Source organism: Cytobacillus spongiae (assembly GCF_021390075.1).
Genome location: NZ_CP089997.1, coordinates 1,152,399 through 1,613,771, shown reverse-complemented (window position 1 = coordinate 1,613,771; position 461,373 = coordinate 1,152,399). Strand labels below are relative to the sequence as shown.

The window sequence follows — 461,373 nt, the reverse complement described above, 5'->3', positions numbered from 1 at the left end:
AATTTGGGTACATTCGCTAATGCGGATTCCTGTTGCGTATAAGAGTTCAAGAATGGCCCTATTTCGCTGATCTAAAGGTGATGAGCTCTCACATACTTTAAATAATTCGACTAATTCTTCTTCATAAAAAAATTCAGGGAATCTCTTCTCCTGTTTTGGCATGGAGACAAGATTAAAAGGGTTCTCCTCGACGAGCTTTTCTCTGACTAAAAATTTATAAAAGCTTCTTAAGCTGGAAATTTTTCGTGCAACCGATTTCCTAGAAAGCTTTTGATCATACAATTTAGTTAGATATACACGCACATCAAAATATTGTACATCTTCAAGAGAATGCAAAGCTTGTTCACTCATGAACATAAAGAAATCCCTAATATCATATTGGTAATGTTCAATTGTATATGATGAATAGTTTTTTTCAATTTGTAAATATTCAATGAATAATTGTAATGAAATCTTCACATCTTTACACATTTTTCTCCACCTCACAAGGGCTACTAAATATTATCACAATTTAGTAGCCTACGCAAGAAAATTTACAAATTTTTCACAAAGTTCTGAATTGTTTCCAATGCTCGATTTGCATGCATCTCATTACGTTCTTTTTTTCCTTTGATTTTCGTAGGGAGATCTGGGAACAAACCAAAATTAGCATTCATTGGTTGAAAGTTTTTTGAATTCGCGGTTGTAATATATCGAGCCATACTCCCAATCGCCGTTTCATGAGGAAATTCCAGCAAGCTTTCTTCCTGAACGAATCTCGCCGCGTTGATTCCTGCTACTAAACCGCTAGCTGCGGACTCCACATAGCCCTCAACACCTGTCATTTGACCTGCAAAGAATAGATCTTCTCTTTCGAAAAACTGATATGTTGACTTTAACACCTTTGGTGAATTTATAAATGTATTTCGGTGCATGACACCATAACGGACGATTTCAGCATTTTCTAACCCAGGTATTAAGCGAATGACCTCTTTTTGAGCGCCCCATTTCAAATGAGTTTGAAACCCTACAATATTATATAAAGTTCCAGCTGCATCATCTTGACGCAATTGTACCACGGCATATGGTCTTTTGCCTGTTCGAGGGTCTTCTAGCCCAACAGGCTTCATGGGTCCAAATAACATTGTTTTCTTTCCGCGGCTTGCCATTACCTCTATCGGCATGCATCCCTCGAAAAAGATTTCTTTTTCAAATTCTTTTAAAGGAACGGTTTCAGCCGTTGTTAATGCTTCATAAAATTTTTCAAATTGTTCTTCGGTCATAGGACAATTAATATACGCTGCTTCTCCTTTGTCATAGCGTGATTTCAGATAAGCTACATCCATGTTGATGCTGTCTTTTTCTAAAATCGGTGCAGCAGCGTCATAAAAATAGAGGTGATCTTCCCCAGTTAGTTGCTTAATTTGAACGGATAATCCTTCTGTTGTTAAAGGACCTGTAGCAATTACAGTTGGCCCCTCAGGGATTTCCGTAATTTCTTCATGAATGACAGTTACATTCGGATGATTTTTCACTTTAGTTGTCACATTTTCCGCAAACTCATGGCGATCTACAGCTAAAGCTCCCCCGGCAGGTACAGCGCACTCATCAGCTGAGTGAATAATGACTGAATCCAGCATTCGCATTTCTTCTTTCAATACACCGACCGCGTTAGTAAGTGTATTAGCTCTCAATGAATTACTACAAACAAGTTCAGCAAATTTGTCCGTGTGATGTGCTGGTGTTTGTTTAACGGGTCTCATTTCGTAGAGATTGACCTTCAGCCCTCTTTTAGCAATTTGCCATGCAGCTTCACTTCCAGCTAGTCCAGCTCCAATTACATTAATTACGGTTTCCTTCATTTATACGTACCTCCAGTTGCACTTATGATTATTTGATAGGCATTGATCATCTATTCTTATTTCCAATTTCACCTTTCATACAACACTTTGTGTTTAGTTTGTCCATTGAATTCAGCTATGTAGTCACATTGCAAAAGAAATATGAGAGCAAAATTGAAAGAAGTAGCCAATAGAATAAATAGCTTGATCTTTTTCCTCTCATTGATTGTCATTCAGCTTGCATTGTACAATACGAATGAAAAATAAAAAAGGATCTTGCTTATTCTGTTATTGTGAAAACAGAATTGGAAATATAGGTTTTGTTCAGAAATCCACCGAAATCTACTTCTCACTGTCGCTATCTTTCACATAGCAGCAATAAGTTAAAAGTCCAACAATTTATTAAAACATAACTTAGCTCATTAGAAAAGAGAGAGTTTGAAAATCTCGAAAATGAAGGAAATACGCAAGCGTTCATGTCACATAACTTCTGATGTATCTCATTTCAAAACACGTATTAGACTCCCCACAGAATTTCCAACAGTCTGCAAGATCATTATATTGATATATTAGCTAACTCCAGACATGTATACATGGGGATACTTTGAACCACAAAAAAGGTGCTTAGGCAAAAAATACCCGAGCACCTTTTTGTATGCAAATGAGCGAGCACTTTCGTACCCCTAGCTTTGCTGTTTCTCTTTATAATCGCATTCGATACATTGTACCTGAACACCTTTTTTAAGTTTCTTCTCAACGAGTAACGCTTCACATTTCGGACAGCTTCTCGGAAGTGGCTTATCCCATGAAATGAAATCGCATTCTGGAAATTGGTCACAACCATAGAAGATTCTGCGTTTTTTGCTCTTTCTCTCGATTAAGTTTCCTTCTTTACACTTCGGACACTTCACACCGATTTCTTTTACAATCGGTTTTGTATTTCTGCATTCTGGGAAGTTGCTACATGCCATGAATTTCCCATAGCGACCCATTTTAAAGACCATTTCACTGCCGCATTGTTCACAATCTTCGCCAGCAGGCTCATCTTTAATTTCAACTTTCTCCATTTCTTTTTCTGCTTTATCTAAATGCTTTTCAAAATCTCGGTAAAAGTCATCAATGATCTTTACCCAATTTGTTTTTCCATCTTCAACAAAGTCAAGGTCTTGTTCCATCTTTGCGGTAAATTCAACATCTAAAATATCTGGGAAGAACTCTAAGATTAGTTCTAGTACGATTCCTCCTAATTCAGTTGGAACAAAACGTTTATTATCTAGGGCGACGTAACCCCTTTTCTGAATCGTATCAAGCGTTGGTGCGAAGGTAGAAGGTCTACCAATTCCTAACTCTTCAAGTGTTTTTACCAATCTTGCTTCCGTATATCGCGGAGGGGGCTGAGTGAAATGCTGTTTGGGTTCAATATCTTTCTTGAATACCTCATCGCCTTCTTTCAGATTGGGAAGCATATTGTCCTTCTCTTCCTTTTGGTCATCTGAACCTTCTACATATACTTTCATAAAACCTGGAAACTTCACTTTTGAGCCAGTTGCTCGAAAAATCACTTCTCCATTTTGTAAGTCAACACTCATCGTATCCATTACAGCTGGTGCCATTTGGCTAGCAATAAAGCGTTCCCAAATTAATTTGTATAATCTTAATTGGTCTCTAGATAAGAATTCTTTTAAGCTGCTAGGTTCACGCATGGCGCTTGTTGGACGAATAGCTTCATGAGCGTCCTGTGCATTAGATTGTTTTTTTTCACTGCGCTTATCTTTAGAAAGAAAGTCTTTTCCATAATTTCCTTCAATTAAAGTGGCTGCTTCTACTTGAGCAACCTCAGAGATTCGAGTTGAATCTGTTCTCATATAAGTGATTAATCCAATTGTTCCTTCTTTGCCAAGGTCTATCCCCTCGTATAACTGCTGAGCGAGCATCATCGTCTTCTTTGCTCGAAAATTCAGTTTTCTAGCAGCCTCTTGTTGGAGAGAAGAGGTAGTAAAAGGAGCTGCTGGATTTCTTCTCCGTTCTTTTTTGGAGACGGATGTCACTTTAAATGCACTCTCATCCATCTGGCTAAGTACATGCTTTACATCATCTTCGGATTTCAATTCGAGCTTTTTCTTTCCTACACCATAAAACGCTCCTTGGAAGGTTTCCTTCCCTTTAAGAAATTCACCTTCAATGGACCAGTATTCTTCTGGAACAAAATCTTGAATTTCCTTTTCCCGGTCAATTATTAGTCGGACAGCAACTGACTGAACTCGGCCAGCACTTAGCCCTTTTTTTACTTTTTTCCAAAGTAATGGACTAATGTTGTAGCCCACAAGTCGATCAAGGATTCTTCGAGCTTGCTGTGCGTCGACTAAATCCATATTTATTGGGCGAGGATGTTTAAACGATTCTTTAATCGCATCCTTTGTAATTTCATTAAAAACTACACGACAGTCAGAAGCAGTATCAATGTCTAAACTATGTGCCAAATGCCAAGCAATTGCCTCTCCTTCGCGGTCGGGGTCAGCCGCAAGATAGATTTTCTTCGCTTTTTTTGCTGCGGTTTTCAATTCTTTTAACACAGGACCTTTTCCGCGAATTGTTATGTACTTCGGTTCAAAGTTATGCTCTATATCTACTCCCATCTGGCTTTTGGGAAGATCTCGAACGTGTCCCATTGATGCTTTTACTTTATATTTCTTACCTAAATATCGTTCAATCGTTTTCGCCTTAGCTGGCGACTCAACGATGACAAGATAATCTGACATTAGTTGTCCTCCTTAAGAGGGATTGTAAAATACCATTATTATTGAACGATTCGGTTAAAATTGTCAATGGTTTATAAAGTCCATTCGCAACCGTTTACAAATTAATACGAATCGTTAAGTATGTTTACCACTCTTATTACAATTTTAGATACCTGTTGCAAAATGTATAACAGATTCCTAATAATTTCAACCTTTTTGTAAGAAAAACTTAAATTTACTTGTTAAGTTAGGTTCCATTTATTTTATTTTAAGACCGATTTCTTATTCATTTTTGCTTTGAAACATGGGGGGTGGCTTCAGCATACTGGCTTGCCGCGGGGGCTCGCGGTGAACATCCACGGTTTCAGCTGTGAGGTCTCATCTGTCCCATACCTCCCGCAGGCTTCTCGCATCCTTCCGCTCCAATCTGATAGCCTTCCTATGATGAAGGGAATCTCTCCTGGTGTTAAACAACAATCATTCTAAAAAAAGATAAATTAAATACATAATAATGAACATTTTTCTTGAATTTCATGGCTAATAATCGAATTCCTCTAGAATATCTTCACTACTTGTGACAAGCTTTGCACCTTGTCTAATCAGGTCGTTCGTTCCTACTGAATAGGGGCTAAATATATGACCAGGTAAAGCAAATACCTCTCTCCCTTCATTCAACGCATAGTTTGCAGTAATTAACGAACCACTTTTTCGTTTCGCTTCAACAATGAACGTACCTCCTGATAAGCCACTAATAATCCGATTTCTCATTGGGAATTGCCATTTGGATGGTTTTGTATTTGGGGGATATTCAGAAATAAGCAAATGATGTTCCATGATCTTTAAAGCAAGCGCTTTATTCTGTTCTGGATATATATGAAACAGACCTCCAGCGATCACTCCTATTGTACTGCCTCCACAGTTTATTGCTGTTTCATGTGCTAATGCATCCACTCCCGTTGCTAAACCACTTACGATGATTACATTCTTTTCTACTAGTTTTGGAATGATCTCTTTTATTGCCATTTTGCCATATGCGGTCGCTTGTCTAGAGCCAACAACTGCAAGCTTTAGTCCTTTGTGAAAAAGGCTAGGATCTCCTTTCACATAAAGGACCCATGGGGGTTGATAGATTTCTTTTAATAAACTTGGGTATTGTTCGTCAAATATCGTTATGCATTGAATGCCGTTTAGCGCATATTGTCGAATTTGTTCCTGAATGGATTCTGAAGGGGATTCAAGTCTAGTAGAAATTGTTCGAGGAAGGTGTGAGTGATGTAATGTCAATTGTTTCTCTTTTATTTCCATATGTTGAATTGATTTCAAACTTGGGTCTGATTTTAATAGCTTATAAATCGACTCCCAGCCCATCCCCTTACAATGATGAAGGTAGATTAGCTGTTCTTTTAATTTTTTCATAAACGAACCTCCTTTATAGGATAGATTTTTTGGAGAGGTGGAAAATACAAACAATATTTGCAGGAGAGAAATTTGTGGGTTTTTGTCGAGAGGATAAGGAAATAGCCCCTCGTATAGAGGGACTATTTTACTTTAAATTAGTGTGTTTTACACTGCTCATAAAGTCCTTTTTCTTTCAAGACCTTAATTAATGTATCACCCATCACAGATGGAGTATCAGCCACTTCAATCCCACATTCATTCATCACGCGGATCTTTTCGTCTGCAGTACCTTTACCACCAGAGATAATTGCACCAGCATGGCCCATACGCTTTCCTGGAGGTGCTGTACGTCCACCGATAAAGCCGACAACAGGTTTTGTCATATTTGCCTTTACCCATTCAGCAGCTTCTTCTTCTGCCGTTCCTCCGATTTCACCAATCATGATAACTGCATATGTTTCTGGATCATCGTTAAATGCTTTTAATACATCGATGAAGTTCGTTCCGTTCACTGGATCTCCACCAATCCCTACAGCAGTAGATTGTCCAATCCCAGCTTGTGTTAATTGATGTACCGCTTCATATGTTAATGTTCCAGAACGAGACACCACTCCTACATGACCTTTTGTATGAATGTATCCAGGCATGATTCCAATTTTACATTCTTCTGGTGTAATTACACCAGGGCAGTTAGGTCCTACCAGGCGAGTTTTCTTTCCTTCCATATAGCGCTTAACTTTAACCATATCTAAAACAGGGATATGCTCTGTAATACAGATAGCTAAATCAAGCTCTGCGTCCACCGCTTCAAGAATAGCATCTGCAGCAAATGGAGCTGGAACGTAAATAACTGATGCTGTTGCACCTGTTGCCTCTACAGCCTCTTTTACAGTATTAAATACAGGTACTCCTTCTACTTCCATACCGCCCTTACCTGGAGTCGTTCCTCCAACAATCTTAGTGCCGTATTCAAGCATTTGCTTTGTATGGAAAAGGGCAGTTGAACCTGTAATCCCTTGGACAATAACTTTCGTGTCTTTATTAATAAATACGCTCACGTCTATTCCCCTTTCTAATATCAGGTCATACCAATCTAGACATTTTCCTCCAATTGGCAGTACTGTTCAATTAACCTACTAATGAAACAATCTTTTGTGCTCCGTCAGCCATTGACTCTGCAGCAATAATGCTAACATCAGACTCTGCAAGAATTTTCTTACCAAGTTCCACATTTGTACCTTCTAAACGAACAACTAATGGAACTGAAAGTCCAACTTGCTTTGCAGCTTCAACTACTCCAGTAGCAATGACATCACACTTCATAATTCCGCCAAAGATATTGACGAAAATACCTTTAACATTTTTATCAGAAAGGATAATTTTGAATGCCTCAGTAACTTTTTCAGCTGTTGCACCGCCCCCAACATCTAGGAAGTTAGCTGGGTCCCCACCGTAATGCTTCACAATGTCCATTGTTGCCATCGCAAGCCCTGCTCCGTTAACCATACATCCGATATTTCCATCTAAGGAAATGTAGCTTAAATCATATTTAGATGCCTCAATTTCCTTTGCATCTTCTTCTTCAAGGTCACGATATTCTAGAACGTCTTTTTGACGGTATAATGCGTTTGAGTCAAAGTTTAATTTTGCATCTAATGCCATAACCTTTCCATCACCTGTAACAACTAATGGATTGATTTCCGCAATCGAACAATCTTTTTCGATGTATGCACTATATAATCCCATCATGAATTTAACAGCTTGACCTACTAATTCTTTCGGGATATTGATGTTAAATGCAATACGACGTGCTTGGTATGCAGATAAACCTACAACTGGATCGATTTCTTCTTTAAAAATCTTCTCAGGTGTTTTTTCTGCTACTTCTTCAATTTCTGTACCGCCTTCTTCTGAAGCCATTAAAACTACACGAGAAGTAGCACGGTCTAATACTAAACCGATATAGTACTCCTTCTTAATATCGCAGCCTTCTTCAATAAGTAAGCGCTTTACTTCTTTACCTTCTGGTCCAGTTTGATGCGTAATTAATGTTTTTCCTAAAATTTCATTTGCATATGTACGAACTTCATCAAGATTTTTAGCAACCTTAACTCCGCCTGCTTTTCCGCGTCCACCTGCGTGTATTTGTGCTTTTACCACACATACTTCTGTGCCAAGCTCCTTAGCTGCTTCTACAGCTTCCTCAACAGTAAAAGCTACTTTTCCATTCGGAACCGCTACCCCGTATTTTCTGAGGATTTCTTTCCCTTGGTACTCATGAATATTCATTTCCCATCCTCCTATCAAACTCTAAAAAATAGACTGCGCTTTCATTTTATATAATGACACATACCTTGTCTACCATTAAGAGTAAAATATTATATATATTTAAAAATTTTTAAAAAATAATTAGTATAAAAGCACTTTGTTAATGGTAAAAACATAAATTAGGGGTTCTTAATTATTTTTCCATAAAAATATTTTAGGATATTTCTAGCATCAGCTTGATAATTTAAATATATATGGTCTCACGAAAAAAGGCTCCGAACGTTTTCATTCTAAGCCTCTTCTTGGTTTATCTAACCTGGTCTCTTTTTTCTATCTGTTGATCTAATCGATAGACGAAAGCAAACACTTCAGCAACTGCCTGATATAGCTCCTCAGGTATATTTTCGTTAATATTCAAATTACTAAGTAACTCTACTAACGAAGGGTCCTCTTGAATGGGTACCTTATTTTCTTTTGCTTTTTCTAGGATTTTTTCAGCTACAAGTCCCTTCCCCTTTGCAAGCACCTTTGGAGATTGACCTTCATTTGGATTATATCCTAATGCAACCGCTTCATGTCTTTGGATTTTCTCTTTTTGACTCATATCTTTATATCCACTCCACTATAAGTACTCGGTGCAAAGATGATCGGGTTATGCTTTTTTTCTATCATTTGCTGAGGATTCTTTGGGTGATGAAATTGAACAGACGAAAGTTGATATTGATGTTCAGCAAGTTTTTCCTTTAATTGGACTAGTAAAGGACCAGCAAGTTGCTGCAGTTGCTCCGTCTCATTCATAATATTTACCTGAATAATTCGGTTTTGAATTTGCATATCTATGACCGTATCCTTTAAATGCTCTAGCTCTAAATAGAAAATCACACGACAATGATCAGGGTCAATCTTTCCATTTTCTTTCTTTCTTCCACTCCATTGCATGGTTAAGTCGGTAGTTTTATCCCAAAAAGAGATAGGTACTTGGACAGCAAATTGCTGAAGTGGTCCTATTTCTTGAGATAATAGCTGAAATCCAGTGATTTTCTGTAAAAGCTTTTCTGCCCCTTCTCTAATCGGTAATGGTGGGTCATCATTTAGTAATTGAAGCAGATGTGGCTTCAGTGTGTCAAAAGACTTTAGTTGTTGGTCGTTTGCATTTTTTAGTTGGTTTACCACGTCGTGATCAAAGGAATAACCCATTTTCTTTACTAAGCTCATTAACGTTTCCTTAATACTTTCCCCGTTGTTCCACTGAATCGATTCGCGTTGGATTTCTTTCATAATGGAATGTAACTTCTCAATATCCCCTTTTATCAAAGTAGATGGAGACTCAGTGACTTCCACAGTCAGCTTAATTAACTCAGAGACTCCTTGATCAAATGGCAATTGCCCAAGATGTTGAAACCATTTTAGTATGTTGGATGTTTGATTTCCATTGCTACCTCCATCTGTCATTACCACTTGCATTGCTTGCTTTATAGTCAATGTTAAATCAGCGTTTTTAATCGATTCGGTTTGAGAAGGGAGAGATGGTATAAGCTTATGTAACTCCTTCAAAACGTTCATACTCACTTGTTTAGAGTCGATGGCTTTCCCACTTTGAATGGCTACGTTTAATACATTAAGAAGTTCCGCTTTATTTCCATTTAATATACGAGGTGCCTGGTGCTCTTTTAATAGAGACTGAAGTCCTTGCAAAAGAAGTTGACCTTCATTCATCATGCTTGGTAGAAGCCCTGCCGTTTGCAGCACTCGAAAAGCGGCTTGTGAGCTACTTTGATCTTTTACATTAAGCCAATTATTTACTAGACTATTTGCTAATTTATTCCCCACTGTTTCTTTGTTTGAAGCTGTTAATTCATCTAATAGCAGAGGAAGCGCCTGGTTAGTATTCCCTAGTTCTGCTTTTAATGCTAGATTTAGTCCCTCGAGCATTTTATGCATCGGTTGCCCTTGAACATTCGATAAAATGGACGTGAAAGCATCCTTTGTAAAAGGAAGCTGTCGAACAAGGATTTGTTTAATGGCATCTAAACCCTCTTTGGGGGAATCACTATTTTTAAGCCACTCTGAAGCTAGCTTAATGGTATCCTTAGAAACAGGCAATTGCTCTTGAATAAAGAAACGTACAATTTCCTGACTTAACTTGTTCGATTGAACCCCAAGCTTGTTCAATAATGCTTCAAAGGTTAATGCCTCCCTATTCATAGGCGTTTGCGGTAGCTTCAATGCTTTAAGGACCACTTGACCGTCGCTACTTGGCACTACTTGAAACCACTGCCGCTCGTTGGCTGTTAATGGCGTTTCCAGCTTTGCAACAACCTTTGTCGATCCGATTTGGACCTCGGCCATATGGTTTGGATATAGCTTTATTACTTTCCCATTTAAAATCTGTCCTGGCCGAAACGTTATCGAGTTTTTTGACAGATTTACATCTTGTTTGAATAATCCTTGGATCAAACTTGTTCCTGCCAAAAAGCATCACCTTCTTTAATTCTTAATAGAGTCTTTAATTGGCGCAAAGCTTTTCCGATGATGAGAGGTAATTCCCCATTGTGTAATGGCATGCAAGTGCTCCTTCGTCCCATACCCCATATGGTTAGAAAAGCCATACTGTGGATACTCTTTCGCCAACTCCTTCATTATTCGGTCTCTCGTCACCTTAGCTACTATTGAAGCTGCTGCAATTGATATACTTTTTTCATCCCCTTTAATTAATGCTTCGTAGGGATATGGTAATTCAAGCTTAACTGCATCAATCAATAGATAATCTGGCATTTTCTTCAAGCCTGAAATGGCGGAATACATCGCTTTTTTTGTAGATTCATAAATATTGATTCTATCAATCTCCTCTGGCTGAACCATACCAACCTCTATAGCTACCGCTTCCTTCAGAATGCATTCATATAATTGCTCTCGTTTCGATTCAGATAGCTTTTTCGAATCATTTATTCCAGGTAAATAGAAGGTTGCTGGCAGAATGACAGCCGCTGCCACTACAGGACCTGCTAACGGGCCTCTTCCAACCTCGTCCACCCCAGCAATATGCTCATACCCTTGTAAACGCAGCTTCTGTTCGTAACTAGACATTGCGTAAAACAAATGGGTTTCACGCTCTTTTAAATCCCTTCTTTTCAGCCATTTTTTTAATGCTTGCTGCACACCTTTTCGGCTATCAAGCTGAAGTTCTTTTAGTAGACTTTCTTCTATTTCTTCATTTGAAGAGAGAATCTCTTCAATTTGACCAATCGTTTGACTCTTCATTTGTTTCTTCTCCTATTATCTACTTACTATGTTTATCGGTTCTAAGAAAAAAAAATAAAGGGGTGATTAAGCATGAGACGTTTCCATGCTTGTCACCCCGATAATTTATATCTGTAACAATTATGCTTCTGGTTTTTCAAATGTGAGAGGTCCTAATAGCTCTGTTCGGATTTCTCGAATGACTAGTTCAGATACCTTATCATAGTCAACCTCTCCACCTGACATCAGACAGCCTCTAAGCTTTCCGATTTGATCAAATACCTCCACTATCTCGTCTGGAATGCCTTCAAGCTTATATCGTTCTTGTAATCGCTCTGGATAAGCCTTTTCAAGAAATCGAAGACCGTAGATGGTAATATCCTGTAAATTTAAAATCGTGTCTTTGATTGCACCAGTTAAAGCTAATTTTAATCCGACTTCCTGATCTTCAAATTTCGGCCATAGAATTCCAGGTGTATCTAGCAATTCTAATTCTTTCCCTACTTTAATCCATTGTTGTGCTTTTGTAACACCTGGTCGATTGCCAGTTTGGGCAATATTTTTCTTTGCTAGGCGATTAATCAATGTAGATTTTCCCACATTCGGAATTCCGACAATCATCGCTCGTATGGCACGAGGCTTAACTCCCTTTGCCTTCATACGATCAAACTTTTCTTTTAAAATGAGCTTGGATTCTGCTACAATTTCCTTCATCCCAACTCCATCCTGCGAATTAATTGCAAGAGCAGGAATTTGATGTCTTTTAAAATAAGCAATCCAGTCTTTAGTAATTTCTTTATCTGCCATATCCGCTTTATTCAATAGAACCAATCTAGGCTTTTGTTGGATAATTTCATCAATCATTGGATTTCGAGATGATCGAGGAATTCTCGCATCTACTAATTCAAAGATAATATCTACAAGCTTTAATTTTTCTGTAACTTGTCGACGGGCTTTTGCCATATGTCCTGGAAACCATTGTATTGTCAAGACCGTCACCTCCGTACTATTTATGTTTTATTATCCGTGCATCTTCAATCGGCCAGTAGACCATATTCGTCTTACCTAATATTTCTTCCATTGAGACTGCTCCTATATGACGACTGTCTTTACTATACCTACGATTATCCCCCATAACAAACAAGTGCCCTTCTGGTACTGTTGCTTGTCCTACAGGTGTCTCCTCAAGGGTAAAAGATTCTGTCAGTGGGCCATCTACCACATCCGCCTTGTATTCGTCTAAATATGGTTCTTCATATGCTTCTCCATTTATATATAGCTTATCATTTTTATACTCTACTTTATCACCTGGTAATCCAATTACTCGTTTTATGTAGTCTTTGTTTTCTGGTGCATGAAATACAATAATATCAAATCGCTTTGGCTCTCCAATCGTATAACTGAACTTATTCACAATCATGCGATCCTGATCGTGAAGCGTCGGCATCATTGAGAGACCATCAACGACAATAGGCGCGAACAGAAAATAACGGATTACTGCTGCTAATAGCACAGCGATTACGAGTGCCTTTGTCCATTCCCAAAGCTCATTTTTCTTTTTTGCCATTAAATTCCCCACCATTCTCCATTTGGATATATGTATATGTTTATTTTACAGAAATTTCATCATTTAAACACGATGGGATTCTTCTTTTTTCAAAGGTTTTACATGATTGAAATATACAACATATGAATCGAAATACCCTTAAACCGTATGAAAAAGGAGCTTGTTCAACAAGCCCCTTTTCAAATGCTAGATTGTGTTAAGCACTAGCTAAAACCAGACCATATATAGCGCCTTTTCTAGCACTTAATGGATTAGCGAATTTCTTTAATACGAGCAGCTTTACCACGTAGGTTACGTAGGTAATAAAGTTTCGCACGGCGAACTTTACCACGACGGATTACTTCTAACTTCGCGATTTTTGGAGTGTGTACTGGGAATGTACGCTCTACACCAACACCGTAAGAAATCTTACGTACTGTGAAAGTTTCGCTGATTCCGCCACCACGACGCTTAATAACAACACCTTCAAATACCTGAACACGTTCACGAGTACCCTCGATAACTTTTACGTGTACACGTACAGTATCTCCAGGACGGAAGCTTGGTAAGTCTGAACGAAGTTGTTCTTTTGTAATTTCTTGAATTAAGCTTTGCATATTTTCCTTCTCCTTCTCACAGATGCTCATACATACTTTCTTATATACAGCGGAACATCGTTTATTAGGACTCAAACCATGTATAGCCTAAGTCACAAAGATTATCATACCATATTTTAATGTTTGTATCAATACTCTGTTATTCGTTTTTAAATTCATCAAGCCATTTCCTTTGTTGCTCTGATAAGACAATAGACTCTAACAGATCAGGTCTTCTCTTATAAGTTCTTCTCAGCGACTCTCTTGCTCGCCATTCCTCAATCAGACGATGATTCCCAGAAATTAATACATCTGGAACTTTCATCCCTCTAAAATCAGCTGGCCTTGTATAATGGGGGTGTTCAAGATAGCCAGTGCTAAATGAATCTTTCATATGAGATTCTTCATTGCCTAGGACATTAGGTAAGAGGCGCACAACGCTATCAATGACTACCATCGCACCAAGTTCTCCACCTGTTAAAACAAAGTCACCTATCGATAGTTCATCGGTAATTAAATGCTCACGTATTCTCTCATCATATCCTTCATAATGACCACAAATAAAAATCAAATGATCTTCTGTTGCTAATTCTTCTGCCTTCTTTTGTGTATAACGCTGGCCTTGTGGACATAGGAGAATTATGCGAGGTTTTGATTGTTTTGCTTCTGCCTGTATATGAGAAACCGCATCAAAAATTGGCTGAGGCTTTAAAACCATACCAGCCCCGCCGCCATACGGATAATCATCAACTGTTTGGTGCTTATTATCCGCAAACTGACGAAAGTTGTGAACATCATATTTAACAGCATTCGATTCGGCGGCTTTTTTCAATATCGAATGTCCTAAAACCCCTTCGAACATCTCTGGAAAAAGTGTTAGTACATCAATTTTCATCATGATAACAGACCTTCCATCGGGTCGATTATTACTTTTTTCTCCTTAGGATCAACCTTCATCACAACATCCTCGATATAAGGGATTAACAGGTCTTTACCAGCTTTTCCTTTGACCACCCAAACATCATTTGCTCCAGGGGTTAAGATCTCATGTATTTTCCCGATAAGTTCTCCTTCAACTGTTTCAACTTCACAGCCAATGATCTCATGGAAATAATATTCATTTTCTTCTAACGTGCCTAATTGTTCTTCAGGAATTTTTAGAACACCGGTCTTAAACTTTTCTACTTCATTTACATTAGAGAATCCCTCAAAGGTTAAGAGATCGAATGACTTATGCTGCCTATGAGTCGTAACAGATAAAGATATTGGATCACTCGCATTAGGCATAAACAAATATAACGTATTGCCCGGCTTATACCGTTCATTCGCAAAGTCTGTACGAGAGACTACTCTTACCTCTCCTTTAATTCCATGTGTATTTACAATCTTACCAACGTTAAACCAACGTTCCATATATGTCACCTCTAGCGTATTTCGTCAACTATTCCGTCTTTAATGACAATCGTTTTATGATTTAAGAGCTCGTCCCAACGATCTCCTTCGTTCACATCAATAATGGCTTGAACTTCTTTTTCCTTGAGTTCGCTTCCTAATTCTAGAATATGTAATTGTTCGATTTGAAACTCTAATAATTTTAACTTTTCTTGTCGCATGTCGACTTCTTTTTCAAAATGGTTCTTTAAGCTATTCGATTGAAAGCGATTTGCTTTTTCTAGCTTCTTCATTTCAAACCGAAGTTGATCGCACTCTTTTTGAATCTGCAGCTTTTTCGCATGATATTCATCCAGTAGCTTTTGTTTACTCTTTTCCGTTAACACTTGTTTAACAACAACTGTTTGAAGTATTTTCATATTCACGCCTCCAGTATAGGGATGGTCAGGCAATTGATTGAAAAGTGTCTTCAGACGAATTTCTGATACTATTCATAGGGATACAAATAGGAAAAATAATTGTAAAAAAAGGAGGGGATCCCCCTCCTTTTCTTAGTTGTAAACTCATCATTCTAAGAAATCATTTAGAATGATGAGTTTATTCTTTAATTTCTAAAAAGATCTTCTTATGTTGAGAAGTTCCTGCTGCATAGACAACAGTCCGTATGGCCTTTGCAACGCGCCCCTGTTTTCCAATTACTTTCCCCATATCCGTTTGATGAACAGATAATTGATAAGTAATTCGTTGATCATCCTCAAGAACATCTACATGCACTTGTTCAGGATGATTAACAAGAGGCTTAACGATCGTTTCGATCAGATCCTTCATTCGCTAATTATTTGCTATATTTAGCGTTATGGAATTTCTCCATAATGCCTTGTTTAGAGAATAAGTTGCGAACTGTGTCAGATGGTTTTGCTCCATCTTGTAACCACTTAAGAGCAAGCTCTTCGTTGATATCAACGATTGCTGGTTGAGCAACTGGGTTGTAAGTTCCTACTGTTTCGATGAAACGTCCATCACGTGGTGAACGAGAATCTGCTACTACAATACGATAAAAAGGAGATTTTTTTGCTCCCATACGCTTTAAACGAATTTTTACTGCCATTTTAAATAAGCACCTCCGAATAGTTTCACACAAGATAGTATAATATCAGATTGTTAATTGGTTTGTAAAGTGTTTTTTCTTTACAGTTGAAAATATTTAAATGGAATGAGGAAATTGATCAATCCATAGTCGAGAAACATCAACCAAAAGGATTAAAAGGTAGCTTTAGTCCACCTTTTTTCTTACCTTTTTGCTGCATTCCCGTCATTTGTTTCATCATTTTCTTCATATCTTCAAATTGTTTAAGCAAACGGTTGACTTCCGGGACAGATGTACCACTTCCCTTTGCAATTCGTTTACGTCTACTTGCATTAATCATTTCAGGATGAATTTTCTCTTCTTTGGTCATTGACTGAATAATTGCTTCTACATGAGCAATTTGTTTCTCATCAATTTGAAGATTGTTCAATCCTTTAATTTTATTTGCTCCTGGCATCATTTTTAACAGTTCATCAAGCGGTCCCATATTGCGAACTTGACCAAGTTGCTCTAAGAAATCATCAAAAGTGAAGGATGCTGTACGCATTTTCTTTTCAAGTTCCTTCGCTTTTTCTTCATCCACATTTGCCTGAGCTTTTTCAATTAGTGTCAGTACATCTCCCATACCAAGAATACGGGAAGCCATTCTTTCAGGATGGAATGCTTCTAATGCGTCCAGCTTTTCACCAAGACCGACAAATTTAATTGGCGTTTGTGTTACTGAACGTATTGATAAAGCCGCTCCACCACGAGTGTCACCGTCTAGCTTTGTAAGAACAACACCTGTTAATCCAAGCTGTTCATTGAAGCTTTGGGCGACATTGACAGCGTCTTGACCAGTCATTGAATCTACAACAAGGAAGATTTCCTCTGGATGACTGAGTTCTTTAATTTGCTTTAACTCATCCATCAACGCTTCATCTACATGCAATCGCCCAGCTGTATCAATAAGGACGTAATCATTATGATCTTCCTTAGCTTTAGCAATTGCTTGTTTTGCAATTTCAACCGGGCTAACTTGATCTCCCATTGAGAAAACAGGCATATTTAGCTGTTTCCCAAGCGTTTCAAGCTGTTTGATCGCTGCTGGGCGATAAATATCCGCAGCAACTAGCATCGGATTTCGGTTGTATTTCTTACGTAATAAGTTTGCTAATTTACCTGTAGTGGTTGTTTTACCAGCACCTTGCAAACCAACCATCATAATGACTGTTGGCGGGCGATTGGCAACTGCAATTTTGCTCTGCTCTCCACCCATTAGCTCTGTTAATTCTTCTTTAACAACCTTGATGACTTGCTGGCCAGGTGTTAAACTTTGGAGCACCTCTTGACCAATCGCACGCTCGCTCACTTTCTTCACAAACTCTTTAACTACTTTAAAGTTAACGTCTGCTTCTAAAAGAGCTAAGCGAACTTCTCTCATCATCTCTTTTACATCCGCTTCTGTCACTTTCCCTTTTCCACGGATTTTCTGTATCGTATTCTGCAGTCGGTCGGCTAAACCTTCAAATGCCATGTACGCCGCCTCCTAATCTAATTTCTCAAGCTCAGTTATCGAATCAATGATCATCTGCGTCGATGGGGATTCTTCTTTTAGAACCTCTTTCAACTCTTGAATCAGTTTACTTCGCTCTTGAAACTTTTGAAATAATACCAGCTTTTCTTCGTATTCTTCGAGCATAGCTTCCGTACGCTTAATGTTGTCGTACACTGCTTGCCGACTGACCTGGTACTCTTCAGCAATTTCCCCAAGTGAGTAATCATCTAAATAGTACAGGGACATATAGCTACGCTGCTTCGGTGTTAATAACGACTGGTAGAAATCATATAAGTAATTCATTCGTGTCGTCTTTTCCAGCATGGCTCCATCCCCCTTGTTAAGTGAAAAGCCTTTACAAACCTAGTTTACACATATCGATTATCTATGTCAAGAAAATATCTTGACTATGTGAATAAAGCCATGCATTGTGCATGGCTTTATTCACAATAGCTCTTCGATGATGACCTACTCTACGATTTCTTTCTCAACTAGATCTGAGAAGAGACCATAAACATATTGCTCTGGATCAAATTTTTGGAGGTCATCCATTTTTTCTCCAAGTCCGACAAATTTAACTGGAATTTGCAGCTCGTTTCGAATTGCTAAAACAATTCCACCCTTAGCCGTACCATCAAGCTTTGTTAAAACTATTCCACTTACATTTGTTACTTCCTTAAATGTTTTTGCTTGAACAAGGGCATTTTGTCCAGTGGTAGCATCTAGAACAAGAAGTACCTCATGTGGAGCACCAGGAATTTCTCTTTCAATTACCTTTTTAACCTTTTCGAGTTCTTTCATCAAATTTACTTTATTTTGTAGTCTTCCAGCTGTATCGCATAAAAGTACATCTGCTTGTCTTGATTTTGCGGCTTGAATCGCATCGAACATGACGGCTGCCGGATCTGATCCTGCGCCTTGTTTGATTACATTCACACCGACACGCTCACCCCAAACCTCTAACTGTTCAATAGCACCAGCCCGGAACGTATCACCTGCAGCTAGTAGAACATTTTTGCCTTCACTTTTAAACTTGTGTGCAAGCTTTCCAATCGTTGTTGTCTTCCCTACTCCATTAACACCAACAAACAATATGACAGTTAATCCTTCTGTCTGCATGTTGAGCTCTTCGGTCGAACCATCCCCACTTTGGTAAATATCGACAAGCTTTTCAGATATCACACTTTGTACTTCAACTGGGTCTTGGATGTTTTTCTTTTTCACTTCTAATTTTAACTCATCAATTAGTTCCATTACGGTATCAAAGCCAACATCAGCTTGAATTAGAATTTCTTCTAGTTCCTCAAAGAACTCTTCATCTACCTTACGATACCTTGCTACAAGATCATTCACCTTACCTGTGAAATTATCCCTCGTTTTCGTTAGACCGTCTTTAAACTTTTCTGTAACAGATTCCGTTTGTTGGGTAATTTTTTCTTTCAACTTTTTAAAAAAGCTCATTTATCGTCACTTCCTTAATGGTTAATTGGTTACAAGGTCATTTGTTTCCTCTAATCGAACAGATACTAGTTTTGAAACACCTGATTCTTGCATGGTTACACCATAGAGAACGTCGGCTCCTTCCATTGTTCCCTTTCGGTGTGTGATCACAATAAATTGTGTTTCTGTACTATAGCGTTGTAGATACTGACTGAACCGATGTACATTTGCTTCATCAAGAGCTGCTTCTACTTCATCCAAAATACAAAAAGGTACGGGACGAATTTTTAATATCGAAAATAGAAGAGCAATCGCTGTGAGAGAACGTTCTCCTCCAGAAAGAAGGCCTAAATTCTGCAGTTTCTTTCCTGGAGGCTGCGCAACTATTTCTACTCCTGTATTCAATAAGTCATCTGGGTGAGTAAGACGTAAATCTGCCTTTCCACCACCAAATAATGCTTGGAATACAGACTCAAAGTGAGAGCGAATTCCAGTAAAGGTCTGCTCAAAACGCTTAGTCATTTCTTCATCCATTTCATCAATTACTTGAAATAACGTGTCCTTTGCTTCTTGCAGATCATTACGCTGTTCTAAAAGAAATTCATACCGTTCTGATACTCGCTCATATTCATCAATTGCTCCGATGTTCACGGTACCTAAATCTTCGATAGCGAGCTTAATCAGTTTTACTTTTTTCCTTGCTTCATCAACAGGAAGAAGGAGCGGAAACTCTTCTTTGGCTCCTTCATAGGATAGTAGATATTCTTCTCTTAGGTGAGTTAAGCGATTTTCTAGTTCTACGTCCGTTCGATTAAGCTTTACTTCCTCGTCAATTAACCCCTCAACCATGCCTTTATGCTGGCGCCTTAATTCCTTCGCCTCTAATTCTTCATCTTCCAGCTGGGTCTGCAAATTAAGACGTTCTTCTCTTCTAGATGATATGAGCTTAATCGTTTCATTTTTGTCTTGGAGCTTCCTCATTGCTTCCGTCTCTAGATGTTCTTCACCAGAAGTACTATTCGTCATTGCTGAGTTCAATAAATGTAAGTCTTCCCTATAATCTGCTAGCTTTTGACCATTCTCCTCCAATTCAAAAAGAACTCGAGCTAGTTTTTCTCTCGCATGTGTCAGTTGCTCATTTTTAGCTGCTAGCCGGACTTTTAATTCTCCAATCTCCGTTATCAAAGCCTCTTTAGATGTTAATTGGTTATTTTTTTGTCGTGTTAAGATAGAAATCTCATCATCTAACGCCTTAATATTCTGCTGAGCTTGTTCTAGTGCCACTACCAATTCTGATTGACGTTCCTCTAGCCTTGAATGATCTTCGGAAAATTGAGCTTTATCCATATCATAAATGGCAAGTCGCTCATTCATATTTTTCTCTTCGATTTCAATTTCTCGAAGATCTCCTTTCATTTCTTGTTCTTTCACACGTAGCTGTTCACCAATCATACGCTGGTCTTCTAGCTGACTCTCTTTTTGCTGGATATCCAACTTCAAGCTTTTAACTTTATTTTCAAGCTCTTCCGTCTTATCTTCCATCTCAATTAACTTCTCTTTCAGATCATCAAGCTCACCTTTTCGACTTAACAGAGAAGTAGATTTATTTTTAACGGCTCCACCTGTCATTGCCCCACCTGGATTGACTACATCGCCATCTAAAGTAACAATACGGGAGCGATATTGAAGTGCTTTAGCCATTTCATTTGCGCCCTTTAAATCCTTTGTGATGACAACATTGCCTAATAAGTGGCTGATAACTTGTTTATATTTCTCGTCAAACTGAACAAGGTTAGAAGCCACCCCAACAAATGATGGATGATTTTGAATAAGCTGAAGCTGACTAGGAGACAGAAATTTTCCTTTTATTACGCTTAGCGGTAAAAATGTCGCTCTACCGTATCCATTCTGTTTTAAAAATTGAATAGCCGATCGTCCATTATGTTCAGAATCGACAACGATATGCTGCATACTTCCGCCAAGTGTTGTTTCAATAGCTAGCTCTAGTTCCTTGGGTACTTGAATTAATTCAGCAACCGCCCCTTCAATTCCAGATAATTTCGTTGCTCTTGCCTTTAATACCTCTTTTACCCCTTGAAAAAAGCCTGAATAATCCTCTTCCATTTCCTCGAGCATGTCTTTTCTTGATTTTGCTTGTTGGAGATATTGATACGCCTGATATAATGTCTTTTCTTGCTTTTGAAATTGAGTTTTTACTCCTTCAAGCTTCCGTTGATCTTCCCTGAATGAATAAATGTGATTTTCGAGTTTTTCTTGAAGTTCTTTAAGCATTTGCATTATGGACTGTTTCTTTCTTACAATGCGATTACGCTCAGCAACAAACTTTTCATTCTCTTCTTCTAATCGTTCGTTCCTACCCTTTTGTTGCCTTAGTTGCTCATCAATATAATGAAGCTCATTTTTAGAAGAAGCTTGTTGATTTAATAATTCAATATAATCGCTCTTTAAGGACTCAATTTTCTCTTCTAAATTTTCACTTAACAGCTTTAATTGGGATTGTTTTTCTTTTAAAAGGGATTGAATTTCATTTGCCTCTTTTTCAAGAGTCGCAGTCGTCAGCTCCTGCTTGGTTTTGTCTTCGGTTAATTGCTCCACTTTAAACGTTAATTCTTCGATCGTTTTTTCTAGCTGATCTTTGTTTTGTACAGCATTCTTTTTTCTTTCCTTTAAAACTTCTTTTCGTCCCTCAAGTTTTTCAAGTTCTTCACTTGCATGCAGTAATACGTTTTGCAGGTCTGAAATCGATTCGTCTAAGGCTGAAAGCTGATCCCTTGCCGCTTCTATTTTCGCTTCTTTTGCTTGTAGTGTAGCTGATAATTGCATCTCATCGGTTTTATGTTCTTCTAGCTGTTTTTTTAATTTTTCCCATTTAAGATGAAGTTCTTCGATTTCATAGACAGTTACAGCCACTTCAATTTTTTCTAATTCTTCCTTTTGCTGAAGATAGTCTTTTGCAATAGATGCTTGAATTTTCAATGGCTCAACTTGGCCTTCAAGCTCATGTAAAATATCGCTTACTCGATTTAAGTTTTCTTGTGTATCAGCCAATTTATGTTCAGCTTTTTTCTTTCGATTTTTGTATTTTAGTACGCCTGCTGCTTCTTCAAAAATCGTTCTCCGCTCTTCTGGCTTGCTATTAAGGATTTCTTCTACTTTTCCTTGACTTATAATAGAGAACGCTTCTCTTCCTAAGCCGGAATCCATAAACAGATCCACGATATCTTTTAACCGACAAGCTTGTTTATTAATTAAAAACTCACTCTCACCCGAACGATACACTCGTCTAGTCACACTGACTTCATTGTATTCAATAGGTAGCCCATGATCCTCATTATCTAGTGTTAAGGTAACTTCTGCAAAATTTAACGGCTTTCTTGAGTCACTTCCAGCAAAGATGATATCCTCCATTTTTGCTCCTCGAAGGGATTTTGCTGATTGTTCACCTAATACCCAGCGAATAGCATCCGTAATATTACTCTTACCGCTTCCGTTCGGTCCAACCACAGCGGTAACACCTTGAACAAAGTCCACCCCAATTCGTTCGGCAAATGATTTAAAACCGACCACATCTAATCGCTTTAAGTACACGTATACTCCCCCCGACTCTAGTTACCATTGGTGTGTTGATCATTTACGATTGAGCTCAATTCTTTTAGTTTTACTAGAGCCATTTGGGCTGCGTGCTGTTCGGCCTCTTTTTTCGAACGGCCTTTACCTGCGCCTAATTCTTGCCCATTTAGAGCTACTTGAGAAATAAACTCACGATTATGAGCAGGCCCCTTTTCAGAAAGGATTTTATACTCAATTAGTCCTAAACCATCTCTTTGAATTAATTCTTGCAGCTGACTTTTATAATCCATCACATGAGAAAAAGCACCAGCATTAATTTTAGGAAACACATATTTTTCTAGAAATTGAAGAACGGCATCTAACCCTTTATCCAAATAAAGCGCTCCAATAAAGGCTTCAAATACATCAGCTAATAATGCAGGTCTCGTTCTACCACCTGTCATTTCTTCACCTTTGCCAAGTAAGACGAGATCACCAAAGACTAGATCATTTGCAAAGGTAACTAAAGAAGGTTCACATACGATCGCGGCTCTTAATTTCGTAAGCTCCCCTTCGCTCATCATTCCATATTTTTTGTACAGGTATTGGGAAACGGTCAATTCCAGTACTGCGTCTCCTAGAAACTCAAGTCGCTCATTATCTTCATGAGGCTTTTTGCGATGCTCATTCACATAGGATGAATGAGTAAATGCTTGCTTTAATAAGGATTCATTATCAAACTGAATTCCTAACTTTTCTTGAAATAGTTGAAATTTCTTTTCTTTTGCGCGAAATGTTCTCTTTTCTTTATCTTTACTGTTGTTGCGCATCATTCTCCACCTTGCTCACTAATTATTTACAATATAAGTTTACGTATTTATCGTTGAAAACGCAAAGAAACTTGGCATACGATTGATCGTACCAAGCCGAAAGGGAATGGTGTTCCACTCTACCATGTTACCCTTATTTAAAGTGATGATTCCATACAGAAGAAAGCCCCGTTCGAAAACGGAGCTTTTCAATATCTAACGATTACATATTAGCATTTATGTAATTTACAGCGTCACCCACTGTTGCGATTTTTTCAGCATCATCGTCAGAAATTTCCATTTCAAATTCATCTTCTAATTCCATTACTAGTTCAACTACATCAAGGGAATCAGCACCAAGATCATCTTTGAATGAAGCTTCTAGTTTCACTTCTGCCTCATCAACACCTAGACGGTCAACAATGATCTTTGTTACGCGTTCTAATACTTCTGCCATGCTTGTTCACCTCCCCTCAAGCTATTATAGTGTATTTTGTTTAAATAATAAAGTAAGCAAGATGATGTTTGTGGAAAGAAAAACTAATATGAATGCACTTCATAAATTGAATCGTATATCGTATTTCAATTATCTTAGAAATTCATTCGAACCACTTTACTTTTCATGATTTATTATCAACGACAATGTAAGTGGTAGCTTCTTACAACAGTCTTACATCACCATTCCACCATCAACATGCAATGTTTGGCCAGTCATATATCGGCTGTCCTCAGATGCTAAGAATACAACTACATTGGCAATATCCTTCGGTTCACCGAAGCTCGCTAATGGAATCTGCTTTAACATTTCATGTTGAATCTCTTCACTTAGCTTATCCGTCATGTCTGTGGTAATAAACCCAGGAGCAACAGCATTTACGGTAATTCCACGAGAAGCGAGCTCCTTCGCTGATGTTTTGGTAAGACCAATTACACCCGATTTTGCAGCTACATAGTTAGCTTGCCCAGGATTACCACTTACACCTACGATGGAAGAAATGTTAATGATGCGACCGCTTCTTTGCTTCATCATTTGTCTTGTTACAGCCTTAGTGCAAAGGAAGACTCCCTTTAGATTAATGTTGATTACATCGTCCCATTCGTCTTCCTTCATTCTCATTAGCAAATTATCTCTTGTAATACCAGCATTGTTCACGAGAATATCAAGCTGCCCAAATCGTTCTATCGTTTCTTTCACCATGCTCGAAACAGATTCAGCATTAGATACATCACATTGAATCGCGATTGCTTCTTGGCCAATTTGTTCAATTTCATTTACAACTTCATTTGCTTTCGCTTCACTGCCTGCATAATTCACAACTACATTTGCCCCTTGCTTTGCTAATTCCAAAGCAATTTCACGACCAATTCCTCTAGATGCACCAGTAACAAGCGCTATTTTCCCTTGTAGTTTCATACATTTCCCTCCCTAATGGACTGAATAACAGCTTCACAACTTTCTTGATCAGAAACAGCATATGTCGTTAGCTTTCGGTCCACCTTTTTCACTAATCCTGAGAGAACCTTCCCTGGACCAACCTCAATAAAAGTGTCTACACCCAGCTCAACCATCTTCCGAACTGTATCCTCCCATAAGACTGGAGAATACAATTGTTCGATTAGATTTTCTTTTATCTCATCTGCAGCCGTCATTTCTTCTGCTGATACATTCGCGATGACCGGAATTTTAGCATCTGCAATATTCATTTCATTCAATACTTTCTCTAATTGTTTTGCAGCAGGTCTCATTAATTCAGAATGGAATGGGCCGCTTACTTCAAGTGGAATCACTCTCTTTGCACCAGCTTCTTTCGCTTTTTCAGATGCAAGTTCTACTCCCTTACGAGACCCCGATATCACTATTTGCCCTGGGCAATTTAAATTTGCAAGCTGAACGGAATTCCCTGCTGCTGAGATTTCTTCTGTTACAGCAGATAATGCATCACGATCCATTCCCAAAACAGCCGCCATTGTTCCCTCACCATTTGGAACCGCTTCTTCCATCAATTCGCCTCGTTTACGAACTGCGAAGACTCCTTCTTCAAATGTAAAGGCTCCTGCAGCAACAAGTGCAGTATATTCACCTAAGCTATGCCCTGCAACATAATCAGCTTCAATTCCAGATCGTTTTAAATAGTCTAATATTGCAATGCTTGTCGTAAGGAGGGCAGGCTGAGCATTGGTTGTAAGTGTTAGCTCTTCTTTTGGCCCTTCAAAAATTAAATGTGATAGTGATGAATTAAGTTTTCTATCTGCATGATCAAAGATGGTTTTTACCCCTTCGTCTATATCAGCTAGACTTTTTCCCATTCCGACTGTTTGCGATCCTTGACCTGGAAATAAGAAAGCGATTTTTCCCATGAACATCCCCCTAGTTAAACTTTTTCTGTTGGCTGTGAAGATATCGAAGTATCTTCAATCTCCTTTTTAATTGTTGCACTAACATTCTTCTCTACCATTTCTCTACCTTGACGAATAGCATTATATAAAGCATTTGCGTCTGAAGAACCATGTGCTTTAATTACAGGTGCTTTTAATCCAAATAAGCCTGCACCACCATATTCTGAGTAGTCCATTTTTGTCTTTAATTGGACAAGATCAGGCTTTAGAACAGCTGCAGCCATTTTGCTTTTAAAGCTTCCTGTCAATGCTTCCTTTAGCATTTTAAACATGGAAATAGCGGTTCCTTCAATTGTTTTCAACACCATATTCCCTGTAAACCCATCAGTAACAACAACATCCGCTACTCCATCAAGTAAATCTCTTGCTTCTACATTACCTACAAAATGAATATTCGCTTTTTCCAAAAGCTCGAATGCCTCTTTTGTAAGCGTATTGCCTTTTTTCTCTTCTGTCCCAATATTCAGGAGCCCAACACGTGGCTTTGAAATCCCACGAACCCGCTCACTATAGATCGAACCCATTATTCCATATTGAAGTAAATGTTCTGGTTTAGCATCTACATTTGCGCCTACATCTAATAATAAAAAGCCTGAACCATCTAGTGTTGGCAATGTCGGTGAAAGTGCAGGTCTTTCGATCCCATCTATACGTCCTACGATAAATAATCCCGTTGCCATTAGTGCACCAGTATTACCAGCTGAAATACACGCATCTGCAGTACCTTCTGCAACTTGTTTAGCAGCTAAAACCATTGATGCATCTTTCTTTCGGCGTACAGCCCGAACCGGTTCATCCGTACTCAAAATTACTTCATTTGTATGAAGAATATCAATTCTATCTTCGCTAGTAAGATGCTTTCTAATTTGTTCTTCGTCACCTACTAGTGTGATATGTAGGTCATGGAAAGTCTGGATCGCTTTAATGGCGCCAAGAACAATTTCTTTTGGTGCATGATCTCCACCCATAGCGTCGATTGCTATTCTCATATTTATTACATCCTTTAATTTTAATTATTTTTTGATCGATACATTTCAAATTCGCCTTTGAATACTAATTCATTTTGAACGAAACTCTTTACTTCTACAAATGTTCTCCCACTATCTTGGTCTATTTTGGTTACCTCTGCTTTGGCAATGACTCTCTCATTCACCTTTACAGAGCGTTTGAATTGTATGTTTGCTTTTGCCGTAAGTGCTAATTCATCGTTAATTACCGCGACAGCTAGCGAATTAGCTTGCGCAAAAACATGATGCCCGCGCGCTATTTGGTTACGTTTAAACACATGCTCAGCTTTCACATCTAATATAGAAATGGCAGATTGATCTAATTGAATATCGATAATTTCACCGATTACCTCTTCAATCGGCAATGCTCTAACCTCATCATCGAAGTTATTCTCTGCCACTTTTTTGATCCGTTCTCTAAGCTCCGGAATAGAAAGCTCAAGTCGGTCTAATCGAATCGTCTGAACACTTACAGAAAATTTATCAGCTAATTCTTCATCTGTGATGAATGGATTTTCCTGTATCGTGTCCGTAAGTTGTTGCTGCCGTTCTTTTTTATTTCTTCTCATATATTCATCACACCGTTCGAGATATTAAGACTAGGTACTAATAGTAGTATATAATCTAAAAAAGCAGATTGCAAGAAAGAACTTGCAATCTGCTGATAGATTTGGGGCGAGCCCTTCTATTTATTCGGTAGCCGACTCTTTTTTGTCACTTCTTATTTCAAAACGAATAGCAAAGGCAACCTTGTCGTACGAATACTACTAAGGGGTTCTTCTAATCTAACTTTTCACCTTCCAATACTCCAGTAAGTTGAAGGTGAATGCGAAGCTGCTCGTATTCAGGAGAATCCCAAAAAACAGAAGAATGTATGAGCTGCGCGGCATCTTCTCTTGCCGTTTCTAAGGCTCTATAGTCATGAACCATGTCAGCTAATTTAAACTCTGGAAGTCCACTCTGTTTTTTTCCAAAGAAATCCCCAGGACCTCTTAGCTCTAAATCTTTTTCACTAAGCTCAAACCCATCATTCGTTTCTGTCATAATTTTCATTCTTTCTTTTCCGACTTCTGACTTAGGATCAGCTAATAGAATACAATAGGATTGATGTTCTCCTCGACCAACACGTCCCCTTAATTGGTGAAGCTGGGAAAGTCCGAATCGTTCTGCATCATAAATAACCATCATAGTAGCATTTGGAACGTTTACCCCGACTTCTACTACTGTTGTTGAAACCAATAGCTGTACTTCATTTAAGCTAAATTCTTTCATCACCTGGTCTTTTTCCTCAGATGGCAGCCTTCCATGCATAAGACCAACTGCATACCTCCCATGGAAATAATGGGTTAGCATACTATGGACATCTATTGCGTTTTGAACATCCAGTTTTTCTGACTCCTCAATAAGCGGACAGATTACATATGCTTGGCGGCCTTTAGTTAGCTCCTTCTCAATAAAACCGAGTATTCGGTCAAGCATATCATGCTTTGCCCAATAAGTTTCAATTGACTTCCTTCCAGCAGGCATTTCATCAATTATTGATACATCCATTTCTCCAAAAACAGTAATCGCGAGTGTTCTCGGAATAGGAGTAGCTGTCATAAATAATACATCAGGACTTTCTCCCTTTTCTCGTAAAACTCTGCGTTGTTCTACTCCAAAACGATGCTGTTCATCCGTAATGACCAAACCTAGGTTACGAAAGTGAACTTCATCTTGAATAAGGGCATGTGTACCGATCAATACATCGATTTCACCGTCTGCAAGCAACTGCAAAATTTCCTTCCTTCGCTTTCCTTTCACAGAACTCGTTAATAGCGTGCACCTTATCCCATGAACCTGTAGCATACTATGTAGTGATTCTGCATGCTGTTCGGCTAAAATTTCAGTGGGAACCATTAATGCCCCTTGATACCCAGCTGATACGCTTGCAAATAATGCAATGGCTGCTACAACGGTTTTCCCAGAACCTACATCCCCTTGCAATAATCGATTCATTCGATATGGTGACTTTAAATCCACCATAATTTCATTTACAACTCTTTTTTGCGCTTGTGTTAATGGAAAAGGAAGGTCTTTAATAAAAGCCTTCACTTGATCAATCTTGTAATTTTGGCTAATCCCAGAGGAATGCTCTCGCTCAAACTTTCTCAAAGCCTGCATTTTTAACTGAAACAGCAAAAACTCTTCATAGACAAATCTTCTTCTTGCTTGTTTCACATCTGTTTCATTTTCAGGAAAATGAAGAGCTCTTAAGGCAGTCTGTTTGTTCAGTAATTTATATTTTTGAATGAAATGCTCTGGAATAGACTCTTCAATTTCTTGAAAAAATTGAGAGAATGCGAGTTTAATAAACCTCCGAATACCTTTTACCGTTACTTCTCCCTTAACGGAGTATACAGGTTCAAAGTCTTGATTATGCGCTTTAGAACCTATATGCACTTCAGTCGCTGTAAGTGTTTGTCGATGCTTGTCCCATTTCCCTGTTACTGTGATCGTTTCATTCATCGCGATATTTTTTTTCAAGTATGGTTGATTAAAGAAGACACATGATATTAAGTATCTGCCGATTAACAATCGAATCGTAAGTCTAGAACGCTTCCGTCCATAATAGACAAGAGAAGGCTCACTATGAACCTTCCCTTCTACAGTTACTTTTTCTTCATGCTGTACATCTGCTAAATCACGCAACCGATAGTCTTCATAACGATAAGGGAAATACTCGAGCAAATCTTTAACCGTAAATATCTTCATTTCCTTTAAAGCTTCAGCTGTTTCTTGACCTATCCCTTTGATTACTGTTACAGGCTCTAGTAATTTTTGGTTCACTTTTTATCCAGCGGAATTCCAAAGATCTTAGCTTCTAGCTCACGACCTGTTGGTGTCGCCGCTAAACCTCCCTGTGCGGTTTCTTTTAAGGCTGTTGGCATCGATTGGCCGATTTTAAACATCGCATCGATAACCTCATCACAAGGAATTCGACTTGTGATTCCTGCCAATGCCATATCAGCCGCGACCATCGCATTAGCAGCTCCCATGGCATTCCGTTTCACACATGGAACCTCCACTAAACCTGCGACAGGATCACATACTAATCCTAACATATTTTTCAATGTAATCGCCATTGCCTGAGCAGATTGTTCAGGAGTACCGCCAGCCATTTCCACAATTGCTGCAGCAGCCATACCTGAAGCAGATCCAACCTCAGCCTGACACCCTCCAGCAGCACCTGAAATAGAGGCATTATTTGCCACAACGAACCCAAAGGCACCTGCAGCGAACAAGAAAGCAACCATTTCTTCACGAGTTGGGTTTAATTTATTCTTAACAGCAAATAGAGTCCCAGGAACAACCCCAGCAGAGCCCGCAGTTGGAGTTGCACATATTGTTCCCATCGCTGCATTCACTTCATTCGTTGCGACCGCTTTACTAACAGCATCTAAGATCGTTTCTCCTGATAAGAAATTCCCTTTTTCAATATATTTCTGAAGAAGGACAGCGTCTCCACCTGTTAAACCCGAGTGGGAAGTTACTCCTTTTAAGCCTCTCTCCACCGCTTCTTCCATAACTGTTAAGTTTCGATCCATTTGCCCAATTACTTCTTCTCTCGTTTGATTTCTTACTTCCATTTCTTGCTCAATCATAATATCTGATATTTTCTTGTTTTGGCTTATTGCAAGCTCAACTAGTTCTGCTACATTTCGGAACATATAGGTCATCCCCCTTGTTGCTTTTTATCTTGCATTTTGAAAACGCTCTCATTCCCTTACATATCAATCAACAATTTTCGTTACTTTTACAATGTGGGGAAGTGCTTCTAATTCCTTTAAAAGATTATCTTCAACGTTTTGATCGACCTCGATTGTCATCAAAGCCATTTGCCCTTTTTCTTTCCGTGAAACCTCCATATGGCCGATGTTAATTTCGTACTTAGCTAAGCAAGTAGATACAGATGCAATAGCACCGAATTTATCATCATGTACAACCAAAATAGCTGGATGATGACCGGAGAGTTTTAGTTCAAAGCCATTAAGCTCTGTAATTTCAATTTTCCCTCCACCGATGGAAATCCCTACAAGTTCTAGTTCGCCTTGATCATCACCAATTTGAATTCTAGCTGTATTCGGATGTTCTGATAATGCGTCCTCTTCGATGAATTCAATCTCCATCCCATTCTTTTTAGCAATGTCTATTGAATGAATGATCCTTTCATCAAACGTATCAAAATCTAATAATCCCCCAATAATCGCGACATCCGTACCATGCCCTTTATACGTTTTAGCAAAAGATCCATAAAGGGATACTTTAGCCCATTTAGGCTCTCTTGCAAATAGGCTGCGTGCAACTCTTCCAATTCTGGCTGCACCTGCTGTATGAGAACTAGACGGCCCAATCATTACTGGTCCAATAATATCAAATACACTTTTATACTTCATCACAAGTTCCCCCTTTGCCCTATATATATGTTCGATTCATAGTTATTTATTGATTTCACTATTATCAATGTAACAAGCAAGCTCCCATATTGTAAAGCAGTGTTTTACGCAAGGAAAAAATATCTTAAAATAGGAAATAGAAGGAGAATCCCCCTTCTATTTCCTGTACATTATTCAATTGAGAAGATAAAGGAATACAATGGTTGTTTCCCATCATGAACTTCTATTTCTATATCCTCGTAATTAGATTCAATATATTCTACTATCTCTTGAACATCCTTATCAGATGCATCTTCACCTTTAATCACCGTCAGAATTTCTGAATCCTCATCTAACATGGTATCTAATAATTCCTTCCCAGTTGATACCATCTCTTTTGATTTCACCACAATTTTCCCATCTGCAATACCCATGAAATCATCTTTTTCGATTTCGAGTCCATCAATTGTAGTATCTCTAACAGCAAAGGTAATCTGCCCTGTTTTCACATGCTGCAATGCATCTTTCATTAGTTGTTCATTAGTAGAAAGATCTGCACTTGGATTAAAGGCAAGTAACGCTGCCATTCCTTGAGGAACTGTTTTCGAAGGAATGACTATAACCTCTTCATCCGCAAGCTCAGCTGCTTGTTCAGCTGCCATAATAATATTTTTATTATTCGGTAGAAGAATAACTTTCTTAGCATTCACTTCTTTAATAGCTTTTACAATATCCTCAGTACTTGGATTCATTGTTTGACCACCTTCAATGACTCCATTCGCTCCGATGCTACGGAACAATTCCGCAATTCCACTTCCCATTGTCACGGACACAATTCCATACTCTACTTGTTCCTTCTTTTTAGGAGGCTCTTCTGAGTAAAGAGGCGTTTTCGTTTCACCGACAATGTTTGTGTGCTGCTCACGCATATTTTCGATTTTCATATTAATCAAGCTGCCATACTTTTGCCCGTAACTTAACACGACGCCAGGTTGCTCAGAGTGGATATGTACTTTTACAATTTGCTCATCAGCAATTACAAGTAAGGAATCGCCATGGTTGCTTAAGTCTTGTCTAAAGCTTTCTTCATTAAATGGATGCTCAGCTAGCTTCGCTTCTTCAAATTTGACCATAAATTCAGTGCAATATCCAAATTCAATATCTTCTGTATTGATATGACTTTGGACATTTTTGTGATGCTCCGCACTTACTAATTCTTCTAGGCTAGGTCCTGAAGTAGATGCTTGTGGAAGCTCTTCATCCTTTAACTCTGCCAGGAAGCCTTCATAGACAAACACAAGTCCTTGTCCGCCACTATCGACAACTCCCACTTCTTTTAATACAGGTAAAAGATCTGGTGTTCTGTTTAATGACGCTTTCGCTTCACTTAACACTTCTTCCATAATTACAATGATGTCGTCGTGTTTCTTGGATACTAAAACGGCATTTTTAGCAGCATCCTTCGCTACCGTTAATATCGTTCCTTCAACCGGCTTCATTACAGCTTTATATGCAGTTTCAACACCTGCTTCTAACGCATTGGCAAATTCAATTCCATTAATTTGATCTTTATGCTCAATTGCTTTAGAGAACCCTCGGAAAAGTTGTGATAGAATTACACCCGAGTTTCCACGAGCCCCCATTAATAAACCTTTAGAAAGAGCCGAACCCACTTTTCCAATATGTTCTTGGACATTTGATTTTACTTCTTTTGCCCCTGATGTCATCGAGAGATTCATATTTGTTCCAGTATCACCATCTGGAACAGGAAAAACGTTTAGTGCATCAACTAATTTTGCATTATTTGATAACTGGTTTGCACCTTTTATCACCATCTCCGCAAAACGTTTTCCATCTAAAACTTTAATTGACACAAATCTTCCTCCTCACTACGGGTTCGTTACACGAACTCCTTGAACGTAAATATTTACCGAATCAACAGCAAGCCCCACTGTTTGGTCAAGAGTATATTTCACTTTTGATTGAACATTATGAGCTACTTCGGAAATTTTCGTTCCGTAACTTACAATGATGTACATATCAATGTGTACTTCCTCTTCTTCTTGGCGAACAATAACACCACGAGTGAAATTTTCTTTACGTAAAATATCAGTCAAACCATCTTTAATCTGGTTTTTAGAGGCCATGCCAACAATACCATAGCAATCAATGGCTGCTCCGCCTGCAATTGTTGCAATCACATCATTGGAAATATCAATTTGTCCGTAATTAGTTTTTAATTCGATGGACATGTTTTGTTCCCCCTTTGGAATTACTCCTTAGTACAAACATTTTACTATATGAACAATTAATTTAAAAGTCATACTCCTGCATTCTTATTATAGTTTAACTATTAGAGGTCATGTCAAGGAAATATTCTTGAAACCTTTTCCCCCTTTCCTATTGCATTCGTGTAGGTTGTATGATAAATTATTAAAGTATCTTTTAGTGATAGAAAAATTCAGATAAACTGGTTTTTCTCATTCATTCAGATGGATCATCTGACGAAAATGAAAATTAAAAGCGTGAAATAATAGCTTCAGCTTTGTACCGTAAGGAGGGAAATACACATGCCACGTAAATGTGTAGTAACTGGTAAAAAGACTACTTCAGGTAATGCACGCTCCCACGCAATGAACGCTAACAAGCGTACATGGGGTGCTAACCTTCAAAAAGTGCGTATTCTTGTAGATGGTAAACCTAAACGTGTTTGGGTTTCTGCTAGAGCACTTAAATCTGGTAAAGTAGAACGCGTATAATCATACGAAAGGACATCCATTTGGGTGTCCTTTTAACTTTCCTCCCCTTATTTTCCCCGTTTTATTATCATTCAGTCACCTTCATCCATTTTGTCTTATAACAAAAAACACCCATCTAAAATGACTGGGTGCTAAAGCAATTGTATAGGTTGTCTGTAAGGGAAACAAAAATAACCTCTTGATTGTCTACTACTCTTTCTTAAAGGTCCCTAACATTGCGCGGACAATACCACCTAAGAACTTCGGTAATTTAATTGTATAAAATTTCATAATGTCCCTCCTCACCATCTTACGCAATCATCATTTTGCAATCGTCCTTACCATCTTATTCACTTTCTCTTGATAAGTACTCCTTGAATTTCAATTTTTAATCTCGGCTTCTTATCACCATTAATATGCCTTGGTTAAAAGAAAAAGTACCATGATTGATAATAAGTTCATTACTAATACATAGTGTAGATCCGATTGAAATATGACAATTGTTTAGTGGATATTTAAACCCCTTAAGTGTAAGGCCAGTAATTTCAGGGGATACAGGAAGAAAGGATATATATTTTTTTTCTGCATCTCTTTCAATTGAATGAATTCCTGGTTTTTTAAAAAAAATGATATTGTTCCGATCGATAATTTCCACCATACAGTCTTCAATTACTTGTAATGGCTTTAATAAAAGAGAGACGTTGGCCATGAAATGGTCAAGCCTTCCCCCAGTTCCTCCAAAAATATGAATTTTTCGTGGCCTCTGAGATATCGCCCAGTTAAGGGCAAGCTCCATATCTGTTTCATCCTTTTCTGGATGAAACCGCTTTAATTCATTCACTTCACAGACGATTTCTTGAAACTCCTCTTCTGTCACTGAGTCAAAATCACCAAAAGCGACTTTCGGCTTGATACCAAATTGAAGCAGGTGATAGACACCTCGATCAATTCCTGCCCAAACGATTTCTTCCTTTCCATATGAATCATACTCTTTCAGATTGGGAATATAATCCACTGGTCCACCAGCTAATAGATTGATAATCATTTATTCTCACCTTAAATTGATTTTTTAACAAATAGAGAAAAAGTCAGCTTAGATAAGCTGACTTACTCACTATCCTTTCAAAGCAGAGATTGCTTTTCCTCGGTCTTTTTGATTATAGACAGCTGAACCAGCAACTAGAACGTTAGCTCCTGCTTCAATACATTGTTTTGCCGTTTCTTCATTTACGCCTCCATCAACTTCAATTTCGACTTGAAGACCTTTGGAATCGACAAGCTCCTTTACCTGTCGAATCTTCGGTAATACAGAAGAAATAAACTTCTGTCCACCAAAACCTGGGTTGACTGTCATTAAGAGAACCATGTCAATATCCTCAATTATGTGCTGGATGGATTCAACTGGTGTAGCAGGGTTTAAAACAACTCCTGCTTTCACTCCAAATGACTTAATATGATGAATCGTACGATGAAGATGATTACAAGCTTCCACATGTACTGTAATATAATCTGCTCCAGCTTTTGCAAAGGCTTCAATGTATTGATCTGGATTTTCAATCATTAAATGAACATCTAAAGGAAGTTTGGTAACTGGACGAATTGCTTCTACAATAAGCGGTCCAATTGTTATATTGGGAACAAAATGACCATCCATTACGTCAACATGGATATAATCAGCTCCCCCTAATTCAACATCTTTAATCTCTTCCCCCAGTTTTGAAAAATCAGCTGATAAGATAGATGGTGCAATCTTTACCATATTAATACCTCGGCTTTCTATCTCTAATTTCTTCAATAAAATCCTTGTAGTGATCATATCGATATGAAGGGATTTCACCATTTTCGACTGCAAGCTTTACGGCGCATTTCGGTTCGGCTAAGTGCAAACATCCCCTAAATTTACATTCCTCACTTTTTAACTGAATATCAGGAAAACAATAATTCAGATCCTCAACTTCTAAGTCGATAAACTCGAGGGAGCTAAAACCAGGTGTATCCGCAACTAATCCATTCGCAATCGATATTAATTCCACATGCCTCGTCGTATGCTTTCCTCTGCCAAGGTGTGATGAAATATCATTTGTTTTAAGCTCTAGCATGGGATTAAGTGCATTTAACAAAGATGACTTTCCTACACCTGATTGGCCCGCAAACACAGAAATTTGACCCTCTAAATACGGAAATAGCTCTTTCACGCCTTCAGCAGTTTCAGACGAGGTCATCAGAACTTCATATCCAGCTTCCCGATATTGATTAGCATAGTTTTGAATTTCAACTTCAAGGCCCTCTTCCACTAAATCCATTTTGGTGATACATATTAAGGGTTTTATTTGATTAAACTCCACCAATACAAGAAAGCGATCAAGAAGCGTCGTACTAAATACTGGTTCTACTGCAGAAAACACAAGGATTGCTTGATCCACATTCGCAATCGGTGGTCTTACTAATTCATTTTTCCGTTCCTTCACTTCTAGGATATATCCTTCTTGGGCGTTTTCCGCCTGGAAAACAACTTCATCCCCTACTAACGGGGTAATTTTATTCTTACGAAAAACCCCTCGGCCTCGACACTGAATGATTTTATCTCCATCTAATACATAATAAAATCCACTCAATGCCTTAATAATTTTCCCTTCTGGCATAGGTTCACTCCTTGATCTTCTTATTCAGGGTAAGGAACTACCTCTTCTAAATAAACACTCTTGTCTATAATGACCTTGTATCCAGCTTCTTCCCCGTACGGAATCGTTAGTTCAAGCCTTCTTTTAGTATCCTCCGTAATGGTGAATGTTTCAAATGGAACGGTCATGCTTCGATTCATATCTTGAACGTAAATTTGCACTTCTTGAGGTTTGTCTTCCTCAGCTGGATTATAAGGAATCGAAATTTCTTCAATGACTGTTTTAGGTGGAATATCTTTCTTCCCTTTTGATAAGACAATTGTCACCTTTGAACCTTTTTTAAGCTCTGTACCAGCTTTTGGTGATTGAGAAATAACTAGCCCTTCGGAAATTGAGTCATGATATTCTTCCTTGGACATATCGATATTAAGCCCTACAGACTCTGCATATTCCTGAACACCTTTTGAGTTGTATTCTGTAAGATCCTTCAGCTTAATTAATTCAGGACCCTTACTAACCGTAAATTCAACTATTGTTTCTTCAGGAATAATTTCTTCATCATTTGGTGATTGTTCGAGAATTGTCCCTGCCTCACTATCCTCATGAACTTCTTTCTTCGTAATATCTTTAAAATTTTCTTTATCTAATATTCGATATATCTCATCGTATTGTCTTCCGGTATAATCCTCTAACTGATATTTTTCCTTTCCTTCACTTTGAAAAATATCAATTTCCGCTCCTTCTTTGACAAATCGTCCGGCTTTTGGATCTGTTTTGACAATAAGACCTTCTTCAATTTCTTCATCAGCAACCTTTTCTGTATCACCAATAACAAAGCCTGCAGAGATTAACTCTGACATAGCTTCATCTAAATCCAATCCACTTACATCCGGAACTTCTACATCTTTCGGAGATAACAAGTCAGGTAATATAAAGAAGGCAAACATCGCTAGAATAATCAAAAAAGCTAGGATAGATACTAGAATAGCAGGCCATTTTTTCCGCTTTTTCTTTTGCTTCCCTTTGTTAGGTACACTTGAATGGCTGTCGTTTACAGGCTTTGTTGGCTTTGTATCTGCCCCATGTATACGAGTATCATCCAGACTTTGATATGAACGGTCATTTGTAATGATTGGAATGGCCTTCGTTGCATCCTCATCAAGGGGTATAGAAAATTTATCCTCGTCTAAGCGATTAGGTTCTAAAGCTGATAGGATATCTAGCTTCATTTCATCAACTGTATCATAGCGATGGAACGGATCCTTCGCTGTCGCTTTAAGCACGATATTCTCTACACTTTGCGGGATGTTTGGACTCCAACGTCTAATAGATGGCGTTTCGGACTGCAGATGTTTTAACGCGATCGAAACCGCAGACTCTCCTGAAAAAGGAAGCCTTCCCGAAAGAAGCTCAAACATAACAATTCCTAATGAATAAATATCAGACTTTTTATTAGCCATCCCTCCGCGGGCTTGTTCTGGTGAAAGATAATGAACAGACCCTAAAACAGAGTTGGTCTGAGTAATACTTGTTGCACTGAGTGCCATCGCAATCCCAAAGTCAGTTATTTTCACATTTCCTTCGTCATCTATTAATATATTTTGCGGTTTGATATCTCGATGGATAATATGATTTTGATGGGCATGTGAAATCGCTGATGTTAATTGCTCCATAATATCAAGTGCTTTTTCAACTGAAAGTGGAGATTTTTGTTGTATGTATTGTTTTAATGTGTGGCCATCTACATATTCCATGACAATATAATAGATGGATTCCTCTTCTCCCACATCATAAATATTCACGATATTTGGGTGAGCCAAGCTTGTAGCTGACTGAGCCTCACGATGAAACCGTTTAATAAATTCTTCATCATTAGCAAAATCAAGACGCAACACCTTCACGGCTACATCTCTGTCGAGTATCATGTCATGTGCTAAATAGACATTCGCCATGCCACCGCCGCCGACCATGTCAATAATTTTATAACGACCGCTTAATCTTTTTCCCTTTAACATTTATTCTTCACCCTCTTTCACTACCATCGTCAAACTCAACAATGACAAGGGTGATATTATCTTCTCCACCATTTTCATTCGCCATTTGGATAAAGATTGTTGCTTTCTCTTCAATTGGAACAGCCTTAGATAAAATAGAAAACATCTCATCTTCGCCTACTTTATTTGATAAACCGTCAGAGCATAAAAGTAAGACATCCCCATCTTCAAACATGATCGTTCTAATATCCGCTTCCACATTCTGTTCTGTACCTAATGCACGAAGAAGTACATTTTTCCTAGGATGATGTTCAGCATCTTCCTTAGAGATTTGTCCCGTACGAACTAATTCATTTACGAGAGAGTGATCCTCTGTTAATTGTTTGAAACCGTCATCATTTAACAGGTAACAACGACTATCCCCAATATTCGCAACAGTGGCAAATAAGCCTGTACTAATCACCGCCACAATCGTAGTTCCCATTCCTTCACACTCAGCATGTTCCTTGGAATGCTTGAAAATTTCTTGATTCACCTCAGAAATAGAGGTTCTAAGCCAACTTTCTGCTTGTTCGGCTGTTAGCAAATCATTTGTTTGTTCCCATTTTTCTTTTAACAAAGAAATAGCCATTTCACTAGCTACATCACCAGCACGGTGCCCCCCCATGCCATCTGCTACGATGGCAAGGCGGTGCCCAACTAGATTGTTAAAAATCCCACCATTATCCTCATTATGCTGGCGAATTTTCCCTTGATCTGTCATAAAAACAGCCTTCATATAAAGATCACCTCGTCTCCTCTTTTCGCTCCTTTGCACGAAGTTGTCCACATGCTGCATCAATATCATGACCGTGCTCTCTGCGTATCGTAACATTTACACCGTGTTGCTTTAATGTTTTCTCGAAAGCAAATATTTGTTCTCTAGGTGTACGAACGTAATCTCTTTCTGGTACATAGTTTACCGGAATTAAGTTCACATGACATTTAACTCCTTTAATTAACGACGCTAATTCCTCAGCATGTTCCACCTGGTCATTCACTCCACCGAATAAGCCGTATTCAAAGCTTACACGTCTACCTGTTTTCTCAATATAGTAACGGATCGCCTTCATTAATTCAGGCAATTTATATGCTCTATTAATAGGCATTAGTCGGCTTCGGATTTCCGTATTCGGTGCATGTAAAGAGATAGCAAAATTTATTTGCATGTTTTCATCTGCAAATTGATAGATCTTTGGGATAATTCCACTAGTTGAAACCGTAATGTGGCGTGCTCCGATATTTAAGCCTTTGTCATGATTAATAATCCGTAAGAATGACATCATATCATCATAGTTATCAAAAGGCTCTCCGATACCCATGATTACAACAGAGCTTACACGTTCATTTGATTCATCAAGTGCTTGTTGTACTTTTACGACTTGTGCAACGATTTCTCCTGCTTCCAAATTACGTTTTAAGCCCCCAAGAGTCGAAGCGCAGAATGTACAGCCAATTCGACAACCAACTTGAGTAGTCACACACACTGAATTTCCGTATTCGTGTCTCATTAATACTGTTTCAATTGAATAACCATCATGAAGCTCGAATAAAAACTTAATCGTTCCATCAGAAGATGTTTGTTGAATGATTGTTTTTAACGTAGTGATGGCAAAATGATCTGCTAAGAGATCACGTAAGCCTTTAGACAGATTCGTCATATCCTCAAAACTTGTGACTCTCTTCGTATATAACCAGTCAAAGATCTGCTCTCCACGAAATGGTTTTTCATTATTATCTTTTAACCAATCCTTTAGTTCTTCTAGACGTAAAGAATAAATGGATGGTTTCTTTTCTGTTTGTTTCTCAGCTGCTACTTCTACCATTTGTTTACACCTTCTTCCTTAGACAGGCAATATAAAACCCATCCGACCCAAAATCTTGGGGTAAAATTTGTAGATCAAAGCCTTCTATTAGAGGTTGGATAGCGATAGGCATACGACTTCTTACACTCATATCTCCTTCAAACTCTGTATGCTTTTCTAAAAACGCCTCAACGACTTTTTCATTCTCTTCTTTATCAATTGTGCATGTGCTATAAACTAGCATACCACCTTTTTTCAATAATGGTGCAACTGATGTTAATAGATCTTCCTGTATTTTCTTTAAATTATACAAATCTGATTCCATTTTTGTATATTTCATGTCAGGTTTTCTTCTCATCACACCCAGACCAGAGCATGGGGCATCTAATAATATACGATCAAAGGATTCTTCTTCGAATTCCTCATGGACGTTACGGCTATCCATTGCTTTCGTTTCTATATTACTTAACCCAAGCCTTTTTGCATTATCCGCAATAAGCCTCACTTTATGTGCATGAAGATCTAAAGAGAAAACACGTCCACTGTTATTTAATTTTTCCGCGATATGAGTGGACTTCCCTCCAGGGGCTGCACATGCATCTAAGACTTGATCATTCAGTGCAACTCCTAGTGCATGAGCAACTAGCATGGAGCTTTCATCTTGTATCGTCAACATCCCATTCTTAAAAAGAGACGAGTTAGCAAGGTTCCCTTTTAAGCACTTAATAGCTTCTGGCACGATTGTGCTCGCTTCTACTTGATAGCCTTCTTCCTCTAAGCGAACAATACATTCACTTGGACTAATTTTTGTACGATTGACTCTTGCCGTTTGCACCGGAGCAGTTAGATTAATCTCACACATTTCTTCTGTTTTTTCCAGTCCAAACTGCTCAGCCCACCGTTTGACAAGCCAAATCGGATGACTGGTTTTAATAGAGATGCGTTCTACTGGATCCTCTATTTCTGCAACAGACGGCAGCCCTTCCCGCTGAATGCTTCTTAATACCCCATTTACCATACCAGAGATCCCTTTGTGGCTACGCCTTTTTGCAATCTCTACCGCTTCGAAAATGGCTGCACGATCTGGGATCTTATCTAAATAAACCATTTGATAAACCGTTAGACGAAGAAGCTGAATGACCCAACCTTCCACTTTCTTCTTATTTTTAAGAAATGGTGCCAAATAAAAATCTAGAGTCATTTTTCTTTGCAACGTCCCGTATGTCAGCTCAGTCAATAAGCCAATATCTTTTTCATGTATTTCGTTTTTTTGTATCGCGTTATTTAAAAGTAAATTGCTATAAGACTGATTTTTTTCAACAAGCTCAAGTAGGTCTAACACTGCTTCTCGAACATTTTTCTTCTTCGTTGTTTTCATGTTATTCTCCTAATCTCTCGCCAACTGATAATTTAGCACCAGCACCTCTCAGATACTGTTCACCTGTCATTTTTTTCTTACCTGATGGTTGTAGCTCCATAATCTTAATGGCCGTCTGGTTTCCTGTAGAAACAATAAACCCATCGTCATCTAAGCGAAGCACAGTACCTGGCAATGAACTACTATCCTCTGTTTTAACCTTTTCACCCCACCAAATTTTCATAACTGTCCCTTGGTATGTTGTATAGGCTACAGGCCATGGATTTAACCCACGAATATGATTATAGATCGTTTCTCCAGCTTTTGACCAATCGATCTTTTCCTGCTCCCGCTTGATATTCCAAGCAAATGTAGCTTCTTCCTCATTTTGTTGTACAGGCTCTAGATCTCCTTTTATTAGCTTCGGCAAAGTTGTTGATAAGAGGGTACTTCCAGCAGTACTTAATTTATCATGAAGAGTACCAACTGTATCTCTTTCATCAATTGGCACCTCTACTTTTGTTAAAATATCTCCAGCATCGAGCTTTTCAACCATGTACATGATAGTGATTCCCGTCTTCTCTTTTCCTTGAAGAATAGAGTAATGGATAGGTGCTCCCCCTCTAAGCTCTGGTAATAGCGAAGCATGCACATTGATACATCCATATTTAGGTGCTTCAAGCAACTCTTTCGGCAGAATTTGACCGAAAGCAGCCGTAACAATTAAGTCAGGGTTCAATGAAAGTACCTGTGATAATTCTTCAGGATTTCGAATTTTCTCTGGCTGAAACACAGGTATTTCATGTTTCAACGCTTCTACTTTAACCGGTGGTGGTGTTAACACCCTTTTTCGGCCAACCGGACGATCAGGCTGAGTCACTACCCCAATAACTTCGTATCCGTCCTCTATGATTGTCCGAAGGACAGGCACCGAGAAATCAGGTGTACCCATAAATACTATTTTCGTCATTTATTTTCCTCCCCTATAGCTCATCCTCTTCTAAATAGCGAGTTACTTTTGAGGTGAACAATACTCCATGCAAATGATCCATTTCGTGTTGGATCGCTCTAGCTAAGAAGCCCTCTGCTTCAATCGTGTAGATTTGACCTTTCCGATTCTGCGCTTTCACTTTCACATAATTTGGGCGGGTTACTTCACCATACACTCCTGGAAAGCTTAAACAGCCTTCAGGGTCAGTCTGTTCGCCACTTGCATCTAATATAACTGGATTAATCAGTTCAACTGTTCCTGCTTCATCATCAATATCTACAATGGCAATTTGTTTGTTCAATCCGATTTGTGGTGCAGCTAAACCTACACCATCAAATTCAATCATTGTATCATACATATCGTTTAGAAGCTTACTTAATTTCTTATCAAATATTTCTACACGGTCACATTCTATTTCTAGAATCTCAGCCGGGTAATGTACAATTTTTCGTATAGCCAATGGTGTTCCTCCAACTTCTATTTATTCATATATTGTCAACAAAAAAAGGGAACTTCATAACCGTTCCTTACGAACTTTCTATTTTAACTGATTGCTACATTAAAATAAATGGATTCACATCAACAGATATTTGCAGACCGTTTGAAGCGGTCTCTTGTTGATAATGATCAAGCACTGTTTTTAATACTTTCCCAAGTTCCGGTTCCCGTTTGTATTTTATCAAACATTGATATCGATATCTATTTTTGATTCGAGGGATGGGCGAGGAGACTGGGCCTAGTACAATAGATTCATTAGATAATCTAGATTTTACATAGTTTGTAATCTTTTCAGTTGTCGATACTACCTTTAATAAGTCCTCGTGGTTAATCGTTATTAAACAAACATAATAATAAGGAGGGTATTTATGCGTTTTCCGAATAAGCATTTCCTTTTGGAAAAATTCATTATAATCCTGTTCCCTCGCTAGATCGACACTATAGTGTTCTGGAGTATAGGTTTGTATAACTACCTCACCTTCTTTCTCGTGCCGACCAGCACGACCACTCACTTGTGTTAATAATTGGAACGTTTTCTCTGACGAACGAAAATCGGGCAAATGAAGCATTGTGTCAGCAGACAACACACCAACAAGTGTAATATTGGGAAAATCTAATCCTTTAGCAATCATTTGTGTTCCGAGGAGGATATCTGCCTTCCCCTCTTGAAAATCATTTAATAGACGTTCATGCGACCCTTTCTTGCTTGTTGTGTCAACATCCATTCGAATGACCTTTGCATGAGGAATGACCTTTCCTAGCTCCTCTTCAACTTTTTGTGTTCCCGTTCCGAAATAACGGATATGCTCACTCCTACAATCAGGACATTGCTTTGGAACAAGCGTTTCATATCCGCAATAATGACATTTCATTTGCTGATTAAACCGATGATAGGTTAACGAAATATCACAATTAGGACAATTCATAACATACCCACAGTCTCGACACATGACGAAGGAGGAGTGGCCTCTTTTATTTAAAAAAAGAACAATCTGTTCTTTTTTCTCCAATCGATCATTTATTTTTTCAAGAAGGAGTTTCGAGAACATTGAGCGATTCCCATCTCGAAGCTCTTCTCTCATATCAACGATATCCACCTTCGGCAATGCTTGGTTGTTCATTCGTATCGATAATGGAAGTAACGAATACACTCCCTTTTGAGCTCTAGCAAAAGTTTCTAAAGAAGGGGTTGCACTTCCTAAAACGACTGGACAATGATGAGTTTTTCCTCGCTTAATAGCAACGTCCCTTGCATGATATCGGGGGTTTTCTTCCTGTTTATAACTGGTTTCATGTTCTTCATCTATAATAATGATTCCTAAGTTCTCAAAAGGTGCAAATATGGCTGACCTTGCTCCGACTACAACCTTTACTTCTTTTCTTTGTATTTTGCGCCACTCATCATACTTTTCTCCTGCAGATAGTCCACTATGAAGAACGGCTACTTCGTTTCCAAATCGGCCCTTAAACCGTTTGACCATTTGAGGAGTTAAGGAGATTTCAGGAACAAGCACGATCGCTTCCTTGCCTTTTTCAATAACCCTTTGGATTGACTGAAGATACACCTCTGTCTTTCCGCTACCCGTTACTCCATAGAGTAGAAAGGTTTCGTGCTTTACCTCTTCAATCGATGTGAGAATAGGAGCGATTGCTTTTTTCTGTTGATCCGTTAATGATAATGCCTCTGTCTTTTCAAACTCGCGATTTTCATAAGGATCTCTATACACTTCTACATTCTTTTCGACGAGTACTCCTTTTTCTACAAGTCCTTTAACAGTTGCTGAAGAGACATGTAGCTTTTCTATTAACTGCCTCAATTCGATTGATTGAGTAGCTTGAATAAAGAAGTCTATTACTTGTTTTTGCTTAGAAGCTTGAGGAGGTAGAAGATTACTAACCTTAACTAATTCTTCCTTTGTCAACATGGGAGCGACATGTTTCAGTTTCTTTTTATTTACTTTCGCCTTTACACGATAGATAACCTCTACATGACCTTTTGCTGCTTCTTTCTGTAAAACATTTAAATATCCTCGCTTTACCGCTTCATCCCATTGTAACGTGTCTTTCCCAGAAAAAAGGGCATCTAACTCCTCGGGAAGCTGCTTAGTTCCTCGTACTATCAGTTTTTCATATTTAGCTTTAAGCGCAGCTGGAAGCATCACTTGATATGCAGAGATTTTATAACAAAGGGTTTCATCACTTAACCAGTCGCCCAGTGAGAGCAGTTCATCATTTAGGACGGGATTCAAATCCATTGGCTCTATGATTTCCTTTAACTGTTTAAAGCTTGACTCCGCCTGAATATCCGTTACAAATCCTTGAATTTTTCGCGGTCCGAATGGTACGACAACCCGCATCCCCTTTGTAATAACACTTTCTAATTCCTTTGGAATCAAATAATCAAAGGGTTTATCAATTTGCTTTGCTGGTATGTCTACGATAACCCGAGCAACGTTCATATCGTTTCTTCCTTCAACAGTTGCCAAGCTTCTTCTAGAATTTTTTTCGACAAATCGTTTTTCGTCATCTTTGGCAGCTCAATTGTATCCCCTGTTTTTTTATAGATTGTGACAATATTTGTATCTCCACCAAAGCCAGCACCTTCAAGCTTTACATTGTTCGCAACAATCATATCAGCGTTTTTCTTCGTTAACTTTGCTTGTGCATATTCAGCCACTTGATTCGTTTCTGCTGCAAACCCGATTAATAATTGATGAGTTTTCTGCTTTCCTAGCTCTAGTAGAATATCTTTTGTTCGTTCTAATTCAATTGTTTGTTCTCCGGGCTGCTTCTTTACTTTATATTCATATGAAACTTTTGGGCGATAATCAGAGACAGCTGCCGTTTTGATGACAATATCAGCTTGTCCAAAGACATTCATAACCGCTTCATACATTTCCTCTGCGCTTTCCACTCCGATGAATTCAACCTCTCTTGGGGATTGAATGTGGACAGGACCTGAGATTAAAATTACTTTTGCCCCTAATTTTGCTGCTTCTTCAGCTAGGGCATATCCCATTTTCCCTGATGATAAATTTGTGATAAACCTGACAGGATCAATTTTTTCACGAGTCGGCCCTGCTGTAATCACAATTGTTTTTCCTGTGAAATTCATTGCTTTATCGGTTGAAAAATAGTGATGTAACAACTCGACAATTCTATCAGGCTCCTCTAATCGACCTTTACCAACATATCCACATGCTAAATATCCTTCGCTTGGCTCAATAAATTGATAGCCGTATTCATATAATGTGGCAATATTTTTTGTCACTGCAGGGTGGTCATACATATGTACATTCATTGCAGGAGCAATCCAAACAGGTGCTGTTGCTGCTAATAACGTGGTTGTGATCATATTATCCGCAATTCCATGCGCTAGCTTGCCAATCACATTAGCAGTTGCAGGGGCCACTAAGATTAAATCCGCCCAGTCTGCTAGATCGATATGCGCAATCACTTTCGAATCTTTTTCATCAAATGTATCTGTATAGACATCATTACGTGATAATGCTTGGAATGTTAATGGGGTTACAAATTTTGCTGCCGACTCACTTAGTATGACTTTTACATCAACCCCTGCTTGTGTTAACTTGCTCGTTAACGCTGCAGCTTTATATACAGCAATCCCGCCAGTAACACATAATAGTATTTTCTTTCCATTCAGCATAAACGGAACCTCCATCCGAACTAACTTTCTATCTTACCCCTATTATGCAAGAAATGTTATGATTTTTCATCTATTTAAACACATACCATAATCGAGCTCGCTATAGCTTCGCTAAAGATTGATGATCATTTTACCTTTAGTTAATTTTAAAAAATGACAAAAGGGACCGTGAAAATGCTCTCGATCCCTTTTGTCGACAATTTGAACATCCTAAGATGATAGGCTGTTAGTTATTAGATGAACTTTTTTATTATTTATAATATCCATGTTCTTCATCATTATTAATACGGTAGTGTAGAACATCTGCATTAATCTCTTCTAATGATTTTCCTACAAATTTGTGAGAAACATACTTGTTTAATTGAAGGCTTACCTCTTTTTGTTGAAGCTTTCTAGCACGCTTAGCTGCAACAGATACTAATGAATATTTTGAATCGATTTTCGTCATTAATGAATCAATAGATGGATATAACATATTTTATTCAACCTCCAGCATTTTTCGATATTTAGGTTCTAATCTCTCTCTGCGGCAATGTTCCGCAACAACAATTGATTTAATACGCTCACACGCACTCTCAATCTGATCATTTTCTACAACATAGTCATACAAATTCATCATTTCAATTTCTTCTTTTGCTACTGTCATCCGATTGTTAATGACATCTTCAGACTCCGTTCCTCTTGTAGTTATTCTCTTTTTCAGTTCAGTTAAGCTCGGAGGCATTAAGAAAATAAATAACCCATCTGGAAACTTTTCTCGGACCTGCTTAGCTCCCTGAACTTCAATTTCTAGGAATACATCTTTACCTTTATCTAGTGTTTCTCTTACATAATCAACTGGTGTACCATAATAATTCCCAACAAACTCTGCATATTCAAGAAGTTTTCCTTGCTCAATGAGCGACTCAAATTCCGCACGAGATTTAAAGAAATAATCTACGCCATCCACTTCTCCTTCACGTGGATTTCTTGTAGTCATAGAAATTGAATATTCAAAAGCGGTATTAGGCTCAGAGAAAATTTCTTTTCTAACTGTTCCTTTACCTACACCTGATGGCCCAGAAAGAACAATTAGTAAACCCTTATCTTGCATGTATGAATCCTACCCTTCATCTATTATTTCATCACGGTCATTTAATCGAGCTGCAACCGTTTCAGGCTGAACAGCAGAAAGAATCACGTGGTCACTATCCATTACAATCACTGCACGAGTACGTCTACCGTATGTAGCGTCGATTAAAGAGCCTCGATCACGAGCGTCTTGAATCGTTCTCTTTATTGGTGCTGATTCAGGACTGACTATAGAGATAATTCGGTTAGCGGAAACGATATTTCCGAAACCAATATTGATAAGCTTAATTGACATATGGTCCCCCAATCATCAGTTATTTATTTTGACCGATATCATGCCAGTCTAAACAACTGATCTATTCAATATTTTGTACTTGTTCTTTTAATTTCTCAAGTAAGCTCTTTAACTCCACTACTTCCCTTGCAATTGATGCATCGTTTGCTTTTGAACCAATCGTATTAACCTCTCGATTCATCTCTTGTAGCAAGAAATCTAGTTTGCGCCCAATTGGCACATCTAGAGTCAATGTTTGTTTAAATTGCATACAATGACTATTCAATCTAGTTAGCTCTTCATTTATATCTGCTTTATCAGTAAAAATAGCAACCTCTGCAAGAATCCTGTCCTCATTCACTTGACCATCTAAATATTCCTTCATTCTTGTAGTTAACCGTTCTTCATACTGTTTAACTACTAGCGGGGCCAACTCTACAAGCTGTTTCGTTCGCTGTTCAACATTAGAAAGATGATTTTGCATATCCTTAGCTAGCTCTGCACCCTCTGTTTGTCGCATTTCAATCAGTTGAATTCCAGCCGTTTCCAATGCAGCAAGCACTAATGACTCAAGCTCCTCATCTTCAGCATTTTCTTCTTCAATAACAAGCAATTCATCCTTAGTAATGAAGTCGTGAATGGTTAAAGTTGAATCTAAGGAGTATCGACTTTGAATTTTGTTTATGTATTGATAATATTGATCCAACAGTCCCCAGTCAACAGTTACTTTTCGTTTGATTAATCCTTCCCCTTCAATCGTGACAAAAACCTCTACTCTTCCGCGTTGAATATAAGAATGAAGCTTTTTTTTCATCTTTTCTTCCATTTTCATTAATTGCCTTGGCACACGGATATGATATTCAGCAAAACGATGATTTACCGTTTTCACCTCGACAAACACTGTATGATGGACTGATTCTGCTTTTCCACGACCAAACCCTGTCATACTTACAACCATTCCGATCACATCCATTTCATCCTTCTATGTATTAGCGATCATAAGAAACATCTATATTTTTTGGATAATACAGCAAACTCGTTTCCATTTATTAAAAGGAAACAACTAAAAAGAAAAAGGTAATAGAGGCCAGCTCTACTACCTTTTGGATTATACCATATTTTATTTTGATTTTCTCGCGAAAAATGAACCTGCAAGTAAAAATGTTGGAACTGCTGATAATGCGGTAATCATTATCCAATCTTTTGCCGCTATAGAAACTGTATGGAAAATCGGTTGGATTGGCGGATAGTAGATTACTACGAACATAAGGAGCAATGACGAGAGTACCGCCCACACTAAATATTTATTCCCAAATGGGTTTCTAGATAATACAGAAACTTCACTTCGACAATCAAATACATGGATAAGCTGAGCCATAACAAGCGTAGCAAAAGCCACCGTCTGTGCATAAGCCAAATGGTCTGGATGTTGCCCATACGAGATCATAAAGGCGAATAAAGTAACTAATCCAATAAGAAAACCTCGTGATACGACCTTCCATCCTAATCCTCTAGCAAACACACCCTCTTTAGGGTTACGTGGTTTCCGCTTCATGACATCTTCCTCTGGCTGATCTAACCCTAAAGCCATGGCAGGTAATCCATCCGTAACTAAGTTCACCCAAAGAATCTGAATTGGAACTAATGGTAAAGGCAATGCCAGCAGCATTGCAAAAAGCATCACTAGAATCTCACCCACATTAGACGCTAATAAATACCGAATAAATTTGCGAATGTTTTCGTAAATATTTCGACCTTCCTGAATAGCAGACTTGATTGTAGCAAAATTATCGTCTAATAAGACGAGTGCTGATGCTTCTTTTGCAACGTCCGTACCTGTTATCCCCATAGCCACTCCAATATCTGCTGCTTTTATAGCAGGTGCATCGTTAACTCCGTCTCCTGTCATCGCTACAATATGCCCTCGGTTTTGTAGAGCTTTTACAATTTTCAGCTTATGTTCTGGAGATACCCTTGCAAACACACTCACATCTTCAACTACGTCTTCTAGCTCTTCAATGGATAACTCCTCAAGTGTTTTCCCGTCTAATACCTTACTATTGTTTGTTAATATTCCTAGTTGTTTCGCAATTGCTTTAGCAGTGATAACGTGATCACCCGTGATCATTACAGTTTTAATTCCCGCTTCTTTACACTCTTTCACTGCCTTTTTGACTTCTGGTCTAGGTGGATCTATCATACCTTGTAGGCCAATAAAGGTTAATTCCTTTTCCGCTTCTCTTTCATCAAGTAGGATTTGAGAGGTTGGTACTTCTCGAAATCCTATCGCGATGGTTCGGAGCGCATTGGATGCTAAACCATTAATGGCATTTTGTACTTCATCCCTTAATTCTCGGGACATATATTGACGTTTCCCATCCCATAGAATAGATTCGCTTAATCCCACAAGAACATCTGGCGCTCCTTTAGTTACAACAAATTGCTTCCCATTCGAATCTTTAACGATGACACTCATCATTTTTCTTGTTGAATCAAAGGGGAATTCCTTTACCATTTCAAATTGATTAAAGATTTTTTCTCTTGTATACCCTGCTTTCATAGCTGCTACTAATAAAGCCCCTTCTGTCGGATCCCCATCAATTACATACTCATTTTGTTTCTGTGAAATATCCGAATGGTTACACAGCATGCCAAACATAAGCATCTGCTGCAACGACTTATTTTGCTTGACGTCCACTTTTTGATCATTTCGATAAAAATGTCCCTGCGGTACATATCCAACACCGTCGACTCTATAGGTTGTTCCCCCGCTCCAAAGATGAGTAACTGTCATTTTGTTTTGAGTCATGGTTCCCGTTTTATCTGAGCAAATGACAGAAGCACATCCAAGTGTTTCTACAGCAGGTAATTTTCGAACAATTGCTTTCTTTTTAATCATTCGTTGAACACCCAGAGATAAAGCAACCGTTACAATCGCTGGTAATCCTTCTGGGATGGCTGCTACAGCAAGGGATACACCAGCTAAGAACATTGTATAAAGATCATGCCCTTGTATGACCCCAACAGCTACCACTAGAGCTGTAAGAAAAAGGGCTGCCGTGATTAATATTTTCCCTAACTGCTCTAATCTACGTTGCAATGGCGTCGTCATGGATTCAGCTTTCTGAAGTAAATCAGCGATTTGCCCCATTGCTGTCTTCATTCCAGTCGCCACTACTACACCAATTCCACTACCACGAGTAACCATTGTCCCCATAAATGCCATGTTTTCCAAATCGCCGATACTAGAATTTTGATCCTTTAATTGGCCAAACGATTTTTGCACCGGTACCGATTCGCCTGTAAGGGCAGATTCTTCAATTTCCAAGCTGCTTACTTCAATTAATCGAACGTCTGCTCCAATCCGATCGCCACTGGCGAATTTTAGTACATCACCTACTACAACTTCTTTAGATGGGATTTTAACCCATTTTCCATCTCTTAATACTTGTACTTGTGGTGCGGACAGCTCTTTTAGAGCCTGCAACGATTTTTCTGCTTTTCTTTCTTGAAAAAATCCTAGAAATCCATTGATGATTACAATTGCTATAATGGCAATTGCATCGATATATTCTCCCAATAAGCCAGATATGAATGTCGCTGCTAATAATACAAGCACCATAAAATCCTTGAACTGACTAAAAAATAAGAGTATAGCAGATTGTTTTTCTCCCTCTGCTAACTCATTATACCCTTGCTTCTTTATTCTTTCCTTTGCATCTTTGTCGGACAAGCCCGCCGTAAAGTCCGTATTTAATGCTTTTTCCACTTCTCTTCCTTCCATTTCATGGAACTTCATCCGGCCATCTCACTTCCTCCTTCTAATTTCAACGGTAGCACAGCAAAGAGACGAGCCCTAACTCTTCTATAGGCTGAGTTTCCAGTTGTCCACCCCATCTAAAGAAAGCTTATTCAGACTCGTCCCAAAAAATGCTATGATAATGAAGAAAACAAAAGTGCTACGTCATGTAGAGGTTTTTACCAATCTATTTATATGAATTACTTCCAAAGAATCAGCTTTTATTTACGTAACTTTATACAAATGAACGAAAAAGCTATACAATAGAACAAATTATATTGAAAAGGATGTTCCATATGTCATACGATGGGTTATTTACTAAAGCGATGGTGGACGAGCTTTCATCCGCTTTAAAGGGTGGAAGAATTAATAAAGTTCAACAGCCTTTTAAAAATGAATTGGTATTAGTGATTCGAGCAAATGGAAAAAACCATAAATTACTCTTATCCGCGCATCCCAGCTACTCAAGGGTGCACCTAACAAAGGAAACTTACGAAAACCCGAGCGAGCCACCTATGTTCTGCATGCTGCTTAGAAAGCATCTTGAAGGCTTTATTCTTGAGGATATCTCGCAGGTCGGACTCGACCGAATGATTATGATTGATGTAAAAGGTAGAAATGAAATTGGTGACTTATCTTATAAACGCTTAATCATTGAAATTATGGGACGACATAGTAATATCATCTTGATTGACAAAGAAAAAAACATGATTTTAGATAGCATTAAGCATGTATCTTATGCTTTGAATAGTCATCGGGCCATTTTACCAGGACAAACCTATATCCTTCCACCACAGCAAAATAAGAGCAATCCATTTGAAGCTTCTTCAGAAGATGTTTTAAGGAAGGTTGACTTTAATGCTGGGAAGATTGATAAGCAATTAGTTGAGCAGTTTGCGGGGATTTCTCCTCTATTTGCTAAAGAAATTATTTTTCAAGCAGGAATGGTCAACCGTACCACTTTACCTAATACTTTCTTGTCACTGATACATATCATTAAGATGAATAATCTTACACCTTCAATCACAGCTTCAAATAAAGAAGCATTTTATTTACTTCCTTTGACGCATATGGAGGGAACGCATAAGCAATATTCTTCTCTTAGTGAGATGCTAGACCGCTATTATTTTGGTAAGGCGGAAAGAGATAGGGTAAAGCAGCAAGCAAATGATTTAGAACGTTTTCTAATAAACGAGAAAGAAAAAAATGAAAAAAAGATCCTAAAGCTTCAAAATACATTGAAGGAAGCGAAGGATGCTAATAAATACCAATTGTTTGGAGAATTAATAACTGCCAATATTTATGCCATTGAAAAAGGAATGAAGGCAGTTGAAGTCATGAACTATTATGACGAAAACCAAGCAATGATGACCATTCCTTTAGACGAGCGGAAAACACCCTCAGAAAATGCGCAGAAATTTTTCACTAAATACCAGAAAGCAAAAAACGCTTTAAAAGTGGTTCAGGAACAAATTGAAAAAGCAGCTGATGAATTAGCCTATTTTGAAGGACTCATTCAGCAAATGGAGGTTGCTTCAACAAAGGATATTGAGGAAATTCGTGAGGAGTTAGTTGAGGGAAGCTACATTAAGGATCGACAAAAAAAGCATAAAAAAAAGCCAAACAGTAAACCACAGGTAGATTCCTTCTTTGCAACAGATGGTACTGAGATTCTCGTAGGTAAAAATAATAAACAAAATGACTACTTAACGCATAAACTGGCAAGCAGGGACGAGATATGGCTCCACACGAAAGATATTCCCGGTTCACATGTGGTCATCCGAAGCAAAGAGCCTGAAGAAGCAACAATTTTAGAAGCGGCTAGTTTAGCTGCTTATTATAGTAAAGCAAGAAGTTCAAGCTCTGTTCCAGTTGATTTCACGAAAATTCGTTATGTAAAAAAGCCAAGTGGATCCAAGCCCGGCTACGTTATTTATGACAACCAACAAACGGTCTATGTTACGCCAGACGAAGAATTGATTTTGACATTGAGTCAACCGAAATCATAAATACAAATGGATTAGGAAGAATGAAGTATATCCCATTGAAAGCGGATAGCGTACTTCAACTTTTCCCCACAACAAAACAAATAGCGCAAGTGCCTTGGTCATCTTAGGCAAGTAAACCATTATAGAAATAAAATGTGTTCTTTTGCCTCCCATTCTAAATTAGCTTATGACCTCGAGAGGCTACGCTCTGGTGCTTAAGGTTGAAGCGCATAGCCACACCATTGATATATTTTAATAGGAAGTTCAAAGGGACCGAGCAAATCATCTCGGTCCCTTTTTTCAACAACCTGAACATAGCGTTGTACCTTCTATTTTCGTTATCCACCAAAGAAAAAGTCCAATACATTTCCAGCAGTTGAAGATTCTTTACTATAAAACTCTGAATACCCACATTTTTTACAGGATACTACGAGAAATTTATTATTCTGGATATCTAATAATTTGGATATACCCGAACCTGTCATTGCCACTTCCTTTTGAGCTGCATCCCTGCTTCCACATTTTATACATCCTTGATTATTCATAGGCTTTCTCCCTTCTAACATTCTAATACTACTTCATACGATTTACACGATAAAAGGTTTCAATCGTTTCCATCTAACCAGAATATTTGGTAGTACGATTTCTACCAGTCTTCTTAGAATCATATAATGCATCATCCGCTTGTTTTATCAGCTTTTCAGCATGGATGTCTTCACCATTATAAGTAGTCACTCCAAGTGATACTGTAATCTTACTACCTGTAGGATTTGGTGTTAACTCTATTTTCTTCCTCACAGCTTCTGCTAATTCGAAGGATTGATCGATAGTAGAATTTTTCATGAGAATCACAAACTCTTCCCCACCGTAGCGGAAGCAATTGTCCTCATCTCTAACAATATCCTTTACTAGAAATGAAAAATGCTTAAGGACATCGTCTCCCATCACATGCCCAAACGTATCATTCACCTGTTTAAAATGATCGATGTCAAACATAATCATTGAAAATGGAGACTTCTCCATTAACCATCTGCTCAACACTTCATCAAAATTCTTACGATTCCTTAAGCCCGTTAATCCATCAATTTTTATTCGGCTATCAAGCAATTGAAAATAATTATCCACTTGGTGATAAAGCTCACGTATTTCATAAATACTCGATTGAAGATGGAGCTGTTTATTTAATGGAATACAATGATGTTTCGTTGATGCAACCTCGGAGTAATGCGCTAATTCATTTAATGGTTGAGATATTTTTCTTGCTAATATTCCTGCTAACACTAAAATAAGAAGCAATAATGGTAGCGATTGAAAGGCCATTTTCCTTTGAAGCTTCATTAGAGGTGTTTCAATCACTTCTTTTGGTGTTTGCGACACAATTCCCCAGCCTGTTTGTTCTACAGGTGCATAGCCAGCTAAGTAATGATCTCCTTTTGAGTTCGTCACTTCAGTTGCTCCGGCCTTCCCTGCTACTAGGGATTGAACTACTTTATTTTCTATTACGTTTTCATTTAATCGGCTTATTTTCGGATGAAAGATGATTTGGCCATTCGTATCTACAACATAAACATATGACCCGTTATAATACTCATGGTTGTTAAGTGTTTCCTTTAAAACATTTTTACTTTCTAAATAGATGGTTCCCCCAATCACTCCTGAAAAATTTCCCTCGCTAGTATAAATTGGAGATGATATGAGGACAATCAACTGTCCTGAAGTGGCACGATATGGCTCAGAAATAAATGGTTTTTTCATTTTAAGAGCCTTCTTAAAGGTGTCAGATTTTGCTTGTACCCCCGCTTGAACAATTACTCCATCATTGTATTGAACTTTTTTGGGACTAATCGTTTGAATAACCCCAGAATGATCCGTAATAAAGATTGAATTAAAATACTCTTTATTAGCGGAAAGCCATATATCTAACTCCCGTTGATCCATTCCATGATAACCTGTAATCATTCCCAAAGCATTTATGTTTTCTTGCATGTGATTTAATAGATCTGAAGTACTTAATGATAACTTTTTGGCGTAATTATAATTATTTTCAAGATAGTTGGCTGTGAGAGTTTCCTTTTGAGCCTTTAATGAAGTGTACCAGTTCACAGAAATACTAGTTATTACAGCAAAAATTATTAATAAATTGATTGCAATATATAATTTAATTGATCGTTGTCTAAATTTCATTCTCATCACTCCCTCAGAAAACACAATTACTACTATTTACATTAATTTTACCTATTTATCATACTAAATAGCAGTACTATTTTCCTATTAATTTTTACAAATTATCGAAAAATAGAAATTGTTTTCAATTATTGATGTTGAAATGAAATCAAACCGCGGCCATTTACTATATATATGATTCCTTTCTTTTATTTAAATATAATTTCTTCTGTCGCACGATATTCTCGAGGGGATAAACTAACATATTTCTTAAACGTCCCGCTAAAATAATTTGGAGTATTGTAACCTAGTTCTTCTGCAATCCACTCAATTGTGTGGTCTGTATGACGCAATAGCCAAACAGCACGTTGCATACGGACGAACGTAACATATTCAACAAAATTTCTTCCAGTCTCTTGTTTGAAAATTCTACTAAAGTAAGGAACACTTAAGTTAATTTGATCTGCCACCTTTTTAATCGATAAGTCATCTGTACAGTTCCTTGAAATGAAATCTGTACAAATTTGGATTTGGGGATCCTTCGAAATTTCTTCAAAATAGCGAAGTTGTAGCCGATCATAAGGAGAAGTTCGTCTAGCCTTACATGCCTCCTTATAGGAACGATGTAAAAGAAGCGGTTCACGATAAACAGTCCCAACTCCGATATATAATTGGATGCCATACGTTTCTTCCAATGCTTGAATCGTATCCAATATTCTATTTTCCGCTTCGTTCCAGTACTTTAGTGATTCAAATTCAGGAGGAACCTGCAGAAGCATTAATAAATGCTTGCGGTACGAAAGAAACGACAGATGACAATCTTGAAAGCGACTTCTAAAATCGTTTTGGATGATGATAGGAGCACTCCAGCCTTCCTTTTCTCTCTTTGTCGGAGAATGAACAAACCCTTGGATAAAACAAATTACATTTGGAACAGCATCACCTGGCAGGAAGAATCTAGACTGGAGAATTTCTTCTTCTGTTGATACTTCTCCTGATAATAATCGACGAAAAAAAGCTTCTTGAAATGGCAATGGATTTCGCTCTACATTTTGTTCTTGATCAATTTGCTTAAATAATTCATCGTAGTCAATTGACCCTTCACTAGTTGTCAATTCGCTTATGGCCCGCTTAAGCGTTCGAATAAATGTATGCTTCTTGACTGATTTAACCAGTAAGTGAGTTAACTTGAATTCCAAAGCAAGCGGTGAAGTATATAGTAAAGCAGGATCAAGTAGGGGAATAATCCTACATTCCAAATGTTGTTTTCGAAATCTATGTATTTTTACCCAGTCCATCCATTTTGTCACTTCTATGACAACAATATTTAAATTTTGATCTACTTTTCCTTCAACTAATATACAACTATCCATAAATTCCTCTAAAACCCATTGCGAAAGCATGTCATATTCAAATGCATCTTCTACTAAAAGGCTAATTGAATACAAATTCCCCTTTCCCCCTGTCTTTTGAAAGCTCTTTCTTATACAAATTATAGTATAAAAATTAGATTATATTAAATATTTGTATTTTTCTGATAATTAATTGTAAGGTATTGCCACCTGTAATAAAGTACAATCAATTTACAATCCTTTGCCGAGCTAAAAGGAGGGAAATCTTTCGGCAAATAGCAAAATAGTAAAAGGGGGACTTGATGATGGCGGGAGAGTATAGTGAGTACGATTATGTGGAAGCAGACACGATTGATGTGAGTGAACTTAAACCACTAGATGCTGAAACCAAATCAATTATGAAAAGTGAATTTAGTACAGGGATCAAACTTACGGTATTTTATTATATTTTTATACTTGCCATTCCGATATTAAATTGGTTCGCTAGTGAATTTATGTTTTCGAGAATGTGGGGCGGCATGACGTATAGTTGGTTTTTAACTAGTATTGTAGCTATGGCAATGGCATTTGTCATCGCATTTATTCATACAGCTCTTTATGAAAAACGCTTACAGAATAAGCAAGCAGATACCAATCAAACAACAAGTTCTGCTGACGAAAGGAGCATTATGTAATGGCTATTCTTGAACCCAAAATGCTGTTAACAATCCTACTTATGGGGACAATTGTCTATATTACGTACTTATCGAAACGTAATGCCACAGCTTCTGACTATTTCGTTGGTGGTAGAAGCTTCGGCTGGTTTACTAACGGATCTGCGATCGGGGGAGATTATTTAAGTGCTGCCACTTTCCTTGGGATTGCGGGCCTAACTTATCAACTCGGCTATGATGGAGCATATTATGCATTCTGTTTCTCAATTGGGTTGACATTATTAGCTATTTTCGTCGCTGGTCCATTACGTCGTTTTGGCGCATATACAGTTGCAGACTTTTTGGCTTATCGTTTTCATAGTAAAAGAGCACGGCTTGCTGCAGTTGCTGTCGTACTTGCCATCTCAGGCTTTTATGCTGCACCACAATTACTTGGAGCTGCACAAATCTTAAGTATGTTCTTTGGTACGAGCTACGAATTTGGAATTATTTTTACATGCTCTGTCATGATATTCTATGTTGGTGTAGGGGGGATGAAAGGAACAACTCTCAACCAAGCGCTCGAACTTTGGATTCGTCTTGGAGCATTCGTCCTTATGGTAGGAGCTGCAATCTATGGAGGACTACATTATCAAGAGATTCTCGCATCTATTAATGAATTCAAAGGAACCATTACAGGTACTGCTGATTTTTCAGTAGATGGTAAGGACATTCCATTTGATGGATCCGTCTGGACTGGAACAGGTAATTATTTCCCTTCATTTTGGCAAACAATCTCAATGACTATAGGTCTTTCCCTTGGTACGATTGGGCTTCCGCATATTCTTCTGCGATTCTATACAAATCCGAGTGCAAGAGCAGCACGTAAGTCCGCTCTTATGGCCATCGGGATTGCTAGTGTATTCTTTTTCTTCGCTGTTTATCTAGGAGTAGTAGGACGTTCGATTTTCTTAAGTGGGAATGCTGACCCGGGAGTCATGAAAGATCTCATTGCAGGTGGAAACAATATGGTGATCCCTTCTACAGCCCAAGCACTAGGTGGAGAATGGCTTCTTGGTCTAGTTATTGCAGGTGCATTCGCGGCCGTATTCTCGAATTTATCAGGATTATTTATTGCAAGCTCTGGAGCATTAGCACATGATTTATATGCATCCTTCTTCCACAAAAATATCTCTCAAAAACAGCGGGTAATCGCTGGAAAAGTTTCGATTGTCTTTCTTGGAATCTTATATGGTGCTCTTGGTCTTATGGTAAAAGAAGCATCCATTGGTCATCTAGTTGCATTAGCATTTACAGTTGCAGCTAGTACGTTCACACCTGTATTCATATTAGGAATTTGGTGGAGAGGAATGACAGAAAAAGGCGCAATTGCAGGTCTCGTCTTAGGGCTTCTTTCTTCCATGTATATGATATTCTTTAAAACGACACTTCCAGAATTCCTACAATTTAATGTTCCTGGGTTAATTACTGTACCGATCGGGTTCCTTTCTGTCTACATTGTCTCAAAACTTGATCGCAAAGTTCCTTCCGATGTGAATGAATTCATGAAAAAAGTTCACTCAAAGGAATCAGAAGCAGCATAGAAATGCGGTAATTCAGCCTTATACAGGAACGAATATTCATTCTCTAAGCTCTCTTATATTCATTCAAAAAAGCTAAAGACCTCTACGAGTTCATTCGAGAAGGTCTTTAGCTCTTTCTATATTTCCTACTATTTATTTGCCCCAAATCGCAGGATCTTGCTTCCACCTAAGAAGGCTGGTTTGATCGTCTTGTGTAATGTATCCTTTATTCTGTGCTACATCAATTAACGTAGTAAAGTCGGATAATGAATAGGCTTCAATATTTGCATCTTGTAACAGCTCTTTTCCTTTTGCCAGCTCGTAAGTAAAGATGGAGACAACCCCGAGTACTTCACACCCCGCTTGTCGTAAAGCTTCTACCGCCGTAATGACACTTCCACCTGTCGAGATTAAGTCTTCAACCACAACGACCTTTTGTCCCGAGAGTACTTTTCCTTCAATTTGATTTCCTTTTCCATGGCCCTTCGGCTTTGAGCGTACATAGCTCATCGGTAGTTCTAATAGTTCGCTTACCCAAGCAGCATGAGGAATTCCTGCAGTCGCTGTACCAGCTATCATTTCAACTTGTGGAAATTTTAATTGAACTACCTCTGTTAGTCCCCTGGCGATTTCCTTCCGAACACTTGGAAAAGAAAGGGTTAAGCGATTATCACAGTAGATCGGTGATTTCATGCCAGATGACCATGTAAACGGGTTATTCGGCTGTAAGGATACAGCTTTAATCTCTAGTAATCTTTCTGCAATTAGTCGTTTCATTTGCGAACCCCTTCCCACTCTCTTTTGAATAAATGATAGCTTTTAAGCGGATCATCCGAACGTGTGATGGAACGGCCAACAACGATTGCCGAAACGCCTGATTCTTTGGCAAGTCCCGGAGTTGCAACCCGCTTTTGATCTGCTAGTTGATCTTCCTGTAATCGAATACCTGGTGTAACGGTAAGAAATTCGCTACCTATTTGGCTTGTTATTAATCCTGCTTCATGTGAGGAACAGACCACTCCATCAAGCCCTGCAGCTTGTGCAAGTTTAGCATAATGAAGAACTGAGTCATTTAATGAAACATTGATAAGCTGTTCTTTCTTCATTTGCTCATCTGAGGTACTTGTTAATTGGGTAACTGCTATGCATGCAGGTCTCTTTTCCCCTGGAAGAGTGCCTTCTTCTAGCCCTTCAAGAGCAGCTTGCATCATTTCTTTCCCGCCAGCCGCATGAACATTTACTAGATCGCAACCTAGTTTTGCTAGTCCTCTCATAGCACTTTTCACTGTATTTGGGATGTCATGAAGCTTTAAATCTAGGAAAATTTGATGTTCTTTTTCTTTTAACTCTTTGATGATGGAAGGCCCCTCTTGATAGAATAGCTCCATCCCAACTTTGACAAATAATTTCTCTTCATGAAAATGGGACAAAAATTGATGGACCTCCTGTTTATTTGAAAAATCAAGGGCGATAATGAGCGAGTTTTTCATGTTTGTTCCAGCTCCTTCCAATGCACTCTGAGATATGGGCATAGCCTAACTGATCAAGTAGCTCTGGAAGCTCCTCAATAATTTTCGGGCAAATAAAAGGATCTACAAAGTTTGCTGTTCCAACAGCCACACTACTAGCACCTGCATAAAGATATTCAATTACATCTTCAGCTGATTGAATCCCGCCCATTCCAATAATCGGAAGAGAGACATGTTGACTGACTTCTTGAATCATTCGAATGGCTACTGGTTTTATAGCTGGACCAGATAATCCACCTGTTCCATTCGCCAGTATTGGCTTCGCAGTCTTTAGATCTATCCTCATCCCAAGGAGTGTATTGATCATCGTTAAACCGTCTGCCCCGCCATCTTCTACTGCCTTTGCCATTTCCACTATGTTCGTAACATTAGGTGAGAGTTTCACGTAGACCGGAACTTCTGATACTTCCTTCACTTTTTTGGTTAAGGTTTTTGCTACTTCTGGAATTGTTCCAAAAGCAATTCCCCCTGTTTTCACATTTGGGCAAGATATATTAAGTTCAAGTGCATGGACATTAGGTGCTTTAGAGATTTCTTTTGCGACCTCTACATAATCCTCTTCTAAAGAGCCTGCCACATTCGCAATAATTGGTACATTGTATTGCTGCAGCCATGGAAGCTCCTCATTTTTCACTTTTTCAAGTCCTGGATTTTGGAGCCCAATTGCATTTAACATTCCAGCAGAAGTTTCCGCAACTCTTGGTGTAGGATTTCCAAATCGTGGTTCTAATGTGGTTGCTTTTATCATAATAGCTCCAAGTGTGCTCAAATCGTAAAGTTCACTAAATTCTCTTCCAAAGCCAAAGCAGCCAGAAGCAGGCATGATTGGATTTTTCAACTGAAGACCTGGAAGCTCCATTGTTAATCGATTATTCATAGCACTACCTCCCCCACTCTAAATACTGGACCATCACTACATACTTTTTTATAGCTATATCCATTTGGGTCATCTCCTGTATGACAAACACAAGCAAAGCATGCTCCAATTCCGCATCCCATTCGTTCTTCGAGGGATAAATATGCTTTTCGATCATGGTAGCTTGCTTCTAACGCTTTTAACATAGGGGTTGGACCACATGAATATAAAACATCGAATTGTAGATTTTTCTCTGCTATCACATTCGTTACAAATCCAGTCGTTCCATGCGTTCCATCTACTGTTGCAACATATGTTTCACCTAGCTGTGAGAACTTCGCTTCATAAAATACCACTTCACTTGTTTGAAAGCCTAGTACATGGATGACCCGGACCCCTTTTTGCGTCAATTGCTGGGAAAGTTCATATAATGGCGGAACACCGATACCACCTCCAACAAGTAGGGCTGTTTCTCCTTCGTTTGCTGCTTGGATGGGAAAACCATTCCCTAGTGGTCCAAGGACATCCACTAATTCTCCTTCACGCTTTTGAGAGAGATACGTTGTCCCGCGTCCTTCTTGACGATAGATCATCGTAAATTGATTTGCTTCTTTGTTAATTTGCGCAATGCTTATGGGTCTTCTTAATAACGGGTCCATCCCATCTCCAACTTTTAGATGGACAAATTGACCTGGTTCACTCATTTCGCTTACAAGCTCACCTTGAAGGGTGAGCTCGTATATTGATTCGGCTATTTGTTTTTGTGATACGACCTGACATTGTTCATTTTTAATCATGATAAGATCGCCTCGCGTGATTCCACCATACTGTTCATTGATTCAGCTGAAAAGTTCATAGATTCAATGACGCGCAGGATTGCTTCTGCTGTATCAAGAGATGTTAAGCATGGAACCCCGTTTTCAACCGATTCTCTTCGTATTCTAAAACCATCACGAGCTGGTTGCTTACCTTTTGTCAATGTATTGATCACAAATTGTGCTTCACCATTTCGAATCACATCGAGAAGGGTTGGACCATCTGATCCGATTTTATCGACAACCTTTACTGGAATTCCTGCAGCTTCTAAAAACTCTGCAGTTCCGCTCGTTGCCATTAATTGATAACCAATTGAAACAAATCGTTTCGCAATCGCTAACGCTTCATCTTTATCTTTATCTGCTACCGTTAATAAGGCTGTTCCATATTCTTTTATATTGACACCTGAAGCAAGCAACCCTTTGTAAAGAGCCTTTTCAAGGGTAGTATCTTTCCCCATCACTTCTCCAGTCGATTTCATTTCTGGGCCTAAAGTAATATCCACTCTTCTTAGTTTAGCGAATGAGAACACAGGTACTTTTACATAAACACCCGTCTTCTCAGCGACAAGCCCTGATTGATAACCTTGTTCTTTTAATGAATGGCCAAGAATAACTTTTGTTGCTATTTTCGCCATTGGAACTTGTGTAATTTTGCTTAAGAATGGAACTGTTCGGCTAGATCTTGGGTTTACTTCTAGAACAAAAACTTCTTCTTTTGAAACAACGTATTGAATATTAAGGAGACCGATAATATTGAGACCCTTTGCTAACCTCTGTGTATAATCGATTAGCTGTTCCTTTACCGAATCTGAGATACTTTGTGGAGGGTAAACCGCAATCGAATCTCCTGAATGGACTCCAGCTCGTTCAATATGCTCCATGATTCCTGGTATCACCACATTTTCGCCATCAGAAATGGCATCCACTTCAATTTCTTTCCCTGTTAAATAACGGTCAATTAATACTGGGTGTTCAGGATTTACCTTAACGGCATTTTTCATATAATGGAGAAGTTCATCTTCTTTATAGACAATCTCCATTGCTCTTCCTCCTAAAACATAGGAAGGACGAACGAGTACAGGATATCCAATTCCACTAGCAATAGTAACAGCTTCTTCTACTGATAATGCTGTTTTTCCTTTTGGTTGTGGAACTCCAAGCTCTTGTAACGCTTGCTCGAACTTATCACGGTTCTCTGCTCGATCTAGATCTTCAAGGGATGTTCCGAGAATTTTGACCCCTCTCTCAACTAATTTTGCTGCTAGATTAATAGCTGTCTGACCACCAAATTGAACGACTACTCCCTCAGGCTTTTCAAGATCGATAATATGCATAACATCTTCAATAGTAAGTGGCTCAAAGTATAGTTTATCGGAGATACTGAAATCCGTTGAAACCGTCTCAGGATTGTTATTTATGATAATCGCTTCATATCCCGCCTCTTTAATGGCCCATACTGAATGAACGGTCGCATAGTCGAATTCAACTCCTTGACCAATCCGAATAGGTCCTGAGCCTAACACAACTACACTCTTTCGATCTGTTACTACCGATTCATTCTCCTCTTCATATGTCCCATAATAGTAAGGTGTTTCAGACTCGAATTCAGCTGCGCAAGTATCAACCATTTTATACACTGGAACAATACCTTCCTCAACTCTCCAGCGGTAGACTTCCTCTTCCGAACTGTTCCATAAGGATGCAATGACGCAATCAGCAAAGCCCATTTCCTTTGCTTTCTTCCCTGCATCTAGTTGATATGGCTGAAGAGTAAGTTCCTTTTCAAATTGAACGATTTTCTCCATTTTATTTAAGAAGAATAGATCAATTTTACTCCATTCATGAATGGTAGTAATTGTAATACCTCGACGAAGAGCTTCACCAATGTAGAAAAGTCTTTCATCCCCTGCTTTACGAATGCGTTTTTCTAAAAGGGCATCATCAATTTCATCTGCATTATTTAATGATAAATGAAACACATTTGCTTCCAAGGAACGTACCGCTTTTAACAAGGATTCTTCAAAAGTACGACCAATTGCCATAACTTCTCCTGTCGCTTTCATCTGTGTTCCTAATGAACGATTGGCTGATTCAAATTTATCAAATGGCCAGCGTGGAATTTTCGATACGATATAGTCTAGTGCTGGCTCAAATGAAGCATACGTTTTGCCTGTTACCGGGTTCATCATTTCATCTAGTGTAAGTCCAACAGCAATCTTAGCAGCAAGCTTGGCAATTGGATAACCCGTTGCTTTTGATGCTAATGCTGAGGATCGGCTTACACGTGGATTAACCTCAATAATATAGTAGGTAAAGCTATCCGGATCTAATGCTAGCTGCACGTTACAGCCACCTTCGATTTGAAGAGCACGGATAATTTTCAGAGACGTATTCCGTAATAATTGATACTCCCGATCACTTAAGGTTTGACTTGGTGCGACCACAATTGAATCTCCAGTATGCACGCCAACTGGATCAATATTTTCCATATTACAGACGACAATGGCATTGTCATTCGAATCGCGCATCACTTCGTATTCAATTTCCTTGAATCCAGCAATACTCTTTTCTAGTAGGCATTGTGTAACCGGGCTATTCTTTAAGCCACTTGTTACGAACTCAATAAGCTCCTCTTCATCATGACAAATGCCTCCGCCTGTTCCACCTAACGTAAATGCAGGACGAACAATTACAGGATAGCCAACGCGATCAATAAATTGATATGCCTCTTGAAGATTATGAATAATATCGCTTTCTGGCACGGGTTCACCTAGTTCTGCCATTAAGCTTCTAAAGAGATCCCGATCTTCTGCTTTTTCAATTGCAGAAAGCTTTGTTCCTAATATTTCAACATCACATTCATCTAAGACACCGGACTTCGCTAGTTCAACGGCTAGGTTCAGACCTGTTTGTCCCCCAAGTGTTGGAACAAGGGCATCCGGTCTTTCTTTGCGAATGATTCGACTGACAAATTCTAATGTTAGCGGTTCAATATAAACTGCATCTGCTATTTCAGTGTCTGTCATAATGGTAGCTGGATTCGAGTTTACAAGGATCACTCGATAACCCTCTTCTTTTAATGCAATACATGCTTGTGTACCTGCATAATCAAACTCCGCAGCTTGCCCAATAACGATTGGTCCAGATCCAATTACTAAAATACTCTTTATATCTGTACGTTTTGGCATAATTCAGCACCCTCCGATTTCTCCGCTTCAATCATGTCTAAAAAGCGATCAAATAAATAGTTTGCATCTTCCGGTCCAGGCGATGCTTCTGGATGGTACTGGACAGTAAACGCGGGTACTTCTTTATGCTTTAACCCCTCGATTGTCCCATCATTCAAGGCAATATGTGTAACTTCTAGTTGCGTACCCTCAATTGAATCATCTTCTACTGTATACCCATGGTTCTGAGATGTAATAGCTACTTTGCCTGTTGCTAAATCCTTCACAGGGTGATTGGAGCCACGATGACCGAATTTCATTTTCTCCGTGTTTGCACCGCATGCTAAAGCAAAAAGTTGGTGTCCAAGACAGATTCCAAATAACGGTACTTTCCCTAAGATGCCTTTAATCATTTCAATTGCTTCTGGAACATCTTTTGGATCCCCAGGACCATTAGAGAGCATAACACCATCAGGACTTAAGCTAATAATTTCTTCAGCTGTTGTGTGGTATGGAACGACGATGACATCACAATTCCTTTTATTTAACTCTCGTAATATTCCATGCTTCATTCCAAAATCGACAAGAACGACACGACTCCCACGGCCTGGGCTTGGATATGGGGTTTTTGTTGACACCTGTTTCACCTGATCGTTACGCAGTTGAGTAGCTCTTAGCTTTTCAATAACTGTATCCACATCTTCTTCCATTCCACAGATTGCCCCTTTAAGGGTGCCGTATTTCCGGATAATTCTTGTTAATTTTCTAGTGTCAATCCCAGCAATCCCAGGAATATTCTTCATTTGAAAGTATTCTTGAATGGATAATTCATTACGCCAGTTCGAGGGAAAATCGGCAGCTTCTTTTACAATAAACCCTTGAATAGCTGGTGTAATCGATTCGAAATCATCACGATTAATCCCATAATTTCCAATTAACGGATATGTTAACGTAACGATTTGGCCGCAATAAGATGGATCAGATAGGATTTCTTGATATCCTGTCATCCCTGTATTAAAGACAACCTCTCCAATCGTATTCGTATCACTCCCAAATCCTGTACCTACTAATACAGTTCCATCCTCAAGTATTAATTGCTTTTTCATGCTTTTACACTTCCTTTACTCCAAACTATATTCCCATTAACCATTGTGACTACCGGCCAGCCTTTACATTTCCAGCCTGCAAATGGTGTGTTCTTTCCTTTCGATGAAAAGGTCGCTGGATCAATTTCACTTTCATTGTTCAGGTCAATTAACACTAGGTCAGCAGCCTCTCCTTCTGATAAACTTCCAGATGACAGCTTAAAGGTTTCTGAAGGCTTGATTGTTAAGAAATCGACGAGTTGCTTTAATGTGATTACATTTTTTTCAACGAGGTTTGTATATAACAGTGGAAAAGCTGTTTCTAAACCAACGATTCCAAATGGAGCAAACTGCATTCCTTCTGCTTTTTCTTCAGCAGTGTGGGGAGCATGATCGGTAGCAATAAAGTCTATTGTTCCGTCCAGCAACCCTTCTAATAATGCCTCTTTATCTTTGCTCCCTCTTAGTGGAGGATTCATCTTATAATTCGAATCTAATCCAGGAATGTCATCTTCACATAATAGTAAATGATGTGGTGTTACTTCTGCTGTGACTTTAATTCCTGCACGCTTAGCATCTCTAACAACCCTGACAGATTCCTTAGTGCTAATGTGACATACATGATAATGACAGTCTGTAGCTTCTGCAAGAAGGACATCCCTTGCGATATGTACAGATTCACAAACTGATGGAATTCCATTTAACCCATGCTCTTGAGAAAATTCCCCTTCATGAACTGAGCCTTTATTAATTAATGTGTTTTCTTCACAATGTGCAACGATTGGCATTTGAAGCTTTGCTGCCTCTTTCATCGCAGCAAGCATCATGGCTGCAGATTGAACACCCACACCATCATCTGTATAGGCAAAAGCTCCGGCTTTCTTTAGTTCTTCGAAGTTCGTAAGCTCTTGACCTAGTTCTCTCACAGTAATCGAAGCATACGGCAACACGTTCACCACTGCCGTTTCTTTAATTCGGCTTTGAAGGTTTTCCAATTGCTCCTTTGAATCGGGAACTGGTCGAGTATTTGGCATAGCTGCTACGGTTGTAAAACCGCCTTTTGCCGCGGCCAGCGTGCCCGTTGCGATCGTTTCCTTTTTCTCTCCACCAGGTTCTCTTAGATGAACATGCAGGTCTACAAATCCAGGAGATACAAGCAAGCCTTCGGCGTCGATTGTATGCCCTGCGCCTATTTGAAGATCCTTTCCTAATTCTTTAATCACTCCATCTTCAATCAGAATATCGATTATCTCAATACTTCCTTTATTAGTAAGACGCTGTGCATTTTTGATGAGTGTTGACATGTTCAGTTCCTCCCTCATTAGAATTAAGTGATCTTGTTAATACAGCCATACGAACATACACACCATTTTCCATTTGCTTGAATATGCGTGAACGCTCGCACTCTACTAAAATATCTGCGATTTCAACGTTGCGATTAACAGGTGCTGGATGCATGATAATACTCGATTTTTTCATCGATCTTTCTCTTTCAACAGTTAAGCCATATGCTTGGTGATAATCGTCTATTCTTCTTCCTAAGTGCTTCTCGTGTCGTTCATGTTGTATCCGAAGGAGCATCACTACATCCGAACTTTGAATGGCCTGATCAATGATCTCATATTGCCCATTTTGAAGCAGTGAATCATCAAACCATTCTGGTGGTCCTGAGAATACTACTTCCGCCCCTAAGCGAACGAGAGCATCCGCATTCGATCTTGCCACACGGCTATGACGAATATCACCAATAATGGCTACCTTTAATCCGGTAAAGTGTCCAAACTCTTGTTTAATGGTTAGAAGATCTAGTAAGGATTGTGTTGGATGATTTCCACACCCATCACCAGCATTTAGGATAGGGATGGCTGTTTTTCCAACAAGCTGATCAAAATAGCGATCCTCATCATGCCTAATAACAACTGCATTCACCCCTACTGACTCAAGTGTTCGAATCGTATCATAAAGCGTTTCTCCCTTTAACACACTTGACGTTTGAACTTCAAATGGAATAACATCTAGCCCTAACTTTCTTTCTGCAACCTCAAAGCTACACTTCGTTCGCGTACTTGCTTCGAAAAATAAGTTTGCAACAAATGTTTGTTGATTGGGTTTCCACTGTTCTCCTTTTGAAAACCGTTCCGCATCTGCTAAAATGGCATGAATCTCATTGGTCGTTAGTTCATTTGTAGTTAGTAAGTGTTTCATCCTAGATTTTCCTCCCTTGTAAAAAAAGCACCCTGTCCAAGTGGATCAGGGTGCTAGAAAACAAGCCAGTCGGATAGGTAGATAGACATCTTGTATACTCTACGCTATTCGCTAACATGATCTCACCCTTACAAACCTCTCTGGATTTAATTAAAAGGTGTTACTATGCAATTTCATTTTTCTCTTCATAATCAACGATTTCACTGTTTTTATCTCGACCTGGAAGAATGATGTTAAGGAACACACCTACGATTGCTGCGAGTGCCATTCCTTCAATTTTAAATGCCTCTGTCACTTCCAATGCCGCTCCGCCGATTCCAAGAACTAATATAACGGATGAGATAACTAAATTTCGGTTGTTGCCCATATCGATTTTATTATCAACAAGCATTCTTAAACCGCTTGAAGCAATGATTCCGAATAATAAGATGGATATTCCCCCAAGTACAGCTGTTGGAATCGTTTGAATAAATGCCATTGCTTTACCGAAGAAGGAGAAGAAGATCGCAATGACTGCTGCTCCGAAAATAACATATATCGAGTACACCTTCGTGATTGCAAGAACTCCAATATTTTCACCGTAAGTTGTTTTAGGAGGACCTCCGATAAGCGCACTAACAAATGTTCCTAGCCCATCGGCTAAAATGGAGCGATGTAAGCCAGGGTCCTTAATATAATTTCGATTCACAACTCTACCTAATACTAATTGGTGACCAATATGCTCTGATATAGTAACTAACACAATCGGAACCATCGCTAGTAAAATTGATGAAGTTATTCTAAACTCATAGTCCACACCCGGGATAAGAAAGTCTGGCAATGCAAACCAGTCCGCTTTTTTAACCGGTGCTAAGTCGACAATCCCTACAATCATTGAATAAATATAACCTGCTACCAAACCTAGTAGGATAGGCATTGCACTTAAAATGTTTTTAAAGTAGACAGTAAAGATAATGGCTGTAAACATCGTAACAAGTGCTGCGGTGAAATGAAGGAAGTTATATTCCCCATTCACATTCATTGCCATGTCAACTGCTACACCAGATAAGCCTAGGCCAATTACCATGATAACTGGTGCTACTACAATTGGTGGGAGAAGATTCATAATCCATTTATAACCTGTCTTCCAAATGATGAGTGACACAATTCCATAGGTAACCCCAACTGCAAGTGCTCCTAGCATTGCATTCCCTGGATCCTTACCTCCATTTGAAGCTATGATAATCGGTGCGATGAATGCAAAGGATGATCCTAAATACGCTGGGACCTTAAATTGAGTAATGAATAAGAAGATGATTGTTGCAATACCACTCGTTAAAAGAGCAATCGCTGGGCTTAACCCTACTAGCTTTGGAACTAAAATAGTTGCTCCAAACATAGCAAACATATGTTGAAAGCTTAGCGTAATCATTTGTGATGCTGTTGGTTTTTCATTAATATCTAGAATTGGTTTATTCATCATGTTTCTCCCTCTATATTTTGTTTTTTCTTTATCTAATAAAAAACCCTCTTTGTGCATTTGAGACACAAAGAGGGTAAGGAAGGACACATTTGTCCGTCTATTCCCCCTTTGTTAGCCTCTCTGGACTACTTTTAAAAAGGGTAGCTATTTTTCATGTATACTTACGCGATCTTCTTCATCTACTTCAGATAATTCCACTACAATCTTTTCTGAACCAGATGTAGGTATGTTCTTACCTACATAATCAGCTCGAATCGGTAATTCTCTGTGGCCTCTGTCTACTAAGACAGCCAGTTGAATGGAAGCCGGGCGGCCAATATCTACTAGCGCATCCATTGCAGCACGAACAGTTCGACCAGTATATAGTACATCATCAATTAATATAACTTTTTGATTGTTAATATCTGTTGAGATGTCTGATCCTTTTACTAGGGGCTCTTCATTCTTTGTTTTCCGAGTAAGATCATCTCTGTATAGGGTAATATCAAGTTCACCTACAGCTATTCTCTTACCTTCAATCTGTTGGATTCGCTCTGCTAACCGATTGGCTAAATAAATTCCACGAGTACGTATTCCTACTAGGATGCATTCTTCGATCCCTTTATTTTTCTCGATAATTTCATGGGCAATTCTTGTTAACGCCCTGCGAATTGCTTGTTCGTCTAACACTACAGCTTTTTGCGTCATTTCTCTCACCCTTTCAATTCGATCGTACGAAACGGGGTATTAAAAAACCCTCTCACCGCTATGGTGAGAGGGCATACGAATACCTAAATAATATTAGGCCATTGCCTAATGATCCGTTTCCTTCTCAGTCTCACGGGACTGTCTTTAAAGGACTTATTTAACTAAACTAATTTTAAAACACGTGTAGATTTTTGTCAACGATTATTTCGTAATGACGTAAGTAGATCTGCAAACTCAGCAGGTAGTGGTGCTTCGAATTCAATATATTCTCCTGTCCGTGGATGCTCAAACCCTAATACGCCTGCATGCAATGCTTGTCCGCCAATATCAAGCGTCTTTTTCGGACCGTACTTTGGATCTCCAACTAATGGATAGCCGATATATTTCATATGAACACGAATCTGATGTGTTCTTCCTGTTTCTAACTGACATTCAATATATGAATAGTGATTAAATTTCTCAAGCACTTGGAAATGAGTAACAGCATTCTTCCCATTATCCACAACTGCCATACTTTGACGATCCTTTTGGTCACGCCCAATCGGTGCATCTATAGTTCCATGATCATGTTGAATAATTCCATGAACAATAGCGCGATACTTTCTTGTAACTGTTTTTGCCACTAGTTGATTAACAAGACTTTCATGAGCCATATCGTTTTTGGCTACCATTAACAAGCCTGAAGTATCCTTGTCAATTCTGTGCACGATTCCAGGTCTTAGAACACCATTTATTCCAGATAGATCTTTACAATGTGCCATTAACCCATTTACGAGTGTACCTGTCAAGTGGCCAGGGGCTGGATGAACCACCATTCCTTTTGGTTTATACACTACTAAAACATCCTGATCCTCATAGAAAATTTCTAAATCCATTTCCTCGGGAATAACATCCAATTCTTCTGGTTCTGGGATGTTGATTTCAATTTTATCATTTAATTGACATTTATAATTTGTTTTAACCTTTTCACCATTTACTAAAACGTGTTCTTCTTTAATCCATTGTTGCACTTGTGTCCGAGACCAATCTTGATTAACTAATGATAGGACTTTATCAATTCGTTGTCCCTTCTGTTCCTCAAGAATGATGTGTTCCATTTTCTCCATAAGATTTCTCCTTCTTTGCTGCTCTCTCTTCGAGTAGCATTTGAATCATTAGTAAGCCCACTCCAATGACGAGTGCTGAATCTGCAATGTTGAATACAGGAAAATCGTAGGTGAAAATATATGTGTTTATAAAATCAACCACTTCTTTTCGGAATACACGGTCAATAAAATTCCCAATTGCTCCTCCAAGCATTAGACCTAAAGATACGCCGAGTAGCATTTTCCCTTTTGCAGCTTTTTGAATGTAAATAACAATTCCGATAATCACCACAACGGTGATGACATAAAAGAACCACATTTGTCCTTGTAGTATTCCCCACGCAGCTCCACGATTACGATGTGAAGTAATGTAGAGGAAATCTTCAATTACTTTAATGCTTTCACCGAGCTCTAAGTTTTTTACGATTAGCCATTTCGTTAATTGATCTAATGCTATGACAAACAATGCTAATATGTAATAAAACACAAAGGTAACCTCCACATGTCGATATGTTATCACCATTGCATTTTAGCACAAACTTGCCAAAAACGGTAGCGACCTTAATCTACCTATCCAGATCAATACTTTAATCATACTCACAAATATGATTTCCTTTCCCAAAAGTGCAAATGAACAACTGACATTCCGGTTTCATTCCCTTGATATTTATCAATCAAGTTAAAGGGGAGTTTTAATCAATCAACAACCAAATTAGGGCTCTTTAAAAAGCTCATGAAAAAAATGGCTTGATATAAAAATCACTAACTTGTTTAGAGTCACTGAGCGTTCTTATCGTTGGAATGGAATAAAGAAGATCTGGTGGAATGAGTTCGCCTGATATTTCACATATTCCAAAAGTGCCGTTTTTCATTTTTTTTAGTGCTTGTTCTGTATCATGTAACTCTGCCTCTAAATAGGTTCTTATCGATTCTGAGCAAGTATCTGAAAATAACTTTTCTTTTAGTTCCTCGCTTGTATTACGGAGTTCTGAATAGAGCTTTTGATCAAGGCCATCCATGTCTTTTCCTCCGTTCAATTTGTTTCTAATTATTATGAACCGATTCAAGCATGGAGACACATTTAAACAATTGTCAAGGACTACAACAATTAACGCTAGTGGAATAAATTACAGCGTTTAACACCCTCGCAATCCATCTTACCTCGATAAAACAACAATCTTCTAGAAAATAACCTTTGCAAAAAAAGCCCAACGTATTAAATACGCTGGGCGGCATTCCTCATATTATTTATAATAGGTTTCCACTACATTTGCACATCGTACGCATAACGTTGGATGGTTGTCCGCTTGACCAATTTCAGGAGTTACTGTCCAACAGCGCTCACATGTCTCCCCATCAGCTTTTGATACGACAATCGCTGCAGATGATAATTGAATAGCATGTTCAGGTGCATCTTCGTAGGCACCAGCCACTTCGAAACCAGATACAATAAAGAGTTGCTTCAGATTTTCTTGGATAGAATCTAGAAGTTCTTTCGTCCCTTCATTAACGTAAAGGGTTACCTTTGCTGTTAATGACTTTCCAATTACTTTTTCGTTACGTGCTTCTTCAAGTGCCTTTAATACATCATCACGTAACTTCATAAATGCTGTCCATTTAATTTCTAGTGCTTCCGCATTAGGCAGCTCTTCATATTCAGGAAGATCTGTTAACTGGACGCTTTCTTCTTCGACAGAAGAAATATAATTCCAAACTTCATCTGCTGTATGAGATAAAATCGGTGCAACTAGCTTAGTTAACGCTAATAAGCTATCATAAAGAACTGTTTGAATCGCACGACGTTCATGATGATCCTTTGCCTCAATGTAAAGAACATCTTTGGCAAAATCAAGATAAAATGAGCTCAATTCAAGTGTACAGAAATTATTTACAGCATGATAAATTCCTGCAAATTCGTAATTTTCATACGCATTACGAACATTCTTTATTAAGTTGTTCAGCTTAACTAGCATAAACTGATCCACTTCTCTTAAGTTTTCAAAAGCCACTTTATCTGTAGTTGGATTAAAGTCATCAAGGTTACCTAACAAGAAACGGAATGTATTACGAATTTTTCGGTAAACCTCTGCTACTTGCTTTAAAATCGCATCAGAAACACGTACATCAGATTGATAGTCAACAGAAGCAACCCATAAGCGTAAAATATCAGCGCCTAGTTGATTCATTACTTTCTCAGGAACAACAACATTCCCAATCGATTTACTCATCTTACGGCCTTCTCCGTCTAGAGCAAACCCATGACTTAATACACCTTTATAAGGAGCTTTCCCTGTAATAGCAACACTTGTTGATAAGGAAGAGTTAAACCATCCTCGATATTGGTCTGAGCCTTCTAAATATAGATCGGCTGGCCTTTGCAGGTCATCACGTTCAACAAGTACTGCTTGGTGTGATGAACCCGAATCAAACCACACATCCATAATATCTGTCTCTTTTGTAAACTCACCATTTGGGCTACCTGGGTGTGTGAAACCTTCAGGTAATAGATCTTTAGCATCTCTTTCAAACCAAACATTAGATCCTTCTTTTCGGAAGAGGTTTGATACATGTTCAATTGTTTCGTCATTAATAATGGCTTCTCCATTTTCAGCATAGAAAACTGGAATCGGCACTCCCCATGCACGTTGTCTTGAAATACACCAATCTCCGCGGTCACGAACCATGTTGAACAGTCGTGTTTCTCCCCACGCTGGTACCCATTTAGTTTCTTTTACAGCGTCTAGTAATTGAGTGCGGAAATCCTTGATGGAAGCAAACCATTGAGCAGTTGCTCTAAAAATAACCGGCTTCTTCGTTCTCCAATCATGCGGATACGAGTGTGTGATAAATTGTAATTTCAATAATGCGCCTGCTTCTTCTAACTTCTCGGTAATTGGTTTATTAGCTTCATCATAGAACAACCCTTCAAAGCCAGGTGCTTCATCTGTCATTACGCCTCGGTCATCTACAGGACACAATACATCCAGTCCATACTTTTGGCCAACAAAGAAGTCGTCTTCCCCGTGACCTGGAGCCGTATGAACACATCCTGTTCCAGCATCAGTAGTGACATGCTCACCTAGCATAACTAAGGAATCACGATCGTAAAGAGGATGTGAAGCAATAACATGCTCTAATTCATTTCCTTTAACAGTTTGAACAGTCTTTGGCTCTACCCATCCGATTTCTTTTGATACAGTCTCAAGTAACTCTTCAGCAACTAAATATTTTTGTTCTGCCACTTCTACAACTACATAGTTTAGCTGTGGGTGTACGGAAATCCCTAAGTTGGCAGGGATTGTCCATGGTGTAGTAGTCCAGATAATCATGTTTGTATTTGTATCTAGAACCCCTTTTCCATCCTTCACTTGGAATGCAACATAAATAGATGGAGAACGTTTATCTTGATATTCGATTTCCGCTTCTGCTAATGCAGATTCACTTGAAGGAGACCAATATACTGGTTTTTTCCCTTTATAAATGTAACCTTGCTTAGCCATTTCACCGAACACTTTAATTTGTTGAGCTTCATACTCAGGTTTTAAAGTAATATACGGATTATCCCAATCTCCACGGACGCCTAGGCGCTTAAATTGAGAACGTTGATTATCAATTTGCTGATATGCATATTCCTCACATAACTTACGAAACTCAGCAACGGTCATCTCCTTGCGCTTGACCCCTTTATTCGTTAATGCCTGCTCAATTGGTAATCCATGTGTATCCCAACCAGGTACATACGGCGCACAATAGCCACTCATTGATTTGTAACGAACAATAAAATCTTTTAAGATTTTATTTAAAGCATGCCCCATATGGATATCTCCATTAGCGTATGGTGGGCCATCATGCAAAATAAATAAAGAACGCTCTTTCGTACGGTCTTGAACCATAGAATAAATGTCCATTTCCGCCCACTTTTCTTGAATATCTGGTTCACGCTTAGGTAAATTTCCTCTCATCGGAAATTCTGTCTTTGGCATAAGCAATGTGTCTTTGTAATCCATTTGATTTCCTCCTAATTAACAATCACTAGCTATTCATCATTATTATAGATAATTGGCTATTGCATACCATCTCTTTAACAGTAGTCCAATGAAAACACAAAAAAACCCCTCATCCCAAAAAGGGACGAGAAGGTTTGAATCCCGCGGTACCACCCTTGTAGATAGACAATCCTATACATCTATCCGCTTAAGCATTCGTAACGTGAATAAGACGCCTTTAATTACAATGCTAAAAGTTAGCAGTTCAAAAAAGGTACTCAAGGGTGATTTTCTAGCTTTTCGCTTAGTCTGGGCTTCCACCATCCCCAGCTCGCTTGTAACAATCTTGAATTGTTTTTAAAAGCAGGTTAAAGCTCTACTGTCCCTGTCATTGTATAAACATATGATAATAGCTTTGTTAAAAAATTATATTCGATACGCTAAGTGTTCGTCAAGCTAATGAATCTTCTTCTTTTAATGCTTTTATTTCATCTGCGTCAATTTCATATTCCATTAAATGATCCCAATCATCATTATTTAACAAGTCTAATTGAGCTTCAATTAACATTTTAAAGCGAGTTCGGAAAACTTTGGATTGCTTTTTCAAATCTTCAATTTCTAAAGCAATTTTTCTTGCCTTTGATAATGATTCATTCACAATTCGATCTGCGTTCTTTTCTGCTTCTTTCATTATTAATTTTGCTTCTTTTTGCGCATTTCGCTTTACTTCTTCAGCTGCTTCTTGTGCAACAACGATCGACTTATTCAACGTTTCTTCAATGTTTGAGAAATGGCCAAGTCTTTCGTTCATATCACTCAGCTTCGTTTCAAGCTCTTTTTTCTCACGAAGAACTAACTCATAATCTTTAATGACCTGATCTAAAAATTCATTTACTTCATCTTCATCATAACCACGAAACCCTTTGCTGAATTCCTTGTTATGAATATCTAAAGGCGTTAATGGCATCTTGCCACCTCCAAGTTATAAATCGATTGTTATGTACTATAATCTCTTCGACAGCTACTGCTAAATTCCTGCAAGAATCTTTTGTTATTTTTGTTTTCCGACAGTCATTCTCCATTTGTCTTTCTTTGTTTTCCCCTCAATGGTGATTACTTTCGAACGACCAAACCCTCTAACAGAAATTACATCTCCTTCTCCACAATCAAAGGCTGGGTTTTCAATAGTTGTCCAATTAATCTTAACTAATCCTTGCTGAATATACAATTGCGATTTTTGTCTAGAAATATTGTGGACACCAGATATTACCGTATCTAAGCGTAATGAGGAAACCGTAACAGATTGTTCTTTCCACTCTTCTTCGTCCTTTAAAGCTTCTTGAAGTGAGACTTCTTTTAAGCTGATTGAAGCTCTCCCAATCGATGTCAGCTGCAGTTTGATATAATCCACTACTTCCTGTGCTGCGAAAAATTGAATGCGATCTTCTTCAAAAAGGATATCACCAAATTTTCTTCTTGTTAACCCCATTCCCATTAAGCTACCTAATACCTGGGGATGCTCAATCGTAACGAATTTACGAGGATAATCGATTTCAAATAACTGTAATTGAAAATCCTCCTCAGATATTACGTAATAATCAGGGTAGAGTAGAGTGCGTTTTCTCTCTGCACCTTCTGTTCCACCAAAGAAACAAAATGAAACATCATTCGCTTGACCTATAACTGACTGTAAAATTTGTTGCTCTCTAGGATCCAAAAAATCAGTTAGTTTCGGTGCATATGTATTCTCCACAAAGCTTCGCCATTGTAATACTTGGTCAATAAATTCTCGCTCTTCAGGCCGAAAATGCTGGTATATTGACATAAATATATTCTCCTAACTAACAACAAAAGTATGACGAGTCCAAACAGAAAAAGGGCCTCTCTAAGACCCTTATCTCGATTATGAAATCCAACGAAATAGCTCGGCTAGACCTGAAGTTGCAAATCGCAGAACAAAAATAGCCACAATTGGAGAAATATCGATCATTCCAAGAGGTGGAATGATCTTTCTGAAAGGCTCTAAGTACGGTTCACAAATTCTAGCTAGAAATTCACCAATGGCCGACTCTCTAGCATTCGGAAACCAAGATAATAAAATATAAATAATTAGTGCCCAAGAATAATAGTAAATTAAGTTAACTAACACAGAAAATAATAGCTCCATATCTTACCACCTCGAGTTTTCTAAGTCATGCTCACTGAGAAGCTGTGTAATATTACCGGAGACCTCTACATTGTCCGGTGTACAGAGAAAGATATCTGTCCCAATACGCTGGGCATCTCCCCCAATGGCATAGACTGTTCCAGTTAAAAAATCAATAATTCGCTTAGCTTGTGCTTTGTCAATTCGTTGAAGGTTCACGATTACCGCGCGATTCTTCTTTAAGTGATCGGCAATTTCTTGAGCCTCATCGTACACTCTTGGCTCAACTAACACCACTTTTGAACCCGTAGCTTTTTGAACACTTTGGAGACTAACGACATTTTGCTTTTTGCTTATTTGTTTTTGCGGTTGAATGGGCTCATGATTTTCCTCGATTATTTCCTCTTCATTATAGTCATATTCATCATCTAGGAAAAAAAATGTTTTTAATTTGGATTTAATACTCATGTTTCTCCAACCTCCTCATCCTCTTCTCCCACTAAAGCTGTCCCAATGCGAACCATCGTTGCTCCTTCTTCAACAGCGATTTCAAAATCATTTGACATTCCCATGGAAAGTTCTTCACAGGTAGCATAAGGTTTTTGCAGGCTTTGAACTTCTAGTTGACATTGTTTCAACCCTTTAAAGCATGTACGAATAGTCTCTTGATCATCTGTATACGGTGCCATCGTCATAAGACCTGCTACATGAATATTGGGAAATTCATGAAGATCCTTGATAAATGGTATTAATTGATCGGGAATTAATCCATGCTTTGATTCCTCTCCAGAAATATTCACCTGGACAAGACAGCGAATCGGTTTACTTGCTCGTTTATTAATCTCTTTTGCTAAAGAAAGGCGATCAAGTGAATGGATATAATCCACTTTATCAATTATATCTTTTACTTTACGAGACTGCAGAGAACCAATAAAATGCCATGTAGGCTTGTCCTTTAGGGCTTGCCATTTTTCCTCTAGTCCTTCATCACGGTTTTCACCAAGATGGACGACGCCTGCCTTGAAAGCCTCAATGGCTCGATCTACTGAAACATATTTTGTAACCGCAATTAGCTTAACCTCTTTAGGATCTCTATTTGCTCTTTGACAGGCAAGATCAATTTGTTTCGTTACGTTTGCTAGCTTTTCTTTCACTTTCATCTTACCGTTGTGAATCCTCCTTCCAGCCGATAAAGCTCATCATTCTACCTGTATGCCCTTCATCACGTCGATGGGAAAAAAAGTAGTCTTGATGACAACTGGTACATAAATCAGTCACTTGAATGTTCTCTTCTAATACACCTGTTTGCTTTATGATAAATTTATTTACTTGCTTCAAGTTCAATTGGAATTGACCTTCACTAATTAAATTATATGGCTTTCTTTCGACATCTTCTAGTCTATTTTCTACAAATTGAATAACTCGCTCATCTACAATATAACATTTTTCGCAAATAGCAGGACCAATAACTACAGAAATTTCATTGCTTGGTATTCCCTCAGAATTGAATAAGTGTATCATCTCAGAAGCAATCCCATGGACCGTCCCCTTCCAGCCCGCATGAGCCACCCCGATCGCTTTCGTCTTTGGATGAAAAAAGTATAAGGGAACACAATCAGCATAACATAACGTTAACAAGACACCTTGGTCATATGTAAAAAAACCGTCTGTTCCCTTATAAGCTTTTTCATAATCATCTGCGCCTTTACCTCGGTCTGAAGTGGTCACTTTTTGAATCCGTACCTCATGGGTTTGCTCTGCTCCCACCCAATTCTCTATAGGAATCCCAAGCTCTTCTCCAACTAGCGTTCGGTTACATACAACTGTTTCATAAGAATCCTCTACATGAAAACCAAGATTTAAGGTCGAGAATGCTCCTTCACTTCTACCCTCATTTTTTGTTGTAAAGCCAGCAACCAAGTGAGGTTGCTGCTTTGTCCAATCCTCTATTATAAAATATTTATCATTCACTAATTTAAATGGTTCCATCAGGATTCCTTCTTTATGTTTGGCTTTTTTCGTATTCATCGTTGCTTTTGAAGCATGGACAGTTTTCCGTTCCAGGATACTCGCTTTCCGCGAGTCGCGTCTGTGAGTATCCTCATTTTCACCAGTAGGGTCTCATCTGTCCCTACCGCACCTGAATGCGTTTCGCATCCTTCCGTTCCAAACTGCTATCGTTCGTTTGAAGTAGGGAATCTCACCTAGTAAAAAACAACAATCTTTTGTAAATAGCCTTATGTTTTCATTTAGTTTATCACAAACCGCAGGTAGGGCATAGAAAAATAGATATTTCATGCCTCTTCCTCATGATAAACAACTTCTCCAATTTCTTTATATCGAACTAATATGACATCCTCTCCCACCTTTAAAATGTTCTTCCACGGAATGATGATTTCCTCATCTTTTCCAAAAAAACCAAGAACCCTACCCGAACCGTTAATTATGACTGCTTCAATTTTTCCTGTTTGAATGTTGATCTCTATATCACCAATATTACCAAGTTTCTTCCCATCAGATACATTTACAACATCCTTCAATTGAAATTCTGATATTCTAATCATATTTACCCTCTCCCCTGTCATACCATCTATTAGTAATATATGATGACTATAGGAGAAATAATGAATAAAAAAAGCTACCCTTTTACAGGTAGCTTTAGCTTTGAATATTTTTGTTCATTTGCTTAATTGCTGCTTTCTCTAAACGAGAGACTTGTGCTTGTGAAATACCAATCTCATCGGCCACTTCCATCTGCGTTTTCCCTTGAAAGAACCGTTTTCGCAAGATTAATTTTTCTCGATCATTTAATCTTCTCATTCCTTCTTTTAACGCTATCTCTTCGATCCACTGAATATCTTTATTCTTTTCATCACTTAATTGATCCATCACATAGATAGGGTCTCCTCCATCGTTATAGATTGGCTCAAATAAGGACACAGGATCTTGGATGGCATCTAACGCAAAGACGATTTCTTCATGAGGTACATCAAGTACTTTAGCAATTTCCTCTGCACTAGGATCCTTTGAAGTTTCACTCATTAAGCGCTCTCTCACTTGCAAGGCTTTATAAGCAATATCCCTTAGAGATCGAGAAACGCGAATTGGATTGTTATCTCGCAAATAACGTCTAATTTCACCTATGATCATGGGAACTGCATATGTAGAGAATTTTACATTTTGACCTAAATCAAAATTATCAATCGATTTCATCAAGCCAATGCAACCCACTTGAAATAAATCATCTACAAATTCACCACGATTGTTAAAGCGTTGAATGACACTTAATACCAGACGTAAATTCCCATTTACAAGCTTTTCTCTGGCATAAATGTCTCCCTTATGCATTTGCTTGAAGAGCTCTCTCATTTCTTCGTTTTTCAATACTGGAAGCTTGGATGTGTCGACACCGCAAATTTCAACTTTATTTCGAGTCAATTCTTTTCCCTCCTCACAGGAGCTGCTGTACAAACAACAGTATCTCCGCGTGAAGGAAAAATATGCACATCGCTCATGCTTAGCATCAACGAGAGATTCGTGAAAAACTTCAAAAATAAGGGTTTAAAGACAATTTATTACCAAAAAAATTTTTTTCAGTACTCCAATAATTTGTACAGAATAAATCCTCTAATAACATACAGAAAACAGGAAATCAAACCATCTTATTGAATTCTTTTTTTAGCCGTTTAATTATTCTTTTCTCTAACCGAGAGATATAGGATTGTGAAATTCCAAGCATGTCTGCAACATCCTTTTGTGTCTTTTCCTCTCCAGCCGACCCTAAACCAAATCGAAGCTCCATAATCTGCTTTTCACGGTCTGTGAGTTGATGTAACGCTTTGAGTAGAAGCTTTTTGTCTACATTCGCTTCCAAATCCTTCGTAATAATATCATCGTCCGTTCCCAATACATCTGATAGCAGTAGTTCATTCCCGTCCCAATCAATATTAAGTGGCTCATCGAATGAAACTTCAGAGCGAATTTTATTATTTCGTCTTAAATACATAAGGATCTCATTTTCAATACAACGAGAGGCATATGTAGCTAGCTTGATTTTCTTTTCTGGATTGAATGTATTAACTGCTTTGATCAGTCCAATTGTTCCAATGCTGATTAAATCCTCAATATTGATTCCCGTGTTTTCAAACTTACGAGCAATATAAACGACTAAACGGAGGTTTCTTTCAATTAGGATCGACCTTGCTGCTTTATCCCCGTTAGGTAGCTTTTCCAAAAGAAGGGCTTCTTCCTCTTTATCTAAAGGAGGTGGTAATGCTTCGCTGCCACCAATATAGTATATTTCGTCTGTTTTTAATCCCAATTTCATTAATAGCTTATACCAATAGTAAGATAAGCGAAGTTTTAACCGTTTCATTCCAAGTCCTCCTTCTAAAATGTGTAATTGAGAGTATAGTATATTAACTAACTTTTATCTCACCGTTTACTTTCCGAGTTGTCGTTAGCATTTTAGGATGAACGATACACTCAAAAGCATCATCAGCTGATAAATGTTGCAGAGTAAATGATACTAGTCCTTTATCGACGATAAATGATTCATCATCTTTTTCGAACATAATACGGTCTGGTTTTAATGCAATGATAAGTTGATGATCTTGCCCCACAACTTTATAAGGAATGATTCTCATGCGATTATGCCAATCATCATCAATTGGTTCAGTCCCTAAAATTATGTCTTCTGAATGAGTAGCCATCTTCAATAGTGTATCAGGTACTTCTTCCATCTTGGTCTTGAGCGATACAAACATAACCGGAACCTTCGTTATTGGGTCATAAAGTTGATTTCCGCTATCAATTAACCCTTTAAAAGTAAATACTGTCCCATTTATGGTAACAACCACTTTTATCAACTGATCATATTGGATCTTAGTCATCTCAATGCTATCTACATTACGTTTGGAGAAATACCAAGCAACAGGGAAACCTAGGACGACAAATAACCAGCTGATTGGATCGCCAAACCCTTTAACACTAGCTAAAATAACGGATGTAGAGAGTTGAAAATCAAATTGAACAAAATAGTGAGTTCCAATTAATATTCCCCCGACAAGAAATGTAGTTAAATACAATGTCATTAAGCTACTAACGAAATAACGAAACCTTTTATACCCAAAGGTCGTTAACACCATTACAATTGAAAAAAACATTTTTGTAATTGGGTGGCCAGAAATGGAATTCAACGGAGTAATCGATAATAGGATGATAATAGATCCTATAAATCCCCCTGCAAACATTCTCCAATACCGAAAATCCCGCTTTAAAATAATGGCAGTTAAATAGAGGAGAAGGCTATCAAATAAAAAGTTCAAAAACCAAATGACATCTAAATATACGACCAATCAGTTTCCCCCTTTAAAACGAGGTCATCTCTCATATGGCGATGTTTCTTACTAAATAGGATTAAGTGGTGTACCCATTCCATGTTATTTCTATTAATCTTACGAAAAAGTATAGCGTACATCTCCATTGGAAGTGTGTCACTTTCTGTAGCCAAAATGGCAGAAATTTTCACCAATCCCTTCGGATTTTGTCAGATTTTCAAAAACCACCTTTGAATTTGCCAATCCTTTTCTATATAAAGTGATTTATATCACAAAATCTCTTCGTATTTTTCACTATAATTACTGTGAAAATAAACGAAAGAGGTGCGGGTATGCTAGACAAACAAACGATATCCATCATTAAAAGTACGGTTCCTATCTTAGAGGAGCAAGGGGAAACAATTACAACTCGATTTTATGAAAAAATGTTTACCAATCATCCAGAGTTATTAAATATTTTTAATCACGCGAATCAAAAACAAGGGCGGCAACAAAAAGCATTAGCAAATGCGGTCTATGCCGCTGCTAAGCATATTGACCAGCTAGAGAGTATTTTACCTGTCGTTCAACAAATCGGTCACAAACACCGGTCACTTGGGATAAAGCCGGAGCATTACCCTATTGTCGGAAAGCACTTACTATTAGCAATAAAAGACGTGCTCGGTGAAGCAGCCACAGATGAGATTATGAACGCTTGGAAGAAGGCATATGAAGTCATTGCAAATGTATTTATTCAAGTAGAAGAAGGACTATACAAAAAAGCAGAGGAAGACAGTGGTGGGTGGAAGGATTTCAAATCCTTTATCGTTGATCACATCGTTAAAGAAAGCGATTGTATTACCTCTTTTTATCTTAAACCAGCAGATGGTGGGGCTATATCACCTTTTATACCAGGACAATATATAAGCATACGAGTAAAAGTTCCTGGCTCAAATTATTTTCACATTCGTCAATATAGCTTATCAGACGCTCCAAATAAGTCTTATTATCGAATATCTGTAAAAAAAGAACACGGAGTATCAAATAAGCCTGCTGGCATTGTTTCAAACTACTTGCACGATTCCATACAGGTTGGTGACGAACTCGAAATTAGTCCTCCAGCTGGCGATTTTATTCTTCAGGATACGGACGAACCAATCATTTTCCTATCTGGAGGTGTAGGTATTACTCCACTCATTAGTATGATGAACGAACTACTTGAACAAAAGAAACAACAACCCATTACCATTATCCATGCAGCGATTAATGGTAATCAACAAGCCTTTAGAAAACATCTGCTTGATGCTGCAGGTAAACAGCTAAATATAAATTATTTCTCCTGTTTAGAAAGACCAACTGATGATGACCTCTTAGAGAATACGTTTGACAAAGAAGGATATATCACCAAGGATTGGCTATCTGAAATAATTACTAATCATTCATGCAAAGTGTATATGTGTGGTCCGATTTCATTTATGCAAGCGATGTTTCAACAATTACAGGAAATTGGGATTAACTCAAATTCCATTCGATACGAATTCTTTGGACCAGCAGCCGTAATAAAAGAAACACAAACCGTTTAATTGTGTAAATAATTCCATCTGCAACTCATACCGGTCAACTTACAAACCACCGCTGTATGCTTTGCAAAAAAAAAAGCATGCTTACTCCATTTGAGTAGCATGCTTTCTTCATTAACGTCTACGATTACGGTTACGTAAGAATGTAGGGATATCAAGGGTATCTTCCGCTTGTTGACCTGTATTGCTTCGAACCGTTTCTTGAATTGGAGCTTCTTCTCTCTTCGGTTCACGCTTAACTGTACCAGTCGTGTTCATTGCAGGCTTCGCTTGACCGAATGTAGGACGAGAAGGCTTTGGCTGAGCAACTTCTTCAGAAAAGCCTGTAGCAATTACTGTTACTACAATTTCTTCTTTCAGATTGTCGTTAATAACAGAACCAAATATCATGTTAACGTCTTGATCAGATGCAGTAGCGACAATATCCGCTGCTTCTTGGACTTCGTATAGACTCAAGTTTGTTCCACCAGTAATGTTCATTAACACACCTTGAGCACCATCAATGGATTTTTCAAGTAATGGAGATGAAATAGCTTTCTTAGCAGCTTCAGCAGCGCGATTCTCTCCACTAGCAACACCAATCCCCATCAATGCAGAACCTTTGTTTGACATGATTGTCTTAACATCAGCGAAGTCTAGGTTGATTAAGCCAGGAGTCGCTATTAGATCTGAAATTCCTTGAACCCCTTGACGAAGAACATTATCCGCTTCACGGAATGCTTCAAGCATTGGCGTACTCTTATCAACAATTTCTAATAAGCGATCGTTTGGAATAACAATTAGGGTATCAACTGCTTCTTTCATTGCACTGATTCCACCACCAGCTTGTGTTGAACGCTTTCTACCTTCAAATGTGAAAGGTCTAGTTACAACACCTACTGTTAGAGCACCAAGGTCTCTCGCAATTTGAGCAATAACTGGAGCAGCACCTGTTCCAGTTCCGCCACCCATACCAGCAGTTACAAAGACCATATCTGCCCCTTTTAGTACTTCTTCAATTTGCTCTTTACTCTCTTCTGCAGCTTTCTTTCCAACCTCAGGATTTGCACCTGCTCCCAATCCTCTAGTAAGCTTTGCGCCTATTTGCATTCTTACTTCAGCTTTGGACAAATTTAAAGCTTGAGCATCTGTATTTACTGCAATGAATTCAACTCCTTGAACTCCATGCTCAATCATACGGTTTACTGCGTTATTTCCACCGCCACCGACTCCGATGACTTTTATCGTTGCTAATGAATCTAAATTCGTATCAAATTCCAACATGACAAATCCTCCTAATTCGTCCAGATTCCCTGTTATCCTAATAAATACACTATGAATCAATCATCACATTACTTTGATTTAGGCTTACAAGATTGTAAGTTTCTCGAGTAATCTATCGTATAGATTTATTCGAAAAAGTAACCAAGGAATTTTTTCACTCTAGATGTGATTCTTTCTTCCGGTTGTTTTTCCGGTTTTACCTTTGTCTGTGTTTGTTTAGGTATTCGCTTATCTTTTGCCTCAGTCATTCCTGTTGAGGATGACTCACTGTACTTTCTACCTTGCAGTCTTGCATTTTTATATGCAAAATTGATAAGGCCTACAGCTGTAGTGTACTGTGGTTCTCTTACCCCGATATAATCAGGGATGGCAATTCGAACCCTGTTTTCAAAAATAACTTGAGCTAATTCAAGAACACCCTCCGTATTGGCTACTCCTCCTGTTAGAACGTAGCCACCAGGTAATTCATGAAATCCAAGACGCCTAATTTCTCCTTGGATCAACTCAAATATTTCTTCCATTCTAGCTTCCATAATATCAGAGATTTCGAGCTGATTAAATTGTTGATGTTGGTCACTGCCGATAATTGGAACGCTAAAGACTTCTTCTTCAGAGGCAAAATCATAAAAAGCATAGCCATGCTTGATCTTTATTTTTTCTGCATCCTCAGTGGATGTACGTAGACCAATGGACAAATCCTTCGTAATATGTTCGCCACCGATTGGAACAACACTTGTTGCTTTAAGGTGACCTTGCTCAAATACTGCAATAGTTGTTGAGCCTCCACCTATATCAACAAGAGCTACACCAAGATTCTTTTCGTCTTTTGAAAGGGCAAATGCACCAGCTGCTAAGGGCTGAAGAGCTATGTCTAAAATATTTAAACCCGCACGTTCAACACATCGTAATATATTATGTAGTATCGTTTTTGATCCAGTAATAATAGTACCTTCCATCTCTAATCGAACACCAATCATTCCTCTTGGATCATTGATTTCATCTAATCCGTCGACGATAAATTGTTTTGGAATGACATCAATAATCTCTCTTTCTGGAGGAATGGATACAACTTGAGCAGCATCTATTACTCTAGCTACATCTTCGTTAGAAATTTCTCGATTCTCACTCGATACGGCCACTACTCCATGGCATGGCTGAAGCATCACGTGATTTCCAGTAATTCCTACTATTACTTGGTTTATTTCTAACCCTATCATTCTTTCAGCTTGTTCTATTGCCTGTCTTATCGAATGAACGGTCTCATCTATATCAACAATGGAGCCTTTTCGTAAACCTTCAGACTTAACATTGCCAACACCTATTATATTTAAAGAGTCATTGACCATTTCCCCAATGATTACTTTCACACTGGATGTACCGATGTCAAGACTTACATAAATCTCATTGCTGTTCATTCTTTGGCACCTCCTTCAGCTATTCATAATTGAACAACAACTATTGCTCTATGGAATGTAAAAATCATACTTTATCTTACAAATATTCGTCAAAACTACGTTATTCCCTTTTTCTGCATTTAATTTTTTTCAACTTTTTCTTTGTTTGTAGACCATTTTGCCAAAATAATTCTGCGAATGACAGCGATGTTCTGGAACAGCCTTACCCCAAAGGCAAAAACTGCTGCTAAGTACAAGTCTACACCAAGATGAACTCCTAGAAAAGCTAAACTTGCTGCCAATAATATATTAAAAAAGAATCCTGACACAAAAACTTTTTCATCGTAAATATTTTGAAGGTGTGCCCGGATTCCACCAAACAACGTATCAAGGGCAGCAAGTACTGCAATTGAAAGATAATTTGAGTATTCATCAGGCACCCTAAAATCGGTAAGTAATCCGAGAATCACTCCAATGATTAATCCTAGGACGGGAAGCCACATGTTTATTTGCCTCCTTTATCTGCTTTTACTGGTTCAATATTTCGAACCCGAATGGAGTCTTGATATGCCGGGATTACAATATTCCCTGTTTGTGCTGGCTTCATGATTTGGACTCGTAGGTTATCAATAAAAAAATCTTCAATTGCTTTTGAAACCTGCAATTGATTATATAGCTTTTCCGCTTTCTGGCTATTTTCTGTGATCACTTTAATTTCAATCGGCAATCTCGAAAGTGAATGCCCATTTACTTTTGTTTCTCTGTTAATATCTCTAATAACAGACGTATTAATTAGTCTTTGACCATCAATCGAAATATGCTTTGCTCCATGCATATTTAATTCATTAACAAGCCTTCTTAATAAATCTGGAGATATGGATCCGACCATTTCATTCGGATATACGCCTTCAATGATCGGTTCGATTGACAAAATCATACCAGGTCCCTTAACATCAGTTAGCCCTGCTTCTTCTTTCAGTTCATTTAACGTTTCTCTTAACGCTTGTTCCTTACTTTGTTCTCTTTCCGTTTCATATTTTGCCAACTTTTCTTCATTTAAACGTATTTCTTTAATCAGCTTTGATTGCAATTCCTTTTCTTTTAAGAGATCCTCCCTTAACTGCCATGTATCCCTCGTATCACGAACATCAGGTTCTTGAACTGTTTGGAATTGGATAGCAATCATAAAACCAATTACCATTAATATAATAGTAAAGCTAAGTAAATTTCTGTTCTTGTCCACTTTCTTCACCTAACTTTCCAAAATACAAAATTAGACTCAAGAGGCGCTATGATATGCTCCCCTATAGGTAGACAGATTAAAAAATAAAAATCTGACTGCTTGTGGGGGAGTATTTTTTATGTCCAAAAGAGCTTATTCTGTAGAAGAGAAATACGAAATATTAACCGCATTAGATAAGCAATATTCACCAGGTGAACTTGAGTCTAAATATAATGTTCATCGTTCAACGATCCTAGACTGGAAACACAAGTTTGATAAGTATGGATTCGAAGGTCTCAAAGAGTCTTCTACTTGGAAAAAGTATTCAAAGGAATTGAAATTGGCTGCCATTAGAGATTATCTGTCTGGGAAGTATTCGATACGTGAGATTGTGGAGTTGTATGAAATATCGAGTACTTCTGTCCTCAGGCGTTGGATAAAGAAGTATAATAGTCATAGAGATATAAAGGATACGGCACAAGGAAGGACGAGCTCTATGACTAAGGGAAGAAAAACGACTTGGGAAGAACGAGTACACATTGTGATGGATTGCTTGGGGAACGGAAAAGATTATCAAAAAGCAGCTGACACTTATCAAGTTTCTTATCAACAGGTCTATCAGTGGGTTAAGAAATTTGAAGATGGTGGAGATGAAGCGTTAAAAGATAAACGTGGGAAAAAGAAAGAAGACGCTAGTTTGACTCCAGTAGAGAAAATCAGCCTTCACATGAAGAAGTTAGAAAGAGAAAATGAACGGTTGCGTGCAGAGAACTTATTTTTAAAAAAGTTAGAGGAGATCGAAAGGAGGCGAAAATAAGCCAAATTCGTTTTGAGGATAAGTATGTCGCTATTCAAGAGCTTCACCAGAATGAAGATTTAAGCATTTATTTACTTTGTGAAATCGCGGGGATTGCACGATCTGCATATTATAAGTGGTTGAACCGTACTCCTTCATCCAGAGAAATACTGAATGAAGAAATTATCAATGAAATGAAAACTCTCCATGAAAAAGTTGATGGTATATTTGGCTATCGTCAAATGACCCTTCACATGAATAGAAAGTTTGAGGATAAACTTAATCATAAAAGAATCTATCGGTTGATGAAAGTGGCTGGATTAAGATCTGTGATTCGTGTTAAGAAGAAACAATATAAACGATCTACACCTCAACATGTGGTAGACAATGTATTAAATCGTGAATTTACAGCCGAAAAACCAAATGAAAAATGGGTAACGGACGTTACAGAATTTAAGTATGGCCACTCCAAAAAGGCTTATTTAAGTGCGATTCGAGATCTTTATGACGGATCCATTATCAGTTATGTCCTAGGCCACTCCAACAATAATCAACTTGTATTCAAGACACTAGATCAAGCCACTGTATTACTGAATGGAGAGCACCCTCTTATCCATAGTGACCGTGGATTCCAATACACCTCTAAAGGGTTCAGACGTAAAATCGATGCGGCAGAGATGATACAAAGTATGTCACGAGTCGGTCGGTGTATTGATAATGGTCCAATGGAGTCTTTTTTTGGGACCCTAAAATGCGAGAAATATTATTTACATACATATAAGACGTTTGAGGAACTTAATAGTGCGATAAATGAGTACATCCATTTTTATAATCATGAAAGATACCAAAAACGACTAAACGGCCTTAGCCCTATGGAATATAGAGCTAAAGCCGCTTAAATCTTTTTATTATTTCCACTGTCTACTTGACAGGGAGCAGTTCACTATTATAAGGTGTTTTTCAATTTAGATCATTTATATCAAAAGTGGATTGATAATCGAACAATTTACTGCACTCGCTCCATAAACCTACTTAATGCAACAATCCTTTCAAAAACACCACTTGTTAACAAACCGTAGCCTAAAATTAAACGGTGGACATATGACATGCTATGTACACAGGAGTTAGATTAATTTCCAAGAAGAGGCTCAAGCATAATTTGTTCTTTTTCTTCTAGCGTGAAGTCTATGTTCTCATTCACTAATTGATCTTTAACTCCTCCAGTAATGTTTAGAGCTGATGCCATTACTTCTGGATCGCCTATTGCCGTAACGACAAATGGTGCCTTGTGCTCTATACCATCTACTTCAATTACTGGGCCATTACACATGATATACGAATTATGTGAAAGTCGCTGACCATTCACCCCAACAGCAGCTGCACCAGATATATTTAGTTCAGTTATCACTTTAAACACATGATGTTCATGGACAATATAGTTGTTTACATTCTCATCATTTGGATTATAATCTCCATCTGCTAATGTGACTTGAACACCTTTGCCCTTAACCTTCACTTTTCCAGTGAACATACGGTATTTTTCAGCATCTTCTGCTAAATTAAAGAATAACTGAGCTTCGTCAGCTAGATTCTTCTCGAAATCTAGCACCATCTCTTGCTTCTCAATTAATTCGTTTTGAAGGTTTCGATTTTGTTGTTCCTGCTCTATCAGCAATTCTCTGAGCTCCAAATTTTTTTCCCATTGTTTACTTGTTATTTTCGTTTGACTTTCACGGGAATTCGTAATTTGATATGAAAAGGCCATAATATAACCTAATACTAAGCAAACAAGAGCTAAAATGACGTGTTTACCCTTCACTTTCATCTGTCTCTTCATTTCCCTCCGTTTCCTCTGTCTCCTGTGTTTCATACGCTTTGAAATAAGAGCCTACTTCTAAGTCAATAATTCCTTTTTGCTTTGGATCCAATTGACTTACAATAGAAGGATAGTGTGACATTTTCTCTGAAAAGCTTCTTATAGTAGCACTTACTTCGAATCCATCATTCATAAATAAAGATAGATGGTTACCATCTGTTTCTTTTGGTGTATGTTTTATTTCAGAGATTGAGTTTAATACTTCTTCTGGCAATTTTTCAAGCTCTACAATCATCGCATCTAATGACTTACCCTCTTTGAAACTAACTAAAACAGGAGCATTATCTGGAAGAGTCAGTTCATTGTTTACTTGTTCCAATATTTGTCCATTCTCTAACACTGGTAAGAAATTGGTCTCTTTTTTCAAATAACCAATCGTTCGATATTCTTTCACCTGAACAAGTAGTGTATTAGGAAACTGAATATCAACCGTGGCACTTTTTATTTCGGGAAGTTCTTTTAGCTTTTCCATAATTAATTCTTCATCGATTTTCCACATACTCGTCTTACTTGATAGCTCCATTTGTTCAACCAGTTCATCAGTGGTATATACAAAGTTCCCCGTTATGGTTATTTGCTTAATATGGCTTAATGGTGATTGGAAATATACAACACAAACAATGAGCATAAAAAATACTAACAATAGGAAAATTAGCCGGCGATTAGCTTTTTTACGTCTTTGCTGTTTAAGCTTAGGAATTCGATCTTCAATTGATATAATCTTCCCACTATCCATTCCATTCACCTCTTGTAATTAAAACAATTTCGTTGCAATGACGAACCATTTAAGTCACATATAGGTCATTAAGAAAACAAACAACGGCACGAAATTCATGCCGTTATCCAGTAAATGAATCTCCTATTCAATGTCATATTATATCACAATAAATGGCAGTTTTCTTGTTACTTCCGACCAATAATTTCGACTTCTGTCTCCATCTTTATTTCATACAATTCATAAATGGTATCCTTTACAAATTGGATGAGGTCAAGTACATCCTGGGCCTTTGCATTACCAGCATTGACGATAAAGTTTCCGTGCATCTCAGAAATCTTCGCCCCGCCGATCGAATGTCCTTTTAACCCTGCTACCTCTATTAGCTTTCCTGCATAGTTTGGAAGTGGATTACGAAAGATACTTCCTGCACATGGGAAGTTCCATGGTTGGGTCTCTTTACGATAATCTTTATTTTGTTGCATTTTTCCAACTATCGAATCTTTATCTCCTTCATATAATTGGAATACGGCTTCCACAACAATTCCTGGTCTTTTCTTTTGGAGAACTGATGTGCGATATGAGAATTCCATTTCGTCTTTTGTTAACCACTGCATTGTACCATCTTCCAATAAGACGTATGCTTTCGTTAAAATTTGCGAAATATCTGAACCATGCGCACCAGCATTCATATAGACAGCACCGCCTACTGAACCAGGAATTCCACCTGCGAATTCTAACCCAGTTAATCCTTTTCGGCTAATGATTGTTGCAAGGGTAATAAGAGAATATCCTCCACCAACGGTAACCTCAGTTCCATTTACTTCAAGTAGGTCAATTCCTGCTCCTAGCTTAATGACTACTCCTTCAATACCTTTATCTGATACAAGTAAATTCGAGCCTCTCCCAATCGCCGTCCACTTTACATTATATTCTTTTATTAGTTTCATTACTGTCTCTAGATTTTCTACAGATGATGGTTCGATTAACAAATCTGCAGGACCACCAATTTTAATCGTCGTATGATTAGCCAAAGGCTCATTTTCTTTAACCTTACCTACATGTAATTCAGTTAGCTGTTTAATCATTTCCTTCATAATATCCTCCCTTTCTAACGTTCAAACGGAGTTTTACGTTATCATATGCAATAATAGAAATATAGGCTACTTCTATTTCTTTTCAACCAATTCCTTCATTAGGTTAAATAGCCGTTCAGCTGCATCAGGAATACCTAATTCCTTTGCTGATGCCTTCATCTCAAACAGCTTTGTTTTGTCCATTAATATTTCATCGATTGTTTCGACTAATTTTTGGCTTGATAGCTCTTTCTCTAGTAACAGCTTTGCTGCCCCTTTATCCGTTAACGACCGAGCATTTTTCTCTTGATGGTTTGCTGTTACATACGGACTTGGAATCAGGATGCTTGGAACCCCAAGCGAAGTTAGTTCTGCAAGGGTGGTAGCGCCTGCTCTTGCTACAGTAAGGTCTACACCAGCTAGTACTTCTGGCATATTATGAATAAAAGGCTTAACATGCACATTTCTTGGATTCCCTACTAGCTCAACTTCTTTTTTCACACTTTCATAATGAACATCACCTGTCACGTACACCACTTCATATGGTTTTTCTCTAAGCTCATTTAAAGATTTTATTACGGCCTCATTAATCGGTTTTGCCCCGCGACTTCCACCAAAAATTAAAACAACCGGAGAGCTTGTTTTTAAACCTACTGAGATACGTCCTTTAGCTCCATCTTTCCCTAATACTTCTGAAGCACGAGGATTCCCAGTGAAAACCACTTTCTCTTCTGGAAAGAACGCCTTTGCTTCCTCAAAGCAAATCGCAATCTTATTTACATAACGGCTTAAGAATTTATTAGTAAGGCCTGGAATGCTGTTTTGTTCATGGATGATAGTGGGGATTCCAAGCTTAGATGCAGCGTATACAACAGGACCGCAAACATAACCACCAGTACCGATAACAACATCCGCCTTAAACTCTTTTAGCATTCTTTTGCTTTCTTTCACTCCTTTTAAAAAACGCATGACGGTCTTTGCATTTTCAAAAGAAATTTTGCGTTTAAAACCGGTAATATGTATGGACTTAAACGGAATATTTTCACGAGGAACTAGACTGCTTTCTAACCCCTTTTCCGTACCAATGTATAAAAATTCTACATCTTTTCTTTGTTTCTGAATTTCTCTAATAAGGGCTAGAGCTGGATAAATATGACCTCCAGTTCCACCACCACTAACTACAATTTTCATAATTCCACCTCTTTGAAGAGATTTTTAATGTTAAGGACTAAGAGGATGAAACATCTGTGATACATATCACAATTTGCCTTTTCCTCATTCTACTACATTCTAATTATTATAAAGAACATATGTGAACAATGTCATCTAAATGTAATATAAATTGGAAAAAATATCAGCTGATTCCAATCTTTAACGTAAAAAGAAGAAAACCCGGCATATTGCCGAGCTAGCTTAAGACGATTTTAATTGGAAATACAAAGTTGTCTATCGATAGAATCGAGATAGCAGTTGGTTTCATTCATAAAGGACGTTGATGATGCTCCATCCTTGCGAGTTACCATGTCCTTAATATCGAGCATACCTGCTGATGTTAAGTAATACTCCTATCGCCATGAGCATTAAGGTTAAGGAAGAACCTCCATAGCTTAGAAAAGGGAGTGTGATTCCAGTAACTGGCATAAGACCGGTAACAACTCCAATATTGATCATCACCTGTATGGCGACCATTGCAATAATTCCAACTGCTAAAAAGCTTCCAAACAAATCCGGCGCACCGAGAGCAATACGAATCCCTCTCCACAGAAGTAACGAAAATAGCAGAAGAACAAATGAGCCACCAATAAAGCCTAACTCCTCAGACAAGATGGCAAAAATAAAATCTGTCTGTGGCTCTGGTAAGTAAAAGAACTTCTGTCTGCTTTGGCCAAGACCTAATCCAAAAAGTCCCCCTGGTCCAATAGCATATAGGGATTGGATGATTTGAAACCCGCTCCCTAGTGGATCTTCCCAAGGATCTAAAAAAGATGTGATACGCTTCATCCGATAAGGTGCTGATATAACCAAGCCAACAAACCCAAGCAAACCAACCATGCCAAGTCCAACGAAATGGCTAATCCGTGCACCCGCAATGAAAATCATGACCACACTTGTACCAACCATAACCGTTCCTGTCCCTAAGTCTGGTTGAAGCATGATCATCCCAAAGGCTACAAACACAATCCCTAAAGAAGGGATAAGCCCCTTTTTGAATGAAGTGATTAGCTTCTGGTTTTCTGACAAGAACTTCGCAAGAAACGCAATCATCGCGAGTTTCATAAATTCAGAAGGCTGGATTGAGAAAGCACCGACGCCAATCCAACTACGAGAGCCATTCCGTTCATTTCCAATTCCTGGAATCAACACAACCACTAATAATACAAAGCAAATGATTAATATCACTTTAGACCAGGTACGCCAAGTCCAATAGTCAATGTTCATAATAAAAAACATCGCAACAATTCCCACACAAGCAAATAACAGCTGTCTTTTCGCAAAGAAGAAAGAATCTTCAAATTTATACTCTGCCCAAACGGCACTTGCACTATAAACCATAATGAGTCCAACCGTTAATAAAGTAAATGTGACAATCATTAAGATGAAATCAGGAGTAGTTCTTTTTGTCGGCAACGCAACACACCTCGACTGCAAGTTTTAGGGCCTGCACGAGGTGTATATCCTGAAAGAAAATAGCTGTAATTGGAGGTTTACAAACAGATTTCCCTATCGTACAAGCCCTTACTTAAGCTTATGCACCGCATCGATAAAAATGTCACCTCGAACCTCAAAAGTTTTATATTGGTCCCAGCTAGCGCAAGCTGGAGATAACAGAATGACATCTCCTGGCTCGGAAAGCTCGTAGGCGGCAGGTACGGCTTTTTCCACATTATCGACACGGATTTGATTTTTTATTCCTGCTTCAAGTGCGGCTGCTTCGATTTTAGGGGCTGTTTGCCCAAATGTGATTATCGCCTTTACATTTTTTAGTGCTGGGATTAAAGAATCAAAATCATTTCCTCGATCTAAGCCTCCAGCAAGCAAAATAGTTGGCTGGTTAAAGGCTGCAAGTGCATTTTCCGTTGCAAGGATATTTGTTGCTTTTGAGTCATTATAAAATTTTCGTCCATTATATTCAGAAACAAACTGCAAACGATGTTTGACCCCAGCAAAAGATGTTAAAACTTGGTAAATGGATTTATTTCTTACTAGACAAAGTTTTGCAGCTGCTATTGCAGATAAGATGTTTTCTAAGTTATGGGCACCAGGTAAAGAAAGTTCTTTTGTTTCCATAATTTTCTCATCATCGAAATAGATCCAACCATCCTTTACAAAGGCACCACTTTCTAGAACTCTCTTTGTGGAAAAAGGAATGATTTGCGCATTGGACGTTTCGGCTATATCCATTACTTCTTGTTGCTCCGCGTTTACAATAAAATAGTCAGATTTCGTTTGGTTTTTAGTAATATTTGCCTTTGCATGGGCGTACTCTTTTCTTGTCCCATGATAATCTAGATGGGCATCATATAGATTAGTTAAGATCGCAATTTTTGGTTGGAATTCTTTAATTCCCATTAGCTGAAAAGAGGACAACTCCATTACGATCGTGCTGTCTTTATTCACTACTTGTGCTACCTCACAAGCTACCTTCCCAATATTTCCAGCGATATAAGGTGATTTTGCATCCTCTTTAAGAATTTCATATACCAATGTAGTCGTTGTAGTTTTCCCATTCGTACCTGTAATTCCTACAATAGGTGCCTCAGAAATTTGATAGGCTAGTTCCACTTCTGTAATGATCGGAATGTCCCGATCCATTGCCCCGACAATCATTGGATTATGGTAGGGGATGCCAGGGTTTTTTACAATGAGTTCAAACCCTTCATCTAGCAGCTCTATTGGATGATCACCACAAATTACGGTTATTCCCTGCTCTAATAATCCTTGTGCTTCTGGGTTTTCAGATAATGGTTTTCTATCATTTACAGTGACAAATGCACCAAGCTTATGTAAAAGCGAGGCTGCTCCAACCCCGCTCATGGCTAAACCAAGAACTAGAATCTTTTTATGACGATACGTATCAATATACTTCAATTATATCCACACCTCTATATATATTCCGAGGACAGCAAACAAAACTCCCACTGTCCAAAATGTAACAACTACTCTCCATTCAGACCAGCCTACTAGCTCATAATGATGGTGCAAGGGGCTCATTCGGAAAATACGCTTTCCTGTCGTTTTAAAGGAAATGACTTGTAGAATAACAGATAGCGTTTCAATTACAAATACTCCTCCTATAATAATAAGAAGGATTTCCAGCTTCGTAAGAATGGCAATAGTAGCAATTGCTCCGCCCAATGCTAATGAACCTGTATCACCCATAAATACTTTAGCTGGGTGGGCATTAAATACAAGAAACCCTAAAACCGCTCCAACGACAGCTACTGCAAAAATCGCAATTTCAAATTGAGATTGACTCCAAGCAAGTACACCTAGAGCACCAAAAGCAATTGCAGCTGATCCGGATACGAGACCATCTAGCCCATCTGTTAAGTTTACTGCATTTGAAAAACCGACTAACCAAAAAATAATAAAGAATACATACATCCACCCTAAATCAAATGAAAGATCTGTTAGAGGAATGCTCACTTCTGTTGAAAAATCACTTTGCTTCAGAACCAGATAAAAGATGATTGAAATGATCATTTGCCCAAGCAGCTTTTGCTTTGAAGTTAGCCCTAAGTTTCGTTTCATCACTACTTTGATGAAATCATCTAAAAACCCTAATAAACCAAAGCCCAATGTAACGAGCAATAATAAATATGTTTTGACCGTTGGCTCTGAAAACTTTCCTGCCATTACTAATGTAGTGAGAGTAATAGACAGAAGTATCATGACTCCACCCATAGTTGGAGTCCCAGATTTCTTTTGATGAGATTTCGGTCCTTCTTCCCGAATGCTTTGTCCAAATTTCAACCTTCTTAAGAAGGGAATAAAGATTGGAGATAGTAATACCGTTATTAAAAACCCCATTAAGATGGTAAAGAATATTACTTGTTCCATCATTATTTCTCCCTCCCTTCTATTAGGCTGTTCATTATTTCCTTAAGCTCATCTTTACCATACTGGCGGTTTTCATGAAATAGAACCTCATTCTGAATAAAGATTTGAGTCATATCTTCTCGCTTACTTTTTAATCCACTTACTTTATCATTATAGAATTCAATCATTTGTATTAAACCTTTCACGTGATCTTTTGTGTATAGAATTGGAAAATGATTTGGGGTGTAGGAAGGCACTTGAAGATCCTTATCCCATATTGCGGCGATTGCTCCGTTTTCAATCGCCTCCTGCAAATTAGTAGAATCTTTTTCTACAGGAATATACAGTCCCTTTTGCTGTTTTGTATCAGAAGATATAGCAACCGTATGAAATTGCAAATCTGCATCATCAATTCCAGATGCATTTGGGAATAATCTTCTCAAATCTTCATACGTTAATAACATGTTATCTCCCCTTAATTGCCTCTTTTGCAACAATGCGATCGTCAAAATCATAGATTTGATCCCCGATTTGCTGATACGTTTCATGACCTTTTCCAGCAATCAAAATGACATCCCCTGAACGTGCTTGTTGAACTGCATATTGGATAGCCTCTTTACGGTCGAGGATACTTATATATTTACCGCCTTTAACACCTGCTTCCATTTCCTTAATAATGGAGGCTGGATCTTCACTTCTTGGATTATCAGAAGTAAAAATGGCATCTGTTGCATGTAGGCATGCTATGTTCGCCATAAGCGGTCGCTTCGTTCGATCTCGATCTCCCCCGCACCCCACTACTACAAACACTCGCTTCTGTGCAAATTGTTTAATGGTCGATAGAGCATTTTCCAAGCTATCAGGTGTATGTGAATAGTCAACGATAACAGAGAAATCTTGGCCTTCATCCACAAGCTCAAATCTGCCAGCAACACCTTTTATCGTCTCTAACGTACTTAATATGGAATCTAAGGACAGCCCTGAAACCAGTGCCGCCGCAATACTCGCTAATACATTATAAACACTGAATTTACCAACTAGCTGTATCTGTACCTTATGTATTCCATGCGGACTAATTAGATCAAAGGTAGTTCCTCCAGCTCCCATATGAATGTTCGTTGCTTGTATATCTGCCTTACGATCAATACCGTAAGTGAATATATGAGCAGCCGTTGCTTTTATATACTCATCGCTTGCTGCATCATCTGCATTTAATACAGCATATTTAGGGTTTGTATGGTCAAATGTATTTCCTAATTGAGCAAACAGTAACCCTTTTGCATGTCGATACTCCACCATCGTTTGATGAAAATCTAAATGATCCTGTGTTAGATTCGTAAATACCGCCACATTAAAGTCACTACCGTGTACCCGCCCCTCCACTAAAGCGTGGGAAGAGACCTCCATAACCGTCGTTTCAACCTTTTCTTCAGCCATTTCTTTAAAGGTTTTTTGAAGGGTCAAACTCTCTGGAGTTGTATTTTTGACTTCTGAAATTTTGTTACCTATTTTTGTGTACATCGTTCCAATTAATCCAGTGTTCTGTCCTGCATCTGAAAATATTTTTTCAATCAGATGACTTACGGTAGTTTTTCCATTTGTTCCTGTAATACCGATTAAATGAAAGCTACGACTAGGCTGACCATAAAAGGTATCTGCTAAAATAGCCATCGCCCGTTTCGTATTCTTAACTACAAGGACTGGAACGGATACTTCCAGTTTCCTTTCAGCTAAAATAGCAACTGCTCCATTTTTAACAGCTGCTTCAGCAAAATCATGACCATCTACAGTAAATCCCTTTATACAAATAAATAAGCTCCCCTGTTGAACTTTTCTGTTATCATTTTCGATTGATGTAATTTCAGGATTTTCCTCCATATCAGGAGGAAAAGGAAGGATATTTTTTAATAAATGCTGTAATTTCAATTAGATCAAATCCTCTCTAATTTTAGAAGGCTGTTTTCATATATTCTATGAGTATCTTTCATTAAAATTTGTTCATATATGATCTTTTGCATGTTATTGATTATCAACATCAATCAATTAACATCTAGATTTTTTTATAATATTTTGCTAAATAAAACGTTATGCACTTTGTTAGTCACACTTGAAAGACATCTATAGCGATACTTATTTTACATGATAAATGATGATTTAGCTATTTGATATTCATATGTATGTGAAAAAGAGTCGCCTATGCAGGAATCAATCGACTTTTAACGATTATTTAACAGAAAATAGAAAAAGGGACTAGATTATTTATCCATAGACCCATTAATAAAGGCGGCGTTTAAGCCGCCTCTCATTCTACTCTTCTGGTTTATCACTGAAATATAGTCGAATGGTCGAACCTTCCTTCAGTTTCACACCCGCTTGTGGGGTTTGTTTCACGACAATATCTCCTTGCCCACTTGCATCAATTTTGAGATTAACCATTATTTCTTGAATCTCTCGCTTCGATAGGCCAACAACATTTGGGACTTCTACCATTGGTGTATCTAACCAAGTTGTTTCCTTCTCAATCTGCCCTTTTCTAGGTTCTACACCCATTGCTCGCAAACTATCTCCCATGATATTACCTACAATTGGAGCAGCAACAACGCCACCAAACTGGATCGTTCCTTTTGGATTATCGACAGCCACATAAACAACTAATTCTGGATCATCTGCTGGAGCAAACCCAATAAAGGAAACGATATAATTATTCTCCATATATTTTCCATCTTTAACTTTTTGGGCAGTACCTGTTTTCCCACCTACCCGATAACCATCTACAAAGGCATTCTTCCCACTTCCTTGAGCAACAACCGTTTCAAGAGCATGCCTAATTTCCTTAGATGTTTCCTCTGAAATGACTTTTCTCTTTGCAACTGGAGAAGTTTTCATCATTACTTCATCAGTAACTGGGTTTATTAACTCTTTTGCAATATATGGGGTATAAAGAGTTCCACCATTTACCGCAGCAGAGATAGCTGCTACCTGTTGAATTGGAGTAACCGAAACTCCTTGCCCAAAGGATGTAGTAGCCAATTCAACAGGTCCTACACGATCGAGATTAAATAATATCCCTTTTCCTTCACCTTGAAGATCAATTCCTGTTTTCTGACCGAACCCAAAATTTTTAATATATTTAAACAGGGTTTCTTTCCCTAAGCGGTCACCTAGCTCGATAAAACCTGGGTTACATGAATTTTGAACAACCTCGAGAAAAGTTTGGCTTCCATGACCTCCGCTTTTCCAACAATGAATTTTCGCTCCACCCACCTTAACAAAGCCTGGGTCATGAAAATGATCTTTTTCTAAGTCAACTTTTCCCTCTTCAAGGGCAGCTGCTAGCGTAATAATCTTAAAGGTGGATCCTGGCTCATACGTACTCCAAACAGGTAAATTACGATTATATACTTCGGGAGGAACCTCTTGAAAGTTTGTTGGATTGAAATCAGGTCGGCTAGACATTCCAAGAATTTCTCCTGTATTCGGATTCATTGCAATTGCTACTAACCCATCTGGATTATATTTAGCTTCTGCAATATCCAATTCTCGTTCCATAATAGTCTGAATCTTTGAATCGATCGTTAGTTTCAGGTCCATTCCATCAACTGGAGGCTGATAATCATCAGCCATGTCATTCATTCTTTTCCCCTTTGCATCTGCGTAAAACTGAACGGAGCCTTCTTCTCCATTCAATTCTTTATCATAATAAAGTTCAAGCCCCATTAACCCTTGATTATCGATTCCTGCAAAACCAAGCACATGAGATAGATAATCTCCAAAAGGATAATGTCTTTTGGAATCTTCCCCGATATACACACCTTCAATCCCTAAAGCCCTAATTTCTTTAGCCTTCTCATGAGAGATTTTTCTTCCTTCTTTGAGACGAACAATTGAAGCTACCTTTGTAATTTCTTTGTATGCCGTTTCTTTTGACATATTTAATGTAGCTGCTAGTTTTTCTGCAGCAGTAGCAGGGTCTTTTATCTGCCTTGGGACAACATAGACAGTTGGTGCACTTATATTAGTGGCTAGAGGAACTCCATTTCGATCGACAATCTCTCCACGTTCGGGCTCAAATGGGATATTTCGGCTCCACGAATCCTTTGCTTTTCCTGTTAGCATATCCCCGAGAAAAAATTGAACATATCCAAGCCTTAGATCAATGATGAAAAAAATAAGAATACCTACTAATAAAGCTATCGTCAATCTTTTTCTGACGGTCACATTCGATACACGCATGTCTAACGAACCTCCTTAAGTTATGGCTCGTCTCAATATATGCTTGTACCTATTGAATTAGAACGTTGTTCCGATTGAAGCATTCTGTAACATAATCTGTTCAAACAGGCATTAATCGTGGACTTGATCCTCGCTATCTTCTGAACTTTCCGCCTTTCCCGCTTTTTCCATTTGCTGCTGTGGAGTCTCTAGCTCTAAAATTAAGTACTCTCCACTTTTAATTTTCGCACCTGCTTGAAGATTTTGTTTGACTACATATCCACTTCCAACAATATTTAATTGCAAATCTGCCATCTTCGCAACCTTCATCGAATCCCTTAATGACCAGCCAACCATATTTGGCACTGTTAGGTCTCCATCTGTTTTTAATATTACTTTTTCTCCTTTAAGAAGCTTCGCGTTTGCTTGTGGAAGCTGAGAAACAATTTTATCCCCAGTGCCTAACACCTCCACATGCACTCCTAATGATTGAAGCTGCTTAACCGCTTGATCTCTCGATACCTCAGACAGATTCGGTGTTGTTTTAATAGTCGTTTCCTTTGTTAGGTTTGGCTCAATGTTCAAATATTGAAGGCTGTTCTTCATAACAGGTTTAAATATTTCAGATACCGGCTCTGCTCCACTAACTGATTCGTCAATTTCTGGTTGCTGAACGGAAACATAGATGACTAATTGTGGTTCATCCTTAGGAGCCATTCCTAAAAAAGAAAAGATATAATTTTTATGACCTTCTAAATATCTTCCATTAGGACCTGGAATTTGCGCTGTTCCTGTTTTCCCTGCAACCTCATAGCCATCAATATTGTAACGGTTAAACCCCGTACCCTTTGGAGAAGATACAACGGTTTCCAAGTAATCTCTTACTAGCTTCGCTGTATCAGCCGATACAGGAGTACCCACAACCTCTGGCTGATAGTCTTTTACAATCTCATTCGTATCTGGATCGACAATCTTATCTACCACATGGACCTGCATCATCTTTCCGTTATTTGCTATAGCTGTTGCTGCCTGAACTTGTTGAATTGGAGTAATAGCTGTTCCCTGACCAAACCCTGTTGTAATTTTTTCAAGGGGATAATTATATAGTACCTTCCCACCAGTTTCATTTGGTAGATCAATTCCAGTTGGTTGATCAAACCCAAACTTGGTCAAATAATCTCGATAGGTTTCAAAGCCAATTTTGTCTTTCACAAGTTTTGCAAAAGCAACATTGGACGATCGCTGTAGTCCTTCTAAATAAGTAATACTTCCCCACCCAACGTAATTATGGTCATGAATAGGTGAAGAATTCTCAGTTACTTTATATCTACCTGATTGAAACCATTCATTTGGATTAAAAACGTTCTCCTCAACAGCAGCTGCAAGTGTAAATATCTTCATCGTTGACCCTGGCTCAAAGGAGTTTTCAATGGCCTCGTTATGCCAGCTATCAGCAATGCCTTCTCTGGTTTTCGGGTGAAAAGTTGGCCTTTGCCCCATCGCCAATATTTCACCTGTTTTCGGGTCAGCGACTATGGCAACCATTTTTTTTGGATTATACTTATCTTGCACTTTGTTTAATGTGTCTTCTAACAGTGTTTGAATTTTCTTATCAAGTGTTAAATAGACATCTTTACCATTCTGGGCAGGTTTAACTTTTTCGGTCCCATCAGGTAAAATGACCTCCCATAAATCACTTTCGTATTGGATACTGCCGTTTTGTCCGGTTAAGAGATCATTTAAATTTTTTTCTATGCCAAGCTGTCCAACATTCTCACTTACACCTGACTTGTTTTTTTCTTCCATGGCGTAACCGATTACGTGAGAAGCAAATACACCATTCGGATAAAAACGCTTCTTATCTCGAATAAATGTAATTCCTGGTAACTTCAAATTTTCAATTTCTTTCTTCGTTTGAAAAGAGATATCTCTTCCTGCCTTGCCAAATTCAATCTGAAAGGTATCTTCCTTCACATCTGTCAGCAAGCTATAAATCTCAGATTCTTTTAAGTTAATATATTTCGCTAACTCGCTTGCCGTTTTTTTAGGATTGGACACATAGTTTGGCTTCATTTTTTCGGAAAGGATGGCTACGAGTGTATACGAAGAAGAGTCTTCAGCAATAACCTCACCGTTTTGGTCAAGGATTTTCCCCCGCACTGCTTCAATGACACCTTCTTTTGCGTATTTTTGCTGTGCTTTAACAGCTAGTGGTTGTCCTGCTGCTTCACCTGTTACTTGAATATAAATAATTCGAGAAATCAAGACAAAAAAGAGCAGACAAAATATTACAAATAATATCGCTGCTCCTACATTGATATTTGGCTGTTTCTTACTCATTACTCTTGCACAACCTTAACATTGTTATCATTAAGTTTTAAGCCTAACTCTTCCGCTTTTGCTTTTATTCTCTCGTATGCACTAAGCTCGCTCACTTGCATTTCAAGGTCATTGTTTTCCCGTTGCTTTACATCAATTGACGCCTTTGTTTCATGTATATCTTTGTTAACTTTGTAAATCGCCGTTTGGTTCGAAATAATGTTAACAGAACCAATGCAAAGAATCGCCCCAAATAATAATCCTAACACTTTTTCTCCAGGGGACAACCAAGGCATCCTATTAGCTTGTTTTTTTGGTGCTTGTACGGATTGCTGCTGACGTTTTTCCTCTTGCTGAAGTTTTCTAGCAAGATTACTCATAATATCCCTCCTGTTTAAAATGTATTATATTTTTTCGATAATTCGAAGCTTTGCTGATCTTGATCGGTTATTTCCTTCCAATTCTTCTTCAGAAGGGATAATCGGTTTTCTAGTAATAACTCGTAATTTAGGCTGGTATTCTTTAGGAATAATTGGTAGTCCTGGCGGAAGGTCAGGCGTTTGACTGGCCTCTTTAAAGGCTACTTTACATATGCGATCTTCTAGTGAATGAAAGGTTATCACGCAAATTCTCCCACCAGGATTTAGTAAGTCCATTGCTTGGTTAAGTGAATCCTTGAATACTCCTAATTCATCGTTTACAGCAATTCGAATGGCTTGGAAAATTCTTTTTGCCGGATGCCCACCTTTTCTTCTTGCAGGAGCAGGGATTCCATCCTTTATTAGTTCTACTAATTCTGATGTCGTTTCAATCGGCTTCTTTTCACGTGCGGCTTCAATTTTTCTCGCCACTTGTTTCGAGAATTTTTCTTCTCCATATTGAAAGAATATTCGAACAAGATCTTCGTAACTCCAATGGTTTACGACATCATAGGCACTTATTGATGCATCTTGATCCATCCGCATATCAAGAGGTGCATCATGGTGATAACTAAATCCTCTTTCAGGAGTATCAAGCTGAGGAGACGAAACACCTAGATCATATAAAACCCCATCTACCTTATGTATTCCTTGCTTTTCTAACTCCTCTTGCAGATAAGCAAAATTACTCTTAATAATAATCAGCTGGTCGCCATAAGCTGCTAATTTCTCTTTTGCATTGGCAATGGCTACATCATCTTGATCAAATGCAATTAATTTTCCATCTTCAGAAAGCTTTGATAAGATAAGCGAACTATGGCCTGCACCACCTAGCGTGCAATCCACATAAATTCCATCTGGTTTTATATTTAATCCATCGACGGATTCTTCAAGTAATACAGTTGTATGTTTAAACATGCTGCTCCACCTTTCCAATCGTACCTTCTTTAGGAATTATAGCTTGTATTTTTGCGCTATTTAATAAAACATTCCCATTATATATCAAACCCAATCATATTTTCTGCAATTTCTGCGAAAGATTCCTCAGATTCCGCAAAAAAGTCTTCCCATAGCTGTTTGCTCCATATTTCTATTCGATTGGAAACTCCTACGATTACACATTCTTTGTCTATCTTTCCATATTGGAGAAGGTGGGATGAGATATTAATTCGACCTTGTTTATCAAGTTCACACTCGGCTGCTCCTGAAAAGAAAAAGCGAGTAAAAGCACGAGCATCCTTCTTTGTTAGGGGTAAAGCTTTTAGCTTTTCTTCAAGTAGCTTCCATTCACTTAACGGGTAGCCAAACAAGCATTGATCCAAGCCACGTGTCAGAATAAATGTTTCTCCTAAACTGTCACGAAACTTTGCAGGCACGATTAAACGGCCCTTAGTATCAACGTTATGATGGTATTCACCCATGAACATGCCTGCTACCCCCACTTTTTAACTCAAATGTACCACATTCCCCCACTTTCCACCACCTATTTTTATAAATTCTACCACTCGATGAAAATCCCTTCTTTTTCTTGGGTGTTTTTTGGAAAGGTTGTTTTCGTATAAAATGTTGCTTTTGAAACATGGATTGTTTTCCACTCCAAGAAACTCGCTTGCCGCAAGGCGAGTGGTGAGATTTCACGACTTCGCCTTTGGAGTCTCACCTGAACCACTGCTCCCGCAGACGTCTCGCATCCTTTCGCTCCAAACTGCTAACCTTCTTACGAAGAAGGAAATCTTTCCTGGTAAAAACTACAGTCTCTTAGAAAATAGCTTTTGGAAAAGAAAATCAGATATTCCTCTTCAACAATAAACCAACTCTTTCACTTGCTCTCCGCCTACGAGTGAGGGAAATTTCCTTTTCATTTCTTTTGAAGCGCTTAACATCCACTGAAAAATTTATAACTTTCTGATGAACAACAAAAAAGGGGCATGGAATGTATATGACATTCCATGCCCTTTTTCATTACTTTACTCTTCACTTTAGTGCCATAAATTATAGCTTTATTACTTTATGCGTACCATCAAATGAAAGTGGTTGGCTAATCATTTCATTAAACAAACCTAATCCATATTTGTTTAAGAAGTAGAACATATTCCATGTTCGCTCTTGTGGCCCACCATTCGGTCTTAGTGAGCTTTCAATTCGATCAAATTTAGATAGAATCGTTTCATATTTCCGTTGTACTGATTCTTCTACTTTACCATCCATAAAATGAAGCTGCTTAATGATTAGCTCTTCGTTCTTCTGAAGCAAAGGAAGGAGTCCTCTATCCTTTTGCTCTAACTCAGAACGAATCTGCTGATATGTTTTGGAGATATCTCTTTGAGCAGATTCAAGCAAATCCCGTACTTCGTGATGACGTACAGAAGATAAATACATTTCTTTTTCAGCTGTTGCACCTTTTGTTAAAGCATCAATTAAGTCGATCGATAACTCTTTCAATTCTGATTCAATCGCCCTCTCAAGAAGAGTGAAGTTTAGCCTTGGGACGATAGGTGGCATTTTGAGCTGCAAGTGCTCAAAAGCACCTTGTAATTCTCCCCAATACGCTATTTCTCCTGGGCCCCCAATAAACGCAATAGTTGGAAAGAGTAGATCTTGCATGATCGGACGAGTAACTACATTATTACTTAATTGTTCGGGTGTTCGTTCAGCAATGCTTTTAAGCTCATCTATCGAAATCCGAATTGTACCACTTTTCCCCAAGAATGAACCATGATGATCATATTCTAACAATACCCGCTCTTTATGTAATTCATCATAGTAAAAAAGGTTAGCTGCATTTTCTTTTATTTCTATTGTATTATTAATTCCCAGAGATTGTAACTCTGCTTGTTTGCTTTTTACAGCATTCGTAATCCCCTCAAATTCTTCAATCATTCGGTAAAAATAAGGAGATTCTAACTGTCTTAAACCTCTATCTGCCGAGTCAATTATTAATAGACCATGCTCTTTAAATAACTCCATAATCATGTAGGCGAAGAAATCTACAAAAGTACTCGATTTATCAATAGCACTTTTCGCAAACTGGATAAGGCCCCCGGTATGTTCACTTTCGCCTAACTGTTCAATCACTCCGTGTACCCAGTGCATACAAAGTTCATGATCGAGTGTTAGATTTGAAATCATATCTTTCTCGAAGACTCTTTCAGGGTAAACCTTCTTTTTCAAGGTGCCCCCATTGTTAATAAAAATGTGATTTACCTCATCATAATCATGATCCTCTCCAGCAATCCAAAACACTGGAATCACTGGTACATTTAATTCTTTTTCTTTTTCATTTGCAAGCTTAATAATGGAGATGATTTTATGTATCGAATAAAGTGGTCCCGTTAGTATTCCTGCTTGTTGTCCCCCAATAACCACTACACTATCATTATGTCTAAGTTTTTTTATCGACTCTTCCACTTGAAGGGAAGTAGGAAACTTCCTCATGTAGTCATTCAAATAATTCGCTAGCTCAGACCTTTGAAACGATCGGTTTCTTAGCTCTTGTAGCCTTAATTCATCGTCACCTTTATGAGAAAAGCGATAATGAAAAAAACGCTGAATCTCTTCGTTTTGCGCCAAATAATCCGTTACAAATGATTGGCGTGTCGGCAGAGAGAGATTTAAAACCTCCATTTATGTACTTCCTTTCTAGTCATCAATTTTCCCTCAGTATAGCATTGACGATATAAAAAAGAAAAAGACTTTGCTTATGATACGAAAGAAGTCACTCGATTAATGAGACCATACAGAAGTAGGAAGATGTATGCGGACATAAAGATTAAAAAATTGAAGCGCCAAATCCCTTTAAACACAAGTGGTATATTGATTTCCTTCTTTGTTTTCCAGTGAAGAATGACAAACATAATGGCAGTTAAGATAATAAAGATGATGATTAACCAAAGAAATGATTTTTCCCATATGACAAGCAGCAAATAATGTACAGCTAATATGATGAAAAATGTTGTAACATCTAAAGCGATAAGGACCGATTTCCGATGATGCTTTGTTAGCTGCTTACTAATAACAAATACCAAGATATACCCTAATAAAGGTACAGTAATGATTGTAGCGACAACGGATGAAAAAATAGCAGACATAACCTCACTCCCCTCTTCTATACTCTTGTCCTTTAATACTATGATAATAGCTAGTAATTAACTTAGACTGAAGATTTTTCGCTGTTGCCCTCTCTAAAAGGTATCCTAAAATCGCATCAACTTCTGTCCTACGGTTTTCCTCTAAGTCTTTAAGCATCGACGAGCGATTACCTGCTGTTTTCTCACATACTTCTTTTACATAACGATAATATTTTTCTTTATCTTGAAGTCCTAAGATCAAGCAGATTTCATCAAATAATTGTTGAAAGAGATTATGAAAATGAGGGTTAGAAATTAATTCCCCATTTGGTACTTTTAATATGGCAGTTAGCGGGTTCACCACTCCGTTTACCACCAATTTATTCAAAAGAATATTTTCATAACCTTCTTCAATATAAAATGGAAATTCAGATGAGGACGATGCAAGTAGCCAATCAATCATTCCATTGTCACTTGGAACGATTGGCGAAATCTTCGTCATGCCCATACCTGTATGTTTCACGAAATTTGATTTCATTCTCAATGCTCCATGATCAACAATTCCAACATAAACTTTCCAATGTTCAAGGGAACTTATCCCTTTTAAATGACCCATTCCATTTTGCAAAAATAGAATCGGTTTATCACTTTTTACACTTGTGATACGATCTAGTACATTGGGAAGATGATATTGTTTAACTGTAACAAACGTTAAATCCTCATCACCCCTCCACTCAGAAAATGGCAATGCTCTCACTTTTGTTAAATACTCATTATTACCAATCTCAATAAATAACCCTTCTTCTTCTATCAGCTTAGCTTGTTCAAGTGAGCGAGTATAAACAATCACTTCATTTTTCTGATTCAAATAGTAAGCAAAAAGTAGTCCGATTGACCCTCCACCAACAATTGCTATTTTCATTTTCCTACTCCTAACGTCAGAGTCTTAGTCATATTTTAACAGAATATTAAAATTTAAGAATAGAATCGTGCAAGAATCCCAAAAAATTCACGACCTTTTCACGAAATAGGAAATATTAGTAAAGCATCACTTTATAAAAAGAAAAAAGGCTGTCATAGGAGATGATGGTCTGACCTCCTTATGTTACAGCCTCAGCATTTTATACGATATTAAACTGGATATACAGGGTGTTTACGAACACTAAAGATAACTTCCTTTGTTTCATACAACTCAAACCTTTCAGCAAGAACATTTCTTAATTGTTCAGGTGCTACGATATCATCCACAATTAACTCTGATGCTAATCGATAAATATCGATATGCTCTTTATACTCTTGCTGTTTTTCTTGCACATACGCTAAGCGTTCTTTTGGATCTTCAATTTCATTAATTTTATTCGAGTAGACAGCATTGACCGCAGCTTCTGGGCCCATTACAGCGATTTGTGCTGTTGGGAGAGCAATACAACAGTCAGGCTCGAATGCTGGACCGGCCATCGCATATAATCCTGCACCATATGCCTTTCGCACGACGACAGAAATTTTTGGTACGGTCGCTGAGCTCATTGCCGCAATTAGCTTTGCACCATGACGAATAATTCCTGCCCTTTCAACTTTTGTCCCAATCATAAAACCGGGAACATCAGCTAAGAATAATAATGGAATATGGAATGCATCACAAAGCTGAATAAACTTCGCTCCCTTGTCAGCTGAATCTACAAATAATACTCCACCCTTCACTCTCGGTTGGTTAGCTACGATTCCAACTACTTTTCCATTGATTCTTGCCAATCCAGTAATCAGCTCTGGAGCAAACAGCTTTTTTATTTCAAAAAAACTTCCTTCATCAATAAGCGTATCAATACACTCATACATATTGAACGGGGCATTTTGATTCGTCGGAATAATTTCCTCTAGAGATCGACCCGCTTTCGGTTCAACAACAGGAATTTCCTTCGTTTTTTCTTTAAAATTTGCTGGAAAATAGGTCAAATATTGACGAGCAAACTGAATTGCTTCTTCTTCATTCTGAGCAAGTACGTCGCCACATCCACTAACAGAGCAGTGCATACGGGCTCCACCCATTTCTTCCAATGTTACTTTCTCCCCTATAACCTTCTCAGCCATCCTTGGGGAACCCAAATACATAGAAGCGTTTCCATCTACCATAATAACGATATCACAAAAAGCAGGGATATAGGCTCCACCTGCTGCTGAAGGGCCGAACAACAAACAAATTTGAGGTATCATTCCAGAAAGCTTGACTTGATTATGGAATATCTTACCTGCCCCTCTTCGGTTCGGGAACATCTCTAATTGATCTGTAATCCTTGCTCCAGCAGAATCAACTAAATATAAGAGTGGAACTTTTAATTTCTCAGCCGTTTCCTGGATCCTGATTATTTTCTCAACCGTTCTTGCTCCCCATGAACCAGCTTTAATTGTGGAATCATTGGCCATAACACAAACCGTTTGTCCGTTAACCTTCCCTATTGCTGTAACAACCCCATCAGCTGGAAGGTCATCTGCTTTACAATTCGCAAATTTTCCATCTTCTTCATACTTCCCGTTATCAAATAATAATTCTAAACGCTTTCGGACAAAAAGTTTATTCTGTTCTACTAACTTCTCATGGTATTTCGGCTTACCACCTGCTTCAATCTCCTTGCTTTTTTCCAAAAGCGTTTCTGTTAAAGTTTTCGTTGTAGTCATGCCTTTCCTCCTCTATCGATGATGAACGTTCTTATCACCACTGCTTCAGCCGCATATTTCGGTTAACTGAATTCATATTACCTGCAACATTTCAGCTATTCGCCGCCCTATTCAACTTCAGATAAGCTATCTTAAAAATTATTCAATTATAAGCAATACATCGCCTTCATTAACAAAATCACCAATATTCACCTTTACTTCTACAACCGTTCCTGCTTCTTCTGCTTCAACAGGGATTTCCATTTTCATCGATTCAAGCATTAAAACCTCTTGCCCTGCCGCCACTTGATCTCCACTATTTACCAACACATTCAATACTGTTCCAGCCATAGTTGAAGTAATTTGTTTCATAGTTCTATTCCTCCTATTTTTTCACTAGCTTTTTTTCAGCTAAGTATGCAGTTGTATAATTTCCATTTAAGAAATCCTCTTCTTGAAGAATCTCCTTGAATAATGGAGCATTCGTTTTAATTCCTGTAATCGTTAATTCCTCAAAAAATCTCAAAGCGGATTGAATCACTTCCATTCTTGTATTTCCGAAAAAGATACATTTCGAGATCATTGGATCATAAAACGGACTCACAGTGGAACCACCTATATATCCAATATCCATACGAACGGGGCTATCTTCATTCCAAACGAACGTGTCAATCTTTCCTGGAGATGGGAGAAAGGTAACCGGATCTTCTGCATATAAACGGAATTCCATCGAAAACCCATTTTGGCCGATTTCCTCCTGCATTAATGGAAGTTTTTCTTCACGTGCAACAAGAATTTGCCATTTAACCAGGTCTAATCCTGTTATCATTTCCGTAATTGGGTGCTCTACTTGGAGACGTGTATTCATTTCTAGAAAATAGAAGTTTTCATCCTCATCTACAATAAATTCAATCGTTCCTGCATTCTTATAGCTCACTGCTTTCGCAGCTTGCTTAGCAACTTCATACATTTTTTCCTTTGCTTCATTAGATAAAAAAGGAGTAGGTGTTTCTTCAATCACTTTTTGATTTCTTCTTTGAACTGAACAATCGCGTTCATATAAATGAACAATATTACCAAAGTTGTCACCAAACACTTGAACCTCAACATGTCTCGCATTATCAATATACTTCTCAACGAATACTTCATCTGACCCAAAGTAGGCTTTTGCTCTCGATTTCGTTGAGTCATACGACTTAACGAGCGCTTGCTCATTTTCACAGCGAACCATTCCGATTCCACCGCCGCCACCGCTTGCTTTTAACATAACAGGGTAGCCAATTGTTGAAGCGAGTTGACATGCCTCTTCAAGTGTAGTCACACCTGCTTCACTACCAGGTACAACAGGGACCCCAGCTTTTTGCATGGTCGTACGTGATACTATTTTATCGCCCATCAACTCAATTGTTTCTGGACTTGGTCCAATAAACTGAATCCCTTCTTCTTTAACTTTTCTCGCAAATGATGCATTTTCAGAAAGAAAGCCATAACCAGGATGTATTCCATCGACTTGTTCCCTTTTTGCTATATCCAAGATAAGCTCTGTATTCAAATAAGATTTGTTTACAGGCGGCTCTCCAATACGAAATGCAAAGTCAGCTTCGGTTACAAAAGGCATTTCCTTATCTGCATCTGAATAGACAGCAACTGTTTCAATCCCCATGTTCTTGCATGTTTTTATTATTCTTAACGCTATTTCCCCTCGATTAGCAATCAATATCTTTTTCAAATTCAGTCCCCTTTCTGACCTATTGTCCTTTCATCCAATTATTATTTCTACAATCTTCTGACATTTTCCTGCTATCATTTGAAAACGCTTACGAAATTATGGCAGAATTTTTTGTATTTTTGTTATATAATAATAGAAAGCTACCTTTATTTCTTTTCGGTAGATTCCTATTTATGTTATTCACACATTTAGTGATGTATTCTATAAACTAAGACAATCAAGGAGGAATAACAGATGCAGCATAAGGTCGTAAGGTTAAAAGTCAACTATAAAACCTTAGAGGAATTTAAAAGGTTTAAAGAGTATGGCCTTCAAGAATTGTCCATGCTAGAGGATTTGGAAGCCAATATTATCGAGAATGACAGCGATTCTCCTTTCTATGGAATTTACTTTGGCGATAAATTAGTTGCTCGAATGAGTCTATACCAAGTGGAAGCAAAGTTTAACCGTTATTTCGATCCTCCACAGAATTATTTGGAGCTTTGGAAGTTAGAAGTGCTACCTGAATATCAGCATAAAGGGTTCGGAACTGCACTTGTAGAATATGCGAAAGAATTTGGACTCCCCATTAAAACTAACCCAAGAGTGAAATCAAAGGATTTCTGGGAAAAAATGAATTTCAACTCTGTGACTTATGATATGGGAAGAGACTTAGGAGAAAATCCACTTCTATGGTTTCCAAAAGGGGTAACAGAACAACAAGTTTAAACAACATTTAAGAAATACAGTGTTTGTGCTGTATAGCCTTATTGGAAATAGTGAAATACAATTTAAGCTTTTCCACTTATTGATTGATAACAAAGCTTCCTACACATATATAAAAGAGCGGACATTTGTCCGCTCATTCTTATTTCTCCACCTTTTCAAGATTTCCGTTTTTATCCATTTGAAATCGAACCTTCTGTTGACGGTCTTCATCTTGTAGAACAACCATTTTCCTTGCACGTTCCATAATTTCAATTAAAGCTTTGTAATCTTCTTCCACCATTTTCAGGTCTTTTGTTAATTTTTCATTTTCTGCAGATAAGTAATATAACTTCTTCTCAAGGCTTTGAACCTGGTCTTGATATTCCTTTATTTTATCTTCTGATTGACTTTTTGCTTCGGCTTTTTCATATATACCTTTTAGATAATTAATTGCTTGTTCAAATCCAAATTCTTGTATATCTGACTCTACATTAGGAGTATTTTCAGCATGTATAGGTGTTTCAGCATCTTGTTTCTCAGTTTGTTGAACTTCGATCTCTACCGGTTTCTTTGCTTCCTTACGCTGTTTCTTAGCTAGCTCTATTCCTGATTTGTACTGTTTTCTTACATAAGAATTCCAGCGAAAGCCACATGCTGCAGAGGTTCTATTTAATTGTTTACCAACCTCCTCAAATGCTTGTAGCTGTGTTCCACCCTCGCGAATATGTCTTAATACCACTTCTGCTAAAAATAAGTCTTCATCTTGAGACCAGGCATCTTGTCTTGTTGTTGGCATTGGTCTATCCCTCCTAGTGTTTTTTATTCATACATATGCACTTGCTAGAAAAGATAGACTGATATCCAGTAAGATTATTCATATTTACACAATCTTTTTATTTTTTGTTAACAAATATTTCAACTTGTCTATGGTGCTCTTCTCTTTCCCAAAGGATGGCACATTTCCTTACTTCCTCATTCATTCTTTCTTTTAAGTGTGAATTCTTCCATTTACTGATCAGTATAGATTTATAAGCTTGTAAAACTTCCCCATCTAATTCAAGGGTTTTTGTTAAAAAATCCCGAATAGCAACAGTAGGCTGTTCTTCATATACCGCATGGATAAATCCCATATCTTGTAATTGATCTACGCTGTATTTGTCCGCTTCCATCAATAGCTTCATCACGTTATGTGGTAATAGTTTTTCTGCAAGGAGTGTTCCCCCACCCCAGCCAGTAGTGATTGCTAGTTTTCCTTGTATAAACCCTGCTTTCACTCCAGTTCGAGCAACCCTATAGTCACATGCTGTTGCGATTTCACAGCCTCCTCCTACCGCTGTTCCGTTTAATAATGCAACAGTAGGTTTCGGAAGAATAGCTAGTTTATATAATATATTTGCCATTTTTGACAGCATTTGGTATGCTTCAGATTCAGTTCTAAGCTCATGAAAGACAGAGAGATCTCCACCTGAACAAAAGGCCTTGTCCCCTGCACCTGTTATGACAAGTGCTTTAACATGCTTATCTAGCGCAGCAGAAATAGCCGATTCTAATCCTTCCATCACTTCATAATTGATTGCATTTCGTCTCTCTTCTCTATTAATTGTAAAAAGCAAATAACCACTTTCATGTCTCTCTAATAAATATGGCTTCAACAATTACTCTCCCCTTTCTCTCCCCATATTGTAAGTTCCTTCAGTTCAAGATTTCAATATATTCTAAACACTTTTTATGTATAAAAACGACAAAAGCACAAGAACAATATTGTTCTTGTGCTTATATCTCAGAGAAAATTAGTCGTTTACAACTTCTTTTCCTTTGTATGTTCCGCAAGCTTTACATACGCGGTGAGCAAGTTTCATTTCTCCACAGTTTGGGCATTCCACCATACCAGGAACTTGTAGTTTGAAATGTGTGCGACGCTTTCTCTTCGCAGTTTTAGATGTTCTTCTAAAAGGTACAGCCATTCTTCCCACCTCCTTAAAGATAATTAAGAAAGTTATGAAGGCCAGATCAAACTGGTTACTTCAATGGTTTCTTTTTGTTCCTCTAATTATTATGAATCAGAGGAGTTATCATTTTGATCGAAAAACTTAGCAAGTCCTGCAAGACGAGGATCTACTTTATCCGCTTTTTCTTGCTCATGAATCACTTCCCAATCTTTTCCAGATTGAGGAGCAGCTTCCTGATCACTATGAGGAAAGTCCTCACAAAAGACTTGCATTGGCACTTCAAGTAGAAGGATTTCTTGCAGCACTGATGTCAGATCTACAACATCTCCTATTACTTGATGAATTTCCCCATCTACTTCATAATCTGAAGGCTTCAAAAGGAAAGTCTCTGTTGTTTCAACATTAATTGGATAATTCACATCAACTAACGTACGAGAACAAGGTAGAACTAAATGACCTTTTATTTTTACATGAAAAGTCACTTTACTCGAATCTATATCTGCACGACCAGTTATCCGCATAGGTGAAACTTCACGAATTGTAGAATCAACTTGTTTAATTTCATCTAGCCTGACCGTTTCATCAATCAGAAAGTCCTTGCTTCGTTGTTTTTGTAATTGACTAATTGTCCATTTCATACGAATCACCCCAAGGCAACAAAGGTAATTATAGCTTTCATATAATTATTTGTCAATATTTTTTCTTTACACTATAATGTAGTCAATATGTACATGAATTAATCACGTTTCCTCATTGTAACAAATATTTTGTTGCAAATGAACTACTATTTTGTTCTTTCTTTCAAACATGAAGTAAAATTTGACTTTTCATCTAGATATAGCTTCAAACATTTCTACAAACTTACTTCATTAATCATTTTCAATACATACCATAAGGAGATATTAGATGAATGCAGTTGGAGTTGTTGTAGAATACAATCCTTTCCACAATGGACACGCTTACCATCTGGAAATGGCTAAGAAGACAGCAAATGCGGAGGTTGTTATCGCAGCCATGAGCGGCAATTTTCTGCAAAGGGGCGAGCCCGCACTTTTGTCAAAATGGGCAAGGGCTAAGATGGCGTTACTAGGGGGCGCAGACCTTGTTTTTGAGCTTCCCTATCAATTTGCTACACAGAAAGCAGAAACGTTTGCAAACGGGGCAGTATCTCTTCTATCAAGTGTTGGTTGCCAATCTATCTGTTTTGGCAGTGAAGATGGAGACGTTAATCGTTTTTATCAAACCGCCTCCTTTATAAATAACCATCATGATGAATTTCAGATGAAAATCAAATATCATATTGAAAAAGGAATCAGTTATCCATCAGCCATTTCACAAGCATTTAAAGATCTTTCACCTGATGAAGAGGTAATTGATCTATCCAAACCAAACAATATACTTGGGTTTCATTATTTACAAGCGGTACAAAAGCTAGCGCCGTCTATAAACATATTTACTGTATCAAGAAAGAGTGCAAATTACCATGATGAGCATTTTGCCTCAAGTACGATAGCAAGTGCGACAAGTATACGGAAAACATTATTTTCGGATGATGGCTCTATTCAAGGTGTTAAACAATATGTACCGGAAAGTACATATCGTCAACTTGTCGATTATTACCATGCTTACGGGTCATTTCATTCATGGGAGAATTATTGGCCATTACTTAGATTCCGTCTACTCCAAACGAATCCTGAAGAATTGCGACGTGTTTACGAAGTAGAAGAAGGCATTGAACATCGATTAATCTCGATCGCATTAACATCCAATAGTTTTTATGATTTTATGAAAAAATTAAAAACCAAACGATATACTTGGACAAGACTTCAACGTATTTGTCTACATGTTTTGACAAATTCCTTGAAATCGGAAATGTCTAATCACGACGAGCAAGTTAAATTCCTACGCCTATTAGGAATGACGGAAAAGGGTAAAATGTACTTAAATAAGATGAAGGGACAAACATCTGTACCGATTGTCTCAAAACTATCTGCACATCAGCATGAGCCAGCAATCAAGCTTGACATCCGTGCAAGTAGATTGTTTGCCCTAGGAGCTATTGAGAGCAAACGACAACTGCTGCTGGATCTTGACTATAAACAGCCACCTATTATCATTCGCAAGCAAAATAAAAACGGCACTCAATAGTGCCGTTTTATTTTGCTCGAAGTGATTGTAAATAGGCAATAGCCTCTGAAAATGTATCAATAGGTACAATTTTCATATTAGTACCAATATCCTTTGCAGTTGCGCTCGCAGCACGATAATTCGAATCCGCTGCACCGCCTTCATTTGGAGCAAAAAAGATTTCAGCTCCTGCTTTGTCTGCTGCAATTATTTTTTGTTCAATCCCTCCGATTGGACCCACATTCCCTTCAGGATCTATAGTTCCAGTTCCCGCTATTTCATATCCCTTCGTATAATCGTCCACCGTTAACTGATTATAAATCTCTAATGCAAACATTGTTCCAGCAGACGGTCCACCAATTTTTTCAGTTTCCACCTCTACTACTGGATCTACAATTATTTCTTTATCATCTACTAGGCCAATACCTACGCCAACCTTACCTGGTCTATCCTCAAATTCCTTTAACGGAATTGTCACTTCTTTTACGACCTGATTACGTTCAAATGTCAATGCAATCTCTTGACCATCTCCCAGATTTTCCACATATGAAACAAATTCAGTTGATGACTTAAATTCTTTCCCATCCACTTTAAACACTCTGTCGCCAGCCTGTAATTTGTCTTCCGCAGGCATCCCTGGAATCACATTTAGTACATAAACCCCTCGATACTGATAATTTACTGGAATTCCTGCTGCTTCATAAGCTACTTCAATAGCAGCTAGCTTGGAGGATGCCATTAAGTGCAGTTGACGAACATTATATTCTTCATCTGTTTCGTCTTCACTTCGGATCACTTCAACAGGGTAAATCTCTTCGTACTTATTCAGCTTTGCAAGTAAATAAGAATATATATTCGCTTTACCCATCCTTACAGTCGTTAGCATAAAGCTTCCTTTTTCTTCATAACCATTTTCTACTTCGATTATTGGACTTAACTCCATTGCTTTTCCAGGTTTCGATACATAATAAGGTAAACTATATAATGAACCTCCAACTAAAAGGATTACAATGATTAAGAAAGAACGAACTACAAATTTATTGCGCATGTTACTGCTGCTCCTCCCACTTCTTCATTAATAGCTTGATTTGATTTAGGTGCTTTTTCGTTTCTTCCTCACCAATCGCTATTATTTCTTCAATATTAGTAAATGCCCTTGAGCTATACATTTCTACTCGAGGTCTAATCATAATATCCGATGCAATCGCTCGATGGGATACAAGCTCCATCTGCATAATATCAATACTTTGCATGATAACGTCATATATGGAGGTGATCTCTGTATTCGTTTTTACATGTGACACATCTACAGCTATAATCAATTCGGCCCCCATGTCTTCTACAACAGATACGGGAATACGATCAATTACACCACCGTCAACAAGAATTCTCCCCTCATGTTTTTCTGGAACGAAAATGCCAGGAATAGATATGCTTGCTCTAACTGCGTCAGCAATTGGCCCATTTTTAAAGACAACCTTTTCTCCTGCCATTAAGTCAGTCGCTACAACATGTACAGGAATATCCAGCTCCTCAAGTGTTTTACCATGAGTAAATACTTTGATTAATTCCTTTACACGTTTCCCAGCAACAAAACCCATTTTAGGTACGGTAAAATCCAAATAGTATTTCCGTTTAAATGCGGTCGCAAGCTTATAAAGTCGGTCAACTTCTAATCCTGCACCATAAAAGCAACCAACCATAGCCCCCATACTGCTTCCAGCAATAAAATCAATTGGAACTCCCTCATCTTGAAGCACTTTAATAACACCTAAATGAGCAAAACCTCTTGCTCCACCAGAACCTAACGCCAAACCAATTTTGGGACGAGACAACGAAATCCCCCTCTTTGTGCTATCACCTCAGTTAAGGAGGCAATATTTTTGCAATGCTACACCCTAGACAAAGCTTTTCCTGCATCTAGCAATCAAATAGGTATACTACAGACCAATCGATCATTAGCCTGTTAAAGAGCAAAAGCTGATGACTCCTTAGTCAGGCTAAAGCAAGTAAGACAGTTTAGAAAAGAAGGCGTTCTGTGCCTTCCATTCTAAATTGGCTTATGACCTTGAGAAGTTGGGCACTCGTGCAGGATGTCGAAGCGCTTACTTACAATCGATCAATTGTATATTCCCTAAGCAACAAACAAAGTTAACGGTATGTACTTCAATCTTATGGTCTAATTTTTTGTTCTATGAGTATATTGAGTTATATGAGGACAAGGCTTACCGAATAAAATGAATAAGTTTATGTATTAGGATAAGCTTAACGCAAGTTATTTTTGTCCTTCTTTTTGTGTTTATTATGACAGCAAAAAAACTCTAGTGATATAGTATCCATTTTAAATTGGTTTATGACCTCGAGGGGCAAAGCGCAGGAACTGGATGTCAAAGCGCTTTTCTACAATGAATGTTTTTTATAATTATATGAAGTAATAAGTAAAGTTTCATCCTATTTTACCACTGATTATACGGGTTGTCATTGGCAGTACACCTCGGAGGGAGGATATTCAGTTTGTTTCGTTCTAAGGTAAAAACAATATTTCTAGCTTTATCTGTTACGATCATGGCAGCGTCGTTAATTTCATTCCCACAAGAATCAGTAGATGCATCCATTAGAGGTCTAAATATGTGGTGGGAAATTGTCTTTCCATCGCTCCTCCCATTCTTTATCGTATCTGAGATGTTAATTGGTTTTGGAGTTGTTAAGTTTATCGGAGTCCTATTCGAACCATTTATGAGACCACTATTCAAAGTTCCAGGAGTAGGTGGATTTGTCTGGGCAATGGGAATGGCATCTGGATTTCCTGCAGGGGCCAAGCTAACAGCTCGGTTGAGACAAGAAAAACAATTAACCCAAATTGAAGCTGAAAGGCTTGTCTCCTTTACCAATTGCTCAAATCCATTATTTATTTTCGGTGCAGTTTCCGTAGGCTTTTTTTATAATGCAAAGCTTGGGGTAATCCTTGCCCTTTCACACTACCTCGGGAATATTACGGTTGGTTTAATTATGAGGTTTTATGGAAGAGAAGAAGAAAAGAGCACAAACAGTTCAAAAAGACCTTTTTCATTAAAGGCAGCGTTTCGTGAATTGCACCGCACTCGAATTAATGATAATCGCCCAATCGGAAAGCTACTTGGGGATGCAGTTATGTCTTCTATCCAGACGTTATTAATGATAGGTGGATTCATCATTCTTTTTTCAGTTATTAATAAGCTGCTTTTTCATTTGCAGGTGACAGCATTTTTTGCTAATTTCATTGAATATGCTCTATCCCTTATTCAATTTCCAGAGATTCTAAGTATCCCATTCTTTTCAGGCCTTTTTGAAATCACTTTAGGCAGTCAAATGACAAGCCAAATTCAAGAAGCCACACTCATGCAACAAGCAGTGATTACAAGCTTTGTCTTAGCCTTTAGCGGTTTTAGCGTTCAAGCCCAAGTAGCCAGCATTCTAGCTCAAACAGATATACGCTTTAAACCTTTCTTTATAGCGCGGATTATGCATGGATTTTTTGCTAGTATTTATACTTATCTCCTCTGGCAACCAATCTATGAGCAATTCTATGGGAATGAACAGCCATCTAATGCAATCCCTGTGAGTATGTTTACCGATCCTTCCTGGATTCAAAGTCAATTAAATATCCTAATCCAAACAGGTCCTTTAATTACTATTGCTGCATTGATGCTTTATATAATTATTTATACAAAAAGAATCATGACGGAAAAACATAACTAAATGACTCTTTCTCAAAGAGGAACAATGACTTTTTAAAATAGTTAGATTGTAAAAACAAGTTCGTTCCACCTGCGCTGCAGACACCCGAATTCCGCGGGGAGGAAGCTGAGCCTCCTCGCTGCGCGTTGGTGTCTCAGCCTTCCCTCTATTTCCTTAGTAGTCGAGTGTCTTCCGCTCTATTCCACTATTTTTTAAAGTGTGTTTTCCAAACAAACAAAAATACCCGAACTAGTAGAGATAACTCCTGATCGTTCGGATAGATCATTGACTGAAATAGTTATGTCCCAGCCTCTTCTATTTTGCAAACTTTGCTCTTAAACCCGTTTCTACAATAGGTGGTACCAACTCGGATATATCTCCGTTGTATTTCGCAACTTCCTTTACAATACTTGAGCTTAAAAAAGAATATTGATTATTAGTCATAATAAAAAATGTTTCAATATCATCATTTAGCACTCGATTCATTGAGGTAATTTGCATTTCATATTCGAAATCAGAAACGGCTCGTAAGCCCCTAATAATCGCACTAGCTTGTACCCTTTTGGCATAATCCATTAAGAGCCCTTGAAAGGAATCTACTTTAACATTAGGGATTCCCTTTGTTACTTCTTTTATTAATTCAATTCGTTCTTCTACTGAGAAAAGTGGATTTTTTGACGAGTTATTTAAAACGACTACATACACCTCATCAAATACTTTTGCACCTCTTGTAATAATATCTAAATGCCCATATGTAATAGGATCAAAGCTACCTGGACAAACTGCAATACTCCCCATCATCGTACCCCCAGCAATCTTTATTCATATGTATAAATCGATATCGCAATCATTCCGTATCTTTCATACTTTGACTGAGTCAATTCACCAACCTTATTCGGAAGGCTCACATCATGACTATGTTCGCATACAATTAACCCCTCATGTTTCAATAGCTTCTGCTCATCAATGGTTTCCAACAAACTTACAAGTTGCTGCTTTTTATATGGGGGATCTAGAAATATATAATCAAAAGCTATCTCCCGCTTGATAATAGCTTTTAATGCTCGAACAGAATCATTTCGATAAATTTCTACTTGGTCTTCTATTCCACAAGCTTTAACGTTTTCATGGACCGTCTGAACAGCCTTCCCATCACGATCAACGAATATGACCTTTTCAAGTCCCCGGCTAATTCCTTCAATTCCAAGTCCACCACTTCCAGCGAACAAATCCAGACCATATCCTCCATTAAAATATGGACCAATAATGTTAAATAAGGCTTCTTTGACTTTATCTGTTGTCGGTCTTGTTGTATTTCCTGGGACCGCTTTCAAAGCTTTCCCCTTGTATTTCCCTGAAACTACTCTCATTATTTGATCACCTATTTATCGACTTGTTTCTTCATTATCCTACCATATCTATATCGTCTATCCAACAATGAAAAGTGAAAAATCCTTTCTACCATTTAATAACCGGTACAGATATGTTTAGTTTAACTCAATTCATAATCTTTTTTAATGGTATCAACAGAATATATTTACTTCCAAAAAAAATGACAAAGAATAGAACTCTTTCCACAAAAGACAATAAAAATTTTTCCTAGGTTATGTGTATAACACTTCCTATTGTGGAAATAATGAAGGTAACAACATCTAATCGAGGTGTTGTTGCCAACCGCGGAGAAGACTTACGTTTCCCCATAAGTTCTTCCTCCGGTTTCTCCTCTCCCTTTGCCTTCTATCCTTAATTGGATATAGAAGGACCCTGCAGTATTTACTGCAGGGTTTTCTTTTTTTAAAATAGAGTGACTTGTTATTCAATAGTTGTGTTGGAATTAAAAGTCTGACTTACCAAAACTTTGTCCTCTGTCTCCGATATAGAAATGCTGAACAGCGACTCCAACCAACGCTCTTCCATATAAATCTTCTCATTGATTATCTCTAATGGATTTTCTAGCAGTCCGTAATCCTCTTCATTGTAGATAAATATATTTTTATTTAGATAAAAACGGTAGCTATTGTTTCCCTTGGTTAACAGTAACGTAGCTTGATCGGAAAGAACTTTCACCTCAAAGCCAAGAGACGTAAGGGTTTCATTAAATGGATATATCCTTTTATTATCCTTTATTATGATATCGATTGATCCATGTGTATCTGTTTCATCATTCGTGGTTAATAATTTGGATTCAAAGAAATATAATGGGATAAATTTGGTTGCCTCATTCTTATTTAATGTAAAAAAGTGTGTCTTCTTGCCTTTAATGTTCTCAAGAAATTCGTTCAATTTCTTTATGTCTAATAGGTCTCGTTCTTGATGAATCTGTTCAAGGAATGTAGCAACCTCAACTTTTGTTAATTTACTATTAAGCTCAGCAATTAATTTGGAGCCTTTATCCGACTTACTTTTTTGTCCCGTTGCCATAGAGGTTAGAACATCTATTATCCATTTCTCTTCAATTGGTAATTCCGAGAATTTATCTGTAAAATAGACTGATACGATTTTTCTTTCAATCACACTAGCATCTGTATTTTGCCCAGTGATGATAATCCCCTTCCCATGACTTGCTTTATACTGATCAGTAATTACTATATTCAACCGTAGAGGATCATTCATTTGGCTAATAACATGAAAGTGTTCAGTCCACTGTATAGCAGAATTTGGAAAGGAATAATATTCCAATCCTTTAGGGCCTTTTTGTTTCTCTATAGGAACAGGTTGCCAGTAGAGAGAGGCTCCTTGCCCATCTCCTTCAAAAACATAGAAATCAATCAAGTTAAATTTTTCATATCCTTTTAATGGAGCTCCAACTACCCATCCTCCATCTCTTCTAGATTTATCGACAATTTCATAAGTCGTTTGAGATATAACTACATCTGGAAGAGAAAGTGTCCAATCATTTAGAAGAAACGCTCTTGACTGGTTTTTTAAAGGAATTGAATAGGTAAGGGTAATTTTCCCATTCTCTGCCAAGAATGTGTTTGGGTTTTCGTCTTTAGACGAACATGAAACTCCTTCTTCATTTATACACTGCCATGTTGCAACACCTTCTGAAGATAGAATTCTATATTCCTTACCTACAGTTAGATTGCTAATGGTTTGGGTGATTGACAAGCCTCCAGCTGTTGATTCAACCGTAATTATTTGAGGGACTTTTTCAAGCAACTCGCCATTCGGATCATTTTCTTCTGAATAGGCATTCCATTGCCAAAATAGCATCCCACCTGCAAAAGATGTTAATATTAGTAAAATTAAGAAGGATGCTCTCCACATTGACATTCTCTCCTATCAAGATATTCTACTCTTACAATATCAAATAGAGGGACTTACGTCACATGAAATTTTAATAAATTTACTGTAATTTTTCCGTTGAGAATAAAAAAGGTCTATCGACTCATTTCTTTTGGCTGTATGATCAAGCTCAATTTCTTTAATGGCTTAAAGTTCTAAACCGTACACAATGTCTATATGAAGAAAGTCAATCACTACGATTCAGCACGTCACCCACCATTTTCATACGATCTACTTTCACTTATTGGATTGACCCTTCTAATTCTTGAGAGAAAATGTTAAAGTATGATGGAATATCACTAGATTTTGGCGTAATTTGATATGTACCTTTAGTATTGAGGAGGAGGAAAAGGATTGATCCAACGTTTTATTGAATTGGGTGAAGGGTATTCTGATATATACGAACTGATAGAAATTGCGAAGGCTAACTCTCACCGATTGTCACATATGATGGCATTACATACAACTATCAATGATAAAGAAGTAACTTCATTAATTGTTGTGCTACACCCAACAACACCTGGTGATTTCCAGCCTTTATACATCTGCCGGGAAGGGATCCCAAACCCATCCGTTTTACCGAATAAAAGATATGATTTATTCGCCGAAGCGGCAGCAGCATTAGGAAAAGAAATGATTCAATTTTCAGTAAAGCCTTCAAATATTTTTGCAGAAAAAGAATTATATTACCAGCAATTAATTGGTATTTTACGATTAAACCATTATATTCCACCATTAAAATGAGTAGTTGATTCCACAATGGGCAATCTCTTTACTGAGGTCTAGGACAATCTATTTATAAAAATTCACTTCTACAATGACAAAAGGTATCGAGAAAACTCTCGATACCTTTTGTCAACAATCCAATGTTATGGTGATTCGTCTCACCACTCACCATTATATACCCATTTTATAATCGTATTCTTTTGCTTTATCTGGTTTAGAATTTTCAAATTCCAGCTTGAGAAACGGCTTATAAGAGGGTTCTACTTTTTTTACAAACGGATATGAAGCGATTTTCTCCATTAACCCCTTTGCATCTTCTTGATTACAATATAATACAACATATTTCATACGTTTTGAAACATAATGTACATTCCCAAACCTTCTAAGCATCTTCGCTTGCTTTAAGGAATGTAACCAGACAATAATACCTTGCCGTTGACTTAACAACATCATACTTCCCCTTCAATTCGTCAATTATTAAGAATAGTCTAGCATAAAAAAGCGGAATTTACCAATGTACACTTTAAGGGATTATTAGTAGAGAGGTTGGTATATGAATGGATCTAAGCACAGTTTGGAAGCTGTTTGTAGATGGATTAAGCGTTGAACCACCTATTAAGCACGTTGAATATAAACAAATTACCGGCATCCCTTTTTTATATATAGAGACGAATGTTTTCTTGAGGGTTCAAGAGGTTGAAATTTTGATTCGTACTCATGCCGCGAAAGCTATGAAAGGAAAAAGGTTGCATAGTGAGACCATTTTGGTAAGAAATAAAGAGAACCTGTTTGTCTATCGTCATCGTTTTTTCGTACCACAACAAAAAATGTTTTGTTGTGGTAACCTTTGTCTTGATTGCGTGAGACTAAAATCGGAAGAGTAATAAAAAAGTACAGAATAAATAGTAAGCACTTATCCTGTACTTTCTCTCTAAGCAGAGCAGCCGCAGCTTCCTCCTGAACCACATCCTCCACTACAGCTTGAATCAAAGAATGGGTTGCCTGTTGGTACTTTAACATTTTTAGAAACAGAATGTCCGATTATCATACTCACCTCATCAAGCATAGCTTGTAATTCATTTTCAGCTACCTTGAAATTCGCTACATTCTCATCCAAATCCACTTCTCTTTTTAGAACTCGAATATCCATCATGACTTTTTTATAGTCAGGATGATATTTCCCAAACCTTTGTACCTCTTCGTATAATTCCTTCGCCTTTGAAAATTCAGCGATTTTCCCTTGTGTATCTTTATTTTGAAGCTTTGCTAAGCAAAGCCTATAGTTTTCCACTACCTCTGATTGGAGAATAAATCCAGCTAGCTGTTCGGCTCTCTCCAGTATTGCAATACCTTCTGTTGTAGTAAGCATGGGTTGCTCACCTCCGCTTCATATTTTAACATGAATCGGAAAATAAACGAAGTTATTCGCTACTTATGGAACGATTACGGTAAATTCTTTTTTTAATCCTAATGTTTTATTATTTGGTTTAACAATCTCAAGCTTAATCTTGTGGGTTCCGGGTGTAAGACCTTTCACAATAAATGCTGCCGTGTGGATTTCATCTTTCTTTTTACCATCTACATATAGCAGGATCTTTCCTTTAGATTTTTCAGAGTTCTCTCTAAAAGATATATCCTTCACCATGCATTCCACAAATAAATTAGTTCCTTTGACATGATGATGCACGCTTAATCGTTCTTGTTTACGCTCATTCTGAATAGATGATACAGGTACATCGTTCTCTGTATTTACATAGCTCATTGGAATAATTTTAATTTTATTTTCAGGCTCTGGTATATCCTTTTGACAAGCGACTAACGATATGATCAAGATAATACCACTAAGTGCTTTCAAGTGTTTCATGTAGCTCACTCCTCACTAGTTCAGCAATAATTCTTACTTATGATTGTATTGTTTACTAGTGAGGAGTATTTTACTCTTTGGAGCTATGCAAGGTAAAAAATCTATAGCATGTCGTATGGATGGATCATTTGTGAACATTTTAGAAAAAGCTAGCCAACATATTGGAACAGAACGATAAAAACAATTAGAACCCTTTAAGATTGCTCATTCATAGCTTGAAACATACTCATCATCATGGAAGCCATCTGAACACCATTAGAGAATTTCTCCACTTGGTGCGGAATTGTTTTTTTATAATAGTGAAGGGATGCAATTTCGAGTGACTGCAATTCATTTGGATTTCGCGATAGCTTTCTAAACCACTGTGGCTGCTCCCTAACAAATTGCCTTAAGTCCTTTTGCTGCTTTAAGTATTCAGCAACTTCCTTACGCATAAATATCTCTCCTTACCTTAATCTTTTCTAAACATAAAGGGGTGCTTAGGTGCTTGATTTTTATTAGATGATGGTGTGCTCCCTTGATTATTCCCTTGGAACTGGGTAATAACTCCTTGAACCGCTGCTAGAGCTTGACTAATACTACTTATATGTCCTTGAATTTGATTCGGATCAATGGTTTTTACTGCTCCCATTACTTGCGAGATCCAATCGGATTTTTTGTTTTCTGAATTTTCAAGACCTTCTTCTTGAGCCTTTTCTTCTGAACGATTCGTGCTCCAACGCGGATCCTCTTCACCAAGTAAATACCATTCTTCATACATCTCCTGCCAGGTTGATTTGCCAGTGCGCACCTCTTGAATCAAATGAGGATGATTCTTTACAAACACTTTAAATTCTCTAACGGATGGGTGTAATTGTTTTTTAGACATATTTATTCACCTCTAATGAATACAGTCGCCTATATTACCATATGAATGTGCTGGTTTTTTCGTGATATGTTCTGAATACATACTGAGTGTAAAAATCAAAAAAAGAATGGTAAGATATGTAGGAAATTATGATTGAAAGGTGAAGTTCATGAAAGATGAAATTAAGCAATTAACAGAAGAATATTTAGAACATGCGAACAAAGAGGATTTAGAAATATTAAAAAGTGCTCTTCAAGGTTTGAGAAAAAAGCAAACTACTCCTACCACTTACCTTGGAGGTCTTTTACACATGGAAAGAACAATGACAAAGGAATCCTGCGAAATCACCATTCCTATTAATCAATTATTGGATAACTCCCTTGGCATAGTCCATGGTGGAATAACAGCCACATTACTGGATACGGCAATGGGATCACTAGCCAATTACATTCTCCCTGAAGGTTATGGTGCCGTTACATCTCAATTAAACATTTATTACCTAGCGACTGGACAGGGAGATTACTTATCCTGCAAGGCTAAAATAGACCATCAAGGAAAAAAAACAATGGTGATTTCTGCAGATGTTTTTCGGTCAGATGGAAGAAAAATTGCACAAGCTTCAGGGATTTTTTTCATCATTGAAAAAAATCCTAAGTACAGGGGGTAACTCGTATGGTAACTGCCATCCTCATCCCTATCATTTTTATTTATTTCTATTGGTTAACAAGAAAAGAAATGAAGGAGAGCTATGAGAAGTGGACACAGCTAGACCATATTCTAGAAGAAGCTGTCGTTTCAGGAACCATTCAACATATTAAAACAGAGAAGCAGCGTTATTATTACCATCGATTCGTTTACGTAACAGTGCTTACACTTCAAATCGACAGAAACGTTTTACAAGTAAAAAAAATAGAACCCCTCCGCCATAACTTCTCTCCTAACACTTTTACAATTGGGGAACATGTTCGATTATACGGGAATTGGAAGGAAGACTTCTTTCAATTTAATCGGGTGGAAAGAACGAACTAAAGCGCAGGGAGCATTGGTAAGACTATGGCAAGTAAGACAGTTAGAGGGTTAAAGGTAAAGGTATTCTTTGACTCAAACTTTAAAGAGGGGTATGACCTCGAATGGCTAGGTAGTAGAGGTGGGAATTGAAGCGTTTATATACCATCGATAAATTGACAATGTACGCTAAACAACGAAAAAAGCTAGAGCTCTACTCTAGCTTTTTTACAACCCGTTATTCTTTCCATTTTTGAATAAAGTTCTGTGTATAATGTTTTTTATATACTCCTACACCTAGATGAGTAAAATCATTGTTAAGCATGCTTTCACGGTGCCCTTTACTGTTCAGCCATCCTTCTACAACAGCTGGAGCATCAATATAGTTTGCTGCAATGTTTTCACCTGCTAATTGATAGATTACTTTACCAGCATCTAATCGGTCAGCTAAGTCTCCATATGTCTTTGAAGTATGTGAGAAGTCTTCACTCTCAAACATATCTTTACTATGTCCCAATGCTACGACAGCTGTCGCTTCGTCCCACTCTAAAATAGATAGATTATGCCTTTTTCTCATCATATTTGTAATATCAAAGATTTGTCGCTCTTTCCCCTCTTCTATGAGTAACTCCTTCGCTCCTTCAACTGAAGCAGGTTCAATTAACTCTCCTCGATAAACTAATTCATATGGACGATGCTTAAGGAGCGTTTCAGCATCAAGAAAGCGAATACTTGATAAGGTTTCAGTAAACTTATCAATATATAGCTGAACAAAAATATCTCCTACTTGCAATATAGGCTGGGTATTAAGGTCGTCTTCTGACATTTCAAATCGATAAGGATTTCCGTTAAACTCAAGATCAAAATTTGGATTGAATGTATAAGCAGAAAATAGCTGGGCTGATGACTGTCCTATAGCAAATGGACTTACATTGACGTCCTGCCCGATTGCATAGCCTGTCACAACAATCGAATCTTTCACACCAAATTGTACATAATAGTTAAAATCCTGCTGATAAACCCACCATTCGTAGTCGTAGTATGAAGGATCCACACGATCAGGTTCCCCTAGAGTCGTTTCAAGCTCACTTACGTTCTTTCCCATAAGTGTTAAAAGACCTTCATCTGGTAGAAAAATATTCGGATTGTTTGCTTCTTTCAATTGACTTTCTAACGATTCATCTACTTCAGGAGCTGCTTGGTCTTGATCTACTAGGATTTCTGTTTCTTCTTTACTTTCTGTTAAATATAGTCCAAAGAGTAAAACAGCGGCAACGATAATTAAAATTCTTATTAAGGCTCTCAGACCAAAATTCTCCTCTCTCTTTTTTTCTATTATAATATGAGGATTATGACTAAATTATTATAACATCTATTAAATTCTTTTTAATAGAATATAGACTATACATTTAGTTAGGGTGCCTTACAGATATTAAACAGTTTAAATTGGTCCATAAGAAAAAGGCACCTAAATGGGAGACTGCTGAAATTATCGGCAATCTAAAGTTTACCGCAATGAAATTAAAAAGATTAGGGGATGATTTTAAACATTCCCTAATCTTTTTTCGTGTTTTGGGTTTAAAAAGGTAAAATAAATGGGTTATTTCTAACCCTTTAACGTTATAATTCGTTTCATATTAACTACGAAGAGGGTTGTTGCACTTTGTATGTGCATGCCTAAAAGACCATGGGATTGGCTTTTCTTAAAACCATGGCGATTCTTTAACTCTGCATTTTTAGCCTCGATCATATACCTGTTTTTGGCTAGTTCCTTGAACTCCTCTGTTTCCTGGTAGAGTTGGTGTTCTTCGTGAATTTTATCCTTCTTCAAGGTTACGGTATATGTTTTACTTGCAGCTCCTTCTGTATAACAGCCTTCTCTAAGTGGACAAACCTTACACTTTTCAATATCAAAGTAGTGTGTTTCTCGTAATACTGTTCCTTGCGTCGCATGTTTCTTCTTTCCGTGTAGGGCTTTCTTAATCGCCATATGCCCAGCTGTACATACATATCGTCCGGCATCCTTATTGTATTCAAATTCTCCTGATGCCCTTTTGTTTCCCTCTGAAACAGTCTTGCTTAATTTCGAAACTAACTTAATTTCTTTCTCTTTGGCATATTCAATCATATCTTTCTCAGAGTAAGCCCCATCGCCAATGAATACTTTTACTTCAATTCCGTTTTCAACCGCTTTCTCAATTAGCTCTTTTGCTTGTTTTCCATCATTCTGTTCCCCTGTTGTAACAATTGCCGAAGTCACAATACGCTCTGGAACCATTGCGATGTGAGTTTTGTATCCAAAAAAGGAAGAATCCGAAGTCTTATGACCTACTTTTGCATCTTTTTCCACCGTTGAATTCAGTTGTTCGATATCATCATTTACAATCTCTTCTAATAAGTTCGTTTTTAATTTTACGTCTTCTTTTATATATAAACGCTCATCATTTTTAATGGTATTGATTAATTGATTACAATAATTGATATGATCTAATAATTCATTTGTACCAGGCTTAGTTGGCATCTTATCTTTATAGGTTTCGTCTTGTCTATAAACGCTCTTTCTAAGTTGTTTTGACTGTTCAATCAAAATTTCAATGGGTGATGTAGAGTTAAACATACTGTCCGTATGGGTTGAATCCACAATGATCTGGTTCGATTTAATCAGACCTTCCTGTAGGGCAATTTCAACCGTCTTTTTAATTAGTAAATCTAATAATGAAGCGTCTTGAAGGCGCAGTTTTCTAAATTTTGTTAGGCTCGTTGGATGCACGATTTTATCTTCGGGAGCTACATCTAAAAAGTATTTAAATGACATATCAAACGTCGCTCTCTCAATCAAATCCCGGTCCGACATAGGGTACATCACTTTGAGTAGTAATAACTTAAACATCATGATAGGACATTTGGCTGTAGCGCCAAATGCCTCATTATACATATCTTTTAACTCGTCGTAGATAAATTCAAAATCAACTAAGTTTTTAAATTTCCTCAAAAAATGATCTTTTGGGATCAATATATCATAAAGTGCACTATATGAACTGAGCACTAATTCTTTTTTAGGTAGCATAGTTTCACCAATTTTCCTCTGATGTGTTCTTTCACTATGATACCATTTTCCTTCACCAACTTAATCAAATGTATACAAAAAAGGAAGAGTTTCCTCTTCCTTTTCATCACAAGGGTATTAATGAGACTTTTTCAGCAGTCTCCCTAAATGGTGCCTTTTTCTTAATGCTGTGCGGGTTGACTGTCCGTCTCTGATATCTCAGACAGAGCTTCACCAGCTTGCTCTTCAGTTAAGTGGTCAACAGCAAAGTCTCCAAGCGCGACTATCCCTTGCAGCGTATCTCCTTCTACTACAGGGAGACGTCTAATTTGATGTTTTGCCATCAGCTGAGCTGCTTCCTTTGTAGACATGTCTTGTGTAACTGTAATTAATTGCTCACTCATGATATCACTAACTTTAGATGAACCTGGATGCTTTTCAGCAACACAACGGATGACTATATCCCTGTCTGTAATCATCCCTACTAATTTATTTTGATCGACTATTGGAATAGCTCCAACATTCAATTCTTTCATTTTCACCGCTACTTCATACACATTATCCAAAAGTGAACAGGTTTCTACATGAGATGTCATAATATCTCTTATCTTTTGCATTGAAAATCCTCCTAGTTTCTTCTAATCATTAATGCGGACCAATAGTTTCTGTGTAAGCCACCTTCAACATGACCAACACCTATATGTGTGGTACTTTTATCTAAGAGCACTTCTCGTTGAAGATATGAATTCATCCATTTGTCAAAGATCTCATCAGCTTTATTTGGACCTGCTCCCACATTTTCTTTTACTGAGCGGAAATCAATCTGAAACTTCTTTAACATTAATGTAGGATACCCATATTCAGGAGACTTATGCGCGACATATTGATACCTCATCATATCCAACGACTTCTGTTTAGCTACATCTGATAGGTTTTGATCGTGAACCAATGGAGGCAATTTAACTTGAAAGCGTTTATTATTAATAAGCTGAATCAATTTCTCCTCTTCTCTAGATATTTTCTTAATCGTGTTGCTTGGGATATAAATAATATCACCTGGAAAAATTAATTGAGGGTTATGTAGATGCTGATTTGCATCTAATAGTTCCTGAAGATGAAGATGATATTTTAAGGATAACTTCCACAATGTATCTCCTTTTTGAATCATATAAGACTCAGCAGATGATTTACTAATTGAGATAAAATTTAAACATAAGAATAATAATAGCGATTTTTTGAGCAACTAGTATTTCCTCCTTTTGCTTAAACATCCTAACTTAAAAATCTGTATGGTCACATTGAACATGAAATAAGAATATTTTCTACCAAAACTAGTTGGCTAGAAAAAATAATAGAAAACACTGTTTCTTTATCTATAATCTTTCCCTTTCTAAGGAAGAAAACTCATTTTATGTCCTATCAATTGCTTTTTTTTCTACATCGTAATCAGAAAAGGTTCTGCCTAATCCTTTTTTGCTGGTTTCCACATAGACCCGCTAACCAAAATTTGGAAAGAAAAAGCTAGGCTAGTCTTCCAAAATATTTGTACAAATTGTGAATCAACTGTGTTTTTCTTTAGGATTTCGTTGCAAGTTCTCCATTTTTCTACTATTATTAAATTTGAGAAAAACTTGCTTATAAATAGCTGTTTGGTGATTGCAAACGTAAAAGCTAACGTTTGGTAGGAGGGAATTACAATGAAATTTGAAAATACTGGATTAGAAAGCTTTAAGGCTGACCTAAATCGTCTGGATGAAGTCATGTCTAAGCACGGTTTAGTTCGTGAAGGGCAATGGGATTATGAACGAGTTACATATGATCGCAAATTTGATCTAAAAGAAGGCATTTTCTATTTACGTGTATTCGGATTTGCTGCTGAGGGCGATGTAGGCGCTCATAGAGCCGTAATTCAACTAATGACACCACTTTTAGGAAAGCACTACTATCCACATGGTGTGGAATATGGTGAGGGAGAAACTTTCCCTAATTCTCTAGTCAGCCAATGTGAAAAGCTTTTAGCTGATATTAAGAATGAAGTAGAGGCTTTTGCGGAATAATTAAACTATTTTCACCAATGCATACCAGTGGTTGAATTAGACTGTAGATCAACTCAAATCATTTTGAGTGTCTATAGTCTTTTTTATTTATAGAGTTAGTCACTTATTGAAACCATTGAATTCTATCTCAGTGAAGTAACTTAACTATTCCCCATAAATTATGTAAATCTGCAATATTTTCTTCATATTTCCTGAAAGAATCTCTACTTTTTTCTGTTTATTTTCCTCAATGCATACTATAATTTAATTGTTAGTACAATTATTGCATATATATCATTACAGAGTTTTCTTGGTTTAGAAAGGGGTTCTAACTTGTCTGGATTTTTCAAAAAACGAACATTTTTTATTTTCATAGGGATTGCGCTAATTGCCACCTTGTTCTACTTAATAATCCCTGTATCCATCCCACTTATTCTCGCGTTTATTTCTGCCTTGTTTTTAGAGCCACTTGTGAAGCTCTTAAAGTCTAAAGCAAAAATAAACCGAAGCTTATCTGTGTTAATTATCTTCTTGATATTTGTTTTATTTATTGGGGTAAGTGGATATTTCATTACAACTAAAGTTATTACCGAAGCCATTAAATTAGTTGAAAACTCCCCTTCATATATAAACGAAATAACAAAAGCATGGCTTAGCGGAGAAGAAAAACTAACAAATGCTGCAAAGGACTTGCCGAAGGATGTTGTAGATGAGATAAGCAATCAAGTTCAATCGTTCTTAAATAAAACAAAAGATGAGCTTGTTGCCTATGTAAACATCGATAATCTTAAGGCGATTTTAACGAATATACCCAATTATTTAGTGAGCTTTCTTGTGTATTTAATCGCATTATTCTTATTTTTATCAGACCTTCCTCGTTTACGAGAGGGCATGTATAAGCTTTTAACAGAGCAAACAGCTGACAAAGTTAATTTTATGACGTCCAGACTTTCTTACGTTATTTTCGGATTCTTTAAAGCCCAGTTTTTAGTTAGTGTGATCATTTTTATCGTATCCTTAATAGGACTATTGTTTATTTCTCCAGAAATCGCTTTAATTATGTCATTTATTATCTGGGTAATTGATTTCATACCGATTATAGGTTCCATAGTCATTCTAGGGCCTTGGGCTTTATTCCACCTACTAACCGGTGATATTGTCTTAGGCACTCAACTATCTGTTCTTGCAGCAGTCCTCTTAATTATTCGAAGAACCGTTGAACCAAAGGTGATGGGAAGCCATATTGGTCTATCTCCTCTATCAACACTCATAGCGATGTATTTAGGACTTAAGCTCCTCGGTATTCTCGGCTTTATCATTGGTCCACTTCTCTTAATTGCATTCAATTCTGCAAAAGAAGCAGGGATCATTAAATTAAATTTCAAAATATAAGACGAAACATAAGCGGGCATTTGCCCGCTTATGTTTTTTTGTGAACAGCTTAGTCCTTCTTGGCCAGGCTAGGGGCAAGTAATTTCGTTTAGAATAGTAGGGTTCCTTGCTTACTTTGCCTTCCATTCTAAATTGGCTAATGACCTCGAGTGGCTAGACGCTGGAGATGGATGTCGAAATATTTATCATCAAATGCTAAAAAGTATCCGTTCTTATGCAATAAAAATAAAAAAAAGAAGCGGGATTCCGCTTCTCCTTAAAAGCCTAGTATCGCTTTAATTACTGATGTTGTCTCTCCACCACGGTAAAATACATATAGAAGGAGATAGACAGCTACACCAGTAATCGCAGTGAAAAACCAAATCACACTAGTAATTGGCCCCAGCTTACGATGCTTCGCTAGTTTATTGTTGTACCCAGTCAATAAGGTAACAATTCCAAAGACTGCACCTGTAGTTGCTAAGAAAATATGAAACACTAAAAACAACGTATAATAGATTTTAATATCTTCTGGACCACCGAAAGCCGTATTTCCGATAAAAATCGTTCGAGAAGCATAAATAATAAAGAAAATAATGGCGAATATAGCTGCAAGAGTCATTGTTTTCTTATGAGCTTCAATCTTGCGCTTTCGAATTTGGCCCCATCCAATTGCAACAGTCAATGCACTTAATACAATAAATGTCGTACTAATAGTTGGTAAAATAGGTAAAGTGTAATTCATATCCGTTCCCTTTCAGATTTTATCTCTATATCTAGAAAAACATCTAGAAAAAACCTACACACCCTACATTTTAGATGAGAGATGCTATTTTTGCAATAAACCAGTCTAATGTTCATGAAATGTTAACGAAATAGACAATACTTTCACAGGATTTGTGATTTAATTAACAGACGTATAATCAAATTTGAACTTATAGACTTCTACATAAATGGCTGCCTTTTTTGAGAGGCAGCCATTTGCATTATTCAACCATATGTGGGTTTAAACGATAGTTTTTTTCTGCTTCCGTTTCCTCATCCTGTTCTTTCCTAAACCATTCAAAGAAGATTTGAGCAAGAATGACACCATACACAATCTCTTGAATAATTTTCATGAGTACTCCACCTGTTTGTTGATCATGAAGTAATGACATTGAATTGAACATTTCAGGCCCACTAATATTCAAACTAGATAAGGTTGTCGGTGAAACACATAACTCTAAAGCTACAAGCCAAGCAGAAGGATCAGAATAGGTTGCATACATAGGAGTATCTGCAAAAATAATTAAGGCACATGCTGGGGTTAATAGTATTCCATCTGCAAATATATAGCCTACCTTTTTTAAACCACTTAGCTTGTTTTCTTCTTCGAGTAAATTCATTAGTGGCCACCACATAAAGATAGCAAATGCAAACAAGAAAGTCGTATAGAACCCGTGTAAAAACATATCTGTTTTAATCGCATCAAAGATTAGCGGAATATGGTAGAAAGAAAATAATCCATTAAACAAAATAAGTGCAATTAGTGGTTTAGTAAAGAATCGGAAAAGCTTTCCAATCCACTTTTTACTTAATATGGTTCGCCAAATCCAGTTTGGAATGCTTCTAATGAGTAATGGAGGGATAACAAGATAGAGCAATGCCATTTGTATCATATGCGCATAAAACATTAAATGACCCATTAAATCTAACGGTGAGCCTTTAATGGCATACAATAATAGAATGGTACTTGTAAATAGAATACCTTGTTTTCGTGTTAGTGGCTCACTACCTTCAAACCTTTTGCGAAATGTAACGGTAATTAAGAAATAACCAACGATAACAGCAATTAAAGAAACAAAGTAAATAGGACTCCATAGCGCTTGAAACCCAAATATACTTAACGGCATTTTTTTCACCTCTTTTAGTTAAACGCAATCAATTAAATTATACTCTCTCAATCCTAGTTTCTCAACATTTCTAACTAGCTTCCTTTTTTTACAACCAAAATCTCTTCAATCTTTTTCTTTCTCAAATGCGATATTGGATTTTCTTAAATCATAGGCATCATTTGCTAAATAGCAAGTTGTCTACTACGCATTTTGTTTACATGCAATACAAAAAGAAACCGGCTTAAGCAGCCGATTTCTCTTGATATCTTACCACCAAATAATTGTCACAAAAGCTAATACCGTTACTAATCCAACAAATAATCCTGAGTATAAGAATAGCGCTGGTGCTTCATGACCTTTATGGCTCATATGCATGAAATAATACAATTGGAATATTACTTGAACAATTGCTAGAAGAATAATGAAAGGAACTGTAAACCATCCAGAAAATCCTTCATAGCCAACCGCCACAAATGCGACTAATGTCAAGAAAATCATTAATGAAAATGAAATGATTTGATATCTCATTTCCTCTGCGCTTTTTTTACGACGATATTCAATGTCGACTCTTGGGTTACCTGAGCTTGGTTGTTGATTTGCCATCAGTTTATCCCACCATTCCCATTAAATATACTACAGTAAAGATAAAGACCCAAACAACGTCGATAAAGTGCCAGTAAAGACTAGCTACATAGAACTTAGGAGCGTTGTATAGGTTTAAACCTCTCTTACTGTTGCGGATCATTAAGGTAACAATCCAAAGTAAACCAAATGCAACGTGACCACCATGGAATCCAACTAGCGTATAAAACGCAGACCCAAATGCACTACTTGTAAACGTATGGCCGAATTCGTGTACATAATGATTAAACTCATAAATTTCTAATAACAAGAATGCGAAACCAAGAAGAACAGTTAGTCCTAACCATAGTTGCATCTTCTTAAAATCATAGTTTTTCATATGATACATTGCATAAACACTTGTTAATGAGCTTGTTAATAACAACATCGTTGCCACAAAAACTAATGGTAGTTCAAATAAGTCTTTTGCAAGCGCATGCTCTGTATTAGGAACTTTATCCTTTAATGCTAAATAGGTAGCGAAAAGAGTAGCAAAAAGCACCGTCTCTCCACCTAAGAATAACCAAAATCCTAAAAATTTATTTTTCCCTTCGAGGGTTTGTTTCTCAGGCGATGCTGGCCATGATTCATATGTGAATTTTTCTTCAGCTTGCATTATGCCTTTACCCCCTTATCCTCATCGTCATCCATAAGCTCTTCTTTATGAATATGATACCCATGATCATCCTTAATAGAACGAACAAACATAGAACCAAGTGTTACTAACATACCAAAGATTAACACTGGGATACCCCAAGTATTCCCCTCGTCCCCTTGATACATTGCACCAAATGCTGCAATAAATAGTCCTAAAGAGATCATAAATGGAATGAATGAATTGTTTGGCATATGAATGTCTCCAAGCGGTTCAGCAGGGGTCATTCCTTTCTTACCTTCCATCTTTTCTAACCAATAAGCATCTAAACCACGAACCAGTGGTAATTGCTTAAAGTTATAGTAAGGTGGTGGTGACGAAATTGCCCATTCAAGTGTACGGCCATCGCCCCAAGGATCATTGCCAACCTTTTGGTTCTTAACGCTTGTAATAATGATATTCACTAATAAGATAATGGTAGCTGCAGCCATAAAGAACGCACCTACTGTACTAATAGCATTCCCTGCATTTAGCCCTTGACCAGGTAGGAATGTGAAAATACGACGAGGCATCCCCATCAAACCTAAGAAATGTTGGATAAAGAATGTTAAATGGAATCCGATAAAGAATAACCAGAAGGTAATCTTTCCTAAGAACTCGTTTAACATTGTTCCGAACATTTTTGGCCAGTAGAAATGTGTACCTGCTAATAATGCAAATACTACACCACCAACAATTACATAGTGGAAGTGTGCAACAACGAAGTAGCTATCATGGTACTGATAATCTTGTGCTGCAGATGCAAGCATTACTCCTGTTACTCCACCTGCTACGAATGATGGAATGAACGCTACTGCATACATCATCGGAGTTGTAAACTTAATACTTCCGCCCCACATCGTAAATAGCCAGTTAAAGATTTTAATACCTGTTGGTACAGCAATCGCCATTGTAGCAACTGCGAAAATAGCATTTGCAATAGGTCCCATACCAGTTGTAAACATATGGTGAGCCCATACCATGAATCCTAAGAAACCAATTAATACGGTTGCAAATACCATAGAAGAATATCCGAACAGTCGTTTTCTTGAGAAGGTAGCAAAAATATCAGAGAAAATACCGAATGCAGGTAATACTAAGATATATACTTCTGGGTGACCGAAAATCCAGAATAAATGCTCCCAAATAATCGTATTTCCTCCAGCAGCTGGGTCAAAGAAATTCGAGCCGAACATACGGTCAAAAATCATTAAGAATAAACCAACTGTTAATGGAGGGAAAGCGAATAAAATAAGTGCTGATGCAACAAACGTAGACCATGTAAATAACGGCATACGCATATAAGTCATTCCTGGAGCACGCATATTGATAATTGTTACAAGGAAGTTAATCCCTCCAATTAGCGTACCCGCACCAGAAATCTGTAATCCAAGTGCATAGAAATCAATTCCGTGTGTTTCAGATGCTAATGATAAGGAAGCATAAGAAGTCCAGCCAGCATCTGGCGCTCCTCCCATAAACCATGAAAGGTTTAAGAAAACTCCTCCGAAGAAGAATAACCAGAAGCCTAAAGAGTTTAAGAATGGAAATGCAACGTCACGCGCACCGATTTGTAGAGGCATGATTGCATTCATAAACCCAAATAAAAGTGGCATCGCTGCCAAGAAAATCATTGTCGTTCCGTGCATCGTTAATATTTCATTATATAAACCCGCACTTACAAAATCATTGTTTGGTACTGCAAGCTGAATACGTATAAACATCGCTTCCAGACCGCCCAAGATAAAGAAAAATCCTCCAGCAATAAGGTAAAGGTGAGCGATTTTTTTGTGATCGACTGTTGTTAAATAGTCCCAAATAGTCGCCCCAATCCCTTTCTTCTGAGCGTAGGTACTCACAGTTTTACCTCCCTTTTAAACTAATCCCCAATTAATCCTGAACTTTTAAGCTCATTAAGTATTCTGCAAGAGCATCAAGTTGCTCTTCAGTTAGATCATTGTATGTTTCTGACATTTTGTTAGCTGGCTTATACGTTTCAGGATCTTTTAACCAGTTTTTTAATTCTTTCTCATTATGGTCTAAAATACCAGCAATTTTCGTACGTTCTCCGAAGTTAGCTAAGTTTGGAGCTTGACGTGCTTGCTCTGGTCTACCATCTTGAGGTGTTACAGCATGACAACCAATACAGCTTTGGTTAAAGATCTCTTGTCCTTCTTGAGCTGAAGCTGTTTCTGCAACAGGCTCTTCTGCATTTTGCATATCGTTTACCCATTGATCGAATTCAGCTTTTGGCAACGCTTTTACTTTAAAGTCCATTAATGCATGTGAAGGACCGCATAGCTCAGCACATTTACCATAAAATAATCCATTTGCTTCATCAGCAGCTTTTTGATCAAACTCTAACCAAAACTTATTTACGTTATCAGTATTCGTGTCGATCTTTCCACCAGCAGATGGAATCCAGAATGAATGTTTAACGTCTGAAGCGATTAAATTAAAGTAAACCCTTTCATCCGTTGGAACTACTAACTCTTGACCAGTAATAATCCCTTGATCCGGATATTCGAATTCCCACCAATAAAGATTTGCACGGACATTAACAACTAGTGCATCTCTTTTACCTTCTTCATTCTTTTTATCCATTTCCGAAACATCTGCAAGCTTAAATGTTGCACTCACAGTCGGAACAGCAAGAATCAGAAGTAATACGATAGGAATAACAGTCCAAATGATTTCTAGCTTGTGACTTCCTTCTACTTGTTTTGGAATCGAATCATCTTTACGACGGAATCGAAATATAACAATGAAGAAAATCACTGTTACTACAAGAATTACTCCAACCATTATTGATGTACTTAATAACATCAAATCATATTGCGTTTTCGCAACTTCTCCAGCTGGCTTCAACGTTGATAAAAACGGTTCCCCACAGCCAGATAGAATTAGCGCTAGTACCGTGAAAAGCGATAATAAACGCCATTTTGCAAGCCTTTTCATAGCTTAATCAAACCCCTCTTTCGTAAATTATTCTATTGAATAGTTTGATCAAAAAATATATAGATAAATTCTCCCTACTAAAAATGGTATGTAGTAGGGACAGAATCCCCTAACAAAATTAGATTATAAAAGTGTGACAATAACCATAGCTACAAACATGATAGTCATATATTGTAGCGAGTATACAAACATTTGCTTTGCCCACTTCAGATCATCCTGTGATTTATATCCATAGATACCTAATCCTAACCAACCTATATTTAATACGGTTGCAATGATAAGGAAGGTATACCCAAGATCTGTAAGTAATAATGGGATAGGTAGCAATGCAACAATCCATAGCATGATGGAACGTTTAGTTGCTTTAAACCCTTTAACAACGGGAAGCATTGGAATTCTTGCCGCTCGATACTCTTCCACACGTCTCATGGCTAGTGCATAAAAATGTGGTGGCTGCCAAGCAAACATAATCAAAAACAAACTCCATGCTATCAAATCAAGGTTAGCATCCACAGCCGCCCATCCAATTAATGGTGGTACAGCACCTGAGATACTTCCTACAATTGTATTCGAAACTAACTTTCTTTTAGACCACATTGTATATAACACTACATAACTAAATACTCCAATTAAACCAATTATCGCAGCTGTCAAAGTAGTCAACAGTAAGAATGTGGTACCTAGAACAATAAATAGCAATCCCATTAAAATTACTTTTTGAGGGTTCACCTTTCCAGTTACTGTAGGTCTCCCTTTTGTTCTTTCCATTAAATGATCTATATCTCGATCGATATAATTATTTATCGAGCATGAACCTGCAATTATGAGAGAAGACCCTATGAGTGTAAACAGAATTGTATCAATATTCGTTAAAAAACCTGCCCCGGTAAAATGCAATGCAAGCCATAAACCAGTGAAGGTAGTGATCAAATTCGAATTGACAATCCCTACTTTAATTAAAGCAAGAAAGTCCTTCCAAGCTGAAGTCTCATGTAAATTTGTATCAAGGCTATGCTCACTGTTGGCTAGTGTTTCTGCTTCAGTGACCGCTCTTGTATTAGCCATTGCTTCACCTCTCCTATATCCCTTATTACAAGCATAGAAACTAGGCATGCAATACTTTCTACCACATCTAGTTGGTAAATCCATATCCGTAAGAAACACGGGAATCTTTTTATGTGTGCGCGGAAATATTATCTTAACACTATCAATATAGTATTAAAGTAGATGTGACCCAATGTCGAAAAATAATTTTCCCTCTGTATATTAAAGCACACTTTTAACTGTTTTTGTGAATTTTTTTTGAAGATTTTTTAGCTAAATTGTGACATAGGTATTAATCATTCACAAAAATGTTGTTTTTTCAACATAATATTAGCGAATAAAGGTAATATTGATTGTAAGTAGTTGTGCCTATAAACACACTTATTTATGAATGTTACATTCTGTTAATAATAAGTTTATGGTCACTACATATCTTCAATTCATAATAAAGGAAGGTTTTGTCTAGAAATTCCTCCCTTTATATTTCTAGCAAACTCCCTTTCAAGTTGCAACCCTTTTTAATATAAATACAGTGATAATTTTATAAAGCTATTGTAAAATTTTTAAATTTTGATTACTATCGAAAAGATGTTATATTTTTAATACCTAGTTGCTTTTATTATAACATGTCAATTCAATTATATTACAATTATGTGAATTAAATAAAGAAGGTGGATATTTTTGCGACGTTCTCTTAAATGGCTTGCTGTCTTGACAACCATTGGTATGCTCTTAGTATTATTAGGAGGCGCCCTAGTTACGAAAACTGAATCTGGTATGGGATGTGGCCGTTCATGGCCACTTTGTAATGGTCAATTAATCCCAGATGAGATTACTATGGAACTTATTATCGAACTTGCACACCGGGTAGTTTCTGGGGGTGTAGGTCTTCTGGTTTTAGCTCTATCAATCTGGACATGGCGTACGATTGGTCATATCCGTGAGACGAAGTTCCTCTCTTTCCTATCATTCTTTACACTTCTGCTTCAGGGGCTCATTGGAGCAGCAGCAGTAAAGTGGGGACAATCTGATTTTGTTCTTGCACTTCATTTCGGAATATCTTTAATCTCTTTTGCAGCTGTTCTATTACTTACCTTATTGATTTTTGAAGTAGATAAGAAATTTGATGCAGACAAGTTGATCATTGATAAGAAAATGCAAAAACATATTCTAGCAGTGACCATTTACAGTTATCTTGTTGTTTATTCTGGGGCACTTGTTCGACATGTTCATGCTAGTTTAGTCTGTCGCGATTGGCCACTATGTGTGAATGATAGTTTTGCATTACCATCCAATATGCACGAATGGGTGCAAATGGGACATAGAGCTGCTGCTGGTGTGATATTTATATGGATTGGCTATATTACAATACTAGCTATTAGAAACTATAAACATCAGAAAGTTATTTATTGGGGTTGGATCATTTCGTTTATTCTTGTATCTTTACAAGTGACTGCAGGTGCATTAGTTGTTCTCACTCGACTTAACTTATTTATCGCCCTAGCACATGCTTTTTTTATTTCTTGTTTGTTTGGAGTATTAAGCTACTTTATTCTATTAACTACACGGAGCAAGAAAAACTCCTCACTAACTAAAGAAAAAATAAATTCACAAAGTTCAACAGTGCATACACAAAAAGATGCCTTAACGAAATAATTAATAGAAAGACTATAAGCATGAAGCAAAAAGGGTTCGGAACAAGTTCCGAACCCTTTTTGTTATTTCGATAATTCAATTAATAAATCGCCAGTTTGAATTGCTTCTCCATTTTTAACATAAACATCCTGTATGATTCCTGAAAATGGTGCTTGTACGGTTGTTTCCATCTTCATCGCTTCAGTGATCATTAAATGATCGCCTCTTTCGACTTTTTCACCTTTTTCAACAAGTACTTTAATAACTGTTCCTGGCATTGAACCGGCTATATGATTTTGATTTTTCGGATCCGCTTTGATCTTTGAAGCTACTGTCGCTTTAACGCTTTCGTCCTTTACAACTACTTCACGTGGTTGTCCATTTAGTTCAAAATACACAACTCTTGTTCCATCTGCTTGTGGTTGCCCAATTGCAACAAGCTTAACAATTAAGGTCTTACCAGTTTCAATTTCCACTTCAATTTCTTCACCTAGTCTCAATCCATACAGGAATGTAGGCGTATCAAGAACAGATACGTCACCGAACTGATCAACTGTCTTGATGTAGTCCATAAATACTTTTGGATATAATGCATAAGCAATAACTTCATGACTCGTCACTTGTCTACCTAGTTCATTAAATAACGTCTCCCTTAACGCATCGAAATCTACATCGTCAAGCAACTCCCCTGGTCGAACTGTGATTGGCTCTCTCCCTTTTAAAATAACATTTTGTAGTTCTACAGGGAAACCGCCAACAGGCTGACCTAAATACCCCTCAAACAGTTCGATAACAGAATCAGGAAAATCCATCGTTTTGCCACGAGTGAGAACTGTTTCCTCTGTTAATTCGTTTTGCACCATAAAGAGGGCCATATCCCCTACCACTTTGGAAGATGGAGTAACTTTTACAATATCGCCAAACATATGGTTTACACGGGCATACATTTCTTTTACTTCATCCCATTGTTCACCTAGCCCTACCGCCTTAGCTTGCTGCTGAAGATTACTATATTGTCCTCCTGGCATTTCGTGCTGATAGACTTCTGTATGCGGCGACATCATCCCGCTTTCAAAATCAAAATAATACTTACGAACATCTTCCCAATAATGCGAAAGCTGCTCTAGTGCATCAATATTAACTTTAGGTTGACGAACTGTGCCCTCAAGCGCATAATATAAACTATTTGCACTTGGCTGTGAAGTTAACCCAGCCATTGTGCTTAAAGCGGTGTCAACAATATCTACCCCTGCTTCAATAGCTTTCGCATAGGTGAAGATACCATTTCCGCTCGTATCATGTGTATGAAGATGAATTGGAATATTAACAGTTTCTTTCAACTCAGTTATTAATCGATAGGCTGATTGTGGTTTAAGTAGACCAGCCATATCTTTAATAGCTAAGATATGTGCACCCTGTTGCTCCAATTCCTTAGCAAGATTTTTATAATAGTTTAAATCATATTTCGTTCTCATTGGGTCATTAATATCACCAGTATAACAAATAGCGGCTTCTGCAATTTTCCCCGTTTGCCTAACTGCATCTATCGCTACTTCCATTCCCTTTACCCAGTTTAAACTATCAAAAATTCGGAACACATCAATGCCTGCATGTGCTGACTTTTCAGTAAACTCTCGAATAACGTTGTCAGGATAGTTTTTATATCCTACAGCATTTGAAGCTCTTAGAAGCATTTGGAACAAGACGTTCGGCATTTGCTTTCTTAATGTTAGCAAGCGCTCCCAAGGGTCTTCTTTTAAGAAACGGTAGGCAACATCAAATGTTGCTCCACCCCACATTTCAAATGAAAACATATTAGGCAATAACTTTGCAGTAGGCTCAGCGATATGCTTCATATCAGAAGTTCGAACACGAGTGGCTAATAATGATTGATGAGCATCTCTAAATGTCGTATCAGTAAGTAGGACTTCCTTTTGGTTTTTAATCCAATCAACTAATCCCTCAGCACCTTTTTCATCTAAAATTTGTTTCGTTCCTGAAAGGGAGCTATCTGAATAACTCATCTTTGGAGTTCTTGGTTGTTCAAACACTGGTCGCTTCTTCTTTTCAATTCCCGGAAAACCATTTACCGATACATTCGCAATGTACGAAAGCATTTTTGTTCCTCTGTCTTTTCTAACCGGGAAAAGGAATAGTTCTGGTGTAGTATCAATGAATGATGTATCATATTCACCCGTTCTGAACTTTTCATGCTTAACTACATTTTCTAAAAATGGAATATTCGTCTTAATGCCTCTAATTCTAAACTCTTGTAAGTTTCGGACCATCTTAGATGCAGCTTGTTCAAATGTTAATGCCCAAGTAGATAGCTTAACTAATAAAGAATCATAGTAGGGGGTGATCACCGCTCCTTGAAAACCATTTCCGGCATCTAAACGAACGCCAAATCCGCCACCTGAACGATAAGCCATTAGCTTTCCTGTATCAGGCATGAAATTATTTAATGGGTCCTCTGTAGTCACACGTGATTGAATCGCATACCCATGGATTTTAATTTCCTCTTGATTCGGAATCCCGATAATATCACTATGTAGAGAATGTCCTTCAGCTACCAGGATCTGTGTTTGAACAATATCCACGCCAGTAACCATTTCAGTAATCGTATGTTCTACTTGAACTCGAGGGTTTACTTCTATGAAATAAAATTGATCATTTGCTACTAGAAATTCTACTGTACCAGCATTTAAATAATCTACATTTTTCATCAACCTGACAGCAGCTTCACATATATCCATACGCAGTTCGTTCGGAATAGATACACTCGGCGCTACTTCTACCACTTTTTGATGGCGTCTTTGTACAGAACAATCACGTTCAAAAAGATGAATAATTTCCCCTTCATGATCTCCGATAATTTGAACTTCAATATGTTTCGGATTTTCAATAAACCGTTCAACATATACCTCATCATTACCAAAGGCTGCTTTCGCCTCAGATTTTGCCCGCTCGTAAGCCTCTTTTACCTCTTCAAGGTTACGGACAATCCTCATTCCACGACCGCCACCCCCTAGAGATGCTTTTATAATAATTGGAAATCCATACTCCTTCCCAAAGGATACAACTTCTTCCAGTCTATTTACAGGTCCATCACTTCCTGGGATGACAGGAATTTCTGCTAATTGAGCTTGAGTTCGAGCTTTTACTTTATCACCAAACATATCTAAATGCTTTGATTTCGGACCAATAAAAATAATACCTTCTTCTTCACACCTTCTAGCGAAATGGATATTTTCGGAAAGGAATCCATACCCTGGATGAATCGCATCTACTCCACTATTCTTTGCAATATGAATAATGCCTTCAATATCTAGATAGGCGTCAATTGGCTTTTTACCTTCGCCAACTAGATAAGCTTCATCCGCTTTATAGCGATGATAAGAACCCGAGTCTTCTTTAGAATAAATCGCTACCGTACGGATGTTTAACTCTGTACATGCACGAAACACCCTTATCGCAATCTCTCCACGATTGGCAACTAATACTTTCTCGATGTTTTTCTTCAATTGAAACACCTCTTATATATGTATTTTTTAGACTACATTCATTTTGCTTTTTTGCAAGGTATAGCAGCCTGATGTTCATTACTTTCACTCGCTAATCTTTCACAGAGTTATAGTTATACAAAAACGCAAGGAATATCCTCGCGCTTATCTGCGAAAGTAAACAGCATTTCCAGTTACACTTTTTGTTTCTGTTGTTTGATTTTTATTTTTATATTTTTGCTCATAATTCACAAACATCGATACATTCACGAGGATTCCCATAGCTATGGATAATTGCAGCAAAGAAGATCCTCCATAGCTGATAAAAGGTAGTGGAACACCTGTAATAGGAATCAATCCAGAGATTCCAGCTAGGTTAATAAAAGATTGAATACCTATCAAGCTAGCAATTCCAATCGCTAGTAAACTTCCAAATGGATCTTTGCATCTCATTCCAATGTAAATCCCTCGTAAAACAATGTACCCTAAACTAATTAATACAAACGCTACCCCTAAAACACCTAGTTCTTCTGCAATTACTGCCATGATAAAATCTGTATGAGGTTCAGGCAAGTATCCTAGCTTTTGTATACTTTGACCAAGGCCTAATCCCTTAATCCCGCCTGCACCCATCGCAATATAGGAGTTTACAAGGTGATAGCCAGAACCTTGTTCAACCGCAAAAGGATCTTGAAATGCTTCGATCCTTCCCATTCTCGTTTTTGAAAAAATCTCATCTTTCATGACCAAAACAAGTGGAAGAACGACCATCAACCCTATGACTGCTAATTTACCAATATTCTTATAGCTCATGCCCGAAGCGAAAATTATTGTGGCAGCAATAATAAAGATAATAGCTGCTGTTCCAAAGTCTGGTTGGATGGCAACGAATAGACACACAAGAAATAAATACGCAAGAGGTGGAACTACGCCTTTATTAAATTCATTAATATAGGATTGTTTTTTTGCATAAACAGCTGCAAGGTATATAATTACGCAAAGCTTAACAAATTCAGAAGGCTGTAAGCTTCTAGCACCTATTTTAAACCAACTTTGAGCGTTTCCTGCTACATGTCCAAAGAAAAATAAAGTGAATAGGCCTAATAGGGATATAAGCACCATCGGCACCAAAATTTTGTTGCTTTGCATCGCCTTATAAGGAAACATTGCAACAATGAAAAAAACAAATGTAGCTAGGATTAGATGTAGCTTTTGTTTTTGATAAAAGAAATCACTTTCATAGCCATACCTCTGAATAGCCGTTACCATACTTGCACTGTAGATCATAACTAACCCAAAAATAGCTAGCATTGCTACAACAACAATTAGTGAGTAATCATAGGATTTCAATATTTTTTTTAACATTAGATCTCTTCCTCATCCTCTACGTTGATTTATGTATTCTACAATAACAATTGAAACTCCTGCTAGATGAGAAGAAAAGTTATTTTTAATGTAACATACTTTATAATAAAAAGCTATATATGTGTCATACTAATTAACAAATGTGACACAAAATACATGAAGGTTCTCCGCTAGTAGATAGTTTAGAGATTCGTCATCATGCGCAACTGCACTTCTACTTACATCAATCCCGCTCCTCATCTAATAAAATGTGATGTGACCAACTTTCTTCTCTCCTGATTATATAAAAAAACTCAAACAGTCACATTTGATCTGTTTGAGTTTTAATGAATTATTTTTTTAAGGATGCTTCATGAAGAGCAGATAACTCTCTTTCTAGTTCACCCAGCATCGCCTTTCCTTCTTTATCTTCAAGCAGACCAAGGCGAACCGCGAAATCAATTTCACGTGATAATCCAAACATTTGTGTATCTAATACCTCTTCATATAATGGACATTGAGGCATAGTAAGGTTTTCCATCTGAACTTTAATCAGCTTTAATATTTTATCAGCGTCTGCCTTTAGTATGGCACCCGCTTTTTCTTTATGATTTGTAATCATTTCAGAAGCCAACATAATCCCCCCGTTTCCGAGCGTTTATCTATCCTTAAATTCTATACGCTAACTAGTAAAAAAGCAAGAACTATCAATTGATTCCATTTGTTTCATCTCATTGAATATTTCCTTTTTAACATCTTTTTTACTCTATCTCATACGATCATCCCATGCTCAAAATGACATTTGCTAGATTTTTCTGTATACTAATACTATCGCTTTCTACAAATCGAGGGGGATTCGATGGAAAACATTATGATGATTATTGGGAATGTAAAATTTTCAATTACACTAGATCCAGGGGTATGGATTTTTGACGATCGTCGAGTGGATTTAGATACATACTTTGATGAATTCAAAACGGATTCTGATGCCTTAGAAGAGTATACAAAATCGATTTCTACGCATTGGGATCGTGAAATTATGGAAGGGTCAACTTTCCCAAAAACACTAAAAACGGAGAAAAAATTTGAAAAAGAGAAGGTATTATCCGGTTCTTTCGGTATTCCATTCAAGCCTTTTCTAAAAAATGCAGAGCCACATGAGCAGGCAAAAGAAATAGAAATATCTCAAGCAGATGGAGTTGTTGTCATCCCAATTGAGGAGGCTGAACATCTTATTCTTGGCTTCTCTAAAAACGGAAAACCTTTAGTAGAAGATGGTCCTGTACATGTATATTATCAAGATGGCTCAAATAGAAGTAATCCATTAAAACGTGTTAAAGCTTTTCGAGTCCTTTAAAATTAGCCATTTATTTAAAGAGGCATGGACATAACTAAATGACTCCTTCTCAAAAACGAACATTGACTTTTTATAATAGTTAAGTTGTAAGAGCAAGTTCGTTCCTTTGCGCTGCAGACACTTGCTTTCCGCGGGGAGGAAGCTGAACCTCCTCGCTGCGCTTTGGTGTCTTAGCCTTTTCTCTATTTTCCTTAGTAGTCGAGTGTCTTCCGCTCCATTCCACTATTTATTAAAAATTCGTTTTCCGAACAAACAAAATACCCGAACTAGTATAAGGAGATAACTCCTGATAGTTCGGATATACCATTGACTGAAATCCTTATGTCACAGCCTCTTTTGATTATATATTAAAGAAGTTCAGCAGCCAGTTGTGCTAGTCCGGAGCGCTCTCCTTTAATAAGTTTCACATGTCCAGCTATGCCTTGGTCTTTAAAACGCTCTACGACGTAGGTTAACCCATTATTATAGGCATCCAAGTACGGGTGATCAATTTGATCCGGATCTCCCATTAAGACAATCTTACTTCCTTCTCCTACACGAGTTAATATCGTTTTTACTTCATGCTTGGTTAAGTTTTGAGCCTCATCTATAATGATGTATTGATCAGGAATACTTCTTCCTCGAATGTATGTCAATGCCTCAACCTCGATAGAACCCATACCAGCCAAAATCGCATCCAATTCACCTGGCTTCTTAACATTGAAAAGATATTCCAGATTATCAAATATGGGCTGCATCCACGGTCTTAATTTCTCTTCTTTTTCCCCGGGCAAAAAGCCTAAGTCCTTACCAACTGGTACGATTGGTCTAGCAACCAATAGCTTCTTATATTCGCCGTAATCTTCTGTTTGCATTAATCCAGATGCTAACGCAAGGAGTGTTTTTCCTGTACCTGCTCTTCCATTTAAAGTGACTAGCGGAATATCCTTTCGTAAAAGTAATTCAATTGCCATTGTTTGTTGAACATTTCTTGGCTTTATTCCCCAAATATGATCATAATCAAAGATTAATCGCTTTACTTTTTTCCCAGTTTGATCAACTATACCAATGGCCGATGCCGAGGAACCTAGTGCATCCTTCATGATCAAGAACTGATTGGGATAAAAGGGGTGATTGGTTACTTCTGAAAGGGAAAGTTCACCTTGTTGATAAAATCTATTTAAAACATCTAAATGAATATAGACTTCCATATTGCCCGTGTATAAGTGATCCACTTCGACAACTCGATCACTTAGGAAATCCTCTGATCTTAACCCAATTGCATCTGCCTTCACTCGGACGAGTGTGTCTTTGCTGACAAGAATTACGGGTCGTCCATTTTCTTTTGTTTCTTCCTCTAACGATAAATTTTTTGCTACCGCTAAAATCCGATTATCATTCGTCTTTTCAACAAATATTTCCTGTAGCTGTTGAAAAGATCGATGGTTCAATTCAATTCGTAAACTCCCACCATTTTCAAGCGGAATTTTCTCATGTAGCTTTCCTGTTTCCCTCAAGTTATCAATTAAACGTGAAATTTGCCTTGCATTTCTTCCAATCTCGTCCATATAACGTTTTTTCGAGTCAACCTCTTCGAGCACTACTGCTGGAATGACCACTTCGTTTTCTTCAAAGGAGAATATTGAATACGGGTCTTGCAATAAGACGTTGGTATCTAACACGTATACTTTACTCAATCCTATGCCTCCTGCTCCTCTTAGGTCTTTATTTTATTGTGAACTAACCGATGTGGACGGATAGAACTTTGGTAAAATATATGTTTTCCCGAATAAAGTTAGAAGAAATTTTGCACAATAATCGGTAATGAATCCTTATTTTATTTTAATTTTCTCTAAAAAAACTTAAGGGTTTATCCTTTCAATTAGAAAAATTCACTCAAAGGAAATTATTTTGAAATATTGTATTCCAAAACAAATGCTTGGAGGTCATTAAATGAAAAAGTGGATTCCTTTCCTATTGGCAATTGTGACCATTACAGGGTGTAATGGAAATGAACAAGGAACAGATGAGAACAAACAAAATCTAATTAACGTCAAGAACACAGCAATTGAAAGTGTAGACCGGCAATCTGGTCAGGAAATCTCAAAGCATCTAGTCGATTTAGCTACAAGTATCCCTAGTGTTCGTGATGCAACAGCTGTTGTCTTAGGTAGATACGCAATTGTTGGCATTGATGTAGACAAGGATATTGAACGCTCACAGGTAGGCTCCATAAAATATTCGGTTGCTGAGAGCCTTAAGAATGACCCACATGGGGCAAGAGCAATAGTTGTAGCAGATCCAGATATTAATGCCCGTTTAAAGGAGCTTACTGCTGATATACAAAATGGCGAGCCTGTCCAAGGGATTGTTAATGAACTTGCAGATATCTCTGGACGATTAATGCCAGAAGTACCTGCTGATATTATCGACCCAAAACCAAAGAACGGGATCAATGATTCAAAAGACAAATTAGAAAATAAGGAAAAGCAAAATTTAGAAAAGCAACAAGAGAAGCAATCCAATTATTACAAGGATTAATATCCTTCTTAAATAATTCTCAACCAACCAAAAATGATCATTTTACTACAAAAAAAGCTTAGTCCATTCGACTAAGCTTTTTTCAGTGCATCCATAACTTGACGATCAAGACGAGTAGCTGCATCTTTATCATAAGTTTTATCATATTCAGGCTCTACTGTTATTTTCGAGCCGTAAAACATAACATCTCTCACTTCATTAATATTAATTTGAACTAATGCAAGCTTTAATGGGACATCGTCCATTTTCTCCACCTTGATAATTGCATCTCCGCTTATGGAATATGTAGATTCATTTGCAATGACATTTATCACGACCTTATGGTTCGCTCGAATGTTTTGCACAATTCGAGAGCGGTTATCTACAGCAAAATAAACGCTTTCCTCGTCCTTAGCAAAAACCCATGAAATTGCACTAACATTCGGTCCATTTGTTTCATGATCTACTGTTGCAATTGTCACAAAACGCTCCTTTTGCAATTCGTCAAATAATGGCTTTACTAATTTTGGTTCTACTTGGTTTACCATTCCATTCCCTCCTTTTAATACCATCATATTACTACTACAAGCATCTTTCAACTTTTAATCTCCTGAATCGAAGAATCGATATTTTTATCTGAATGTACTATAATATACATAACAAATAAACCCATTAACGTGGAATTGTATAACGATGAGGTGTTACTATGCGAGTAAAATGCTTTTTATGCGATAAAATTGAATCAATAGATAATGAAACCTTACAAGCAAAAAGGCTTCGAAATCGCCCCATTCACACATATATGTGTAAGCCGTGTGAAGAACGAATAACGACAAAAACGAATGCACGTAAAGCGACTGGAAATTTCAAGTTATATCGTTCTCAACTACAGGAAGAAGAATGGTAAAGTGGAAGTTAGCGCTATTTTTAGGTATTGCTTCAGGACTAATTCTTGGATTTTTTCTTAAGGTGATTGAAGTGGCAACAGGTAATAAGGTATACACATTGTTATTAAATGTGGATTTCGTGCCTATTTTAGGAGCAATGGCATGGCATGAGGCGATTGAGTTTCTCTTTCACCTTCTTTTTTCTATTGGTCTAAGTATTTTGTTTGTATTCATTATTTCAAGATACTCCATCGAAAAGTTAAGTAGCTATTTATTTATTGGGGTAGTAGTCACATTGCCTACGGTATTTCTGTATTTCCCTCTCGTTCTACTAGCCCAAAAAGATGTACCTACCATCAAGGATGTAGAATCAATTTTCTATTGGTCAACAGGACATCTGCTATACGGCTTATCACTAGGACTTATCAGCTACCATCTAAAAAAACACTCCCAATGAAAGGCCTCAGACTGAAGACACTCAAAGAAATTGAGTTTGTCATCAGTCTTTTTTCTTGGTTGTTTGCATATACATTGTTGCTATTGAAACATAGGCGTTTTTTCCTGCCCACTGCTCCTGCAGGCATCTCGCATCCTTCCGCTCCAAACTACTAGCCTTCGTACTTTAAAGGGAACATTACCTGGTCAAGCAACAATCTTTTAGAAGATAGCCTTCTTTTTTTTATTTGAATACGCAATGAAACGATTGAACATATACTTACAAAGTATATGGTGATATGCGTCAGACGACACTCCGAGGTCAAATGCTTGTTATTTAGAGGAATGCATTCCAATGAAGCCAGTAGCATGGCAATAATTAATAGAGTGATAACCAGGTGAGGAGGCTCACCAACCGCAGTGAAAATCAGTCTTTCCCTTCCGACACCGAACACATGAAAAAAGGCAGTGAGAAGCTTCTCACTGCCTTTTTTAGAAATTCTATACTCGTTATTCTTCAGGGTAATTAACGTATTTTTCAGGCTCCATGTTCATTTGATTTAACATGACATCAATCAATTCTCTTGGAAACCGCTGACGTTTATTCTCATCCTTCAGTCGATAATCAATATAATACATTTCTTCATCAAGTGTTATGATCAGATCTGATATGTGATGGTCATTAATTAACATATCATAAAACATATCAGCAGTCTCTTTTGCGGCTGTATCATCTGGTCTGTGCTCGCAAACAACATAAATGGTCAACCAATTATAAAGCGCATCTTGAATAGAATTCATCTTCCTCCCCCTTCAAACCTAAGCATTTTCTTGCTTTTTCTGTTGATGGAGGCGCACCTTATATATAACTAAAATTAACGCTGCAACAACTAAGCTCTCAGCTACCGGAAGAAACACTCCTAGAAATGTTAAGACTGTACACCCCAAAATAAGGAACAAGTATATCAATACCGTTTGAACAAGTGGTAATTTTTTCGCAAATCCTAGCTTAAACACAATAATACATAAAACAATAATTGTTGCATAAAGTAGCCACATTCCCAATGTTGGATTTTCATTCACTTTGAATAATGCAGCGAAAAAAGACAGGCGGTCAGTTATATCCATTTCTCCTCGGTTCCTCCTTCTTCCCTTTAGTTCATTTCAGCGTATTTTTTCTTTTTCGTAATTCTTTCACGTTCGTTCTTATCAAGAATTTTCTTACGAAGACGGATAGATTGTGGTGTTACCTCACAATATTCATCTTCGTTTAGATATTCTAAAGCCTCTTCAAGTGTCATAATGCGAGGTTTTTTCATTGTTGTTGTTTGATCTTTATTCGCTGAACGAATGTTAGTTGCTTGTTTTACTTTCGTGATATTCACAGTCAGATCATTTTCACGATTATGCTCACCAACAATCATCCCTTCATAAATTTCAATACCCGGCTCAAGGAAGATAACCCCTCTATCCTCAACTTGCATAATGCCGTAAGTTGAAGCTTTGCCGCTTTCCATAGATACAAGTACACCTTGACGTCTTCCACCAATTTGGCCCTGTGCCATTGGTTGATAGCTATCAAACGTATGGTTGATAATTCCATACCCTCGAGTAAGAGTTAAAAACTCTGTTGTATATCCGATTAGCCCACGTGCCGGAACGTTGAACGTTAAACGCACTTGCCCATTGCCGTTGTTAACCATATCAAGCATTTCACCTTTACGAGCGCCGATAGATTCCATAACTGAACCGGTATGTTCTTCAGGAACATCGATTTGCACTCGTTCAACTGGCTCACAACGAACTCCGTCAATTTCTCTTACGATAACTTCCGGTTTAGAAACCTGAAGTTCATAGCCTTCACGACGCATATTTTCAATTAAAATGGATAAATGAAGTTCTCCACGTCCTGAAACAATCCATGCATCTGGTGAATCTGTATTTTCTACTCGTAAGCTTACATCTGTTTGAAGCTGAGCACGAAGTCTTTCCTCGATTTTTCTAGAAGTAACATATTTCCCTTCTCTTCCCGCAAACGGACTATTGTTAACAACGAATGTCATTTGAAGAGTAGGTTCATCAATTCTTAGAACAGGAAGTGCTTCTTGATGTTCTACTGGGCAAACAGTTTCCCCAACGTTGATGTCTTCCATCCCAGAAACAGCAATTAGATCCCCAGCAAATGCTTCTTGTATTTCTTGACGTTTCAAGCCGAAGAAACCAAAGATCTTTGTTACACGGAATTGCTTAACTGTGCCATCTAATTTCATAAGGGCTACTTGTTGACCAACCTTCATTGTCCCTCTGAACACACGCCCGATTCCAATTCTTCCAACGTAATCATTATAATCAAGTAGGGCTACTTGGAATTGAAGCGCCTCATTACGATTATCTACTGGTGCAGGAATATTCTCTACAATTGTGTCATAAAGAGATTGCATGTTCTCATCTTGTTTGCTCGGGTCTTTACTTGCAGTCCCATTTATTGCAGAAGCATAAATCACAGGGAACTCAAGCTGTTCCTCAGAAGCATCTAATTCAATAAATAGGTCAATTACTTCATCAATAACTTCTTCTGGTCTAGCAAAATCACGGTCGATTTTGTTCACAACTACAATTGGTGTTAAATTCTGTTCTAAAGCTTTTTTTAGTACGAAACGCGTTTGAGGCATACATCCTTCATAAGCATCTACAACTAGAAGAACACCGTCAACCATTTTCATGATCCGTTCAACTTCTCCACCAAAGTCCGCATGTCCTGGTGTATCTAAAATGTTAATTCGCGTATCTTTATATTGAATAGCTGTATTTTTTGCTAGGATTGTAATTCCACGTTCTCTCTCAAGATCGTTTGAATCCATCGCACGTTCCTCAACGTGCTCATTCGTACGGAAAGTACCTGATTGCTTTAACAATTGGTCAACCAACGTTGTTTTTCCGTGGTCAACGTGGGCAATAATAGCTATATTGCGGATATCTTCTCTTATTTTCAAATAGGTTCACTCCTAAAATTAATATCAATCTTCACAGGTATTATTAAAACTTTTATCACAACTGAAATATTATATCACATATACAGTGGAAACCTAAAAGCTTTTTGTGTACAATTGAAATTATATTATTTCTATAAACTCCTTTAAGGGGGGTACATACCCATGAAACAAATTAAATGGCCATTATTATTTTTTGCAATTGCTGCCGCAACATGTATTATGGGCATTGGAATTGCAATAGGCGAACGTAGTATAATTGGTGTGCTTGTTAGTATGGTTGCACTTGTGTTCGTTATGGGATTTGGTTTTAAAACGAAGAAGAAAATGAGAGAAAGCGGCGAGCTCTAAAGCCGTTCCGTTAAGGCTATCTCAAAAAGAGGCTGGGACCTATGGATTTCAGTCAATGGTCTATCCGAACTATTAGGAGTTATCTCCTTTTACTAGTTCGGGTATTTTTGTTTGCTCGGAAAACAACATTTTAAAAAATAGTGGAATAGAGCGGAAGACGCTCGATTACCAAGGAAAATAGAGGAAAGGCTGAGACACCAAAGCGCAGCGAGGAGGCTCAGCTTCCTCCACGCGGAAAGCGAGGGTCTGCAGGGCAGGTGGAATGAACTTGTTCTTACAACCTAACTATTTTAAAAAGTCATTGTTCGTCTTTGAGAAGAAGTCATTTAGTTAAGTCCTAGCCTCTTTTGGCATTGTTTAAAAGAAAAGGACCCAAGACAAATAGAAAATGTTCAAGTCCTGCAAATAACTAAATTAAAGGTCTAATCATGATTAGATAATTGTCCCCTTGTTCATCTTTTTCAAGCTTATATTGTTCAAAGGAACAACTTGTTAAAAATGAAGTCCATTGGCTATTTTCAATTGGGAAACCTGCGAAAATCACCTTCTGATTGCATTCCTTCATTTCTGTACATATATTTGAGATAATCTCTTTTCCAATACCTTTGTTTCTTTCAGCTTTTCTTACTAACAGCGTGCCTATCCATGGTTTGTGATTTGAGTAAGATTTAGGTAAATGATAAGAGATTGCCACTTTCTGGCCTTTTAATTTCCATACGCGCCACTCCCCGTTCAGATGAGCGTATTTTTGAATATATTCCGATAACTGATGTTGAATAAGCTCTACTTCTTCCCATTCGGGGCTATCCATAATGATTTCTTCAAAAAAACCGATATCAGAATCCTTCATCTGATCGAAATTCAATCTAACATCACCATATTCCATTGTTTAAATAATCCTTCAAAATCCTCTCATGTAATCCAGGTCTAGATATTAGGACTGAGTTTTGTCCTAATAAGTTGAACGGTTTTCCGTTTAATGTCGTATAGACGCCGCCAAGTTCCTCAATAATCACAATTCCACCAGCAAAATCCCACGGGGATAGACGCAAGGTAATATATGCATCTAGCCTACCTGTTGCCACGAAAGCAATTTCTAATGCAGCAGATCCATAAGATCTCGTCCCTCTCACATCTCTCACTAAAGGAGTTAAAATGGAATGATCTATCCTTCTATTTGGAACTACCCACGTTGTATTTAATCCAATAATAGCTTCCTCTACCTTTACATTAGTTAACTTTGGTAATGGTTGATCATTAAGGTAAGCCCCTTTATCTTTCATCGCATGATAAAGCTCATCATGTACAACATCATAAATTAGGCCAATCATCCCCACACCATCTTCATAGATTCCAATACTTATGGCAAAATTTCTTTGTTGATGAACAAAATTCATCGTTCCATCAATCGGGTCTATGATCCATACAGTACCTGATAATTCCTCTAATTCATTCCCAAATCCTTCTTCACCTAAAATTTGATGGGTCGGAAACCTTTCATTGATTTTATGTATAAAAAATTTTTCAGTAGCTTTATCGATATCTGTTACAAGATCATTTGGATTTGACTTTGATTCTACTGTAATTTTTTGAACAAAAGACTTTTTTATGGATTCTCCAGCTTCTTTAATCCACTCTTTTGCATATGTATCGACTTCATTCCAGTTCGTCATTTTCATCCTCCATTTCTGTCCTTCAAATAAGGATTTGTACGGTACGCTTTATCAGACTCTTTATTTTAGTTTAGCTTTTTACTTGAAATTTTGTCCAATGATTATGTTTGTACTTTGTACGATTCGGTTTCACAATTCACAAACTAATACTTATGAAACATACAAAATTAGTATGACCAATACATGTTTGACTATATCCCATTATTGCATTCATTGTAGTAATCATTAGCAAAAGCAACATTATTTAATTAGAGCAAATTTGTTCAAATCAAAAAAACGAACCCCACAATCTCCCGGAGTTCGTTGATCAACTAATTGTATTTTTTCTTATCATTTCAAGTTCCCCTTTGGCTGAACGTTATAACGCTTGTAGCTTCAGCAGTTCTTCGCGAATTCTTTCGAGCTTTTGTTTACTAAATTTCTTCTTAGACTCGTTGCTTTCTCCCATTGCTTCAAACAATGTAGCAAGCTCATAATCCATCTCGAGTCTTAAAACAGCAACCCTTTGGCGGTCAATAGCACTTTTTTTCAAGGTATTCATTAGCTGTTTCATTCTGTCGAGCACCCCTTTCAAATCTCGATTAATTTTCTGATTATTTTTACTATTATAATATGAGCAAACAGCTTTCGGTGCAACTAATTTGTGTGTTTACCTATAGCTTATTTTCAATTATTCTCTACTTCATCATTCGTTTCAATTTTTTCTCTTTCACCGTTATGCTACAATGTCTGACATAGCTAATTGAAAAAGGAGATGTACAACAAATGACATCATTCACTTCTAAAGATTTTCATGTATTTCAAATAGATGGATTAGATGAGCGTATGGAAGCACTAAAAACTACTATTCGTCCAAAACTTGAAGAAATTGGTCGTCACTTTGCGCCAACGCTTTCTACCATGACTGGCGATGAAATGTTTCCACATGTAGCAAAGCATGCTAGAAGGACTAAGAACCCACCCAAAGATACATGGGTAGCTTTCGCTAGTAATTCTAGAGGATATAAAATGCTGCCTCATTTTCAAATTGGGCTTTGGGAAACACATGTATTTATCTGGTTTGCGCTTATATATGAAGCACCCCATAAAGAAGAATATGCGAAGACTTTACAAAACCATTTAGATCAAATCTATATTGAAATACCAGATGATTTCGTTTGGTCTGGAGATCATACTAAACCAGAAGTTGTCAAACATTCCACTTTGTCCAAGGAAGAGCTTGAAGCATTGTTTATTCGATTAAAAAATGTTAAAAAAGCTGAAATACTATGTGGGTATCAAATCCCAAGGGAACAAGTTGTTAAAATGTCAAATAATGAAATGATAAACCAGATAGATGAGGTTTTTAAGAAATTATTACCCCTGTATCAATTGGTTTAAACCCTTGATGAATATAATTGGGCGCATAGAGTCTAAACAAAAATAACCTCCTCAGATTGAGGAGGTTATTTTTGTGACATCTTAATTCTCTTACCAACTTCTGCATCCTTCATCTTTTTCACTAGTCGATAAGTTGAATATCCGCTTGTTTCTTCAAATTCATCACAAATCTTTTTTTCTTCGGATTTACTCGGTACAATTTCTTTAAAACGGCGGTATGAAGATAGAAAGACTTCTCTTTCGATCCCTTTTTCATAACCCATTTCTACCTGTTCAAAAAACTTTACCACATCGATAATTTCATCTGTAGACCAATGTGGGTCAATTGGATATTGATATTCCATCGAATCCTCTCCTGCCTTACTTAAGTGTCCGAACTTGATTTTACTTGTTAGAGCCTATAAAAACAATTAATCTTACTTTGCCCATTCTCCGCGGATAGTTTCGGCATCAACTAACATTCGCTGAAATAACTCATCTACTGATGGCACATCTTTAATTAGTCCAACTACTTGGCCAGCCCAACCGAATCCTTCTTCTCCTCTCCCTTCATAAATATATTTTTTATTAGCTTCTCCACTAATATAATCTCTTAAGGTATCGTAACCTGGATAATTCTTTTCAAGTGAGAGGATTTGATCTGTCCAAGGGTTTGTTAAAGCTCTTGCAGGTGCCCCAAGTGAGCGTTTTATAACCGTTGTATCACTTTCTGAAGCATCAATGATGGCTTGCTTATATATTTCATGTGCGTGGACACACTCTTTTGTCGCTATAAACCTCGTACCCATCTCGATTCCTTCTGCTCCTAGAGCAAGTGCAGCCATTAAGCCTCGACCATCACCAATTCCTCCAGAGGCTACTACTGGAATGCCAACTGCATCAACCACTTGCGGAACGAGAACGAATGTTCCAATGTCATCTCTACCTAAATGCCCCCCACCTTCTTGGCCAACCACCATAACAGCATCTGCTCCTAATTCTTCCGCTTTTTCTGCTTGTCTCTTTGCTGCAACAAGCACTAATTTCTTCGTATTAGTCCCTTTAAGCTGTTCAAAAATAGGTGTAGGATTTCCTCCTGTCATTGTAACCACTGGAACTTCTTCCTCTATGGCGACGTTAAGAAAATCTGAAAACGGTCGTCCATGCTGACCAATAGCAAAATTAACTCCAAATGGATTTTTCGTACTTTGTTTAACCTTACGAATCTCTTGCCTTAAAGCATCTGGACTATCTAATGACATGGCAGTAATTTGTCCCAGCCCACCAGCATTTGAGACGGCGGCTGCAAGCTCAGAATAAGCTAAATGCGCTAATCCACCTTGAATAATAGGGTATTTAATTTGCAATAAGTCAGTAACTCTGGTTTTCCAAATCACTTTCATCCCTCCATAAAATACACTACTCTTACATAATTACATTCGATTTTATTTCCAAATCTCCTTTTCTTTGAATAAAACAACAGATATTGAGATAAATTTGCTAACTATACACATAATAGATATGACAAAAAAACAATCCTGCTCTCCAAAAAAATCTATGCAAAAACTTCAAATTAGTGCTATAATTCATTTGTTTTATATTCATAAATAATCAGCTTTGTTAAGCTTCTTTTATATGCAAAAGAATCAAAGAAATTATGTCTTAATAGAGCAAACAGAAAACAGATAAAGAGGTGTGTGTAAACGTTGTCCCAATTAGAAACACCGTTATTTACCGGTTTACTTAATCACGCAAAAAAGAACCCAATTCAATTCCATATCCCTGGACATAAAAAAGGAGCAGGAATTGATCCAGAATTCAGAAATTTCGTTGGTGAAAATGCATTATCAATCGACTTAATCAATATAGGACCTTTAGATGATCTTCATGCTCCAAAAGGAATCATTAAGGAAGCACAAGATTTAGCAGCTGAAGCATTTGGAGCTGACCATACATTTTTTTCCGTACAAGGAACAAGTGGCGCAATCATGACCATGGTTATGGCAGTATGCGGACCTGGCGATAAAATTATCGTTCCGAGGAACGTTCATAAGTCGGTTATGTCAGCTATTGTTTTTTCCGGTGCTACCCCTATCTTTATTCATCCTGATGTGGATGAAAATTTAGGGATCTCTCATGGAATTACAACTGATTCTGTTGCAAGAGCTTTAAAACAGCATCCAGATGCGAAAGGTGTACTCGTTATTAACCCTACTTATTTTGGGATATCAGCTGATTTGAAGAAAATCGTTGAAATTGCTCACTCATATGATGTTCCTGTATTAGTTGATGAAGCTCATGGAGTCCATATTCATTTTCATGAAATGCTTCCCATGTCAGCAATGCAAGCTGGAGCAGATATGGCAGCAACAAGTGTTCATAAATTAGGCGGTTCTATGACCCAAAGTTCTATTCTTAATGTAAAAGAAGGCTTGGTTTCTCCTAAACGAGTTCAGTCGATATTAAGTATGTTGACAACCACATCGACTTCATACCTTTTACTTGCTTCATTAGATGTGGCACGTAAACGGCTGGCTACTGAAGGAAGGGAATTAGCAGAACAAACGATACAACTAGCACAATCTATGCGACAAGCGATAAATGGAATTGAAGATTTGTATTGTGTAGGTGAAGAGATTCTTGGCACGAAAGCTACCTTCGGTTATGATCCAACCAAGCTTATAATTTCCGTCAAAAACCTTGGGCTAACAGGCTATGAAGTTGAAAAATGGTTACGTGAAAAGCATACGATCGAAGTTGAAATGTCAGATCTCTACAATATTCTATGTATTGTTACTCCTGGAGATACAGAGCACGAGGCAGAGTTACTTGTGTCTGCACTTCGACAACTATCGATAGAGCAGCATAAAGGAGAAGCACCTGTAGTTAAGTCGAAAGTACTTCTCCCAGATATACCAGTGCTTGCATTAACCCCCCGTGATGCCTTTTATTCAGAAACGGAATTAGTGCCGTTTGATGATTCTGAAGGTCGAATCATTGCGGAGTTTATTATGGTTTATCCACCAGGGATACCTATCTTCATTCCTGGTGAAATTATTACACAAGAAAACCTCACTTATATTAAACGAAATATGGAGGTAGGGTTACCTGTCCAAGGCCCAGAAGATTATGACTTAAAGATGCTACGAGTTATTAAAGAGCATCGAGCCATCCGGTAAAAATGCGAGCTCTTCCTTTATGGAAGAGCTTTTCTATACAAAAAGTGGCTGGGACATAACTAAATGACTCCTTCTCAAAGACCAACAATGACTTTTTTTAAATAGTTAGGTTGTAAAAACAAGCTCGTTCCACCTGCCCTGCAGACACTCGCTTTCCGCGGGGAGGAAGCTGAGCCTCCTCGCTGCGCTTTGGTGTCTCAGCCTTTCCTCTATTTCCCTTAGTAGTCGAGTGTCTTCCGCTCCATTCCACTATTTTTTAAAAATTTGTTTCCCGAACAAACAAAAATACCCGAACGATCAGGAGTAACTCCTGATCGTTCGGATAGACCATTGACTGAAATCCTTATGTTCCAGCCTCTACACTTCAATATTATCTTCTATTTACTCGTGATCCTCTGGAGAATCGCAGCAATCACATTTACCGTATAGTACATTTACTTTTTCATCTTCAAAATGATCGATTGTAGAATTACAAGCTTGGCATACTATTGTACCCATCTTTTCAATCCCCTTTTCATTAAGTAGTATTCACAACTTTTTTGAAAGCGCTTTAACATCTTTAGATTTATAATAATATAACACTATTGAATTTTCAAGCCTAAATTGTATGTCACAATAAGAAATAAAACAATAAAAAGTATGATTATTATGTCAATATTATGCATCTATTTCATTAGTATGTCATTTATTATTATTTTCATATGAATGATTGAAATAATGACCATTCTCATGCCCTTCAAGCAAGATTTTCAATTTAAAGAAACAGACCGTTTGATACACGGTCTGCTTGCTTCATAATTATTCATATTGTGTTTCAAAAGGAATGCTTGGTAATTCTCCTGAAAAAAATTCAGCTAAGTCTATGGCTTGTTTTGAGTTCTGTATCCGGAATGTTGTTTGCAAGTATTCTACATCTTCGAGGTCTTTAGGGTCGAGGAGTGCTGAGCGGCCAGTTTGCATGCATACGACAAGAGGCTTTCCAAAAAACATATTCGTATATACAATACCAAAATCATAGCGTGTATCATCGGTCGTAAAGCCGACAAAACGCACCTTCACGTGTTCTTGCTCATCATAAAGCTTATCGAAAAGCTCCATACAATGCCTCCTTTTTTAAAGTTAATTATTTTTAAATATTTTGAATATTATTATAACTTACACACTACCAATTTTACAAGTATTTTCTCATTTTTCAAATAGAAAGAGTTGTCATAGGATTTTATTCAATGCTAGAATAAAATAGAACAGAATGTGGGATTGGGGGGGGAGCTGATGGCCAGTAATGCATATATTAAGCTTGTGCCTTTATCAGCAAAAGAAAGCGTTACCACTGATGAAGTGAAAGAACTTTTTCATTATTATAAAGAGATTACTACAAAAACCGGAGAACAGGTCAGTTGGCACTATAACGAGGCAGCTTTTCCTTATGAATTAAAAGAAACAAATGAAGGAAAAGGGACATGGTTTTATATGTCCTCTGACAATGACAGATACCAAGTCATTCTATTAGGGATTGATCAGGAAACCATTCAAGACGATGATGGTTCTGAAAGAAAGCAAACATACATACAAATTACCTTACCAGAAACAGCTACATTTGGTGATAAAGGAAAAGCGAATGAATTTGCCAAGTATTTAGCAAAGAAATTGAAAGGGGAACTTCATTTATTTAATGGTAGAGTGATGTACTATTATCCAAGAAAATAAGAATACGTTAAGTGAATAAGGGCGTGAATCTAAGTGATTGTAACGGGATTGACATTAAGATATACTGTTACAATAGAAAGGGATTCTAGCCCTTCTTTACTTGCGTTTTTTGATCATTTGTTAAGGCTATACATGAAGGAGTCATTTATGAAAAATAGAGTCATAATTATTGGAGTTATTAGCTTACTTTTTACGATCGCATCACCTTTTGTATTTAACGCATATTTTGAGAAGAAACCAGAAGAGTCTTCACCTGTTGTCCCTTTTGGAGGACCTTTTCCTTTTGCCAAGCAAAGTGTAACTCTTCCAGCTGATGAAAATGATTATCCTATTGAAGTTACATTTACTTCTCCTTTAGAAAAAGACGTAGAATTCTTATTCGTTCCGTTTATTTTATCCTTCTTATTTTTCTACTTATTTTTCTTTTCCCTTTATAGCATTATTATTCGCTTTTTTAGCGGTATTGGAAAACGAAGAACCAATGAAGAAGATCCTGAAAATTAAACAGGATCTTTTCTTTATTATTACGAGTTTCCAATAGATGAACTATGGGTATAATTGCAATAGAAAGAAACTGCAACATATAGGTTTGTTCTTAGCTATTTTCTAAAAGATTGTTGTTCTATACGCGGTATAATTCCTTCTTCATACGAAGGCTAGCCGTTTGGAGCGGAAGAATGAGAGACCTCTACGGGGGCAGTGGGAGATGCGAGACCATTCAGATGAATCATAGGATACTCACCTGACGCCCCTCCAGCAAGTGAATATCTTGCTGTGAAAATGCCCTTGGTTCAAAAGCAACAATGGATATACGAAAACAACCTTGTTCTTTATTTTTCAGAGATTCTAACCATATCGCTGTACCTACTATTTATTTAATGTTAGAATTTATAAGGTCGTTCAACATACATAATTCCTACTTAACACTCCTGCATCTCCTTAATTACTCGAAAATTCATTCCATCTACTCAATTATCAAATTGTTGTATTTAATTGAATGAATCACTGCTCTAGCGTATAAAATCTTCTATTCGTTAGATACTCATTATATGGATTATAGAAACGGAGGGATTTCATGAAAAGGCTGACGCCAGTATTTACAGTGTCCGTAGTCATCACAGCCTTATTTATTGTTTGGGGATTAATCCCAAAGAGTATTTTACCTACTGCCAATCTAGATGATGTTACTAAAAACATTCAAGGGTTTATCTTACAAAAATTCGGTTGGTTTTACTTATTATCCGCATCGGTGTTTTTGATCTTTGCGATTGTTCTTATTTTCACAAAATACGGCAATATTCGTCTAGGAAAAGATACAGACGAACCAGAGTTTGGTTATATGAGTTGGTTTGCCATGCTCTTTAGTGCAGGAATGGGTATCGGGCTTGTCTTTTGGGGTGTAGCGGAACCAATGTATCATTATTATGCTCCTCCATTTTTAGAAGGACAAACTCCAGATGCAGCAAGAGCTGCTATGAGGTACTCATTCTTCCATTGGGGATTGCATCCATGGGCAATCTATACCGTCATTGCTTTAGCCCTTGCCTACTTCCAATTCCGCAAAGGGGCTCCAGGAGTAATTAGTTCGATACTGAGACCGATATTTGGAGATCGAGTGGATGGTAGCTTAGGAATTATTGTTGACTTTGTAGCTGTTTTTGCAACTGTGTTTGGTGTTGCAACCTCCCTAGGTCTTGGAGCGATTCAAATATCTGGGGGACTATCTTACATTTTTGATGGTATTATTTCAAATTCAATAGGAACACAATTAGTCATTGTAGCCATCGTTACAGTATTATTTATGCTCTCCGCACAAACAGGCTTAAATAAAGGAATCAAATATTTAAGCAATCTTAATATTATTTTGGCCATTTCGCTTCTTGTTTTTTTACTGTTTGTAGGTCCTACGAACTTTATTATGGATTTATTTACAACAACAATTGGTTCGTATCTACAGAATTTGCCTTCCATGAGTTTCAGGCTTAGTCCATTTGATCAAGATCTCACTTGGTTCCAAGATTGGACGATATTCTATTGGGCATGGTGGATTGCATGGGCACCATTTGTTGGAACGTTTATTGCGCGTATTTCAAAGGGTAGAACCATTAGAGAATTCACAATTGGTGTATTAGCGGTCCCTACGATCTTCGGTGCATTATGGTTTTCTGTATTCGGAGGGACTGGAATCTATCTTGAGTTCTTTCAAGGATTCCCATTGATGGAAACGATGAATAATCAAGGAATGGAAGTAGCTTTATTCGCTGTTTTTGATAATTTCCCATTAGGAACTGTACTTTCAATGATCGCAGTATTTCTTATTAGTACATTCTTTATTACTTCTGCTGACTCTGCAACATTTGTACTGGGAATGCAAACGACTAACGGCAGTTTGAATCCTCCTAATCGAGTTAAATTTGTATGGGGAATTATTCAGTCTAGCTCTGCTGCAATTCTTCTTTGGACTGGAGGACTTGAAGCACTCCAAAGGGCATCGATTATTGCAGCACTACCGTTTACAATTATCATGCTATTAATTGTCGTTTCTTTAATAAAATCCTTTAAAGAAGAAAAAATCATTCCTCATCGAGCAAAAAACTAGAATCAAATACAAAAAGGGTACATTTTCGTACCCTTTTTGTATTGTGCAATGTTCGGCTATTAAGAATGGATAAAGTTCATCGTAATATGAAAGGAACCATATACCCCTAAGCTAATAAGTGTAATTAAAAACGTTTTTCTTTTTGAACGTGTAATGTAATTCCCTAAAAGAATCGCTAGATATAGAAATACAAAAAACATTAAAAATTTATAAAGAAAATGGTCATGTTTTGACAACCACTCAATGAATGTATAACCGCTCCACAAGATTAACTGTAATAAGATCACCGTATAAATTCTCATCCCCACACCACCACAATCTTCATATTGGGAAGTAACTCTTGTAACCAGTATATGTTTACAATCCTAAGGTTATTTTTCATTTATGTAACATTTGGGTGACAAGTACTTATTCAAAAAACTCCTATGTTAAAATATGGACTATTAATAACTTTTCACGGTGTATTTTAATGCTAATGGCTCAATTACTTTTTCTATCATGATCTTAATAGAAAAGTGAGGAAATGAAAAATGAAAAGTATTCAGTGGATCCTGATCGCTTCTCTATTCCTATTGTTCGCAAATTCCTGTACTCCTACTCATACAAATCGTCAGCTTGAATTAAATCCGGATGAGAAACAAATCATATTTTTCTCTGATGAAACAGACTATCAAATAGAAGCATCCTATTATGACGCGATTATAGAACTAAAGAAAAAGTTCCCAAAAGAAGTTAGCAACATGCAAATTATACCTGCAGAACGAGTTAATGATTACTACGATTTCCTCCAAGTGAAATCCTGCCCTGCTATCCTCGTGTTATATAAGAATGATATTGCGATTAAAATAAATGGACATGCTTCTAAAGAAGAAATCATTGTCCCTATTTCTGAATTTCTTGCTGATGATATATAAGGAGCGCTTAGAACCTTTTAAGAGTCCTTTTAGGTGTATAAAATGGTAAAAGGGATGGAGAGCACACACTCTCGATCCCTTTTGTCATGTATTTATTAGGAGGGACGGACATCCTGAGGTGCTCACTCTCTCGGTGACGTTTGTCAAGCTTCCTCAGTATTCACATGTAAAGTAATGGAGGGACAACCACTTCCGCTTCACTCGAACTGAATCTCTAGGAAATCTAGCACTACGTTCAAAAGCTCAGTGTGCCTTGGTCAAGCATAAGATCGTTTAGAATAGAAGGTGTTCTTATCCTTCCATTCAAAATGGGCTTATGACTTCGAGGGAACTAGCCACTTTAGCAAATCGAAGCGCTTATCAACAATTAATAATTTTTATCCTTTTCTAAGCAATCAAAAAAAAGACTGCAGTCAAACACAACATTCAAGTTTGACTACAGCCTGAATCTTTTTCAACAAGTGAAAAGGATTTTTTCTGTCTATTATTTAATGATATGAATAGGGCTTCCCATAGCGACTTCTGCAGCTTCCATTGTAATCTCACCTAACGTTGGATGAGCATGGATAGTCATAGCTAAGTCTTCTGCCGTCATACCTGCTTCAATCGCTAGTCCAAGTTCAGCAATCATATCAGACGCGCTAGGACCAGCAATTTGAGCTCCAATTACTAAGCCATCTTCCTTACGTGTCACTAGCTTAACAAAGCCGTCAGTGCTATCTAATGCTAGAGCACGACCGTTTGCTGCGAATGGGAATTTTGATGCAACAACATCAATTCCTTCTTCTTTCGCTTGCTTCTCTGTGTATCCTACAGACGCTAATTCCGGATCAGAGAATACAACAGCAGGAATTCCTAAGAAATCAATCTCCGCATTATGCCCAGCAATAACCTCTGCAGCAATTTTCCCTTCATAAGAAGCTTTATGAGCTAGTGGAGGACCATCAACGATATCACCAATGGCAAAAATATTGCTTACACTTGTGCGACATTGCTTGTCAATTTCAATTACTCCACGATCAGACATCTTAATCCCTACTTGCTCAAGACCAAGTTCATCTGTATTTGGACGACGACCAACCATTACGAAAACGTAATCAGCTTCAACCGTCTTTTCTTCGCCTTTTACTTCATATTTTACAATGACACTGTCATCTTTTTCTTCTACACCTTTAGCTAGGGCCTTAGTGATAATCTGTGCACCCTTCTTCTTCAGGTTACGAGCTACAATAGAAGACATTTGTTTTTCAAACCCATTAAGGATGTCATCTGCACCTTCAAGAATTGTTACTTCTGTACCGAAGTTCGCATATGCTCCACCAAGCTCAGTTCCAATATAGCCGCCACCAATAACAACGATCTTATTTGGTATTTCTTCAAGAGCTAATGCACCTGTAGAATCAAGAACTCTCTTTGTATATTTAAATGCAGGAAGTTCAATCGGACGTGAACCAGTTGCAATAATAGCATTCTTAAACTTGTAAGTTTGAGCAGAATTTTCGTCCATCACACGAGCTGTGTTTGCATCAACAAAGTATGCTTCTCCACGGACGATGTCAACTTTATTGCCTTTAAGTAAACCTTCAACACCGCCAGTTAATTTCTTTACAACTCCAGCTTTCCACTGTTGTACTTTAGAGAAATCAACCTTAACATTTTCAGCTGTAATCCCGATTGACTCAGAATGTATAGCCGTTTCATAACGATGACCAGCAGCGATTAAGGCTTTAGATGGTATACAACCTACATTTAAACACACTCCACCTAATGTACCTTTTTCAACGATTGTTACTTTCTGTCCTAGCTGTGCAGCACGAATAGCTGCTACATATCCACCAGGGCCAGCACCAATGACAAGAGTATCAGTTTCAATTGGGAAATCTCCAACTACCATTTATTACGCCTCCATTAACAATAGTTCTGGATCGTTCAATAAGCGCTTAACGTGGTTAAGTGCATTTTGAGCTGTCGCACCATCAATGATTCTATGGTCAAAGCTTAAAGATAATGCCAATACCGGAGCTGCTACGATCTCTCCATCTCTTACAACAGGCTTTTCTGCAATTCGACCAATTCCTAAAATCGCTACTTCAGGATGGTTAATAACAGGAGTGAACCATTGTCCGCCAGCAGATCCAATGTTTGTTATGGTACATGATGCACCTTTCATTTCATCAGAAGCAAGCTTTCCATCACGAGCTTTAGTTGCTAACTCATTGATTTCATTTGAAATAGAGAAGATCGATTTACGGTCAGCATCTTTTACTACCGGTACTAATAAGCCTTTATCCGTATCAGCCGCAATACCAATATTGTAGTAATGCTTTTGAATGATTTCACTAGCTGCATCATCAATTGATGTGTTTAAAGCAGGGAATTCACGTAAAGCACTTGTTAATGCTTTAACTACATAAGGTAAGAATGTTAGCTTGATTCCTTTGTTTGCAGCAACCTCTTTGAACTTTTTGCGGTGTGCTACTAGCTTTGTTACATCAACTTCATCCATCAATGTTACGTGAGGAGCTGTATGCTTAGAATTGACCATCGCTTTAGCGATCGCTTTACGAATACCACTCATTTTCTCACGAGTTTCTGGGTATTGACCTTGGGGAATCACAGGAGCTGCTTTTGCTTCCTCTTGTGGAGCTGCAGTTGCATCTTGTTGAGCAGGCGCTTCTTCTGTTTGAGCAGCTGCTTGTGCACCACCAGTTAAGAACGAATCAATATCATCCTTTAATATTCTACCATTTTTCCCCGATCCTGCCACTTGTTGAATACTAACACCTTTGTCTCTAGCATATTTACGAACTGACGGCATTGCAATAACTCGACGATTTGGATCAACTTGTTCAGTTGACTGTGTTTCTACAGATTTATCAGTAGTGTTTTCAACATCTGCCGGTGCTTTTTCTTCTTTAACTGGTTCAGCTTGTTTAACTTCTTCTTTTGGCGCTTCATCTTCATGATCACCCTTGAACTTTAGGTTTTCATATCCAGGCGCATCGAAGGTTACAAGTACTTGACCAACAGTTGCTACTGTTCCCTCGCCTACTAAAATTTCTTCTACTGTCCCTGCTACTGGAGAAGGAATTTCTACAACAGCTTTATCGTTTTGTACTTCACAAAGCACATCATCTTCTTGAACCTTGTCGCCTGCTTTAACAAACCACTTAACGATTTCACCTTCATGGATTCCTTCACCGATGTCAGGTAATCTAAATTGGAATGACAATGGATTCACCCTCCTATATTTTACGATCTTATTGCTCAGTGAATTCTACTAGAATGCAGTCATAGCAACACACTTTCTTGATTGAGCATTGTTTCAATCAAAAAAGTGTAACTCCTACTGATCTTCAATAGATTTCAATCTGTTGCTATATGTGGCAATTGATTAGAAATTTAGTACTTTTTTCGCTGTTTCCATTACATCTTTATAGTTTGGTAACCAAACTGTCTCAGCTTGCGGGAACGCAAACACTGTATCTGGTGCAGCTACACGTAAAACTGGTGCTTCCAAGCTAAGAATCGCACGGTCATTGATTTCTGCTACTACATTTGCCGCAATTCCCGCTTGCTTTTGAGCTTCTTGAACAACAATTGCACGACCTGTTTTTTCAACAGAAGCAATAATTGTTTCAATATCAATAGGGCTAACTGTACGTAGATCAATTACCTCAAGTGAGAAGCCTTCTTTTTCTAGCTCTTCTGCTGCTTTTATCGATTCATGCACCATCGCACCATAAGTAACAACTGTAAGATCTGTCCCTTCACGTTTAACGTCTGCTTTCCCTAATGGAATTGTGTACTCTTCTTCAGGTACCTCTTGACGGAAAGAACGGTACAATTTCATATGTTCTAGGAAGATAACTGGATCGTTATCACGAATTGATGAAATCAATAATCCCTTTGCATCATACGGAGTGGAAGGGATAACTACTTTTAGACCAGGCTGTTGAGCCATTAAGCCTTCTAAACTATCTGCATGCATTTCTGGAGTATGAACTCCCCCACCAAATGGTGAACGGATAGTAACTGGTGAATTGTAACGACCACCTGAACGGTATCGCATACGTGCTAATTGACCGGAAATTGAATCCATTACTTCATAAACGAAACCAAAGAATTGGATTTCAGGAACAGGACGGAAGCCTTGTAAACCAAGACCAACAGCTAATCCACCAATACCAGATTCAGCAAGTGGCGTATCAAATACGCGATCTTCTCCGAACTCTTTCTGAAGACCTTCAGTAGCACGGAATACCCCTCCGTTCACACCTACGTCTTCCCCGAATATTAATACATTCGGATCATTGCGTAGCTCTGTACGTAACGCATCCGTGATTGCTTGAATCATTGTCATTTGCGCCATGGCTTACTTCGACTCCTTTTCCTTATAAATTTCATATTGTTCTTTTAAGTTAAATGGCATTTCTTCATACATAATTGACATTAAATCTGTCACTTTTTGCTTAGGAGCATTGTCAGCTTCTTGAATAGCTACTTTAATGTCTTCCTTTGCTTTTTCAATTACTTCATTTTCCATTTCTTCACTCCAAATTCCTTTTTCCTCTAGGAATTTACGGAAGCGTACTAATGGATCTTTCTTTTCCCATTCGTTATCAAGGTCAGAAGTACGGTAACGAGTTGGATCATCTCCTGCCATTGTGTGTGGACCATAACGGTATGTTAGTGTTTCAATTAATGTAGGACCTTCACCATTGATAGCACGCTCGCGGGCATCACGAACAGCTACATACACTGCTAATGGATCCATTCCATCAACTTGTACTCCTGGGATTCCAGCAGCAACTGCCTTTTGAGCAATTGTTTTCGCAGCTGATTGCTTCTCAACTGGAGTAGAAATGGCAAAACGGTTGTTTTGCACGATGAAAATAGCAGGAGCTTTAAACGCTCCTGCAAAGTTGATTCCTTCATAGAAATCACCTTGTGAAGCTCCTCCATCACCTGTATAAGTAATTGCTACTGATTTTTCATTGCGCTTCTTCATTCCAAGTGCAACTCCAGCAGTTTGAATATATTGAGCACCAATGATAATTTGTGGAGCAATTGCATTTACTCCCTCAGGTATATTACCACCTTCGAAGTGTCCACGAGACCAAAGGAAAGCTTGTGCAAGCGGTAAACCATGCCAGATCATTTGTGGAACATCACGGTATCCTGGAAGAATGAAGTCCTCTTTTTCTAATGCAAACTGAGAAGCTAATTGAGATGCTTCTTGTCCAGCTGTTGGTGCATAGAAACCAAGACGTCCTTGTCTATTTAATGAAATAGAACGTTGATCAAGAATACGTGTATATACCATACGACGCATTAATTCTTGAAATTGCTCATCCGTTAATTGTGGCATTGCCGCTTCGTTTACAACCTTGCCTTCTTCATTTAAAATTTGGAACATTTCAAACTGCTCTTCAACTTTTTCAAGTTGCTTTTTAGCATCTAATACTTCCTTCTTTGTTTTAGAAGCCATGAGAGTCACCTCTTCCTTTCTTTTAAAAAACGTTTTTCATTCATTTTCTCACAAAAAATAGGTTGCCCAAATTTATTGATATTAGAAAACATGCTACCAACAAAAATTTGTACTAGAAGATCGTTAAACATCTTGTAAATATCCATGCTAATAGTTTTCCACATTTTCTCAAGAAAAAACGTCTTATACTATTTATAAGATTATCTTATTCTGTACTAATGAAATTTGCAACAAAATTAATACACAACCAATTTCGTTTTTTAGTGTACAACAAACATTTCATACCCGTCAATTACTTAGTACTATGTTTTTAAAAGCTTTACACTATAATTATATGTTTCCCATCACTTATAACTGTATTACAATCCACAGATTACTGTATTATAAAACAACTCACAGTTTCGTCCTGTTATAAAAAAGAACATTGATGATATTATATTGCTAAAACATCCAACATTAGATAATAATTATATATACAAGCTTTTCGAACCTTGAATGGATTAGAATTGCTATTCTTTTCTAAAGAAGATTCCACTTTATAGGTGATTAGATACATAATTAATCAAAATTATCTCAACTTTTACCATGCAAAAAACCGACTTTTCAAGTCGGCTTCACATTTGTATTAGGTAGTTTCTTTTATTTCAATTCCTGCTGCTTTGTAAAATTCTAATTTCTTCTTATTATACTCTTCTGTTTTTTTGTTAAAGTCCTCGTTATTTTCTAGTACCTTTTGATAAACTTCATTAATCTTAATGATTTGCGCTTCCAGCTGTTCTAATTGTATATCCTTATTCTTAAACATCTCATAGAGTTCTATATCATATTTTATCCCTTGTGTGTAATTCTTAAATAGCTCTTCATGGATTTGATAACGACTCTCCATCATAGCAGAGAGCTCTTCAGCTTTATCTTTAATGTCTGTTTCATCCATTTCTTCTAAAATACTTGTTACTTTTTGGAATTCCTTTTTTGAAGATTGAATACTTTGTTGTTCCTTCTCCATATGAAGGGAACGTTTTTCAATAATCTGTATAGCTTCGTCAGCAACCTTTACAATTTCATCATATTCTTTCATTCCTAAGGAAATGATTTTATCATATAATACCTTTTCTTCTTTTTCTAAATTAACTAGAGGCTCTTGTTGCTCTTCAAATTCTTTTTCCTTTATTACTACCTGCTCTAACACCGAATACAATTTGTCAACTGGAGTTTGAGAATTTAAACATCCTGATAATACCAATACTAACCCCATTATAACTACAAGAAGTCGTGATTTTGATATACCTAACACCTATAAACCTCCTAACTAATAACATTATTTACTATATCGATTGTTTCTTATTTTTACAATGATTGTTTCTATGACTTGGTTTAAAATACTCCTCTGTTAGGCTTGTCCTATTGCTATAATGTATGAAGAGTTATGTACATTTATGACTAGCATTATCAATTAATCACTCTTATATATATGATGTGATTGACCCCTTTTGTGTTATTATAGATTAACTTTTGAGAATTTCTTTGGTAGACTAAAACAATACATAGAAGTTAGTAAAGAATGGAGTGAATTGTGACCATGCTTACAATGGAAAATATTATTCGCGATGGCCATCCTAGCTTACGACAAGTGGCTAAAGAGGTACCCTTACCGGCATCTCAAGAAGATAAAGAAATATTAAAAAGTCTTCTAGAGTATGTAATCAATAGTCAAACACCTGAAATTGCTTCAAAATATGGACTACGTCCAGGAATCGGGCTAGCTGCTCCCCAAATTAATGTATCGAAAAGAATGATTGCAATTCATGTGCACGATGAAAAGGGGACCCTTTATAGTCACGCCCTAATTAACCCAAAGATTATTAGTCATTCTGTTGAAATGGCTTATTTAACGTCTGGAGAAGGCTGTTTATCTGTTGATGAATCTATACCAGGTTTTGTTCCCCGCTATGCTCGTATAACAGTGAAAGGAACAGACATAGATGGAACGGACGTAAAATTACGCTTAAAAGGATTAGTGGCAATCGTATTTCAGCATGAGATTGACCACTTAAACGGCGTTATGTTCTATGATCACATTAATAAGGCAAACCCTTTTCAAGAACCAAAGGATGCCATCGCAATTGAAAGATAATAAATAATTTAAGGTAAAGAGGCTGGGACAAAAGGGTTTCAGTCAATGAACTATCCGAACGATCAGGAGTGATCTCCTTTTGCTAGTTCGGGTATTTTTGTTTGTTCGGAAAACAAATTATTACCAAAAGCGGAATGGAGCGGAAGTCACTCGACTACTAAGGGAAATAGAGGAAAGGCTAAGACACCAAAGCGCAGCGAGGAGGCTAAGAGGCTCAGCTTCCTCGCTGCGGAAAGCGAGTGTCTGCAGCGCAGGTGGAACGAACTTGATTTTACAACCTGTTCGTCTTTGAGAAGGAGTCATTTAGTTATGTCCCAGTCCCTTTTCTAAATATGATAACGAAGTACAAATAATTAAATTAATCCTAATTTTTTCAGCCCATTGTATATTCCTTGATCTGCTACATCAGTTGTAACCATATCTGCATGCTGTTTGACAAACTCAGATGCATTTCCCATCGCTACCCCTGTACCAACTGCGCTTAACATTTGGATATCATTCAGCCCATCTCCAAATGCATATACATCTTCAAGAGCAAAGCCTAAGCGGTGAATCATTTTTTTAATCCCTTCTGCTTTTGAACCACCAGCGGGAAGAACATCTACTGAATACGGATGCCAACGGACAAAGTCAAAATGAGGATAGCGATTTAGATAATGGCCTTCATCTTTTTCCTCAAAGAAGACAAGGGATTGGTAGATTTCCCGATTGCGATAGAATTCTTCTTCCTTATCAGGATGAGGAAACTCAATACTTGCTAAGCTCTCCTCAATATAAGGATGGTGGACAACGTTTGCTTTCATCGTATGCTCGTTTAAAAAAACGAGGGGATGACCATTAGAATTTGAATGTGTAATAAGCTTTTCAATTTCGCCTTCATTGAGTGGGTTTTTATAAATTGTCTCCTGTTCAAAAACAACAAATTGTCCGTTAAAGCTTATATATGAATCAATTTCAAGCTCTTCACGAATATGCTTGAACATAAACGGAGCTCTTCCCGTTGCAATTGCTACGTAAACATCATTTTTTCTTAGTTGATTAATTGCAGCTTTTGTTTGGGTTGGTAACTTCTTTTCATGGTCTAACAACGTACCATCTATATCAAAAAAAACAATTTTCTTCATTGAATATCTCTCCCAGATAGTAATTATTCTATGCTGCTTGTTTGTTCTTCTCTTTTTTCTTCAATTTTAATGATGATATATAGACTCCTGAAAATATGATCATTAGTCCTAAAATCATACTCATCTTCACTTGCTCATTTAATAAGATTGCCCCCCACAATATTGCAGTTACTGGTACCAAATAGGTTACGAGGGAAGCAAACTCTGCACTCCCTTTTTGAACCAGATAGTAAAACAAAAGATAGGCAACCCCTGACCCAAAGCTACCCAATCCAATAAATAGGAGTAGAGTATCTAATTGAAAAATATCCAAAACCGTATGTGGTGATTTGAGCATCAATAGGACAAAGCTAACTATAGAAGCAAAACTTAATGTTGTCAAAGAAATCTGTAACACCGTTAAATCTGCAAAGTATTTTCTTGATAGCTGAGTCCCAATTCCGTAACAGGCGGCAGCCCCAATCATATAAAGTACACCAACCGTATCCCCTGCAAAAACATGACTACTTGAAATATCGGATAGAATAAAAATACCAACAAAACCTATAATAATCCCGACCCATTGATTTTTCCTCAAGCTTGAAGAAAAGAACAGAAAGCCAATAATCAGTGTCCATAACGGTGTCGTAGCATTTACGATAGATGCTAAACTAGAAGTAATTTTCGTCTCACTTGCAGAGATAAAAAGCCAAGGAAGCGCATTATTTAATATTCCAACCAATAAAAGTTTTGTCCAAGGCAAACCTTTTAATACGTTTTTTCTACTTGCAAATGCGATCAAAGCTAATGTTACTGCCCCAAAGAAGCATCGACCAAAAACGATTGCGAATGGACCTAGATCCTCTAACAGCATTTTAATAAAATAGAATGACATCCCCCAAATTAAGCTAAGTAAACCTAAAGCTCCATATAACTTTGCCAATCCTCATCCCTACTTCGTATGTAGACTTTTTCTCATTAACCCTAAACCCTCTTTATCTGATTGTCAATTATCACCATACTTCCATGTTTACCCATGAGAGAAATATCGCTCTTCTTCCCATACTAAACAATAAAAGGGAGTTCAAGATTAAAAAGGACATAGCGAGCTCGAATTGAATCGGCATCTACTCACCTTTTTTAGTCGATTAACCGGAAAGAACTTGTTTTTGTAATGCAAAAAACAGGATATTTTGCGGAAAAAATGAAAAAGATTGAGAAAGTGACTTTGGTTCCTTTACTTTAGACGAGGTTTGTTTAAAATAAGAAGTAAGGAGATGAACCACTATGTTAAAGAAGCTTAGAAAGAAGCTCTTAGGTCAGTGGAGAGACATGCTTCGAAAAAAAACAATTGCTTAAACTTTCTTGCCCTTCCTAAGCTGAAGGGCTTTCCTTATCCTATTGAGCAATCGAAATCATTCATTTGTTCTGCTGAATTACATACAAAAAACAGGAAAATTAAACTTAAATAAGAAAAAACATGAAAAACATGTGATTTTTTTATATAATAGAAAAAGTTATATTCAATTAAGGAGCGATTTTGAATGATTTTTAAAGTTTATTTTCAGGAATCTAAAAAGGAAGTACCTGTAAGGGAGAATACAAAAACGATTTATATGGAAGCTGATTCAGAAAGAGATGTTCGAACGAAATTGGCTGATAAACCATACAACATTGAATTTGTAATGCCTGTCGCAGGTGCACTTTTAGAGTACGAAAAACAAAATGAAGATTTTAAAGTATTGGAGATATAATTTATGAAATTTGTAAAAAACGACCAAACAGCGATCTTTGCCCTCGGTGGTTTAGGTGAGATCGGTAAGAACACTTATGCAGTACAATTCCAAGATGAAATTATTCTTATTGATGCAGGAATCAAATTTCCTGAAGATGAGTTACTTGGAATCGATTATGTAATCCCAGATTACACTTACCTTATTAAGAACGAAGATAAAATCAAGGGATTATTTGTCACACATGGTCATGAAGACCATATCGGCGGCATCCCCTATTTGTTGAGACAAATTAATGTTCCAGTATATGGAGGAAAATTAGCACTAGGGCTTATCCGCAATAAATTAGAAGAGCACGGATTATTAAGACAGTCTAAACTAATCGAAATTCAAGAAGATGATATTATTAAGTTTAGAAAAACGTCTGTTACCTTTTTCCGCACTACTCACAGTATTCCAGATTCGTACGGTATTGTAGTGAAAACGCCTCCTGGACAAATTGTCCATACAGGAGATTTCAAATTTGACTTTACCCCTGTTGGGGAGCCAGCTAACCTTACAAAAATGGCTGAAATTGGGAAAGAAGGAGTACTATGCTTACTTTCAGATAGTACGAACAGTGAAATCCCAAATTTCACGATGTCTGAGCGCAGAGTTGGTGAGAGCATCCATGACATCTTTAGAAAAGTGGATGGCCGCGTCATTTTTGCTACCTTTGCTTCAAATATTCACCGTTTACAACAAGTAACAGAAGCTGCTGTAGCGAACGGTCGTAAGATTGCCGTCTTTGGAAGAAGCATGGAAGCTGCTATTAATATTGGACAAGACTTAGGGTATATTCGTGCACCAAAGGATACATTTATCGATGCTCAGCAAATTAATCGTCTTCCAGCTAACCAAGTTACGATACTTTGTACAGGTAGCCAAGGTGAGCCGATGGCTGCCCTTTCACGCATTGCAAACGGCACACATAGACAAATTCAAATTATCCCAGGTGATACGGTTGTTTTCTCTTCTTCACCAATCCCAGGGAACACAGTAAGTGTTAGCAGAACAATTAATATGCTTTTCCGTGCAGGTGCAGACGTTATTCATGGTTCGCTAAATGATATACACACATCTGGCCATGGCGGACAAGAAGAACAAAAGCTGATGCTTCGTTTAATTAAGCCTAAGTTCTTTATGCCAATTCATGGTGAATATCGCATGCAACGTATGCACGCGAAGCTTGCAGTCGACTGCGGTGTTGAAGAAGATAACTGCTTTATTATGGATAATGGAGAAGTATTAGCTCTTTCAGAAGATACAGCACAAATAGCAGGAAAGATTCCTTCTGGCTCTGTTTATATCGATGGAAGTGGAATTGGAGATATCGGCAATATCGTATTAAGAGATCGCCGTATCCTTTCTGAAGAAGGACTTGTCGTTGTTGTAGTTAGCATTAATATGAAGGACTTCAAGATTGCAGCTGGACCAGATATTATCTCACGTGGATTTGTCTATATGAGAGAGTCTGGTGATCTTATCAATGATGCACAATCCTTGATTTCCAAACACTTAAATAAGGTGATGGAACGTAAGACAACACAATGGTCTGAAATCAAGAATGAAATTACAGATACATTAGCTCCATTCCTTTATGAAAAAACAAAGCGTCGTCCAATGATTTTACCAATCATTATGGAAGTATAATAAAATGAAAAGCACTCACAATCGTGAGTGCTTTTCATTTATCCTAATACCTTTTTCTCAAATCGATTAATGTCAGCGTCTGCTCCAATGACAATTAATATATCTTCCTTCATGATTGTTTCATTCGCTTGAGGGGATACTATAATATCATTCTTTCTTTTTATAGCCACAATGTTAATTCCGTACTTTGCACGAATATCCAGATCGATTATCGTATGACCATCTAGTCTATCATTTGCTACGATCTCAACGATGCTGTGCTCATCAGATAGCTCTAAATAATCCAATACATTATTAGATACAATATTATGCGCAATTCGTTTTCCCATATCTCGTTCTGGATGGACCACATGATCCGCTCCTATTTTCCGTAAAACTTTTTCATGATAATCATTTTGTGCTTTCACTGTGATATTTTTTACGCCTAATTCTTTTAGAATTAATGTTGTTAATATACTTGCTTGAATATTATCTCCAATAGCGACAATGACATGATCAAAGTTACGGATTCCTAAGCTCTTTAAAACTGATTCATCGGTCGAATCGCAAACAACTGCATGTGAAGCAATCATTGAAAATTCATTTACTCGATCCTCATTATTATCAATTGCCATTACTTCCATTCCTTGTTCAGCTAAAGCTCGGCAAATACTACTTCCAAATCGGCCAAGGCCAATTACAGCAAATTCTTTTTTCACAATAATTCCTCCAGCATTGGGTTTGAAATATGCTCTCATTTTAGCACAATTAGAAGAAAAGAACAGTAGGTTATCTATAATGTAAAGAAGAGGTGCTACCTTTCCAGTCAATTTACTGACCTTAGGAAGACCTCTTCATTAATTAACCAACGTTTAACATATGATATTGAGCCTTTACAAGTTGATAGTACTCTCCTTGATGACTCATTAACTGATTATGATTCCCCTGTTCAATAATTTCTCCATGATCTAACACGAAAATATGATCCGCATCCCTAATTGTTGAAAGGCGGTGAGCGATGATAATAGCTGTTCTTCCTTTTAATAAGCTCTTAAGAGCCTGTTGAATTTTCACTTCTGTTTCCGTATCAATACTTGCCGTTGCTTCATCTAAAATGAGAATTTTCGGATTTGCTAGTAGAGCACGAGCAAAAGACAGCAGCTGTCTCTCCCCTACCGATAGGATATTCCCTCGCTCTTCTACTTCTGTTTCATACCCATTGGGAAGCTTTATGATAAAGTCATGAGCCCCTACAGCCTTTGCTGCACTTACTATGTCATCATCTGTGGCATCTGGTCTCCCGAATCGAATATTTTCAATAATCGTCCCTGAGAATATGAATGTATCTTGAAGAACGACACTTATTTGATGGCGTAAGCTACTTAGAGACACCTCTTGCAAATCTATACCATCTACTTTCACTTTCCCACTTGTTGGGTCATAAAATCGACTAATTAAATTTGCAATAGTCGTCTTCCCTGAGCCAGTATGCCCAACTAGAGCAACTGTTTGTCCAGCCGTTATTTCCAGGTTAACTCCTTTTAAAGCAGTTCGCTTTTCATCATAAGAAAAGGCTACATCTTCAAACTTAATTTGTCCCTTGATGTCTGTTAATTCTACAGCATTCGTTTTTTCAGACACAATCGGGCGTTCATCTAGAAATTCGAATATCCGTTCCGATGAAGCCATCCCCATTAGCAATTGATTATATACCATTCCTAGTCGAGAAATTGGCTCCCAGAACATACCTAAATAAAAGGCAAATGATACAAATACACCTATTGAAATGGTGTCATTTTGAATTAAAGATGCCCCGTACCAAATCAAAACTGCTGTTCCTAATGCATTGGTTAACTCAACAAGTGGCCGAAACATCGCATTCTTCTGTGATGCAGTCTTCCAACTATCGAAGCTCTCTGTATTAATTCCATCAAAGAACTCCATATTTTGTTTTTCTTGTGTGAATGATTGGGTTACCCTAATTCCTTGAATACTTTCATTTAAATGTGAATTTAGCTTTGATTGCTTTAACCTTACCGTTTGCCAGGCTCTTCTTATATTTCTTCGTAAACTAGTTGATATGAAGAACATAATCGGCAAAATGATCATAATGGCTAATGTAAGCTGTGGACTTAGTGAAAACAATATGATAAAGATTCCAAGCAGCAAGACCATATCCATTAATAAATTGATTACTCCATTCGTGAATAGCTCTTGCAATGAATTGATGTCATTCATTATGCGGACTAATATAGAGCCTGCTGAACGCTGATCAAAAAAGCGATGAGATAAACTTTGAACATGTGTGAAAAGATGTTTCCTTAGATCATATATGACACTTTGACCTAATGTGTTCATCCATTTAATTCGGAAGTAGTTTGCAACGTATGATGCAAGATAAAGCCCTGCAATTAGTACAATTAGCTGTGTTAATAACCCCATATCTTTATTATTTATCGCTTGATCTAACGTGTAAACACCTATTAGTATTGGAATAATAAGCCTTACACCTGTTGTGATCAGGACCATTAAAATGGATAATGGCAGTAGATTCTTTTGATATGGCTTCATATATGAAAATAGCCTTAACATTTGAGCCCAGTTAAATGGTTTCTCGATTATTTGATCGGTTGAATATTGAAAACGTTCCATTACATTATCTTTCACTTGCTTTTTACTAAAGTTGTTTTTTCCCATTAAACCACCTCCTTATCCTGTTTGCGTTTGTGTTATTTTAGCCGCATCTTGATATTGAATATCATAGATTCTTTGATATGGTCCTTGATTGCTTAATAATGTTTCATGAACACCTCTTTCGACGATTCGTCCATTCTCAAGAACTAGAATTTCATCGGCGTGCTTTAAAGAGGAGATACGATGAGCAATAATAAAGGTCGTTCTCTGTGTCATTACCTCCTTTAATGCTTTTTGGATTTTAAACTCCGTTTCCATATCTACTGCACTTGTAGCATCATCTAAGATGAGGATACTTGGGTCTACACAAATGGCTCTAGCAATGGCGATTCGTTGCTTTTGTCCTCCTGATAACCCCATTCCCCTTTCTCCTAGCATCGTGTCATATCCATCTGGAAGTTCCATAATAAAATCATGTGCCTGCGCCCTTTTCGCTGCATCCACAATCTGTTCCATTGATGTATCTGGATTTCCATAAGAAATATTGGCTTTAATCGTAGACGAGAATAAAAATGACTTCCTGAAGGACAAACCCGATATTTTGTCTGAGGGACTCAAGAGAATAATTTTTTACGCTCTCTCCATCGATTAAAACTTCACCTTCAGTTGGTTCGTATAATCTAGTCATTAGACGGGTAATACTCGTTTTTCCCGAGCCTGTAGCCCCTATTAAGCCGATAACTTTACCTGGTTCAGCTTTAAAGGATATATCATATAGAGCTTCTATATCGTCGTTATTATACTTCAACGTAACATCTTGAAATGAGACCTTTCCATCAAACTTTCGCTTAATGATTGGATGATCTGCTTCAATAATTTCATTTTCTGCCTCTAGTATCTCTAGTAATCTCTCACCAGATGCCTTTGATTGAGAAAATAAATTGATAACAAAACCTAAATTCATGATTGGCCACATAATGTACCAGACCAAACTGTAAAACGCTACTAACTCTCCAGGTTGAAGGCTCCCGTTAATTACTAAATATCCGCCAAATGAAAGCAAGAAAACTACACTTAAATTCCCCAAGAACTCCATAAGTGGAAAGTACTTTGCCCAAATATTAGATGTGAACAAGTAGTTGTCTTTATAATCACTATTAGAGTCATTAAACTTCCCAATTTCAAAGTCTTCCCGAGAAAGTGATTTCACTGTATTAATTCCACTAATATTTTCTTGGACTTTTGTATTTAGTCGACCAAAGGATTTACGTATGCCGCGAAAAGCAGGATGAACAGCTTTATCAAACCGATACGTAACAATTGCTAAAAAAGGAAGTGTACATAACGTCACAAATGTTAGTGGGATAGAATAATAAAACATAACTGAGAAACTAGTTGCAATTAATAATCCAAAGCGAATTAATTCTGAGAATCCAAATGATAAAAAGAATCGAAACCCCTCTACGTCTGCTGTTAATCTAGACATTAGATCCCCAGTTTTTGCATTATCATAATATCGAAAAGGTAAATACTGTAGTTTTTCGTAAAGGCTGTTGCGAAGCTTATAAACGGATGTAATTCCAAATAAGTCCCCGGTATATTGGTGAATATACGTAGCGATTCCTTTTATCAGCATAAGCCCAACAAAGCCTAGTGCTAAATATGGAATCCAATGATATTTGCCACCGAGTACAACTTCATCAATTGTTACCTGTAAAATAATTGGATACACAACTGTAATAGCAGTTACGATTAGTAAAAAGCCAATCGACCAGAGAAAATAATGCTTATATGGCCAATAATATTCCTTTAATTTTTTAAACGTTTCCATTCATACTCCCCCCTCTTGTTGAATGAAATTTTTGAATTTTTAAAATAACAAGATAACTACTAATATATCGGCTTTCGAAATATATTTCCACCCTTTTGTTTGAAATTCCCACTTTTATTTTCTACTTTTAGGAAATGACCTCGAAAATACCTCAAGTTCATACTTTAACGGTACTTTCATGCCAACATTTTTTTAAATGAACTTTCATGATACGTTATTTTCATTTGTTGCATAGAACAAAGAAAAACCTCAATTGCCAAGTAGCAATCGAGGTTTCACAGTCAAAACTTATTCACTTTTTTCCATTTCATCTAATACTCGGTTTACACGTTTTTCTAGCATCTTCATGCCACTTCCTCCAGCTTGGAAATGACGAAGGTTTCCTTCCTTATCAAACACATAATATGCTGGAACGTACTGATTTTCAAATGCTTCCGTTAGTTTATGCTCACTATCTACAAAAATTGGCTGACTAATACCGTGCTCATTTGCCGTGTTTTTAATTGCTTCAAGATCTAAGTCTTCTTCAGATCGTGGCATATGCACTGCAATTACGTTTAGCTTATCCTTGTAGTCATCTCTAAATTGATTCACCTGGGGCATTGCTTCTTTACATAAATAACAGCTGACAGACCAAAAGTGGATGAGGGTTGGTTTATCTCCAACTAAATCACTTTTAGTCACTTCTCCATTTAACCACTCAGTTGCACCTGTTAACTCAGGCATTTGCTCACGTAATTTCATTATAATTCCCCTTTCAGATAAGCAAGATGATGATTCAGCACTTTCTTATTGCAAGAAAAGACCTAACCATATTAGTTAGGTCTTTCTCATGAAATGACAAGCTATCTTTAACTCCCCATTCAAATTGCTGATCTAATTATGATAAAGTCTTTTGACCTGGCTTCCAGTTTGCAGGGCAAAGTCCACCAGTTTGAAGAGCTTGAAGTACACGTAATGTTTCTTCAACATCACGTCCGATGTTGTTGTGGTTAACAACAGAGTACATTAATTCACCTTCAGGGCTAATGATGAATAAGCCACGAAGTGCAATTCCCTCTTCTTCAATAAGAACCCCATACTCACGAGAGATTACGTGGTTCGTGTCTGCTGCTAATGGATAGTTAAGATCTCCTAATCCATTGTCTTTACGATCTGTTTTGATCCAGGCTAAATGAGTATGAATGGTATCTGTAGATACACCAACTACTTCTGCATCAAGATCTTCAAATTCATCGTAACGATCTGATAATGCAGTAATTTCTGTAGGACAAACGAATGTGAAGTCCATTGGATAGAAGAAAAGTACAGTCCACTTTCCGTTCTTCATGTTCTCTTCAAGGCTTACTTTTCCAAATTCTTTGTTCGGCATAACTGCATCCATTTCAAAGCGTGGAGCTTGTTTTCCAACCATACGTTCTGGCATGTTAAATCCCTCCAATATGTAATTTAAATGAGAAATAGGTTTGTCTATTCTCATTGAATTCCTTCATTCACAATCCAATTATATTCATTTTAAACAATACAGTCAATATCAAATTATAATAAAACTAAATTAACAATGATTATTGCTTTTCATCTATTCTTCAGATACCCACACCTACTCGAAATGAACTAAACCTTTTTAAGCTTGTCCATTTGCTTATTTTTCCATACTCAATTTTTAGTTTAACATGATTTTTGGGGGATATAAAATAATAAGCATTGTTTTTCGACAGCATGAACTAAAATAGTTATCATTTGGAGAAAACTTTGTTAAAATGATAAACTTAAACAAATTTATGGAGAAGGAAGGAATGATGGGATTGGATTTCATTCTTGGATTGAATCAAATTGGGATCGAATTAAAAGATTTTGATCTAGAAGGACTTCTTATTAAGACAGGCTATACCGTTTTAAAGCTGATTGCCATTTATATCGTTTATCTAATTGTAAAGGCTGCAGGCAACCGCATTATACATAGAAGTTTTGAAAGGGTTCAGCAAAGAGATAGAGTTTCAGAAGGTCGTGCCAAAACGCTCGAAAGCTTAACAAAAAATATTTTTTCATACGTTCTCATATTCATGATCATTGTAACGGTATTGCAAATATTTGACATTGAAGCAACTGCAATTCTAGCTGGTGCAGGAGTAGTTGGTTTAGCCATTGGGTTTGGAGCACAGGGGCTCGTAAGTGATGTCGTTACTGGTTTTTTCTTACTATTAGAAAAACAGCTTGATGTAGGGGATTATGTAACAACAGCTAGTTATTCTGGAATTGTCGAACAGGTTGGGCTTAAAACAACCCATATACGAGGCTTTGATGGAACATTACACTATCTTCCAAATCGAGAAATAACAAGTTTAAGCAATCATTCTAGAGGAAATATGCGCGCACTTGTTGATATCGGAATTTCTTATAACGACGATATTGACAAGGCAATCGAGGTACTTCAAGCTGCGTGTGACAAAGTGAAATCTTCTAACAAATCAATTGTAGATGGTCCAAATGTTCTTGGTGTTCAAACATTAGGAGCTTCAGAGGTCGTATTACGTGTTCTTGCAAAGACAGAGAATATGGAACAATGGGCTGTAGAGCGAGAGCTTCGTAAAGCCTTAAAAGAAGCGTTAGATGCAAATGGCATTGAGATTCCTTTTCCTCATCAAGTGTTTATCGAGAAAAAAGAGTAGGGTAATGAAGCGGCTGGGACATAACTAAATGACTCCATCTCAAAGACGAACAATGACTTTATTCAAATTTTTAGGTTGTAAAACAAGTTCGTTCCACCTGCGCTGCAGACAATCTCTTTCCGCGGGGAGGAAGCTGAGCCTCCTCGCTGCGCTTTGGTGTCTCAGCCTTTCCTCTATTTCCCTTAGTAGTCGATTGCCTTCCGCTCCATTCCTCTATTTTTAAAAATTGTTTTCCGAACAAACAAAAATACCCGAACGAGTAAAAGGAGATAACTCCTAATCGTTCGGATATACCATAGACTGAAATACGTAAGTCCCAGCCTCTTTACTAATTCCCTTTGAACTGAATATATTTTGAAATAAAGTCAATTGCATGATCAATGGCTTCCTCATTTGGATTTAGCTTTGCATGATGCAATCCATAAGAAGAGTCTACCCCGAGCCAAAACATAAACCCAGGTATTTCTTGCAGCATATAACCGAAATCCTCACCTGTCATGGCTTCTTTACACATAATTACTTCAACATCTGTACATTCCTTTAAGAATTGAACCCATTCAGTTGTTAAATCATGATGGTTATAGACTTGGTGGTACATAGCTCCGTAATCAATGTTCACTTCACATTCATAGCCTGCTTCAACACCTCGTACTAATGCCTCAATTCTTGATTTAACTTTTGCCATTGAATCGACAGACAGTGTTCTGATCGTTCCTTCTAATCTTGCTGTTTCGGCAATAATATTTTGAACCGTACCACCTGTAATTTTGCCTATCGTCACAACCGCACTGTCTAATGGATCTACATTTCTTGCTACAATAGACTGTAGCTGATTAACAAGTGAACATGCAGCAACAACCATATCATTTGTTTGGTGCGGATAAGCCGCATGACCACCTTTCCCTTTTAAATCAATAAATAATTCAGACGTATTAGCAAATAATAAGCCCTTTTTTATCGCTATAGAGCCGACAGGATACTCGGGAGCAATATGTAGGGCGAAAATCATATCTGGCTTCCACTTAGCCATAATGTCTGAATTTAACATGGGCTCTGCTCCGCCAGGACCTTCTTCTGCAGGCTGAAATATAAATAATAGATTATCCTGTAAAGGTTCATTTACTGCATGCGTTAAAACCCCAAGGGCAATGCTCATATGAAAATCATGACCGCAAGCATGCATCGCCCCTTTATGAGATGATGAAAATGGAAGCTCAGTTTGTTCTTCAATAGGTAAGCCATCGATATCTGCGCGATACCCAATCGTTTTTTGGGGGTTTATGCCTCGTACTAATACAAAAATCCCTGTTTCCCAAAATTCCATTTCTAGTCTTTCTTGAGGAAGTGTTTCTATGTAAGTTCGTAAATAGGATTGCGTTTTAAATTCCTTAAATCCTAGCTCAGGAATTTGATGTAGATCTCTTCTTATTTTTACAAACGGACTTTTCATCTGTTTCTCCTCCATTTATATGTAGAAAGAAAGCGTGGAGTAACATCCACGCTTTCTTTCGAACGTATTCATTATAATTGGCGAAGCTCTTGTTTAATTTCAGTTTTAGACTTTGTTTTCTCATCAATTTGTTTAATTACTTTTGCAGGTGTCCCGGCAACAACTGTATTAGGAGGTACATCGTCTACAACAATTGCACCTGCAGCAACAACTGCACCTTTCCCAACTGTTACACCTTCAAGAATAACTGCATTTGCCCCGATCACTACATCATCTTCTACAACTACTGGTTTCGCAGAAGGTGGCTCGATTACACCTGCTAAGACTGAGCCCGCTCCGATATGACAGTTCTTACCAACAGTGGCTCTCCCACCAAGAACTACGTTCATGTCAATCATTGTTCCTTCTCCTATTACAGAACCAATATTAATTGATGCTCCCATCATAATTACGGCATTATCACCGATTTCCACTTGATCACGGATAATCGCACCCGGCTCAATACGAGCTTTAATATTTTTTGTATCTAGCAATGGAATTGCTGAGTTTCTACGATCATTTTCAATTACATAGTCTTCAATTTTTTCTTTGTTTCCTTCTAGCGCAGTACTAATTTCACTCCACTCTCCGAAAACAACACCAGTATTACCTGTAATAAATGCTTTTGAGCTTTGACCAAAGTCAATTCCCTCTATATCTCCTTTTACATAAACCTTAACAGGAGTAGATTTTGTGCTGTTTTGAATAAACGATATAATTTCGTTTGCATCCATCATTTTCATAAGACAAACCTCCATTATGTATATGCTAGCATTACTTTAACAAACAAAAGCACTTTAAACAAGAAAAAACATTAGTTTCCTTCTTCGATATGCTCTTTAATCAATTCTACAAATGCTTGAACCTGCTTTAACTGAAAGGCTGACTCATATCCAAGCATCCACGTGTCCCTTTTTATCGGTTCATTATGCTCATCTAATAAAGGAACTTTGAAAATATCCTGCTCAGCTCCATTAAGTGTAATAGCAGGTAGAATGGCATAACCAATACCATTAAACGTCATTTGTTTACAGGTTTCAATTTGATCCACCACAATGGTCCTTTTTGGAACTGTTTGGAATTGACGGTGCCACCAATCTTGGATTTCTTGATAATAATTCGAATCGCTCTTAAATTGAATAAACGGACGGTCGGTTTCTAACACCTGCTCTGGTCGCTGAATTTCTTTGTCTACCAAAAACAAGCTATCTTGAAAAAGATGGATTTTTACTCCTTTCCAATCCGGTGTTCCTCGAATGATACCGATATGCACTTGGTCTTCATAAAGAGCTTTTAATATTTCACTGCTCCATCCAGTTATTAAGGAAATCTTAGCTTGTGGGTATTTGCTAACAAATTTCTTCAACACCTGGGGGAGCCAATTCTGTCCGACAATCGATGCCACCGCGATTTTCAATGTTCCATGAACCTCTGAATTGAATGCTTGGATGGATTCACGTACTTTCTCTTCTTTTGCTAATACATCATTTACAAAGTTTACTATTAGCTCTCCAGCCGGTGTGAGTGATAGCCCTTTCTGTGAACGTAAAAAGAGCTTTGTACCCCATTCTTTTTCGATCGACTGTAGTCTTTGTGACAATGCTGGCTGTGATACGAATAATCGTTCTGCCGCCTTTCTCATATTCATTTCTTGAGCTAATACGGACAGGAGTTGAAATTCGGATAATGAAGACATAGACTCACCACTTTATTAATTTTCATACAATTGTAAGCTAACTCTTTGGTAAAATTCCTCTCATTTGAAAGAAGGAGACGTAACCTGTGAGTAACCTCATAGTTATAGATACTCAGACACCAAAATACTTTAAGACTCTTTTCTAGGAAGAAATATAATTAACATTAAACTAATCATAGCAAATAAAAGAACTACGTAGTAAACCGTATGTAAAGAAACCGTTAACCCTTCTTGTAGAAGCTCTTTATGCGACTCTGTTAGCTGCTCTCTGTCCTTGTGTTTTAGCAAGCTATTTACAGAATCTACAGAAGCGACCCCTTTTCCTTCTTTTGTTAAATATAACTGAATTTGACTGTTCAAAATACCTCCAAGTAATGCTGCCCCTATTGTGTTTCCTAGATTACGCATAAACATATTTGATGCTGTTGCGATTCCCCTGTGTTCCCAGTTAACCGAGCTTTGAATTGAAACGATAAATGCAGTAGAAGTTAACCCCATTCCAATACCCACAAAAAAGGAACCGGCAGCGGCATAAATAGGTCCTAACTCAGGGGATAAGGTAGCAAACTTTCTTCCTCCACATACGAGGAAAAGTCCACCAATAAGCGACGTATTTCGAAAACCAATTTTTAATAGCAGTTTACCGGCAAGAGTCGAAGCAATTGGCCATCCAATTGACATCGTAGTCAATGTAAATCCGGCTATAATAGGGGATTCTTCCATAACCCCTTGAACGAAGGTAGGGAGAAAGCTAGAAAGACCTATTAATATGATACCTGTTGTTAAAGATACCAAATTCGCAATAAGGATTGACTGATTATTCCAAATGGCAAACGGCATCATTGGCTCCTTAGCACGCCTCTCTTGTAATACAAATAGGATGAATGCCAGCAAACTGATCCCAAACATACCGATAGTCTGACTAGAAGTCCAAGGCCAATTGGTCCCACCTTCCACGAGGACAATCATTAATGATGAAATCGCTACAGTTAATAAGATGGCACCAGGATAATCAATATCATGCTTTTTCTTCTCAACGTTTTCATGGAGAAACAGCCATATGCCGATCATAGCTAATATACCTAATGGTACATTAATCCAAAATACAAAACGCCAGCTAACATATTCAACTAATATTCCGCCCAAAGCTGGACCCATAACAGCCGATATCCCCCAAACACTTGATAAGTACCCTTGGATTTTAGAACGTTCTTCTTTTGTGTAAATGTCCCCTACAATGGTTGTGGCAATTGGCATCACAGCACCTGCTCCAAACCCTTGGATGAAGCGAAATAGAATCAGCATTTCCATCGTTTTCACCGTTCCGCACAAAATTGACCCAACTAAAAAGATTAAGATTCCCATTATAATAATTGGCTTTCTACCAAATAAATCTGAAAGTTTCCCGTAAATGAGGACAGTGACGGAGTTCATTAATAAATAGGCGGAAAACACCCAACTGTAAAGAGAAAACCCTCCCAAGTCTCCTACAATTGCAGGCATAGCCGTTGCTACGATTGTAGCTTCAATAGCTGCCATAAACATTGCAAGCATCACGGAGGCTAATACGAAGCCCCTTTTTGTTATTTTTTTCTCAGTACTATCTTTACTCTCTACTTTTCTTTTATCTAATTGTACCAAGTATCTTAAGGCCCCCTCTCAACGAACTATGCATATTCCCCCTAATAGGAAAGAATAGAGAAACACAAATAAAAAAAAGATCCAGCAGCCAGCTCCAGTCGTTTGAGTAGCTTCACTTCCATAAATATTTCATGAAAATCAATAAAATATAGCCCCCATCAACAGTTGGGGGCTATGGAATGACACTATACATTTTTCTAGTTACCAAGTTATTGACTTTTGAGTTATTTATTCAATCGTCTAACATGCTTACTCAATTGCTGTAGTACGGCTCTTCTTGTTAATATTCCTTCGAAACAACCTTCTTCATTTTCCACGCATAGAAATGGATGATCAACTAAAAGGTCAATACAGGCTTTCAACGTGGAATCTAACTTTAATCGTGGAAGCTTAGTATTCATAATCGATTCCACTTTAATTTCCTCGAGGTTCTCGAATTCAATTCGTTCAAGACCAAGAATTGAATCCATAATAATTGGGGTACTAATTAAACCTCTAAGCTTATAGTGTGGATCTAATACAGGGATAGCCGTGTACCCACTTTTCGTTAAAACAAGAAGTGCGTGCTCTAAATTATTCCCCACTTGAACGTGTGCAACTCGCTCTGAAGGAATCATTAATGCTGAAAGATCAATTTCTAAAAATTCTCCACTATGAAGACTAATCATTGCCGAAAACTCCTTGGTTACGTTTTCATTTCACCATTTAATTCTAACACAGTTTTCAGCATTATGCTCTTCTTTATCCTTTACTGGTATGGATATCCTTCTGTACAAACAAGCAAACCTTGCACCGATAGATCACATTTTGATTTGATTGCGCAGTTAATACTTCAACTATCTCTTCTTCACTTTCACATCTTGGACACTTTACAATTGGCATCATCTTCACATCACCTCTAGTCTATTTTCCACTAAAAATGAAGATATAATAACCAACGCAAAAAAGAAAAGGAGCCCTAATGGCTCCCAATCAATTATTGAATGAGATCAAAAATCTCAATCGTGATCATGTCAATATTATCAAATTGATACCTTTTCGGCTTCTCTTTATCCTGATAAACTTCTAACTCAAAAGTTTCTGTTTTTGGATGATAAGTGACCTGACATTTTCTTTCACCATTTACCTCAAAAAATCGCTGTGACGGTTCGCTCCCGTTAGCTTGTTCTTGAAGGTTTTTCAATCTAGTTAAAATCCCTTGAAGCTGTGACAAATGCTTCCTCTCCTTTCAAAAGCCAAACATCTTTACTTATAGGTTTCTCTTTTGACATGTTTCTATCCAAAACAGTTCCGTTAGAAAATATTTTCAGAATATTCTACCTTTAAGCTTTACATGCCAATATTAACAGCATAAAATAATATATGGTATGAATACAAGTAAAACCTTATAAAAGGATGTGTTTTTTTGAAGAAACCTGTAGAGATTGCTAAAAATATATACTTAATTGACGATTTTGATCTAAAGATGCCTGAAAGAACTGGTACATATGTTTTAAACGAACAACAATTAACCATCATTGAAACGTGTGCAAGTCCCTCAGTCCCCTATATATTAGAAGGTTTGCACGCTCTTGGTCTAGATCCTCAAGATATCCAATGGATTATTCTCACACACATTCATTTAGATCATGCAGGCGGTGCGGGGCTCTTTTTACAGCATTGCCCTAATGCCAAAGTCATTGTGCATGAAAAAGGCATGCGGCACTTAGCGGACCCTTCTCGATTAATCTCAGGGGCCCGAGCTGTTTATGGAGATAAGTTTGATGCGTTATTTGACCCAGTTCTCTCGATTCCAAACGATCGACTATTAGTGAAATATGATAGAGAAGAGCTACAGTTAAGCAAAGATTGTACACTTCAATTTTTTTATACACCCGGACATGCTGACCATCATCTAAGCATTTATCATAAGCAAGTAAACGGAATGTTTACTGGAGATACTGCCGGTGTAAGGTATCCACAGCTTTCAAAAGACCAAATTGAGCTATACCTTCCATCCACATCACCAAATCAATTTTCTCCTAATAAAATGCTTGATTCCGTACAACTTTATGAAAGCATGAATTTAGATTTTATATTCTTTGGTCATTATGGGCTGAGCGATACTCCTCAAGAGGTGTATAAACAAATAAGGTACTGGCTCCCTATTTTTATAAAGGAGGGAGAAGCAGCATATGAATTGGGTAGTAATTTAATGGAACGAATAGAGCTCACTTCATCTAGATTAATTCACCTTCTTACTGCCCATTTAGCGAAAAGTGGTATTAATAAAGAACATGGTGTGTTTCAAGTCCTTCAACTAGATATTAATGTTTGTTCAATGGGGATAGTTGACTATATTGAAAAACAATTAAAACTACAATAGCATATTCATTGCATTTGCCCCCTTGATGCATCTATTATAGAAAAAAACAGATGATGGAGGAACGAATTTGCCAAAGGTGCTTATGTATACACAACCTGATTGTCCCCCTTGTGAAATTACGAAAATGTTCTTAACTGAACACAACATTCCATTCGTAATAAAGGATATTAAAATGGACCCAAAAGCTCGACAAGAATTAACCCACAAATACCAGTCTTACTCTACTCCGACAATCATTATAGATGATCAAGATATTATTCGTGGATTTGACTTAGAAATATTAAGTGAGAAATTAAATATTTCTAGGTAAAATTCTTCATTCTACAGACTATGGGCACACTCTTACATTTCCGTTTGCCTATAGTCTATTTTGTATTTGTTATAGTTTTACATACAAGTGCTACCTGCATTCATTGAACCGTACATCCGATTTTTTTCAAAAAGAGGCTGAGACATAACTACTTGACTCCTTCTCAAAGACGAACAATGACCTTTATAAAAATATTTAGGTTGTAAAAACAAGTTCGTTCCATTGCGATGTGGGGTCCCAGCCTTTCCTCTATTTCCCTTAGTAGTCTAGTGTCTTCCGTTCCATTCCGCTATTTATTAAAAATTTGTTTTCCGAACAAACAAAAATACCCGAACGAGTAAAAGGAGACAACTCCTGATCGTTCGGATATACCATTGATTGAAATACGTATGTCCCAGCCTCAAGTTTTTTATCATTTATTTAGGTTGTATTATTAGACTAACGGACAAAATGATCTGCCCATTGTTCATTTAGAGCCACAGTTGATCCAAATTTCAAGAGTGCTTGTAGTGGCCTAAAGAAATATTCTAGCTGCAAGAACGTTTGATCAAGTAATGATTGATAGTCCTCTCTCTTTTGGTCTGTTAGCTTTTCATTATTTACTTCTGAAAGAATATCTTCTGGAACATCATTATAAAGTTTTTTTGTGACCAATACTCCTTCAGAGGTTTCCTCTAAAAGCAAGCCATCATAATGATCAGAATAAGACACAGGTCCTTCATTATTTGCCGGGAAAAATTCAAATACATATACCAGATTGTCTTCCCTTACGATTTTTGTATCGTCTGTATAGCTGAAATACGGTATATAAAAAAAGGCAAAGTCAGTTCCAAAAGTGATAAATTGACCATTAAAGGAGTGTAGGTTCTCCTCAAGAAACAATTCACTGTATTCTTTGGAAAAATACGGTGATAGAACCTTGTTTACTTCTTCCATACTCCTTTCCTTTTCACTCAATGAAACTTGTGCTTCAAAGGCAGATTGAAGAAATTTAAACATGTCTTTACGTTCATCTATCTCTTTGGCTGAATAGTTCGAAGGGAAAAGAAAAAAAATTCCGAAAAACAACATTATAAATATCCCTGGATGTTTATTCATCACACACTCTCCTTACTACTCTAACTCTGTACTTATTATTGTATCAGCAAAAAAAGGGCCATATGACCAAAACCATTCGTAAAATAACTCCAGCATTAGACACGTTCACCATATATATTGTTACATTTACCCGAAAACCTACAGCATATAACAAAAACCATCAAACTCATTTGTACATAATGGCATTGGACGAAAGAAGTTCATCTAATAACATTTATATTTAAGAAACAAATCAAACAAAAAGGCGGCAGAAATCTCCAATCAGGAGAAGATCTGCCGCCTTGATTTTGATCTTAATAATTCGTTGATAGAGCAATAAAAGTGATAATTAATAGTAACAAGACGAAGAATATGCCATACGTCAAAAAGACAGGATTTCTTGTATATGGATGTTCTTCGACTCGCTTATCAATTTTCGTATCCAAATTGCTTTTTACTACCTTTTGCTGCTTAGTAATGCGTAGTGTGTATACGAGGGAAAAAACAAGAATTCCAGTTGTAACAATTAAAATCATTGTCATATATATGCTCATTTAGTATCTCTCCTTTAAGGAAAGTGTCATTACTTACTTTCCTTCAGAGCGAGTATTTCTATTCATCCTCTTGCGTGAAGATGTTACCATTTACAGCAAGTCTGCATTCTCATACAAATAAGCATATGCTAAGTCAACAAAGAGAAAGTCACCCGAGTTTAATGGAAATGAAAAGGTACGGATGGATTCTCCTGTTTCAATATCACTATAGAGATCTGACAGCAGTCCCCTTTTTTCCTTCCGCATCCTTACAATATTCTCTAAGAAATATGGTCGCCAGCTCCAGTTTTTAGACATATATTCAGGCTGAACGGTCCATTCTTGTTCAAATTTAATTATGTTTGGTGACTTTTGAAAACCATCTTCATCACAAACATATAATCTAAATGCCATATGTTGAATTTCAATAGCTAACTCCTTTAGCATTCCTTCATAATCTTCTATTCGATTTTTTTGGATAAAATCACTCATTTTCCGATGAAAAGAGTCTGTGATACTGTGTAGTTTTTCTAATTTATTTTTTTCATAAGAAATAAATTGATGACATTCTTTTTTCAATTTATCTTTTAATAAATTCCTATTTATGAATGATTCAGCCGGTTTATGCAAATAATACCCTTGATAAAAACGGCCACCGTTTTTCCATGCAAATTGAAGTTGGTACACCATCTCAATATTCTCAAACAGCAAACTTGCTCCTATCTTTCGAGCAAGGATCGAAAGTGAATATAAGACATCCTGAAAACGAGTCGCAGTTTCAGTGGAACGTAAAGCTAATAAGTCAATTTTCATTATATCCGGTGCTAACTGTCCAATTCGCTCAAAATGACTGCTATCATTTCCAACTTTATCAATCGCAATTTTCATTCCATACGTTCTGTAATAATTTAATAAATTATCTAAATGGTTTAGATCTTCATTGAAATTCTGTTCGGTAATTTCAAGAACGATTCGATTTAATTTAATCCCCTTTTCTTCGTACCCCAATAATAGCTTTAGTAATAATTCTCCGTTTTCGTGCATAAGTAAATTCGCATCTCTATTTACAAATAATAGTACATCGTCTTCTAGACCTAATGCCTGATCCAGAGCTTTCGTTAAGACAATGTTATCAACCTCTAACCGGTATTCTTCCGGAATGGACTCATCTAGAAAAAAGGGACCTAAGCTTTCAACCCCATCTTGACTCTTATATCTGCCTAATACTTCATAACCAATCACTCGATGCTCATCTGCACTAAAAATGGGTTGAAAATAAGGGTGCACGTTGTCTAAATCAGTTAAGATATCCAATGCATCCATAATAAAGCTTCCTCCATATACGTTCATATGTATGATTATACCACACCGAACGATTAAACACTTTAAATCCTCTGGTAAAAGTATTACATATTAATTATTTTTCTCTCGTTAATAATAACAGTAATCCATTAAGAAAGAAGGCTGACGGATGAGAAAAACACACTTATTATTAGTCCTTCTTCCATTGCTTGGATGCAATCACACTGAATCAACACCAAAACAGAATGAAACAACTTCAATTACCGAGGATTCAACGCGTCAACATCGCTTACCAACCAATAATGAACTTGCTCAACAAATTAGCGGTATTCATACTAAAGAGAAGATGAGACCAACTCAAACTGATGCAAGAAAACAAAAGATCCTACTAGATGTTCCATTAATTAAACAAAACCCAGAATTGAAATATGGTTGTGAAGTAACAAGCTTAGCCATGGTCCTACAGTATGCTAAAGTTAAGACAGATAAAATGACTCTCTATCGACAAGTAAAAAAGGACCCTGACCCTCTCGTAAAAACGAAAGGAGATATTGTTCGTTGGGGAAATCCTACAGAAGGTTTTGTCGGGGATATGACTGGAAGAAGAGCAGGATATGCTGTGTTTGATCAACCAATTGAAAAACTGATCAATGATTATCTTCCTGGTAAGGCTGTTAACTTTACGAACAAAAGGTTTGATGATCTATTATCACATGTTTCGGATGGCTATCCTATTGTAGTTTGGACTACAGGTGACTACCGATTACCAGACAGGTGGGAAGCATGGCTCCATGGAAAACAGACCATTAAGACCCCTCTGGATCTACATGCAGTCGTTCTAGTTGGTTATGATACTACACATGTGTATATAAATGATCCGCTCTCAGGAAAAAAACAGGTTCGTGTCAATAAGAAGCAATTTATTGCTTCGTGGAAGGCATTGAATAGTAGAGCTGTTAGTTTCAGAGACTGAAAATTAATAGGAAAAATGGCTGAAGGGGGGACCCTTCAGCCATTCCGCTTAGAATGGATGCTGGTTTAACCATTGACCTCCATCCATTGATATGCATTCCCCATTGATATAGCCAGCATTCTCTGAGAATAAGAAAAATGCTAATTCTGCAATTTCTTCCGGAGTTCCTAACCTCCCTAATGGGACGCTTTTTAGTGTTCTTTTCGCAGCCTCTTCAGATTCCCATAAACGATCTGCTCCACCCGTTCTTTCTATTGGTCCTGGTGCAATGGCATTGACACGAATTCCATATTTTCTACCCCACTCAACGGCAAGTGTTCTTGTCATAGAAAGCACCCCTGCTTTAGCCGCCGCAGAATGGATAACTCCTGCTCCCGCACCCCATGCATATGTAGCTACCATGTTGATAATGCTACCTTTCATTCCTTTTTCAATCCAATATTTCCCTACTTCACTACTACAATAAAACGTACCATTTAAAACAATATTAATAACCGAGTTCCAGCCATTCACACTTAGATCTTCCGCGCGGCAGATAAAGTTTCCTGCTGCATTATTTACTAAATAATCTATTCTTCCAAAGGCTCCTGTTGTTTCATTTACCATATGCTTTACATGCTCAATTTCACGTACATCCATTTGAACAGTTAACACTTGTCCAGGGAATTGCTCAATTTCCGCCTTGGCTTCTTCTAATCTTTCTAGATTCCTACCAGTTATGACCACATTTGCCTCTGCTTGTGCAAACCTTTTTGCCATATACTTCCCCATTCCACTAGATCCACCAGTTACGATAACTACTTTCCCTTTCATTGCTTTCCCTCCTAAAAATGAATAGGTATTCAGTTTTATTTTACCATAAATTATAGAATTTTCCGAATACTTTTTAAAAACAAATACAATGAATACCCATTTAATTTAATGAAACCACACACACAAATAGACCATCGATTTTGAAATATCGTCTTAAAAGATTAACCCACGTGACTTAATCGGATTAGAAGAAAGCTAGTGGTAGAAATCGTTTTGGCTGATTTCAATTCTTTATTCATACTGAAACCATTCCAAAAAAGGCCAAAAAGGTATCGAGACTATTCTCGATACCTTTTTGCGACAACCTGAGACAAAATGTCTGAGGGTTAGTTATTTTTTAATATTAATGTATGCAAATTAGTCAATGACTGGATAATCGTTTTTTTGCGATGGTAACCGCTTGCTGTAGCCGTAATCCCATTTAATTCTGCAAAGACTTTACCAAGAGAACCCAGTCTAATAAACCCGGTTACTTGTACTTTAAGAAGTCCAGTAGTAGTTGGTATAAAGATTAGATCCATTCTGTCATCCAATTTCATATTACACAGCTCCTTTAGAGTTTGTAAGTACTCTTAACGAATGGAACTTTATATTATTTTCTTGATTATATTCATGAAGTAGTTTGATAGCTAAGTTGGTTAATACTTTACTTGTTTTCCCCTTCAATGTCAAAGGAGTCACATGAATAACTTCAGCACTAGACAGCTTGTTTACAAAAACAACCAACACAATCAATGCTTCTTTTTCAATTTAATGTCTGATAGTATAAAAGGGTAAACTGTAAGATAGGTTGGTAATAAACATGCCGAAGAAAATATCACGTAGAACATTTCTAAAAGGATTAACTGGTACCATTCTTACCTCTATAGGATTAAGTGCTGGGGGATATTTCTATGCAAGAGACATTGAAACTAGACTTTTAGATATAGTTGAACATGAAATAGAACATACACAAATCCCCAAAAGCTTTAATCAATTTAAAATTATTCAATTTAGCGATACACATATTGGATTTCAATATACACTTAAGCAGCTAACAAAGCTAGTAACAGAAATTAATCAATTGAAGCCGGATCTTATTTTTTTTACAGGTGATTTAATAGATGAGCCGAATAAATTTCAAGCAGTAAATGAACTGGTTCCCATTCTTAAGCAACTCGATGCTCCCTTCGGCAAGTTTGCCATTTACGGAAACCATGATCATGGTGGCTATGGTACGGACATATATAAGAATATCTTGCAAAACGCAGGATTTACCCTCTTATTAAATGAATCAAGACCTATACAATTAATCGATCATTCCAGTATTTATGTAGTTGGAATAGATGATGCCATGTTAGGAAAACCTGATCTTGAAAAAGCCCTACACCTTGTTCCAGAGGACTCTTTTAAAATTCTATTATCTCATGCACCCGATTTAGCTGACCAGGCATCACCTCTTGGTATTCAACTTCAATTAAGTGGTCACAGTCATGGAGGACAAATCAAAATTCCACTAGTTGGAGCACTTGTTACCCCACCATATGCTCGAAATTATCACGAAGGTTTCTATACAGTTGGGGAAGGTGCCAGTTCATTAAGTTTATATGTGAATAGAGGACTTGGAACGACTAGGCTTCCATTTCGATTCCTGTCAAAGCCAGAATTAACCGTCTTTACATTAAAGCAAAGAAATAGCTAACATATAATTACCCATCTCTTCGGACTGTAGATGCTCATTTAAGTAATCTACAGTCTTTTTTCATATATTCATGTAGATTATTATTCTAGAAATCGTAGAGATAACAAGAGGCTGGGACATAACTAAATGACTCCTTCTCAAAGACGAACAATGGCTTATTTAAATATTTTGGTTATAAAAACAAGTTCATTTCACCTGCGCTGCAGACACTAGCTTTCCGTGGGTAGAAATCTCAGCCTCCTCGCTGCGCTTTGGTGTCTCAGCCTATCCTCTATTTCCCTTAGTATTCGAGTGTCTTCCGCTCCATTCCACTATTTTAAAAAATTTGCTTTCCGAACAAACAAAAATACCCGAACGAGTAAAAGGAAATAATTCCTGATCGTTCGGATATACCATTGACTGAAATACGTTTGTCCCAGCATCTAGTTGATAAACTCGAATAACATTGAATTTGGTAATTTATTTAACGCTCGAATAGAGGAATAGAAGTGAAGGGAATTTCCCACGGAGAGGGCGCTACCCTCGTTATGATCCTTCAATGATTTCCCTCTTTTCACATCATGAAACTTATATTTCTATTTCAATCCAATTGATGTCATTTTGGAAAGTACTTTGCTGTTATATCTTCTGCTGAAAATGGTTTTGAAAAATAATATCCTTGAGCTTTATGACAATTTGTTCTTTTAAGAAATTCTACTTGCTCTGCCTCTTCAACCCCTTCTGCGATAACCTCCATTCCTAAACTATTAGCTAAATGGATTATGGTCGTTGTAATCGCTTGGTCTTTTTCATTTAATAGAACGTCCTTCACAAACGACTGGTCAATCTTCAATACGTCTATTGGGAATTGCTTAATGTAATTTAATGATGAATATCCAGTTCCAAAATCATCTACCGCTATGGTAACTCCTAGCTTTTTTAAATCATTTAATATGGGAATCGCCTCAGCTGTATCCTGCATAGCTCCTTCAGTAATCTCAATTTCTAATAAACTCGGTTTGATTCCATATTTCTTTATTGAATCTCGGATTACTTGAACGAAGGCTGGCTGTTGAAATTGTCTTGGGGAAATATTAATAGCAATCCTCACTTCTTTCTTCCCTATTTCCGTCCAATTATATATTTGTTTACATGCTGTTTCAATTACCCAATTTCCAATAGGGATGATCAAACCTGTATCTTCAGCAAGTGGGATGAATTCAACAGGAGATATGAACCCTAATTCCTGGTTATGCCAGCGTATTAAAGCTTCAAAGCTACTAATTTCGTCTGTTTCCAAATCAATTTGTGGCTGATAATATAGGGAAAGCTCCTGACGTTCTATCGCTTTTCTCAAATGAGTTTCAAGCGTAATAACATTTACAAGTAATGAACTTCCTTCTGCGCAATAAAATTGAAAATGGGCTTTTCCTTTTTCTTTTACACGAAATAGTGCTTCATCTGCTTTTTGGATAAGAGTATCAGCTTCTTTTCCGTCATTGGGATATAGACTAATTCCTATACTAGGTGTGATGTAATATTCATGAGAATTCAAGTAAAAAGAATGCTTAAATTGAGAAAGGATGCTTTGCGCATACTTGCCTGCATCAGGGCGATTCGATTGCTGCAATAAAATAATAAACTCGTCTCCACCTTGTCTATAAATTTTGCAGTTCTCATAATTTACTTCTATCAGGCGTTCAGCCACTTTTTTTAATATTTCATCCCCTGCTAAATGTCCGAGTGTATCATTTAACTGCTTAAATCGATCAAGGTCTATGGAAAGAAGGGCAAACTCAGTCCTGTTCTGCTTGGAAATAGATATTTGCTCGGTAATGTCCTCAATTAACGCTCTTCGGTTCAATAGACCCGTTAGCTGATCATGAAAAGCCATATATTTAATTGTTTCCGCACTTTTCGCTTGTTCGGATATATCTCGTAAAATGACATAAATCCCTTGAATTTCTGTATTTATGACAATTGGGACCGTCTTTATCTGCAATAGCAATTGAAATCCTTTACGATGAATAAACCGACAATCCAATGTTTCTAAAGGATAACCTCGTTTGGTTTTATCAAAGATTGCTTGAAAATGAGCGTGGTCCTTTTCATGAATGAATTGTAAAAAGGAACGATTGGTTAGCTGGACACTTGAGTAGCCTGTTAATACTTGCCCTGCTGGATTGACTTCTAATATATCTCCATGTAAATCGACGGAAAAAATCCCGTCTAAGTTATGATCAACAATTGATCGATAACGCTGTTCACTTTCTATTAGTCGTTTATTTTCCGAAATCGATTCAGTAATATCCCTTGTTACAGAGACAATATACCTTGTAACCCCTTCTTCATCCTGAACAGGGGTTAAATTAGATTGTCCATAGATTACTTTTCCAGATGAGGTTGGAAATTCATCAAAAAATGCTGTATACTTCTTAGATTTTAGTGCTTTTTCATATTCTAATTGAATAGGCAGTGCACGATCAAAAGGCATCACTTCTTCAAGAGTCTTACCTACGAAGCTCTTGTTCAATCCAGCATGCTTACACGCCGCCTCATTGGCAAAGATATAACGAAAGCTCGGTCCTTCCTCTACTTTCATTATAAATACCAAATCTTGCACATGCTTAAATATGATATTAAAAATGATACTTTCAATCGTTTTACTCGTTTTTCGATTATCATTCTCTTTTGAGAAGATTTCAGTTAAATTCTCCATCCAATCATCCTTATGCATTATCTAATGTAGTCGTTCGTCTTATATTATTACAATATTCGCACAAATCACCCAAAAAAGATAGTCTTGATTTTTATTTATCGAAAGACTATGTACCTACTTTTTTGGTTCTTATGAACTCTATTATAATCGGATTTGCTCATTTTACATATGTTTTTATGTTTAATCTTTTTGATTTCTTTTCAATTTCTAAGAAATAAAAACTCATCGAATTCCAACAGAAATCGATGAGTTTATTTTTGTTATTTATGATGATAAAATGGCCACCAATTAGCTCTGCCAAATATTTTTACCATTACAGGAATAAAGAGAGGCAAGACAATTAGTGCATATAGCAATAATCCTGATAACACTAATGTGGCAATCTGCAATAGAGATAATACGCCTGACGGAAGCATGGCGGCGAATGTACCCGCTAATATGACCACAGCAGACATAATAACTGTCCCCATATTTTTCATTGATATCATCATTGCTTGTTCTACCTTCATCTCTCGGTACTCATTAAAACGATCCATTAAGAAAATGGAATAATCGACACCTAATGCCATTAAGATAACAAATCCGAAAAATGGTACAGCCCAGTTAACTCCTGGGTATCCTAACATATTTACAAAGATTAATTCAGTAATAGCTACTGAGGAGAAATAGGTCATAACAAGTGAAGCTAGAATATAGATCGGCATAATCAAAGATTTCAATAAAATGATTAATATGATCCCAATTCCAACTAGCATAAATATGACTGTACGTGAATAGTCGGCATCAGATATGTTTTGGAGGTCATTATACATACTCGTCACACCAGAAATCCCCAGTTTCGCATTTTCAAGTTTCGTGTCATCTACCGCTCTAGTAACCGCATCTCTGATATCCTCAATTTTATAAAGTGCCTCATTTGAATATGGATTTACTTTTAATACGATATCTAAGGTCGTCATTTTTCCATCTTCAGAAATATAGACGTCAAATATTTTTTGGAATTCCTCACTTTTTAGCACTTCTTCCGGAATATAGAATCCGGACATCTCTTGATCATCTGCTTCTGCTAATTGACCTAAGTAATCTGTTGCAGAAAGTAAACCTCCTTCTATTTCCCCTAGGCCCTCTGCACTTGCAGTTAAGCCTGACTCAAGCGTATCTAATTGGGAAACTAGATCACTTACCCCATTCTTAAGTTCAATTTGACCAGTCGCAAGCTCACCAAGACCTCTTTGAACAGCCGGTAGTTCCAAAATCACTTCACCTTGTCCTGCAGCCGCTTGTGCAAACCCTTTTTCAAGCTCTCCAGCTCCAGAAATAAACTCATCAAAACCTTTAACTAATGCAATTTGCCCACTCGAGAGCTGCTCCATACCTTTACTTGCCTTAGATAGCTCAGATGTTAACAAAGTCAAGCTTTCATTAAGGGTTTTCATTCCCATAGAAAGCTCTGGTAGCGATTCATTTACCCCAAGAATTCCTCCCTCAATTGTTTGGAAGTTAGGGTCTTCCTTAAGTCCTGTATAATCCGGATCATTTTTCAATTGATTAAGTGGGTCTTGAAGGGCAAGTAATGTAGACTGCGCCTGTAATAAGCCACCTTCTAAATTATTGTATTCTCCTACTAAGCTAGTTAAACTAGTAGCTGCATTTGTTATTCCAACTGACATTTCTGCCATTCCTTGGCTTAGTTTTGTTGCCTCAGACTTTGCATATGCTAAACCTTCTTTTAATTGGGAAATTCCCATCGTTCCATCTCTTAGCCCAGACTCAATCTGAATTAGCCCATTCTTAAGCTCTCCTACCCCATCATTTAGTTGGTTCGTACCATCTACAAGCTCCCCAACACCTGAAATTGCTTGATCGACTTCTGGCTTCGAGTCTTTTAAAGAAGAGGCAGCCGTTCCAAGTCCTTCTTTAATTTCTGAAATTCCGTCATTTCCTTTGGATAATCCATTCTTTAACTCATCTACTTGACTGGAAACAAATAGCTCATTTACTTCTTCCCCAATTGGCCGAGTAGCACTTCTAACTTTATCCACTTCATCTATTTTCGCAATCTCACGACTTACTTTTTCAATTAGAGTTAAGTATTCGCTGCTTTTCATGGATTCATCATTTTCAATGACAACTTTAGCAGGTAAGGATTCCCCTGGACCGAAGCTGTCAGAAATAATATTAAACCCTTTAACAGAATCGTAACTATCCCCAATCTCGTCTAATGAATTAAATGAAAGTGATCCATCATGCTTAATTAATAAAGGAACAATGATGATTGCTACAATTAATAACGTGATAAATGGACGATTAATCGATAAGTGTCCAGCTAATCCCCAAAGCTTGCTTTGAGGATGTGAAATATCTCCTCTTATAGGCCAAAATAGCTTCTTCCCAAGTGTCGCCATAAAAAATGGAACTATCGTCATTAAAGCGACTAAGAGGACAGCTACCCCTATTGCCACAGCAGCTGCTGACTGATAAAGCTTAAAAGTCGCAAGTCCAATCGAAGCAAATCCTACTAATACAGCTAATCCACTATAAATTACAGTTTTACCAGAAGTTTTATAGGTTTGAATAATGGCCTGCTGTATATCGTCCTGTGATGTAAGCTCTTCTTTAAAACGACTAAGAAGTAAAATACAGTAATCAGTTCCAATCCCAAACAAAACTGCCACTAAAAATATTTGTGTAAAGTTTGACAGTGGAAAATTGAAATATTCAACCAGGTAAGCAACAATTGATTGACTTGTAATATAGGTTATCCCTACAGCCACCAGTGGGATTATAGGTGCTACCACTGATCTAAACACAAGTACGAGCACGACTAAGATGAATACAAGTGTGATAATCTCCGTTTTCTTCAACCCATTTTGAGAGCTGATAATTACATCCTCACTAATGAATAAATTACCAGTCATATAAGCCTCAAAATCATCTGACTCAATAACTTGCTGAAGTCCTTCACGAATCACTGAAACTTCTTTGCCCACTGTTTTCACGTCAAGTAAAACTAAAATTGTTTCATTATTATCACTAACGAGCTGTTCTTTCAGCTCTATTTCATCAAAATGCGTTGTGATTTCAACGATACCAAGCTCACTTTTCTGGTTGTTAAGTTGCTCAACCGTTTGCTTTACTTGACTTAACTGATTTTCAGTGAATCCTTTTTCCTTATTAAAAACAATTACTACTGCTTCACTATCTTGTTCTTTAGGATTATGCTCTGAAATGATTTTATTTGCGATTGTAGACGGATATCCTTCTGGTACAGTTATTTGTCCTTTATCTCTAACAAGCTGCTCCATGTTCGGAGCGCTAATAGCTATGCCTATTGCAGCAGCTATCCAAACAATCAGTACAATCCACCGAAATTTTACAATATTCCTCAATTTTTCCCTCTCCCCTTTTGCCTTTTATCAATGATGTGTAGAATCTTTTCATAAATAGTTAGAAATGATTCAATTTCTTCTTCTTGAAGCTCTTCTAAGTAAGAGGAAACAAACTCTTCAATTTTCCCCTCACCCTTTAAGTAGGCTTCCTCCCCTTCCTTCGTGATTTTAATAAAAACGGTTCTTCTATCCTCATCATCGCGTACTCTTTCAACAAAACCCCTTGTTACCAACCGATCGATTTTGGCAGTTATTGCGCTCTTATTCACGCAGAAAAAACCGGCTAAATCTGTTGCACGCATAGTTCCTTTTAGCGACAAATGCCTCAAAACAGCAAACTGTTCCAATGATAACTCCGACAATTCCTCTGATATCATCGTTGAAATATTTTTTGTTGCAAATAAATAGACATCTTCATATCGTTTGATTAATTGCTTTAATTTTATTGGATCCAATTAATTCACCTCGTTAATAGTTCACACCATAAACTATATTAGGAAACTAGCTCTCCTGTCAATTAGTTTAGCAGCTTTTACACTTTTTATTGGTTATTAAGAAGGTATTCGTGTGATATTCGTACACATTCTCTTAGGTCTGTTGATTAGGGAATAAATCGACTGCTTTCCCTACTCGCTTTTTCTACCAACAAAAAAAGACTGTAGACGAACAAATTCGCGTGTCTACAGTCTTGGAAAGGAGTTAAATTAGAATAGATTTTCAATTATTCTTCATCTTCCCTTAAAGTATATGCTTCTGCCATTAATTGATTTTGGCTACTTATAGAAAGATCTTTTACACCATCAGTGACATAGGAATAAATTCCATTTGCATCTTGCTCCCGTGCTTTTTGATTATCATTTAGTTGTAAATGAAACACATGTTTTAATCTCTTCTTTAATGAAGCTTCAAAAATAGGGAAAAGAATCTCTACTCGTTTTTCCATATTTCTCGTCATGAGGTCTGCAGAAGATAAATAGATTTTCTCTTCACCATTATGATGGAAATAATAGATTCTGCTATGTTCTAGGAATCTACCTACAATGCTAATTACTCGAATATTCTCACTTACCTTTGGTATACCTGGACGTAAACAACAAATCCCACGAACTATTAACTCAATTTTCACTCCTGCACTTGAAGCTTCGTAAAGCTTCATGATTAATTCTTTGTCAGTTAGTGAGTTCATTTTGGCAATGATATGGCCATTCCCATATTTTTTATGATAGCTTATTTCTTCATCGACGAGTCGAATAAATTCTCCTCGTATATCGAATGGAGCCACAACTAAATGGTGATATTCAGGTTTTTTAGTGAATCCGCTTAAATAATTGAAGAAGTTAGTTGCGTCAATTCCGAATTTTCGCTTTGACGTAATATATCCCATATCTGTATAAATTTTAGCTGTTTGATCATTGTAATTTCCTGTACCTAAATGAACAAATCGCTCAATTTTACCATGTTTACGCCTTACAACGAGTGTAATCTTACTATGAGTTTTTAAATGCGTCATTCCGTAAATTACATGGCAGCCTGCTTTTTCTAATTCTTTAGCCCATTGGACATTGTTCTCTTCATCGAATCGAGCTTTAAGTTCGACTAAGACGGTAACCTGCTTTCCGTTTTCAGCCGCTCGCTTCAACGCCTCAATTACCGGAGAATCACCACTTACACGATAAAGAGTTTGTTTAATAGCTAACACATTCGGATCATCTGCAGCTTCAGAAACAAAGTCAATTACAGGTTGAAATGATTCAAATGGATGATGGAAGAATAGATCCTCCTTTAATGCCGTACTAAAAAGATCCTCATCTAAATCCATATCTATTGGAGGCTGTGGAATAAATACTTGGTATACAAGGTCTTCTCTCTTCTTAGAAAGTGTCTTATAGAAGGAAAAGAGGAAGGTTAAGTCCAAAGGACCACTAATACGATACGTATCATTTTCTGTGATTTCCAGCTCATCTAGCAAATACTCGAATACATCTTCATCGAAGCCTTCATCGCGAATTTCAAGCCTAACTGCCGCACCCCATTTTCGCTTCTTAAGTTCCTTTTCTATTTCTAATAAAAGATCACGTGCGCCTTCTTCATGAATGGTTAAATCGGCATTTCTTGTAATCCGGAATTGAGTTACGGATAACACATTAAACCCGTTAAATAACTTCTCGATAAAGTAGCAAATGATATCTTCTAATAGTACATAACATGACTGGGGAGCGATTGATGGTAACTCAATAAAACGATCCAGAACTCCAGCTGGGACCTGAACAATTGCTAACCGCTTTGTTTCCCCATCTGCATCCATATCCCCTTCTATTTTAACGGCGATATTTAAGCTTTTGTTAAGCAGCATCGGAAATGGACGATAGGCATCAATAGCCATCGGAGTTAGAACTGGGAAAATTTGATCCTCAAAATATTGTTCTAGAAAAGAAAGCTGTGTATCATCTAGCTTATTAAGATTTCGTAAAAAAACATGTTCTGTTTCGAGACTCGGCAAGATGACATTTTTCAATGTGTCACATTGAATATCAACTAGTTCGTGAGCTTTCTTTGAGATTTCTGCTATCTGCCGTTTTGGCGTCATTCCTGCTTTATTCTCCGGCTTATTAAAGCCTGCCTTAACTTGGTCTTTTAAGCCCGCAACCCGTACCATAAAAAATTCATCTAAATTTGAACTAAATATCGCCAAAAACTTTAGGCGTTCTAATAAAGGATTTCTTTTATCTAACGCCTCTTCTAGTACTCTTTCATTAAAAGCGAGCCAACTTAATTCGCGATTGTTGTAATAGGAAGGAAGGCTAAAATCTATCTTTGCACTCACTTTATCCACCCTTTTTTCTACATATTTCTACAACCTAATGTTATCAGACCTATATTGATAACGATGTTAATTTTATGTAAAGTTTCATATTGAGAAGTACTACGCTATGCTTCCATGTATGCTAAATTCGATGGAAGAGAAGGATTTTCCTTCTCTTCCCTTATTACTTATTAGTGTAAAATTTCAAATGAATGGAACGTTTTAACGCTTTTTCAAGCTGTCTGACATGTTTCTCCCCTTCATATTGCTCTACAAAGAAATTACCAGTGCACTCTATATGGAAAGTTAATTCTTCTCCATTCGGATGGACAACCATTCGAATATTCTTTACAATTTCTCTCTTGGACGCATCCAATGCAGATGCAAACTTAATTAAAGCTCCAGCTATCCTAATTTCATATACTTCTTCTTTGCTAAACCAATCAGGTAACGAGGACAAATAGTATTTTAAGAAATTCTTATTCTTAAATGACGCCATTAATGCTAAACGTACTCTTTTTTTATGAACCAACCCATTAATAGAGGTATTGGCTAACAAGTAAAAAGTATGCTGACTACTTGCATCAGAATCCACATACTCCCCTAAATAATATACATAGGAGCTTCTTTTAATATCTTCTAACAGTTCTTTAGAATGATTATGATTGCAAAATAGCTGTAGCTCATTAAATAGCATAGTTGAAAGTTGTTCCACATACTTAGAATGAGAACAGTCAATACCATAGGCTAACATTAGCTCATTTATGCTTTTGTCAATAATTTGCTTAGTTGTGGGGAGAAGCTGGTCTTGATCAATTTCGTTTAAAAACAACCCATCTCTAAGTCCTTTTCGACTAACCATAAATAGTTGAGAAGCTGCGAAGTCACACAACTGGACAAACACCTCTACAGCTGGCAATATAATATCCGAACGGTCTTTTGACAACCCCTCTAGCTTTTGTAATTCCTCAATATTTAATCCGAACAAGAATTCCTTTGTTTCTTTTAACTGTTGATTAGTCATTTGATACTGATGAATACCAGCCACTTGATAATTTATCAAATTTTGATGAACCTGGGCGATATTACGTGCACTTCCTCCAATTGCTACAATTGGTGCACCAACGTCCTTTAACCAAGGTAGTTGATTCAAGGAAGCCTTGATAAATTCATTTAATTTAGCATGGTTTTCTAACTCTGTATCGCTCCCTTGAAAAAATCGTTCTTTTAAAGAAACCACACCAAATGGAAAGCTATGGGAATGCACTATTTTACGGTCTTTAAAATACGTGATTTCTGTACTACCTCCACCTATATCAATCGTAACACCTTCTTCAATAGGTGTGGTATGGATGATAGCATAATAACCGTAATAAGCTTCCTCTTGCTCTGAGAGGATTTGAATGTTAAACCCTGTTTCCGTGTTAACTTTTTCTAAGATTGATTTTTGATTACGAGATTGTCTAATCGTTGCCGTAGCAACACATTTAACGCTATTGATTTGATGGAACTTAATAATATCTTTGAAACCTGCTAATACCTTTAATAATACTTGAATTCCTTCCTCTTCAAGGATTTCACCTTCATTTAAATACTCTCTAAGCCTTGCAACAGCCTTAATATTTTCTGCCTCTTTATATGTTCCAAATACTTTTTCATAAATAACTAGGCGAATCGTGTTCGATCCAATATCAATAATTGCCCATTTAGGGGGTGTCTTCTCTAGCATCTCAATCTCCTTCAATAGCAAATAATCGTTTTTATTTATTTTAGTAGGAACCTGTACAAATTCTCAAGAAAAAAAATCAATCTTTTATTACAATGTCATGAAGTAGTTAAAAATGAATTCAACAGAGGAAGGTGGCATATATTTAACTGAATAGAACTTCTTATAGGGGTGATTTCATTGAATCATATCGTTCAAACAGGAGAAACATTAAGTCTCATTGCTAGAAATTATCGGCGTACCTTACAACAATTATTAACTTCAAATCCAAATATTAACCCTAATTTAATCTATCCAGGTCAAAGTATAACGATTCCAGGACTTCCCGATCCACAATCCATCCCATACAGAATAACTATTTCCCTTAATCAGCGCATATTAACCTTGTATAAAAATAATACACCTATAAAAAAATTCCCAATTGCTATTGGGAAAATGTTAACGCGTACCCCGGTTGGGCAATTTGTTGTCGTTAATCGTGAACCAAATCCTGGAGGGCCATTTGGTTCTATGTGGTTAACTCTTTCAAAGGTAGGGTATGGTATTCATGGGACAAATAATCCTTCTTCTATTGGAAAAGCGGTATCTCAAGGATGTGTACGAATGTATAACAAAGATGTATTAGAGCTAGCAAGTATCGTTCCAAATGGTACGTATGTGTCCATTAATCCTTAGGGAATCAAATTCATATTTTGGTCATTCTCAGAAATGGTATCTTTTTATCTTTCATTTAATGTAATGGATATTACAGGAAAGCCTTTTTATTTTCCATTGAAAAAGGGTATAATGGAACAAATGTAATTAACTACATAGAAAGGAGTAATTCGATTGAATTCCAATAGGTCTCCTCAACTAAATCCAACTGTTGAAAACCTCTCGCAAGCCATCTTCATCGTGAACAAGCATGCGAAAACTGCTCCCAACCCTAAATTCTTATATAAGTTAAAACAATCTGCTCTCCTAAAGCTTATTAGAGAAGGGAAAGCAAAAAAGGTAGGTCTTCATTTTTCAAGCAACCCCAAATTTAGCCAACAGCAATCAGATGTATTAATAGAATGTGGAGCATATTCATTTCATCTTCCACCGTCTAAAGGCGATTTTGAGATATTGCCACACCTTGGGAAATTAGATCACCTCGTTCGAAACCCTAAAGCTACTATTTCTCTGAATCAAGCAAAGAAGTTACTTCTCTCTTATACGGGTGAAAAAGAATGGCATGAAAAGCCAAAGGGACAAAAATCAAAATACGAAAAGCCTGTTTTTAAAAAATTAGGGGAAAGTTACTTTTAATCATACAAAAAGCTAGGAGCATATACTTCCTAGCTTTTTTGTATCGATCAATAATTTATAATATATGTTCATCAATTAGAAGAACTAATTCGGCAATTTCTGGCTTACTCACTTGTGCATTTGCCCCTACCATCTGCCCTTTATGACGTAGATCATCTGTAATTAATGATGAGAAGATGATAACTGGTAATTTAGAAAGCCCCGTATGGTCTTTAATTCTCTTCGTTAAGTGATGTCCATCCATTTGCGGCATTTCAATATCTGTAATAACGAGCTGAACTTCATTTTCAATCACTTTACCAGAAGCTGCTAAGCTCTCTAAATAGTTCAATGCATCTCGTCCGTTTTCAAAGAATTCAAGATATTGAAAGCCTGCTTCAGATAGAGTATCATGTAATAGTTTGCGTAATAATGGTGAATCTTCTGCCACGACCAAGCGTTTGTTTGAGCGCTCTCTTTTCCCTAGCTTCTTTACTTGTTGAACATTAATCCCTGAGTCTGGATTAATTTCAACCACAATCTTTTCAAAGTCAAGTAACAGAATCATTTCTCCGTGCAATTTAATAACTCCAATGATCTGGCTATCTACCCCTTGGTACATCTCTGAAGGTTTTTCTATCTGATCCCAAGAAATTCGGTGAATTTGCGTAACAGTATGCACATGAAAAACGATTTTTTGCTTGTTAAATTCAGCTACAATAAATTTATCCTGCTCGGGATGTTCAGATGGTGGGAATCCTAAAGCTGTCGCCACGTTTACAACTGGCAAAACTTCCCCTCTAAGCTCGATGATTCCTTCTACATTCCTATGAGCATGAGGGATTTGGATGATTGGGACAGGATTAATGATTTCTTTAACTTTAATTACATTTATTCCAAATTTATTTTTACCTATTCCAAATTCGACAATTTCGAGTTCATTTGTTCCGCTTTCTAGCAAAATACCCTTATTAGTTTCCATATGGTTCGCCCTTCCTATCATAAGAATATATGATTACTATATCATGAATAAGTATATTTTCTTAAACGTTTTTTATAAGATTTCGTGAATTGTAGTAGACTTGCCCTATCATAATAAGGATGGTACGTTAATCTTCTCCTTCTAAAGTATGAAAAGAGGCTGGGACATAACTAAATGACTACTTCTCAAAGACGAACAATGACTTTTATTAATATTTTGGTTGTAAAATCAAGTTCATTTCACCTGCGCTACAGACACTCGCTTTCCGCGGGGAGAATTCTGAGCCTCTTCGCTGCGCTTTGGTGTCTCAGCCTTTCCTCTATTTCCCTTAGTAGTCGAGTGTCTTCCGCTCCATTCCACTATTTTTTAAAAATTTGTTTTCCGATCAAACAAAAATATCCGAACGAGTATAAGGAGTTAACTCCTGATCGTTCGGATATACCATTGACTGAAATACCAATGTCCCAGCCTCTTCAGAATATAGACAAACTCTAACCATTCCATTTTTATTTTTAAAAAATGATGGTCAAAACAGCGTCTTGAGCTTTCTGTTTGTAATGTAAGCTTCCAGCGGGCGATAGTCTCCATATTGAAAAAATCTTTTTTCCATTTTAGAATGAATCAATCGCTTCTTCTGACTTAATTCGTGAGTGTATGATAAGACCAATTAATGTTAGGATAATTAACGAACCAAGTGCTAAACGACTAGCAATATTCCCATAGCTTGCAAACGCTAAAGTTATACTTCCATAAAGCAAAGGACCAATAATAGAAGATACTTTTCCTGAGAATGCAAATAATCCAAAGAATTGCCCCCGTTTATCTTCTGGGGTAAGTTCTACGATGTATGTTCTAGTTGTCACCCACATGGATCCTAATGCGATTCCAAACATACTTCCAGCTACCCAGAACATGAACTCATTTACAGCAAACGTTGCGATAATTAACGCTACTAAAAGCAAGATTCCCACATATTTTACCGCTCTATTCGACCCTACTTTTTTCGTAATCAAGCCAAAAACAAACGACCCAATGATACTTGATACTGTAGATACAAGGTAAAGCAAAATAAATTTCCCTGTTGAGAACCCTACGATTGTCTTTGCATATACAGCCATCATTGCAATGGTTGTTGCTATTGCGTCATTTAGAAAGAAGTATGCAATCATAAATGTAAAGATGGACTTATAAGCTCTCATTTCTTTAAATGTTTTACTAATTTCTTTGTACCCTGAAAGAAATGAACCACTTTTCTTGTTAACGGATTGAACCGGTTGGTCTTTTACAAAAAAGAACAATGGCAGAGAGAAAACGAAAAAGAGTAGGGCAGTAGGAATAAACGCTTCATGGAAACCATCATCACCAACAAATGGATACACAGATAAGCCAACTAACGTGCCGATATATCCTACAGCTACCCCAAATCCAGAAATTAACGGAATTTCTTGTTTCGTTCCAAGATCAGAAATCATAGAGTCGTAAAACACTAGGCTAGAATGAAAGAAGAACTTCGCAATAATAAAACAAAATATAACTAGTAATAAATATAATGGCAGTCCAAATACGTTTGCATTCAAACTACTCTCAGCAAAAACACCCATTAAAACAATAGATAGTACCGAGATAGTTGTGAAAATGACAATGTATTTCTTTTTCCTTCCTGTACGATCAATAAGAACACCAAATAAAGGGGAAAAAATAACGAGGAAGAAACTAGCTATTGCATTAGCATAAGAAAGAAAGGTGCTTGCAATTTGGTTTAACACTTCATTCTCACCAATCGTTTCTTGCAAATAGAACGGAAAGAAAATGGTATTAATGTTAGAAGAAAATATCGTATTAGCAAAATCATATAAAGCCCATGACATTATTGGCAGAGTAAAATAAAGACTCAACCCTTTGCGTTGTTCGTTGTTATGATTCACCTGTGCATTCTGCGGATCCATCGCTTCAACTCCTTTTTTAAACTGAAAGTATATATTCCCTCCCTGATAATGATTATCCTCTAATTTTACAATGAATTAACAAAAAAATAGTCGAAATACTGTAACAATAACCAGTGTAATTTTCAGAATATTGTGTTATAATAATATTTATGCGTTTTTACTTATATTCTTAAATAGTAGAAACGCACTGATGATTGAATTATCCCCAAGGAAAGCAAAGGTCTACAGCTCAATGGAACGAATAAATATCGGAAAAGTCAATGCATTAATCGGCAATAGCATCCAACATATGAAAATTCTAATAACCTTAGTGCAATGAAGCGGAAATCACTGTTCTATTGCGAGATAATGAGGAATAGTCAAACCCATAACAGGCGAAGCCGAGGTGGCATGACTTGCTCCCTGAGGAAAATAAGTGGCTGGAGCGGAATGAAACGAACTTATGTCAGCAACAACTCATCATAAACATCAGAATGTTTAGAAAGGTGGAAACGCATATGCTTCGACAGAAGAAGAAACAACAAACGAAAAACCTCCTATTCAACACTTCAATTGAACTTTTTAAAAAACAAGGATTCCAAGAAACGACCGTCCAGCAAATCACCGATCAAGCAGGAGTGGCTAAGGGTACCTTCTTCAATTATTATCCCTCAAAAGAATCCATTCTCTTAGAAATAAGAATATCCCAGCTTCAATCCATCAATCAATTTGCAGAAAACGCTACACACCAATCAGCTATAGAAGCATTAATTATTCTCTTCCGTCGAATATCCGAACAAATGGACAAATACGGAAAAAAAGTAGCTCTATCTATATTTCAACTATTATATTCTCGACCTTCATTAACAATTCATGAAGCAACCCCCTATAATCAATTCCATGTCACAATAAGAACAATCATACAGGATGGTCAGATAAAAGGAGAATTTTCCTCAAAGATGGATTCCAGTCAGCTTGCTACTACTCTAACTAATACGTATTTAGGTAGCTTACTTTCTTGGGCTAGTGGCGCTGAAGATATACCCTTTACTGAGGTAATTCTAGATATATTAGCCCCTTTTCTTGAATTAATAAAAGTTGATAACTGAAATAAATCACTAAGTATAGCAAGAAATAATTCACCTAAATATCTGAAACCTCTTTCTTATTAACTTTTACATTTTTTTAACAATGTTTTTTACTAGACTATAGTAAAATAGGAAATAAGTATTATATCATTAAGGTCCGTTTGTATAGTTAAAGGAGAGGTTATTATGATTAGCTATATAGGTGACATTGCCGAAGAGGTTCCGTTCGTCCAATCGAATCATAAAAGTTCAGAAATATATGAAATCTTCGAACATTCACCATTAATAGAAGGAATCGTCGTTCTTGATGACGATCGACCCATTGGACTCGTGATGAAGACCAAGTTCTATCATAAGCTATCCTCTAAATATGGATTTGATGTCTATATGGGGAGACAAGTAGAGCTTCTTATGACCGAAAATCCATTAATAGTTGATTACTATACTCCCATTACAGAGGTTAGCTCTCTTGCAATGAATCGGAAACAAGATGACCTTTATGACTATATTATTGTCGAAAAAAACCGAGAAGTCATTGGAATCGTAAATATTAAAAACTTACTAATAAAAATTGCTGAGGAACAAGTACTGATAGCTCGGCATACAAACCCTTTAACCGGATTGCCAGGAAATACACTTATTAAAGAAAAAGTGATCGAAGCTCTCAAGCTGAGCCACTATACAATTTTATACGCCGACCTAGATCATTTTAAAGGATTCAACGATGTATATGGTTTCTCTAAGGGAGATGACCTCATTAGAGAAACAGCAAATATCTTAAATAAATATGTACTATTAAAACAAAAGGAGAAGGCATTCGTTGGTCATATTGGAGGAGATGACTTTATTGCTATCCTTCCTCATTATGAATATAATGCAATATGTGACTCGATTATTATGGAATTCACACAAGTCACCTCTCAATTCTATTCTGATGAAGACCTGAATAAAGGCCATATTCTCGTCCCCAACCGAAAAGGCGAGCTTGAAGAAACACCGCTTTGTTCCATTTCAATTGCAGTAGTAACAAATGAAGCTAGAACATTTTCAACCGTTGATGAAATTAGCGAGGAAGCCACACGATTGAAAAAAATCTGTAAGCAACAAGCCAATAGCTGCTTTGTACATAATAATATTAATAATGAAAAGAAGAGTTGCCTTTCATGTGTGTGAACATAAAGGCAACTCTTTTTTAATTAAGCTGTTTTCATACTCAAGTTACTTTTGAAAGATGGGCAGTTTTCTGCTCCAGGATACTGGCTTGACGCAAGGAGTACGGGGAGTATCATCGGCTTCGCCTTTGAAGTCTCACCTTTCCCACTGCTCCCTCAGGCGTCTTTCGTCCCTTCTTTTCAATCGCATAGCCTTCGTATGAAGAGGGAATCTTACTTAGTCTAAACAACAACCTTTTAGATGTCTTTAATTATGACCTAGACTTAACTACGACCGTTCCTGCAATAAGATCATGCAATGCTTGCTTCTTATCTGTAAAACCAGCCATAATATAACCAATGAAGAAAATAGAGGACAAAAATGCCATAGCTAAATATCGTCCAAGCCCCCGCCAAAATGAGATTTTAAGGCCATTTTTATCCATTACCTTTAGACCAAGAAGTTTCTTTCCAACCGTACCTTGCCATTTAGACGCATGTAAGCCAGCGTAGTAGAGAACTGTTATTATTAGATTCACTAATACAGTTACAACTAGTGCACCTAAATACGACCCTAGAACTGCCATTACTTCCGCATCTGACATTTCTTGTTCAAGGTTTGGGTCTGCAATGATCATGTCAAGGGTACCAGAGGCACCAAAAAAGACTCCAAAAATAATGAGCGTAATGATCGTTAAAGGAATTCCTATTATTATAGAATCAATTAAATACGCTCCAAATCTCACCCAAAAGCCTGCATACTTTTGACCTTCATAACCCTCTTGCTCATAAGCTGTCTGCATAATTACCTCCTAGTTTACAATCAAAAATAGATAGAATAAAAGCTACATTTCTTATTTTACCAAACTTTAATAACCAGTAGGACCCAATAATGTCTTATTTTAATCCTTTTTTATCTAAAAAAGAGCAGGCATTTATTACTAATGCTGTACACTCAATAATAATTGCTCCTTCATCATCTTCGCTTGATTATGTTAAAATAGGACAACTAGGAGGCTGAAGAAGTTGGAACATTTAATAAATAAAAAGGTAAAACAAATTGAAATCTCTGGGATTCGGAAATTCTTTAATATGGTTGCCGACACAAAAGATATGATTTCTCTAACAATCGGTCAGCCAGATTTCCCGACTCCGTTACATGTAAAAGAAGCAGGTAAACAAGCAATAGATCAAAACTTCACTACATATACACATAATGCGGGTGATATTCGTTTACGAGAAGCAGCATGCCAATTCGTAAACGAAAAATATCGGCTTCAATATGACCCTTCATCCGAAATTATTGTTACAGCTGGTGCAAGCGAGGCAATTGACATCACTTTTCGAACGATTCTTACTGAAGGTGATGAAGTTATTCTTCCAGGACCTGTTTATCCCGGCTATGAACCGATTATTCATCTTTGTGGTGCAAAGCCTGTAATAGCTGATATTAGAAATAGCCAATTTCGGATGACAGCTGAAGTAATAAAAGCACATCTTTCACCAAATACTCGATGTGTTGTCATACCGTATCCATCTAATCCAACTGGTGTCAGTTTAACAGCTGAAGAACTTGGCGAGATTGCAGACCTTGTAAAAGGCAAAGACATCTTTGTGTTAGCTGATGAGATTTATAGTGAATTGATCTATGACCGACTTCATCATTCCATTGCTGCCAATTTAAGAGATCAAACGATTGTCATTAATGGACTTTCCAAATCACATTCGATGACAGGGTGGAGAATTGGATTCCTATATGCTCCTGCCTATTTAACTAAGCATATACTAAAGGTCCACCAATACAATGTCACTTGTGCGACATCAATTGCTCAAATGGCCGCCCTACAAGCATTAACAGCTGGAAAAGATGATGCTCTTCCAATGAAAGTCGAATATGCTAAACGTAGAGAGTATGTTTATCATCGTTTGATACAAATGGGGTTAGAAGTCGTTAAACCAGATGGAGCTTTTTACTTTTTTGTTAAGCTCCCAAACGATACATTAAGCTCATTCGATTTTGCACTTGAGCTAGTTGAGAAGGCAAAGGTAGCCGTTGTTCCGGGGAGTGCTTTTTCTGCATATGGAGAAGGATATTTCCGCTTATCTTTTGCTTATTCTCTTGAAACATTAAAAGAAGGATTAGACAGAATAGAAGATTATTTACAAAAAGCATAATAAAAACGCCCCCATGTAAAGGAATATCCTTAACATGGGGGCTCTCATTTTAGCTTGTATACTCACCATTATTTTTAGAAGATTTTTCTTTTTTGGCTTTATCCTTATGCATTTTGTTTGCTGCTGCACTACCCACTTCATGAGCAAACTCTTCATTTAAAACAGCTGAATCAAAGCCTTTTTTATTTTTTTGTTGTGGATCATTTTTATTCGTTCGTTTTGCCATTATTATGCCTCCTTTTTGATACTCTCTTATTTTCTTAAAGGAGGTACATTTTATCCAAGTTATTTATTTCCAATATTTATATAATGCCTGAGTTCCACTATTTTCTTCTCCAGCTTGTGCTAACCGCGTGTACAATGATTGAGCCAATGCTAACCCTGGTGTATCCATTCCCATCGCTTCTGCTTCAGCTAGTGCAATCGTCATGTCCTTAATAAAGTGTTTGATATAAAAGCCAGGCTCAAAGTTATCTTCAATCATTCGTGGAGCTAGATTCGATAGTGACCAACTTCCAGCTGCACCTGATGAAATACTCTTCAAGACAGTCTCTGGATATAATCCCGCCTTTTCAGCATAAACAATTGCTTCACACACCCCTATCATATTAGAGGCAATTGCAATTTGATTACACATCTTCGTGTGCTGACCTGCTCCAGCCTCTCCTTGATATACTATGTTTGTGCCTAATGCTTCAAATACAGGAGAGACAGCTTCAAAATGTTCCTTTTCTCCCCCTACCATAATGGAAAGACGAGCCTCTCTTGCACCAATATCTCCACCAGAAACAGGTGCATCAAGAGCATGAATTTGCTTTTGGGCGGCTTCAAGATATATTTTCTTCGCAAGTGTAGGAGTAGATGTTGTCATATCTATCATGTATGTTCCTTTTCTTCCATTTTCTAAGAGTCCGTTTTCCCCTAAATAAATTTCTTCTACATCAGAAGGATACCCTACAATCGTAATAATTACATTCGCTCTTTCAGCCACTTCTTTAGGAGATTGAACCCATTTAGCTCCTTGCTCAATTAAGGATTCAGCCTTGGTCTTTGTTCGTGAATAAATAACGAGTGGGTAACCTGCCTCTATCAAGTTATTTACCATGCTTTTCCCCATAACACCTGTTCCGATAAACCCAATAGTCGTATTTTGTTTCGTTTGTACCAATTCAATTCTCCTCTCGCTTATCTTCTAGTATCTATCTTAATTCTAATAGCTTCATTAGAAAACCATTAACTGTTCTTATGATTAGGAATTTTTTTCATATCCCCTTCGTTAAAGGGAAGTCCTACATCCTTTTTTCCACAAAAAAAGGGACTAAGCTCCAGTCCTTAGTCCATTTCACTCCAATTGCATGCACATTTATTAATATTCCCTAATTTGCTATAACTTATTCTAAAGTTGAGAAGAAAAATGGGTTAAAAATGATTTTCCTAACACTTTATGGTCATTGAATATCTCAACTGATACCGCATCTCTTTGTCTAATCATCTCTTTAATTTCTGAAACATGTAAATCTTTTAGTAAAGGAATTGGCTCCATATAGATCACTTCATCCTTTTGCTTATCTACTTCTAAAAACTCTCCTCTATATACGAAACGCTCGCCATATATTACTTCATCTGTACCTAATGCTGCAGCAAGTTGCTTATTATGTATAGAAACCCTAACTTTATATAATTCCTGCTCTGAGAAAATATGTGGATTAATCTTAAACCTAAATTGAATTTCGTTCCTTTTGGTAAGAAGTACTTCAGCATATCGATTAATAATCGTGCTTTCATCATCAAATGTGCATCCTGAGAGTAAAACAGAAGCCATAAAGGGGACGAGAAGCCATTTTCTATAAATGTTCATTACACTACCTCCTTACCTCTACCATGTCCGATAAATCGTGCAATTAAACTTGATTACAGCTGTTTTTCTATATACTTTCACACTTTCTTTCATTTCAAAAGGTTGTTTTCGTATACATCGTCTCTATCGAAACATGGGGAGTTTTCCCCTCCAGATATCTGCTTGGGGTTGAGGTGAGTATCCTCTTCGCCTGTGGGATCTCACCTGCCCAACTGCTCCCACAGGCATCTCACATCCTTCCGGTCCTAACTGCTAGCCTTCTTAGAGTTTTAGTTCTTTTGTATTTACAACAACATCTAGTAAACACGTCCTAGCTTCAAATAAACGGTGAATTTATTAATGAAGTACCCTGCTTATAAATTGTGCTTGAATTTCATAAATTTCATTTTGACGTTGTTCTTTCGCCTTTGAATACTTATCCTTAAATAGAAAGCTAATAATCGTTGATAACATATTCATCATCCTTTTTCGATTTGATAAGTTTATTTTAGGAAAAAATCTTACTTTCCAAAACAATCAAGGGAATGTATTTCTCTCCACCTTAGGTCTGATTCAGAAATATTCCATAGTAGGAGAACGTTTTACAACATCATTTGTCACTTTATAAGGCGAGTATATTATTTATGTGTCCCTTTTTCGTTTATTTCGTTCAGATTGGATACAAAAAAAACACATTAAAAAAGACTGGGCTATGTAGCACCAGTCCAAAATAGGGGGAAAATGAAAATGATTAGCTTACTCTTAGAGTTAACTAAGTGTTAATTAACATATACCCCATAACAATATTTAATAAACTGACAAAAAGGAAATTTATTAGCGCTCTAAGTTAGCAGCAGCGTGAACTGCTGTCATAACCTCTGATGTAGTGCTCATTTGAAGCACTTCATTCGCTAACTTTTCCATATCTGCTTTGTTCAAGCTTCTGATTAGAGAACGTGCTTTTAGGATGGAAGTTGCACTCATTGAAAACTCATCTAAGCCTAAACCAATTAGGATTGGAATTGCAACTTCATCACCAGCCATTTCTCCACACATACCTGCCCATTTTCCTTCTTTATGAGCCGCATCAATAACCATTTTAACAAGCCTTAAGATGGCTGGATGATACGGTTGATAAAGATAAGAGACTCTTTCGTTCATTCGGTCTGCAGCCATTGTGTATTGAATAAGGTCATTTGTTCCAATACTGAAGAAGTCTACTTCCTTCGCAAATTGATCAGCAATAACTGCTGTTGATGGAATTTCAACCATAATTCCAACTTCAATTTTCTCAGCAACAACAACACCTTCGTTCATAAGCTTTTGCTTTTCTTCTTCTAGAGTTGCTTTTGCTTCACGAAATTCATCAAGCGTTGCAATCATAGGGAACATAATTTTTAAGTTTCCATATGTGCTTGCTCGTAATAGTGCTCTTAACTGAGTACGGAACATTCCTTGCTCCTCTAAGCAAAGACGAATTGCACGGAAGCCTAAGAATGGGTTCATTTCTTTCGGAAGGTTTAAATATGGAAGCTCCTTGTCTCCACCAATGTCTAATGTACGAACGACGACAGACTTTCCTTCCATTCCTTCTAGAACAGCTTTATAAGCTTCAAATTGCTCCTCTTCTGTAGGAAGTTGCTCTCTACCCATATAGAGGAATTCGGTCCGGTATAGACCAACACCCTCACCACCATTATTCTTTACACCTTCTAAATCTTTAGGTGTACCAATATTGGCAGCTAACTCTACATGATGGTTATCAGCTGTATATGATTTTTCATTTACAAGCTTAGCCCATTCAGCTTTTTGAGCTTCGAAAGCAGCGTGCTCTTCTTCATATTGTTTGATGATTTCAGAAGAAGGGTTAATATGTACTTCCCCTTTTAACCCATCCACAATAACGAAATCTCCATTTTGAATATCTTTTGTGGAAGATTTTGTACCAACAACAGCAGGAATTTCCATTGAACGAGCCATAATGGCTGAATGGGATGTTCTTCCTCCAATATCTGTTGTAAAGCCTTTCACAAATTGGCGGTTTAATTGAGCCGTATCAGAAGGAGTTAAGTCCTCTGCAACAATAATTGTTTCTTCTGCGATCATACTTGGGTTCGCTACCTGAACACCCAATAAATGGGAAAGGACACGCTTAGTTACATCTCTAATATCTGCAGCACGTTCTTTCATATATTCATTATCCATTGATTCAAACATCGTAATGAACATATCTGCAGTTTCTTTTAAAGCGATTTCAGCATTCACATTCTCAAGTTTTACTTTATCTTCAATAGGGTTTACAAGCTCTGGGTCACTTAATACTAATAAATGTGCTTCAAAGATTGCAGCTTTGTCTGCACCTAGATCCACTCTCGCCTTTTCTCGAATGGCTTCGAGCTCCACTTTTGATTTGATTAATGCAGCTTGAAAACGCTCTACTTCAGCTTGAACATCTTCGACTGATTTTTTCTCAAAAGAAAGGTCTGGCTCAACGAGACGAAAGGCTTTTGCCATTGCGATACCGCTTGAAGCAGCAATTCCATTTAATAAATTCATTACTCAGCTAAGCCCTCGTTTTTTAAAGTTTCCTCAAGGCTATCTAATGCAGCTTGCTCATCGCTACCTTCAGCAATAATTTTAATTTCAGCGCCTTGACCCACACCTAGAGACATAACACCCATAATTGACTTTAAGTTAACTTTTTTGTCCTTATATTCAAGTTGAATATCAGAATCAAATTTACTTGCAGCTTGTACAAGTAGAGTAGCAGGACGTGCATGGATTCCTGTTTCAGCGATTACTTTAAATTGTTTTTCAGCCATTGCGATCAAGCTCCTTCAATATCTAAATTTTCGATTTTAGCTGTCTAATCAGCTTATCAATAGTTGAGATGCTACTGCTGTTTTATTTTTTCCATACATTCTTTAATCATGTATAATGCAAGTACATCTTCCCCATAATTAAGTCATCAGACAACTGACAACCACAGAAAAAGAATAGCATTTCCAATAGGTATTCACAACGAAAAAACCCTAAAATTAAAGGATTTTTCACAACTTTTTTAGTTAAACGCTTTCATTTTCCAATCTTTTCTTTTCTTTACACGATTGAAGGTTATTCGTGGCAATTTTCATTTTCGCAATCGTCCCTTTAAATGTGGTAGGATGATCCTCTTCAATACCAGCGTATAAATTAACTAAGTCATTCACAGATCTTGCTAATAATTCAACCGAATGTTTCAATTCGCGTTCATCATATGTGACTCCGTCTTCCATTAATTCCGCTAGTATATCTAGAGAAAGACTCTTAACCCTCAATGCGCGTTCTATGTCTCTTCTCATTCACTCACCCTCTTCAGCTATTTGCCAAATTATATGATGAAAAGCTTAAATACATGAGTGAAGGGACCATCATTTTTCAATAGGATATCCTCTCTACCCTTTTGGCCATCCATTCAAGATTTGCCGAGAAGTCTTCCATATGTTTCGCTTTTGTTGGGTTAATTCTCCGGTTTCAATCATTTGCTGTTGCTTCAGCTTTAAATCATTTTTCAAGTTATTTAGCTGTTCCCTAAACAACATTTCATTAAATTCATAGAGTAAGTCTTCCCCATAACGAATATGTTCATATATTTCAACGATATTTATATATTTCTCCAATCCGATCCGCTTTAGCCATTCCTGCAATGTTTCACTATGATTCCTTCCTACTTGTAGCTTCCTTCCATATCTCTCAAGATCGTAGACTCCACTTCTAACAATGTGAGATGGAGGCGTAACAGAAGTTCTCTTCAAGAATGGAAATTGATTTACCTTTCTTAATTCTTCTTTTTCCATCCTATTAATATTTTCAAGCTGAGTATTAGATAATTGATTGTTTACTTTCTGTTTGTTAAACAGATAATATATAATCCCTACAATTGAAGCAATGAATACAAGAATTAGGATTAATTCTAAATTAACTATTTGAACTGGATCGTTTGTTTGCAATACTTCATTTTCAGCTTTATTGTATTCTGATTGCCCATTCTGCTCAAACCCTTCAAGTCTGTCACTCCAGTTTTGCTTTTCAGCCCATTTGAAGAAAGGAGAGAATATTAACCCACTTAGCCATGCAGCTAATTTTAACAAACTAAAAAAAACCCATTTCAAAAAATTCATACTCAATGAAAGAAATAGCCCAGTTAAAATCATTCCAATGATGACAATTAGGTATTGCTTAAAGAAGATTTTCTTCTCTTTTATTTCTACTTCAAGCCTTAATAACCTGATTAGAAAATTTCCTACTAGACTAAAGCCTATTTGTGCAATAAGCAAATAAAGGACAAGCTCCCAATTGGGGTATTGAGCAATTCCACCTAGAAAGACATGAAAAATGACAATTAATACAGTAAATAATAGTGCCTTCCCTGAAATTTCTTGATTCCAATCATTAAAATAGATAAGTGTTCGCCAAAAAGCAAAGGCTACTATTAATAAAGTAACGATTAGAGGAAATTGTATGAACCAGCTAATAAACATTATGAGAGGTACTATCATAAATAAAAAAAATATTTTTCCCTTTTCATTAAATATTTCCAAAAGCAAAGTAAAGCTCACGATAGTAAGAAATGAAACTAGAAAAAAGAAGAAAATAGGTGGTGATTGCTTATTAAACAGATAGAAGCTAGAGAAAAGCAATGCTCCTATGATTAACTCACTCATAAGATAATAAAGGACACTTAATATGCGCATCCAACTCATTTGATATCACCCATATCTAAAAACAATTGTGATGGAACTAATGAAGCCTCATCCTTTTCAATTTGAAGAAGAACAACTTGTTGGCCTTTTTTCGTTATCCGTGCAAAAAATTCCTTTGAATCCTTCGAAGCATTCCCACCTTGTATAAAATATGGTTGGTTCACTAAATGACGTTCATAAAAAAAGAGCATCTTATGATAAGGATAGATTGAACTATGATAGTCAATATGGGCTAACATCTCTAATACACGCTGAAGGTGGTCAGATCCTAATCCAACTGGAATATAATAAAAAGGTGTATGACCTGCCGTCCGAATATTAATCGAAATAGAGAAAGGAATATGATTTTTAACTGAAAAATAGGCGAGCTCGGCAGCACTGCTCACTAATGATTCTAAGTAACTAGAAATCGAATGAGCTTCTCCGATATTTAAGGATAAGTGCCACCCTTGTTCTGCGATTCTATCATACACCTTAGTTTGAAGAGCTTGCTTCCTAGCACTTGCTTTCCAATGAATCCGATTAAAGCTATCTGTGTTCAAATACTCTCGTGTCCCAGCTGGGGCTAGCAAATCTTCGTACACAGAGTCTTTAATAGGACTTTCCCCTAGTTTCATAGATAAATAGACTTCTTTATTTTTGACTGGGATGGTCCTTGGGTAAACAAGTACTTCTTGCTTTACCATGTATTTATATTCTAAAACCGTTTCACTAAAACCAAAGAAATGGGGAATATGAAGCTCTATTTTCCTAATTTTAGCTAGTCCTCTCCTATTTGTTTGATAAGGTATTTTTATTTTAATTTTTTGCCCGTAGCCTAATGAAAAAGGAGCCATAATTTCATACTTGTAAAGCCTAGCCTCAACTGATGTATCAATAGGTTGTACTACTTCATCAAATGTGATGCGAATATCCCCATTCATAATAGGAACTCCCCTATTATCAAAAAAAAGCTCCCACTCTCCTTTTTCACCAACAAAAAACTTCCTTCTTACTTTCCTATTGTCGAAAACCAGTTTTACTCCAAGCTTTTCCAAGTAATAATAATTAACAACTCGAATAACAAAAATGAGGGTGGCAGAGAAGAATAAAAGCCACGATTGAAGGTAAAAGCTAATTAACAACATAAGTAATGCGATTACACCTACTATAGAAAAAGAAATATTCTCAACTGTGTACTTTTTCCACTCCATGAAATCAGAAACCTTCTTCCACAGGGACCGATGTACTCTCTAACAAGTCTTTAATAATATGATTTGTTGTTTTGGTCAATGTAGCTTCAGTTGAGAGAATAATGCGGTGGCCAAGGACAAAGGAAGCCATTTCTTTAATATCATTTGGAACGACAAACTCCCGTCCTTGTATATATGCCTTACCTTGAGCAGCCTTCATTAAGGCAATTGCCCCTCGAGGACTAACTCCCAGTTCGATTGCCTGATGCTCCCTCGATTTACGGACAATTTCTAGCAAATAGGTTTCAATGTCATCAGAAATTCGGACATTTTGAGCAGCTGCCTTCATTGCTTTAATTTCTTTACGGTTTATGATACAAGAAACTTGAGGAGCAGATCCTTCCCCTCTATGTAAGCTTAACAAAGCTCTTTCTTCATCAAAACTTGGATATCCGAGTTGCATTTTAATAAAAAAACGATCCAATTGTGCTAAAGGAAGCGGAAAAGTCCCTTGTTGGGATTCAACAGGATTTTGTGTGGCAATGACAATAAACGGCTCCTTCAATGCAATTGTATGGCCATCAATAGTTACTTGTCGTTCTTCCATTACCTCTAGCAAACTAGACTGCGTCCGAGGTGTAGCCCGGTTAATTTCATCTGCAAGCAACACATTTGTCACAATGGGACCAGGACGAAGTTCAAACTCTTGTTCCTTCGGATTAAAAAATTGAATTCCTGTTACATCACTAGGTAACACATCTGGGGTAAACTGTATGCGTGAAAATTCACCATCAATAGTTTTCGCAAAAGATTTAGCGAGCATGGTCTTACCTGTACCTGGGACACTCTCCAATAACACATGCCCATTGAACAATAAAGCTACTGCTAGGAGCTCGACCTCTTGCTCTTTCCCAATGATCACTTTACTAATTTCTTCTTTTAACCTTGATATCTTTTCAATATGATTCATCAGATCCTCCTACATACACTCATTTATTTGAAACAACTACAACCAGACTGTAAGAACATTACGTCTTCACCATATTGCATATTGCATTTATGTCTTCTAATATGTATGATTTTACTAAACACGTTAATTGTTTACAATATTTTCAAAGTTATTTAAATAAGGTGATCAATATGATATATAGACGTGATGAAGCTTTTCGATTCGAATTTAATCGTCCGATTCACGGTACATTTAAGCTATTGAAGATTAACGATAAGAGCGGTCAATCCAAACTTGGATCTGCTGACATCATTGATTTATCTCCAAATGGATTAAGGTTTGAATCAGGATTAGATTTGCCACTTGAACAAAACTCCCTTTTAATTGAGGTTAACTTTATCTTAAATGAGAGATTAATTCGGATTCTTGGTACACCTAAATGGAAAAAAACACACGGTACTCGGTATATTTATGGTTTCACCGGAATAAATGATCAGGAAACCAAAAAAGAAATTATTGAAGAACTTAAAATATACTCAAAAAAAGCGCTTCAACAAGAAAACCAAAATGAAGAATGAGGCTGGGACATACGTATTTCAGTCAATGGTATACCCGAACGAGTAAAAGGAGTTATCTCCTTATACTCGTTCGGGTATTTTGTTTGTTCGGAAAACAAATTTATTAAAAATAGTGGAATGGAGCGAAAGAACTCGACTACTAAGGGAAATAGAGGAAAGTCTGAAACTCCAAAGCCTAGCGAAGAGGCTCAGATTCCTCCCCGCGGAAAGCGAATGTCTGCAGCGCAGGTGGACCGAACTTGTTTTTACAACCCTAAATATTTCAATGAAACAACCAAGAGTTTAGTCAGCTCAATTATTATGAAATTATTGTGAAGATTCATTGATTTACAAAAAAATTACGTTTCTATAATAGTACTCTAAAATTCGTTTCTTATCATGAAAGTAACCTTTTTTAGGAGGGGACTTCATGGTATCTCAAATATTGATCTGCATTTTATTTGTCATAGTCGTTTTTCTATTTAATATCGCATTATTAAGAAAAAGGTAGACAACTTAGCGGGAAATAAGAAAAACGTACATTAAGAGCGTTAAAAAGGAAATCTATTTTTTCCACTAATGCAAAAAGACACTTTCAATATATAATGAAAGTGTCTTTTTTAGTATTCTAGTTAATTTGCTTTATTCATAATGACTGCCTTTTCAGTGAAGCGCCGATGGAGGTTTAACAGCCCATCTAACTCAATGCTTGTCTGTATTGTCTGTGGACTTGTCATACCAGTCTTGTTTGCTATCATAATCATCTCTCTTCTTTTTGTCTCAATTAGTTTTAAGAGATCCTCACAATTATAACCTTTTGACATCAGCGTTCACCCCCTTATATATTAAATATATTTTACTATAAAAAAGGAAAGGCATGTAGTATTTTCTTCATATTTCCAACGATAAATCTGCAAGATATTCAAAAATTTGACATTTATACCGTTATTTTGCGAACCTGTGATTGCCAATAGTAACTGTTACTTCACGAGATAAGATCCAATTACTCTTAGCTGTTTTTGGGTTGTAAAAATACAATGACCCTTTTCCTTGTCCACGAAAAGCTAATGCTTCATTAACCGCTTTTTTAGATGCAGAATCCGCTCCTTGATTAATGGAACCATTTTGTACGGGTGTGAATGCATAATACCCTTGATCCTTTTGATACACAACACCTTTAACGGAATTTGGGAATTGTGAGCTATCCACTCGATTAAGAATTACTGTGGCAACGGCCACCTTACCAGCATAGCTCTCTCCTTTTGCTTCTGCACTTACTAACTTAGCCATCAGATCTTTATCAGCCTGTGAGATTGTGCTAGGAATTGTCAATCTCTGTCCAACATGAAGTAGATTACTAGTTTGATTGTTACGCTTCTTTAGAGAAGCAACAGGAACACCGTAACGAGAAGCAATCTTCCAATAAGTTTCTCCAGATTGAACCGAGTGTGACACTTCAGCAGCACTTGTCTTAGAAGTAACACCAAATCCTAATAATGAGCAAGCTAATGTTGTTGTAACTACAAGTTTCTTAAGTTTATGCATACAATAACCTCCTAGTAGTTGCGATATCTCTACTACTAGGCTAACAGCTGTAATATTTCGATTCACTATCCAAAGATTGGAATCATATTTTCAAGTGCTTCAACACCTGTTATAAAGTTACTAATCTGCTTTTTGGTAAAATTATCAAGATCTTTTTTTGCACAACTGCATAGCTGTTACAGGGAAATAAATCCAGTAAAATATCGTATATGTCAAACATATTACAACTTTAACGCTACGTTAACTAGCTTTATTTACGATCTTGGTGTATCCATATACCGATATAGAACATCCCCACCTCTTTGAGCAATTCCTCTAAAATGTTTGAAATCATCTCTACCGACTAGATGTTTTCGAAAATCGAGAAAATCCTCTCTTTTTACATAGAGCTCTGACAGTTCTTTTTTCTTCAATTGATTTGATATTTCATCTACATATTCTTTTTCCAATTTGTTTCCCTCCCATTACTCAAAAAGAAAGTTTACTAGTTTATTCATGTTCTAGCAATTAACCAAAAAAGAAATTTGTCGAAATTTCCAAGGAAATAGTGTTACCTATTTTCCTAGTTTAATCGATTCATCAGTAAAGGCAACTGGAGAGCGAACTTGACGGATAAATATAATGGTTACAATTAATAAGGAGCAAGTTCCAAATCCCAAGACCATTTTTTTAAACCCGACCGTATCCAGAAATAGACCAGTACTTAACAGCACAACCTGAAATAGGATTCGATCCATCATATTTCGAAATGAAAAAAAACGTCCATGAATTTTTTTTGGAACCTTTTTTTGAAATAAAGTTGCTGTTAGTGGGAAAAATGCACCGGCTGATAATCCGAATAGACTAAATGTAATAATTGACATCATTTTTGTATCTGAAAAAAATAGAGATAAATGCGCAACAGCAATTAAAAATGAACTACCTAACAAGATAGGAATGATATTTTTGCCTGTAGAGATTTTCTTAATTAAATAGGCTCCTACCATAATAGCAATTCCTTCCGTAGTGTATAATACTCCTTTTATAGCAGAGTCACCTTGCATTTCACTTATTTTTAACACCATTAAATTAAAGCTACCAATAAATGAAATGGGTACAAGCATTAGAACGAGACCTGTTAAGATGGCAGGGGTTGTCTTAATAATTGGCCAGATTTCTTTAAATCCTTCCTTATTTCCTGCTATAAAGGATGTGCTTTCGGTTTCCTCTTTCATATCTAGGGCAAATGTAAATAAGAATATCATAATATATGAGAAGAACGTGTATAAATACAACGAAAATAAACTAACATAGACAAGCATAAAACCACCTAAAGCAGTTCCAATTATTCTCGCCATTGTTCCTACATTCATATGAATTCCATTGATTGTTAGTAGCTTTTCATCAGAAACAATCAATGGAATTGCCGCCTGAAGTGCCGGAAAATAAAAAGCCGCTGAAATTCCTATCCCCATCATATATATGATCATCCAAATAACACTCTCTTGATAAATAGCTAAGAACATAAAGAGTACAGAAAAAATCCGAATGATCCCGGCATATAGCATAATTGACTTTTTAGAATATTGGTCGATGACCTTCCCTGCTATAGGACCCAATAAAACACCTACAAACAAACCTGAAAATAGAATGAGCGATTTCATGAAATCAGACGGAACATGTATTTGTAAGAACTCCAAATTCCCAATGATTCCCACCCACATACCTAAACCTGCTATCCCTTCCCCAATCATTATTATCCAAATATTCTTATTAATTTTCATGGTGAACTCCTAATTTTGTATTGTTTCGTAATACTAAATATCATAAACATTTTAACACCAAGTGTCTAGATTGAATTGTAACTAATTTCCACTTTGGGCTTTAAACTCTTTTCGTAATCTAGTAATCTTATATTAGATTTCCATAAATGTACAAATTTAATCCAAATTCCTTTACGAATCTATATTATTCGTGCAAACTTATGGTAAAATATTAGGAAGTCTAAATAAGGAGAGGAATCTATTGAAAATTGCTGAAGTAGGAAATGTCATTGAATTTAAAGAAGGCTTACAAGGCGTTGTTGAGAAAGTAAATGAAAACTCTGTTATTGTTGACTTATCTTATATGGATAATTATAGGGAGCTTGAGTTAGATCAACGCACTGTAGTAAACCATAAAAACTATAAAATTATACAAGAATCTGTTACAAAATAAATTGTAAGCGTTTATTCACCCTCCTACGAAATAAACATAAGGTACATATTGTTGTAAAAACTTACAGCGGCAGTCGTTTCTACTGGTGAAAATAGTGAACAATAAAAAATAGTTAAATAGAACATCAAAAAGGCTATTTATCCATATTTGGGGTAAATAGCCTTTTTTAGTCCATTATAAAACGAGACATTACTCCTTATTTTCTGCTAGTTCTTTCATCGATTTTACTTTCCCGTGGGGGTTTTGGTCTTGCTTTCTAACTGTCCATTCTCGCTCTTTTTCACGTTTTGACTTTGTCATCCAATTCCCTCCTTTCTTCCAATAATAGCTTTCACCTTTTGTAACGAATTTATTTAAAAATTGGCAAACAAATCTTTCCCTACTTTTTCATCAAAAAATTTGTTAAAATAGTGTTTGGTTTCTTTGAGAAAGGGGTTTAACGCAAATGAAAAAATGCGCATATGACTTAAAGCTCGTTGGTGGTTTCCTGTTAGCGCATCTGTTATTGTACTTTTCTTTTCAAGATAAAAATATATTTTGGTATATATTTACCGCTTCATTGCTCATCTTGATCAGTTATTCAATCCTAATCGAACAACTTGAGGACAAGGCGTCATTTAGTGTTTATATTATTTATGGCGTTGTATCAGGAGCACTCCTCTACGGACTATTTTGGACTGGGTATTCTTTATTAGATTTTCTTAACCTACCATTCCTTGATGACGTATCAAAGCTCTATAATCGATTTGCCCCGTCGTTGATTTGGCATTATATTGTTCTTCTACTGGTTATTATTCCCGGTGAAGAGATTTTTTGGCGTGGGTTCATTCAAAAGCGAATTGTGAAGCACACCAATGTGTGGATTGGAATTATCGTTTCAGCTTTATTGTATTCATCAGCTCATTTATATTCTGGTTATCCCATTTTAGCCCTTGCAGCATTAGTCGCTGGAATTTTTTGGGGTATTTTATTCGCGTGGAAACGTAGCCTTCCGATGGTAATCGTTTCTCACCTGATTTTTGATCTATTATTGTTTGTTGTCCTACCATTACAGTGAAAATCTGATACAATTAAATTGGCTTCCTTATGTAGGAGGCCATTTGTACATAATGTAACAACGTTCAAATTTGTTACGTCTACTATTTCAAATAAACTCTTTAGGAGGTTTTAGGATGAACACTATTAAGAATTTCCTCTTGATACTTGGCCTATTCTCTGTTGTATTAACTGGTTGCGGGACGAAAGAAGCGAATAATGAACAAACTAACGGCACGGAAGTAAAGGTAGAAGAAAACGATAAACAGGAAGAAGCTAAGGAAGAAACGGAAGATAACTCATCTGAAAACGAACCAATTGTTCGCATTTTAGAACAAAATATGACATATACAGTAAATGGGCAAACAAAAGAAGAAACAGCCTTTTTAAAGAATAGTGAGAACCAAAACTATTCCATGTATGTACTTCCTGATTACGAGTTAACAGCAGAAGAGCCTTACAAGGATTCCTTATACCTAACAGAAAACGATCGTATTTTTATGAGAATTGAATTACTTCCAGATGATATGGACTTGGAAAGTGCAAAAGACAATATGAATACCCAATTAGCTGCTGTAAATGAGAATGTATCGGAGCTCGAGCCTCCAACCGATGAGTTTTTTACTGACGCAATTGTTTATGAAGCAACAGATGGTCAAGATATTGTGACTGGTTACCTAGTCCAACACGATGACATTTCTCTTAAATTAACGATGTTTACATCTGTCGAAAATAACCATAAAGAGACATTTCTTCAAATGGCCAAAACCATCCTTCCAAAACAATAGCAAAATGAAAGGAGTAGACGAAATTAGATCGTCTGCTCCTTTCACAATTGTTTACAAAGCTCCAATTGCGATTGAAGCTACAGTAATTAAGCAACTAAACCGTTATTATCCCCTCAAGCTCATTTCTTCGACTTTTGCTATAAAAGAATTGTCTTTCGCTAACAAATATGAGTATACAGTAATGATTGAAATAGGTATTAACAAAATACTATAGGCAATATTTGCTGCTGTTCGCTCTGCAATAACTCCAAGAACTGGTGCACCTATAACAACTGAGCCTTGGTTAAATACCATCCTCCAGCTTGCCATTCTACCATGGAATCTTCCTTCAGTTGAAATTTGCTGAACCGTTTGAAAAAGCACTCGTATCCATGTCGTACCAGCACCGATTACCATTAATCCAACACCAGCGACAAAAATGTTTTGAGCAATGACCAATAAACAAATTCCTATACCCGAAAAAAATAATGCATATGTACCAAAACGTCCCCTAGTCCGCTTGATAAATTGGACCGCGATCATCCCTGCTAAAATACTTCCGATTGAAACCGATGCATCCAAAAGTCCGTATGTTCCGCTCCCTTTTTCTAAAAAAGAATACGTATAAACAGATAATAACCCTACAGTTGAATGTAACGTTAATTGACCTACAAACATAATGAAAAAAAGTTTGTATAATAACCGATTTCCCCTTAAATAATTTAATCCTTCCAAAAGATCTTGGAAAACATTTTGAACGAAAGGACCTCTTCTACTTACAGAATTAACCGGAAATGATGGGAGAAATATAAATAACAAACCAGCAACCAGAAATAAACATCCATTAAAGCTTAATGCAATAAATGGCGAGAGTATAGCAAGAAGGAACCCCCCTAATGATGCACCTAATAGCACGCCTGTCTCCCCTACCGCTCCTGCAAAACTATACACTTTAGTCAATTGATCATATGGAAAAATTTCAGCTGCAAATGCTTGAACAGATGGTCTAAAGAGTGATCCAGACAATTGAACCATCATGTGTAACCCAAAAAACATCCAAATTTTAATCCCAGTTAAACTCCATAACATTAAAAAAAGTCCAACAATTACTGTAATGAGCCATACAGATAGAATTGTTAGCTTCTTTCTTGAAAATCTGTCTACTATGACTCCAAAAAATAAATTCACTATTAAACCAGGTAAAAAACCGAGCCCTACAAAAATCCCTGTTAGTGCGGCATTTCCTGTTTCTTCAAATAAAAGCCAGGAAACAAGAATAAAGTGAAAACCTGTTCCAAATGAGGCTAATAACATTCCAATTAAATAAACTTGTAATCTTAGCTTTTCAGGGTTATTCATCGTTTTTTTCCTCTATCAACAATTAATGGTTTGTAATTACACCTCAATTTTATTCGACAAAATCCTTATTATTTCCTTTTTTCGTTAAATGGTTTCATCCACAGTAATACTATGAACACAATACTAATGTATCCAAACAGGGGATATAAATAGGCTAATAACGTACTATAATCAATTAAACTAATAAAAAATGTGACTACAAATATACTGCACACGGTCACAATACTAGGAATATTCACGTATTTTCTTATTTGTCTTTCAAGGCCAAACACATTCCCGATTACAGATGTGAAGATTTCCCCATAAATAACAATGACAAAAATCCAATAAAATCCAGATGCTAGATTTTTCATGACAACTGCCATCGGAATTTCATATACCTCTAGATTTGGCAGCATAATTAGAGTTATGTGACTAGATATTAAGATAATTGTTAGAAGGATTCCCCCAATGATTCCACCCCATTTGATGGTTTGATCATGTTTAATTTCTGTAGCAATTGGAACTAACACGGCTTGAGCTAGCGCTAAATTTAATGAAGTATATGAAAATGGTGCAATAACAGATTTCCAACCATCCTCTGCATACGGGATATACAATAATTGATCAATAAAATTCGGTAACTTTATAGAAAGGAACATCAGAAAGAAGCTAAACATTATCATTAAAGGAACGACGAACGTATTAACAGCAAACAATCCTTTTGTGCCAACAAACATAACGATAATCGCAAGTCCGATCGTCAAGAACACCCCAACAGATTTTGTCAGTCCTAGCTGTTCCTCAAAAACAGCTCCAGCTCCAGCTAACATAACTGCACATACTCCAAGAAGCATAAAAAGCATTAGAAAATTAATGGTCGTACCAAAGAACCTTCCGAATAAATGTTCATTAAATTCTTGATATGAAGTGGCACCAATATGTGCAGATATTCTCATAAGCTTAGAACCAAGAAATACCATTATATAACCGCTCATCAATATACTCACTAGTCCTATAAAACCAAAGCGAGTAAAAAATTCTACGATTTCTTTTCCTGTAGCAAACCCTGCACCAACTACTGTTCCAACATAAACAGCAGCAATTTGAAAGGCAGCGCCCCAGTTCGTTTTCATATCAATTCCTCCTTCCTTTTTCAATATATGTATAGTAGGACAAACAAAGACGAGCTTTTTTCCAAAGAAAAAATAGGAAGCACATCCAAAAACAAATTACTTGAAAGTCAAAAAAGGTCAAATTATAATAAAGTCAAAGATAGTCAAAGTCAAAAACTGACTGGAGGATAATGATATGCTTTGCGAAAAATGTAATGAACAACAAGCTACTATTTCATTGACACTTAAATTAAATGAACATAACCAGCAATCTATGCTTTGTGAGAGCTGCTATAGAGAGGAACGCCAAAAGATTGGTTCTACATTAGGAGGGCCATTCCATCACTCACAAGGCTTTGGGCCATTCCCTATGGAGGAGTTTTTTAAACAAATGAATCAGAAGCAGCAATCCCCCCATCATCAACCAAAGTCAACTAAAGGGGTGGATGGTTTTATCGGACAATATGGAAGAAACTTAACACAGATGGCAAGAGCAGGTCTGATAGACCCTGTAATAGGCCGAGATGATGAAATCAGTCGAGTAATTGAAATTCTAAATAGACGTGGTAAAAATAACCCTGTATTAATTGGTGAACCGGGTGTAGGAAAGACAGCCATTGCTGAAGGACTGGCATTGAAGATAGTTGAAGAAGAAGTTCCTAACAAATTAAAAGGGAAAGAAGTATACCTTCTTGATGTAGCATCACTAGTTGCCAATACAGGTATTCGTGGACAATTCGAAGAGAGAATGAAGGTTTTATTGAATGAATTACAGCAACGGAAAAACATCCTATTATTTGTAGATGAAATTCACTTATTAGTTGGTGCTGGATCTGCAGAAGGGTCAATGGATGCCGGAAATATCCTTAAGCCCGCCTTAGCAAGAGGAGAGCTTCAGCTAGTTGGAGCTACTACATTAAAAGAGTACAGAGCGATTGAAAAAGATGCAGCACTTGAAAGAAGATTCCAACCTGTCCAAGTTAAAGAGCCAACTATAGATCAAGCGTTCGAAATCCTAAAGGGATTAAGACAAAGATACGAGGATTTCCACCAAGTATCTTTCTCTGACGAGGTCCTTAAAGCATGTGTATCACTATCAAACAGATACATTCAAGATCGCTTTTTACCAGATAAAGCAATTGATCTCATGGATGAAGCTGGCTCAAAGGTGAATCTGTCATTAGCCACTCCATCTACTGAAGAGATTGGAGAACGGTTAAACGAACTTTCCAAACAGAAGGAAGCTGCCTTAAAAATTGAGAAGTATGAAGAAGCTGCAAAAATACGTGAAGAAGAATTGAAGCTAGAAAAGGTTCTACAAACAGGTTGCAAAACGAACCGTCCTTCGGTGCAAGTTGAACTGATTCAAGATATTGTTGAGAAAAAGACAGGGATTCCTGTAGGAAAGCTACAGACAGATGAACAGCATAAGCTGCAAAATCTTGAAAAAAATCTAGCAGCAAAAGTGATTGGACAAGAACAAGCTGTACAAAAGGTAGCCAAAGCGATTAGACGAAGTCGGGCAGGCCTAAAGTCAAAGCATCGCCCTATTGGTTCCTTCTTATTTGTCGGACCAACAGGCGTTGGAAAAACTGAATTAACAAAATCTCTCTCTAAGGAATTATTTGGATCAGAAGATGCCATGATTCGTTTAGATATGAGTGAATATATGGAGAAGCATGCAATATCAAAGTTAATCGGTTCTCCCCCTGGTTATATTGGACATGAAGAGGCTGGACAACTGACTGAAAAAGTGAGAAGAAATCCTTATAGTATCATTTTACTTGATGAAATTGAAAAAGCTCACCCCGATGTACAGCATATGTTCTTACAGATTCTCGAAGATGGTCGATTAACAGACAGCCAAGGCCGGACAGTAAGCTTTAAAGATACGGTTATTATCATGACTAGTAATGCTGGCATTGGTCATCGCACGCTACAGGTTGGCTTTGAGAAAAACAATGCACTAGAAGAATCAAGTATCCTTAAGGCCCTTGGAAACTTCTTTAAACCAGAATTTCTTAACCGTTTCGACAGCATCATTGAGTTTAAGTCATTAGAAAAGCCACATCTAATACAAATTATTGATTTATTGTTGAAAGAGTTAAATAACTCTTTATATGATAATGGGATCACATTGACTTACACAGATGATGTGAAAGAAAAACTAGCTGAATTAGGATATCATCCTAGCTTCGGCGCTCGCCCATTAAGAAGAGCTATTCAAGAGCATTTAGAGGATCCAGTTACTGATGTAATTATAGATGACCCTAATGCGAGAAACCTTCAAGCGACACTTCACAATGATCAAATTATTATTAAGAAAGCCTAAGGATATCTACTATTTACTAGAGACTATACACAAACTTGAAACTAGTATCGAGTTTGTGTATAGTCTTATTCTTTCTCATTAAAGGAAATGGCTCCACTAGCTACATAGTCGTATGGTGGAATTTAGAAAAAAAGAAATTCTTTTTAATTCGACAATTATTGACTTTTCCAGTGAAAATTAAACACCATTCCATGCTAACCTATGATATGATTTACTATAAGAAATGAAATATATGGAAGGTATAGTAGAATGGATAAATCTGCCCTTATTCAAAAGAGAAACCATTTATTAATTGGATTGTTTTGGTTTTTATATGTAGCTGATACCCTCTTCTATACAATCGTGGATCAGAATCTTGATTTGTTATGGCCACCGGTCGGTCTTATCCTTTGTATAGCGATTACCCTTCTGTATAAAAGGCTTGAACTACATCCTGTTCTAATAATGGTTCTTTTGATCAGTTCATTATATGCCTATTTATTTTATATTAATATACAGTACCCATATCTAATAAATTATATATTCTTAGTCTTTGGTGTTATTATATCTGCGTTCTACCAAAGTCTTTTTGCATTAGCTTGGTCAAGCAGTTTAGCAATCGCGTCCCTTCTATACTTTTCCGTCACAAATGGGGAACGAATTGTCTCTTTAATTGGAACGGAAGATTTCCCTTATTTTATTTTATTGACACTATTTACAACCATCGTTTTATTTTTCATGATAAAATACGCAAATGCTCTGTGGGAAAGAGCGTACCTTAAAGAACAAAAAGCAAAAGAAGATCTCCAATCTAAGCAATCCTTTATTGAGAGCTTCTTCAAAAATAGTAAAGACGCCATTGTCGTACTAGATTTAGACCTTACAATTATTGAACAAAATGACTCTTTCGTTGAAATGTTTCAATTATTCTCTAGTGAGAAAATCACTCAAATCATTACACTTGAAAACGGAGAATTAGGTGAAGCTTTGCAAAGAGCAAAACGAGGAAAAGGTTCTTCCAATGTTCCTTTAAAGTTATTCGAAAAGTTTATTGAAGCAACCATATCTCCTGTCTATAACCAAGAAGCTGAGATTTTTGCGATCTCAATGAGTGCCAGGGATCTTACTGAGAAGTTAAACCTAGAAGAATATGTAAGAAACTCTGAGAAATTAAAGGTAACAGGTGAAATTGCTGCTGGGATTGCTCATGAAATCCGGAATCCTTTAACCGTTATTTCTGGGTTCATACAAATGATGAATGAACAGGAGAAAGCGTTTGGACCATACTATCCTATTATCCAGTCAGAAATATCGCGAATGAACGCTATCATTAGTGAATTCCTCCTATTATCAAAGCCCAATAACGCTGAGCTTAGTCCAGTTAATGTATCAGAGCTTATCAATGAGGTCGTTCTTTTATATCAGTCACAAGCACACCTTAAAAATGTAGAAATCATTCAAATGATTGCCTTACAGAATGACATGATACTAGGTGAAGGAAATCAATTAAAACAAGTGTTAATCAATGTCTTTAAAAACGCGTTTGAAGCTTTACCAAACGGAGGTCAAATTCTGTTAACCTGCAGAAAAACAATTAACCAATATGTTTCTATTACTATTGAAGATACGGGAAATGGAATTCCAGAAGATGTTGTTCATAAGATTGGCACCCCATTCTTTACAACGAAATCAGCTGGGACTGGCTTAGGAATTATGATAAGTAAACAAATCATTGCCCACCATAAAGGAACGTTTACAATTGAAAACAGCCCAAACCGAGGAGTTAAAGTTGAAATTTTATTACCTCTTGTTCGAGCTTAAGTAATGAGGCTGAGACATAACTAAATGACTCCTTCTCAAAGACGAACAATGACTTGATTAAACTAGTTAGGTTGTAAAAACAAGTTCGTTCCACCTGCGCTGCAGACACTCGCTTTCCGCGGGGAGGAACATAAGCCTCCTCGCTAGGCTTTGGAGTTTCAGACTTTCCTCTATTTCCCTTAGTAGTTGAGTTCTTCTGCTCCATTCCACTATTTTTTCAAATTTGATTTCCGAACAAACAAAAATACCCGAACGAGTAAAAGGAGATAACTCCTTTTACTCGTTCGGATAGACCATTGACTGAAATACGTATATCCCAGCCTCTTTGTTTTATCCCACAAAACCCTCAACATTTTTTTTAATTTTCTACTTTTTGGTCAATACCAGTTACTATTCCAATTCAAATTAAAAATCACTGGAAATAAAATTCATTCTTCTTCGAAATCGAAATGTAACCATTTCTAGAGTATGTAATCAAAAAAATAAATCGTTCATTACAGTTTAAAAATGAAACTTTCTATTGTTTACATTAAAATATGAATATATTACAGAATAAAAAGCGAGGTATCATTATGAACTTTTTAACAAGGTTTAGTTTGAAGAATGCATTTGCCGTGTTTATCATCTCGTTCCTTTTGATTTTAGGCGGCTTATATTCATTCTCTAAGCTAAAAGTGGATCTTCTTCCAAACATAGAATTTCCACAGCTTTCAATTGAAGTCATATACCCTGGGGCATCCCCTCAGGATATTAATGAGCAAGTAACAACAGAGCTTGAAACGAAGTTAAAGGGCATTGAAGGCGTAAAAAAAATGCAGAGTTCTTCATTTGAAAGCATTGCTATTATCAATCTGGAATTCCCATTTAATACAGATATGGATGATGTGGAGCAACAAGTAAATGGATATATTAAAGATGCACAATTGCCTGATACTGTTCAAACAAAGGTGAACCGTTTTTCTTTTGGTACCTTTCCTATTTTTAACATTTCTTTATTTGCCAAAGGAGACACCAATCTTCAAGCATTACTTGACGATGATATCATTCCAGAGCTAAATAAGATTCAAGGAATTAATAGTGTGTCAGTTGGTGGAAAAACAGAAGAGCTTCTTCAAATCACCGTAGATAAAGAAAAAGCTGCAAACTTAGGATTATCTCTTAGTCAAATTCAAGAACAGATTAATCAAAAGCAATTATCCTTCCCTGCTGGAAACCTAGACGGGAAAGAATTAAAAATCCCAGTTCGTGTAGTTGAAAAAATTGATGTGATAAACGATTTAAAAGATCTAACGATCACTTCTAGTTTTAATCCATCTGCACCACCAGTCAAACTGAAGGATATTGCAAAAATTGAAGAAATCACAGAGAAAGCTGAAATCACCAGGTTTAATTTAACAGACTCTTTATCAATGGCCATTACGAAAAAACAAGATGCAAATACAGTAGAAGTAGCAGATAAAGTGTTAGAAACATTTGAAACCTACAGTGATCAATTAGATTATGCTATTGGTTTTGATTCTGCAGAAGGAATTGAGAAGTCTGTTGAAACCTTGGTTAAAGAAGGATTACTTGGAGCTTTATTTGCATCTGTTGCCGTACTGATATTCTTAAGGAATTTCAGAGCAACCATTATTGCAATTATTTCCATCCCACTCTCCTTACTTGTCTCATCGATTTTCTTAAATCAATTAGACATCTCCCTTAATATTATGACATTAGGGGGAATGGCCGTGGCTGTTGGTCGTGTAGTTGACGATAGTATTGTTGTAATAGAAAACATCTTCAGGCGAGTCCGAAAGACGAACTCAGGAATGTCAGATGAATTGATCCAAGATTCAACAAGGGAAATACTTAAGGCAATTACATCATCAACCATTACAACTGTTGTTGTGTTTTTACCTTTAGGATTTGTTGGTGGAATTACAGGAGAATTCTTCTTACCATTTGCCTTAACTATCGTATTTTCACTTTTGACTTCTTTAATCGTAGCCATCACAATTGTACCGATATTAGCAAAATTTTCTTTTAAGAAGGTTCCTAAAGAAGAAAAAGAAGATGGAATGCAAAGAGCTTATGGAAAAACCATTTATTGGGCTCTAAACCATAAGTTGCTTGTCTTAGTTCTTTCACTATTTACATTAGTTGGTTCAGTTGCACTTGTCCCTCAGCTAGGATTTACATTCATTCCAAATGAAGAACAAAAGCTTCTAGTTGCAAGTGTTGAACTTCCATCCTCTACATCTATCGAGCGTACGAATGAAGTCTCGTTAGAGCTTGAGGAAATGTTTGATCAACTAGATGAAATTAAGGAAGTAACAGCTGGGATCGGAAGTCGTGACTTCCAAACTGGATTAAAAAGACAAAACCAAGCGAACTATTTTATTAGCTTGAATGAAGATGTTAAAGTAGCCTCTTTCATTGAAGAGCTTCAAAAGGACATGGAGGAAATTACTTATAAGATCGAGCCAGATGCAAAACTTGGGATTCAAGAGCAATCAACAGGTGGTCCTCCTTCAAATAACAATGTAAATATCGATCTATACTCAACTGATCTCCAAGCATTGCAAGAAGCTTCAAAGAGTGTTGAAGAGTATATGTTAAAGCAAAAAGACCTGAAGTACGTATCAAATAACTTTTCAGAAAAGCAAAAGCAAGTTGTCGTAGAAATTGATTCAGAGAAGTCAGCTACATTTGGGGTTTCAGGATTCCAAATTTTAGGAACGATTAGTGATCAAACAAAGCCTGTGAACGTTGGAACATTAACATTAAATGAAGTAGACAGAAATGTTCAACTTTCCTATAACGAATCCGCTACTTCGGTAGAAGACTTAAAGTCTCTTACGATTTTCACAGCAAAAGGTCCTGTCCCAATTACTGACCTTGCAGAAATTCGAGAGGTTGATAATTTCACTTCCATCCAAAAGCTAGATGGTAAAGTGTTTGCTCAAATATCTGCACAAATTAACTCTAATGATATACGTACCGTAACAACAGAAGTAATTGATGGAGTTAAAAACGATGTAGAACTACCTGATAACGTTACATTCGAAGGTGGCGGTGGGAGTGATGAAACAGTCGAAACCTTCTATTCTCTAGGATTAGCTATGATTATCGCTATTGGACTTGTCTACCTAACCATGTTAATTACATTTGGGCAAGCAAGAATTCCATTTATTATCCTTTCATCTCTAATCTTTGTACCCATTGGTTCATTACTTGGCTTGTTCCTAGCTAAAGAACCGATGTCTGTTAGTGTAATGATTGGATTGCTTATGCTTATTGGTATTGTTACAACAAATGCGATCGTTTTGGTTGATCGCATTGGGCAAAATCGCGAGGAGAAGGAAATGAAGATACGCGAAGCCTTGATTGAAGCTGGAAAGACGCGCCTTCGCCCTATCCTTATGACTGCATTTGCGACAATAGCTGCTCTATTACCATTGGCATTTACGACCTCTTCAGGAACATTAATTTCCAAAGGGCTTGCTATTACCGTAATTGGGGGACTAACATCATCCACATTATTAACCCTTATACTAATACCGGTTATTTATGAGATGTTCTTCTTTAAGCAAGTGAAGAGAGAAAAATAAAAGCAAGGCCATTTGGCCTTGCTTTTATTTTTCTCTCAAATTACTTTACAAGCTCTTATCATTAACTGATTGTAACCAGCTTTCAATTTCACCTACGACGGACTCTACGCATCCCTCTTCAAATGGAGAGAGTAAGTTAGCCTCTTTTACAAGTTCTGTAAACGGAAGGCTGCCCCCTAGCTTACAAAGCTTCAAATAACTCTCCCAAGCCTTTTCTCGATTATCTCTTGAAATCTTCCAAAACTGGAAGGCACAGATTTGAGCAAGAGTATAATCAATATAATAGAATGGAGAATTATAAATATGACCTTGTCGTTGCCAAAAGCCTCCACCTTCTAAATATTCATTCCCATCATAATCTTTATGAGGAAGGTACTTTCTCTCAATATCTCTCCAGGCTTGCTTACGCTCTTTTGGAGTTGCTTTATAATTCTCATAGACCCAATGCTGATACTCGTCAACTGCTACCCCATACGGTAAAAACAATAATGCAGAGCTCAAGTGAGAAAATTTATATTTATCTGTATCTTCCTTAAAGAATAATTCCATCCATGGCCATGTGAGGAATTCCATACTCATTGAATGAATTTCTGCACCTTCATATGTTGGCCAATAGTATTCAGAAATATCAAAATGACTGCTAGAATATACTTGGAAGGCATGGCCAGCTTCATGAGTAAGCACGTCAATATCTCCAGAAGTACCATTAAAGTTAGAGAAAATATAAGGAGATTTATAGTTTTCTATTAACGTACAATAACCTCCACCAGCCTTGCCCTTTTTAGCAACTAAGTCCATCAAGTTATTCTCTCTCATATAAGAGAAGAACTCACCTGTTTCCTTTGAAAGCTCATTGTACATTTTTTGTCCGTTTTCAATAATCCAATCAGGATCACCCTTTGGAACAGGATTTCCACTCTTAAATACAAACCCTTCATCATAGTACTTTAGCTCTTCAACACCAATTCTCTCACGCTGACGCTCCTTTAGCTTCGTTGCAATTGGTACGATAAAATCCTTTACTTGATCCCTAAATTTAGCCACCATATCAGCATCATAATTAATCCGGCTCATTCGATAATAGCCAAGCTCGACAAAGTTCTTATATCCTAAAGCCTGAGCTATCTCCGTTCTTACCTTTACTAATTCATCATAAATTCGATCTAGCTCTTCCTCATTTTCAGCAAGGAAACCAAAACGAGCTTCATTTGCCTTTATTCTCATCTCTCGGTCAGTTGATTCCGCGAAAGGCTCCATTTGAGCTAATGTACGTTCTTCGCCTTCAAACATAATCTTTGCAGATGCCATCAATTTTGTATATTCGGTCGAAAGCTTATTCTCTTTTTGCAATAATGAAATGACCTCTGGCTTAAAGGACTTTAATTGAGCATCAGCTAATGCAAATAATTGCTTGCCCCATTTTTCTTCAAGTTCATTGCGGAATTCAGATTGCACTAATGCTTCATAATATTTTGTTACGAATGCATCGATTTGCGGCTCTATTTCATCCATATAATCTTGCTCCGCTTTGTAATATTCGTCATTCGTATCAATCGAATGGCGAATGTAACAAATATTGAACATTGTTCCTAAGTCATTTCGAATTGTGTTAATTTCTTGAATTGCTTCATTTTGTTCGTCAACTGATTTAGCTTGCTGAAACCGCTCAATCGCTGCATTGAAACGACTTTCAACTTCGCCCATATTTGGACGTACGTATGTATACTCTTCAAATTTCATTATGTGACTCCCCCTGTTCAAAAAATTCTAAATATAATCCAACATATTAATTCGACATACTTCAAAAAAAACCTCTAAATAAGGAAAAGATTTATCATATTGAGCATGGTAACCACATTTTAAAAGAGCTACTAATGACCATTTTATTAGACTGACAAACATAAAGCGGTTCATGATGAACCGCTTTATGTTAATACTTCCCTATTGATAGTCCAAGTTTCTTAAGGAGATCAATAGCCTCTCCTTTTTCTTCAAAATTTAATTCTGAAAGGAGCTCATCAATTTTCGCCTTATGTGAAGGAAATATTTCTTCCATATAGACTTTCCCTTTCTCTGTAAGTTGTGCATAAGTAACTCGCCGATCACTTGGGCATGCTACTCTTATCAACAACTCTTTTTGTTCAAGCTTGTCCACAACATACGTAATACTCCCGCTAGCCAGTAGAATTTTGCCACCAATTTGCTGTAGGGGCTGATCCCCTTTATGATAGAGTAATTCAAGAACCGCAAACTCAGTTGGGTTTAATCCATAAGATTGGATTAGCTTTGTGACATTTTCATTTACTGCACGAAAAGCACGTGAAAGTACAATATATAATTTTAACGATTGGTTTACTTCATTTTTATTTGACATCGAAAACATCCTTTTTAATTATCTTGAATTAAAAACATTATATTCCCGAATCAGAAGTAAGTCAATTTGCCTTATATACTCGCGTCCGTTTGCTAAATTCCAATAAAATCCTTTTAATGTTATAATAAAAGTTAATTCAAACTAAATAATTTTTTTGAAACTATTATGATTGTATCTTAACTGGATACAGATGATAAAATCTAACTCAATTAGGCAGCAAACCCCTTAAGTATAATGACCAAGTTTTTCGAAGGTAAAATTCAATTATGACAAAGTATATCAATAAGGTTAAAATTAACCACTTTTAAGAGGACTTTATATGAACAAATCGTTAAGAAACCTAATGTTATATGTTCTTATTGTGATTATTCCTAGCACAGTCATAAGCTTTTTATTTCTAGATATGCGCATGAAAAATAATCTAAAAGAAGAAAGTCATCGTACAGAATGGGTTGGTTCTATTCATAAAACCACTTGGAATGACTTAATTTCCGAAACTGTTACATCCCTAGATATGCTTTCTATTACGATTGAAACAGGTATAGACACATTGGAAGAAATTCAACCGCTTTTATCACAGGCACAAAAAACAGACCCTCGATATGGTGGCATTCATTTATTAAATTCAGATGGGGACTTGCTGACGGGCTCAAACAAACTTGTTATAGGCACAGACTTTTCAAAGTATTCCTATATTCAAGAAGTAATCGCAGCTAAAGACATCGTGATATCGAACCAACTAGAAACGTTAAACAATGGGCAAAGAGTAATTGGAATCGGATTTCCGGTAACGAATAACCATGAGCTCTCTTATATTTTATTAGCCCATATCCGTGTAGATTATATTCAAAATGTGATGAAAGTCCTTACACCAGATGATCAGCTTTATGTGATGAATGCCAAAGGTGATCCTATTATGGGCTTGAATACGCAAAATCAGGAAATTGAAGAGTCTGGAGAATGGTTATCTATCCCATTTGATATGATCCCTTGGAGCATGAGCATTAAAATTAATGGACAAGACAAAAAAGCTCTTTTTAAAGATTCAGCTGTTATCCTTGTTTTAATCGGTATATTTTTCCACATCTTTTTTTTATTCGTACTCTATATCCTATTAAAAAGAAGAGCGGCAATTGAAAAGAAACAGAATGAGATTCAAAAATTAGAGCTTGTCGGAACATTAGCTGCGAGTACGGCTCATGAAATCAGAAATCCACTTACTGGAATAAATGGGCTCATTCAGCTTCTAAGTGAAAAGTATACAGATCCACAAGACCAGTTTTACTTTACAGTTATTAATAAGGAGATTAACCGAATTAATGAGATTGTTGGAGAATTTTTAATTTTAGGTAAGCCAACAGCACAAAAAATGGAGAGTATTGACCTTCGAGATGTTCTAATGGAGTTAGATCCTTTAATTGCCTCCGAAGCTGCCTATTCTAGCATTACTTATAATAAAGCAATTCCACCATCACATGTGATGATTCTTTGTACAAAAGATCAAATGAAACAAGTAATATTGAATGTAACTAAAAATGCTTTTGAATCAATGAAGCCAAATGGCTCTTTAACAATTTCTTTAATAAAGTTAGAGAATACCTCTACCATCACAATAACGGATACAGGAATAGGAATCCCTAAAGCTGATATGGACAAGATCTTCAACCCATTCTATACTTCGAAAGAAACAGGAACTGGATTAGGACTTGTTGTTTGCAAACGAATTATCGAATCTTTTAATGGAGAGATATCGATTTCAAGCAAAGAAAATAACGGGACAAAAGTAACTATTACACTTCCCTTAGCAAAAGAGTAAGAGCATAGATGATTTCTATGCTCTTACTCTTTTGCTACTCTTATCTTCTAATGTTTACAATTACTTGTTCATTCTCAATTCTGTGCTTTATTTCCTTCATCATAATCGTTAGGTTTTGGCTTCGATCTTCAGGTGCTATTTTCTTATTTAAAACAGCATATAGAACGACATCTCTTAGCCTTAAAAGCAGCGGCAGTTCATTATTAAAGTTCGGTGACAATGTATACTCTTCATTATACCCCTTAAGAAAAGCGGACATAAATTTGCTTGCAAATTCACTCTTATCATCGACCTTCTTATATAATACAGAATAGTAGAGGGGGATAGCGATATCTGAGCTATACCAATGATAACCACAATCGTCAAAATCAAATACATAGATTTGATCATGATCAAGAAAGAAATTTCCTGTATGTACATCAGAATGAATCAAACCATAATTCCGATCATTTACAGGTAACCCCTTGAGTTCATGGATGAGCTTCTTCGTATTCTCTACTACAACTACTTCGTTAACAGGGATATGCTTATCTATATTCAATAGATCCTCTTCTACCCACTCTGGCCTTTTTTTAATTTGTTCAGCTGGAACATAATCCTTTGTCACTTTATGCATTGCACCAATTGTCTTTCCCCAAAGAAAAAATAAATCCTCATTAAATTCACTACTATTAATTGATACCATTGCTCCAGGGACTTTCGAGAACAGGCTAGCATAGAAAATGGAACCATCTTCTACTATTTTTGACTCAACAAATTTGGTTTGTCTTGAAGGATATGTTTGCGGAACATTCAATCCTTTATCATGTAAATACATCAACCAATCTAATTCGGATATAAGATCAGCTTCATCTCGATGGGTACTATGTGTTACCCTCATAACAAATGGCTGGTCGTCTTGATATACCTCAAAAACATAGTTTTCAAAATCACCCAGTTTTTTATAGTCTGACCTTAAACCAAATTGCTCGAAAAAATGACCTCTTACTTCAGCAGAAAACAAAACATCAACGCTTGCTTCCATCAAACTCCCCCCTTAATAAACAGAATTATACAACAATTAAGTGCGGACTGATAGATAATTCCAAGCGATTAATTTCTTATTTGCTGAAGCAATTCAACTTTCTCTTCTAAAGACAACAAATTTTCTGCCATTGGAAATAAAACTTTTTCTTCTTTTGCAAAATGATCAACTAAAATAAAGTATGCATTTTTAATTAGTTCGACATTCTCCATCATTTCTTCTTTTGAAAAAGGACGATCTTGCTTTGTATTTTCAATGAACTTACCAATACAGCCTTTTGCTTGATCATGTTCATATTCCATCACTGCAAGAGGGCCCATTTCCTTTCCTATATAAGCTTCCATCATTTTAAATAGAACCCCTTCCTCTCTTTCAGAATGAGGCTCTAGTTCATCTTTAAACAATAGAACATCATTGATGAGATGAGAAAATTGCTCTTGTTCAAATGCCCTTTCAATTGACTTACATCTTTTTAAGATTTCATCTAATTTATTTAATAAAGGTGGATGTTCGTCCTTCAATTGTTTAAGTCCCTCGCAAAGCTCTGGTGACTCTGCTCCAATCATACTACTAATACAGCTATGCATTTCCATCAGCAAAAGCCCCTTTCATCTTGTTAACTTCATTATAAAAGGGATAAAAGAAAGATGTTGTGATACTCATCACAAAGATAGAATATTAAAAATTCTAAAAACTTTAACAAGTTGAATGATTTTTCGTTCCTTTTAACACATATAATGAAAGGAGATGAAAGGAGTTGTAGATATGAATGATTTGAATTACCCGGATTTTTACCCAAAATCTTTGATTCCTATTGGTGGAAGTGATTACGAATTACTATTCCATGATGAAAATGAATCTGCCTTTTCTCATTGGCTAATTGCTCTTGAAAGTAAACGAAATGAGGACAATGAAACAGTGTACAGCTGGAGAGTGTTTGTATTTCCTGCGAATACTGATGAAGGTATTATTAGCAACAAACCAGTATACTATTCTGAGCTATATGATTGTATGGATACTGCCTTTGAACATGCCGATACCCTTGAAAAGTCCAGTTTAAATGACCAGTTATATAAAGAAACATTAAGCCAAAAAATTAGTTAATTCCTCTGTTATTCCTCAGTTCCCCTCAGGATTCCCCCTTCTTTTTCGACTCCTTTGTGAATTCTCATACAGATAGTGATTTTCCTACATAGTTAATAAATAATTCTTGGATTTTGTTAAATCTCTTACGAAACAGTATAAAAAAAGCACGGTAATGAGCTTTAACGACTTTTCATTCGTATGATACAATAACAATCAATACTATCAAGATTAGGTGATTTCATGAATGAAGATCAGAAGTTAGATACGAGTATAATCTATGATTATCAAGATTACCCAGATAAAGAAAGCGGTCGTTGCGACAATTGTGGATCAACACATTTTAATAGCTCTGTTAAAAATTATCAATTTCTAAGAAAATGCTCAAACTGCGGGTTAACCAAAAGCATATAATTTTCATTGAGTAAATGTGTCAGATTGAAGACAAAAGGGATTAACGAACTCTTTTGTCTTCTTATGAAGTAAACTATTGCTGAGATTTTGTAATTTCACCAAAAGCCCGCTTTCAGGTGAAGATCACCAAGTCTCCTCTGCAGCTCATGAAAGGACTTTTCTGTAGCACCGTTACCACATGAGACAAGCACCTTATGCTCCTTTCACCGAGCTAGGCTTTGGAAAAAGCTTTGGACGGTTCTTGAACATAAGTTCTTCACTTCACCTCTAAATGCAAACCTCTATTACCACAGTTATAGATAATTCACTACTTGGAGCAATCGTGCATGGCTCCTTGGTCAGGCTAGGGCATGACTAAGGAGCTGGATATCGAAGCACTTAACAACGATTGATTAATTTGATACTATCTTAAGCAACAAAAAAGCTAGTTCAAAAAATATTGAACTAGCCCTTACGCATTATGATTACGCTAACCTGAAAATGACACCATATCCGCCTTTCGGATATTCCCATTTAATATTTTGAGTAGGACATCCAATTCGGCAGCTTCCACACTCATGGCAACCTTCATATCCTACTTGCATTCGTTTCCCTTCCCATTTATATACTTCTCCTGGACAAAACAGGGTACAAAGCTTATCCGGACATTGGGTTAAGCAAATATCGTGATCTATTATCGTTAAATGAGACTTGTGATCCGCTTTAAAACGAACTAAATACTGTTTTTCTTCAATCGTTTTGGTCGACATTACTTCACCGCCTTCCAGGCACGATACATATCAGATAATACTTTTAAAGTACCTTTTTCACCTGTAACACTTTTCATGATTTGCTTTTGTTTATCTTTTTTAGGTGTGCCATCCACTGTGAAAAATTTACTAGCAGCTTGGTTCATCATAGGGATGTAATCTTTAAAATATTGCGGGTATTGTTCAAAGGTATGTGCAGCATTCTTATATTTTTCTAGATCCTTAATGATGAAGCTATTGTATAATGAATCTCGATAACTACTTAAACCAACTTCTGAAAAATCATTTCTGACTTTTGCTTTGACGATTGCTTCAGCCGCCATTTTTCCAGAACTCATCGCCATATTTGACCCTTCCCTGTGTATAGCATTGACGAGCTGTGCCGCATCTCCTATAACTAGTACTCCATTCCCTATCACCTTTGGTACGGAATGATATCCACCCTCAGGAATTAAATGAGCCAAATACTCAGCAGATTCGCCCCCAGATAATAGTGGCTTTACCATTGGGTGGTTTTTTAGATGATCTAAAAGATCGTAAGGCTTTAATTTAGCTTTCATCATGCTTGAAAGAGTAGTTCCCACTCCGATATTTAAGCTCTCTTTATTCGTATATAAAAAGGCGGTTCCCAAATTGCCTTTGGTTGAATCTCCAAAAATTTCTATTGTACATCCTTGGCCATCCTCTAAGTTAAAACGATCGTTAATTTTTTCTTTTGGAAGGTTAATTACTTCCATAACTGTAAGGGCTACCTCATCAGGTCGGAATTCTTTATGAAATCCTAATTTTTTTCCAAGTAATGAGTTGACACCATCAGCTAGCACTACTACATCTGCTAATACCTCTCCATCTGGTCGATCTGTCCGTACGCCAATCACTTTCCCATTTTCTACTAAACAATCGGTTACAACGGTTTCATTGATTAACAATACCCCTTCATTTACTCCTTTTTGAGCAAACCATTGATCAAATGGTGCTCTTAGAACAGTAAAGTTATTATAAGGCTCTCTCCCCCATTCCAACCCTTTATAGCTAAAATTCACTGTTGATTCCTTATCCATCATCCAAAAACGTTGCTCTACAATCGGTCTTTCAAGTGGTGCCTCTTTCCAAAAGTCTGGAATAATCTCCTCCAATTGCTTTCGATATAGGACACCGCCCATTACATTCTTACTTCCTGGATACTCTCCCCTTTCAATCTGTAACACTTTTAGACCATTTTTTGCACATGTAAAGGCACAGGCTGTACCTGCTGGTCCTGCTCCAACTACAATAACATCAAATTTCTCAGGCATAAGTCTTTTCACCGCCTTTTTCAATTAATGCACCTTTGAATTGTTCGATTAACATTGGCACTATTTGGATTGCGTCGCCTACAATTCCATAAGTAGCAACATCAAATATAGGAGCATTTCGGTCTTTATTTATGGCGATGATCATCTCAGAATTCTTCATTCCAACAACATGTTGAATGGCTCCTGAAACACCAATAGCAAAATAGATTTTTGGAGTAACCGTTTCACCAGTTTGACCTATTTGGAGCTCATGTTTAAGCCACCCTGCCTCAACAACGTCTCTTGTTCCCCCCACTGCTCCTCCAAGAGTATTCGCCAACTCCTGGATAAGCTCGAAAGATTTTGCATCCCCCATACCTTTTCCGCCGCAAACTACAATATGAGCATCAGCTAAATTAGATATTTTTGTTACATCCTTCACAATTTTAAGAACTTTTGTACGCATGCTTTCTTCAGAAAGGGAAATGGTTTCCTCTATTATTTTTCCTTGTTTTTGATCATCTCGTTCAAGAGCCTTCATCACCTTTGGTCGAACCGTGGCCATTTGAGGTCGATGCTTTTTACAAAGAATAGTAGCCATAATATTACCCCCAAATGCAGGTCGACTTGCTTCTAATAACCGTTTTTCAAGATCTATATCTAACATCGTTGTATCAGCTGTTAATCCAGTAGACAAATCCGTGGCCACTGCACTAGCTAAGTCTTTCCCATTTGGTGTCGCACCATAAAGAATAATCTCAGGCTTATATTTTTCTGCTAAAAAAATTAGGCCTTTCATAAAAGACTCTGTACGATAATCTTTTAATACTGGATGATCGATAAGATATACTTCATCCGCCCCATATGCAATAACCGTTTGACCGAGCGATTTAATATGATCACCTAAAAGAATTCCAGCTAATGGTACCTCTAGCTTATCGGCTAATTTTCTACCTGCTCCAAGCAGTTCAAGTGAAACATGTTCAATTTTTTCTTCTGATTGCTCGATAAATACCCATACTCCTTGGTATTCTGTTATCAATTAGATGCCCTCCCTTTTCTATTACTCATTCATCAGCTCTGAAGGATAATTTCTTGAGGAAATTACATTTTGACAAACCAGTCTTTTTTCTCCATAAGTATATTTATTAACTCGTTTACTTGTTCTTCCGGGGTTCCTTCTATTTTCTTTCCTCCCTCAGGCTTAGGGGGAGTAAACATCTTCCCTACAATTGTTGGCGATCCTTTCAAGCCCAATTGAGTCCGATCGACTTCATTGAGATCGTCAACAGTCCAAATTACCGGCTCATATCTTGCAGCTCTCAGCATATTAGGAAGGGGGGAGTATTCTATTTCATTTATTTCTTTTTCAACTGTTAACAGAGCAGGTAAATCCGCTTGAATTAATTCATATCCTGATGCCAACTTTCGCTTTATGAGGATCGTTCTCTCTTGATCATTAATTTCTGCAACCTCAATTACGTTCGTAACTGGTGGGATATCCAGTCTTCTCGCAATCCCTGGACCAACCTGACCAGTATCCCCATCAATGGCATGCTTTCCACAAATGACAAGGTCTATCGGAAGTTCTTTCGAGATTTTCTCTAAAGCTTTTGATAATGCATAGCTAGTGGCAAGTGTATCCGCTCCAGCAAACGCACGATCTGAAATTAAATATCCTCGATCCGCACCAATTTCAATGCACTTTTTTATAATGGCATTTGCTTGGGGGGGCCCCATAGATAAGACTGATATGATTGTCTTACCACCCATGCGTTTCAATCGGACCGCTTCCTGTACAGCATGTGCATCATATGGATTAAGAATAGCAGGGGCGCTGCGGCGATCTAACGTATTTGTTTTCGGATTAATTTTAATGATTTTTGTATCTGGCACCTGCTTCACACATACAACAATGTGCATAATAATTTTCCCTCCTCATCATAGATATGAATATTGGCTTCCTTTACTACTCTGTTAATCGGGGATGTAAAAATTCGTTCTATTTGATTGTTTCTAAGGCGATATATTACTTTTGTGAAAATTTACATCCTCCACTTTGATCTGTTTTATTCAAAACAAAAAAGCACTAACAAAGTCTTATTGTTAATAATGTAACGTACTAAGTTATTCAGTAATTCTCCTCATACGAACATTAAATAACCTATTGTTGTAATTCTGTTGTATCGATTGATTTTGATTGAAGTTATTCTGATGAAGAAACATGTTAGAAGGGACAGTTGTAGTATTGTACTGTAAGTGTGTTAACGTAAGTTTGCAAAGCTTTCAATTATAATATAGTAAATATTCAAAATAAAACAATGATAAAAATCACAGGTTGAACAGTCAGCACGAAATTACAATTGAGATTGTTAGTTAGAATCCAACAAAAAAAGCCTATCCTTCATCACGAAGACAGACTTTGTTATATCGTAATAAGTTGTGCATTTAGTATATATCTTCGAATATGATATATAGCATGCTTGTTAAGCCCTTCAAAAAGACATCCATATCGGTATTTGTGCGTTTTTTCTTCAGCTATTTCATTTTTAATTATGACCTTACATTGGATAGGCTCTGAAGAAATAGGGAAGCTAATTATATATAATTGGTTGATTGCTAACTTCGTATCTGAGTAAAAAGCAATCCCTTTACTACTAATGTCGAGTATCTCAACGCGTAGAATTTTAACCATGTTCGTTTCAATAAGCTTAATTACCCCTTGTTCATGGATGGGGCATCTTATACTTGTCCTTTTAAATGGTATCTTTTGATCCTTATGAAACGGAATATACAGATAAAGATTATAATCATCTTTTTTTACAATTGATCCATTTTCACGGGAATCTCCGAATCTACACTCTACTTCTTCACCAAGAATAAAAAATGTAGGATCTTTCACAATCACATTTAAGATTTCTCCTTCAATGGCAAACAATGCTGCTTGAACTGATTTTTGACTTTTTACAATCGTAATATACTCCATATAAGGACCTCTTAGTCGCAAAGTTGTATGTAGGGATAGGTTAATAGTACCCTACTTTCTAGGATTTTACTAGCACCTTCGGCCACACGAGCATCAATTGCTTCATTGGAAACTTTCTGGATTCTTTTTTAATTGTCTTTTTAAGAAAGCTACATTGGTATTCATATATTAGGTCGTCTAGCTCCTGGCTATATTGAATCGTTTCTACATTAGTGAACCCCTTTTTTAACCCACATTCAATCATTCGCTCTCTCTTAATTTGTATACTTTCTAACATTTGCTTATTTGTTTGATACACCCTTCTTCCTCCTAATCATTGCACAAAGCCTTACTTTATTCATTTTTTAAAAAACTATACTGATGCATTATTACAAGATTTTCTATAAATGTAAATAGATTCGCAATATTAGACAAAGTTTTTTTCTACACTTCTTTTTCGACAAATATCACGGTTCTATTAGCTATCTTTTCGACAACCTTCTATGCGAATTAAGTTTCATTTTTTTCTTTACATTTTGAAGAATATTCAAGTAATCATTATGATAGGGGTAGATGATTCAATTTTAGGAGTGAACCATATGTATTCAATTAATCACATCTGCTTTTCCGTGTCGGACCTTAATCAGTCCATAGAGTTCTACAAAAATGTGTTTCAAGCTAAGCTTCTTGTGAAAGGTCGGACCACTGCATATTTTGACCTTGACGGATTATGGCTAGCCTTGAATGAAGAAAAATGCATACCTCGTAAGGACATCCACTCTTCCTACACGCATATAGCATTTTCTGCTTATCCTGAAGAAATTAATGAGCTAGAGAAAAAGCTTACCACTTTAGGAGTACAAATTTTAAAAAGTAGAATACGAAACGAGCGAGATGAAAACTCTCTTTATTTTTGTGATCCTGATGGCCATAAATTTGAATTTCATAGTGGAAATCTAACAAAAAGATTAAATTATTATCGTGAGGAGAAACCACATATGACCTTTTTTGATAGATAACCGAATAAAGAGGCTGGGACATAATTAAATGACTCCTTCTCAAAGACGAACAATGACTTTATTGAAATAGTTAGGTTTTAAAAACAAGTTCGTTCTACCACTCGCATTCCGAGGGGAGGAATCTGAGCCTCCTCACTACGCTTTGGTGTCTCAGCCTTTCCTCTATTTCCCTTAGTAGTCGAGTGTCTTCCGCTCCATTCCACTATTTTTTAAAATTTGTTTTCCGAACAAACAAAAATACCCGAACGAGTAAAAGGAGATAACTCCTGAACGTTCGGATATACCGTTGACTGAAATACGTATGTCCCAGCCTCAGAAATCTATGAATCATTTATTAACGAATATACTCTATAGGTCGAAGGGTTATCAAACCCCAGCTTTTTTGCTAGCTTGATGGATGATGTATTTTGAACGTCACAGTCCCATTTAGGTGCTAATTGATTTGAATAGGCTTGCTCAATAAACGAATGACCTAGCCAATAACCGAGCCCTTTTCCTCTCGCCTCTTGATCAATAAATATATCTACTTCTATATACTTGCTGCTTCGAAAAATTGAAATGCATTCCCCTACTATTTCTCCATTTTGGTTACGAATAGTAACCCCTGTTCCCATTTTCATAAATGAATCTATACTTCCCCAATACGTTTGGATGTAATTCGGAGAGAACTCTTGGCATTTCATTAGGTCTTCCTTTGTAATTGTACGAATCAAGTACTTTTCTCTTTCTCCCGCCATTGAAGGAGGTTGAACATAATGGTCTTGAAAAGAAATTCTCTCAAAGACATTAAAATCACTTGAATTAATGAAGGGGTGACTTGAAGCAAAAGAACCTAAAAATATCGTAAAGCGCTGCTTCTTTTCTTTTGCTAATGCCACACGGTCATTTATATACTCAATCAAGTTATTCCCGTTTCCTGCTAAGTAAGAAACCCCATTTGGCAATGCAAAGTATACTTCGTTTGGATATCTTTTACAATCAACAACCACTTTTCCTGCAATAATTGAGTCGAGAATGGAATAAACAAACGTTGGTACGTTATCTTCTTCCCTAATAATCTCCTTTACAAGTCCGAACTCACTCTTAGCAAGCTGCTTACCCATCTGTCCTAGCCCACATTTCTTGCGGGTTTAATTCATAGATTCCCTTCTCGCGGTACATATAATGATTAATAATAAACTCTCTTCGAATGGTTGCGTAATCATCATGAAACCTCTGAATATATTCATTAATTTCTTTTTCATCATATTTTCTTCCCATTTCAAGGCCACTGATCATATGTTCAAATATAAGGAGCTTCTTTTTCCTCTGTGACGGGATATTTTTTAGTTTTCCTTCTTTTGTAAAGAAATTCTGGATAACCTTTTGCTTGTCAATTTCTTTCACTTCTTTCACCTCTTTCTTTTCATTTATCCATTCGGTTATTTTGTTTGCTTGTTGATGTAGCAATGATTCATTTAAGAAATAATAAATCGTGTTTTTGTCTCTTCTCTGGTAGACCAGATTAATATCCTTTAATTTGTTCAAGTGATGTGAAATTGTTGATGGGGTCAACCCCAGCTTTCCTGCTATAGCTTGTCCGTGCAAAGGTCCTTTTGTAAGAAGTGTCACAATTCTAATTCTTGTTGGGTCCCCCATCGTCTTATAAAAAGATACAAGTCGTTCTAATTGCATGATATCACCCCTTCTAATTCGATGGTTATCTAATTAGATATATATCAAATTAGATAGATGTTTGTCAATATATTCTATATGTTGATGTTAAAAAAATGCTATAAGTTAACTTATATGTAATATGTTCAAGCAGATTTTCACAGTTATTTTAAGCTGGCCTTAATCATTTCAAACACAAAAAAACTCCTAAACTATTTACGTTAAGAAGTTTTATGTCTATTTTAGTTAATGATGTTCATCATCTTATGGATAATATTGATATAAGAAAAGTCCTTTACTTGCTATCCTCAACTTAGGATTTGTAACTAGCTCCCTCTAGATCTAACAGTTTTTGTTTTATATCTGTCCGTTTTCCTGCATACCCTGTTAATGAAGAATTTTTTCCGATAACTCGATGACAAGGAACAATGATCGGAATGGAGTTCTTTCTATTCGCTTGCCCGATTGCTCGAACAGCCTTTGGAGAATTAATTAGTTCTGCAATATCACCGTACGACCGCGTTTCTCCGTAAGGAATCGTATGAAGCTCATTCCAAACTTTTTGTTGAAATAAGGTTCCTTTTTGAAGAAGAGGCAGGTCAAAATCCTTTCTAAATCCCGAAAAATATTCTTCTAACTGCTGAATGGCAACTTTTACAGTTGGATTCTCCTGCTGATAGACTAGATTTAAATGTTCCTCTTCTTTTTCAAAACTTTCTTTACCAATATGTAATGACACGATATGATCATCTGCTACAACAACATAAAGTTCACCAATAGGTGAATCTATTACACCAAAAAAATTCTTCATTTTTTTTCTCCTTTACGATAAGGCAAGTAGATATGAAAGGTCGTTCCTTTATCTATTTCGCTTTGAATATCTATTGTACCTTTATGTTCCTCAATAATTCGATAACTGACCATTAATCCTAAGCCCGTACCACCTTCTTTAGTTGTATAAAAAGGTTCTCCTAGCTTTTTTATTTTCTCTTTAGAAATTCCTTTCCCTTGATCTTTCACTGCTATATGATACATACTTTCGTCCTTCTGTTCAATTACGATACTGATGATTCCTCCATTTGGCATTACTTCAATAGCATTTTTAATGATGTTAATAAATACTTTTTTCAATTGATTAGGCTCACAAAATAACAATGGAGGCTTTTCTGCGTATGATGTGATGATTTGAACATTATGTAAAACAGCTTGGGCTTTAAGTAGTTCAACAGTCTCGGACATAATTTGATTAATATTTGATTGAATAAATTTAACAGCCTGAGGTTTTGCTAAGATTAAGAACTCATTAATGATTGAATCAATTCGAGCAAGCTCCGTCTTAATGACGTGGAAATACATTTCATGATCTTGCTCAACTTCATCTTCTAATAGCTGGATAAACCCCTTTAATGCTGTCATCGGATTTCTAATTTCATGAGCAATCCCAGCTGCTAGCTCACCAACAACCGAAAGAGTATCCGATTTTCTTAGCTGTTCCTCCATCACTAGCTTTTCTGTGATCTCTTTAAAGGTCGTGATGTTTAGATCGTGTGCAACATGGAACTTACTAGAATATTCAAATGTTCGCGTCTGTCCGTTACAAAAGGGGATGGTTACTAAATCTGTTGAATGCCCATCTTCGTTTAGCTTCTGATTATCAATATTAACTGTTTCTCCGAGAAAAGAGGCGATTGACTTTCCAATGATCTTTTCTTTCGATACATCAAGCATTTTTAATGCGGATCGATTAATATTCATCACTTCATAATCATCATTCCAAAGAATAATTCCTTCTAAAGCCCCTTCGAATATTTGTTTAAATTTTTCTCCAGATTTACGAAGTTCTTCTTCCATTTTATGGCGCTCACTTACATTCCGAAAGGTACTTAAATGCAACCCTTCCACAGCATGCTTTTTTGTAGTGAATTCTAATAATTTCACTTGACCATTTGGCATTAAAAAAGCTAATTCTTCCCTAATCTGCCCAACCTCTAAAAAGGATTGGACACACCGCTCATATTTTTCATTTTTGTGCTATACAAAATCATCTAACTTTCTCGTTAATAGCTCTTCATAAGAACATTCAAACATCCGACAAGCAGCATCATTAGCATTATTAATCTTAGAATCATTATCCCACAAAACAATAGCATCTAACGCTTCTGTAAACAGTGCTTTATATAGTTCTGCATTTTTACTAACTTTTTCTTCTAGTATGCGCTTCTCCGTCACATCCCGTAAAATTGCCATAAACATCTTTTCTCCATGAATAGAGTTGGCTGTAAAGTCAAATAACCCTTCTTTATGTTGATAACGGATTGGAAGATTCCCTTTAGCAGCCCCTTGTTGTTGTAAAAGGTATTGGATTTTGTCTAATTTATAATGTTGACTAGAAGGTACAAAATCAAAAAGTGTGAGGCCCACAATTTCTTGCGGAGGAGTGTCCATTTGATTACAGAATGCAGCGTTTAATTCTATGATCCTTAACTCATTGTTAAATATAAGAACTCCATCTAAAGACTGGAGAAAGGCTTGTTTGTATAAAGGATTGGAGTCTTCCAATCCTGAAGAGTTAAAATCATTGTTCTTATGATTGTCTGTTTGGAAGTTGCTCAACTAAAACCCTCCTAAATTGGAATTGGACATTTCTATATTCTACAAAATCCGATGAAAACCCTTTAAATTTGAGACTATTCACCAAAATTTGTCTACATTTATATTTATTTATCATTCCTCTTATATGAAAATAGTTATAAAACTATGTTTTTAATTCTTCATACGTTTAGTATCTATCGGGTGGTTTCCAAGCTGTATTCAAATCCAAACTAGAAGATTGATTAGGATGACCCTTTCCCATGATTCAATAGAGGCTTGCGACGAGGAACTATGATAGACACTCCTCTGAAAGCAAACTCTTTCAACTGATATCACACCTTTTAAAAATGACGAAGAATAAGACCGTTTCATCGAAACGGTCTTATCAATTACAATTTAAATTTAACGATCATATTATTTAACTGGTCTGCTAATTCAGATAATGATTCTGCATTATCCGAAATCTCTTCCATTGCACGATTAGTTTGTGTTACTGAGGCACTTGTCTGTTCAATTCCAGCAGCGGACTCCTCTGAAATAGATGCGATATTCTCAATCGACTGATTCATTTTTATTGAGCTAGTTGAAACCTGTCTTAAGCTCTCAGAAATACCTGTTACATTTTGCGTCATGAGATTCACAGCTTCATATATTTTCTTAAATGTTTGTCCTGTAACCTCAATTTGAACTGTACCTTCTTCTACTTGTGTATAACCCTCCTCTAATGAAGTAACAACTGCATTAGACTCGGTCTGTATCCCTTTTACTATTTTCGTAATATCCGATACAGAGAACGATACTTGTTCTGCTAGTTTTCTAACCTCATCTGCAACAACTGCAAAGCCTCGTCCATGCTCACCCGCACGAGCAGCTTCAATCGCCGCATTTAGGGCTAGTAAATTCGTTTGGTTTGCAATCTCATGAATGACCTGTACTAGCTTTGAAATCTCTTTTGTTTGATCATCTAGACCTCTTACTTTACCTACGGTCTCTTTCATAATGGTATTTATCATAGACATTTGCTGCTGAGATTCTTTCATCAATTGATCGCCATGCTTTGTCATATCTAAAACATCATTTGATGCATGATGGATTGCATTTCCACTTTCATTTGCTGATTCTACTTCTTTGAGGTAATCATCCATCATTTCTGCTAAACCAGAGGCACTATTTGCTTGCTCCTCTGCACCACCTGATAACTCTTGCATCGTAGAAGCCACTTGCTGACTAGATGCTTTCACTTCATTTGCTGCTTTATTTAGTTCCCCGCTTTTATCCGATACGTAGGATGAAACAGAAGAAATTTCTTGAATCATTGATTGCAGTCGTTCTTTCATAGAGTTCGTGGCCTTACTTAACTCCGCAATTTCGTCAGTTCCTTGATATTCAACAGCTTTCACATTTAAGTTACCTGCCGCAATTTCATTGGAAACTCGAACAATTTCACTTAGTTTAGTGCTTATGATTTTTCCGATGATTACAATACTTAATATCCCTAATAAAGCAGAGATAACAATGGAAATAACTAAAACGATTAATGTAAGGATAATGCTCGATTTAGCTGACTTAACGGACCTTTCTTGATCTTCCTTCATTGCTTGTCGAAGATTGTCAAGGCGAACAACAGTACCCGCAATTAAACTGTCTACTTGCTGTTTTCCTAAACGATATTCTCTTTCATGTTGAAGTTTAACCTCTGGTTCTATTACATCTTTGAAAAGAGAAGTAATTTTTTCTTCATTTTTTACAATCTCATCAAACTGTTCTTTTGCATTTGCTGTTGTAAGTCCTGGTTCAATTTCTTTTTGAAGCTTGTCAAATGTTTCTGTTAATTCATCGAAACTTCTTACATGCTTAGGGTTGCTGTCAATGATAAAATTCCCAATTGCTCCACCTTTTTCATGAAAAATAGCTGTAGCTTCAATAACAGCTATCGCATTCTCACCACTTCTTTTTACTTCATCCATCTTTCCGTTTCCAATAGTTAATAGAATAAAGGTGATAATAGTGGAAATTGTAAATAAACCTATCGTTAAGAATAACGCGACACCATATTTCTTGCCCAGCTTTAGATTATTCCAGACTTTATTACTAGTAAGAAGTTTAGATAGAAAATTATGCCTATTTTGAATAGACTTTTCTTTCTTTTTGGCCACTTTTTCTTTCTTTGTTGTATTTCTCTTAATCTTCAGCCCTTTCACACAAAACCCCCCTATAACTCTCTTCCTACTCCACCTATAATTTACAGAAAAATAACATAAGTCTAAAGTATTATACTAATTATAATAGATTGTTAAATTAATTTGAAGAATTTTCCCTAATTTATAATAAATTTCAGTAAAAGAAGCAAGGTGGAATGATTCACCTTGCTTCTTTTCTTTAAACCTTTAAAGACACTATAAATTTTTTAGTCTTGTCAATTTATTATTTTAAAGTAGTTTTATCCCTTATATCATTGACTCTCTAGAAACTAACATATTATTTTATAAATAAGGGTTTTCATTCTTCGCCTTCAGGCGCTTCCATCTTATTTCGACTTCCTCTTCAAAATCAAGCAACATGTCTTGATTTTCTTCTTTCAATAAATGCTTCGTTTTTCCCATTTGTTTCAGCCAATCTGATAACGGAATTCGTTTATTCTTGCTCTCTGGATCATAAGTAATCGTAGTTTGCCCTTGCTCAACCTCATAAAGTGGAAAGAAGCACGAATTAACAGCAGCCTCTACGATGGTTTGGCCATGACGATCTTCAGATTTCCAGTTCAGTGGACATGTAATTAAGATCTTACCATAAACTGTTCCAACATTTTGCGCGTACCATTGTGCTTTCGCAGCTTTTTTAATTAAGTCTTGTGGGAATGCTTCTGTTCCAGTGAAAACATACGGAATATTGGTTGAAGCCATAATTTGTGCAGTATCTTTATGATGAAATGCCTTACCCTTTTGCGTTTTTCCAATATTTGTTGTACTTGTCATATGTCCAATTGGTGTAGAATAAGACATTTGTGATCCAGTGTTCATATACCCTTCATTATCGTACTCAAGCATGATTAAATTATGATTTCTCAGAGCTGTACCAATGGCAGATCCCATTCCTATATCCATCCCGCCATCACCTGTAATCATGACGAAAGTAGCATCATCAGCGACATTTACCTCTCCGCGACGTTTCAACTCTAAGAATGCTTCTAATGTACCTGATAATGTAGCAGCGCCATTTTGAAACAAGTTATGAATCATTGTCTGCTTATGAGAAGTGTGAGGATAAGCAGTCGTAACTACATATGCACAACCAGTTTGGAATAAAACGACAACATCTCCCTCAATCCCTTTAAAGAATAACTCTAACCCTCCGAATATACCACAACCTGGACATGCACCATGCCCCGATGCAAGCCTTTTTGGCTTAGCCGTTAATGCTCTTAAAGGGGGGAGCTTCACTTTTAACTTTTTCGTTTCATCATCTGGAATCACTTGGATCAAACCTGTCTTATAAGCGTCTCCATATTGAGGACTGATTACCTGTCCTTGTTCCTGTAGTGGATCGCCTGGAACATGACCATAATAATCAAATGTTTTTTCAGCGTACCCTTTATTCATTGCCTCTATGGCAAGCTCGAAAAAATTCTCTGCATCATCGGCATAAAAATCCTTCCCACCAAGACCAAACACTCTACTTAAAACAATCGTGTGATTTTCCAAATCTTCTTGTAAGGCTGATTTGATTTCATGTGTTAGATTAGGACCATTCCCTCCATATGAGTCTGCTCTTTCACCGACTAATAGGGCTTTTACATTTTTTAACGCTGACTGTATTTCTTTGCTTGGGAATGGTCGAATCATATTAGGGCTAATAACCCCTGCTTTTATTCCCTTTTTCCGAAGGCCATCTACTACATCTTTTGCAGATTCGGCAGCTGAATTTAATAAAAATAATGCTACCTCTGCATCTTTCATTTGATACAAATCAAGGACTGGATATTCTCGACCTGAGACTTTTGCATATTCTGCTGCGACCTCTTTAAATACTTTTCCAGCCTGATAGATTGCTTCAGATTGCTGAAAATGGTTATTTATTAAGTCATCCCCATTCATATGAGCACCGATTGTTACCGGCTTCTTAGGATCACGAGCAACTGGATAGTCTGTAGGGCATTCCCCAACAAATTGCTGAACAACCTTTCGATCCTTAAAGTAATCAACTTTCCGTTTTTGATGGGATGTAAAAAACCCATCATACGCGACCATGACAGGTAATCGTACGGATGCATGCTCTGCTATCTTTAAAGCCATAATGTTCATATCATATACAGCTTGAGGTGTTCTCGCTGTTAAAATTACCCATCCAGTGTTAAGAGCAAAGTAGAGGTCTGAATGATCTCCTCTAATATCTAGAGGTCCACTAATTGACCTTGTTACTAAGTTCATTACCATTGGGAATCGAGTTCCTGATTGGACTGGTAATTGCTCTAACATATACATTAAGCCATTCGCACTTGTTGCATTAAACACACGAGCTCCGGTTGCTGCAGCCCCATAACAGATTCCTGCTGACCCATGCTCTCCGTCGGCAGCAATTAACTTAATATCATGCTCTCCACGAGACTTCATTTGATCTAAATACTGTGCAACCTCCGTTGAAGGAGTAATTGGAAAATATCCCATAATATGATAATTAATTTGAGCCGCTGCCATTGCCGCCATTTCATTTCCTGACTCAAACGTGGTCACTTGTTTTGCAGCAGCATTTGTCTTTAAATTTTCTTCTAAAATGGCCATTACAACGTCCCTCCCGTTAGATAAGGAAAGTTTTGCTTCACTCGATGACTTTCTGCATATCCAATGGTTTCACGCAAGTCACGTAAAGCCTCAGTAGGACATGCTTCCACACATTTTAAGCAACCTTTACAATATTGATAGTCGATGCCTTTTAAAAACATCTGCTTGCGCCCACGCTTATCTTCGCTTTCTTCCCACACAAAGCAGTAGTCTGGACATGCAGTATCACATTGAGCACAATTGATACATTTCTCTTGTTCAAACTGTGGTAAGAATCCTTGTCTAGATCCACTTAAATCTTTCAATATACTATTTGCTTGCGTTTGAATAACACCACCGATAGGCTGTGTTTCATAGCCAAGTGAAGTGACTGAACGTGTAAACGCTTTCGCAATTACATTCTCAGAAGATGAATAAGATTTAAACTGTACTTCTTCAAACCCTCTATTAAAAGTTCGGATATTTGGTTCGACTAAGTGTGGATATTTTTTTTCAAACGTTCTATGAATGACATTTCTCATTTCTTCGGGATCTAAGAAGTCGCATATACGGTAAAGAGCCCCTAGCATAGCCGTATTAACCTTGGTTCTCTCTTCGACAGCAATTCCCAGCGCATCAATAACGGCTAACGTTCCGTATTCTAGTTTTAAATCTTTTTTAATCAAGTCAAAATCCCTTGTAGAATTAACTAACACGACACCGTTTGGTAAGAGTCCACTAACTACATCTACCGTTTTATATAATGCTTCATGGAAAATCCCAATCACATGCGGTTGTTCGATTGGACTATGTGCTCGTATTTCAACCTTTGGCTCACAAAATCGGACAAAACTCTTAACAGGTGAGCCCTTCTTTTCTGAACCATATGATGAAAAATTGGACCCATTTAGTCCTAAACCCAATACACCAGCTTCTGCTAGCATTTTTCCAGCTAAATTGGCACCTAAACCGCCAATCGATTCTAATCTAATTTCATAAAATCCCAATTCATTTTTTACAGGTAAAATGGACATACTCTCCCTCCCAATTTCGAATCCTTTACTGTCCCCAATATAATTCTAAGGAAAGAACCTGTGATTGGCTGTGATAAATATCAAACATGTGTCACTTTTTTTTGAAACACATTTTTTCGCTTACTAATTTCCTTTTAACCAAGAGGGTTATGAAGTGTTAACAATTATATAACAGATAGAAAATTGTACTATAACACTTTTGGTACATTGATCCTACATTCAAATTCACTCTAATATTCATAGTTTGGAAGATGAAATGGTGGGTAAAAGATTATAACTTTTTTAGGGGGTATCTTTAAGGAGGAAACTATGCAGCAAAGAGAATATTACTTTGACAACGTAAAATTCATCTTAATCTTTTTAGTTGTTTTCGGTCACTTTATTCACTCTTTTATTGAGGATCAGAAGTTGATTTATACATTTTATCAAACGATTTATACGTTTCACATGCCGGCTTTTATCTTGATTTCTGGATATTTTGCGAAAGGCTTTTGGAAAGATGGATACATTAAAAAAATCACCAAAAAATTAATCATTCCATATATTATTTTCCAACTAATCTACTCAATTTTTTATTACTTTCTCTATAGTAGAGAGTGGATCAATATAGATTTGCTCGATCCACATTGGTCTTTGTGGTTTCTAATTAGTTTATTCTGTTGGAATCTCATGCTCATGCTCTTTACAAAACTGAAGCCGGGATTATCCATTTCGTTGTCAGTTCTAATTGCGTTAGGCGTCGGATATATTGATTGGGTTGCAAACTATTTAAGTTTATCGCGAACGCTTGTTTTTTTTCCGTTCTTCCTATTGGGATACTATTTAAAAAAGGATCATTTCTTTCAATTTCTAAAGGTAAGGTACAAAATTTTGAGTGCTCTTATCTTGATATCTATAGTTATTGGTTTTTACTTTTTCCCAGAATTAGATAATAAATGGCTACTTGGATCAAAGCCATACGATGAGATGGGAAATGCTTCAATATTATCCATGGCTACAAGGTTTGGGATCTATTTATTAAGTTTAATGATGATATTTTCCTTTTTCATCTTCGTCCCAAGAAGGAAGTATTTCTTTACGACCTTTGGAAAAAACACACTATATGTTTACCTACTTCATGGGTTTTTCATTCGTATTTTTCGAGAAAGTGAGGTTCGAAGTTACTTTACAACTATAGAAGATCTTGTCTTTCTCGCAGCACTTGCTCTTTTACTAACAATGGTACTATCAAGTAAGCTAGTCACTACCATAACACAACCAATTATTGAACTAAACCTATCCAAATGGAAGCACCTTAAGCAGAGAGTGCGGGCTAAATCCCCATTAAGAAATATATAATTGAATGGTTGAAAAATGACCTCTAGGTAAACTCAAAGGCTTTTAAGTTTACCTAGAGGTCATAATTTTTCTAGATGACCTAGTGCATCTATTTCTCTATTGATCTTCAATAACAATATATGTCGCTTCAACTGGACCATGAACTCCAACGACTAGGTTCATTTCAATATCAGCTGAATTACTTGGGCCAGTAATAAAATTTATACATGAAGCTACTTTTCCATTTAGTGCCTTTTCCCTCATCAAACGAGCTGCTTGGGTCATTCTTGGTACAATCGTGCTCTTTGGAATGAGAATAATGGATGTTGCTGGTAGAAAGCTAACGGATCTTCCTTTATGTTGATTGCTGAATAAAACCGCTGTCCCAGATTCGGCTAGTGTGATATCACTTATCGTGATGCCAATATTTGCTTGATCTGCAACATCTACATTCATTCGTCCTTTCTCAAAGTCCCATATGTGTACACATACATGATCCCACCCTTCGTGAAGAAGCTTCCCTAATCCATAATCCTCAAAGCGCTCATCCTTCCAGGCTACAATTGATCCATTACCAAATTGATTCACTACCTCTATAAGTTTAGCTTGTAATTCCTCAGTAGTTGTCACAATTAGATTCGTATGAACCTTCGTACATTGTATCTTTAATACCTCTAACAACTCATCCTGTGAAGCTCCTTTTAGCACATCATCCTGAGGAGTATACTTCCATTTTGGTCTTATTACTCCTGTTATATTTCTTGGACGGTTTAAACGATTAGCAATTTTATTTAAAAAAGCATCCCGATTATGAATCATCCCAGTCATTATTGGTTTCCTCCTTTAGGGCGGTTATTAAACCAATCTCGAAAACGCTCTTTCGTTGGAGCTGGAAAGTCCCTTATTTCTGTCCATGCTTTTAACGGTCCCGGTCCTTTAGAGATCTTATCCCCAACTGTGAAAGGGTTCATTGCTGTTGGAGCCATTTTTGTACCAAGCTTATAAAGATTAGGAGATGCGGCACCTAATCCAAATGCTTTCATTGCTAGTTTTTCGGAAATCGGTGCACGTCCTTCCTTTTCTACGATCACTTGTCGATGTTTATGGAGAAGCTCATGTAGAGGAATTTTTACAGGACACGCTTCGGTACAAGCAGCACATAATGTGGATGCATATGGAAGTTCTTTGTAATCATCATAGCCTCCTAATAAAGGTGATAGAACGGCTCCTATAGGCCCAGAGTATATAGAGCCATATGAATGTCCTCCTACGTGTCGGTATACTGGACATACATTTATACATGCAGCACATCTTATACATTGTAGAACCGATTGAAATTCTCCACCAAGTATATTCGAACGGCCATTATCTACGATTACGAGGTGAAACTCTTCTGGACCATCCACATCTTTCTCTTCTTTAGGTCCTGTTAACACCGTGATATAGCTTGTAAGCTTTTGGCCTACTGCGCTTCTTGTTAGTAGACTTACGAGTACTTCCATTTCCTCAAATGTAGGTACAAGCCTTTCCATTCCCATGACAGTAATTTGTGTCTTTGGTAGAGCTGTTACAAGATCTGCATTTCCTTCGTTTGTTACGAGACTGATTGAGCCTGTTTCTGCTACAGCAAAGTTACATCCCGTAATTCCAATATCAGCAGTTAAGTATTCTTGACGAAGCATTTCTCGTGCGTGCCAAGCAAGTTCTTCGGGTTTCTCCGTTTTCTCATAATTGAGTTTCTCTTTAAACACATCACGAATTTGTTCCTTGTTTTTATGTAGGGCTGGAGCCACAATATGGGAAGGTGGATCATGATCATCAACTTGTAAAATATACTCCCCTAAATCTGTCTCAATGACTTCACAGCCTGCAGCTTCTAACGTTGCGTTTAAATGAATTTCTTCCGTGACCATTGATTTAGACTTAACTACTTTTTTAGCCTTTTTGTTTTCTACTACATTGCGAATATATTCATTTGCTTCTTCAGCAGTTTCAGCAAAAAATACATGCCCACCTTGCTTTGAAACATTATCACTCAACTGAAGAAGATAATAATCTAAATTTTCTAGCACATGCTGACGAATTTCTTCTCCATGAGAGCGCCATTCCTCCCAGTTTCCTAATTCCTCTGCAGCTTCTATCCTTCTCGTTCGAAGCCTCTCTTGTGCACTTGAAACCGCTCCGCGCATAAACGCATTTTGAATACCTTGGTCAACACGATCTTTAAACTCCTCGGTCCCAATTTTCATTGCCATTACGATTCCTCCTTTAAAACGCAAACGCTTGTTTTACGTCATTTTAACCGCTTACTCAATTTATGAATAAACTTAGCTATTTCTATTTCAATTACCGACTATTTAACACCTCAGCAATATGAAGCACTTTAATTGGTTTACCCTTACGCTCGATTCTACCGCCAATATTCATTAAACAGCCAGCGTCCGCACCTATTAAATAATCAGCTTCCGTCTCTTCAACATGTTGAACTTTCTCATCTACCATCTGTTCAGAAATTTGAGCCATTTTCACTGAAAAAGTTCCTCCAAATCCACAACAATTATGCTTTCCAGGTAATTCAGTAAATTCTAGACCTTTAACATGACTTAATAATTTTATAGGGGCATCTTTGACTCCTAGTAATCTCGTCATATGACAAGACGTATGATATGTCACTTTTCCTTCAAAGCGAGCTCCTACATCTTCAACTTCTAGAACATCTACAATAAATTCAGTTAACTCATATGTTTTTTCTGCAAGCGCTTTCGCTTTTGCCCGCCAATTGGCATCATCCTTAAAAATATGCGGATATTCCTTAAACATACTTGCACAGGAACCTGAAGGTGAAACAACATATTCGGCATGTTCAAATGATTGTATCATCCTTTTCATTGCTTCTTTTGATTCTTTTACATAACCGCTATTATAAGCAGGCTGGCCGCAACATACCTGCGTTTCGGGAAAATCAATTTCACATCCCAGGCGTTCTAGCAATTCAACAGTTGCCTTTCCTACATCACTTTGAAACAGATCGACTAAACATGTTGCAAAAAGGGTTACTTTCATTTTTATCCCTCTCCCCCTAGACAATTTCTATGATTACTACTTTATTCCTTAATGCCTAACTAGTCAACTGGTCATCTGATGACTGATATATATTTTTCGAAATTAATCGTCCTACAAAATGCACCTATACCCAATAGATAGCTATCGAAGAGATTTTTTTATGGATAAAATAAAAGGCGGAAGATGTTTCAACCATCTCCCGCCTTTTATTAAGATTGTTTTGAGCTATTAAGATATTTACTTAAAATAGCTTCCACATTTTCAAGGTGTTGAAACATAGATTGTCTTGCATTTACTTCATTTTGCTTCTCAATCGCATCGTAAATTGCAAGGTGCTCCTCGTATAACTGCTCTCTTGTCGTCTCTTTTGAATACAACCAAATTCTTCTCGTCTCTTTCATAGTCTCTCTCATAAGTTCAGAAACATGATTTAGTAAACTGTATAATAAGGGATTTTGAGAAGCTTCTGCTAGCGCCAAATGAAAATCGAGATCCGCTTTTTCCCCCAGCTCTTCATCTCCAGATGCTTGTTTCATTTCTTCAAGTGCATGATGCATAGCAGCTAGATGGTCTGATCTTCGTTTCTTAGCTGCTGAAGCTGCCGCACCCGTTTCGATGATTTTCCGAACTTCTAATAAATTTGTAATGTCAGCTTGGTTCATTAAGATTGCAGTTGATAGAGGAAAAGAAATTTGCTCAGGCTCAAACCCTTTTACATAAGTTCCTTCCCCTTGCTTCATTTGAATTAGTCCCATTGCCCTAAGCGCAGATAAGGCTTCACGAATAGCTGAACGTCCCACTTGAAAGTTCTCTGCAAGCTGCTGCACTGAATCTAACTTATCACCAGGTTGAAGTTGTCCAGAACGAATCAACTCGAATAACGCTTCAGCCACTTCTTCATATATTTTCTTCGGTTTAATTTGTTTATATTTCAATAGATCACCTCATAGCAACCACTCGAATGATAAATGGTTCATTCAAGTTTCTCTCTTGATTATACTGAAAACGGTCAAAGGTCCAAAGGAAAAAGATAAAAATTTTCAACAAACCTATTGTTTTTTTATTTATTCACAAATATAATTCTTTTCAGAACACTTATCATCCAGTCATCAGATGACCTAATTATCTTATTCTATAATATGATGTGAACGATTTCTTCGTGAAATTGTCGTACAGGGGGATGTAGTAGATAAGATAGTTATAAAAATTCAGGGGGGAAATGGTATGACATTTACACCAGATTTTACTGCTGTTGGAGATCATTTATTATTATCTGCGGCAGTGGCATTAATTCCAATCATTTATTTCTTTTGGGCATTAGCTGTTAAACGTATGAAAGGTTACTTAGCTGGTCTTTCTACTTTGGGGATTGCCTTGGTTATTGCTGTAATCGCTTTCAAAATGCCTGTGGGCATGGCGGTTATGTCTGCGACACAGGGGGCTGTCTATGGAATCCTACCAATCGGTTGGATAATTATTACGTCTGTTTTTCTATATAAGTTAACTGTAAAAACAGGACAATTTGACATTATTCGTAATTCTGTTTTATCTATTACGGAGGACCGCCGTTTACAAGCTTTATTAGTTGCTTTCTCATTTGGAGCATTTTTAGAAGGTGCTGCTGGATTTGGAGCACCTGTTGCAATTTCTGCGGCATTGTTAGTTGGATTAGGCTTTAGTCCCCTTTACGCTGCTGGAATTTGCTTACTAGCTAACACGGCTCCAGTTGCTTTCGGAGCAATAGGAATCCCTATTATTGCTGTTGAAGGTCCAACAGGAATTCCTGCTATGGAAATTTCCAAAATGGTTGGACGACAATTACCATTCTTATCCGTATTTATTCCGTTTTATTTAGTTGTGATTATGGCAGGATTTAAAAAAGCGTTTGAGATCATGCCTGCCATATTAGTATCAGGTATTTCTTTTGCAGTTACCCAGTTCCTTACTTCAAACTTTATGGGACCTGAACTTCCAGACATCTTGTCTGCATTAGTCTCATTATTGGCTTTAACTATTTTCTTGAAGTTTTGGAAGCCTAAGACAATTTTTCGATTCTCCGCAGAACAGGAGATGGCTGCTAGCGTGGCTGAGAATCAAGCAACAATGCCTGTTACATTTTCAGGTGGGCAAATATTTAAAGCTTGGTCTCCTTTCTTAGTGTTAACTGGCTTTATTTCGATTTGGGGAATTCCAACCATTAAGTCCGCATTGACGGGCCATTACGAAGGCACAAATGTGATCCTTAAAGGGGTCAATTCAATTGGACATCTTTTCACGTTAATGCCTGAAGTTCCCGGCCTAAGCAATAAAATAATTAATGCATCGGGTGAAGCTACTCCAGCCTTTTATAAGCTTGAGCTATTAGGAGCTGCTGGAACGGCTATCCTCCTTTCTGCTATCGTAACAAAATTTATAGTTCAAATTTCATGGACCCAATGGGTAATTACGTTTGGAGAAACATTAAATGAATTAAAGTATCCCATCATTACAATTGCCTCTGTCGTAGGATTTGCCTATGTAACAAATGCATCTGGTATGAGTACTACTTTAGGAATGACTTTAGCGAAAACTGGGTCTTTATTCCCGTTCTTTTCACCATTCCTAGGTTGGTTAGGTGTATTTATAACTGGCTCAGATACTTCAGCCAATTTATTATTTGGTAATCTACAAAAAATTACTGCTACCTCAGTAGGAATGGATCCATTATTAGCTGTAGCTGCTAACTCTTCTGGTGGTGTTACTGGAAAGATGATTTCACCTCAGTCTATCGCTGTCGCATGTGCAGCAGTTGGACTAGCTGGAAAAGAATCGGACCTTTTCCGTTTTACTATAAAACACAGCATATTCTTAGTAATATTAATAGGGATTTTAACTTTCTTACAGAATGGAATTTTATCTTGGATGATTCCTTAGATGATCTTTTGGTTATGTAATTGTAGTGTTTTTCTATAAAACAAACTTTGAAATACAACTTTTTTATCAGGCTGCCTCTCACATGAGGCAGTCGTTTTCGGTTTGGACCATGTTTTTCAACTGTTCATTTTGTCTACAATGTTTTATAATTATAGTTCTGTATAAGCTACTCTATGAAAAAGAGCTTTGTTTCTAATGGGTGTTAAACCTTAGTGTTGATTTTTAACAATAAGTCGATTGTAAAGAAAGCTCTTAGACTCATTGGGGAATTCGGTTCTCGAAGATCCCTTTAGAGCGTTTTATAAGCTGAGGATGGTCACCCCCGGTCCACGTAAAGCCATTGACTGTAGCTGAAATCAACAACAAAATGTAACGGAGCCATTCTAATAATTACTATTTTATGTTATTTATAAATGAACCTTTCTAAAAGGAGTTTAACGTTAATGAATATTATTTGTTCGACCTTAAATGCGAAATATATTCATACGAATATAGCCATTCGTTATTTAAAAGCATATGCTGCACCAGAATTTAATGTTCAGCTTGCAGAATATACAATTAAAGACCCAGTTATGAATATTGTGACTGATTTAATTCAAAAAAGGCCAAATATCATTGGTTTTAGCTGTTATATTTGGAATATTGAAGAGACCATGAAAGTGATTGGAATGATTAAAAAGATTGATCCTTCTATTCGTATTGTTCTCGGAGGTCCAGAAGTGACCTATGATGTTCATGACTGGATGAAACAGCTTGAAAACGTTGATTTCATTGTAATTGGTGAGGGTGAACAAACGTTCAAACAGCTTCTCACTCAACTATCAACAGAAAATGACTTTAATAATGTTCCTGGAATTGCCTACCGAAAAGACGAGGAAATCATCATTAATCCTCAGCAAAACAAGCTTGATTTGCGAGACTTACCTTCCCCTTTCCGGTTTGAAGAAGATATATCTCAGCTTTCAAAACGAGTCACATATATTGAAACAAGTCGTGGATGCCCATTTAGCTGCCAATTTTGTCTTTCTTCTATAGAAGTAGGCGTTCGCTATTTTGATCGAGAAAAAATTAAAGAAGATATTCGTTATCTAATGCACAATGGAGCTAAAACCATTAAGTTTGTGGACAGGACATTCAATATTAGTAGAAGCTATGCATTAGAGATGTTTCAATTTTTAATTGATGAACACTTACCTGGAACTGTCTTCCAATTTGAAATTACGGCAGATATTATGCGTCCTGAAGTAATTGAGTTTTTAAACCAAAATGCCCCTACAGGCTTGTTCCGTTTTGAAATTGGTGTACAATCAACGAATGACTACACAAATGAGCTTGTAATGAGGAAACAGAATTTCGAAAAGCTGACAAGAACCGTAACAATGGTGAAAGACGGCAGAAAGATTGCTCAGCATTTAGATTTAATTGCTGGACTACCTGAAGAAGATTACCATACGTTCAAAAAAACCTTTAATGATGTATTTGAATTAAGGCCGGAAGAGCTACAGCTAGGTTTCCTAAAAATGTTAAGGGGTACTGGCCTCCGATTAACGGCAGATAACCACCAATATATATACATGGATCAATCTCCTTATGAAATACTTGGTAACAATGTATTGTCATTTGATGATATCATTCGTATTAAACAAGTCGAAGATGTTCTCGAAAAGTATTGGAATGATCATAGGATGGATCATACAATTGAATATTTAGTATCTCATGCCTTTACTTCTCCATTTGAGTTTTTCCAATTATTTGGTTCGTATTGGGAAGACCAAGGCTGGTCCCGAATTGGGCATCAACTTGAAGATTTATTTAAACGGTTATATCAATTTTTAAAGTACATCAAACTTGAAGACTTAGAGGTTGTCGAAGGACTAATGAAATATGATTACTTCTTAAACCACAAATACAAACCAAGAAAACCTTGGTTTGAGTCTAAACTTGATAAACAAACAAGATCACATTTCTACCAACATATTCTTGAACAACCTTCAATCTTAGGAAACGAATATCAAGCGTACAATTTACACGAGAGGGACTTGTATAAGCATACAATTGTTGAAGAACTAGCATTTAATTTACATGTCTATCTCGAAACCGGATCTATTCATAAGCAAGTAACAAAAATTCTTGTTTATTTTGACCCTACTAAAGAACAAGCAAAAATTTTTAGTGTAAAATAAGCCCGATTCATTCATTAAAACGACTGTAGATTACTATTCACCGATAGTCTTCTTCAGTCGTTTTTAATTACAATTTAATATCCACTTTGAACCCTCTAGGAGGGAATCTTAATCATCAGAATGTTTTATTGAACAGGGTAATCGCAATCTTCTTCATCGTTTTTTTTCTTTTTCGGATTCATAAACGGGATTTCATATTGTTTTGCTGCATTCATATCCCCCAATTCAATTCCAAATTCAACATTGGAAGAATCTCCTTTTTGTCTTTCCTTCTTTTTGTCCATTAACTTCTTCCCTCTTTCCCCTGCTTGGAGTTTCGGTTAAACCCCTTCATATCCTCTTCTCCTCGACTGAATTCAGCTGAGAATTCTGATTGGAGAGTGTTGGTTTTGGGTGTCTTACTATACTTCTCGACCACACGATGTTCAGCTTTTCGCTTAGCCATCTTAAATCCCCCTTAATGTTATTATTTGTTCACTAATAGTCTAATCTAGTAACTTCTATTTATCCTTACCTAATTCTGCATGATTGACAACTTCTCATAAATTCCTCATAAAAAAACACCAACAACAGAAAATAAGATAAAGGAGTGATAATTATGGTTAAAAAAAATGAAGACCATAAGAAATTAGGGATTGATGAAACACTTCCTCATCAAATAAATGCTCCAAGCTTTAAGGGGACAGGAATAAAAATGGATCCTCCCTTTCAAAATTCCTTCGGAGTGACAATAGGAGATAGTATGTATGCCTCAAAAGATTCTCCCTTAGAAAATTGGTCGGATGAGGTTGACCCCTCTATTATGGCAGGTGATCAATGGGTACACCCTACTAATGATATTGGATGGAACACAACTGAGAATAGAGAGCTGTTAGAGAGCAAGAAAAATCCTAATGCGTATCCATTCATGCACCCATCAAAAGATGTCGGACATGGAAATGATTAATAAAAAGGGTTCGGAATAACCGAACCCTTTTTGTTACTCTACCCTATAATGACACGTTCCTTCGGATAATGGAAATTCGCCTGCTTTTCTTTTCCGCCTATGATAAATAAAAACGTTAGTATTCCAATTCGTCCTATAAACATTAAAATCATAATCGTAATTTTTCCAATATTTGAAAGCTCTGGGGTAATACCAAGACTTAGTCCACATGTACCAAATGCAGAAGCAACTTCAAAGATGATGGCAAGTATTGGTTGGTCCTCTGTAAGCATAAGAATAATTACACTCGTAAAGCAAATGAACATCGCAAACATCGATACAACAAGAGACTTAATGATATCTTTTTCATGCAACTCACGATTAAACAAACGAACCGTTTGATTCCCTCTTGCAAAATGAAATAAAAATAGAATATTTAATGCAAAAGTAGTTGTACGGATTCCACCACCAACAGAACTTGGAGATGCACCTATAAACATTAAGGCTGACATAAGCAAGAGAGTAGGGTCAGAGAATTGACTTACATCCATCGTAGCCAGTCCGCCGCTTTTCGTCGTTGCTGATTGAAAGAAGGAATAGAAAAAGGCCTCATGCCATACCATATCTGCAAAAAACTGATTAAACTCTAATGCGAAAATGGCAATCGTTCCAAAGATAAGTAATACAAAAAAGATAAAGCTCGTTAGCTTCGTATAAAGTGAAAAATGAATTCTTTTTGTTTGGTCTCTGTTAAATAAATAATTCTTCGTCTCAATTAAAACTGGAAAACCAATTGCACCTAATGTGATCAAAATAATCGTAATAAATTGAACGAAATAGTCATTGGCAAAAGGTATTAATGAATAGCCTGTAATATCAAAGCCAGCATTTGTAGTGGCACTAACAGATGCAAATAGTCCGTGGAGAAATGCTTCTTGCCATGTTGGATAATAATTCAAAAAGTACACACCTAGAATAAGTGCCCCAACAGCTTCAATAAGAATAATAATCCCCAAAATTTGTTTTAAAAGTTTAACAAGCCCTTCCAAACTAGACTGATTTTGATCGGTCATAATCAGCTGACGTTCTCTCAGTCCAATTTTCTTTCCAAGAATTAACCAAAAAAACGTTCCTAAAGTCATAATCCCTATTCCACCGAACTGCAGAACAAACATTAGGATAAAAATCCCCGTTACACTAAAAGTATCTGCTGTACTTACCGTCGTTAACCCCGTTACACTAACAGCACTAACAGCAGTAAACATGGCATCAATAAAGGTCCATTTCGCACCTGGCTTATGAGCAACCGGTAAGCTAAGTAAAATCATGGATATCGAAACGGCAATTACATAATATGAAACAATAATTTGTGCAGGTGTGAGATCCTTTGTAAACCACTTCTTTTTAATATTCATCTATCTAATATTTCCTTTCAGCTTTTCCCTTATCCTATGATAATGAAAATCCAGCTATTTTTAAACCCTATTCGGAAATTTATAGAACATTTTTATCTTCTCCAAAGCATGAAAAATCTTATTCCCCTTCCGAAAAACAAATCAATTGATCAATTAACTATCTACATGCACCCTTCCATAGGAATCATTTATGATTTCAGATAAAATAAAGGTAATTAAAAAGGAGGCATGTAAATTAATATGCTATCTGTCGAACTAGCTGAAAAAATCGTCATAGAACTTCGAAAATTACTAAATGAAGAGTTAATCGTTGTTAATACACTAGGAATCATTATTGCAAGTACAGACAAGGATCGGGTAGGAAAATTTCATGAAGGAGGTTTAATAGTCTGTAAAAGCCAAGAAAAGCTAATCATTTCCAAAGAAGATCAACTTCTTTTAAAAGGGGTCAAAGCAGGTATTAATCTCCCCGTTTTTTCCCAAAAAGAAGTTGTTGGAGTCATTGGAATTACTGGCGATCCTGAAGTTGTCTCTCCTTATGGAGAAATTATTCGAAAAATGACAGAGCTGCTTATTAGTGAAAGCTTCTACGCAGAACAATTTGATTGGAAATCACGGGCTTTGGAAGCATTTGTATTTGATTGGCTACAACTAAAAGAACCTGACCCTTCCTTTCTAGATCGAGCTCAGCTATTAAAGATAGATCTATCCATTGATCGTTTTGTCATCATTTCCGAATTTGGTTCTTCAAAACAACCATATTACAGAGACCAATGGTCTTCGATATTTTCTTGGAATGTGAAGGACGAGCAAGACATAATTGTTCGCTGGGGGCATAATCGGGTAATTGGCCTGTTTCAAAGGTGCAAGAATCGGTCTTTCTTAATCGAAAAAACAACTAGATTTCATCATTTTCTCCAAGACCAATTACAAACAAATGTGTCAATTGGGATCGGACAACCTGTTAGCTATAATTATATGGATCAATCGTATAAACAAGCTGAACGGGCTTTAAAAGCAACAAGTGGTGCAAACGTAATACTATTTGATGAAGATCTTCTTCTTGAAATGATTCTCGACGAAGTCAGCCTTGATACGAAGATACAGTTTATGAATCGCTCTATTGGCCCAATTTTATTGCAACAAGACTTACTAGATACACTCATTGAACTATTTAAACAGAATTATTCACTAAAAAATACGGCTCAATCTCTACATATTCATATCAATACGCTCCATTATCGACTTAAAAAAATCACTGAATTAACAGATCTTAGTCCTAGTATCATTCAAGATCAAATCACGCTCTTTTTCGCTCTCCAAATACTAGATGAATGTACAAAAAACAATAAAGATATCTTTTAATTTTCGTATACTCATACATAGAAGGCTATAGGGTTTTCTTTTATACTTATACCATCACTTAAATTGATTAAACATTAGTAGGTAGGGGATGGATTCATGATAAGTAACCAGATTAAACAGTTGATGATTGCGATAATTGGAGAGGAAAATTACGATGATACGAAAGCGGGAAGGCTTGTCTATTCATATGATGCAACACCTAACTTTCAGTCAATGCCTGATGCAGTAGTTAGCCCTCGAAATACGAAAGAAGTGTCTGAACTCGTAAAAATTTGTAATGAATACAAAATCCCTATCGTTCCTAGAGGTTCTGGGACCAATTTATGCGCAGGTACCTGTCCAACAGAAGGCGGGATCATATTCTTATTCAAGCACATGAACCAAGTTCTTGAAATTGATGAAGAAAATCTTACCGTTACCCTTCAACCTGGGGTAATTACACTTGATATGATTCAACAAGTAGAGGCTAAAGGATTATTTTATCCACCAGATCCAAGTTCGATGAAAATCTCTACGATCGGGGGGAATATTAATGAAAATTCTGGAGGTCTCCGAGGCTTAAAATATGGCGTTACTCGCGATTATGTAATTGGACTTGAAATTGTACTTGCAAATGGAGACATTATCCGAACAGGAGGAAAACTTGCAAAGGATGTAGCAGGCTATGACTTTACAAGATTATTTGTTGGCTCTGAAGGAACGCTAGGAATTATTACAGAAGCCACCCTGAAGCTAATTCCGATGCCTGAAACCAAAAAAACGATGCTGGCACTTTATCAAGATCTTGAAGCTGCTGCACAATCTGTATCTGCAATTATTGCCAATAAAATTATCCCCACAACCCTTGAATTTTTAGACCAACCTACTTTAGAGGTCGTTGAGGCATATGCTCAAATTGGCTTACCAACAGATGTAAAAGCGGTTCTTTTAATTGAACAAGATGGCTCGCCAGAAGTCGTAGTGCGAGATATGGAAAAAATGGCTGAAATTTGTAAGCTACAGCATGCAGTTAGTGTGGAAGTTGCAAAAACAGAAGCAGATGCAGAAGCATTAAGGACTGCTCGTCGCTCTGCCCTTTCTGCATTAGCACGACTAAAGCCAACGACAATCCTTGAAGATGCTACTGTCCCTCGTTCAGAAATAGCTAAAATGGTCCAAGCGACCAACGAAATCGCTGAAAAATATCAAGTAAAGATTTGTACGTTTGGTCATGCAGGTGATGGGAACCTTCACCCCACTTGTCCTACAGACGCTAGAGACCATGACGAAATGGAACGTGTTGAAAAAGCATTTGAAGAGATTTTTGAAAAAGCGATTGAATTAGGTGGAACGATTACAGGGGAACATGGTGTAGGAGTTATGAAAGCGCCTTATTTAGAATTAAAGCTTGGAAAAGAAGGAATTGCTGCTATGAAGGCTGTTAAAATGGCACTTGACCCAAATCAGATTATGAATCCAGGCAAAGTGTTTGCAAAGGATAACAGAAAACGTGTGGTGGTAACCAAATGACAACAGCATCCGAACAGCAAAAAATTCAACAAGCTTTTCAAGAAAGAATGAATGAAGATGAATTACTAAACTGTATGCGCTGTGGCTTTTGCTTACCTTCTTGTCCAACATATATCACATCAGGTCAGAAAGAAACACATTCTCCCCGTGGTCGGATTGCATTAATGAAGGCAGTTGTCGATGGGTTCATTGAACCAGATGAAGATGTGGAACGTTCATTAGATCTATGTTTAGGCTGCCGTGCATGTGAACCTGTTTGTCCTTCTGGAGTAAAATATGGTCATTTACTTGAAGAAGCACGAGATATTATTCAACAAAATAAAAATCAGTCTCTATCTGAAAAGGTTATTAGAAAAACGGTATTTGATGGTCTATTTCCTCATCAAGAGCGCATGAGAACGGTAACTGGATTACTAGGATTTTATCAACGGTCTGGATTACAAACCATAGCGAGAAAAGTTGGCTTTATGAAGCTTTTCCCTGAAAATATAGCCACCATGGAAAAAGTGCTACCAGAGGTTCCAACGATGAAGGAAATGAAAAATCGTCCAGCCCATTTAGGAGCGATTGGAACACAGCAGAAAAGGGTGGCTTTTTTCTCAGGATGCTTGATGGATACTATGTTTCTTGAGACGAATAATGCCACGATGAAGCTCCTTCAGCTAGCAGGCTGTGAAATTGTCATTCCACAGGATCAAGCTTGCTGTGGCGCCTTACATGGTCACAGTGGTGAAAAAGAAACCTCAAAGGAGCTTGCGAAACGAAATATCCGTGCTTTTGAAAAGTTAGAAGTAGACTATATTATTACGAATGCTGGGGGCTGTGGTGCATTTTTAATCGACTATGATCACCTATTAAAAGATGACCATCAATGGAAAGAGCGTGCAGTTACCTTTACCCAAAAATTAAAGGATGTTAGTGAAATCTTATATGAACTGGAGTTCTTCAAAAGAAACGACTTTAAACTTCCGCACCAAATCATTACGTATCAGGATTCATGCCATTTACGAAATGTCATGAAAACAGCAGATGCTCCTAGAACCTTATTAAAAGCCATACAAGGAACTGATTACATCGAAATGAAAGATGCAGATCGTTGTTGTGGTTCAGCTGGTATCTACAATATAGTCGAATCTGAAATGTCCATGCGTATATTAGATGATAAAATGGTTAAAGCCAAAGCTACCCATGCAACAACAATAGTTACCGCAAACCCTGGGTGCTTGCTACAAATGAAGCTTGGGATTGAACGTGAAGGACTCTCCAAACAGATGCGTGCTGTTCATATTGTTGACTTATTACTTGAAGCAACTGGAGAAAAGCCTGAATTACATTAATTTCTTATATAAGGAGAGCATGTGATGATTTTTGACTATCATATGTTCTCCTTTCTTCATAGCTCTTATTTTTGTTAAGCAAAGGTATTTTCCTTTTCATTTCATTCTTCCAAAACTTTACCACTAATGAAATACGAAAGCTGATACATACTAGAGTTACAGAGAGCAATTTTGATCTCTGAATTCATTCAAAGGAGTTGAGATCGATGGCAAGAAGCAGCAATAAATTATTAGTGCCAGGAGTAGAGCAGTATCTAGATCAAGTAAAATACGAAATTGCGCAAGAGTTTGGCGTAAACTTAGGCTCTGATACAGCAGCACGTTCAAATGGATCTGTCGGTGGAGAGATAACGAAAAGATTAGTTCAACAAGCACAATCTCAACTGAACGGTCAAAGCCAATCTTAATTAAATAATATGGATAAAAAGTCCGGTCATTGCTGACCGGACTTTTCTTGTTCTCTTTCTTTTTTCTTCATTTCTTTTTTTTCTTCTTTCACTTTTTGTTTGATTTCTTTTTTGGCTTCTTTTTTAATTTTTTTTAGTTGCTGTCGGTTTTCTTTAATTTCTTTCTTTACTTCCTTCAGTTCTTTACGTTTCTCTTTTAGCTGGTTATTTTCTTTCAATACCTCTTTATTTTCTTTCAACTCACTCTTAAGATTTTTCTTCTGCTCTTCAAGCTGATTTGTTAGCTGATTCAGTTCATTTAAGTCTTGTTGCATGGAATCGTCATTCTTATTCAACTTCTCTTCTACTAATGGCTGTTTACTTGATGGATTAATTGGTGATTCAGTTGAATTCGATTGCTTTTCCCCATTTTTTTCAATAGTTACTGGTTCTTTTTTCTGAATCTTAATCATTTGTTTTTCTTTGTATACTCCAGCCGTTACACCTTGCTTCTTAGCTTTTTCTCGATCAACTTCAGTTGCTTCTATTACCGTAAGTTCCAGCTTTTCCTTTTCAACATCTTTTTGGATAGTAGAAATTTCTTTTTGTAGCTGTTTATCCGTTTCTTTTTCTCGTTTACCTTTGTATACTGTCGCAATTACTACTTCTTTATTTCTATTCATATACCCATGTTTCTCAATTGCAGCAAGTATTTGTTTGGCAACTGAATGAACTTCTTGACCTTTCCAGTCTTGAAGCTCCTTGACAATTTCAGTGCCCTCCTTGTTATATGGTGTAAGCTCCACAACCTCTAATTTTTCATTAACCCCAAGTTCTATACTCGGATTGATATCAATCGACATATATGCATATACCTGATCATTTTGGTAAAAAGGAAGGAAAGATACAATCGCAAGTATAAAAGCAAGCGCAACAGATATAATCGCTTTTTTCTTGAATATAGAAAATACAGAAGCAAATGATGGTTTATTTGCCTTTTCTTCTTCTGCTACTACAGGAAAAAAATCGATTTCTTGTCCCACTGTGTAATCCTTTTGTTGCTTTCTTGCTCTTAGAAATTCACCATTTGGGGTCAATAATGTTAAAAAACGCTCGTCTATTTCCATAATTATTCCCTTTCTCACGTTTCCAACACCCCTTTAATATAATCCTTTAAAAAATAATAATCCCCTATGAGAATGAGAGAAATGGCAATAATATATTTTCGATTACGTTCAATCGTCTTCCTGCTCACATTTACACGCTTCTCTAACTGCTTTACAGGCAATCTCTTTTTCTCTAACAGCAGCTTTTGAAGCTCTTCATCCAGTACAAGGATTTGGGCAACAACCATCGCATTTTTTCTTGCGTCCGCATGTTTAGGAGATTGTTCAACTAAGTCAGAAAATGACAAGTCATATTCCTTTAATACAGATGAAAAATGTATAATTTCTTCTCTTCTTAATTCATCATCAGATTTTTTTATATAATCATCAATGGAAATATGTTCTTCTATCGATGTTTTTGGACTTTCATCCTCATTGTCTTCTTTTGTTAAATCAAAGCTTAAATTTTGATGTCTTGATTGTTGTCGAATATAATCAATAACTCTTCGTTTTATTATAATTTCTGCAAAGCTTAGCAAAGAGCTACCTTTATCAGGGCTATACTTTTGAATGGCCTCATCAAAAGCAATCAGGCCAATGCTATATTCATCATCTGATTCATGTATATATCGTTTACAAACAGATGAAACAGTCTTGGCAATAAAAGGCTTATACGAATCAATAAGTTCATTATGAAGCGTTTTATCACCATCCTGTACTAAACGAACCGTTTCTTCTAGTGTTCGCTTGCGTTTTTTGGCCATAAACAGTAGGCTAAATAATTGCATATAGTCTCACCCCTTTTGTACACTGTATATTATACGGTGTTGTGTACATTTTTTTAAGGGTAAGGTATTGGAAAAAGCATTAACCTTTACAAAATAGGGCTATTGACTTACACGAATCAAAACAATAAAGGCTTTAATCTATTCCTTGTCCTTGCTTTCTGGCTTACCATTTTGCTTTAATTCTTTCACTTTGTTTTGAGCATTTTCACGATTTTTTTTTGCCTTGTCCTTTGCTGCTTCACGGTTTTGTTTGGCTGTTTCTTTTGCTAATTCGCTGTTTTCTTTTGCCTTTTCTTTTGCTAATTCATGATTTTGTTTGATTTTTTCTTTCTTTTCATTATCTATTTCTTTTGCTGTTTCTTGTTTTTGCTTAGCTAATTGATTTGTTGTCCTATGTGTAGCCTTACTAGCATCAATAATTTGCTGCTCACTTTTATTTCCAATGCTACGAATGGTTTCAACGTCCTCACGATTGCTGCTGTCAGGATCTACTGTTGCCTCATTTGAGGTTGAGACTTTTTCAGTTGTAAAATCATTAACTACTTCACCGACTTCTAAACCCTCTGATTCAGCTTCCATTTTACTTATTTTTTCAAAAAATTTTGCATAGCTCTTTTCGATATTTTTTTGAAGTGCAGCTTTGGCAGTAGGATTTTTCACTTTTTCCATAGCTGCTTGAAGTGCAATGATATGTTGTGAAAATATGATCTCAATCTCCGAGTGCGTGGTACCCTCTTGATCCTCTTCCACTTCTTCAGAAAGATTCTCTTCTTCATTTGCTTCTTCATTCGAAATTGGATCTTGAAGTGCATGGTTATCTGATTCCATTAGATGGTCTTCTTCCATTAATACCTTAAGTTCATCCATATCTGAAAGAGCGTTTTCCAAAAGCTCAATCGCTTTTTCATCATTTCCTTCAGCAAATAAGGCTTCTGCTTCTGCTAGTCGTTCTGTAGCGAACTCAGCTATAAGCTTAGCTTCTTTTTCATCATCTAGTGTAAATGCAAGCTTAATTTTCTCTAGTGCAAGCTTAGCAAAATAGAAGAAGTCTCCTGGAATAATCGATGGTACTTCACCCGCTTTTGAATCTTCATTTGAATCGATAATCACTCTATCTACCGATTGATCGTTTTGAGTTATTTCATTTTCCTCTACGTTTTCTGTTGTAGAAACTATGGAGTCTGCTTCACCTTGTTCATTGGCGTATGCTTGAGTTGTTGAAAAGGTAATTGTACTTGCTAAGACAAGTGCTATACTCGTTTTTGCCACTTTGTTCAAATCTTTATTTGGTAAAATTCCCATTGTTCACCTCATATAATTTTGTAACGGCGCCGTGTTTTCATTAAATGGTTACGTAAGGAGTTCAACGGTTTATGGGGGTTTTTCTAATAAAATTATAAGAAATAATTTTTAGCATGATATATAATTTAAAAAACAGTCCTTCCATGAAATCGAACAGTGAAAAGATTCTGAAAGATGGGATTACGTAAAGATACTTACCCCCTAGTTGTCTATGTATATTTACAACTTGAGCTATATGCATTTAATGCACCGAATAAAATATCATAACAGATCAAAAAATAGAATAACTTACATAAAGGAGTGAGCAAGAATGGAACAAAATAGAGTTAAACAAATTTTATCTTCTTCAGCAGATATTGACGTAAGATATAATGGGGTTTCTGTTTGGATCGATGAATTACATGAAGATGGCACAACTGCTACTGTTCATTTAAGAGGACCGCTTGAACAACGCTCTACTGTCAATATTTCTGAGTTAATAGAGGGATAACCAACACAAAGCCGCCAACTACTGGCGGCTTTGAATGTATATCATTAAATATTTTAGTAATAGACCAATTACAATCCCTGGAATCAAAAATAGCATGGGTAAAAACACGGGACCAATCAGTACACCATATAACTTTAATTTTGCCGAATAAAATACCCCAACCGTAACAGAATATGCACTAAAAACAAACGGGAGATAAGAATATTTCTCATCTTCGCTCATAACCGATCGATATCCATCCCATAATGCATACATATATAGACACGGATAAAATAAAATCCATTGAAAATTAATCGTGTTCAATGCTTGTTCAATTTCCCCTTGAAAACTATAAAGAATCGCTAAATTAAAACGGGCAAACATATTAATTGTTATTTCTAGGAAAATAAATAAAATCCCTTTTACATATTGCCGCATCAATAATTGACTAAACCCTGGTAATGCAATATTCCAAAGCATTACTTCTAGCTTCCCAAGTTTTTGCATCCATCATCACCAAAAATCCTTTCGTTAACACTAGTTTGCTCCTTTTTCTTTTCCAATATCAGTAAAAATTTTATTGATTTATTACAATATTCGACATAAAGGGTATAAAGCTCATTTACTAAGACAATTCCTATAAATAGAAACCATATCATAAATCATAAAGAGGGAAAAAAGATGATTATTTTCGCGTATCTCACGAACCGTAGTCCCCTTTTACTCGCCTGATTTACTCTACAAAGTTACGTACATCTTTTCGGACTTTGCTTGTCTTGGAGCCTCATCCCTTTATAAAGCCTTAGTATCAGATTTCTGTTCGTCAAGCCAAGATTTTATTCCTCGCTTCCTCCAGCCCTTATCTCACAATAAGCACCTTGTGCTTGCTTAGTGGTTGGCTGATGTGTACCCACAGTGGACCTCCACCACCACACCTAGATCGTTGCCATGCCTGGCACACAAGAAAAAAGGCCTTTTTTTATCAAGGCCTTTTCTTTCTTTTAAATCCTTCTCTATTTGCATCTTTATCTTTTATATACATTTTTCGGTTTCTCATTAAGATTCCATTCTATCGCTTTATCTTGCAAATACTTTACCCAGTATAATTCATCCTCATGAATTGTTGGAATTACTTCTAGAGCCCACATTTTTACAACTTAGCGACCAACTTTCAATATCCGATCTATCGAAATATTCCCATCATCTATCTAGGTAATAGATACTTGATAATGAGGATTAGATTTATGCTTCTCATAAAAATTTATCATGGAAGGGATCCCTTCTTTAAAATCTGGACAGACAATTCCTGAATCTTTGAGATCTTCAATTGTCTGTGAACAGTCAAAATTCCCCATCCATGTAAAATAATCAATCGTTTCCTTCTCCACTTGTAAATATGTTCTAACCATTTTTAAAGAAAGTGCACATTTTACTATCCATATTGGCAAACTACCTATTAATTTCTTTTTCAATAAATATTCGACCATCATCTCATAAACCTCAGATACTCTATAGGGGTTTGGGTCTGTTAAATGATAGGTTTTCCCTATTCCATTTTCGCTAAAGCTTAAATAGACTGTAGCATTTAGAATATAATCAATAGGAACTAGATTAATAACTGCTTCAACACTTCCAATCCTTGGAATAAAAGGGGAAAGTCTTAATTTATCTAGAACATTCAATATGAAATATGGCCCATCAAACTTAATCGTTTCACCTGTTTCGGAATGTCCCTTTACAATTCCTGGTCTAATAATGGATACAGGAATGTGTGCCTTTAATTCATTTACTAAGACTTCAGCTTCATATTTCGTCTCTTCATAATAATTTTTAAATGCGCTCGGCTTTTGAAGTTCATGCTCATAAAGAACCCCTTCTCGAAAACCAGCAACATAGGCTGTACTAAAATAGACATATCTCTTTAGATTCCGTAGCTCCATTACCCAATCATTCATATTTCTAGTTCCATCTACATTAACTAGATAGGCAATATCCTTTGGCACAGCTAGATCATAAATTGCTGCAAGATGAAATACATGGGTAACATTATGTATTAATTCCTGTTGTTGTTCATTTGAGATACTTAGTCCTTCCTTTGTAATATCTCCTATAACTAGGTGAAACTGTTCCTCTTTTAAATTTAGTTCTCTTATGATATTTTTCCTTTCTATTGAGGCTTTTTCCATCATACTTGGGAGCACAAGTGCATAAACGCTCCCTTGAAGCTCGTTGTTTTCAACTATTTTACGAATAAGCTGATTGCAAATGAATCCAGGGAACCCCGTAAAAAAATATTTCATCTCATCACCACCCCTTTTTCCTTATTTTAACTATATGTTATGGAAATGAGAAATATTTTATTTGATTATTCAGAAAAATTTACCCATGCATTACAAGACACATTTTCATCAAATAAATAGATGGCTAAAATGCAACATAAACATAGGCTGTATTCGTATACAATGTTGCTTTTGCAAGCATGGGTAGTTTTCGTATGAAGAAGGTTATCTTATCTGGTAAAAAACAACACTCTCTTAGAAATAGCCTAATCTTTTAACCAAGCATAACTAGCTATAAAAAACGGTAAGCAACTACGTGTGTACATGGTTTGCTTACCGCTAATCATTATTTCGTTAATTAAGATTTTGAATCGTTCTTGTCTTTATCAGATGACTCATCATTTTTATTGTCTTTTACAAGCTTAAGTAACTCTTCTAGCATAGTTGCCATATCATTGCGACTGTATCTAGTGGATTCTGTTAATTCATGTTTCTCTTCACGAGGTGCATCTAGTTCTTTCTGTTCTTTCATATCTTCATCTTCATGTTTCTCAATGCGTTCCTCTAATAAATATGCTGGAATAAGATGACCATCAGGTGTAGCGTACATCTTATTTAATCTTCTCGTCTCTTTATCGAAAAAGCTATATACAACTGGAATAACGAATAATGTTAGGAATGTACTACTAATTAAACCACCGATAACAGTGATCCCCATCGGTTGATTAATCTCTGTACCTTCACCTATTCCTAGCGCTAATGGAATAAGTCCTAAGATTGTCGTTAGGGCTGTCATAAGGATTGGTCGAGCACGGTCCTTTACTGAAACGACAATCGCATCATAGCTTCGCATTCCCTCATCCTTCTTCTGGTTAATATAGTCGACAATCACAATCGCGTTATTAACGACGATTCCTGCAAGAACAATAATACCGATGATCGCAGTTAAGCTAACTGGTGTTCTTGTTACCGTTAAGGCAATCGCAACCCCAATAACCATCAATGGCACTGTAAACATAATAACAAATGGATATTTTAAGGATTCAAATTGTGCAGCCATAACTAGGTAAATAAAGATAATTGCGAGAACAAATGCCATTAACATATCATCAATAGACGAATCAAGTAGCTCTCGATCCCCACTAAAGACAATCTCAGTTTCCTCAGATAAATCTAAATCAGCAATTTCTCCATCTACTTTTTTCGAGATTTCACCCAAATTCGTTGAATCCTTGTATTTAAGGGTAAATTGTACAGCGTCCTGTTGGTTAATTCGCTGAATATTTACAGGTCCTTTTCCTTGTTCAATTGTTGTTACCTCGTCAAGAGTCACAAAGCCACCATTTGGCTTTTTTATTAATAATTTTTTTAGTTCTTCTAGATTTTGAGTAATATCCTTATCATACTCTACAAAAACCCCATATATATTTGCGTTTTGAGCGGTCATTTGTGTAGCTTGGTTTCCTCTTGTTACATCATTTACGATCATTGCAATTTGAGCTGGAGCTAGCCCCTCTTGAAGAGCTTTTTCACGGTCTACTGTTATTTGAATTTCTTCTACTTCATCCATTAGGTCAGTAGTCAATTCATTCACATCATCTAATTCAATCAAAGCGTCATAAATTTTATTCACTGATTCATTTAGTCGATTGCTGTTCGTATCTCTTACATTAAAGGTTAATGTGTTGGGAGCTGAGCCTGAAGAAGATTGAAGACTAAATGAGACTTCTGCTGTATCGTTTACTTTTCGGGCTGCTCTCTCTACATCTCCCTTTACATCATCGACAAACTCAAAGGTTGATCGCTCACGGCTCTCAAGGTCCTCCATTTTAACATAGAGCTCACCTATATTCGCATTCTTCGAACCTCTAAAAGAACCTTCTTGAGTTGTTCCGATTAAGCTTACATACGTATCAACATCATCCTGCTCTTCAAATTCCTTCTCTATTGCTGACATAACCTCTTCCGTTTCAGTCAAGGCGACACCATTTCCTAGCTCTACTCGAATGCTAAAAAAGCCTTCATCTGTATTCGGTAAAAATTGAGTTCCAACTGTCGTTACCCCATATCCTCCGCCAATTAGCAATACAATCGTAATGATGATGACTGCTGCACGATTACGGAGCGACCATTTAATCGAGCTTTCAAGAAGATTCATCGGGCGAGATGTTTGTCTTTTTTCTTCTATATTATTCTTCGGCTGTTTTAACAATCTACTTGCTAACATTGGGACAACCGTTAAAGCGACAACTAAAGATGCAAATAAGCTAAAGGAAATCGTTAGGGCAAATTCTGTAAATAATTCTCCAATAATCCCTGTAATAAATACGACAGGTAAAAATACGGCAATCGTGGTTAATGTGGAAGCCGTTATAGCTGCTCCAACTTCCTTAGCACCGTCTCTTGCAGCTTCCTTAGGATCCTTGCCCATAGATAAGTGGCGATAGATATTTTCGATTACAACGATGGCATTATCGACAAGCATCCCAATTCCAAGAGCTAGACCACCCAAGGTCATTATATTTAAAGTGAAATCTGCAAAATACATAAGGACAAAAGTGAAAATGACTGAGTAGGGAATGGCAATCCCGATAATTAATGGGCTCTTCAAGTTTTTCAAGAAGAAAAACAACACCATCATCGCAAACACTCCACCTAGTAAAAGAGAGTTCGAAATATTTCCAATCGCTTGCTGAATGTAATCCCCTTGATCAAATAGAACCTCAGACTCGATTCCTTCATAAACATCCTTTTCAAGCAACTCATCTAATTGACTGACAAATTCCTTTGATACAGCAGCTGTATTAGCGTCAGATTGCTGTAAAACACTCAGTAAGACAGATGGCTCTTGGTTTGTACGAGTAATTGTTCGATCATCTAGGTTTGTTAGGGCAACGTCACTTACATCACTAACCTTGATCTTCTCACCGTTTGAAGGATTAATCGTTACAGTTAAATTCTTTAATGTATCAATGGAATCTATCGTACTAATAATACGCGTAGTTAATTCCTTGTCATTCGTTAAGATTGTATTCCCAGGCATGGAAATATTATTTGCTTGGATAACATCAACAACATCCTGTTGGCTCAAATTATAGGTTTTTAATTTATCTTGATCCAATTGGACGCGAACTTCTTTTATTGTAGTTCCTGAGAGGTTAACACTTGCTACTCCATCCACTTTGGTTAACTCTAACTTTAATTGTTCTGCTAATTCTCTTAAAGATTGCTCATCACGATCTGAACTCAAGCTAAGCTGAATAATCGGAAACTGTGAGGGGTCAAACTTAAGAAACCTAGGTTTTTGTACATCATCTGGCAATGTTGTTTGATCTAAACGCTGAATGACTTCACTTTGGATTTCATCAATGTCAGTTGTCCAAGAAAACTGCAATAAAATTAAATTTGCACCTTCCTGTGAAGTAGTAGACATCGTTTTAATTCCTGGCAATGTAGCTAAATTGGCCTCTAAAGGCTTTGTGACTTTTTCAACGACTTCATCAGGGCTAGCACCCGGATAGGATGTAACGACTACCCCAACAGGCGGATTAATATCCGGAATCAACTTTAATGGAATATTTAAAAGCGAGACCGCACCTAAGATTAGAACTAAAAACATCGTCACTAAGGTGAAAATGGGTCTTCTAATGGAAAAATTACTGATCTTCAAAATTTTTTCTCCTTCCCTTAATCAAATGACTGGCTGTATGTAATTTCATATATATAACTATATTAAAGCCTTGAAGCGTATGCAATTATTTGTGTGTTTCAAACATTACAATCCTGTGAATACAGTTATTTTTTCCAAATAAAGGGGAATATAGTCTGATGCATATAAAATCAAGTAGAGGCTGGAACATAACTAAATGACTCCTTCTCAAAGACGAACAAAGACTATTTTTAATATTTAGGTTGTATATACAGGTTCGTTCCACCTGCGCTGCAGTCACTCCCTTTCCGCGGGGAGGAAGCTGAGCCTCCTCGCTGCGCTTTGGTGCTCATCCTTTCCTCTATTTCCCTTTGAAGTCGAGTGCCTTCTGCTCCATTCCACTATTTTTAAAAAGCTTGTTTTCCGAATAAACAAAAATACCCGAACTATAAAAGGAGATAACTCCTAATAGTTCGGATAGATCATTGACTGAAATACGTATGTTCCAGCCTCTTTACTGATTAGTTTCTAATGATGCGGAATCCAGTCAGTCCATAAACGACTGTTAAGAGCGGCGAGAATAGACAGAAAAACGTAAATGGAAGATAGTCTAAAGTGGATACTCCTAGTACACTAGTTAAAAAGACACCACAAACTCCCCAAGGTACAAGCGGGTTAACGACCGTCCCAGCATCCTCTAATACTCTAGATAAATTCTTCAAATGTAAGCCAGCCTTCTGAAAAGGTTCCTTAAATGTATTTCCAGTTAAGAGAATCGATAAATATTGTTCTCCTACTAAAAAATTGATACCAATTGCAGTAGCAGCAGTAGATGAGATAAGCATTGGCACTTTGTGGAGCATGCCTTTTACCCCATCCAACAAAGCGGGTAGTATGCCAAGCTTAAATAATAACCCTCCCATTGAAAGTGCTAGAATCACAAGGGAAATGGAGAAAAGCATACTTTCAATTCCACCTCGAGAGAGTAATGCATCTAACTCTTCTATTCCAGTAGTTGAAGTATATCCAGAGTATAAGACTTGTACAATTTGTTTCATAGTAGTTGAATGGTTTACGACAAAGCTAATAACAATCGCTGTGAGTATACCTGCCGATAAGGTAAGAATGGCTGACACTTTTCGAATAGCTAGTGCAGTTAGTATCACAAAAGGAATAAGCGTATACCAATGAATGAAACCTGCATTCAGCAATCCTTCCTTTAGGCTTTGTAGCTTTTGAAAGCTTGAATCTGCTTGTTTAGGGGATAAAACCATAAACATTATGAAAGACAACACAAAAGCAGGAATTGTTGTCCATAGCATATTTCGAATGTGCTCAAATAAATCGACCTTTACGAGCATAGAGGCAAGATTTGTTGTATCTGACAACGGAGACATCTTATCCCCAAAAAACGCACCTGAAATGACGGCACCTGCTGTAATTGCCTCTGAAAGACCAAGTGCTGTACTAACGCTAATAAAGGCAACACCGATAGTCGCTGAAGTAGTTAACGAACTCCCAATACTAATTCCTACGATCGCTGTAACCAAGAATACAATGGCATAAAAGAACTTACCGTCTACAACACTTAATGCTAAGTAGATAAACGTAGGAATGGTACCACTCATCATCCAACTGCTGATTAAAACCCCTATAAAGAAAAAAATCATAACGGCACCCAGACCAGATTTGGCACCCTCTACCATCCCATTTTCAATTTCTTTCATTGAGACCTTTTTAAATAAACCAAAACCGATCAATAGAAAGGTTGCTAACAATATTGGGATATGTGGAACCGCTCCTAAAGAAATGATCGTGTAGCTTATTCCTCCCAGTATTAATATAACCATTAACAAAGCTTCAAGAGGCTTTACTGTTATAACTGATTGATTCTCCATGATGTTTTCCTCCAATTTAATAATAGTATCACGAACCTAATAGAGCTTATCCTAATATTTCACGGATGGTTTCACTTGAAAGTTGGGGAGTAATATAACCCGACTTTTCAAGGAGATTTGGTTTGTTCTTGAGCCTTTAAAATTAAACACAAAAAAAGCTACTTAATCCCTAGGGACGAAGAAGCTCCGCGGTACCACCCTAATTGACCATCCTTGTTTGTTAAAGGACCATCCTCTTTCATTGTTTGCTGTCCGTAAGGCAATTTGTAGGTCAAGTCATATCTGCCTAGATTTGCACCAACCATCTAGTCTCTACTTGCTGCGACGATATTACTCTAATAATAATTGCAGACTGCTCTATCATCTTTTTCACTTAAACGCTTTTTAGCTTTTAGGCACTAAAGTATTTTCGTATACTATTAATATATGATTCTTTTCAAAAGATGTCAACAATTATATTATTCCTAATCATATTGTTTTGAATCTAAGAGAACTAATTTTGAGTGAAAGAATCCTGTACATTTGTCGATGTAAAGCGCATATATTACAAGACAAAACTTAGCAGTCATGATTAGGTAGATCGTTCGTATAAAAAGAAGCGAACACTCATTTGTAACAGCATGAATAGACTTCTAAGAAGTGAATGCTGCATTCGTTGGCTTACCAATAAAATAGCCCTGAGCTAAATCAACTCCAATTCTACGACAATAGGCCAATTCTTCTTCTCTCTCTATTCCTTCCGCTAACACAATAATGTCTAACTGTTTTGCAAGAGAAATAACTTGTTGTAAAAATTCCTGTTTCTCATCTGATTGATCACAATGGTCAATATAGTGTCGATCTATCTTTACATAATCCGGGGATAAAAGTTCTAGCATAGAGAGTGTAGAAAATCCGGCACCCACGTCATCTAGCGCCACTTTCATCCCTTCCCTTTTATATGTGGATAAAACATCCTTTAAATGGTCAATGTCTTCAATTTTTTCAGTCTCCACCACTTCAAAAACTAGATTATTAGGGTTTATTTGATATTTATCTACTAAATTAAAGGTGTGTCGTAAGCAATAATCCGGGTTGTAAATAGTCGATGGTAAAAAGTTGATAAAACTCTTTACCCCGTCTTGAACAAAGCTTTTTCTCGTCTTAATGGCTACTTCCCGTGCACGTTGATCTAATAGAGAAAGTAACCCCGTTTCTTCTGCAGCTTGAAAAAGCTTTAAAGGAGAAAAACTTTTGCTACCACCAGTTCTCAAGAGGGATTCATAGCCATACAATTGATTTTTCTTTAGCTCAATAATTGGCTGAATGTAACTTTCAAGTTCACCATGTTGAATGACCTCAACTATTTCTCGTTCCTTGACTCTTGCGTATAGTGATGATAATGGATAGGTAAGAAAGGGATGCTCATCTTTATCATTTAATCCTACCTTAATGTTTGATTTTTCAATTTTGATTTCATCCAAGATGTTGTTCAAATCTTCCACTGATCGGAACGGGCATTTCATCCATTCATCATTATGCTTCTGAAAAAGGGCTGGCAAAACAAATTGTTCGTGTCTAATAAATAAATATCCCTTTTCATAAAGCACAAAAGGAATCCCACAATGGATACATTGGTCATTCAATAAAAACCCTCCTTTTTTCCTGCCTCTCTTCATCATAACAAAAACAATAAACAAACAGCTTAGCAAATGTTTTTCAAATCTTTAGATATTCTCTTTAAAGCATCCTACGGAATGTCTTGTCTTTACTCATGAAGCAATAATAAAAGAGGCCATTCATATTGAAATAGCCTCTTTTCTCTCTATTCGTACATATCCATTGGGTTATACAGTTTGACATCTGGATTTTTATCTTGAAACCATCTTAGAGCAAAATCATTTTCAAATAAGAATACTTTTTTATCATAACGATCATGAACGAGAATGCTTCTAGAGCTAGAAAGATTTTCGTTGATTTGTTCATTTTCTACCCAACGCGCAATTTTCGAACCTTGACGTTCCATTAAGACTTCCACATTATATTCATTTTTCATACGATGTTCAAATACTTCGAATTGAAGCTGCCCGACTGCACCTAACAAATATTCTTCAGTCTTCACTGTTTTAAAGAGCTGAATCGCTCCTTCTTGCACGAGCTGTTGAATACCTTTATGAAAATGTTTCTGCTTCATCACATTCTTTGCTGTAACACGAACAAATAGTTCAGGAGTAAACTGTGGAAGGCGATCATAGTGGAAAGCATTTTTCCCAACAGTTAAAGTATCCCCTATTTGATATGTTCCTGGATCGTAAAGTCCAACGATGTCTCCACTTACAGCTTCCTCTACCGTACTTCGGTCGTCAGCCATAAAGGAAGTCGATTGAGCCAGCTTAAGTTGCTTTCCTGTTCTAGGAAGGTTCACCGTCATCCCACGCTCAAACTTCCCGGAACACACACGTAAGAATGCAATTCGATCGCGATGAGCAGGATTCATATTCGCTTGGATCTTAAAAATAAAACCAGAAAACTCATCAGATAACGGATCAATTTTTCCCTCAGATGAATTACGAGCTTGAGGAATTGGAGCATACTTTAAATACGTTTCTAAAAAGGTTTGTACACCGAAATTAGTTAATGCACTTCCAAAGAAAACAGGCGTTAAAGAACCATCTGCAAGCTTTTCCTCAGAAAATTCATTCCCTGCTTCATTTAAAAGCATAATTTCTTCGATGGTCTGATCATAGAGACCGGAATCCTTTAGAGGATGGCTTCCTTCAATTTCTCCATCTTCATTCAGATTAATATATTTTTCTGATTCATCTACACGAAACTGTTCAATTCGATTATAGAAGCGATCGTAAATCCCTAGGAATTCTTTCCCCATCCCAATTGGCCAATTCATCGGATATGACTCAATTCCCATTACTTCTTCTAACTCAGCTAATAACTCAAGTGGCGCTCGTCCTTGGCGATCCAGCTTATTAATAAATGTAAAGATTGGAATTCCACGCATGCGACAAACCTTGAAAAGCTTTAGCGTCTGAGCTTCAATCCCTTTTGCTGAGTCGATGATCATTACCGCACTATCTACAGCTGTTAATGTACGATACGTATCTTCACTAAAATCTTGGTGACCTGGAGTATCCAAAATATTAACCCGTGCACCATCATAGTCAAATTGCATCACACTTGATGTCACAGAAATTCCACGTTGTTTTTCAATTTCCATCCAATCACTTGTTGCGAATTTTCCTGTTTTCTTCCCTTTAACCGTACCCGCATCTCGGATCGCTCCTCCAAATAATAAAAGCTTTTCCGTTAAGGTTGTTTTACCGGCATCCGGATGGGAAATGATCGCAAAGGTGCGTCGAGACAACACTTCATCTTTAAAACTATTTGACATAATCTTATCCTCTCTTTTATGCAAACTAACACTTGATTCATGTATATAATGTTTTATTTTCTTTACCCATAACTTCTATCATATCTCCCTGGTGAACAGATTGCAATTGTATTAAGTAAAATCCCAGCCCATTTTTGTCTAATTCGCTAAGAGGAGACCTTTCATTTCCAATATTTTTAATAAACTAAGATGATCTTAAGTCCTTCCAATAAAACCTAAGCCTCTCGTAATAGGTTTAAGCCCTCTCAAACAATAGGGTGTAGCATACTATAAAAAGAATAACCTTATTTTAGGAGGGGAAATGATGAAGGATGCTGACAAGGAAATCATTAAGGAGATAGTCGCAAAACAAATTGAACAGCAGATGAAGGAGTTTGTTACTAAAATCACCAATGAAACAATAAATGAAAACGGTAACTCAAGTATTAAAAATAGCGGAAATGGATTTGTTTACGTTGATAATACAGGGATTGCCTATGCAATGATTTTATTCTACAAACAATTTATCGAAAATCAAAATGTAGACTCTAATTCCTATGACTCTATTTTAGAAAAACTTGAAAACCTCATTACTGAGAATCGAAAATTATTCAAAGAAATGATAAAACCTAAAGACAGCGGTGATTAATCTTTCTTTTGAAATGGTGGTGATTACTGATGATAAAACCCATCCATTTGCTTCAAAGTTTAGTTGGAAAACAGGTTATCATTCAGCTTAAAGGCGGCACTGTTTTTAAACACATTGGCAGCAAAAACAACCCGACATTTGTATTTCAACTAATATCTATAGATCCTACACATCAACTTATTAAAATAAAACCGGTAGTGTCAGAAACAAATCAGCTATTGAATACCTCGATATTCATTTGTCTAGACCAAATCTGTGCGATCCAAAGTTGGCTCTATGAAAAGAAAGACCACAATAAAAAAAGCAAGATAACTGCTTCTTCACTAAAGGGAAATCCCAGCACTATCCAACTGAATTCACAGGATAATTATCTTGATACATTAAGTAAGATGGATAAAAAAAATGGCCTGCAGTCCCAACCTGTAAAACTTAAACAGAATCAAAAAACTTCACCTCAGCCAATGGAAAACGCTACTGATTCTACTAATGAAAATAATGGAAGCTTAGTTGATCAACAAGATATCAACAATCTCACAAATACTCCATTCCAAGATAAAAATGCGACGTTGGACAATTACCGAACTCCATCAATAACTACCACACCCGATAATGAACATATTCCCATAATTAAAATAAATCCCCCTTTCATTATTGAAAATCAAGGATCAAATGAAAATGGCAATTCTCTCATCAAGAATTCTGGATCCTTCTATAGTAATAATTCCGCTATTCAATCAGATTGTTAACCCATTCACATACGGGTGTCTGAACATATTCTATAGTAGATAGCCAAGGAGGTGAGATTATGGCACTATTCAACGAAGAAACACTTGCTTTAGCAGTTGCGATCGCGAAAGCTATGCAAGCACAAATGCAAAAAACAGATGTTGATGTAACAAATGATGCAGATGCTTATGCGTTCGCATACTCAGTTGCTACTGCTGTTGCAAAGCAATTTCAAAAACAATACCAAGAGCAGTACCAAAATCAATACCAAGGTCAAGCGCAAGGTCAAGGATCTGAACAGGACTCCGATCAAAAAATCTTTAACTCAAACAAAAACTTAAACGGTAACTCTTTTATTAAACACAAAGATGGTTATTATTCCAACCAAGCAGAATAATTCCTACGAATCATTCAAAGGATAAAGGAGGTAAAAAGATGGGATTAGGTAATGGGTTATTCGATGAAGAAACGATTGCTGCTGCAGTAGCATTGGCAATTGCCATTCAGCAACAGATGCAAAAAACTGAAGTAGATACTGACAATACCGCATTCGCTTATTCAGATGCATTTTCACATGCCTTTGCAAAGGCGTTCCAAGAGCAATTTCAATATCAATTTCAATATCAGTCGCAATACCAAGGGCAAGCACAAGGACAAGATTCTGATCAAGACTCAGAACAAAAAGTAGCAAATGCAAATAAGAACTTAAACGGAAATGCCTTTATTGCAGACGATTATTAAGTAAGGTACATCAAAGGGACATAGTCTGCACTATGTCTCTTTGTTTACATCCTCATTTCACATTTCCCTACTTAGCAGGAATTCAAAACGATTCCCTAAGCTTGGTTCTCTTTTTTTATTTCCTTTTCTATTTTTCATATGTTTCGCCTCATAATAAAAATCTCTTTTGGAATGATAATAAAATAATGAAACCCACATCATGTAAATACATATTAAACAGAGGTGAAAAGATGAACTATATTTGGGGTATATTTGGAATCTTAACGGTTTTAGGAATTGCCTTTCTTCTTTCTAACAACAAACGTTCGATAAACTTTCGGACCATCCTTGCTGGGTTAGCTATTCAGCTAGGCTTCGCATTTGCAGTCTTAAAGTGGGATTTAGGAAAAAAAGCTCTTAATGGGCTTACCATGGCTGTTAATGACATTATTAATTATGCGAATGAAGGAATTAACTTTTTGTTTGGTGGTTTGTTTACTGACCAATCTGGTGTTGGGTTTGTATTCGCTTTTCAAGTCTTACCAGTCGTCATATTCTTTTCTGCGTTAATTTCTGTACTCTATTATTTAAAAATCATGCAGTTTTTTATTAAATTCCTTGGGGGAGCTCTTTCTTGGCTGCTTGGAACGAGAAAGGCAGAATCAATGTCTGCAGCTGCAAACATCTTCGTCGGACAAACAGAGGCTCCACTAGTCGTGCGCCCCTATTTGGCTCACATGACGCATTCTGAGCTCTTTGCCGTTATGACAGGAGGATTAGCTTCTGTAGCGGGATCTGTTCTTGTTGGATACTCATTGCTTGGGGTACCGTTAGAATATTTACTTGCAGCAAGCTTTATGGCGGCTCCAGCAGGTTTAATTATGGCGAAAATGATAATTCCAGAGCAGGAAGAGAATGAAGAAGGCAAGGAATTCGAAATGGAGGTCGATAATGAGTCTACAAACGTGATCGATGCGGCAGCAAGGGGGGCAAGTGTTGGCTTACAACTTGCATTAAATATTGGTGCTATGCTTCTCGCATTTATTGCACTAGTCGCATTAATTAATGGGATTTTAGGGTTAATTGGTGGACTCGTTGGATTTGACCAACTAAGCCTTGAGATGATTTTAGGCTATGTATTCTCCCCATTAGCCTTTGCGATTGGTGTTCCATGGGCTGAAGCCGTACAAGCTGGCAACTATATTGGGCAAAAGATCATCTTAAATGAATTTGTTGCTTATTCTGCTTTTGCACCAGACATACCGAACTTAACAGATAAAACAGTTGCAATTATCAGCTTTGCTCTCTGCGGCTTTGCGAACATATCCTCGATGGCCATTCTATTAGGAGGGCTCGGAAATCTTGCGCCTAATCGCAGAGCGGATATTGCTCGCCTTGGTGTGAAGGCTGTTATTGCAGGTGCACTTGCATCTTTATTAAGTGGTGCTATTGCTGGTATGTTATTTTAAATATCGCAACTGTACACATTATCTCGTCCTCCATCTATTCGGTGGAGGACTTTTTTTGCAAATATTTTACTTAGCATAAAAACATAGCTATAGTATCTTTAATAGCACTTATTGTGAATACTATACTTTTCAATGAGGTGAAACTTATTATTATGAAGAATAACAACCTGTTTGAAGATGGATATAAAAAATACGAAGCAAAAGCAGAGGAATACGCACAAAATCCCGAAAAAACAGAAGGTTTATTAAAGAAAGCCATTAGAAAAGCAGATGAGAAAAAAGGTTCTTTATCTGAAGTTTGGGATAAATTTCAGCTATTAATTCAATTAATAAAGGCGTGGTCTAAAGGGGAATATACAAAAATACCGAAAAAATCGATTGTCATGATCATCGCAACTATTCTTTATTTTGTAGCTCCAATAGACATTGTACCTGACTTTATCATGACCCTTGGGTTTTTGGATGATGCGGCCGTTATTGGTTTTACTCTTAAACAGATTTCAACAGATTTAGAAGAATTTCGAAAATGGAAAGAAGATTAAGGGGTAACTACATTTTTAATTCATCCTTTTCTTTAATTAACCACTTTACTTAGAGTTTACTCTAAGGCTTACACTGACTATGTCAGTCATTCAAACTGACTCTTTAAATATTTTATCAATAGGGAGAGTCTATTTAATGAAGAAATTAGTTGTCATTACAGGTGCAAGCTCAGGTTTCGGAAAAGAAATGGCCAAGTTATTTAGTAACGCTGGCAATCCTGTTTTACTTTTAGCTAGAAGAATTGAACGATTACAGGAAATGAACCTACCTAATGCCATGTGTAGAAAAGTAGATGTAACAGACTTAGATGCTTTTGAAAAAGCCGTTCGTGAAGCTGAAGACCGATATGGAAAAACCGATTTACTTATCAATAATGCTGGGGTAATGCTACTTGGCACGATAGACAATCAAAATCCAAGCGAATGGAAAACAATGCTTGATGTGAATGTAATGGGTGTTTTAAATGGGATGCAAATTGTCATGAAAGATATGAAAGATCGAAAATTCGGCACCATAATTAATCTTTCCTCCATTGCAGGTGTTCAGCCATTTGGAAACCACGCAGTATACTGTGCGAGTAAATATGGGGTTAGAGGACTAACTCAAGTTGCAAGAGCTGAAATGAGCCCCTTTAATGTAAGAGTGGTGTGTGTGGAGCCAGGTGCGGTTGGGACTGAATTATTATCCCATACAACAAGTGATGAAATAATTGAAGGCTATGAGGCTTGGAAACAGAGTGTAGGAGCAATCAATATTACAGCATCTGATATTGCAACAACGATTAAATTTGTCTATGACTTGCCACAATCTGTCCTAATTCGCGAGCTAATCATTACCGATACTATGCAGGATGCATAATATAACTAGACTTGATTAGTACATTTAGTTCTAATTAAGTCTAGATTTTTTTCGTTTTATGATTGAGAATTATATTACATATTAATAGAAGTAGACCTAAGTAAGACAGCAGATTGTGGAAGAAAAAGCCTAAACCAAGTTTACAGAATTGATTCCAATTTTAGCAAAAAGGGGATGTATACATGTATAAAATTAATGAAGTCTCATCAATCGCTGGCCTATCTACTCATACGTTAAGATATTATGAAAAAGAAGGGATATTGCCTCCAATTAATAGAGACCACACAGGGAATAGATTGTATACAGAAGAAAATATTGCATGGCTTGATATAGTTACCTGCCTAAAGGAAACGAATATGCCTGTCCAGCAAATAAAAGAAATCGTCAGATTAAGTATTATTGGGACTACTACCATTGAAGAAAGAAAAAGAATCCTGCTCTCCCATCGAATAAAAATCGAAAATCAAATAAAAGAATTAGAATTGAATATTAATAAAGTAGATAGAAAAATTGCATTCTATGAAGGAAAGGATGAATGTTAGTCATCCTTTCACTTTCTCTTCATATTGTTTAATTTGATCCTTAATTAGCTGTAGTTCTTCTATTGAAAGTTCACTTAAAGCGTTTTTGATGCCCTCCTCCAACTGAACTCGATTTTTTTCAAGGTATTGATTCCACCAGTCGCGCAATCCCTCTGTCCTGTCAAGTAAGTGCTCTACGTCGATTTCTTCTATTTCATCATCTGAAATATATTCCATCACCACACCTAAAAATCTGTTTAGCTTTGATATTTCATTGTCAGTATTCCTATTACCCATTTCTTCAAGCTCTTCTGATGACTTGCGGGGCATCCGTAATTCACTCCTTTTCTATATAGTTTTATTCTCCTTTAATCCACCAAATTTCATTCCTAATGAAAAAAAACCAGCATACCTGTAGGATAGCTGGTTTTCATCGTACTATTTATTTTGCAAATCGATGGTTTCCAATTTCAAATGTGACTGTTCTTGTTTGGAGCCATGTGCTGCTAATAATATTTGGATTATAGAAATATAAAGAGTCCTTTCCTATTTCATCATGTTGAATAGCTTCTTTAACCGCTTGTTTTGCTTCATCTCCAGCGGGCTGGTTAATCGTACCATTGTCGACAGGTTGAAATTGCTTGTCCTCATATATAACTTCTTTTATTGTATCTGGGAACTGGTCACTTTCTACTCGGTTTAAGACGACCTCTGCAACAGCAACTTTTCCTTTAAATGGTTCCCCTTCAGCTTCAGCATGTACAAGTCTAGCTAATAACTCTTTTTCAGATGGAGTTATGGAAGAATCTTGAACAGGTTTTGGCACGATGATTTTTTTTCCGCTTAAATCTTGGTCATCCTTTAAAAAATTTACGATCTTGATTTCTTTCTCTGATACACCGAACTCTTTTCCTTTATCTAGAAGAGTTTCCCCTTTTTTCATCTTATACACTTTAACACCGTCTATAAGTTCAGCAGAAGCACTGTTATTAATCTGGATGAAAGAGAATGAGAGGACTCCCATGAATACGACTAAAGAAATTAGTTTTCTCATCGATATTCCTCCTTTTTCTATTGAATTGAAAAACATACGTTATACCTTATCACAGTCTCTCTGGAAGATTCAATATAAATGATTTCCATGTTATTTATTCCTACCCTTTAATGGAAATGTAAGCAATTAACTAGTCAAATCATAAAAATCTGCTATAATGATGGGAGTATTTCATTACAAGAATCTGTTATCCTTATTTCTTTCACTCCCACGAAAAGGTGAAAGAAACTTAGCTACGTTTAACAGACCTAATTGAATAAGAAGAATTGTAGGGGGACCAGTTGATGCTGGTTGAGATTTCATCCGAAAGATGTTGACCCTCAGAACCTGATCTGGTTGATACCAGCGTAGGGAACATATTCTATAAAACAAATATTCATTTGTTTAATCGATATGCGCCTTGGTTCTGAGCCTTGGCGTTTTTTAGTTCCCTCCATTTCTTTTTAATACCTAATATTTTACATAATACAACAAGGAGGAATGAACATGAAGAAAAAATGGCTTAGTTCATTATTAGCTTTAGGATTACTTGTAGGATGTAGCAATGATGGAGAGGAAAATAAATCGGCTACAGATAAAAAAGAAAAACAAGATTCCCTTGAAAAGGTTTCTGTCGTTTTAGACTGGACACCAAACACAAACCATACAGGTCTTTACGTGGCTAAGGATAAAGGATACTTTGAAGAAGAAGGCTTAGACGTAGAAATCATCATGCCAGGGGAAGCCGGTGCCGATCAGCTAGTGGCATCAGGAAAATCTGAGTTTGGTGTAAGCTATCAAGAGTCGATTACACAAGCTAGAATTCAAGATGTACCAATTGTTTCAATTGCAGCGGTCATCCAACATAATACGTCTGGATTCGCTTCACCTGCCGATAAAAATATCCAATCCCCAAAGGATTTTGAAGGAAAATCTTATGGTGGTTGGGGTTCACCTGTAGAAAAGGCTGTCATTGAGTCAATCATGAAGCAAGAAAACGCGGATGTAAATAAAGTTTCTATCGTGAATATGGGTGACAGCGATTTCTTCACAGCAGTTCAAAGAGATATTGACTTTGCCTGGATATATTATGGATGGACAGGAGTAGAAGCAGAGCTAAGAAATGAAGAAATCAATATGGTGTACTTAACCGACTTTTCGGAGAAACTAGATTATTATACTCCTGTTTTAACTACGAATGAAACCATGCTTAAGGATCAACCAGATACCGTAAAGGCTTTTCTAAAAGCCGTAACGAAAGGGTATGAATTTTCTATTGAAAACCCTTTGGCAGCTGCTGATATCTTAATTGCTGCTGCACCAGATCTTGATGCAGAACTGGTGCAAAAGAGTCAAGAATGGCTTGCACCAAAATATAAAGATGACGCAGCTAAATGGGGCGAACAAAAGCTCAAAGTATGGGAAAACTATGCAACTTGGATGTATGAAAATAATCTACTAGAAAAGGAATTAGATGCGAAAAAAGCATTTACAAATGAATTCCTACCAGAGTAAGGAGATATGTCAAATGGCAAATTCACTAGTGAGTATTCAAATACTACCAAAAACAAAAAATGGAGAAAATGTAATTCCTTATGTAGATGAAGCGATTAACGTGATTCATCAATCTGGTCTCACTTATCAAGTAAATCCTTTAGAAACTACAATAGAAGGAGAACTTGGTCAAATTTTTAGCATAATTACTGAAATGAATGAGCGAATGATAGAAATGGGGAGTAGCAACGTCATTTCGCAAATTAAAGTCCTTTATCAGCCTTCCGGAATTACGATGGCTGAGTTAACGGAGAAATATCGATAATGAAGAAGGATTGGCTCAAAGGATGGAGACCGCTACTGGTTCTCCTCCTTTTGTTCGTTACATGGGAAATTTCAGTCACGTATTTGAATATTCCTAAATGGCTACTCCCCCCACCAACTAGCATAATTAAAGAAGCTATAATTGGGTTTCCCAACTTTTGGCCAAATATGGTATCTACGTCTAAGCTGGCGTTGTTAGGCTTTACCATTGGAGCAGGTATTGGACTTTTAACTGCAATTATCTTACACCTTATTCCGTTTATCCGGGAATCGGTCTATCCATTACTTATCTTATCTCAAAATGTTCCCATTATTGTACTTGCTCCTCTATTAGTCATATGGTTTGGGTTTGGGATCCTTCCAAAGATGATTGTGATTACACTTGTTTGTTTCTTTCCAATTACTGTTGCAGCTTTAGATGGGTTTAGACAAACATCACCTGAGTTGAAGCATTATATGATGATGGCAGGTGCAAATAAAATGCAATTATTTTGGAAGTTAGAACTTCCCTTTTCCCTTCCATCCTTATTCTCAGGGTTAAAAATTTCCGCTACTTATAGTGTAATGGGTGCGGTCATATCTGAATGGCTTGGTGCAAAAGAAGGAATTGGTGTTTATATGACACTTGCTTCTTCTTCCTTCAGAACGGATAAAGTGTTTGTAGCCATATTTGCCATTATGCTTCTAAGCTTAATCTTTTTTGCGTTGATTAATCTAGTGGAACGAAAACTAATCCGTTGGCAGTCGAATGGAGGTGACCGAAAATGAGTCTATTATCCGTGCATAATGTAGCAAAAACCTTTAACAATCATGATGTCATTCAAAACTTACACTTATCGATCAAAGAAGGTGAATTCGTATCCGTCCTTGGTCCATCTGGTAGTGGGAAAAGTACCTTATTCCATTTAATCGGTGGTTTATTAACACCAGACAAGGGTACGATTCACATTGGTGACCGCTTAATTAATGGGCAAAAAGGGTCGATTAGCTATATGCCTCAGACTCCTTCCCTATTTCCTTGGAGAACTGTTCTGCAAAATGTTCTTTTAGGGCAAGAATTACAAGGAATAAAGGACGTTGTGCGAGCAAAATCGATGATCGATAATGCCGGCTTAGGTCCATATGTAGATGCTTATCCACATGAGCTTTCTGGTGGTATGAAGCAGAGGGTTGCCTTTATACGAGCTCTTCTCAGTCCACAAAAGTTAATATGTTTAGATGAACCCTTCTCCGCATTGGATGAATTGACACGATTAGAAATGCAAAAATGGCTATTAAGCATTTGGGAAGAACATCGACCAACTGTTTTGTTTGTGACACATAATATTGAAGAAGCGTTGTTTCTTTCGGACCGAGTAGTAGTCTTTTCTGACAAACCAGCAAAGGTGAATAGAGAATTTCATATTCCCTTTGAGCGACCACGCCCAGAAGAACTTCTTTTAGATGAGGAATTTTTATTATGGAAAAAAGAAATTTATTACGAGTTAAAAAGGGCAGGTAAGAAAGCATGAAACACATAATTGATGCTCATATTCATTTAGATCACTATAAACACGATGAATTATCACTCATGCTAGACTCCCTTGATCCTTCAATTCAAAAACTCATTTCTGTATCGTTCGATTTATCTTCATGTATGACCAATCAAGTTCTAGCGAAAAAATATCCATTTATCCTACCAGCATACGGATTTCATCCAGAACAGGAGATACCAAATGACAGAAATCTAAGTGAGCTATTTGATTGGATAACCGTGAATCAAGGTGAAATGGTTGCTATCGGTGAAGTAGGACTTCCCTATTATTCAAGAAAAGAGAAAACACTGTCTCTTTCCCCCTATATAGAGTTAATGGAAATCTTCATCAAAATGGCCAAAGAGTTCAACAAACCCATTATTCTTCATGCTGTTTACGAAGATGCACCACTCGTTTGTGATCTCTTGGAGAAACATTCGTTCACAAAAGCTCATTTTCACTGGTTTAAAGGTGATAATAAAACAATACAGCGAATGATAACCAACGGATATTATATTTCAATTACTCCAGACGTATTATATGAGAAAGAAATACAAGAGCTCGTTAGCGAATATCCACTTTGCCAATTGATGGTAGAAACTGATGGTCCCTGGCCATTTGAAGGACCTTTTAATAATCAAATGACACACCCAACTATGATTCATCATTCCATTAAAGAAATTTCAAAACTTAAAAGCAATAACATTGAAAAGGTTTATGATCAAATACTCAAGAATACTCAGCTTTTTTATTCAATAAATTCATAAAATCAAACAAAAGAAGCAGAGATATTAATCAGTATAATTCCCTGCTTCTTCATTATTATCTTAAATTCAAAGCAACGCATACACCGTCTTATCTCCAGTTTCTACGGTGCTAAACGGGCGTTTCCGCTTTATCTACTTTTATCTAGAGTTATTTCCCTTAGCTTGTTCAGTGTCTAGCTCCAACGCCCAGCACCTATGAAACTTCAGCCCTCCTCCTTACGATAAGTCAACATCGAATCGCTTCCGCTCTCCGTGTTTCCTTTATCTCATACAATATAAAGTGAGGCGACTGGTCAGACCCGACTTGCATAAGATGGACTGTGGCGTGGCGCACTTTGCCACAGAACAGTTCAGCTTATGACCTCGAGGGTCTAGGAGCCGCAACTAGATTTCGGGAGGTCTTCCAGTTTCTACGGTGCTAAACGGGCGTTTCCGCTTTATCTACTTTTATCTAGAGTTATTTCCCTTAGCTTGTTCAGTGTCTAGCTCCAACGCCCAGCACCTATGAAACTTCAGCCCTCCTCCTTACGATAAGTCAACATCGAATCGCTTCCGCTCTCCGTGTTTCCTTTATCTCATACGGGAGGTCTTCCAGTTTCTACGGTGCTAAACGGGCGTTTCCGCTTTTCTTATTACCACTTAAAGCAGGCTGCTCCCACTATGATTAGTAGGATGAATAGGACTACGATTAGGGCGAAGCCGCCACCATAGCCACAGCCTCCGTAACCGTATCCACAACCATATCCATATCCATAACCGTATGGCATTTAAATCGCCTCCTTCTATACGAATGAACGGTTTACTTTATTAATATCCGTAACCCCAAGAAGCTCCGATGATAATTAAAAGAATGAACAATACAACGACTAGAGCAAAACCTCCGCCATATCCATATCCAGCTGACATCACACATTACCTCCTTCTTTTTGATTCCCTATATCTTATTCAACCTGAGTCAAATGTGCGATAGTCATTTACCCATTTTAGGTGTTTTCATTAGCCTTATCTCAGAACTCATTTACAATCCATTTAGAAACAAAAACAGACTGACTCATCTTGAGTCAGCCTGTTTTTGTTGTTTATTCTGTTTTTAACTTTTTCATTGACAGTTTCTTAGAGATTAACCCCTTAGTCGGTGAAAATAAGAAAACTACTAAGAATATGAGCCCATTTATCGTAGCCATAGATCCTGAGATAGAAACATTCAACCAGCTTGCCATGTAATATCCAACGACAGCAGCCATTACGCCAAATAGAGCACTTAATACAAGCATGACTTTAAGTTGATCTGTTAATAAATAAGCAGATGCACCTGGAGCAATTAGCATGGCTACAACTAATATAGCTCCGACACTATCAAAGGATGCAACCGTTGTGACTGATACCATCCCCATCAGAAGATAGTGAATAAATAATACTGGAATTCCAATAGCCGCTGCCATTTGCGGGTCAAAGGATGTAATCTTGAATTCTTTGTAGAATAATCCAATAATCAGCAAATTGATGATTAATACAACACTTAACATGAGAAATGCTTTAGGAAGCTCTGGCAAAAAGCCCCACTTCACAAGATCCCATGGTACGAATGTAATCTCTCCCATAAGGGCATGATCTACATCCAAGTGTACATCATCAGCAAAAATGGTAAGTAAAATAACACCTACAGCAAATAAAAATGTAAATACTACACCAATGGAGGCATCTTCTTGTATCCCACTAGAATGAAATAACTGCACGAAGAATGTAGTCAATAAGCCAACGATGGCAGCCCCTATCAGCATATAAACTCCACTCATGCTTTGACTTATCATAAAAGCTAATACAATCCCTAGCAGAACTGTATGACTAATCGCATCTGCTAGCATGGAGAGCTTTCGTAAAATTAAGAAACAGCCTGTGATTCCACAAGTTACCCCAGCAAGCGATCCAACAATTAATATCCAAGCTTCATAACTCATGACAATCGTTTCCTTTCATTTATAACAGGCGAAAGTGCCGGCGTCATATTATACTGTTCGAGCAGTTGAAGCACTCGTTTTGTCATGGGATCAGATGGCTCTTTCATCACTTTGTCTGTTATTTCATCTTTCTCCTCTTCATTAAATTCATCTCTGTGCATTAAACAAATTTCAGTGATTCTTTGTTCCATTGTTAGTTCATAAGCCTTCAATATTCCTTCTTTTGAAAGGGACCATCCTGAATCCGATTCATGCAGAAATCGATCTTTAATAAGCTCTTGAAGCAACTTATCCAAATTTCTCTCTGAGTAACCTAGTTGGGTCAATATCATTCGCTTTGGCACTTCATAATGTTCATTGCCACTTGTTAAATACTTTTCCTCTGATAATTTATACAACCCGCGAAGCACTTGCTCTTTTCTAGTTTGTTTATTAAAGAGCATTCTCTTTACCCACTTCGTCAATAGACCTCTTTCTGGAGCGAATAGCATGGAGATAAAAAACAAAACTGTTGCCGTAACCACGATGAAAGGACCTGTCGCTAACCCTTCTCCAAATGTACTAACAATTGTACCAATCATACCTGAAAGGGCACCAAAGAAACCTGATATGACGACCATTTTCCCTAATGAATTCGTCCAGTAGCGTGCGGCAATAGATGGTGTAATCAGCATCGCTGCCATTAAAATAACCCCAACTGCTTGAATTCCAATAACTACAGCTGCAACAAGCAGAGATAAGAATAAGAAATTTAATAAAGCTGTCGGTAGTCCAAGACCTCTAGCAAATGCAGGATCGAATGTTAAAACCTTTAATTCTTTAAATAGTAAGCCTGTAATGAAAATAAGAACAAATGCTGCACCTGCCATTAGTTTAACGTCATTACCTACTAAAGAAGCAGCCTGCCCAAAAATGAAATCGTCTAAGCCACTTTTATTTCCCGACGAAGATTGAGAGACTTTCGTTAATAATACAATCCCAAATCCGAAGAAAACGGATAGAATTAAACAAATGGCTGTATCCTCTTTTAAAATGGAAGTTGATGTAATGAATTGGATACAGTATGCAGCTAATAAACCAGTGATTGTTGCTCCAATTAAAAGGGCAATCAGTGATTTCTCTCCCGTTATTAAGAAAGCTATACAAATCCCCGGCAAGGCTGCATGAGCTACTGCATCACCAATTAAGCTTTGTTTCCTTAATAGAGCAATACTTCCTAAAACACCACTTGCAATCCCGAGCAGCATCGTTCCGAGAAGGACCCATTGAGTATTTGCATCGTTTAAGATCATTTGAATAACATCATTCACATCAAACACCTCATTTTTGTTCCACCATCAGCTGATCTTTCTCTAAGAATGCTAATCTACCACCATACGTACGATGTAAATTTTCCATTGTAAATGTTTCATCTGTAGGTCCTTGGGCAATCGTTCGCATATTAAGTAGCAAAACATGATCGAAATAATCTTTTACTGTTTGTAAATCATGATGAACAACTAACACCGTCTTCCCTTGGCTTTTTAATTCATTCAAAAGATCAATGATTGCTCGTTCCGTAGCTGCATCTACCCCTACGAATGGTTCATCCATAAAGTAGACCTTCGCATCTTGAGCTAATGCTCTTGCTAGAAACACCCTTTGCTGCTGTCCCCCAGATAATTGGCTTATTTGTCTGTTAGCATAGTTTTCCATCCCTACTTTTCGGAGGCATTCAAGGGCTAAAGCCATGTCTGATTTAGTAGGCCTCTTAAACCAACCAATATGACCATACCGCCCCATTAATACAACATCTAAAGCATTTGTTGGGAAATCCCAATCGACCGACCCTCGCTGTGGTACATAACCGACTACTTTGTCTTTCGGATGGTATTTCTTCCCATAAATCTCAATCTCTCCAGATGCCTTTGGAATCAATCCTAAAATAGCTTTAATTAACGTTGATTTACCTGCCCCATTTGGACCGATGATTCCGATTAACTTTCCTTCAGGCACCTCAAATGTTACATCCGTTAAAACAGGCTTTTTTTGATAAGCAACTGTCAAATTTTTAACTTGAACAGGGTTCATACAACGTTCCTCCTATTTTAGAGCGTCTACAATCGTTTTCACATTGTGCTTATACATTCCGATATAAGTACCTTCCTCAGTACCTTCTTCACCCATAGCATCTGAGAAAAGCTCTCCTCCAATTTCTACATTATGACCTTTCTTTTTAGCTCCCTCAATAACCGCGTTAATTGAACGCTCTGATATGCTTGATTCGATAAATACCGCTTTTATGTTTTTAGAAACTAACGTATCTACAAGTTTTTGAACATCACCTAGCCCATATTCAGCATCCGTACTAAGTCCTTGTAAGCCCATAACTTCCATATTATACGCGTTTCCAAAATATCCAAATGCATCATGAGCTGTAACAAGTACACGTTGCTCATCTGGAATTTTGCTCATTTCTTCAACAGCAAATTCCTTTAATTCTTTTAACTTATTAAAATACTCTTCTGCATTTGCTTCATAATGCTCTTTATTATCAGGATCTGCTTCAATTAATCCCTTTTTTACTTCTTCTAAAGCAACTAACCATAGATCAATATTAAACCATACGTGCGGATCAGTTACAGAGCTGTCAGCAGCATCTGACAATAACTTTGATTCTTTAATAGATTCTGCAATCGCATAGGTTGGCTTTTCCGTATTCATTTTTTCAAATACTTCAAGCATCTTACCTTCTAAGTGAATTCCGTTATAAAATATAATATCTGCTCTTTGCAGCTTGGCAATATCACCTTGAGTCGCTTTATATAAATGAGGGTCTGTTCCTGGTCCCATTAGACTCTCAACTTCAACCTTATCTCCACCAATATTTTTAACAGCGTCTGCAATCTGCCCAATTGTTGTTGTAACTACAAGCTTTTCCCCACTTTTATCCGATTGATTCGTTTCCTCCGAACATCCTCCTAAAAATGCTAAAGTAAATACCATTAATAAACCTAAAAGCTTTTTCATTTAAATTCACCCCATTATTTATTTTTGATGCTAGCTAGAACCTAAAGCTGTCTTTTATTTTTATTAAAGATACTTAAGTACAGATTTCGCAACCTTACTTACTACTATTTTGTTTTAACCACTATTCTGCAAAATGATTGTAAGGAAAAGCAACTATATGAATCCCTCAATGAATAGTTCCCTTTGCATAAGTTCTTAAAAGTGTATGTTGCAATCTTTAGGTTAGTGCATAGAATTTATATTTAACTATAACTTTTATATTAGACTATATTTTTTATATAAAGTTATATTTTTTGTCCACAATCATAAAAGTTTCCCTAATGCAAAATTTAAAGCAAATGAACTATAAAGTCAATGATTTAACTACAATTATTTTCGACAAATTCATTTTTCACTGAACACTGTAGTTACTTTTTATCGTCATTATTGAATTGGCACTTATAAATTGTTGTGTGAAGCGAGTTAACACGAATAACAAAAGGGTGATTGCTCGATTACATTTATTAGGATGAAGGCAGTACTCAAGTCTCATACATTGTAGAGTGTTCTGCCTGATTAAAATCACTTATCTTTAGAACTAAGTCCTATACGCTTTATTGTAAAAAAAAACTGTAGCCAAACTCTGAACTTCTTCGAGTTTGGCTACAGCATTTTTAACCACTATCTGTTTTCATTCCTATGTTGTTTCTTTGGTATATAATTAAAAATCTCCTTAGATTCAAAGCTATCTACAAGCCGGTTCAACCAATCGTAATAAAGTAGGCTATCATTTAGCTTTCCAATATCTCTATTTGCTGCCGCTTTTATATCGTTTGCTACTTCAGGATCATTGATCAACTCATTAAGTTCAATAAGAGATTTTTCAATACTGCTCACATTGATTGATACTCCTGCACGCCATTTGATTGTAAAAAAATCAATAAAAGTTTGATACCAATCTTCTTCGGCTTCATACAAATCCTTTCGAACCCCTTTTTTCCATACTTTCTCGACCATTTTTAATTCCATGAGGGTTCGAACCGATGTGCTCATGCTTGTTTTGCTCATTCCAAGCTCTTCTTTCATTTCATCAAGTGTCATCGAATCCTCTTGAAAATAAAGCAGGCCGTACAATCTACCAATTGAATCGGTTATTCCATATAAATTCATGTTCTGTGCAATTGTATCAATAACTCGTTCACGTGCCTGCTCGAGTTTTTCTGCTCCCTTCATGTAACAACCACTTCCTATATTCTTATATCGTTTCAATAAAGTGAAGGAATATCTAAAAAAACCTTATATAGACATATCCTTTATTAGCTTAACACCAAAATAATAATTGTAAAGGAAGTGATACAAAAGTAATATAGAGGATTTTAGAGGAATTTTAAGAATGCAGACTATTCGGTGCATACAGTTTTTTCTGTACATACTTTACAGCTGAATTTGCCCAATTACCACCTTTGCCCCATTTCTCTAGAAAAAATACAATTAATAAGTCGGATATACAGACGGAAACCGAATGGGGTGAACAAATGAATAATCAACAAGCAAAAATTAATGTTTCAAATGTAACAAAGATTTTTGGGAAAAATGCAAAAAAAGCGGTTAGCTTACTCAAAAACGGTGAATCCAAACAAAGTATTCTTAAAAAAACGGGTTCAACTGTTGGGGTAAACCAAGCTAGCTTTGAAGTACATAGCGGAGAAATCTTTGTCATTATGGGGCTTTCAGGAAGTGGAAAATCCACGTTAGTGCGCTTACTTAACAGATTAATTGAACCAACAAGCGGCGAGGTCTCCATTGATGGGAAGGATATTGTCAAAATGAATAAAGAACACTTACGAGAGGTCCGACGTAAAAAAATCAGTATGGTGTTTCAAAAGTTTGCTCTTCTTCCGCACCGAACAGTACTTGAAAACACTGAATATGGATTAGAGATTCAAGGTGTTGCTAAAGAAGAAAGAAAACAAAAAGCGCTTGATGCCTTAAAGCTAGTAGGTCTTGAAGGCTATGAAAATCAATATCCAAAGCAATTAAGTGGTGGGATGCAACAACGTGTTGGTTTAGCAAGAGCATTAGCAAATGATCCTGATATCCTTCTAATGGACGAAGCATTTAGCGCACTTGATCCATTAATTCGGAAGGATATGCAGGATGAGTTGTTAGAGCTTCAATCTTCAATGGAGAAAACAATTGTGTTTATTACACATGACTTAGATGAAGCACTGCGAATTGGTGACCGTATCGCATTAATGAAGGATGGAGCCATTGTCCAAATTGGTACACCAGAAGAAATATTAATGAATCCATCAAATGACTATGTTGAGAGGTTCGTAGAAGATGTAGATTTATCAAAAGTTCTGACAGCTAGTCACGTAATGAAGCGCGCAGAGACCGTTCAAATCGATAAAGGTCCACGAGTAGCACTTCAGATAATGAAGGACTTAGGTATCTCAAGCATATACGTGGTAGATAAAAAGCAAAATCTCCTTGGTGCCATTACTGCTGACGATGCGAAACGTGCTGTTGATCAAAACGAAAAGGTTGAGAATATTCTCCAGACAGATGTGTTAACCGTTCAAAGTGACACAATCCTAACAGACTTATTTGAAAAGGTATCCGTAGCAAGCATTCCTGTTGCAGTTATAGATGATACCAATCGATTACGAGGAATTCTTGTAAAAGGTGCTGTCATTGGGGCACTTGCAGGAAATAACTCAGATATTAATGACTTAGAGAAAGCTAAAAAAGAAGCAGCTGTTACAACTATTACAGACAAGGGGGTGAACTAGTTGGAAGGAATTTTACCAAAACTCCCGATCGCTGATTGGATTGATGTATTTGTAGATTGGCTTACTGTAACGTTTTCTGTAGCATTTGATGGAATTTCAGAAGGGCTCGAAGCATTTGTTGAAGCCATTGTAGCAGGACTTGGATACATCCCTCCAATAGCTTTTATTATTCTCTTAACCTTATTAGCTTGGAAGCTATCAAATAATGGGATTGCTTTATTTACATTTTTTGGACTTTTCCTTATTGATAATCTCGGTTACTGGGAAGGAATGCTTGAAACATTAGCTCTTGTATTAACCGCTGTAGTGATTGCCATCATATTAGGAATTCCAGCAGGCATATGGGCTTCGCAAAATCAAACAGTGAAACGAATCGTCACACCGATTCTTGATTTTATGCAAACAATGCCTGCATTTGTTTATCTCATCCCGGCGATATTCTTTTTTAACATTGGAGTAGTACCAGGAGTTGTAGCTTCTGTCATTTTTGCCATGCCTCCAACAATTCGTCTAACGATACTTGGAATACAACAAGTCCCAGCAGATATTATTGAAGCAACTGAGGCTTTCGGTTCAACAACTGGACAACGGTTGCTAAAAGTACAATTACCTTTAGCAATGCCAACGATTATGGCAGGTATTAATCAAAGCATCATGCTAGCTCTCTCGATGGTCGTTATTGCTTCCATGGTTGGAGCACCTGGGCTTGGAGCAGATGTGTACCGTGCTGTAACACAAATTCAGATTGGCCAAGGTTTTGAAGCAGGTCTAGCTATTGTGGTTATTGCCATTATCTTAGACCGTATTACTCAAAATATAGGAAATAAAAAACAAGGAGGAACTACATAATGAAAAAATGGGCTTTGATGTTATTCGTATTAGCTTTATCAGTAGGACTTGTTGCTTGTAACTCTGACAAGGCAAGTAATGAAGGAAATGATTCAGATTCTAGCAAGGAAGCAGCTATTGGTGAAAGTGTAGATTATGAGATTGTTGGGATTGATCCAGGAGCTGGACTAATGAAGGCTACTGGAACAGCAATTGATGAGTATGAATTGACAGATTGGAAATTGATTGAAGGTTCTGGTGCAGCTATGACAGCTGCCTTGAAAAAGGCATATGATAAAGAAGAACCAATTATTGTGACAGGCTGGACTCCACATTGGATGTTCTCTAAATTTGATCTAAAATACTTAGAAGATCCAAAAGGAGTATATGGAGATGCTGAAAGTATTCATTCCATTGCACGTAATGGCTTACAGGAAGATCTTCCTGGTGCATATCAAGTATTAGACCAATTCAATTGGACTTCTGAAGACATGGGGAGTGTCATGGTCATGATCGAAGATGGTGATTCTCCTGAAGAGGCAGCTGCTACATGGGTAGAAGAAAACGCTGACCAAGTTGCCACTTGGACAGAAGGTGTTAATAAAGTTGATGGGGAAGAAATCACAATTGGGTATGTTGCTTGGGCAAGTGAAATTGCAAGTACAAATGTGATTGGAAAAGTGTTTGAAGATTTAGGATACGATGTCACACTTCGTCAAGTAGAAGCTGGACCCATGTGGACAGGAGTAGCAGATGGTAGCTTAGATGCACATATTGCAGGCTGGTTACCTGCAACACACGCAGATTATTACAATGAATTTGAAGGTGACTTCGAAGACCTAGGTGCTAACTTAGAAGGGACTAAAATTGGGCTAGTCGTTCCAGCCTATATGGATGTAAAATCAATTGAAGATTTAAAATAAGGAATAAGAAGGGGTTAGACGTCCTAGCTACGTCTAACCCTTTTACCGTATATTCATCTGCTACTTTAATTTGAATTGACTCATTAACTCCTTTAAGTTATGGCTTAGCTCAGCTAAGCTTCGAGCATCAGTGGCAATCTGGTTCGCACTTGCTGCTTGCTCTTCACTTGCAGCACTTACTTGTTCAGCGCCCGCCGAAGATTGCTCAGTAACAGCAGAAATCGACTCCATATCATTTCGAATATCCAGACTGATTTTCTCTAAGTTATCAATCGATCTTGTTATGTTTTCATTCTTATTAGATACCATGTCAACGTTTTCACTAATTTCTATAAATGATTCACCAGCTTTAATGACTGCGTTCATTCCCTCTTCTACAATGATCATTCCATTTTCAATTGAACCTACCGCTCGATGACTTTCATGTTGTGTTTCACGAATAATAGAAGAAATTTTCTCAGCAGAAACAGTTGTTTCATTTGCAAGCTTTCGAACTTCATTCGCGACAACTGCAAAGCCTTTTCCTTGTTCTCCAGCCCTTGCAGCTTCAATCGATGCGTTTAAAGCCAAGAGGTTTGTTTGATCTGCAATACTCGTAATAATTGAAATAACTTCTCCAATTTCAAATGCATGCTGATCCACCCTTCGAATAATTTCAGCTGTCCCCCGAACGGATTCATTTACTCCTCGAATTTGATTAATGGATTCATCTACATAGATCCTCCCTTTATTTGCAGACTGTCTGCTTTCTTCAGATACTTCGGTTACTTCTTTTGCAAATTCAGTTATTCCATTAAGCGTTGCATTCATTTCTTGGATTTTTTGAGATACATTTGTGACAGAGGAAGCGATATCTGAAGTCCCTGTTGCTAACTCTGAAATCGTAATAGCCACTTGCTCTGAGGCTGTTTTTGTCTCTTCACTTGTTTGAACGAGTATGTTTGATGAACCGCTTACTTTACTTGACACATAGCCAATCTCATTTAATAGACTTTGCATCTTTGCCACCATTGCATTAAAATTTTCCCCAAGTCTCCCAATTTCATCGTTACTTCGATGCTTGATTGAAATCGTTAAGTCTCCATCTGCTACTTGAGATGTAATGAGGCTCATTTTCTGAAGAGGGCGGATAAGTCTAGACGAAAATAAGATTACAATTACAATTGTAAAAATAAGGACGACTAATGCTGTAACTGCTGATATGATAGCTAATTCGTTTAATTGGCTGGAAGCTTCATCGATAGGTGCAGTTAAATAGAGGAGCCAATTCGTTTGTGGTATTTGTGTGTAGAACGCATATTTCTCTATGTCTTTAAAAGTATACCTTGTTACCCCTGTTTCTCCATTTAAAGCTTTCTCTTGTGAAAGCTCTAATTCTTCAATTCCTAGCTCATTAATATTTGTGCTTAGTACCATACTTCGTTCTGGATGACTAATGATTAAACCATCAGCTTGTGTTAGATATCCATAACCTGATTCGCCTATTATCACTTCCTCGACAATTTTATGTAGGTTTGACGAAGGAAAGGATGTTCCAATTAATCCAACAATATCATCATTTTCTAGCTGAATAGGAACGGCAAATACAACAGTATCAATATTTGACGTTTTACTTATGATCGGATCTGATATAACAAAGGGCTTTCCTGACATGACTTCCTTAAAATAAGCTCGATCATCTATGTTAGTTGTTTTACCTTCTGTCGTCCTCGTATTTCCATCCACATCAGATATAAAGAACATTTGAAACTCTTCATATTGCTTAAGCTTTTTCATTAAATAAGCCATTTGCATATCTGGTTTTAATCCAGTTACGTCACTACTAGAAGCTATGTTCTTCAATATTTCTATATTTGTTTCTAATTTACTTACAAGCTTTTCCTGTAACAGCTCGAGCTGTACGAGTGATTTCTCTTCAAAATTCTCTTCTAAGAAGCTTTTAGCCTTGTTATGATTAATAACAGATACACTTATTAGTGCAATTGTAATAATTGGTAGAATGACGATGAGTAATTTTAGTTTCACACTCTTCACAGTATTCCCCTCTTCTCTTTCTTATTGAGGAATATTGTAATATAACAGGTTAATTTTAAACGTTAAGTAAGTCAAAAGTCATAAATACGTCATAAGATTTTGAATATTTCAGTAAAACAAAAACCATCCTATTGAACAGAATTCGGATGGTCTAACTCCTTTTTTTATGAATAAGCATTGATTGAATATGTATTCCCTTTTATTCCTTTAATGTTATCAAAACTAAATTCATATTCCACTGATTGTTCAATTGGTATTTCAATCCAACGAAATACTCCATACTGTGTTAGCTGCTCTTTAAGAACAGGTTCACAGTTTTCTAATAAACAAACTTGGAGAGTTTCAAATCCATCTAATTTCTTGATCTTTTCAATTAATTCTTCTTTGACAGTTTGTACAGTTAGTTCTCTTTCTCTCTTAGAAGGCAATTGTATGGTTAACACATGATTTCTAGTTTTCTCTTCAATTTCCATTCGAGAAGAAGCCAATTTTTTTAACTTTTTATTTATACTCCACAAATTTATTCCATCTATATTTTCCCAAAACATGATGTTTCCCCCATATTAATTAAGAATTCTTGTATCTATTTCAGAGTATAACGATATCATACTTTTACGGTGTCTTTAACTAGTCATTTTCCCTAAAAAAAAGGAACCTAAAAGTTCACTTAGTCTTATAGTCTTGATTTCAGTACATAAGACCCTTCTCTTTACATATCTCACTCATTTGTCATCATCACTGGAGACGCCGCATATGTTATTCAAGGAAAAGGAATAGTAGCAAGGGATTGGTACATGATGAATCGTTCAGATCGATATGTAAAAAAAACAAATTACACCAATTTTATCTTCTCAATTACACGAGTAATAACTTTTTTATGTCTCGTTTTACTTGTGTCTGGGTATTATTATTCAAAAAGCTTAATAAAAGTTGAAAAGCCGAAGGAGGACCTAGGTCGAAAAGTCGTCATTGAGCTTCCATCTGGTGAAGAAGTTTTCACATATGAAAAATTAGTGGTGAGGGAAAATGGCAAAATGTATTATAAAGGAGATCGAAGTACGATTGATTTAACAGGGGGAACGATTATCTATGAAGATTGGAAATAAGATCGATCAATCAAACCCTATATATAAATTTAGAGTATTCATGGACAAGATTTGTTTTCTCAGAAGGCTTTTGTAATAAGCTCATTTTACGAGGTTTCAACCTCTATTGTTTATAATGAAAACTCTACCGAGAATGCTCAGTAGAGTTTTTTGTATCGATATTAATATCCATACCCTCCATATGGATAATAAGGATATGGATATGGTGGGTAATAATAATAAGGTGGCCTTGGCCTAATAATGGCACCAGTTGCAAGTCCTCCTACAAATCCACCCAAAAACGGAAACCCAAAAAATGGGCGGCGAAAACCAGGACGGCCAACAAATACGCGATTCTCACGGGTAGGGAATAATTCAAAGTGTTGATTCAACTTAGCTCCTCCTCATTCAAATTTTTTATCTACAATAAATCGTATGCTAAAGTCCCATTAAATTCTTGGGTGTTTTCCCCAGAGAATAGGTGATTTGATTAGAAATTTCTTTTGTATTAAGGTTAGATGGTAAACTAAATATACAATTTGCCTTCAAAAAATTTGGAGTGATTATGATGCAATCATTTAGAAATCATGTTAGTAAATTCCTTAGGTGTAGCTCATTCCCAAATCATCCTAGAACTCCACCTTTTAAAATCGGTCATCGAGGTGCAGCTGGATATTGCCCAGAAAACACATTTGCATCGTTTGATAAAGCTATAGAGATGGGTGCAGATTATTTAGAATTAGATATTCAAAAGACAAAGGATGGAGAACTTGTTGTCATTCATGATCTAACAGTCGATCGGACAACAAATGGCAGAGGGAACGTTCGAGACATCGCATTAGAAGAGCTTCAAAAGCTAGAAGCTGGAAGCTGGTACAACCCTATTTATAACCAAGAAAAAGTACCAACTCTTTCGCAATTTCTACAAAGATATAAGGGGTGTGTAGGCCTACTAATTGAAATAAAAAAGCCTAGTCTATACCCTGGAATTGAACAAGCACTAGCTGATGAACTAAGAAAACAAGGAATTAATGAAAACATAATTGTCCAATCCTTTGATCTAAAATCAATGGAACTGTTTCACTCTATTCAACCATCTGTTCCTGTTGGTGTTCTCTTTCGATACAAACCTCATGGAATTAGAAGTAAAGAAATAAAGAAAGTTGCTCGATACGCAACCTATTTAAATCCAAAAGTAACCCTTATCAATAAACGTTTACTTAGACGAATACACCGCCATGGGATGAAATCGGTTGTTTGGACAATTAGAACAAAAAGTGAAGCTAAGCGGATTAAACATCTACCTGTTGATGGTATTGTTACAGATTTTCTTGATTATCTTGACTGAAAATATCCGAAAAAGTTTTTAGATTCCCTCAATACTTGAGAATTGAGATAAATAGTTAAAGTTCAATCTTGTGTATTGCTGAAGTAAATAAGCGGTTTCAGTTGCATTTGGCTTTCTTAACGTATTCAATTTTTCTATCATACCTGAAGAGCTTTCAACACCAATACCATGACCAAAAAAAGAATCATCTCCCAGATAAACTGCGTTTTCTCCTGTCCAAACAGGTAGTTCATAATCTGGGTTAAAAAAATATACTACATCACCTGGAATAAAATCATCACCAACAATGGTTGTCATTCCTAAATCAGAATCATAATTCCAATCCCAAATAATTAAGTTTTGGAATAAATAATCAAAGCTTCGCTTAGGAATGGATGCTAGAACAGCATTATAATAGATCACCATGATTGCAGTTGAGCATTCAAATCCATACAGATTACTGTTCCGATATATATCTCGAACAGCATCTGAAGGATGTACATTTGGTTGTAAAATAAATCCCTTTGATGTCTTTATCCAATACACGGGGTTAAAGCTTGCTCCATTAAATGTTTGAAATTGCGCGTTGCTTCTACTTAACTCCAATGCAAATTTCATGATATTTTCTCGAACCATAAGCTCAAACCATAATTGTTGAACCGATTCATAGCGATATTCATATCGACTATTTAGTAAGGAATTATAAACAACTGTTTGGGTAACAGTTAAACTTTCAGGTTTCTCAACGATAGGCTTACCTTGTATGCGGATCATCTGCCTCATCCTATCTCATGCCTTTTTCCTACTATATGCATAAACCTCTGCTAAAGTTTCAATGAGCATGAGCATCTTTACGAACCATCGATATTGTGTAGAAGATTATATGTTGTTTGTTTGGTAACTTATATGATTTTCTTATTGGAATGTTATTCGATTACTCCTGTTCCTTTAATATCTACATCGACTTTGATTTGAAAGACAGCCTCTGGATAAAGCTCTTGCCATCTATTGATTTCAACTTCTTGATCTTCAAAATGTGTTCCTCGATACCTTAAACCGAAACCAAAGGGATCAACATCTGCTTCCTGAAGCTTTGTTAATAGCTGCTCCACGTCTTTCTTAAATGCTTTTGCAGTTTCTTTGCTATATTCCCTTAGCTTTTTTTCGGAGATATCCTCCCTTGACTCTTCAATAATGCCTTCTAAACGAACATGAAATTGAATAACAACACCTTTGTTGGAGGTTTGCACGTTGAACCTATTATGAAATGCCTCAGCACCAACGACGAAATGATGTTCTTCTGTTTTTACTTTGACTTGAACTTTGTCGAAATCATTTCGTAACGAATTATAAGTCTTTGTTTCATTCTTCCCAAGAACTAAACCGATTTGGTCCTTTTGATAGACGACTGCTTGATTCATTTCTAATAGTTCATTCTTCACTTCAATCAAAGGGAGAATAGGACTAATTCCATCACTCTCTAGGTCTCTAAACAGCTCAAACAAATACGTTGAAAGAGTATAAGGCGATTCGGAACCGGTTTGTCCAAATGAAAGAAAAATCGCATTTGAAGGAATATTCTCTGAAGGCGGCTTTACATTCAAAACCGCTTCTGCAGTCGGCCTGCCTACCCCAACCCAAGCGATTTTCTGAATATCTCTTCTTCGTAATAGCCAATCTACTTCTTGATGTATCTCTTTTTGAAAAACGCTCTCTCCAAAGATAATTGCTTTTGCATGACCGAAATCAATTTCTCGATCCACTCTAGATTTCATCAGTCGAATCGCATCTGTTATACTGTCAGACTCTTCTGTAATTAATAAAAAATCATTCGATCCCCCTTTTTTTTCAGCACTAGGTAAAGCTAATTTTAATAACACCTTATATTTTTTCTCCCCCTCTTTCGGGGTATCAATTCCAATAGTGACAACAAAAAAACGCTTATCTATATCCTTGAATCCACAACCACTATGTAGCAAAACAGAACAGATCATCATGAAAAATATCCCTTTTCTCATCATGACTTTTTCCTCCATCCTATAATGATAACTAATAGGGCGCCTGCGTATTCCATCGGCATTCGTATTTGCATCCACCATTCTGTAAACGTAAATATTTCTGCTTCATTAAAATAGTACTCGAGACCAAGTACTAGAGAAGCAAATAACAAAAGGATGAAGTTTCTTAAGTTCATCCATTTTTTTATATAGTATTTAATACTTAACTTCATTTCCTTCGGTTGCGGTTTACGGATATGATCATTTGAGATTACGCTTAAGATTAACTTCATACCTACATGCCAATGAAGAATAACGTTGATTAAGGAAATACCTACATATACTAAAACAAAAACGAAGAATACCCGTTCTATAAAAGCTAAATTTATTCTTAATGCATCCGCACTACTTAACCAAGGATAAGTAAGCTCCCCTACCCCTTGAAATCCATATACTCCAATTGGAATAAAATATGTAGTGAATATATTGGTGATTCCAATAGGGATTAGTAACCAAAACCATTTAGTACTAATTTTTTTTGTGAATACTTTATTAAATACAACTAAATTTGCATACCCAGAAAACATATAAGTAGCTGCTGAAAGTGAAGCCCAGGTTGGGAGTTCTTTAACATATGTGCCTGCCTCCATAATCTCAGACCAGCTAATGCTCTCGCTAAAAAATGCTTTTAAAAATAAAAATAGTATCAGCGGACCATTCAAAACTAAAATGATTTCTAATAGATACAATACTTTTTCAGTGGCAAGGGTGGTTGCCCAAACAACGAAAAGGATAAACAATAGGTTTATATAGATTCCACTCATATCTGGATTAATAAAGCGATGCGTGATATCTGTGAAGGTAATCAATGTTATGACACCAGAAGTAGCCCAAATGAGACTAAGTAAAATGATAATGATTTTCCCAAGCCATATTGGAAGAAAGGATTCCTTGAAAATAGCTGCTAAATCCATTCCAGGGAACCTCATAATCATCTTCGTAAAAAAATACATAAATATAAAGCCGAGCGGAAGAGATAGAATCATTGACCAGATGGCACCATTTGTCCGATCATCAATTAACATTCGAGGTACGAAAATGATTACATTCGCTCCCATATTTAAAAAAATTAAATAATAGAAATATCTGCTTGCCAATTCCGTACCTCCGTATCACTTAGTCTTTATTAGCCTCGCTGAAATACAACCGTAAATACGGTTGTCCAAAGCTATCTAGTCGAATTAAATAGGTAATTAACACAAGCATACCTACTACAATCCCAATAAGGCCTGTGACAGTAGCAAGGACTGCGATAATATACTTCATCACCCTCATAGCAAAGCTCATTTCATTTATGGGAATCACAAAGTTCGAAATGGCCACAGCGGAAACAATAATGATCATAATATTTGAAACAAGTCCAGCTTCTGTCGCAGCAGTTCCAAGTATTAATCCCCCTACTGTCGTAGCCGTTGATCCAATAGACTTAGGCAAACGTATTGAAGCTTCTGTTAAAAGCTCCATCATAAAAAGCATAAAAAATACTTCTAAATAGGAGGAGTAAGGAACTGCTGCTCGAGATCCAGCTATTCCTAAAGCGAGCTGAACTTGAAAAAGCTCCGGATTATACGAAGTAATACCAATATAAAAACCAGGGAGAACCAAGCTAATGAATAGTCCGATATATCTTAAGGAAAGCAGGAACTTCGAAACCCAATAAGGCTGATAGAAATCCTCCATAGAACTCATAAAGTCGAAAAAGACAGCAGGTAAAATAAGAGCAAAAGGACTTCCTTCAATTAGTAGAACTACCTTCCCCTCTGAAAGGTTAAGTGCGATCCGGTCCGTTCTCTCTGAAATCATGTAGACAGGAAACAAGGTTCGTTTCTTTGGTGTTAACAATCGATGAAATTCACCCGGTGATTGAACGATCCGGTTATCATTTTTAATACTTGCTATCTTCTCCTTAATTTTTTGGAGGATTTCAGGTTGTACCTTATTGCTGTCATATATTAAAATAACTTCCATATTTAAGACAGAACCAACTTGCTCATTTTCAATTTTCAAGGAAGGCTGATGATAGCGATGTCGAATAAGATTCATATTAATTGCAATGTCTTCACTTAATGCAGTTTGAGGTCCTTGAATCGTTGTTTCCACATTCGCATCTTTAACACCTTGATTAATGTATTTCTTTAAGTCAATCACATAGGTGTGAAATGGCCCAACTAGTACCACGCTTCCCCTCAATACATCCGATAAAGCTGCATGATTTGTCTCAAACGGTTTGGTAGCATCTAACGACTGTACATAGCTATCGAACTTTCGATGTTCATTTATCTCAAAGAAAGGTTTCACTAACATTTGATGAACCTTATCGGTGTCACAAATGCTCTTCAAATATATTAAATCCACCCTTTGCCCATGAAGGGACAACTCTTGAAACATACAATCAATTGAACCTTCTAGTTTCTCTTTAAAAAAGCGTTGGTTTACTTCTTCATATGCGTGATTCATCTGCCTCACCTAGCTATCTAAAGAATTGTCATATTTGCTAGTGTTTCACCAAAACATGAAATCATTCCCTTCCTTAACTGGATTAGAGTATTTCAGAAGGAAAGAGACCTCTTGCAAAATAAGGTCCATTATTAGAACCACTCAGCTTGTAAATAAAAGAAAGCAATCCCTCCTCGCTATTCTATTAGCAAAATGAAAATATTCATTTTATATAAACTTCGATAAAAAAAGACTATAGGCAAACTCAATGGTTCAAGTTTGCCTATAGTCCGGGCTTTCTCCTTCTAAGAACAGCCTAAGTAGACTTAACAACATATTCTACTTTAATATCGCGTTTCCTACACTCTTCTTCTAATGCTTCGATTACACTCTTTATCACTTTAATTCGAGCATATTTCTTATCTTCCCCTTCAATGATGGTCCACTTTGCTTCATCGCGGTCCGTCTTTTCGAGCATATCTTCAACTGCTTGCTCGTAGTCATCCCATTTTTCTCTATTTCTCCAATCTTCATTGGTTATTTTCCACTGTTTCAATGGATCGCTCTGACGTTCATTGAAACGTCTTAATTGCTCTTCTTTTGAAATATGAAACCAAAACTTCAAGACAATATAGTTTTCATTTGCTAAAATTTGTTCAAAATGATTTATCTCCTCATAAGCTTTTGACCATTCAGCCTCAGTAGCAAAATCTTCTACACGTTCAACAAGCACCCTTCCATACCATGAACGATCAAAAATGCCGATTTTTCCGTATTTGGGGATTCTCATCCAGAATCGGTGCAAATAGTGATACTTCTTCTCATCGGCTGTTGGTGCCGCTGTCGCATGTACTTCAAATCCTCTAGGGTCAAGACGCTCGGTTAAACGCTTAATCGCACCACCTTTCCCAGCTGCATCCCACCCTTCAAAAATTAACACACAGCCAAGGTGGTTCTTTGCTAGAAGACGTTGCAATGTTAATAACTTAAATTGATAAGACTTTAACTGCTTCTTATATACCTTTTTGCTCACCATTTTAACGGATAAATCTACTGTATCTAGCATGTTTCCCCTCCAATGGTTTTATATAGATTTTATCAGCATTTGATTAATAGTAGAACGATTAAGTTATTTAATAAACTGTTATTTCACTTTAAAATGACTTACCTGACTTTGCAGATACTCTGCCATTTGCGCTAGCATATGGGAGGAAGAATTGATTTCCTGCATTGATGCGTTCTGCTCTTCTGCTGCAGCAGCTACCTCTTCAGTATCGCCTGCTGCAACCTCCGCTAGGCGAGAAATCGAATCTGCATTGCCAACAATGACAGATGCATTTTCCTTGATGTCAACTATTGCTTCAGCTAAGACTTCCATTTCTAGATGTACATCTAATACTGCATCTTTAATTTTGACAAAGGAGCCACTAGCCTCCTGAACAACTGTTTCTCCTTCAGAAACTGCTTTTGAGCTTTCCTCCATCATAACGGTTGCTTGTTTAATTTCATCGTTAATTGTCACGATTAATTCTGCAATTTCATTAGCTGATTTACCCGATTGCTCAGCAAGTTTTCGAACTTCACCAGCTACAACCGCAAAGCTTTTCCCCTGTTCACCAGCTCGTGCAGCTTCAATCGCTGCATTTAATGCAAGCAAATTTGTCTGCTCACTAATATCACGAATGATCGTAATAATTCCCATTATTGCAGCAGATTGCTGACCTAGTTCACGAATTACATGTTCCGTATTACTCACTTTTTTCGTAATATCATTCATTTCAAACACTACTTTATTTAAGTTCTCAACGCCTTCTTTTGCGAATTGGTCTGCAATTCGTGAGTCTTCATTAACCTTTTTTACATTAGTTGCTGTTAGGTCGATCGAATGTGAAATCGTATGAATGGAAGAAACTACTTGAGCTACTGAATCCACCTGTTCCTGTGAACCTCTTGAAATTTCTTCAGCTGCAGAAGATATTTGCTCAGATGCCTTACTATTTTCTTCAGCTGCTGCTGTCAGTTGCTGAGAAGAGGCAGCTACTTGTTCAGATGCTTCATGAATACTTATTAGGATGGACTTCAGTTTCCCCATCATCTTATTGTACATAACTGATATTTGACCAATTTCATCCTCGAAATAGACAGGAACTTCTACTGTAAGATCTCCACTCTCCGCTTTCTCCATTGCAGCTACGACTGACTTAATTGGCTTGGTTATTTGGGTAATAATAAACCCACCAACCATCATTGCTACAATTGATCCTATAATACTTATAATAAGTACTTCTTGCTTTATTGGCTCTACCGGCTTCATCATATCATCCAAATAAGACGACACAGCAAAAGACCAGCCATTCGGAAGCTTATCAAAAGCCGCAACCTTTGTTTCTCCTTTCCAATCATATTCAATATATCCAGACTCTTCATTTAATATCTTTTGGGCGAACGACTGGTCTGATAGGTTATCTCCTATGACTGTTTGATCAGGATGGTAAAGGATTACCCCTTTTTCATCCAATATATATCCATAGCCTTCCATCTCGTTTTTTTCAAAGTATTCCGTTTTAAGATCTAATAATGCTTCTTTTATGTTTTGATCATCCTCTGATGATATTTCCATGTTTGAAGTAGCTTCTCCAAGTACTTCTGTTTCAAGATGGACAATATAATTTAAATCCTGCTTAGTCACTCCATATACCCCTTTATATGAAGATTCGTACGAAAAATACCCTGCTGTCATCAATGGCAATAACGTTACAATTAGGATAGTAACTAACAGCTTTAATTTTATTGATAAATTCAACACTTTTTTCAAAAAAAACCCTCCATCCCACTTATTACCTTAAATATACTATTTACCTAATAAATTCTAACATCAAATACCCATTCTATTACTTTATATTTATGACTATTGACCGAGGATAATATGAAAGTTTTGTGATTAATTAGAATCTTTTTAATTTAGTATTAGTTAAAAAATGTTATAAAAATAAAAGTATTTGCTATGAATAATGTTAAATAATTCAATAAAACTAATATGGAAGGTTATAAATGAGATTATGGAGGTCAAAGACGTGCTTCAAAATGAAAATGAGATTCGAAGAGCAAATAAAATAGGGGCAAATGAAGATATTCTGCACATTAGCGGAGAAGATGATGGATATGACTTAAGGAAAGCCGAACAACTTGGAAGTGGGAAAAAACAAGGGAATGATAATAACGGAAATGATTAACGTTCATAAGGAAAGTGAAATGAATTAGCAATAGATCGCTTATACAGGCATTATATGAAGGGATTTTATCACTAGATTTCCGATGCCAAAACTAGTAGATTGGAGCGGAAGGCACTTGACTCCAAGGGGATTTGCGTTGCAGCGAATGCCACAAGGAAAGCAAGTGCCTGGAGCGGAAATCAAGCTATTTCACCAATCTCCATCAGTATATTCCACTTCTAATAACCTAAAGAATATACTAATACTCGTTCAAACGAATTGGATTCATACATGGGAAGCTTTATTTCATTTGTTAATAGAAACAACGGATGATTCTCTAAATAAAATATATACTCCTCAGAAGGATAATATAAAATCATGTATACTTGTCTATAGCTTTCTTCGATTGAACGTAAGATTCTGTTAACTACTTTGATGAAAATTTGCACTGAAAATGGATTAAAAATGTAAAAATAATTATCATTGGAATGAATGTTATAATCTTCCGCTAGTCCATGATGGAAATGAATAGGTACCTTTTTATCATTGATGTTTTCTAAGTAAGATTGTAAATTACACTCTGCTTCATCATAATATTGCTCATTCATCTCAATACCAATACCGATAGCACGGAAGAAATAATGTACATAAAAAGGGAGTCGTCCCTTTCCACTACCAAAATCAACAATTCGATCCCCTTCGTGTATAGGAATTTCCGAAAATAAATAGTCTAGAGCTTCATATGGAGTTGGCTCATACCGATGATAATGATACGAGCGAAGAAAACCTTTCTGTTCCCCAATCGTATGAATATGCAATAGCTTATCGTATTCCTTTTCCTTCATTTTGGCACTCCAATCTCTGTAAATGTATTGAGATTGTAACATGCCATTTGCAGGTTTTCTATTTATTTTAATGATAAATCCCCTGAGGAACTAAAGTTAGTTCATTTTTTTATCTACAAACGCACATATCTCATTTCTTTCCACCTCTATAAAGATTCAATAAACTCCTTCACTAATCCAGCTGCCTTTTTAGGCTGCTCCATCCAAACATAAGCATGGTTTGTGTTAGGAATTTGTTGAACCTCATAGGATGTGAGATAGTTAGAGAATGCTGCTAAACTATTTCGGATTTTTTCGTTGTTCCATTCATCAGTGCTTGGAATAAAAAGTACTGGGCACTTAATTTTCTTATAGTAATTCTCAAATTCAATGTCCCAACATTTCTGAATGTATTCAATTTGCACATGATTTTTGTAATGGCTTGTATAGGATCCGTCTTCAAGAAGTTCGACACAACTATCTAAAAATGGGCGAAATGTTTCATTATATATACCTTCGTCTACAAATGGCTTTTTCAATTCTTCTAACAACTGTTGCCGACAGGTATGTCTAGGAAGTACTCGTTCATCCAATTGCTTAGAAATCTTCCTTTTTTCCTGCTCTATTTCTTCATCTGTACCATTAAATATTCCTTATGCACCGAACTCATTATACATAGCTCCTTCACACACAAGAGATCGCACTTTTTCGGGATATGAAGCAGCTAAGCATACTCCAATTTCAGCACCCATAGAACTTCCAACAATATGATATTGCTCGACCTCTAAGTCTTCTAAAAGTTGGGCGACGTCTTGAGCTATTTCGTCTATATGGTAACCTGTTAACGGCTTGTCTGATTTTCCATGTCCACGAAAGTCAGGTGCCATAATATTATAACTTTGATTAAAATGTGGTATAACCCCATTCCACATTTGATTTGTTCCGCCGCTAAAGTGAAGAAAAAGAATTGTTTCCTTGAACCCCAGTTGATATTCTAGATGTAAATGAATAGAATTATTGATTTTCATAGTTTTCTCTTTCATATAATTGCTCCTCCATTTTCATATATTGTTAACATACGCAATTACGGAATTATTTACCATAAAAACTAAATAATCCCTTTTATAAAAGAGCACCCAACCGGGTACTCTTATAAGTCCATTACTATTTTTTGCAGTTGTTCCTGCTGCTCTTTTATTTGTTCTATCGTAAAATTAACCATCCTTCTATAAATTGCTAAAATGCTCTCACCATAATTAGTACCTGGCACTGCCCACTTTCCGTTCAAATCTGTCCAAGCATTGGCACTCCCGCGAGATACTAGCTTAAAACGAGGGTCTATCAGCCTTAATCCTGCTGGTAGATTCTTAGTCGTTGCATATGCATAAAGGTGCTGAATTTGAGCGTGCACTCCTTCTTCAGGGCTTTGAAAGCTGGCTCCAGGACTTCCAGAACCGATAGCACCCAGCCCTGCAAAATTATTTTGATTTTCCTTTACGAGTCCGTTAAATTGGAAAAAATTCGTTTCCAGCAATGCCTGTGCATAAGCTATATCTCCTCTAATTCCATAAAGGTCACCATAGGATACATAATACTCCCCAAGACGAGGTGCATTCATATTAATTGTTTTTGCAAACAAATCTAATTGGCATGATAAAAGATGCGCTTCTCCTTCAATAGAGCGAATAGTTTGAGGTGCTGGAGACGATTTCGGTGGTAATTCCTCGCCTTCTTTGTCATCCACCACTACAAATGCTCCATTTATCCCCATTTTCTTTATCTCTTCAACTCGTAAGTCGGCGTTTTCTCTATTAGAGAAGGCTCCTGCTTGCACACGGTAATACATCTGCCCACTGATTTCCGTTTGGACTACAAATGCGTTAATTCCTCTATTTTTCAATTCCAATGTCCGGATCTCGGCATACTTATTTTCCTTAAAAGAACCAGCGATCACCTTATACAAACTTCTATCTGGTGGAGAAGGTGACTGAATTGACTTTTTTGGAAGATCCAAAGCATTAGCGACCCCATCCGCAATGCTGTTACTCACCTCTCGAATAAATGTCGAGTTATTTAAAAGCTTTAAATCTTGTTCATTGTCCACAAAAGCGATTTCTAGAAGAAGAGCATCCATCTTTGTTTCCCTTACTACTTGAAAATTTGCTCGTTTTTGCCCTCTGTCTTTTACTTGATATTTTGATTGTATGGACTTTATAATCTTACTGTGGATGATTGCTTGGTATTGCTTAGTAGATGAAGGAACATTCCCATTATAAATGTAACTTTCAAAACCGCTTCCCCCACCTGCATTATGGTGAATGGATAAAAAGAAATCAGCTTTTTTAACGTTCGCGAGTGCTGTTCGCTCATTTAAAGATATCGTTTGATCACCTGTTCTTGTCATAATTACATCTACAACATAATCTCTTAGCAACTTCTGCTGAACAATTCTTGCAACAGCAAGATTGAAATCTTTTTCATAATTCCCCTTATATACTGCCCCTGCATCTGCTCCTCCATGACCTGGATCTATTACTATAGTTGACATTCGTATATATCCTCCTTACATGTTATAACTCTTAGTACTTACGAATTATTCTATTCAGAGAATGATAAAAAGGTTGGACAAAATGAATGATTTTATTTTTCTGGCTTTAGAGAGCATGGATGAAAGGTAATATCAGGAGCGTAATACGATAATTTTTTCAAAAAATAACACGATTCTGGAAAATGATGTTCTAGGAACCGTAGGGTCGATTGATTAATTAATTCGTCATTTTTATATAAATAAATTGCTTCCCCAACTAACTCATTAAATTGCACAACCGCTTTAGATACATCGCGAGCAAATTTCAGCTGTATTGGGAAGCCTGGTTCTGTGAATTGCAAATACTTTTTTATCGCGCTGTTCTTCACAATAAATTGTGAGAATTGTAGTTTCAAAGCATTCGCCCGCTGTATCATATCGAACTCCACTCCATCTAGTAAGCGTATTAACAAAGCTGAGTGTCCTAATTGATCCTCAAGCCATAACGATAAAAGGTCAGTGAGTGGCAATGGAGGATATTCTATGCCATTTGAATAGTACTGAAGTATTCGTAAATACTCTCCATTTTCTAACAACGTACCATTTAAATACGTAGGAGATAAATTTAAATTCACTTTATTATAAAGACGTAAGTTCAAAAGATATCCTTCGAATTGATAATATTGGTGTGAAACATAGTATGCTCTCTTTGCAAGTTGTACCATGGCCTCAGTTGAGACACCTATATTCTTTGGTAAAGTCTCTAGTTGCTTCTCTACACGTTCAAATTCTTGAATAAATACCTCCGCCTGCCTAACCCATTTGGTTTCTGATGGAGATAAATAATCACGAATAAAGTATGCATGATCCTTTAATACATATAACCAAAAGCTATGTTCTTCCCATGGTGTAATATGCATATATGTCATAGCCCTTCACATTCCCCCTTGTTTAATCCTTCATTACACTTTATTTCTGAGAAAGAGGAATGATTACAAGTTTAAAAAAACCAATTTAGAACATCCTATTAGTAAATTCTTGTAATAATACAACATGATGGTGACCCCATATTTCACTAAGAGGTTTTCATATGAACATGATTAAGATGCTAAAAAAAATCGTTATTAAGCCTGAACATACCGCACAAACAGGTAATAATCTAGATTTAGAATCAGACCAACAGCGGGATGATGATCTACAATTTTCTCACATAATCAATCAATTTCAAAATTGCTCAGATATTGACCATCTTCACATTGAACATCTAGGAATGGAAATTTTTTATTTTTGCCATTTAGTTGATAAGCAACAGCTACAAGCCTTTATTAATGACATTAGACATAAAGACCCCTCTCAATTATCAGTTATTGCTTTTCATTCTGAGCTAAGAGCAATAAAAAACAATAAAGATGGAGTCAATGAAGTTTTAAATGGGAATGCATTATTTTCTTTTAATCATCAAGTCTTCTATTTACCTGTTTCTAGTGGAGAAGCAAGAGCTATTCAAGAATCAGAGACTGAATCCATAATTCTAGGGCCTCATGAAGCTTTCGTTGAGGCAGCAAGCATTAATCAATCACTCATAAGAAAAAAAGTGAAAAGCGCTCATTTGAAATCTATTTGTTTATCTGCAGGTGAAATTACTAAGACTACGATTACGGTTATGTATCTCGAAGATATTGCCCCTCAAGCAGAATTAACGGAACTTATCAAGCGAATCGAGGCAATTGAGACACATGGAATCTTAGATACCAATATGCTTGTTCAAATGATTGATGAACACCCATATTCACCATTTCCACAATTCCTTACAACCGAGCGCCCAGATGTGATAGCATCAAAGCTGTTAGCTGGAAAAATCATAGGGATAGTAGATGAAAGTCCATATGTCTTCTGTGCACCAGTAAGCTTTTTCGACTTTTTTCAATCAGTCGATGATTATAGCCAAAGGTGGATTACGGGCACCTTTATTCGTTTATTACGTTTTTTTGCATTAGCTATCACCATTTCATTTACTGCTATTTATGTATCAGTTACGACATTTCATTACGAAATGATTCCCCAACCATTGCTCCCAAGCTTAATTCAGTCTAGAAGCAAAGTTCCTTTTCCTCCATTAATAGAGGCACTTTTTTTAGAACTGGTCATAGAGCTATTGCGTGAGGCTGGTGCAAGATTACCAACGAAAATCGGTCAAACTATTGGGATCGTTGGAGGAATTGTCATTGGGCAAGCTGCCGTTGAAGCAGGGATAACCAGTAATATCTTAATCATTGCAGTTGCTGTCTCTGCAATTGCATCGTTTGTTATTCCTAATTACACGATGAGTGCTTCGATTCGAATTGTCCGGTTTAGCTTCATATTATTAGCCGGGTTTTGGGGAAACATAGGCTTAATTTTTGGATTAGGAGTATTAATCGTCCATTTATCAACACTCACAACCCTAAAGACACCTTATTTAATTCCTATTTCACCTACCTTCTTAACCGATTGGTTGGATACAATTATTCGAGCCCCATACCAGTTGATTAAAGAGCGGCCAACACAGGTGAACACAAAAAATAGGGAATATAACAAAATGAAAAAATAGGTGAGTACTATGCATGAGAAGCTTCATCCCGTTCAAATCGCCATTTTGATATATATGATCCAATCCGGAGTAACATTGTTTAGTATTCCTAGATTATCAGCGGAGACATTTGGAACAAATGGATGGGTTGGCTTAATTGGCATATATGCTCTAGTTAATCTCAACATCTTATTAATCGTTCTTGTATTTAAATGGGGAAAGGGCAAATCAATTTTTGATATTTATGAAGGCGTCTTCCCTTTTTGGCTGTTGGTTCCAGTATATTTTGCTTCTGCCGTCCTATTTATTACATTAGGAATGATGGTGGCAAAGAAGTTTATCCTTTTATTACAGATGCTTTTTTTCCATGAAACACCAACATTTGTATTTATGTCAATGACTTTTATTCTTTGCTACATAATGCTTCAATCTGGCATTTACCAGATTGCCAAAATAACGGTCTCTTTATTTTTTTTGACGATTTGGACAATTTTTTTGTTAGGGTTTATCTTTCCAGAGTTCAGCTTCACCAGACTAACACCTTTCTTTTTTAAAGGGAGCCCTGATCTAGCTGGGGGAATCATGAATGTTTATACAGCTTTTCTAGGGTTTGAATTAAGCCTCTTCCTTTTTCCCTATGTTAAGGAAGGATGGACAAAAGCCTTATTTATTGGTAATGGAATAACGACAATCATCTACATTTCGGTTACATTTATTTCATTTGGTTTCTTAAGTTTTGATCAATTATTAAATGATATGTACCCTGTTATTACGATATTAGAGTATATCAAATTTCCTTTTATTGAAAGAGTAGAAAATTTAATTTTCTCCCTATTTGCTTTGAAGGTCATAATGACAATTGTTATGTACTTATGGACAGGAAAGCTCCTCCTTGAACATTCATTCAAGGCTATCAATCCCACATTTATTACGTTTAGTATTCTAGCTGGAGGATACTTGATATCTTTAGTACCTAATATCATTCGAGAAGTCGATTTGTGGCTCAAATGGCTTACAAATATTATAGCTGCAGCTGCCATTGTTGTGCCCATTACATTAATGTTCACGATTCTATTACATAAGTACAAAGAGAAAGCGAGAGGAGACTCCTCATGATCAAACGGTTTACGCACCTTCTTTATTGCGCCCTTTTGCTATCAGGGTGCTCGCAGCATATTATTGATGACTTAGCATTAATCGATACTGTCACATATGATCTTTCTGAAAACGAAGAGAAACCTCTCACAGTCGCAGTTAACTATCCGATTGTAACTAAGGAAGGGGATTTTGATAACGAGGTATTATCTGTTGATGCCAAATCAAGCAAAGATGCTCGACTTCAATTTAAAAACATGACAAATCTCGAATTAGTTAGCGGTCAGCTTACCGTCGCTTTATTTGGAGAAGAATTTGCTAAAACGGGAATAAGCGATATTTTAGATACATTTATGCGTGATCCTAGCTTGGGTCCACGAGTGTATTTTGCGATATCAGAAGGGAGAGCTATTGATTTTATTAATTTAAAGCCAAAGCAAGGACCTAACCCTCCAAAATACTTGAGAACGATATTTGAACGTGCCGCATATACAAAAGAAGTCACTAATTACAACTCCCTTCAATTTATCCGTGATTATTTTGATGATGGCATTGATCCCATTATGCCGTACATCATATTAAAGGATGGGAAAATTAATTTAGATGGTTATGCACTATTTGATCGTGATCAGTTCATCGAAAAAATATCACCAGAACAAGCGAGTATTCTCTTCTTCTTAAGAAAAGATATTCCAAGAGGAACAATTAGTATGGAAGTAGGAAGGGAAAAGGAAAGCAATTTTCCCAAGCAGTTATTGTTTAATTATCATCAGAAAAAATTTGACTTAGATATAAAAATGTCTTCTACAAACCCAATAAGTGTTGATATTACAATAGAGCTTGAAGGAAGTGTCCTTGAATATACAGGTGAAACGCTACTTGACGCAGAAAAAGCTCAGAAAAAATTCGAGAAAAAAATTAATAGATATTTAACAGGAAAATCACTTGAGACTTTTCAGCATTTTCAAGAATTAGGGGTAGACCCACTTGGTATAGGGGCCCATGTAAGAAATAAGCTTTCATATAAGGAATGGAAAGAAATGAATTGGGATGAAGTTTATCCAACGATCACGTTAAATGTCCATCCGAAAATGAAGTTCATGAATATTGGACAAGCCAAGTAAGTTAAATGCAAATAGTTCGGACATAGATTTATTTGGCTTAGATACCTTATTAATTCAAAATGAGGCTAGGACATAACTAAATGACTCCTTCTCAAAGAGTACAATGACTTTTTTAATAATAAATAGGTTGTAAAAACAAGTTCTTTCCATTGCGCTGCAGATACTCGCTTTCTGCGGGGAGGAATCTGTTCCTCCTCACTGCGCTTCGGGGCCTCAGCCTTTCCTCTATTTCCCTTAGTAGCCGAGTGTCTTCCACTCCATTCCACTATTTTTTAAAGATTTGATTTCCGAACAAACAAAAATACCCGAACTATCAAAAGGAACCAACTCCTGATAGTTCGGATATTCCATTAACTAAAATACTTATGTCACAGCCTCAATAATAGAAATATTAAATTTACGTTATTTTTGTAGCGATTTGCTTTCGATTCGGTGTCTCAAGTTTCTTTCCTTGATTTCCTGTTTGAGCATTTCAATAAACTATTGATCTAATGATAATTCTAACGAACTGAAATAGTCTTCAATAAGCTCGTTGTCTGATACCTTGAAAACTCGGTTACTCCTTATGCTTTAATCTAAGTTTCTTAGAAGTATGCAAGCCTTCTTTAAGGTTTATCTACTTGGTTTAGTGCTTGAATCGCTTCTGATAAGCAAATATGATAGAATTCTGCTTTCCCAGCAAACTCCGGCTCATGAAGCACTTCTTGCATCTTTTGAAAATTATCAATAATATGCTCCGTCTTCATTCCACGGCTAGTTAATACATTATTTAGCCAAATGGAATAGTCAATAAATATTTTACTATGGTTTAATTTGAAAGCAACATCTAAATTTCTAAAATGATGTTGTACATCTTCTCTACATTTAACCTTTCCAGCCTCTCCATATTTCTCCAACAGCTCTGGATAATTTTCATAGATTTTCTCTACTAACCCATCAAGAATTTCCCTTGCAACAACATTCATTTGTTAACCACCTTAAACTTATCAAGCCCATTCTTTATTCCTAATTGATAGGAAGTGAGATGATAAAAGTTGAACCTTCATTTTGTTCACTTGTTCCATCAATAATTCCACCATGATTTTGTATGATTTTTTAGCACACCGCTAAACCTATTCCCGTTCCTTCTTGTCTTGTACTGAAGAAAGGTGGAAGAATTCTCTTTATTGTATCTCTATCCAGACCTTCCCCATTATATTGAACAGTCATTTCAAATGAAATATAGATTAGCGTAGCACGGATCATAATACTACCATTGTTTTTGTTGAAACTATTTTGAATAGCATCCATCGAATGACGAAGTGAACTACTCACACCACTTTCTTTCCAATGATTCATTGAATCTGCTGGGTGCTTTCTTGCTTTTGAATACAAAAAACAATCAAGTTCAACCAGTTTATCTAGCTGTTCCTGAAACATTTCCATTCTACCACCTTGCATTATTGTATCAGAGCATACCAACATACGAGTAAATTATTCATGCATTTCTCCTAAATGACAAAAGTCGATATTAGATAATGGCTAAAATATCTTGTGGTTCAAAGGCTTTATAGGTCGGCTCCACCTCTTGGACCATGTCTGTCGCATCGTATCCCCAACCTACCCAAATGATATCAACTCCAGCTTTTTTACATGCAAGGATGTCCCGTTCTTCATCGCCTACGTAAATGATTTCCGATGGAGATAGTTGGTTTTCTTTCATAAACCGATTGAGAAGCTTATCCTTTCCAAATATTTTACTCGAGCAGAGGACTTGTGAAACAATTGATATTTGATTTTCATTCAAGAATGTCCGAATATTCTCTTCAGAGTTGGAAGAAATAATCGCAATTTCATAGCCTTTTGCATAAAGCTCTGCAAGTAATTCTTTTACACCATTAAATAGTTTTACATCGCGAATACCATCTAAATACAGTTTATACATCTGGGGAATGATGAATGGCATCTTATACATTGGGAAATTCAGCATCTTACAACGTTCTTTAATTGAAAGCTTCTTCAAATCCTCTAGATCCTCCACTTGGACCTTGTCGAATCGATGCTTTTCTGCAAGCTTATTTAAAGAAGAGACGAAAACCTCTTGTGAATCTGCAAGAGTCCCATCAAAATCAAAAATGACATATTTTCTCATACTTTTTCTCCTTAATAGGGAAGAAAGATACTCTCTTTTTGTCCCGTTATTTTATTTGCTCCTGATTGTTAAGTAAACCTAAATGATGAGAATCCTGCAATCGGATATTCCAATACATCCTGCCTATTACAATGCCTAATATGCCATAGATTACAAAGTGAAATACACTTGTGTATAATAAATCTGATCCCTCATTAAAGGGCTGGTCTACTGCCCAAATGCAATAACCTAAAGGAAGTCCGAAATAAAAAACTCCTTTAGCCATGGAATAATGTTTCCCTTTCGGATAGTCTTTCTTAAACCATTTTCTCGTCCGGTCATCTTTTGTTAATTCTCTCTCTCGAAAGATAATAATTGTTAACCAAAGAAAATAGGCTGCACCAATCACTAGTACGACCTTACCTATTAGCTGCTCGCTTTGCATGGCAAGGTAAAAATAATATCCTATAAGCAATAAACCTATCAGAACGACTAATACTTTTCCAATTCGCATATTAAAACCCTCGCAATATTCTGTTTATTATAGTGTACCTTCCCCTTCCTCTTTTTGGAAGGGAAATTAATTCACCACAAGAAAAAGGTACTTGAGCTCGAGGTCAAAGCACTTTTTAACAATCGATATAGTATAGCGTGCCTAATAACCAACAGAAAGCCCCTCAATTCCTTTGAATTGAGGAGCCTCATTTACAAATCGTCCAATTTAATTAACTCTCCTGTAACACTATCTACACCATAGTCACTATCTAATTTTCCACAAAGTACATATTGCTGTATTGCAAAATCATATACATATGTTGGGGTTAATGTCAGGGTCTTGCTGATTTCTGTAAATGCTTGTTCTCTCGTTATAATCCCATCAACTGAAGGTGTATAAGACTTCCATACGTCAAGAAACCCTTCATTATCCATGAAATTAAGCACTTCAAATGAAACTGGGTCAATCATAACGAGTAGTTTTCTTTGGAAAACCAATCCCGTTGGGGTCACTGTTTTGACTATGGCATTTATACACCCTTGTTCACGATGCAAGGTTTTCAGGACCCATCGGCCTGAATCAGCTTCATAATAACTACTTAGGAAGGCTCTTACCGTGTTTATGCATAGGTCAATTTCATCTTTTGTTAAAGGCTTAACGTCTAGATGTGGTTCATTGGAAAAAAACTGTTCAACCGTCAGTTGTTCCCGATTAAAAATGGGTTTTCTTTCTACTTCTAGATCCGTTGTTGTTTCCCAATAGAGAACCTCCTCAATAGGAGTGTAAGCTCGTACATCTACGATTACCTCAAATGGAATGGTGGATGATTTGTCATTCCTTATATATATTTCTTCTAATGCAAAAATCCGCTTTAATCGTTTTTGATCATTTAATGGCATATCAAGTAATTGGATCTGCCCCTTTGCAATCTCTTTAACATCAGGAAGAGTAAGTGAATAATCTTCTTCCATAAACATGTCAGGAGAGGGGAACTGTCCATACTTTGAAAATCCAATAAGTCTTGAATGCTCATCTAGCTCCACTTCAATTCTGCCTGTTGGAGAAACAAGAACCCCTTTCCAGCATTCTTGAAAAACAAATTCCGATCCCTCAGCTTTTAGTAATTCAAACTGTTTGCCGAAGGGTAAGCCCGTTTCTTCTTCTATCCAAGTCGTTATAGATTCTACATCGTTTGACGGAAAGGTTGGTCCCTTCGCATACGTAAGACCCCCAACAAAAATCACTGAATCAAATTGGTTCGTGTTCAAGTTATATTCAATTGAAACAGTTCCATCAGGATTAAGCTCATCATCTTGGTAATCCTTGTATCCATTTGGAAACCACTCCATTGACAACTTGTATACTGTCTCATTAAATATGGTTACGTCTCTTCGAAAAGAATATTGATGTAGAAAATAATCTACTAGCTCGAAGGCAAGCCTCGTTTGGTCAACTATTTTTTTTACTCTCTTATCCACTTAAATGACCTTCTTTCATCTTTCTTACCCTTCTCTAATTAACCCCGAATCCACGAACTGAACTTCCCCTGTATGCGCATTGATCTTTTCAATATGAAGACCATTTGGAAAGTCAATTAGATAGCTAAGCCCATATATAGATGGGGTTTGAATGTGATCTACCGAACGTACAAGCTTCATTGTTAACGTATCTTTGTAAATTCCATTTGCTTCTTCAATCGTAATTCGAGGCTTCTCCTGTACAACTTCTTCCAATTGTTCCTGCGAAATCACTGGAATAATGGCATACCGAATGATTCCCGAACACTTTCCGATTCTAACTTCAACTGAATAAGGAGGTACTGGGATTCCGTTGTACACTCTTTTAAAAAGAAAGGTTGAGGTTGATTCATATAGATCGATTAAATCTTCCTCTTCCTCTTCAGTAAACGGAAAGTCATCTAAAGATGGCTGAAATTCTTCAACATACTTTTCATGAACATTTCCAATGACCGATTCTAGAAACTGGATAGCTCGCTTTCTCAGAACCTCTTCATCTAGTGTCCCTGCATCTTTACTCCATTCAGAAAACGATTGATAAAACAAATGTTGTGGATCCTCTTTATTAATTATTGCTACCGGCTCTTCTTCTCCATTTCGCATCCAGTACGTTTGTTCTTCCTCTATTATCTTTTGGTCACTTTCTGCCAACCCTAGCAATTCTTCCATACTGAACTCTACTACCACTTTTTCAATTGGCTGATCTGATTTTGTATCGAATTCAAGCAATTCCGTGCTGCGCTGAATCTTTCCATCAACGGAAACACCAGCAATATCATGGATTGGATAATATACTAGCTCTGGCTTCTCCTCTAATGAAATGGCTAACTGTACTAGCGATTCCTGACAAATCAGTTCCTTCGCTTCTTCTGAATTAATCTTGATTTCAGGAAATAACAGCTTGTAATCGACATCTAGAAAGGAAGCTGAGGTTACATGGCCGTATATATCAACATTCACCATGCAACCAGTATTTGGAATCAATAACCCAAGTTCTTGATCCTTCTCTTCATATATAACTAGATATGTATCTGGCTCCCATTGAAATAGACCGCTTAGGGAAACAGGTCGCGAGTAAAATTCATTCGCAAATTTATCACCCACTGCCATAATTTCTTCTTCATTTAGCTTTTTATGTTGTGAGTTAATTAGAACATGTGTATCCTCATCCTCAAGTATATCTAAATGGAAACTAACTAATTCTTGACTTGAAGATACTTCTAAATATCCATACACCGTCTCGTGAACTTCATCAATAATTTGTCCCATATGATCAATTTCCGGGTCGGGAATGATTTTTATTTTCGGTTGATTTGGTAAGTACTTTCTTAATTTTGTCGCTATTGAATTCATGATCTACTCCTTTTCCGAGCTTTTTGGTGGGAAGACTCCATTTGTTATCATGGAAAGAGACTTATACAATATAAGCTTTGCCATTGTAACAACGAGCACAACGCATACAAATTTCGCTATCCAATTCATCCAGGTGATGGGAATTACGCTATTAATGATCGGGCCAGTAACATAAAAAATAAACACACATCCAAAGATACAAAAGCCAAATAGTAAAAGGCTGACGAGCTTTTGCCATAACCTCAACTTCCCTATGTATGTCGAATTCTTTATATATACAAATGCTAATATCCCAATAAAACTTATCATTCCGAGGACCTCTGAAACCATAATTCCCCTCCAAGCTCAAACAATTATATGACTATATACGAAACAAGTGGTGAAAAAGTTTCAAATCAAATGAAAGGAGGTTGTCTGCTGTACCTATCTATGAAGTGGACTCTTTTCACCAAAAATAACAGGTTTCTACTTGCTTTCCTTCTTAACAACTGTCAAACTTGATAAGACAAATAACTCAAATGCAGGTGGCAGATATGATCGAAATAAAAACTTCAACAATCAGCAACGGTGAATTTAACCGCGGGGTATTCGCTACAATCGATTTTAAAAAAGGGGATCTTCTCCATATAGCACCCGTCATTCCATACCCGAACGAACAGCATAAGCATATTGAGAAGACACTATTAGATGATTATGCATTCGAATATGGAGCAAATCATACCGCAATTTTACTAGGATATGGCATGCTGTTTAATCATTCCTATGAACCAAACGCTGTTTACGATATACATTTTGAAGACCATACTTTCAAATTTTATGCTTACCGAGACATTAAAGCTGGTGAAGAAATTTTCATTAACTATAATGGAGAAGTCGATAATGATGATCCTCTTTGGTTTAACGAAGAAGAGGAAAAGTAATCACTCGTTATTGAAAAATAACTAGCACTGAGCAAAACAGACTGTTAACACTTTTTAACAGTCTGTTTTGCTTTAAAAATATTGTAGAGAACGGTTTTAGAAAGCTAGGGTAGGTGGAAAAATGGTGATTTCCTCTCAAGGCGCTTGCTTTCTGGGGGCGTTAACCCAGGTGTCAAGCACCTTCCGCTCCAATCACCTATTTTGTTTTTATCAATTGAATCATAAAAAATTCACGACAAGCTACTAAAAGAATTAATAATTAGTACTTGGTCTCTAGAGTAATCGAATTCAAACATGCAAACTGTCCATGCTACACAATGATAAAGTGAACTTCATATATACAAAAAGACTATAGCCAACCTCAAAAGAAATTGAGTTTGGCCATAGCCTGATTGGAGGGTTGACTTATATCACACGGATATCCTCTACCCCATAACGTCTTAAAATTTGCTCTGCATTTGTTCGAACCGTATCGTCCTTGAAACCTTCATCGTAAAATACGATTCGAGAAGGCTGAAGCTTTGCTAATTCTTCAATCTCCTCTAGTGTAAGATCTTTCTCCAAGCAAATAACAAGTGACCCGTCAGCAATAGAAATAGCCGTTTTATTTGCTACCTCTATTTCTGTAAGATGTACATGTAAGTCTATCCCGTATTTTAGAAGAATTTCATAAGCAACATCTATCGAGCTACGCCCCTCCTTCACCGGGTCAACGAGGTCGAATAAGTCTCTTTCTAAATCGATAGAAGTTTCATCCCATATTTTTAGATTGGTTTCATCAAGCTTGAATACTTTGAATCCAAGATCCATGTTCCGTGCATTTGGATATTCAGAGTGAATCTTATCCGCAGCTCTGCGGATCCTCTCTTTTCCAATCTCACTTATCGTATGATAGCCCGCTTTTGCTGCTATTGAATGTTCATCTAGCCTTTCTGGCAATTGCACCATGAGGAATTTCCTTTTCCCATTATCTTCTGCATTTAACTGCATAACAGCATGCGCGGTAGTTGCAGAGCCCGAGAAGAAATCAGCAACTAACGCGTCCTTTTTTCTTGTTGAAGCAACTAATTTCAAAATGTATTTAACCGGCTTTGGATAATCCATAATCCCCTGTAAATTCATTAACTTTCTTAATTCTTCATCCGCATCCTCATTTGATCCCCAACCTGTATCAAATAAATTCTCTATGTTCAGTTCCTTATAACTACTTTCTGCTTTTAATCCAACCCTTGGAAGCAAATCCTTTAACGTCTTGTATCTAGGCTCTGAGACAATACGCCTTAAATACAGGTCCTGTGTTAGATACAATTCTTGATTATGAGCATATTCCTCCATTGCTTCTTGAGAATAACGCCAATTCCCTTCAATAACGAGCTCCTCTGCAAGCTCTCCATCTCGAATCACAAGGTCCGAATGGAGAACTAAGTTCATTGTCGAAGCAGAAATGATGCTTCCTTTTTTTAATGTATAATCTAACTCTTTATATTTACTTGAAATGCCTTTAGGAATTCTTCTGATTTCTCGTTTATTGGAAGCATTAATACATGGGTACGTTTCAATGGAAGTCTTAATTTCTCCAATTAACCCCTCAAATCTATCAATATTTTTTGAATAGACTAGAGCATACTCTTTAATATTAGTAATTGATTTCGATAAAAATGAGCCCTTCTTTTTTTTCTCCCAAACTAGGTTAGCTAAGAAGTTCTCTTCACCAAAAATCTCATCACATACTTTTTTTAAGTTGTAAACCTCATCATCATCAATTGAAATGAACATTACCCCATCTTCTTTGAGAAGATTTTTTGCTATTTTTAAACGGGGATAGATCATGTTCAGCCAATCAGTATGAAATCTGCCACTTGTTTCCGCATTGGATTTCAGTGCTTCATTTGTCTTTTCTTTGTAGTTCTTTATATTATCTTGGAAATTATCCTTATAGATAAAATCTTTACCTGTATTATAAGGAGGATCAATATAGAAAATATCCACTTTGTTTCGATAGGAATTTTGCAAAACACGAAGTACCTCTAAGTTATCCCCTTCGATATAAAGGTTGTTCGTATGCTGCCAATTCAAACTTTCTTCTAAACAAGGACGCAATGTCCCCGTTGTTTGTTTTTGCGCCAGCTGAATCGCTTGATTCTTCCCATTCCATGTAAACTCATATCGTTCATTCTCTGTTCTGATTACATCACCTAGAAGAAGCTTCAGTTTATCGAAGTCAATTTGATCTTCACTAACTGTCTCGGGAAATAGCGACTTTAGCTTTTCGATATTCTCTTTTATTACATTGTGTGTGTTTCCATCCAGTTTTTCCACAGAGTTCACTCCCCCTTGGCTAAATTACGCGAATGTCCTCGATACCATTTGATTTAAGAATTTGCTCTGCATTCGTTCGTACCGTGTCATTTTGAAAACTCTCATCGTAAAATATCACTCGAGCTGGCTGCATACTAGCGATTTCTTCGATTGCATGTAACGTGAGATCTTGTTCTAGACAGAGTAGCAACTGGTCTCCAGCTACTGAAAATACTGTTTTATCAGCAACCTTCAATTCTTTTATTGGTAATGTAAGCTCCATACCATACTTTAATAATATCTCGTACACTACATCTTCTTGCGAGCGGTCTTCTTTTACAGGCTGAATTAAATTAATCAAGTCTTGTTCAAGATCCACAGAGCCTTCATCCCATTGTTTCAAATTTGTATCATCTAGAGTGAAATTTTTGAAGCCAAAGTCGTATTCATACTGACTTTGGAGCTCTTTCTTTACTCGAGTCATTCTTTCCTTGCCCAACTCAGAAAGCACCGGCTTTCTTCCCACACCTTCTAAAAAAGATAGGAGATTTTGTGTATCTTTTTTGGCATCACCAGATAATTTATCAACAGATTTTGTTAAATCTTCATTTATTTGAACCAAAATATAGTTAACCGCCTTTTGATTCTTAATACCATAGCGAATAACTGCTTCCCCAGTTGTTCCAGAGCCTGAGAAGAAGTCAAGGACTAAATCTTCATCATTTAAGCCCGCTAAATTCAACAATCTATCCATCATCTTTAACGGTTTCTTACCGTTTCTATATTCGACAAAGCCCTCATTATCTAATCCTGTAGTTTTAATATCTTGCCAGAAATCACATGGGTGAACAGTTAAATAATCATCAGCAAATAAAATTTTAATCCTTGGTGATTCTACATCTGGGTTATATTGGTTATCAATAAAATATAGCTTATTATTTGGCGTGTTGATAACAAAAGCTCTTTCGTTATTCTTCAATTTCTTTTCATCCGCAAGCTTCTTTGCATTACCAGTCATAGATACAGTTCTTATAATTCTCCAAGCATTTTCAAAAAGAAAATCATCGACTTTTGCTTTTTCTATTTGCTTCTCTTGAATTACTTGGGAAACCGAGACAAATTGCACTTTCGCTAGTATTTCATCACATCTATTAAGTGTTTCGGGATCTCGTGCATCCCCGTCGCGAATGTTTTTCAATTCATCCACTTCATCCTTCGTAACATTCAATAGAATCGTTTTATATTCACGATCCCATTTCTCTTTCGGAACGCTGATTTTTTCAAAAGTTGTATCATATTTTTTATAGCAAAGAACATATTCTTTAAGCTTTGGGATGCGCTTTCGCACATGAGTCATCTTCACACCTGTTGGTTCAGAGGTCTTTATTACAATGGAAGTAACAAAGTTCTCCTCACCGAAAATTTCGTTACAAATCCGCTTTAAGTTTTCTACTTCATGATCATCAATTGATATAAAAATAACGCCATCATCCGCTAATAAATTTCGAGCAATCTTCAGCCTTGGATACATCATATTTAGCCACTCCGTATGATATCTTCCGCTAGTGTCAGCATTTGATTTCATCCGTTCATCCATTCGCTCTTTATAGCTGGTTAGGTTATCATGAAAATTATCTTTATAGACAAAGTCCGTTCCCGTATTATATGGAGGGTCAATATAGATCATCTTGATCCTATTCCGATAGGAACTTTGCAAGACACGAAGTACTTCAAGATTATCTCCTTCAATATACAGATTCTTTGAAGTATTAAAGTCTAAACTCCCCTCTATATTCGGTCTTAAAGTACCTGTCGTTTGCTTCTGTGCAAGCTGAATTGCCTGTCCTTTTCCATTCCAATTAAACTCATACCGTTCTTTTTCAGTTTCAACATGTTCCCCTAAAGCAACAAGTAGCTTTTCCACATCTATCTTATTTTCCGTCAATACCTCAGGGAATAGTCGCTTAAGCTTTTCTATATTCTTCTCTACCGCATTGAACGTTTTTCCTTCTAGCCTTTGCATGTCTATAACTCCTTTGCTTACACTAGATTACACGAATATCGATAATGCCATACCGTTTCAACAGTTGTTCAGCATTTGTGCGAACGGTATCATTCTTAAACCCTTCATCATAAAAAACCACTCGTTCAGGTCTCTTTTTCGCCATTTCCTCAATTGCTTCGAGAGTAAGGTTTACATCGAGACAGATAAGCAACCTACCAGTGTCTACCGAGAAAACCTTCTTTCCACTAATCGAATCTTCCACTATTGAACTTGTTAACCCAATCCCATACTTTAATAGGACCTCATATACCACATCCTCCTGGGTACGTCCCTCTTTTACAGGATCAACGAGATCTAATAGGTTGCGCTCTATGTGAAGTGCATCTTCTTCCCAAACCTTTAGGTTGGTTTCATCAAGCTTGAATACTTTAAACCCTACATCAACTGCTTGATTATTATCCATATCCTTCAATAGCAATGCCCCTGCTCGGCGAATTCGTTCTTTTCCGATCTCACAAATATTTTTAAAACCAGCCTGAGATGCTAGAGATTTTTCGTCTGTTGACTCATCAAGTTGTACCATAATAAATTTCCGATTCCCACCATCTTCTGCATTTTGCTTCATTACCGCATGGGCCGTTGTACAAGAGCCTGAGAAGAAATCAAGCACAGTGGAATCCTTATCCGTCCCAACTTGACAGAAGGTTTGAATAAGCTCAATTGGCTTTGGAAAAGAGAAAATCTTTTTTTCGAAAATATTCTCAACTTCAGCTGTTCCTCTTCGGCTCGTAAAGGATTTTTCTAGTAAAAGGCTTCTAATAATTTTCTCTGAATGACGCATTTTTTGAACGATTCGAAAGTCACCGTCACTCGTTTGGTAGCCAATGATTTCTTTATTTAACCCCTGCATTGCTTTTGCTTTGCCCCATCTCCAAACAAATTGAACAGAATCCTTCACCGATTTAGGTGGGAATATTTCTACAAATCCATCATGCATTTCTAAATAAATCGTGTAGAAGCCATCTTCACGTTTTTCATTTGGGTTCAAATAGAAAGGGTAATACAGATTAGGTCGATTTTCTTTAGTAAATAAAACATTACTGTTATATAACGGATGAATATTAAAGCCTCCATATTCATCTTCATACTTAAATTGCTTAGTTGTATCAGGAAGCATATTTGTCGTTGTTTCTGCTAATTTTTTTCCATAGAATAGTACATATTCATGCATCTTACCGATATGACCATAATCCCTCGCATTCGGGGTAGAATTTACAGAGAAAATTCCGATGAAATTCTCTTCTCCAAAGATTTCATCACAAACCTTACGTAAGTTTGCAAGCTCATGGTCATCGATGCTAATGAAAATAACCCCATCTTCACTCATTAAGTTACGGGCAAGCTTCAATCGTGGGTAAATCATATTGAGCCAATCAGTATGATATCTCCCTTTTGTTTCAGGGTTTGATTTCATCGTTTCTTGATTTCTTTCTCGATAGTTTCTTACATTGTCTTGAAAATCATCATGATATATAAAGTCTTGTCCTGTATTATATGGAGGGTCAATGTACACCATTTTAATCTTCCCCCGGTAGGAATGTTGGAGAATTCGAAGTACTTCCAAATTGTCTCCTTCCAGGTATAAATTGTTTGTGTCGTGCCAATTTACACTTTCCTCTTTGCACGGGCGAAGTGTACCAGTTGATTGCTTTTGAGCAAGCTGTATAGCTCCAGTTTTTCCATTCCATGTAAAATCATATCTCTCTTTATCTACTTCAACATGTTCACCCATTGCAAGCAGAAATTTATTGACATCGATCTTATCTTCTGTGAACACTTCTGGAAGGATTTCCTTTATTTTTTCTAAATTTTGTTGAACAATATGACATGTTTTCCCATTAAGCTTATGCAAAAATTACAACTCCTTGATGATTCGATTAAGAAGAGAAATGTGTTTCTCTTCATCGAATCTACCATTTAAACTTCTTCTTTTAGACTTTCAAAACGATCTGTTAACTTATAGCTTACTTTAGTTTGAATTGCTTCAAAGTGCTTTCGTCCACAAAGAATTTTCCCATGTTCTTTTAATCTCAATTCTTCCTGTTCCATGCTCCCTTTAGTTTCCACAACGAAGTATAAGGTTTCACTTCCTTCTTTTTCGATTAACACCGCCCAATCAGGATTGTAATTTCCTAGAGGCGTATCAATTTTAAATGCAGACGGGAGCTTTACGAATAGCTTTACATCTTCATCATTATTAAGCTTCTCTGCAAATGTCCTCTCCCCGAAAGAATCATAGCGAATGTAATTATAGATTGACTTGTCATTTGAAACTTCCACTGCATTTGCTTTCATATACCCTACAAGTTCTTGATGCTCAAATAATGACTGTTGATAAAATGCATGGTCACCTATTCGTTCATACTTAATACCATCGACAATTAGTTTTCGCTTTTCACGGTTAATAATCTTCATTATCGCTTCCATAAAGGCTTGAGGGTTCTTTTCAAAGTCCTTTAAACGCTTCGACCCAATTAAAATATCTACAAGTGTTCTTCTTTTTAAATTCGTTTGTTCTTGTAAGTATCTTAGAATATCTGGTAGACGTCGCTGTTCCTCTAAAACTTCATAAACACGCATCGTTTGGCCTTCACCCGTAACCCCTGCTTGATCTATCTTCAATACGGCATTTTCCCGTTTAACTTTCCTCGCTTTAAAGACAGGAAGCTTTTTGATTTCTGATATACACTTTTCTTTCAATTTATCTGAATCCAATTGAACAGAATAAGTAGACTTATATTTAATTTGATCCCAAAGCTGTCTAAATTCATTGCTTAAAAGGACTTCCTTATTTAATTTAATACGTACTTCATCCTTTTTATTGAATACAGGGAGCTTCTTTATCGCTCGTTTGATTACTTGCTCAATCTCAACTTTCATGTGAGCAAATTCTTCAGGAACTTCAAAGTCATCGTTAGCAATAGCTTCTTTAAGTTTGTTTTCAACCATCCCTTTTTTATTGATCATTTTCTCTTCAATAAGATAGGAATAGATTTCAGCTGATGCACCGTACCCAATTTCAACGCCATCTTCTTTAACAATTGCAGAAAAAGCGTGTTCCTCAATATATCCGAACTTAACACCTGTTTCTTCTTCCATTTCTTTCTGCAATGACTCAGCGAATTCCTGATAAGATTCATTTGCAATGACTGTGAGAACATTTATGTTTTCATTATAGATCCGCTGTCCTTCTTGATTCACAGGTAAACGAAGCCCACGTCCTATTTTTTGTCGTTTCGTGAATGGATCCTTCGTGTCAACCAGCGTACAAATTTGAAAGACATTCGGATTATCCCACCCCTCTTTTAATGCCGAATGAGAAAAAATAAAACGTAATGGTGTCTCAAAGCTTAATAACCGTTCTTTTTCTTTCATTATTAATTCAAATGCAGATTCATCATCTTTATTCGAACGAATGCTTCCATCCTTGTTTACGCGACTATCCTTAAAGTTCCCTTGTTTATCTTGAGAGAAATAACCATTATGTACTTCTTCTGCTTTTTGGTTAGAAATATACTGATCCTCTTCAAATAGCATTCGATATTTAGGCTGTCGAATTAGGTTCGTATATTCTTCTTCAAACATTAACGCGTATTTCCCTTTCTCCCATTGCTTCCCTTTAGGGTATACTCGGTAATTTTCAACTTTATCAATAAAGAAGAGGGTAAGGACTTTAATCCCATGGTGAACTAATCTTAATTCTTTGTCTAAATGGGTTCGAATAGCTTCACGAATTTGATAGCGCTTTAGGAGGTTGTCATCGATTGTGCCGATCGCTTCCCCTAAATTTAACACCTTCCCATTATCAAACTCGATACTTTCATTCCCTGGTAAACAATCAATCCCTTCCACTATGTATCCCTGATACAGATCCCTTTCGCCAGATATCAAGAAGAGATTGTTTTTGCTGGTCGGATTAATTTCTTTTTTCACACGAGCAACTGTTCCATTCTTCTTTTTCTCATCTATTTCAACTGTCGCTTTATAGCCATTTTTGTTTGAGACACTTAGTAGTTTTATATAAGGATCGTTGAAATCTTCTTCTGAATTTACCGAAAGTACTTCAATCTTTTTTACAAGCTTTTTTTCATAAGCATCGACTGGATCGAGCTTATACATTAGATTATACGTTTCACGATGTGTTGCTGAATAACGAAGCTTGCACATAGGGTTTAACGAAGAAATCGCTTCTTTCGCTTTATCAGTGTTATCCACGCTCTGTGGTTCATCAATAATGACAATTGGATTTGTTTCTTGGATAAATTCAATCGGTTTTTTTCCATTCATTGTATCTCGTTCGCGGTGAATTAAGTTCGCTTTATTCTCTTTTTCTGGGTCGTCAAAGCTCTTTTTGAAAGCATCAATATTAATTATCATTACTTCAATGTTGGTGCTTGTCGCATATTCTCTCACCTGTTCAAGCTTTGAAGAGTCATATTTAAAGTAATGGCAATGCTGGCCTGGATATTGCTCAGCAAAATGTTCTTCTGTCATCTGTAAAGATTTATACACCCCTTCACGAATGGCAACACTTGGGACAACAATAATGAACTTTGTGAATCCGTACATTTTATTCAGCTCAAATATTGTCCTCGTATACACATATGTTTTTCCCGTACCTGTTTCCATTTCAACTGTGAAATTCCAGTCTTGAATGGAGGTGCTCTTTTTTAATTGGTTACTCATTTGAACTTTTTGTATGTTCTCAAGCACTTCCTTCTCAGAGAGCTCAAGTTTATTTCCAATACCTAGAGCTGTTACTTCTTGACCAACGATTTCACCCATACTGACTGTGAAATTGGAAACCTTAACCGGTTGTCCTTCAAAAATTTCGGTAATCGACCGAATCGCATCAAGCTGATAAGATTGCTCATCGAATTTAATCTTCATAGGATTACACTCCTTTATATGAAAAAATAATCAAACTTATTTTCTATCCATTTGACTCCATTAAATTTGTATAGTTCTCTAAACATAAGAATAGGCATTATTCATACACTAGTCATTTTACCGAAGTTAGTGCGATCATAAAACCTTCTGTAAAAGAAAGCCGTTTCCAATTTTTAGACTGTCGTTTAAACTATTCTTATTATGGCAAACTACCCATCATTTTTTTTGAAAGGGATATAAAAAATCATGTAAAAAGCTGTGTGAAACAGCTTTCGTTGTTTTACACAGCTTCCATACCAATTATCAGTATTTCCTTAAAGAACAATCTATTATCACCAAAAGCATAGCCATCTGATGGGCATCAGATTCAAGCCTCTAGAAATAACTGTTGTAATTGTTTTTCCGAAATTACTTTTATCCCATTCTTTTTGAATAAGGCTGCTGTTACTCCATTTCCAGCGACCTTTCTTCCGTTAAATTCACCACTATAAATCATTGTGCTACCACAGGAAGGACTATTCTCCTTTAAAACTACTGTAGTACCCTTTAATTCTCGAACAATAGTTAATGCTTCATAAGCTCCTTTAATAAATGGGGCTGTTACGTCTTCCCCTCTAAGATCTATAACCTTTGCTGTACCATTTAAGACGTCTGCTCCATCTCCACCGATGATTTCTGCTGGCTCTCTAGGTGTTGCTAATCCTCCGAGAACCTCTGGACAAATAGTCGTAGCTTTTTTTTCTTCTACTAATTGAAGTAGCTTTTGGTGCAGACAGTGTCCTCCATCATACCGAACCTCTAACCCAGCTAAGCAAGCACTTACTACGATCATTCTCTTCAGCCTTCTTCCAATTATTATGTATTCTTCTATTATACAATGGTCTTGAGATTTAACGTTAACACTGTTTTTTTCAAAGGGAATTAATAGAAATGAAGTAAGTTACATACACTATTCCTTAATACTTATTGGATGGTGCTAACATGGAATTAAAGCCGTTATTAGAGGTAGAAAAACTAGCAGATAAAAAACAAGTCATCTTCCAAACCAATCCGATTCATTATATATTACGAGCTGCATTAGCTAGTATGTTTATAGGTTTTGGAGTAATTGTAGCCTTTAAAACCGGTGGCTATTTCTATCAAGTCCAATCTCCCGTCGCTTATCCAATGGCTGCCATTACGTTTGGAGCTGCAATTATTCTAATTGCATTCGGAGGAGGAGACTTATTTACTGGAAATACCTTTTATTTTACATTCTCCGCATTAAGGAAGAAAATGACATGGTCAAATGTATGGTCTTTATTAGCAGTCAGCTATTTAGGGAATACAATAGGCGCCATATTATTTGCCTTGTTAATTTATACAACGGGACTTTTCACCGATGCCCCAAGTGAGTTTTTGTTAGCTGTCGTTGAAAAGAAAATGCATGCCCCGTTTTTTGAATTATTTTTTCGAGGTATTCTGTGTAATTGGCTCGTCTGCTTAGCTTTTTTTATTCCGATGAACCTAAGCAATGACGCTGCAAAACTTTTTGTCATGATTTTATTTGTTTTTTGTTTTTTTATTTCGGGGTATGAACATAGTATTGCGAATATGTGTACATTTGCAATTGCCCTCGTGATTGAACATCCAATATCCATTAGCTTCCAAGGAGTTCTCTATAATCTAATTCCAGTCTCGATTGGAAACTTGATTGGAGGTAGCATTTTAATGGGATGGATGTACTACTTCGTAAACAAACCTTATTTAGAAAAAAACTCCTCTATAGAATAGGTAAAAAGAGGCTGGGACATAACTAATTGACTCCTTCTCAAAGACGATCAATGACTTTTATTGAATATTTCGGTTGTAAAAACAAGTTCATTCCACCTGCGCTGCAGACACTCGCTTTCCGCGGGGAGGAATCTGAGCCTCCTCGCTGCGCTTTCGTGTGTCAGCTTTCTTTTATTTCCCTTAATAGTCTTAACTCCTACTAGTTTGCTTTCCAACTTGAAACATATTCAAAGTTTTCATTTGGTATCTTAAAGTTAGGATCTTTAACGATCCAGCTACCATTTAGCTTTAATTCATTGCAAGCCAATTCAAATTGGCACATTGCTATTCCCATATCCAATAACTGCATATCATATCCTAGCTTAGCACTATAGTTCGGGGTATGTTCAATATAGAAATGCACGGTCTTTCCATCATTTGATAATACTAAACGCCATGGTTGTTTATTAGATGCAGATGGTCCGATTCTAACCATTTCAAGAGGGATATCAAATAAACCTGCTGCTTCTTCTGTAAGAGGTGATTTAAATTGGTTAGTATAAAATAATTGATTCCAGCTTTTCTTATTATCTGCTTTTACAACATACCTTAATGCCTTATCAAACACACGTTGTTTTTCCTTCGGATAACCTATTGGAGTAATACATGGAATAAACTCCGAATCCAGAAGAGCGATTTCTTGCTCAAAAGTACTTCTTGTAAAGGTTCCACCCATCCAGCACGTTCCTAGTCCAAGCTCTGATAAATAGAGCACGAGCTTATGAAAGGTAAAAGCAAATTCAATTAACGAATACTTCTCATTCACGGAAATCCCCACAATATAACCTTGTGGATTTTTTATGAATCCATAAGTTCCAAGTTTAATACCTTTGTCAGAAACATTCTTTGTTACAGCAACATATTCCATTCGGCCACTTGTTCCAAAAGGACCAACTACATTTTCTTCTTGGTTAATAAACTCTAGAATTTTATTTACATCTGTTTGTTTAATAACTTCTGTTTCATATGTACGAATTGATTGACGCCGTTTCATCGTTTCAATAACTGACTGTTGATATAACATATAACCCCTCCTATCTGCGTTTCCATTGTAATCGTAAATTATGGAATTGGAAACCTAAATGATTTGCTACATTTCCTCCCCTTAATATAGATGATCATGTAGTTCTTACTATCGACACCTCTAACTGAATGACACAATAATTCAAATCATTGGTGATGAAGCAAAATACTGTTTATAATAAAAAAGAAATCACCGCTTTAAATAGCTAAATCCTATCTTAATACGTTAGCCTTCTCCCCTAATTAGGCTTGATAACTATCTCAAAAATTTAACATTAATACCATTCTCGTTTTTATACAGTGAATAGTAGTAAACCCATACATCCATAGATATTTCCATAGATATTTCCATAGATATTTCCATAGGAATTTCTATATCGCTTAATTCAAAGAACGAAAGAAAGGAGCAAACATGTGCACTTTACGGTAGATGGAGCTATATTATTGCTTTCCTGTTTGTTAATTCTAGGGGTAGTCACGACAAAATTTTCTGCTAGGCTTGGCTTACCCTCACTTGTACTTTTCGTAGCAGTTGGAATGGTCCTTAGCAATTATATCTATTATGACAATGCAAAGATTACTCAATTATTCGGGATATTAGCATTAATCGTTATCTTATTCGAAGGTGGATTACAGACGAAATGGACCAACATTCGCCCTGTTCTTCCAGCTTCTCTTTCACTTGCAACAATAGGTGTATTTGTTACAACGCTTATCATCGGAATAGTTGCTAAATTTGTGTTAGACTTCACTTGGCTTGAAGGACTATTGTTTGGTGCAATCGTTGGTTCGACCGATGCTGCCGCTGTATTCGCCGTATTAGGCAATAAAAATATAAAACCTAAGCTTACTTCAACATTAGAAGCGGAATCGGGGACAAATGATCCAATGGCGATTTTCCTAACCGTTACCCTGATTAGTGTGATTCAAATGCCAGAAACCAGCTATATAAACTTACTTTTTTCGTTTCTTTGGCAAATGGGCTTTGGTCTTGTAGCTGGATTACTATTTGGAAAGCTGTCTGTTTGGTTAATCAATAAGATTAATCTCGATTCTTCTGGACTTTATCCGGTTCTTTCATTAGCTTTAGCCATTTTAACGTATGCCATTACAACCGTTTTAGGAGCAAGTGGTTTACTAGCAGTCTACGTTATGGCTGTTCTTGTCGGTAACTCTGATTTAACCTACCGCCATTCAATCTTTAGGTTTAATGAAGGATTCGCGTGGATGATGCAAATTTTAATGTTTATAGTATTAGGATTACTCGTATTTCCAAACCAACTAATCCATATTGCATGGCAAGGAATTCTACTCTCCTTTGTTCTTATGCTTGTAGCCCGTCCAATCGGAGTCTTTATTAGTATGCTACTCTCCAAGTACACATTTAGTGAGAAAGTATTTATTTCTTGGGCAGGATTAAGGGGTGCGGTCCCTATTGTTTTAGCAACATACCCAATGCTAGTAGGCTTACAGAACAGCCAGGTTATCTTTAATGTTGTTTTCTTCGTTGTCCTTTTATCTGCCTTGTTACAAGGGGCTACGATCAACCCGCTTGCCAAGCGTCTTGGACTATCAGGCGGAGAAAAGCTCCAAATCTCTCATAGCTTAGAGCTTGTGTCTATTGGAAAGACGAACAATGAAATTATGGAATTGACACTCACAGAGCAATCTAGTGTAATCGGGAAAGAATTAAAGGACATTATTCTACCTGATGAATCATTGATTACCGCTGTTATTCGGAATAATCAACTGATAACACCGCGTGGAGATACAAAGCTATGTCCTGGTGACACATTGTATGTACTTATTTGCAAAGACAAAAGAGAAGCAATCAAACAGTTGTTTTTGCATCTACAAGTCTAAGATTTGTAATTTTCTCGCAAGCTTCCCTTAAAAAAATCCCTCAAAAGATAGTTATTCACTTTTGAGGGATTTTTTGATCATTTTATCTTTCTACATTTCATTCTGAAAGGTCACGATTACTTCTGTTCCCTTATTTACTTCACTTTGAAATTCGATCGTTCCCTTCATCAATTGAATCAATCTCATGGAAACCATCATCCCTAAACCAGTCCCCTTCTCTTTTGTTGAATAGAATGGAGTTCCTAACCGATCTAGTTCTTCCACAGACATTCCTTTTCCATGATCTTTAATTGATACAAAAATGGTCTCTCGATTTCTTCGAAGATAGATCCTTACACTTCCGCCAGAAGGCATTGACTCGATTGCATTTTTCACGATATTGACGAAACATTGCAATAGCTTCGAGGAATCCGCTTGAATATAACAATTATGCAAATTCAAATGAAGGCAAACATTATTTTGGACTTTATACGGTGTCAATATTTCGTTAACTTGCAGCAGGACTTCTCTCAAATTCACTTCTGATAATCGATGAGCTTCAGGCTTTGCAAAAGTTAAATAATCTTCAATCGTTGATAATGCACGGTCCATTTCGTTTTTCGTTATTCGGATATAATTCAATTGAGTCTCATCGGTTACCATTTCCTCTAACAGTTGGGCAAAACCCCTACTTGCGGTTAAAGGGCTTCTAATTTCATGGGCTAGGGAAGCAGCTAATTGACTTACTACACCAAGTTTCTCATTGCGAACCATCCTCTCTCTCAGCCGGTAATTATTAATGATTCCTTCCGTCATGTAAACACATATCCCCATAAAAACACTATTTCCTAAAAAGAAGAGAAGATAAAAGTTGAGATAATCATTTTCCAAAATGGGGATGCCGCTAAACAGATCTATAAAAGGGCCCAGAAAAGAGGTTCCACCAGCTAAGAGAGAAGAAATAATGATTTTTCCTTTAATAGTAGCTCGCTTGAATTTTTTTTCAAATACAATAAGTAAAACTAGTAATATGCTGTAAATGATTAGTGTTAGAATTACACCAATTCCACCTAATACATACCGGTATACAAACATGATGATAATGATTGAAATCCCCACGGGAATACTCCCATAAAAAGAAGCTAGAATAATAGGTATTTTTCTAAGATCATAAATATTTCCAGGCTCTAGCACATACGGGAAAGAGACAACTAAAATGGTGATAATCCCTGCTACTACAAAGATGACCCTATTAGCATTTCTTACTCTTTTCTTATAGCTAGTTAAATAAACGTGTAGAAAGAAATAGCCTGTTAAAATAATCAAGGTATTAATGAGTAGTGGTCCAGCAATAGCCATGGATATCACCGCCTAGTTATATTAATCTACTTATTTATCTTACAGGATGATCGCTTTCACTCCTAAGGATATTTGAAAATTTTCAGTAAATTCACATGCATGCTTTATAAAAAAAATATTGTACCCATGAATGATACTCTAAATACGTCTCTTTATTAATAAAACCGGAAAAATGTTAGGCGTTTAACCTCTTCTCAAGCCACTCCAAAATATCTCTCATCACTTCCTCACGGTTTAATTCATTTAGCATCTCATGGCGGCCTTCATAATAATATTTGTATTCAATCTGATGTATACCATGTTTTGTATATTGATCGATTACCTGTTTGACACCCTTTGTATCTTTTCCAACCGGATCTTGGTCACCACTGAAAATAAAAAATGGCAATTCTTTATCTATTTTTCTCACTTCTTGATTATGATGAATTCGTTCAAGTCCCGTCATTAAGTCAGAATAAAATCCTGCTGTTGCAATAAAGCCACACAGTGGATCATCTATATATTTCTGCATCTCTTTCGCATCTCTCGTGAGCCAATTAAATTCTGAGGATCCATCTGAAAATCTCTTATTAAAATTACCAAACGATAATTGATTCATCAGAGGACTTTCGGTTCGTTTCCCATGCTTTCGAATTTGTGAATTTGCAACTAACTTACCTAACTTCCCTAGAAAACCGGGATTGCCTCCGGTACCAGATAAAATTACTCCACTTACACTTTGTTCATACCGTTGAATAAAGCGGCGAACTAAAAAGGACCCCATACTATGCCCCATAATAAATACTGGTACTTGTGGACTTGCATGCTTTATATATGAATTAATTTCCTTCAAATCATCTACAGCTCTTTCAAATCCATTTTCTTCAGCAAAAAAGCCAAGGATTCCTGCCTTCTCACCTGTTTTTCCGTGTCCTCTATGATCATTTCCATAAACAAAGATCCCGTGAGAAACAAGAAAATTTGCAAACTCATGATAACGCTCAATATGTTCTGCCATCCCATGAGCAATTTGTACTATCGCTTTAGGCTTAAGACCCTCTTGATACCAATAAGAAACAAACACCTCATGTCCATCTGACATCTCTAGCCATAATCGGTCAAACATAGGCTTTCTCCTCCTTGCTATTTTCTTTTTATTCTATTTCCTTTAATTCAACCTATTCTCTTGTTACAATCCATGCAACAGCCCATGCCAATATACCTGCCGACAATTTCCCTATAATCATGGGAAAAATCATACTCTGTGCTGCTGAAGCCACAAACCCTAGATGACTCCCAAATGTAAAAGCACCACTGACCGCAAAAGCAGTGTTAAGTACCTTCCCTCTTGGAGTCATCTTTTGTAAGTTAGTAAACATTGGTATATGATGGGCTAATGATGTAATAGGTCCGAGCAGTGAATATTCATCCAACCCCGATTTTTTTCCAATTTTCATCACTGGATTCTTTAAGAGCTTTTGCACACCATACATCAGTGGAAAAGCTCCTGCTAATGTAATCGTTATGCTTCCAACAATTTGAAAGCTCTCTGATATTGGAATCATCCCCTTGAAAACTTTAACTCCAACTAGAGCTTCAAGAGCAATGCAAACAAGACCTACCATCAATGTCCACTCCACTAGTTTGGAGAAATACGTAAATAACCGAATCGTGAGTTTTGGATAAACTTTCAATAACAGGCTAATAATCACAGAACATATTACTGCCGGAAGAAGATTCGGTAGCATCCATAATAAGGAATATCCCGCTACTAATCCCCCGATTAGACACCCCAGTGGGATTGTGATTAGACCAATTAGAATTCCCTGTGCGAAAAAAGGCAGATCCTCTTCCTTCAGCATATTTAACGCAACAGGAATGGTAAACACAATGGTCGGACCCATCATTGTTCCTACGAACACCCAAGAAAAATAGGCTGCCTCTTTTGTTAGAGCCATCTCTTCCGCCAAAGCTTGCCCGCCCATATCAAGCGCGAATACCATCGAGGCAAACATGGACGGGTCTGCTCCACAAGCTTCAAATACAGGAGTGACAATCGGAATCAACCATCTCGCAAGAACAGGAGACAGCGAGATCATTCCAATCATAGAAAGAGCAAGGGCTCCCATACTTTGAAAGGCCTTTATAAATTCTTCTCCAAACCCCCATCTAAATCCTCCTACTCGGTCAATGATACTAATAATGACAAATAAGGAAATGATCCACATAAGTATTTCATTCATTTTTTCTTCCCCCCCTACGAACACTGTTGCAAAATTCATGCCAACTGATTACTGCAGGGCAATAAGAATTAGTGTCTAATTTTTTTGACACGGGAGATAAAAATATGTATCGTTACCTATACATTTTGAAGAAATTCCTTTTTATTTCTTGGTTACTTATTCAAACTGTTCTAGTTTTGCAAAACATTGCCAATCACGTTATAACTAAGACAGTACGTCAATGTAAGTATAAATGAGAACCAAATAGAACCATTGTAGCAACACATATCCTTCCATATGAGAACAATCATCACTCGCATACTATTAATTTAAAAAAGGAAGAACGCAGTTGCATCCATAACTGCGTTCTACGGTTGGCCATTTAACCAACTATGATTTTCATTATGCTTCTCTTATTGGCTTTGAATAGCTATTTTTTCCCCCGCCCGATGGATCCTTTGACTAGTTGAATCAAATAGATCAGTATAGTAATTATCATAGAAAGTAACACAATAATTATCATACTCGTTGTGTATACAGCCGTTTCTCCAGCATCGCCTCCATCAAACAGCGGTGCAAACAGAAAAAACATCAAGACACTCGAAAAAATCACTAGAAAAAAGATACTGATATATCGTGACATCCAATTCCCCCATTAGAAACTTTTCCCTTTATTTTATCAAACTTATTTAATTTACAGAATTTAACCCGAATTTTTTTAATTTATTATACAAAGTAGCGCGAGACACCCCTAACCTCTCTGCTGCTTTTTTCTTATTTCCCTTTTCCATCTTCAAAGCCTCAATGATTTTAACCACTTCATATTGTTCGAGATTGCTAGATAAAAAATCACTCGAATTCGAAGACTCCATTACACTAGAACTAATCACTCCTGGAAAGCCATTCACATCGAGTTGTCCATTATCAGCTAACAAAACTGCCCGTTCCACACAACTTCTAAGTTCACGAATATTGCCTGGCCAATCATAACTATATAGTGCCTTCATTACTAAGGGGGTTACACGTTCAATTTGCTTGTCATAAACAACAGAAAATTCATAAATAAACTGATGTAAATATTCAATTAGATCTTGTTTTCGATTACGAAGGGGTGGAATTTCAAGTGAAAATGTATTTAGGCGGTAATACAGATCTTCCCTAAAGGTCCCATCAGACATTTTCTTTTCCAAAGGTTGATTAGTGGCAGCAATTATTCTACATTTCACCTCAAATTGCTTGTTCCCTCCTACAGGAAAATAGGTGCGATTTTCAAGAATACGAAGCAATTTAACCTGTTGCTCAAGAGGAAGATCGCCGATTTCATCTAGAAATAACGTTCCATTACCAGCAATTGATATCTTTCCAGCCTTTCCTTTCGGATCCCCTCCGGTAAAAGCTCCAGGAGCATAGCCAAATAGTTCAGCTTCAAACAATGTAGAAGATAATGCACCGCAGTTGATCGCTATAAATGGCTCCTTCGAGCTCCTTTCCTCGTGGATGGCTCTTGCAAATACTTCCTTCCCTACACCAGTTTCTCCAAGTAACAGCAGGTTGGCATTCGTTGTTGCCATTTTCTTTGCGAAGGCTCGGGTTTCTTTGATCTTAGGGCTCGATCCTTTTATTTTTTGAAAAGCATCAAAGCCCTCTTTCCATTGAGAAACTTCTTTTTCTAGTCGATGGATTTTGGAAGATACTTTCAAGAGCTCTTGATTCATATACATTTGACTTGTAACATCTGTTTCTTCAGCAATTGCCCCAATTACTTCTCCGTCGACAATAACCGGACTTGCATTAATCAATACATATAAATCTTCGCGAGGCTGATGAAGATGCTGTCTATATGATTGCTTTGTCATCATCGCTGCACAATTTAATAGCCTTTCTTTTGGAAAAAATCGACTCATGCTTTCTCCAATAATTTCTTCTTGAGAAATTGAAAACAACCTTTCCGCTCCCTTTGTCCAAACCAATGTTTTTTCATTATGATCTACAACTGATACGGAATGGTCCATCGTATCAACCATGGTTTGGAAAAAAGCGGATTGTCTTTTATATACCCTATACAATTCTTGATGAACTCTACTCGATCTGAGATATCCGACCACGTTATGTTTTTCATTTAAGACAATAATATAAGCACTTACCGATTGCCCAAAGAGAGATTCAATCAAAGCATTTTCGTCTACTATTGTTGCTTCTCGAAAATAAGGTTCCTTGAAATATAGAATCTCTTCTCGTACAGCATAAAAATACTTATTCCCCTTTTTCATAATAAGGATTGAGCTACCTTCGTCAGTACTCTTGACATATTTATTATCAATAATTGAAAAATCATTCTGGAGATAATGATGAATAGTTATTTGCTCCATATACCCACCTTTTTTCACGCGTCTTAGCTATAATTACTATTGTAGTTGCAACGGAGTATGATTGCTAGAAATCCTCATAGAAAAAGACACCCAAACGGATGTCCTTGCTTTTCATAATTAGTTATTCCTTTTCAGGGATTTCACAGCCTTCATCTGTACATACTGCTGCACCACTTTGATCCGAAGAAAGATCGACCAATTGTGGTTTAGGATGTTCTTCTTCCCAAACTTTTTGTAGTGCTCCTACAAAAGTTTCTAGAGGCTGAGCACCAGATATCGCATATTTTTGATTAAAGATGAAAAATGGAACACCTGTCACTCCGTATTGTTGAGCAATTCCCTCATCTATCCGTACGTCATTTGCAAATGCTGCTTTGTCATTTAATACTTCAATTGCTGTTTGACGATTGAGGTTTGAAGCTTCTGCAATTTCAACTAAAGTGTCAATATCACTGAGATTTTTTGACTCGGTAAAATAGGCATATAACAGATTTTCTGTGATTTCTTTTTCTTTTCCTTGTTCCTTCGCAAACTTGGCTAAGCGGTGAGAATCAAACGTATTTGTTGGTTTCATATCTTCAAAATTGAATGTCAATCCCACACTTGCAGCATGCTCACCGACGCCAATACTATTTGCTTTTGCTTGGTCTACCGTAATTCCGTACTTCTTAGCAATAACCTCATGGATACTTTCACCAGAATAAATAGGAGCATTTTGATCTAACTCAAAGCTCTTATATTCAACTTCCACATCTTTCATATGTGGAAACTGCTCAAGAGCCATCTCCAATTTACGTTTTCCAATATAACAAAACGGACAAACAAAATCCGACCACACTTCAATTTTCATTTGATAACACCTCTTTATTTAGTTAGCAGCTGGAGACCGATCAACACTGCATCTGTATTTGCATTGTAGCATGATTCACAAAATAGATGAAAAGAGATGCTCAAAAGAGGCAATTTTACGTTATGTAAGCATCCTTACATATTTTCATGTAGTTTAGAGCTATCATATAAAGGGTAACACAATCACGTAAATAGGTTTAACCTAATTATAAGGAGGATATTCCATGTCTGTATTTTCACTTGGAGACAAAATTCCAAATTTCACATTACCAACCGCTACTGGAGAAGATTTTTCATTTGATAGCCATCAACAAGAACATAAGGCTTGGCATATGATTATTTTCTTTAGAGGATCATGGTGTCCTGTATGTGTTCAGGATTTAAAAGATATTGAGGAAAACAAAGGATTTTTCGAAGGAAAGAATGTTCATTTCATCACCATTTCAACTGATTCTAAGAGCAATCTAAAACAAATGGTAGACGAGCATTCACTGACTTTCCCCGTTCTTTCAGATGAAAATCTTGAAGCATTAAAATCATTTGATGTATTCTACCACGGAGAAGATGCACCATACGAGGATCATGGAGCACATGGTGAGCCTGCATACTTCCTTGTTGATGAAAACGGAAAACTTCTCTACCAACAAAGACAAACAAGTCCATTTGGACGTCCTTCAACTACAGAGTTGCGAAAAATCGTTCAGTATATTGCAAAGCAAATGAAATAAGCAGAAAACCCCCGGAATGTTCGGGGGTTTTCTTTATGATTTAATCGTTATCAAGTAATGAAGCACCTGCAATCCCAGGCTTTGTCATTTCGTATGGATCTAAGATTAAATTTAACTCTTCTTCTGATAGCACATCATATTGTAAGCATAGCTCTCTAACCGGTTTTCCATTTAAGATAGCCTCACGTGCTATTCGTGATGCCACTTCGTATCCTATATGAGGGTTAACAGCTGTAAGAACCCCAGCACTCTTCTCGACATATTCTCGAAGTCGCTCTTCATTTGCTTTGATTCCTTTTAAGCAATTCTCTGTGAAGGTATGGAATGCATTACTCATAATGCTAATCGACTGCAAGAGGTTAAACACTAATACAGGCTCCATCACATTTAATTCCAATTGACCTGCTTCAGATGCTAAGCAAATTGTTTGATCATTCCCGATAACTTGAAATGCCACTTGATTGATTAACTCTGGTAATACAGGGTTTACTTTCCCTGGCATAATCGATGAGCCTGGCTGCCTTGCTGGTAGCACGATTTCTCCTAAACCAGCTCTTGGGCCAGATGCCATTAATCTTAAATCGTTAGCGATTTTTGACATATTAATCATACAAACCTTTAATACACCTGATACCTCGGTATATGCATCTGTATTTTGAGTCGCATCCACAAGGTGTTCAGCGCCAGTTAATGGAAGTCCACTAATCTCACGTAAATAGTGAACGACTAATTCTATATAGGCAGGTTCAGCATTTAATCCTGTTCCAACTGCTGTTGCCCCCATGTTCACTTCATAAAGATGTTGTTTCGATTGTTTAATCCGCTTAATATCACGAGCAATTACACGGCTATAAGCTTCGAACTCTTGCCCTAGACGAATAGGAACAGCATCTTGAAGGTGTGTCCGCCCCATTTTAATAACATGGTTAAATTCAAGTGCCTTTTCTTGAAAGGCTGCGTGCATATTTTCCATAGATTCAATTAACTGTTCTAACAGATTCAACACGGCAATATGAATCGCAGTTGGAAATGCATCATTTGTGGACTGGGACATATTCACATGTGTGTTTGGGCTACAATAAGAGTAGTTCCCTTTTTCATGTCCTAACAATTCGAGTGCACGGTTCGCAATAACTTCATTCATGTTCATGTTAATGGAAGTTCCAGCTCCACCTTGAATTGGGTCAACAATGACATGATCATGCCATTTACCAGCCAGCAGCTCATCAGCAGCTTTCACGATGTATTCACCAATACCTGAATAAAGATGTTTAATATCCATATTTGCTAAAGCAGCCGATTTTTTCACAACTGCCATCGCTTTAATCAACTCTTCATGAATTCGATACCCTGTAATTGGAAAGTTTTCAACTGCACGAAGTGTTTGAATTCCGTAATAGGCTTCGGCAGGAACTTCCTTTGTTCCTAAAAAATCCTTCTCGGTTCTCATTTGACTCTTTGTGATGGTCATATCCCTAGACTCCTCTGTTCGACTACTCATTATAGAAAGGATTGTATTTCCATTCCTAATAAAATTAAAACAAATCCAACTAGAAACCTCAAGGTGTTTATTTTGGATTTTGGGAAATTGGAAGGAACTGAATAGATCATCAACACATTTGAAGTTTCGAGTCGGATATTACATTAAAGAATACAACTTGCAGACTAGACTGCTGCATATTCTCCCGTATTCGTATCTGCAATATACGCATGGACCGAAATTGACTTAGGCATTAAGGGATGGCCTTTAATTAAATCAATATTCTTTTCAATCGCTCCCTTAACGTCTTCAGCTCCAATTAACCAGCTCGCAAGATCATTGTCCACTACATCCAAATAATTGATCGTATGAATGGTGTCCTCTGAAACTCCTGCTTCTTTTATTTTATTTAAAATGCTCTCTCCCATTCGTCCTTGATCATCCTTTTCACCAATGATGTATATATCTTCAACATTATCATTGTATACGGCTAAAATGATGTTTCTCATCATACATCCGTATGGCTGCGATATAACTGTTCCATAGCTGTTAAAAACGACCCATTCTGAAGGCTGTTTATTCGTTATTTCTGGAAACAAACGGTAGATATCTTCTTTTACATCTGTAATTATTAATGATTTTTTTTGATTAAGCTTCGACATAATGATTCCTCCCTTTATTGAATCCATTTAGCCATTTCAAAATAAACAGGGATTCCAATGATTAAGTTAAATGGAAATGTAATTCCTAAAGATAATCCTAAATAAATTGAGGGATTTGCTTCTGGCACTGAAGACTTAAGAGCCGCTGGTGCTGCAATATAAGATGCACTTCCAGCTAATACACCCATTAATGTAACTCCACCTAACGACAAGCCAACAAAGCTACCAACGAGAACACCTAAGGTACCGAATAATAGAGGTGAAACTAAGCCAAATAACACTAACTTCATCCCATGTTTCTTAACCTCTGGTAAGCGGGCACCTGCAATCAAGCCCATGTTCAATAAGAATAGAATCAGAACACTGTTATACAAATCGATAAACAAAGGCTTAACCATCGGAAGTGCACTTTCTCCAAGCACCCATCCAATAATTAAACTCCCCATCAAAAGAAGAACACTTTTTCCAAAGACACTTTCTCTAATAACCTCTTTGTCAAACCAGGTAGGTGACGTGGCAACAATTCCCATTCTCTGAGTAGAAACCATCGGATAATCTTCCTTTTGGTTTTCGATGACTTTGAGTAAAAACAATGAAACGAATATAGCTGGGCTCTCCATTAATACCACTAGTGCATTCATGAACCCTTCATAGGATGTTCCGCTTTTTTCTAGAAAGGAAATCGCAGCTCCATATGTCACAATGCTTATCGACCCATATGTCGCGGCAAGTCCAATAGAATTTTTCAAATCCATCTTAATGAGCCTTAGGACAAATAATGTGATAAAAGGAATCATAACACCTAAAAATAATGCGCCTAAGATAGGTTCCCAAACGGATGCAAGTGGATAGTGGGAAAGTTCAATACCGCCTTTTATTCCAATTGCGATCAATAGGTAAATGCTTAACCCTTCGCTTAATCCATTCGGAAATTTTAGGTCAGATTTAACCAGGGCTGCAATTAACCCTAATACAAAAAACAATACAACGGGTGATAATAGGTTTTGAGTAATAATTTCGTTCATTTTCTGCCTCCTTACAATGGGTAATAAACAAAATAAAAACCGACCACATCAGAATATCAAGTGGTTTCAAACACTTGATTTTTGAAATGGCCGGTTTATCTTTAACTGAACTATGTCTTTTAAAGATCTCCCTAACTTATAGAGTTTTTTCAAGGTCTTCGTGTAATTTATACACCATCACACGTTCACCTGTCCGTGAACTTATGTCTGTATGAAAGCTTTTCACTTCTACTCCAGTAATAGAAAATATAATTTCCTTCAGATTTTCGATACCTGACTCGACTAATTCAGAGCGGGTTTTCTTAATCGTTAACATCCCGTCTTTTGTTTCACAAACACGATATTCCGCCGGAGTTAAGATCCCTTGTAAGCTTACAATAACCATATCTCGGAGTATATCTGCCTTAACTGAAACTGACCCCCGCCCAAGATAATCCTTCTCCCACTGAGTAATTGCCTTACTAATCTCTGATTCTAGAGAGCCTTTTGTTTTTTTCATAAATTTAAACCTCCTCAAACAAAAAATCGGTCTATTCCTTAAGCTAACTCATTAGTTAAGAAATAAACCGATTTACCTTATTTTTATCTATACACATTCAGCATCGCCTTTTCGTTTAGCCAAATTCTCATTTAACCGCACGCTAAAGCACTTTTCGTATACAGATGAAATAAAATCTCTCGATCACTTATGAAATTACTAAAATAATACCTAAAAACCGATGTGTTGTCAATCATGTTAGCTCAAGCTACAGTTATCGAATGGTTGCTTCCCAAACCAAGGTTGTTGTCTGTATGCTGAAACAACGAATATCAAACAGATAAAGAAAGAATAACTAGAATTTACCCCCACGAAGCAAAAAGCGTGTCATCAATTGATAACGATTGACGACACGCTTCTTGTACAAGTATGATTCCGACTGGGTTCGAACCAGCGACCTCTACCCTGTCAAAGCAAAACGGCTGCTTTTTCGTATTTGAAATTGATTAGGTAAGACCTTTTTCATTCACAAATCGTTAATATATCAGTATTTCTCTCATTTTTAAATATGCTAGGTTGTAACTGATACATCCATGGGCACCATTTTAGGCACCAAATACAGCACCAGTAAAAATCCTCTGAAGGTTGATGTGACAAGCTTTCTAAACTATATGGACAACTATGCTTTAAATTGATATAGAACTCTCTTCAAAAAATAGCCTTCACTATGGTAAAAATTATTTTAATTTTTACCATAGTGAAAAGCCTATCCAGATTATAGATAGGCTAGAGACATACAAACCAATGAGAACCTACTTACTCTTGCTCCTCAAAACATTTTTGACAAATCCCATTATCCACTAGGTACTCTACCATTTTCCCACAGCATGAACACTGACAATCCTTTGACATTTAAATACCTCCTTTTAACTGTGATATTCCTATTGTATCTATTTTCTCCTTATATGGTATATTTTTCATAAAAGATCAGCATGAGGCCTTATATACTCATAATTAAATTAAAAAAGACATACATCCTTATACAGTCGTATAGTACAAATCTAATCAAACAAACTAAGTTGTTCGCTTTCTTTTTCTTTTATTTTAATCCCTTCTGAATTCAAAATAAAATTACTATTCTTATCATGATTTTTATAATTTTTCAATGCATGACTTTGGCTTAAATTGGCATAACAGTATACGCATCCATGTGGACATGTATTATAGAAACCTATATCAAAACTTTTATAACATCCACATTCCTCCCTAGTAGCAGCTTTCCTCGAATCAAAATCTATATCGAACAACTTGCTAAGATACGGTACATTTATGCAACTTCCCTTCTCAATTCCTTGTATTTCTGCCAAGTGATCTTGACAACAACTATATAATTGAATATCACATTTTCGAGCTATAATTTCCATTTTCATTAATAACTGCTTTTGTCTCTCAACTGATATTTCTATAGGAACATCGCCCTCTAATTCTCTTTTTATATTTCTCTGTACTTTAGAGTAAAAAGTTACAAAGCTGGTATAACAACTATTTGTAAATCCCTTTAGTTCCTCACACATATATTGAAATATCTCTAAGTAATAATTTTCTTGCATTTTCGTAGTAAAGAATATAGGATCAAACCGCCAATTTATTTGTTCTCTTGAGAAATGTTCTGAAATCCATTTAAATGTTTCAATATTAGTTTGTAACGGACTAACATACTTCTCGCTACTTTTTCTTTGTCCTGTAATCGTGTAGTGAAAATACATTCTATATCCCATATCTTTTAATTCAATTAGCCTTTTTAATGCAGGTTTATAATTTTTAGACCAAAAAACTATAGCAGCTACATCCTCTAGTTTTAATGAAACTTCCACAGCCTCTTTCTGATATGGGTTATGTACATAGGCCTTTTCTTCCCTTATACGCTCCATAAACCAGTTCATATAAAAGGTTGGTATATCTGTTTTTCTACTAGCAGATATAATATTCATTTAATCACCCTTAAGATTGATAATTATTTGGTTCTGGTTCTGTCAGAGGATACGCTTCCTTTACCTCCTCTGTCACATAATCAAAATTATCTATAATATTTGGATTATCTATTTCATCTAGCCAGTTTAGAAATGTAGTTATCTTTTCGTCATCCTTCCATATATTTAAGGCCAATCCAAGAGTCTTATCAAAATTTTCTACATTTACTGTACTTAGAATTAAAAAAACATTCCTTATAATTTTATAATTGGGCTTAATCTTTTTAGCTAACCAACTATTAACTTTCTTATGAATATCATCCGAAGGAAACTGTAACCAGTCATCTACTTTCAATATCGCTTCTGCACAAATTGTATTTAATAATATTTCCTCTTTATTTTTTGTATCTAATGTCTGTATATAGCGGTTAGTAATTTCATGAATAGCAGCTTTATCCTTCATTTCCCCTAATAACCAAATACTATTTAACAATAAATAATTATCGGTTCTTTTATTAGTCACTAAATCCAGCAATTTTGTTCCTAATTTCGGATATGCCCTTAAAGGCTTAAAATTTAATAGCCAGGGGTTTTTAATTATGTTCTCAAACTCACTTATTATTTTATCCGATTTAAACCTGCCTAGATGATTAAAACAAAATTTTGCAATTCGCAGAGCTTCTTTCTTCTCAGAATCGGTAATCTGTTCATTACTAAAAAGTACTTTCTGAAAGTTAGTTAAAAACTTTTCAGCTAGTATATCTGAAAATTCCTCTACCTCCTGTACAAAGACCTTATTATTTTTATAAAAAGTTTTCTTCCACTTATTTAATGCTTTTTCATTTAATATTAATGGGACTTTATCCCATTTTATCTCCTGCTTGTATATTTTTTTTCTCTTGGTCCATTTAAAAAACTCGCTTGGCTTTTTAAATGTTTTTAACATTTTCTCAATAAAACTTGCTTCCTTGGTAATTTTTATTTGCAACCAATTTCCAGGTATATATATCCCTACTGAATCTAAACACTTATGAAAAGACTCAATGAATTCTTGTGGGTTCCTTTCGTAGTTTTTATAATTGGTTGCATCAAGCTTATATACTGTTCTTAATATTTGATCTGCTTTATCTTTTAAATCTTCAAAAATCTCTCTACTGCCGGGCCATTGTAGCTTTTCAGATTCTATGATTCCACTCTTATCTTCATTCAATTTTAATAAAAGGTTTTTCTCTAATAATCCCCTTATCATTTTATCTATCTCTTCGGCTTCTTTTTTAGTATTACTAAATATAAAAAAATCATCAACATATCTTACATATTTCGACTTTTCAAACTGACTAATTTTTTCATCTAATTTAGTAAGGTATAAATTAGCTAGTAAGTTTGACATGAATACACCTTGCGGAATGCCTTTCCCTAAGTTACATCCATCGAATATCCTATCGATATATGAATAAATTGTATTATTAACCCACAGTACAGTACTAGGTAGAGTATTTTCAATAATTTCTTTTAATCTCTGCTTATCTATCATAGTATAAAAAGACTTTATATCTGCCTGAATACAGTAATTCTGGGAGGCTTCCTCTGAAAACCCTCTTGCCTTTGCTATATATTCATTAAAGTATTTCTGTGCAAATGCTTGAAAAATATAAGGGCTTCTTAACTGACTAGTTAACCTATTACCAAATGAATATTCTTCTCTCTTTAATAAATCTTGTTCATCATCCATACTGTCACCCATGGTCATAATTAAAGAAGCACTTACAATGTCATTTTTTAAGTCTTCTATCACATAAGGTCTAAATTCTTTTTCGTTTTTTGGAATTTTATACTCCAGAAAATCGTCGCTGTAACTATATCCATTATTTTTTTCCAACTCTTTTTGTATTAATCTAATAATGTTAGTTAAGTTACTTTCAACATACTTTATATCAATCTCATCAATGACTCCTTGGGACCGGTGTGCATATCTTGCCTTTAAAAATGCAAGCTCTAACACCGAACTACTACACACCGCTTTTATAAGAGGTATTGAGTTCACACTTCCGTGTAAGTACCCCAATTTATTTCTATATGTTATTTTATTTTTTGCTATTTCATACCAGTAACTTTTTTTAGTATTATTGTATTTTAGCTTGTCTTTAACATCATCAGGTCCATAAATTTTATAGATACCTTTATTAGACAAAAATTCATATTGCGCTTTTATTTTCTTTTCCAGCGCATGCCCTTCAATATTTATTACTTTAATATCGTAAATATCAGGATTCTCCATATTAATTTTGTGTATACCTTTACCCATTTCGTAAGGTTCACTCTTTAACCAACTTACTAAGTTACTCATAATTACAAGAATATTTTTATCCTTATTTATAAGAGGTTTTATATTTTCAGTACAATTAGGAAAAGCATCATTAATTATTTCATATTGGATTTTTATATCAGTGCATTTAGATATGTAGTTTTCTATACATAATTTAAGGAGTTCACATTTCTTTTTACTTAATTCTACGAATATCACTTTAATTTCAATACTATTAGGTGTATTATCTAAACTATTTTTATATCTAATTAAATCTATTAATGCATAAGTAGCTGTTCCTATCCCACATCCAATGTCGATTATTGTTATTGGATTTTTAAGAAGGTTATCTTTATTATGCACCTTTTCTTGTTCAATAAATGTATGTCTTGCCTTAAAGTAATGAGCCGAGAAATAACCATATATTTCTTCCGCAATTTCTACTAAGTTTTCATTATTTGCTGGTCGGGGATTCCTTTGCTTTGATCCTTTATATCCTTTGCATCTTTGATCGCTATCGAAATGGTTTATTAGCTCGTTATATACTTGTTCAGTTATCGGGTCTATAGTATGAGTATCACTTAATGTCTTTAACCAGTCCAATACTAATTCTCCTTCAAGTTAAATTATCATATGTAAATTTTACCATTAAAGGTAATTTTATCATACCCCTTACAATAATACGGAAAGCATATGTGGAATTTAAAAAACAACTTCACTTGTTCGTGAAGTTGTCCGAAGTAATTGATTATTTGTGCATTAATCTTTTAGAACTACTCATCATACAAAAGTGAGCGGTTTGCCTAACTTCTATGTAGTCAAATTGGATAAAGCTTTTTTACCAAAACTAGCCTCAAAAGTTGTTCTCTTCATTTACATATTTGCAACTTGTAATTTATCTTGCTCTAAAACATTTTCTACTGCTTTTGGTTCCTTATTTGGTGGATAGTCCCACCTTCGAAGCACTTTTTTAATGTATAGTCTCACCTGCGCTCTAGAACTTTCTTTTTATCCCAGTCATAAAATTAATACTCTTTTACGGTTTTACCACCGCCATATTATCTAACCCTTACAACAAGAAGAGGTATTTACTTAGTTGCCCTCTATTATTTAATGACACAAATTTCTTTAGAGAAACGCACCAGGGGGGAGGAGTGTTGCATATTGGTGCAACTTACTTGAAGAATATAATAGCAAACGCAACACGCACCAACCTTTAATTTGATAAAAGCGAGCGAAGCTAAGACAAATCCAAGGTCATGAAACATCTTCCTTTATTTATAAAGAAGCAAATAAGTGTTGCAACAGTACAAATTACCTTATAAATCTCTATTGAATATTCCCAAACCTTTAATTATGTTTATTGCACAAAATACGTAGGTCCTTTTAATTTATACATACTCATACCTGCTAAATAAAAAAAGTGGATTGTCAACACTAAACTGGACAAAAAATTAAAGGGCTTGCTTTCTAAATTCCACAGGTGTTACATACCCAAGTGTTCCGTGAATTCGAATGTTGTTGAACCAGTGAACATAGTCATTAAGTTCAAGAGCGAGCTGTTCAAGGGAAGAAAAATGCGCTCCATTAGCGAATTCTATTTTGAATACTTTAAACATCGCTTCGGCAACCGCATTGTCATAAGGGCAGCCCTTCATGCTCAACGATCTTTGAATCCCAAATGTTTTGAGTGCCTCTGAAACTAGTTTATTATCAAACTCTTTTCCGCGGTCCGTATGAAACATTTTAACATCGTTTAAATTCGCTTGAATGCTAGCGATTGCCTGATATACAAGGTCTGCGGTCTTACTTGTACCAGCACTATGGCCAATGATTTCACGATTAAAAAGGTCGACAAATAAGCATACATAATGCCACCTTTTTCCGACACGGACGTATGTTAAGTCACTGACGATAACGGCTAATGGCTCCTCTTGTTTAAACTGACGCTTTAATTCGTTCTTCACTTGAGCCTCATTAGAGGTTGACTTGTGAGGTTTATACTGCGCCACTGTATAGTTTGAGACAAGACCCATTTCGTTCATTAACCGGCCAATCCTCCGGCGAGATATACACTTTGGATCTGGCAACTTAGCCAATTCTTTCTTGATTTTACGCGTTCCATAGTTATGGCGACTTTCTTTAAAGATGCGGGAAATTTCCTTGGAAAGCTCTTTATCTTCAGCTTTTTGTGCACGTTTGCCTGTTAAATTTGCATGATAGTAATACGTACTTTTAGGGATATTGAGGACGTCGCACATTGCTGATACCGAATATTTGTGAGCGTTATTACGAATCACATCTATTTTCGTCCCATGATCAGCGCGGCTTGCTTTAAAATATCGTTCTCCATAAGTAAACGCTGATTTTCTTTGCGAAGACGCATTAACTCAGACTCTTCCTCTGAACGATTATCCTTCGCAGCGAAGGAACCTGTTTCTTGATGATTCTTAATCCAGCGATCTAACGCAGACGGAGTAATATCATATTCTCTGGCAATATCCGCACGGGATTTGCCATTTTCATATAGCTTCACTAATTGGAGTTTAAATTCGGGTGTAAAAGTTCGACGTTGACGTGTCATCTTAGCACGCTCCTTTTATTCATTAGTCTAAGTTTACCTCCCCTTATTTTATATGTCCAACTAAGTGTAGCCTATCCAAAGACCAACTCATGGGAGCATGAATTAGTCCTTTGTTCTTCATAGATAGCAGAGATTTTCCACCCACTACTTCCTATAATGTACAAGCATATTCCGCTGGATATTGAATAATTCTTCTTTTAACTTCCTTATTGTTATTTCTTTCTCCGCTACTATCAATTTTAATTGATTAACTTGACTAAGCAGTTCTTGAGTATCTTTGTTTACTATACTAGTTTCCATAGGTATATTCTTCTTCATCTCGTTTTCCCGCAATGAGGAGTAATTTAAATCAGCTTGCCTACCCTGCTTCTGACTTTTCACCCATTTCCTCAAGCTGTTTGAATTTACTCCATGCTTCTTAGCCGTTGCACTAATGTTATTTACCTTGATTGCTTCAATAGCTACTTTCTCTTTAAATTCATGATCATATTTTCTACCCAAATACCCCCACCCCTTAATAACATTATTTGTAAATAAAGTATATATTCTCCTTATTATAATATCAATAGTATATAAAAAATAAAATACAATACTTATAGTCTATTGGTGAGTGCGTATTTAAAACTTATTGTTACCTTAGAGGTGATAATAGTGAATGATATTACCAAATTAATCGGACAAAGGTTAAGAACATATCGAAAAGATAAAGGACTAAGCCAAGAGGAATTAGCCCATAGAGCAGCACTACATACAACATATATTGGTCAATTAGAACGTGGGGAAAAAAATGCGACTATTGAGAGCTTATATAAAGTTGCTTCCGCCCTCGATATTACACTTGAAGATCTCTTTAAGTACCTTCCATCCGATAAACTATCGGAACAATCCATGATTATTATGAGAATAGTGGAGAAGCTCCATGGAAAGAGTATAGATGACCAAAAGTACATAGCAGATATGATTGAATCCTTGCTTTCCTGGAAAGATAATTCTAAATAATCGTTACGCTGCTACTTTTGTTTCATTATATGAAAGGTTAAATTGTTAGATCCTTTCTATTCATATGTTGTCATAAAATTAGATATTCCCCCCCACACACATGTTTCAACATGATGCAGTGAACTAATCAAAATGGAGTTTCAATACGCTAAAATCAGTTAATTACTACAAATTCAAGGCTACCATTACTGTATAGTGACACTATTAATAGCTTACTGTCATCTAATTTAACTAGATACTATATGTATTTTCTAATAATTAGACATAAAGGCAATGATTTAAACAATAGATACATGTAAATCAATCTGTTATTCTACATTACTATTTATATCTTATATTTTATTATTGTCATATGTGTCTAAATAGAGAAGTACATAGATGTTATCTATATTATTTACTTGACACACTTGAACCTTTTTTGTCTGCACTTTCATAAATGTATAAGTAGTAAAAAGCTACAGCAATAAGCTGTAGCTCTAATTTAATAAATCCATGTATCCGCTGGGATACCTAACTGATGTTCTAATCGAAAAACATTAATGATTGTACAGCGCTTTTGTTTCTTACCAAAAGTCCTTCTAACGTTTTGAGCAGCTACTACATAGCCACCAACTTGTTCATTTTCCTTCAGAAAGTTCCTAAGTTGGGCATCTCCCATCGACTCTTCAAAATAGCCGTGATCTTTCCAAAACTTTTGAACAGCTGCCTTCCAGTCAGATGTTGCCAAAATGAGTTGCCCCGTTTGAGAATCATACAAATAGTCTGTACCAGGAGTCAAATATTCGCCGCGGTCAATTAATGTTGCAGTATGCTCCATATAACGATCTAAGGAACTTCTGGCCTCTTCACCAACTAGATGGTGGATTTGGTTACTTATAATATCTTCAAAAGGAATTGGTTCTGCCTCAACACCTAAATCCCCCGCCAACTCTTGGAAGATGCATAATCCTGTAAGGATAGTAGCAATGTTAAAAGAGACTCTCTCTGGTACATTATAGCTATCCTCAACCTGTTCTTTCATATCCATTACAGTTTGATGAAGATTGAACTCCTGAAAATGTACCTTGGAAAGAATCCATTTTACATAACCTCCTAAAAAAGATGTTACATCTAACCGATTTAACTGCCTAAAGTTAGCTTTATAGTCTGGATGTTTTATAAATGTATTAGGTGAAAGTTTTGCCATAGCTATCCTTTCTAATAGATTTGGTTCTGTAAATGGCGTCTCCCCCATCCACACTACCGGTGCTGTATATTGATATTCCACAACAGATTGATTTTGTTGTCCCCGCGCATCAGTTAAACCTTTATAAGCAGCTAATGCCATATGCTTAACCTGATTCATATAGTCTCTATTCATTTGTTGGGGACGATATTCATCTAAATAAAGTGGCACAGCGTTTAGGATATCCATTTCTTTCATGATAGAAAATGGTGGGCGGCAACAAGAACGAACTTCACCATTACCGAATAGTTTTCCAAATAATTGAGCGGTACTTGTCTTACCTGATCCTTTCGTTCCCCATATCATCAACTGCGGAAACCCGTTATCTGTTTGTTCGCGCACCAAAGGAGCAATGGAAGAAACCATATGCCAACCAATAATTGGGTAGATTGCTGTAGCTTCATTGATAGTTGGCAATAAAGCTACAACTTTCTTTGCTCCCTCTCTCCAACTATCCTTGAAACGAAGAGTTACAGATTTCTCCAGATTATTCACACTACCTGGAAATTTAGATACATACACTAAAGAGGAGTCCTGAACCATTCCAGTATGATTAATAACCTCATGTGAAGTGACAAAATTCCCTTTATGTAGCCCAATTTTGGTTACTCCCTTTCTATCTACAACTTTTTTAGTAAGTAGGTGTTCACGAAGATACTGAATTTCCTTATCTCCCCCCAACCAACTCACACGACTACTATTAATAGATGTGAGAAGATCCTTTTTAGAAATAAGGGAAGTATGATCTAGCAGGACAGTAATTTGGGTACCGTCATTTACTTCAATGATTCCTTTTAAAATCTCATTCGTCCCCAACAAAACTCTTTCAGATGGCGTAAAAATGAAATTGGACAATCTCTTTTCACCATGATAATAGCACCCTTGTTTTTCAACAATTTCACTTGAAAGCATATTTTCAGTAACAGCAATAAATTTTCTTCCTTCCTCAATACGTTGTAATGCATTATTAATAGCATTTTCAATATAAGGAAGTTGATGTTGGATAGGTCTCTCTAATACTTTTTCACTAATTGCCCAATCAGGATTTGTAAGCACATAGGCAATTTCTTCTGGAGTATGGCCATTCTCCAGCATAGACCATGTAACTCCAAATACTTTCTCAGAACGATTCCCTTTTTCTGCTCCCTCTTCAATGAGCCGTAAAATATGTTTATGTACTCGAAGTTCTTCTAACTCTAACGGCATGTAATCCCTAATTACGACTTTTTCAACTTTAGTAGTTTTAGGGACAAATTCCACCTCATTCAAGTATTTAAATTCTTCTATACTATAAACAGCACCTGTCAACTCAACAACTGAGCAAGCCTGTTTGTTCTCTGGATTCTTTACATTTAAGCTACCTGGTACACGCAGTAATCTTGCTAAGTCACTAGTGTTGTCAGCATTCAGTAACTTGTGTATGCCGCTACTCATTCCCTTGATTTTCTGAAAATCTTCGGAAGTTGAGATACGAAACGGCTTATTTAATTTAAAATAAGCATGGATTCCGTTTCCACTAGAAATAATGGCGGACGGCGGGGTGGGCAAGTTAGAAACCTTGTGAATGGCTTCTTCCATTGAAGCATGTTTCGGATCAATATCTACCCATAATCCAGGAACATCTAGTACGTCCTGCTCCTTTCCTTTGTCTTTCTCAGTTCGAGTTGCTACACCAAAATAGACATTGAGAGTTTTGTCCTTACCACTATTGATAAAGGGTTGTAGTAATTCATCATTAATAGCACTTACTTCAACGAAGTGTTGGCCTCTTACACCTTCTTTTCCAATCAGTCGAAATTCAACCAATCCTTCACATTCACTAAACCAAAATTTCATAAACTCTACATTATTCATATAAGTACCTGCTTTCTGTGTATTTTTGGATTTTGATAATCCGCAATTTTTTATACGAAACTTAGCAAAGACAGTTAAGTTGTTTCTGAAACCTTTTTGAAAAAGTTTCTTTTCCCTTTATGTCGTACAGTTTTCTATACGACTATTGTAAGAACAGTTAAGGCACTTTTTAGTCTTTTCTCTTCTGAAAGAGGGTCCTTACTTTTAACGTTCAATGAACTTATACGCTTCGCGGTAGAAGAAGTTAAGAGCTAGTCTTTAAAGTTTTTTAACACATATGCTTTTTACTTCCTCCCTTTCCTTATACGTTTCCTGTAAAGAGAGTTAAGAAGAGGATTTAAAATTTTTTAGACATTCGCTTCTTTGCTTCCTCTTTTACTTATACGTTTGAACTAGAACGCAGTTAAGTTAATCCGCACCACCTTTTCGAGAAAATTCACTGTCGGTAACTTGCGCCCCCCGTCCATTCTGTAATACAAAGCCGATGTCCTAGGCACTGGGGGGGTTAATTTAAAATTTTATTCTTAGTTTTTTGCTAAATAGTCATTCCAAGATACTCTCCTACCGTTTCTTTGTTTTAATGCTGCTTCCATCTCTTTAGCACCCCGCTCACAACAATCCTTCATTAAACATAAAAACTATGTATCTCATCAATTGGATAACTTCCTATATTTTTTATCACTAACTTAACTCCCCCTTCCCTCTCAACGTATAAGGTATACGAAGCAAATTAAATGGAGGGGGAATCTATCAAATAATGATTTCAGTTGTAAATAAATGGACGGTTTGTTACATTATCTATATAGAAGCTTGTCATACAGTTACCTTTAGAGGACATCTAAAAGGAGGATGTCACCTATGGGTCAAGTAAAAAAAGACGGTTCAAGTTGGTACTTTGTTGCTGAACTGCCAAAAGATCCGATTACAGGAAAACGAAAGCGTAAAAAACAGCGTGGTTTTAAAACAAAGCGGGAGGCAGAGAAGGCTTTAGCCCAGGTGGAAGCAGAGGTTATTAGAGGTACGTATATTGAACCAACTAATACTCTATACAAAGATTACTTGTTGTTGGAGTGGTTCAGAGGTAAAAAAGCCACTATTAATAGCCAAACAGCTAAATCCTACGAAAATTACATGAACCATCGTATTATCCCTAAACTCGGTCATATACCATTGTCTCAATTGAATGTGATGGTGCTACAAAACTATATTTATAGTTTGAAAGAGGACGGTTTAGCGAGTGCTACCATTAAAAAGATTTATAACATTATTCGTAACTCGTTGGAGCATGCGAAGACCCTAGAGTTGCTTGCGAAGAACCCCGCCACCAATATTCAATTGCCTAAAATTGAAAAAACAGAAATGACTGTGTGGAATGTTGAGGAGAGTAAAGCTTTTCTTCATATAGCAAGAGAGGACAGGCTTTATGTTGCCTTCCACTTGGCCATTACAACAGGAATGAGACAAGGTGAAATTTTAGGATTGCGATGGAAATATGTAGACTTGGAGAAAGGTGTTATACGTATATGCCAAACGTTAAGTCATGACGGTAAGGAATTTTTGGTGGGGGCTAAAACAGCTTCAAGTGTTAGAAGCATTAAACTTCCTGACGAAACAATTGTGTTACTGCGAAAGCATAAGGCTGTCATTGCTCGGGAGAGGTTGCAAGTAGGTCAAGAGTATGTAGATCATGACCCGGTGATTTGTACATCAAAGGGTACACCCATACTTCCCGCTAACCTTAGACGCACGTATGCCCGCTTAATCAAACAAGCGGATGTTCCTGCCATTCGCTTTCATGATTTACGTCATACTCATGCTACACTCTTATTATCACAAGGAGTACATGCTAAAGTGATTTCAGAACGTCTTGGTCACAGTAACATTAAAACAACGCTTGATATTTACTCACATGTATTGCCAAACATGCAGGATGAGGCGGCAAAACAAATCAATAATTTACTATCAAATAGCCAATAAAAAGTGCTAGGGCACCAAAATGGCACCAAACGATGAATAGGGGCACTATAGGTGGTTAATATACAAACATAAAAAAAGCCCCAATCCCTTGTCTAACAAGGAATTGGAGCTTCTCTTGAGGTATGATTCCGACTGGGTTCGAACCAGCGACCTCTACCCTGTCAAGGTAGCGCTCTCCCAGCTGAGCTACGGAATCGAGTATATGTTTATTGTCCTTTTCATGATAAGGACAATTAATACTATATACTTTGAAAGTAGTTTTGTCAATCATTTTTCAATGTTCTCTTTTTAATATCAACCAAGTTATGGCTATGTATCCAATGGCTACATAGATAAGTACTAGGCTCGTTTCCACCCAAAATAGGCTGCTTAGATGAATACCATCTCCTTGGTTTAAGTAGGTAATCACCTGGGTCACTGGCGGGAAGAGCCAGAGAACGTACCTAAGTGCTGAAACTCCTTCTAAAATGGATGGAGTTGCCATTGAAATTACGAGTATCAATACTGCTGTGAGCCAAGCATATCGTTTGGTCGAGAGCTTTGTCGCAGAGCATAATGCACCAATAATGACTCCAAGCATGCCCAGTATAAAATGACTATACAATGATAGTCCCGCATGTATTAGAGTCATTTCCCCATTAAAAGAGTGCGTGACTAAGGGAAAGAATTCAGCAAAAAGAAAGAGAGGAATCCATACTAGAAAACAGGTAAGGAACTTCCCTAGAACAAACAAGCTCTTCTTCCCGATTGTAAAAAACAAAATATGCTTTTCACTGTCCCCATCGATTTGAAAAATCCCCATAGCAATCCATGTCATCGTCAAATATATTGCTACACTTGAAATGGCATAACTACTTAAGATAGAGACGTTTTTATAAGCATATAAAATAAAGACCCATCCAAGCAGCACGGTTACAGGAGGGATAAATGTCAAAGAACGGATATAGCTTAGTATCTGGTAGCGAATAAAAACCGTCAAACCATTACCTCATTTCCTTCAATTCCACTATTGAACATCCATTGATTAATAATTCTTGGAGAATTTGATCACTTTTCGATGATTCCACTAGAATAATCGCATTGTCCCTTTGATCATATTGAACCTTAGCGATGTCACGAATTCCTTCAAGACTTTTGATAGATGGGACAATCGCCGTAATTTGCTTATGGATTTCTTTTGATGACGCTATTTTATTATTTTCAATTATATCGCCATTTTCAACCTCTATTACTCGATCTGCCAAATCAGTAATGAGTAAGTCTTCATGAGTGGTAAAGATGATTGTACAATTCCCTTTGACAGAGGATAATTGGGCAAAAAGTTCATGTTGGGATTGTTCATCCAAGCCTGTTAGGGGTTCATCTAATATCAATAGGTCTGGCTTGGCTAGCAGCGCTTGTATGATTCCTACTTTTTGTTTTGTGCCTTTAGAACAGCTTTTTAAAGGAATGTGTAAGAACGATTGTATCTTGAATTGATGGACATATTGGTTCACTTCATTGCTCAACTCTTCCTTCCTGCGACCATTCATCTCACCAATCAATAGTAAATATTCCTGTAGCTTAAATCGGATTTTTTCCGGGAAGTGTTCAGGTACATAACCGATTTTTTTAGCATTTCGAACAACCTTTCCATTAGAAGGCTCGTAAATGCCCCCAATAAGCTTGAGCAAACTACTTTTTCCAGAACCATTATGCCCTTTAATCGCTACAACTTCGCCTACACTTATCTTTAGGGATACATCCTTTAAGATAGGAAGTCCTTCTATCATCTTTTCTACATGGTTTGCCGTAAAAATGTAACCTTCCATTTAGAACCTCAGCTTTTTTTATCATATTATACCATTTATTTAATGTTTTGGTCTTTTTTAACACTTTAGTGAGTTTTTGTGTTAAAGAACATAAAAAATTCTTAACCTCGTTACATTCTAATTTTCTTTAGTATACAAGAACATTTGTTTGCATACACTATAAATAAGGGTAGGTGAGGAAATCATGATGCAGCTTCTTAAGCGTGGGTTTACCGAAAGGCAATTACTTGAAATCATCTATATTTCTTCTAAACAAAAGATTACTCATCGTACAATCATCATCTATAGAATAGACGATACGTCCATTCAAGCCTATTGTTACTTGCGTAAACAGAAACGTACATTTTTAATTGAGAACATTTTATCTGTTTCACCGCATCATAAGAAAGTTTCGAAAAACATCGGTTAGACGTTTAATCAAATTAAAAGAGGATGAAACCAGTATGGCTTCATCCTCTTGTATTATGCAGTTTGTGCCTTAGCAGAATCTCCGCGTTTAAAGATAAATTGAAGTGCAATTAGAACACCGAAAGAAATAAGACCAATGATGTCCGTCATACCTTCAGGATAGATTAAACATAACCCACCTACAATTCCTAGAATCCGCTCATACCAATAAAGCTTGCGGAACCAGAAACCAATAACACCAGCACCAATTGCTGTCATTCCAGCAAGTGCTGTAAATACAATCCAAATCAGATATGTCCACGTCGTATCAATCATCAATAGCTCAGGTGAAAGCACGAACATATACGGAATGATAAAGGCCGCAATGGCGAGTTTAGCTGAATTGACTCCTGTTCGGATTGGCTCTCCTCCTGAAACACCTGCCGCAGCAAAAGCAGCTAATGCTACTGGCGGTGTAATGTCAGCAATAATTCCGAAATAGAATACGAACAAGTGAGCAGACAAATCTGGTACACCTAGTAAAATAATCGCTGGAGCCGCGATAGTCGAGGTAATAACATAGTTCGCCGTCGTAGGTGAACCCATACCAAGAACAATCGCAGCAACCATCGTTAGCATTAGCGTCGGAATTAATGCACCACCAGCAAGGTCAAGCAATCCATTTGCTAGTTTTAAACCTAAGCCTGTCTTTGTAACAACCCCAACAATAATCCCTGCAGCAGCAGTTGCAGCAGCTACTCCAAGAGCCGTTCTTGCTCCATCGACCAGTGCATCAATTGCGTCTTTAAAGCCGATGCGCGTTTCTTTACGGATCGCACTCACCGCAATCGTCACTACAATGGACCAAAGAGCTGCACGAATGACGCTCATTCCTGACATAAGTAAAATTATGACCGCTAAGATTGGTAATAGTAAATAGATTTTCTTTAGAACTTCTTTTCTATTTGGCATTTCTTCCTTAGAAAGCCCACGCAAACCAATACGCTTCGCTTCAAAGTGTGTCATGATCCAAATACCAGTGAAATATAATAAAGCTGGAATAGCTGCAGCTTTTGCAATTTCCCAATACGTAATCCCGCCGATAAATTCAACCATTAGGAAAGCTGCTGCCCCCATAATTGGAGGCATAAGCTGCCCGCCTGTTGAGGCAGCAGCCTCAACAGCGCCAGCAAACTCTTTTTTGTAGCCAAGCTTTTTCATCATTGGAATAGTAAAGGAACCCGACGTTACAACATTAGCTACTGAGCTTCCACTAATCGTTCCTTGCAATGCACTTGAAAAGATCGCAACCTTCGCAGGTCCCCCAGTTCGTCTCCCTGCAATCGAAACGGCTAAATCATTGAAATATTGTCCAACTCCTGTTTTAACAAGGAAAGAACCAAATAATAGGAATAAGAAGATAAAGGTAGAAGATACTCCAAGAGGCGTACCTAAAATCCCTTCAGTTGTGAAGAACATCGTCTGAACAAGTCGGTCTAGTTCAAGCCCTCTATGAGCTAAGAAGCTTGGCATATACGGACCATACAATGCATATACAAGGAAAAGCCCTGCAATAATGGTAATTGGCAATCCAACTGCTCTTCGCGTTGCTTCTAATACTAAAACAATAGCTAATAGCCCCACATAAAAGTCCATATCTGTTAGGACTCCGACACGGCTAACAATATCATCAATCATGACTGGCCAGTAAGCACCAACGACTATAGATAAAAGAGCTAAAATAGCATCATACCAAGCAACCTTATGTGTGCGACCTCTGTCTTTTTTGCGTGCGGGAAACAATAGAAAGATTAATGCTAATGCAAAGCCTAAGTGAATCGACCTTTGCAGTTGAGCTGTAAGCATTCCAAATACACCCGTGTAAAGCTGAAATAAAGAGAATGATAGAAGCCCAATAAACGCAATCCAGCCAAATATGCCTCCAAGCTTTCTCGTCCCTGCTTCTGGGTCATATTTTTCTAGCAGCTCTTGTTGTTGTTCTTGTGATAAGTTTTCTTGATTATGACTCAAGGATGTTCACTCCTTTCAGTTGCTGTAACATCGATATTTTTTCGACTTTTATTCTGATCCATGTACCTGGATCAATCACATCCCCAATGGGATATTCCTTTTCATTGTAGATGACACGGTGATTCGCTCGGACTTTCCCAATGCGCATATCAAATGAAGGAAAAATTCGTTCCATATTTTTAATATAATATTTTCCGTCCTTTTGCTCAAATACTTCCCCTTCAGCAGCATCAGAAGGCATCCCAATTGCAAAATCCTCGTACATGAGCTCATATTGCAGAATACTCATGTCCTCTGTCACCGTATAACTCTCCACAACATCTGAGAGATGGATGGAGTGAGTATATTTAATTTTGAAGTTTTCGGTATTAGATAAAGAAATGTAGGCAAGCACTTTTCCTGTGTTCTGATATTGAAGCACTAGTGCTTTTTGGTATGGGATGAGTAACACAAAAGCGATGAGTAAGACGATGAGGGGTGTTAGAAAGAGCAACATTTGAATCTTTCTTTTTTTCATATATCCTCACCTTACTATTGTTAATTCAAACAGATTAGAGCTATACAAAGTAGCTTTTTAGTTTATGATAACGTCTCTAAAAAAGGAATTTGACCGGCATAAAAACCCGATTAAAGGTTTTCTAGCCGGTCATATTTTTATGAATGAAAAATTAAGCTCGTTTTACTCTGCTTTAATTCCCTTTTCATCATAATATTTTTGCGCGCCTGGGTGTACTTCGATTCCTACCCCGTTAATCGCTTTTTCAGCATTAATTAGCTTTCCTTTTGCATGTGTTACTTTGTCAAGATTTTCAAAAATTGCTTTTGTAATATCATATACAGTTCCCTCATCAAGGTCGCTGCTTACTACAAGCATCGCTTGGACTGCTACAGTTGGAACTGCTTCAGCAAGCTTATAAGTTCCAGATGGAATTTCATCATGGATGTAGTATGGATACTTTTCAATTAGAGCGTCAGCCTTATCCTTATCGATCGGAACAATTACCACATCTTCAGTAGCAGATAAACCTTCAACCGCACCAGTCGGTGTCCCTGCAGTTACGAATGCAGCATCAATTGTACCATCTTGGATTCCAGCAACTGACTCATCGAAAGATAGGTCTTGCTTTTCGATATCATCAAACGTTAAGTCATACATTTCTAGAATTTGCTCAGCATTTGGGTTTGTACCAGATCCAGGAGCACCAACAGAGACCTTTTTCCCTTTAAGGTCAGCAACTGACTTAATTCCAGATTTTTTTGTTGTAACGATTTGAATTGTTTCAGGATATAAAGTTCCGATTGCTTGTACATTCTCTACTTTATTTCCATCAAACATTAACTTTCCATCTTTTGCATAAGAAGCGATATCTGTTTGTGTAAATGCGATTTCTGCGTCACCATTCTTTAATGTGTTCATGTTTTCAGCAGAAGCGCCAGATGTTTCCGCATTTGTTTCAATACCTGTTGCATCTTTAACAATGTCTGCAAAAGCTCCTCCAAGCGGATAATATGTACCACCTGTACCACCTGTAACGATACTAATGAATTTTGGCTTTTCGCCGCCTTCGTCGCCACCTTTTGCATTATCACCTTCGTTGTTTCCACCACCACATGCAGCAAGAACCATAGAAAGCGCTAACAGTAAAACTGTCGCGAGAAGAAAACTTTTCTTTTTCATGTAATTTCCCCCTTTTTATAAAATTACAGTTTTCCGAATTTTATTTTACCATAAAACCTATTTCAATTGTCAAATAAACGTGAGATTCTCTAGCATCTTTTTTGAATAATTGAAACAATCCAAAAAAACTCTATCATTTAGTATGCAAACTTTATTCATTTCATATACATATTCTCTTAAAACTAAGAAAGAAGCTTCCCAGTAATAATCGGAAGCTTCCTCCTATCTTAACTAATCGTTTCTGAGAGTTTCTCTTCAAGCTCTTCTAAATCCCTAATTCGGTGAGCTAGCCTTGATGCTGCAGTAGCTGCGATACTTGCTACAATATCATCTAAAAATGTATGTACACCTGGTACATTCTTCGTATCTAATTCTTTAATAATACCGATCTTATTTTTGTCTAAATGACCAAAAGTTGTAACTGCAATACTGCCATAACCTAATGCAGCACCTAATGCAATGGTTTCATCGATTCCAAATAAGCCTTCGTCTGTTTCGATAATCGTTTGCAATGGCTCTGATAATTTTTTCTGTTCTGCTAGCTTATCTAATTCAACTCCTACAAGGATCGCATGCTGAATTTCCCTTTTCAACAGAACGCTTTCTACACTTTCGATACAGTCACGCATGGAGAGATCTTGATTATATGGATATTGCATTTCATAAACGATTTCTGCAATCGCTTCAATCGATACGCCTCTTTCAAATAATAGATTTCGAGCAGCCATTGTTACCTCTTGACTATGAACACGCTTCATCTTACTAAAACTCCTCTCTAAAGTTAGCATGTTTTCGTTATCATTCACTCATATTATAACATGTGGAATTCTTTAATCTTCTATATAGAACTTTTATTCAGCATTTCTCACATACATATGGTAAAATCTTTTTTGAAAAGCCTTACATTAGAATGGCAAATTTTTTCGAACAATAGGTATCGGAGGGAATTCAACATGACAACACCAAAAGGGACCATTAAGGATCTTACTATACAGAGCAAAGAGCTAGGTGAGGAAATTTCCATTTTAGTCTATCTGCCTGCTAACTTTTCCCCATTATATAAATACTCTCTTTTAATTGCTCAAGATGGAAGGGACTATTTCCAGCTAGGCCGTATTGGCCGCATTGCTGATGAACTTTTGGATAATCAAGAAATGGAAAATACGATTATCATAGGGGTACCATATAAAAATGTAGAGGATCGGAGAAGAAAATATCACCCAAAAGGTGAGCAGCATCAAGCTTACATCCGCTTCCTAGCACATGAGCTTGTACCTTATCTTGATCAAGAGTTTCCTACCTATCATATGGGAATGGGGCGAGCACTTATTGGAGATTCATTAGCAGCTACCGTTTCCCTTATGACAGCACTACAATATCCGAATAGCTTTGGGCGAGTAATCCTACAATCACCATATGTTAACGATGATGTATTAACTGCAGTTAAAGATTTCAATCAACCTCACCTACTTTCTGTATATCATGTTATTGGTCAACAAGAAACTGGAGTAAAGACGACAGCCGACGAAGTGAAGGATTTCTTAACACCTAATCGTGAATTATCTACCGTATTCAAAGAAAAGAATTTTCCTTATTTCTATGAGGAGTTTGCCGGTGATCACACTTGGACCTATTGGCAACCTGATTTAAAAAGAGCTTTAAAGCAAATGTTTTAATCATAATCCCTCCCTTCTATTTGACTAGGGGAGGGATTGTTCTAAATATTTACAATTATCTGATGTTTAGCGACATATCTCACATGATTTTTGTTCTCTTTATCGGTATAATGATATTAACCACTTAGGATATCTGATATAATATGAGCACCATTTATTTCATGCTCCACCATTTAATACAAAACCCATATAGGAGGTAATATAATGAATTTTGGAATTGTTATTTTTCCCACAAAAAAAATGCAAGACTATGCAAACTCTTTTCGTAAACGTTATGACCCCCATTACGCATTAATTACGCCTCATGTCACATTAAAAAGCTCCTTTGAAGCATCTGATGAACAAATTAAAGAGATTGCCGAAAAGCTACATAATGTAGCCATGCAGCATTTGCCATTCCAATTAAATGTCTTGAAAATTAGCTCGTTTCAGCCTGTCAATAATGTCATTTACTTAAAAGTAGAACCAACTAAAACATTAGATGCCCTCCAAGAGGACATCCAAACAACAGTTGGAGGGTCTGAAGGAGAATATTCCTTTGTACCACATATTACAATTGGTCAAAAGCTATCAAACGACGAACATTCTGACATTTACGGATCTCTAAGAATGACAAAAGTAAATCATGAAGAAATAGTCGACCGTTTCCATCTACTTTATCAACTGGATAATGGTTCATGGACTGTATATGAAACATTTCGTTTAGGAAAGGAAAAATAAAATCGTGAGAGTCATCCAAGTCACAAAAGAACAACAACTACAAGATGCGTTTTCTGTTAGAAAAAGCGTCTTTGTCGAAGAACAACAAGTGCCTCTTGAAGAAGAAATCGATGAATTCGAAAGTTCTGCTGCTCATTTTGTATTGTATGATGGAGAATTAGCCGTAGGTGCTGGTCGGTTTCGAGTACTAGATGGCATCGGAAAAGTAGAGCGAATTTGCGTCCTTTCTTCCCATCGCAAAGGAGGGTCTGGAAAGGCCCTAATGACCGCGATTGAAGATTTTGCTAAGGAGCAGAATATCCATGAGCTAAAGCTAAATGCACAGACACATGCCATCCCCTTTTATAACAAATTAGGGTATGAAGTTGTATCGGAAGAATTTCTTGATGCAGGCATCCCACATCGAACGATGAAGAAAAAAGTATAATAAACACCCGTAAAACTCTTGCAAAATGCGCAAGAGTTTTTTTCTCGATAATTTCGCTCTTAACTGTACAAACTAACATTATACTCACGGATGATAGGGTTTTAACCTCTTGGCTTCATACTAGAATCTCCGGCCCTAGTATGATCTAGTAAGGAGTGTGCTGACATGGAATATGTACATATTACAACGGAAATCATTGTTGGTTTCTTTGCCTTATTGCTTGTAACCAAAATCCTTGGCAAAACCCAGATTACACAAATTACAGCATTTGACTTTATTTCCGCACTTGTTCTAGGTGAGTTAGTTGGAAATGCGCTGTTTGATCAAGAAGCAGGTATTGGGGAGATTCTCTTTTCAATAACACTTTGGGGAGCCTTAATTTACGCCATTGAATTTACTACTCAGAAGTCAAGAAAACTTCGGAAATTCTTAGAAGGAGATCCTTCAATAGTTATTAGGAAAGGTAAGATTGATTTTAATGCACTAAAGAAAAACCATTTAGATGTAAATCAACTTCAACATCTATTAAGATCGAAGGATGTCTTTTCGTTAAGTGAATGCGAGTATGCAATTTTAGAAACCGACGGAACAGTAAGTGTATTAAAGAAGCCAGAGTATACAAACCCAACTGCTCAGGATCTTTCTCTTCCAATAAAACCTGTTGATATTCCGGTATCTGTCGTAATAGATGGAGAAATCTTGTACGACCACCTTCCGTTAACTAGTTTTGATGAAAAGTCACTGAAGGAAGAATTGGGACGCTTAGGATATCAATCTATCCCTGATATACTATACGCTGAATACAAAGAAGGAGAAGCTTTGCACGTGCAAACGTACTAAGCTTCTCCTTTTTATACACATTCATTAAAAAGCTGCCCTTTTCCTGTTACTTCCGCTAAAGCTTGTTCAATAAACTGTTGATCAATTGCTTTTTTGGTTTGCTTGATTTTAAGGTTCTGTTTAAATTTATTTTGTTCTTGTTCTGGAGTTTGCCCATTTTTTATTTGTTTTATGGAATGGATAGGTAAGAATGTAAACGGGTCATAGTCATTACTTAATTCTCTGTTAGCATATTGATCATACTGATAATGGATTATTGGAGCAATATATCCCATTTAGATGCACCACCTTAACAAAATATTTAATATTCTGTTAACTATTTATATGTTCAGATTTGTAATCCTTTACCCGTTTTGAGGAAAAATTAAACTTTTCTCTTAATCTCTTTAGAATCACTGAGTCATTTGATATGATAGAATTCAATGTCAAAAATGAATTAGTATGATGAATAATGCGAATGAGGGAATTACGTATGAACACTGCTCTACATAACGAAAAACTAGTGAATTTAGTTAAATATCAAAGAGAAATATATCAATTTCTTTATGAAGAAGGAAAAAAAGGAAGGCTCACTTGTCCTGCTTGCTTAGAACCGGTTCGACTGTATTTAGGTATTCAAGACGAACCTCATTTTTTTCATATATCCAATCGTCCTTCAACATGTCAAGACAAACTTTCAATTCAAAAGCCTATTGAAATAATTGAAAGCTCAAAAGAGTTAAACGGCTTTCAAATTCCAAAATCTCGTACAATCACTGTTGTTCAAGAGCAAACAACTTCTTTTAAAAAAGCAAAATCGGTTAAGGCTCCTCCCCCTTTTCAGCCAACGTCAGTAGAGCAAGCAAACTTACAGGCGTCATATCTACAAAAATTAGCAAACGATGGAACATTTCTAGACGAACACCAATCTAATGCTGTTACTGCCGTAAATGGTCCTCTTCTCGTGCTCGCAGGCGCAGGAAGCGGAAAGACACGTGTTTTAACAGCACGAACAGCATATATGTTAAATGAACACAGAATAAAGGGTAATGAAATGATGCTTGTAACATTTACAGCGAAAGCAGCAAATGAAATGAAAATGCGCTTACTTCAATACCCAGACATGAACCAGCAAATGGTGAAACAGCTCGTAACTGGAACGTTTCATAGCATTTTCTACAGAATATTGTCCTTCCATCAACCAGAACAATATTCATCTGAAAAACTACTAAAAAAAGATTGGCAACGGGAACAAATATTGAAAGAAGCTGGAAGAGAATTAAAGCTGGATGAAAAAGAATTTGCGTATGATCTAGCGTTACAGCAAATTGGCCTGTGGAAAAATTCCCTAATCGCACCGAATCATGTCCATGCAAAAACCCCATGGGAAGAAAAGGTAGCATTTCTCTATCAATATTACGAGAATTTCAAGCAAAAGCAGAGACTCTTTGATTTTGATGATATGTTAATTGGCTGTTATCAGCTTTTTACAGAACAGCCACAGCTTTTATCCATCTACCATAATCGACTTCACTATTTTCTTATTGATGAATTTCAAGATATTAATAAAGTTCAATATGAATTAATGAAACTCCTTTCTTCAAAGTCAAATAATATTTGCGCTGTGGGAGATGATGATCAGTCCATTTATGCCTTTCGTGGAAGTGACCCTCACTATTTACTTGACTTTGAACAGGACTTTCCAACTGCCAAGGTTGTCATCCTTGATCAAAACTACCGTTCAAACCATCCTATTGTCGCAACTGCCAATGCCATCATTAAGAAGAACAAACAGAGACGAGCGAAAAGCATGATTGCTCAATACGATCGAGACCATGCACCAATCTTCTTTTATCCCTTTGATGAGGAAGAAGAAGCGACAATGATATTAACAGATATATTAGAAAAAATGGAAGCTGGGGCAAGCCCTGAGGATTTTGCAATCTTATATCGTACACACACAGGGAGCCGAGCTATATTCGAACGATTTGTCCATTCGAGTCTCCCATTTACGATTGACCAAGATGCTGAATCTTTTTATGATCGATTTATTGTAAAAAGTATGCTCGGGTTTCTTAAGCTTTCCTTGAATGAAGATGATCAAGAATCAATAAAACAAATCTTGCCCGCCTTATTTGTGAAGCAGTCTGTTCTGCAGGATTTAAAAGCAGAAAGCATCTTACAGGATTGTACTTTATTAGAGTGTCTTCCACAAATTAAAACAGGCTTCGCCTTTCAGGAAAGCAAACTAAAACGAGTTCTGCAAATTACCCGAACATTGGCTTCATTATCACCAGTTGTAGCTATTGAAAAGGTGGAAAAGGAATTAGGATTTCAAGATTTTATTAAAAAGCGTGGAAATGAAGGCAACCAAATGGACAAAGGTTCAGACGATATACGAGATCTAAAAGTAGCAGCCAAACGATTTCAAACGTTATATGAGTTTCTGGAGCATGTAGACCATATGCGTGCCATGAACCGCGAAATAAAGGCACTTAGCAAAGATCGACAACACGCTGTCACCCTAAGTACCATTCATCGAGCAAAAGGACTCGAATACAAAACCGTCTATATACTCGGAGCAGTCGACGGCAGTATTCCCCATGACTATGCACTAGATGCGTATCGTAACGGTGATGAAGGACCCCTAGAAGAAGAAAGAAGACTACTTTATGTTGCCATGACTCGAGCACAAGAGCACCTCTATTTATCCGTTCCAGAAAAACGCCGAGGAAAGACCGCAAACTCATCTCGTTTTTTACAGCCAATTCGGTAAATAGGTGTGCTTTAGCGTCCCACTCACTACTATGCTGTTGGTTTCTTGTAACTACTTTTCTAGTTTAGAGGACTAGAGATTGAAAATTACACAAAATGTATAGATTTTTCGTGAAAATCGTATCCTTCTTTTGAATTTCAGCTTTTAGGAATCCTCTTTTTGAGCGAAAGTCACCCTTGGCCGAGCGAAAGTTGGTCGAATTAGAGCGAATCCTTGTCATTTGTGAGCGAAAATTTTAGAAAAGCGAGCGAAAATCAGACAGCTGTGAGCGAATGCTCATAAATGGAGCGAACGCTCACAATTTGGCTAAGGGCAACTAGATGTGAAGGGGGCTCTTCCAATTTGGCTAAGTGCAACTAGATGCGTCAATTTTATTTCTTCACAACCAGTACAAAGGACTTGGATACGTATCCAAGTCCTTTTTCCCCATCCACATTTGTAGAAGCTGGCTTATTGCTTCTTATTGATCATTTTTGTAATTGTATTCATATCTAGCTGTTTTCCATCTTTCACAATTGAACTGACAATTTGATCTTCCATTTCTTTAGATACTGGCTTGTTGGCTATTTGGGAAACACGTTTAATCACGTTTCTCACTGTATTTTCATCTTTAAAATTAGCGCTTTGCAAAGAGTTAGCCAAATCAAAGATATCTTTCATGTTTACGCCCGTTTTCTTTTCAACGTTTTTAAAGAAGTTATTTTCCATGTCGTTCATCACGCCTCCTTCATAAGCTACTTTATCTTATGAAGGTGGGCGAAAAGTGTGCGAAGGTGGATAATGAAAATGATTAAACAGGAAAATGCCGCTTCATATAGAAACGACATATTTCAAATCAACTTAGTGGTAAAAGCTGGCACCCACAATAATTAAAAGAATGAATAGAACAACGATTAATACGAATGTACTGCCACCACCATAACCGTAGCCGCCGTATCCGTATCCACCACAACATCCGTAGCCCATGTATGTCACCTCACTTTTTATAGGTTCACTATCACCATATGAGGGACACATGCTTTTGGTATAGGCAACACCCTAGGTTTACCGATTTTTCTAGTTATCTTTCCGCTTAAGGGCTAACTCACACATTAATTTGGCTAGCTCTTCACTATACTGCCCGTACATTCTTTTTAGATATGGTGGAGTAACAATTGAAGAATTCCACGCAAAATCAGCTTGGAGCTTCGTAAGCAAAACCCCCAAAAATTCTTCATCATCTACCTGCTGCTCTTTCATATCATCATTATATAGGTCAAAGGATAGTTCTCCATTTGAAGTAATCTGACCCAGAAATACATCCTCTACTGTGAGCTCTCGTTTTGCTAATTCGTACTCAATCCATCCGCGACTAATACTGGCTTTATTCAGCTTTTCTTCGTCCAAGGATCCATCTGATATGATCGTTTGTGGTTCACTCTCTTCATGGTAACGATTAAATAAGTCTTCAACTCTTACAGGCTGCTTCCCTTTTTTTAATAGAACACTTAAGTCACCATTTGAATCGAGTGATGCAAATTCTACATCTGCTACTTGAAAGACATTCTTCGTACGCAGCTGCTCTAAAAGCTCATCCGCACTGTACCGCTCTTTTTTTAAATTTTTCTCTAACACCTTTCCTTTTTCAATAAAGATAGTTGGCTTTCCCTCGACAATATCTCGGAATTTTTTGTTTTTTAGTGAATAGATAGAAATAAATAAAGGGACAAACGACCAAATGAGCAAAGCAGTCACTCCATCTCGCAAGCTCAGTTCTGGATCCATTGATAAGGTACCTGCAATATCTCCTACCGTTATCCCTGCAATATATTCAAAAAAAGATAGCTTAGACAGCTGCTTCTTCCCCAATAATTTAGTAATTATAAATAATCCAACAATGATAAATAAAGACCGAATAATGGTTTCCACGATCGTTGACATCTATTTTCTCCTTCGAATCATTTAAGCCACCTCAAATCGGATAATCGGCTATCAATGAAATGTTGCATTTCCTTAGTTGTAGCGACCCCCTTCTCATAGATCGCTTTAGACTCTTCCTCTCGAATCTTATAAGCTTTCTCTAACAAATATGCTTCTAGCTGTTTTAACATGGCCGATGTTTGTTTCAAGCTCTCCATATTTTCATTCATATTTCTATCCTATCCTTTAGGTTTAAATAGTAGTGCACCGATAAATCCGAAGATTATCGCTGCTGAAATCCCAGAGCTTGTCACCTCGAACATTCCAGTTAATACTCCTACAACTCCGTGTTGTTCAGCCTCCTGCATGGCTCCATGTACAAGTGAGTTTCCAAAGCTCGTTATTGGAATGGTTGCACCAGCTCCTGCAAAATCAACAAGTGGTTCATATAATCCAAAGCCTTCAAGAATAGCACCTGCAACGACCAATATGCTTAACGTATGACCTGGCGTGAGCTTTGCTAGATCAAACAGTAGTTGTCCGATGACACAAATAAGACCACCTACAACAAATGCCCAAAAAAACATTGCTAGCATGTTAAACCAACTCCTATCGATTCATTTCAATTGATACAGCATGGGCAATACAAGGAATACTTTCTTTTTGCTGGTAGGTAAGAGGAGATAACAATGCCCCAGTTGCTACAACTAAAATTCGGTTAAATGTTCCTTGCTTCATTTGGTTTAAAAGATGACCATATAACACAGTTGCAGAGCATCCAGCCCCGCTTGCCCCAGATTGAACAGGCTGTGTATCCTTGTAGATTAACAATCCACAGTCTTGAAATTTAGCAGAATCTATTTGAATGCCATTATTATTCAAAAGATCTAAGGTTGTTTCTTGGCCAATCCTTCCAAGATCCCCTGTAATAATCAGATCGTAATACGAAGGATCAATTTGAAGGTCATTGAAATGAGCGGTAATCGTGTCGGCTGCTGCTGGTGCCATAGCCCCTCCCATATTGAATGGATCCGTCAACCCCATATCAATGACTCGTCCTATCGTAGCTGAAGTTGTTACAGGCTGGTTCCCGTCATTTGTATTCTTGCCAATAACGGCAACTCCTGCACCTGTTACCGTCCATTGCGCAGTAGGTGGCTTTTGACCGCCGTATTCAGTTGGGTAGCGAAATTGCTTTTCTACTGCAGCATTATGGCTTGCAGCCCCAGTAACTACATGTTTAGCACCCCCGTAATTAACAAAAAAGGAAGCAAGAGCAAGGCCTTCCATGGAAGTTGAACACGCACCAAAAATGCCAAAGTAGGGAATCTGCGTTTTACGAGCAGCCAGGCTAGTAGGAGTAATTTGATTAATTAGATCTCCAGCTATTAAAAACTCTACTTGTTCTTGCTGAAGACTTTGTTTTTGCAATGCTGTTTGAATTGCTTCCTCCATTAATACACGGTGTGCTTTTTCATAAGTGTCCTCGCCCATCCATAAGTCATCATGAAGAATGTCAAAGTCATCAGCTAAATTCCCATTTGCTTCAAAAGGTCCACCGGTCACGCCAGTTGAAAGTATTGCAGGGCGATTGTGAAACACCCAAGATTGCTTCCCTTTAAGCATCAGATCACCCCCCATTGGATTAGAATCGTTTTAATTAACGCAATCACAAATGCAGAAAATACACCGAATAAAATGACTGATCCTGCAAGCTTGAACATATTTCCTCCAACCCCTAGAACAAACCCTTCCGTACGATGTTCAATGGCAGCAGATATGACCGCATTCCCAAATCCTGTTACAGGAACGGCACTTCCAGCTCCTGCGAACTGCGCTAATCGGTCATAAACACCAAAGCCAGTAAGAAGCATTGCGATAAATACCATTGTTGCAACTGTTGGATTTCCAGCTGTTTGTTCTGTGAAATTAAAATAATATATATAGAAATAACTAATTGCCTGTCCTACTATACTAAAGAGGCCACCCACAAAAAATGCCTTTAAGCAATTCTTTAAGACCGGGCGCTTAGTCTCATGCTTCTGCTGCAATTCTTGATATTGCTGTTGTTCAGGTGTTAATTGATCATTTTTCTTCCCCACAGAGCATTCATCCCCTTCTATTAAGTCATTTCTCGTTCTAGCTCAAGAATTTGGTTGAATTTTTTCTTCGCTTTTTCTTCTGAGTACTTCGGGTCTTGCATTTTTTCATTTAATTCGACAGCTTCCATAAAAATCTTATAATCACTTGAAACGGTGAATTCCTCATCTGGATAATTCTTTTCCAAGAGCTTCGTCATCTTTTTCTCAATTTTCTTCATATGGAATCGTTTGAGATGCTTAACCTTATAGACAACTAGTACATCACCATTCCCCTTAATAACCGCAACATCATAAATTTCTTCAAAGTCAGCAACATCTTTTTTAATCTTGTCAACTAACTCGAGGTTTTCTTCGGTCTTTTTTTCAACGACCATTGGAGATGGGTTTGTCGTTTTTAATAATGCAAGTTGACTATCTTTCGCTTCCTTACTTTGACAGCCAAAAAGAATGGAAACAGAAAGAATTGTACCTATAATGTACCGAATATTCATAGACATCATACGCGTCCTTTCCTATGTAAAAATATTTTCGAATAGGTTAATCCTATTTTCTTCTAGATATTAAAAATTATGAATGGGTAGAATTTCCATAACCTAATATTACTGAAAGTAAAACGATCCGCTAAATACATCTATAGGCACTTTCTACCTAGTAAGAGATAAAATAAGAGTCTGGGACATACCTATATGATGCCTTCTCAAAGACGAACAATGACTTTTTTAAATAAGTTAGGTTGTAAAAATAAGTTCGTTCCACCTGCGCTGCAGACACTCGCTTTCCGCGGAGAGGAAGCTGAGCCTCCTCGCTGGCTTTAGTGTCTCAGCCTTTCCTCTATTTCCCTTAGTAGTCGAGTGTCTTCCGGTCTATTCCACTATTTATTAAAAATTTGTCTTCCGAATAAACAAAAATACCCGAACTAGTAAAAGGAGATAACTCCTAATCGTTCGGATATATCATTGACTGAAATACGTATGTCCCAGCCTAACATCTATTTTAATTTACTTTTTTCTTTTTTCCACAGCCACAACCTTTTTTCTTCTTATTCGTAGGTTGAGGCTTTATCTTTTTAGAGGCTTGTTTTGTTGAATTATTCATGCATTCAGTCCCCCAACTCTTATGGATTGTACTTTATTCTACGTAATACTGAGAACTTTGCTTAGAGAAGACGCCTAACAAACGTGCCCTTTCTTTATTCATCTAACACTTTTTGCAAGAGGGCTTCAATGAAGGCAGCAACTCCTGCTACTGCTAATATAACGATGACTGGAATCGATACACTTGGGAGATAACGATAGCCTGCATATAGAGCAACTGTCACCCAAATCCCTGTACACCAATAACAACTCAATAACTCTCCAAAAAAGCCATATACGATATGCTTTTTGGGAATGAGATAAACCTCTTGCTGTCCATCTTCATCTTCTTCTATAACTTCCTCGAAAAAAGGTGCTCGAATAAAATTCGTTATTTTATCAAAAACAATCAATCGGGTCAGACGAAAGCTTGCTAATGAAAAAACGATTAGCTCCATCAACTGTATGTCCATTACTTCCACTCCCTCGTGATGATCGCCTAATTTCACCTAAAACAGGCATTTGTCCGTAACTCATTGAGCCCTCCCACAATATGTTATTAGTGTAGTAAGTAAACAGAAATCATAAGGAGGAATTATTAATGGGTTGTGGAAAAAAAGACGATGTATTCGATATTCGAAAAGGCAATTGTGTTTGCGAAGTTGTCCGCGCAATTAAAGATATTCAAGATAACGCAGTAGACGAGTGTGATTGTCCTACAAATTGTTTCCAAGAGCCACTAGGATCTTTAGTAGCACCAGCAAGACGTCAAAATGCAGATACACGTGTATTCATCTTAAAAACAGCTGATGGATCACCTTTCCATGCATTCTTTAGAGGGCATGACTGTTCATGCGTATCCATCTTTTTCCGTGTAGAGGATGTATTCGATAACTGCTGTGCAACGCTTCGCGTATTACGTCCAGTAGATGAGCATGGCAACACTGTAGACCTTACTGGTGACTACAAAGACAAATGCTGCATCGATCTAAATGCAGTATGTCGCGTTCAACACTTCCGTGCTACAAATGACTGCATCACAGTTGACCTTGAGTGCTTCTGCGCAATTCAATGTGTAGCAGACGTAAACTTAAACATCTGTGAAGATTAATCATGTAATGTAACAACATTGAGCCAGTCGTTTTACACGACTGGCATTTATTTTTACGACAAATAGGTGCAAATTAGAATCCAATCATCCTAATTTCTTTTAAATCGCTGAGCTTAACTACTATTTTCTTTTGGTTATACAGCTTGATTTCTACATCATCTTCACCACGGGTTACTAAAAAGCCTTTGTAAATCTCCTCGTCTGTTGAAAAAGCACACGGAACGGGAGGAAGCTGCTTTGGAAAATGAACTAAATAGTCAATCCGTTCAGATAAGCTCATCTCCTTAAAGCTCTTTACTCTTCTTAATCCGTAGTTTACTGTTTCATTTGGCGTCTCGGTCTCTTCATATTGATTGATGACTTCTTGAATCTCATCAGCAGCTGGTTCATCAGCTAAAGGCTTTTTCTTTCCGCTAAAAGCCCCAGTTTCTTCCCCAAGGTCCTCAATGAAAAATTTTTGCTTTTTCTTCTTGACCTTATCTTCATGGACTACTGCCTGTTCCTTCAACTTCCTTTCACGTTCTGCTCTTTCTTTTTCGGCTTTTTTAGCTGAATACGTCTCCTGCATTTTACCTGTAGGAATATTTACCTGGGGCTGAGTAATGTAAAATAAGGGTTCGCGTTTTCGATCCTGCTTAGACATACCATTCACCTCACTCACATAGTGATTCACCCTATATGTATGCAAGTAGGGCTTGTCTCGTTGCAAATCGATGTTTATAATCGAAAATTTACAATGAGAATATATTTACTTAACAATTCTCTGTTATTGTCGAATTATGGAATATTTTTTGTTGTAAGCAAGGAGGTCTTGCTGATGACCGGGTTAATGAATAGACTAACGTCCTCCGCTCAACTAGTAGAAACGGAAGAAGATCTAATTATGAGAAAAGAATTTAGAAGCATCTTAATGAATAAAAGCTTAACCATGTTTTTTCAACCAATTATTAACTTTCGAACCGGGGATAATTTTGGATTTGAAGCTCTTACTAGAGGGCCTTTAGATAGCAAATTTCATTCTCCGCTCCATCTTTTTCAATATGCTGAAAAGCTAGGTTTACTCTATCCTCTTGAAAAAATTGCAAGGGAACTTGCCTTTAAGAATAGTCATTCCTTATTACAGAATGGAGAAAAACTTTTTATCAACATTAGTTCGCAAGTTGTACATGATCCTAGTTTTACCCCAGGACATACCGCTTCATTGCTTGAACAGTTTGATGTAAATCCAGAGGAAGTGGTTTTTGAAATAACCGAAAGAAGTGCCATTGAGGATTTTACTACTTTTAGAGAAGCCTTAAACCATTACCGTGACCAAGGGTTTGAAATTGCAATTGATGATGCTGGAGCAGGTTATTCTTCCCTACAAGCTATTTCCGAAATCATGCCTGACTACATAAAAATTGACCGTTCACTCATAAGTAATATTGATGAAAATGATGTGAAAAAACATATATTAGAGGCATTTGTCACCTTTGCACAGAAGATGAATAGTACCATTATTGCCGAGGGAATCGAAACTTCTGAAGAATTAAGAACAGTGATGGATCTTGGGATTGATTGTGGACAAGGATATTATTTAGCAAGGCCAAACTTTCCTGTAAAAGAAGTGCCAAAAATTATCATCAATGAAATCATTCATTATCATGCAGCTATACAATCCGCTCTTAAGCCGCGTACATTTTTTGTGAATTTAGATGATGAGATTATTATCATGGATAACAATCAAGTGTTAAAAAAATCAATTGCTAATCGTTTAATCTAATTTTGTGTTTGACCCCCTTTATATATAGTTTTGCCCGCTTCCATTTATGAAAGCGGGACTTTTTTATTTTTTCAGCACGATTTAGTTCCTTATAAGGCGAGAAGCTGATTCACCAGCTCACCACTATATAAGGACGTGTGAACCAACATCAGCCATTCGATTCATCTTAATATTATCGTGGATAATGTCGTTCTCCCATATCCTTCTTCTCGTCGAGTAAAAAATTCATTTATAAAATATGAAAGCCAGAATCAACATGAATATTTTCACCAGTAATTCCACGAGCAAGGTCGCTGAATAGAAATAGAGCGGTATCCCCTACTTCCTCTGGAGTAGTCGTTCTACGTAATGGAGCTTTTTCTTCAATTTCTTTTAAAATCGAGTTAAAGTCACTAACGCCTTTTGCAGAAAGAGTTCGAATTGGCCCAGCTGAAATTGCATTTACTCGAATTCCATGTTTCCCAAGGTCACTTGCTAAGTATTTCACACTTGCCTCAAGAGATGCTTTTGCAACACCCATTACATTATAGTTTTCGATGACTCTCTCTCCGCCCAAATACGTCATCGTAACTATGCCCCCACCTTCTGTCATAAGACCTTTTGCTTCTTTCGCTACTGCTGTTAGAGAATACGAGCTAATATTATGAGCTAATAAAAAGCCATCGCGAGTTGTATTCATGTAATCGCCTTGAAGCTCTTCTTTATGAGCAAATGCAATACAATGGGCAACTCCATGAATCGTTCCTACCTCTTCTTTAATGGCTGCAAAACACTTGTGGACCTCTTCATCATTCGTCACATCACAAGGAAGCACTATGGAATTACCTTCCAATGTTTCAGCTAAATCACGAACACTTTTTTCTAAACGCTCTCCAGCATACGTGAAGATCAGCTTTGCTCCTGCTTGATGAAGAGAACGAGCAATCCCCCAAGCAATGCTTCGTTTATTGGCAACACCCATAACTACATACGTTTTTCCCTGTAAAGAAAGTGTCATTTTTTTTTACCCTCCATTAATTATTACAAGTTATTAGTACCTAGTACTAATATTACTATACTTTTCCGAAAAAGGGAAGCCAGCTAAGAATACTGTTTATGAGAAAAACCATTAGCGTTGATCAAAGCAATAGTTGTAATAAGAGTTGATTGAATCATAATAGTTAAGTAAGGTTACAATAAATTCTTGTGAAGTATGATTAGGTTTTAATTTGATAGCAGGGTTTAGTTACCTAGGGCTATATTAGTACTTTCGGTGGCTAACTGTTTCGGACACTGTTTCTTGTTCTTTCCCTCCCTCTAGATGTCCGAACTCTCACAGGGTTCGGACTCATTTTGTTAGTTTTCCCTCTTTGCTGTCCGAATTGACCCCTTTTTCGGACTCATTTTGTTAGTTTTCCCTCTTTGCTGTCCGAACTGCCCCCTTTTTAGGACTCATTTTCTTGATTTTCCCCCTGTGCTGTCCGAATTGACCCTTTTTCGGACTCATTTTCTTAGTTTTCCTTCTTTGCTGTCCGACCTCGCTACTTCTTCAGACTCTATTTCTCAAATCTCCCTTTTTGTCTTTCCTCACTGAATGTTGCGAACGCACCTACTAGCATTTTCTATTTTTGTTTCAACTCATTCGAAATTCGCACTCGTCTTCCTTTGGTTCTCCTCTAACTGGCTGTCCCTGTGCTTAAACACACCAAAAAGCCCACTGCATTTTAGCAGCGGGCTCATCAACCAATCTTAACACCACTCACAAAATTCTAGCTCACGTTTGAGTTCGTCAACGTACTCCTTAGAGCCAGTTACAATTAATTTATCATTAAGGTGGAGCTCTGTATCTCCGTGTGGAACGATTGAATCTTTCCCTCTAAAGATCCGAACAAAAATGACATCTCCAGTGAACGGGAATCTTCTTAGTGTCATGCCCTCGAATTGCTCGTTTAGTAGGCGAATTTCATAAAGAGCTGTTTCTTGGTTCGTTAATATGTTCATAACACTTGGTGATTCGATCAGAGCGCGTAATAATGCTTTTGTAGATAGGAATACTGAGAACACTTCAATATCTTGTTCTCGCAAACCCTCCTCCAAGTCTGGGCTTTCGATTCGACAGATGACACGTTCTACGCCTTTTTCTTTCACAGCTACAGCTAATGTAGCATTTACCTCTTCGTCACCGGTTGAGATAACTACAACATCTGCATGGAACACGTCTGTTGCTTCAAGGGTTTCTAACGTATAATCTTCAATTTCGACAATTTCAAAAAGCGAAGAAGCAATTTGTTTTTCTGCCTTTTCCTGCTTCTTATGATATAAAACAGGTACATAAAGGCCTGACTTTAATTCTCGAGATACAGGCATTGTTAATTGATTTGCACCAACAAAAGCCACCTTGATCTTTGTTTCCTCTTGAACGGGTTGAGGGAATAGCTTTTTAAAGAAAATCGGTGAGATGACACAAGTAATGACGGCAACTAGAATTAATGTACCACTCATTTCTGGTGTTATCATTTCCATCCGTTCTCCAATCGTTGCAGCTGCAATGACAAGTGACAAAGTAGATGTTAATAAGAAACCAGATGCCATAACGGTTTTCATATCAAACCAGATTTTCATTAAGTACACGGGAATAATCTTAGATAAAAACAATGCTACTAATAACAACGGAATTAACATAAGCATCTTCTTTTCACTGAAGAGAGACCAAATATCTAGATCGACCCCTACCATTACAAAGAAGATCGGAATTAAAAAGCCGTAACCAAAGGAATCAAGCTTGTGAACCATTTCTTGGTTTGGAGACAACAATGATACTAAAACCCCTGCTAAAAAGGCGCCAAGAATGTTTTCTGCTCCAACTGTCTCTGATAACGCTACAAGGAAGATGATAAGCGTGAATACGGCTCTCATTCCAATTTGAGTTGTCCCAGTCGACAATGCCTCAATGAATTTCTTATTTTTAAATCGTTTACCAACGAAATAGAGACCCACACCGACAATGAAGAGAACTAGTAATAACCATGTGTTGCCGTGACCTGTATCATAAAGAGATACGAAAACAGCTAATAAGATCATCGTAGCTAAGTCTGCAATAACCGCAATAAGTAGAATGATTTGACCTACGCTGGTTTTCATAATATGAGCTTCTTTCAACGTCGGCACAACAACCCCTAATGATATGGTTGAAATGATCAAGGTCATTAAGAAGGCATTATCAATAAAGCCAGCAAGGACAAATAAATAGGACAAGCCAAGTGAGACACCAAAAATCCCAACAAATACAATTGAAGCTACGAAGAAGGAATTTGGTTCTTGCTTGCCGTTTGGCAATTTCTCTCGTTTCTTTCCGCCTGAAAAAGCTGAGAAATCAATTTCAAGTCCACTTAAAAACATTAAAAAGATAAATCCAAGGGTTGATAACGTTTCAAGCCATACATCTTCTTGAACGAGATTAAACCCGCTTTTTCCGATAATTAATCCCATGATAATTTCAGCTACAACAACAGGAATAAAGCTTAATTTAAACCGGTGTAGGAGAATGGGTGTTAGAAATGCAATTAAGATAACAATTACGAGTGATGTAACGGAAGCTCCATGCTGTTCCATCTATTGGTTCCCCCTTTTTCTCTAAGTTAGATAGCTCATAAAGATCGTAGCCATCCCAAAATAAATTAAAATACTAATGATATCATTAATCGTTGTAATAAATGGTCCAGACGCTACAGCTGGGTCAATCTTTAATCTATGCATGAGCAAAGGAACAAGCGCTCCTGCCAGTGTCGCTACAATTAATGTAGACAGGATCGAAATGCCAACCAACATTCCTAAATATATGTCACCTTGCCATAAATAGACGACTATTGTAACAAGAATCCCGCAAGTTAATCCAGTAATAACCCCTGTGCCAGCTTCTCTTATTATTAGCTTCCCCTTGCTTTCTTTTTCTAAATCACCTGTAGCAATTCCCCTTACTGCCACGGCTAGCGCTTGTGTTCCAGTATTTCCTGCCATTCCTGCAATTAACGGGATAAAAACGGCTAATATGGCGACTTTATTCAACGTGTCTTCAAATCTTCCTATCAGACTAGCTGTGAACATTCCCAAAAACAATAAAATAATTAACCATGGCAATCGTTTGCGAGCAGCTACAAGGGGATTTCGATCAACTGTGTCCATATCTGATACGGCAGCCAATTTTGAGTAGTCATCAGAAGCTTCTTCTTCCATGACATCCATGACATCATCTACGGTTATGATACCGAGTAAATGCTTTTGAAAATCCACAACAGGTAGAGCTAAGAAGTTGTAGTCCTTCATTTTCCTAGCTACCTCTTCTTGATCTTCGCTTACAGAAACAGATAATACGCGATCATTCATGATTTCTTCGATCATCATATCATCATCCTCGATAATCAAATCTCTTAATGAAAGAACACCTACAAGCTGCTTGTCTTCATTTACCACATATACATAATAAATGGTCTCAGCACGGGGTGCTTCTTTTTTCAAAATATACATGGCAGAGCGTACAGTTTGATTGGCTGAAATGGAGATAAACTCCGTTGTCATTATACTTCCAGCAGTATATTCCTCATAATGTAATAGCTCTTTAATTTCCTTAGCTGCTTCGTCATCCATTAAGGTTAAATAGCTAACGACTTGATCTTTGTCCAGCTCGTTTAACACATCGACGGCATCATCTGCATACATATTTGCCAGCATGTCTGCAGCATACGTAGGGTTCATCGTGGCTAGAACATCTTCAATTTCTTCTTCATCAATCTCTAAGTTTTCAAATAATGAAGCCATTTCTTCGGGAGATAGGTAATGATAGATCCTAGCCCTTATGTTCTCATCCAATTCCTTAAAGAAGGAAGCTTGATCATATGGGTGCAATTCTAAGAATTCTTCACGGAAAAGATCAAAGTCTTCATTTTTTAACGATTGAAGTAGTAATGATTTATTAATGTGTTGGACTGGCGTTTGCTTTTCATTCTTTTGGTCAGTCATCTATAATTACCTCCTTCCATTTAGAAGAGCACCATGCATTTTTAAAGGTTCTCTCTCAATTGAGGCATACTTAATTCAATGAAAATTTACAAACTCTTTACAAAGCATATAGGAGTAATCGGTTAAATGATCAAGCTATGCCATCTATATAGTAAGCGTCCTTATTATACTAGCAAATCTTTGTTTTTTTGTCGTTACTATTATTTTAAATTCTATTTAAGAATAAATCATTTTTTCCCATTTAGATTAGCCCGATTTCTTTTAATTTCCCCTATTATTTGAGTTAAAAACAAACTTTGCATATAGTACTATTAGATGGATATAGGAGGATTTTAAATGAAAATCGATATAATAGGTGATATACATGGCTGTTATCATGAATTTGTCGAGTTAACCAAATTGCTCGGATATAATTGGGAACATGGTATTCCTCTTCACCCAAGTGGACGAAAGCTTGGATTTGTTGGGGACTTAACAGATAGGGGCCCTGAATCATTGAAAGTCATTCGTGCAGTATGGAGATTAGTGATTGAGTTAGATGCGGCTTATTATGTTCCTGGCAACCATTGCAACAAATTATATAGGTATTTTCTTGGAAATAAAGTTCAACTAAAACACGGCTTGGAAACAACAGCTGCTGAATATGAAGCATTATCGTCTTCGGATCAAGAAGAAATAAAAAGTATGTTTATGCAGTTATATGACAACTCTCCACTTTATCATATACTGGATGAAGATATGCTAGTCATGGCTCATGCAGGAATACGAGAGGATTACATTGGCCAACAAAGTTCGAAAGTTAAAACCTTTGTCCTTTATGGAGATATTACTGGGGAAACGCTGCCTGACGGTAGGCCTGTTCGGCGTGATTGGGCAAGTCAATATCATGGTCAAAAAATTATTGTTTATGGTCATACACCTGTACTTGATGCGAGAATTGTCAATCAAACGTATAACGTTGATACGGGAGCTGTATTTGGCAACAAGCTATCAGCATTAAGATACCCAGAGCTAGAGGTTGTTTCAGTTCCTTCAACTATGCCTTTTGTTAAAGAAAAATTCACTTATTAACTTTTCCTATTTATTAAATTTTCACTAATCCGTTCGACTACCAGGCGAAGCAGCTCCGCCTCTAGGTCATAAGCCAATTTAGAATGGAAGGCACTGAACACCTTCTATTCTAAACTGACTTAGTTTTCCTAGCCTATCCAAGGCGCACTAAGCTTTTGTCTCTTCCTTGAGTGAGAGAGTAGTGAAAAGAAACAAAGAAAGAGATGCCCTCTAACATAGAAAGCATCCCCTTGTTAGTCAACTAATATGCTCATATCCATTGGTGCTGCCGCTTGTAAGGACCATTCTTTATTCAATAACGGGTGATAAAAAGATAATTTACAACAATGCAAGGCTTGCCTAATTATCAATCTTCTATTTCCACCATAAAGATCATCTCCAAGTAAGGGGTGACCTAAATAGGATAGATGAACGCGTATTTGGTGCGTTCTCCCTGTTTCTAGGCTTAGCTCTACTAATGAATAACCTTTAAACCTTCGTAGCACCCGATAGTGCGTGCATGCATACTGACCGTCAGTCCTTACCTCCCGCTCAATAATGCTGTCTTCCTTTCGACCAATAGGAGCTACTATCCTTCCTGAATGGTCTAGGTTAGATCCTTCTACAATTGCATGATAGAATCGTTTTACATTGCCAAGCTTTTGCTGTTTACTTAATAAATGATGGACGTAACGATGCTTAGCAATTAGAACAAGCCCTGATGTATCCCTGTCAAGCCTAGTAACAATATGCGCCGTAGCTGTCAAATTAATCTGTCCGTAATAGCCAACTATGGCATTCGCTAGGCTTCCAGTTGGATGTTCACGAGAAGGAATGGTATTCATCCCAGCAGGCTTATTGACAACTAGAACATATTCATCCTCATAGACGATATCGATTGGAATCTGTTCTCCTTGAGCAGAGGAACTAGGAAGCTCAACTGGAAATACTACTTCTAGTCGGTCTCCTTCCTTTAACATATATCTAACAGTTACTTCTTGCTGATTGACTAGAATTTTCCCACCAGAAAATTTAATATCAGTCAAAGCAGTCTTTGAAATGTCATGACTCTTTAAATATTCTCTAACAAGGATTCCTTCCTCTTCGTTTGATATATTCCATGTAAGGGTAAAAGCGGACATCCAAATATCTCCTATCTTTAAATAAGGCTTTTGCTAAGAAAAATAGATTCAGAAGAAGGGTTTCCTTTTCTTTTGCTCCATTCATGACTTCTGAGTATACTTCTTTAGAATTGAGCCTTCTTAAATTAATCAGATATAAAGGAGTCTGTAACTCTCTTCCAAAATGGGAAAGGTCTAAACCTAGCAAAGCGAATCCTTTCATCAGCCACTCGAAATTGAATAGATTTTACATCTTTATGTAATAATGTCAAATGATCAATCGTAATTTGAAAATCGGAACGGTTCACAGGTTTTAACATACACGTATGATGGGCTGGTAGAATTAACGGCGAACCGATTGTTCTGAACACCTTATTATTTATTGAAGCCATTTCTGCTAGCTGAAGCGCTTGAAGGGATGGATGAAGAATCGCTCCCCCTAATGCCTTATTATAAGCTGTACTTCCTGAAGGAGTAGAAACACAAAGTCCGTCTCCGCGAAAACGTTCAAATTGGGAGCCACGAATTTCAACATCCATGACAAGTGTCCCTTCCACGCTTTTCACCGTCGATTCATTAAGCGCAAGATACCTTGTTTCCTTTCCACCATGCTGATAACGAATAATGCCCTCTAATAGTGGATATTCAATTACCTGATAAGGTGTCTTCGCAATGGCAATGACGAGTTTCTCCATTTCTTCTGGTACCCAATCAGCATAAAAACCTAAATGACCAGTGTGAATTCCTACAAAGGCTGTTTTATCTAATCGGCTGCTGTAGCGATGAAAGGCATAGAGCAATGTACCATCTCCACCAATTGAAACGACAATATCTGGTTGGTCTTCATCATAAACTAAATCAAAATCAAGGAGATAGGTTCTCATTTTATGCATAAGGGTGTTTGACTTTGAATCTCCCTTAGAGGTAATTGCAAATCTCATTGGTAACAAACTCCTCTATAATCATTTTGCTTCCCCAACTTCTGTTTGCTAATTTTTTCGATCCTGCTGCTGTTCTTTTTTCTTTGAAAAAAACGCTTGTGCCTCTTGAATTTCTCCTCGAATTAACGACATTTCCTCGTCCAGACGAAAAGCAGCTTCAGCAGCTCGCTGCAAACGAATACGGATATCTTCAGGAAATTGCCCACTATACTTATAATTCAGTGAATGCTCAATCGTTGCCCAAAAATTCATCGCTAGTGTGCGAATTTGAATTTCAACAAGAAGCTTTTTCTCTCCTTGAATCGTTTGTACCGGGTATCGGATTACTACATGGTAAGATCGATAACCACTTGCTTTCTTATGAGAAATATAATCTCTTTCTTCTACGATCTCAAAGTCATTTCGAATGCGTAAAAGCTCAACTACTGGTTTAATATCGTCAACAAATTGACACATCATTCGTAGGCCTGCAATATCTTGCATCTCTACTTCTAGCTTATCCAAAGGAATGTCTTTTTGATTTGCTTTATCTAATATACTTGCAATCGGCTTCACTCTGCCTGTGACAAATTCAATTGGAGAATGAGAAGACTTCATTTCGAATTGCCCTCTCATTCCTTTTAGCTTCACCTTTAGCTCTTCAACGGCCTGCTTATAAGGAGCCAAAAATTGATCCCAATGCTTCAAGTTCATCACCTCATCCGTTGTCTCTTCTCTTATCTTCTAGTGGATGATGATTGTTCGCTAAAAAGTATTCTCAACCTTCGCGACCATTTCCTCTCCGTAATTACTGTTTCCTTTAATATTTTCGATTAAATAGCTTAGTTCCTCATGAAAATCACTTAATTCTAACCGCTCAGTTTCATGGACTATCACTACAGGTAGTTCTAGATCTAGAGCGCTTTTCAAATCACTCCAAACCGCTTCTGTCAATGATATATATATATAGTCATCATTTTGCTCAGTTATGTAAACAAAGGAAAATTGATCGGAATCAACAAGCATTTTTCCTGTTGCGGTTAAGTTTTCGATTGGATCATTCGTGATTAATTGAACTTCTGTATTTTCGATTTGAATCGATTTGGTCATTTGTCTTTTTTGTCTCATATTTTCAACCTCCATACTCTTCCCTATTTTATCATAATTGAACAAATTATCCTAAACATTGCAGTTTTTCAAACCGAAAGAGATAATATAGCTGATGATATTTGTAGAAAGGAGAATTCCCTTTGTCACAGAATATTGAGATTGAATTTAAAAACATGCTTACAAAAGAGGAATTCCTTAAGCTAGTACAGGCATTTTCCGTCAGACCCGAACAATTTATTAGTCAGGAAAACCACTATTTCGATACGAATCAATTCGATTTGAAAGAATCCGGATGCGCCTTAAGAATTAGGCAAAAGGGATCTCACTTAGAAATGACATTGAAGCAGCCCGCAACAGAAGGCTTGCTTGAAACAAATCAGTCTTTAACAGTAGAAGAAGCGGAAAATATGGTAAGAGGCGGTTCGCTTCCTGATGGCCATATTTCGGAACTAATTCTTGAGATGAACATAGATATTCAAAAGCTTGCTTATTTCGGATCTCTAACTACGATACGTGCTGAGATCGAATACCTTAATGGCTTGCTTGTTCTCGATCATAGTTTCTATTTAAATAAAGAAGATTATGAGGTAGAATACGAAGTAAGTGATTATCAGACTGGCTTTCAGCATTTCACTAATTTACTGACCAATTTACACATACCCATTCGAAAAACAAAAAATAAAATCCGCCGTTTTTATCTTGAAAAATACAACCAAATGAACTTAGAGAGTTAGGGGATTGGAAATGAATATCAACCAACTAAAAGTAATGTTAGAGTTACAAGCTCTTCAGAATTTTAGCCAGACCTCTTCTTCTGGATCGACATCTTCACAGGAATCCATGTTTGGACAGCTTTTAAACCAATTGTTAGTGACAAAGGATGCTTCCTCTTCCATAACGAATGAATCCAATCATTTTGAGTCATTGCCGATTCAAAAAACGACTACTCTACCACCAATGAGCTTCACTAAGCTTACTAGAAGTCCTTCCGATTTCGATTCTATTATTCAAGAGGCTGCAGAGAAATATCGTTTGCCTGTTGATTTAATTCGTTCAGTCATTAAACAGGAATCCAATTTCAATCCTAATGCAACTAGCCATGCTGGTGCTTCCGGTTTAATGCAGTTAATGCCTGACACAGCAAGAGGCTTAGGTGTTACTAACGTATTTGATCCAAGACAGAATATCTTTGGAGGAAGCAAATATTTAAGACAAATGCTAGACAAATACAATGGAAATATTCAATTAGCACTAGCTGCTTACAATGCTGGTCCAGGAAACGTTGATAAATATGGGGGAATTCCTCCATTTAAAGAAACACAAAATTACGTGCAAAAGGTCACCGGCACATTATTAGCGTAGTTACTTGTAAATCCGTCTGTTGAATCGAGACAGACGGATTTTTTTGCATGTAGAGGCAAACAATATTCTCGAAGTTATTCATTTAGTATCGTTACGAAGACCTAAGACATCCAATTGTATCCTTCTCTGCTGAAAGCTATTTGTTTGAGATATCCTCAAGCCACTGGTAAAATAAAAGCAATTATATGAGGGAAATATGTATCCCTAACTTACGAATAGGTAAAATACATCATCTGTTTACCAATGTAAAATGAAAAAATTTATAAAGGAGTTCCCTAAGATGGTTAACCATACACCTTACGAATTAATTGGGGAGGATACGCTAACTCAATTAGTTGACACTTTTTATTTGAAGGTTGGACAACATCCGAAGCTAGCTCCTATTTTTCCAAAGGAATTATCGGAAACAGCACGTAAACAAAAACAATTTTTAACACAGTATTTAGGCGGCCCACCAATTTACACATCCGAACACGGCCATCCTATGTTAAGAGCTCGACACATGCCATTTGAAATTACTGAATCTAGAGCAAAAGCTTGGATTACATGTATGTCAGAAGCAATGGATGAGGTTGGGCTAGAAGGTCCGATAAGAGAAGATTTTTTTTCAAGACTTGTCCTAACTGCTCAGCATATGATTAATACTCCGGAAAATGAAGATTTGAAAGGTGAGAGCACGTGAGGGAGAATGAAACATATCAACCAAAAATGAACTCTAGTCATCATTGTCACGGATCAGAAAAGAAACCCATTGAGATTTATATGTTTATCGACCCCTTATGTCCTGAATGTTGGGCTCTTGAACCCATCATAAAAAAGTTACAAATCGAATACGGAAGATATTTCTCCATCAAGCATGTTGTAAGTGGTTCGATTGCCACTTTGAACCTTGGTAAAAAGCAATGCTATGAAAACATAGCGGACCTATGGGAAAGAACCGCTAGTCGGTCAGGAATGTCCTGTGATGGCAGCCTATGGACTGAAAATCCAGTCTCGTCTCCCCACCTTGCATCAATTGCTATAAAAGCGGCAGAGCTGCAAGGAAGAAAATCGGCCATTCGCTTCCTAAGAAAGCTACAAGAAGTGCTTTTTCTTGAGAAGCAAAACATATCTGAACTTGACGTGTTAAAGGAGTGCGCAGCTGAAGTTGGCCTTGATGTGAAGGAATTTATTAATGATATCCACTCAGAAAGTGCAGCGAAAGCTTTTCAATGCGACTTAAAGATTACTTCTGAGATGGAAGTAGATGAAATCCCAACTCTTGTCTTTTTTAATCAAAACATCGAAGAAGAGGGGATTAAAATTACTGGATATTATCCTTATGAAGTGTACGTACAGATTCTAGAACAAATGCTTCAAGATAAGCCAGATAAGCTTGATCCACCTCCTCTAGAAGTATTTCTTCAGTACTTTAAGTTAGTTGCAACAAAAGAAATTGCTGTAGTATACAACATGGCTATCAACGAGGTCGAACGTGAAATGAAAAAACTACAGCTCAAGCAAAAGGTAGAACAAGTACCAGTGAAGTTCGGCATGTTTTGGCGCTATAATGATTAATTAGCAATGTTAACACAAGCAATAAGACTATAGACACTCAACGAAGCTATTCTATGAGTATCTATAGTCTTTTTTTCTAGATGGATGTTCATTTCATCCTTAGAAACTTCACTGGTAAGCAGCCCAGCCTTATTGAATTTTTTCAAGAAAATGAAAAAGACCCTGCAAGCTTCCGACATTGCAAGGCCTTTTCCTATTTAAATTTACGAACAAAGGGGATGGGAGAAATTTTTCACGGTCAAACAAAGGGGTATATGTTTGCTTGTGAACAACTTCACATCTGTAATATATCACGAATAAATTAGGACTGACAATAACTTTGTGTGTTATTTCACAATATTGTCAAAATCCCCTCATATTTTTCGGACAAATACATATATATGAAGTGCAAAGCTAATTCTAATCTATGCTGGAGGATGCGAATGATGAAAAGTCTCCCTTTTCTGCTAATGATCATCTTAATAATCTTCTCTTTTTTTCTTCATGTATTAGGGTTAATGAATTTGATCCCCCTATACATTAGCTCTCCTGTTTTATTTTTTTCCTTCCTCGTATTTTTTTCTTATCTAAATAGCCGTAACAAATTTAAAGGTTTCTAACAATTCGTCCTAACTTAGATGGTCTTTATCTAAGTCTTAGGTCTAATTACAGGTTAAGCCTGCAGATTGTTTCCACTTATCTAAGGTTAAGATTATAATTAGATTAAGAATTAATTAGCTTTGTTTAACCTTATTAAAATATGTTTCAAGGTGAATGAAGATTAATTTCATTGGTGCCCCCCCGTACCATTAGAGAATCGTTCATTCTTCCTCTTACTCATTAGATAATAAGGTGAACAAAGCTAATATTTTAAGGGGAATCAAATGTTGATACGGAAGAAAAAACAATGGGCAGGAGAAACTCTTATTCACTTGGGTTTATCAGCTATTATGATTGGGACGCTATTATCTTTCATGCCCACACTTCTAACAGCTAATAAATTGTTATTTATTCTTTCCATCTTTGCATTATTATTTGTCGACTTATACCTAATAGCATCTCGGAAATATCATTATCTAAAGATTGTACGAAAAATCCTGCTAGTATTGTCTTTTATTGTTTTCGGAGGTATAGTCATTTATTATCTATCTAGCTTTATTGTTTATTCAGACCAGCATGGAATGGAACAGGTTTTAAGAGATCATGCGTCTGTTGCCAAATGGATTTTTGCGCTAGTATGTTTCCTACAGCCCATTATATTACCACTTCCAGAAGCAGTTACAGTTCCAGCTGGTAGCGTTGTATTAGGTTCTCTTATGGCTACATTAATCAGTTTTGTTAGTACTACGCTTGGGATTCTTGTAATGTTCTTGATTGCAAGGTATGGTGGACAAAAGCTTGCATTAAAGTTAGTGAAAGAAAAACAATTACGCAAATATCAGTTATTTGTGAGTAAAAATGAAACTGTCATCCTAACTTTACTTTTTATCATCCCCATTTTACCTGATGAAATTATTTCAGTAGGTGCAGGGATCAGCAAAGTATCTTTCAAAAAATTCATAATTATCTCAGCGATATCTAAGCTCATTACCTCATCATTATTATCCTATTCTATCGAGCTTGCTAAATTCTTATCATTAACCCCTTCACAATTTGTAATGACTATTTCACTAGGTATCGCCTCGGTATTTCTTGTTTCTTTTTATATTCAAAAACGACTATCTCATCAAAATGAAAAAAACAACGCCTAGAATTTCACATTCAAAGCGTTGTTTTTTTATTATTTAGTCAGTAAGCCTTCTAACTCTGTTAATTTCTCTTCAAATACTTTTAATGCATCTTCAATCGGTTGCTTACTAGTCATGTCGACGCCTGCTTTTTTCAAGACTTCGATCGGATAGTCAGAGCTTCCAGCTTTTAAAAACTCTAAATAACGGTCAACTGCTGGCTGCCCTTCTTCGAGGATTTGTTTGCTTAATGCAGTTGCTGCACTAAACCCAGTTGCATATTGATATACGTAGTAGTTGTAATAGAAATGAGGTATTCTTGACCACTCTAGCCCAATTTCCTTGTCTACTACGATATCCTCTTCTCCGAAATACTTTTTATTTAGAGCAAAGTATTCTTTTGTGAAGAAATCAGCTGTTAAGGCTTCATTCTCCTGTGCCTTTTTATGAATTAAGTGCTCGAATTCAGCAAACATAGTTTGCCGGAATACCGTCCCTCTAAATCCTTCTAAATAGTGGTTTAACAAGTAAATACGCTTCTGTTCATCATCAATGGTCTTTAATAAGAAATCATTCAACAATGCTTCATTGCATGTCGAAGCAACTTCTGCCACAAAAATTGAATAATTTCCGTATGGGTAAGGCTGTGTTTTTCTCGTGTAATAACTGTGAACAGAATGACCAAATTCATGAGCAAGCGTAAATAAGTTATTTACATTGTCCTGCCAGTTCATTAAGATATATGGATTCGTTCCATAAGCCCCGGACGAATAGGCTCCACTACGTTTCCCCTTATTCTCTTGCACGTCTACCCAGCGATTTGCAAATCCTTCACTTAAGACATTTTGATAATCTTCGCCGAGTGGTGCTAACCCTTTTAAAATAAGCTCCTTCGCTTCCTCGTATTTCACTTCCATCTTTACGTCTTTAACGAGCGGGGTATAAAGGTCATACATATGTACTTCCTCTAAGCCCAATACTTTCTTGCGAAGCTTTACATAACGTTGCAATAAATGCAGATGCTCATTCACAACGGTTACTAGGTTTTCATAGACGCTCTCTGGAATATTATTGGCAGCAAGTGCAGCGTGACGAGCTGACTGATAGTTCCGAACACGTGCGTTAAAATTGTCTTTTTTCACGTTTCCACTTAATGTACTAGAGAAGGTGTTTCGATATTTACCATACGTTTCGTATACTGCCTTAAAAGCATCGTGGCGGACCCGCTGATCTTCACTTTCAAGAAAACGAGTATATCGCCCATGTGTGACCTCAACTTCCTCCCCATTTTCATCCTTGATCGTAGGGAACTCAAGATCCGCATTATTTAACATCCCAAATGTGTTACTTGAGCTATTTAATACTTCAGATGCCTCCGCAAGTAATGCCTCTTGCTCTGCAGATAATACATGGGGTCTTTGTAGATTGATTTCTTGTAATGCCTGTTCATATAACTTGAGCTCTTCCTTTTCCCTAAGAAACCCTTGAATTTTCTGCTCATCTACCGCTAAGATTTCTGGAACAATAAAAGCCAGAGCACTCGCAACCTGAGAGTATAGGTTTTTGATTCGATCATCTAGCCCTTGGTAATAGGAATTCGTCGTATCCTGATCATAACGCATATGGGAATATGTATACAACTTTCCAATTCGAGCAGATATCTCATCTTGATACTGTAATGCAGCATAAAGGGTATCTGCGCTATCTCCTAATTTCCCTTGGAATGCTACCCCACCTGGAATGAGAGCTTTCACCTCTTCATACTCTTTCTCCCATGCTTCATCACTTTCAAAAACATCCTCTAATCTCCAAGTATCTTCTACAGGAATCTCACTTCTCAGAGGAAGTTTTTTTACTGCTGTTTCATTTGTCATAATAACCCTCCATTCATCATTTCGGAATCCGAAAAGCTTACTAAGTAGATTCTATTTTAATAGCTAAAATTCCTGCTAAACAATAGCTATTTTATGTTCCATCTTACTATTTCATTAATCTTTTTCCTAACAAATTGCTATAGCTTTCATAAAATTCTTTCGACACTTTTGAAAATTCATCACTTGAAACAGGGCTATTCATTTCTTTGACTACTTGAAAACTTGATGTTCCTACTTTCTTTAAGTAACCCAATTCACAAATTAAACAAAGATAATCCATAACCGCAAGAGAGGCATTTCCTTCCATAACTAAAGGAAGCACTCTAAGTCTAATTTGCCGCTTTCTTACTCTTATTTTGAAAGACTGATATGCTTGTTGGAATGTGACTATTTGGCCTTTTAGACGATGTTGAAATACATCTAGATAGAGGTATGCTTGCCAAACTATCGGGGATGTTTCAATAAAGAAAGCAAATGTGACAGGGAGCCCAATTACTGCAGGTAGTAAATGAAATGGGAGGTGATTTTGGTACAATTCCATTAATATTGGGTCTTTTCTTCTTCCTTGAAAATAGCTATATTCCCGCTTATATTTCTCTACCATTTCTCGCCATGAATTTTCCAGAGGAGACGGTTGATGGATATGAGAAACAATCTTTAAGACGGTAAGTGCCGATAGAGCATAGATGGAAAGGGATAGAAGCGCTTTAGTTGTTGAGATAGGATGAGGATTTTGGAGAAATATAAGGCGGGTTGTGCTTGGACAGTAATATGGAATATGAAAGTCCCCTCTGTCAGAAAGAAATAGATAATCGAATCCAGATAGAGAAACCGTATTTGCACTCTTTCGTTTTAGACGATTACCACCCAAAATCCATACCGGAGTAATTCCTTGTTGCTGATATTGTTCAGTCCGTTTAATAAATATTTCTTCAGGAATTGTTGAGCATTGGAATTCTACTGCATAGAGCTTTGTACCATATGAAAAACAAATATCTGGTCTTTGCTTAATGGTATGGAAATACGGTTCAAGAGTTGGCTTAACACCCGTTTGCTCAAGCGCATCAAACAATTGAAGCTTCCCTAGCATATGATATTCTGATTCACGTTCAAAGTGTTCTAAACAATTGGTAGCTTTCTGATGGGCAAAATGAGGAATTTTTTTCCTCCCAATCTTTAAATATAATGCACCTCCACAAACAGGGCAATGAAAACTCTCTTGTCTCTTCAACTCAGTGAGCTGAAATCGAGACAAATGAACACCAAGCCGAATCGCATCACCATTTTTATTAATAGCTGTAAGCAACATCAATATCCTCCTTTTCATTTTTCTAATACTATTCGGCTTCATAGAGTGAAATCCTGTCTTTAATTTGTGAATTTTTCTTGCACAAAAAAAAGAAGACCATCACTCATTGACGGCCTTTCACAGCTTATAATAATGGAGAGAGTAACCTTGAAGTTGATTCGAGGATCCTCAACCCGATATGTCTATTATTAAAATCGGTTAGATTTATTTCTTTTGATTCTTCTAGATCGTTTAAGTATTCTGTCACTAGCTTTTGCGTACTTCTTGTTCGGAATAAGAACGCATTCACTTCAAAGTTTAAATGAAAGCTCCTCATATCCATATTAGATGTGCCAATTGATGCTAGCTCATCATCCACAATGATGATTTTGCTATGCATGAAGCCTTTTTCGTACTCATACACTTTCACACCTGCTTCGAGAAGCTCAGGGAAATACGACCTGGAAGCATGAAACACAATCCGTTTATCAGGTTTTTTCGGCACTAAAATTCGAACATCGATACCACTTAAAGCTGCAATTTTAATCGCTGAAAATATATCTTCATCAGGGATAAAATAAGGTGATGCTATCCAAACGGATTTCTCAGCGGAAGTAATCATAGAAAAGAAAATATTTTTGATGACACTCCATTCATTATCTGGTCCCCCTGCAATAAGCTGGACTCCCCCATGTATATTTTCCTCAAGAATAGGCGATAAATATTCGGCTGTCAGCAAGCTTTGATTGGACATGTAATACCAATCCTGTAGAAAAATTAGCTGTAATGATCGAACAGCTTCACCTTTTAGTTCGAGATGGGTATCTCTCCAAAACCCAAATTGTTCTACTCGACCTAAATACTCATCTCCAATATTTAATCCGCCTACAAATCCTACAGAACCATCGATGACGATAATCTTACGGTGATTTCGAAAATTGAATTTGCTGTTTAACACTGGCAGCTTTACAGGACCAAACGCAACTACCTCTACTCCACCTGCTCTCAGTTCTTCTATATAGCCTTTAGATAGCTTCCATGAACCAACAGCATCATATAGAAAGCGAACCTTTACTCCTGATTTTGCCTTTTCTATTAATAAGTCTTTTATTTGATTACCTATCTCGTCATGGCGAACAATATAATATTCGATATGTATATGATGGATGGCATTTTTTAGCGCTGTTAAAATAGCATCAAACGTTTCTTCCCCATTCGTTAATACCTTAGTAGAAGTAGCAAATGATATGGGACTATTCCCTAAATTTTGAGCCAAATAGAAGAGTTTACGTTGATGATTCTCCATTTGTTCCATCTTTTTTCGACTAACAGGATCCACTTCTCCTTCAATTTGCATAAATGCTTGCTTATCAAGGAAGTATTTCTTACGGAACATCTTTTCCTTCCGATAGTTTCGACCGAATAATAAATAAAAGATAAACCCTACTAAAGGAAAACTTCCTAAAACAATCAACCAAGTTAATGTTTGTGTCGGGTGCCTGTTCTCAAAGAAAATGACAAACCCAATAATAATTACGGTTAAGGAAATGAGAATACTTAATAAGCCAAAGAAGCTTACATGAATGATATCATCTAAAAAATACATAACAGCAAAAATAATGGCTGTAAATATGATTACCTGAACGGTATTTTTCAACTCTCTCTTCACCTACCATTATAGAACTAAATTGATTATTTACAGTAAAAATACCGATTCCAGCTATGAAATCGGCATATAGATCAATTAAAGTGCTTTCTTAATTCCGAGAATACTTGCTCGGCAATAATTAGCTTCCCATATTCCTCAACACGATGAATGGTTGCTTGCGCTTCTTCCCCATGTTCAAGGATGATGCTTAAATAATTATCCACATCATTTTCATCAAACTCTTCCTCAGAGAATTCAACAAACAAGTAATACTTACCCTCAAATGAATAGAATTTAGTAGTAAGGACATCTAACGCTTCCCGTTTTGACAATCCAATTACGTCTTCAAAATCTCTAAAGGTAATTAGGAACTCAAGGGGTTCATCAAAGGAATAATCGTCCTCATCTGGTCTCTTATGGTTAAAGTGTTGATCTAGTAACTCTTCTATTTTCTCATCAACTGGAAGATCTTTCAGTTTTTCATCTGGAACAGGAAGCTCAAATTTCTGTCCATCTTTTGATAATTGAGCTTTCGTTACTAGAACCTCCAAACCTTTATCTAATGCTTGCACTTGAATCCACAAAGGACCTTCAACTAAGAAATCCTCTTCTTCGTGAACTTCATCCATCATTTCCCAAAAGAGTTCTTCACTTCTTTCCCGATTATACCAGATCTCTTCACGGTCAAAGCCTCTCTCTTCTATGTCACCATAGGATATATAAAATTTTACTGTATGATCGTTAATGCGTTCAATTTCCATCAAGAAATCTCTCCCTTCTGATTTAAGTTGAAGGGACTAAATACCCCCTGCACCTGAGTTAGTAAAGTTACGTGAAATTGTCGTAACATTCAGTTGGGATATCCCCTTATGTCACAAGATAAGTAAGATCTTGCTTACCTTGTACTTTTACTTTTATTTTATGACAAAAAGAGGATAAAGGGAAATAAAAATACCTATTTACGAAAAAACAATTATATGCCTATATCTCAACTGATATTCCCTGTATTTTATCAGAATCCTTTTCAACTCACAAATATTGAAACTGTATTCTTTAGTTGTGCATATAATCTGTTCATTTCTTGAACATAATTCCCTTGAATGAAAAGAAGCCAATAGAGAACAGAAACGCAGGGCAACTTGGTCAGGTTAGGAGCCATGCGAAGGATGAATAAGCACTTATCAATATTGAATAAATTTGATACCTTCCAAAGCAATAAGAAAAGACCTCCGCTATGAATAACGAAGGTCTCATTTGTTAGTTAACTAAACGCTGTGCTTCACGAAGCTGGAATGTACGCACCTTTCTTGGAAGAAAACGGCGAATTTCATCTTCGTTATAACCAACTTGTAATCGTTTCTCATCAATGATAATCGGACGGCGAAGCAATCCTGGATTATCTTTAATCAGCTCAAACAGGTTTTGTAATGGTAATGTTTCTAAGTTAACATCCAGTTTTTGGAATGTTTTAGATCTGGTAGAGATTATTTCATCTGTTCCATCTTCTGTCATACGTAAAATTTCCTTAATCTCTTCAATTGATAAGGGCTCAGAAAAGATGTTTCTTTCTGTATAAGGAATTTCATGTTCTTCAAGCCAAGACTTAGCTTTTCTACATGATGTACAACTTGGTGAAGTGTATAATGTGACCATTTACAAATTCACACTCCCTTAAAATTATCAAATATATATACTGTATGCATATATAAGTTAATTGTAAATTAAAATTACTTTAATTAAGTAATTTATATTGATTATTATACACTAACTCTGACCAAAAAGGTATCTTTTTTTCAATTGACGATTTTTAGTTCAAATCTCTTATAAATAATTATTTCAAATAGTTTCTGGTGGAAATGAAATAACAACTATTAGTGTCAATGAAATAAATAGCCTCACTACTTGGTCATTACTATTATAGACGTTTGAGATAAAAAAAAGTTTCATTTTTTCTTTTGGATTTTTATTATTTTTTTATTATTGAGGTAATCTACGGAAAACCTTATCTATTTGAAAAAAGTGGCTACCATTTATATACCCCTTTTACTATGAAAAAAACCTGCTTTTCTTCAGTTTTATTCTCAATTACCTATTTGGTAGTGAAAACGCAAACATGGAACAAAACCCAAAGCAGCAACCCCATCTCCAGCAAACAACGTAGATGGGGTTGCTGCTAAATGTGGGTATAGAGATGAATTCACTTCGATACATTTTATATTTCCCATAAAAAAACTGTAGGCATCTCGATTGGTAGCGAGCGCCTACAGTTTGGTATGAATTGAACTTACAGTTTGCCTAATAAGTCCTCGTTATCGTGGTCTTTCTCATATGTTAATACTTCTTCAACTGGCTGATAGGATGCCCCATAGAAGTGCTTGTCACGGTACGTATGTATTAATTCATACGTTTGCTTCATTCCCTCATAGATTACTTCTTCGGACTCGTTACTTGGGGACCAATATAATATTTCCATCGCATTTATTTCATTTGTTGCAAGAGATCGTCTTCGATACCCAATCGATTGAGCATGTTCAAATCCTTCTCTTTTATAGAAATGCAATCGCTTTTCTGAATCTGAATCCTCATAATCAATCGGCTCTACTTCTAGAATGATGGGCTTTCCCTTTTCTTTTAATTTCGTGATTAGCTTATGTCCAAGACCTTGACCTCTTGATGCCTTTGATACAAATAAATAATCGATAAACACAAATTGATCTAGTTCAGCATACATCAATACGTGATGTTGTCCTTCGTCCTTATGATAAATTTCTGAGCGTTCCTTTAAAAGCGTCTCCATATGCTCTTTTGATTTCATTTCCTCTACTGGAAAGTATTGATTTAACTTCTCATACCAATGCATAAAATAACTCCTTCGATTTTAATTCCAACCGATAAGCACCCAGCTTTCTTTATCCAGCCATATACTGACACTATAGATATGAAAAAATTTCTCATCAACGGAAGTATTTGTTTATTTTCCCCTTTTAATACATGTTCACTTCTTTTAAAATAAGGTTAAGGGGATTTTCATTCAGATGTATCACAGATTTCCTGTGAAAAAGAAAGATGGAGGTTTATCAAATGGTTGGTTACGTAACAGATCTAACAATTGTTGCCTTGCTTGTAATTGGCTTCACAGCATTTTTAGGCGTTTTTACAAACGGAATCGGAGAAAAACTATTCGGTGGCAAACGAAGAACCGAATTTGTGGATCAGTCTGAACGTTTTCAAACTGGCTGGAAAAGCGTTGGTGGGAAAAAGAATTAATTATTTATTTCCCTATTATTAATAATACATTATGTAAATATTGTGTCAAATAAAAAGCCGCTTATTAAGAAAGCCTTCTATTAGATTATAGAAGTACTTTTTAAATAGGCGGTTTTTTGTTTGGGAACAATAACTTTTTAAAAATTTACTTTTTTAAGAAAATTTTAATGGTATTTTTAATCAAATTATTGTATGATAATAAAAAGAATTTCAATATTCGAAATACAAAGTCGTTTTTCAACTTGGTTAGTTCATAGGATTTATCTATTTTTTTAAAAAGTTGCTTACAAAAAGCTAGACTAACCATAAATAGAAAAACGATCTCAATTATTGAGATCGTTTTTGTTTAACTTTTGTATTGCGCTTTATATTGTTGGAACTCTTTTTCTGAGCATAGAACAAAGTGTCCTGGTGAAACTTCACGCATCTCAACTTGTTCGTTATCCGAGTAATTGTGTACGTTTGGATCGTAGCTCTTTCTTTTACGGGTACGCTCTGTATCCGGATCTGGAAGTGGGATAGCTGATAATAGTGATTGAGTATATGGATGCAGTGGATTTTTGTATAAATCTTCTGCAGGCGCTAGCTCAACCATTTTTCCAAAATACATTACCCCGATACGATCGCTGATGTATTTAACCATTGATAGATCATGGGCAATAAACAAATATGTTAACCCTTTTTCACGTTGAAGCTGCTTCATTAGGTTAACAACCTGAGCTTGAATTGACACGTCTAGCGCAGAGATTGGCTCATCCGCAATGATGAATTCAGGTTCTACTGCCAGTGCACGTGCGATTCCAATCCGTTGTCTTTGCCCACCAGAGAACTCATGTGGGTAACGGTTCGCATGCTCTTTATTAAGACCTACTGTTTCAAGCAACTCATATACACGTTCCATACGTTTCTTTTTGTCTTTAGCTAAACCATGTATGTCAATACCTTCTGCAATGATATCAGCTACTGTCATACGTGGGTTTAAAGATGCATATGGATCTTGGAAGATCATCTGCATTTTGCGGTTGAACTTTTTTAATTCCGATGTAGATTTTTTTCCGTGAACATTTTCTCCATCAAATATTACTTGACCATCTGTTGCATCGTAGAGGCGAATAATTGTACGACCAGTTGTAGATTTTCCACAACCTGACTCACCAACTAGACCAAGTGTTTCGCCTTTGTAGATATCAAATGTTATACCATCAACAGCTTTAACCATATTTGGTCTTCCTACGTTAAAATGCTGTTTTAAATTTTTTATTTCAAGTAATTTTTCTGCCATGATTATTTACCCTCCTCAACTAAAATAGGCTTTTCAAAGTTAGAGGATAATTGACGAATACGTTTCTTAACTGACTCTGGTGGTTCAACATTTGGTGCATCTGGATGAAGAAGCCATGTTTTAGCAAAATGAGTTTCAGAAATTTGGAACATAGGTGGTTCTTCTTCAAAATCAATTGCAAGTGCATATTTATTGCGGGCTGCAAATGCATCACCTTTTGGTGGATTTGTTAAATCTGGCGGTGTACCAGGTATTGCAGCTAACTCTTCTTCATCTTCATTATCTAAGCTTGGCATTGATGCAAGAAGGCCCCATGTATATGGGTGACGTGGATCATAGAAAATTTCATCAACCGTACCCATTTCAACGATTTGGCCAGCATACATAACAGCTACACGATCAGCAACGTTAGCAACAACTCCAAGGTCATGTGTGATGAAAATAATTGATGTATCCATCTTTTCTTGAAGATCTTTCATTAATTCAAGAATTTGAGCTTGAATCGTAACGTCGAGTGCAGTTGTAGGCTCATCGGCAATTAATAGCTTGGGACTTGCTGCTAAAGCAATGGCAATCATTGCACGTTGTCTCATACCACCTGAAAATTCATGTGGATATTGATTAACACGCTTTTCCGGCATTGGAATTCCAACTAAACGTAGAAGCTCTGTTGCACGTTCTTTAGCTGAAGTTTGAGACATATTTTGGTGCTTAATTAGTACTTCCATAATCTGCTTCCCAATTCTCATAGTTGGGTTTAATGAAGTCATAGGATCCTGGAAAATCATACTTATTTCTTTACCGCGGATTTTTTCCATTTGCTTATCATTTAATGGAACAATGTCTTTTCCTTCAAAAAGGATTTGACCTCCAGTAATCTTTCCTGGTGGCATCGGAATTAGCTTCATTATCGTTTGAGATGTAACACTTTTACCAGAGCCCGATTCACCAACAATTGCAAGTGTCTCACCTTTATGAAGATCAAAAGATACACCGCGTACAGCTTGTACCTCGCCTCCATAAGTTTGGAATGAGACTTTTAAATCTTTTACTTCTAGTAATTTTTTCATGTTCTCACTCCCTATTTACGTAGTCGTGGATCTAATGCATCACGAAGTCCATCACCAATAACATTAAAAGCAAAGATCGTTAAGCAAATAAATGTCGCTGGGAAGAATATTCGCCATGGATAATATCTTAAAGCAGGAATACCTTCGGAAGCCATTGTTCCCCAACTAGCTAACGGTGGTGTAAGACCTAGTCCTAAATAACTTAAGAACGCTTCTGTAAAAATGGCAGAAGGAACAGTTAATGTCATTGTTACTAAAATCGGTCCCATTGTGTTAGGAATCAAGTGACGCCCCATAATTCTTGAAGTAGAAGCACCTAATGTGCGAGCTGCTAAAACATACTCTTGCCCTTTAAGAGATAAAACTTGTCCACGAACAATACGTGACATGTTAATCCAACCGGTAATGGTCATCGCAAGAATCATTGTACCAAGTCCTTGGCCTAATACTACCATTAATAGGATTACTAATAGTAGGTATGGAATTCCATATAAGATATCTGCAAAACGCATCATTAATTCATCAACACGTCCGCCCTTATAACCTGAGATTCCTCCCCATAGGACTCCGATTGTAAAATCGATAAGTGCTGCTGCAACACCAATGAATAAGGAAATACGTGCACCTTCCCATACACGAGTAAACACGTCTCGTCCTAAATCATCCGTACCAAACCAATGCTCGGAAGATGGTGCTTTATTCGTATTCGTTAGGTCATTCGTCTTATAATCGTACTCCGTCATATACGGTCCAAAAATAGCCATAAATACGAGAAGAGCTAATAAGACAATTCCAAACATCGCAAGCTTATTTTTTCTAAAACGGATAGAAACATCTTTCCAGAAAGACAAACTCGGTCTAGAAATTTTTTCAGCATCCGACTGCTGTGAACCAACTATTTTAAAACGATCATTTGTCATTTTATCCATTGTTTACTCTCCTTTCTTCCCGCCAGCTAGTTTTATTCTTGGATCAATTAATCCATAAGCAATGTCGACAAGGAGAATAGAAGTTAATAGGATGATACTATAGAATACGGTAACACCCATGATAACAGTGTAATCACGGTTTGAAATACTCATTACAAAGTGTGAACCTAGTCCTGGAATACCGAAGATTTTTTCGATTACGAAACTTCCAGTTATAATCCCCGCAGATAAAGGCCCCATGTAGGATACTACTGGTAGCATTGCATTACGAATCGTGTGTTTAACTGTAATTGTACCTTGACTTAGTCCCTTTGCCTTAGCCGTTTTGATATAGTCATTACTTAGTACTTCAAGCATGCTTGAACGCGTAAGACGGGCAATAAAGGCCATCGGCGTTGAAGCTAGTGCAAGTGCAGGTAGGACCGTATGCATAAACGTCTCCCAGCGAGCAACCGGGAATAATTGGAGTTTGATTGCAAAGAAATATTGCAAAACAGTTGCCATAATAAATGAAGGGACTGAAATACCCATAACAGCAATAATCATAGCTGTGTAATCCTGCCATTTATTATGTTTCATTGCAGCAATAACCCCAAGAAGTACCCCTATTGCAACAGCAATAAAGATTGCTTCAAGACCTAAAATTAAAGAAACCGGGAAGCCATCTGATATTAAATCATTAACTGTTCGTGCTTTATATTTAAATGATGGACCAAAATCCCATTGAACAATCTTTAATAAATATTCTCCGTACTGCACATACCAAGGCTGATCAAGTCCATAGTGGGCATTTAAACTTGCCTGTATTTCAGGTGGAAGTTGTTTTTCAGATGTAAACGGGTTACCTGGTGCCAATCTCATGAGGAAAAATGTTGTTGTTACAATTAAATATAGCGATATAAGCATGTACAACAACCGTTTACCTATATACTTAACCAATGGATACACCTCCAAATTTTAGTAAAAGCTTTTATTCAGAAACGAAGGTATATGAGCGCGAGCCCATATACCTTGTTATTATTATTGAGTATTCAATTGTGGGTTACTCAGCAATATATGCCCACTTTAATTGAATGTCACCAAGACCTGATACTACTGCATCTGTTAGCTTTTCGTTTTGTACCCAAGTATTAGTGTAGAAGTAAATTGGTGCTACTGGCATTTCATCAATGAAAATTTCCTCTGCATCTTTTAACATTTGCTTACGCTTTTCAGGGTCAGCTTCTGAAGCAGAATCAATTAACAATTGCTTGAATTCTGGATGTTCCCAGTTTGTATCGTTATTTCCGCCTTTTTTATCACGGAAAAGCTCTAGGAAGTTGATTGGATCGTTGTAGTCACCTAACCAACCCATACGTCCGATTTGATAATCACCAGAATGTAATTTATCAATATAAACTTTCCACTCTGCGTTATCAAGAGTTACTTCTACTCCAAGATCTTTAGCCCACATATCTTGAATTGCTTGTGCAATCTTTTGGTGAGCTTCACTTGTGTTGTAAGAAAGGTTAATTGCTGGTAATTCAGATGCACTTGATAGACCCATCTCTTTTAATCCAGCTTCTAAAAATTCTTTAGCTTTTTCTACATCATGATCTGCAAAGTAACCTTTTTCGTTCTCAGCCATCATGGATGGAGGAACAGCTGCCATTGCAGGAATTTGTCCACCTTGAGTAATGTTCTCTACGATCGCTTTACGATCAATAGCATAAGCTAATGCTTTACGAATGTTTTTGTTATCTAAAGGCTTTTGCTCAGTGTTAAATTTATACCAGTAAGTACCAGCGATTGGCTGAACGTTTAACTTACCTTCATCTTTAAGCTGTGGAAGAACGTCAGTTGGTAGTGTACCGAATGGAGAACCAGCCCAACTTAATTCACCGTTATCAAACATAGAAAGCTCAGTGTTTGGATCATTAATCATGAACATTTCAATACGCTCAAGCTTTACTGCTTCTGCATCCCAATAATTTTCGTTCTTTTCTAAAACGATTTTATCTGAGTGAGACCATTCAGACATTTTGAAAGGTCCATTTGATACATATGATTCACCAGCATCTGCTGCCCAATCAGGATTTTCCTGAGCAACTTTGCTGTTTACAGGAAAATATGTGTAGAATGCTGTAAGTTCTAAAAAGTACGGTGTTGGATTTTCAAGAGTAACTTCTAACGTTTTTTCATCTACAGCTTTTACAGCTACATCATCTAGAGAACCTTCGCCAGTATTTGCAGCTTGAGCTCCTTTGATATAGTAAAGCTGATAAGCATATTGTGATTCATTTGCTGGATCTAATGCCCATTTCCAAGCATAAACGAAGTCTTCTGCTGTTACAGCGTCACCGTTTGTCCATTTTGCATCACGTAATTTAAACGTATACGTTTTTAAATCTTCAGAAGGAGTGATTTCCTCTGCCATAGCAGGTTGAGGTTTTCCATCTTTATCGATACGAGTTAATCCTTCGAAAGTTTGAAGTAATACTCCACCTGAAGTTGCATCGTTTGCTAATCCAGGGTTTAAAGAGAAAGGCTCAGTATTAATGTTAACTGCGATTTCTTGTGGTACGCTTGACTTTTCAGTATCGTCCCCACCTTTGTCTCCTTCCTTAGCATTGTTATCTCCACCGCTACAAGCAGCTAAGAACATGCTAAGAACTAACAACATGCTAAAAAAGATCGATAATCTCTTTTTCACAATTTTTCCCCCTTTTATATTCTTTACAACAAACGCTTTTTACATTTGTACACCTTTTTAAAACAAATGTCCACTACGAGTATATTCTTTCAATAATCTGTCAATTCTAGTTATAGGAATTTACTGACTATTGAACTTACAAAAAAATAAGTTCATATTCTTAAAGATTACCTTCTATTCTGACAATTTCAGGTACTTTAATATGTACTCTATAAACTTACTCCTCTGTAGGATTTGAATGCTGTATCGTAGTTATACATATGCATTTTAAGTAATTGTTACAATTTCGTAAAAATTTCGTTTGTTACATTCATTATAAATACTTTAAATGTTTATTGCAAGTGAGTTTTCAATGCATAAAATTACTATTCTAGTAAAAACATTATGCAATCCTGCATTTTTACTAGGTTTTATGAAATTTAAACATTTCGAAATTTTTATCAAATAACAAAAGATTTTGTCGAATAATAACTCACTTTCTTACGTTATTTATTTAACACTTTAACAGGGAGAAATTCAACTCTTTTTTCATTAATTTCTTGATTTTATTGTCCGTTTGTTATATTTTAGAAGTAATTATATTATTTTAGGCAATGAAAAAGAGTAGTACATTTATTAATTTGTTTTAGAGAGCTTGTGGTAGGTGTGAACAAGTACAAAGATAAATGGAATGGACTTTCGAGCCCTAGGCAGGAAATGTTATTTCTCAATAACAAATTATTCCCTAGCGAATCACCTTCCGTTACAAAGGTGCCCTATTACAATTTAGGGAGTAAGAGACTCTTTTCTCAAGAGTAAATAGGGTGGCAACGCGGAGCATTCGTCCCTATTTTGTTAGGGGAATGGTCTTTTTTTTTATGGGTAATTTTTATCAAATGTAGTTGTCAAACACAATACTAGTGGACGAATATAGCTGTTAGTTACTCTAGACTCTCTATGATCTACCATTCGTCTTATGTGAAATTCAATTTATGGTTTCGTCTTTCATGCATTAATTCACCTACTATCAAGTGTAAATCTTCTATTATAAGGTGAAGCTGATATTAGATCGGGACCGGTAATACATTTAATAGGAGGAAACGAAAATGAAAACCATCTTTTCTGGTATTCAACCAAGTGGTGTAATTACTTTAGGTAATTACATTGGAGCAATGAAGCAATTTGTAGAATTACAAGATGAATACAATTGTTATTTCTGTATTGTTGATGAACATGCAATTACGGTGCCACAGGAGCGATTACAGTTGCGGAAAAATATTCGCAGCTTAGCGGCTATGTACCTTGCTGTCGGTATTAATCCGGAGAAAGCAACACTGTTTATCCAGTCGGAAGTTCCTGCACATGCTCAGGCAGGTTGGATGATGACATGTGTTTCTTATATTGGAGAACTTGAAAGAATGACACAATTTAAAGATAAATCTGCTGGTAAGGAGGCAGTATCTTCAGGTTTGTTAACATACCCACCTCTTATGGCAGCAGACATTTTATTATATAATACAGACTTAGTACCTGTTGGAGAAGACCAAAAGCAACATTTAGAATTAACTCGCGATTTAGCTGAAAGATTTAATAAAAAGTATAATGACATTTTCACCGTACCTGAGGTTCGTATTCCAAAGGTAGGTGCACGAGTGATGTCCTTACAAGAACCGACTAAAAAAATGAGTAAATCTGATCCGAACCAAAAATCTTTTATAACCCTTCTAGACGAGCCAAAGCAAATCGAAAAGAAAATTAAAAGTGCTGTGACAGATTCTGAAGGTATTGTGAAGTATAATAAAGTGAATAAGCCAGGCGTATCAAACCTCCTATCTATCTATTCTATCTTTACTAATGAAACAATAGAGAGTTTAGAACAAAAATATGAAGGCGTTGGATATGGGGAATTTAAGGCTGATCTTGCTCAAGTAGTCATCCATGAAATCGAACCGATTCAAAAGAAATACTATTCATTGATGGAGTCAGAAGAACTTGATGAAATCCTCGATAAAGGCTCAGAAAAAGCAAACTTTGTAGCTAGTAAAATGGTGAAAAAAATGGAAAATGCAATGGGGCTAGGGAGAAAGAGACGATAATTTTAGTTTTGAATTTGAAAATTCACCTCTAAGTGTAAAGCAAAAGGAGCTGAGATTTCAGCTCCTTTTTAGTTTACCTTTGATCCATTTTCAAGCTCCCAAAGCTTCTCAAAAAATGGCTGTCCCTTTATAATATTTTCACAAAATGTTTCATGCTTATCTGTCCAACCATACTTCAACTCACTATATAGGTGTGACCATGCCTCAGTAAATTCCATTTGTTGGATATGAGAGTACCTTTCGGGACACCATTCAGTATACCAATACCTTACTTCTGCCTCGTTTGTGGATGAATGCAATTGGTCTAATGCCATAAACAATAACTGCTTTAATTGTCTTTCTTTTCTTGTTAATCCGCTCATTAATTCAGGTTCAGGAGATAAAATGTGGAAGTCCTTCCCTTTTTCTCCTTTAAAGGAATATTTCCCAGCTTCATGATTTTCTAACATCTCGTATACTAATTGCTCCTGCCTTGGTATTAGTCTACTTTTCCGTATTGGAATATTGTAACCTATTGTGTCAATGGCTATAATGCCTGTCCCATCTGATATAACAAAGCAGTAATCTAACTGAATTCTTTCATGATTTTTTCGTAAATACGCTTTTTGGAAAATGTCGTCCATAAGTTGTTGTGGTAATTCCGCTAAGTCGTTCTCTATGTAGTTGAATAGTATGGTTTCTACTTTTATGAGTGGCACTTGATCAAGTAATTCAACGCCATCATCCTTTCTCCACTCATGGAACGGACACACATTATATCCATTTTCTTCTCCTTCAAACCAATTAACCCAAACATCATGAAGATAAAGCATGTTATAACCCCCACTTCAACAAACTATTTTGTCTCTCAGTATGGGCAGACACAAGTAAATTTATTCCTATTTTGATACGTTATCCCAAAAAACTGACTATTCTTCGCCTTTACTTGGAAAGTATATACTCGTCCATATAATGAATATACCCGCAGGGAGAAGATAGCATTCGATTCGAGAAGAAATAAATTCTAAATACTCTAAAAATCCATGCCCTGTTGTTAACAGGTTTAAATAGGCAACGGTACTTACTCCCCCCGAGACAGCGATTCCAAACCCTGTAAATAAAAGGAATATTCGAATAATCATGTTAAATTCCTATGTCCTATATTTTTTACATAGAATAGCATTATGAACATCTCCTCTAAAACTTGTCCACTTTTTTCTATATATATGAGTGTCTTGCTACAATATGAGTGTGTGAAAAAAAATACTAGTTAAATTGTCCATATTAAATAGACATATCAGATAAGAAAAGCTCTTTATGCTCTATTAAATTATTAACCTTAGAGAAAGAGCAGAACTAGTGAAAGTGCACAAATGCAGAGTAATTAATATGGAAAAATATGAGTATTTGAACGATTACTTTCCCCCCATCTATTACATAAATTTTCGCACAAAAGAAAAACCCCCGTTTTTAGGGAGTTATCTTTTTAACGATTTGATTTTGGATTAAATGCATCTTTTAACCCTTCACCGATAAAGTTAATAGAAAGAATAGTCATCGTTAATACCGTTGCAGGTGGAATCCAAATCCACCATTTGCTTGTTAGAACATCTGGGCTTCTAGCATCTTGTAACATGTTCCCCCAAGTTGGAATATTCATTGGAACTCCAAATCCTAGGAAACTAAGCCCTGTTTCCGCAACAATCATGGCTGCTAACGTAATCGTAGCTTGTACGATAATCGTAGACATAACATTAGGTAATAAGTGTCTGACAATCGTCTTGGTAGAAGAACATCCTATTGAAATCGCACTCATAATGTATTCATTCTCTTTTTCAGCCATTACCTTACTTCGTACGATACGTGCTGTACCTGTCCAGCTTAGAACACTGATTACAAAGATTAGTGTACCAGTACTTGATTCTAAGAAAATAGACTGTAATACGATAACAAATAATAAGAATGGGAAGTTCATGATAAAATCTGTGAATCTCATTAGTGCGTTATCAACCCATCCACCAAAGAAACCAGCTACTGCTCCAACAATTGTACCTAATGTGATAACAGAAATGGTGATAGAGAATGCAAGCATTAATGATGTTTTACCACCATGTAGGGTTCTTGCAAATACATCTCTTCCAGACTTGTCTGTACCTAAAAAATGGTCCGAAGATGGCTCTTTTCCAATTTGTGTTAAGTTAATCTTTGCAGTTTCTTCAACAGGCATTGTTAGAGGCTCTGCAAAAATTGACATAAACGTAATTGTTATCAAAAAGAGTAAGCTAGCCATTGCGATTTTATTCTTAAAAAACTTTCGGCGGGCGAGAGCCCATGGTGATTGGCTTTTTGGTGGCTTCGGTTTCTCCACCACAGATGTGGTATTCGTTTGTGTTACTGGTTCCATACTCTCACCTACCTAACTTAAGCGAATTCGCGGATCTACTAAACCATATAGTATATCAGCTACAAGATTTCCGATTAGAGTTAAGATCGTCAACATCATTGTGATTGCCATCATAACAGAATAATCACGAGAATTTACTGATTCAACGAACAAATACCCAATACCCGGATAAGTAAAAATCGACTCGGTAATAATTGCTCCACCTAAAAGGTTGGCAATGTCAAATCCTAATAATGTAACGATTGGAATGATCGAATTTCGTAAAATATGCTTATTATAAATCGCTGATTCCTTCGTACCTTTCGCTCTTGCTGTACGAACATAATCTTTGCGAGAGCTTTCAATCATATCATTTCGTAAAAACTGTGTATATGCTGCTGTTGCCATCGCACCTAACACGATTGCAGGCAAAACGGTGTGCTTTGCTTTACTGATAAAATACTCAATTGTGCCGGCTTCTACCCCAGTACCGATACTTCCACTTGCTGGTACCCAGCCTAGCTTAATAGCAAAAATATAAATCGCTACTAACGCAGCAACAAAGCTAGGAATTGCTAGAGCTAAATAGTTTAAACCTGATATCAAATAATCTCCTATTGTATATGGAAACCTTCCTGAGAAGCGCCCCATCAAAAATGCTAAAATGTACGTGATTATTAATGCGGATATCCCTAAAATAATCGTATTCGGTAAACGCTGACCGATCAATTCCATTACAGGTTGTTTATGAACAAATGAATCACCAAAATCTCCTTTGACCACACCAGACATCCAGCGGAAATATTGAACAGGAATTGGGTCATTTAATCCCATCTTCTCTCTCATCTCTTCAATATATTCTGGGTCAGAATTTAGTGGGTCTATCTTTCCAGATAGGGCATCCCCTGGCATAAGCTTTGCCAGGGTAAATACCACTACTGAGATAAGGAAGATAATGGGGATCATACCTATGAGTCTTCGAATTGTGTACTGTAGCATACTCCATTCCCCTTATCTAACATTGATTTCTCTATTATTCTGCTACGATATGCCAGTTATAGAACTCATCCGTTCCACCTGGAGTTACTTTCACTCCACCAACACGCTTGTTGATTGCCCATGCATCTTCACGTTGCTCGAAGAAGATAACAGGAAGCTCTTCGTTTACAAGCTTTTGCCACTCAGCATATACTTCTTTACGATATTCGATGACGTCTTGGTCACCTTCTGGGAATTGAACACCCTTCTTGATTAAAGCATCAGACTCTTCGCTTAACCAACGCCACATGTTCCACTTATCAGTTGATAACCAAATACCAGCTGGATCTGGATCATATGAAAGTCCCCATGCACCATGGAATGTTTCTACAGATGGATCATCTGCTTCGATTGAGTCATAGAATAGGTTGAAGTCTTTTAAAGCTCCACCATTAAGCTTTGCATCTAAACCAACTTCTTGCCAAGATTGGATAACGAATTGTGCACGTGCTTCAGATGTTTCAGCACCGCTCATCGCATCAAAGTTAATCGTGAACTTCTCACCGTTTGGATCTTCACGGAAACCATCTCCGTCTACATCTTTATAACCTGCTTCATCAAGTAATGCTTTTGCTTTTTCTGGATCATAATCATAAGTGTTGATTTCAGAATCATCGATTTTAGCCCAAGATACTGAAGGAAGTGGAACGTTTAATGGTTTTCCTAAGCCGTTACGGAATGCATCAACGAAAGATTGACGATCTAGTGCATGTGCCATTGCATGACGAACACGCTTATCAGAGAATTTAGGGTTATCCATTACAACTTTACCAGCTTTTGCATCATAACGACCTTGGTCAATACCGATGTAGCTGTATGACATTGCATCGATTGTTACAGGGTTAATATTAGATAATGCTTTAATTTGCTCCCACTGATCAGATGGAGCTTGGATTACATCAATTTCACCATTTTCGATTAAACCTGAAGCTAGAGAACCGTCAATGATTTTATAAACAACTCCATCTAACTTCGCTGGTCCACGCCAGTAATCATCAAAACGCTCAAATTCTACCATTTCACCAGGTACAATGTTTTTCACTTTAAATGGTCCTACTCCAATTGGGCTCTTACGAACTTGGTCAGAGTCAGGAAGCTCTTTAGAAGTTAATTCACCATAATAATGCTTTGGTTCTGGATAAGACCAAATATTATCAATTAAGTTAACAGATGGCTCTGTTACTGTAACTTCAATTGTGTAGTCATCTACAACTTTAATACCTTCAATTGTTTCAGCTTTACCATCTTTGTACTCTTGAGCACCTTTGATCATTGCTACGTTTGCAAAACGTGCTCCTTCATATGTTGGATCTGCAATTAAGTACCAAGCATATTCATAATCTTCAGCAGTTAATGCTTCACCATCATGCCATGTTACATCTTCTTTAAGCTTGAATGTTACAACTGTATTATCTTCATTGAAGCTCCACTCAGCTAAATTAGGAATTGGTTGAAGCTCATCATTGTAAGCTACCATACCCTCGTGCATAAATTGAAGGGCATTTGCATCATCTTCCCCTTCGTAATAAGCATACGAAAGAACACCTTTAAATGGTTGAGTGTAACCAAATGTAATTGTTCCACCTTCTTGAACTTCTCCACTTTTCTTTTCTTCGTCATCTTTCTTCTCAGGCTCATTACTTGTCTTGTCGCCAGAACAAGCAGCTAAGAATAGAGACATAATAAGCATGATTGATACTAGCCAAAATGCTGACTTTTTCATCGTTTTCCCCCCGATTTCATTTTTTTGTTTTGGGTTTAATTATATAAGTGACATGCGACTCTGTGCCCAGGCTTCACCTCCTTTAAAGTAGGCTTAATTTTCTGACATTCAGAAGTAGCATGAGCGCAACGAGGATGGAAAGTACATCCTGATGGAGGGTTGATTGGACTTGGTACGTCCCCCTCTAATATGATTCTTTCTTTCTTTTTCCTAGGATCTGGCTCAGGAATAGCAGAAAGTAAGGCCTGTGTATAAGGGTGAAGCGGCTCTTCATAAATGCTATCTTTTTCAGCAACCTCGACTAGCCCGCCTAAATACATAACACCAATTCGATCACTCATATGTTTTACTACACTTAAGTCATGGGCGATAAATAAGAATGTAAGATCAAACTCATCTTGCAGCTCTTTCAGAAGATTTAGTACTTGTGATTGTACCGATACGTCTAGAGCTGATACAGGCTCATCAGCAATGATCAATTTTGGTTTTAATGCAAGTGCTCTCGCAATACCAATCCTTTGTCTCTGTCCACCTGAAAACTCATGGGGATATTTATAATAAGCATCTTCTGGTAGACCAACCTTCTCTAGAAGTTCAATCACCTCTGGTTTTAGCTCACTTTGAGACTTTTTATAATAGTTTCGAATTGGTTCCGAAACGAGATGTCCAACCATCATAGTCGGATTAAGGGACGCATATGGATCTTGGAACACCATTTGAAAGTCCTTGCGAATCTTTCGTAAAGTAGTTCCTCTTACATTTGTAATATCATTTCCTTCAAATATGATTTTTCCGTCGGTTGGCTCTAGTAAGCGAAGAATTGTTCTTCCTGCTGTCGACTTACCGCATCCTGATTCTCCTACTAGGCCAAGAGTTTCTCCTTTTTTGATTTCAAAGGACACATCATCGACTGCTTTAACTGCACCAATCGTTCTTCTAAGAATCCCACCCTTGATTGGATAGTATGTTTTTAGATTAATAACTTCTAATAATGTTTCGTTTTGACTTTTATCTCTTTTAGTTACTTGTGAATCTTTTACATCTGTTGACATTATGCGTTCACCCCTGCTTTCGGCTGACTTGTTTCGTAGAGTAAGCAAGAGACCTCATGTCCATCTTCATTCTCTGCTAGCTTCGGACTAATAGTTGTACACTCAGTCATAGCTTGAGGACAACGAGCAGCAAACTTACATCCTGTCTTCGGCATATTCTTTAAGGATGGAACTATTCCTTTAATTGAACTCAACACTTCTACATTTTCATCCATCTTTGGAATCGCACCCATTAAGAGCTTCGTATAAGGATGCTTCGGCTTATGGAATAAAGAATCAACGTCCGTGCGTTCAACAATCTTTCCGGCATACATAACAATCACTTCATCACACATTTCTGCTACAACACCAAGGTCATGTGTAATGAGAATGACTGACATGTCATTCACTTGTTGAATTTCCTTAAGCAGGTCCAAGATTTGGGCTTGTACCGTTACGTCTAACGCAGTTGTAGGCTCATCTGCAATTAATAGCTTTGGTTGACATGCGATTGCAATTGCAATCATAACCCTTTGTCTCATACCCCCTGATAATTGATGAGGATATTCGTCCACTATTTTCTCAGGCCTTGAAATCCCTACACTTTTCAATAAGGCGATGCTTTTTAATCGTGCTTCTTTTTTAGAAATCTTCATGTGATTAAAAAGAACTTCTTGAAGCTGAAACCCGATAGAAAATACTGGGTTTAATGAAGTCATTGGCTCTTGGAAAATCATCGCTACATCTTTTCCACGAACTTTATTAATCTCTCTATCTGACATATTCTCTAAATGGACACCGTTAAATAAAATCTCACCTGAACGAATTTTTCCGATGCCTTTAGGAAGAAGCTTCATGATCGAGAGACTCATCACTGATTTTCCACAACCTGACTCCCCTACGATTCCAACAACTTGGCGTGGTTTAACAGTAAATGACACATTGTCAACCGCATTATGGTATTCGCCATCAATGGAGAAGGCTGTTTCTAGATTTTTCACCTCAAGTAAAGGTGCGTCTTTTTTCAATGGAGTTTTAACGCTCATAGTACACCTCTTATATTTTTTGAAATTATCTGTCAATTTCATCTATTTGATTAAAATACTATTACAATCCGATTACATTTGCAAGATTTTTTTTACAATTATTAATATTCTTTTTATATGAAAATTAAAAAAAGCCCAATCTTTAGGGCTTTAAAGCGTTTCGTGTTAAGAAAATAATTACTACGAATCTATAAAACTTTCGGTTGGCAAAATAAAAGTTGCTTTTGTAGAAAAATGATTTTCATTCTTGTAATTTTCAATGATATAATATCCAGCTGCGTATCCAAGCAAGACGGGAAGCCTTCCAAGCCCATATAATACTCGTTCATGGATGGCTTCTCCTTTCCTAGAATCCTTATACTTAAGGATATATTCTTCCCAAAAATCTTCCAGTTTGTCTCTAGAATAATATCGACACCATTTTGCTATATATTCTTCTCCGCAATATTTCTCTACCATATGCTCAGCGAGTCCTTCTAACACAATTGAATCTAATAGAGTATAATCCGATATCGATTTCTTTTGCTGATATATTCGACAGACATGATGGTATTCATGCACGAAAAGTGCTTCGTATTCCTTTTCATCATTTAATGGACTTAGAAACAAAAACATTTTATCTTTAAACGACACTCCTGCTTTTGCTTCGCTTCTCTCTGGATTTTTCACTTGATCATTAAAGGGAAAAATGTAAATGGGTAGGTCGGGGCCATCCCATTTTTTCTTGTATTTTTGATAGATCTTTTCGATTTTATTCCATACATCTATTTCCTGGAGCTTCTGAAATTGTTGCTGGCTACTTATTCCCGGTCTATACATTCCAAAGTTTCGTAAATACTCGTAAATAGGTTCCGGGTGTTTTTCTTGAAAGTCATTAAGTAGGCGTTTGCAAATAAGTATCGGTTGGTTTAAGTCTTTTTTGAGCCATTCGTCTGTACGTATTACCCCATCTTCCCCACTCCTCACTAATATTTACGTTAGTTTATGATTATTTATGTTTATTGTTGTTTATTTTGGAGGGGAAAGTGGAGTCAGATGTAATTTCTAATTGCTTCAATACTTGATTGAGTTTGAAATCCATAAGAATAAGCGGTATATCCATTAGCTTCACGAGTTTTACCATTATGCAATATCGTACTAAAATAGTGAATGTTGTGAGAATAGTAATCCAGATGCTTGCTTTCCTCAGTCCATTGCCTGAATGGAAGTAACATGTTCAAAGTTTTTCTATTATAAATAAAAAAAGACTATAGACAAACTCAAATTGCTTCGAGATGTCTACAGTCTAAAAGTCCGAGTATTCTCGGTCTTATCCTTCATACTTTTTAAATACGATTGTTGCGTTATGTCCTCCAAAGCCTAGAGAGTTACTCATTGCAGCTTTAAGCTCTTGTTTTCTTGCTTCATTTGGTACGTAATCAAGGTCACATTCTGGATCAGGCGTCTCAAGGTTAATCGTAGGTGGTAAAATGCCTTCTTTAAGAGCTAATATTGTGAAGATAGCTTCTACTCCTCCTGCTGCTCCGAGTAAGTGGCCTGTCATTGATTTGGTTGAACTTACGGCTAGCTTATACGCATGCTCACCAAACGTTTCTTTTATCGCTAATGTTTCAAATTTGTCATTGTAATCCGTACTAGTTCCGTGCGCGTTAATATAACCAATGTCTGCTGGTGACAATCCTCCATCAGATATCGCCATTTTCATCGCTCTTGCTCCACCTTCTCCTGCTGGAGCAGGTGCTGTAATATGATAAGCATCACCAGTTGCCCCGTATCCAACAATTTCAGCGTATATTTTCGCACCACGTGCCTGTGCATGCTCTAAAGATTCAAGGACAATTATTCCTGCCCCTTCCCCCATTACAAATCCATCACGATTTTGATCAAATGGTCGACTTGCCGTTTTCGGATCTGGATTCGTTGATAATGCTGTATTTGCACAGAAGCCTGCTAATGACATTTTGGTAATTGGAGCTTCACTCCCCCCAGTAATCATTGCATCTGCATCGCCACGCTGAATGACTTTAAAAGCATCTCCAATAGAGTTTGTTCCAGTAGCACACGCGGTCACTGTACAAGAATTAAAGCCTTTTGCTCCTAGTGTAATTGAAATTTGTCCTGTAGCCATATCAGGAATCATCATCGGAACAAAGAACGGGCTTACTCGTCGATACCCTCGGTTTAAAAAGGTCTCATGCTGCTGTTCGAATGTTTCCATTCCTCCAATACCTGAACCAACCCAAACCCCTATACGGTGAGCATTTTCATCGTTTATGTCTAGGTCTGCATCCTTCACTGCCATTAATGATGCGGCAACTGCGTAGTGAGTAAAGCGGTCCATTTTTCTTGCATCTTTTTTTTCGATAAAGTTTTCAACTTGAAAATCCTTTACTTCTGCTGCCACTTTTGCCGGATAATCCTCTGGGTTTAACCTTGTTAACGGTCCAATTCCTGAAACACCAGCTACAATATTTTGCCAAGCTGTTGTTACATCATTTCCGACAGGTGTTACTGCTCCAAGCCCCGTAACAACTACTCTTCTTTTTTCCATTGTTTTCCCAGCTCCTTTGATCGACTTATTTTGTGTATGATTTGTATTATTTTAATTAACGTCCCCAGCGCAATGCGATTGCACCCCAGGTTAGTCCTCCGCCGAATCCTACCATAACAACTAGGTCATCGTCTTTAATTTTGCCTGCTTCTAGCTCTTCTACTAAAGAAATTGGAATAGATGCTGCAGAGGTGTTTCCATATTTATGAACCGTTTTAGACATTTTCTCTTCTGGAAGCTCTAATCGTTGTCTTGCTGCCTCCATTATGCGAATGTTCGCTTGATGTGGAACTAAGAAATCCACATCTTCTTTTTGGAGCCCAGCTTTTTCTAGTACATTAATGCTGCTCTCTCCCATTTGTCTAACGGCAAACTTAAACACTTCACGACCGTTCATTATGACATATTCGTCTTGGTATAAATGCTTTGAACCCGAACCATCTGCGCCGAGCTCAAACGACAATATTCCTCTACCGTTTGATACGGGTCCTAGTACAACTGCTCCTGCTCCATCTCCGAATAGAACTGCTGTATTTCGATCATCCCAATCTACGATCTTTGACAGTTTTTCTACACCTACTACTAATACATACTTGTATGAATTTGTTTCAATAAATTGCTTTGCTGTAATCATACCATACATAAACCCAGCACATGCTGCACTAATGTCCATAGCTGCAGCTTTCTTGGCACCAAGTCTTTCTTGAAGCAAGCAAGCTACAGATGGAAAAGGTTGATCTGGAGTAACAGTTGCTACTAATATCAGCTCGATATCTTCAGGCTTAATGTTTGCATCATTTAGTGCTCTAACAGCAGCTTCATATCCTAAGTCAGATGTATCTGTATCATCTCCTGCAATTCGTCTCTCTTCAATGCCTGTTCTCGTGCGAATCCATTCATCAGAAGTATCCATCATTGTTTCAAGCTCTTGATTCGTCACAACTCTTTCTGGGAGGCATCTACCAATTCCTAATATCCCTGCATTCATGCACCCAACTCCTTTTATTGTCCTATTCATTCATCTGCTTACTTTAATGTATCGTAAAATATTATTTTTATTATCAATTATTATGACTTGGTACTAATTTTATCAAATAGCACCTAACTTTCGCAACACATTTGTACGAATCAAATAAAAATTGACTCTATATAGCAACTGTCTATACGCCTATTAATTATTACACATAAAATATTACAAGGGATTTGAAGGGAGGGAATGAATATGAGTGAAAACGAGCCCAGAGACGATTTCTTTGATCGGTTTATGTTCGGACCACAAAGACGCCCAATTGCAAATGAAGAGGAGCAAACACGCAGGAGAGATGTTAATCTTTTTTGGTTTCCGAGAAATCAAAATAGGGCTGGACAGCCAGATAAAGAAGCAGGAGAGGAATTCGAGGAGAAAGATCCTAACAATCTAACGAACTTATCATTTCTAGATAATATTGAAATAGATGAGCTATTCACCCATTTCGATACACTAATGACGTCAGCTGGAAAACTCAAGCCATTGTTCCAAAAAGCTAAGCCGTTTATTAGTCAATTTTTAAAGAGTGGGCAAGATTGATCAATTTAAGCAGTGTTTGGAATTCTATAAATATAAATAATCAATTGGGGAAACGGACTCAAGATTTAAGACATTGTGAAAACTTCTATCTTTTAAGTGATGAGTCTCTCCATTGGTTTGAGATTAAAAGGTCAATAGTGGAATGCAGCGGAAATCAAGTGACTGGAGCAGAATGGAACGTACCAGCTTTGAAAAAATCTAGTTCACTTAAATGAAGAATATCCCTCTTGTAAGCAAACTAGGCTACTCAAATTGAGCAGCCTAGTTTACTTAATTTCCTATTTCTTTTTTTCCATCTTCTTTCCCCAACTCATAAGCCTCACTCATCACTTGCGTAAATAACGCCATAAAAGGTTGAATCATTTCCATAGAAAGCTCAACGCCTGATTGTTCAAGCTGTTGTTTCGCTTCAGGTAGGTATTTCATCGCAATTTGCATAAATTCCATTGTTTTATCTTGAGACATGTTCCATTTCTCCTTTATCATTCATTCGGAAGCTGTCCTGTTTCTTTGTAAACCTGGATATATTGATTAATTTGTTCTTTAAATTGATAATCAATATCTGGGCTAAACTCACCTAATGAGATGACATCATCTTGAAAATCAAAAAATAAGTTCCCAGAATCCAAGTCTCCATTTTGAAACTTTTCAGCAACCACTTCATATAATGTGTCAACATGCTGAATTGTGCTAGTTAATACTGTTGATTTTCCTAAATCAGACTGATCTGAAATATAGCCAATGGCATACAATCCATTTTCTTTTACTTTTTCAATGACAGGTACATTATACCCATCACCTGCAGGGTAAACAACATCGATTTCATTTTCTAACATATTATCTAATAATTGCAACGCCTTTTCGTCATGATCCCAATGTCCAACATATTGGATATCAACATTAACGTTTTCATTTTCAAAGAACGCTCCATCATAAAAGCCTTCTATTTCTGGCTGCCACTCATAAGCAGCAATGATCCCCACCCTTTCCGAATTCGACATATTGGCTGCTACCATTCCGCCAAAAAAACCCATTGCATATGCCTTAAAATTTAGGCTTGTCGTATTTTCTTTTGTGGCATTTCCATTAAAGCTCACAAAGTGGATATCTGGGTAATCATCAGCTATTGCATTAAAATAGACAGCATACTCATTTCCATGACCAAAGATTAGATTTACACCTTTTTGGGCATATTCCCTAATGGCTCGTTCCGCTATTGGTTGTGTATTAATTCCCTCTTTATAGTAGACATCCACATCAAATTTCGATTGGATCTTTAATAACCCTTTATAACCCTTTGTTCCCCAAACCTGGTCATTTACCGTTTCTGGGACTAGAAGACCTACTTTTTTAATATTTCCTGCAGACATAGGTTGTCCACAAGCGGCCACTAAAAGAAGGCACATTACTACAAACACCGAACGGTACAATATCCTATGCATCTCCTTTTCTTCCGCCTTTCTTTAATGGATGACCCTATCCCATCCTATTAATTCATAATTTCTCCAATATAGATAATAACAATTACATTTTACATGGTAACTTTTTTGATGAAAAGATTTTTTTACTTTGAAGGTGGATCACTAAGTCAGAATACAGTATAAAAGAGGGAGGTACGTTATTCATCATACATCCCTCCCTCACGAAACATCTTCTATTAAGTTGGCTGTGATTCCTTTTCAAAGTGCCTATACTTCTATTATGTTGTTAGTAAATAAAGAAAATATCGCTTCTTTCCTTCTATTGAATAACATTTTCTAAGAAAGATGCCTATTCCTCTACCTATGAAGGTAGGTCCGTTCAATTTGTTGCCTTTGTCTTTCCAAGCCTTCCGAGGGCGTACAAGAAAAAGGAACATGAATGATTTGATTTGCTTTATTCAGATTGAAGAGCCTTTGTTTTTGTTCGATTTGTTGTGGAATCTTTAAGAGCTTGGCACACTTATCCCAATGATGAGAGAGTGAACTTTTCAATATCACTTCTCTTGGACTGTTCGTCTTAGCTAATGTAATCACCTGATTGATAGCATCATCAACATAGATAGCATCTTGATTGTATTCCCGATCATTCCACTTAAGCTCTCTATCTTCCCCATTATTCTGCATTAATAATGCGTTATGAAAGAGAGATTGGGAAGACTGCCATGGCCCATAAATGGTAGGTAGATAAACCATTTGAGCAGTTGCCGAACGAAATAACTGTTCTTTTCTAGCTTCCTCAAATCCATTGGAGAGTAGATTAATTGGCAAAACAAGAACAATTTTTGCTGAAGTCTCTTCAAGTTGGTAGTTTAACATAATCCTGCTGAATACCTTCTCCTTACGCTGGTGAAAATAATCATAATAATTTACAAAAATTACAGTTTGATTGTCATTCGTTAGGTGATCTTCTATTTCACCTGAAGCATAATAATCAGTATAGTTTGCATTTCTCCCAAATTCAAATTGCATTTCTTCAACATACTCAAGTTGATTATTATAAATCCCGCTTACTTCATAGCCCTTATTCAATAATGTTCTGCACAAATGAAACCCAATAAACTCATAATTTCCTATTACAATTGCCTTGTCCATCATCATGCCTCCCTGATGCCTTGTCATTCTATCCTATGCTCAGGGAGGTTCAATTATTTCTTACAAAACCCTTACAAGTTTGTCTCATTCTTTTTAAAGAACTTAGTCATTTGATATCCAATTTGCTGCTTTTTCTCTGGAAGCATGTAGGTAACTGTTACAGGAGAAGCTGCATCCTCCCATTTAACAGAGAGCTGCTTTAAAATATTTGATTGCTTATAAGCTCTATTTCCAGACAGCACATGGATGATTTGTACAGGTAATCCATTTGAAATCGAGTTTGGTTCTTGATTATCCTTTATTACTGTATCTTCAATTTTGGTAATTTCAGTTCCATAAGAATAAGCAAGCTCCTTTAATACCTTTTTATAAAAAAACTTATGTTCCTTTTCCTGCTCCAGATGCTTCGATAGAGAAAGAACGGGATTAACTAGTAGGACAGAGCGGATTTTTGATTTCATTTCATCCATCAGCTTTAGTGCTACCAACGCTCCCATCCCTTCAGCTAACAAATGAATTTTCTCATTTAGGATTTCCATCCGAATCATATACTCATACAGTCGTTTCGCTAGTTCAACAGCACGCTCACTCCCCCAGTTCTTTCCGTAAAGATTTGAATAAAAGACTGTATAACCCTCATTTTTCAGCTTCTCAATCATTGCACGTTTACCTTCATTTTGTGTCCAAAAACTACTTTTTTCATCAACATAGTGACGTTCATCCCCGATGATAAGGACACCGAAACCTGTTGGCTGCTTCGGATAGTGAATCATATTCCATTCGGTATCCAGTTGAAAGTTTCGGCTTTCCATTCTAAAAACTCCTTTTGCCATTATTTGCTCTTAATAATGTATGAAGTTTCACATAAAATGAAAGGGAGTTTGCCTATTTTTATGAAAAACAGCTTCAACTCCCCTATCCGTCAAATGAAGAATTGTTTAAAATGGCGTTTATTATTTTTTTTGGTTATGGTAAGATGGAAAAGGATTTAAATAGTATGAGGTGATTACAGGTGCAATACTTTTGGACTTTTTTCTGGACATTCCTTTTAGTTGAGATGCTGACTTATGTCGCTAGTTCAATGATCGGTACTGACTTTAATTATGTAACCGGTGCCATTTTAGCTGTTGGCGCTACGATCTTAATCTTAGTTGTACCTTCTATTATCCCTAATGAACCAAGTGGACATGATTCACATTAATGGAGAAAATCGTCAAAGCAAAATGACTTTGACAGAGGGAATATCGAAGCCGTTTTTGGCTTCGATATTTTTGATTTAAGGAATACCATTTTATTCTATGACTAGTTTGAGTTGGTCTTCCTCGATTGTTATTGTTACTTGGCCATGATTATGAATTGATCCTGAAATAATTTCTTTTGCCAATGCTGTTTCAACATGACGCTGAATGAAGCGCTTTAGTGGTCTCGCTCCATAGACAGGGTCAAATCCGTTTTCTGCAATATATTCTTTCGCATCATCTAATATGCGTAGCTGAATGTGTTGTTCTGATAATCTTCTCTGTAAGTCATTTACAAGCTTTACAACAATTTGTTTAATTTCATGAAGTGAAAGTGGGTTAAATAGGACGATTTCATCTACACGATTTAAAAATTCTGGACGAAAATGAGTACTCAATTGACGGATAATCATGTTACGTGTTTCTTCTTTCATATCATGATCCGTATTTTCTTGATCTAATAATATGTTAGAACCGATATTAGAAGTCATAATTACAACTGTATTTTTAAAATCCACGTTTCTTCCTTGCGAATCTGTTACTCTGCCATCATCAAGGATTTGTAGAAGAATATTAAACACATCTTTATGTGCCTTCTCTATTTCATCAAATAATATGACAGAGTACGGCTTTCTTCTAACAGCTTCCGTTAATTGACCTCCTTCTTCATAACCTACATACCCTGGAGGAGCTCCAATTAATCTGGAAACAGCATGTTTTTCCATATATTCCGACATATCGATTCGGACCATTTGATCCACACTATCAAATAAGGATTGGGCAAGTGCTTTTGCTAATTCCGTCTTACCAACTCCTGTAGGGCCCAAAAAGATAAATGATCCAATAGGACGATTAGGATCTTTAATCCCCGCCCTTGCTCGAAGCACGGAATCTGATATTAAACGAACTGCTTCATTTTGACCTACGACCCGCTCTTGTAAAATACTTTCTAAGCGGAGAAGTTTTTCACGTTCTCCTTCAACAAGCTTTGTAATGGGGATACCAGTCCACCTTGCTACAATCCCAGCTATTTCTTCTTCCGTTACTTCTTCTCTTAGTAGCCTGTCTTCTTCTTGACTAATTTCTACCTCGAGTAAGCGTAGTTCTTTTTGTAACATTGGAATCTTTCCATGCCTTAATTCAGCCGCTTTATTCAAATCATAGTTACTTTCTGCTTGATCTAGCTCACTTTTAAATTTTTCGATTTGCTCCCGTTTTTCCCGTACCTTTTGGATTCCCTCTTTCTCAAGAAGCCACTTACCTTTCATCGTATTGGCACGATCTCGATAGTCAGCTAATTCTTTTTGAAGCTGAACGAGTCGCTCCTTGCTTTCAAAATCTTTCTCATTTTTAAGAGCTGCCTCTTCAATCTCAAGCTGGATAACTTTTCTTGTTACCTCATCTAATTCAGTAGGCATAGAATCGATTTCTGTACGAATCATTGCACAAGCTTCATCAACGAGATCAATTGCTTTATCTGGTAAAAAGCGTTCTGTAATATATCGATCAGATAATGTTGCAGCAGCTACGATCGCCCGGTCGTGAATATTCACTCCATGATGAATTTCAAAGCGTTCTTTCAACCCTCTTAAAATGGATATCGTATCTTGCACATTTGGTTCTTGTACGATTACTTGTTGAAATCGACGCTCAAGAGCTGGATCCTTTTCAATATACTTTCGATGTTCATCCAAGGTTGTCGCCCCAATACAATGTAGCTCCCCACGAGCAAGCATCGGCTTCAACATATTCCCTGCATCCATCGCACCTTCTGTTTTGCCAGCTCCAACTATTGTATGGATTTCATCTATAAATAGTAAGATACGCCCCTCACTTTTTTTTACTTCATGAAGTACCGCTTTTAATCGCTCTTCAAATTCACCTCGAAATTTGGCTCCAGCAATAAGCGAACTAAAATCCAAAGCGAATATCGTCTTATCCTTTAATCCTTCAGGAACATCTCTCCTAACGATCCTTTGGGCTAATCCCTCCACAATAGCTGTTTTACCTACCCCAGGCTCACCAATTAACACTGGATTGTTCTTCGTTTTTCTCGAAAGGATTCGAATGATATTACGAATCTCAGAATCTCTTCCGATTACTGGATCGAGCTTACCAGATTGAACTTCTGTTACAAGGTCACGACCATACTTTTTTAACACTTCATAAGTTGCTTCAGGATTTGATGATGTCACTCTTTGATTCCCCCTTATCTCTTTGATTACACTCCAAATGGTTTCTTTATTAACATTCTCTTTTTGAAGAAACTGACCTATTTCACTGTTCGAATGCTGGCTTGCTGCTATAAGAATATGTTCAACTGACAAGTATTCATCCTCTAGCTTCTGCATTTCCTTCTCTGCTGAAGAAATGATAACTTGCAGGTTTTTCGTAATATAAAGCTTCCCTTGCTCCACTTTAGATCCTGTCACCTGAGGATATTTCTTAAGCCATTCGCTTAATTGTTGTAGTAGTTTATCAGATGAAAGGTTCAATCTTTCTAGAATAATTGTGACTAGACTGTCATCTTGGTTCAAAAGAGCTAGATATAAATGAGCTTCTTCTATCCCTTGATGAAGCTCTTGAATCACCAACGTTTGTGCATTCATGAAAGCTGATTGTAGTCGTTCAGTCATCTGATTAAAGTTCACAGCAATTCCTCCTTTGACCTTTTTTGACCTTTATATTTACCATTATAAACCTTTTTGTACATATGTAAAGCCACCCTTTTTGGATGGCTTTTACCTTTCTTATGGCTTGCGTTGATATGTCCAGTGTCGATTATGATTTGAGTTCTCAGGGAATCGATCCCCTGCTTTCAGCTTAATTTTTTTAGGATTCATGATATTGCTTCCCGTCTCACCAATTTCAATATAAATACCGTTATTTGGAGCTTTCTGACCTGCACGGAATTGATGACTTTGTCCCATATAAAAACCCCCTTTTTATTGTTCACTTTCTATTATTTCCACTCTATCGTTGAACATAAATGTAAGTTTTCCCACATCTACCTAGTCTTATTTATTCTTTACAGTTAAAGGTATTGTATAGTTAAATGAAAAGGTATGAAATTTTGTTATTGGGGGATACATAAGTGGAAGAATTCTACCTATTGTTAAAATATTTAGTCTTAGGACTATTCCAAGGGTTTACTGAACCGATTCCAATTTCTTCAAGCGGTCATTTAGAAATTGCAGAATATTTTTTGAAGCTTAAAATTGAAGGGATGAGCTTTGCTCTTCTTGTAAATACAGCTTCCTTACTTGCCGTGTTACTAATTTACCGCGAAGACATATTGCGATTAATTCGAAATGGCTTAAGCTATATTGCGACGAAAGATGAAAAAGCTAAAGCAGATTTTCGCTTTATTATTTACTTAATTGTGGGAACTATTCCTGCAGGTGTAATTGGCATTCTCTTCGAAGATTTTATTGATAAGCATTTAGCACGCATTGAAACGGTTGGGGTTACATTATTAATTACCGGACTCGCTCTTTGGCTCATCCGCAATATGAGAGGGCGGAAAAATGACGCAGAGCTAACTTTCAAGGATGCAATCATAGTAGGGGTTGCTCAAGCAATTGCATTAATCCCTGGGATTAGTCGCTCAGGTGCGACAATTGTTGCTGCAATGGGACTCGGTATGAAACAAGAAACTGCTCTTCGTTACTCATTTCTTCTTTATATTCCCGTTAGTGCAGGAGGAATGATACTAGGATTTTCCGATATAATAAGTGATCCTACCATTAAAGAATTAGCCATCCCTTATACATTGGCATTTATCGCATCCCTTGTTACCTCTTACTTCTCACTTAAATGGTTTATGAATTTAATGGCAAAGGGGAATTTGGTTTATTTCTCCATCTACTGTTTTATTGCTGGAACTCTTGTATTAATTTTTGCTTAATGGGTTTGTCTTGTTCTCAGATGATAGATGTAAATAAGTTCATACAAACGGGATTGAGGACATATTCTCTGTCCCGTTTGTCGTTTATCTTGAATCATGTGTAGGTAGGGGTTGCTAACTGCTTAAAATCTCTGCAAGTAATGCCTTTTGGACATGTAATCGATTTTCTGCTTGTTGGAAAACGACCGAATGTTCTCCATCAATAACCTCACTTGTCACTTCTTCACCGCGATGAGCAGGTAAGCAATGTAAAAAGATATAATCTTGACTAGCCTCCTTAAGAAGAGTTGTATTAACTTGATAATTCACAAAATCCATTAGCCTTTTTTCATTTTCTTGCTCTTGTCCCATACTCGTCCATACATCTGTATAGATAACGTCAGCTCCTTTAACTGCTTCAAATGGATCATGATGTAACATTACTCTTCCTCCACTCTTGGCTGCAAGCAATTGAGCAAACTTTGTAATACTAGGTTGTGGTTCATATCCTGGTGGCGTCACAATTTCCATAGTGATCCCCATGCTGGCTGCTCCAAGCATTAAGGAGTTTGCTACATTATTTCCATCTCCTACATACACTAGCTTTACACCTTTTAATTGGCCCTTTTGCTCTTTTATAGTGAGAAGGTCCGCAAGGGCTTGGCAAGGATGATATAAATCCGTAAGTCCATTTATTATGGGGATTGATGCATGCAGGGACAATTCTTCAACAGTTTGATGTGAAAAAGTTCGAATCATAATTGCATCTACATAGCTAGATAACACTTTCGCTGTGTCTGCTATCGTTTCACCTCTACCTAATTGGAGGTCTTGACCATTTAAATATAATGCATGGCCACCGAGCTGTAGCGTTCCTGCTTCAAATGAAACCCTTGTTCTAGTTGATGGTTTATCAAATATCATTCCGACTATTTTCCCTTGCAAAAGGTGTGTCCCATCTTCCTTATTCGTTTTCATCTGTTCTGCTTTATCTAAAATGAATTGAATTTGCTCACTTGAAAGCTCTGATAATGTGAGGATACTCTTTCCCTTTAAGCTGCTATTCTTTTTTTGGGTAGCAGAAATCATCACAGATTCACTCCTTTTCGAATTAATTTGTGCCAATCTTCTATTGATTTTACTTCCCATGAATTTCGTGCTAAAGAATAAAGGAAGGCAAGCAGGCTTTCTTCTTCCGTAAAAATTGGGATTCTTTTTTGCATCGCATTCATTCGTTCATTTTGGTCTTGTTTTGTTTGGTATGGATTGTAATAGGCTAATAGCTGTTTATTCTTTACATCCATATCAAGAAAAGAGACACATGTAATGGCAATGCCTAAACGCGTTAATTCTTGTAGGATTTTCCCTTCCTGAGGAAACTGGCGACATATTAAGATTGGATGATCCATTTGATTCTTTTGCCATACGGAAAAGCGCTTTCCTAAAGCTTCTTTCAAGGTTACGCCAATAGAAATTCCTTCACCCGTTGATTTCATTTCAGGGCCACCTTTCATATCTAATCCGGTTAATGCAAAATGTGAAAACACTGGATATTTAACGCAAACGAAAGGATATGACTGGTCATGAACCATTTCTTTCCCATTCGACAAGGAATATTTCCCAAGCAATATTTTTGTCGCAATTTGTACTAATGGAATTCCAGTTATTTTACTCACAATCGGTACCGTTCTACTTGCTCGTGGGTTTACTTCCAATACATAAACTTCATTCTTTTCAATAATAAATTGAATATTCATTAACCCTTTGTATTTAAGGGCAAGTGCAATTTTTCTACTGTAAGAAATCATTTTTTCTTTGATATCATTAGTGAAGCTCTGTGCAGGTAATATGGTCATACTATCTCCAGAATGAACACCAGTTCCTTCAATATGCTCCATAAGAACGGGTAGTAATATTTCTTCTCCATCTGAAACAAGATCAATTTCTGCTTCTTTCCCCTTATGAAAAACATCGATTAATAGTGGAAAAGATCGTTCAGTTTCCATTAAGTAGACTTTTAACTCTTCTAAGGTTTGAATGATTTCCATCCCTTTCCCGCCAATAACATAAGAGGGGCGAATAAGTACTGGAAAACCGATTCTTTCACTTATTTGCAAAGCTTCCTTTGGTGAATGAGCCATTTCCCCCATTACACGGGGAATTTGTAGTTGATCTAATAATTGATAGAATAGATGACGATCTTCCAAAGTAGCTATCGTTGATGAGCTAGTTCCTAATAGATTTGCTCCAGTCTGTTCAAGTTCTTGCGCAAGGTTTAATGCTGTTTGTCCGCCTAGTTGAACAACTACATCTTTCACTCCCTCTGCATCCATCACATCTAAAATTGACTCTAATTGGAGCGGCTCGAAGTATAAACGATCCGCTACAGAAAAATCAGTACTTACCGTTTCAGGGTTATTGTTGATTAATATCGTCTCAATTCCTTCTTCCTTTAGAGCGTAAACTCCATGAACAGAACAGTAATCAAATTCAATTCCTTGACCAATTCGTATCGGCCCACTTCCGATTATGAGTACTTTTTTCCTTGCTGATGGTATCTGTTCATTTTCACCAAAGTAACTTGAGTAATAATAATTCGAGTAAGACGGAAATTCCGCGGCACATGTATCCACCATTTTATAAATTGGGGTAATTCGCAGTTCTTTCCTTTTCAACCGAACCTGATCCTCAGTCACTCCCCATTCGGAGGCTAGGAATGAATCACTAAACCCCTTTTCTTTATACTGTTGCAACTCTTTCGCTGTAATGGAATCAATAGTTGTTTTGCACACTGATTGCTCAAGCTTGATTAAACGAACGAAGCACTTTAGGAAAAAAGGATCGATGTTTGTTTGTTCATGTAATATGTCTACACTCATTTCTCTTCTTATGAGCTCAAATATCGAAAATAATCGTTCATCTGTTCCTTGTTTGATTTGCTTTAATAACTGATCCGTTGGGATGTTAGCTAATTTGGGTAGAAAAAGGTCATCTATTTCCAGCTCCAAAGATTGTATTCCTTTTAGAAACGCTCTTTCTAAATTACGATCAATCGCCATCACTTCTCCTGTTGCCTTCATCTGTGTTCCCAGCTTTCGGTCAATGGTTGGGAATTTGTCAAATGGCCATTTGGGAATTTTGACAACAACATAATCTAGAGCAGGTTCAAAACTAACAAATGTCGTTTTGGTGACGGGATTCACAATTTCTCTCAATAAGTATCCTACCGAAAGCTTTGCTGCGATGCTTGCAATCGGATAACCAGTCGCCTTAGAGGCTAATGCAGATGATCGACTGACCCTCGGATTTACTTCAATCAAATAATATTGGGAACTAGTTGGATCTAAAGCGAATTGAACATTACAGCCTCCAATGATTTCTAGTTCAGAAACAATTTTAAGCGCAGATGTTCGAAGCATTTGATATTCTTGATCTGTTAGCGTTTGAGAAGGTGCCACAACAATTGAATCCCCTGTGTGTATTCCTACTGGGTCCACATTTTCCATATTACAAATGGAAATACAAGTATTCTCCACATCTCGAATTACTTCATATTCTACTTCTTTAAAACCGGCTATACTTTGTTCGATTAAGCATTGGTGAATCGGACTCTCACTAAGACCTTTATTTACTAGATTGATAAGATCTATTTGCGTTTCTGCTATTCCCCCACCAGCCCCCCCTAACGTATAAGCTGGTCTGACGATTACAGGGAATCCAATTCTTTCGGCAAATTGGATGGCTTCATTTGAATGATGGACCACTTGACTTTCAGGAACTGGCTCCCCTATTTCCACCATCAATTTTCGAAATGCTTGTCGGTCTTCACCTTTTTGGATGGCCTCTATCTTGCTCCCCAATAGCTTGACACCATATTTTTTTAAGACTCCACTTTTATTTAGTTGAAAAGCTAAATTCAGCCCTGTCTGACCACCTACCGTAGCTAGTAAACCATCTGGTCTTTCCTTATAAATGATTTTCTCTAAAGCCTCTTCTGTCAAAGGTTCAAAATATACGTGATCGGCATGTTTTGAATCTGTCATGATGGTAGCAGGATTATTATTAACAAGAATTACTTTATAGCCCTCTTCTTTTAGAGCAATACATGCTTGTGTCCCTGCATAATCAAACTCAGCAGCCTGCCCAATTATGATTGGACCAGATCCAATCACTAGAATTTTGGTAATTGATGTATCTTTAGGCATAATGAACGTTTCTCCCTTTGCTTTCTTTTATTAATTGAAGAAATTCTTCAAAGATAAAGCCACCTTCTTCTGGTCCTGGATGTGCTTCTGGATGAAATTGAACTGACAAGATCGGGTAGGATTCATGCATTAAACCCTCTATAGAGTCATCATGCAGATTAATAAACCTTGGTTTTAGCTGAGTTTGATTAAGACTCTCTTCCTTTACGACAAAACTGTGATTTTGTGAAGACATGAGTACTTTATTTGTTACAAAATCATATACAGGCTGATTCGCTCCTCTGTGACCAAATGGTAATTTCTCAGTATCTCCACCAAGTGCCAGTGCAATCAACTGGTGACCTAAGCAAATCCCAAGTGAAGGATAGTGCATGATTAATTGTTTAATCTTTGGAAGAAGACTCATAAGCTCCTTAGGATCACCTGGACCATTGGAAAGGACAATACCATCAGGATGAAGAGCTTCCAATTCTTCTATAGCAAAGTATGGTATGACAGTTACTCGGCATTTTTTTTGCAAAAGCGATGTTACAATCGATTTTTTACTTCCAAAATCAATTAATACAACGTGTTGATTCCCTTCTCCATACGAAAGAGCTTTCTTCGTTGCCACTTTTTCTACTTTTAGTTCCCCTTGTTGGATGAGCCCTACTCTGGATAGACATGACGTAGAAGATAACACAGCTTTCATCGTCCCGATACTTCGAATATTTTTTACTACTGACCTCGTATCGATATGAGCCAACACAGGGATATTCCATGATTTTAAATATTCTACCAAGCTCTTATTTGCTTGGTAATGGGATGGTTCTTTTGCTATTTCATATAGAACTACTCCTGCCACTTGAGGTTTGGTGCTCTCATCATCGAATCTATTTATTCCGTAGTTACCAATGAGTGGATAAGTAAATACAATTATCTGATCTTTATATGAGGGATCCGTAAGTACTTCTTGGTAACCAGTCATTCCAGTATAAAAAACAATTTCACCAACTGCCTCAGTTAATGGTCTTCCCGTCATCCAAACTCC

General features: G+C 36.9%; 435 protein-coding genes, 1 tRNA gene, 1 pseudogene, 1 riboswitch and 2 other annotated features (2 of these 440 running past the window's edge). Of the genes and pseudogenes, 108 read left to right on the top strand and 329 right to left on the bottom strand.

The genetic code is table 11. The annotated features are described in order from the left end of the window. From xerC to LS684_RS08030, 32 genes are all read right to left on the bottom strand, one after another. Window positions 1-471: the 5' portion of a tyrosine recombinase XerC gene (gene xerC, locus LS684_RS08185; protein WP_233811119.1), read on the bottom strand. 432 nt of this gene lie to the left of the window's left edge; 471 of the gene's 903 nt are visible here — the first part of the coding sequence; it begins with the start codon at window positions 469-471; its stop codon lies beyond the left edge, outside the window. A gap of 62 nt (window positions 472-533) precedes the next feature. Then, window positions 534-1,841 (bottom strand): FADH(2)-oxidizing methylenetetrahydrofolate--tRNA-(uracil(54)-C(5))-methyltransferase TrmFO, encoded by a 1,308-nt coding sequence (trmFO, locus tag LS684_RS08180; RefSeq protein WP_233811118.1) that lies wholly within the window; start codon window positions 1,839-1,841, stop codon window positions 534-536. A 662-nt stretch (window positions 1,842-2,503) separates the two neighbouring features. Then, the gene (topA, locus tag LS684_RS08175) at window positions 2,504-4,579 is read right to left on the bottom strand and encodes a type I DNA topoisomerase (protein WP_233811117.1); all 2,076 of its coding nucleotides are present in this window, start codon (window positions 4,577-4,579) and stop codon (window positions 2,504-2,506) included. Window positions 4,580-5,095: 516 nt separating this feature from the next. Beyond that, the gene (dprA, locus tag LS684_RS08170) at window positions 5,096-5,974 is read right to left on the bottom strand and encodes a DNA-processing protein DprA (RefSeq protein WP_233811116.1); all 879 of its coding nucleotides are present in this window, start codon (window positions 5,972-5,974) and stop codon (window positions 5,096-5,098) included. A 137-nt stretch (window positions 5,975-6,111) separates the two neighbouring features. Next, a complete protein-coding gene (sucD, locus tag LS684_RS08165) occupies window positions 6,112-7,014 on the bottom strand; it encodes a succinate--CoA ligase subunit alpha (protein WP_233811115.1) in 903 nt (300 codons plus the stop codon). 70 nt (window positions 7,015-7,084) lie between these two features. Beyond that, the gene (sucC, locus tag LS684_RS08160) at window positions 7,085-8,245 is read right to left on the bottom strand and encodes an ADP-forming succinate--CoA ligase subunit beta (RefSeq protein WP_233811114.1); all 1,161 of its coding nucleotides are present in this window, start codon (window positions 8,243-8,245) and stop codon (window positions 7,085-7,087) included. Between the two features lie 286 nt (window positions 8,246-8,531). Next, on the bottom strand, window positions 8,532-8,828 hold the full coding sequence (locus tag LS684_RS08155) for an EscU/YscU/HrcU family type III secretion system export apparatus switch protein (protein WP_233811113.1): 297 nt from the start codon (window positions 8,826-8,828) through the stop codon (window positions 8,532-8,534). Then, window positions 8,825-10,696, bottom strand: coding sequence for a hypothetical protein (locus LS684_RS08150; protein WP_233811112.1), 1,872 nt, complete (start codon window positions 10,694-10,696; stop codon window positions 8,825-8,827). Before LS684_RS08150 ends, LS684_RS08155 begins: the two co-directional genes overlap by 4 nt. A 15-nt stretch (window positions 10,697-10,711) precedes the next feature. Continuing rightward, window positions 10,712-11,485, bottom strand: a complete 774-nt coding sequence (gene rnhB / locus LS684_RS08145; RefSeq protein ID WP_233811111.1) for a ribonuclease HII — start codon at window positions 11,483-11,485, stop codon at window positions 10,712-10,714. A gap of 120 nt (window positions 11,486-11,605) precedes the next feature. Next, window positions 11,606-12,454, bottom strand: a complete 849-nt coding sequence (gene ylqF, locus LS684_RS08140; protein ID WP_233811110.1) for a ribosome biogenesis GTPase YlqF — start codon at window positions 12,452-12,454, stop codon at window positions 11,606-11,608. A 16-nt stretch (window positions 12,455-12,470) separates the two neighbouring features. Then, a complete protein-coding gene (gene lepB, locus LS684_RS08135) occupies window positions 12,471-13,031 on the bottom strand; it encodes a signal peptidase I (protein ID WP_233811109.1) in 561 nt (186 codons plus the stop codon). A gap of 251 nt (window positions 13,032-13,282) precedes the next feature. Continuing rightward, window positions 13,283-13,627: a 50S ribosomal protein L19 gene (gene rplS / locus LS684_RS08130; RefSeq protein WP_233811574.1), complete on the bottom strand. Its 345-nt coding sequence runs from the start codon at window positions 13,625-13,627 to the stop codon at window positions 13,283-13,285. A 139-nt stretch (window positions 13,628-13,766) separates the two neighbouring features. Beyond that, complete coding sequence (trmD, locus tag LS684_RS08125) at window positions 13,767-14,501, bottom strand: tRNA (guanosine(37)-N1)-methyltransferase TrmD (RefSeq protein WP_233811573.1); 735 nt, start codon at window positions 14,499-14,501, stop codon at window positions 13,767-13,769. Further along, window positions 14,501-15,019 carry a ribosome maturation factor RimM gene (rimM, locus tag LS684_RS08120; protein ID WP_233811108.1) on the bottom strand — a complete coding sequence of 173 codons (519 nt, stop codon included), beginning with the start codon at window positions 15,017-15,019 and terminating at the stop codon, window positions 14,501-14,503. The genes trmD and rimM overlap by 1 nt, the downstream gene beginning before the upstream one ends. 11 nt (window positions 15,020-15,030) lie before the next feature. Then, window positions 15,031-15,417 carry a YlqD family protein gene (locus LS684_RS08115; RefSeq protein ID WP_233811107.1) on the bottom strand — a complete coding sequence of 129 codons (387 nt, stop codon included), beginning with the start codon at window positions 15,415-15,417 and terminating at the stop codon, window positions 15,031-15,033. A 178-nt stretch (window positions 15,418-15,595) separates the two neighbouring features. Then, window positions 15,596-15,826, bottom strand: a complete 231-nt coding sequence (locus LS684_RS08110) for a KH domain-containing protein (RefSeq protein WP_233811106.1) — start codon at window positions 15,824-15,826, stop codon at window positions 15,596-15,598. A 7-nt stretch (window positions 15,827-15,833) separates the two neighbouring features. Continuing rightward, window positions 15,834-16,106, bottom strand: a complete 273-nt coding sequence (rpsP, locus tag LS684_RS08105) for a 30S ribosomal protein S16 (RefSeq protein ID WP_233811105.1) — start codon at window positions 16,104-16,106, stop codon at window positions 15,834-15,836. Between the two features lie 139 nt (window positions 16,107-16,245). Next, entirely contained in the window at window positions 16,246-17,601 is a 1,356-nt protein-coding gene (ffh, locus tag LS684_RS08100) for a signal recognition particle protein (RefSeq protein WP_233811104.1), read from the bottom strand. Window positions 17,602-17,613: 12 nt separating this feature from the next. Next, complete coding sequence (locus tag LS684_RS08095) at window positions 17,614-17,946, bottom strand: putative DNA-binding protein (RefSeq protein ID WP_233811103.1); 333 nt, start codon at window positions 17,944-17,946, stop codon at window positions 17,614-17,616. A gap of 144 nt (window positions 17,947-18,090) precedes the next feature. Beyond that, window positions 18,091-19,083, bottom strand: coding sequence for a signal recognition particle-docking protein FtsY (gene ftsY / locus LS684_RS08090; RefSeq protein ID WP_233811102.1), 993 nt, complete (start codon window positions 19,081-19,083; stop codon window positions 18,091-18,093). 21 nt (window positions 19,084-19,104) lie between these two features. Beyond that, complete coding sequence (gene smc, locus LS684_RS08085; RefSeq protein ID WP_233811101.1) at window positions 19,105-22,671, bottom strand: chromosome segregation protein SMC; 3,567 nt, start codon at window positions 22,669-22,671, stop codon at window positions 19,105-19,107. Window positions 22,672-22,688: 17 nt separating this feature from the next. Beyond that, window positions 22,689-23,462 carry a ribonuclease III gene (gene rnc / locus LS684_RS08080; protein ID WP_233811572.1) on the bottom strand — a complete coding sequence of 258 codons (774 nt, stop codon included), beginning with the start codon at window positions 23,460-23,462 and terminating at the stop codon, window positions 22,689-22,691. 202 nt (window positions 23,463-23,664) lie between these two features. After that, on the bottom strand, window positions 23,665-23,898 hold the full coding sequence (locus LS684_RS08075) for an acyl carrier protein (RefSeq protein WP_233811100.1): 234 nt from the start codon (window positions 23,896-23,898) through the stop codon (window positions 23,665-23,667). A 213-nt stretch (window positions 23,899-24,111) separates the two neighbouring features. Continuing rightward, window positions 24,112-24,855 carry a 3-oxoacyl-[acyl-carrier-protein] reductase gene (fabG, locus tag LS684_RS08070; protein WP_233811099.1) on the bottom strand — a complete coding sequence of 248 codons (744 nt, stop codon included), beginning with the start codon at window positions 24,853-24,855 and terminating at the stop codon, window positions 24,112-24,114. Next, window positions 24,852-25,799: an ACP S-malonyltransferase gene (gene fabD / locus LS684_RS08065; protein ID WP_233811098.1), complete on the bottom strand. Its 948-nt coding sequence runs from the start codon at window positions 25,797-25,799 to the stop codon at window positions 24,852-24,854. The genes fabG and fabD overlap by 4 nt, the downstream gene beginning before the upstream one ends. Before the next feature lie 14 nt (window positions 25,800-25,813). Further along, entirely contained in the window at window positions 25,814-26,827 is a 1,014-nt protein-coding gene (plsX, locus tag LS684_RS08060) for a phosphate acyltransferase PlsX (protein WP_233811097.1), read from the bottom strand. Between the two features lie 20 nt (window positions 26,828-26,847). Continuing rightward, a complete protein-coding gene (gene fapR, locus LS684_RS08055; RefSeq protein WP_233811096.1) occupies window positions 26,848-27,414 on the bottom strand; it encodes a transcription factor FapR in 567 nt (188 codons plus the stop codon). Between the two features lie 211 nt (window positions 27,415-27,625). Continuing rightward, window positions 27,626-29,674 (bottom strand): ATP-dependent DNA helicase RecG, encoded by a 2,049-nt coding sequence (gene recG / locus LS684_RS08050; protein ID WP_233811095.1) that lies wholly within the window; start codon window positions 29,672-29,674, stop codon window positions 27,626-27,628. Then, entirely contained in the window at window positions 29,671-30,555 is an 885-nt protein-coding gene (gene sdaAA / locus LS684_RS08045) for an L-serine ammonia-lyase, iron-sulfur-dependent, subunit alpha (RefSeq protein ID WP_233811094.1), read from the bottom strand. Before sdaAA ends, recG begins: the two co-directional genes overlap by 4 nt. A 63-nt stretch (window positions 30,556-30,618) precedes the next feature. Then, on the bottom strand, window positions 30,619-31,281 hold the full coding sequence (sdaAB, locus tag LS684_RS08040; RefSeq protein ID WP_233811093.1) for an L-serine ammonia-lyase, iron-sulfur-dependent subunit beta: 663 nt from the start codon (window positions 31,279-31,281) through the stop codon (window positions 30,619-30,621). A gap of 170 nt (window positions 31,282-31,451) precedes the next feature. Next, window positions 31,452-33,134, bottom strand: coding sequence for a DAK2 domain-containing protein (locus tag LS684_RS08035; RefSeq protein ID WP_233811092.1), 1,683 nt, complete (start codon window positions 33,132-33,134; stop codon window positions 31,452-31,454). A gap of 15 nt (window positions 33,135-33,149) precedes the next feature. Next, the gene (locus LS684_RS08030; RefSeq protein ID WP_233811091.1) at window positions 33,150-33,512 is read right to left on the bottom strand and encodes an Asp23/Gls24 family envelope stress response protein; all 363 of its coding nucleotides are present in this window, start codon (window positions 33,510-33,512) and stop codon (window positions 33,150-33,152) included. A gap of 318 nt (window positions 33,513-33,830) precedes the next feature. Between LS684_RS08030 and rpmB the strand changes: the two genes are divergently transcribed. Next, window positions 33,831-34,019 (top strand): 50S ribosomal protein L28, encoded by a 189-nt coding sequence (gene rpmB / locus LS684_RS08025; RefSeq protein WP_019381740.1) that lies wholly within the window; start codon window positions 33,831-33,833, stop codon window positions 34,017-34,019. Window positions 34,020-34,208: 189 nt separating this feature from the next. Here rpmB and spoVM read toward each other — a convergent pair whose 3' ends face one another. From spoVM to LS684_RS07940, 17 genes are all read right to left on the bottom strand, one after another. Further along, entirely contained in the window at window positions 34,209-34,289 is an 81-nt protein-coding gene (gene spoVM / locus LS684_RS08020; protein ID WP_058002606.1) for a stage V sporulation protein SpoVM, read from the bottom strand. A 97-nt stretch (window positions 34,290-34,386) separates the two neighbouring features. Beyond that, window positions 34,387-35,043, bottom strand: a complete 657-nt coding sequence (locus LS684_RS08015) for a thiamine diphosphokinase (protein WP_233811090.1) — start codon at window positions 35,041-35,043, stop codon at window positions 34,387-34,389. Window positions 35,044-35,112: 69 nt separating this feature from the next. Beyond that, window positions 35,113-35,757: a ribulose-phosphate 3-epimerase gene (rpe, locus tag LS684_RS08010; RefSeq protein ID WP_233811089.1), complete on the bottom strand. Its 645-nt coding sequence runs from the start codon at window positions 35,755-35,757 to the stop codon at window positions 35,113-35,115. A 1-nt stretch (window position 35,758) separates the two neighbouring features. Continuing rightward, window positions 35,759-36,640 (bottom strand): ribosome small subunit-dependent GTPase A, encoded by an 882-nt coding sequence (rsgA, locus tag LS684_RS08005; protein ID WP_233811088.1) that lies wholly within the window; start codon window positions 36,638-36,640, stop codon window positions 35,759-35,761. A gap of 20 nt (window positions 36,641-36,660) precedes the next feature. Continuing rightward, window positions 36,661-38,634, bottom strand: coding sequence for a Stk1 family PASTA domain-containing Ser/Thr kinase (gene pknB, locus LS684_RS08000; protein ID WP_233811087.1), 1,974 nt, complete (start codon window positions 38,632-38,634; stop codon window positions 36,661-36,663). 7 nt (window positions 38,635-38,641) lie between these two features. Next, the gene (locus LS684_RS07995; protein ID WP_233811086.1) at window positions 38,642-39,391 is read right to left on the bottom strand and encodes a Stp1/IreP family PP2C-type Ser/Thr phosphatase; all 750 of its coding nucleotides are present in this window, start codon (window positions 39,389-39,391) and stop codon (window positions 38,642-38,644) included. A 7-nt stretch (window positions 39,392-39,398) separates the two neighbouring features. After that, window positions 39,399-40,478 (bottom strand): dual-specificity RNA methyltransferase RlmN, encoded by a 1,080-nt coding sequence (gene rlmN / locus LS684_RS07990; protein ID WP_233811085.1) that lies wholly within the window; start codon window positions 40,476-40,478, stop codon window positions 39,399-39,401. A 4-nt stretch (window positions 40,479-40,482) separates the two neighbouring features. Beyond that, window positions 40,483-41,835, bottom strand: a complete 1,353-nt coding sequence (gene rsmB, locus LS684_RS07985; RefSeq protein WP_233811084.1) for a 16S rRNA (cytosine(967)-C(5))-methyltransferase RsmB — start codon at window positions 41,833-41,835, stop codon at window positions 40,483-40,485. Window position 41,836: 1 nt separating this feature from the next. After that, the gene (gene fmt / locus LS684_RS07980; protein ID WP_233811083.1) at window positions 41,837-42,784 is read right to left on the bottom strand and encodes a methionyl-tRNA formyltransferase; all 948 of its coding nucleotides are present in this window, start codon (window positions 42,782-42,784) and stop codon (window positions 41,837-41,839) included. Window positions 42,785-42,797: 13 nt separating this feature from the next. Next, window positions 42,798-43,265, bottom strand: coding sequence for a peptide deformylase (gene def / locus LS684_RS07975; RefSeq protein WP_233811082.1), 468 nt, complete (start codon window positions 43,263-43,265; stop codon window positions 42,798-42,800). A gap of 94 nt (window positions 43,266-43,359) precedes the next feature. Further along, window positions 43,360-45,762, bottom strand: a complete 2,403-nt coding sequence (gene priA, locus LS684_RS07970) for a primosomal protein N' (protein WP_233811081.1) — start codon at window positions 45,760-45,762, stop codon at window positions 43,360-43,362. Next, window positions 45,759-46,970, bottom strand: a complete 1,212-nt coding sequence (gene coaBC / locus LS684_RS07965) for a bifunctional phosphopantothenoylcysteine decarboxylase/phosphopantothenate--cysteine ligase CoaBC (RefSeq protein WP_233811080.1) — start codon at window positions 46,968-46,970, stop codon at window positions 45,759-45,761. The genes priA and coaBC overlap by 4 nt, the downstream gene beginning before the upstream one ends. A gap of 250 nt (window positions 46,971-47,220) precedes the next feature. Further along, window positions 47,221-47,445 (bottom strand): DNA-directed RNA polymerase subunit omega, encoded by a 225-nt coding sequence (gene rpoZ, locus LS684_RS07960; RefSeq protein ID WP_233811079.1) that lies wholly within the window; start codon window positions 47,443-47,445, stop codon window positions 47,221-47,223. Between the two features lie 3 nt (window positions 47,446-47,448). Continuing rightward, window positions 47,449-48,063: a guanylate kinase gene (gene gmk / locus LS684_RS07955; RefSeq protein ID WP_233811078.1), complete on the bottom strand. Its 615-nt coding sequence runs from the start codon at window positions 48,061-48,063 to the stop codon at window positions 47,449-47,451. A gap of 9 nt (window positions 48,064-48,072) precedes the next feature. Further along, window positions 48,073-48,336, bottom strand: coding sequence for an extracellular matrix/biofilm regulator RemA (gene remA / locus LS684_RS07950; protein ID WP_233811077.1), 264 nt, complete (start codon window positions 48,334-48,336; stop codon window positions 48,073-48,075). Window positions 48,337-48,397: 61 nt separating this feature from the next. Next, entirely contained in the window at window positions 48,398-49,273 is an 876-nt protein-coding gene (locus tag LS684_RS07945) for a YicC/YloC family endoribonuclease (protein ID WP_233811571.1), read from the bottom strand. Window positions 49,274-49,435: 162 nt separating this feature from the next. Then, a complete protein-coding gene (locus LS684_RS07940; RefSeq protein ID WP_233811076.1) occupies window positions 49,436-52,114 on the bottom strand; it encodes a calcium-translocating P-type ATPase, SERCA-type in 2,679 nt (892 codons plus the stop codon). A gap of 296 nt (window positions 52,115-52,410) precedes the next feature. Between LS684_RS07940 and LS684_RS07935 the strand changes: the two genes are divergently transcribed. Beyond that, the gene (locus LS684_RS07935) at window positions 52,411-54,123 is read left to right on the top strand and encodes an Rqc2 family fibronectin-binding protein (RefSeq protein ID WP_233811075.1); all 1,713 of its coding nucleotides are present in this window, start codon (window positions 52,411-52,413) and stop codon (window positions 54,121-54,123) included. Between the two features lie 317 nt (window positions 54,124-54,440). Here the strand turns inward: LS684_RS07935 and LS684_RS07930 are convergent, their stop codons facing one another. From LS684_RS07930 to LS684_RS07920, 3 genes are all read right to left on the bottom strand, one after another. Then, complete coding sequence (locus tag LS684_RS07930; protein ID WP_233811074.1) at window positions 54,441-54,647, bottom strand: zinc ribbon domain-containing protein; 207 nt, start codon at window positions 54,645-54,647, stop codon at window positions 54,441-54,443. A 73-nt stretch (window positions 54,648-54,720) separates the two neighbouring features. Next, entirely contained in the window at window positions 54,721-56,286 is a 1,566-nt protein-coding gene (locus tag LS684_RS07925) for a sensor domain-containing diguanylate cyclase (protein ID WP_233811073.1), read from the bottom strand. Window positions 56,287-56,474: 188 nt separating this feature from the next. Beyond that, window positions 56,475-57,713 (bottom strand): helix-turn-helix domain-containing protein, encoded by a 1,239-nt coding sequence (locus tag LS684_RS07920; protein ID WP_233811072.1) that lies wholly within the window; start codon window positions 57,711-57,713, stop codon window positions 56,475-56,477. Between the two features lie 206 nt (window positions 57,714-57,919). Between LS684_RS07920 and LS684_RS07915 the strand changes: the two genes are divergently transcribed. Together LS684_RS07915 and LS684_RS07910 are read left to right on the top strand one after the other, a co-directional pair. Continuing rightward, window positions 57,920-58,291 carry a DUF485 domain-containing protein gene (locus tag LS684_RS07915; protein ID WP_233811071.1) on the top strand — a complete coding sequence of 124 codons (372 nt, stop codon included), beginning with the start codon at window positions 57,920-57,922 and terminating at the stop codon, window positions 58,289-58,291. After that, window positions 58,291-59,853 carry a sodium/solute symporter gene (locus tag LS684_RS07910; RefSeq protein ID WP_233811070.1) on the top strand — a complete coding sequence of 521 codons (1,563 nt, stop codon included), beginning with the start codon at window positions 58,291-58,293 and terminating at the stop codon, window positions 59,851-59,853. The genes LS684_RS07915 and LS684_RS07910 overlap by 1 nt, the downstream gene beginning before the upstream one ends. Before the next feature lie 132 nt (window positions 59,854-59,985). On the opposite strand, the gene pyrE is transcribed toward LS684_RS07910, so the two are convergent. From pyrE to spoIIGA, 24 genes are all read right to left on the bottom strand, one after another. Next, complete coding sequence (gene pyrE / locus LS684_RS07905; protein ID WP_233811069.1) at window positions 59,986-60,609, bottom strand: orotate phosphoribosyltransferase; 624 nt, start codon at window positions 60,607-60,609, stop codon at window positions 59,986-59,988. Next, entirely contained in the window at window positions 60,606-61,322 is a 717-nt protein-coding gene (pyrF, locus tag LS684_RS07900) for an orotidine-5'-phosphate decarboxylase (RefSeq protein ID WP_233811068.1), read from the bottom strand. The genes pyrE and pyrF overlap by 4 nt, the downstream gene beginning before the upstream one ends. Further along, window positions 61,294-62,238, bottom strand: coding sequence for a dihydroorotate dehydrogenase (locus LS684_RS07895; RefSeq protein WP_233811067.1), 945 nt, complete (start codon window positions 62,236-62,238; stop codon window positions 61,294-61,296). Before LS684_RS07895 ends, pyrF begins: the two co-directional genes overlap by 29 nt. Continuing rightward, window positions 62,235-63,014, bottom strand: a complete 780-nt coding sequence (locus LS684_RS07890) for a dihydroorotate dehydrogenase electron transfer subunit (RefSeq protein ID WP_233811066.1) — start codon at window positions 63,012-63,014, stop codon at window positions 62,235-62,237. The genes LS684_RS07895 and LS684_RS07890 overlap by 4 nt, the downstream gene beginning before the upstream one ends. Beyond that, complete coding sequence (gene carB / locus LS684_RS07885; RefSeq protein WP_233811065.1) at window positions 63,011-66,223, bottom strand: carbamoyl-phosphate synthase large subunit; 3,213 nt, start codon at window positions 66,221-66,223, stop codon at window positions 63,011-63,013. The genes LS684_RS07890 and carB (LS684_RS07885) overlap by 4 nt, the downstream gene beginning before the upstream one ends. After that, complete coding sequence (locus LS684_RS07880; protein WP_233811064.1) at window positions 66,202-67,308, bottom strand: carbamoyl phosphate synthase small subunit; 1,107 nt, start codon at window positions 67,306-67,308, stop codon at window positions 66,202-66,204. The genes carB (LS684_RS07885) and LS684_RS07880 overlap by 22 nt, the downstream gene beginning before the upstream one ends. Next, window positions 67,305-68,591 carry a dihydroorotase gene (pyrC, locus tag LS684_RS07875; RefSeq protein WP_233811063.1) on the bottom strand — a complete coding sequence of 429 codons (1,287 nt, stop codon included), beginning with the start codon at window positions 68,589-68,591 and terminating at the stop codon, window positions 67,305-67,307. Before pyrC ends, LS684_RS07880 begins: the two co-directional genes overlap by 4 nt. Then, window positions 68,554-69,492 carry an aspartate carbamoyltransferase catalytic subunit gene (locus tag LS684_RS07870; RefSeq protein WP_233811062.1) on the bottom strand — a complete coding sequence of 313 codons (939 nt, stop codon included), beginning with the start codon at window positions 69,490-69,492 and terminating at the stop codon, window positions 68,554-68,556. The genes pyrC and LS684_RS07870 overlap by 38 nt, the downstream gene beginning before the upstream one ends. 163 nt (window positions 69,493-69,655) lie before the next feature. Next, window positions 69,656-70,951 carry a uracil-xanthine permease family protein gene (locus tag LS684_RS07865; RefSeq protein WP_284701590.1) on the bottom strand — a complete coding sequence of 432 codons (1,296 nt, stop codon included), beginning with the start codon at window positions 70,949-70,951 and terminating at the stop codon, window positions 69,656-69,658. Window positions 70,952-71,098: 147 nt separating this feature from the next. Next, the gene (gene pyrR, locus LS684_RS07860; protein WP_233811060.1) at window positions 71,099-71,641 is read right to left on the bottom strand and encodes a bifunctional pyr operon transcriptional regulator/uracil phosphoribosyltransferase PyrR; all 543 of its coding nucleotides are present in this window, start codon (window positions 71,639-71,641) and stop codon (window positions 71,099-71,101) included. Window positions 71,642-71,835: 194 nt separating this feature from the next. After that, on the bottom strand, window positions 71,836-72,747 hold the full coding sequence (locus tag LS684_RS07855) for an RluA family pseudouridine synthase (RefSeq protein WP_233811059.1): 912 nt from the start codon (window positions 72,745-72,747) through the stop codon (window positions 71,836-71,838). Next, complete coding sequence (lspA, locus tag LS684_RS07850; RefSeq protein ID WP_233811058.1) at window positions 72,719-73,213, bottom strand: signal peptidase II; 495 nt, start codon at window positions 73,211-73,213, stop codon at window positions 72,719-72,721. The genes LS684_RS07855 and lspA overlap by 29 nt, the downstream gene beginning before the upstream one ends. 244 nt (window positions 73,214-73,457) lie before the next feature. After that, on the bottom strand, window positions 73,458-73,745 hold the full coding sequence (locus tag LS684_RS07845) for a TraR/DksA family transcriptional regulator (protein WP_233811057.1): 288 nt from the start codon (window positions 73,743-73,745) through the stop codon (window positions 73,458-73,460). Between the two features lie 225 nt (window positions 73,746-73,970). Beyond that, on the bottom strand, window positions 73,971-76,733 hold the full coding sequence (gene ileS / locus LS684_RS07840) for an isoleucine--tRNA ligase (protein ID WP_233811056.1): 2,763 nt from the start codon (window positions 76,731-76,733) through the stop codon (window positions 73,971-73,973). A 117-nt stretch (window positions 76,734-76,850) separates the two neighbouring features. Next, window positions 76,851-77,113, bottom strand: a binding site (T-box leader). Window positions 77,114-77,163: 50 nt separating this feature from the next. Continuing rightward, window positions 77,164-77,679, bottom strand: coding sequence for a DivIVA domain-containing protein (locus LS684_RS07835; protein WP_233811055.1), 516 nt, complete (start codon window positions 77,677-77,679; stop codon window positions 77,164-77,166). 84 nt (window positions 77,680-77,763) lie between these two features. Then, window positions 77,764-78,537, bottom strand: a complete 774-nt coding sequence (locus LS684_RS07830) for a YlmH family RNA-binding protein (RefSeq protein ID WP_233811054.1) — start codon at window positions 78,535-78,537, stop codon at window positions 77,764-77,766. 78 nt (window positions 78,538-78,615) lie between these two features. After that, on the bottom strand, window positions 78,616-78,879 hold the full coding sequence (locus tag LS684_RS07825) for a YggT family protein (protein ID WP_233811053.1): 264 nt from the start codon (window positions 78,877-78,879) through the stop codon (window positions 78,616-78,618). 3 nt (window positions 78,880-78,882) lie between these two features. Next, window positions 78,883-79,326: a cell division protein SepF gene (locus LS684_RS07820; protein WP_233811052.1), complete on the bottom strand. Its 444-nt coding sequence runs from the start codon at window positions 79,324-79,326 to the stop codon at window positions 78,883-78,885. Then, complete coding sequence (locus tag LS684_RS07815; protein WP_233811051.1) at window positions 79,323-80,018, bottom strand: YggS family pyridoxal phosphate-dependent enzyme; 696 nt, start codon at window positions 80,016-80,018, stop codon at window positions 79,323-79,325. The genes LS684_RS07820 and LS684_RS07815 overlap by 4 nt, the downstream gene beginning before the upstream one ends. Before the next feature lies 1 nt (window position 80,019). Then, window positions 80,020-80,847: a peptidoglycan editing factor PgeF gene (gene pgeF / locus LS684_RS07810; RefSeq protein ID WP_233811050.1), complete on the bottom strand. Its 828-nt coding sequence runs from the start codon at window positions 80,845-80,847 to the stop codon at window positions 80,020-80,022. Window positions 80,848-81,152: 305 nt separating this feature from the next. Then, a complete protein-coding gene (locus tag LS684_RS07805; protein ID WP_233811049.1) occupies window positions 81,153-81,422 on the bottom strand; it encodes a YlmC/YmxH family sporulation protein in 270 nt (89 codons plus the stop codon). Window positions 81,423-81,516: 94 nt separating this feature from the next. Then, window positions 81,517-82,296, bottom strand: coding sequence for an RNA polymerase sporulation sigma factor SigG (gene sigG, locus LS684_RS07800; protein WP_233811048.1), 780 nt, complete (start codon window positions 82,294-82,296; stop codon window positions 81,517-81,519). A gap of 214 nt (window positions 82,297-82,510) precedes the next feature. Continuing rightward, entirely contained in the window at window positions 82,511-83,233 is a 723-nt protein-coding gene (gene sigE, locus LS684_RS07795) for an RNA polymerase sporulation sigma factor SigE (protein WP_233811047.1), read from the bottom strand. 43 nt (window positions 83,234-83,276) lie between these two features. Then, window positions 83,277-84,215, bottom strand: coding sequence for a sigma-E processing peptidase SpoIIGA (spoIIGA, locus tag LS684_RS07790; RefSeq protein ID WP_233811046.1), 939 nt, complete (start codon window positions 84,213-84,215; stop codon window positions 83,277-83,279). Window positions 84,216-84,529: 314 nt separating this feature from the next. Between spoIIGA and hmpA the strand changes: the two genes are divergently transcribed. After that, window positions 84,530-85,759 (top strand): NO-inducible flavohemoprotein, encoded by a 1,230-nt coding sequence (hmpA, locus tag LS684_RS07785; protein WP_233811045.1) that lies wholly within the window; start codon window positions 84,530-84,532, stop codon window positions 85,757-85,759. A 111-nt stretch (window positions 85,760-85,870) separates the two neighbouring features. On the opposite strand, the gene ftsZ is transcribed toward hmpA, so the two are convergent. The 4 genes from ftsZ to LS684_RS07765 all read right to left on the bottom strand — a co-directional run bounded on the left by ftsZ (window position 85,871) and on the right by LS684_RS07765 (window position 89,656). Then, window positions 85,871-87,019: a cell division protein FtsZ gene (gene ftsZ, locus LS684_RS07780; protein ID WP_233811044.1), complete on the bottom strand. Its 1,149-nt coding sequence runs from the start codon at window positions 87,017-87,019 to the stop codon at window positions 85,871-85,873. A gap of 125 nt (window positions 87,020-87,144) precedes the next feature. After that, window positions 87,145-88,434 (bottom strand): cell division protein FtsA, encoded by a 1,290-nt coding sequence (gene ftsA, locus LS684_RS07775; protein ID WP_233811043.1) that lies wholly within the window; start codon window positions 88,432-88,434, stop codon window positions 87,145-87,147. Window positions 88,435-88,553: 119 nt separating this feature from the next. Beyond that, complete coding sequence (locus tag LS684_RS07770; RefSeq protein WP_233811042.1) at window positions 88,554-88,916, bottom strand: small basic family protein; 363 nt, start codon at window positions 88,914-88,916, stop codon at window positions 88,554-88,556. A 2-nt stretch (window positions 88,917-88,918) separates the two neighbouring features. After that, the gene (locus LS684_RS07765; protein ID WP_233811041.1) at window positions 88,919-89,656 is read right to left on the bottom strand and encodes a DUF881 domain-containing protein; all 738 of its coding nucleotides are present in this window, start codon (window positions 89,654-89,656) and stop codon (window positions 88,919-88,921) included. A gap of 118 nt (window positions 89,657-89,774) precedes the next feature. On the opposite strand from LS684_RS07765, the gene LS684_RS07760 reads away from it, so the two are divergent. Further along, window positions 89,775-91,330 (top strand): IS3 family transposase gene (locus LS684_RS07760; protein WP_233811040.1). Its coding sequence is split into 2 segments (ribosomal slippage): window positions 89,775-90,414 and window positions 90,414-91,330, totalling 1,557 coding nucleotides; the frame shifts between segments, so codons are not numbered across the junction. Between the two features lie 230 nt (window positions 91,331-91,560). Here LS684_RS07760 and LS684_RS07755 read toward each other — a convergent pair. The 20 genes from LS684_RS07755 to LS684_RS07660 form a co-directional block, all read right to left on the bottom strand. Next, a complete protein-coding gene (locus LS684_RS07755; protein WP_233811039.1) occupies window positions 91,561-92,268 on the bottom strand; it encodes a DUF881 domain-containing protein in 708 nt (235 codons plus the stop codon). Further along, window positions 92,240-93,043 carry a cell division protein FtsQ/DivIB gene (locus LS684_RS07750; RefSeq protein WP_233811038.1) on the bottom strand — a complete coding sequence of 268 codons (804 nt, stop codon included), beginning with the start codon at window positions 93,041-93,043 and terminating at the stop codon, window positions 92,240-92,242. The genes LS684_RS07755 and LS684_RS07750 overlap by 29 nt, the downstream gene beginning before the upstream one ends. A gap of 167 nt (window positions 93,044-93,210) precedes the next feature. Continuing rightward, window positions 93,211-94,119 (bottom strand): UDP-N-acetylmuramate dehydrogenase, encoded by a 909-nt coding sequence (murB, locus tag LS684_RS07745; protein ID WP_233811037.1) that lies wholly within the window; start codon window positions 94,117-94,119, stop codon window positions 93,211-93,213. Window positions 94,120-94,191: 72 nt separating this feature from the next. Continuing rightward, a complete protein-coding gene (gene murG / locus LS684_RS07740; protein ID WP_233811036.1) occupies window positions 94,192-95,289 on the bottom strand; it encodes an undecaprenyldiphospho-muramoylpentapeptide beta-N-acetylglucosaminyltransferase in 1,098 nt (365 codons plus the stop codon). A 336-nt stretch (window positions 95,290-95,625) separates the two neighbouring features. Further along, window positions 95,626-96,690: a stage V sporulation protein E gene (spoVE, locus tag LS684_RS07735; RefSeq protein ID WP_432418818.1), complete on the bottom strand. Its 1,065-nt coding sequence runs from the start codon at window positions 96,688-96,690 to the stop codon at window positions 95,626-95,628. A 144-nt stretch (window positions 96,691-96,834) separates the two neighbouring features. Then, window positions 96,835-98,187, bottom strand: coding sequence for a UDP-N-acetylmuramoyl-L-alanine--D-glutamate ligase (murD, locus tag LS684_RS07730; RefSeq protein ID WP_233811034.1), 1,353 nt, complete (start codon window positions 98,185-98,187; stop codon window positions 96,835-96,837). After that, a complete protein-coding gene (gene mraY / locus LS684_RS07725) occupies window positions 98,188-99,162 on the bottom strand; it encodes a phospho-N-acetylmuramoyl-pentapeptide-transferase (RefSeq protein ID WP_233811033.1) in 975 nt (324 codons plus the stop codon). It abuts the gene before it with no gap. Continuing rightward, window positions 99,162-99,602, bottom strand: a complete 441-nt coding sequence (locus LS684_RS07720; RefSeq protein WP_233811032.1) for a hypothetical protein — start codon at window positions 99,600-99,602, stop codon at window positions 99,162-99,164. Before LS684_RS07720 ends, mraY begins: the two co-directional genes overlap by 1 nt. A 1-nt stretch (window position 99,603) precedes the next feature. Then, a complete protein-coding gene (locus tag LS684_RS07715; RefSeq protein ID WP_267930385.1) occupies window positions 99,604-101,064 on the bottom strand; it encodes a UDP-N-acetylmuramoyl-L-alanyl-D-glutamate--2,6-diaminopimelate ligase in 1,461 nt (486 codons plus the stop codon). Between the two features lie 381 nt (window positions 101,065-101,445). Next, on the bottom strand, window positions 101,446-103,371 hold the full coding sequence (locus tag LS684_RS07710) for a stage V sporulation protein D (protein ID WP_233811031.1): 1,926 nt from the start codon (window positions 103,369-103,371) through the stop codon (window positions 101,446-101,448). Window positions 103,372-103,482: 111 nt separating this feature from the next. After that, window positions 103,483-105,690: a penicillin-binding protein gene (locus LS684_RS07705; protein WP_233811030.1), complete on the bottom strand. Its 2,208-nt coding sequence runs from the start codon at window positions 105,688-105,690 to the stop codon at window positions 103,483-103,485. After that, window positions 105,690-106,049 (bottom strand): cell division protein FtsL, encoded by a 360-nt coding sequence (gene ftsL / locus LS684_RS07700; RefSeq protein ID WP_233811029.1) that lies wholly within the window; start codon window positions 106,047-106,049, stop codon window positions 105,690-105,692. Before ftsL ends, LS684_RS07705 begins: the two co-directional genes overlap by 1 nt. 24 nt (window positions 106,050-106,073) lie before the next feature. After that, window positions 106,074-107,006: a 16S rRNA (cytosine(1402)-N(4))-methyltransferase RsmH gene (rsmH, locus tag LS684_RS07695; RefSeq protein WP_233811028.1), complete on the bottom strand. Its 933-nt coding sequence runs from the start codon at window positions 107,004-107,006 to the stop codon at window positions 106,074-106,076. 77 nt (window positions 107,007-107,083) lie between these two features. Beyond that, window positions 107,084-107,515 carry a division/cell wall cluster transcriptional repressor MraZ gene (gene mraZ, locus LS684_RS07690; RefSeq protein ID WP_233811027.1) on the bottom strand — a complete coding sequence of 144 codons (432 nt, stop codon included), beginning with the start codon at window positions 107,513-107,515 and terminating at the stop codon, window positions 107,084-107,086. 565 nt (window positions 107,516-108,080) lie between these two features. Continuing rightward, window positions 108,081-109,712 (bottom strand): bacillithiol biosynthesis cysteine-adding enzyme BshC, encoded by a 1,632-nt coding sequence (gene bshC / locus LS684_RS07685; RefSeq protein WP_233811026.1) that lies wholly within the window; start codon window positions 109,710-109,712, stop codon window positions 108,081-108,083. 74 nt (window positions 109,713-109,786) lie between these two features. Further along, window positions 109,787-110,176: a DUF3397 domain-containing protein gene (locus LS684_RS07680; RefSeq protein ID WP_233811025.1), complete on the bottom strand. Its 390-nt coding sequence runs from the start codon at window positions 110,174-110,176 to the stop codon at window positions 109,787-109,789. 4 nt (window positions 110,177-110,180) lie between these two features. Next, on the bottom strand, window positions 110,181-111,077 hold the full coding sequence (locus LS684_RS07675) for a 2-dehydropantoate 2-reductase (RefSeq protein WP_233811024.1): 897 nt from the start codon (window positions 111,075-111,077) through the stop codon (window positions 110,181-110,183). Between the two features lie 209 nt (window positions 111,078-111,286). Then, complete coding sequence (locus LS684_RS07670) at window positions 111,287-112,828, bottom strand: acyl-CoA carboxylase subunit beta (RefSeq protein ID WP_233811023.1); 1,542 nt, start codon at window positions 112,826-112,828, stop codon at window positions 111,287-111,289. A 138-nt stretch (window positions 112,829-112,966) separates the two neighbouring features. Then, window positions 112,967-113,179: an acetyl-CoA carboxylase biotin carboxyl carrier protein subunit gene (locus LS684_RS07665; protein ID WP_233811022.1), complete on the bottom strand. Its 213-nt coding sequence runs from the start codon at window positions 113,177-113,179 to the stop codon at window positions 112,967-112,969. A 13-nt stretch (window positions 113,180-113,192) separates the two neighbouring features. Beyond that, a complete protein-coding gene (locus LS684_RS07660) occupies window positions 113,193-114,536 on the bottom strand; it encodes an acetyl-CoA carboxylase biotin carboxylase subunit (RefSeq protein ID WP_233811021.1) in 1,344 nt (447 codons plus the stop codon). 234 nt (window positions 114,537-114,770) lie between these two features. Between LS684_RS07660 and LS684_RS07655 the strand changes: the two genes are divergently transcribed. Next, window positions 114,771-115,244: an N-acetyltransferase gene (locus LS684_RS07655; RefSeq protein WP_233811020.1), complete on the top strand. Its 474-nt coding sequence runs from the start codon at window positions 114,771-114,773 to the stop codon at window positions 115,242-115,244. 139 nt (window positions 115,245-115,383) lie between these two features. On the opposite strand, the gene LS684_RS07650 is transcribed toward LS684_RS07655, so the two are convergent. The 4 genes from LS684_RS07650 to LS684_RS07635 form a co-directional block, all read right to left on the bottom strand. Next, on the bottom strand, window positions 115,384-116,019 hold the full coding sequence (locus tag LS684_RS07650; protein ID WP_233811019.1) for an RsfA family transcriptional regulator: 636 nt from the start codon (window positions 116,017-116,019) through the stop codon (window positions 115,384-115,386). A gap of 97 nt (window positions 116,020-116,116) precedes the next feature. After that, a complete protein-coding gene (locus tag LS684_RS07645) occupies window positions 116,117-116,875 on the bottom strand; it encodes an enoyl-CoA hydratase/isomerase family protein (protein WP_233811018.1) in 759 nt (252 codons plus the stop codon). Between the two features lie 138 nt (window positions 116,876-117,013). Then, on the bottom strand, window positions 117,014-117,187 hold the full coding sequence (rpmF, locus tag LS684_RS07640) for a 50S ribosomal protein L32 (RefSeq protein WP_009791160.1): 174 nt from the start codon (window positions 117,185-117,187) through the stop codon (window positions 117,014-117,016). Window positions 117,188-117,276: 89 nt separating this feature from the next. Then, window positions 117,277-117,810 (bottom strand): YceD family protein, encoded by a 534-nt coding sequence (locus LS684_RS07635; protein WP_233811017.1) that lies wholly within the window; start codon window positions 117,808-117,810, stop codon window positions 117,277-117,279. Between the two features lie 268 nt (window positions 117,811-118,078). Between LS684_RS07635 and LS684_RS07630 the strand changes: the two genes are divergently transcribed. Then, window positions 118,079-119,320, top strand: a complete 1,242-nt coding sequence (locus LS684_RS07630) for a nucleotidyltransferase (RefSeq protein ID WP_233811016.1) — start codon at window positions 118,079-118,081, stop codon at window positions 119,318-119,320. A gap of 7 nt (window positions 119,321-119,327) precedes the next feature. On the opposite strand, the gene LS684_RS07625 is transcribed toward LS684_RS07630, so the two are convergent. Together LS684_RS07625 and LS684_RS07620 are read right to left on the bottom strand one after the other, a co-directional pair. Further along, window positions 119,328-120,347 carry a SepM family pheromone-processing serine protease gene (locus LS684_RS07625; RefSeq protein WP_233811015.1) on the bottom strand — a complete coding sequence of 340 codons (1,020 nt, stop codon included), beginning with the start codon at window positions 120,345-120,347 and terminating at the stop codon, window positions 119,328-119,330. 1 nt (window position 120,348) lies between these two features. Next, on the bottom strand, window positions 120,349-121,134 hold the full coding sequence (locus LS684_RS07620; protein WP_233811014.1) for a patatin-like phospholipase family protein: 786 nt from the start codon (window positions 121,132-121,134) through the stop codon (window positions 120,349-120,351). Between the two features lie 679 nt (window positions 121,135-121,813). On the opposite strand from LS684_RS07620, the gene ylbJ reads away from it, so the two are divergent. Continuing rightward, complete coding sequence (gene ylbJ / locus LS684_RS07615) at window positions 121,814-123,037, top strand: sporulation integral membrane protein YlbJ (protein WP_284701585.1); 1,224 nt, start codon at window positions 121,814-121,816, stop codon at window positions 123,035-123,037. 294 nt (window positions 123,038-123,331) lie between these two features. Here ylbJ and coaD read toward each other — a convergent pair whose 3' ends face one another. The 3 genes from coaD to LS684_RS07600 form a co-directional block, all read right to left on the bottom strand. After that, entirely contained in the window at window positions 123,332-123,814 is a 483-nt protein-coding gene (coaD, locus tag LS684_RS07610; protein ID WP_233811568.1) for a pantetheine-phosphate adenylyltransferase, read from the bottom strand. Between the two features lie 20 nt (window positions 123,815-123,834). Next, window positions 123,835-124,386: a 16S rRNA (guanine(966)-N(2))-methyltransferase RsmD gene (gene rsmD, locus LS684_RS07605; RefSeq protein WP_233811013.1), complete on the bottom strand. Its 552-nt coding sequence runs from the start codon at window positions 124,384-124,386 to the stop codon at window positions 123,835-123,837. Between the two features lie 442 nt (window positions 124,387-124,828). Next, complete coding sequence (locus tag LS684_RS07600) at window positions 124,829-126,286, bottom strand: stalk domain-containing protein (protein WP_233811012.1); 1,458 nt, start codon at window positions 126,284-126,286, stop codon at window positions 124,829-124,831. A 372-nt stretch (window positions 126,287-126,658) separates the two neighbouring features. On the opposite strand from LS684_RS07600, the gene LS684_RS07595 reads away from it, so the two are divergent. After that, window positions 126,659-127,048, top strand: coding sequence for a DUF7147 family protein (locus tag LS684_RS07595; protein ID WP_233811011.1), 390 nt, complete (start codon window positions 126,659-126,661; stop codon window positions 127,046-127,048). A 153-nt stretch (window positions 127,049-127,201) separates the two neighbouring features. Here the strand turns inward: LS684_RS07595 and LS684_RS07590 are convergent, their stop codons facing one another. Continuing rightward, window positions 127,202-127,477 (bottom strand): YlbG family protein, encoded by a 276-nt coding sequence (locus tag LS684_RS07590; protein ID WP_233811567.1) that lies wholly within the window; start codon window positions 127,475-127,477, stop codon window positions 127,202-127,204. A 110-nt stretch (window positions 127,478-127,587) separates the two neighbouring features. Between LS684_RS07590 and LS684_RS07585 the strand changes: the two genes are divergently transcribed. Continuing rightward, on the top strand, window positions 127,588-127,914 hold the full coding sequence (locus LS684_RS07585; RefSeq protein WP_233811010.1) for a hypothetical protein: 327 nt from the start codon (window positions 127,588-127,590) through the stop codon (window positions 127,912-127,914). Between the two features lie 47 nt (window positions 127,915-127,961). Here the strand turns inward: LS684_RS07585 and LS684_RS07580 are convergent, their stop codons facing one another. The 4 genes from LS684_RS07580 to LS684_RS07565 all read right to left on the bottom strand — a co-directional run bounded on the left by LS684_RS07580 (window position 127,962) and on the right by LS684_RS07565 (window position 129,762). Next, on the bottom strand, window positions 127,962-128,399 hold the full coding sequence (locus LS684_RS07580; RefSeq protein WP_233811009.1) for a YlbF/YmcA family competence regulator: 438 nt from the start codon (window positions 128,397-128,399) through the stop codon (window positions 127,962-127,964). Window positions 128,400-128,462: 63 nt separating this feature from the next. Then, window positions 128,463-128,894, bottom strand: coding sequence for a DUF6130 family protein (locus LS684_RS07575; protein ID WP_233811008.1), 432 nt, complete (start codon window positions 128,892-128,894; stop codon window positions 128,463-128,465). A 194-nt stretch (window positions 128,895-129,088) separates the two neighbouring features. Beyond that, a complete protein-coding gene (locus LS684_RS07570) occupies window positions 129,089-129,328 on the bottom strand; it encodes a YlbE-like family protein (protein ID WP_233811007.1) in 240 nt (79 codons plus the stop codon). 17 nt (window positions 129,329-129,345) lie between these two features. Beyond that, window positions 129,346-129,762 (bottom strand): YlbD family protein, encoded by a 417-nt coding sequence (locus LS684_RS07565; RefSeq protein ID WP_233811006.1) that lies wholly within the window; start codon window positions 129,760-129,762, stop codon window positions 129,346-129,348. 148 nt (window positions 129,763-129,910) lie between these two features. On the opposite strand from LS684_RS07565, the gene LS684_RS07560 reads away from it, so the two are divergent. Next, window positions 129,911-130,408 carry a PaaI family thioesterase gene (locus LS684_RS07560; protein WP_233811005.1) on the top strand — a complete coding sequence of 166 codons (498 nt, stop codon included), beginning with the start codon at window positions 129,911-129,913 and terminating at the stop codon, window positions 130,406-130,408. 5 nt (window positions 130,409-130,413) lie between these two features. Beyond that, a complete protein-coding gene (locus LS684_RS07555; RefSeq protein WP_233811004.1) occupies window positions 130,414-130,770 on the top strand; it encodes a hypothetical protein in 357 nt (118 codons plus the stop codon). Window positions 130,771-130,984: 214 nt separating this feature from the next. Here the strand turns inward: LS684_RS07555 and LS684_RS07550 are convergent, their stop codons facing one another. The 4 genes from LS684_RS07550 to LS684_RS07535 form a co-directional block, all read right to left on the bottom strand. Further along, window positions 130,985-131,908, bottom strand: a complete 924-nt coding sequence (locus LS684_RS07550; protein ID WP_233811003.1) for a CAP domain-containing protein — start codon at window positions 131,906-131,908, stop codon at window positions 130,985-130,987. A 444-nt stretch (window positions 131,909-132,352) separates the two neighbouring features. Continuing rightward, window positions 132,353-133,813: an IS1182 family transposase gene (locus LS684_RS07545; RefSeq protein ID WP_233811002.1), complete on the bottom strand. Its 1,461-nt coding sequence runs from the start codon at window positions 133,811-133,813 to the stop codon at window positions 132,353-132,355. 161 nt (window positions 133,814-133,974) lie between these two features. Continuing rightward, a complete protein-coding gene (locus LS684_RS07540) occupies window positions 133,975-134,409 on the bottom strand; it encodes a CBS domain-containing protein (RefSeq protein WP_233811001.1) in 435 nt (144 codons plus the stop codon). Between the two features lie 11 nt (window positions 134,410-134,420). Beyond that, window positions 134,421-135,035 carry a CAP domain-containing protein gene (locus LS684_RS07535; RefSeq protein WP_233811000.1) on the bottom strand — a complete coding sequence of 205 codons (615 nt, stop codon included), beginning with the start codon at window positions 135,033-135,035 and terminating at the stop codon, window positions 134,421-134,423. A gap of 454 nt (window positions 135,036-135,489) precedes the next feature. On the opposite strand from LS684_RS07535, the gene LS684_RS07530 reads away from it, so the two are divergent. Beyond that, on the top strand, window positions 135,490-135,849 hold the full coding sequence (locus LS684_RS07530; RefSeq protein ID WP_233810999.1) for a YugN family protein: 360 nt from the start codon (window positions 135,490-135,492) through the stop codon (window positions 135,847-135,849). Window positions 135,850-136,161: 312 nt separating this feature from the next. Further along, window positions 136,162-137,220: a sporulation integral membrane protein YtvI gene (ytvI, locus tag LS684_RS07525; RefSeq protein ID WP_233810998.1), complete on the top strand. Its 1,059-nt coding sequence runs from the start codon at window positions 136,162-136,164 to the stop codon at window positions 137,218-137,220. Window positions 137,221-137,476: 256 nt separating this feature from the next. Here the strand turns inward: ytvI and LS684_RS07520 are convergent, their stop codons facing one another. The 7 genes from LS684_RS07520 to cyoE form a co-directional block, all read right to left on the bottom strand. After that, on the bottom strand, window positions 137,477-137,944 hold the full coding sequence (locus LS684_RS07520) for a DUF420 domain-containing protein (protein WP_233810997.1): 468 nt from the start codon (window positions 137,942-137,944) through the stop codon (window positions 137,477-137,479). 241 nt (window positions 137,945-138,185) lie between these two features. Then, the gene (gene ctaG / locus LS684_RS07515; RefSeq protein ID WP_233810996.1) at window positions 138,186-139,091 is read right to left on the bottom strand and encodes a cytochrome c oxidase assembly factor CtaG; all 906 of its coding nucleotides are present in this window, start codon (window positions 139,089-139,091) and stop codon (window positions 138,186-138,188) included. Window positions 139,092-139,340: 249 nt separating this feature from the next. After that, the gene (ctaF, locus tag LS684_RS07510; RefSeq protein ID WP_233810995.1) at window positions 139,341-139,676 is read right to left on the bottom strand and encodes a cytochrome c oxidase subunit IVB; all 336 of its coding nucleotides are present in this window, start codon (window positions 139,674-139,676) and stop codon (window positions 139,341-139,343) included. A gap of 4 nt (window positions 139,677-139,680) precedes the next feature. After that, window positions 139,681-140,310 (bottom strand): cytochrome (ubi)quinol oxidase subunit III, encoded by a 630-nt coding sequence (locus tag LS684_RS07505; RefSeq protein ID WP_233810994.1) that lies wholly within the window; start codon window positions 140,308-140,310, stop codon window positions 139,681-139,683. Continuing rightward, window positions 140,310-142,187, bottom strand: a complete 1,878-nt coding sequence (gene ctaD, locus LS684_RS07500; RefSeq protein ID WP_233810993.1) for a cytochrome c oxidase subunit I — start codon at window positions 142,185-142,187, stop codon at window positions 140,310-140,312. The genes LS684_RS07505 and ctaD overlap by 1 nt, the downstream gene beginning before the upstream one ends. A 31-nt stretch (window positions 142,188-142,218) precedes the next feature. Further along, a complete protein-coding gene (coxB, locus tag LS684_RS07495; RefSeq protein WP_233810992.1) occupies window positions 142,219-143,286 on the bottom strand; it encodes a cytochrome c oxidase subunit II in 1,068 nt (355 codons plus the stop codon). Between the two features lie 123 nt (window positions 143,287-143,409). Then, window positions 143,410-144,351: a heme o synthase gene (cyoE, locus tag LS684_RS07490; RefSeq protein ID WP_233810991.1), complete on the bottom strand. Its 942-nt coding sequence runs from the start codon at window positions 144,349-144,351 to the stop codon at window positions 143,410-143,412. Window positions 144,352-145,011: 660 nt separating this feature from the next. Here cyoE and LS684_RS07485 point away from each other — a divergent pair. Further along, on the top strand, window positions 145,012-145,986 hold the full coding sequence (locus LS684_RS07485; RefSeq protein WP_233810990.1) for a COX15/CtaA family protein: 975 nt from the start codon (window positions 145,012-145,014) through the stop codon (window positions 145,984-145,986). A 62-nt stretch (window positions 145,987-146,048) separates the two neighbouring features. Here LS684_RS07485 and pyc read toward each other — a convergent pair whose 3' ends face one another. The 3 genes from pyc to LS684_RS07470 form a co-directional block, all read right to left on the bottom strand. After that, window positions 146,049-149,489: a pyruvate carboxylase gene (gene pyc, locus LS684_RS07480; protein WP_233810989.1), complete on the bottom strand. Its 3,441-nt coding sequence runs from the start codon at window positions 149,487-149,489 to the stop codon at window positions 146,049-146,051. 144 nt (window positions 149,490-149,633) lie between these two features. Next, window positions 149,634-150,833, bottom strand: coding sequence for an FtsW/RodA/SpoVE family cell cycle protein (locus LS684_RS07475; protein WP_233810988.1), 1,200 nt, complete (start codon window positions 150,831-150,833; stop codon window positions 149,634-149,636). Between the two features lie 331 nt (window positions 150,834-151,164). Further along, window positions 151,165-151,446, bottom strand: a complete 282-nt coding sequence (locus tag LS684_RS07470; RefSeq protein WP_233811566.1) for an Fpa/YlaN family protein — start codon at window positions 151,444-151,446, stop codon at window positions 151,165-151,167. Between the two features lie 225 nt (window positions 151,447-151,671). Here LS684_RS07470 and LS684_RS07465 point away from each other — a divergent pair, with 225 nt between their 5' ends. Next, entirely contained in the window at window positions 151,672-152,169 is a 498-nt protein-coding gene (locus tag LS684_RS07465; protein ID WP_233810987.1) for a peptidyl-prolyl cis-trans isomerase, read from the top strand. Between the two features lie 347 nt (window positions 152,170-152,516). On the opposite strand, the gene LS684_RS07460 is transcribed toward LS684_RS07465, so the two are convergent. Then, window positions 152,517-153,845 (bottom strand): PhoH family protein, encoded by a 1,329-nt coding sequence (locus tag LS684_RS07460; protein WP_432418802.1) that lies wholly within the window; start codon window positions 153,843-153,845, stop codon window positions 152,517-152,519. Window positions 153,846-154,101: 256 nt separating this feature from the next. On the opposite strand from LS684_RS07460, the gene LS684_RS07455 reads away from it, so the two are divergent. Then, window positions 154,102-154,689 carry a YhcN/YlaJ family sporulation lipoprotein gene (locus tag LS684_RS07455; RefSeq protein WP_233810986.1) on the top strand — a complete coding sequence of 196 codons (588 nt, stop codon included), beginning with the start codon at window positions 154,102-154,104 and terminating at the stop codon, window positions 154,687-154,689. Window positions 154,690-154,760: 71 nt separating this feature from the next. Here the strand turns inward: LS684_RS07455 and LS684_RS07450 are convergent, their stop codons facing one another. Beyond that, a complete protein-coding gene (locus LS684_RS07450; RefSeq protein WP_233810985.1) occupies window positions 154,761-155,216 on the bottom strand; it encodes a pyridoxamine 5'-phosphate oxidase family protein in 456 nt (151 codons plus the stop codon). Between the two features lie 158 nt (window positions 155,217-155,374). Between LS684_RS07450 and LS684_RS07445 the strand changes: the two genes are divergently transcribed. Together LS684_RS07445 and LS684_RS07440 are read left to right on the top strand one after the other, a co-directional pair. Further along, window positions 155,375-155,575 (top strand): YlaI family protein, encoded by a 201-nt coding sequence (locus LS684_RS07445; RefSeq protein WP_233810984.1) that lies wholly within the window; start codon window positions 155,375-155,377, stop codon window positions 155,573-155,575. Further along, the gene (locus LS684_RS07440) at window positions 155,569-156,012 is read left to right on the top strand and encodes a hypothetical protein (protein ID WP_233810983.1); all 444 of its coding nucleotides are present in this window, start codon (window positions 155,569-155,571) and stop codon (window positions 156,010-156,012) included. The genes LS684_RS07445 and LS684_RS07440 overlap by 7 nt, the downstream gene beginning before the upstream one ends. A 488-nt stretch (window positions 156,013-156,500) precedes the next feature. On the opposite strand, the gene LS684_RS07435 is transcribed toward LS684_RS07440, so the two are convergent. From LS684_RS07435 to typA, 3 genes are read right to left on the bottom strand one after another with little or no spacing between them, the layout of a single operon-like run. Further along, window positions 156,501-156,791: a hypothetical protein gene (locus LS684_RS07435; RefSeq protein WP_233810982.1), complete on the bottom strand. Its 291-nt coding sequence runs from the start codon at window positions 156,789-156,791 to the stop codon at window positions 156,501-156,503. 18 nt (window positions 156,792-156,809) lie between these two features. Beyond that, on the bottom strand, window positions 156,810-157,118 hold the full coding sequence (locus LS684_RS07430; protein ID WP_233810981.1) for a YlaH-like family protein: 309 nt from the start codon (window positions 157,116-157,118) through the stop codon (window positions 156,810-156,812). A gap of 26 nt (window positions 157,119-157,144) precedes the next feature. After that, a complete protein-coding gene (gene typA / locus LS684_RS07425) occupies window positions 157,145-158,983 on the bottom strand; it encodes a translational GTPase TypA (protein WP_233810980.1) in 1,839 nt (612 codons plus the stop codon). 162 nt (window positions 158,984-159,145) lie between these two features. Here typA and LS684_RS07420 point away from each other — a divergent pair, with 162 nt between their 5' ends. Beyond that, complete coding sequence (locus LS684_RS07420; RefSeq protein WP_233810979.1) at window positions 159,146-159,331, top strand: YlaF family protein; 186 nt, start codon at window positions 159,146-159,148, stop codon at window positions 159,329-159,331. Window positions 159,332-159,740: 409 nt separating this feature from the next. Here the strand turns inward: LS684_RS07420 and LS684_RS07415 are convergent, their stop codons facing one another. The 3 genes from LS684_RS07415 to LS684_RS07405 form a co-directional block, all read right to left on the bottom strand. Then, window positions 159,741-160,217, bottom strand: coding sequence for a GNAT family N-acetyltransferase (locus LS684_RS07415; RefSeq protein WP_233810978.1), 477 nt, complete (start codon window positions 160,215-160,217; stop codon window positions 159,741-159,743). Continuing rightward, the gene (locus LS684_RS07410; RefSeq protein WP_233810977.1) at window positions 160,204-161,004 is read right to left on the bottom strand and encodes an inositol monophosphatase family protein; all 801 of its coding nucleotides are present in this window, start codon (window positions 161,002-161,004) and stop codon (window positions 160,204-160,206) included. Before LS684_RS07410 ends, LS684_RS07415 begins: the two co-directional genes overlap by 14 nt. A gap of 358 nt (window positions 161,005-161,362) precedes the next feature. After that, window positions 161,363-161,557 (bottom strand): hypothetical protein, encoded by a 195-nt coding sequence (locus LS684_RS07405; protein WP_233810976.1) that lies wholly within the window; start codon window positions 161,555-161,557, stop codon window positions 161,363-161,365. 212 nt (window positions 161,558-161,769) lie between these two features. Between LS684_RS07405 and LS684_RS07400 the strand changes: the two genes are divergently transcribed. Next, the gene (locus LS684_RS07400) at window positions 161,770-162,384 is read left to right on the top strand and encodes a YktB family protein (protein ID WP_233810975.1); all 615 of its coding nucleotides are present in this window, start codon (window positions 161,770-161,772) and stop codon (window positions 162,382-162,384) included. Between the two features lie 65 nt (window positions 162,385-162,449). Here the strand turns inward: LS684_RS07400 and LS684_RS07395 are convergent, their stop codons facing one another. Together LS684_RS07395 and LS684_RS07390 are read right to left on the bottom strand one after the other, a co-directional pair. Further along, window positions 162,450-162,728 (bottom strand): UPF0223 family protein, encoded by a 279-nt coding sequence (locus LS684_RS07395; protein WP_233810974.1) that lies wholly within the window; start codon window positions 162,726-162,728, stop codon window positions 162,450-162,452. A 72-nt stretch (window positions 162,729-162,800) separates the two neighbouring features. Continuing rightward, window positions 162,801-163,760 (bottom strand): NAD(P)H-dependent flavin oxidoreductase, encoded by a 960-nt coding sequence (locus tag LS684_RS07390; protein WP_233810973.1) that lies wholly within the window; start codon window positions 163,758-163,760, stop codon window positions 162,801-162,803. Window positions 163,761-164,069: 309 nt separating this feature from the next. Here LS684_RS07390 and LS684_RS07385 point away from each other — a divergent pair, with 309 nt between their 5' ends. Beyond that, window positions 164,070-165,542, top strand: a complete 1,473-nt coding sequence (locus tag LS684_RS07385) for an aminotransferase class I/II-fold pyridoxal phosphate-dependent enzyme (RefSeq protein ID WP_233810972.1) — start codon at window positions 164,070-164,072, stop codon at window positions 165,540-165,542. 381 nt (window positions 165,543-165,923) lie between these two features. On the opposite strand, the gene LS684_RS07380 is transcribed toward LS684_RS07385, so the two are convergent. Further along, the gene (locus tag LS684_RS07380; protein WP_233810971.1) at window positions 165,924-166,040 is read right to left on the bottom strand and encodes a GapA-binding peptide SR1P; all 117 of its coding nucleotides are present in this window, start codon (window positions 166,038-166,040) and stop codon (window positions 165,924-165,926) included. A gap of 300 nt (window positions 166,041-166,340) precedes the next feature. Continuing rightward, window positions 166,341-166,640: a DUF3055 domain-containing protein gene (locus LS684_RS07375; protein WP_233810970.1), complete on the bottom strand. Its 300-nt coding sequence runs from the start codon at window positions 166,638-166,640 to the stop codon at window positions 166,341-166,343. Between the two features lie 174 nt (window positions 166,641-166,814). On the opposite strand from LS684_RS07375, the gene LS684_RS07370 reads away from it, so the two are divergent. The 3 genes from LS684_RS07370 to LS684_RS07360 all read left to right on the top strand — a co-directional run bounded on the left by LS684_RS07370 (window position 166,815) and on the right by LS684_RS07360 (window position 169,848). Further along, window positions 166,815-167,249: a DUF1885 family protein gene (locus LS684_RS07370; protein WP_233810969.1), complete on the top strand. Its 435-nt coding sequence runs from the start codon at window positions 166,815-166,817 to the stop codon at window positions 167,247-167,249. 147 nt (window positions 167,250-167,396) lie between these two features. After that, window positions 167,397-167,753, top strand: a complete 357-nt coding sequence (locus LS684_RS07365; protein WP_233810968.1) for a hypothetical protein — start codon at window positions 167,397-167,399, stop codon at window positions 167,751-167,753. A gap of 571 nt (window positions 167,754-168,324) precedes the next feature. After that, the gene (locus tag LS684_RS07360) at window positions 168,325-169,848 is read left to right on the top strand and encodes a glycine betaine uptake BCCT transporter (RefSeq protein ID WP_233810967.1); all 1,524 of its coding nucleotides are present in this window, start codon (window positions 168,325-168,327) and stop codon (window positions 169,846-169,848) included. Window positions 169,849-169,907: 59 nt separating this feature from the next. Here LS684_RS07360 and LS684_RS07355 read toward each other — a convergent pair whose 3' ends face one another. Then, entirely contained in the window at window positions 169,908-170,150 is a 243-nt protein-coding gene (locus LS684_RS07355) for a hypothetical protein (RefSeq protein WP_233810966.1), read from the bottom strand. Between the two features lie 228 nt (window positions 170,151-170,378). On the opposite strand from LS684_RS07355, the gene LS684_RS07350 reads away from it, so the two are divergent. Further along, the gene (locus tag LS684_RS07350; RefSeq protein WP_233810965.1) at window positions 170,379-170,762 is read left to right on the top strand and encodes a small peptidoglycan-associated lipoprotein; all 384 of its coding nucleotides are present in this window, start codon (window positions 170,379-170,381) and stop codon (window positions 170,760-170,762) included. Window positions 170,763-171,246: 484 nt separating this feature from the next. Here the strand turns inward: LS684_RS07350 and lpdA are convergent, their stop codons facing one another. From lpdA to LS684_RS07325, 5 genes are all read right to left on the bottom strand, one after another. Continuing rightward, window positions 171,247-172,656 carry a dihydrolipoyl dehydrogenase gene (gene lpdA / locus LS684_RS07345; protein ID WP_233810964.1) on the bottom strand — a complete coding sequence of 470 codons (1,410 nt, stop codon included), beginning with the start codon at window positions 172,654-172,656 and terminating at the stop codon, window positions 171,247-171,249. Between the two features lie 3 nt (window positions 172,657-172,659). Next, entirely contained in the window at window positions 172,660-173,994 is a 1,335-nt protein-coding gene (locus LS684_RS07340; RefSeq protein WP_233810963.1) for a dihydrolipoamide acetyltransferase family protein, read from the bottom strand. Between the two features lie 162 nt (window positions 173,995-174,156). Next, window positions 174,157-175,134 carry an alpha-ketoacid dehydrogenase subunit beta gene (locus LS684_RS07335; RefSeq protein WP_233810962.1) on the bottom strand — a complete coding sequence of 326 codons (978 nt, stop codon included), beginning with the start codon at window positions 175,132-175,134 and terminating at the stop codon, window positions 174,157-174,159. Window positions 175,135-175,137: 3 nt separating this feature from the next. Beyond that, window positions 175,138-176,253, bottom strand: a complete 1,116-nt coding sequence (gene pdhA / locus LS684_RS07330) for a pyruvate dehydrogenase (acetyl-transferring) E1 component subunit alpha (RefSeq protein ID WP_233810961.1) — start codon at window positions 176,251-176,253, stop codon at window positions 175,138-175,140. 625 nt (window positions 176,254-176,878) lie between these two features. Continuing rightward, window positions 176,879-177,547 (bottom strand): YkyA family protein, encoded by a 669-nt coding sequence (locus LS684_RS07325; protein ID WP_233810960.1) that lies wholly within the window; start codon window positions 177,545-177,547, stop codon window positions 176,879-176,881. Between the two features lie 285 nt (window positions 177,548-177,832). On the opposite strand from LS684_RS07325, the gene def (LS684_RS07320) reads away from it, so the two are divergent. Further along, a complete protein-coding gene (gene def, locus LS684_RS07320; RefSeq protein ID WP_233811564.1) occupies window positions 177,833-178,387 on the top strand; it encodes a peptide deformylase in 555 nt (184 codons plus the stop codon). Window positions 178,388-178,740: 353 nt separating this feature from the next. Here def (LS684_RS07320) and LS684_RS07315 read toward each other — a convergent pair whose 3' ends face one another. Both LS684_RS07315 and LS684_RS07310 read right to left on the bottom strand, forming a co-directional pair. Then, window positions 178,741-179,511: a Cof-type HAD-IIB family hydrolase gene (locus LS684_RS07315; RefSeq protein WP_233810959.1), complete on the bottom strand. Its 771-nt coding sequence runs from the start codon at window positions 179,509-179,511 to the stop codon at window positions 178,741-178,743. A gap of 28 nt (window positions 179,512-179,539) precedes the next feature. Continuing rightward, window positions 179,540-180,433: a DMT family transporter gene (locus LS684_RS07310; protein WP_233810958.1), complete on the bottom strand. Its 894-nt coding sequence runs from the start codon at window positions 180,431-180,433 to the stop codon at window positions 179,540-179,542. 601 nt (window positions 180,434-181,034) lie between these two features. Between LS684_RS07310 and LS684_RS07305 the strand changes: the two genes are divergently transcribed. Further along, complete coding sequence (locus tag LS684_RS07305; RefSeq protein ID WP_233810957.1) at window positions 181,035-181,244, top strand: DNA-dependent RNA polymerase subunit epsilon; 210 nt, start codon at window positions 181,035-181,037, stop codon at window positions 181,242-181,244. 3 nt (window positions 181,245-181,247) lie between these two features. After that, window positions 181,248-182,915 carry a ribonuclease J1 gene (rnjA, locus tag LS684_RS07300; protein WP_233810956.1) on the top strand — a complete coding sequence of 556 codons (1,668 nt, stop codon included), beginning with the start codon at window positions 181,248-181,250 and terminating at the stop codon, window positions 182,913-182,915. A 38-nt stretch (window positions 182,916-182,953) separates the two neighbouring features. On the opposite strand, the gene LS684_RS07295 is transcribed toward rnjA, so the two are convergent. The 5 genes and pseudogenes from LS684_RS07295 to LS684_RS07275 form a co-directional block, all read right to left on the bottom strand. Further along, window positions 182,954-183,613 (bottom strand): potassium channel family protein, encoded by a 660-nt coding sequence (locus LS684_RS07295; RefSeq protein WP_233810955.1) that lies wholly within the window; start codon window positions 183,611-183,613, stop codon window positions 182,954-182,956. 142 nt (window positions 183,614-183,755) lie between these two features. Then, the gene (locus LS684_RS07290) at window positions 183,756-185,591 is read right to left on the bottom strand and encodes an ABC transporter ATP-binding protein (protein ID WP_233810954.1); all 1,836 of its coding nucleotides are present in this window, start codon (window positions 185,589-185,591) and stop codon (window positions 183,756-183,758) included. A gap of 12 nt (window positions 185,592-185,603) precedes the next feature. Then, window positions 185,604-187,359: pseudogene (locus tag LS684_RS07285) on the bottom strand (ABC transporter ATP-binding protein). Window positions 187,360-187,647: 288 nt separating this feature from the next. Continuing rightward, window positions 187,648-188,103: a TlpA family protein disulfide reductase gene (locus LS684_RS07280; RefSeq protein ID WP_233810953.1), complete on the bottom strand. Its 456-nt coding sequence runs from the start codon at window positions 188,101-188,103 to the stop codon at window positions 187,648-187,650. Between the two features lie 136 nt (window positions 188,104-188,239). Continuing rightward, on the bottom strand, window positions 188,240-188,785 hold the full coding sequence (locus tag LS684_RS07275) for a peroxiredoxin (protein WP_233810952.1): 546 nt from the start codon (window positions 188,783-188,785) through the stop codon (window positions 188,240-188,242). 370 nt (window positions 188,786-189,155) lie between these two features. Here LS684_RS07275 and LS684_RS07270 point away from each other — a divergent pair, with 370 nt between their 5' ends. Continuing rightward, window positions 189,156-190,028 carry a mechanosensitive ion channel family protein gene (locus LS684_RS07270; protein ID WP_233810951.1) on the top strand — a complete coding sequence of 291 codons (873 nt, stop codon included), beginning with the start codon at window positions 189,156-189,158 and terminating at the stop codon, window positions 190,026-190,028. A gap of 328 nt (window positions 190,029-190,356) precedes the next feature. On the opposite strand, the gene LS684_RS07265 is transcribed toward LS684_RS07270, so the two are convergent. The 7 genes from LS684_RS07265 to LS684_RS07235 all read right to left on the bottom strand — a co-directional run bounded on the left by LS684_RS07265 (window position 190,357) and on the right by LS684_RS07235 (window position 196,067). After that, the gene (locus LS684_RS07265; protein WP_233810950.1) at window positions 190,357-191,478 is read right to left on the bottom strand and encodes an N-acetyldiaminopimelate deacetylase; all 1,122 of its coding nucleotides are present in this window, start codon (window positions 191,476-191,478) and stop codon (window positions 190,357-190,359) included. Window positions 191,479-191,549: 71 nt separating this feature from the next. Then, entirely contained in the window at window positions 191,550-192,260 is a 711-nt protein-coding gene (gene dapD, locus LS684_RS07260; protein WP_233810949.1) for a 2,3,4,5-tetrahydropyridine-2,6-dicarboxylate N-acetyltransferase, read from the bottom strand. Window positions 192,261-192,331: 71 nt separating this feature from the next. Further along, complete coding sequence (ccpC, locus tag LS684_RS07255) at window positions 192,332-193,213, bottom strand: transcriptional regulator CcpC (protein ID WP_233810948.1); 882 nt, start codon at window positions 193,211-193,213, stop codon at window positions 192,332-192,334. A gap of 129 nt (window positions 193,214-193,342) precedes the next feature. Further along, window positions 193,343-194,854 carry an MDR family MFS transporter gene (locus tag LS684_RS07250; protein WP_267930380.1) on the bottom strand — a complete coding sequence of 504 codons (1,512 nt, stop codon included), beginning with the start codon at window positions 194,852-194,854 and terminating at the stop codon, window positions 193,343-193,345. A gap of 224 nt (window positions 194,855-195,078) precedes the next feature. Continuing rightward, window positions 195,079-195,522: a cyclic-di-AMP-binding protein CbpB gene (gene cbpB, locus LS684_RS07245; RefSeq protein ID WP_233810947.1), complete on the bottom strand. Its 444-nt coding sequence runs from the start codon at window positions 195,520-195,522 to the stop codon at window positions 195,079-195,081. Window positions 195,523-195,595: 73 nt separating this feature from the next. Further along, a complete protein-coding gene (locus tag LS684_RS07240; protein WP_233811728.1) occupies window positions 195,596-195,739 on the bottom strand; it encodes a hypothetical protein in 144 nt (47 codons plus the stop codon). 91 nt (window positions 195,740-195,830) lie between these two features. Further along, on the bottom strand, window positions 195,831-196,067 hold the full coding sequence (locus LS684_RS07235) for a YkuJ family protein (protein WP_233810946.1): 237 nt from the start codon (window positions 196,065-196,067) through the stop codon (window positions 195,831-195,833). A gap of 192 nt (window positions 196,068-196,259) precedes the next feature. Here LS684_RS07235 and LS684_RS07230 point away from each other — a divergent pair, with 192 nt between their 5' ends. Both LS684_RS07230 and LS684_RS07225 read left to right on the top strand, forming a co-directional pair. Continuing rightward, window positions 196,260-197,219, top strand: a complete 960-nt coding sequence (locus tag LS684_RS07230; protein ID WP_233810945.1) for an MBL fold metallo-hydrolase — start codon at window positions 196,260-196,262, stop codon at window positions 197,217-197,219. Between the two features lie 67 nt (window positions 197,220-197,286). Next, the gene (locus LS684_RS07225; RefSeq protein WP_233810944.1) at window positions 197,287-197,529 is read left to right on the top strand and encodes a glutaredoxin domain-containing protein; all 243 of its coding nucleotides are present in this window, start codon (window positions 197,287-197,289) and stop codon (window positions 197,527-197,529) included. Between the two features lie 438 nt (window positions 197,530-197,967). On the opposite strand, the gene LS684_RS07220 is transcribed toward LS684_RS07225, so the two are convergent. From LS684_RS07220 to LS684_RS07210, 3 genes are all read right to left on the bottom strand, one after another. Further along, window positions 197,968-198,627 carry a DUF3993 domain-containing protein gene (locus LS684_RS07220; protein ID WP_233810943.1) on the bottom strand — a complete coding sequence of 220 codons (660 nt, stop codon included), beginning with the start codon at window positions 198,625-198,627 and terminating at the stop codon, window positions 197,968-197,970. Window positions 198,628-198,920: 293 nt separating this feature from the next. Next, a complete protein-coding gene (locus tag LS684_RS07215) occupies window positions 198,921-199,160 on the bottom strand; it encodes a hypothetical protein (protein ID WP_233810942.1) in 240 nt (79 codons plus the stop codon). A 90-nt stretch (window positions 199,161-199,250) separates the two neighbouring features. Beyond that, window positions 199,251-200,462 (bottom strand): EAL domain-containing protein, encoded by a 1,212-nt coding sequence (locus LS684_RS07210; protein ID WP_233810941.1) that lies wholly within the window; start codon window positions 200,460-200,462, stop codon window positions 199,251-199,253. Between the two features lie 148 nt (window positions 200,463-200,610). Here LS684_RS07210 and LS684_RS07205 point away from each other — a divergent pair, with 148 nt between their 5' ends. Beyond that, on the top strand, window positions 200,611-201,414 hold the full coding sequence (locus tag LS684_RS07205; RefSeq protein WP_233810940.1) for a C39 family peptidase: 804 nt from the start codon (window positions 200,611-200,613) through the stop codon (window positions 201,412-201,414). A 48-nt stretch (window positions 201,415-201,462) separates the two neighbouring features. Here the strand turns inward: LS684_RS07205 and fadH are convergent, their stop codons facing one another. Continuing rightward, on the bottom strand, window positions 201,463-202,227 hold the full coding sequence (gene fadH, locus LS684_RS07200) for a 2,4-dienoyl-CoA reductase (RefSeq protein ID WP_233810939.1): 765 nt from the start codon (window positions 202,225-202,227) through the stop codon (window positions 201,463-201,465). Between the two features lie 326 nt (window positions 202,228-202,553). Continuing rightward, window positions 202,554-202,766, bottom strand: coding sequence for a hypothetical protein (locus tag LS684_RS07195; protein ID WP_233810938.1), 213 nt, complete (start codon window positions 202,764-202,766; stop codon window positions 202,554-202,556). 263 nt (window positions 202,767-203,029) lie between these two features. Here LS684_RS07195 and LS684_RS07190 point away from each other — a divergent pair, with 263 nt between their 5' ends. After that, window positions 203,030-203,908, top strand: coding sequence for a metallophosphoesterase (locus LS684_RS07190; protein WP_233810937.1), 879 nt, complete (start codon window positions 203,030-203,032; stop codon window positions 203,906-203,908). 595 nt (window positions 203,909-204,503) lie between these two features. Here the strand turns inward: LS684_RS07190 and LS684_RS07185 are convergent. The 5 genes from LS684_RS07185 to ppx all read right to left on the bottom strand — a co-directional run bounded on the left by LS684_RS07185 (window position 204,504) and on the right by ppx (window position 214,527). Then, complete coding sequence (locus LS684_RS07185; RefSeq protein WP_233810936.1) at window positions 204,504-206,606, bottom strand: sensor domain-containing protein; 2,103 nt, start codon at window positions 206,604-206,606, stop codon at window positions 204,504-204,506. A gap of 260 nt (window positions 206,607-206,866) precedes the next feature. Next, the gene (locus LS684_RS07180; protein ID WP_233810935.1) at window positions 206,867-209,995 is read right to left on the bottom strand and encodes an MMPL/RND family transporter; all 3,129 of its coding nucleotides are present in this window, start codon (window positions 209,993-209,995) and stop codon (window positions 206,867-206,869) included. Next, a complete protein-coding gene (locus tag LS684_RS07175) occupies window positions 209,992-210,450 on the bottom strand; it encodes a MarR family winged helix-turn-helix transcriptional regulator (protein ID WP_233810934.1) in 459 nt (152 codons plus the stop codon). The genes LS684_RS07180 and LS684_RS07175 overlap by 4 nt, the downstream gene beginning before the upstream one ends. Window positions 210,451-210,716: 266 nt before the next feature. Further along, window positions 210,717-212,828 carry an RNA degradosome polyphosphate kinase gene (locus tag LS684_RS07170; RefSeq protein WP_233810933.1) on the bottom strand — a complete coding sequence of 704 codons (2,112 nt, stop codon included), beginning with the start codon at window positions 212,826-212,828 and terminating at the stop codon, window positions 210,717-210,719. Window positions 212,829-212,982: 154 nt separating this feature from the next. Next, window positions 212,983-214,527: an exopolyphosphatase gene (gene ppx, locus LS684_RS07165; protein ID WP_233810932.1), complete on the bottom strand. Its 1,545-nt coding sequence runs from the start codon at window positions 214,525-214,527 to the stop codon at window positions 212,983-212,985. Window positions 214,528-214,704: 177 nt separating this feature from the next. Here ppx and LS684_RS07160 point away from each other — a divergent pair, with 177 nt between their 5' ends. Continuing rightward, on the top strand, window positions 214,705-215,199 hold the full coding sequence (locus tag LS684_RS07160) for a L,D-transpeptidase family protein (RefSeq protein WP_233810931.1): 495 nt from the start codon (window positions 214,705-214,707) through the stop codon (window positions 215,197-215,199). 153 nt (window positions 215,200-215,352) lie between these two features. Then, on the top strand, window positions 215,353-215,814 hold the full coding sequence (locus LS684_RS07155) for a YkyB family protein (RefSeq protein WP_233810930.1): 462 nt from the start codon (window positions 215,353-215,355) through the stop codon (window positions 215,812-215,814). Between the two features lie 55 nt (window positions 215,815-215,869). Here LS684_RS07155 and LS684_RS07150 read toward each other — a convergent pair whose 3' ends face one another. After that, window positions 215,870-216,775 carry a chemotaxis protein gene (locus LS684_RS07150; RefSeq protein ID WP_233810929.1) on the bottom strand — a complete coding sequence of 302 codons (906 nt, stop codon included), beginning with the start codon at window positions 216,773-216,775 and terminating at the stop codon, window positions 215,870-215,872. A gap of 611 nt (window positions 216,776-217,386) precedes the next feature. Beyond that, the gene (locus LS684_RS07145; protein WP_233810928.1) at window positions 217,387-218,721 is read right to left on the bottom strand and encodes an MFS transporter; all 1,335 of its coding nucleotides are present in this window, start codon (window positions 218,719-218,721) and stop codon (window positions 217,387-217,389) included. Between the two features lie 497 nt (window positions 218,722-219,218). Between LS684_RS07145 and LS684_RS07140 the strand changes: the two genes are divergently transcribed. Then, window positions 219,219-219,809, top strand: a complete 591-nt coding sequence (locus LS684_RS07140; protein ID WP_233810927.1) for a TetR/AcrR family transcriptional regulator — start codon at window positions 219,219-219,221, stop codon at window positions 219,807-219,809. A 165-nt stretch (window positions 219,810-219,974) separates the two neighbouring features. After that, window positions 219,975-220,961 carry a GGDEF domain-containing protein gene (locus LS684_RS07135; RefSeq protein ID WP_233810926.1) on the top strand — a complete coding sequence of 329 codons (987 nt, stop codon included), beginning with the start codon at window positions 219,975-219,977 and terminating at the stop codon, window positions 220,959-220,961. 250 nt (window positions 220,962-221,211) lie between these two features. On the opposite strand, the gene LS684_RS07130 is transcribed toward LS684_RS07135, so the two are convergent. Continuing rightward, window positions 221,212-221,742, bottom strand: a complete 531-nt coding sequence (locus LS684_RS07130; RefSeq protein WP_233810925.1) for an RDD family protein — start codon at window positions 221,740-221,742, stop codon at window positions 221,212-221,214. Between the two features lie 223 nt (window positions 221,743-221,965). Here LS684_RS07130 and LS684_RS07125 point away from each other — a divergent pair, with 223 nt between their 5' ends. After that, window positions 221,966-223,114, top strand: coding sequence for an aminotransferase A (locus tag LS684_RS07125; protein WP_233810924.1), 1,149 nt, complete (start codon window positions 221,966-221,968; stop codon window positions 223,112-223,114). A gap of 49 nt (window positions 223,115-223,163) precedes the next feature. Here the strand turns inward: LS684_RS07125 and LS684_RS07120 are convergent, their stop codons facing one another. The 9 genes from LS684_RS07120 to LS684_RS07080 all read right to left on the bottom strand — a co-directional run bounded on the left by LS684_RS07120 (window position 223,164) and on the right by LS684_RS07080 (window position 231,835). Next, window positions 223,164-223,340 carry a hypothetical protein gene (locus LS684_RS07120; protein ID WP_233810923.1) on the bottom strand — a complete coding sequence of 59 codons (177 nt, stop codon included), beginning with the start codon at window positions 223,338-223,340 and terminating at the stop codon, window positions 223,164-223,166. 63 nt (window positions 223,341-223,403) lie between these two features. Further along, the gene (locus LS684_RS07115; RefSeq protein ID WP_267930379.1) at window positions 223,404-224,282 is read right to left on the bottom strand and encodes an NAD(P)-dependent oxidoreductase; all 879 of its coding nucleotides are present in this window, start codon (window positions 224,280-224,282) and stop codon (window positions 223,404-223,406) included. A 228-nt stretch (window positions 224,283-224,510) separates the two neighbouring features. Further along, window positions 224,511-224,972, bottom strand: a complete 462-nt coding sequence (locus LS684_RS07110) for a hypothetical protein (protein WP_233810922.1) — start codon at window positions 224,970-224,972, stop codon at window positions 224,511-224,513. An 813-nt stretch (window positions 224,973-225,785) separates the two neighbouring features. After that, window positions 225,786-227,507, bottom strand: a complete 1,722-nt coding sequence (ptsP, locus tag LS684_RS07105) for a phosphoenolpyruvate--protein phosphotransferase (RefSeq protein ID WP_233810921.1) — start codon at window positions 227,505-227,507, stop codon at window positions 225,786-225,788. Beyond that, window positions 227,507-227,773, bottom strand: coding sequence for a phosphocarrier protein HPr (locus tag LS684_RS07100; RefSeq protein WP_233810920.1), 267 nt, complete (start codon window positions 227,771-227,773; stop codon window positions 227,507-227,509). The genes ptsP and LS684_RS07100 overlap by 1 nt, the downstream gene beginning before the upstream one ends. Before the next feature lie 243 nt (window positions 227,774-228,016). Next, window positions 228,017-228,292 (bottom strand): hypothetical protein, encoded by a 276-nt coding sequence (locus LS684_RS07095; protein WP_233810919.1) that lies wholly within the window; start codon window positions 228,290-228,292, stop codon window positions 228,017-228,019. Window positions 228,293-228,385: 93 nt separating this feature from the next. Beyond that, window positions 228,386-229,693, bottom strand: coding sequence for a hypothetical protein (locus tag LS684_RS07090; RefSeq protein ID WP_233810918.1), 1,308 nt, complete (start codon window positions 229,691-229,693; stop codon window positions 228,386-228,388). Further along, on the bottom strand, window positions 229,690-230,886 hold the full coding sequence (locus tag LS684_RS07085; protein WP_233810917.1) for a DUF58 domain-containing protein: 1,197 nt from the start codon (window positions 230,884-230,886) through the stop codon (window positions 229,690-229,692). The genes LS684_RS07090 and LS684_RS07085 overlap by 4 nt, the downstream gene beginning before the upstream one ends. A gap of 4 nt (window positions 230,887-230,890) precedes the next feature. Continuing rightward, window positions 230,891-231,835, bottom strand: coding sequence for an AAA family ATPase (locus tag LS684_RS07080; RefSeq protein ID WP_233810916.1), 945 nt, complete (start codon window positions 231,833-231,835; stop codon window positions 230,891-230,893). A 170-nt stretch (window positions 231,836-232,005) separates the two neighbouring features. On the opposite strand from LS684_RS07080, the gene LS684_RS07075 reads away from it, so the two are divergent. Continuing rightward, a complete protein-coding gene (locus LS684_RS07075) occupies window positions 232,006-232,392 on the top strand; it encodes a PilZ domain-containing protein (protein ID WP_233810915.1) in 387 nt (128 codons plus the stop codon). Between the two features lie 611 nt (window positions 232,393-233,003). Here the strand turns inward: LS684_RS07075 and LS684_RS07070 are convergent. The 4 genes from LS684_RS07070 to LS684_RS07055 form a co-directional block, all read right to left on the bottom strand. After that, a complete protein-coding gene (locus tag LS684_RS07070; protein ID WP_233810914.1) occupies window positions 233,004-233,195 on the bottom strand; it encodes an aspartyl-phosphate phosphatase Spo0E family protein in 192 nt (63 codons plus the stop codon). Window positions 233,196-233,316: 121 nt separating this feature from the next. Then, a complete protein-coding gene (locus LS684_RS07065; RefSeq protein ID WP_233810913.1) occupies window positions 233,317-233,916 on the bottom strand; it encodes a cell wall hydrolase in 600 nt (199 codons plus the stop codon). A gap of 254 nt (window positions 233,917-234,170) precedes the next feature. Continuing rightward, window positions 234,171-234,365 (bottom strand): hypothetical protein, encoded by a 195-nt coding sequence (locus LS684_RS07060; RefSeq protein WP_233810912.1) that lies wholly within the window; start codon window positions 234,363-234,365, stop codon window positions 234,171-234,173. 105 nt (window positions 234,366-234,470) lie between these two features. After that, complete coding sequence (locus LS684_RS07055; protein WP_233810911.1) at window positions 234,471-235,679, bottom strand: MFS transporter; 1,209 nt, start codon at window positions 235,677-235,679, stop codon at window positions 234,471-234,473. Between the two features lie 241 nt (window positions 235,680-235,920). Here LS684_RS07055 and LS684_RS07050 point away from each other — a divergent pair, with 241 nt between their 5' ends. Then, window positions 235,921-236,112, top strand: a complete 192-nt coding sequence (locus tag LS684_RS07050; RefSeq protein ID WP_233810910.1) for a YkvS family protein — start codon at window positions 235,921-235,923, stop codon at window positions 236,110-236,112. Between the two features lie 189 nt (window positions 236,113-236,301). Here the strand turns inward: LS684_RS07050 and LS684_RS07045 are convergent, their stop codons facing one another. Next, window positions 236,302-236,412, bottom strand: coding sequence for a DUF6254 family protein (locus tag LS684_RS07045; protein ID WP_233810909.1), 111 nt, complete (start codon window positions 236,410-236,412; stop codon window positions 236,302-236,304). A gap of 145 nt (window positions 236,413-236,557) precedes the next feature. Here LS684_RS07045 and LS684_RS07040 point away from each other — a divergent pair, with 145 nt between their 5' ends. Next, entirely contained in the window at window positions 236,558-237,169 is a 612-nt protein-coding gene (locus LS684_RS07040) for a CPBP family intramembrane glutamic endopeptidase (RefSeq protein WP_233810908.1), read from the top strand. Between the two features lie 115 nt (window positions 237,170-237,284). Then, window positions 237,285-237,935 (top strand): DUF8580 domain-containing lipoprotein, encoded by a 651-nt coding sequence (locus tag LS684_RS07035; protein ID WP_233810907.1) that lies wholly within the window; start codon window positions 237,285-237,287, stop codon window positions 237,933-237,935. A gap of 105 nt (window positions 237,936-238,040) precedes the next feature. Here LS684_RS07035 and LS684_RS07030 read toward each other — a convergent pair whose 3' ends face one another. Together LS684_RS07030 and LS684_RS07025 are read right to left on the bottom strand one after the other, a co-directional pair. Beyond that, window positions 238,041-239,273, bottom strand: coding sequence for an MFS transporter (locus LS684_RS07030; RefSeq protein ID WP_233810906.1), 1,233 nt, complete (start codon window positions 239,271-239,273; stop codon window positions 238,041-238,043). A gap of 68 nt (window positions 239,274-239,341) precedes the next feature. Continuing rightward, window positions 239,342-240,388, bottom strand: a complete 1,047-nt coding sequence (locus LS684_RS07025) for a YkvI family membrane protein (RefSeq protein ID WP_233810905.1) — start codon at window positions 240,386-240,388, stop codon at window positions 239,342-239,344. 175 nt (window positions 240,389-240,563) lie between these two features. On the opposite strand from LS684_RS07025, the gene LS684_RS07020 reads away from it, so the two are divergent. The 3 genes from LS684_RS07020 (at window position 240,564) to LS684_RS07010 (ending at window position 248,092) form a co-directional block, all read left to right on the top strand. Beyond that, window positions 240,564-242,699 carry an ATP-dependent Clp protease ATP-binding subunit gene (locus LS684_RS07020; protein ID WP_233810904.1) on the top strand — a complete coding sequence of 712 codons (2,136 nt, stop codon included), beginning with the start codon at window positions 240,564-240,566 and terminating at the stop codon, window positions 242,697-242,699. 249 nt (window positions 242,700-242,948) lie between these two features. Further along, window positions 242,949-244,499 carry an ATP-binding protein gene (locus LS684_RS07015; RefSeq protein ID WP_233810903.1) on the top strand — a complete coding sequence of 517 codons (1,551 nt, stop codon included), beginning with the start codon at window positions 242,949-242,951 and terminating at the stop codon, window positions 244,497-244,499. Window positions 244,500-245,071: 572 nt separating this feature from the next. Beyond that, window positions 245,072-248,092, top strand: a complete 3,021-nt coding sequence (locus LS684_RS07010) for an efflux RND transporter permease subunit (protein ID WP_233810902.1) — start codon at window positions 245,072-245,074, stop codon at window positions 248,090-248,092. Window positions 248,093-248,137: 45 nt separating this feature from the next. Here the strand turns inward: LS684_RS07010 and LS684_RS07005 are convergent, their stop codons facing one another. Together LS684_RS07005 and LS684_RS07000 are read right to left on the bottom strand one after the other, a co-directional pair. Further along, window positions 248,138-249,832, bottom strand: coding sequence for a M3 family oligoendopeptidase (locus LS684_RS07005; RefSeq protein ID WP_233810901.1), 1,695 nt, complete (start codon window positions 249,830-249,832; stop codon window positions 248,138-248,140). 190 nt (window positions 249,833-250,022) lie between these two features. Then, on the bottom strand, window positions 250,023-250,466 hold the full coding sequence (locus tag LS684_RS07000; protein WP_233810900.1) for a MarR family winged helix-turn-helix transcriptional regulator: 444 nt from the start codon (window positions 250,464-250,466) through the stop codon (window positions 250,023-250,025). Window positions 250,467-250,785: 319 nt separating this feature from the next. Between LS684_RS07000 and LS684_RS06995 the strand changes: the two genes are divergently transcribed. Then, entirely contained in the window at window positions 250,786-252,282 is a 1,497-nt protein-coding gene (locus LS684_RS06995; protein ID WP_233810899.1) for an ATP-binding protein, read from the top strand. Between the two features lie 40 nt (window positions 252,283-252,322). Here LS684_RS06995 and LS684_RS06990 read toward each other — a convergent pair whose 3' ends face one another. Both LS684_RS06990 and LS684_RS06985 read right to left on the bottom strand, forming a co-directional pair. Further along, on the bottom strand, window positions 252,323-253,306 hold the full coding sequence (locus tag LS684_RS06990; RefSeq protein WP_233810898.1) for a phosphotransferase enzyme family protein: 984 nt from the start codon (window positions 253,304-253,306) through the stop codon (window positions 252,323-252,325). 68 nt (window positions 253,307-253,374) lie between these two features. Next, entirely contained in the window at window positions 253,375-253,899 is a 525-nt protein-coding gene (locus LS684_RS06985; RefSeq protein WP_233810897.1) for a hemerythrin domain-containing protein, read from the bottom strand. Window positions 253,900-254,071: 172 nt separating this feature from the next. On the opposite strand from LS684_RS06985, the gene LS684_RS06980 reads away from it, so the two are divergent. Together LS684_RS06980 and LS684_RS06975 are read left to right on the top strand one after the other, a co-directional pair. Next, window positions 254,072-254,410: a hypothetical protein gene (locus tag LS684_RS06980; protein ID WP_233810896.1), complete on the top strand. Its 339-nt coding sequence runs from the start codon at window positions 254,072-254,074 to the stop codon at window positions 254,408-254,410. Between the two features lie 222 nt (window positions 254,411-254,632). Then, on the top strand, window positions 254,633-254,803 hold the full coding sequence (locus LS684_RS06975) for a DUF8096 family protein (protein WP_233810895.1): 171 nt from the start codon (window positions 254,633-254,635) through the stop codon (window positions 254,801-254,803). 464 nt (window positions 254,804-255,267) lie between these two features. On the opposite strand, the gene LS684_RS06970 is transcribed toward LS684_RS06975, so the two are convergent. From LS684_RS06970 to LS684_RS06945, 6 genes are all read right to left on the bottom strand, one after another. Continuing rightward, window positions 255,268-255,552, bottom strand: coding sequence for a ferredoxin family protein (locus LS684_RS06970; protein ID WP_233810894.1), 285 nt, complete (start codon window positions 255,550-255,552; stop codon window positions 255,268-255,270). Next, window positions 255,552-256,847, bottom strand: a complete 1,296-nt coding sequence (locus LS684_RS06965; protein ID WP_233810893.1) for an FAD-dependent oxidoreductase — start codon at window positions 256,845-256,847, stop codon at window positions 255,552-255,554. Before LS684_RS06965 ends, LS684_RS06970 begins: the two co-directional genes overlap by 1 nt. After that, complete coding sequence (locus LS684_RS06960) at window positions 256,840-257,868, bottom strand: electron transfer flavoprotein subunit alpha/FixB family protein (RefSeq protein ID WP_233810892.1); 1,029 nt, start codon at window positions 257,866-257,868, stop codon at window positions 256,840-256,842. Before LS684_RS06960 ends, LS684_RS06965 begins: the two co-directional genes overlap by 8 nt. A 62-nt stretch (window positions 257,869-257,930) precedes the next feature. After that, window positions 257,931-258,749, bottom strand: coding sequence for an electron transfer flavoprotein subunit beta/FixA family protein (locus LS684_RS06955; protein ID WP_233810891.1), 819 nt, complete (start codon window positions 258,747-258,749; stop codon window positions 257,931-257,933). 502 nt (window positions 258,750-259,251) lie between these two features. Next, the gene (locus LS684_RS06950) at window positions 259,252-259,812 is read right to left on the bottom strand and encodes a PilZ domain-containing protein (RefSeq protein ID WP_233810890.1); all 561 of its coding nucleotides are present in this window, start codon (window positions 259,810-259,812) and stop codon (window positions 259,252-259,254) included. Window positions 259,813-259,870: 58 nt separating this feature from the next. After that, entirely contained in the window at window positions 259,871-260,110 is a 240-nt protein-coding gene (locus LS684_RS06945) for an aspartyl-phosphate phosphatase Spo0E family protein (protein ID WP_233810889.1), read from the bottom strand. A 280-nt stretch (window positions 260,111-260,390) separates the two neighbouring features. On the opposite strand from LS684_RS06945, the gene fosB reads away from it, so the two are divergent. Next, window positions 260,391-260,810: a metallothiol transferase FosB gene (gene fosB / locus LS684_RS06940; RefSeq protein ID WP_233810888.1), complete on the top strand. Its 420-nt coding sequence runs from the start codon at window positions 260,391-260,393 to the stop codon at window positions 260,808-260,810. 320 nt (window positions 260,811-261,130) lie between these two features. On the opposite strand, the gene LS684_RS06935 is transcribed toward fosB, so the two are convergent. The 8 genes from LS684_RS06935 to LS684_RS06900 form a co-directional block, all read right to left on the bottom strand. After that, window positions 261,131-261,913, bottom strand: a complete 783-nt coding sequence (locus LS684_RS06935) for a GNAT family N-acetyltransferase (RefSeq protein WP_233810887.1) — start codon at window positions 261,911-261,913, stop codon at window positions 261,131-261,133. After that, complete coding sequence (locus tag LS684_RS06930) at window positions 261,906-262,484, bottom strand: DUF2087 domain-containing protein (protein ID WP_233810886.1); 579 nt, start codon at window positions 262,482-262,484, stop codon at window positions 261,906-261,908. The genes LS684_RS06935 and LS684_RS06930 overlap by 8 nt, the downstream gene beginning before the upstream one ends. A gap of 292 nt (window positions 262,485-262,776) precedes the next feature. Then, window positions 262,777-263,274, bottom strand: coding sequence for a methylated-DNA--[protein]-cysteine S-methyltransferase (locus LS684_RS06925; RefSeq protein ID WP_233810885.1), 498 nt, complete (start codon window positions 263,272-263,274; stop codon window positions 262,777-262,779). Further along, a complete protein-coding gene (locus tag LS684_RS06920; protein WP_233810884.1) occupies window positions 263,271-264,416 on the bottom strand; it encodes a PAS domain-containing sensor histidine kinase in 1,146 nt (381 codons plus the stop codon). Before LS684_RS06920 ends, LS684_RS06925 begins: the two co-directional genes overlap by 4 nt. 78 nt (window positions 264,417-264,494) lie before the next feature. Next, on the bottom strand, window positions 264,495-265,076 hold the full coding sequence (locus tag LS684_RS06915) for a PAS domain-containing protein (RefSeq protein ID WP_233810883.1): 582 nt from the start codon (window positions 265,074-265,076) through the stop codon (window positions 264,495-264,497). Between the two features lie 368 nt (window positions 265,077-265,444). Beyond that, window positions 265,445-267,256, bottom strand: coding sequence for a methyl-accepting chemotaxis protein (locus tag LS684_RS06910; RefSeq protein ID WP_233810882.1), 1,812 nt, complete (start codon window positions 267,254-267,256; stop codon window positions 265,445-265,447). Between the two features lie 282 nt (window positions 267,257-267,538). Next, window positions 267,539-269,833, bottom strand: a complete 2,295-nt coding sequence (locus LS684_RS06905) for a thiamine pyrophosphate-dependent enzyme (protein ID WP_233810881.1) — start codon at window positions 269,831-269,833, stop codon at window positions 267,539-267,541. Then, window positions 269,833-270,846 (bottom strand): 2-oxoacid:acceptor oxidoreductase family protein, encoded by a 1,014-nt coding sequence (locus LS684_RS06900; protein ID WP_233810880.1) that lies wholly within the window; start codon window positions 270,844-270,846, stop codon window positions 269,833-269,835. Before LS684_RS06900 ends, LS684_RS06905 begins: the two co-directional genes overlap by 1 nt. A gap of 309 nt (window positions 270,847-271,155) precedes the next feature. On the opposite strand from LS684_RS06900, the gene LS684_RS06895 reads away from it, so the two are divergent. Then, a complete protein-coding gene (locus LS684_RS06895) occupies window positions 271,156-272,184 on the top strand; it encodes an acyltransferase family protein (RefSeq protein ID WP_233810879.1) in 1,029 nt (342 codons plus the stop codon). A gap of 96 nt (window positions 272,185-272,280) precedes the next feature. Here the strand turns inward: LS684_RS06895 and LS684_RS06890 are convergent, their stop codons facing one another. From LS684_RS06890 to LS684_RS06875, 4 genes are all read right to left on the bottom strand, one after another. Further along, window positions 272,281-272,991, bottom strand: a complete 711-nt coding sequence (locus tag LS684_RS06890; protein WP_284701583.1) for a LutC/YkgG family protein — start codon at window positions 272,989-272,991, stop codon at window positions 272,281-272,283. After that, window positions 272,991-274,418 (bottom strand): LutB/LldF family L-lactate oxidation iron-sulfur protein, encoded by a 1,428-nt coding sequence (locus LS684_RS06885; RefSeq protein ID WP_233810878.1) that lies wholly within the window; start codon window positions 274,416-274,418, stop codon window positions 272,991-272,993. The genes LS684_RS06890 and LS684_RS06885 overlap by 1 nt, the downstream gene beginning before the upstream one ends. Window positions 274,419-274,509: 91 nt before the next feature. Next, the gene (locus LS684_RS06880; protein WP_233810877.1) at window positions 274,510-275,226 is read right to left on the bottom strand and encodes a (Fe-S)-binding protein; all 717 of its coding nucleotides are present in this window, start codon (window positions 275,224-275,226) and stop codon (window positions 274,510-274,512) included. Between the two features lie 209 nt (window positions 275,227-275,435). Then, entirely contained in the window at window positions 275,436-276,161 is a 726-nt protein-coding gene (locus tag LS684_RS06875; RefSeq protein ID WP_284701582.1) for a FadR/GntR family transcriptional regulator, read from the bottom strand. A 289-nt stretch (window positions 276,162-276,450) separates the two neighbouring features. Between LS684_RS06875 and LS684_RS06870 the strand changes: the two genes are divergently transcribed. Together LS684_RS06870 and LS684_RS06865 are read left to right on the top strand one after the other, a co-directional pair. Further along, on the top strand, window positions 276,451-278,139 hold the full coding sequence (locus LS684_RS06870; protein ID WP_233810876.1) for an L-lactate permease: 1,689 nt from the start codon (window positions 276,451-276,453) through the stop codon (window positions 278,137-278,139). Window positions 278,140-278,582: 443 nt separating this feature from the next. Continuing rightward, window positions 278,583-280,322: a B12-binding domain-containing radical SAM protein gene (locus LS684_RS06865; RefSeq protein ID WP_233810875.1), complete on the top strand. Its 1,740-nt coding sequence runs from the start codon at window positions 278,583-278,585 to the stop codon at window positions 280,320-280,322. Between the two features lie 125 nt (window positions 280,323-280,447). On the opposite strand, the gene LS684_RS06860 is transcribed toward LS684_RS06865, so the two are convergent. Together LS684_RS06860 and LS684_RS06855 are read right to left on the bottom strand one after the other, a co-directional pair. Continuing rightward, on the bottom strand, window positions 280,448-280,606 hold the full coding sequence (locus LS684_RS06860) for a hypothetical protein (protein ID WP_233810874.1): 159 nt from the start codon (window positions 280,604-280,606) through the stop codon (window positions 280,448-280,450). Then, complete coding sequence (locus tag LS684_RS06855; protein WP_233810873.1) at window positions 280,606-280,767, bottom strand: hypothetical protein; 162 nt, start codon at window positions 280,765-280,767, stop codon at window positions 280,606-280,608. The genes LS684_RS06860 and LS684_RS06855 overlap by 1 nt, the downstream gene beginning before the upstream one ends. Before the next feature lie 153 nt (window positions 280,768-280,920). Between LS684_RS06855 and LS684_RS06850 the strand changes: the two genes are divergently transcribed. Continuing rightward, window positions 280,921-281,268 (top strand): DUF3905 domain-containing protein, encoded by a 348-nt coding sequence (locus LS684_RS06850; protein WP_233810872.1) that lies wholly within the window; start codon window positions 280,921-280,923, stop codon window positions 281,266-281,268. Window positions 281,269-281,306: 38 nt separating this feature from the next. On the opposite strand, the gene LS684_RS06845 is transcribed toward LS684_RS06850, so the two are convergent. Next, window positions 281,307-282,662, bottom strand: coding sequence for a TrkH family potassium uptake protein (locus tag LS684_RS06845; protein WP_233810871.1), 1,356 nt, complete (start codon window positions 282,660-282,662; stop codon window positions 281,307-281,309). Window positions 282,663-282,902: 240 nt separating this feature from the next. Here LS684_RS06845 and LS684_RS06840 point away from each other — a divergent pair, with 240 nt between their 5' ends. The 4 genes from LS684_RS06840 (at window position 282,903) to LS684_RS06825 (ending at window position 287,280) form a co-directional block, all read left to right on the top strand. Next, window positions 282,903-284,027 (top strand): CdaR family transcriptional regulator, encoded by a 1,125-nt coding sequence (locus LS684_RS06840; protein ID WP_233810870.1) that lies wholly within the window; start codon window positions 282,903-282,905, stop codon window positions 284,025-284,027. A gap of 96 nt (window positions 284,028-284,123) precedes the next feature. After that, complete coding sequence (gene glcD, locus LS684_RS06835; protein ID WP_233810869.1) at window positions 284,124-285,536, top strand: glycolate oxidase subunit GlcD; 1,413 nt, start codon at window positions 284,124-284,126, stop codon at window positions 285,534-285,536. Next, window positions 285,533-286,873, top strand: coding sequence for a (Fe-S)-binding protein (locus LS684_RS06830; protein WP_233810868.1), 1,341 nt, complete (start codon window positions 285,533-285,535; stop codon window positions 286,871-286,873). Before glcD ends, LS684_RS06830 begins: the two co-directional genes overlap by 4 nt. A 206-nt stretch (window positions 286,874-287,079) precedes the next feature. Beyond that, window positions 287,080-287,280, top strand: a complete 201-nt coding sequence (locus LS684_RS06825; RefSeq protein WP_233810867.1) for an alpha/beta-type small acid-soluble spore protein — start codon at window positions 287,080-287,082, stop codon at window positions 287,278-287,280. A gap of 26 nt (window positions 287,281-287,306) precedes the next feature. Here the strand turns inward: LS684_RS06825 and LS684_RS06820 are convergent, their stop codons facing one another. The 3 genes from LS684_RS06820 to LS684_RS06810 form a co-directional block, all read right to left on the bottom strand. Continuing rightward, on the bottom strand, window positions 287,307-288,404 hold the full coding sequence (locus LS684_RS06820) for an anti-sigma factor domain-containing protein (RefSeq protein WP_233810866.1): 1,098 nt from the start codon (window positions 288,402-288,404) through the stop codon (window positions 287,307-287,309). After that, the gene (gene sigI, locus LS684_RS06815; RefSeq protein ID WP_233810865.1) at window positions 288,401-289,153 is read right to left on the bottom strand and encodes an RNA polymerase sigma factor SigI; all 753 of its coding nucleotides are present in this window, start codon (window positions 289,151-289,153) and stop codon (window positions 288,401-288,403) included. The genes LS684_RS06820 and sigI overlap by 4 nt, the downstream gene beginning before the upstream one ends. A gap of 138 nt (window positions 289,154-289,291) precedes the next feature. Next, window positions 289,292-290,455 carry a DUF5667 domain-containing protein gene (locus tag LS684_RS06810; protein WP_233810864.1) on the bottom strand — a complete coding sequence of 388 codons (1,164 nt, stop codon included), beginning with the start codon at window positions 290,453-290,455 and terminating at the stop codon, window positions 289,292-289,294. Between the two features lie 310 nt (window positions 290,456-290,765). Here LS684_RS06810 and LS684_RS06805 point away from each other — a divergent pair, with 310 nt between their 5' ends. Continuing rightward, a complete protein-coding gene (locus LS684_RS06805) occupies window positions 290,766-290,945 on the top strand; it encodes an H-type small acid-soluble spore protein (RefSeq protein ID WP_233810863.1) in 180 nt (59 codons plus the stop codon). Between the two features lie 18 nt (window positions 290,946-290,963). On the opposite strand, the gene LS684_RS06800 is transcribed toward LS684_RS06805, so the two are convergent. The 6 genes from LS684_RS06800 to LS684_RS06775 all read right to left on the bottom strand — a co-directional run bounded on the left by LS684_RS06800 (window position 290,964) and on the right by LS684_RS06775 (window position 302,135). After that, window positions 290,964-291,431 carry a hypothetical protein gene (locus tag LS684_RS06800; protein WP_233810862.1) on the bottom strand — a complete coding sequence of 156 codons (468 nt, stop codon included), beginning with the start codon at window positions 291,429-291,431 and terminating at the stop codon, window positions 290,964-290,966. 701 nt (window positions 291,432-292,132) lie between these two features. Next, on the bottom strand, window positions 292,133-293,224 hold the full coding sequence (locus LS684_RS06795; RefSeq protein WP_233810861.1) for an SDR family oxidoreductase: 1,092 nt from the start codon (window positions 293,222-293,224) through the stop codon (window positions 292,133-292,135). A gap of 337 nt (window positions 293,225-293,561) precedes the next feature. Then, on the bottom strand, window positions 293,562-296,873 hold the full coding sequence (locus LS684_RS06790; protein WP_233810860.1) for an efflux RND transporter permease subunit: 3,312 nt from the start codon (window positions 296,871-296,873) through the stop codon (window positions 293,562-293,564). A 500-nt stretch (window positions 296,874-297,373) separates the two neighbouring features. Beyond that, entirely contained in the window at window positions 297,374-298,750 is a 1,377-nt protein-coding gene (gene nhaC / locus LS684_RS06785; protein ID WP_432418801.1) for a Na+/H+ antiporter NhaC, read from the bottom strand. A gap of 632 nt (window positions 298,751-299,382) precedes the next feature. Continuing rightward, window positions 299,383-300,375 carry an EAL domain-containing protein gene (locus tag LS684_RS06780; RefSeq protein WP_233810859.1) on the bottom strand — a complete coding sequence of 331 codons (993 nt, stop codon included), beginning with the start codon at window positions 300,373-300,375 and terminating at the stop codon, window positions 299,383-299,385. A gap of 179 nt (window positions 300,376-300,554) precedes the next feature. Next, on the bottom strand, window positions 300,555-302,135 hold the full coding sequence (locus tag LS684_RS06775) for a peptide chain release factor 3 (protein WP_233810858.1): 1,581 nt from the start codon (window positions 302,133-302,135) through the stop codon (window positions 300,555-300,557). A 301-nt stretch (window positions 302,136-302,436) separates the two neighbouring features. Between LS684_RS06775 and LS684_RS06770 the strand changes: the two genes are divergently transcribed. The 8 genes from LS684_RS06770 (at window position 302,437) to LS684_RS06735 (ending at window position 307,621) form a co-directional block, all read left to right on the top strand. Further along, window positions 302,437-302,763, top strand: a complete 327-nt coding sequence (locus LS684_RS06770; RefSeq protein WP_233810857.1) for a hypothetical protein — start codon at window positions 302,437-302,439, stop codon at window positions 302,761-302,763. A gap of 29 nt (window positions 302,764-302,792) precedes the next feature. Beyond that, the gene (locus LS684_RS06765) at window positions 302,793-303,509 is read left to right on the top strand and encodes a hypothetical protein (protein WP_233810856.1); all 717 of its coding nucleotides are present in this window, start codon (window positions 302,793-302,795) and stop codon (window positions 303,507-303,509) included. Between the two features lie 59 nt (window positions 303,510-303,568). Then, on the top strand, window positions 303,569-303,886 hold the full coding sequence (locus LS684_RS06760) for a hypothetical protein (RefSeq protein ID WP_233810855.1): 318 nt from the start codon (window positions 303,569-303,571) through the stop codon (window positions 303,884-303,886). Window positions 303,887-303,924: 38 nt separating this feature from the next. Continuing rightward, entirely contained in the window at window positions 303,925-304,230 is a 306-nt protein-coding gene (locus LS684_RS06755) for a hypothetical protein (RefSeq protein ID WP_233810854.1), read from the top strand. A 230-nt stretch (window positions 304,231-304,460) separates the two neighbouring features. Then, window positions 304,461-305,678: a NupC/NupG family nucleoside CNT transporter gene (locus LS684_RS06750; RefSeq protein ID WP_233810853.1), complete on the top strand. Its 1,218-nt coding sequence runs from the start codon at window positions 304,461-304,463 to the stop codon at window positions 305,676-305,678. A 152-nt stretch (window positions 305,679-305,830) separates the two neighbouring features. Next, window positions 305,831-306,220 (top strand): YkvA family protein, encoded by a 390-nt coding sequence (locus LS684_RS06745; protein WP_233810852.1) that lies wholly within the window; start codon window positions 305,831-305,833, stop codon window positions 306,218-306,220. Between the two features lie 136 nt (window positions 306,221-306,356). Continuing rightward, on the top strand, window positions 306,357-307,079 hold the full coding sequence (locus tag LS684_RS06740) for an SDR family oxidoreductase (protein ID WP_233810851.1): 723 nt from the start codon (window positions 306,357-306,359) through the stop codon (window positions 307,077-307,079). A gap of 182 nt (window positions 307,080-307,261) precedes the next feature. Then, entirely contained in the window at window positions 307,262-307,621 is a 360-nt protein-coding gene (locus LS684_RS06735; protein WP_233810850.1) for a MerR family transcriptional regulator, read from the top strand. Here LS684_RS06735 and LS684_RS06730 read toward each other — a convergent pair whose 3' ends face one another. Next, window positions 307,622-307,930, bottom strand: coding sequence for a hypothetical protein (locus LS684_RS06730; RefSeq protein ID WP_233810849.1), 309 nt, complete (start codon window positions 307,928-307,930; stop codon window positions 307,622-307,624). A 112-nt stretch (window positions 307,931-308,042) separates the two neighbouring features. Beyond that, window positions 308,043-308,654 carry a cell wall hydrolase gene (locus tag LS684_RS06725; protein WP_233810848.1) on the bottom strand — a complete coding sequence of 204 codons (612 nt, stop codon included), beginning with the start codon at window positions 308,652-308,654 and terminating at the stop codon, window positions 308,043-308,045. A gap of 260 nt (window positions 308,655-308,914) precedes the next feature. Then, a riboswitch (TPP riboswitch) is annotated at window positions 308,915-309,025 on the top strand. Window positions 309,026-309,140: 115 nt separating this feature from the next. Between LS684_RS06725 and LS684_RS06720 the strand changes: the two genes are divergently transcribed. From LS684_RS06720 to LS684_RS06700, 5 genes are read left to right on the top strand one after another with little or no spacing between them, the layout of a single operon-like run. Next, window positions 309,141-310,148, top strand: a complete 1,008-nt coding sequence (locus tag LS684_RS06720; protein WP_233810847.1) for an ABC transporter substrate-binding protein — start codon at window positions 309,141-309,143, stop codon at window positions 310,146-310,148. 13 nt (window positions 310,149-310,161) lie between these two features. Beyond that, window positions 310,162-310,452: a thiamine-binding protein gene (locus LS684_RS06715; RefSeq protein ID WP_233810846.1), complete on the top strand. Its 291-nt coding sequence runs from the start codon at window positions 310,162-310,164 to the stop codon at window positions 310,450-310,452. Continuing rightward, window positions 310,452-311,219: an ABC transporter permease gene (locus LS684_RS06710; protein ID WP_233810845.1), complete on the top strand. Its 768-nt coding sequence runs from the start codon at window positions 310,452-310,454 to the stop codon at window positions 311,217-311,219. The genes LS684_RS06715 and LS684_RS06710 overlap by 1 nt, the downstream gene beginning before the upstream one ends. Then, a complete protein-coding gene (locus LS684_RS06705) occupies window positions 311,216-311,962 on the top strand; it encodes an ABC transporter ATP-binding protein (RefSeq protein ID WP_233810844.1) in 747 nt (248 codons plus the stop codon). Before LS684_RS06710 ends, LS684_RS06705 begins: the two co-directional genes overlap by 4 nt. After that, window positions 311,959-312,732 carry a TatD family hydrolase gene (locus LS684_RS06700; RefSeq protein ID WP_233810843.1) on the top strand — a complete coding sequence of 258 codons (774 nt, stop codon included), beginning with the start codon at window positions 311,959-311,961 and terminating at the stop codon, window positions 312,730-312,732. Before LS684_RS06705 ends, LS684_RS06700 begins: the two co-directional genes overlap by 4 nt. Window positions 312,733-313,364: 632 nt before the next feature. Here the strand turns inward: LS684_RS06700 and LS684_RS06695 are convergent. The 7 genes from LS684_RS06695 to cudC form a co-directional block, all read right to left on the bottom strand. Continuing rightward, a complete protein-coding gene (locus tag LS684_RS06695) occupies window positions 313,365-313,499 on the bottom strand; it encodes a YjcZ family sporulation protein (RefSeq protein ID WP_233810842.1) in 135 nt (44 codons plus the stop codon). A 40-nt stretch (window positions 313,500-313,539) separates the two neighbouring features. Further along, on the bottom strand, window positions 313,540-313,638 hold the full coding sequence (locus tag LS684_RS06690; protein ID WP_233810841.1) for a YjcZ family sporulation protein: 99 nt from the start codon (window positions 313,636-313,638) through the stop codon (window positions 313,540-313,542). Between the two features lie 173 nt (window positions 313,639-313,811). Continuing rightward, window positions 313,812-314,690, bottom strand: coding sequence for a metal ABC transporter permease (locus LS684_RS06685; protein ID WP_233810840.1), 879 nt, complete (start codon window positions 314,688-314,690; stop codon window positions 313,812-313,814). After that, complete coding sequence (locus LS684_RS06680; protein ID WP_233810839.1) at window positions 314,687-316,000, bottom strand: metal ABC transporter permease; 1,314 nt, start codon at window positions 315,998-316,000, stop codon at window positions 314,687-314,689. Before LS684_RS06680 ends, LS684_RS06685 begins: the two co-directional genes overlap by 4 nt. Window positions 316,001-316,010: 10 nt before the next feature. Then, window positions 316,011-316,760: a metal ABC transporter ATP-binding protein gene (locus LS684_RS06675; protein WP_233810838.1), complete on the bottom strand. Its 750-nt coding sequence runs from the start codon at window positions 316,758-316,760 to the stop codon at window positions 316,011-316,013. A 12-nt stretch (window positions 316,761-316,772) separates the two neighbouring features. Continuing rightward, window positions 316,773-317,699 carry a metal ABC transporter solute-binding protein, Zn/Mn family gene (locus LS684_RS06670; protein WP_233810837.1) on the bottom strand — a complete coding sequence of 309 codons (927 nt, stop codon included), beginning with the start codon at window positions 317,697-317,699 and terminating at the stop codon, window positions 316,773-316,775. Between the two features lie 660 nt (window positions 317,700-318,359). Continuing rightward, window positions 318,360-318,911 (bottom strand): choline uptake/conversion transcriptional regulator CudC, encoded by a 552-nt coding sequence (gene cudC / locus LS684_RS06665; protein WP_233810836.1) that lies wholly within the window; start codon window positions 318,909-318,911, stop codon window positions 318,360-318,362. A gap of 302 nt (window positions 318,912-319,213) precedes the next feature. On the opposite strand from cudC, the gene proV reads away from it, so the two are divergent. From proV to LS684_RS06650, 3 genes are read left to right on the top strand one after another with little or no spacing between them, the layout of a single operon-like run. Continuing rightward, complete coding sequence (gene proV / locus LS684_RS06660; RefSeq protein WP_233810835.1) at window positions 319,214-320,473, top strand: glycine betaine/L-proline ABC transporter ATP-binding protein ProV; 1,260 nt, start codon at window positions 319,214-319,216, stop codon at window positions 320,471-320,473. Then, the gene (locus LS684_RS06655) at window positions 320,474-321,322 is read left to right on the top strand and encodes an ABC transporter permease (RefSeq protein WP_233810834.1); all 849 of its coding nucleotides are present in this window, start codon (window positions 320,474-320,476) and stop codon (window positions 321,320-321,322) included. After that, window positions 321,322-322,224: a glycine betaine ABC transporter substrate-binding protein gene (locus LS684_RS06650; RefSeq protein ID WP_233810833.1), complete on the top strand. Its 903-nt coding sequence runs from the start codon at window positions 321,322-321,324 to the stop codon at window positions 322,222-322,224. Before LS684_RS06655 ends, LS684_RS06650 begins: the two co-directional genes overlap by 1 nt. A gap of 60 nt (window positions 322,225-322,284) precedes the next feature. On the opposite strand, the gene LS684_RS06645 is transcribed toward LS684_RS06650, so the two are convergent. Together LS684_RS06645 and LS684_RS06640 are read right to left on the bottom strand one after the other, a co-directional pair. After that, a complete protein-coding gene (locus LS684_RS06645; RefSeq protein ID WP_233810832.1) occupies window positions 322,285-324,258 on the bottom strand; it encodes a methyl-accepting chemotaxis protein in 1,974 nt (657 codons plus the stop codon). 164 nt (window positions 324,259-324,422) lie between these two features. Then, complete coding sequence (locus LS684_RS06640; protein WP_233810831.1) at window positions 324,423-324,806, bottom strand: hypothetical protein; 384 nt, start codon at window positions 324,804-324,806, stop codon at window positions 324,423-324,425. Window positions 324,807-325,052: 246 nt separating this feature from the next. On the opposite strand from LS684_RS06640, the gene LS684_RS06635 reads away from it, so the two are divergent. Beyond that, entirely contained in the window at window positions 325,053-325,364 is a 312-nt protein-coding gene (locus LS684_RS06635; RefSeq protein WP_233810830.1) for a hypothetical protein, read from the top strand. A gap of 161 nt (window positions 325,365-325,525) precedes the next feature. Here LS684_RS06635 and LS684_RS06630 read toward each other — a convergent pair whose 3' ends face one another. After that, entirely contained in the window at window positions 325,526-325,735 is a 210-nt protein-coding gene (locus LS684_RS06630; RefSeq protein WP_233810829.1) for a hypothetical protein, read from the bottom strand. Between the two features lie 173 nt (window positions 325,736-325,908). Here LS684_RS06630 and LS684_RS06625 point away from each other — a divergent pair, with 173 nt between their 5' ends. Then, window positions 325,909-326,691 carry a glycerophosphodiester phosphodiesterase gene (locus LS684_RS06625; RefSeq protein ID WP_233810828.1) on the top strand — a complete coding sequence of 261 codons (783 nt, stop codon included), beginning with the start codon at window positions 325,909-325,911 and terminating at the stop codon, window positions 326,689-326,691. 18 nt (window positions 326,692-326,709) lie between these two features. Here LS684_RS06625 and LS684_RS06620 read toward each other — a convergent pair whose 3' ends face one another. From LS684_RS06620 to LS684_RS06595, 6 genes are all read right to left on the bottom strand, one after another. After that, entirely contained in the window at window positions 326,710-327,444 is a 735-nt protein-coding gene (locus LS684_RS06620) for a protein-glutamine gamma-glutamyltransferase (protein ID WP_233810827.1), read from the bottom strand. Window positions 327,445-327,596: 152 nt separating this feature from the next. Continuing rightward, window positions 327,597-328,691, bottom strand: coding sequence for a Ger(x)C family spore germination protein (locus LS684_RS06615; RefSeq protein ID WP_233810826.1), 1,095 nt, complete (start codon window positions 328,689-328,691; stop codon window positions 327,597-327,599). Beyond that, on the bottom strand, window positions 328,688-329,824 hold the full coding sequence (locus LS684_RS06610; protein WP_233810825.1) for a GerAB/ArcD/ProY family transporter: 1,137 nt from the start codon (window positions 329,822-329,824) through the stop codon (window positions 328,688-328,690). The genes LS684_RS06615 and LS684_RS06610 overlap by 4 nt, the downstream gene beginning before the upstream one ends. Before the next feature lie 19 nt (window positions 329,825-329,843). Further along, window positions 329,844-331,184: a spore germination protein gene (locus tag LS684_RS06605; protein ID WP_233810824.1), complete on the bottom strand. Its 1,341-nt coding sequence runs from the start codon at window positions 331,182-331,184 to the stop codon at window positions 329,844-329,846. Window positions 331,185-331,479: 295 nt separating this feature from the next. Continuing rightward, window positions 331,480-332,229, bottom strand: a complete 750-nt coding sequence (locus LS684_RS06600; protein ID WP_233810823.1) for a polyphosphate kinase 2 family protein — start codon at window positions 332,227-332,229, stop codon at window positions 331,480-331,482. A gap of 78 nt (window positions 332,230-332,307) precedes the next feature. Beyond that, entirely contained in the window at window positions 332,308-333,969 is a 1,662-nt protein-coding gene (locus LS684_RS06595) for a methyl-accepting chemotaxis protein (protein WP_233811558.1), read from the bottom strand. Between the two features lie 268 nt (window positions 333,970-334,237). Here LS684_RS06595 and LS684_RS06590 point away from each other — a divergent pair, with 268 nt between their 5' ends. Next, the gene (locus tag LS684_RS06590) at window positions 334,238-334,396 is read left to right on the top strand and encodes a hypothetical protein (protein WP_233810822.1); all 159 of its coding nucleotides are present in this window, start codon (window positions 334,238-334,240) and stop codon (window positions 334,394-334,396) included. A 218-nt stretch (window positions 334,397-334,614) separates the two neighbouring features. On the opposite strand, the gene LS684_RS06585 is transcribed toward LS684_RS06590, so the two are convergent. The 5 genes from LS684_RS06585 to LS684_RS06565 all read right to left on the bottom strand — a co-directional run bounded on the left by LS684_RS06585 (window position 334,615) and on the right by LS684_RS06565 (window position 338,655). Continuing rightward, window positions 334,615-335,220, bottom strand: a complete 606-nt coding sequence (locus tag LS684_RS06585) for an SAM-dependent methyltransferase (protein WP_233810821.1) — start codon at window positions 335,218-335,220, stop codon at window positions 334,615-334,617. Between the two features lie 146 nt (window positions 335,221-335,366). Continuing rightward, entirely contained in the window at window positions 335,367-335,792 is a 426-nt protein-coding gene (locus tag LS684_RS06580) for an alpha/beta fold hydrolase (RefSeq protein ID WP_233810820.1), read from the bottom strand. Between the two features lie 60 nt (window positions 335,793-335,852). Beyond that, window positions 335,853-336,242 (bottom strand): alpha/beta fold hydrolase, encoded by a 390-nt coding sequence (locus LS684_RS06575; RefSeq protein WP_233810819.1) that lies wholly within the window; start codon window positions 336,240-336,242, stop codon window positions 335,853-335,855. A 107-nt stretch (window positions 336,243-336,349) separates the two neighbouring features. Continuing rightward, window positions 336,350-337,747: an N-acetylmuramoyl-L-alanine amidase gene (locus LS684_RS06570; RefSeq protein WP_233810818.1), complete on the bottom strand. Its 1,398-nt coding sequence runs from the start codon at window positions 337,745-337,747 to the stop codon at window positions 336,350-336,352. A gap of 92 nt (window positions 337,748-337,839) precedes the next feature. Then, window positions 337,840-338,655, bottom strand: a complete 816-nt coding sequence (locus LS684_RS06565) for a DUF2935 domain-containing protein (RefSeq protein WP_233810817.1) — start codon at window positions 338,653-338,655, stop codon at window positions 337,840-337,842. Window positions 338,656-338,816: 161 nt separating this feature from the next. Here LS684_RS06565 and LS684_RS06560 point away from each other — a divergent pair, with 161 nt between their 5' ends. Genes LS684_RS06560 through LS684_RS06550 form a run of 3 tightly spaced genes read left to right on the top strand, consistent with a single transcriptional unit; the run spans window position 338,817 to window position 342,514 of the window. Continuing rightward, the gene (locus LS684_RS06560) at window positions 338,817-340,316 is read left to right on the top strand and encodes a spore germination protein (RefSeq protein WP_233810816.1); all 1,500 of its coding nucleotides are present in this window, start codon (window positions 338,817-338,819) and stop codon (window positions 340,314-340,316) included. Between the two features lie 9 nt (window positions 340,317-340,325). Continuing rightward, window positions 340,326-341,411 carry a GerAB/ArcD/ProY family transporter gene (locus LS684_RS06555; RefSeq protein WP_233810815.1) on the top strand — a complete coding sequence of 362 codons (1,086 nt, stop codon included), beginning with the start codon at window positions 340,326-340,328 and terminating at the stop codon, window positions 341,409-341,411. After that, complete coding sequence (locus LS684_RS06550; protein WP_233810814.1) at window positions 341,408-342,514, top strand: Ger(x)C family spore germination protein; 1,107 nt, start codon at window positions 341,408-341,410, stop codon at window positions 342,512-342,514. Before LS684_RS06555 ends, LS684_RS06550 begins: the two co-directional genes overlap by 4 nt. A gap of 605 nt (window positions 342,515-343,119) precedes the next feature. On the opposite strand, the gene LS684_RS06545 is transcribed toward LS684_RS06550, so the two are convergent. The 6 genes from LS684_RS06545 to LS684_RS06520 form a co-directional block, all read right to left on the bottom strand. Then, window positions 343,120-343,479, bottom strand: coding sequence for a hypothetical protein (locus LS684_RS06545; RefSeq protein WP_233810813.1), 360 nt, complete (start codon window positions 343,477-343,479; stop codon window positions 343,120-343,122). 130 nt (window positions 343,480-343,609) lie between these two features. After that, the gene (locus tag LS684_RS06540; RefSeq protein ID WP_233810812.1) at window positions 343,610-343,939 is read right to left on the bottom strand and encodes an ATP-binding protein; all 330 of its coding nucleotides are present in this window, start codon (window positions 343,937-343,939) and stop codon (window positions 343,610-343,612) included. Between the two features lie 85 nt (window positions 343,940-344,024). Then, entirely contained in the window at window positions 344,025-344,645 is a 621-nt protein-coding gene (locus LS684_RS06535) for an HAD-IA family hydrolase (RefSeq protein WP_233810811.1), read from the bottom strand. Window positions 344,646-344,691: 46 nt separating this feature from the next. After that, the gene (locus LS684_RS06530; RefSeq protein ID WP_233810810.1) at window positions 344,692-345,138 is read right to left on the bottom strand and encodes a hypothetical protein; all 447 of its coding nucleotides are present in this window, start codon (window positions 345,136-345,138) and stop codon (window positions 344,692-344,694) included. Window positions 345,139-345,329: 191 nt separating this feature from the next. Then, window positions 345,330-346,598 (bottom strand): hypothetical protein, encoded by a 1,269-nt coding sequence (locus LS684_RS06525; RefSeq protein ID WP_233810809.1) that lies wholly within the window; start codon window positions 346,596-346,598, stop codon window positions 345,330-345,332. Window positions 346,599-346,622: 24 nt separating this feature from the next. Next, window positions 346,623-347,990, bottom strand: a complete 1,368-nt coding sequence (locus tag LS684_RS06520) for a hypothetical protein (protein WP_233810808.1) — start codon at window positions 347,988-347,990, stop codon at window positions 346,623-346,625. Window positions 347,991-348,523: 533 nt separating this feature from the next. Here LS684_RS06520 and LS684_RS06515 point away from each other — a divergent pair. Further along, a complete protein-coding gene (locus LS684_RS06515) occupies window positions 348,524-348,910 on the top strand; it encodes an SET domain-containing protein (protein ID WP_233810807.1) in 387 nt (128 codons plus the stop codon). Between the two features lie 405 nt (window positions 348,911-349,315). Here the strand turns inward: LS684_RS06515 and LS684_RS06510 are convergent, their stop codons facing one another. From LS684_RS06510 to LS684_RS06490, 5 genes are all read right to left on the bottom strand, one after another. Further along, window positions 349,316-351,229 (bottom strand): site-specific DNA-methyltransferase, encoded by a 1,914-nt coding sequence (locus tag LS684_RS06510; protein WP_233810806.1) that lies wholly within the window; start codon window positions 351,227-351,229, stop codon window positions 349,316-349,318. A gap of 19 nt (window positions 351,230-351,248) precedes the next feature. Further along, window positions 351,249-353,231 carry a site-specific DNA-methyltransferase gene (locus LS684_RS06505; protein ID WP_233810805.1) on the bottom strand — a complete coding sequence of 661 codons (1,983 nt, stop codon included), beginning with the start codon at window positions 353,229-353,231 and terminating at the stop codon, window positions 351,249-351,251. Window positions 353,232-353,253: 22 nt separating this feature from the next. Further along, on the bottom strand, window positions 353,254-355,125 hold the full coding sequence (locus LS684_RS06500; protein WP_233810804.1) for a site-specific DNA-methyltransferase: 1,872 nt from the start codon (window positions 355,123-355,125) through the stop codon (window positions 353,254-353,256). A 65-nt stretch (window positions 355,126-355,190) separates the two neighbouring features. After that, window positions 355,191-358,163: a type III restriction-modification system endonuclease gene (locus LS684_RS06495; protein ID WP_233810803.1), complete on the bottom strand. Its 2,973-nt coding sequence runs from the start codon at window positions 358,161-358,163 to the stop codon at window positions 355,191-355,193. Between the two features lie 367 nt (window positions 358,164-358,530). Further along, window positions 358,531-358,995: a 2-thiouracil desulfurase family protein gene (locus LS684_RS06490; RefSeq protein ID WP_233810802.1), complete on the bottom strand. Its 465-nt coding sequence runs from the start codon at window positions 358,993-358,995 to the stop codon at window positions 358,531-358,533. 149 nt (window positions 358,996-359,144) lie between these two features. Here LS684_RS06490 and LS684_RS06485 point away from each other — a divergent pair, with 149 nt between their 5' ends. Next, window positions 359,145-359,936, top strand: a complete 792-nt coding sequence (locus LS684_RS06485) for a formate/nitrite transporter family protein (protein WP_233810801.1) — start codon at window positions 359,145-359,147, stop codon at window positions 359,934-359,936. Window positions 359,937-360,135: 199 nt separating this feature from the next. Here the strand turns inward: LS684_RS06485 and LS684_RS06480 are convergent, their stop codons facing one another. Then, window positions 360,136-360,999 (bottom strand): nitroreductase family protein, encoded by an 864-nt coding sequence (locus LS684_RS06480; RefSeq protein WP_233810800.1) that lies wholly within the window; start codon window positions 360,997-360,999, stop codon window positions 360,136-360,138. 413 nt (window positions 361,000-361,412) lie between these two features. Between LS684_RS06480 and LS684_RS06475 the strand changes: the two genes are divergently transcribed. Further along, complete coding sequence (locus tag LS684_RS06475; protein WP_233810799.1) at window positions 361,413-362,861, top strand: potassium/proton antiporter; 1,449 nt, start codon at window positions 361,413-361,415, stop codon at window positions 362,859-362,861. Window positions 362,862-362,951: 90 nt separating this feature from the next. On the opposite strand, the gene LS684_RS06470 is transcribed toward LS684_RS06475, so the two are convergent. From LS684_RS06470 to LS684_RS06445, 6 genes are all read right to left on the bottom strand, one after another. After that, a complete protein-coding gene (locus LS684_RS06470) occupies window positions 362,952-364,199 on the bottom strand; it encodes an ATP-binding protein (protein WP_233810798.1) in 1,248 nt (415 codons plus the stop codon). A 175-nt stretch (window positions 364,200-364,374) separates the two neighbouring features. After that, window positions 364,375-365,304: an alpha/beta hydrolase gene (locus LS684_RS06465; protein WP_233810797.1), complete on the bottom strand. Its 930-nt coding sequence runs from the start codon at window positions 365,302-365,304 to the stop codon at window positions 364,375-364,377. A gap of 52 nt (window positions 365,305-365,356) precedes the next feature. Continuing rightward, window positions 365,357-366,421 carry an ethanolamine utilization protein EutH gene (locus LS684_RS06460; RefSeq protein ID WP_233810796.1) on the bottom strand — a complete coding sequence of 355 codons (1,065 nt, stop codon included), beginning with the start codon at window positions 366,419-366,421 and terminating at the stop codon, window positions 365,357-365,359. A gap of 409 nt (window positions 366,422-366,830) precedes the next feature. After that, window positions 366,831-367,043 (bottom strand): hypothetical protein, encoded by a 213-nt coding sequence (locus LS684_RS06455; protein ID WP_233810795.1) that lies wholly within the window; start codon window positions 367,041-367,043, stop codon window positions 366,831-366,833. 46 nt (window positions 367,044-367,089) lie between these two features. After that, window positions 367,090-368,769, bottom strand: a complete 1,680-nt coding sequence (locus tag LS684_RS06450) for a sigma-54 interaction domain-containing protein (RefSeq protein WP_233810794.1) — start codon at window positions 368,767-368,769, stop codon at window positions 367,090-367,092. Between the two features lie 121 nt (window positions 368,770-368,890). Further along, window positions 368,891-369,619: a DsbA family oxidoreductase gene (locus tag LS684_RS06445; protein ID WP_233810793.1), complete on the bottom strand. Its 729-nt coding sequence runs from the start codon at window positions 369,617-369,619 to the stop codon at window positions 368,891-368,893. A 223-nt stretch (window positions 369,620-369,842) separates the two neighbouring features. Between LS684_RS06445 and LS684_RS06440 the strand changes: the two genes are divergently transcribed. After that, window positions 369,843-370,346 (top strand): peroxiredoxin family protein, encoded by a 504-nt coding sequence (locus tag LS684_RS06440; protein ID WP_233810792.1) that lies wholly within the window; start codon window positions 369,843-369,845, stop codon window positions 370,344-370,346. Window positions 370,347-370,386: 40 nt separating this feature from the next. On the opposite strand, the gene aspA is transcribed toward LS684_RS06440, so the two are convergent. The 9 genes from aspA to LS684_RS06400 form a co-directional block, all read right to left on the bottom strand. Further along, entirely contained in the window at window positions 370,387-371,817 is a 1,431-nt protein-coding gene (gene aspA, locus LS684_RS06435) for an aspartate ammonia-lyase (RefSeq protein WP_233810791.1), read from the bottom strand. 194 nt (window positions 371,818-372,011) lie between these two features. After that, complete coding sequence (locus LS684_RS06430) at window positions 372,012-372,488, bottom strand: carbonic anhydrase (RefSeq protein WP_233810790.1); 477 nt, start codon at window positions 372,486-372,488, stop codon at window positions 372,012-372,014. 14 nt (window positions 372,489-372,502) lie between these two features. Then, entirely contained in the window at window positions 372,503-373,513 is a 1,011-nt protein-coding gene (locus tag LS684_RS06425) for a sodium-dependent bicarbonate transport family permease (RefSeq protein ID WP_233810789.1), read from the bottom strand. Between the two features lie 136 nt (window positions 373,514-373,649). Next, the gene (locus LS684_RS06420; RefSeq protein WP_233810788.1) at window positions 373,650-374,012 is read right to left on the bottom strand and encodes a Na-translocating system protein MpsC family protein; all 363 of its coding nucleotides are present in this window, start codon (window positions 374,010-374,012) and stop codon (window positions 373,650-373,652) included. A gap of 1,040 nt (window positions 374,013-375,052) precedes the next feature. Beyond that, window positions 375,053-375,982 carry a DUF1848 domain-containing protein gene (locus LS684_RS06415; RefSeq protein ID WP_233810787.1) on the bottom strand — a complete coding sequence of 310 codons (930 nt, stop codon included), beginning with the start codon at window positions 375,980-375,982 and terminating at the stop codon, window positions 375,053-375,055. A 10-nt stretch (window positions 375,983-375,992) separates the two neighbouring features. After that, window positions 375,993-378,869 carry an RNA-directed DNA polymerase gene (locus LS684_RS06410; RefSeq protein WP_233810786.1) on the bottom strand — a complete coding sequence of 959 codons (2,877 nt, stop codon included), beginning with the start codon at window positions 378,867-378,869 and terminating at the stop codon, window positions 375,993-375,995. Between the two features lie 270 nt (window positions 378,870-379,139). Further along, entirely contained in the window at window positions 379,140-379,232 is a 93-nt protein-coding gene (locus LS684_RS24275; protein ID WP_432418817.1) for a hypothetical protein, read from the bottom strand. Window positions 379,233-379,720: 488 nt separating this feature from the next. Then, window positions 379,721-380,850 (bottom strand): IS3 family transposase gene (locus LS684_RS06405; RefSeq protein WP_432418800.1). Its coding sequence is split into 2 segments (ribosomal slippage): window positions 379,721-380,571 and window positions 380,571-380,850, totalling 1,131 coding nucleotides; the frame shifts between segments, so codons are not numbered across the junction. 144 nt (window positions 380,851-380,994) lie between these two features. Next, complete coding sequence (locus tag LS684_RS06400; RefSeq protein ID WP_233810784.1) at window positions 380,995-381,351, bottom strand: transposase; 357 nt, start codon at window positions 381,349-381,351, stop codon at window positions 380,995-380,997. A gap of 150 nt (window positions 381,352-381,501) precedes the next feature. On the opposite strand from LS684_RS06400, the gene LS684_RS06395 reads away from it, so the two are divergent. Next, the gene (locus LS684_RS06395) at window positions 381,502-381,849 is read left to right on the top strand and encodes a helix-turn-helix domain-containing protein (protein WP_233810783.1); all 348 of its coding nucleotides are present in this window, start codon (window positions 381,502-381,504) and stop codon (window positions 381,847-381,849) included. Between the two features lie 481 nt (window positions 381,850-382,330). Here LS684_RS06395 and LS684_RS06390 read toward each other — a convergent pair whose 3' ends face one another. After that, window positions 382,331-384,928: a hypothetical protein gene (locus LS684_RS06390; protein WP_233810782.1), complete on the bottom strand. Its 2,598-nt coding sequence runs from the start codon at window positions 384,926-384,928 to the stop codon at window positions 382,331-382,333. A gap of 858 nt (window positions 384,929-385,786) precedes the next feature. On the opposite strand from LS684_RS06390, the gene LS684_RS06385 reads away from it, so the two are divergent. After that, window positions 385,787-386,905 carry a site-specific integrase gene (locus LS684_RS06385; protein ID WP_233810781.1) on the top strand — a complete coding sequence of 373 codons (1,119 nt, stop codon included), beginning with the start codon at window positions 385,787-385,789 and terminating at the stop codon, window positions 386,903-386,905. 123 nt (window positions 386,906-387,028) lie between these two features. On the opposite strand, the gene LS684_RS06380 is transcribed toward LS684_RS06385, so the two are convergent. The 3 genes from LS684_RS06380 to LS684_RS06370 form a co-directional block, all read right to left on the bottom strand. Beyond that, window positions 387,029-387,101 (bottom strand) — tRNA-Val (locus LS684_RS06380). 78 nt (window positions 387,102-387,179) lie between these two features. After that, window positions 387,180-387,884, bottom strand: coding sequence for a hypothetical protein (locus LS684_RS06375; protein ID WP_233810780.1), 705 nt, complete (start codon window positions 387,882-387,884; stop codon window positions 387,180-387,182). Between the two features lie 4 nt (window positions 387,885-387,888). Then, the gene (locus LS684_RS06370) at window positions 387,889-388,716 is read right to left on the bottom strand and encodes an ATP-binding cassette domain-containing protein (protein ID WP_233810779.1); all 828 of its coding nucleotides are present in this window, start codon (window positions 388,714-388,716) and stop codon (window positions 387,889-387,891) included. A gap of 184 nt (window positions 388,717-388,900) precedes the next feature. Here LS684_RS06370 and LS684_RS06365 point away from each other — a divergent pair, with 184 nt between their 5' ends. Next, window positions 388,901-389,125 carry a hypothetical protein gene (locus LS684_RS06365; protein ID WP_233810778.1) on the top strand — a complete coding sequence of 75 codons (225 nt, stop codon included), beginning with the start codon at window positions 388,901-388,903 and terminating at the stop codon, window positions 389,123-389,125. 53 nt (window positions 389,126-389,178) lie between these two features. Here the strand turns inward: LS684_RS06365 and LS684_RS06360 are convergent, their stop codons facing one another. The 4 genes from LS684_RS06360 to LS684_RS06345 form a co-directional block, all read right to left on the bottom strand. Then, the gene (locus LS684_RS06360) at window positions 389,179-391,134 is read right to left on the bottom strand and encodes a TRAP transporter permease (RefSeq protein ID WP_233810777.1); all 1,956 of its coding nucleotides are present in this window, start codon (window positions 391,132-391,134) and stop codon (window positions 389,179-389,181) included. After that, the gene (locus LS684_RS06355) at window positions 391,124-391,651 is read right to left on the bottom strand and encodes a DUF1850 domain-containing protein (RefSeq protein ID WP_233810776.1); all 528 of its coding nucleotides are present in this window, start codon (window positions 391,649-391,651) and stop codon (window positions 391,124-391,126) included. The genes LS684_RS06360 and LS684_RS06355 overlap by 11 nt, the downstream gene beginning before the upstream one ends. A 162-nt stretch (window positions 391,652-391,813) precedes the next feature. Then, window positions 391,814-392,812 carry a TAXI family TRAP transporter solute-binding subunit gene (locus tag LS684_RS06350; protein ID WP_233810775.1) on the bottom strand — a complete coding sequence of 333 codons (999 nt, stop codon included), beginning with the start codon at window positions 392,810-392,812 and terminating at the stop codon, window positions 391,814-391,816. Window positions 392,813-393,039: 227 nt separating this feature from the next. Further along, the gene (locus LS684_RS06345) at window positions 393,040-393,570 is read right to left on the bottom strand and encodes a phosphatidylglycerophosphatase A family protein (RefSeq protein WP_233810774.1); all 531 of its coding nucleotides are present in this window, start codon (window positions 393,568-393,570) and stop codon (window positions 393,040-393,042) included. 195 nt (window positions 393,571-393,765) lie between these two features. On the opposite strand from LS684_RS06345, the gene LS684_RS06340 reads away from it, so the two are divergent. The 4 genes from LS684_RS06340 to LS684_RS06325 all read left to right on the top strand — a co-directional run bounded on the left by LS684_RS06340 (window position 393,766) and on the right by LS684_RS06325 (window position 396,475). Then, on the top strand, window positions 393,766-394,488 hold the full coding sequence (locus tag LS684_RS06340) for an alpha/beta hydrolase (protein ID WP_233810773.1): 723 nt from the start codon (window positions 393,766-393,768) through the stop codon (window positions 394,486-394,488). Window positions 394,489-394,692: 204 nt separating this feature from the next. Continuing rightward, entirely contained in the window at window positions 394,693-395,208 is a 516-nt protein-coding gene (locus LS684_RS06335) for a YjcG family protein (RefSeq protein ID WP_233810772.1), read from the top strand. A 4-nt stretch (window positions 395,209-395,212) separates the two neighbouring features. Further along, complete coding sequence (locus tag LS684_RS06330; protein WP_233810771.1) at window positions 395,213-395,635, top strand: GNAT family N-acetyltransferase; 423 nt, start codon at window positions 395,213-395,215, stop codon at window positions 395,633-395,635. 165 nt (window positions 395,636-395,800) lie between these two features. Continuing rightward, window positions 395,801-396,475: a DUF421 domain-containing protein gene (locus tag LS684_RS06325; protein ID WP_233810770.1), complete on the top strand. Its 675-nt coding sequence runs from the start codon at window positions 395,801-395,803 to the stop codon at window positions 396,473-396,475. An 11-nt stretch (window positions 396,476-396,486) separates the two neighbouring features. Here the strand turns inward: LS684_RS06325 and LS684_RS06320 are convergent, their stop codons facing one another. Then, window positions 396,487-396,750, bottom strand: a complete 264-nt coding sequence (locus tag LS684_RS06320) for a hypothetical protein (protein ID WP_233810769.1) — start codon at window positions 396,748-396,750, stop codon at window positions 396,487-396,489. A gap of 197 nt (window positions 396,751-396,947) precedes the next feature. Here LS684_RS06320 and LS684_RS06315 point away from each other — a divergent pair, with 197 nt between their 5' ends. Further along, window positions 396,948-399,230 carry a UvrD-helicase domain-containing protein gene (locus tag LS684_RS06315; RefSeq protein WP_233810768.1) on the top strand — a complete coding sequence of 761 codons (2,283 nt, stop codon included), beginning with the start codon at window positions 396,948-396,950 and terminating at the stop codon, window positions 399,228-399,230. A 450-nt stretch (window positions 399,231-399,680) separates the two neighbouring features. Here LS684_RS06315 and spoVIF read toward each other — a convergent pair whose 3' ends face one another. The 9 genes from spoVIF to LS684_RS06270 all read right to left on the bottom strand — a co-directional run bounded on the left by spoVIF (window position 399,681) and on the right by LS684_RS06270 (window position 404,777). Next, window positions 399,681-399,938 carry a sporulation-specific transcription regulator SpoVIF gene (gene spoVIF, locus LS684_RS06310; protein WP_233811557.1) on the bottom strand — a complete coding sequence of 86 codons (258 nt, stop codon included), beginning with the start codon at window positions 399,936-399,938 and terminating at the stop codon, window positions 399,681-399,683. Window positions 399,939-400,070: 132 nt separating this feature from the next. Continuing rightward, window positions 400,071-400,196 carry a YjcZ family sporulation protein gene (locus tag LS684_RS06305; protein WP_233810767.1) on the bottom strand — a complete coding sequence of 42 codons (126 nt, stop codon included), beginning with the start codon at window positions 400,194-400,196 and terminating at the stop codon, window positions 400,071-400,073. A 90-nt stretch (window positions 400,197-400,286) separates the two neighbouring features. Further along, window positions 400,287-401,150 carry a DUF421 domain-containing protein gene (locus LS684_RS06300; protein ID WP_233810766.1) on the bottom strand — a complete coding sequence of 288 codons (864 nt, stop codon included), beginning with the start codon at window positions 401,148-401,150 and terminating at the stop codon, window positions 400,287-400,289. A 17-nt stretch (window positions 401,151-401,167) separates the two neighbouring features. Continuing rightward, window positions 401,168-401,359 carry a hypothetical protein gene (locus tag LS684_RS06295; protein WP_233810765.1) on the bottom strand — a complete coding sequence of 64 codons (192 nt, stop codon included), beginning with the start codon at window positions 401,357-401,359 and terminating at the stop codon, window positions 401,168-401,170. Between the two features lie 9 nt (window positions 401,360-401,368). Then, window positions 401,369-401,725, bottom strand: a complete 357-nt coding sequence (spoVAE, locus tag LS684_RS06290) for a stage V sporulation protein AE (RefSeq protein ID WP_233810764.1) — start codon at window positions 401,723-401,725, stop codon at window positions 401,369-401,371. Window positions 401,726-401,738: 13 nt separating this feature from the next. Continuing rightward, a complete protein-coding gene (gene spoVAD, locus LS684_RS06285; protein ID WP_233810763.1) occupies window positions 401,739-402,755 on the bottom strand; it encodes a stage V sporulation protein AD in 1,017 nt (338 codons plus the stop codon). Further along, window positions 402,755-403,231, bottom strand: a complete 477-nt coding sequence (gene spoVAC / locus LS684_RS06280) for a stage V sporulation protein AC (RefSeq protein ID WP_233810762.1) — start codon at window positions 403,229-403,231, stop codon at window positions 402,755-402,757. Before spoVAC ends, spoVAD begins: the two co-directional genes overlap by 1 nt. A 20-nt stretch (window positions 403,232-403,251) precedes the next feature. Further along, a complete protein-coding gene (locus tag LS684_RS06275) occupies window positions 403,252-403,731 on the bottom strand; it encodes a YhcN/YlaJ family sporulation lipoprotein (protein ID WP_233810761.1) in 480 nt (159 codons plus the stop codon). Window positions 403,732-404,420: 689 nt separating this feature from the next. Further along, entirely contained in the window at window positions 404,421-404,777 is a 357-nt protein-coding gene (locus LS684_RS06270) for a DUF1360 domain-containing protein (protein ID WP_233810760.1), read from the bottom strand. A 128-nt stretch (window positions 404,778-404,905) separates the two neighbouring features. Here LS684_RS06270 and LS684_RS06265 point away from each other — a divergent pair, with 128 nt between their 5' ends. Beyond that, window positions 404,906-405,415 (top strand): CotY/CotZ family spore coat protein, encoded by a 510-nt coding sequence (locus tag LS684_RS06265; RefSeq protein WP_233810759.1) that lies wholly within the window; start codon window positions 404,906-404,908, stop codon window positions 405,413-405,415. A 73-nt stretch (window positions 405,416-405,488) separates the two neighbouring features. Here LS684_RS06265 and LS684_RS06260 read toward each other — a convergent pair whose 3' ends face one another. Continuing rightward, window positions 405,489-406,076, bottom strand: a complete 588-nt coding sequence (locus tag LS684_RS06260; RefSeq protein ID WP_233810758.1) for a CotO family spore coat protein — start codon at window positions 406,074-406,076, stop codon at window positions 405,489-405,491. Between the two features lie 156 nt (window positions 406,077-406,232). Here LS684_RS06260 and LS684_RS06255 point away from each other — a divergent pair, with 156 nt between their 5' ends. Next, the gene (locus tag LS684_RS06255) at window positions 406,233-407,177 is read left to right on the top strand and encodes an EAL domain-containing protein (RefSeq protein WP_233810757.1); all 945 of its coding nucleotides are present in this window, start codon (window positions 406,233-406,235) and stop codon (window positions 407,175-407,177) included. Window positions 407,178-407,406: 229 nt separating this feature from the next. Here the strand turns inward: LS684_RS06255 and fabI are convergent, their stop codons facing one another. The 3 genes from fabI to mgtE all read right to left on the bottom strand — a co-directional run bounded on the left by fabI (window position 407,407) and on the right by mgtE (window position 412,172). After that, complete coding sequence (gene fabI / locus LS684_RS06250) at window positions 407,407-408,174, bottom strand: enoyl-ACP reductase FabI (protein ID WP_233810756.1); 768 nt, start codon at window positions 408,172-408,174, stop codon at window positions 407,407-407,409. Window positions 408,175-408,905: 731 nt separating this feature from the next. Beyond that, complete coding sequence (locus LS684_RS06245) at window positions 408,906-410,768, bottom strand: monovalent cation:proton antiporter family protein (protein WP_233810755.1); 1,863 nt, start codon at window positions 410,766-410,768, stop codon at window positions 408,906-408,908. Window positions 410,769-410,789: 21 nt separating this feature from the next. Beyond that, entirely contained in the window at window positions 410,790-412,172 is a 1,383-nt protein-coding gene (mgtE, locus tag LS684_RS06240; RefSeq protein ID WP_233810754.1) for a magnesium transporter, read from the bottom strand. A gap of 336 nt (window positions 412,173-412,508) precedes the next feature. Here mgtE and prpE point away from each other — a divergent pair, with 336 nt between their 5' ends. Then, window positions 412,509-413,243, top strand: a complete 735-nt coding sequence (gene prpE / locus LS684_RS06235; protein ID WP_233810753.1) for a bis(5'-nucleosyl)-tetraphosphatase PrpE — start codon at window positions 412,509-412,511, stop codon at window positions 413,241-413,243. Between the two features lie 233 nt (window positions 413,244-413,476). Here prpE and LS684_RS06230 read toward each other — a convergent pair whose 3' ends face one another. The 4 genes from LS684_RS06230 to LS684_RS06215 form a co-directional block, all read right to left on the bottom strand. Beyond that, complete coding sequence (locus LS684_RS06230; RefSeq protein ID WP_233810752.1) at window positions 413,477-414,364, bottom strand: RluA family pseudouridine synthase; 888 nt, start codon at window positions 414,362-414,364, stop codon at window positions 413,477-413,479. A 125-nt stretch (window positions 414,365-414,489) separates the two neighbouring features. After that, on the bottom strand, window positions 414,490-415,284 hold the full coding sequence (locus LS684_RS06225; protein WP_233810751.1) for an NAD kinase: 795 nt from the start codon (window positions 415,282-415,284) through the stop codon (window positions 414,490-414,492). 48 nt (window positions 415,285-415,332) lie between these two features. Further along, window positions 415,333-415,971, bottom strand: coding sequence for a GTP diphosphokinase (gene yjbM, locus LS684_RS06220; RefSeq protein WP_284701581.1), 639 nt, complete (start codon window positions 415,969-415,971; stop codon window positions 415,333-415,335). Between the two features lie 57 nt (window positions 415,972-416,028). Next, entirely contained in the window at window positions 416,029-416,391 is a 363-nt protein-coding gene (locus LS684_RS06215; protein WP_233810749.1) for a UPF0738 family protein, read from the bottom strand. Between the two features lie 122 nt (window positions 416,392-416,513). Between LS684_RS06215 and LS684_RS06210 the strand changes: the two genes are divergently transcribed. From LS684_RS06210 to LS684_RS06190, 6 genes are all read left to right on the top strand, one after another. Continuing rightward, window positions 416,514-417,107: a CYTH domain-containing protein gene (locus LS684_RS06210; protein WP_233810748.1), complete on the top strand. Its 594-nt coding sequence runs from the start codon at window positions 416,514-416,516 to the stop codon at window positions 417,105-417,107. A gap of 10 nt (window positions 417,108-417,117) precedes the next feature. Further along, window positions 417,118-417,735 (top strand): lytic transglycosylase domain-containing protein, encoded by a 618-nt coding sequence (locus LS684_RS06205; RefSeq protein WP_233810747.1) that lies wholly within the window; start codon window positions 417,118-417,120, stop codon window positions 417,733-417,735. Window positions 417,736-418,015: 280 nt separating this feature from the next. Further along, window positions 418,016-418,417, top strand: a complete 402-nt coding sequence (locus LS684_RS06200) for a globin domain-containing protein (RefSeq protein ID WP_233810746.1) — start codon at window positions 418,016-418,018, stop codon at window positions 418,415-418,417. 26 nt (window positions 418,418-418,443) lie between these two features. Continuing rightward, window positions 418,444-419,292, top strand: a complete 849-nt coding sequence (locus LS684_RS06195; protein ID WP_233811556.1) for a ClpXP adapter SpxH family protein — start codon at window positions 418,444-418,446, stop codon at window positions 419,290-419,292. 380 nt (window positions 419,293-419,672) lie between these two features. Beyond that, complete coding sequence (locus LS684_RS24390) at window positions 419,673-419,891, top strand: hypothetical protein (protein ID WP_489886017.1); 219 nt, start codon at window positions 419,673-419,675, stop codon at window positions 419,889-419,891. A 264-nt stretch (window positions 419,892-420,155) separates the two neighbouring features. Further along, the gene (locus tag LS684_RS06190) at window positions 420,156-421,022 is read left to right on the top strand and encodes a TVP38/TMEM64 family protein (RefSeq protein ID WP_233810745.1); all 867 of its coding nucleotides are present in this window, start codon (window positions 420,156-420,158) and stop codon (window positions 421,020-421,022) included. 29 nt (window positions 421,023-421,051) lie between these two features. Here the strand turns inward: LS684_RS06190 and pepF are convergent, their stop codons facing one another. The 6 genes from pepF to LS684_RS06160 all read right to left on the bottom strand — a co-directional run bounded on the left by pepF (window position 421,052) and on the right by LS684_RS06160 (window position 428,668). After that, window positions 421,052-422,872 (bottom strand): oligoendopeptidase F, encoded by a 1,821-nt coding sequence (pepF, locus tag LS684_RS06185; protein WP_233810744.1) that lies wholly within the window; start codon window positions 422,870-422,872, stop codon window positions 421,052-421,054. A gap of 106 nt (window positions 422,873-422,978) precedes the next feature. After that, window positions 422,979-424,181, bottom strand: coding sequence for a competence protein CoiA (locus LS684_RS06180; protein ID WP_233810743.1), 1,203 nt, complete (start codon window positions 424,179-424,181; stop codon window positions 422,979-422,981). Window positions 424,182-424,305: 124 nt separating this feature from the next. Then, a complete protein-coding gene (gene cls / locus LS684_RS06175) occupies window positions 424,306-425,817 on the bottom strand; it encodes a cardiolipin synthase (protein ID WP_233810742.1) in 1,512 nt (503 codons plus the stop codon). 83 nt (window positions 425,818-425,900) lie between these two features. Further along, a complete protein-coding gene (gene mecA, locus LS684_RS06170) occupies window positions 425,901-426,569 on the bottom strand; it encodes an adaptor protein MecA (RefSeq protein ID WP_233810741.1) in 669 nt (222 codons plus the stop codon). A 496-nt stretch (window positions 426,570-427,065) separates the two neighbouring features. Next, on the bottom strand, window positions 427,066-427,461 hold the full coding sequence (gene spxA, locus LS684_RS06165) for a transcriptional regulator SpxA (protein ID WP_233810740.1): 396 nt from the start codon (window positions 427,459-427,461) through the stop codon (window positions 427,066-427,068). Between the two features lie 631 nt (window positions 427,462-428,092). After that, a complete protein-coding gene (locus tag LS684_RS06160) occupies window positions 428,093-428,668 on the bottom strand; it encodes a GNAT family N-acetyltransferase (RefSeq protein ID WP_233810739.1) in 576 nt (191 codons plus the stop codon). A gap of 221 nt (window positions 428,669-428,889) precedes the next feature. Here LS684_RS06160 and LS684_RS06155 point away from each other — a divergent pair, with 221 nt between their 5' ends. Further along, the gene (locus LS684_RS06155) at window positions 428,890-429,075 is read left to right on the top strand and encodes a hypothetical protein (protein WP_233810738.1); all 186 of its coding nucleotides are present in this window, start codon (window positions 428,890-428,892) and stop codon (window positions 429,073-429,075) included. Window positions 429,076-429,421: 346 nt separating this feature from the next. Here LS684_RS06155 and LS684_RS06150 read toward each other — a convergent pair whose 3' ends face one another. The 5 genes from LS684_RS06150 to LS684_RS06130 form a co-directional block, all read right to left on the bottom strand. Beyond that, on the bottom strand, window positions 429,422-430,357 hold the full coding sequence (locus tag LS684_RS06150) for an ABC transporter ATP-binding protein (protein ID WP_233810737.1): 936 nt from the start codon (window positions 430,355-430,357) through the stop codon (window positions 429,422-429,424). Between the two features lie 2 nt (window positions 430,358-430,359). Then, window positions 430,360-431,427, bottom strand: coding sequence for an ABC transporter ATP-binding protein (locus LS684_RS06145; protein WP_233810736.1), 1,068 nt, complete (start codon window positions 431,425-431,427; stop codon window positions 430,360-430,362). An 11-nt stretch (window positions 431,428-431,438) separates the two neighbouring features. After that, the gene (locus tag LS684_RS06140; RefSeq protein WP_233810735.1) at window positions 431,439-432,356 is read right to left on the bottom strand and encodes an ABC transporter permease; all 918 of its coding nucleotides are present in this window, start codon (window positions 432,354-432,356) and stop codon (window positions 431,439-431,441) included. 3 nt (window positions 432,357-432,359) lie between these two features. Next, window positions 432,360-433,295, bottom strand: a complete 936-nt coding sequence (locus tag LS684_RS06135; protein WP_233810734.1) for an ABC transporter permease — start codon at window positions 433,293-433,295, stop codon at window positions 432,360-432,362. Window positions 433,296-433,398: 103 nt separating this feature from the next. Continuing rightward, window positions 433,399-435,048 (bottom strand): peptide ABC transporter substrate-binding protein, encoded by a 1,650-nt coding sequence (locus LS684_RS06130; protein WP_233810733.1) that lies wholly within the window; start codon window positions 435,046-435,048, stop codon window positions 433,399-433,401. Window positions 435,049-435,632: 584 nt separating this feature from the next. Continuing rightward, window positions 435,633-435,879, top strand: a binding site (T-box leader). Between the two features lie 254 nt (window positions 435,880-436,133). Here LS684_RS06130 and trpS point away from each other — a divergent pair. Further along, the gene (trpS, locus tag LS684_RS06125) at window positions 436,134-437,123 is read left to right on the top strand and encodes a tryptophan--tRNA ligase (RefSeq protein WP_233810732.1); all 990 of its coding nucleotides are present in this window, start codon (window positions 436,134-436,136) and stop codon (window positions 437,121-437,123) included. Between the two features lie 68 nt (window positions 437,124-437,191). On the opposite strand, the gene LS684_RS06120 is transcribed toward trpS, so the two are convergent. The 10 genes from LS684_RS06120 to LS684_RS06075 form a co-directional block, all read right to left on the bottom strand. Next, window positions 437,192-437,935 carry a YjbA family protein gene (locus tag LS684_RS06120; RefSeq protein ID WP_233810731.1) on the bottom strand — a complete coding sequence of 248 codons (744 nt, stop codon included), beginning with the start codon at window positions 437,933-437,935 and terminating at the stop codon, window positions 437,192-437,194. A gap of 96 nt (window positions 437,936-438,031) precedes the next feature. Next, a complete protein-coding gene (locus LS684_RS06115; RefSeq protein WP_233810730.1) occupies window positions 438,032-438,244 on the bottom strand; it encodes a YuzI family membrane protein in 213 nt (70 codons plus the stop codon). Between the two features lie 344 nt (window positions 438,245-438,588). Beyond that, entirely contained in the window at window positions 438,589-439,506 is a 918-nt protein-coding gene (gene opp4C / locus LS684_RS06110; RefSeq protein ID WP_233810729.1) for an oligopeptide ABC transporter permease, read from the bottom strand. 12 nt (window positions 439,507-439,518) lie between these two features. Continuing rightward, a complete protein-coding gene (gene opp4B / locus LS684_RS06105; RefSeq protein WP_233810728.1) occupies window positions 439,519-440,484 on the bottom strand; it encodes an oligopeptide ABC transporter permease in 966 nt (321 codons plus the stop codon). Window positions 440,485-440,518: 34 nt separating this feature from the next. Further along, window positions 440,519-442,246: an oligopeptide ABC transporter substrate-binding protein gene (opp4A, locus tag LS684_RS06100; protein WP_233810727.1), complete on the bottom strand. Its 1,728-nt coding sequence runs from the start codon at window positions 442,244-442,246 to the stop codon at window positions 440,519-440,521. A gap of 35 nt (window positions 442,247-442,281) precedes the next feature. Further along, on the bottom strand, window positions 442,282-443,298 hold the full coding sequence (locus LS684_RS06095) for an ABC transporter ATP-binding protein (protein WP_233810726.1): 1,017 nt from the start codon (window positions 443,296-443,298) through the stop codon (window positions 442,282-442,284). Further along, window positions 443,298-444,323, bottom strand: coding sequence for an ABC transporter ATP-binding protein (locus tag LS684_RS06090; protein WP_233810725.1), 1,026 nt, complete (start codon window positions 444,321-444,323; stop codon window positions 443,298-443,300). The genes LS684_RS06095 and LS684_RS06090 overlap by 1 nt, the downstream gene beginning before the upstream one ends. Before the next feature lie 180 nt (window positions 444,324-444,503). Then, the gene (locus LS684_RS06085; protein ID WP_233810724.1) at window positions 444,504-445,289 is read right to left on the bottom strand and encodes a DUF2268 domain-containing putative Zn-dependent protease; all 786 of its coding nucleotides are present in this window, start codon (window positions 445,287-445,289) and stop codon (window positions 444,504-444,506) included. Window positions 445,290-445,632: 343 nt separating this feature from the next. After that, the gene (gene fabF / locus LS684_RS06080) at window positions 445,633-446,874 is read right to left on the bottom strand and encodes a beta-ketoacyl-ACP synthase II (RefSeq protein WP_233810723.1); all 1,242 of its coding nucleotides are present in this window, start codon (window positions 446,872-446,874) and stop codon (window positions 445,633-445,635) included. Between the two features lie 55 nt (window positions 446,875-446,929). Further along, the gene (locus tag LS684_RS06075; RefSeq protein ID WP_233810722.1) at window positions 446,930-447,862 is read right to left on the bottom strand and encodes a beta-ketoacyl-ACP synthase III; all 933 of its coding nucleotides are present in this window, start codon (window positions 447,860-447,862) and stop codon (window positions 446,930-446,932) included. A gap of 234 nt (window positions 447,863-448,096) precedes the next feature. Here LS684_RS06075 and LS684_RS06070 point away from each other — a divergent pair, with 234 nt between their 5' ends. After that, on the top strand, window positions 448,097-448,441 hold the full coding sequence (locus tag LS684_RS06070; protein WP_233810721.1) for a hypothetical protein: 345 nt from the start codon (window positions 448,097-448,099) through the stop codon (window positions 448,439-448,441). Window positions 448,442-448,711: 270 nt separating this feature from the next. Here LS684_RS06070 and LS684_RS06065 read toward each other — a convergent pair whose 3' ends face one another. The 4 genes from LS684_RS06065 to LS684_RS06050 all read right to left on the bottom strand — a co-directional run bounded on the left by LS684_RS06065 (window position 448,712) and on the right by LS684_RS06050 (window position 451,826). Then, window positions 448,712-448,906, bottom strand: a complete 195-nt coding sequence (locus LS684_RS06065) for a ComZ family protein (RefSeq protein WP_233810720.1) — start codon at window positions 448,904-448,906, stop codon at window positions 448,712-448,714. Between the two features lie 17 nt (window positions 448,907-448,923). Continuing rightward, complete coding sequence (locus tag LS684_RS06060; RefSeq protein ID WP_233810719.1) at window positions 448,924-449,883, bottom strand: BMP family ABC transporter substrate-binding protein; 960 nt, start codon at window positions 449,881-449,883, stop codon at window positions 448,924-448,926. A 336-nt stretch (window positions 449,884-450,219) separates the two neighbouring features. Further along, window positions 450,220-451,020, bottom strand: coding sequence for a GDP-mannose 4,6-dehydratase (locus tag LS684_RS06055; protein ID WP_233810718.1), 801 nt, complete (start codon window positions 451,018-451,020; stop codon window positions 450,220-450,222). A 65-nt stretch (window positions 451,021-451,085) separates the two neighbouring features. Next, window positions 451,086-451,826 (bottom strand): lipase family protein, encoded by a 741-nt coding sequence (locus LS684_RS06050; RefSeq protein ID WP_233810717.1) that lies wholly within the window; start codon window positions 451,824-451,826, stop codon window positions 451,086-451,088. Between the two features lie 200 nt (window positions 451,827-452,026). Between LS684_RS06050 and LS684_RS06045 the strand changes: the two genes are divergently transcribed. Further along, a complete protein-coding gene (locus LS684_RS06045) occupies window positions 452,027-452,215 on the top strand; it encodes a YjzD family protein (protein WP_233810716.1) in 189 nt (62 codons plus the stop codon). A gap of 90 nt (window positions 452,216-452,305) precedes the next feature. On the opposite strand, the gene clpB is transcribed toward LS684_RS06045, so the two are convergent. Together clpB and LS684_RS06035 are read right to left on the bottom strand one after the other, a co-directional pair. Beyond that, complete coding sequence (gene clpB / locus LS684_RS06040; protein WP_233810715.1) at window positions 452,306-454,903, bottom strand: ATP-dependent chaperone ClpB; 2,598 nt, start codon at window positions 454,901-454,903, stop codon at window positions 452,306-452,308. Between the two features lie 99 nt (window positions 454,904-455,002). Further along, a complete protein-coding gene (locus LS684_RS06035) occupies window positions 455,003-455,182 on the bottom strand; it encodes a YjzC family protein (RefSeq protein ID WP_233810714.1) in 180 nt (59 codons plus the stop codon). Window positions 455,183-455,346: 164 nt separating this feature from the next. Between LS684_RS06035 and LS684_RS06030 the strand changes: the two genes are divergently transcribed. Further along, the gene (locus LS684_RS06030; RefSeq protein ID WP_233810713.1) at window positions 455,347-456,159 is read left to right on the top strand and encodes an undecaprenyl-diphosphate phosphatase; all 813 of its coding nucleotides are present in this window, start codon (window positions 455,347-455,349) and stop codon (window positions 456,157-456,159) included. A gap of 114 nt (window positions 456,160-456,273) precedes the next feature. Here LS684_RS06030 and argF read toward each other — a convergent pair whose 3' ends face one another. The 3 genes in view from argF to LS684_RS06015 are tightly spaced (each overlapping or abutting the next) and all read right to left on the bottom strand, a layout consistent with a single transcriptional unit that may run on beyond the window. After that, complete coding sequence (gene argF / locus LS684_RS06025) at window positions 456,274-457,227, bottom strand: ornithine carbamoyltransferase (RefSeq protein WP_233810712.1); 954 nt, start codon at window positions 457,225-457,227, stop codon at window positions 456,274-456,276. Next, a complete protein-coding gene (gene carB, locus LS684_RS06020) occupies window positions 457,227-460,343 on the bottom strand; it encodes a carbamoyl-phosphate synthase (glutamine-hydrolyzing) large subunit (protein WP_233810711.1) in 3,117 nt (1,038 codons plus the stop codon). The genes argF and carB (LS684_RS06020) overlap by 1 nt, the downstream gene beginning before the upstream one ends. Then, window positions 460,336-461,373, bottom strand: partial view of a carbamoyl phosphate synthase small subunit gene (locus LS684_RS06015; protein ID WP_233810710.1) — the 3' portion only. The gene runs 42 nt beyond the window's last position; only the last 1,038 of its 1,080 coding nucleotides appear in the window; its start codon lies off the right edge, out of view; it ends in the stop codon at window positions 460,336-460,338. The genes carB (LS684_RS06020) and LS684_RS06015 overlap by 8 nt, the downstream gene beginning before the upstream one ends.

Bases quoted from the DNA above. Each gene is read 5' to 3' on its own strand.
- trmFO (WP_233811118.1), bottom strand. From the start codon at position 1,841: ATGAAGGAAACCGTAATTAATGTAATTGGAGCTGGACTAGCTGGAAGT.
- topA (WP_233811117.1), bottom strand. From the start codon at position 4,579: ATGTCAGATTATCTTGTCATCGTTGAGTCGCCAGCTAAGGCGAAAACG.
- dprA (WP_233811116.1), bottom strand. From the start codon at position 5,974: ATGAAAAAATTAAAAGAACAGCTAATCTACCTTCATCATTGTAAGGGG.
- sucC (WP_233811114.1), bottom strand. From the start codon at position 8,245: ATGAATATTCATGAGTACCAAGGGAAAGAAATCCTCAGAAAATACGGG.
- LS684_RS08155 (WP_233811113.1), bottom strand. From the start codon at position 8,828: ATGAGTCAAAAAGAGAAAATCCAAAGACATGAAGCGGTTGCATTAGGA.
- rnhB (WP_233811111.1), bottom strand. From the start codon at position 11,485: ATGAAGAGTCAAACGATTGGTCAAATTGAAGAGATTCTCTCTTCAAAT.
- lepB (WP_233811109.1), bottom strand. From the start codon at position 13,031: ATGGCAAAAAAGAAAAATGAGCTTTGGGAATGGACAAAGGCACTCGTA.
- rplS (WP_233811574.1), bottom strand. From the start codon at position 13,627: ATGCAAAGCTTAATTCAAGAAATTACAAAAGAACAACTTCGTTCAGAC.
- trmD (WP_233811573.1), bottom strand. From the start codon at position 14,501: ATGAAAATTGATGTACTAACACTTTTTCCAGAGATGTTCGAAGGGGTT.
- rimM (WP_233811108.1), bottom strand. From the start codon at position 15,019: ATGGAACGTTGGTTTAACGTTGGTAAGATTGTAAATACACATGGAATT.
- LS684_RS08115 (WP_233811107.1), bottom strand. From the start codon at position 15,417: ATGAAAATACTTCAAACAGTTGTTGTTAAACAAGTGTTAACGGAAAAG.
- LS684_RS08110 (WP_233811106.1), bottom strand. From the start codon at position 15,826: ATGAAGGATCTGATCGAAACGATCGTTAAGCCTCTTGTTAATCATCCT.
- rpsP (WP_233811105.1), bottom strand. From the start codon at position 16,106: ATGGCAGTAAAAATTCGTTTAAAGCGTATGGGAGCAAAAAAATCTCCT.
- ffh (WP_233811104.1), bottom strand. From the start codon at position 17,601: ATGGCATTTGAAGGTTTAGCCGACCGACTGCAGAATACGATACAGAAA.
- LS684_RS08095 (WP_233811103.1), bottom strand. From the start codon at position 17,946: ATGCTGGAAAAGACGACACGAATGAATTACTTATATGATTTCTACCAG.
- ftsY (WP_233811102.1), bottom strand. From the start codon at position 19,083: ATGAGCTTTTTTAAAAAGTTGAAAGAAAAAATTACCCAACAAACGGAA.
- rnc (WP_233811572.1), bottom strand. From the start codon at position 23,462: ATGCGCAACAACAGTAAAGATAAAGAAAAGAGAACATTTCGCGCAAAA.
- LS684_RS08075 (WP_233811100.1), bottom strand. From the start codon at position 23,898: ATGGCAGAAGTATTAGAACGCGTAACAAAGATCATTGTTGACCGTCTA.
- fabG (WP_233811099.1), bottom strand. From the start codon at position 24,855: ATGAAACTACAAGGGAAAATAGCGCTTGTTACTGGTGCATCTAGAGGA.
- fabD (WP_233811098.1), bottom strand. From the start codon at position 25,799: ATGGGAAAAATCGCTTTCTTATTTCCAGGTCAAGGATCGCAAACAGTC.
- plsX (WP_233811097.1), bottom strand. From the start codon at position 26,827: ATGAGAATAGCAATCGACGCTATGGGTGGAGATCATGCACCAAAAGAA.
- fapR (WP_233811096.1), bottom strand. From the start codon at position 27,414: ATGAGAAGAAATAAAAAAGAACGGCAGCAACAACTTACGGACACGATA.
- sdaAA (WP_233811094.1), bottom strand. From the start codon at position 30,555: ATGTTCCGAAATGTAGCAGAACTAGTTGAGCTTGCAATAAGCCAAAAC.
- sdaAB (WP_233811093.1), bottom strand. From the start codon at position 31,281: ATGAAGTATAAAAGTGTATTTGATATTATTGGACCAGTAATGATTGGG.
- LS684_RS08030 (WP_233811091.1), bottom strand. From the start codon at position 33,512: ATGTCCATCGAATTAAAAACTAATTACGGACAAATTGATATTTCCAAT.
- rpmB (WP_019381740.1), top strand. From the start codon at position 33,831: ATGCCACGTAAATGTGTAGTAACTGGTAAAAAGACTACTTCAGGTAAT.
- spoVM (WP_058002606.1), bottom strand. From the start codon at position 34,289: ATGAAATTTTATACAATTAAATTACCGAAGTTCTTAGGTGGTATTGTC.
- LS684_RS08015 (WP_233811090.1), bottom strand. From the start codon at position 35,043: ATGATTATCAATCTATTAGCTGGTGGACCAGTGGATTATATTCCCAAT.
- rpe (WP_233811089.1), bottom strand. From the start codon at position 35,757: ATGGTAAAGATTGCACCATCTATCTTATCAGCTGATTTTTCAAAACTG.
- rsgA (WP_233811088.1), bottom strand. From the start codon at position 36,640: ATGCCAGAAGGGAAAATTATTAAGGCATTGAGTGGATTTTATTATGTA.
- pknB (WP_233811087.1), bottom strand. From the start codon at position 38,634: ATGTTAAAGGGAAAAAGATTAAGCGGTCGTTATAAAATTATTGACATG.
- LS684_RS07995 (WP_233811086.1), bottom strand. From the start codon at position 39,391: ATGAAGGCTGTTTTTATGACAGATCAAGGGAAAATTCGCCAGCATAAT.
- rlmN (WP_233811085.1), bottom strand. From the start codon at position 40,478: ATGGTAGAAGTAGCAGCTGAGAAACAAACAGAAAAGAAACCATCCATT.
- rsmB (WP_233811084.1), bottom strand. From the start codon at position 41,835: ATGAAAACAACGAAGAAGAAAAATGTTCGAGAAGCAGTGTTAGACCTA.
- fmt (WP_233811083.1), bottom strand. From the start codon at position 42,784: ATGACGAAAATAGTATTTATGGGTACACCTGATTTCTCGGTGCCTGTC.
- priA (WP_233811081.1), bottom strand. From the start codon at position 45,762: ATGAACGTTGCTCGGGTTATCGTAGACATACCAGCAAAGCAAATTGAT.
- coaBC (WP_233811080.1), bottom strand. From the start codon at position 46,970: ATGCTGAATGGAAAGAAAATACTATTATGTGTTACTGGCGGGATTGCT.
- rpoZ (WP_233811079.1), bottom strand. From the start codon at position 47,445: ATGTTATATCCATCTATTGATTCATTAATGACGAAAATCGATTCAAAA.
- gmk (WP_233811078.1), bottom strand. From the start codon at position 48,063: ATGCAAGATAAGGGTTTACTAATTGTTCTTTCTGGGCCATCAGGTGTA.
- remA (WP_233811077.1), bottom strand. From the start codon at position 48,336: ATGTCAATTAAGCTTATCAATATTGGTTTCGGAAATATCGTTTCCGCT.
- LS684_RS07945 (WP_233811571.1), bottom strand. From the start codon at position 49,273: ATGGTTGTAAGTATGACAGGGTTTGGTCGTGGAAAAGCAGAATCAGTC.
- LS684_RS07940 (WP_233811076.1), bottom strand. From the start codon at position 52,114: ATGAAGTTCCATGAAATGGAAGGAAGAGAAGTGGAAAAAGCATTAAAT.
- LS684_RS07935 (WP_233811075.1), top strand. From the start codon at position 52,411: ATGTCATACGATGGGTTATTTACTAAAGCGATGGTGGACGAGCTTTCA.
- LS684_RS07930 (WP_233811074.1), bottom strand. From the start codon at position 54,647: ATGAATAATCAAGGATGTATAAAATGTGGAAGCAGGGATGCAGCTCAA.
- LS684_RS07925 (WP_233811073.1), bottom strand. From the start codon at position 56,286: ATGAAATTTAGACAACGATCAATTAAATTATATATTGCAATCAATTTA.
- LS684_RS07915 (WP_233811071.1), top strand. From the start codon at position 57,920: ATGATGGCGGGAGAGTATAGTGAGTACGATTATGTGGAAGCAGACACG.
- LS684_RS07910 (WP_233811070.1), top strand. From the start codon at position 58,291: ATGGCTATTCTTGAACCCAAAATGCTGTTAACAATCCTACTTATGGGG.
- pyrE (WP_233811069.1), bottom strand. From the start codon at position 60,609: ATGAAACGACTAATTGCAGAAAGATTACTAGAGATTAAAGCTGTATCC.
- pyrF (WP_233811068.1), bottom strand. From the start codon at position 61,322: ATGAAAAACTCGCTCATTATCGCCCTTGATTTTTCAAATAAACAGGAG.
- LS684_RS07895 (WP_233811067.1), bottom strand. From the start codon at position 62,238: ATGAATAATCGATTAACAATGGAGCTTCCAGGTCTTCAGTTGAAAAAT.
- LS684_RS07890 (WP_233811066.1), bottom strand. From the start codon at position 63,014: ATGATTAAAAATGAACAATGTCAGGTCGTATCACAAAAACAAATAGCC.
- carB (WP_233811065.1), bottom strand. From the start codon at position 66,223: ATGCCAAAACGTACAGATATAAAGAGTATTTTAGTAATTGGATCTGGA.
- LS684_RS07880 (WP_233811064.1), bottom strand. From the start codon at position 67,308: ATGAAAAAGCAATTAATACTTGAGGATGGAACTGTATTAGTAGGTACA.
- pyrC (WP_233811063.1), bottom strand. From the start codon at position 68,591: ATGTCAACACTCATCAAAAATGCACAGCGTCTTACTAATAAAGGAAGT.
- LS684_RS07870 (WP_233811062.1), bottom strand. From the start codon at position 69,492: ATGAAACACTTACTAACTACAAATGAACTAACGACCAATGAGATTCAT.
- LS684_RS07865 (WP_284701590.1), bottom strand. From the start codon at position 70,951: ATGAATAAACCAATTCTAGATATTAATGAAAAACCAACAGCATCACAA.
- pyrR (WP_233811060.1), bottom strand. From the start codon at position 71,641: ATGACGCAAAAAGCTGTAGTGTTAGACGAACAAGCAATTCGCAGGGCG.
- LS684_RS07855 (WP_233811059.1), bottom strand. From the start codon at position 72,747: ATGGAGAAAATGGAACACATCATTCTTGAGGAACAGAAGGGACAACGA.
- LS684_RS07845 (WP_233811057.1), bottom strand. From the start codon at position 73,745: ATGGATGGCCTTGATCAAAAGCTCTATTCAGAACTCCGTAATACAAGC.
- ileS (WP_233811056.1), bottom strand. From the start codon at position 76,733: ATGGATTACAAAGACACATTGCTTATGCCAAAGACAGAATTTCCGATG.
- LS684_RS07835 (WP_233811055.1), bottom strand. From the start codon at position 77,679: ATGCCATTAACGCCTTTAGATATTCATAACAAGGAATTCAGCAAAGGG.
- LS684_RS07830 (WP_233811054.1), bottom strand. From the start codon at position 78,537: ATGTCAATATACCAGCATTTTCGGCCTGAAGAGCGAGAATTTATTGAC.
- LS684_RS07825 (WP_233811053.1), bottom strand. From the start codon at position 78,879: ATGGAGCTATTATTTTCTGTGTTAGTTAACTTAATTTACTATTATTCT.
- LS684_RS07820 (WP_233811052.1), bottom strand. From the start codon at position 79,326: ATGAGTATTAAATCCAAATTAAAAACATTTTTTTTCCTAGATGATGAA.
- LS684_RS07815 (WP_233811051.1), bottom strand. From the start codon at position 80,018: ATGAAAGTGAAAGAAAAGCTAGCAAACGTAACGAAACAAATTGATCTT.
- pgeF (WP_233811050.1), bottom strand. From the start codon at position 80,847: ATGGAACCATTTAAATTAGTGAATGATAAATATTTTATAATAGAGGAT.
- LS684_RS07805 (WP_233811049.1), bottom strand. From the start codon at position 81,422: ATGATTAGAATATCAGAATTTCAATTGAAGGATGTTGTAAATGTATCT.
- sigE (WP_233811047.1), bottom strand. From the start codon at position 83,233: ATGAAACGGTTAAAACTTCGCTTATCTTACTATTGGTATAAGCTATTA.
- hmpA (WP_233811045.1), top strand. From the start codon at position 84,530: ATGCTAGACAAACAAACGATATCCATCATTAAAAGTACGGTTCCTATC.
- ftsZ (WP_233811044.1), bottom strand. From the start codon at position 87,019: ATGTTGGAATTTGATACGAATTTAGATTCATTAGCAACGATAAAAGTC.
- ftsA (WP_233811043.1), bottom strand. From the start codon at position 88,434: ATGAACAGCAATGAGATTTATGTAAGTCTTGACATCGGTACATCCAGT.
- LS684_RS07770 (WP_233811042.1), bottom strand. From the start codon at position 88,916: ATGTGGCTTCCCGTCCTAGGATTAATCATTGGAGTGATTCTCGGATTA.
- LS684_RS07755 (WP_233811039.1), bottom strand. From the start codon at position 92,268: ATGAAGAGACAGATGAAAGTGAAGGGTAAACACGTCATTTTAGCTCTT.
- LS684_RS07750 (WP_233811038.1), bottom strand. From the start codon at position 93,043: ATGGATAGTGGGAAGATTATATCAATTGAAGATCGAATTCCTAAGCTT.
- murB (WP_233811037.1), bottom strand. From the start codon at position 94,119: ATGAAGGAAATGATTAAACAGCTAACTGAATTACATGTAGGTAAGGTT.
- murG (WP_233811036.1), bottom strand. From the start codon at position 95,289: ATGAAAATTGTAGTTAGTGGTGGTGGAACTGGAGGTCATATTTATCCA.
- spoVE (WP_432418818.1), bottom strand. From the start codon at position 96,690: ATGATTGTCACATTTACTTTATTAACGGTTGGACTCATTATGGTTTAT.
- mraY (WP_233811033.1), bottom strand. From the start codon at position 99,162: ATGATGGAACAAGTAATATTCTTTACCATCTTAATGGGGTTTTTAATA.
- LS684_RS07720 (WP_233811032.1), bottom strand. From the start codon at position 99,602: ATGTTATTAACGTATGAAGATTTGAGAAGATTATTCCCAAATGCATCT.
- LS684_RS07710 (WP_233811031.1), bottom strand. From the start codon at position 103,371: ATGCGTGTATCGAATGTGACCGTCAGAAAAAGATTGACGATAGCTTTA.
- LS684_RS07705 (WP_233811030.1), bottom strand. From the start codon at position 105,690: ATGAGTAAGAAACAGCCAAATATCAATGTAGGAGCAGCGATATTATTT.
- ftsL (WP_233811029.1), bottom strand. From the start codon at position 106,049: ATGAGTAATCTTGCTAGAAAACTTCAGCAAGAGGAAAAACGTCAGCAG.
- rsmH (WP_233811028.1), bottom strand. From the start codon at position 107,006: ATGTTTAAACATACAACTGTATTACTTGAAGAATCCGTCGATGGATTA.
- mraZ (WP_233811027.1), bottom strand. From the start codon at position 107,515: ATGTTCATGGGTGAATACCATCATAACGTTGATACTAAGGGCCGTTTA.
- bshC (WP_233811026.1), bottom strand. From the start codon at position 109,712: ATGGAGGTTTTAAATCTCTCTCTGCCGACACGCCAATCATTTGTAACG.
- LS684_RS07680 (WP_233811025.1), bottom strand. From the start codon at position 110,176: ATGTCTGCTATTTTTTCATCCGTTGTCGCTACAATCATTACTGTACCT.
- LS684_RS07675 (WP_233811024.1), bottom strand. From the start codon at position 111,077: ATGAAAATAGCAATTGTTGGTGGAGGGTCAATCGGACTACTTTTTGCT.
- LS684_RS07670 (WP_233811023.1), bottom strand. From the start codon at position 112,828: ATGACTACAACGAAAACTTTAACAGAAACGCTTTTGGAAAAAAGCAAG.
- LS684_RS07665 (WP_233811022.1), bottom strand. From the start codon at position 113,179: ATGAAACAAATTACTTCAACTATGGCTGGAACAGTATTGAATGTGTTG.
- LS684_RS07655 (WP_233811020.1), top strand. From the start codon at position 114,771: ATGCAGCATAAGGTCGTAAGGTTAAAAGTCAACTATAAAACCTTAGAG.
- LS684_RS07650 (WP_233811019.1), bottom strand. From the start codon at position 116,019: ATGCCAACAACAAGACAAGATGCCTGGTCTCAAGATGAAGACTTATTT.
- rpmF (WP_009791160.1), bottom strand. From the start codon at position 117,187: ATGGCTGTACCTTTTAGAAGAACATCTAAAACTGCGAAGAGAAAGCGT.
- LS684_RS07635 (WP_233811017.1), bottom strand. From the start codon at position 117,810: ATGAAATGGACAATTAGTCAATTACAAAAACAACGAAGCAAGGACTTT.
- LS684_RS07630 (WP_233811016.1), top strand. From the start codon at position 118,079: ATGAATGCAGTTGGAGTTGTTGTAGAATACAATCCTTTCCACAATGGA.
- LS684_RS07625 (WP_233811015.1), bottom strand. From the start codon at position 120,347: ATGCGCAATAAATTTGTAGTTCGTTCTTTCTTAATCATTGTAATCCTT.
- coaD (WP_233811568.1), bottom strand. From the start codon at position 123,814: ATGGGGAGTATTGCAGTTTGTCCAGGTAGCTTTGATCCTATTACATAT.
- rsmD (WP_233811013.1), bottom strand. From the start codon at position 124,386: ATGAGAGTAGTTTCAGGGAAATACAAGGGGAAAGCTTTGAAAGCGGTC.
- LS684_RS07600 (WP_233811012.1), bottom strand. From the start codon at position 126,286: ATGTGGAGAGCATCCTTCTTAATTTTACTAATATTAACATCTTTTGCA.
- LS684_RS07585 (WP_233811010.1), top strand. From the start codon at position 127,588: ATGGATCTAAGCACAGTTTGGAAGCTGTTTGTAGATGGATTAAGCGTT.
- LS684_RS07580 (WP_233811009.1), bottom strand. From the start codon at position 128,399: ATGCTTACTACAACAGAAGGTATTGCAATACTGGAGAGAGCCGAACAG.
- LS684_RS07575 (WP_233811008.1), bottom strand. From the start codon at position 128,894: ATGAAACACTTGAAAGCACTTAGTGGTATTATCTTGATCATATCGTTA.
- LS684_RS07570 (WP_233811007.1), bottom strand. From the start codon at position 129,328: ATGCGTAAGGAAGTTGCTGAATACTTAAAGCAGCAAAAGGACTTAAGG.
- LS684_RS07565 (WP_233811006.1), bottom strand. From the start codon at position 129,762: ATGTCTAAAAAACAATTACACCCATCCGTTAGAGAATTTAAAGTGTTT.
- LS684_RS07560 (WP_233811005.1), top strand. From the start codon at position 129,911: ATGAAAGATGAAATTAAGCAATTAACAGAAGAATATTTAGAACATGCG.
- LS684_RS07555 (WP_233811004.1), top strand. From the start codon at position 130,414: ATGGTAACTGCCATCCTCATCCCTATCATTTTTATTTATTTCTATTGG.
- LS684_RS07545 (WP_233811002.1), bottom strand. From the start codon at position 133,813: ATGCTACCTAAAAAAGAATTAGTGCTCAGTTCATATAGTGCACTTTAT.
- LS684_RS07540 (WP_233811001.1), bottom strand. From the start codon at position 134,409: ATGCAAAAGATAAGAGATATTATGACATCTCATGTAGAAACCTGTTCA.
- LS684_RS07530 (WP_233810999.1), top strand. From the start codon at position 135,490: ATGAAATTTGAAAATACTGGATTAGAAAGCTTTAAGGCTGACCTAAAT.
- LS684_RS07520 (WP_233810997.1), bottom strand. From the start codon at position 137,944: ATGAATTACACTTTACCTATTTTACCAACTATTAGTACGACATTTATT.
- ctaG (WP_233810996.1), bottom strand. From the start codon at position 139,091: ATGCCGTTAAGTATATTTGGGTTTCAAGCGCTATGGAGTCCTATTTAC.
- ctaF (WP_233810995.1), bottom strand. From the start codon at position 139,676: ATGGCAAATCAACAACCAAGCTCAGGTAACCCAAGAGTCGACATTGAA.
- LS684_RS07505 (WP_233810994.1), bottom strand. From the start codon at position 140,310: ATGCAAGCTGAAGAAAAATTCACATATGAATCATGGCCAGCATCGCCT.
- coxB (WP_233810992.1), bottom strand. From the start codon at position 143,286: ATGAAAAGGCTTGCAAAATGGCGTTTATTATCGCTTTTCACGGTACTA.
- cyoE (WP_233810991.1), bottom strand. From the start codon at position 144,351: ATGGCTAATACAAGAGCGGTCACTGAAGCAGAAACACTAGCCAACAGT.
- LS684_RS07475 (WP_233810988.1), bottom strand. From the start codon at position 150,833: ATGTTAAAAAAAATATTGAAATCCTATGATTACTCACTAATTGTTGTT.
- LS684_RS07465 (WP_233810987.1), top strand. From the start codon at position 151,672: ATGGAAAACATTATGATGATTATTGGGAATGTAAAATTTTCAATTACA.
- LS684_RS07455 (WP_233810986.1), top strand. From the start codon at position 154,102: ATGAAAAAGTGGATTCCTTTCCTATTGGCAATTGTGACCATTACAGGG.
- LS684_RS07450 (WP_233810985.1), bottom strand. From the start codon at position 155,216: ATGGTAAACCAAGTAGAACCAAAATTAGTAAAGCCATTATTTGACGAA.
- LS684_RS07445 (WP_233810984.1), top strand. From the start codon at position 155,375: ATGCGAGTAAAATGCTTTTTATGCGATAAAATTGAATCAATAGATAAT.
- LS684_RS07440 (WP_233810983.1), top strand. From the start codon at position 155,569: ATGGTAAAGTGGAAGTTAGCGCTATTTTTAGGTATTGCTTCAGGACTA.
- LS684_RS07435 (WP_233810982.1), bottom strand. From the start codon at position 156,791: ATGAATTCTATTCAAGATGCGCTTTATAATTGGTTGACCATTTATGTT.
- LS684_RS07430 (WP_233810981.1), bottom strand. From the start codon at position 157,118: ATGGATATAACTGACCGCCTGTCTTTTTTCGCTGCATTATTCAAAGTG.
- LS684_RS07420 (WP_233810979.1), top strand. From the start codon at position 159,146: ATGAAACAAATTAAATGGCCATTATTATTTTTTGCAATTGCTGCCGCA.
- LS684_RS07415 (WP_233810978.1), bottom strand. From the start codon at position 160,217: ATGGAATATGGTGATGTTAGATTGAATTTCGATCAGATGAAGGATTCT.
- LS684_RS07410 (WP_233810977.1), bottom strand. From the start codon at position 161,004: ATGACGAACTGGAATGAAGTCGATACATATGCAAAAGAGTGGATTAAA.
- LS684_RS07405 (WP_233810976.1), bottom strand. From the start codon at position 161,557: ATGAAACAGCTAATGAATACCTTGAAAAAAAGTGCTATTGACCGCCAA.
- LS684_RS07400 (WP_233810975.1), top strand. From the start codon at position 161,770: ATGACATCATTCACTTCTAAAGATTTTCATGTATTTCAAATAGATGGA.
- LS684_RS07395 (WP_233810974.1), bottom strand. From the start codon at position 162,728: ATGGAATATCAATATCCAATTGACCCACATTGGTCTACAGATGAAATT.
- LS684_RS07380 (WP_233810971.1), bottom strand. From the start codon at position 166,040: ATGGGTACAATAGTATGCCAAGCTTGTAATTCTACAATCGATCATTTT.
- LS684_RS07375 (WP_233810970.1), bottom strand. From the start codon at position 166,640: ATGGAGCTTTTCGATAAGCTTTATGATGAGCAAGAACACGTGAAGGTG.
- LS684_RS07370 (WP_233810969.1), top strand. From the start codon at position 166,815: ATGGCCAGTAATGCATATATTAAGCTTGTGCCTTTATCAGCAAAAGAA.
- LS684_RS07365 (WP_233810968.1), top strand. From the start codon at position 167,397: ATGAAAAATAGAGTCATAATTATTGGAGTTATTAGCTTACTTTTTACG.
- LS684_RS07360 (WP_233810967.1), top strand. From the start codon at position 168,325: ATGAAAAGGCTGACGCCAGTATTTACAGTGTCCGTAGTCATCACAGCC.
- LS684_RS07355 (WP_233810966.1), bottom strand. From the start codon at position 170,150: ATGAGAATTTATACGGTGATCTTATTACAGTTAATCTTGTGGAGCGGT.
- LS684_RS07350 (WP_233810965.1), top strand. From the start codon at position 170,379: ATGAAAAGTATTCAGTGGATCCTGATCGCTTCTCTATTCCTATTGTTC.
- lpdA (WP_233810964.1), bottom strand. From the start codon at position 172,656: ATGGTAGTTGGAGATTTCCCAATTGAAACTGATACTCTTGTCATTGGT.
- LS684_RS07335 (WP_233810962.1), bottom strand. From the start codon at position 175,134: ATGGCGCAAATGACAATGATTCAAGCAATCACGGATGCGTTACGTACA.
- pdhA (WP_233810961.1), bottom strand. From the start codon at position 176,253: ATGGCTTCTAAAACAAAGAAGGAAGTATTAGATGCTAAAAAGCAACTT.
- def (WP_233811564.1), top strand. From the start codon at position 177,833: ATGCTTACAATGGAAAATATTATTCGCGATGGCCATCCTAGCTTACGA.
- LS684_RS07315 (WP_233810959.1), bottom strand. From the start codon at position 179,511: ATGAAGAAAATTGTTTTTTTTGATATAGATGGTACGTTGTTAGACCAT.
- LS684_RS07305 (WP_233810957.1), top strand. From the start codon at position 181,035: ATGATTTTTAAAGTTTATTTTCAGGAATCTAAAAAGGAAGTACCTGTA.
- rnjA (WP_233810956.1), top strand. From the start codon at position 181,248: ATGAAATTTGTAAAAAACGACCAAACAGCGATCTTTGCCCTCGGTGGT.
- LS684_RS07290 (WP_233810954.1), bottom strand. From the start codon at position 185,591: ATGGGAAAAAACAACTTTAGTAAAAAGCAAGTGAAAGATAATGTAATG.
- LS684_RS07280 (WP_233810953.1), bottom strand. From the start codon at position 188,103: ATGAAATTACGTGAGCAAATGCCTGAGTTAACAGGTGCAACTGAGTGG.
- LS684_RS07275 (WP_233810952.1), bottom strand. From the start codon at position 188,785: ATGCCAGAACGTATGGTTGGAAAACAAGCTCCACGCTTTGAAATGGAT.
- LS684_RS07270 (WP_233810951.1), top strand. From the start codon at position 189,156: ATGATGGGATTGGATTTCATTCTTGGATTGAATCAAATTGGGATCGAA.
- LS684_RS07265 (WP_233810950.1), bottom strand. From the start codon at position 191,478: ATGAAAAGTCCGTTTGTAAAAATAAGAAGAGATCTACATCAAATTCCT.
- dapD (WP_233810949.1), bottom strand. From the start codon at position 192,260: ATGAAAATGATGGATGCAAACGAAATTATATCGTTTATTCAAAACAGC.
- ccpC (WP_233810948.1), bottom strand. From the start codon at position 193,213: ATGTCTTCATTATCCGAATTTCAACTCCTGTCCGTATTAGCTCAAGAA.
- cbpB (WP_233810947.1), bottom strand. From the start codon at position 195,522: ATGATTAGTCTTCATAGTGGAGAATTTTTAGAAATTGATCTTTCAGCA.
- LS684_RS07240 (WP_233811728.1), bottom strand. From the start codon at position 195,739: ATGATGCCAATTGTAAAGTGTCCAAGATGTGAAAGTGAAGAAGAGATA.
- LS684_RS07220 (WP_233810943.1), bottom strand. From the start codon at position 198,627: ATGAATAAACATCCAGGGATATTTATAATGTTGTTTTTCGGAATTTTT.
- LS684_RS07215 (WP_233810942.1), bottom strand. From the start codon at position 199,160: ATGAGCATATATATGACAATGATTTTAATTGTTACAACTGGAATTCTT.
- LS684_RS07210 (WP_233810941.1), bottom strand. From the start codon at position 200,462: ATGGATGCATTGGATATCTTAACTGATTTAGACAACGTGCACCCTTAT.
- LS684_RS07205 (WP_233810940.1), top strand. From the start codon at position 200,611: ATGAGAAAAACACACTTATTATTAGTCCTTCTTCCATTGCTTGGATGC.
- fadH (WP_233810939.1), bottom strand. From the start codon at position 202,227: ATGAAAGGGAAAGTAGTTATCGTAACTGGTGGATCTAGTGGAATGGGG.
- LS684_RS07195 (WP_233810938.1), bottom strand. From the start codon at position 202,766: ATGAAATTGGATGACAGAATGGATCTAATCTTTATACCAACTACTACT.
- LS684_RS07190 (WP_233810937.1), top strand. From the start codon at position 203,030: ATGCCGAAGAAAATATCACGTAGAACATTTCTAAAAGGATTAACTGGT.
- LS684_RS07185 (WP_233810936.1), bottom strand. From the start codon at position 206,606: ATGGAGAATTTAACTGAAATCTTCTCAAAAGAGAATGATAATCGAAAA.
- ppx (WP_233810932.1), bottom strand. From the start codon at position 214,527: ATGCTAGAGAAGACACCCCCTAAATGGGCAATTATTGATATTGGATCG.
- LS684_RS07150 (WP_233810929.1), bottom strand. From the start codon at position 216,775: ATGGAAACTAATAAGGGTATTTTGCTAGAAAGCGGAACAAATGAACTC.
- LS684_RS07145 (WP_233810928.1), bottom strand. From the start codon at position 218,721: ATGGATCCGCAGAATGCACAGGTGAATCATAACAACGAACAACGCAAA.
- LS684_RS07140 (WP_233810927.1), top strand. From the start codon at position 219,219: ATGCTTCGACAGAAGAAGAAACAACAAACGAAAAACCTCCTATTCAAC.
- LS684_RS07135 (WP_233810926.1), top strand. From the start codon at position 219,975: ATGATTAGCTATATAGGTGACATTGCCGAAGAGGTTCCGTTCGTCCAA.
- LS684_RS07130 (WP_233810925.1), bottom strand. From the start codon at position 221,742: ATGCAGACAGCTTATGAGCAAGAGGGTTATGAAGGTCAAAAGTATGCA.
- LS684_RS07120 (WP_233810923.1), bottom strand. From the start codon at position 223,340: ATGGCAAAACGAACGAATAAAAATGATCCACAACAAAAAAATAAAAAA.
- LS684_RS07110 (WP_233810922.1), bottom strand. From the start codon at position 224,972: ATGAACATTTATAGAAAATGGCTTCTCGTCCCCTTTATGGCTTCTGTT.
- ptsP (WP_233810921.1), bottom strand. From the start codon at position 227,507: ATGAATTTATTAAATGGAATTGCTGCTTCAAGCGGTATCGCAATGGCA.
- LS684_RS07100 (WP_233810920.1), bottom strand. From the start codon at position 227,773: ATGGCTGAAAAACAATTTAAAGTAATCGCTGAAACAGGAATCCATGCA.
- LS684_RS07095 (WP_233810919.1), bottom strand. From the start codon at position 228,292: ATGAGAAGAGACATAGAACGCGCATTGAGGGTTAAGAGTCTTTCTCTA.
- LS684_RS07090 (WP_233810918.1), bottom strand. From the start codon at position 229,693: ATGAGTTGGATGCGCATATTAAGTGTCCTTTATTATCTTATGAGTGAG.
- LS684_RS07085 (WP_233810917.1), bottom strand. From the start codon at position 230,886: ATGGAGTGGAAAAAGTACACAGTTGAGAATATTTCTTTTTCTATAGTA.
- LS684_RS07080 (WP_233810916.1), bottom strand. From the start codon at position 231,835: ATGAATCATATTGAAAAGATATCAAGGTTAAAAGAAGAAATTAGTAAA.
- LS684_RS07075 (WP_233810915.1), top strand. From the start codon at position 232,006: ATGATATATAGACGTGATGAAGCTTTTCGATTCGAATTTAATCGTCCG.
- LS684_RS07070 (WP_233810914.1), bottom strand. From the start codon at position 233,195: ATGTCAAAAGGTTATAATTGTGAGGATCTCTTAAAACTAATTGAGACA.
- LS684_RS07065 (WP_233810913.1), bottom strand. From the start codon at position 233,916: ATGCATAAACTTAAGAAACTTGTAGTTACAACAACATTAGCTTGCTCA.
- LS684_RS07055 (WP_233810911.1), bottom strand. From the start codon at position 235,679: ATGAAAATTAATAAGAATATTTGGATAATAATGATTGGGGAAGGGATA.
- LS684_RS07045 (WP_233810909.1), bottom strand. From the start codon at position 236,412: ATGACAAAGTCAAAACGTGAAAAAGAGCGAGAATGGACAGTTAGAAAG.
- LS684_RS07040 (WP_233810908.1), top strand. From the start codon at position 236,558: ATGAAAAAATGCGCATATGACTTAAAGCTCGTTGGTGGTTTCCTGTTA.
- LS684_RS07035 (WP_233810907.1), top strand. From the start codon at position 237,285: ATGAACACTATTAAGAATTTCCTCTTGATACTTGGCCTATTCTCTGTT.
- LS684_RS07030 (WP_233810906.1), bottom strand. From the start codon at position 239,273: ATGAATAACCCTGAAAAGCTAAGATTACAAGTTTATTTAATTGGAATG.
- LS684_RS07025 (WP_233810905.1), bottom strand. From the start codon at position 240,388: ATGAAAACGAACTGGGGCGCTGCCTTTCAAATTGCTGCTGTTTATGTT.
- LS684_RS07020 (WP_233810904.1), top strand. From the start codon at position 240,564: ATGCTTTGCGAAAAATGTAATGAACAACAAGCTACTATTTCATTGACA.
- LS684_RS07015 (WP_233810903.1), top strand. From the start codon at position 242,949: ATGGATAAATCTGCCCTTATTCAAAAGAGAAACCATTTATTAATTGGA.
- LS684_RS07010 (WP_233810902.1), top strand. From the start codon at position 245,072: ATGAACTTTTTAACAAGGTTTAGTTTGAAGAATGCATTTGCCGTGTTT.
- LS684_RS07005 (WP_233810901.1), bottom strand. From the start codon at position 249,832: ATGAAATTTGAAGAGTATACATACGTACGTCCAAATATGGGCGAAGTT.
- LS684_RS07000 (WP_233810900.1), bottom strand. From the start codon at position 250,466: ATGTCAAATAAAAATGAAGTAAACCAATCGTTAAAATTATATATTGTA.
- LS684_RS06995 (WP_233810899.1), top strand. From the start codon at position 250,786: ATGAACAAATCGTTAAGAAACCTAATGTTATATGTTCTTATTGTGATT.
- LS684_RS06990 (WP_233810898.1), bottom strand. From the start codon at position 253,306: ATGGAAGCAAGCGTTGATGTTTTGTTTTCTGCTGAAGTAAGAGGTCAT.
- LS684_RS06985 (WP_233810897.1), bottom strand. From the start codon at position 253,899: ATGGAAATGCATAGCTGTATTAGTAGTATGATTGGAGCAGAGTCACCA.
- LS684_RS06980 (WP_233810896.1), top strand. From the start codon at position 254,072: ATGAATGATTTGAATTACCCGGATTTTTACCCAAAATCTTTGATTCCT.
- LS684_RS06975 (WP_233810895.1), top strand. From the start codon at position 254,633: ATGAATGAAGATCAGAAGTTAGATACGAGTATAATCTATGATTATCAA.
- LS684_RS06970 (WP_233810894.1), bottom strand. From the start codon at position 255,552: ATGTCGACCAAAACGATTGAAGAAAAACAGTATTTAGTTCGTTTTAAA.
- LS684_RS06965 (WP_233810893.1), bottom strand. From the start codon at position 256,847: ATGCCTGAGAAATTTGATGTTATTGTAGTTGGAGCAGGACCAGCAGGT.
- LS684_RS06955 (WP_233810891.1), bottom strand. From the start codon at position 258,749: ATGCACATTGTTGTATGTGTGAAGCAGGTGCCAGATACAAAAATCATT.
- LS684_RS06950 (WP_233810890.1), bottom strand. From the start codon at position 259,812: ATGGAGTATATTACGATTGTAAAAAGTCAAAAATCAGTTCAAGCAGCA.
- fosB (WP_233810888.1), top strand. From the start codon at position 260,391: ATGTATTCAATTAATCACATCTGCTTTTCCGTGTCGGACCTTAATCAG.
- LS684_RS06935 (WP_233810887.1), bottom strand. From the start codon at position 261,913: ATGGGTAAGCAGCTTGCTAAGAGTGAGTTCGGACTTGTAAAGGAGATT.
- LS684_RS06930 (WP_233810886.1), bottom strand. From the start codon at position 262,484: ATGCAATTAGAACGACTTGTATCTTTTTATAAGACGATGGGGGACCCA.
- LS684_RS06925 (WP_233810885.1), bottom strand. From the start codon at position 263,274: ATGAAGAATTTTTTTGGTGTAATAGATTCACCTATTGGTGAACTTTAT.
- LS684_RS06920 (WP_233810884.1), bottom strand. From the start codon at position 264,416: ATGCCAAATGGTCAAGTGAAATTATTAGAATTCACTACAAAAAAGCAT.
- LS684_RS06905 (WP_233810881.1), bottom strand. From the start codon at position 269,833: ATGGCCATTTTAGAAGAAAATTTAAAGACAAATGCTGCTGCAAAACAA.
- LS684_RS06900 (WP_233810880.1), bottom strand. From the start codon at position 270,846: ATGTCCATTTTACCTGTAAAAAATGAATTGGGATTTTATGAAATTAGA.
- LS684_RS06895 (WP_233810879.1), top strand. From the start codon at position 271,156: ATGCAGCAAAGAGAATATTACTTTGACAACGTAAAATTCATCTTAATC.
- LS684_RS06890 (WP_284701583.1), bottom strand. From the start codon at position 272,991: ATGACTGGGATGATTCATAATCGGGATGCTTTTTTAAATAAAATTGCT.
- LS684_RS06885 (WP_233810878.1), bottom strand. From the start codon at position 274,418: ATGGCAATGAAAATTGGGACCGAGGAGTTTAAAGATCGTGTTGACCAA.
- LS684_RS06880 (WP_233810877.1), bottom strand. From the start codon at position 275,226: ATGAAAGTAACCCTTTTTGCAACATGTTTAGTCGATCTGTTTCAAAGT.
- LS684_RS06870 (WP_233810876.1), top strand. From the start codon at position 276,451: ATGACATTTACACCAGATTTTACTGCTGTTGGAGATCATTTATTATTA.
- LS684_RS06865 (WP_233810875.1), top strand. From the start codon at position 278,583: ATGAATATTATTTGTTCGACCTTAAATGCGAAATATATTCATACGAAT.
- LS684_RS06860 (WP_233810874.1), bottom strand. From the start codon at position 280,606: ATGGACAAAAAGAAGGAAAGACAAAAAGGAGATTCTTCCAATGTTGAA.
- LS684_RS06855 (WP_233810873.1), bottom strand. From the start codon at position 280,767: ATGGCTAAGCGAAAAGCTGAACATCGTGTGGTCGAGAAGTATAGTAAG.
- LS684_RS06850 (WP_233810872.1), top strand. From the start codon at position 280,921: ATGGTTAAAAAAAATGAAGACCATAAGAAATTAGGGATTGATGAAACA.
- LS684_RS06845 (WP_233810871.1), bottom strand. From the start codon at position 282,662: ATGAATATTAAAAAGAAGTGGTTTACAAAGGATCTCACACCTGCACAA.
- LS684_RS06840 (WP_233810870.1), top strand. From the start codon at position 282,903: ATGCTATCTGTCGAACTAGCTGAAAAAATCGTCATAGAACTTCGAAAA.
- glcD (WP_233810869.1), top strand. From the start codon at position 284,124: ATGATAAGTAACCAGATTAAACAGTTGATGATTGCGATAATTGGAGAG.
- LS684_RS06830 (WP_233810868.1), top strand. From the start codon at position 285,533: ATGACAACAGCATCCGAACAGCAAAAAATTCAACAAGCTTTTCAAGAA.
- LS684_RS06825 (WP_233810867.1), top strand. From the start codon at position 287,080: ATGGCAAGAAGCAGCAATAAATTATTAGTGCCAGGAGTAGAGCAGTAT.
- sigI (WP_233810865.1), bottom strand. From the start codon at position 289,153: ATGCAATTATTTAGCCTACTGTTTATGGCCAAAAAACGCAAGCGAACA.
- LS684_RS06810 (WP_233810864.1), bottom strand. From the start codon at position 290,455: ATGGGAATTTTACCAAATAAAGATTTGAACAAAGTGGCAAAAACGAGT.
- LS684_RS06805 (WP_233810863.1), top strand. From the start codon at position 290,766: ATGGAACAAAATAGAGTTAAACAAATTTTATCTTCTTCAGCAGATATT.
- LS684_RS06800 (WP_233810862.1), bottom strand. From the start codon at position 291,431: ATGCAAAAACTTGGGAAGCTAGAAGTAATGCTTTGGAATATTGCATTA.
- LS684_RS06795 (WP_233810861.1), bottom strand. From the start codon at position 293,224: ATGAAATATTTTTTTACGGGGTTCCCTGGATTCATTTGCAATCAGCTT.
- nhaC (WP_432418801.1), bottom strand. From the start codon at position 298,750: ATGGAGAATCAATCAGTTATAACAGTAAAGCCTCTTGAAGCTTTGTTA.
- LS684_RS06775 (WP_233810858.1), bottom strand. From the start codon at position 302,135: ATGTCAAATAGTTTTAAAGATGAAGTGTTGTCTCGACGCACCTTTGCG.
- LS684_RS06770 (WP_233810857.1), top strand. From the start codon at position 302,437: ATGATGAAGGATGCTGACAAGGAAATCATTAAGGAGATAGTCGCAAAA.
- LS684_RS06765 (WP_233810856.1), top strand. From the start codon at position 302,793: ATGATAAAACCCATCCATTTGCTTCAAAGTTTAGTTGGAAAACAGGTT.
- LS684_RS06760 (WP_233810855.1), top strand. From the start codon at position 303,569: ATGGCACTATTCAACGAAGAAACACTTGCTTTAGCAGTTGCGATCGCG.
- LS684_RS06755 (WP_233810854.1), top strand. From the start codon at position 303,925: ATGGGATTAGGTAATGGGTTATTCGATGAAGAAACGATTGCTGCTGCA.
- LS684_RS06750 (WP_233810853.1), top strand. From the start codon at position 304,461: ATGAACTATATTTGGGGTATATTTGGAATCTTAACGGTTTTAGGAATT.
- LS684_RS06745 (WP_233810852.1), top strand. From the start codon at position 305,831: ATGAAGAATAACAACCTGTTTGAAGATGGATATAAAAAATACGAAGCA.
- LS684_RS06740 (WP_233810851.1), top strand. From the start codon at position 306,357: ATGAAGAAATTAGTTGTCATTACAGGTGCAAGCTCAGGTTTCGGAAAA.
- LS684_RS06735 (WP_233810850.1), top strand. From the start codon at position 307,262: ATGTATAAAATTAATGAAGTCTCATCAATCGCTGGCCTATCTACTCAT.
- LS684_RS06730 (WP_233810849.1), bottom strand. From the start codon at position 307,930: ATGCCCCGCAAGTCATCAGAAGAGCTTGAAGAAATGGGTAATAGGAAT.
- LS684_RS06725 (WP_233810848.1), bottom strand. From the start codon at position 308,654: ATGAGAAAACTAATTTCTTTAGTCGTATTCATGGGAGTCCTCTCATTC.
- LS684_RS06720 (WP_233810847.1), top strand. From the start codon at position 309,141: ATGAAGAAAAAATGGCTTAGTTCATTATTAGCTTTAGGATTACTTGTA.
- LS684_RS06715 (WP_233810846.1), top strand. From the start codon at position 310,162: ATGGCAAATTCACTAGTGAGTATTCAAATACTACCAAAAACAAAAAAT.
- LS684_RS06710 (WP_233810845.1), top strand. From the start codon at position 310,452: ATGAAGAAGGATTGGCTCAAAGGATGGAGACCGCTACTGGTTCTCCTC.
- LS684_RS06705 (WP_233810844.1), top strand. From the start codon at position 311,216: ATGAGTCTATTATCCGTGCATAATGTAGCAAAAACCTTTAACAATCAT.
- LS684_RS06700 (WP_233810843.1), top strand. From the start codon at position 311,959: ATGAAACACATAATTGATGCTCATATTCATTTAGATCACTATAAACAC.
- LS684_RS06695 (WP_233810842.1), bottom strand. From the start codon at position 313,499: ATGCCATACGGTTATGGATATGGATATGGTTGTGGATACGGTTACGGA.
- LS684_RS06690 (WP_233810841.1), bottom strand. From the start codon at position 313,638: ATGTCAGCTGGATATGGATATGGCGGAGGTTTTGCTCTAGTCGTTGTA.
- LS684_RS06685 (WP_233810840.1), bottom strand. From the start codon at position 314,690: ATGAGTTATGAAGCTTGGATATTAATTGTTGGATCGCTTGCTGGGGTA.
- LS684_RS06675 (WP_233810838.1), bottom strand. From the start codon at position 316,760: ATGAACCCTGTTCAAGTTAAAAATTTGACAGTTGCTTATCAAAAAAAG.
- LS684_RS06670 (WP_233810837.1), bottom strand. From the start codon at position 317,699: ATGAAAAAGCTTTTAGGTTTATTAATGGTATTTACTTTAGCATTTTTA.
- cudC (WP_233810836.1), bottom strand. From the start codon at position 318,911: ATGAAGGGAGCAGAAAAACTCGAGCAGGCACGTGAACGAGTTATTGAT.
- proV (WP_233810835.1), top strand. From the start codon at position 319,214: ATGAATAATCAACAAGCAAAAATTAATGTTTCAAATGTAACAAAGATT.
- LS684_RS06650 (WP_233810833.1), top strand. From the start codon at position 321,322: ATGAAAAAATGGGCTTTGATGTTATTCGTATTAGCTTTATCAGTAGGA.
- LS684_RS06640 (WP_233810831.1), bottom strand. From the start codon at position 324,806: ATGTTTTGGGAAAATATAGATGGAATAAATTTGTGGAGTATAAATAAA.
- LS684_RS06635 (WP_233810830.1), top strand. From the start codon at position 325,053: ATGATGAATCGTTCAGATCGATATGTAAAAAAAACAAATTACACCAAT.
- LS684_RS06625 (WP_233810828.1), top strand. From the start codon at position 325,909: ATGATGCAATCATTTAGAAATCATGTTAGTAAATTCCTTAGGTGTAGC.
- LS684_RS06620 (WP_233810827.1), bottom strand. From the start codon at position 327,444: ATGATCCGCATACAAGGTAAGCCTATCGTTGAGAAACCTGAAAGTTTA.
- LS684_RS06615 (WP_233810826.1), bottom strand. From the start codon at position 328,691: ATGATGAGAAAAGGGATATTTTTCATGATGATCTGTTCTGTTTTGCTA.
- LS684_RS06605 (WP_233810824.1), bottom strand. From the start codon at position 331,184: ATGAATCACGCATATGAAGAAGTAAACCAACGCTTTTTTAAAGAGAAA.
- LS684_RS06600 (WP_233810823.1), bottom strand. From the start codon at position 332,229: ATGCTAGATACAGTAGATTTATCCGTTAAAATGGTGAGCAAAAAGGTA.
- LS684_RS06585 (WP_233810821.1), bottom strand. From the start codon at position 335,220: ATGAAGGAAAAGGAATACGATAAGCTATTGCATATTCATACGATTGGG.
- LS684_RS06575 (WP_233810819.1), bottom strand. From the start codon at position 336,242: ATGAAAGAGAAAACTATGAAAATCAATAATTCTATTCATTTACATCTA.
- LS684_RS06570 (WP_233810818.1), bottom strand. From the start codon at position 337,747: ATGTCAACTATAGTAATAGATCCAGGTCATGGAGGAGCAGATGCAGGG.
- LS684_RS06565 (WP_233810817.1), bottom strand. From the start codon at position 338,655: ATGACATATATGCATATTACACCATGGGAAGAACATAGCTTTTGGTTA.
- LS684_RS06560 (WP_233810816.1), top strand. From the start codon at position 338,817: ATGAACATGATTAAGATGCTAAAAAAAATCGTTATTAAGCCTGAACAT.
- LS684_RS06555 (WP_233810815.1), top strand. From the start codon at position 340,326: ATGCATGAGAAGCTTCATCCCGTTCAAATCGCCATTTTGATATATATG.
- LS684_RS06550 (WP_233810814.1), top strand. From the start codon at position 341,408: ATGATCAAACGGTTTACGCACCTTCTTTATTGCGCCCTTTTGCTATCA.
- LS684_RS06545 (WP_233810813.1), bottom strand. From the start codon at position 343,479: ATGAATGTTGTTGCAAGGGAAATTCTTGATGGGTTAGTAGAGAAAATC.
- LS684_RS06540 (WP_233810812.1), bottom strand. From the start codon at position 343,939: ATGGAAATGTTTCAGGAACAGCTAGATAAACTGGTTGAACTTGATTGT.
- LS684_RS06535 (WP_233810811.1), bottom strand. From the start codon at position 344,645: ATGAGAAAATATGTCATTTTTGATTTTGATGGGACTCTTGCAGATTCA.
- LS684_RS06530 (WP_233810810.1), bottom strand. From the start codon at position 345,138: ATGCGAATTGGAAAAGTATTAGTCGTTCTGATAGGTTTATTGCTTATA.
- LS684_RS06520 (WP_233810808.1), bottom strand. From the start codon at position 347,990: ATGAATTCAATAGCGACAAAATTAAGAAAGTACTTACCAAATCAACCG.
- LS684_RS06515 (WP_233810807.1), top strand. From the start codon at position 348,524: ATGATCGAAATAAAAACTTCAACAATCAGCAACGGTGAATTTAACCGC.
- LS684_RS06505 (WP_233810805.1), bottom strand. From the start codon at position 353,231: ATGCAAAGGCTAGAAGGAAAAACGTTCAATGCGGTAGAGAAGAATATA.
- LS684_RS06495 (WP_233810803.1), bottom strand. From the start codon at position 358,163: ATGAAGATTAAATTCGATGAGCAATCTTATCAGCTTGATGCGATTCGG.
- LS684_RS06490 (WP_233810802.1), bottom strand. From the start codon at position 358,995: ATGATCGTAGTAAGTGCTTGCTTAGCTGGGTTAGAGGTTCGGTATGAT.
- LS684_RS06485 (WP_233810801.1), top strand. From the start codon at position 359,145: ATGGAATTAAAGCCGTTATTAGAGGTAGAAAAACTAGCAGATAAAAAA.
- LS684_RS06480 (WP_233810800.1), bottom strand. From the start codon at position 360,999: ATGTTATATCAACAGTCAGTTATTGAAACGATGAAACGGCGTCAATCA.
- LS684_RS06470 (WP_233810798.1), bottom strand. From the start codon at position 364,199: ATGGCTATTGCTGGACCACTACTCATTAATACCTTGATTATTTTAACA.
- LS684_RS06465 (WP_233810797.1), bottom strand. From the start codon at position 365,304: ATGTTTGACCGATTATGGCTAGAGATGTCAGATGGACATGAGGTGTTT.
- LS684_RS06460 (WP_233810796.1), bottom strand. From the start codon at position 366,421: ATGAATGAAATACTTATGTGGATCATTTCCTTATTTGTCATTATTAGT.
- LS684_RS06455 (WP_233810795.1), bottom strand. From the start codon at position 367,043: ATGTCACGATATATCAGTATCTTTTTTCTAGTGATTTTTTCGAGTGTC.
- LS684_RS06450 (WP_233810794.1), bottom strand. From the start codon at position 368,769: ATGGAGCAAATAACTATTCATCATTATCTCCAGAATGATTTTTCAATT.
- LS684_RS06445 (WP_233810793.1), bottom strand. From the start codon at position 369,619: ATGAAAATTGAAGTGTGGTCGGATTTTGTTTGTCCGTTTTGTTATATT.
- LS684_RS06440 (WP_233810792.1), top strand. From the start codon at position 369,843: ATGTCTGTATTTTCACTTGGAGACAAAATTCCAAATTTCACATTACCA.
- aspA (WP_233810791.1), bottom strand. From the start codon at position 371,817: ATGACCATCACAAAGAGTCAAATGAGAACCGAGAAGGATTTTTTAGGA.
- LS684_RS06430 (WP_233810790.1), bottom strand. From the start codon at position 372,488: ATGTCGAAGCTTAATCAAAAAAAATCATTAATAATTACAGATGTAAAA.
- LS684_RS06425 (WP_233810789.1), bottom strand. From the start codon at position 373,513: ATGAACGAAATTATTACTCAAAACCTATTATCACCCGTTGTATTGTTT.
- LS684_RS06420 (WP_233810788.1), bottom strand. From the start codon at position 374,012: ATGAAAAAAACAAAAGGCTCTCTAGAATCAGAGATTAGTAAGGCAATT.
- LS684_RS06415 (WP_233810787.1), bottom strand. From the start codon at position 375,982: ATGAATATTATATCTGCTAGTAGAAAAACAGATATACCAACCTTTTAT.
- LS684_RS06390 (WP_233810782.1), bottom strand. From the start codon at position 384,928: ATGAATAATGTAGAGTTTATGAAATTTTGGTTTAGTGAATGTGAAGGA.
- LS684_RS06385 (WP_233810781.1), top strand. From the start codon at position 385,787: ATGGGTCAAGTAAAAAAAGACGGTTCAAGTTGGTACTTTGTTGCTGAA.
- LS684_RS06370 (WP_233810779.1), bottom strand. From the start codon at position 388,716: ATGGAAGGTTACATTTTTACGGCAAACCATGTAGAAAAGATGATAGAA.
- LS684_RS06365 (WP_233810778.1), top strand. From the start codon at position 388,901: ATGATGCAGCTTCTTAAGCGTGGGTTTACCGAAAGGCAATTACTTGAA.
- LS684_RS06355 (WP_233810776.1), bottom strand. From the start codon at position 391,651: ATGAAAAAAAGAAAGATTCAAATGTTGCTCTTTCTAACACCCCTCATC.
- LS684_RS06350 (WP_233810775.1), bottom strand. From the start codon at position 392,812: ATGAAAAAGAAAAGTTTTCTTCTCGCGACAGTTTTACTGTTAGCGCTT.
- LS684_RS06345 (WP_233810774.1), bottom strand. From the start codon at position 393,570: ATGAAGCGTGTTCATAGTCAAGAGGTAACAATGGCTGCTCGAAATCTA.
- LS684_RS06340 (WP_233810773.1), top strand. From the start codon at position 393,766: ATGACAACACCAAAAGGGACCATTAAGGATCTTACTATACAGAGCAAA.
- LS684_RS06335 (WP_233810772.1), top strand. From the start codon at position 394,693: ATGAATTTTGGAATTGTTATTTTTCCCACAAAAAAAATGCAAGACTAT.
- LS684_RS06325 (WP_233810770.1), top strand. From the start codon at position 395,801: ATGGAATATGTACATATTACAACGGAAATCATTGTTGGTTTCTTTGCC.
- LS684_RS06320 (WP_233810769.1), bottom strand. From the start codon at position 396,750: ATGGGATATATTGCTCCAATAATCCATTATCAGTATGATCAATATGCT.
- LS684_RS06315 (WP_233810768.1), top strand. From the start codon at position 396,948: ATGAACACTGCTCTACATAACGAAAAACTAGTGAATTTAGTTAAATAT.
- spoVIF (WP_233811557.1), bottom strand. From the start codon at position 399,938: ATGGAAAATAACTTCTTTAAAAACGTTGAAAAGAAAACGGGCGTAAAC.
- LS684_RS06305 (WP_233810767.1), bottom strand. From the start codon at position 400,196: ATGGGCTACGGATGTTGTGGTGGATACGGATACGGCGGCTACGGTTAT.
- LS684_RS06300 (WP_233810766.1), bottom strand. From the start codon at position 401,150: ATGTCAACGATCGTGGAAACCATTATTCGGTCTTTATTTATCATTGTT.
- LS684_RS06295 (WP_233810765.1), bottom strand. From the start codon at position 401,359: ATGAATGAAAATATGGAGAGCTTGAAACAAACATCGGCCATGTTAAAA.
- spoVAE (WP_233810764.1), bottom strand. From the start codon at position 401,725: ATGCTAGCAATGTTTTTTTGGGCATTTGTTGTAGGTGGTCTTATTTGT.
- spoVAD (WP_233810763.1), bottom strand. From the start codon at position 402,755: ATGCTTAAAGGGAAGCAATCTTGGGTGTTTCACAATCGCCCTGCAATA.
- LS684_RS06275 (WP_233810761.1), bottom strand. From the start codon at position 403,731: ATGATGTCTATGAATATTCGGTACATTATAGGTACAATTCTTTCTGTT.
- LS684_RS06270 (WP_233810760.1), bottom strand. From the start codon at position 404,777: ATGGACATACAGTTGATGGAGCTAATCGTTTTTTCATTAGCAAGCTTT.
- LS684_RS06265 (WP_233810759.1), top strand. From the start codon at position 404,906: ATGGGTTGTGGAAAAAAAGACGATGTATTCGATATTCGAAAAGGCAAT.
- LS684_RS06255 (WP_233810757.1), top strand. From the start codon at position 406,233: ATGACCGGGTTAATGAATAGACTAACGTCCTCCGCTCAACTAGTAGAA.
- fabI (WP_233810756.1), bottom strand. From the start codon at position 408,174: ATGACACTTTCTTTACAGGGAAAAACGTATGTAGTTATGGGTGTTGCC.
- LS684_RS06245 (WP_233810755.1), bottom strand. From the start codon at position 410,768: ATGGAACAGCATGGAGCTTCCGTTACATCACTCGTAATTGTTATCTTA.
- mgtE (WP_233810754.1), bottom strand. From the start codon at position 412,172: ATGACTGACCAAAAGAATGAAAAGCAAACGCCAGTCCAACACATTAAT.
- prpE (WP_233810753.1), top strand. From the start codon at position 412,509: ATGAAAATCGATATAATAGGTGATATACATGGCTGTTATCATGAATTT.
- LS684_RS06230 (WP_233810752.1), bottom strand. From the start codon at position 414,364: ATGTCCGCTTTTACCCTTACATGGAATATATCAAACGAAGAGGAAGGA.
- LS684_RS06225 (WP_233810751.1), bottom strand. From the start codon at position 415,284: ATGAGATTTGCAATTACCTCTAAGGGAGATTCAAAGTCAAACACCCTT.
- LS684_RS06215 (WP_233810749.1), bottom strand. From the start codon at position 416,391: ATGAGACAAAAAAGACAAATGACCAAATCGATTCAAATCGAAAATACA.
- LS684_RS06205 (WP_233810747.1), top strand. From the start codon at position 417,118: ATGAATATCAACCAACTAAAAGTAATGTTAGAGTTACAAGCTCTTCAG.
- LS684_RS06200 (WP_233810746.1), top strand. From the start codon at position 418,016: ATGGTTAACCATACACCTTACGAATTAATTGGGGAGGATACGCTAACT.
- LS684_RS06195 (WP_233811556.1), top strand. From the start codon at position 418,444: ATGAACTCTAGTCATCATTGTCACGGATCAGAAAAGAAACCCATTGAG.
- LS684_RS24390 (WP_489886017.1), top strand. From the start codon at position 419,673: ATGAAGTGCAAAGCTAATTCTAATCTATGCTGGAGGATGCGAATGATG.
- LS684_RS06190 (WP_233810745.1), top strand. From the start codon at position 420,156: ATGTTGATACGGAAGAAAAAACAATGGGCAGGAGAAACTCTTATTCAC.
- pepF (WP_233810744.1), bottom strand. From the start codon at position 422,872: ATGACAAATGAAACAGCAGTAAAAAAACTTCCTCTGAGAAGTGAGATT.
- LS684_RS06180 (WP_233810743.1), bottom strand. From the start codon at position 424,181: ATGTTGCTTACAGCTATTAATAAAAATGGTGATGCGATTCGGCTTGGT.
- mecA (WP_233810741.1), bottom strand. From the start codon at position 426,569: ATGGAAATTGAACGCATTAACGATCATACAGTAAAATTTTATATATCC.
- spxA (WP_233810740.1), bottom strand. From the start codon at position 427,461: ATGGTCACATTATACACTTCACCAAGTTGTACATCATGTAGAAAAGCT.
- LS684_RS06160 (WP_233810739.1), bottom strand. From the start codon at position 428,668: ATGCATTGGTATGAGAAGTTAAATCAATACTTTCCAGTAGAGGAAATG.
- LS684_RS06155 (WP_233810738.1), top strand. From the start codon at position 428,890: ATGGTTGGTTACGTAACAGATCTAACAATTGTTGCCTTGCTTGTAATT.
- LS684_RS06150 (WP_233810737.1), bottom strand. From the start codon at position 430,357: ATGGCAGAAAAATTACTTGAAATAAAAAATTTAAAACAGCATTTTAAC.
- LS684_RS06145 (WP_233810736.1), bottom strand. From the start codon at position 431,427: ATGAAAAAATTACTAGAAGTAAAAGATTTAAAAGTCTCATTCCAAACT.
- LS684_RS06140 (WP_233810735.1), bottom strand. From the start codon at position 432,356: ATGGATAAAATGACAAATGATCGTTTTAAAATAGTTGGTTCACAGCAG.
- trpS (WP_233810732.1), top strand. From the start codon at position 436,134: ATGAAAACCATCTTTTCTGGTATTCAACCAAGTGGTGTAATTACTTTA.
- LS684_RS06120 (WP_233810731.1), bottom strand. From the start codon at position 437,935: ATGCTTTATCTTCATGATGTTTGGGTTAATTGGTTTGAAGGAGAAGAA.
- LS684_RS06115 (WP_233810730.1), bottom strand. From the start codon at position 438,244: ATGATTATTCGAATATTCCTTTTATTTACAGGGTTTGGAATCGCTGTC.
- opp4C (WP_233810729.1), bottom strand. From the start codon at position 439,506: ATGGAACCAGTAACACAAACGAATACCACATCTGTGGTGGAGAAACCG.
- opp4B (WP_233810728.1), bottom strand. From the start codon at position 440,484: ATGCTACAGTACACAATTCGAAGACTCATAGGTATGATCCCCATTATC.
- opp4A (WP_233810727.1), bottom strand. From the start codon at position 442,246: ATGAAAAAGTCAGCATTTTGGCTAGTATCAATCATGCTTATTATGTCT.
- LS684_RS06095 (WP_233810726.1), bottom strand. From the start codon at position 443,298: ATGTCAACAGATGTAAAAGATTCACAAGTAACTAAAAGAGATAAAAGT.
- LS684_RS06090 (WP_233810725.1), bottom strand. From the start codon at position 444,323: ATGAGCGTTAAAACTCCATTGAAAAAAGACGCACCTTTACTTGAGGTG.
- fabF (WP_233810723.1), bottom strand. From the start codon at position 446,874: ATGGAAAAAAGAAGAGTAGTTGTTACGGGGCTTGGAGCAGTAACACCT.
- LS684_RS06075 (WP_233810722.1), bottom strand. From the start codon at position 447,862: ATGAATGCAGGGATATTAGGAATTGGTAGATGCCTCCCAGAAAGAGTT.
- LS684_RS06070 (WP_233810721.1), top strand. From the start codon at position 448,097: ATGAGTGAAAACGAGCCCAGAGACGATTTCTTTGATCGGTTTATGTTC.
- LS684_RS06065 (WP_233810720.1), bottom strand. From the start codon at position 448,906: ATGTCTCAAGATAAAACAATGGAATTTATGCAAATTGCGATGAAATAC.
- LS684_RS06060 (WP_233810719.1), bottom strand. From the start codon at position 449,883: ATGCATAGGATATTGTACCGTTCGGTGTTTGTAGTAATGTGCCTTCTT.
- LS684_RS06055 (WP_233810718.1), bottom strand. From the start codon at position 451,020: ATGATGATGGACAAGGCAATTGTAATAGGAAATTATGAGTTTATTGGG.
- LS684_RS06050 (WP_233810717.1), bottom strand. From the start codon at position 451,826: ATGGAAAGCCGAAACTTTCAACTGGATACCGAATGGAATATGATTCAC.
- LS684_RS06035 (WP_233810714.1), bottom strand. From the start codon at position 455,182: ATGGGACAAAGTCATCAATTCCGTGCAGGTCAGAAAGCTCCAAATAAC.
- argF (WP_233810712.1), bottom strand. From the start codon at position 457,227: ATGATTTCTGCTACCCAAAAAAAGAATAGCAGCTTAAAGGGAAAGAGT.
- carB (WP_233810711.1), bottom strand. From the start codon at position 460,343: ATGCCTAAAGATACATCAATTACCAAAATTCTAGTGATTGGATCTGGT.